The sequence below is a fragment of the Proteiniphilum sp. genome (genome assembly GCF_034927365.1).
Taxonomy (GTDB): domain Bacteria; phylum Bacteroidota; class Bacteroidia; order Bacteroidales; family Dysgonomonadaceae; genus Proteiniphilum.
In genome coordinates this window covers 57,672-436,990 of record NZ_JAYFQD010000010.1, presented here as the reverse complement: position 1 = coordinate 436,990, position 379,319 = coordinate 57,672, and the positions used below count along the sequence as shown (strand labels likewise).

323 protein-coding genes, 5 tRNA genes and 5 pseudogenes (1 of these 333 only partly in view) are annotated in these 379,319 nt (G+C 43.6%); 191 read left to right on the top strand and 142 right to left on the bottom strand.

Features of this window, described 5'->3' with window-relative positions; genetic code table 11:
- From VB073_RS09045 to VB073_RS09030, 4 genes and pseudogenes are all read left to right on the top strand, one after another.
- A pseudogene (locus tag VB073_RS09045) lies at positions 1-127 on the top strand (transposase); the annotation flags it as partial.
- Between the two features lie 239 nt (positions 128-366).
- Complete coding sequence (locus VB073_RS09040) at positions 367-630, top strand: DUF2089 family protein (RefSeq protein ID WP_323403833.1); 264 nt, start codon at positions 367-369, stop codon at positions 628-630.
- Positions 620-1,192: a hypothetical protein gene (locus VB073_RS09035; RefSeq protein ID WP_323403832.1), complete on the top strand. Its 573-nt coding sequence runs from the start codon at positions 620-622 to the stop codon at positions 1,190-1,192. Before VB073_RS09040 ends, VB073_RS09035 begins: the two co-directional genes overlap by 11 nt.
- A gap of 57 nt (positions 1,193-1,249) precedes the next feature.
- Positions 1,250-2,632 carry an alpha/beta hydrolase family protein gene (locus tag VB073_RS09030; RefSeq protein WP_323403831.1) on the top strand — a complete coding sequence of 461 codons (1,383 nt, stop codon included), beginning with the start codon at positions 1,250-1,252 and terminating at the stop codon, positions 2,630-2,632.
- Position 2,633: 1 nt separating this feature from the next.
- Here the strand turns inward: VB073_RS09030 and VB073_RS09025 are convergent, their stop codons facing one another.
- Positions 2,634-3,320: a polysaccharide deacetylase family protein gene (locus VB073_RS09025; protein WP_323403830.1), complete on the bottom strand. Its 687-nt coding sequence runs from the start codon at positions 3,318-3,320 to the stop codon at positions 2,634-2,636.
- Positions 3,321-3,385: 65 nt separating this feature from the next.
- Positions 3,386-6,859 (bottom strand): DUF2723 domain-containing protein, encoded by a 3,474-nt coding sequence (locus VB073_RS09020; protein ID WP_323403829.1) that lies wholly within the window; start codon positions 6,857-6,859, stop codon positions 3,386-3,388.
- Positions 6,860-7,325: 466 nt separating this feature from the next.
- Between VB073_RS09020 and ndk the strand changes: the two genes are divergently transcribed.
- The 7 genes from ndk (at position 7,326) to folE (ending at position 12,950) form a co-directional block, all read left to right on the top strand.
- On the top strand, positions 7,326-7,787 hold the full coding sequence (ndk, locus tag VB073_RS09015; protein ID WP_323403828.1) for a nucleoside-diphosphate kinase: 462 nt from the start codon (positions 7,326-7,328) through the stop codon (positions 7,785-7,787).
- A 49-nt stretch (positions 7,788-7,836) separates the two neighbouring features.
- Entirely contained in the window at positions 7,837-8,877 is a 1,041-nt protein-coding gene (locus VB073_RS09010; protein WP_323403827.1) for a peptidoglycan DD-metalloendopeptidase family protein, read from the top strand.
- A gap of 93 nt (positions 8,878-8,970) precedes the next feature.
- Entirely contained in the window at positions 8,971-9,528 is a 558-nt protein-coding gene (locus VB073_RS09005) for a DUF1599 domain-containing protein (protein ID WP_323403826.1), read from the top strand.
- A gap of 15 nt (positions 9,529-9,543) precedes the next feature.
- Positions 9,544-10,707 carry a BT_3928 family protein gene (locus VB073_RS09000; protein ID WP_323403825.1) on the top strand — a complete coding sequence of 388 codons (1,164 nt, stop codon included), beginning with the start codon at positions 9,544-9,546 and terminating at the stop codon, positions 10,705-10,707.
- Between the two features lie 78 nt (positions 10,708-10,785).
- Positions 10,786-11,541 (top strand): triose-phosphate isomerase, encoded by a 756-nt coding sequence (gene tpiA, locus VB073_RS08995; RefSeq protein ID WP_323403824.1) that lies wholly within the window; start codon positions 10,786-10,788, stop codon positions 11,539-11,541.
- Positions 11,542-11,816: 275 nt separating this feature from the next.
- Positions 11,817-12,347, top strand: coding sequence for an SPOR domain-containing protein (locus VB073_RS08990; RefSeq protein ID WP_323403823.1), 531 nt, complete (start codon positions 11,817-11,819; stop codon positions 12,345-12,347).
- 27 nt (positions 12,348-12,374) lie between these two features.
- Complete coding sequence (gene folE, locus VB073_RS08985; RefSeq protein WP_323403822.1) at positions 12,375-12,950, top strand: GTP cyclohydrolase I FolE; 576 nt, start codon at positions 12,375-12,377, stop codon at positions 12,948-12,950.
- A gap of 80 nt (positions 12,951-13,030) precedes the next feature.
- Here folE and VB073_RS08980 read toward each other — a convergent pair whose 3' ends face one another.
- Positions 13,031-14,227 (bottom strand): AraC family transcriptional regulator, encoded by a 1,197-nt coding sequence (locus tag VB073_RS08980; RefSeq protein ID WP_323403821.1) that lies wholly within the window; start codon positions 14,225-14,227, stop codon positions 13,031-13,033.
- 245 nt (positions 14,228-14,472) lie between these two features.
- On the opposite strand from VB073_RS08980, the gene VB073_RS08975 reads away from it, so the two are divergent.
- The 8 genes from VB073_RS08975 to VB073_RS08940 all read left to right on the top strand — a co-directional run bounded on the left by VB073_RS08975 (position 14,473) and on the right by VB073_RS08940 (position 23,731).
- Positions 14,473-14,628: a hypothetical protein gene (locus VB073_RS08975; RefSeq protein WP_323403820.1), complete on the top strand. Its 156-nt coding sequence runs from the start codon at positions 14,473-14,475 to the stop codon at positions 14,626-14,628.
- A gap of 26 nt (positions 14,629-14,654) precedes the next feature.
- A complete protein-coding gene (locus tag VB073_RS08970) occupies positions 14,655-16,682 on the top strand; it encodes a hypothetical protein (RefSeq protein ID WP_323403819.1) in 2,028 nt (675 codons plus the stop codon).
- Positions 16,683-16,771: 89 nt separating this feature from the next.
- Positions 16,772-19,210 carry a LamG domain-containing protein gene (locus VB073_RS08965; protein ID WP_323403818.1) on the top strand — a complete coding sequence of 813 codons (2,439 nt, stop codon included), beginning with the start codon at positions 16,772-16,774 and terminating at the stop codon, positions 19,208-19,210.
- Positions 19,211-19,324: 114 nt separating this feature from the next.
- The gene (locus VB073_RS08960; RefSeq protein ID WP_323403817.1) at positions 19,325-20,203 is read left to right on the top strand and encodes a hypothetical protein; all 879 of its coding nucleotides are present in this window, start codon (positions 19,325-19,327) and stop codon (positions 20,201-20,203) included.
- On the top strand, positions 20,204-20,650 hold the full coding sequence (locus VB073_RS08955) for a S24/S26 family peptidase (protein ID WP_323403816.1): 447 nt from the start codon (positions 20,204-20,206) through the stop codon (positions 20,648-20,650).
- A 23-nt stretch (positions 20,651-20,673) separates the two neighbouring features.
- Positions 20,674-20,943 carry a PqqD family protein gene (locus tag VB073_RS08950; protein WP_323403815.1) on the top strand — a complete coding sequence of 90 codons (270 nt, stop codon included), beginning with the start codon at positions 20,674-20,676 and terminating at the stop codon, positions 20,941-20,943.
- Positions 20,940-22,076 (top strand): nucleotidyltransferase family protein, encoded by a 1,137-nt coding sequence (locus tag VB073_RS08945; protein WP_323403814.1) that lies wholly within the window; start codon positions 20,940-20,942, stop codon positions 22,074-22,076. The genes VB073_RS08950 and VB073_RS08945 overlap by 4 nt, the downstream gene beginning before the upstream one ends.
- A complete protein-coding gene (locus VB073_RS08940; RefSeq protein ID WP_323403813.1) occupies positions 22,070-23,731 on the top strand; it encodes an ABC transporter ATP-binding protein in 1,662 nt (553 codons plus the stop codon). The genes VB073_RS08945 and VB073_RS08940 overlap by 7 nt, the downstream gene beginning before the upstream one ends.
- A gap of 292 nt (positions 23,732-24,023) precedes the next feature.
- Here the strand turns inward: VB073_RS08940 and typA are convergent, their stop codons facing one another.
- Positions 24,024-25,826 carry a translational GTPase TypA gene (typA, locus tag VB073_RS08935; RefSeq protein ID WP_323403812.1) on the bottom strand — a complete coding sequence of 601 codons (1,803 nt, stop codon included), beginning with the start codon at positions 25,824-25,826 and terminating at the stop codon, positions 24,024-24,026.
- 226 nt (positions 25,827-26,052) lie between these two features.
- Here typA and VB073_RS08930 point away from each other — a divergent pair, with 226 nt between their 5' ends.
- The 19 genes from VB073_RS08930 to VB073_RS08840 all read left to right on the top strand — a co-directional run bounded on the left by VB073_RS08930 (position 26,053) and on the right by VB073_RS08840 (position 45,303).
- Complete coding sequence (locus VB073_RS08930) at positions 26,053-27,369, top strand: 6-bladed beta-propeller (RefSeq protein WP_323403811.1); 1,317 nt, start codon at positions 26,053-26,055, stop codon at positions 27,367-27,369.
- A 71-nt stretch (positions 27,370-27,440) separates the two neighbouring features.
- Complete coding sequence (locus tag VB073_RS08925; protein WP_323403810.1) at positions 27,441-27,806, top strand: BlaI/MecI/CopY family transcriptional regulator; 366 nt, start codon at positions 27,441-27,443, stop codon at positions 27,804-27,806.
- Positions 27,803-29,698 (top strand): M56 family metallopeptidase, encoded by a 1,896-nt coding sequence (locus VB073_RS08920; RefSeq protein WP_323403809.1) that lies wholly within the window; start codon positions 27,803-27,805, stop codon positions 29,696-29,698. The genes VB073_RS08925 and VB073_RS08920 overlap by 4 nt, the downstream gene beginning before the upstream one ends.
- A 64-nt stretch (positions 29,699-29,762) precedes the next feature.
- A complete protein-coding gene (locus tag VB073_RS08915; protein WP_323403808.1) occupies positions 29,763-30,053 on the top strand; it encodes a hypothetical protein in 291 nt (96 codons plus the stop codon).
- A 419-nt stretch (positions 30,054-30,472) separates the two neighbouring features.
- Positions 30,473-30,922, top strand: coding sequence for a hypothetical protein (locus VB073_RS08910; RefSeq protein ID WP_323403807.1), 450 nt, complete (start codon positions 30,473-30,475; stop codon positions 30,920-30,922).
- A gap of 136 nt (positions 30,923-31,058) precedes the next feature.
- A complete protein-coding gene (locus VB073_RS08905; protein WP_323403806.1) occupies positions 31,059-31,424 on the top strand; it encodes a DUF805 domain-containing protein in 366 nt (121 codons plus the stop codon).
- Positions 31,425-31,846: 422 nt separating this feature from the next.
- A complete protein-coding gene (locus VB073_RS08900; RefSeq protein ID WP_323403805.1) occupies positions 31,847-32,209 on the top strand; it encodes a MarR family winged helix-turn-helix transcriptional regulator in 363 nt (120 codons plus the stop codon).
- Between the two features lie 63 nt (positions 32,210-32,272).
- Positions 32,273-34,741, top strand: coding sequence for an FAD-dependent oxidoreductase (locus VB073_RS08895; protein WP_323403804.1), 2,469 nt, complete (start codon positions 32,273-32,275; stop codon positions 34,739-34,741).
- Between the two features lie 33 nt (positions 34,742-34,774).
- Positions 34,775-35,071 carry a rhodanese-like domain-containing protein gene (locus tag VB073_RS08890; protein WP_323403803.1) on the top strand — a complete coding sequence of 99 codons (297 nt, stop codon included), beginning with the start codon at positions 34,775-34,777 and terminating at the stop codon, positions 35,069-35,071.
- A gap of 100 nt (positions 35,072-35,171) precedes the next feature.
- A complete protein-coding gene (locus VB073_RS08885) occupies positions 35,172-35,702 on the top strand; it encodes a class I SAM-dependent methyltransferase (RefSeq protein WP_323403802.1) in 531 nt (176 codons plus the stop codon).
- A 435-nt stretch (positions 35,703-36,137) separates the two neighbouring features.
- Positions 36,138-37,310 (top strand): energy transducer TonB, encoded by a 1,173-nt coding sequence (locus VB073_RS08880; protein ID WP_323403801.1) that lies wholly within the window; start codon positions 36,138-36,140, stop codon positions 37,308-37,310.
- Positions 37,311-37,715: 405 nt separating this feature from the next.
- Positions 37,716-38,132, top strand: coding sequence for a hypothetical protein (locus VB073_RS08875; protein WP_323403800.1), 417 nt, complete (start codon positions 37,716-37,718; stop codon positions 38,130-38,132).
- The gene (locus tag VB073_RS08870; RefSeq protein ID WP_323403799.1) at positions 38,129-38,371 is read left to right on the top strand and encodes a hypothetical protein; all 243 of its coding nucleotides are present in this window, start codon (positions 38,129-38,131) and stop codon (positions 38,369-38,371) included. Before VB073_RS08875 ends, VB073_RS08870 begins: the two co-directional genes overlap by 4 nt.
- 6 nt (positions 38,372-38,377) lie before the next feature.
- Positions 38,378-39,238 carry a hypothetical protein gene (locus VB073_RS08865; RefSeq protein WP_323403798.1) on the top strand — a complete coding sequence of 287 codons (861 nt, stop codon included), beginning with the start codon at positions 38,378-38,380 and terminating at the stop codon, positions 39,236-39,238.
- Position 39,239: 1 nt separating this feature from the next.
- Positions 39,240-40,358 carry a radical SAM/SPASM domain-containing protein gene (locus VB073_RS08860; protein WP_323403797.1) on the top strand — a complete coding sequence of 373 codons (1,119 nt, stop codon included), beginning with the start codon at positions 39,240-39,242 and terminating at the stop codon, positions 40,356-40,358.
- A 13-nt stretch (positions 40,359-40,371) separates the two neighbouring features.
- On the top strand, positions 40,372-41,187 hold the full coding sequence (locus tag VB073_RS08855; RefSeq protein WP_323403796.1) for a hypothetical protein: 816 nt from the start codon (positions 40,372-40,374) through the stop codon (positions 41,185-41,187).
- 10 nt (positions 41,188-41,197) lie between these two features.
- Entirely contained in the window at positions 41,198-43,207 is a 2,010-nt protein-coding gene (locus tag VB073_RS08850; protein ID WP_323403795.1) for a WG repeat-containing protein, read from the top strand.
- Positions 43,208-43,247: 40 nt separating this feature from the next.
- A complete protein-coding gene (locus VB073_RS08845; protein WP_323403794.1) occupies positions 43,248-44,390 on the top strand; it encodes a 6-bladed beta-propeller in 1,143 nt (380 codons plus the stop codon).
- A 70-nt stretch (positions 44,391-44,460) separates the two neighbouring features.
- Positions 44,461-45,303, top strand: coding sequence for an energy transducer TonB (locus VB073_RS08840; protein WP_323403793.1), 843 nt, complete (start codon positions 44,461-44,463; stop codon positions 45,301-45,303).
- On the opposite strand, the gene VB073_RS08835 is transcribed toward VB073_RS08840, so the two are convergent.
- The 6 genes from VB073_RS08835 to rpmH all read right to left on the bottom strand — a co-directional run bounded on the left by VB073_RS08835 (position 45,300) and on the right by rpmH (position 50,251).
- Entirely contained in the window at positions 45,300-45,908 is a 609-nt protein-coding gene (locus tag VB073_RS08835) for a hypothetical protein (RefSeq protein WP_323403792.1), read from the bottom strand. The two genes, VB073_RS08840 and VB073_RS08835, sit on opposite strands and share 4 nt — an antisense overlap.
- Positions 45,905-47,071 carry a 1-acyl-sn-glycerol-3-phosphate acyltransferase gene (locus VB073_RS08830; protein WP_323403791.1) on the bottom strand — a complete coding sequence of 389 codons (1,167 nt, stop codon included), beginning with the start codon at positions 47,069-47,071 and terminating at the stop codon, positions 45,905-45,907. Before VB073_RS08830 ends, VB073_RS08835 begins: the two co-directional genes overlap by 4 nt.
- A gap of 22 nt (positions 47,072-47,093) precedes the next feature.
- Positions 47,094-48,080, bottom strand: coding sequence for a D-alanine--D-alanine ligase (locus tag VB073_RS08825; RefSeq protein ID WP_323403790.1), 987 nt, complete (start codon positions 48,078-48,080; stop codon positions 47,094-47,096).
- A 96-nt stretch (positions 48,081-48,176) separates the two neighbouring features.
- Positions 48,177-49,253 carry an RluA family pseudouridine synthase gene (locus tag VB073_RS08820; RefSeq protein WP_416349518.1) on the bottom strand — a complete coding sequence of 359 codons (1,077 nt, stop codon included), beginning with the start codon at positions 49,251-49,253 and terminating at the stop codon, positions 48,177-48,179.
- A 10-nt stretch (positions 49,254-49,263) separates the two neighbouring features.
- Positions 49,264-49,932 carry a PASTA domain-containing protein gene (locus VB073_RS08815; protein WP_323403789.1) on the bottom strand — a complete coding sequence of 223 codons (669 nt, stop codon included), beginning with the start codon at positions 49,930-49,932 and terminating at the stop codon, positions 49,264-49,266.
- Between the two features lie 172 nt (positions 49,933-50,104).
- Positions 50,105-50,251: a 50S ribosomal protein L34 gene (gene rpmH / locus VB073_RS08810; protein WP_323403788.1), complete on the bottom strand. Its 147-nt coding sequence runs from the start codon at positions 50,249-50,251 to the stop codon at positions 50,105-50,107.
- 273 nt (positions 50,252-50,524) lie between these two features.
- On the opposite strand from rpmH, the gene VB073_RS08805 reads away from it, so the two are divergent.
- The 3 genes from VB073_RS08805 (at position 50,525) to VB073_RS08795 (ending at position 51,196) form a co-directional block, all read left to right on the top strand.
- Positions 50,525-50,596 (top strand) — tRNA-Glu (locus VB073_RS08805).
- Between the two features lie 38 nt (positions 50,597-50,634).
- Complete coding sequence (gene rpsT / locus VB073_RS08800) at positions 50,635-50,889, top strand: 30S ribosomal protein S20 (protein ID WP_323403787.1); 255 nt, start codon at positions 50,635-50,637, stop codon at positions 50,887-50,889.
- A 1-nt stretch (position 50,890) separates the two neighbouring features.
- Entirely contained in the window at positions 50,891-51,196 is a 306-nt protein-coding gene (locus tag VB073_RS08795) for a Dabb family protein (RefSeq protein ID WP_323403786.1), read from the top strand.
- Between the two features lie 160 nt (positions 51,197-51,356).
- Here VB073_RS08795 and VB073_RS08790 read toward each other — a convergent pair whose 3' ends face one another.
- Positions 51,357-51,761 carry a helix-turn-helix transcriptional regulator gene (locus VB073_RS08790; protein ID WP_323403785.1) on the bottom strand — a complete coding sequence of 135 codons (405 nt, stop codon included), beginning with the start codon at positions 51,759-51,761 and terminating at the stop codon, positions 51,357-51,359.
- 226 nt (positions 51,762-51,987) lie between these two features.
- On the opposite strand from VB073_RS08790, the gene VB073_RS08785 reads away from it, so the two are divergent.
- The 9 genes from VB073_RS08785 to VB073_RS08745 all read left to right on the top strand — a co-directional run bounded on the left by VB073_RS08785 (position 51,988) and on the right by VB073_RS08745 (position 66,606).
- Positions 51,988-55,137, top strand: a complete 3,150-nt coding sequence (locus VB073_RS08785) for a TonB-dependent receptor (protein ID WP_323403784.1) — start codon at positions 51,988-51,990, stop codon at positions 55,135-55,137.
- A 123-nt stretch (positions 55,138-55,260) separates the two neighbouring features.
- A complete protein-coding gene (locus VB073_RS08780) occupies positions 55,261-57,222 on the top strand; it encodes a RagB/SusD family nutrient uptake outer membrane protein (protein WP_323403783.1) in 1,962 nt (653 codons plus the stop codon).
- A gap of 34 nt (positions 57,223-57,256) precedes the next feature.
- Entirely contained in the window at positions 57,257-58,552 is a 1,296-nt protein-coding gene (locus VB073_RS08775) for a DUF4959 domain-containing protein (RefSeq protein WP_323403782.1), read from the top strand.
- A 26-nt stretch (positions 58,553-58,578) separates the two neighbouring features.
- The gene (locus VB073_RS08770; RefSeq protein WP_323403781.1) at positions 58,579-60,378 is read left to right on the top strand and encodes a DUF4998 domain-containing protein; all 1,800 of its coding nucleotides are present in this window, start codon (positions 58,579-58,581) and stop codon (positions 60,376-60,378) included.
- 297 nt (positions 60,379-60,675) lie between these two features.
- Positions 60,676-62,634, top strand: coding sequence for a DNA topoisomerase (ATP-hydrolyzing) subunit B (gene gyrB, locus VB073_RS08765; RefSeq protein WP_323403780.1), 1,959 nt, complete (start codon positions 60,676-60,678; stop codon positions 62,632-62,634).
- Positions 62,635-62,650: 16 nt separating this feature from the next.
- A complete protein-coding gene (locus VB073_RS08760; protein WP_323403779.1) occupies positions 62,651-63,556 on the top strand; it encodes an LD-carboxypeptidase in 906 nt (301 codons plus the stop codon).
- 14 nt (positions 63,557-63,570) lie between these two features.
- Complete coding sequence (locus tag VB073_RS08755; protein WP_323403778.1) at positions 63,571-65,085, top strand: potassium/proton antiporter; 1,515 nt, start codon at positions 63,571-63,573, stop codon at positions 65,083-65,085.
- Positions 65,086-65,164: 79 nt separating this feature from the next.
- Positions 65,165-66,175, top strand: coding sequence for a M28 family peptidase (locus tag VB073_RS08750; RefSeq protein ID WP_323403777.1), 1,011 nt, complete (start codon positions 65,165-65,167; stop codon positions 66,173-66,175).
- Positions 66,172-66,606: a SufE family protein gene (locus tag VB073_RS08745; RefSeq protein ID WP_323403776.1), complete on the top strand. Its 435-nt coding sequence runs from the start codon at positions 66,172-66,174 to the stop codon at positions 66,604-66,606. The genes VB073_RS08750 and VB073_RS08745 overlap by 4 nt, the downstream gene beginning before the upstream one ends.
- Positions 66,607-66,626: 20 nt before the next feature.
- Here VB073_RS08745 and VB073_RS08740 read toward each other — a convergent pair whose 3' ends face one another.
- From VB073_RS08740 to VB073_RS08730, 3 genes are all read right to left on the bottom strand, one after another.
- A complete protein-coding gene (locus VB073_RS08740; RefSeq protein ID WP_323403775.1) occupies positions 66,627-67,415 on the bottom strand; it encodes a pyrroline-5-carboxylate reductase family protein in 789 nt (262 codons plus the stop codon).
- Between the two features lie 128 nt (positions 67,416-67,543).
- Positions 67,544-68,311, bottom strand: a complete 768-nt coding sequence (gene proB / locus VB073_RS08735) for a glutamate 5-kinase (protein WP_323403774.1) — start codon at positions 68,309-68,311, stop codon at positions 67,544-67,546.
- A gap of 48 nt (positions 68,312-68,359) precedes the next feature.
- Positions 68,360-69,547 carry a glutamate-5-semialdehyde dehydrogenase gene (locus tag VB073_RS08730; RefSeq protein WP_323403773.1) on the bottom strand — a complete coding sequence of 396 codons (1,188 nt, stop codon included), beginning with the start codon at positions 69,545-69,547 and terminating at the stop codon, positions 68,360-68,362.
- Positions 69,548-69,667: 120 nt separating this feature from the next.
- Here VB073_RS08730 and VB073_RS08725 point away from each other — a divergent pair, with 120 nt between their 5' ends.
- Positions 69,668-71,473, top strand: a complete 1,806-nt coding sequence (locus VB073_RS08725; RefSeq protein WP_323403772.1) for an ABC transporter ATP-binding protein — start codon at positions 69,668-69,670, stop codon at positions 71,471-71,473.
- Between the two features lie 91 nt (positions 71,474-71,564).
- On the opposite strand, the gene VB073_RS08720 is transcribed toward VB073_RS08725, so the two are convergent.
- The 12 genes from VB073_RS08720 to VB073_RS08665 form a co-directional block, all read right to left on the bottom strand.
- The gene (locus VB073_RS08720) at positions 71,565-72,863 is read right to left on the bottom strand and encodes a sensor histidine kinase (protein ID WP_323403771.1); all 1,299 of its coding nucleotides are present in this window, start codon (positions 72,861-72,863) and stop codon (positions 71,565-71,567) included.
- Positions 72,864-72,952: 89 nt separating this feature from the next.
- Positions 72,953-74,305 carry a sigma-54 dependent transcriptional regulator gene (locus tag VB073_RS08715; protein ID WP_323403839.1) on the bottom strand — a complete coding sequence of 451 codons (1,353 nt, stop codon included), beginning with the start codon at positions 74,303-74,305 and terminating at the stop codon, positions 72,953-72,955.
- Between the two features lie 109 nt (positions 74,306-74,414).
- Positions 74,415-75,902, bottom strand: a complete 1,488-nt coding sequence (locus tag VB073_RS08710; RefSeq protein WP_416349517.1) for a TolC family protein — start codon at positions 75,900-75,902, stop codon at positions 74,415-74,417.
- A 128-nt stretch (positions 75,903-76,030) separates the two neighbouring features.
- Positions 76,031-77,350, bottom strand: a complete 1,320-nt coding sequence (locus tag VB073_RS08705; RefSeq protein ID WP_323403770.1) for an ABC transporter permease — start codon at positions 77,348-77,350, stop codon at positions 76,031-76,033.
- A gap of 2 nt (positions 77,351-77,352) precedes the next feature.
- Positions 77,353-78,666, bottom strand: coding sequence for an ABC transporter permease (locus VB073_RS08700; protein WP_323403769.1), 1,314 nt, complete (start codon positions 78,664-78,666; stop codon positions 77,353-77,355).
- Positions 78,667-78,869: 203 nt separating this feature from the next.
- On the bottom strand, positions 78,870-80,141 hold the full coding sequence (locus tag VB073_RS08695) for an ABC transporter permease (protein WP_323403768.1): 1,272 nt from the start codon (positions 80,139-80,141) through the stop codon (positions 78,870-78,872).
- A 2-nt stretch (positions 80,142-80,143) separates the two neighbouring features.
- Positions 80,144-81,454, bottom strand: a complete 1,311-nt coding sequence (locus VB073_RS08690) for an ABC transporter permease (RefSeq protein ID WP_323403767.1) — start codon at positions 81,452-81,454, stop codon at positions 80,144-80,146.
- Between the two features lie 219 nt (positions 81,455-81,673).
- The gene (locus VB073_RS08685) at positions 81,674-82,861 is read right to left on the bottom strand and encodes an ABC transporter permease (RefSeq protein ID WP_323403766.1); all 1,188 of its coding nucleotides are present in this window, start codon (positions 82,859-82,861) and stop codon (positions 81,674-81,676) included.
- Positions 82,862-82,873: 12 nt separating this feature from the next.
- Entirely contained in the window at positions 82,874-84,190 is a 1,317-nt protein-coding gene (locus VB073_RS08680) for an ABC transporter permease (protein ID WP_323403765.1), read from the bottom strand.
- 217 nt (positions 84,191-84,407) lie between these two features.
- Positions 84,408-85,073 (bottom strand): ABC transporter ATP-binding protein, encoded by a 666-nt coding sequence (locus VB073_RS08675; protein ID WP_323403764.1) that lies wholly within the window; start codon positions 85,071-85,073, stop codon positions 84,408-84,410.
- A 145-nt stretch (positions 85,074-85,218) separates the two neighbouring features.
- On the bottom strand, positions 85,219-86,466 hold the full coding sequence (locus VB073_RS08670) for an efflux RND transporter periplasmic adaptor subunit (RefSeq protein WP_323403763.1): 1,248 nt from the start codon (positions 86,464-86,466) through the stop codon (positions 85,219-85,221).
- A gap of 158 nt (positions 86,467-86,624) precedes the next feature.
- Positions 86,625-86,972 carry a DUF488 domain-containing protein gene (locus tag VB073_RS08665; protein ID WP_416349523.1) on the bottom strand — a complete coding sequence of 116 codons (348 nt, stop codon included), beginning with the start codon at positions 86,970-86,972 and terminating at the stop codon, positions 86,625-86,627.
- A 266-nt stretch (positions 86,973-87,238) separates the two neighbouring features.
- Here VB073_RS08665 and VB073_RS08660 point away from each other — a divergent pair, with 266 nt between their 5' ends.
- Positions 87,239-89,383, top strand: a complete 2,145-nt coding sequence (locus VB073_RS08660) for a S9 family peptidase (RefSeq protein WP_323403761.1) — start codon at positions 87,239-87,241, stop codon at positions 89,381-89,383.
- A gap of 13 nt (positions 89,384-89,396) precedes the next feature.
- Positions 89,397-90,323 (top strand): cation diffusion facilitator family transporter, encoded by a 927-nt coding sequence (locus VB073_RS08655; protein WP_323403760.1) that lies wholly within the window; start codon positions 89,397-89,399, stop codon positions 90,321-90,323.
- A gap of 85 nt (positions 90,324-90,408) precedes the next feature.
- Here the strand turns inward: VB073_RS08655 and speA are convergent, their stop codons facing one another.
- Entirely contained in the window at positions 90,409-92,307 is a 1,899-nt protein-coding gene (gene speA, locus VB073_RS08650; protein WP_323403759.1) for a biosynthetic arginine decarboxylase, read from the bottom strand.
- A 258-nt stretch (positions 92,308-92,565) separates the two neighbouring features.
- On the opposite strand from speA, the gene VB073_RS08645 reads away from it, so the two are divergent.
- A complete protein-coding gene (locus VB073_RS08645; RefSeq protein ID WP_323403758.1) occupies positions 92,566-93,822 on the top strand; it encodes a serpin family protein in 1,257 nt (418 codons plus the stop codon).
- Positions 93,823-94,222: 400 nt separating this feature from the next.
- Complete coding sequence (locus VB073_RS08640) at positions 94,223-96,766, top strand: adenosylcobalamin-dependent ribonucleoside-diphosphate reductase (protein WP_323403757.1); 2,544 nt, start codon at positions 94,223-94,225, stop codon at positions 96,764-96,766.
- 128 nt (positions 96,767-96,894) lie between these two features.
- Here the strand turns inward: VB073_RS08640 and VB073_RS08635 are convergent, their stop codons facing one another.
- The gene (locus tag VB073_RS08635) at positions 96,895-98,145 is read right to left on the bottom strand and encodes an ATP-binding protein (RefSeq protein WP_323403756.1); all 1,251 of its coding nucleotides are present in this window, start codon (positions 98,143-98,145) and stop codon (positions 96,895-96,897) included.
- 112 nt (positions 98,146-98,257) lie between these two features.
- On the bottom strand, positions 98,258-98,440 hold the full coding sequence (locus VB073_RS08630; protein WP_323403755.1) for a hypothetical protein: 183 nt from the start codon (positions 98,438-98,440) through the stop codon (positions 98,258-98,260).
- 297 nt (positions 98,441-98,737) lie between these two features.
- Here VB073_RS08630 and VB073_RS08625 point away from each other — a divergent pair, with 297 nt between their 5' ends.
- The 5 genes from VB073_RS08625 (at position 98,738) to VB073_RS08605 (ending at position 103,177) form a co-directional block, all read left to right on the top strand.
- Positions 98,738-98,974 carry a DUF6496 domain-containing protein gene (locus VB073_RS08625; protein WP_323403754.1) on the top strand — a complete coding sequence of 79 codons (237 nt, stop codon included), beginning with the start codon at positions 98,738-98,740 and terminating at the stop codon, positions 98,972-98,974.
- A gap of 61 nt (positions 98,975-99,035) precedes the next feature.
- Entirely contained in the window at positions 99,036-99,635 is a 600-nt protein-coding gene (locus VB073_RS08620; protein ID WP_323403753.1) for a YigZ family protein, read from the top strand.
- A 277-nt stretch (positions 99,636-99,912) separates the two neighbouring features.
- Positions 99,913-102,309 carry a type I DNA topoisomerase gene (topA, locus tag VB073_RS08615; RefSeq protein ID WP_323403752.1) on the top strand — a complete coding sequence of 799 codons (2,397 nt, stop codon included), beginning with the start codon at positions 99,913-99,915 and terminating at the stop codon, positions 102,307-102,309.
- 56 nt (positions 102,310-102,365) lie between these two features.
- Positions 102,366-102,875: a GNAT family N-acetyltransferase gene (locus VB073_RS08610; RefSeq protein ID WP_323403751.1), complete on the top strand. Its 510-nt coding sequence runs from the start codon at positions 102,366-102,368 to the stop codon at positions 102,873-102,875.
- A gap of 11 nt (positions 102,876-102,886) precedes the next feature.
- Positions 102,887-103,177, top strand: a complete 291-nt coding sequence (locus VB073_RS08605; protein WP_323403750.1) for a hypothetical protein — start codon at positions 102,887-102,889, stop codon at positions 103,175-103,177.
- On the opposite strand, the gene VB073_RS08600 is transcribed toward VB073_RS08605, so the two are convergent.
- The 4 genes from VB073_RS08600 to VB073_RS08585 all read right to left on the bottom strand — a co-directional run bounded on the left by VB073_RS08600 (position 103,136) and on the right by VB073_RS08585 (position 108,545).
- The gene (locus tag VB073_RS08600; protein ID WP_323403749.1) at positions 103,136-103,693 is read right to left on the bottom strand and encodes a chromate transporter; all 558 of its coding nucleotides are present in this window, start codon (positions 103,691-103,693) and stop codon (positions 103,136-103,138) included. The two genes, VB073_RS08605 and VB073_RS08600, sit on opposite strands and share 42 nt — an antisense overlap.
- A gap of 1 nt (position 103,694) precedes the next feature.
- Positions 103,695-104,243: a chromate transporter gene (locus tag VB073_RS08595; protein ID WP_323403748.1), complete on the bottom strand. Its 549-nt coding sequence runs from the start codon at positions 104,241-104,243 to the stop codon at positions 103,695-103,697.
- A 532-nt stretch (positions 104,244-104,775) separates the two neighbouring features.
- On the bottom strand, positions 104,776-106,131 hold the full coding sequence (locus tag VB073_RS08590) for a TrpB-like pyridoxal phosphate-dependent enzyme (protein WP_323403747.1): 1,356 nt from the start codon (positions 106,129-106,131) through the stop codon (positions 104,776-104,778).
- Positions 106,132-106,241: 110 nt separating this feature from the next.
- Positions 106,242-108,545 carry an NADP-dependent malic enzyme gene (locus tag VB073_RS08585; protein WP_323403746.1) on the bottom strand — a complete coding sequence of 768 codons (2,304 nt, stop codon included), beginning with the start codon at positions 108,543-108,545 and terminating at the stop codon, positions 106,242-106,244.
- Positions 108,546-108,774: 229 nt separating this feature from the next.
- Here VB073_RS08585 and VB073_RS08580 point away from each other — a divergent pair, with 229 nt between their 5' ends.
- From VB073_RS08580 to VB073_RS08480, 21 genes and pseudogenes are all read left to right on the top strand, one after another.
- Entirely contained in the window at positions 108,775-109,551 is a 777-nt protein-coding gene (locus tag VB073_RS08580) for a LiaI-LiaF-like domain-containing protein (RefSeq protein ID WP_323403745.1), read from the top strand.
- A gap of 14 nt (positions 109,552-109,565) precedes the next feature.
- Positions 109,566-110,405 (top strand): LytTR family DNA-binding domain-containing protein, encoded by an 840-nt coding sequence (locus VB073_RS08575; protein ID WP_323403744.1) that lies wholly within the window; start codon positions 109,566-109,568, stop codon positions 110,403-110,405.
- Positions 110,406-110,507: 102 nt separating this feature from the next.
- Positions 110,508-111,119: a TetR/AcrR family transcriptional regulator gene (locus VB073_RS08570; protein ID WP_323403743.1), complete on the top strand. Its 612-nt coding sequence runs from the start codon at positions 110,508-110,510 to the stop codon at positions 111,117-111,119.
- Between the two features lie 7 nt (positions 111,120-111,126).
- The gene (locus tag VB073_RS08565) at positions 111,127-112,578 is read left to right on the top strand and encodes a TolC family protein (RefSeq protein WP_323403742.1); all 1,452 of its coding nucleotides are present in this window, start codon (positions 111,127-111,129) and stop codon (positions 112,576-112,578) included.
- A gap of 94 nt (positions 112,579-112,672) precedes the next feature.
- Positions 112,673-113,695, top strand: a complete 1,023-nt coding sequence (locus tag VB073_RS08560; protein ID WP_323403741.1) for an efflux RND transporter periplasmic adaptor subunit — start codon at positions 112,673-112,675, stop codon at positions 113,693-113,695.
- A gap of 42 nt (positions 113,696-113,737) precedes the next feature.
- The gene (locus VB073_RS08555; protein WP_323403740.1) at positions 113,738-116,860 is read left to right on the top strand and encodes an efflux RND transporter permease subunit; all 3,123 of its coding nucleotides are present in this window, start codon (positions 113,738-113,740) and stop codon (positions 116,858-116,860) included.
- Between the two features lie 130 nt (positions 116,861-116,990).
- Complete coding sequence (locus tag VB073_RS08550) at positions 116,991-117,284, top strand: PG0541 family transporter-associated protein (RefSeq protein ID WP_323403739.1); 294 nt, start codon at positions 116,991-116,993, stop codon at positions 117,282-117,284.
- Positions 117,285-117,609: 325 nt separating this feature from the next.
- Entirely contained in the window at positions 117,610-118,047 is a 438-nt protein-coding gene (locus VB073_RS08545) for a thioredoxin family protein (RefSeq protein ID WP_323403738.1), read from the top strand.
- A 7-nt stretch (positions 118,048-118,054) separates the two neighbouring features.
- Positions 118,055-118,252: pseudogene (locus VB073_RS08540) on the top strand (UDP-3-O-acyl-N-acetylglucosamine deacetylase); the annotation flags it as partial.
- A gap of 15 nt (positions 118,253-118,267) precedes the next feature.
- On the top strand, positions 118,268-118,513 hold the full coding sequence (locus VB073_RS08535) for a hypothetical protein (RefSeq protein ID WP_323403737.1): 246 nt from the start codon (positions 118,268-118,270) through the stop codon (positions 118,511-118,513).
- An 896-nt stretch (positions 118,514-119,409) separates the two neighbouring features.
- Positions 119,410-120,093: a sensor histidine kinase gene (locus VB073_RS08530; RefSeq protein WP_323403837.1), complete on the top strand. Its 684-nt coding sequence runs from the start codon at positions 119,410-119,412 to the stop codon at positions 120,091-120,093.
- Positions 120,094-120,142: 49 nt separating this feature from the next.
- Positions 120,143-120,910, top strand: coding sequence for a LytTR family DNA-binding domain-containing protein (locus VB073_RS08525; protein WP_323403736.1), 768 nt, complete (start codon positions 120,143-120,145; stop codon positions 120,908-120,910).
- A gap of 217 nt (positions 120,911-121,127) precedes the next feature.
- On the top strand, positions 121,128-121,745 hold the full coding sequence (locus VB073_RS08520; protein ID WP_323403735.1) for a TetR/AcrR family transcriptional regulator: 618 nt from the start codon (positions 121,128-121,130) through the stop codon (positions 121,743-121,745).
- Positions 121,746-121,754: 9 nt separating this feature from the next.
- Entirely contained in the window at positions 121,755-123,209 is a 1,455-nt protein-coding gene (locus VB073_RS08515) for a TolC family protein (RefSeq protein ID WP_323403734.1), read from the top strand.
- A 33-nt stretch (positions 123,210-123,242) separates the two neighbouring features.
- Entirely contained in the window at positions 123,243-124,259 is a 1,017-nt protein-coding gene (locus tag VB073_RS08510; protein WP_323403733.1) for an efflux RND transporter periplasmic adaptor subunit, read from the top strand.
- Positions 124,260-124,333: 74 nt separating this feature from the next.
- Positions 124,334-127,495, top strand: coding sequence for an efflux RND transporter permease subunit (locus tag VB073_RS08505; RefSeq protein ID WP_323403732.1), 3,162 nt, complete (start codon positions 124,334-124,336; stop codon positions 127,493-127,495).
- A complete protein-coding gene (locus VB073_RS08500; RefSeq protein WP_323403731.1) occupies positions 127,492-127,785 on the top strand; it encodes a PG0541 family transporter-associated protein in 294 nt (97 codons plus the stop codon). Before VB073_RS08505 ends, VB073_RS08500 begins: the two co-directional genes overlap by 4 nt.
- Before the next feature lie 268 nt (positions 127,786-128,053).
- Complete coding sequence (locus tag VB073_RS08495) at positions 128,054-128,665, top strand: porin family protein (RefSeq protein WP_323403730.1); 612 nt, start codon at positions 128,054-128,056, stop codon at positions 128,663-128,665.
- A gap of 145 nt (positions 128,666-128,810) precedes the next feature.
- Complete coding sequence (locus VB073_RS08490; RefSeq protein WP_323403729.1) at positions 128,811-129,008, top strand: LytTR family DNA-binding domain-containing protein; 198 nt, start codon at positions 128,811-128,813, stop codon at positions 129,006-129,008.
- Between the two features lie 200 nt (positions 129,009-129,208).
- A complete protein-coding gene (pncB, locus tag VB073_RS08485) occupies positions 129,209-130,381 on the top strand; it encodes a nicotinate phosphoribosyltransferase (protein WP_323403728.1) in 1,173 nt (390 codons plus the stop codon).
- Positions 130,382-130,444: 63 nt separating this feature from the next.
- Positions 130,445-131,284 carry a peptidylprolyl isomerase gene (locus tag VB073_RS08480; protein WP_323403727.1) on the top strand — a complete coding sequence of 280 codons (840 nt, stop codon included), beginning with the start codon at positions 130,445-130,447 and terminating at the stop codon, positions 131,282-131,284.
- A gap of 5 nt (positions 131,285-131,289) precedes the next feature.
- On the opposite strand, the gene VB073_RS08475 is transcribed toward VB073_RS08480, so the two are convergent.
- The gene (locus VB073_RS08475; protein WP_323403726.1) at positions 131,290-132,972 is read right to left on the bottom strand and encodes a M23 family metallopeptidase; all 1,683 of its coding nucleotides are present in this window, start codon (positions 132,970-132,972) and stop codon (positions 131,290-131,292) included.
- A gap of 152 nt (positions 132,973-133,124) precedes the next feature.
- Complete coding sequence (coaBC, locus tag VB073_RS08470; protein WP_323403725.1) at positions 133,125-134,354, bottom strand: bifunctional phosphopantothenoylcysteine decarboxylase/phosphopantothenate--cysteine ligase CoaBC; 1,230 nt, start codon at positions 134,352-134,354, stop codon at positions 133,125-133,127.
- Between the two features lie 242 nt (positions 134,355-134,596).
- Between coaBC and VB073_RS08465 the strand changes: the two genes are divergently transcribed.
- Together VB073_RS08465 and VB073_RS08460 are read left to right on the top strand one after the other, a co-directional pair.
- Positions 134,597-134,953 carry a PadR family transcriptional regulator gene (locus VB073_RS08465; protein WP_323403724.1) on the top strand — a complete coding sequence of 119 codons (357 nt, stop codon included), beginning with the start codon at positions 134,597-134,599 and terminating at the stop codon, positions 134,951-134,953.
- Positions 134,954-134,960: 7 nt separating this feature from the next.
- Entirely contained in the window at positions 134,961-136,964 is a 2,004-nt protein-coding gene (locus VB073_RS08460) for a PspC domain-containing protein (protein WP_323403723.1), read from the top strand.
- Between the two features lie 59 nt (positions 136,965-137,023).
- Here the strand turns inward: VB073_RS08460 and VB073_RS08455 are convergent, their stop codons facing one another.
- Entirely contained in the window at positions 137,024-139,051 is a 2,028-nt protein-coding gene (locus tag VB073_RS08455) for a hypothetical protein (RefSeq protein WP_323403722.1), read from the bottom strand.
- A 257-nt stretch (positions 139,052-139,308) separates the two neighbouring features.
- On the opposite strand from VB073_RS08455, the gene VB073_RS08450 reads away from it, so the two are divergent.
- Both VB073_RS08450 and VB073_RS08445 read left to right on the top strand, forming a co-directional pair.
- Positions 139,309-139,392 (top strand) — tRNA-Leu (locus VB073_RS08450).
- A gap of 8 nt (positions 139,393-139,400) precedes the next feature.
- Positions 139,401-139,484, top strand: a tRNA-Leu gene (locus tag VB073_RS08445).
- Here VB073_RS08445 and VB073_RS08440 read toward each other — a convergent pair.
- Positions 139,451-139,783 carry a hypothetical protein gene (locus tag VB073_RS08440; protein WP_323403721.1) on the bottom strand — a complete coding sequence of 111 codons (333 nt, stop codon included), beginning with the start codon at positions 139,781-139,783 and terminating at the stop codon, positions 139,451-139,453. The genes VB073_RS08445 and VB073_RS08440 overlap by 34 nt on opposite strands.
- A 48-nt stretch (positions 139,784-139,831) precedes the next feature.
- Positions 139,832-140,239: a hypothetical protein gene (locus VB073_RS08435; RefSeq protein ID WP_323403720.1), complete on the bottom strand. Its 408-nt coding sequence runs from the start codon at positions 140,237-140,239 to the stop codon at positions 139,832-139,834.
- A 494-nt stretch (positions 140,240-140,733) separates the two neighbouring features.
- Between VB073_RS08435 and VB073_RS08430 the strand changes: the two genes are divergently transcribed.
- The 22 genes from VB073_RS08430 to purU all read left to right on the top strand — a co-directional run bounded on the left by VB073_RS08430 (position 140,734) and on the right by purU (position 160,839).
- On the top strand, positions 140,734-141,426 hold the full coding sequence (locus VB073_RS08430) for a type 1 glutamine amidotransferase domain-containing protein (RefSeq protein WP_323403719.1): 693 nt from the start codon (positions 140,734-140,736) through the stop codon (positions 141,424-141,426).
- A 114-nt stretch (positions 141,427-141,540) separates the two neighbouring features.
- Entirely contained in the window at positions 141,541-141,795 is a 255-nt protein-coding gene (locus VB073_RS08425) for a Nif11-like leader peptide family natural product precursor (protein ID WP_323403718.1), read from the top strand.
- Between the two features lie 212 nt (positions 141,796-142,007).
- Positions 142,008-142,358, top strand: a complete 351-nt coding sequence (locus VB073_RS08420) for a winged helix-turn-helix domain-containing protein (RefSeq protein WP_323403717.1) — start codon at positions 142,008-142,010, stop codon at positions 142,356-142,358.
- A gap of 87 nt (positions 142,359-142,445) precedes the next feature.
- Positions 142,446-143,210, top strand: coding sequence for a molybdate ABC transporter substrate-binding protein (gene modA / locus VB073_RS08415; RefSeq protein WP_323403716.1), 765 nt, complete (start codon positions 142,446-142,448; stop codon positions 143,208-143,210).
- Complete coding sequence (gene modB, locus VB073_RS08410; RefSeq protein ID WP_323403715.1) at positions 143,207-143,902, top strand: molybdate ABC transporter permease subunit; 696 nt, start codon at positions 143,207-143,209, stop codon at positions 143,900-143,902. The genes modA and modB overlap by 4 nt, the downstream gene beginning before the upstream one ends.
- Entirely contained in the window at positions 143,902-144,567 is a 666-nt protein-coding gene (locus tag VB073_RS08405; protein ID WP_323403714.1) for an ABC transporter ATP-binding protein, read from the top strand. The genes modB and VB073_RS08405 overlap by 1 nt, the downstream gene beginning before the upstream one ends.
- 202 nt (positions 144,568-144,769) lie before the next feature.
- Positions 144,770-145,594: a nitrogenase iron protein gene (nifH, locus tag VB073_RS08400; protein ID WP_323403713.1), complete on the top strand. Its 825-nt coding sequence runs from the start codon at positions 144,770-144,772 to the stop codon at positions 145,592-145,594.
- Between the two features lie 37 nt (positions 145,595-145,631).
- Entirely contained in the window at positions 145,632-145,955 is a 324-nt protein-coding gene (locus VB073_RS08395; RefSeq protein WP_323403712.1) for a P-II family nitrogen regulator, read from the top strand.
- 77 nt (positions 145,956-146,032) lie between these two features.
- The gene (locus tag VB073_RS08390) at positions 146,033-146,425 is read left to right on the top strand and encodes a P-II family nitrogen regulator (protein ID WP_323403711.1); all 393 of its coding nucleotides are present in this window, start codon (positions 146,033-146,035) and stop codon (positions 146,423-146,425) included.
- Positions 146,426-146,464: 39 nt separating this feature from the next.
- Positions 146,465-148,117, top strand: coding sequence for a nitrogenase molybdenum-iron protein alpha chain (nifD, locus tag VB073_RS08385; protein WP_323403710.1), 1,653 nt, complete (start codon positions 146,465-146,467; stop codon positions 148,115-148,117).
- Positions 148,118-148,135: 18 nt separating this feature from the next.
- Positions 148,136-149,518: a nitrogenase component 1 gene (locus tag VB073_RS08380; protein WP_323403709.1), complete on the top strand. Its 1,383-nt coding sequence runs from the start codon at positions 148,136-148,138 to the stop codon at positions 149,516-149,518.
- A 60-nt stretch (positions 149,519-149,578) separates the two neighbouring features.
- Positions 149,579-150,913: a nitrogenase iron-molybdenum cofactor biosynthesis protein NifE gene (nifE, locus tag VB073_RS08375; protein WP_323403708.1), complete on the top strand. Its 1,335-nt coding sequence runs from the start codon at positions 149,579-149,581 to the stop codon at positions 150,911-150,913.
- Positions 150,914-150,960: 47 nt separating this feature from the next.
- Positions 150,961-152,370: a nitrogenase component 1 gene (locus tag VB073_RS08370; protein ID WP_323403707.1), complete on the top strand. Its 1,410-nt coding sequence runs from the start codon at positions 150,961-150,963 to the stop codon at positions 152,368-152,370.
- Positions 152,371-152,444: 74 nt separating this feature from the next.
- Positions 152,445-153,710 carry a nitrogenase cofactor biosynthesis protein NifB gene (nifB, locus tag VB073_RS08365; protein WP_323403706.1) on the top strand — a complete coding sequence of 422 codons (1,266 nt, stop codon included), beginning with the start codon at positions 152,445-152,447 and terminating at the stop codon, positions 153,708-153,710.
- Between the two features lie 96 nt (positions 153,711-153,806).
- On the top strand, positions 153,807-154,112 hold the full coding sequence (locus tag VB073_RS08360) for a (2Fe-2S) ferredoxin domain-containing protein (protein WP_323403705.1): 306 nt from the start codon (positions 153,807-153,809) through the stop codon (positions 154,110-154,112).
- A 66-nt stretch (positions 154,113-154,178) separates the two neighbouring features.
- Entirely contained in the window at positions 154,179-155,390 is a 1,212-nt protein-coding gene (locus VB073_RS08355) for a homocitrate synthase (protein WP_323403704.1), read from the top strand.
- Between the two features lie 98 nt (positions 155,391-155,488).
- Entirely contained in the window at positions 155,489-157,045 is a 1,557-nt protein-coding gene (locus VB073_RS08350; protein ID WP_323403703.1) for a sigma 54-interacting transcriptional regulator, read from the top strand.
- Positions 157,038-157,520 (top strand): GNAT family N-acetyltransferase, encoded by a 483-nt coding sequence (locus tag VB073_RS08345; RefSeq protein ID WP_323403702.1) that lies wholly within the window; start codon positions 157,038-157,040, stop codon positions 157,518-157,520. The genes VB073_RS08350 and VB073_RS08345 overlap by 8 nt, the downstream gene beginning before the upstream one ends.
- On the top strand, positions 157,471-158,118 hold the full coding sequence (locus VB073_RS08340; RefSeq protein ID WP_323403701.1) for a hypothetical protein: 648 nt from the start codon (positions 157,471-157,473) through the stop codon (positions 158,116-158,118). Before VB073_RS08345 ends, VB073_RS08340 begins: the two co-directional genes overlap by 50 nt.
- Positions 158,119-158,201: 83 nt before the next feature.
- Complete coding sequence (locus tag VB073_RS08335) at positions 158,202-158,777, top strand: DJ-1/PfpI family protein (protein ID WP_323403700.1); 576 nt, start codon at positions 158,202-158,204, stop codon at positions 158,775-158,777.
- Between the two features lie 251 nt (positions 158,778-159,028).
- Positions 159,029-159,880 carry a hypothetical protein gene (locus tag VB073_RS08330; protein WP_323403699.1) on the top strand — a complete coding sequence of 284 codons (852 nt, stop codon included), beginning with the start codon at positions 159,029-159,031 and terminating at the stop codon, positions 159,878-159,880.
- Between the two features lie 95 nt (positions 159,881-159,975).
- Positions 159,976-160,839, top strand: coding sequence for a formyltetrahydrofolate deformylase (purU, locus tag VB073_RS08325; protein ID WP_323403698.1), 864 nt, complete (start codon positions 159,976-159,978; stop codon positions 160,837-160,839).
- Here the strand turns inward: purU and VB073_RS08320 are convergent.
- The 4 genes from VB073_RS08320 to VB073_RS08305 are packed head-to-tail and all read right to left on the bottom strand — an operon-like array spanning position 160,833 to position 166,099.
- Positions 160,833-162,902 (bottom strand): TonB-dependent receptor, encoded by a 2,070-nt coding sequence (locus tag VB073_RS08320; protein WP_323403697.1) that lies wholly within the window; start codon positions 162,900-162,902, stop codon positions 160,833-160,835. The two genes, purU and VB073_RS08320, sit on opposite strands and share 7 nt — an antisense overlap.
- A 2-nt stretch (positions 162,903-162,904) precedes the next feature.
- Entirely contained in the window at positions 162,905-163,972 is a 1,068-nt protein-coding gene (locus VB073_RS08315; RefSeq protein ID WP_323403696.1) for an ABC transporter substrate-binding protein, read from the bottom strand.
- 31 nt (positions 163,973-164,003) lie between these two features.
- On the bottom strand, positions 164,004-164,762 hold the full coding sequence (locus tag VB073_RS08310) for a hypothetical protein (RefSeq protein WP_323403695.1): 759 nt from the start codon (positions 164,760-164,762) through the stop codon (positions 164,004-164,006).
- A gap of 38 nt (positions 164,763-164,800) precedes the next feature.
- Positions 164,801-166,099, bottom strand: coding sequence for a hypothetical protein (locus VB073_RS08305; protein ID WP_323403694.1), 1,299 nt, complete (start codon positions 166,097-166,099; stop codon positions 164,801-164,803).
- A gap of 454 nt (positions 166,100-166,553) precedes the next feature.
- Between VB073_RS08305 and VB073_RS08300 the strand changes: the two genes are divergently transcribed.
- From VB073_RS08300 to tsaA, 4 genes are read left to right on the top strand one after another with little or no spacing between them, the layout of a single operon-like run.
- Entirely contained in the window at positions 166,554-167,237 is a 684-nt protein-coding gene (locus tag VB073_RS08300; RefSeq protein WP_323403693.1) for a GTP-binding protein, read from the top strand.
- 16 nt (positions 167,238-167,253) lie between these two features.
- A complete protein-coding gene (locus VB073_RS08295; RefSeq protein ID WP_323403692.1) occupies positions 167,254-168,312 on the top strand; it encodes an ABC transporter substrate-binding protein in 1,059 nt (352 codons plus the stop codon).
- Between the two features lie 34 nt (positions 168,313-168,346).
- Positions 168,347-169,201: an ATP-binding cassette domain-containing protein gene (locus tag VB073_RS08290; RefSeq protein WP_323403691.1), complete on the top strand. Its 855-nt coding sequence runs from the start codon at positions 168,347-168,349 to the stop codon at positions 169,199-169,201.
- An 18-nt stretch (positions 169,202-169,219) separates the two neighbouring features.
- Positions 169,220-169,708: a tRNA (N6-threonylcarbamoyladenosine(37)-N6)-methyltransferase TrmO gene (gene tsaA / locus VB073_RS08285; protein WP_323403690.1), complete on the top strand. Its 489-nt coding sequence runs from the start codon at positions 169,220-169,222 to the stop codon at positions 169,706-169,708.
- Between the two features lie 50 nt (positions 169,709-169,758).
- Here tsaA and VB073_RS08280 read toward each other — a convergent pair whose 3' ends face one another.
- The gene (locus tag VB073_RS08280; protein WP_323403689.1) at positions 169,759-169,965 is read right to left on the bottom strand and encodes a TOBE domain-containing protein; all 207 of its coding nucleotides are present in this window, start codon (positions 169,963-169,965) and stop codon (positions 169,759-169,761) included.
- A gap of 317 nt (positions 169,966-170,282) precedes the next feature.
- On the opposite strand from VB073_RS08280, the gene VB073_RS08275 reads away from it, so the two are divergent.
- The 3 genes from VB073_RS08275 to VB073_RS08265 all read left to right on the top strand — a co-directional run bounded on the left by VB073_RS08275 (position 170,283) and on the right by VB073_RS08265 (position 173,036).
- A complete protein-coding gene (locus VB073_RS08275) occupies positions 170,283-171,353 on the top strand; it encodes an iron ABC transporter permease (RefSeq protein WP_323403688.1) in 1,071 nt (356 codons plus the stop codon).
- Positions 171,354-171,367: 14 nt separating this feature from the next.
- Positions 171,368-172,150, top strand: a complete 783-nt coding sequence (locus VB073_RS08270; protein ID WP_323403687.1) for an ABC transporter ATP-binding protein — start codon at positions 171,368-171,370, stop codon at positions 172,148-172,150.
- Between the two features lie 97 nt (positions 172,151-172,247).
- Complete coding sequence (locus VB073_RS08265; RefSeq protein WP_323403686.1) at positions 172,248-173,036, top strand: uroporphyrinogen-III C-methyltransferase; 789 nt, start codon at positions 172,248-172,250, stop codon at positions 173,034-173,036.
- A gap of 78 nt (positions 173,037-173,114) precedes the next feature.
- On the opposite strand, the gene VB073_RS08260 is transcribed toward VB073_RS08265, so the two are convergent.
- Positions 173,115-173,240: a hypothetical protein gene (locus VB073_RS08260; protein ID WP_323403685.1), complete on the bottom strand. Its 126-nt coding sequence runs from the start codon at positions 173,238-173,240 to the stop codon at positions 173,115-173,117.
- 6 nt (positions 173,241-173,246) lie between these two features.
- On the opposite strand from VB073_RS08260, the gene VB073_RS08255 reads away from it, so the two are divergent.
- The 3 genes from VB073_RS08255 to VB073_RS08245 all read left to right on the top strand — a co-directional run bounded on the left by VB073_RS08255 (position 173,247) and on the right by VB073_RS08245 (position 175,574).
- Positions 173,247-173,753, top strand: a complete 507-nt coding sequence (locus VB073_RS08255) for a hypothetical protein (RefSeq protein WP_323403684.1) — start codon at positions 173,247-173,249, stop codon at positions 173,751-173,753.
- A 572-nt stretch (positions 173,754-174,325) separates the two neighbouring features.
- Positions 174,326-174,628, top strand: a complete 303-nt coding sequence (locus VB073_RS08250; RefSeq protein WP_323403683.1) for an AraC family transcriptional regulator — start codon at positions 174,326-174,328, stop codon at positions 174,626-174,628.
- Positions 174,629-174,716: 88 nt separating this feature from the next.
- Positions 174,717-175,574, top strand: a complete 858-nt coding sequence (locus VB073_RS08245; RefSeq protein ID WP_323403682.1) for a GNAT family N-acetyltransferase — start codon at positions 174,717-174,719, stop codon at positions 175,572-175,574.
- Positions 175,575-176,011: 437 nt separating this feature from the next.
- Here VB073_RS08245 and VB073_RS17445 read toward each other — a convergent pair.
- The 4 genes and pseudogenes from VB073_RS17445 to VB073_RS08225 all read right to left on the bottom strand — a co-directional run.
- A pseudogene (locus VB073_RS17445) lies at positions 176,012-176,731 on the bottom strand (amino acid ABC transporter ATP-binding protein); the annotation flags it as partial.
- A gap of 34 nt (positions 176,732-176,765) precedes the next feature.
- On the bottom strand, positions 176,766-179,030 hold the full coding sequence (locus tag VB073_RS08235) for an ABC transporter permease subunit (RefSeq protein ID WP_323403680.1): 2,265 nt from the start codon (positions 179,028-179,030) through the stop codon (positions 176,766-176,768).
- A 4-nt stretch (positions 179,031-179,034) separates the two neighbouring features.
- On the bottom strand, positions 179,035-179,337 hold the full coding sequence (locus VB073_RS08230; RefSeq protein ID WP_323403679.1) for an STAS domain-containing protein: 303 nt from the start codon (positions 179,335-179,337) through the stop codon (positions 179,035-179,037).
- Between the two features lie 23 nt (positions 179,338-179,360).
- Positions 179,361-181,574: a SpoIIE family protein phosphatase gene (locus VB073_RS08225; protein WP_323403678.1), complete on the bottom strand. Its 2,214-nt coding sequence runs from the start codon at positions 181,572-181,574 to the stop codon at positions 179,361-179,363.
- A 345-nt stretch (positions 181,575-181,919) separates the two neighbouring features.
- On the opposite strand from VB073_RS08225, the gene VB073_RS08220 reads away from it, so the two are divergent.
- From VB073_RS08220 to VB073_RS08205, 4 genes are all read left to right on the top strand, one after another.
- Entirely contained in the window at positions 181,920-183,422 is a 1,503-nt protein-coding gene (locus VB073_RS08220) for an NAD(P)H-hydrate dehydratase (protein WP_323403677.1), read from the top strand.
- A 116-nt stretch (positions 183,423-183,538) separates the two neighbouring features.
- The gene (rplU, locus tag VB073_RS08215) at positions 183,539-183,850 is read left to right on the top strand and encodes a 50S ribosomal protein L21 (RefSeq protein ID WP_323403676.1); all 312 of its coding nucleotides are present in this window, start codon (positions 183,539-183,541) and stop codon (positions 183,848-183,850) included.
- A 20-nt stretch (positions 183,851-183,870) separates the two neighbouring features.
- Positions 183,871-184,140 (top strand): 50S ribosomal protein L27, encoded by a 270-nt coding sequence (gene rpmA, locus VB073_RS08210; protein ID WP_323403675.1) that lies wholly within the window; start codon positions 183,871-183,873, stop codon positions 184,138-184,140.
- A 119-nt stretch (positions 184,141-184,259) separates the two neighbouring features.
- Positions 184,260-185,441, top strand: coding sequence for a THUMP-like domain-containing protein (locus tag VB073_RS08205; protein WP_323403674.1), 1,182 nt, complete (start codon positions 184,260-184,262; stop codon positions 185,439-185,441).
- Here VB073_RS08205 and VB073_RS08200 read toward each other — a convergent pair.
- The gene (locus VB073_RS08200; RefSeq protein WP_323403673.1) at positions 185,438-186,031 is read right to left on the bottom strand and encodes a hypothetical protein; all 594 of its coding nucleotides are present in this window, start codon (positions 186,029-186,031) and stop codon (positions 185,438-185,440) included. The two genes, VB073_RS08205 and VB073_RS08200, sit on opposite strands and share 4 nt — an antisense overlap.
- A gap of 12 nt (positions 186,032-186,043) precedes the next feature.
- Entirely contained in the window at positions 186,044-186,535 is a 492-nt protein-coding gene (locus tag VB073_RS08195) for a sigma-70 family RNA polymerase sigma factor (protein ID WP_323403672.1), read from the bottom strand.
- Between the two features lie 353 nt (positions 186,536-186,888).
- On the opposite strand from VB073_RS08195, the gene VB073_RS08190 reads away from it, so the two are divergent.
- Entirely contained in the window at positions 186,889-187,914 is a 1,026-nt protein-coding gene (locus VB073_RS08190; protein WP_323403671.1) for a metallophosphoesterase, read from the top strand.
- Between the two features lie 97 nt (positions 187,915-188,011).
- On the opposite strand, the gene VB073_RS08185 is transcribed toward VB073_RS08190, so the two are convergent.
- The 12 genes from VB073_RS08185 to VB073_RS08130 form a co-directional block, all read right to left on the bottom strand.
- Entirely contained in the window at positions 188,012-188,992 is a 981-nt protein-coding gene (locus tag VB073_RS08185; protein ID WP_323403670.1) for an Acg family FMN-binding oxidoreductase, read from the bottom strand.
- A gap of 5 nt (positions 188,993-188,997) precedes the next feature.
- Positions 188,998-189,225, bottom strand: a complete 228-nt coding sequence (locus tag VB073_RS08180) for a hypothetical protein (RefSeq protein ID WP_323403669.1) — start codon at positions 189,223-189,225, stop codon at positions 188,998-189,000.
- Between the two features lie 280 nt (positions 189,226-189,505).
- Positions 189,506-190,093, bottom strand: coding sequence for a bifunctional phosphoribosyl-AMP cyclohydrolase/phosphoribosyl-ATP diphosphatase HisIE (hisIE, locus tag VB073_RS08175; RefSeq protein ID WP_323403668.1), 588 nt, complete (start codon positions 190,091-190,093; stop codon positions 189,506-189,508).
- On the bottom strand, positions 190,090-190,842 hold the full coding sequence (gene hisF, locus VB073_RS08170; RefSeq protein ID WP_323403667.1) for an imidazole glycerol phosphate synthase subunit HisF: 753 nt from the start codon (positions 190,840-190,842) through the stop codon (positions 190,090-190,092). The genes hisIE and hisF overlap by 4 nt, the downstream gene beginning before the upstream one ends.
- Positions 190,843-190,989: 147 nt before the next feature.
- Complete coding sequence (gene hisA, locus VB073_RS08165) at positions 190,990-191,703, bottom strand: 1-(5-phosphoribosyl)-5-[(5-phosphoribosylamino)methylideneamino]imidazole-4-carboxamide isomerase (protein WP_323403666.1); 714 nt, start codon at positions 191,701-191,703, stop codon at positions 190,990-190,992.
- Positions 191,700-192,278 (bottom strand): imidazole glycerol phosphate synthase subunit HisH, encoded by a 579-nt coding sequence (gene hisH, locus VB073_RS08160; protein ID WP_323403665.1) that lies wholly within the window; start codon positions 192,276-192,278, stop codon positions 191,700-191,702. The genes hisA and hisH overlap by 4 nt, the downstream gene beginning before the upstream one ends.
- Positions 192,279-192,337: 59 nt before the next feature.
- The gene (hisB, locus tag VB073_RS08155; RefSeq protein ID WP_323403664.1) at positions 192,338-193,426 is read right to left on the bottom strand and encodes a bifunctional histidinol-phosphatase/imidazoleglycerol-phosphate dehydratase HisB; all 1,089 of its coding nucleotides are present in this window, start codon (positions 193,424-193,426) and stop codon (positions 192,338-192,340) included.
- 83 nt (positions 193,427-193,509) lie between these two features.
- The gene (hisC, locus tag VB073_RS08150; RefSeq protein ID WP_323403663.1) at positions 193,510-194,532 is read right to left on the bottom strand and encodes a histidinol-phosphate transaminase; all 1,023 of its coding nucleotides are present in this window, start codon (positions 194,530-194,532) and stop codon (positions 193,510-193,512) included.
- Positions 194,519-195,958, bottom strand: a complete 1,440-nt coding sequence (hisD, locus tag VB073_RS08145) for a histidinol dehydrogenase (protein WP_323403662.1) — start codon at positions 195,956-195,958, stop codon at positions 194,519-194,521. Before hisD ends, hisC begins: the two co-directional genes overlap by 14 nt.
- A gap of 246 nt (positions 195,959-196,204) precedes the next feature.
- Positions 196,205-197,062 carry an ATP phosphoribosyltransferase gene (gene hisG, locus VB073_RS08140; RefSeq protein WP_323403661.1) on the bottom strand — a complete coding sequence of 286 codons (858 nt, stop codon included), beginning with the start codon at positions 197,060-197,062 and terminating at the stop codon, positions 196,205-196,207.
- A 321-nt stretch (positions 197,063-197,383) separates the two neighbouring features.
- A complete protein-coding gene (locus VB073_RS08135) occupies positions 197,384-197,860 on the bottom strand; it encodes a helix-turn-helix transcriptional regulator (RefSeq protein WP_323403660.1) in 477 nt (158 codons plus the stop codon).
- A gap of 253 nt (positions 197,861-198,113) precedes the next feature.
- Positions 198,114-199,580, bottom strand: coding sequence for a tetratricopeptide repeat protein (locus VB073_RS08130; protein ID WP_323403659.1), 1,467 nt, complete (start codon positions 199,578-199,580; stop codon positions 198,114-198,116).
- A 204-nt stretch (positions 199,581-199,784) separates the two neighbouring features.
- Here VB073_RS08130 and VB073_RS08125 point away from each other — a divergent pair, with 204 nt between their 5' ends.
- Together VB073_RS08125 and VB073_RS08120 are read left to right on the top strand one after the other, a co-directional pair.
- Positions 199,785-201,935, top strand: a complete 2,151-nt coding sequence (locus tag VB073_RS08125) for a putative porin (RefSeq protein WP_323403658.1) — start codon at positions 199,785-199,787, stop codon at positions 201,933-201,935.
- A 94-nt stretch (positions 201,936-202,029) separates the two neighbouring features.
- Positions 202,030-202,776, top strand: coding sequence for a transporter substrate-binding domain-containing protein (locus VB073_RS08120; RefSeq protein WP_323403657.1), 747 nt, complete (start codon positions 202,030-202,032; stop codon positions 202,774-202,776).
- An 82-nt stretch (positions 202,777-202,858) separates the two neighbouring features.
- Here VB073_RS08120 and VB073_RS08115 read toward each other — a convergent pair whose 3' ends face one another.
- Positions 202,859-203,302: a hypothetical protein gene (locus tag VB073_RS08115; protein WP_323403656.1), complete on the bottom strand. Its 444-nt coding sequence runs from the start codon at positions 203,300-203,302 to the stop codon at positions 202,859-202,861.
- A 264-nt stretch (positions 203,303-203,566) separates the two neighbouring features.
- Between VB073_RS08115 and VB073_RS08110 the strand changes: the two genes are divergently transcribed.
- Complete coding sequence (locus VB073_RS08110) at positions 203,567-203,980, top strand: hypothetical protein (protein WP_323403655.1); 414 nt, start codon at positions 203,567-203,569, stop codon at positions 203,978-203,980.
- On the opposite strand, the gene VB073_RS08105 is transcribed toward VB073_RS08110, so the two are convergent.
- From VB073_RS08105 to VB073_RS08090, 4 genes are all read right to left on the bottom strand, one after another.
- On the bottom strand, positions 203,977-204,891 hold the full coding sequence (locus tag VB073_RS08105) for a DUF368 domain-containing protein (protein WP_323403654.1): 915 nt from the start codon (positions 204,889-204,891) through the stop codon (positions 203,977-203,979). The two genes, VB073_RS08110 and VB073_RS08105, sit on opposite strands and share 4 nt — an antisense overlap.
- Positions 204,892-204,972: 81 nt before the next feature.
- Positions 204,973-205,668, bottom strand: coding sequence for an ABC transporter ATP-binding protein (locus VB073_RS08100; protein WP_416349522.1), 696 nt, complete (start codon positions 205,666-205,668; stop codon positions 204,973-204,975).
- 127 nt (positions 205,669-205,795) lie between these two features.
- Entirely contained in the window at positions 205,796-207,289 is a 1,494-nt protein-coding gene (locus VB073_RS08095) for a DUF5687 family protein (RefSeq protein ID WP_323403652.1), read from the bottom strand.
- A gap of 3 nt (positions 207,290-207,292) precedes the next feature.
- Positions 207,293-208,831 (bottom strand): helicase HerA-like domain-containing protein, encoded by a 1,539-nt coding sequence (locus VB073_RS08090; RefSeq protein ID WP_323403651.1) that lies wholly within the window; start codon positions 208,829-208,831, stop codon positions 207,293-207,295.
- 148 nt (positions 208,832-208,979) lie between these two features.
- Here VB073_RS08090 and VB073_RS08085 point away from each other — a divergent pair, with 148 nt between their 5' ends.
- Positions 208,980-210,281 carry an alpha-L-fucosidase gene (locus VB073_RS08085; protein WP_323403650.1) on the top strand — a complete coding sequence of 434 codons (1,302 nt, stop codon included), beginning with the start codon at positions 208,980-208,982 and terminating at the stop codon, positions 210,279-210,281.
- Positions 210,282-210,284: 3 nt separating this feature from the next.
- Here the strand turns inward: VB073_RS08085 and menA are convergent, their stop codons facing one another.
- Together menA and proS are read right to left on the bottom strand one after the other, a co-directional pair.
- On the bottom strand, positions 210,285-211,190 hold the full coding sequence (menA, locus tag VB073_RS08080; RefSeq protein WP_323403649.1) for a 1,4-dihydroxy-2-naphthoate octaprenyltransferase: 906 nt from the start codon (positions 211,188-211,190) through the stop codon (positions 210,285-210,287).
- Between the two features lie 70 nt (positions 211,191-211,260).
- Positions 211,261-212,742, bottom strand: coding sequence for a proline--tRNA ligase (gene proS, locus VB073_RS08075; protein WP_323403648.1), 1,482 nt, complete (start codon positions 212,740-212,742; stop codon positions 211,261-211,263).
- A 226-nt stretch (positions 212,743-212,968) separates the two neighbouring features.
- Between proS and VB073_RS08070 the strand changes: the two genes are divergently transcribed.
- Positions 212,969-214,759 (top strand): MutS-related protein, encoded by a 1,791-nt coding sequence (locus VB073_RS08070; protein WP_323403647.1) that lies wholly within the window; start codon positions 212,969-212,971, stop codon positions 214,757-214,759.
- 89 nt (positions 214,760-214,848) lie between these two features.
- Here the strand turns inward: VB073_RS08070 and VB073_RS08065 are convergent, their stop codons facing one another.
- Both VB073_RS08065 and VB073_RS08060 read right to left on the bottom strand, forming a co-directional pair.
- Positions 214,849-216,228: an MFS transporter gene (locus tag VB073_RS08065; protein ID WP_323403646.1), complete on the bottom strand. Its 1,380-nt coding sequence runs from the start codon at positions 216,226-216,228 to the stop codon at positions 214,849-214,851.
- Between the two features lie 167 nt (positions 216,229-216,395).
- A complete protein-coding gene (locus VB073_RS08060) occupies positions 216,396-218,957 on the bottom strand; it encodes a beta-mannosidase (RefSeq protein WP_323403645.1) in 2,562 nt (853 codons plus the stop codon).
- Between the two features lie 220 nt (positions 218,958-219,177).
- Between VB073_RS08060 and VB073_RS08055 the strand changes: the two genes are divergently transcribed.
- The gene (locus VB073_RS08055) at positions 219,178-221,379 is read left to right on the top strand and encodes a RelA/SpoT family protein (RefSeq protein ID WP_323403644.1); all 2,202 of its coding nucleotides are present in this window, start codon (positions 219,178-219,180) and stop codon (positions 221,377-221,379) included.
- Between the two features lie 83 nt (positions 221,380-221,462).
- Here VB073_RS08055 and VB073_RS08050 read toward each other — a convergent pair whose 3' ends face one another.
- Positions 221,463-221,909 carry a 2-amino-4-hydroxy-6-hydroxymethyldihydropteridine diphosphokinase gene (locus VB073_RS08050; protein WP_323403643.1) on the bottom strand — a complete coding sequence of 149 codons (447 nt, stop codon included), beginning with the start codon at positions 221,907-221,909 and terminating at the stop codon, positions 221,463-221,465.
- 95 nt (positions 221,910-222,004) lie between these two features.
- Here VB073_RS08050 and VB073_RS08045 point away from each other — a divergent pair, with 95 nt between their 5' ends.
- Positions 222,005-223,396 (top strand): NfeD family protein, encoded by a 1,392-nt coding sequence (locus VB073_RS08045; RefSeq protein WP_323403642.1) that lies wholly within the window; start codon positions 222,005-222,007, stop codon positions 223,394-223,396.
- Between the two features lie 20 nt (positions 223,397-223,416).
- Here the strand turns inward: VB073_RS08045 and VB073_RS08040 are convergent, their stop codons facing one another.
- Positions 223,417-223,701 carry a hypothetical protein gene (locus tag VB073_RS08040; protein WP_323403641.1) on the bottom strand — a complete coding sequence of 95 codons (285 nt, stop codon included), beginning with the start codon at positions 223,699-223,701 and terminating at the stop codon, positions 223,417-223,419.
- Between the two features lie 254 nt (positions 223,702-223,955).
- On the opposite strand from VB073_RS08040, the gene VB073_RS08035 reads away from it, so the two are divergent.
- Together VB073_RS08035 and VB073_RS08030 are read left to right on the top strand one after the other, a co-directional pair.
- Positions 223,956-224,687: a lysophospholipid acyltransferase family protein gene (locus VB073_RS08035; RefSeq protein ID WP_416349516.1), complete on the top strand. Its 732-nt coding sequence runs from the start codon at positions 223,956-223,958 to the stop codon at positions 224,685-224,687.
- A gap of 220 nt (positions 224,688-224,907) precedes the next feature.
- Positions 224,908-225,687, top strand: coding sequence for a patatin-like phospholipase family protein (locus VB073_RS08030; protein ID WP_323403639.1), 780 nt, complete (start codon positions 224,908-224,910; stop codon positions 225,685-225,687).
- A gap of 64 nt (positions 225,688-225,751) precedes the next feature.
- On the opposite strand, the gene VB073_RS08025 is transcribed toward VB073_RS08030, so the two are convergent.
- Positions 225,752-226,741 (bottom strand): GNAT family N-acetyltransferase, encoded by a 990-nt coding sequence (locus VB073_RS08025; RefSeq protein ID WP_323403638.1) that lies wholly within the window; start codon positions 226,739-226,741, stop codon positions 225,752-225,754.
- A gap of 159 nt (positions 226,742-226,900) precedes the next feature.
- On the opposite strand from VB073_RS08025, the gene VB073_RS08020 reads away from it, so the two are divergent.
- The 3 genes from VB073_RS08020 (at position 226,901) to galE (ending at position 232,772) form a co-directional block, all read left to right on the top strand.
- On the top strand, positions 226,901-228,238 hold the full coding sequence (locus VB073_RS08020; RefSeq protein WP_323403637.1) for a 6-bladed beta-propeller: 1,338 nt from the start codon (positions 226,901-226,903) through the stop codon (positions 228,236-228,238).
- A 170-nt stretch (positions 228,239-228,408) separates the two neighbouring features.
- On the top strand, positions 228,409-231,648 hold the full coding sequence (locus VB073_RS08015) for a S41 family peptidase (RefSeq protein WP_323403636.1): 3,240 nt from the start codon (positions 228,409-228,411) through the stop codon (positions 231,646-231,648).
- A 92-nt stretch (positions 231,649-231,740) separates the two neighbouring features.
- Entirely contained in the window at positions 231,741-232,772 is a 1,032-nt protein-coding gene (gene galE / locus VB073_RS08010) for a UDP-glucose 4-epimerase GalE (RefSeq protein ID WP_323403635.1), read from the top strand.
- A 71-nt stretch (positions 232,773-232,843) separates the two neighbouring features.
- On the opposite strand, the gene VB073_RS08005 is transcribed toward galE, so the two are convergent.
- Both VB073_RS08005 and VB073_RS08000 read right to left on the bottom strand, forming a co-directional pair.
- Positions 232,844-233,686 carry a phosphatidate cytidylyltransferase gene (locus VB073_RS08005; RefSeq protein ID WP_323403634.1) on the bottom strand — a complete coding sequence of 281 codons (843 nt, stop codon included), beginning with the start codon at positions 233,684-233,686 and terminating at the stop codon, positions 232,844-232,846.
- Complete coding sequence (locus VB073_RS08000; RefSeq protein ID WP_323403633.1) at positions 233,683-234,123, bottom strand: DUF5606 domain-containing protein; 441 nt, start codon at positions 234,121-234,123, stop codon at positions 233,683-233,685. Before VB073_RS08000 ends, VB073_RS08005 begins: the two co-directional genes overlap by 4 nt.
- A gap of 361 nt (positions 234,124-234,484) precedes the next feature.
- Between VB073_RS08000 and VB073_RS07995 the strand changes: the two genes are divergently transcribed.
- A complete protein-coding gene (locus VB073_RS07995) occupies positions 234,485-235,690 on the top strand; it encodes a lactonase family protein (RefSeq protein WP_323403632.1) in 1,206 nt (401 codons plus the stop codon).
- Between the two features lie 19 nt (positions 235,691-235,709).
- Here the strand turns inward: VB073_RS07995 and metA are convergent, their stop codons facing one another.
- From metA to VB073_RS07970, 5 genes are all read right to left on the bottom strand, one after another.
- On the bottom strand, positions 235,710-236,645 hold the full coding sequence (gene metA / locus VB073_RS07990; RefSeq protein ID WP_323403631.1) for a homoserine O-acetyltransferase MetA: 936 nt from the start codon (positions 236,643-236,645) through the stop codon (positions 235,710-235,712).
- A gap of 157 nt (positions 236,646-236,802) precedes the next feature.
- Positions 236,803-237,255, bottom strand: a complete 453-nt coding sequence (pyrI, locus tag VB073_RS07985; RefSeq protein ID WP_323403630.1) for an aspartate carbamoyltransferase regulatory subunit — start codon at positions 237,253-237,255, stop codon at positions 236,803-236,805.
- Positions 237,256-237,394: 139 nt separating this feature from the next.
- Positions 237,395-238,321: an aspartate carbamoyltransferase gene (gene pyrB / locus VB073_RS07980; RefSeq protein WP_323403629.1), complete on the bottom strand. Its 927-nt coding sequence runs from the start codon at positions 238,319-238,321 to the stop codon at positions 237,395-237,397.
- 93 nt (positions 238,322-238,414) lie between these two features.
- The gene (locus tag VB073_RS07975) at positions 238,415-239,920 is read right to left on the bottom strand and encodes a CotH kinase family protein (RefSeq protein WP_323403628.1); all 1,506 of its coding nucleotides are present in this window, start codon (positions 239,918-239,920) and stop codon (positions 238,415-238,417) included.
- Positions 239,921-240,032: 112 nt separating this feature from the next.
- Positions 240,033-241,235, bottom strand: coding sequence for a saccharopine dehydrogenase family protein (locus VB073_RS07970; protein WP_323403627.1), 1,203 nt, complete (start codon positions 241,233-241,235; stop codon positions 240,033-240,035).
- A 261-nt stretch (positions 241,236-241,496) separates the two neighbouring features.
- On the opposite strand from VB073_RS07970, the gene VB073_RS07965 reads away from it, so the two are divergent.
- Both VB073_RS07965 and VB073_RS07960 read left to right on the top strand, forming a co-directional pair.
- Complete coding sequence (locus VB073_RS07965; protein ID WP_323403626.1) at positions 241,497-242,804, top strand: mechanosensitive ion channel family protein; 1,308 nt, start codon at positions 241,497-241,499, stop codon at positions 242,802-242,804.
- 153 nt (positions 242,805-242,957) lie between these two features.
- Positions 242,958-244,040: a ketoacyl-ACP synthase III gene (locus VB073_RS07960; RefSeq protein WP_323403625.1), complete on the top strand. Its 1,083-nt coding sequence runs from the start codon at positions 242,958-242,960 to the stop codon at positions 244,038-244,040.
- Between the two features lie 65 nt (positions 244,041-244,105).
- On the opposite strand, the gene VB073_RS07955 is transcribed toward VB073_RS07960, so the two are convergent.
- Positions 244,106-245,593, bottom strand: coding sequence for a flotillin family protein (locus VB073_RS07955; RefSeq protein WP_323403624.1), 1,488 nt, complete (start codon positions 245,591-245,593; stop codon positions 244,106-244,108).
- 7 nt (positions 245,594-245,600) lie between these two features.
- Entirely contained in the window at positions 245,601-246,170 is a 570-nt protein-coding gene (locus VB073_RS07950; protein WP_323403623.1) for a serine protease, read from the bottom strand.
- A 280-nt stretch (positions 246,171-246,450) separates the two neighbouring features.
- On the opposite strand from VB073_RS07950, the gene VB073_RS07945 reads away from it, so the two are divergent.
- Positions 246,451-248,151, top strand: a complete 1,701-nt coding sequence (locus tag VB073_RS07945; protein ID WP_323403622.1) for a M12 family metallopeptidase — start codon at positions 246,451-246,453, stop codon at positions 248,149-248,151.
- A gap of 41 nt (positions 248,152-248,192) precedes the next feature.
- A complete protein-coding gene (locus VB073_RS07940; RefSeq protein ID WP_323403621.1) occupies positions 248,193-249,827 on the top strand; it encodes a hypothetical protein in 1,635 nt (544 codons plus the stop codon).
- Positions 249,828-249,892: 65 nt separating this feature from the next.
- On the opposite strand, the gene VB073_RS07935 is transcribed toward VB073_RS07940, so the two are convergent.
- The 13 genes and pseudogenes from VB073_RS07935 to VB073_RS07875 all read right to left on the bottom strand — a co-directional run bounded on the left by VB073_RS07935 (position 249,893) and on the right by VB073_RS07875 (position 266,117).
- The gene (locus VB073_RS07935) at positions 249,893-251,017 is read right to left on the bottom strand and encodes a lipid II:glycine glycyltransferase FemX (protein ID WP_323403620.1); all 1,125 of its coding nucleotides are present in this window, start codon (positions 251,015-251,017) and stop codon (positions 249,893-249,895) included.
- A 57-nt stretch (positions 251,018-251,074) separates the two neighbouring features.
- A complete protein-coding gene (locus VB073_RS07930; protein ID WP_323403619.1) occupies positions 251,075-251,896 on the bottom strand; it encodes an alpha/beta hydrolase in 822 nt (273 codons plus the stop codon).
- A 38-nt stretch (positions 251,897-251,934) separates the two neighbouring features.
- Complete coding sequence (locus VB073_RS07925) at positions 251,935-252,276, bottom strand: hypothetical protein (protein ID WP_323403618.1); 342 nt, start codon at positions 252,274-252,276, stop codon at positions 251,935-251,937.
- An 11-nt stretch (positions 252,277-252,287) separates the two neighbouring features.
- Positions 252,288-253,106 carry an N-acetylmuramic acid 6-phosphate etherase gene (gene murQ, locus VB073_RS07920; protein ID WP_323403617.1) on the bottom strand — a complete coding sequence of 273 codons (819 nt, stop codon included), beginning with the start codon at positions 253,104-253,106 and terminating at the stop codon, positions 252,288-252,290.
- Positions 253,107-253,201: 95 nt separating this feature from the next.
- Positions 253,202-254,050, bottom strand: a complete 849-nt coding sequence (locus tag VB073_RS07915; protein WP_323403616.1) for an ATPase — start codon at positions 254,048-254,050, stop codon at positions 253,202-253,204.
- A 125-nt stretch (positions 254,051-254,175) separates the two neighbouring features.
- Positions 254,176-255,336: an acyltransferase family protein gene (locus VB073_RS07910; RefSeq protein ID WP_416349521.1), complete on the bottom strand. Its 1,161-nt coding sequence runs from the start codon at positions 255,334-255,336 to the stop codon at positions 254,176-254,178.
- 60 nt (positions 255,337-255,396) lie between these two features.
- A complete protein-coding gene (locus tag VB073_RS07905; RefSeq protein WP_323403614.1) occupies positions 255,397-256,632 on the bottom strand; it encodes a DUF1343 domain-containing protein in 1,236 nt (411 codons plus the stop codon).
- 1,661 nt (positions 256,633-258,293) lie between these two features.
- Positions 258,294-258,791, bottom strand: a pseudogene (locus VB073_RS07900) (MFS transporter); the annotation flags it as partial.
- Between the two features lie 5 nt (positions 258,792-258,796).
- Complete coding sequence (locus VB073_RS07895) at positions 258,797-260,119, bottom strand: SpoIID/LytB domain-containing protein (RefSeq protein ID WP_323403613.1); 1,323 nt, start codon at positions 260,117-260,119, stop codon at positions 258,797-258,799.
- 21 nt (positions 260,120-260,140) lie between these two features.
- On the bottom strand, positions 260,141-261,598 hold the full coding sequence (locus tag VB073_RS07890; RefSeq protein WP_323403612.1) for a glycosyltransferase family A protein: 1,458 nt from the start codon (positions 261,596-261,598) through the stop codon (positions 260,141-260,143).
- A 177-nt stretch (positions 261,599-261,775) separates the two neighbouring features.
- On the bottom strand, positions 261,776-264,805 hold the full coding sequence (locus VB073_RS07885; RefSeq protein ID WP_323403611.1) for a xanthan lyase: 3,030 nt from the start codon (positions 264,803-264,805) through the stop codon (positions 261,776-261,778).
- 11 nt (positions 264,806-264,816) lie between these two features.
- Entirely contained in the window at positions 264,817-265,326 is a 510-nt protein-coding gene (locus tag VB073_RS07880; protein ID WP_323403610.1) for a dihydrofolate reductase, read from the bottom strand.
- Positions 265,323-266,117 (bottom strand): thymidylate synthase, encoded by a 795-nt coding sequence (locus tag VB073_RS07875; protein WP_323403609.1) that lies wholly within the window; start codon positions 266,115-266,117, stop codon positions 265,323-265,325. The genes VB073_RS07880 and VB073_RS07875 overlap by 4 nt, the downstream gene beginning before the upstream one ends.
- Before the next feature lie 306 nt (positions 266,118-266,423).
- On the opposite strand from VB073_RS07875, the gene VB073_RS07870 reads away from it, so the two are divergent.
- The 3 genes from VB073_RS07870 (at position 266,424) to VB073_RS07860 (ending at position 268,276) form a co-directional block, all read left to right on the top strand.
- Positions 266,424-267,011 (top strand): DUF937 domain-containing protein, encoded by a 588-nt coding sequence (locus VB073_RS07870; RefSeq protein WP_323403608.1) that lies wholly within the window; start codon positions 266,424-266,426, stop codon positions 267,009-267,011.
- Between the two features lie 206 nt (positions 267,012-267,217).
- Positions 267,218-267,664, top strand: coding sequence for a hypothetical protein (locus tag VB073_RS07865; protein WP_323403607.1), 447 nt, complete (start codon positions 267,218-267,220; stop codon positions 267,662-267,664).
- 72 nt (positions 267,665-267,736) lie between these two features.
- Positions 267,737-268,276 (top strand): hypothetical protein, encoded by a 540-nt coding sequence (locus VB073_RS07860; protein ID WP_323403606.1) that lies wholly within the window; start codon positions 267,737-267,739, stop codon positions 268,274-268,276.
- Here VB073_RS07860 and VB073_RS07855 read toward each other — a convergent pair whose 3' ends face one another.
- From VB073_RS07855 to VB073_RS07825, 7 genes are all read right to left on the bottom strand, one after another.
- Positions 268,277-269,563, bottom strand: coding sequence for a folylpolyglutamate synthase/dihydrofolate synthase family protein (locus VB073_RS07855; protein ID WP_323403605.1), 1,287 nt, complete (start codon positions 269,561-269,563; stop codon positions 268,277-268,279).
- A gap of 181 nt (positions 269,564-269,744) precedes the next feature.
- On the bottom strand, positions 269,745-271,811 hold the full coding sequence (locus VB073_RS07850; protein WP_416349515.1) for a dipeptidyl-peptidase 3 family protein: 2,067 nt from the start codon (positions 271,809-271,811) through the stop codon (positions 269,745-269,747).
- Positions 271,812-271,885: 74 nt separating this feature from the next.
- Positions 271,886-272,392 carry a 5-(carboxyamino)imidazole ribonucleotide mutase gene (gene purE, locus VB073_RS07845; protein WP_323403603.1) on the bottom strand — a complete coding sequence of 169 codons (507 nt, stop codon included), beginning with the start codon at positions 272,390-272,392 and terminating at the stop codon, positions 271,886-271,888.
- 155 nt (positions 272,393-272,547) lie between these two features.
- Positions 272,548-272,928, bottom strand: a complete 381-nt coding sequence (gene gcvH, locus VB073_RS07840; RefSeq protein WP_323403602.1) for a glycine cleavage system protein GcvH — start codon at positions 272,926-272,928, stop codon at positions 272,548-272,550.
- 77 nt (positions 272,929-273,005) lie between these two features.
- Positions 273,006-273,620, bottom strand: a complete 615-nt coding sequence (locus VB073_RS07835) for a hypothetical protein (RefSeq protein ID WP_323403601.1) — start codon at positions 273,618-273,620, stop codon at positions 273,006-273,008.
- 27 nt (positions 273,621-273,647) lie between these two features.
- Positions 273,648-275,099 (bottom strand): RNA polymerase factor sigma-54, encoded by a 1,452-nt coding sequence (rpoN, locus tag VB073_RS07830; RefSeq protein WP_323403600.1) that lies wholly within the window; start codon positions 275,097-275,099, stop codon positions 273,648-273,650.
- Positions 275,100-275,214: 115 nt separating this feature from the next.
- Positions 275,215-275,532 carry a hypothetical protein gene (locus tag VB073_RS07825; RefSeq protein WP_323403599.1) on the bottom strand — a complete coding sequence of 106 codons (318 nt, stop codon included), beginning with the start codon at positions 275,530-275,532 and terminating at the stop codon, positions 275,215-275,217.
- 234 nt (positions 275,533-275,766) lie between these two features.
- On the opposite strand from VB073_RS07825, the gene VB073_RS07820 reads away from it, so the two are divergent.
- From VB073_RS07820 to VB073_RS17440, 9 genes and pseudogenes are all read left to right on the top strand, one after another.
- Positions 275,767-276,324 (top strand): IS1096 element passenger TnpR family protein, encoded by a 558-nt coding sequence (locus VB073_RS07820; protein ID WP_323403598.1) that lies wholly within the window; start codon positions 275,767-275,769, stop codon positions 276,322-276,324.
- A 142-nt stretch (positions 276,325-276,466) separates the two neighbouring features.
- Positions 276,467-277,369, top strand: coding sequence for a tRNA (adenosine(37)-N6)-dimethylallyltransferase MiaA (miaA, locus tag VB073_RS07815; protein ID WP_323403597.1), 903 nt, complete (start codon positions 276,467-276,469; stop codon positions 277,367-277,369).
- Positions 277,370-277,478: 109 nt separating this feature from the next.
- Positions 277,479-277,552, top strand: a tRNA-Asn gene (locus tag VB073_RS07810).
- 29 nt (positions 277,553-277,581) lie between these two features.
- A tRNA-Asn gene (locus VB073_RS07805) sits at positions 277,582-277,655 on the top strand.
- A 233-nt stretch (positions 277,656-277,888) separates the two neighbouring features.
- Positions 277,889-278,845 (top strand): NAD(P)-dependent oxidoreductase, encoded by a 957-nt coding sequence (locus tag VB073_RS07800; RefSeq protein ID WP_323403596.1) that lies wholly within the window; start codon positions 277,889-277,891, stop codon positions 278,843-278,845.
- 17 nt (positions 278,846-278,862) lie between these two features.
- Positions 278,863-280,089 (top strand): pitrilysin family protein, encoded by a 1,227-nt coding sequence (locus tag VB073_RS07795; protein ID WP_323403836.1) that lies wholly within the window; start codon positions 278,863-278,865, stop codon positions 280,087-280,089.
- A 200-nt stretch (positions 280,090-280,289) separates the two neighbouring features.
- Positions 280,290-280,913 (top strand): porin family protein, encoded by a 624-nt coding sequence (locus VB073_RS07790; protein WP_323403595.1) that lies wholly within the window; start codon positions 280,290-280,292, stop codon positions 280,911-280,913.
- Positions 280,914-281,160: 247 nt separating this feature from the next.
- Positions 281,161-282,612, top strand: coding sequence for a D-alanyl-D-alanine carboxypeptidase/D-alanyl-D-alanine-endopeptidase (gene dacB / locus VB073_RS07785; RefSeq protein ID WP_323403594.1), 1,452 nt, complete (start codon positions 281,161-281,163; stop codon positions 282,610-282,612).
- Between the two features lie 33 nt (positions 282,613-282,645).
- Positions 282,646-282,876 (top strand): annotated as a pseudogene (locus VB073_RS17440) (GTP-binding protein); the annotation flags it as partial.
- Here VB073_RS17440 and VB073_RS07780 read toward each other — a convergent pair.
- The gene (locus VB073_RS07780; protein ID WP_323403593.1) at positions 282,868-283,545 is read right to left on the bottom strand and encodes a metal-dependent transcriptional regulator; all 678 of its coding nucleotides are present in this window, start codon (positions 283,543-283,545) and stop codon (positions 282,868-282,870) included. The pseudogene VB073_RS17440 and the gene VB073_RS07780 overlap by 9 nt on opposite strands.
- A 197-nt stretch (positions 283,546-283,742) precedes the next feature.
- Between VB073_RS07780 and VB073_RS07775 the strand changes: the two genes are divergently transcribed.
- The 4 genes from VB073_RS07775 to VB073_RS07760 all read left to right on the top strand — a co-directional run bounded on the left by VB073_RS07775 (position 283,743) and on the right by VB073_RS07760 (position 289,632).
- Entirely contained in the window at positions 283,743-284,786 is a 1,044-nt protein-coding gene (locus VB073_RS07775; protein ID WP_323403592.1) for a metal-dependent transcriptional regulator, read from the top strand.
- A 100-nt stretch (positions 284,787-284,886) separates the two neighbouring features.
- Positions 284,887-287,199, top strand: a complete 2,313-nt coding sequence (gene feoB / locus VB073_RS07770; protein ID WP_323403591.1) for a ferrous iron transport protein B — start codon at positions 284,887-284,889, stop codon at positions 287,197-287,199.
- A 168-nt stretch (positions 287,200-287,367) separates the two neighbouring features.
- On the top strand, positions 287,368-288,564 hold the full coding sequence (locus VB073_RS07765) for a GTP-binding protein (protein WP_323403590.1): 1,197 nt from the start codon (positions 287,368-287,370) through the stop codon (positions 288,562-288,564).
- Positions 288,565-288,591: 27 nt separating this feature from the next.
- Entirely contained in the window at positions 288,592-289,632 is a 1,041-nt protein-coding gene (locus VB073_RS07760) for a GTP-binding protein (protein ID WP_323403589.1), read from the top strand.
- A gap of 37 nt (positions 289,633-289,669) precedes the next feature.
- Here the strand turns inward: VB073_RS07760 and VB073_RS07755 are convergent, their stop codons facing one another.
- Complete coding sequence (locus tag VB073_RS07755) at positions 289,670-290,611, bottom strand: AraC family transcriptional regulator (protein WP_323403588.1); 942 nt, start codon at positions 290,609-290,611, stop codon at positions 289,670-289,672.
- A 335-nt stretch (positions 290,612-290,946) separates the two neighbouring features.
- Here VB073_RS07755 and VB073_RS07750 point away from each other — a divergent pair, with 335 nt between their 5' ends.
- From VB073_RS07750 to VB073_RS07735, 4 genes are all read left to right on the top strand, one after another.
- Positions 290,947-293,286, top strand: a complete 2,340-nt coding sequence (locus VB073_RS07750; RefSeq protein ID WP_416349514.1) for a TonB-dependent receptor — start codon at positions 290,947-290,949, stop codon at positions 293,284-293,286.
- A 46-nt stretch (positions 293,287-293,332) separates the two neighbouring features.
- The gene (locus tag VB073_RS07745) at positions 293,333-294,550 is read left to right on the top strand and encodes a hypothetical protein (protein WP_323403586.1); all 1,218 of its coding nucleotides are present in this window, start codon (positions 293,333-293,335) and stop codon (positions 294,548-294,550) included.
- 65 nt (positions 294,551-294,615) lie between these two features.
- A complete protein-coding gene (locus tag VB073_RS07740) occupies positions 294,616-295,227 on the top strand; it encodes a class I SAM-dependent methyltransferase (protein ID WP_323403585.1) in 612 nt (203 codons plus the stop codon).
- A gap of 30 nt (positions 295,228-295,257) precedes the next feature.
- A complete protein-coding gene (locus VB073_RS07735) occupies positions 295,258-296,472 on the top strand; it encodes an MFS transporter (RefSeq protein WP_323403584.1) in 1,215 nt (404 codons plus the stop codon).
- A gap of 169 nt (positions 296,473-296,641) precedes the next feature.
- Here the strand turns inward: VB073_RS07735 and VB073_RS07730 are convergent, their stop codons facing one another.
- The 18 genes from VB073_RS07730 to VB073_RS07645 form a co-directional block, all read right to left on the bottom strand.
- Positions 296,642-299,068, bottom strand: coding sequence for a TonB-dependent receptor (locus VB073_RS07730; protein ID WP_323403583.1), 2,427 nt, complete (start codon positions 299,066-299,068; stop codon positions 296,642-296,644).
- Between the two features lie 253 nt (positions 299,069-299,321).
- On the bottom strand, positions 299,322-299,708 hold the full coding sequence (locus VB073_RS07725) for a hypothetical protein (RefSeq protein WP_323403582.1): 387 nt from the start codon (positions 299,706-299,708) through the stop codon (positions 299,322-299,324).
- A gap of 265 nt (positions 299,709-299,973) precedes the next feature.
- A complete protein-coding gene (locus tag VB073_RS07720; protein ID WP_323403581.1) occupies positions 299,974-300,546 on the bottom strand; it encodes a hypothetical protein in 573 nt (190 codons plus the stop codon).
- Positions 300,547-300,590: 44 nt separating this feature from the next.
- Positions 300,591-301,328 (bottom strand): Ig-like domain-containing protein, encoded by a 738-nt coding sequence (locus tag VB073_RS07715; RefSeq protein WP_323403580.1) that lies wholly within the window; start codon positions 301,326-301,328, stop codon positions 300,591-300,593.
- Between the two features lie 8 nt (positions 301,329-301,336).
- A complete protein-coding gene (locus VB073_RS07710; RefSeq protein ID WP_323403579.1) occupies positions 301,337-302,839 on the bottom strand; it encodes a hypothetical protein in 1,503 nt (500 codons plus the stop codon).
- Positions 302,840-302,862: 23 nt separating this feature from the next.
- Positions 302,863-303,996, bottom strand: a complete 1,134-nt coding sequence (locus tag VB073_RS07705; RefSeq protein ID WP_323403578.1) for a hypothetical protein — start codon at positions 303,994-303,996, stop codon at positions 302,863-302,865.
- 26 nt (positions 303,997-304,022) lie between these two features.
- A complete protein-coding gene (locus VB073_RS07700; protein WP_323403577.1) occupies positions 304,023-305,021 on the bottom strand; it encodes a hypothetical protein in 999 nt (332 codons plus the stop codon).
- Between the two features lie 110 nt (positions 305,022-305,131).
- A complete protein-coding gene (locus VB073_RS07695) occupies positions 305,132-306,745 on the bottom strand; it encodes a hypothetical protein (protein ID WP_323403576.1) in 1,614 nt (537 codons plus the stop codon).
- 22 nt (positions 306,746-306,767) lie between these two features.
- Positions 306,768-307,919 carry a hypothetical protein gene (locus VB073_RS07690; protein WP_323403575.1) on the bottom strand — a complete coding sequence of 384 codons (1,152 nt, stop codon included), beginning with the start codon at positions 307,917-307,919 and terminating at the stop codon, positions 306,768-306,770.
- A gap of 28 nt (positions 307,920-307,947) precedes the next feature.
- The gene (locus tag VB073_RS07685; RefSeq protein ID WP_323403574.1) at positions 307,948-308,937 is read right to left on the bottom strand and encodes a hypothetical protein; all 990 of its coding nucleotides are present in this window, start codon (positions 308,935-308,937) and stop codon (positions 307,948-307,950) included.
- 73 nt (positions 308,938-309,010) lie between these two features.
- Positions 309,011-310,051 carry a hypothetical protein gene (locus VB073_RS07680; RefSeq protein ID WP_323403573.1) on the bottom strand — a complete coding sequence of 347 codons (1,041 nt, stop codon included), beginning with the start codon at positions 310,049-310,051 and terminating at the stop codon, positions 309,011-309,013.
- A gap of 23 nt (positions 310,052-310,074) precedes the next feature.
- Positions 310,075-311,253 carry a hypothetical protein gene (locus tag VB073_RS07675; RefSeq protein WP_323403572.1) on the bottom strand — a complete coding sequence of 393 codons (1,179 nt, stop codon included), beginning with the start codon at positions 311,251-311,253 and terminating at the stop codon, positions 310,075-310,077.
- Positions 311,254-311,283: 30 nt separating this feature from the next.
- Complete coding sequence (locus VB073_RS07670; protein ID WP_323403571.1) at positions 311,284-312,279, bottom strand: hypothetical protein; 996 nt, start codon at positions 312,277-312,279, stop codon at positions 311,284-311,286.
- A 24-nt stretch (positions 312,280-312,303) separates the two neighbouring features.
- The gene (locus VB073_RS07665) at positions 312,304-314,766 is read right to left on the bottom strand and encodes a TonB-dependent hemoglobin/transferrin/lactoferrin family receptor (RefSeq protein ID WP_323403570.1); all 2,463 of its coding nucleotides are present in this window, start codon (positions 314,764-314,766) and stop codon (positions 312,304-312,306) included.
- 13 nt (positions 314,767-314,779) lie between these two features.
- Entirely contained in the window at positions 314,780-315,376 is a 597-nt protein-coding gene (locus tag VB073_RS07660) for a hypothetical protein (RefSeq protein ID WP_323403569.1), read from the bottom strand.
- A gap of 56 nt (positions 315,377-315,432) precedes the next feature.
- The gene (locus VB073_RS07655; protein WP_323403568.1) at positions 315,433-316,002 is read right to left on the bottom strand and encodes a hypothetical protein; all 570 of its coding nucleotides are present in this window, start codon (positions 316,000-316,002) and stop codon (positions 315,433-315,435) included.
- A gap of 6 nt (positions 316,003-316,008) precedes the next feature.
- On the bottom strand, positions 316,009-316,791 hold the full coding sequence (locus VB073_RS07650; protein ID WP_323403567.1) for a class I SAM-dependent methyltransferase: 783 nt from the start codon (positions 316,789-316,791) through the stop codon (positions 316,009-316,011).
- A 52-nt stretch (positions 316,792-316,843) separates the two neighbouring features.
- Complete coding sequence (locus tag VB073_RS07645; protein WP_323403566.1) at positions 316,844-319,162, bottom strand: TonB-dependent receptor; 2,319 nt, start codon at positions 319,160-319,162, stop codon at positions 316,844-316,846.
- 462 nt (positions 319,163-319,624) lie between these two features.
- Here VB073_RS07645 and VB073_RS07640 point away from each other — a divergent pair, with 462 nt between their 5' ends.
- On the top strand, positions 319,625-321,412 hold the full coding sequence (locus VB073_RS07640) for an ABC transporter ATP-binding protein (RefSeq protein WP_416349513.1): 1,788 nt from the start codon (positions 319,625-319,627) through the stop codon (positions 321,410-321,412).
- On the top strand, positions 321,405-323,189 hold the full coding sequence (locus VB073_RS07635; protein WP_323403564.1) for an ABC transporter ATP-binding protein: 1,785 nt from the start codon (positions 321,405-321,407) through the stop codon (positions 323,187-323,189). Before VB073_RS07640 ends, VB073_RS07635 begins: the two co-directional genes overlap by 8 nt.
- On the opposite strand, the gene VB073_RS07630 is transcribed toward VB073_RS07635, so the two are convergent.
- A complete protein-coding gene (locus VB073_RS07630) occupies positions 323,141-323,680 on the bottom strand; it encodes an FKBP-type peptidyl-prolyl cis-trans isomerase (RefSeq protein ID WP_323403563.1) in 540 nt (179 codons plus the stop codon). The two genes, VB073_RS07635 and VB073_RS07630, sit on opposite strands and share 49 nt — an antisense overlap.
- A 12-nt stretch (positions 323,681-323,692) precedes the next feature.
- The gene (locus VB073_RS07625; RefSeq protein WP_323403562.1) at positions 323,693-325,237 is read right to left on the bottom strand and encodes a glycine--tRNA ligase; all 1,545 of its coding nucleotides are present in this window, start codon (positions 325,235-325,237) and stop codon (positions 323,693-323,695) included.
- Positions 325,238-325,490: 253 nt separating this feature from the next.
- Here VB073_RS07625 and VB073_RS07620 point away from each other — a divergent pair, with 253 nt between their 5' ends.
- Together VB073_RS07620 and VB073_RS07615 are read left to right on the top strand one after the other, a co-directional pair.
- A complete protein-coding gene (locus VB073_RS07620; protein ID WP_323403561.1) occupies positions 325,491-326,984 on the top strand; it encodes an oligosaccharide flippase family protein in 1,494 nt (497 codons plus the stop codon).
- A gap of 148 nt (positions 326,985-327,132) precedes the next feature.
- A complete protein-coding gene (locus VB073_RS07615; RefSeq protein WP_323403560.1) occupies positions 327,133-329,262 on the top strand; it encodes a S46 family peptidase in 2,130 nt (709 codons plus the stop codon).
- A 61-nt stretch (positions 329,263-329,323) separates the two neighbouring features.
- On the opposite strand, the gene VB073_RS07610 is transcribed toward VB073_RS07615, so the two are convergent.
- From VB073_RS07610 to VB073_RS07585, 6 genes are all read right to left on the bottom strand, one after another.
- Positions 329,324-329,797, bottom strand: a complete 474-nt coding sequence (locus tag VB073_RS07610) for a hypothetical protein (RefSeq protein ID WP_323403559.1) — start codon at positions 329,795-329,797, stop codon at positions 329,324-329,326.
- On the bottom strand, positions 329,794-331,086 hold the full coding sequence (locus tag VB073_RS07605) for an ABC transporter permease (protein ID WP_323403558.1): 1,293 nt from the start codon (positions 331,084-331,086) through the stop codon (positions 329,794-329,796). Before VB073_RS07605 ends, VB073_RS07610 begins: the two co-directional genes overlap by 4 nt.
- Positions 331,087-331,107: 21 nt before the next feature.
- Entirely contained in the window at positions 331,108-331,746 is a 639-nt protein-coding gene (locus tag VB073_RS07600) for an ABC transporter ATP-binding protein (RefSeq protein WP_323403557.1), read from the bottom strand.
- Between the two features lie 174 nt (positions 331,747-331,920).
- A complete protein-coding gene (locus VB073_RS07595) occupies positions 331,921-332,379 on the bottom strand; it encodes a methylglyoxal synthase (protein WP_323403556.1) in 459 nt (152 codons plus the stop codon).
- A 206-nt stretch (positions 332,380-332,585) separates the two neighbouring features.
- Positions 332,586-334,334, bottom strand: a complete 1,749-nt coding sequence (locus tag VB073_RS07590) for a phospho-sugar mutase (protein WP_323403555.1) — start codon at positions 334,332-334,334, stop codon at positions 332,586-332,588.
- Between the two features lie 24 nt (positions 334,335-334,358).
- Positions 334,359-335,996, bottom strand: coding sequence for a dipeptidase (locus tag VB073_RS07585; protein ID WP_323403554.1), 1,638 nt, complete (start codon positions 335,994-335,996; stop codon positions 334,359-334,361).
- 234 nt (positions 335,997-336,230) lie between these two features.
- Between VB073_RS07585 and VB073_RS07580 the strand changes: the two genes are divergently transcribed.
- The 10 genes from VB073_RS07580 to VB073_RS07535 all read left to right on the top strand — a co-directional run bounded on the left by VB073_RS07580 (position 336,231) and on the right by VB073_RS07535 (position 347,073).
- On the top strand, positions 336,231-336,545 hold the full coding sequence (locus tag VB073_RS07580; protein ID WP_323403553.1) for an FtsB family cell division protein: 315 nt from the start codon (positions 336,231-336,233) through the stop codon (positions 336,543-336,545).
- 97 nt (positions 336,546-336,642) lie between these two features.
- On the top strand, positions 336,643-336,987 hold the full coding sequence (locus tag VB073_RS07575; protein WP_323403552.1) for a hypothetical protein: 345 nt from the start codon (positions 336,643-336,645) through the stop codon (positions 336,985-336,987).
- A gap of 31 nt (positions 336,988-337,018) precedes the next feature.
- Positions 337,019-338,320 carry a sigma-54-dependent transcriptional regulator gene (locus VB073_RS07570; RefSeq protein WP_323403551.1) on the top strand — a complete coding sequence of 434 codons (1,302 nt, stop codon included), beginning with the start codon at positions 337,019-337,021 and terminating at the stop codon, positions 338,318-338,320.
- 8 nt (positions 338,321-338,328) lie between these two features.
- Positions 338,329-340,848, top strand: coding sequence for a hybrid sensor histidine kinase/response regulator (locus tag VB073_RS07565; RefSeq protein ID WP_323403550.1), 2,520 nt, complete (start codon positions 338,329-338,331; stop codon positions 340,846-340,848).
- Between the two features lies 1 nt (position 340,849).
- Positions 340,850-341,740 carry a site-specific tyrosine recombinase XerD gene (gene xerD, locus VB073_RS07560; RefSeq protein WP_323403549.1) on the top strand — a complete coding sequence of 297 codons (891 nt, stop codon included), beginning with the start codon at positions 340,850-340,852 and terminating at the stop codon, positions 341,738-341,740.
- Between the two features lie 319 nt (positions 341,741-342,059).
- Complete coding sequence (gene dnaN, locus VB073_RS07555) at positions 342,060-343,184, top strand: DNA polymerase III subunit beta (RefSeq protein ID WP_323403548.1); 1,125 nt, start codon at positions 342,060-342,062, stop codon at positions 343,182-343,184.
- A 10-nt stretch (positions 343,185-343,194) separates the two neighbouring features.
- The gene (locus VB073_RS07550) at positions 343,195-343,965 is read left to right on the top strand and encodes a 3'-5' exonuclease (RefSeq protein WP_323403547.1); all 771 of its coding nucleotides are present in this window, start codon (positions 343,195-343,197) and stop codon (positions 343,963-343,965) included.
- Between the two features lie 138 nt (positions 343,966-344,103).
- On the top strand, positions 344,104-344,853 hold the full coding sequence (gene truA / locus VB073_RS07545; protein WP_323403546.1) for a tRNA pseudouridine(38-40) synthase TruA: 750 nt from the start codon (positions 344,104-344,106) through the stop codon (positions 344,851-344,853).
- A gap of 39 nt (positions 344,854-344,892) precedes the next feature.
- On the top strand, positions 344,893-345,621 hold the full coding sequence (locus tag VB073_RS07540) for a DUF1080 domain-containing protein (RefSeq protein WP_323403545.1): 729 nt from the start codon (positions 344,893-344,895) through the stop codon (positions 345,619-345,621).
- 90 nt (positions 345,622-345,711) lie between these two features.
- A complete protein-coding gene (locus tag VB073_RS07535; RefSeq protein ID WP_323403544.1) occupies positions 345,712-347,073 on the top strand; it encodes a Gfo/Idh/MocA family oxidoreductase in 1,362 nt (453 codons plus the stop codon).
- 108 nt (positions 347,074-347,181) lie between these two features.
- On the opposite strand, the gene rho is transcribed toward VB073_RS07535, so the two are convergent.
- Both rho and VB073_RS07525 read right to left on the bottom strand, forming a co-directional pair.
- The gene (gene rho / locus VB073_RS07530; RefSeq protein WP_323403543.1) at positions 347,182-349,158 is read right to left on the bottom strand and encodes a transcription termination factor Rho; all 1,977 of its coding nucleotides are present in this window, start codon (positions 349,156-349,158) and stop codon (positions 347,182-347,184) included.
- 330 nt (positions 349,159-349,488) lie between these two features.
- Positions 349,489-350,538, bottom strand: a complete 1,050-nt coding sequence (locus VB073_RS07525) for a DUF6340 family protein (RefSeq protein ID WP_323403542.1) — start codon at positions 350,536-350,538, stop codon at positions 349,489-349,491.
- Positions 350,539-350,861: 323 nt separating this feature from the next.
- Here VB073_RS07525 and VB073_RS07520 point away from each other — a divergent pair, with 323 nt between their 5' ends.
- The 9 genes from VB073_RS07520 to VB073_RS07480 all read left to right on the top strand — a co-directional run bounded on the left by VB073_RS07520 (position 350,862) and on the right by VB073_RS07480 (position 358,881).
- Positions 350,862-351,734: an electron transfer flavoprotein subunit beta/FixA family protein gene (locus VB073_RS07520; RefSeq protein WP_323403541.1), complete on the top strand. Its 873-nt coding sequence runs from the start codon at positions 350,862-350,864 to the stop codon at positions 351,732-351,734.
- Between the two features lie 17 nt (positions 351,735-351,751).
- A complete protein-coding gene (locus tag VB073_RS07515) occupies positions 351,752-352,777 on the top strand; it encodes an electron transfer flavoprotein subunit alpha/FixB family protein (RefSeq protein ID WP_323403540.1) in 1,026 nt (341 codons plus the stop codon).
- Positions 352,778-352,863: 86 nt separating this feature from the next.
- On the top strand, positions 352,864-354,582 hold the full coding sequence (locus VB073_RS07510) for an acyl-CoA dehydrogenase family protein (RefSeq protein WP_323403539.1): 1,719 nt from the start codon (positions 352,864-352,866) through the stop codon (positions 354,580-354,582).
- Positions 354,583-354,800: 218 nt separating this feature from the next.
- Positions 354,801-355,631 (top strand): ABC transporter ATP-binding protein, encoded by an 831-nt coding sequence (locus VB073_RS07505; protein ID WP_323403538.1) that lies wholly within the window; start codon positions 354,801-354,803, stop codon positions 355,629-355,631.
- 85 nt (positions 355,632-355,716) lie between these two features.
- Positions 355,717-356,499 (top strand): hypothetical protein, encoded by a 783-nt coding sequence (locus VB073_RS07500; RefSeq protein ID WP_323403537.1) that lies wholly within the window; start codon positions 355,717-355,719, stop codon positions 356,497-356,499.
- Positions 356,496-356,885, top strand: coding sequence for a GntR family transcriptional regulator (locus VB073_RS07495; RefSeq protein ID WP_323403536.1), 390 nt, complete (start codon positions 356,496-356,498; stop codon positions 356,883-356,885). The genes VB073_RS07500 and VB073_RS07495 overlap by 4 nt, the downstream gene beginning before the upstream one ends.
- A 43-nt stretch (positions 356,886-356,928) precedes the next feature.
- Positions 356,929-357,522 carry a hypothetical protein gene (locus tag VB073_RS07490; protein WP_323403535.1) on the top strand — a complete coding sequence of 198 codons (594 nt, stop codon included), beginning with the start codon at positions 356,929-356,931 and terminating at the stop codon, positions 357,520-357,522.
- 432 nt (positions 357,523-357,954) lie between these two features.
- Complete coding sequence (locus VB073_RS07485; protein ID WP_323403534.1) at positions 357,955-358,383, top strand: hypothetical protein; 429 nt, start codon at positions 357,955-357,957, stop codon at positions 358,381-358,383.
- 69 nt (positions 358,384-358,452) lie between these two features.
- The gene (locus VB073_RS07480; protein ID WP_323403533.1) at positions 358,453-358,881 is read left to right on the top strand and encodes a hypothetical protein; all 429 of its coding nucleotides are present in this window, start codon (positions 358,453-358,455) and stop codon (positions 358,879-358,881) included.
- Positions 358,882-358,993: 112 nt separating this feature from the next.
- On the opposite strand, the gene VB073_RS07475 is transcribed toward VB073_RS07480, so the two are convergent.
- Positions 358,994-360,868 carry an AMP-dependent synthetase/ligase gene (locus VB073_RS07475; RefSeq protein WP_323403532.1) on the bottom strand — a complete coding sequence of 625 codons (1,875 nt, stop codon included), beginning with the start codon at positions 360,866-360,868 and terminating at the stop codon, positions 358,994-358,996.
- 281 nt (positions 360,869-361,149) lie between these two features.
- Here VB073_RS07475 and VB073_RS07470 point away from each other — a divergent pair, with 281 nt between their 5' ends.
- On the top strand, positions 361,150-361,743 hold the full coding sequence (locus VB073_RS07470; protein WP_323403531.1) for a sigma-70 family RNA polymerase sigma factor: 594 nt from the start codon (positions 361,150-361,152) through the stop codon (positions 361,741-361,743).
- A gap of 72 nt (positions 361,744-361,815) precedes the next feature.
- Here VB073_RS07470 and VB073_RS07465 read toward each other — a convergent pair whose 3' ends face one another.
- The 6 genes from VB073_RS07465 to queC all read right to left on the bottom strand — a co-directional run bounded on the left by VB073_RS07465 (position 361,816) and on the right by queC (position 368,418).
- Positions 361,816-362,706 carry a hypothetical protein gene (locus VB073_RS07465; RefSeq protein ID WP_323403530.1) on the bottom strand — a complete coding sequence of 297 codons (891 nt, stop codon included), beginning with the start codon at positions 362,704-362,706 and terminating at the stop codon, positions 361,816-361,818.
- A gap of 1,475 nt (positions 362,707-364,181) precedes the next feature.
- Positions 364,182-364,523, bottom strand: a complete 342-nt coding sequence (locus VB073_RS07460; protein WP_323403835.1) for a multidrug efflux SMR transporter — start codon at positions 364,521-364,523, stop codon at positions 364,182-364,184.
- A 95-nt stretch (positions 364,524-364,618) separates the two neighbouring features.
- Positions 364,619-365,866 (bottom strand): ABC transporter permease, encoded by a 1,248-nt coding sequence (locus VB073_RS07455; RefSeq protein ID WP_323403529.1) that lies wholly within the window; start codon positions 365,864-365,866, stop codon positions 364,619-364,621.
- Positions 365,829-367,064, bottom strand: coding sequence for a pyridoxal phosphate-dependent aminotransferase (locus VB073_RS07450; protein WP_323403528.1), 1,236 nt, complete (start codon positions 367,062-367,064; stop codon positions 365,829-365,831). The genes VB073_RS07455 and VB073_RS07450 overlap by 38 nt, the downstream gene beginning before the upstream one ends.
- 150 nt (positions 367,065-367,214) lie before the next feature.
- On the bottom strand, positions 367,215-367,673 hold the full coding sequence (gene queF, locus VB073_RS07445; protein WP_323403527.1) for a preQ(1) synthase: 459 nt from the start codon (positions 367,671-367,673) through the stop codon (positions 367,215-367,217).
- An 82-nt stretch (positions 367,674-367,755) separates the two neighbouring features.
- Complete coding sequence (queC, locus tag VB073_RS07440; protein ID WP_323403834.1) at positions 367,756-368,418, bottom strand: 7-cyano-7-deazaguanine synthase QueC; 663 nt, start codon at positions 368,416-368,418, stop codon at positions 367,756-367,758.
- A 188-nt stretch (positions 368,419-368,606) separates the two neighbouring features.
- Here queC and pstS point away from each other — a divergent pair, with 188 nt between their 5' ends.
- The 8 genes from pstS to nfo all read left to right on the top strand — a co-directional run bounded on the left by pstS (position 368,607) and on the right by nfo (position 376,621).
- Entirely contained in the window at positions 368,607-369,668 is a 1,062-nt protein-coding gene (gene pstS, locus VB073_RS07435) for a phosphate ABC transporter substrate-binding protein PstS (protein ID WP_323403526.1), read from the top strand.
- Between the two features lie 111 nt (positions 369,669-369,779).
- On the top strand, positions 369,780-370,637 hold the full coding sequence (gene pstC / locus VB073_RS07430) for a phosphate ABC transporter permease subunit PstC (protein ID WP_323403525.1): 858 nt from the start codon (positions 369,780-369,782) through the stop codon (positions 370,635-370,637).
- Positions 370,634-371,509 (top strand): phosphate ABC transporter permease PstA, encoded by an 876-nt coding sequence (gene pstA / locus VB073_RS07425; RefSeq protein ID WP_323403524.1) that lies wholly within the window; start codon positions 370,634-370,636, stop codon positions 371,507-371,509. Before pstC ends, pstA begins: the two co-directional genes overlap by 4 nt.
- Positions 371,497-372,282: a phosphate ABC transporter ATP-binding protein PstB gene (gene pstB / locus VB073_RS07420; protein ID WP_323403523.1), complete on the top strand. Its 786-nt coding sequence runs from the start codon at positions 371,497-371,499 to the stop codon at positions 372,280-372,282. Before pstA ends, pstB begins: the two co-directional genes overlap by 13 nt.
- 162 nt (positions 372,283-372,444) lie before the next feature.
- Positions 372,445-373,194, top strand: a complete 750-nt coding sequence (locus VB073_RS07415) for a phosphate signaling complex PhoU family protein (protein ID WP_323403522.1) — start codon at positions 372,445-372,447, stop codon at positions 373,192-373,194.
- Position 373,195: 1 nt separating this feature from the next.
- A complete protein-coding gene (locus VB073_RS07410; protein ID WP_416349520.1) occupies positions 373,196-373,894 on the top strand; it encodes a response regulator transcription factor in 699 nt (232 codons plus the stop codon).
- A gap of 46 nt (positions 373,895-373,940) precedes the next feature.
- The gene (locus VB073_RS07405) at positions 373,941-375,707 is read left to right on the top strand and encodes an ATP-binding protein (RefSeq protein WP_323403520.1); all 1,767 of its coding nucleotides are present in this window, start codon (positions 373,941-373,943) and stop codon (positions 375,705-375,707) included.
- Positions 375,708-375,760: 53 nt separating this feature from the next.
- On the top strand, positions 375,761-376,621 hold the full coding sequence (nfo, locus tag VB073_RS07400) for a deoxyribonuclease IV (RefSeq protein WP_323403519.1): 861 nt from the start codon (positions 375,761-375,763) through the stop codon (positions 376,619-376,621).
- Positions 376,622-376,897: 276 nt separating this feature from the next.
- Here the strand turns inward: nfo and VB073_RS07395 are convergent, their stop codons facing one another.
- On the bottom strand, positions 376,898-379,234 hold the full coding sequence (locus VB073_RS07395) for a glycoside hydrolase family 20 protein (RefSeq protein WP_323403518.1): 2,337 nt from the start codon (positions 379,232-379,234) through the stop codon (positions 376,898-376,900).
- Between the two features lie 43 nt (positions 379,235-379,277).
- Positions 379,278-379,319 carry the 3' end of a hypothetical protein gene (locus tag VB073_RS07390; RefSeq protein ID WP_323403517.1) on the bottom strand. The gene runs 1,566 nt beyond the window's last position, so 42 of the gene's 1,608 nt are visible here — the last part of the coding sequence; its start codon lies beyond the right edge, outside the window; the stop codon is at positions 379,278-379,280.

Below are 379,319 nucleotides of genomic sequence, written 5' to 3'. Positions count from 1 at the left end.
GTCATTCTTCAACTGGCTGAATGAAAAAACAACTATTCAAAGAGCGCAAAAAGTAAGATCCACAAAAGGATTACTTATACATACGATGGGAAAAATCGCCATCGCATTCATTTATCTAATTTTTTAAATACTGATTCGCATTAATAACTATATTGTACGGGACAAATGTATAATAAAACATTGTACTATGCAATGCATAATACTGTTGGGTTTTTAATTTTAACCTTATTTATTCTTTTAAGATAAGTAGACAGGTAGAGTGAGGAAGAATAGGTGGAATGAATAATATTAATTTTTTATTGAATAAAGTTTATTTTGTGTTTGATATTATTGAATATTTGTTTTATATTTGCGAAAAAAAAGAGTATGCTACCTTCTAAATGTCCGAGTTGTGAGGCACAATTAAAAGTAAAAAGTCTGATTTGTACATCGTGTCATACTGAAGTATCCGGTTTGTACGAATTACCGTTATTGGCTCAATTACAGCCTACTGAACAGGCTTTCATAGTGAAATTTGTAAAGTCGAGCGGTAGTCTGAAAGAGATGGCAAAAGAGCTGTCGCTGAGTTATCCTACCGTAAGAAATTTATTAAACGATATAATCTCTAAAATGAACGACTATGAGAAATAAATTTAAGTGGAACTTGCTCTTTAATCCTTTCACCAGAATTGCAGGTTGGCAGGCTTTTGCTTTGGGAATGGTGTTCGTCTTGCTCACAGGGGTAATTGGTGCATATGCCGGTGTTGCTTTCGACGGGGCATTGGATAGCCATATCACTGAAACAGTCAGTATGAGAGACTCATTCCTGTTTTTGGGAATCGACGTGGTGTCGATAGTAGTTATATTATTTATCGCCGGTCTGATTATCTCTAAGCAACTACGTTTTGTAGATATTCTGGGTACAATGACGCTAGCCCGGGTTCCAATGATCCTGCTTGTCTTATTGGGATTATTTGTAACACCTGTCTCAGTCGAAGAGATCATGGCTAACCCAATGATTGTATTGTATAATCCCGGTTTGATTATTTTTAGTATATTAGGGGTTGTTACCCTAATCTGGGTTGTCGCATTGATGTATAACGGGTTTAAGGTGTCTACCGGGGCTAAAGGCTCAAAACTGATTATCGGATTTATTATCGGATTAATTGTAGCCGAAGTAGCTTCGAAAATATTGATTTACCAGATATTCTGATCATTGTCAAAAGGATGACCTGGTCGCAATCGTGTTCCTTATAAATAAAACTACCGTATGAAGAAATGTATCATTATCGCTCTTTGCGTTTATTTCACAAGTTCTCTTTTTGCCCAGGATATAACCGGTTCCTGGGCCGGAAAACTACATATTCAAAATGCAAAGCTTGCAATCGTTTTCCATATCGTGAAACACGATACCATTTACGAAACAAAGATGGATAGCCCTGATCAGGGTGCCTTTGGATTAGCGACAACTAAAACTCTCTTTTCGGGTAATAAACTGGAAATATCGGCAAGAGGTATGGGTATTTCTTATACCGGAATTTTTCAGGATGATTCTATCACGGGAATATTCCGTCAGGGTGGATTACAATTGCCGTTAGTTTTAAAACCGACTCAAAAAACAACGTTGTCACGTTCGCAGGAGCCTAAGTCTCCTTTTCCATACCTGACAAGAGATATCACTTTCCTGAATGAGGTTGACGGGAATATATTAGCCGGTACCCTGACGATTCCCGACTCAACGGGGATATTTCCTGCTGTAATACTGATCGCGGGAAGTGGACCTAATGATCGGGATGAAGCCATTTTCGGGCATAAGCCGTTTTTGGTGATTGCCGATCATCTCACACGGAACGGATTCGTCGTCTTGCGCTATGATAAACGAGGTATAGCCAAATCGAATGGTGATTATGTGAGTGCCACTACTGAAGATTTTGCTTCGGATGCTGCTGCTGCTTTCCATTTCCTCAAGTCTCAAAGTAATATCGACAAAAGTCGGATAGCCTTGATCGGGCACAGTGAAGGAGGAGTGATTGCGCCGATGGTGGCTGCCAACGATAAAACGGTTGGAGCTATTATACTGATGGCAGGGATGGGAGTGGAAGGAAGTAAACTTCTCAGGCAGCAGAACATTGATTTAATGAAAATGGGACAGGTGCCGCAGGATACTATTGATCAGGTTATAACTACCCTGGAAAAGATCTATGTGAGCCTGAAAGATTGGAAAGGTACTGTTGATGAGCAAAAAGAACTAAGTGATGAATTCGGTATATTATGGGAGTCAATACCTGCTTCAATCCGAGGAAAAAGCAGTAGGGAAAATTATATTAAAGGTAATATGGGAGCAATGCTTTCGCCATGGTACCGATCTTTTTTATCATTAAATCCTACCCAATATTTAGAAAAAGTGAAATGTCCTGTGTTCGCTGCTAACGGGGAAAAAGACATCCAGGTGGAAGCCCTGCAAAATTTGCAGGCGATAAAAGAGTCACTGGAAAAGGGCGGAAATAAAAAATATACTATCAAATCATATAACGGTCTAAATCATCTTTTCCAGGAATGTGAAACCGGAGCGATAGATGAATATGGGAAAATTGAACAAACCATTTCTCCCCAATTTCTAACAGATATGACCAATTGGCTTAAGGAGTTGTAATTCAACTCCCGAGCTGCTTTGTAAAAATGGGTTGCGGATCGGTAAATCCGTTATCCTGGTTCGATTGTCTGGCAGGAATTAATTCGAAGGTATATCCCTCTTCTTTCAACCATTCTATGGCAAGTGGAAGAGCGTATTTCATGTTTTTCTCTGCTTTGAGTGAATCATGAAATACTATGATGGAACCGTCTCGCACATATTTTTTTACATTTTCCAAAACCTGTTCCGGTGTCGTATAACGGCTGTAATCTCTTGTCACCACGTCCCACATGACCACCTTATACCCCGCTTGCTGCAATGCTACATTCTGCGGAACACGCATATGTCCGTGAGGAGGACGGAAAAGGGTTGAATCGATCAGTTCAGCTGCCTTATTCGCATTCCTTAATAGGAAGGACGTGCTGTTTTTCCAGGCTTGTACATGATTAAAGGTGTGATTTCCTGTCAGGTGACCCCTGCCAAGGAGCTGGTGGTACAGGTCCGGATATTTACGTACGTTGTCTCCTACACAGAAGAACGTAGCTTTTATATCATGGTGATCCAATAAGTCCAATACCCAGGGAGTAACTTCGGGAATGGGGCCATCATCGAAAGTGAGGTAGACCGTCTTTTGGCCGGCTACCTTGATCTGCCAGAGGGCTTCCGGGAACAGAAGCCTGTATAGATGGGGTGGTTGCTCAATTAGCATGAAATGTGAATGTAAATTGAAAAGGGATACGGCTGTGAGTCGACTCACAACCGTATCATTATCTTTTACTCTGTCGCTTGATATTGTTGAAGTAACCGGGGACTGAATTGTTGCATCATAGCAAGTGCTTTTTGCATCGTTTTTTCTTCTGTCGCCCTTAGTAAAGTGTCACTTTTGTCTGCAGTATAATAATTCTGTATTGCACCGTTGGTGACTTCTTTCAGAAGTGCATCCCCGAAAAAGGGAGCCCCCTTCACATAGAAGGTCTGCGCCCATTCCAACAACTCGTCGACCATCACCCCGTATTTCTCGTTATCATGTTGTTGATAGATATTTGAGATAAGTACTAAGGGACTTATATTCTTGCTTACCACGTTGTAATACGTATTCGATAACTGTACAGGGGTGAGCCGTATATACCAGTCGAGATTCCTGTCTATCCTATCGGTAATTTCGGCTATGAGAGCCTCTCCCTTTTGTGTCTCTCCAAGGAGATAATAGGCTCTTGCAAATATTACACCTTCTACACCATAAGGAACGGCGGAAGAAGGAATCATAGAGGTGATCTTATCGAGGGCCGTCAATGCTTTCTGTTTTTCTCCCGCATCAATAAGCGCCTCGATGAGTTGGGCGAAATAATTGCGGTAACCCAAAAGCATACCCCTACAGGTTTCGTCAAGATAAATATCGGGATTTTTCTCCAATCCACCCCACCTGAATTTATTCACCATGTTATCATATGCCGCTTCTAAATTCACCGCGTCATTGAGCGGAGTCCCGGGCACTATCTGGAAAGTGGCGCCGTTGAGCGAAAGGTTGCGGTTTTGCAGATTCATATAAAGCGCCTGAGTGACTGTCGCCGCGAAATGGATCGGACGCTGCCAGTTATCCTGGTTGATGTTTTTGAGCATTTCCAAAATCATCAGTTCCTGTCGCGTCAGAACCGATTTACCTTCCAGGCTGATATACATTTTGTCGGATGGTTTCGAGTTGATAGCCTTCCAGTTTACACGTGCAGTATCCACATTGAGAGAAAGTATTTTGCCGGGGATAATCTTTATGTTACCGAAATAAGAAATGGGATGGGTAGGTCTTGCATTTTCTCCAGTTCTTAAATTATCCATGATCCGATCGAGTGAGAGGGTGTCTTTGTACGCATTCACATCGTAATAGTTTCTGTAAGAGAGGAGAGGTATTTCGTTCTGTCGAAGTACATTCTCTATATCCTGTCTTGTGAGAACACGTACCATATCTCCCGCTTCACCGGTATATTGCGGGCGCGTCCACTTGATGGGTAACGGTTCCGATTCATATGCCTGGCGTAAAAGTTGGTCTATATACCATTCCGTATAGAGAAAGCTTAGGTTGGCAACCCTCACGTCGGTACGGAATCCTTCGGTCTCCTGTACGTACCAAAGCGGATAGGTATCATTATCACCGTTGGTGAAGATTATGCCGTTTTCACCTACACAACTCAGGTAGTTCATACCTGTGTCCCTGGCCAGTGTTCTTCCCGACCGGTCGTGATCGTCCCAATTCTGTGATATCATCTGCAAGGGGACGAAAAGCGTGGCGATAGTAGCCAGAGCGGTAGCTGTGGGGGTATTCTTTATATATTTCCTTAAAAAGAGGCCGATACCTGCAACTCCCATCCCTATCCAGATGGAAAAAGCGTAGAATGAACCGGCGTAGGCGTAATCGCGTTCCCTCGGCTCAAATGGTGTTTGATTCAGGTAGAGGATAATGGCCAGTCCTGTCATAAAGAAAAGCAGAAAAACGATTATAAAACTTTGCATACCCCTTTTTCTCAGCTGTAACTGATAAAGGATCCCAATAATACCCAGCAGCAACGGGAGCATGTAATATTTATTATGGCCCTTATTATCTGCAATATCAGGTGCGATGTTATCCTGGGGACCCAAGCCTAGCACTTTATTATCAATAAAAGGTACCCCCGTGATCCAGTTCCCTGCGGTCATATCTCCATTTCCCGGAATATCGTTCTGTCTGCCGGAGAAGTTCCACATGAAGTAACGCCAATACATATGATTTAACTGGTAACTGATGAAAAATCTCATGTTCTGCAGGAACGTAGGTTTTTTATTCATATCGGTCACGCCTCCCCACTGTTTATATCCATTACTATGGAGGTTGAATGACTGATTGTTGGGGGTAGAATGCATCCTGGGAAAGAAGGCTGTATTGGTATACTTATAGTTGTATGACGTTGTTTTTTCATACCGGTCTTTCTGATCGGGAGAAGTTTTCACGATCTGCTTATAGGATACTCTCTTTCCCTTTCTGACCAGTGATCCATCCGCATTCTGCGACAGTTGTGAGGCATAGGTAGTACCGACGATCAGAGGAGGACCTTCTCCATATTGTTCACGGCTTAACACACTTCCCAGCGAGAAGATATCTTCCGGCGAATTCAGGTCGAGAGGAGGATTGGCACTGGACCGGATGGGAATTAAGGCATAGGCTGAAAAGCCGACTATTATGACCATCAGGCAGGTAACGCTGAGGTTGATAAACTTAATCTCCAGGTTTTTGTACTTTAATGTAAAATAAGCGCCTGTAGCAATAAGTAGCACCCATAACCATGCGCTGCTCCCGATGAACAATATTCCAGTCATACCCAAACTCAGAAAGAAAGAAATCCGTGCTTTCTTTTCTGTGCCTTTCCGCGATAATGTTTCATAGAGTGACCATGCGATCACACCCACTAAAAGGATCAGATAAACAATCACACCTGTATGATAAGGAAGGCCGAGTGTGTTCACGAAGAAGACTTCGAACCATCCTCCTACTTTTGTGAAACCGGGGATAATCCCCCACATTAACACGATGATCAGTCCGAAAGATAATAGGAGAGCTTTGGTTATACCTTTCCATTCGGGTGTCTTGTTTTTCTTGAAATAATAGACCAATACAATAGCAGGGATACACAACAGGTTTAGCAGGTGTACGCCAATCGATAGTCCCAGAATATAAGCAATCAGTACTATCCATTTGTCGGAATGGGTTTTGTCCGCATTATCCTCCCACTTGAGGATCAACCAGAATACCAGGGCGGTAAGCATGGATGAAAAGGCGTATACCTCACCTTCCACCGCCGAAAACCAGAATGTATCGGAAAAAGTATAAACCAATGCGCCTACAAGGCCGCTACCTATCACGGCAATGGTTTGCCCTACGCTAAGTTCGCTTTCCTCCTTTGATAAAATCAGTTTGCGGGTCAAATGAGTGATCGTCCAAAAAAGGAACAGGATGGTAAACGCGCTCAGCAACGCCGACATGCTGTTGACCATTTTTGCTACCTGGGACGGATCTTGGGTGAACTGCGTAAAAAGATTACCCACCAGCATAAAGATTGGAGCTCCGGGCGGGTGTCCTACTTCCAACTTGTAAGCTGAAGTAATGAATTCGCCACAATCCCAGAAACTTGCCGTAGGCTCTATCGTGAGCAGATAAACAATTGCTGCTACGGCAAATACAATCCAACCTGTAACATTGTTGATAAGTTTGTACTTGATCATTATTCTTTTTTTTGATGATTGATATATAGTCTCAATTTTAACTCGAATCGTGCTGATTGATTGCGAATTTTGGGCAAAGATACTGAAATCTCTTTATTCCGGTTGAGGATTGAAACTGCATTTTAAGATTAGCGTATTAAAAAAAGTAAAATTCCGGCTATGAACTTCTTTTTGTTGTAAAAGCATCTCTCTTTTTCTGACAGTAGGAAAGTTGCGGTAAAATGGTTAATAATTGTCTATTGTGCTTAATATCAGTAAAATATGTTGTAAAACATATTTGTGTGTAAGTGATTGTAATATAGAATGATATCGCTATTTTTTGCTCTTTGTGTGGAAATTATCCTCAAAAAAAGATGTTGATAATTTGGATTAGAAATAATAAAAACTTTACTTTGGAGATGATTTAAAGAAAAAAATCAGTAATTAAAAGGTCATTTTCATTCATAGTTTATCATTTTTATCATTCATGGAGATTACATTAGTAATTCTAAAACCATCTGCTATGCAACGCGGAATCATGGGGGAAATTATCTCCCGTTTCGAAAGGAAAGGAATCCAGATTGTCGGTATGAAGATGGTAGAATTGACCGATGAAATTTTGAATGAGCATTATTCACATTTGGCTGGAAAATCATTTTTTGGTCGTGTCAAAGCCGGTATGCAGACCAGTCCGGTGGTAGTGATGGCTCTTAAGGGATTGGATGTGATAAACGTGGTGCGAAAATTGGCCGGTGTTACCAATGGGAGAGAAGCAGAACCCGGTACTATAAGGGGTGACTACAGTATGAGCGTGCAGGAAAATATTGTGCATGCCTCCGACTCCCAAGAAACAGCACAAGCCGAGTTGAAACGCTTCTTCTCAGAGAAGGAGATTTTTAATTATTCACATTATCTCATTCCGTTCTTATATGCGAATGATGAGATATAATGACAAGAGTGTTTTTTAATGGATTACCAAAAAATTCAGTGAAACAACAATGGAGAGAAATCAAATTTTAGCAAAAGCAAGCCTATTGTTATCTGCAAGCTTGATGTTCGTTACATTGAACGCATTTTCACAATTGTCTCCGGAATCAAGCGGAAATACCAAACCCGATCTTATATATAAACAGTTACACAGTTCCACTTTGAGTGAACAGTCAGGTCTTTTTGCCGATGGATTGAAGCTTAAGTTGGATTTGTCTGTTTTGGATGAAGTGGAAGAAGATAGGTTTGAAATTGATCCGGATGCGATCCCGGCGGATGATATTTATGGTGGAATGTGGTCGAATAATTATGTAAATATGTACGGTCATCTGGAAAATGTACCGGATACATTTATGGTGGACCTGGATAATTTCACCATGCCGGTGGATGGATATATGACATCCAATTTCGGTAGGCGAGGCAGTCGCCGTTATCACTATGGTATCGATCTGAAAGCACAGACCGGTGATACTATCTATGCCGCATTTGATGGTAAGGTGAGGGTAAAGCAATATGAGAGAAGAGGGTATGGTTATTATCTCGTGATCCGTCATTTGAACGGACTAGAAACGGTATATGGTCATCTTTCCAAATTCCTCGTAGATGAAAATGATTTTGTCAAGTCGGGAGAACCTATCGGGCTGGCGGGTAATACCGGACGTTCATTTGGCTCACACCTTCATTTCGAAACCCGTTTTCTTGGTAAGCCGATCAATCCCAATTTCATTATCGATTTCGAGAAAAAAGATGTGCATCAGGGAGAGTATTTGGTGACTAATTCGAGCTACAGGAAAACAACCAATAGCAGTAAGGTTACCGTCAATAGAAATGCGGGAAATACGGGTAACGCATCAAGTGTCAGGCCTCCGGTCAATCAGGGTGCAACCAATAAATATGTTTCGGGTGAAGTGAGTTATCACAGGATCCAGAAAGGAGATAACCTGGGAGCTATAGCCAAACGTTATGGTACTACTGTAAGTAAGCTCTGTTCATTAAATAATATCACTGCAAAAACGATATTGCGCGAAGGTAAATCTATCCGCGTTTCATAAATTGTAAGGCCGACAGGTGCATAGAAAAAGGTACAGGATGACAAACTTGTACCTTTTTTTATTACCTTTGTTCGTGCAATTAATTTAAACGAAATGGATGTAACCCACCTTCAATTTGACGAAATACTCTCGATTTGTCGGGATATATTTGCAAAAAAACTGCATGATTACGGGGCGGCATGGCGTATCCTTCGCCCCGAGTCGGTGACCGATCAGATATTTATTAAGGCGAAACGTATTCGTACGCTTGAAACGACGAAAGATAACAAGGTAGACGAAGGTATCTTCCCGGAATATGTCGGCATTGTAAATTATGGTATCATCGGGCTGATCCAGTTGGAACTGGGATATGTGGATGTGGTGGATATTGAGGCTGAGAAAGCATTGGAACTTTATGAACGTTTTGTGGCTGAATCGAAAGCGCTGATGGATGCAAAGAACCATGATTATGGAGAAGCATGGAGAAGTATGCGGATAAGTTCCTATACAGATCTTATCCTGATGAAGATACAGCGCACCAAGGAGATTGAAGCCAATGAGGGACAAACCCTTATTTCAGAGGGGATTGATGCCAACTATAAGGATATGATCAATTATGCCGTTTTTGGGTTGATTAAGATGAAGTGGATAGGTGGTCAGGTGGTCAGGTAATTGGGAAACAGAGGGATGAGTGCAAATAATAAAACAGTAAAATTCCTGGTCGAATTCTCCCGTATCATTGTCGGGGCTACATTCCTGTTTTCCGGATTTGTGAAGGCAGTCGATCCGCTGGGTTTTACGTATAAGATACAGGATTATCTGATTGAATTAGGCCTCACGGTGTTTTTTCCGTTGGCCTTGCCTGTGGCAGTATTTATGGTGACGGCCGAATTTGCCCTGGGTATTTTTCTCTTACTGGGTATTTACGGGAAATGGACTGTTCGTTTCATCACGTTGTTCATGCTTTTTTTCACGCCACTTACGCTGTGGATTGCCATCACAAACCCCGTGAAGGATTGTGGCTGTTTCGGTGATGCATTTATCATCAGTAACTGGCTGACTTTTTATAAAAATATAGTGCTCCTGGCGGGTACGATTCTACTGATTTTAAAATGGAGATTGATTACGCCGCTGTTTTCCAGGAAGATAGAGCCCGTAGTAGCTCTGTCAATATTACTTCTTGGCATATTCTTCTCCCTACATAATGTATACCGGCTCCCGGTACTGGACTTCCGGCCCTATAAAATAGGTGCTAATATCCCGCAACAGATGTTTATAGATCCGGAGAAAGCGGATGTGATGGAGACCGTTTTTGTCTACAGCAAAGACGGGATAGAGAAAGAATTTACCGAAGAGAATTATCCTTGGAATGATTCCACCTGGGTATTTGTAGATATGAAAACGAAATTGGTGAAGGAAGGGGAGAAGCCCGCTATCGAGGATTTTTCCGTAGAAGCATTGTATTACGATGAAACTATTTCTTCATGGGATATTGGTGGAAATATCACCGATATTATCCTGTCGGAACCATCATATACCTTCCTGATGATCGCCTATTCATTGGAGAAAATGAATCTGAAACACCTCGAAAATTTTAAGGAGGTGAATCGCTATGCTGCTGAGAAGGGGTATTCGTTTTATCTCCTTACGTCATCGTCCACTGAAGTAGTCGAAGCGTGGGAGCAACGCCACCAGACCGGATTCCAATTCTGTCATGCCGATGAAAGGGTGTTGAAGACTATGATACGGGCAAATCCGGGATTGATGTTGCTCAAAGAGGGAACGGTGATGGATAAATGGCATGGCGCTAATGCGCTTCATGCAGTAAAGCTCGATGAGAATGTGAAATGATAGGGAGACTTGGAGATTATGAAATCTAAAATCTCAAATCAGAGATCTTAATTTTTTAAATATATATATATTATTTGTATGAGAAAGAACATTGTAGCAGGGAACTGGAAAATGAATAAAAACCTGCAAGAGGGAGTAGAATTGGCTAAAGAGTTGAATGAGGCGTTAAAAAATAAAAGCGTGAATTGCGATGTGGTGATCGGTACGCCTTTCATTCATCTGGCAAGTGTAGTAAGCAGTATCGACACAAATAAAATAGGTGTTGCTGCACAGAATTGTGCCGATAAGGGATCGGGTGCATATACCGGTGAGGTTTCGGCCGCGATGGTAGCTTCTACAGGTGCTGGATATGTGATCCTGGGACATAGCGAACGTCGTGCCTACTACCACGAAACTCCTGAAATACTGAAAGAAAAAGTGAAGTTGGCACTTGCAAACGAACTTACTCCCATCTTTTGTATCGGAGAGGTGTTGGAAGAGAGAGAAGCCAATAAACATTTTGAAGTAGTAAAATCGCAGATAGAAGAATCATTGTTTGAGCTTTCAACTGAAGATTTCGCGAAGATTGTACTGGCTTACGAACCAGTATGGGCGATCGGCACCGGAAAGACGGCTACAGCTGACCAGGCACAGGAGATACACGCTTTTATCCGCAAGACAGTGGCTAAGAAGTATGGTGAGGATATTGCAGACAATACTTCTATCCTTTATGGCGGAAGTTGCAATGCAGGAAATGCAAAAGAATTGTTCTCCAATCCTGATGTGGATGGCGGCCTTATTGGCGGCGCTTCGCTGGGTGTCGATAAATTTATGCCCATTATCGAGGCATTCTGAATCAGTTAACAGAATTTTACCACAGATCTGCTTCGGGTCTGTGGTATTTCTTTATCTTTGCGATGTTAATTTGCTAATATGAGTAATATGCCAATCCCGATAAATCGGGACAAGTAATGCCAATGTGACTAATGGAAAAGAAGCCTGAAGCTAAGAAGTGGATAGGTGGACAGGTGATTAGGGAACTGAAATTCTTAAATCCTAAATCTCACATCTAAAAGTCTTGGTTCTTGGCTCTAAAAGTCTAAAAGTCTTGGTTCTTGATTCTTTTATATATGAACTATCTTTATCACAATACGATCCTCTTGCTGTTTTTGTTGGTATCCGTAGGCGGTGCCTATGGACAGTTATCATCTCAGAAGAAAGAAATACTGAAGGATCTGAATTCACCTGTTCCCGGTAAGGGACGTGTCACCGTCTATGAGGATGAGAGTATTTCGCACGTGTTGGGACGTCCGATGGCACCTTCCAGAACGGTATATACCAGTACTGACGGAACGAATCAATTCTACAGGGTAAGGGGTTATAAGATACAGGCTTTTTCAGGAAATGACCAGCGTACCTCCAAAAATGAGGCACACAAAAAGCAGCAGGTAATCAATAATTCATTTCCTCAGTATGAAACGGTGGTCCTTTTTGAATCACCTTTCTGGCGTTTACGGGTTGGAAATTTTGAAACCAGAAGCGAAGCCGAAGAGGCATTAAAGGTGATGTCAAAGTCGTTACCCTCTTTTGGCAAAGAGATGTATATTGTGGTGGATGAGGTTAAAATACCTGTAAACCAGTCGAATAGTAGTCAGGAGTGAACAGGTAACCTACAATAATAAACAGAGATGTCTTCCGAAGAACTAGAGAAAAACAGATCGGTGATTGCCGATCACATGCGCGATATTCTTTCGCTTTTGGGTGAGGATGGAGCCCGTGAGGGACTGATAAAAACACCGGACCGGGTTGCAAAAGCCTATCAATATCTCACAAAAGGGTATTGGCAGGATCCGGAAGCGATTCTACGTTCTGCCCTGTTTAAGGAAAACTACCGGCAGATGGTGATTGTAAAGGATATCGATCTTTTTTCGTTGTGCGAACATCATATGTTACCGTTCTTCGGTAAGGCGCATGTGGCCTATATCCCGGATGGCTATATTACCGGCTTGAGCAAGATTGCCCGTGTCGTCGATGTATTCGCCCGACGGTTACAAGTGCAGGAACGCCTTACTACCCAGATCAAGGAATGCATTCAGAAAACATTAAATCCCATGGGGGTGATGGTGGTGATTGAAGCACAGCATATGTGCATGCAGATGAGGGGTGTAGAAAAACAGAACTCCATAACCACCACCTCCGATTTCACCGGAGTATTTCGCGAACAGCGAACCCGTGAAGAATTTATTGCACTGATAAAGAAATAATGCCGGGGTTAAAATATAGTGTCGATGACTTATTTCCTCATCGTGCATTTGCGGTCGTCATCATCCGGCAGAAAAAACTTTTACCCCTGTTGGGTTACTCTTCCAAACCTTACTTTTTCCTCACGATACCTACCGGGAGAAATACCTTGTTTTTCCTTGAAAACCCGGTAAAATGCGCTTACACTTGAAAAGCCCGATATTTCGGAGACTTGCAGTGCCGACAAGTGGTTCTGTTTGGGGTCATTCATTATGTTTACAGCATAATCGATCCGGTAACTGTTTATCCAATCGCAAAAATTTGTCTCCATTTCCTCGTTCACGATACGTGAAATATATGTCCGGTTTGTTCCCAGTATCAACGCTATATCTGTAATCCTTAATTCGGGGTTAGTAAACAATTTTTTCTCTTCCATCAATTGAATGAGTTGTCGTTTGGTTATCTTATTTTTGAAAGAGATATTCTCTTTTTCCTCCTGAAAAGTTTTTTGATTCCTGTAATCATTCACATCCTTCATGAAGTGCTCAATAGTGAAATCCTGATGGTATCCCACATAGCCGATAAAAAATAAAAACAGGGAATGTGTAATGGAAGGAATTGCCAGTAAGGCTGTCTTATTGATGAAAAAATCTTTTCCGATCACGTTGGAAAGAAGAGAAATAACCGATGCGAAAAGGAATGCGAATAACACCCATTTTACCGGACTGAGATCTTTCCTGTCGGTATTGGAGTAAAATCTCCTGACATTTTTGTTATACCTGATAATGAGCCGAAACCCGAAATAGACCGACAAGGCTACCTGTATAATAAAGATAATCTGAAACAGGAACATCCTTAATATCTGTAATCCTACCAATTGTGGATAAGGTTCGGTGTAACCTGCCTCGTGATACATTACTCCATGTATAAACATCTCCAATTCATCGGGTGACATGGCAAAATAAATGACAAATGAAAAGAGGGACAGCAGGAAAGAGGGAGCCACGATCCAACTCCATCGCCAGTTGATTTTTACATCATGGGTCAGTAAACGGATATAGTAATAATAGAGCGGATATCCGGCAAGTGACGTAAATACCCACACGTTGTCCATAAAAGCGAACAATTTATACTCATAGTTAAAGAACGCCGCATGTGTAAAATAGTTGATTACTGATAATGACAGGAAGAAAGCTAAATATCGTTTCGATAAATTTCTCTCTCTTCCGCTTAAGAGTAGAATTACCCAGAACAAGCAGACAAACATCGGCATCACCGAGAGGATCAAGGAAAATAACATATTTCAATCTTTTTTATGACAAAAATAGCCTTTTTTTTATATCAATAGCTCTTTTTTTTATGAATTAGTAGGGATTTTTACCAATCAGGAAAAGATTTTTACCAATCAGGAAGATAATCGTATGTTTTGAAAATAGGTGACTGTTATTTGTCTATAAATTTGTGAAGTAGTAAATAATGAGGATGATTACCGATTCCTGATTTACCGGATGCTACATTATAAACTATATATAAATAATAAATAAAATGGAAACAGAAAAAACATTCAACAAACGGGAAGAACAGGCCGAAATATATGAAAAACCGGCTATCGAGATTATTGAAATGGAAATGGAGGGCATCCTTTGCGGCAGTGCCTACACAACCACAACGGATATGGATCTTACAGGAGAAGACTGGTAAACGCATAATATAAAAATATGGCGATCATGAAGAGTAAATTATACCTGTTGGCAACCTTCCTGTTAGTTGTCGTAACTGGCTGCGATAAAAATGAAATTATTGAAAAACAACCGGATCTGACTGATAACCGTTCTCTTACCCTTACTGCTTCCATGCCCGATGAGAGTGCTACCCAAACCCGCGTTGCATTCACCCAGGACGGAAAAGATATTAAACTGATATGGGAGAACGAGGATCAGATTCAGCTTTGTTTTATTCAGGGAGAGACGAAAGAGAAACGGACTGTAACGGTGAAAAATATTTCTTCTGACGGGAAAAGGGCCGATTTCGATATCAACGTTCCCGAATCATTTGCTATGGGCACTTTTGACCTGTACGGCGTATATGGCGGACAGGGATTGGACGATACTGATCCCTCCATTGCAGTTTTGCCTGCAACACCCTGGCAGACCTACACTGGACTGGAAGGCGTCCAGTCGCGTAAAGACGTGATGATGACCTTTAAAGCCACCGGCTTGGATGTCGATGCTCCCTCTGCAACGGTGAGCTTCCGGCATATAGGCTCTCTTTTTTGTGTGAAATTAAAAAATGGCAGTGCCGGCAGTTGGAACAGTATAGCGCGCGTACAACTGACTGCCGCTACCGACGGGTGGGCCTATAACAACAGTGGAGATGAGGGAGCCAGGTATGACTTGCAGGCGGAATCATTCGTAAGCGGAAGTCCTACAAATTCGGCCATCCTTTTCGATAATAACTCAAAAGATATGGGGCTTGACGAAATAAACGAATTCTGGGCATGGTATCCTCCGGTACCCGATGTAAATTGGCCCGAACTGAGATTGGAGGTCTATAATCCGGAATCGGTGAAGATAGCCTCAAGTGCCAACCGTAAAGCCGCCCGCGTCGCGCCCACGGCCGCCGGGAAAGCATACTATTTCTATGCGTTTTGGGACGGCTCCAAATTGAATTTTACAGACGACACTTTTACTCCTCCTCTTTCTATCGATGATTTGACGGCAACCGGCAACCTGATGCATGCCGCTTCTGCCGGCCACGGTTTTATCGGCATGGTCTATTCAAAAGGTGATAACAAGGTCTATTACAACGCCGCGCAAACCAGCGGGACATGGAGAGGAGAGGTGGAGCTGGGCGCAGGAGCCGAGGCGCGCCTTGCAATCGACAGGAGTGGATACCCGCATGTGGTTTATACATCTGCGGATAATAAGATTGCTTATCTCAAATACAACGGAACAGAATGGAGTACGGCTGTTTATATCGAATCCATGAACCATGGAGGAACAGGAGCATGTAAGAAGCCCGATATCGATGTGGATGCAAGCGGATATGCACATATTACATATACCGATACAAGGGGCAGTTCGGGAGATGCGTGGTTTAGGGATGATATCATGTATGCCGTTAACAGTTTGGGAGATTTTGCAAAAACATTGATTTTTCGTGGTTATTACGAAAATTGGGGTGGAAGCGCTTATTGGGGAGAATATTATAATAATGGTTCCTATATTGCCTTGAATGCTTTGGGAGATTATTATATAATGGCTCATCACCAAAATTATGACAGATCGGGAGGAGGGACTGCCTATAACACTTATACTGTCGAGATCAAATCGGGTACAGGTGCTTTCGGCAAAACTACCGGAACCAGTGGCAACCAACATGCTATATATGATTTAACGTTCAATGACACCGATGTAATAGCTCTCTATAAAGCTGCTAACACGAACTATTCGGCAACCATCTCGGTAACCGGAACGGTCGCCTCCTTTACCAATGTGCAAAGTATTACAACGGCAGTTACACCTCACTCCCTTTCGGCTACATCGGGCTTGTCGGGCGTTACCACTATCGCGGGATTGGCTGCCTCTTCAAAACTGTTTACAAAATACAATGCGTACGAATTCACCGATACCGGTGTAACGGTCAAGGCAAACACGAAAGTGATGGCAGCAAATGTGGGTGGTGTGTTCTATTCGGTATATACCGATAATGCCGATTCAAAGATTAAAATAAAAGCTATTCCAACCGGAATTTGACATTTTTCCCAACCGGAGGCTTTACCCATGGGTGAAGCCTCCAGTGGTTAATCCCTCATTAACCCTGATTTGTAAAGGATATGTATGATATGAAAAAATCAGTGATAATACTCCTCTCAACCGTAGCGCTGCTTGTCGGCTGCGTACATAACGAAATACCCGATAATACGACTCTCGCCGGCGATCGTACCTTTACTCTCACGGCTTCCACGCCCGGCGACGACGGTGGGAGCATCGCTACCCGCCTTGCCCTGAGTGAAAGCGAGGAGGGAATTACCGTGAAGTGGAAAGAGGGCGACGCGCTGAATCTCTGTTTCGTAAGCGGCGGCGGAGGGGTGGTAAAAACAGTAAGTGCCGTCCCCGTTACCAATATCCGCAACGGCGGCAAGACGGGTGATTTCGCCATTGATATTCCCGTTGGAATAACCGAACCGTTCGACCTTTACGGCGTCTATGGTGCGGAGTTCACAGGGGCAGATTCCAAGGAGATCCTGTTTCCCGCAATGCCTTCTGGAGCGGCATTGAGTGACGCGGAACCTGTCTGTATCCTGCGTTTCGAAGCGAAAAACCTCACGGGCACAACTCCCGTTTCGGTATCTTTCTCGCACCTTGGTGCGTTGCTGGGCATATCGTTGATCAACGGTTTGGAGAGTAGTTATACCGTCAACAGCCTATCTGTTGCGAGCAGTGGCAGCAACTGGCTATTCAATGCCACGGGACAGGCAATTTACGATATTGACACCGGTGAGTTTACGGATAACAAAGAGGGCAATGCGCTCTTCTTTCCCGCCATGGCCACTACCATTGCCGGGGGAACATCGGAAAAAGCCTATTGCTGGTTTGTTCCTGTCGTGCCTGCCAATCCTGCAGGGAACATAACCGTTACCCTTAACGGGACGGCCACGACACAACCCCTTCCTGCCAAGACCTTCACTGCGGGCAAATATTACCGGCTTATGCTGGCATGGGATGGTGCGGAATGGAAACATGCAAGAATGCCATCGGTAACCGGTCTGGTTGCGCATTGGAAATTTGATGGTGATGCCAATGACGCTGTCGGAACCAACGATGGGACTGTACACGGAGCAACCCTTACTACCGACCGGTTTGGCAATGCAAACAGTGCGTATAGTTTTAATGGAACGAATAATAATATACGTGTGGCTAATTCGGACATAGCGGCGTTTGGTACACAGTCATTCTCATGTAATGTTTGGGTGAATGCCTCTTCTTCAGGCGGTAATTTTCAGCATATTGTAACTCATGATAATTGTTATGATGGTGAGGGATGGTTTATCCGATTTAATTCCGGCAAGCTTGATATATGGGAAAGCAGAAGTTATGGGAGGAGTTATATATCTGAAAAGACATATAATGATGAGACATGGCACATGGTAACGTATGTGCGTGATGTGGAGCAAAAGAAAGGCTTGTTGTATGTTGACGGCGTTTTTGTGGGAAATTATGTTTTAAGCGCTATCCCCTATCTTTCATCCGGAAAACCATTACGTTTCGGCTCTTGTGCCGAATGTTGTCATTATTATAACGGTAAAATCGATGATATCCGTCTGTACAATAACGCATTATCGGCAGAGGAAATCATATATTTGTACCAATCGGAGTCAATCGGAATGGTCGTGAATCCCCTCTCGCGCTTTGCCACCCATAACCTGGATGTACTCAATACATTCACGGCAGGCGATGAACAGACCACCAAGGGGAAGATGTATCAATGGGGGAGAAATATTCCATTCCCCGCGGAGGGAGATATAACAATTGTGGGTGGGATTGCTGCTTCGTTGAATGATCCCAAGATATGGAGCGACGATTTTATCGTTAGTGCTGCAGGTTCATGGCACCCTTCCCCCAATAGAACCGATACATGGAGATCTCTGATTGCTCAGGCTTCATCGGCGCCGGAATCCTATCGGGGGACAAATACGCGCTACCCGGGAGATCCCTGCCCTGACGGATGGCATCTTCCCTCGCCTGCGGAGTGGACGGCTATCCTGCCTTTCAGCGGTGCCACCTACGGATTTTCGTTTAATGATCACTCCGACAGAAGCGAAGCGATAGACCTTGATAACGACGGGACGCCCGAAAATTGGCTTGCCGATTACAGGAAGATCACGGACAACTCCATGGTGGGTTTGAAATATAAAGGAACCTCGTTGGCTACCGCCTTTAAATATGAATGGATAAGTGCAACCAACGCGATGAAGATCTCCGCCGTCCGGGCGAATGCCTTTACGACCATCGGGCAGGTGAGGGACGCCTCCTTCGATTGGAGCGGCGCTGTTGTCCGCTATTTTCCCACCGCGGGGAACCGTAGTTTTGGCTATGGGACAATAGACGCGATATATGGTAATGTGGGTTTTTACTGGACATCGGAAGCCGCCCCGGACGCTACATATGATATCTGGCTGGCTTATATAAAAAATACAACGGCCTATATAACACGGGACGATGCCGGTAGTATCTTGGCAAAGCGTGGAAACGGTTATCTGGTCCGCTGTATAAAGAATTAATGATCTAAGGTTTTGGGGCATGCCTGCCTGCTTGCACATGTTCGCCGCCGGTATAATCGTTGATATAAAGAATATCGCGGCAAGATTTCTATCTTTCTTTGGAAAAAATATCAGATGGATCGAAAATATTATTCTGTTGCCGGGCACACGTTTTGTCTCGTAATGCCCGAAAGAGACCCGCTATGGGCAATGCTTACCCCTTACGCGCCGTTTGAATGCGCCGCTGCCCGGGACGCAGTGCTTTTCACCCTTATCGTGGATGAAAAGGCAGCCGTGCCGTCGGCCGACGGAGATTTTGCCGGTAGTTTCGGCGTGGACGGTTCACGGATGGATGTATACCGTACCGGAATAGGTTATGCCTATTACCTGGCTGCTCCCGGGGAAACGGGTGTCAGCCGGATATTCATGCCACACGGATGCCGGGAAGTAACCATCGTGCCGGCAGGTAAAAAGTTGTCCCGTTTCTTCGCGCTGAATAACGCGCTGATGTTAATGTACGCTTTTGCCTCGGCCCCACATGATACCCTGCTGATGCACGCTTCCGTCATCAACCGTGGCGGCAAAGGGTTTCTCTTCCTGGGCAAAAGCGGCACGGGCAAAAGTACCCATAGCCGCCTGTGGCTGGAGCATATCGCGGGCAGCGGACTGTTGAACGACGATAATCCCGTAGTGCGCATCATAGACGGTCAGCCGTGGGTTTTCGGTTCGCCATGGAGCGGGAAAACATCTTGTTACAAAAACGAAAGCGTTCCGGTAGATGGTATCGTGAAGTTGCAGCAGGCGCCGGAGAACCGCGTTGAAAGACTTTCGCCGCTGAAAGCGTATGCCGCCCTTCTACCCGCCTGCTCGTGCATGAAGTGGGAGGAAAATATAATGGGCGGCGTACATGATACAGTGGAAAAGCTGGCTGTCGGCGCGGGATGTTACCGGTTGTGCTGCCTGCCCGATAAAGAGGCGGTAATATTATGTTGTTCTACAGTAAGCGACACCTGAATGAAAACCGTGACTTTGCCTAATGAAAAGTTGCTGGCAGAGGTGGCGATGCTCCTTTCGGAAGGAAGGAGCATCACCCTCAGGGCCAAAGGCAATAGCATGCTCCCTTTTATCGTGGGGGAGCGGGACAGCGTGGTGCTTCAGAAGAACGGCCGTGTACATCCCGGTGATATTGTACTGGCAGAGATCACACCGCGGCAATTTGTGCTGCACCGCGTTATAAGAGTAAAGTACGGGCACATCATCCTGATGGGGGATGGCAACCTCTCCGGTACCGAGGAGTGCCGGGAAAAAAATGTTCACGGACGGGTAGTTGCTGTCATCAGGAATGGCCGCTACATTGCCTGTGATGAAAACAGCGAACAGGTAAAGGTGCTGATATGGCACCTGCTTTTACCGGTGAGAAGGATTTTACTTGCCATATACAGGCGGATCATTCTCAATTGATGGATAAAAAATCAAATAATCGTATGCGAATAAAACAGGGATTTACACTTCGTTCCGTTGCCGGAGAGTATATTGTGGCGGGTGAAGGGCTGCAACAGGTCAATTTCAACAAACTGATCGCACTCAATGCTTCGGCTGCTTACCTGTGGCGGGAAGTGGAAGGCAAGGAATTTGATATTGAATTGCTTGCCGGTTTGTTGATGGCAAAATATGGCCTCCCTGCCGGCCAGGCAATGGGCGATGCTTCGGGGATCGCCGGAGAGTGGGTAAAATCCGGAATAGCAGAAACATGAACAAGCCGGAACAACAGTTCTTCGCTTTATTGCGTTGTGGATTGTGGGGCGGTTTGCCGGATAAGGGGCTGTTTTCGGGCGCTACCGATTGGGACGCTATCCTGGCTATGGCGACGATGCAAACCGTCAGGGGAATTTTGTTCGATGCCGTGATGGAACTGCCCGCCGGGTTACAGCCGCCTGCCCAATGGATGCGCGAATTGCACCGGGTTGTGATCCGCATTGAACAAAGCCATGAATTATTGCACCGGCGGATAGCGGAGGTTGTTCCCTTGCTGCAATCAGCAGGTATCCGCCCTGTTTTGTTGAAAGGGCAGGGGGTGGCCCGGAATTATCCCAACCCGCTCCGCCGGCAGTGCGGCGACATCGATCTATATGTAGGGGAGGAGGATTATGAGAAAGCATGCCGGATCGTAGATGGTTGGGGGAATGTATCGGGAAAGGAGTCGGAAAGCCTTAAACATGCCCATTTCCGGCGTAACGGTGTGGTCGTTGAAGTGCACCGTATTGCAGAACGATTGTACCGTCCTGTACTGGATAATCGCTTTCAGGTGTGGACGAAAAAACAGCTTTCAGGCTCCACGTTAAAAGTATTGAATGTGAAAGGTGTGGATATTTTTTTGCCTCCGGTCAATTTTAACGTGTTGTATATTTTCAACCATGCCTACCATCATTTCCTTTGTGGTGGTGTGGGATTGCGGCAATTGTGCGACTGGGTCATGTACCTGAATGCCTTTTCGACGGAAATTGACAGCTGTCAGCTGGAAACCGACCTGAAGGCGTTCGGCCTGTCACGTGCCTGGAGAATTTTTGGCGTTCTTGCCGTGAACGAACTCGGCCTGCCGGAAGAAAAAATGCCGCTTTATTCTCCCGTGCATGGCAGGCAGTCGCGTAAAGTACTCGAAAAGATACTGCAATCCGGGAATTTCGGCCAGTATGCCTCCCGTCGGATGCGACGGCCGAAAGGATATTTCCAGGGGAAATGGCACTCCCTTATTTACATGCATACGCACTTGGGCGCTATTGTTCTTCTGTTCCCGAAAGATGTAGTTGCCTATTATTCCTATTTTCTGTATAACGGAGTGAAACAAGTGGTACTCGATAAATCAGGGAAACAATATCCGGCATGGTAAGAACTTGTATGCAATGGCTTTGGAATAGTTCGCACGGCATTCGTTCCCATATTATGTTGAATGGGATCACAGGAATTTTGCGCGTGTGCGCTTCGCTGTTGTTCATATACGTATGTAAGCAGCTTGTGGATATGGCTACCGGTGTATCGGCCGGCCGGTTGGAATATTATGTTGGCCTGCTTATCGTGGCCATCGTCTTGGAGTTGCTCCTGTCGGCATGGAGTACGCGGCTGGAGAATAGAAACGGTATTTGGTTGAAAAACAGATTGAGGTTCCGGCTTTTTTCCCAACTGATGGTTGGGTGTTGGGATGGCAAGGAGCGTTATCATAGTGGCGATGTGGTGAACCGTCTGGAAGAAGATGTGCGTGTCGTGGGCGAACTGCTCAGCAAAACATTCCCTTTGGTTTGTATCACGGGATTTCAACTGCTTGCGGTGTTCTTTTTCCTTTCCCGGTTGGATAGCCGGTTGGCATGGATGCTGTTGTTGATCATGCCCCTGTTTCTTGCCGTCAGCAAGTTTTATATGAAACGTATAAGGCTCATGACAAAAGAGATTCGTGCCACCGATAGTAATGTACAGGCGCATTTACAGGAAAATCTGCAACATCGTCCACTGATACAAAGTTTTGAACAAAGTCCGGTTGTGACGGAAAAGCTTGGCACACTCCAGGAGAACTTGTTTTCACAAGTGATGAAGCAAGCCAATTTTACATTGTATTCACGTCTGATGGTATCGGCCGGGTTTGCTGCCGGGTATGTGACGGCTTTTCTCTGGGGAATAAAAGGAATGAATGAGGGGGCTATCACGTTTGGGGTCATGACTGCCTTTTTGCAACTGGTAGGCATGATTCAGCGTCCGATTGTTGAACTGAGCAGGCAGATTCCGGTTTTTGTCCAGGGGATGGCATCCGTGGAGCGGTTGGGCGAACTGGAAGAATTGCCGGTAGAAGAGCAGGGGAAATCGCTGACAATGAAGGGTGAAGTTGGTATCCGCCTGGAAAATGTCTCGTTTGCCTATCCTGATGGAGAGAGGAACGTGATAGATCGATTCTCGTACGATTTTATACCGGGCAGCCGGACGGCTATCATCGGCGAAACAGGGGTGGGTAAAAGTACCCTGATACGCTTGATGCTTGCCCTGCTACGTCCGGAAAAGGGGGTTATCCGGTTATACAATGATAATACCGAAATGGATGTGACAGCGATGACACGAAGTAACCTGGCTTATGTGCCACAAGGGAATACATTGATGAGCGGAACTGTTCGGGAGAATCTGCTGCTGGGAAACCCCGATGCCACTGATGAAGAACTGCGGATGGCGCTTTTTACAGCTGCCGCCGGGTTTGTGTATGAGTTGCCCGAAGGACTGGATACCCTTTGCGGCGAGCGGGGAGCCGGGCTGAGTGAAGGGCAGGCTCAACGGATATGCATTGCTCGGGGGGTATTGCGTCCGGGAAATGTGCTGCTTCTGGATGAATTCAGCGCTTCGATCGATGCCGCGACCGAACGGCTATTACTGGAGCGGCTCGCACTACAGACTACCGGAAAAACGGTAATCTTTATCACCCATCGTGAAGTGGTCACTGAATTCTGCGACCGTGTGATACGATTGGAAAAGATTTTTACGAATCAGGAAGATAAATGTATGTTTTGAAAATAGGTGCTTGTTATTCGTCTATAAATTTGTAAATATACGTGAGAATAACGGATGAATTATTCACAAGAAATGAACCGATATCATGTTTAGCTTATTTAGATTTCTGTTTTTGTCAAAAAATAAAATTGTTTACCGTTCCATTGCGTGTGAATGTCAAACTAATTCACTCCGTGTGTATCGATTGGCGCACGGAAAAAGAGCGAAATGTAACAAGGATTATCAGGTTTTGCAGAAACTCAGAAAACAGGAAATCATTAAGGGTATGTCATACTTGATTTAGAGAATTCTTTTATCCTTTCTTGGAAATTCGTTTGCGGTCGTTTTCATCAAGCAGTATCTTGCGGAGGCGCATGTGTTTGGGTGTTACCTCCACATATTCGTCTTCTTTGATGTACTCAAGTGCTTCTTCGAGGCTGAAGACGATGGGTGGCGATAGTTGTGCCTTATCATCACTTCCCGATGCACGTACGTTGGTCAGTTTTTTCGATTTGGTGACATTAACTACCAAATCACCTTCTTTACTATGCTCACCGACCACCTGTCCTTCATATACGTCTGTTTGCGGTTCAATGAAAAACCGGCCCCTGTCCTGTAATTTGTCCAAAGCATAGGCGTATGCATTTCCCGATTCGCCTGCAATAATGGATCCATTCTGACGTTTCTCGATCACTCCTTTCCATGGGCGGAATTCCAGAAAACGGTGCGCCATGATGGCCTCTCCGGCAGAGAGGGTGAGTACGATATTGTTCAATCCGATGATACCTCTCGACGGGATTACAAACTCCATGTGCATGCGGTCGCCCTTATTCTCCATGGTGAGCAGTTCTCCCTTGCGGCGGGTGATGACATCGATAATCTTACTGGCCGACTCTTCGGGGAGATTCACCGTAAGCTGTTCCATCGGCTCACACTTTTCTCCACCGATCTCCTTGATGATCACCTGTGGTTGTCCCACCTGCAATTCATACCCTTCGCGGCGCATGGTTTCGATCAACACCGAGAGATGCAATACCCCTCTACCAAATACGATCCATGAGTCGGCACTACCTGTTTCTTCCACGCGGAGTGCCAGGTTTTTATCCAGTTCCCTCATCAACCGGTCGTAGATGTGACGGGAGGTTACATATTTGCCGTCCTGACCGAAGAAAGGTGAATTGTTAATGGTGAAGAGCATCGACATAGTCGGTTCGTCGATAGCGATAGGGTCGAGTGGTTCCGGTTTTTCCAGATCGGTAATGGAGTCGCCGATATCGAATCCTTCGATCCCAATCAGGGCGCAGATATCTCCGGAAGTTGCCTCGTCTACTTTGACGCGTCCTAATCCTTCGAAGAGGTTCACCTCCTTGATACGGATTTTTTTGATACTTCCATCCCGCTTGCAGAGGGCGTAATCCTTGTTGGCGATGATTATGCCGCGGTGCACACGTCCTACGGCAATACGACCCACATAATTGGAATAATCGAGGGATGTGATCAGCATCTGTGGCGTTCCTTCCAACACTTTGGGTGCGGGAATATATTTGATGATGGCATCTAGTAGGGGAATGATACTGCCGGACGGTTTTTTCCAGTCGTCGGACATCCATCCCTGCTTGGCTGAGCCGTAGATGGTGGGGAAATCGAGTTGTTCTTCGGTGGCGTCGAGACTAAACATCAGGTCGAATACGTTCTCCTGCACCTCCTCGGGGCGACAATTGGGCTTGTCAACCTTGTTGATCACCAGGATGGGTTTTAAACCGATCTCGAGCGCCTTTTGCAATACGAAACGGGTTTGTGGCATGGGACCTTCAAAAGCGTCGACCACTAACAGGCAGCCATCCGCCATATTGAGCACGCGCTCCACTTCTCCACCGAAGTCGGCGTGTCCCGGCGTATCGATGATATTTATCTTGACATCGTTGTATCGTATGGAGACATTTTTTGAGAGGATAGTAATACCCCGTTCCCGCTCCAGGTCGTTGTTGTCGAGGATCAAGTCTTCGGTCGGTTGGTTGTCTCTGAAGAGATGACCTGCCATCAACATTTTATCTACCAAGGTGGTCTTGCCGTGGTCAACGTGAGCGATGATGGCTATATTTCGTATATTCTGCATGTAAACAATCTTTTTAGGGGCGCAAAGATACGGATTTTCAACGAGAAATTGATGATATGATTCACTTTAGTGATAATATATCTCATTTGTTTTTTATAGGATAGTGAAAGACCAGGGATAATTTGACAATTGAAAATTGAAAATGGTAGATGGTATAATGTGTGAACAACTATTATATATAATTTTAAACTGTTATTTATAGTTATACTTACAATATATATAGTTGATGGATGGATTATTTCTCTACATTTGTAGGGTGGAATCTTTAAAATACAACATGAATATGCTGAAAGGTAGCTCGATTGTTTCGAATTATGAGTCTGACATTGCCGGCGATTATGGTAGTTCTTGTAATAAATATAGAAGATGCTCAATGAATTACATAAAAGTATTTATATTCGCAATTCTGATTGTGGGTTGTACCAATCGTTCAGGGCAAAATATGCATGAAAATGAAGTCGAATTTTATACCATTGATATTGAGCAATGTTTAGGAACAGAACAGACGGTATTGATGTCGGATATTGCCGACACGGTTGAATATATTGTTCTAAAAACACCGGATGAAGTCGTGATTACCGGCATTCGTCAGGTTATCCCTTACGGTAATTATTTATTTATTCGTGCGCGCGGGGTAATTTATAAATTTCGTAAAGATGGACAGTTTGTCCGGCAAATTGGCGCAAGGGGACAAGGCCCTGGTGAGTATTTAATTGCAGCCAGCTTTTTTATAGATCCACAAAAAAAGGAGATCGTAGTAGGAGAACCCAACCAATTATTGTACTACTCCATAGAAGGCAATTATCTTCGCCATATAAGTCGGCAGTTCAGTGAATTTGCACTATCTGATTCTTTGATATGGATTGCCAACTATCCGGGGCATTGGGAAAAATTTGAAGCCCTTTCACTTACCACGACAGGGGATACAGTGTCATCTATTCCAAATAAAGTTTATGGGACAGGTCAAGACAATGGTTATCAAGTTGCTGTTACATCAAGAATGTCCGCACCATTCTATCATTACAATGGCCACGCATTTTATAAAGGTTTTGACGACAATGATACGATTCGGAAGCTTTCGGGCGCTCAAGCAACCCCATACGCTTTTATCGATTTTGGGAAGTATAAATTACCGCTTGAATATAGTCCTGGAACATCCGGATTTGCAACATATGGTTATAAGTATTTAGGAGTGCCTTTTATTTCAGAGGATGCAGATTACTTTTTCTTTGCTCCTGAGAATCGTGCTACTGGAGCATCTGATTTTTGCTTGTATAATAAAAAAAGCAAGTGTGGGTTTATTGTGACAGACGAAAACGGGCAAGGAATAACCGATAATATTTTAGGGGGACCCAATATTAAGCTGTTTTGGATTACAGGGGAATATAAAATTGGTGCTATCGAAGGCTATCAGTTATTGGAAAGTATGGAACAAGGAGAATATTCACCAATTCCCGCTTTTAAGAAACAGTTGTCGGGAATTAACGACGATACCAATCAGTTAATTATTTTGTGCCGTAATAAACAAAGCAAAAACAAATAAATCAAAAGTGTTATTCCAAAGGAATGAGAATTATTATCTTTAGGATTGGTTAATTATAAAAATATATAATAATGAGACGATTGACAGAGAAAGAAGAAGAGATCATGCAACACTTTTGGGATAATGGTCCCCTGTTTGTACGTGAAATACTGGATAAATATCCTGATCCGAAACCTCATTACAACACAATATCCACTGTCGTGAGGTTGTTGGAAGAAAAAGGTTTTGTCGATCACAAAGCGTACGGGAGCACTTTCCAGTATTTTGCTGCTGTCTCCCGTGAGACCTATAAAGGCAAGGCATTGAAAAAAGTGATTTCAGATTATTTTGATAATTCATACACCAATGTAGTCTCTACCCTGATCGAGGAAGAGAGCTTGTCGTTGGATGAACTAAAAGGATTGATTGAGAAGATAGAAAAAGGAAAGCAAAGATGATAGGAGCATTCATTCTATATCTGGTAAAAGCGACGGTTTGCTTTGTGGCCTTCTCCCTCTTTTTCCGTCTGTTGCTGATAAGAGAGACTTTTTTTCGTTTTACGAGGGTCGCTTTGATCGTGGGATTATTGATCTGCTCTCTTCTTCCGTTGATAAAGATAGAGATAAAACAACCCCATATGTTTCAAAAGCCTATCGAAAGGTTGGAGAAGATAGTTGCCTCGTATAAAACTTCTGAAAATGGTTTTGCCGGTTTGGATGCAAGGATGGGAATTCCCGAAGGTGGGGAAAGGAGCCTGATTTCTGAAGGGATCGGTTTGACAGCACCGAATCAAAAGATGAGAAGTAGCGAAGAGGGGGATAGAATTATGCCTTACGGCAAAGAACCCGTTGTAAGTCAGAGAAAAGGTTTTTCCTTCATTTATATTGTCTTTGTCATATATCTGCTGGGATTGTCGGTCATGTGCATACGATTGGTTCTGTCGCTACGGCGGTTGTGGCTCCTTTTCCGGAATAGTCCGATCACGGAGTGTGAGGGATACCGGTTAGTCATTTGCCGGGAGGATATTGTACCATTCAGTTTTTTCAACTACATCGCGCTTTCGGAGGCAGACTATCACTCTAATGCCCGGGAGATCATCCTCCATGAGCAGATGCATATCAGATATCGTCATAATATAGATGTTATGTTCTCTGAACTATTGTTGCTGATACACTGGTTCAACCCTGCGGTTTGGTCGCTCTATAACGATTTACGGGAAGTACACGAATATGAGGCCGATAACGGGGTAATAGAGCAGGGGACAGATGCACGGGCATATCAACTTCTATTAGTAAAAAAAGCGGTTGGCGAAAGGCGCTTCACTTCCGTCGTCAACAGTTTCAATCAATCAAAAATTAAAAACAGAATTACTATGATGTTACGAAAAGAATCGAATTCGTGGGCACGACTGAAGGTTTTGCTAATCGTGCCGTTGATGGCGGGAGTGCTTCTCGCGTTTTCTCATCCGGAGAAAGAACAAAAGATGGAATCTCTCCTCTCACAGGACAAAGGTAAAAGTATGGCGGAACAGGTACAGGAAAATCCTTTTTTCTATTGGGAAGAGCTACAGCAATTTTGTAAGGAAAAAGGTATTGGTCTGAAAGAAATGGTAAGAAAGACTCTGCCAAGTAATCAGGTTGTGCAGATACAGATCAATTCCGAAAATCAGATGATATATGAAAACCATCTCTCGAAAGTAGAATTTAAAACTCCTGAAGAAGGGAACAGTGCAGAGTCTCTCCGGGCCTTGAAGAAAATTATTGTGGAGGCGATGGACAAAAATAATCCAGATCCGGTTTATTTTACATTGTTGGATGATGGTTTGGCTTCTACCCGATTTGTTTTCACATTTTTGAATTCCACGTTGCCTGCAGCTTATGAAGCAGCACTGAATGATATGTCGGAGCGGGACAATATTCCGGTTGTCAGCTTGAGAAAAGAGAAGCCGTTATTGCTATTGTATGGCATTCCTGAAAATGAGAAGAAGGAAGGTCGCGTAGAAAAAAAATGGGAAAAACTGAAGAGTGATAACATCATTCTTCGTACGTCGGCGATGAAGGATGGTAAAGAAAACAATCTCTTTTACTCAGTGCATCGCAGCAAGAAAAATCAAAAAATGGGAGTTGTCGAGGTTCTTCGTATAGAATCTTATAGTGAACAGGGAAAAGGGACACAGATGTCTTATTCCTCATCTTATTCTGCAGCATCGTTGTTCGACTCTGTGGATATAACCCTGGTTGTTACGGGCAGCGAGATACCTATAAGCGATATTGAAGAGACGAAAGAGATACTCGATAATAAGTTAAAAACAAGAAAATCTATTTTTGTGATGAGTATGCCAATACCATAATAGTTATCTTTAAAAGCAAGCGGTTGGTATAAGGTGCTTCACTTCCGTTACCAACCGCTTTTTCGTGGAAAAAAGTAAAACAGAATTACCACGATTTTCACAAGGACAAAAATATAAAAAAGTTTGTATATTTGGGCCTATGAAAGATTTACTCTTCACACATTCTTATGTAAGGTGTTTATCCTTATTCATTTTAATACTTGTTTCATTTCCAAAGATAGATAGTCAGGATCTATCAGAAAAAAACAACACTATTTCGTTGCCTTTCATTGAACTTACTTTTGATGAAACAAAAGGCGAGATTGCACATAACTCCGGCACTGCCGGCTCCAGGTTTGATGCCGTTGTTGGGTAGCCTGAAAAATAAGCCGGTAGGTATTTTACAGATAAATGCCGGTAATCATCAAACTTGGTAGGAACTGTTTATTGATTTAGATAGAACGATTGCAGGGAAGCATGACAAAGTCTATTTGTTATTTAAAGGTAATGGTAAAGCAAACTCCTTTTTCAAAATCGACTGGTTTATTTTTCGATAAACTGTTTAAATAGTGAATTTCCTTTTATTTTATTTATAAAATAAATTGTGCTGGTATGGAGAGTCGTATCAGTTGATTTACGAAGCGACAGATTTATTTTAACTGTTTTGTTTGTTTGTGAATTTTATTCCTTATATTTGTTGTGATCATATTCTAATAATCGAATTAATTACATGTGATTTGCTGTGAATAAATGAAATATTGAAAGCAATAATATATTAAATCTAAAAGAAAAGGTATGAAAAAGTTATTTTTTATCGGAGTTTTGGCAATAGCTTGTTCTTGTTCATCATCCAAAAAAGTGGCCGTAGATAATCAGCCATATTCGCCATCAGAAAGAGTGTTGGTCAATAGTCAAACATTTCTATTGACAGAAATTTCGGCTGATAAGAGTTATGGTTATACAGAAGATAATCCTATAAAAGTGGGTGGTGTTGACAAAAAGGAAGGACCTTTGAATGAAAGGAGATTTTTGAACGCATTGGCTGGGCCCCAAGGCGAGAAAGTGAGTTATTACAGGTTAGGTAGCTGTTGTATTTTTGATACCGAGAACGGCCTTAATGGAAGAGGACTCCTCGATAATTACAGAGTAACCTGGGAAGGCTCTAAAGATACCGTTTCCATCTATATCAATATGTATGACTATGGGCAATTAAAAGCCCCCGTTGGATTTACCATAAAGAAATAGTAACAACCGTAAATGAAATTCATATTAAAATTTTTTTAAAGATTAGAGTTTATATCGAATAAGGTTTAAGATGCCTGATTTCAATGGACTCATTCTTTAATCAACATAATGCCTATTAGACCTAAAATAACTTAGTATGTATTGGTACCTGAAAGTTATAGAACATTATACTGATTTTTATGGGCGTGCAAGAAGGAAAGAGTATTGGATGTTTTTCCTGTTCAATATCATTTTTATAGTTGCAGCGATAATTCTCGATAACGTGTCGGGATTAACTTTTCGACATTTTCATGGTTACGGCTGGTTTTATCTGATGTATAGTTTGATTGTATTTGTGCCTTCTTTGGCTGTATGTGTGCGTCGTTTGCATGATACCGGGAGAGGCGGTTGGAATTATTTATACTCATTGATACCACTGATAGGCTCTATTATGCTCCTCATTTGGATGTGTGAAGAGGGCGTGACGGGTGAAAACGAGTGGGGACCGGATCCGAAAAATTGATTATGACTGGAATATGGTGTGGTGCAACACAGCAAAAAATAGAGTTGACGTGAATATCATAATTGCAATATTAAATGTACAGTAATGAATAAAAGAATAACACTGCTGGTTTTGGGTTTGGGGACATTTTTTTTGATTTATTTGCTAAAAATGATACAGTTGGACAACTACAGATTCTCGAAAAATGGGAAAAGGTAGATAGTGACGACCCTAAACTTTTTGTTGCTACTTCAACTATTATGAATTGACTATTGAATATGGGGATGAACAAGCGAAGAGATTTGCAAAAAGACAATTAGACGAACTTAAAAAAGTTTATCCATAGCCAAAGCTTTTGCTTGTATCGATTCGAAAAAAATTATTTGGATATTTATCGAAAAAATATTTTCTTTGCGAAATTTTTTTAGTAGCAATTATTTTTAATGGAACCAATTTGTCGGTTAAAAGACATATATAAAGCACTTTATTCTTACGAGAAGCAGTTTGCAGAGGAAACAGGTATCACGATCAACGAGGCGGCATTGCTTTGTTGCCTGAAAGATGGTAAGCCAAAATCGGCCAATGAACTATCTGATTTTATCGATTTGTCCGGTTCGCGGGTGTCGCGTATTATCCACACAATGGAAGAAAAAGGATTTATCCTGAGGGAAATCGGGTCATCCGACAAACGGCAGATGATTTTTACACTGACGGCTGCCGGGAAGAATAAAATAAAAGAGATGGGTACGTTCAATGTTGATGTAAATTCTTTGATGGACAAATTGAATGCTATTGCCAAAGAATAAATTTTTTGACAATATGGTTGCTATTAACAAATATATGTATTGACAAACAATTAACACATAAAAATGAAGATTATTATTATCGGGGGAGTAGCCGGAGGAGCTACTGCGGCAGCACGTCTCAGGAGATTGGATGAAGAGGCGGAAATTGTGATTTTTGAGAAAGATGAGTACGTATCGTATGCCAATTGTGGATTACCCTACCATATTGGTGGAACCATCAAAGAGCGGGACGAACTGTTTTTGCAGACTCCGGGAGGATTTAAAAGCCGTTTCGATATTGATGTGCGTGTAAAATCGGAAGTAATTTCTATAGATCCGGAGCGGAAAACTGTCACTGTAAAAGATTTGGAAACAGCAACCCAATATGAGGAAAATTACGATAAATTGGTTATTTCTACCGGAGCGAAACCTATAAAGCCACCCATTAACGGCATAGAGGGCGAGAATATTTTCTCATTACGGAATGTGCCGGATATGGATCGGATCAAATCGGTTATTGCTACGAGGAAAGCTACTTCAGCCGTGATCGTAGGTGCCGGCTTTATCGGTTTGGAGATGGCTGAGAATCTGAAAGAGGTGGGATTGTCGGTGACGGTCGTTGAGCAGGCTGATCAGGTGATGGGTGTCGTGGATTATCCAATGGCGGCTATGGTTCATCAATATCTCCGTACGCGAAAAATCAATCTTTTGTTGAAAGAAAAAATAACGGCATTCGAATCGAAGCGAGATCGTACTGTTGTGCATATGGAAAGCAAGAAAATCATCGAAGCGGATATTGTCATATTGAGTATCGGAGTCTCGCCGGAGAATGGCCTGGCCAAGAATGCCGGTCTGGAAATCGGAACCCTCGGAGGAATCAAGGTGAATGACTATATGCAGACTTCCAATAAAGATATTTATGCGGTGGGTGATGCCATCGAAGTAAACCACCTTGTTACCGGGAAACCTGCCCTTATCCCGTTGGCAGGCCCTGCGAACAAACAGGCGAGGATCGCTGCCGATAACATCGTCTACGGAAATAAAAGGATTTATAAAGGGACTATCGGCACTTCGGTGGCCAAAGTCTTCGATATGACGGTCGTTGCTGCCGGTGCTTCGGAAAGATTACTTGCCCGGGAAGGAATCGAATATAAGACGTCGATCAGCCATGCCGGTTCGCATGCCGGTTATTATCCCGACGCTTTGCCGTTGACTGTGAAGATCAACTTCGCTCCCGACGGGAAACTGCTCGGGGCGCAGGTGGTAGGCTTCGACGGTGTGGACAAGCGTATTGATCTGTTAGCACAGGTCATCCGTAACGGGGGAACGGTTTACGATCTTCAGGAGATAGAGCATGCCTATGCACCGCCCTTTTCATCGGCAAAAGATCCTGTGAATATGGCTGGATTTATTGCCGAGAATATCCTTGCCGGACGCGTAAAGGTGATCCAATGGGATGATATGCTGAAGGTGAAACCCGAGACGATGATCCTTGATGTAAGGACCAAAGAAGAGTTTGAATTCGGGCATCTCGGGAATGCGGTGAATATTCCCGTGGATGAATTACGAAGCAGGCTCTCCGAAATCCCGACCAATATACCGGTATATGTCTATTGTGCAGTAGGATTACGTGGCTATACAGCTTCCCGTATTCTTTTACAGCATGGTTATACGGCTATCTATAATTTGTCGGGAGGATATAAAACCTATTCCTGTGTGCTGCAGGATCAACTGAGTGCTTCCGGGGGAAAAGGCATTGAATGTGACTTCTTTCCGGTGATCAAAGATGATGGTGAGATAAAGGTAGAACCGGAGAAAAAAGTGATCGTGGATGCTTGTGGGTTACAGTGCCCGGGTCCTATCCGGGAATTGAAAAAGCATTATGATACCTTATCGACCGGACAGCAACTGACGATCAAAGTAACCGACCAGGCTTTCGGACAGGATTTGAACGCCTGGTGTAATATGGTCGGTGCGAAACTGATCGGTATGGATCATATGGGAGGAGTGATTACGGCTATGGTAGAAAAAACGGAGTCGAAAAACCTTGCTGTTTCCACGAATCGCGATGCAATGCAAGGTAGTGATACGAAAACACTGATTGTTTTCAGTGATGACCTTGACAAAGCATTGGCAACATTCGTGATAGCGAATGGTATGTTGGCTGCGGGTAAGAAGGTGAGCATATTCTTTACTTTCTGGGGATTGAGTGTGATCAAGAAACAGGATAAACCGGCTGTGCAAAAAGATCTTATCTCCAGGATGTTTGGTATGATGCTGCCGTCGAACAGCCGTAAGCTGGGATTGTCGAAGATCAACATGATGGGAGCCGGTGGGAAGATGATGCGCTCAGTGATGAAAGATAAGCATATAGACAGCTTGGAGAATCTGATGCAGCAAGCCATAGAGGGTGGGGCAGAGTTGATTGCCTGTTCCATGTCGATGGATGTGATGGGCATCAGGAAAGAAGAGTTGGTGGAAGGCGTGACTATCGGAGGAGTAGCCACTTACCTTGAAAGGGCTGAACAGTCGAATATCAATTTATTTATATAAAATCAAATTAGCATACATAATAGACAATAGAATATGGGATTTTTTGGAAATATGTTCAAATCGTCGGGTAGTGCCGAATTAAAGGAAAAGATTCAAAATGGCGCGATGTTATTGGACGTGCGTGAAGTAGACGAGTATAAATCAGGACATGCGAAGGGATCGGTAAATATTCCGCTTTTCCTTTTGCCGACTGAAATGGACAGGCTCGATAGGAGCAGACCTATTGTGGTTGTCTGTCTGAGTGGTGGGCGAAGTGCCCAGGCAGTGGGTTTGCTCAAAAGGCGGGGATTTGAAGCCTACAATGGTGGGGGATGGCATTTGTTTGCATAAAGCATAGTTGGATATAGCAATGAACACCGATTGGAATAAACGTTATTCTTCGGAGGAATATGTTTACGGAAAGCAACCGAATGATTTTTTCCGGACAATAATGGAAACGTTATCTCCGGGAAAAATTTTATTACCTGCAGAGGGAGAGGGGAGAAATGGCGTATATGCCGCACTCAAAAAGTGGAATGTTACAGCGTTTGACAGTAGTGTTGTCGCCCTTCAAAAAGCATTGAAGTTTGCACGGGAAAATGATGTTCAGATGATTTATCATTTATGTGATTATCCGGATTTCAATTGCCATGAAGCTGATTTTGATGTGATCGCATTTATTTATGCTCATGTGCCATCCCTACAAAAATCTGCCTATTACCGGAATCTGTTACCTTGTCTGAAGCCCGGAGGTAAAGTAATCTTCGAAGCATTCAGTAAAAAACAGGAAAAACAGCAACAAAATAATCCCCAGGCAGGTGGACCAAGGGATTCGGGTATGCTTTTCTCTCTTGAAGAAGTTGAAGAGATTTTCAGCGGTTTTCGTATCCTCAGATTAGAGGAAAAAGAGATCTTTCTGTCCGAAGGATTTGGACATACAGGAACTTCTTCAGTGATCCAATGCATTGCTGAAAAAAAATAACTTACCATCGTTGATCGCCTTTTAATACGGTTGCGTATATTTGCCTTTTACAACCAATTATACAAGATGGTATATGTGGACTCCCGCAAAACAATTCGAGACACCGGTTAGTTCAGGATTTACTCTTCCGGTTAGATTACCTTATGTGGATTTCAAATGCCCTGATTTTAAAACAGATCATGAATAAAATAGTAACGATATTTGTTATGATAGGCCGTATTTTATGTTGGCACAAATTTATAATGACTTGAATGATAATGAAAGTGCATTGGATACATTTTATGTGGCAAAATCAAGCGTCTCGAAAGAGCCAAATTTATATATAAATATCTTGTTTAATATAGGATTATTGGAATCGTTAAAGGGTGTAACCACGACAAAGCCGAGCCTGTATTCATTGAACTGTTTGAAAGATATATGAAATAAAAATAAATTATGAAAAGAATATTTTTGTTCAAGTTATTTGTTCTGATTTCTGTTTCTTCTTGTTTTTGTAATTCATGGGAAACTGTTAAAGAGAGAAGATGGGAGGGATGGATTTATGATCTTCATTCTTTTAATTTTGATCCTGATCCTGATCCAACCAATTGCGGAATAGATGATAATCCGATATTGACTGAATTGGAGGCAGTTTTTTTGAATGAGTATTTGAAAAATGCAATTAAATTGAATGACTTCAATTTTTATAGCAAGAGAATTTTGTTTGTTACAGGCAGTGGTGGTGGAAAACTTGGATCGAAGAGTGAGTATTTTGATAAAGTTAGGGAATGGAAAGAAAAACATAACGCCAAGATATCAACGGGGCTTTTTCTATTAGATGAAAAACAGAAAGAAGAATATGGATATGATGCAATTGTAACATATTGGGTAAAAGTACTAACACCAAAATCCACCAAAAAACTATTAGAGAAGACAAAAGAGAATTTTCAGGATGTCATTGCTTATCTAATTGAAACCACGACAGAATTTCCAGGAGGCGATGATGCGATGTATGTAGAATCTAAAAGCCATGATGTTTTTTCAGACAGCATCAAATTTACAGAATATATTTACACCAATATACATTATCCTTTGATTGATCTTGTTAATGGTGTGGAAGGAATGGCAGTCTATAAATATGGGATTGATAGTGTGTTGAACATACGTCAAATAGAAATAGTCCGTTCGAGTGGCAGTAGTTCTCTTGATATGGAGGGAAGGCGCTTGCTCTGGACAATTCCAGTGAAAAAGGATAATTGGCCTGCACATGATATTACTATCTACTTTAAATTGGAAGATAACAAAATATACAGGATGGAGGAAGTATTGGAAGATATACCTGTGTTTCCCGGAGGAGCTGAAGAGATGGTGAAGTTTATTTCAACCAATTTAAGATGGCCTCTTGAGTATGCAGAATCGGCTATCGTAGGTACTATAATTTGTGGAGTAATTATAGAGAAGGATGGGTCAATTGGTGCCGTTGAAATTGTAAGACCTTTAGAGCGGTATATTGACGCAGAGGCAATGAGGGTTATAAAAAGAATGCCGCAATGGAAACCGGGAAAAAAGGATGGAAAGCCTGTTCGGGTATATTATCTTGTCCCCCTAAGAATACAACTTTTGAGTTAAGATTCAAAAAATCCAATGAAAAAACAAATACCGAATTATCTCCTAAAAATTCGACTGAACTGTATTATTTATGTATAATAATAAAAAGTAATGGATGGATGGTGATGAAGCATCATATATAGATTTATGTCGTAAAGGAGATACTGGAGCATTCCGATATATCGTTACCGAATACCATCAACTGGTATATACACTACCGTAAATCTATTGATGAGGGATTTGAAGATGTACTCCCTCTTTTAACTTGCCTGCCAATTCTTATTTCACTGTAAGTATTGTTTTTGTTAAATTATTGAGTAAATTTGTGCGTGCACAAGCTGTAACATGATTTTACCATATTAACGAGGGATTTAGTCCCACAACTATGTAGTTCTTAAAGATTTACCATTATTAAAAAAGAAAGTGATGAAAAAAGTATCATTGATATTCACTTTTCTCTTAACAACTCTGTTAAGTTTTGGACAGAGTGGCCATTTAATTCCTGCAAGAGATTTCAATGCTTATGAGGGGCAATTAAAAGGGTTTTACGATAAGGTGTTCCCATTGCTTCATACCGGGTTTTCTCAAAACCCGTATGCACGGTATGCTTCTATGCCCTCTTTTGACAGTGAATATGCTTTCTCCGTGGAGAAAATTGACGGTAAATATTTTATCCTCTCGAACACCCTTTCAGAAAATTATTGGTATGCCAGAAATAGAATGGCCGTTAAGGTAGTTACTTGTAAAACGGAAATCGATAAAGGGTTGTATCTGAAAATTGGTGAGTTATTTAGACTATTGGCAAATCAGACTAAAGCGCGAGTGCCGAAAAAAAATCCATGAAAATTGACGGAAAAATGGTTGAACTTGAAGAAAATGAGGTGATTATGGATGGAACAAGTTATTATTTTGCAACTACTGACAAAAAAGGAGCAATTAAAACAGGTGAAACCCATTCTCCTCGTAAAGATTCTAAAATGGACAGGGTGGTCAAAATGTGTGATAAATTACACGCTATGACAACAGAAGATATTCTTTCGCCAAAAGATATTGACGCTTTAATCAATGAACTAAAACAATAGGTAAATATGGAAATTAAGCCGGTACATAATACTATAAAGCCCAACTATCCTACTCTTGAGCTGTTTATGCTATACCCTGAATTGTTATCCCGCAATGTCCCGGGTAGTTGGCTCAGAAACAAATTCGTGGCAACATCACTGATGGCTTTTTTGCTTTCCGGTTGCGGGACGAATACAACCAAGAAAAGTGAAACAGTAGAAATCGTCGATTCATTGGAAACCAATCTTTCCAGTGCAGGACAGACTGTTGCAAATCCAACTGATACTAAAAACAGACTACAGAAAAAAATAAAAAACAAACTTGCGGCAACAGAGGTCGCACCTGTTTTCGCTCATGGAAGTGGTAGTGGTGCAACAGGCTGTGTCGTAATGTCTCCCCCTGTCTTTTTGTCGGAAGATGAAGCCTTGGAAATCATTCTGAACGAGTTAGCATTAGAGGGTTATTCTCTCAGTCGGGAGAACTGTCCTGTCTTTCCATTTAAAGTACCACCCATCGCGAATGAATGTGGTGAATACGATGGAAGAGCAAAGATTCAATTGGAGATGGATGCCTATAATCCAAATTCCAATTGGGTGATTCAATTTATCACGACAGATGATTTCGCCAAATTTAAAAATGATAATTGCATCTCTTCTGTTTCAGGTTATGATACCAAACAAGCGGCTGAAATCATCAATGAACAATTGAAAAAACAAAAGAAAACCAATGCCGTTGTTTTTTATGACCCTGTGACGAGGATAGATTTTAGTAAACCGGGGGACTTTCATATGCATATAAAGTTAGCCAAAGAAGAGTCACAAAATCTATTAATCGCGCAAGTCAGAGATTTTATTCAATGGCTAAAAAGTAATAATATAAAGATATAATATGCACGTAACTCTGCACATTACAACCGGTTGCAATCTGAATTGCAGCTATTGCTATTCGCCGCCTGCGAAACGTGACGATATGTCGCAGCAGGTGGCTTTCCAAACCATTGATTTCATTGCTGAAAAGTACCCCGTCAACACAGGTATAATCTTTTTTGGTGGAGAACCGCTATTGAAAAAAGATTTAATCCGTGAAACCATTGCCTATAGCCATACAAAATCGGGTTATTTTCATTATAAAGTAACTACTAACGGTATTTTTCTGGATACCGACTTTTTAGAATACGCAAACAAAGTGGGTTTACAGATTTCGTTGAGTGTCGACGGGAATGAACAGGCGCATGATACCTATAGACGTTTTCCGAATGGTAAACCAACCTTCTCTATATTGAATGAGAAAATGGACTTGCTTTTACGGTATCAGCCTTATGCCAAAGTGCTGATGACCGTTTCCCCCGAAACCCTTATCTATTATTCGGATTCGGTGGAATTCCTGTTGCAAAAAGGGTTCAAGTATATTATCGCCTCACTCGATTACTCTTCCAACCATTGGAATGACAAAGCAATCGGAGAATTAAAGCGGCAATATGAACGAATCTCCACGATTTATGAGAGACATATCCTGAATGAGGAGAAATTTTATTTCTCGCCGTTCGAAATGAAACTGGCAAGCCATATCCGCCGTAATAATTTTGAGTGTTATCGGTGCCATTTAGGACAAAAGCAGATTTCGGTCGCCTTCGACGGGTTGATTTACCCTTGTGTACAGTTTGTAAAGGATGGTGTGTCAAATCGTCAATATGCGATTGGCTCGGTAGTGGGTGGAATTGATGGTAAAATGCAAAATCAACTTTACCAGGAATCGCAGACGCAAATAGAGAGTTGTGTGAAATGTGACTATAACCTGCGCTGTAACAACAAATGCAGTTGTTTGAGTTGGCAGCTCACAGGGGAACTCAATCAGGTCTCTCCGGTTGTTTGTGAGACTGAACGTATTTTGATCCCGATAGTCGACAGGTTGGGTGAGAAACTATTCAAAAAGGGATCGGCCATGTTCATCCAAAAGCATTACAATGCGATATATCCCATTTTATCAATGATTGAAGATATGCATTGAAAAGAAAACAAGTATGGAAATTAAACCGGTACATAACAGCCGTAAGCCCGATTATCCCACAATCGAGTTGTTTATACAATACCCTGTCTTGTTGTCCCGCCATATCCCGTCTAATTGGCTCAAGAATAAATTTGTGGCTACCTCACTCATGGCCTTTCTGGTTTCGGGATGCGGGACAGGGACAACGAGAAAAAGTGAGGCGATTGAGATCGTCGATTCATTAGAGGCATACTATTCGGATGATGACGATTCTCTTGCTGACATACCCCAGAGTGTGGTTACCAATGTTGCTCCCATCTTTGCACACGGGAGTGGTCAAGGTTCCACCGGCTGCATCGTAATGTCGCCGCCAGTCTTTCTTTCTGAAGAGGAGGCCATAAAAATCATCCTGGATAAATTGGCTGCCGAAGGTTATTATTTCACCCGGAAAAATTGCCCCACATTCTCATTTGATGGGCCACCCAAGGTATATTCCATAGACGGTGTTGTTGAAAATCCGAAAATTGAATTGAAAATGGATGCTCATAATCCAGATTCAGAATGGGTGATTCAATTTGTGACGACAGAAGATCATTACAAATTCAAGAGCAATTTACTTCTCTCCAGTATTTCCCGTTATAACACCAAGCATACTGCTGTAAATATCAACGAACAATTACAAAAGCAGAGAAAAATGAATGCTGTTATTTTTTACGATCCCATCCCGCAAATTACGAACGACGATTGGCAGGAGGGAGAGAAACTTGCAAAAAAAGAGGCCGAAAAATTATTGCTGGCACAGGTTAATGATTTTATTAAATGGTTAAAAAATAATGATATAAGAATATAAACAAACAGATATGAGACGGATATTTATTGTTTTCTTTTTATTCATCTCCTCTATTCCTCTGTTTTGTCAGGAAAAGGGAAAAGCATATTCAATTTCAAATGATTTTGAGATGGATGATAGCGGGAAACTCTCTCTGAACAAAGTTGTGGAATACAGAAGAATTTCAGATGACTCCTCCTGGGGATTTATCGACTCAATCGGAAATATTGTGATTCCGTTGGGAAAATATAAATTTCTGAATCCTGTGGATCATGAAGGAATGATACTTGCACATCAAGGGGAGAAAAAAGGTTTTATAGATATCAATGAGAATATCTTAGTTCCTTTTATCTATGAGGATATAGGTGTCTTTTCACCATGTGTGGGACTGGCTCCGGCAGTGAAAGATGAAAAATTAGGATTTATAGGCAGGAAGGGTGAAACCGTCATTCCATTTGAGTACGATCCTCATATAGGATATTTCTATGAACCGGGGATTGCCATGGTAGCAAAGAATGGAAAATATGGCGTCATCAGTGCTGAAAATAAGATAATTATTCCTTTCGATTATGACCGGATGAATTATCCACAAAATGGAGATTTGCTTTTTGTGTGGAAAGCGGACAAATGGGCTTGTTTTTCTACTATAGGAGTACAGTTGTCCGGTTTCAGCGATTATGAAATTGCGCTTGGCATCACCTCCTATTTTTTGCCGGAAGATGGTAAAAATCTCCCTATCCTTGTAAAGACAAGAGAGAATGGTACATCTCAATCAACTTCAGGAAGTAATTCCGTAAATATAAAGACAACATCATCTGCTGAGATAAAATATGCATACCTGAATAAAAATCACAAAGAGGTAGTCCCATTCGGAGTATATGATTATGCTGAAGAATTCAGGTTGGGACGAAAAGCGATAGTAGCCAATCAAAAGAAGTATGGGATTATAAATGAATATGGCAAATTGGTATTGCCATTGGAGTATGATTTAGTGGTACAGCCTTCTAACTATTCTAAGTACGCTGATATCTTTGTGGCAACCAAAGAAAACAAAGTCACGATATTCGATAAAGAACTGAATATCATCTCTGATGCAGAGATTGTCTCCTATATGAACGATAATGGAACCCTTTTTATGACCGATCATGAAAATAAAAAAGGAGCCATAGACTATCATGGAAAGCAAACAATTCCATTTCTGTATGATACATTATACTGTCCCATGCCAATTTTCGGAGTTAAAGGATATATCGCGAAAAAAGATGGCTGTTATGGAGTGGTTACTAAAGATAACGAGATTGTTCAACCATTTGATTATGACTCTATTTATGCTGTGAGAGGGAACATGGTGTATGTCGACCAAAATAAGAGGGTGGGTATTTATGGTGAAGAGGGAAAAGTAGTGATCCCCTTTGACTATAGTGCAATATATGATACTCATTATAATCATTCATGCCATGAAACTATGTTTCCGGATATAGCACATATATATATCGTTGAAAAAGATGGGAAGATGGGTACGATTGATGATAAAAATAATATCATTATTCCGATTGTCTATGATGGTTTGTCGGGGTGGGTGGAATATGGTCCTGAGGGTCATTTTGTGAAAAAGCATGGCAAATATGGAATCATGTCTCCCAAAGGTGAGATTATTATACCCATTGAGTACGACTATGTAGGCCTGCCAAAAAAGGATATTACAGTCGTGAGGAAAAATGGGAAGTATGGAGTTCTGTCTTGCGAAAATAAAGAAATATTACCTGTATCTTGTGATAATGTGATTTTAGATATTTCCAGGTTCTTGAAAGAGGTATCCGATGGTTCCTGGTCGAGGATGGAAGATAATATCTCACGATCAAAAATAGTGGTATTACAACAGGGCACCTGGAATTATTATAGCCTCGACGGAAAACTTTTGCAATCGAATGTGCCTTTGAAAGAGATAAATGAACATTATGATTATCTTCTGGAAAGGGATGAACCCTCCAATGAACATCCGGATTTTCATATGAAACGAAAAGGAGGAGTACAACGATAATGATCCAATAGTTATTCTAATATTAATAAAGTTTTGTAACATGAAATCAAAAATTCAATTCCTGTTTTTAGCAGCGCTATTGTTAGGCGCCTATTGTTGTTCCCCCAAAGGGGATGGCTCTGTAACCGAAATTATGGTCAATGGAGATAAAATGTATGCTTTTTCGCTGAATGAACTGAGATCCGATACCAACATTATTGCTCTCAGTAGTTTGGTAGAAGATTGCGATTTAGTGCAGCTTGAAACTAATGACGATACATATGTTAACCCGTGGTTTACTACAGTGACCGATAAATATATCGGAGTAAGACAGCGTGATAACAGACCTTACATGCTATTCGACCGCTCAGGAAAATTTATTACTAATGTAGGTTCACAAGGCGGAGGTCCCGGCGAATATACTATTTCTCTTTATGATGATATTATCGATGACAAAAACGAGTTGGTATACCTGACCTCTATGAATAGTGATAAGATAATGGTGTACAATACATCGGGGCAATTTCTCCGGGATATAGTTGCACCTATCAGGCTACAAAAGCCCAAAATGTTTCTCGAGGATGGTATTCTGACTGTTATACATATGCCTTTTGGAAATCAGGCAATAGCAGCACAGTTCAATGCCAGTACAGGTGAGGTGTTGAGAGGGTTGACATCACCCTCACATTTGGTTGTGAGAAGTTTTGATGGTGAAATCTTCAACACAAGGAATGTACCAGGGGTGTTCGATTTTCTCCATACCAGCAGTGATACATTGTATCATTTTGACGTAAAAAATAATAAGATAAAGCCCGGCTTTATGATGACGTTCGAATCATCTGAGAAACCCTTCAAACAGTATTACCAGGTAAATAAAGAGCTTTTGTTGACCTTTATTTTCGGTAAAGGGTTGGTAGCCACAGATCTGAAGAATAAAACATCTTCATGGGTTAAGGTGGTAAATGATTATTACGGGAATATGCCTGCCCCAACCTTTATTACACAACTTCGTAACGGATATTGGGTGTACAACCTTCAGCCGGAACAGTTGATTGAAAATATTGAAGATCGCCTTGCTAAAAAGGATTGTTCTGAGAATGACAAAAAGATACTCAATAAGACACTTTCTACTTTGGAAGAAGGAGCCAACAATGTGGTGTTTATCGGAAAACTGAAGAGTGAAGTTAAAAACAGAATGTGGTGATTTTTTATGTTGATTTTTGTACCTTTGTGATCAAATCAAAAAATAACACAATTCAGCGTATTTAAGTCAGATGGATATACCCAAATTTCTCTTTGCTCTCGCTATATCTATGGTTGTTGGAACTTTTGTAGCGAACCAATCAGTTATTGTGGCGCAGGAACCGCCAGTTTCGAAAAGTGATAAAATTATTGAGAATCCCGATGTGGAACCGATGTACACGGGCGGAAGTGCCGAAATGCACCGTTTTATTGCAACTACATTGAAATATCCTCCCGAGGCGAGAGAGCGCGATGCGCAAGGGTTGGTAGTATATACTTTCGTTGTGGAGAAAGATGGCGCACTTTCCAACTTTAATATTATCCACCGTGCAGATCCGCTTTTGAATGAGGAAGCGTTACGTATATTACAGTCAATGCCGCCCTGGCGTCCTGCCCGGCATAAGGGAGAGATAGTACGCTCCGAAACATATGTGCCCATGTATTTCAAACTCAATAAGGAAGCAATTGCCAATGGAGCTGCTGTGCAGCCTACCCGAGATTATTCCAAAAAAGATGCTTCTTTAATCGAAAATAATACGATTTATACTATCGTAGACAAGATGCCGGTCTATACCTATGGAGAAAAGGAATTATCAGATTTTATAGCACATAATATCCGTTATCCGCGTGAAGCCAGACAAGAGGGGATTGAGGGGCGAATCCTTTGCTCGTTTATTGTAGGCAGTGACGGCTCCATCTCGAATATTGAGGTAGTGGAAGGATCGAACAAAGCACTCAATGAAGAAGCTGTACGCGTACTGGGACTTATGCCAAAATGGATCCCGGGAGAAAATAATGGTGAGAAAGTGAATGTGAAATGCCTTTTGCCCATAGACTTTGTAATAGACGAAGAGCCGATACCACCGTTGAATTAAAAATCCAGTTCGAATACACGCATTCCTGTGTAGGTGTTGATGAAGAGGCGGAAGGGAGTGGGTGAGTTGTCTGCTTGTCTCCGGAGATCGCTGAGTCGAAAGGAGCTATACATTATCTTGGGATATCCTGCGGGATCATTCTCCCTTGAATGGCTCAAATATAGATCGATAGACTCGGAGGATGTATCGCGTAGTAAGGCAATACTATGTTGGATGCTATGATATTCCGTTTCAAAGATCAGATTCAGGTATTCTCCGCCTACCCATACACTCTGTATTTTTACCGGGTCATCTGAATATTTTTCCGGAAAACCATCCGGTTGAATAGTCCCTGTAAATATATTGGATATAAAATTAATCCTGATAGCATCTCCTTCAAGGGGAATATAATTGAGAATGACACGCTGTCCTTCTTGCCCGGAGTAACTTTTTACATCCTGGGGAATAAGTAGTCTGCCATTATCAAGCCTGAAACGGTAATTCGAGTTTTCTTTCACTACTGTGGCAAATTCCACAAAATAATCTTCTATTCTTTCCGAGTCCTTTTTACATGCAGAAAGAGAGAGAAGCAGAGATGCCAGAAGAATTGTTGTATAACTTTTCATTGTCCAATCACTTGTTTCACATCCAGATTGTTTTTGACCGTATTTCCATACATTTCTATTAATTTCATACGAAGGAAATCATCATCCCTGTTGGGTATATCTATTTTGTTGATCTGTCCTTGCAGGTAAGTATTGAATTTTAAACGCTCTTCGTCGGTATATTGCGATGAGAACCGGCCACTGCCGGTCATCAGGTCGTATGCTACATAATTGAACGGGAAAAAAGTGTAGTTGAGGTAGATCTCCCGGTCGATAAGAGAGGCAACTTCCTCCAGCAATTCATTCCTTCCCGTCGTTTCGGGAATAGTGTTGATTGCGTTGTCGATGCAATTTCCAAACCGGAATGTGACATGTCCCTTGAAACCCGTAATTCCGATGTACATGTTTTCAATGTCGTCGGCTTCCGTTTTTTTGTATTGCGGATTATCCCGCTTGAGTTGAAACTCTTTGGCTTTGAGATAGTCGCAGGGATCCAATTCATAGGAAATGGAAAGGGGTACGATGTGCAGGCTCTGCAATTCCTGTCCTGGTGCAGAACTATCATGTAGTGTGAGCATTTTCAACAGACTCACCTGGGTCTTATCGTTCGAATCCTTTGCCCGTCCTTCACGTTGGGCGATCCATGCCGATTCCGCTCTTCGGTTCACCGTATCATGGATATAATCAGAGAGATGTTTCGACACCTCCAGCATCTGACGTACGGACACACCCCGTTTGACGATAAAGCTCTTGTTGAGGCGCACCAGTTCTTCTATCCAGGGGTATATCAATAGATTATCCCCAATGGCTATTTCAGTGGTGGGCCTCTTTTGGTCGAACATGAGTATATTCAGGAAGGCGGCATCCAACACAATATCACGGTGATTGGAAATGAAAAGGCATCCTTTCCCCTCGGGTATATTCTCCCATCCCGTGCCACTCATCTCGGTAGTGGTCCTGGCAATCAGTTGTTTCATTGCCGGATAGATAATGTGAAGCTGAAAATCGTATTTGGTTCGGCATTGGCGTATCATCTCCACAAACTGTTCCCACGGAAGGGGTTTTATGAAAGATTCGGCTGCCCGCCTGAAATAGGTATTGGCGAGAAGCCTCTCGATCGTTTGCGATACCTCGTTGTCGGGTATCGGGCTGATATCATTGAATCGGTTGATCGTTTCTGTCATCGCATTATAAGGTAAAAGGGGATTATCTTTTTATTTGATCCGGTGTTGTCTCGATGATCTCTGTAATGATCTCCGTCATGGAGAGTCCGGCAGCATTCACCTGTTGAGGGATAAAACTGGTGGAGGTCATTCCCGGTGTAGTGTTTACTTCCAATAGTACGGGCTTATCGCCGATGAGGATATAATCGACACGGATAATCCCTTTGGCGCCAATCAGGCGATAGATCCTTTGAGTTTCCTTCTGAATGATCAATGTAGTCTCTTCAGGAAGGCGGGCAGGGGTGATCTCATCTACCTGACCGTTGTACTTGGCGTCGAAATCGAAAAACTCGTTGGTGGTAACCACTTCGGTCAGCGGTAACACCGTCATTCCTTTATTTGTCTCAAAGCAGCCACAGGTCACTTCCGTTCCTTGCAGGAAACTCTCGATGATTACTTCAGGTGCTTCCCTGAACGCCTCTTCGACAGCACCTCCGAGTTGTGATTGCTCCTTCACCTTGGTAGTGGCAAAGCTGGATCCACCCAGATTGGGCTTCACGAAAACGGGTAATCCCAGGGTGGAGATAATCACGTCACTTTGCCAGTAATCATTCTTGCGCAGAAGAATTGAATTGGCCACCTCAATCCCGAAATTATTCAGAAACCTGTTACAGATGAACTTGTTGAATGTCAATGCCGATGCCAGTACACCACAGTTGGAGTAGGGGATACCCAACATATCGAAATAACCCTGAAGCGTTCCATCTTCGCCGGGAGTCCCATGGATCGTGATGTAGGCGAAATCGAAAAGGATACTCCTGCCATCGCCATCAGTGAAACTGAAATTATTTTTATCTACAGGATAAAAACTTCCGAGATCCTCCACTTCCCACGAAGTGCGGCCAATCCTTACCTTGTAGGCGTTGTATTTCTCCTTGTCCATAAAGGAGTATATACCGGCAGCACTCTTCTCAGATATTACAATTTCTGAAGAGTACCCCCCCCATATAACCGCTATATTTTTTTTCATCGTTGAAACAATTCTGAATTACCAACTATAAATTACTTTCCATTTAATTATTAATTACCTTTTCATTCTTCACTCTTCACATTCCCACTTGTCCACCTATCCACCTACACTTCCATACGTTCTCCATTTATCAATAACCGAAAGCATATCGTCAGGGATATCACTTTTAAAATAGAGTTCTTCTCCTGTAGTTGGATGTATAAAGCCTAATGTTTGCGCATGAAGGCATTGACGGGGGCATAAGACGAAGCAATTGGATACAAACTGTTTGTATTTCGTGAAATGAGTGCCGCGTAGGATTTCGTTGCCTCCGTAACGTTCATCGTTGAAAAGCATATGTCCTATATATTTCATATGTACCCGTATCTGGTGCGTACGACCTGTCTCCAGGCGGCATTGTACCAATGTCACATAACCGAATCGTTCCAGTACGCTGTAGTGGGTGACGGCAGGTTTACCGTGATCTCCATCGGGAAAGACACGCATAAGCATACGGTCATTGAGATCACGTCCGATATTTCCCTCGACGGTCCCGTGGTCATTTGCCGGGTTTCCCCATACCAAGGCGGCATAGAGACGTTTTGTCTCTTTCCGGAAGAATTGTCCCGAGAGATTTGTTTTGGCTTCCGGTGTCTTGGCTACGAGCAGCAAGCCCGATGTGTCTTTGTCGATCCTGTGCACCAGTCCCAGTCTCGGATCGTTCATGTCTTTGATATTATCCCTGTTCAGATGGTATGCCACCGCATTGATCAGTGTCCCCGTGTAGTTTCCATGACCGGGGTGTACTACCATACCGGCAGGCTTGTTGATCACCATCAGGGCATCATCCTCATACACAATATCAAGCGGGATATTTTCAGGTATAATTTCCAGTTCTCGCCTGGGACGATCCATCACTATGGAGATCACATCAAGCGGCTTTACCTTGTAACTCGATCTTACCGGTTGTCCGTTCACCAGGATACAATCTGCCTCGGCAGCCTGCTGAATACGGTTTCTGGAGATACCTTCTATCCTGACAGACAAAAATTTATCGATTCGAAGCAGGTTTTGTCCCTTATCTGCCACAAACCGATAATGCTCGAATCGTTGATTTTCTTCCAGGGATTGGTTGGCTATTCCTTCATCATCCTCAGCTAGAAAATCGATATCGTCCAAATCCTGTTCTGTCACAAGCAATCAGTTAGAAAAGTGAATCGTCTATCGCTCCGTCACCTCCCGATTGAAGGTTATTACTGTTGTTCTTCTGTTCGGTCGGTACGGTATAACCGTTGTCAATTGTCAGTGAGTCGGTAAGGACTCCACTGCTGGTAACAATCAAAGTGAGTGGAGATCCGACAGGTATCTTTTCTTCGGCTACCAGTCTCTTTCCTCTGTACTCTACAGCCACTACCAGGCCCGAGTATTCTGCCGGCACTTCCTGTATTGAAATCTGGGTGAATCCCATTGAATTGAGTAGTGCGGAAGCCTGACGTGTGGAGTAATCTGTCAGTTCAGGTATCGCAACCAACTGAGGATTTTTTGAGTAGACCGTCAGATAGATAGCACGTCCCTCTTTCACCTTATTACCGGCTTTGGGCTTCTGGTCTATAATAGCTCCCGGTACGGCATCACGCTGGTAAATAGAATCCACAATCTCTGAATGAAGTCCTTTGGCCTTGAGAATAGTGTTTGCTTCTACAATCTGAAGATTTTCCAACGAAGGTACAATCACATTTTGTCCGTGTCTTGTATAAATGTTCAGGGACAGCAATGACAGTACAACAAGCAGTATACCGCTCGCAATGATCATCAGCAAATTTTTTATGATGCTGTTCTTTAAGATGGATCTTTTGGCCTGTTTCTTACTCATTACAATAGTTCATATGTGTAAAAGCATATACAAAGATACAAAAGTACTAAAAATAATAAGAGAGGGAGAGTTGAGACATGGAAAAAGAGTGGTGAAATATTTGAAAGTGTGCAGGGAGAATAAAAAGACAGGAATAAGATTACTTATTCCTGTCTTTTTAAAGAAAAAATCTTTAATATTCGTCTGATACGGTTAGTCTGGCCCTGCCTTTTGAGCGACGGGCAGCAAGGACTTTCCTTCCGTTTTTGGACGCCATTCTCGAACGGAAGCCGTGTTTGTTCTTTCTCTTTCTGTTAGAGGGTTGAAATGTTCTTTTCATATTATAATATTGTTATTTATTTTGTTTCTATTGTTCCTTTCGACTTCTTTTACGGGCTGCAAAAATAGATAAAATATTTGAAAGAAACAATTCAATAAAGGATAAAAATACTTTTTTTCTCTCTTTCAGCTCTTTGACATGGTTCGTGAATAAGAAAGAGAAAAAAAATGAAGAAAATTGAAAGAAATGTTTTGCGCTTTAAGAAAAACGTTCTATATTTGCACCCGCAATTGAGACAGCAAGATCTTTAACAATAGGGTTCACGCCCGAAAGGGCCCATTCGTCTATCGGTTAGGACGCAAGATTTTCATTCTTGAAAGAGGGGTTCGATTCCCCTATGGGCTACATTATATAGAAAAATTTAAACATATTCGTCAACAGAAATGGCAAATCATAAATCATCTGTAAAAAGAATCAGACAAGCAAAAGTTCGTCGTCTGGCAAACAGATACGTGTCACGCACCACAAGAAATAAAGTGCGGGAATTGCGTACAATCACTTCCAGGGAAGAAGCTCAGAAGATGTATCCCGAAGTTTGTTCGATGCTCGACAAGTTGGCTAAGAAGAACGTGATACACCGTAATAAAGCCAATAACCTGAAGTCGAAGCTGGCTTCTCACGTGAACAGCCTGAGCTAAGATGATAAAGCATCTGGTATTCTTTAAACTGGCTGAAGAGGCTGAAGGGAATGCTAAAGCTGAGAACATACTCCTTGTCAAGGAAAAATTAGAAGCGCTAAAAGAGTTGATTCCTGTAATCAAAAAGATAGAGGTCTTTCCGAATCATCCTCAAGCTTCTGTTGAAAATTATGACATTCTACTCGATAGTGAATTCGATTCGCTGGAAGATCTGAAAACATATGTGGTACATCCTGAACATTTGAAAGTGGGAGAGTTTATCACAAAAGTAAGGATCGGGCGTGCAGCCATTGATTACGAAGTATAAGATTTATATTACTTAAAATTACATAAAAGCAGACGACCGTCTGCTTTTTTATTTTTATAATCTTTTCGTTTATTTTTAAACTCTATGAATAAATATTGGTTCACCTTTAAAATTACTATGTGACTTAGGGAGCGTTTATCTTTCGGTATAATGTCAAATTCTAAATCTTTTCTCTTAGGAGTCTCTCCAAAAGGGCGATTTTCTCCTTTTCCAGTTCGAGCATACGTTCATAGAGAACCGTCTTTTCATTGGCTAACTCAATAATACGATCAATGGGACTGTTGTTTATGTTATTCTTATATGCACCACTCCCCCCTTCAAAAGTATTATTTTGAATGATTACTGTCACTGGGTCTTCCTCTAATTCTGTAATGAGTTCAGGTGCTACATTCAATGCTTTGGCAAATTTTCCTATCATATCATCGTTAATAACTTTTCTTTGTTCGTAAGTAGATACCTGGGTTTGACTAAGACCCATTATAGATGCCAGAACATCCTGCTTCATCCCCAGGGTATGTCGAAAACGTTTAATGGCATGCCCATGGTGAGTGTTTTTTTTAATCATATGCTTTAATTTCTTATTTTCATTTTCGACAAATTTACGAAAAATCTTTATTGTCCAATAATTATTGATGGAAAAACAATAAATACCGTATGGATTTATAAGTTCAGTTTTTCAAAATCTTATTTACTTTGAATTTTAAAAAAATATTAGATTAATTACTATTTATATTGATTAGTTTATGAATTTTTTAAAAAAGTCACTTAAATTATTTCTAAATCAATAATCTATGAATTTTAGGCAAAAAAGTGAAATCAGTTTATTTTCCCGACTGCGAAAAGTCGTTTTAATGTTGTGCCTGTTTGCCAGTACAGGATATATGATGGCACAGGATATTACGGTTAGCGGTGTGGTCAGGGATGAAAGTGGAGCGGTCCTGCCCGGGGCGGCTGTGGTTGTAAGGGGTACCCAACGTGGTGTAACTACTGATATTGATGGTGAATTTTCTATTAATGTAAAATCGACCGATGTATTAGAGGTTTCTTTCGTTGGATACGAGACTGTTTCCCTTGAAATTGGGAACAACCGTAAGTTTGATATATCCCTCCAATTGGAATCGGTTGGTATTGAGGAAGTGACGGTCGTTGCTTTCGGTCGCCAGAAAAAGGAGAGTGTTGTAGCATCTATCTCGACTGTAAATGTGGATCAGTTGAGGGTGCCGGCTTCGAACCTTACCTCTGCATTGGCAGGACGGATCGCGGGGGTTATATCTTATCAGACCACCGGGGAACCGGGTGCTGACAACGCCCAGTTTTTCGTGCGTGGTGTAACCACTTTTGGTTATAAGACATCTCCACTGATCCTGATCGATGGTTTCGAATCGACCACTGACGACCTTGCGCGTTTGCAACCAGATGATATCGAGAGTTTCTCGGTAATGAAGGATGCTGCAGCGACGGTTATGTACGGTGCCCGAAGTGCTAACGGTATTATCTCTGTAGCGACTAAAGCTGGACATGAAGGTAGGGTGAAGGTCAGTGTAAGAGCCGATGTGAATATTTCCACCCCTACCCGTAGTTTGGATTTTCTTGACGGTGTAAGCTATATGAGGCTTTATAACGAGGCTCAGATTACGCGTAACCCGTTGCTGGGAGCTTATTATGATGAACAGAAGATCCAGGCTACCATGCGTGGTGAAAATCCGATGATTTATCCCAATGTGCAATGGTATGATGCGTTGTTCAACAAGTCTACTGCAAATGAGAAGGCCAATATTAATATTTCAGGTGGTGGTAAGGTGGCCACTTATTTTGTATCGGGAACTTTTGAACATGAAACCGGATTGCTGAAGGTAGATAACCGGAACAATTTCAATAACAATATTGATATTACAAGGAGCCAGGTACGTAGTAACGTTATCTTCAACCTTTCACCGACTACTACATTAGATACGAGGATCACAGGACGCTTTGAGCGCTATAACGGCCCATATGAGTCGGCGAGCAATATATATAATCAGATCATGTGGTCGAACCCTGTTGATTTCCCGTTTACTTTTGAACCGGACGAAGCCAATAAATATGTCGAGCATATTCTTTTCGGAAGTACGCTAGTAGGGGGAGCAACAAAAGTGAATCCTTACGCCAGTATGGTCCGTGGTTATGAAGACCGCAATGAAACGACTGTAACGGTACAAGGTACACTTACCCAACAACTGGATTTTATCACACCAGGTCTTAAGGCGAGTCTTAAAGCTTCGGTAAACAGTTGGGGTAAATATACCAGTCGGCGTACCTATTCTCCTTACTATTATGCATTGGAGAATTTCAATCAGATTACCGGGGAATACACGCTGTTTGCGTTAAATCCCACTACTGGACAGCCTTATCTGGGTGATGTGGAGCCGGGGCGTGATGCCAGCGGACAGTATTACTATGAAGCAATTTTGAATTGGAACAGATCGTTCGGTAAAAATAGTATAGCGGGTTCCCTGGTAGGTTATTTACAAGAAAATCTGCTGACGGGTGGAAACAGTCGTTCAATATACGAAACCCTTCCTGAAAAGAATGTTATTACTTCGGGCCGTTTTAGCTATGATTACGACACCCGCTATTTCGTCGACTTTACATTCGGCTATAATGGTTCGGAAAAATTTACCGGTGAGAAGCAATTCGGGTTTTTTCCTGCTTTTGGTACCGGGTGGCTGGTGTCGAACGAAGATTTTTTTGAACCCTATAAGGATATAATCAGTGCGCTGAAGTTTAAATTCACCTATGGGCGAGGTGGTAACGATGCTATTTCCAACCGTTCAGGACGATTCTTCTTCCTTTCGGATGTTGCACTGAGTGGAGGATCGTATCGCTGGGGTAGTACCTTTATGAACGCATACCCGGGTTATACTGTTTCCCGTTATGCCAACCCCAATATTACCTGGGAGGTTTCCACAAAGTATAACGCAGGTTTTGAATTGAGTCTGTTGAAGAGAGAGTCAATACGAATCCAGGGAGATTTCTTCCAGGATTATCGTGATAGAATTTACATGGTGCGTGAGAATTTCCCGAGTTCAGCCGGACTTGAAGCAAGTATCAGTGGTAACGTGGGTAAGGTGGAATCTCATGGTTTCGACGGTTCTATCGATATAGAACACGAGTTTAACAAAGACTTTTGGTTGACAGGCCGTGGTAATTTCACCTATGCTACCAACAAATACGTGGAGTTGGATGAAAAGAACTATCCCGATGCGTATCTGAAGCGCAAAGGACATAACATTAACCAGCAGTGGGGTTTGATCGCCGAGCGTCTTTTCGTGGATCAGGCTGAAATTGACAACTCACCCAGACAGGACTTTGGCGAATATATGGCGGGTGATATCAAGTATAAGGATGTCAACGGTGATGGAGTGGTCAATGACAACGATCGGGTACCGATGGGATATCCTACCACTCCTGAAATTCAATATGGATTCGGTCTTTCGGGAGGTTACAAGAAGTTTGACCTTTCTTTCTTCTTCCAGGGAAATGGACGTGTATCGATGTTTATCAACCCCGGTGTGGGGGGGGGGACCGATGGTGCCGAAGGTATTGCCCCGTTTGTAAATAATCGTAATGCACTACCTCTCATTGCGAAAGATTATTGGAGTGAAACAAATCCTAATCCTTATGCTTTCTGGCCCCGGTTGTCGACTACCACTATTGATAACAATACTAAACAGTCTTCCTGGTGGCTTCGCGATGTTTCTTTCATGCGTCTGAAGACGGTGGAAGTGGGGTATAACTTCTCTGTTCCCACGCTCAGGTTGCAAAACTGCCGGGTTTATCTGACAGGTGAGAACTTGTTTGTATTTAGTGGCTTTAAAATGTGGGATCCTGAAATGGGACGTAAAGGTATTGGTTATCCACCCAACAGAAGATTCAATTTTGGCTTGAAATTAGATTTTTAATTTATAAAAAGAAAACAAATGGAAATTACGATGAATCGAGAGCAAAAACTAGGATTATATAGGCTTTTGTCGAGAGTGAGTAATTTACGCTGCAAACAGGCGAAAATTGCGATTTACACAAACATGATAGTTGCAATGGTGTTGATCTCTTCCTGTTCCGATTATCTGAATGTGGTTCCCGACAATACATTGAAACTGGAAAACATTTATGCCACCAAGGATGACGCGTATAATGCACTGGCTAAAATATACAGTTATATGCCCACTGATTGGGAGACGCATTCTACCATGTGGGAATTGGGTGATGAATACATTGGCCGGATTGATGCCTCTGTACAGAACAGCAGCGGCAACCTGCGCGCGGAACGTATCATGCGCGGTTTACAGGTAACCAGTAATCCTGGTCCCCTGTTGGGAAATTGGTCCGGTTCAGGTGGTGGTAAACATTATTACCAGGCAATCCGCTCTACCAATGTATTTCTTGACTATATAAAAAATACCCGTAACCTGACTGAGACCGAACGTGCCGATTGGATAGCACAGGCTACTTTCCTGAAAGCATATTACCATTTCTTGTTGTTACAGAAATATGGGCCGATTATCATTTCGGACAAGGCGGTACAACCCGATGCCATGGCAGATGATTTGTTCCTTGCCCGTTCGAAAGTGGAGGATTGTTTCGATTATATTGTCGACCTGATGCACAAAGCGATCCCCAACCTGACCGAAAGGGCGGAAGAAATTAACCTGGGACAGGTGGATCAGATTGCTGCCAAGGCAATTCTGGCGCGGGTGCTCTATTTTCGGGCCAGTCCGTTCTATAGTGGAAATAAGGAGTTCTTCGGTGATTTTTATGATCCGACCGACGGTGAACCCTTCTTTCCCGTGAACGACACGCCGGAGCGTACCAAAGAGAAATGGAATGAAGCGCTTACCGCTATTAATGATGCGATAATTACAGCCACGGATAATGGAAAGGGGTTGTATTCATACCCGAAAGAGGTTTATGTGAAGGACCGCGATTTTTACGCACTTAATCCCGACAGGATGAAGAAATACTATGACTTGCGAATGATTATCGCTGACCCCTGGAACAAGGAGTTGTTGTGGGCATATTCGAATGTGGATATATACAGTCAGGGTGAGTTGGCACATTCTACCAACATGAGGCTTCCAGCCGGTTTTGAAGGCGACGTGAATGCTGCCGGTTTTTCATGGCAATGGATGGGGGCAACCTATCAGATGGCAGAGCGGTATTACACCGAGAACGGACTTCCTTTACAGGAGGATCTTACCTTCAACTACAATACAAGGCACGATGCATATCTTACGCCGGGTGTGGAAGATCCCGACTATCCGAAAATTGCCGGTCTGATGCAACCCAACCAGCCCACCATTAACTTGTATATGAATCGGGAGTTACGTTTTTACGCGAATCTGGCCGTTACCGGAGGATATTATCGCTCTCACTTTGAGATAATACCCATTTACATGATGCAGGGTACTAACGGTGGATACAATCCAAGCGTAAATGGTACTGACTTCTATTGTACAGGTATTGGCCTGCAGAAAATGGTTCATCCGGAGTCAAGGTCTTCCAACTGGCAACGTCAGGTGAAATTCCCATATCCGGTAATCCGTATGGCGGACCTCTATCTGATGAAGGCGGAAGTGCTGAACGAGATAAAAGTTCAGCCTGATCAGGAAGTGTGGGATGCTATCAATTTGGTGCGGGTAAGAGCTGGTATTCCTAAAGTGGAGGATGTATGGTCGAATTCCACATTGGCCCGTACCCATAACAAGCATAAAACCCAGGCAGGCATGCGCGATATTATTCTTCAGGAAAGAGGTATAGAACTGGCATTTGAAGGTATCCACTTTTGGGACATGTTGCGTCATAAACGTGCACATATAGAATTTTCGGTTCCTATCCAGGGATGGAACTATCGCGGAACTGCCCCCTCTACTTTCTTCGTGTTGGGTGTGGTACAGGCCCGTCGATTCACCCTCAGAGATTACCTCTGGCCAATCGACCTAAATGAAATGAATACGAATGGTAAACTGATCCAGAATCCGGGATGGTAACAATTGATTTATTAATAACTATAAATATATGACGATGAAGATATATAAGTGGATGTGGGCATTGGCTATCATAATATGGTTCGGTGCCTGCGAAGAAGGTTCAAGGTTTCAAACATCCGGGAGCGATACCACTCCTCCCGGGAAACCCACAATACTCCGATGGGAGCCACTTTATGGTGGGGCGAGATTTTTCTATAAGATCCCTTCCGATGAAGATTTATTGAGTGTAAATGCAGAATATACCAACGATAAGGGAAAAACGTTCTATTTTACCTCATCATTCTATACCGATTCACTTGATGTTGTAGGACTGGGTAATACTGATCCGAAAACAATAAAGTTGTATAGTGTAGACCGTGCAGGAAATCGTTCTGAAACAGTTGATGTTGAAATTGTACCATACGAGTCTTCCATCACCCGGGTTGCCAAAACGCTGAGTGTTAAATCGGGATTCAGTTCTTTCTTGGTTGACTGGCAAAATGAACTGGAACAATTGATAAACGTGTATATATCATTCAAGTATAACGATGGAGGACATCCTCGTGACCTTGTCTCGGTATTCTCTTCAAACGAGATGAAAGAGCGAAGATTTATAGAAAATCTGAATCTTCCTTCTACTGAACCGGTAGAAGTAAGTGTACGGGTTGAAGATCATTACGGTAATTCAACAGAGAACATTCCTTTTGGAGAAATATTTCTTTTAGAGGACGAAGCGCTTGACAAGACGAAATGGATCATTCCCAATGCCAATGACTCTACTGTAACGGTTAATGGTAAAAAGATCAATACCGGTGTACCCGCCATGTTCGGTGATAACCTCGAAGGCCGTATGACGAAGTTGATTGACGGTATTATTGACCGGGGCGACAATCTGAACTTCTTCCATACCGGAAGCCGCGGCCGTACAGGTTTTTCTCGTGACGGAAATATGCCCTGGAATATTATTATTGACTTGGGAGATTACTATGAACTTAGTCGGGTTATTACCGTACAACGCCATACCGGTGGACTTGCCAATATCGAACGGGGACAGTATTATCGTGCTGAAAACTGTGGCGAATTCCGTTTGTATGTATTCAATGATCAGACCGAGCAATGGGATTCAATCTCTACTCAGCGGACACCTATTCCGCAGGGGGTGAGCGACCTACAGATAGTGAAATTAGGTGAAGCGGGTGATATGGCTTACTTCTATCCGGATGATCCGCAATATACCCGGCCCACGCGCTGGTTCAGGTATGAGGGGTTACATTGTTTCGACGATAACTATTCGTCAACCGGAGCCAACTGTATGTCGGAATTGACGCTTTACGGGAAAAAGGCGAAATAGTGTAATACGTTAAAAATAAAAAAGTTATGAAACATTTATCACTTACATTTTTGACTTTAGCTGTGTTGATTCTGGCATCATGCGGTGATCAATACTCCAATATAGAAGAGTACGCAGGAGAGGTAATATACCCCGCTCGTTTCGACACTATCGTGGGCCATATAGGTTACGAAAGAGTTGAAATCGACCTGATGAAGGCAGGACGCATTCCATCCAGCCAGCTTAAACTGGGTAAGGCGGTCAGGACCGTAGTAGAGTATGATGGTGAAAAACATCCTATCGACTCGGTATGCTCCTGGGTGAATATTACGGGATTGACCGAGACCAAGTTGTATCGTTTTAAGGTCTATACTGAAGACGAATTCGGTAACGCATCGGTACCCCAGGAGATCGCCTTGATACCTTTTACAAAGTTAGACAGGGATTTATTAGGTATTGCTTCTCCCAAACTGACGGTTTCACCGTCGGCCATGGTTGTGGAATGGCCTAACGGACTCAATTCGGTAGTAATGGAATATCACGGTCTGACATATAAGTATACCGACAAGGATGGCGCCGTGCAGAGTGGACAGGTAACCACTCCGCGCTTCTATTGCGGCAACCTGGCTACAGGGCAGGAGTTGACTGTTGATGTGGATTACAAGGTTGTGCCTATTCAGAGCGACGGGACCAAGATTCTTGATACGGTGATAGTGTCTAAACCGCTGGTTCTCAATATACCTACACGTGATACCCCGTTCTCCCCCTCGGAGACATCGGTATTGCAGGCCAATGGTATCACTACCTTCACTGCAGCGGCAGTTGAGAATGTTACTAAACTGACCTATCCGCTTCACACATCCACTTTCTCCGACCTGTTCTATTTCCCGAGTTTGACGGAACTTGACCTGACCGGTGCCGGCTTGCAAAATGTGCTGCCTACGCTGGATTACGATCGAAATGGAGTAAAAACCCGATGTGGTGGAGGGGCATGGCAGCCGTTCATGCTTCGTGTTGAAAAACCGGTAGATATAAAAATATCGAGTATTGCTTCTTTAAAAGATATCCTCGAATCGGGACAGTTGAAGAAGGTGCGTTATATCCCCAAATCGATGGCACTTGACGACGTTTTAGCACCTTACGTGGCAAGTGGTGTGGTAGAGCTTGTGAAGGATGACGATCCTTTATATCCCAACGAAGTATTTATTGAACCGCAATTCTTTGTGAAAGGACAGGTGGTGGATAATAACTGGGAGATGTATAACGCCTATTCAGGTAGTTTCCTTCCAAGAAGTGGATTTACTGATATCACAAAATTTGATCCGAAGAATGAGAAAGTGAATGGCCAATCGGTAGATTTGCATCTTGATCAGTTGATACAAAGTGATGGTAGCAACATCTACAGGAGTGTTATTCGTATGAGAAGCGGTTCATTTGCCATGGCTCTTCCGAAGGAATACCGTTACGATAATCAACGTTATAAGAGGTTGCGTTTCAAGATGTTCTGTGGGAGCTCCCCGGAAATTATGGCCGGTAGTAACAATGTCTTCCTACAGCCTTGGATCCGCCCTATGAATTATATGTGGAACTTCGGTAATAACAGTATTTACGGACAACAAAACTGGGATGTATCGCAATCACAAAGTAATTGGATACAAACGGCGCAGATACAGAACGAATGGCGGGAATATGTGATTGATATGACACCCAATGATGGTGGAGATACTTCGAACCGTAGAAACAGGGTAATTGTGTTTAATATCGGCCATGAACCTGCTTCGTTCACTTATGATGCCACTAAACAGGTAGTGATCTATGTGGCAGATATCAGGTTTACGAAAAATTAAAAAATGGAGCATCTGATTATGTAAATATAGATCTATTTTCTCTTTATCGGATTGGTATTCCGGTAAAATTGGAAATTGTATCTTATGAATGTCGGCAGGCTTTCGGTTGAGAAAGCCTGCCGTTTTTTTGAGAAAAGGTTTCCTGATTTTATTCTTTTGTTTTAGTGAAATGCCCTAAAAAAACAAAAAGGGGTTGGAAAAAAGACTATTTTTTCGTACTTTTGTTTGTTTTTGGAAGAATCCGTGGATCCCTTGTAGGGAGCTAATTCGAGGGTGTTTTAACAAAGAATAAAAGAAATGTCAGAAGAAGAGAAGAAAAATGGTAGCGGGAACTATTCCGCGCAAAATATTCAGGTGCTCGAAGGGCTTGAGGCGGTACGTAAACGTCCCGCGATGTATATCGGGGATGTGAGCGAGAAGGGGTTACACCATTTAGTGTCTGAGGTGGTTGATAACTCCATTGATGAGGCCTTGGCCGGATACTGTTCGGAAATCAATGTGACGATCAATGAAGATAACTCCATTACCGTAAAAGATAACGGACGGGGAATCCCGGTAGATTATCACGAAAAGGAAAAGAAATCGGCCCTGGAAGTTGTACTCACTGTATTGCATGCCGGTGGTAAGTTCGACAAAGGCACTTATAAGGTATCGGGCGGGCTTCATGGTGTGGGTGTTTCCTGTGTGAATGCTCTTTCTATCTATCTGAAGGCTGAGATTCACAAGGAAGGAAAGATTTATGTGCAGGAATATTCGAAAGGTAAACCTTATGCCGATGTAAAAGTGGTAGGTGAGACAAAAGAAACCGGTACCATTATCACTTTCAAGCCGGATGATACCATTTTCACCACACTGGAATACCGGCACGACATCCTGGCAACCCGTCTTCGTGAATTGGCTTACCTGAACGCCGGTATTACCCTTACATTGACCGACAAGAGAACTCCTCATGAAGATGGTAGTTTCAGAATAGACCGTTATTACTCGGAAACAGGACTGGAAGAATTCGTGCGCTATATCGACAAGAATAAGGAATCCCTCATACCGGAACCCATCCATATCGTAACAGAGAAAAGCGGTATCCCCATAGAAATTGCACTTACTTATAATGATACTTACAACGAGAATATCTATTCTTATGTAAATAATATCAACACCATTGAAGGTGGTGCACACCTTACCGGTTTCAGACGCGGTCTTTCCCGTACGCTGAAGAAGTATGCCGAAGACTCCAAGATGCTTGATAAGGTAAAAGTAGAAATCAGTGGCGATGATTTCCGTGAGGGTATCACAGCCGTATTGTCGGTAAAAGTAGCCGAGCCTCAGTTTGAAGGCCAGACAAAAACGAAACTGGGAAACAGCGAAGTGATTGGTGCCGTGGATCAGGCTACCGGTGAGGCCCTCAGAAATTATCTGGAAGAGCACCCGAAAGAGGCACGGGTAATCGTTGAGAAAGTGATTCTGGCAGCGACCGCCCGCCAGGCTGCCCGCAAGGCACGTGAAATGGTGCAACGCAAATCACCGCTGTCGGGTGCCGGATTACCCGGGAAGTTGGCCGACTGCTCCAGTAAGGACCCCGTACAGAGTGAGATTTTTCTGGTGGAAGGAGATTCTGCCGGTGGTACTGCTAAACAGGGGCGTAACCGCATATTTCAGGCTATCTTGCCGTTACGCGGTAAAATTCTTAACGTGGAAAAAGCGATGCCTCACAAAGTACTGGAAAGTGACGAAATCAAAAACATATATACCGCTTTAGGTGTTTCTATAGGAACCGAAGAAGATTCCAAGGAACTCAATATCGGGAAACTGAGGTATCATAAGATCATTCTGATGACGGACGCTGATGTGGACGGTAGCCATATCGATACCCTTATTCTTACTTTTTTCTTCCGCTATATGCGATTGCTGATAGAAAACGGATACGTTTACATCGCCACTCCGCCCCTCTATCTCTGCAAAAAAGGCAAGATAGAAGAGTATTGCTATAACGATCAGCAGCGACAGGCTTTTATCAACAAATATGCCGATGGTAACGAAAACGCTATCCATACGCAAAGTTACAAAGGTCTTGGTGAGATGAATGCTGAGCAGCTTTGGGAGACAACAATGAATCCCGAGAACCGTACACTGAAACAGGTGACAATTGAGAATGCTGCCGATGCAGATATTATCTTTTCCATGTTGATGGGAGAAGAGGTAGGTCCACGCCGGGAATTTATTGAAGATAATGCAACCTATGCCAATATCGATGCATAGATGAGAAAATAACAAGATGAAGCGACCGCCGTCACTGCAGTTTAACGATAGAGCCGTCATTATTTCTCCCGCGGGGAAAATAGATGGGTATATCGTGCAGGGGGCAGCCGCTGTGCTGGAAAACTGGGGACTCCGTCCGGAAATCAGTGAAAATGCCCTGTGTGAAGCCGGGCGATTCAGCGGTTCGGTAGAGCAACGACTGTCAGATCTGCAAAAAGCGTTCGACGATCCGGATATAAAACTTGTCTTCTGCTCCCGTGGCGGTTACGGCGTGGTACATCTACTTGAGAAACTTGACTTTTCAGGTATAAAAAAAAATCCGAAATGGGTCGTAGGTTATAGTGATATAACCCTCCTACATGCTACACTACAAACCTGTGGTATAGCTTCCCTTCACGCGCCGATGGCTCAACATTTTTCAGATGAGGGTTCGGAAGATATAGCAGTGCGCTATACAAAAACTGTGTTATCAGGACAACCTGTGAGCTACCGGATTCCGGTAGCAAAGAGTTCTCTTTTAAATAGAAAGGGGGAATCGTCAGGTAGGTTGTTCGGTGGGAATCTGTCGGTATTCTGCAGTTTGCTGGGATCTCAATACGCCAAAATCCCCAATGGAGGTATATTATTTATAGAGGATATCGGTGAAGTGCCTTATCGGGTAGACCGGATGATATATCAACTGAAAATTGGAGGCGTATTCAGTAAGATCAATGGTCTGATTATTGGTCAGTTTACCGGTTATGAGGAGGACCCGCAGATGTATTCTCCATTGTTTGAATCTATCAGGGAGGCTGTTTCTGAATACGATTTCCCTCTTTGCTTCGACTTTCCTGTAGGACATGTAAAGCTGAATTTCCCGCTAATTATGGGGGGAACAGCCGACTTGAAAGTGGAGGAAGATTTTATTTCATTCATACAATAAAACTATCATATAAGATGACGATAAGCCCTGAATTGTTATTATTGGTAGGATCTATCCTGTTTTTTATAAGCATGTTGATAGGAAAGGCAGGCCATCGTTTTGGAGTTCCTGTTTTACTCCTTTTTCTGATAGTGGGAATGGTTTTTGGATCCGACGGGTTTGGTCTGGTCTTTGAAAATGTACAGACTGCGCAGACCATCGGAACGATCTGTCTGACCATCATCCTGTTTTCCGGTGGATTGGATACCAAGTTTTCTGAAATTAAACCGGTCATCTGGCCCGGAGTTATTCTTGCTACTTTAGGCGTTTTTATTACCGCTATAATAACCGGCCTGTTCACTTACTGGCTGTCGGGACACCTGTTTCCCTCTTTGGGAATTAGCCTGTTAACTGCTATGTTGCTTGCTTCGACCTTCTCTTCAACCGATTCTGCTTCAGTGTTCGGAATATTGCGTTCTAAAGGACTCTCTCTTAAGAATAACCTGCGCCCGTTGTTGGAGTTGGAGAGTGGAAGTAATGACCCTATGGCATATATGCTCACCATCGTTTTTATGGGAATCATCCAATCGGGGAATGATCCCAATATCGGTATGGTAGCACTTACCATTGTGGTACAACTGGTAGTGGGTACGGCAGTAGGTTATTTTCTGGGAAAAGGGGCGGTGACCATTATCAACCGGATCCGAATGGATAACAGCTCCTTATATCCAATTCTTTTACTGACCTTAGGTGTATTCATCTTTGCAGTTACTTACTATTTGAAAGGAAATGGATATCTTGCCGTTTATATCGCAGGATTGGTGATAGGCAATTCTAAGTTCTCACATAAGCGTACCTCCATGAAATTTATGGACGGTTTTGCCTGGATGAGTCAGATATTGCTTTTCCTTACACTCGGTTTACTGGTCAATCCCAATGAACTGGTCGATGTGATTGTGCCGGCATTGATTATCTCTGCTTTCGTGATATTTATAGGGCGACCGCTGACTGTTTTCCTGACACTGATCCCATTTCGTAAGATAGGGTTCAAGGACAATCTTTATATTTCTTGGGTAGGACTGAGAGGGGCAGTACCTATTATATTTGCGATTCTGCCGTTGGCTGCCGGTATCCCGGACTCACGATGGATATTTAATATGGTTTTCGTGATTACTATCGTCTCTCTACTCGTACAGGGAACGTCTTTGCCCATCGTGGCAAGATGGCTGAATCTGGCCGAGAAACCAGAAGAATATAAAGCTTTTGAGTATTTCGACGTAGAGTTTGCTGAAGAAATCAAATCGGCAATGACTGAAATACTGATCACTGAAGATACTTTGCAATACGGGAAAAATCTGATGGAAATGCCTTTGCCGGATAAGACGCTGGCAGTTATGGTGAAACGGGGTGAACGCTATTTTGTACCGTCCGGACAGACCGAGTTGCATGCAGGAGATAAAATACTGGTTATCTCTGATGACGAAGAGGCGCTCAGGGAAACTTACCAAAATATAGGTATTTCCAATTTCTCGTATCAGAAGAACCAGTGATGATTTGTTGATTTACTGATTCCGATAAAGCGGAACAGGTAGTAATGATTGATTAATGAGCCAATGATAGACTAGGAAGATGAGGAGATTGGGTGATTTTTTCGTATTGATCCTGTTAATAGCCGGAGTGCTATTTTCCATATCGTGCAACTCTTGTCAATCCAATAAGAACGTGGTTCTGTCGGAACCATACCTGCAAGTTTCTCCGGAATTCAATGCCGATAGTGCTTACTTTTTCGTGGAGAAACAGGTGGATTTTGGTCCCAGAGTACCAGGTTCTTTAGCACATAAATCCTGTGGCGATTACCTGGTGGCAAAGCTGGCCGAATTCGGTGCAAAGGTTACAGAACAACATGCGGATATTACGCATTACGATGGAAAAAATATTACCATACGCAATATCATCGGGAGTTATCATCCCGAAAAGGAAAAAAGAGTATTGCTCTTTGCACATTGGGATTCGCGTCCGTTTGCAGATGAAGAATCTGATCCCGCCAGACAGCGTCAACCCATTCCGGGGGCTGATGACGGTGCAAGTGGAGTGGGGACACTGCTGGAAATTGCCCGTAACCTGCAAAAATTTCCGGTGGAGGTGGGTGTTGACATTATCTTTTTTGATCTGGAAGATTGGGGACAACCCTCATTCGATAAGGAGTCGATAGAGGGGGAATGGTGGTGTCTCGGCTCTCAGTATTGGGCAGAACAGCCGCATGTGGAAAATTATAAAGCCGAATATGGTATTTTGCTCGATATGGTGGGAGCAGCAAATGCGACTTTCATGAAAGAGGGATACTCCATCCAATATGCATCGGGTGTGCTTGACAAGGTGTGGAGTACCGCTGCAAAATTGGGTTATAATAACTATTTCCCGACGAAGGGTGGAGGGTATATTACAGATGATCATTTGTCGGTAAACCGTTATCACCGCGCGCCAAGCATTAATATAATCAATTTGAAGAATGATACCCATACCGGTTTTGTCCCGTATTGGCATACGCATAAGGATGATATGCGTAATATCGACAGGAAAAGTCTCAAGATAGTAGGACAAACGGTGATGGAAGTGATTTATACAGAGAAAGGAATATGATACAGACAATAGATGAAGTACAACAGGAAATTATTGACGAGTTCAGCATTTATGATGATTGGATGGATAAATATGCCGTTATTATTGAACAGGGAAACGCCCTGCAACCTCTCGAAGAGAAATATAAAATACCCGAAAACATTATTGAGGGATGTCAGAGCCGTGTATGGTTACAGACTGATTATCGTGAAGGGATACTCTATTTCCAGGCAGAGAGCGATGCCATCATAGTGAAGGGCTTGCTTGCGTTGGTGTTGAGAGTATTCAATGGACGTACTCCCGATGAGATTATCAATACCAATCTGCGATTTATGAAAGAGATCGGGCTTACAGATCACCTTTCACCGACACGCTCCAATGGCTTACTCTCGGTGATCAAGCAGATTCGTTTTTACGCTATCGCATATAAAGCCAAAGAGGAGAAGAACTGATTTCCGTCCGGGCAGGTTTTTCAATTTCCGTCTTTACTCATTTCTTCCGATCTTTTTCTGGCTGCATCAAGTATTCCTTCGAAGTGTTTTCCAATCTCATGTGTGCGGAAATAATCCAGACCGGCTTGGGTTGTGCCTCCCTTACTGGTGATATTCTGTATCAACTGTTCGATGCTGTAACTCTTCTGGTTTTGGGTGAAATAGAGAGTGGTTCCCTGCGTAAGTTCCAGCAATAATTCGTCGAGAAGTGCTCCGGGGAGGTTAAATTCCTGCATTTTATCCTTGAAGATCTGGATAAAGGAGAGGATGAAAGCGGGTCCGCTTCCGAAGACAGCAGTAAACAGGTCGAAGCCGCTCTCTTCTAATTGTACTGCTTTCCCCAGTTTTCCCAAAAGAGTGAAAATCTCTGCTGCATTCTCGTTATCAGGTTGATTGGTGGCGAAAGCAGTCACCGATTTACGGTAAGCCATAGCCAGATTAGGCATGATACGCACGATCAGTTGTGTCTGTCCGAAATAACGTTCAATAAAAACTATGGTTCTTCCCGCGACGGGGGAGACAATGGTCTTGCCAGTTCTGTCGAGTGGTTTCAATTCTTCCAGGACAGAGGATAAGTCCTGTGGCTTTACCATCAGCCAGATCACATCTGCAAAAGCAACCAAATCTTCAATCCGTTCGTAATAGGGTATAGCTGCTTCCCTTTGGCTTCTTGCAAAGTAAGCAAATTCTATATTTTCTTCCTCTTTTAATCCTTGATAAACCGCCTTGGCAAGATTACCAAAACCTATAAAACCATGTTTCACTTTCATATTTTTTTAGAGCCAAGACTATTAGACTGTCAGAGCCAAGATTTTATTAATTGATAATTGACAATGACTTCTTCACTTTAGACTTCTTTTCTAATTATGCACATTGGCATATTGGCACATTAATTAATTCATTTCTTCCCGAAGAACCGGGTGAAAGGGATACGATTACCCATAGCATTGATGATATAATTGGCACGTTGCCCGTTCACTATCCACATTTCTACACTGTGCTGCATACATATTTCAGCAGCGTGTACTTTGGACGACATACCGCCGGTGCCGAGCATGGATTCCTTCTCTTCGATATATTTGTAGATCGAATTCAAATCGAAAACTTCTTTGATCAATTGTGCATCGGCATGGAGATGAGGATTCCGGTCGAAGATGCCATCGATATCGGAGACAAGGACCAGTAGATCTGCTTCGGTGATTACTGCCACCAACGCTGATAGTTTATCGTTATCACCCAACACGATCTCTTCGATAGAAACCGTATCGTTTTCATTGACGATAGGAATATAATCGACCTGCCAGAGACGTTTGATCGTATTACGGGTATTCTCGTTGGCTACCGGATTTTCGAAATCGCGGTAAGTCAGCAATATCTGTGCGATATTCAAACCGAAAGTGCTGAAGATAGAGTCGTATAGTTCCATCAATTTGGTTTGTCCGATAGCTGCCAACGCCTGTTTGGAATCGACATGCTTATTGAAGCCGTTGATTTCGACAAATTGTCTTGCGGTAGCAATGGCTCCCGATGAAACGATTACGATATCATATTCTTTTTTCAATTCCACGATCTGTCGGGCCAGGCTTTCGATCACTGCAAACGATATTCGGTTTGTTCCTGCTGTCAGTGTGGAGGTCCCTATTTTTATAATCAGTTTCTTCTTCATTCTCCCTTGTCTTATCTTCCCAGTTCTAACTTCTTAGTTTTTAGTTTCTCACTCCCTTATCTGTCCATTTCCGAATACAAACCACTTGTTCGTCACTAATTGCTGGGCACCCAAAGGACCGCGGAAGTGGAGTTTTTGAGTGCTAATGGCGATTTCTGCACCTACACCAAATTGTCCTCCATCGGTAAATCGGGAGGAAGCATTATGGTAGACCGCGGCACAATCAACCTGTTGCATAAATTCGACAGCCTGAGTGGCATCATTAGTGACGATCACGGCAGTATGTCCTCCGGAATAGCGATTGATCATATTGATGGCATCCTGAGTTCCATCAACAAGAGAGAGGTATAGTTTGGGTGCCAGGTATTCTTCACAAAGCGTAGCAGCATCGTTTTCTTCTTTGATGTCTGTGCAGAGGGAGACTATTTGTTTGTTTCCCCATACTTCTATACCTTTTTTGGTAAGGTTTGTCATCAGATCGGACAGTTTATCCTTTAATCCGTTTATATTTTTGTGTATCAGCACCTTGTCTATGGCGTTACATACGCTGATACGCTTTTTCCCGTTCAGCACCAGTCGGATAGCCATTGCGAAATCAGAATTGTCATCCACATAAAGAAAATTATTTCCTCTGCCACTCACAATCACCGGTACCGAGGCGTTCTCCTGTACAAAACGGATCAATCCTTCCCCTCCGCGTGGAATAATGAGGTCTACCCTATGGCTGTTTTCTTTGATTAGGACTTGTGTCTCTTCACGTGAAAGATCGAGATATTGTATATAATCCTCATTGGCGTTTTGTTCAGCGAGTGCCTGTTTCCACAATCCTGTGAGCAATAGATTGGTCTGACGTGCCTCTTTACCTCCTTTGAGTAAAATACGGTTGCCAGCTTTGAAGGCAGTTGCCGCCGCTTCGATGGTCACATCGGGGCGTGATTCGTAAATGATCAGGATTGTGCCGAACGGTACTGTCTGATTGACAACGCGCAACCTGTCTTCCCTGACAAATTCATAAAGGATTTTTCCCTCCGGATCAGGTTGTGAAGCCACTTCCTCCAATGATTGAATCATCCCGTCGATCTTTTTGTCATCCACTTTGAGGCGGTCTTTCATTGAATCGTCCATCTCTGGAAAGGCATTTATATCTGCCTTATTGGCCTCTTTGATCTTCTCCCTGTTCAACTCCAATAGTTGTGCAAGAGAGAATAATACCTTATTTTTTTGTTTATTATTCATTTTGATAGTGTTTTGACTTCAAAGGTAGCAAATTATTCTCAAAAGAATTGATCTGCTGTTTAATTTGAAATATGATTATGAAGATTTAAACCCTTTTCTATTTGATGAGTCCAATCCGCAATGATTAACAAAGAAACTTACAGCCAATCGTTTAAAGCGCTTTTCCGGAACCTTGTACCCTTTGTAAAACCCTATAAAAGGATGATAGCCGGAACCTTATTTCTTACACTGGTCGGATCGTTTGCCGCTCAGGTAAATCCACTTTTGGTCAATGAGACAATCAACCGTGTAGAGGAGTTGCTCAGGTATCCCGATCCATTTGAACATGGGGTACGGTTGTTGCTGATTATTTCGGCAATCATGCTGGCCAACGAGTTGTTGAACATCGGTATCCAGTTCGGACAGAAATATTTTGGTGAGAAAATCCGTATCAAAGTGGGAAGTGACTTGTCTCAGGCGTCGGTTGAGAGGATACTGAATTACAAAATGTCTTTTTTCTCCGAACCGGAAAATCAGACAGGATTATTGCAAACCCGGATCAACAGGGGAATAGAAAGTCTTATCGGATTGGTACAGAACTTCTTTCTCGATATTCTACCTCTTTTCTCCACTGCCATTATCGCCCTTGTGGTGATGTATAATGCAAATCTTTATGTAGGATTGCTGGCGACGATCATCGTACCGGCTTATTTCTATGTGAGCCAGCGACAGGCGGGACGGTTGAAAGGATGGCGTATTCAGTTGCGTGGACAATGTGAGCGTAAAAATCACGGATTGATCAATATCATCGACTCTATCACGGTGATCAAGAGCTTCGTACGGGAAGAGCCGGAAGGAAAGAAACAATACGACGTGCAGATGGAGATGCTCAACAACCAATTGCAGACCCGCCGGACAAGCTATGTGTACGAAAGCCTGAAATCGTTTATCCAGCAAATCGGGGTGGTGTTGATCATTATCCTTACCGTGTTCCTTGTACTCGATGGACAGATGGGCATCGGTGCTATCATGATGCATATCATGCTCTTCCGGAACGTATCGGCCCCCATCAGCCAGTTACACCGGATTTATGACCAGGTCAATGATGCACTGATATATGCCGACGGTTTTTTTGAAGTGCTTGCCAATGACGATGCGGTAGAGGTGGGCGGTAACGTGAAGGCGGAGAATGTACAGGGGCAGTTTGAAGTGAAGGATGTGACCTTTACTTATCCTAATGGAAAACAGGCGCTTTCGGATGTGACTCTCTCCCTGGATAAAGGTAAGACGACCGCTATCGTGGGATTGAGCGGTGCCGGTAAGAGTACCCTGATCAATCTGCTCTGTAAATTTTATAAACCCGATAGCGGCGAAATCCTGCTGGATGGGATCGATCTGGAAGATTATGAGAATGGTTCGTTACGGAACAATGTAGGATTGGTATTACAGAAGAATCATATCTTTAAGGGCACCATCTACGATAATATCCTTTATGGGAAACTTGATGCTTCAGACGAAGAGGTGATCGAAGCGTCGAAAAGGGCTTTCCTGCACGACCAGGTACTTATGTTGCCGGAGGGTTACGATACCGATGCTTTCAACCTGAGCGGAGGCCAGCAGCAACGGATTGCCATTGCCCGGCTGTTCCTGAAGAATCCGCCTGTGATTTTCCTTGACGAGCCTACTGCCAGCCTTGATGCCATTGCTACCGAGCATATCAAAATGAGCCTTGATGCCATTAAAGAAGGACGTACGGTAGTGATTATTTCGCACTCTTTGTCGCAGATTGTGGATGCCGACGTGATCCATGTGTTGAAAGATGGGCGATTGGTAGAAACCGGAACTCATGAATCACTCTACAAACTGGGTGGTGAATACCGCAAGATATTTGATGCTTCCGCCCGTAGTCTCAACCTCGACAAGATGATGGATACCCTTGCCGGTTAGGCTGAAGAAGATTTTAAAAGAGGGAGAGGTATTTCGCACGCTGCTATTAAAAGGAAGTAATGGTGATCAATAAAATGAAAGACATATATCTTTAATCAAACCTGATAATAAACCGTGTCCAACCATCGGAATAGGTACGCAGGGAGTATTGGAAGTCGTGTTGGGTGAGTACTTCGCGGATAAAAAGTAAGCCGATCCCTTGTCCTTGCGGTTTGCTGGAGAAGAATGGATTAAAAATCTTTTTCTCTATCTCTTTGTTGATTCCTTTGCCATTATCGGCTATGACCAGCATTTTTGGCTGGGAGCTTATGGAGATGATAATCTCGCCATCTTGTTCGATACTTTCTACCGAATTTTTGATGATGTTGAGCAATCCCTGCCCGAAAAGAGAGGTATCGAGTTGTACCGGCTGCAAGTTTTCATCCGGTTGAAAAGTGAGTTGAATGTTCCTGTTGAGGCACATCACTTCCATAAAACGGGTCATGTTGGCAATTAACTGGTTCAGATCTACAAGTTCCGGTACTGCTTTGGGGATCTTCACCACATCTGCGAAGTTAGTGATGAAACGGCTCATCCCATAACATCTTTCTACACAGATCTGCATCGCCTGGCGCATATCCTGTGTCTCGGCAAGAGGAGCCAGTTCTTCAATCACAGTATCGAGGGTAGAGGTAATCCCTGCAGTGGTGTTGTTCACCTCATGCGATATCATTCGGATCACTTTCTCGTATGCTTTCTTCTCTGCCCTGCGCACCTCTTCGGTAAGGCTTTCTATCAAATAGAACGGACGCGGGAATCCCCGATCGATAAACGATTCCAGCGTACATTTATAGACGGTTCCGTTGCTCAAGCCGATAGAACGGGTTTCATGCATCGGTATTTCCGAAAGGTCAATTGGCAACGATTCCCCTATTTCGGAGAGTTTTTTGCCTTGTACCTGATCTGCATTTTCCAAATCCATCAGTTTGATTGCTGCTGGATTCAGGTCGGTGATCTGATGGTCGTAGTTCAGTACGATGACTCCCATGGGGGAAGCGGTGATGAGCAGGTCGAGGAATTCATTCTGTTCCCTGAGTTGGAGCCGTTCGTTCTTCAATTGCGCCATCATCCTGTTGAAAATAGCAACTACCCTGTCGGCTTCATATTGTCCCACTTCCCTGAGCTTGGAACTGAAATCCTGCTCTCTGAGCAGATCCATACCACTACTGATGGTTTGTAGTGGGCGCACTGTTTTACGATAGAAGATGACTAGGTATGCCAATGCTACCAGAATAAGTCCTTCCAGTACTACTGTTCTCCACGACAATGCATTCAGATTCTCGTAAAGCGTAAATCCGAAGATCACCAGTAATAGAAATACCAGGATATAGAAATAGACTTTCAACTTCATTTTTATTGTTGAATCGTTTAATTGTTAAACAGGTAAATCGTTAAACCGTCGTATTTTATTGGCACATTGGCATATTGGCACATTAGACATCACAACCCATATTTCTCAATGCGCCGATAGAGGGCAGTCCGACTTATTCCCAACGTTTTTGCTGCTTTTGACAGATTCCCGTTATGCTGTTCGATAGCATTGCGGATGGTTTGCGCTTCCAACGTGTCTAACGTCATCCCTTGGACTGTGGCCGATGGAGTCACTATCTCCTGGATCGTTGTCTGGCCGCGGAGGTCGTCTGCTGTGATACGATTCTTCCCGCTAACAAGGATTGTGCGTTCCACCAGGTTCTTCAATTCCCTGATGTTTCCGGGGAAGGGCAGAGTCTGGAGCAATTCGAAAGCGTCGGATGTAAATGATATGGCAGCCAACCTGTTTTGTGCCGATTGCCGGTCAGCGAAGAACTGTGCCAGCAAGGGGATGTCTTCTTTGCGTTCACGGAGGGCCGGCAGATGGACTTGTATCAGGTTGATGCGGTAGAAGAGATCTTCCCTGAATGTTTTTTCACGTACCATTTGTGGAAGATCGGCATTGGTTGCACTGACCACCCGTACATCCACTTTCCGGGGAGTACTGTCGCCCAGCACTTCAAACGTCTGGTCCTGCAATACACGCAGTAGTTTCACTTGACAAGTGGTGTCGAGTTCACCGATCTCGTCGAGAAAGATAGTACCCTTGTCCGCCAGCTCGAAGCGTCCGGTGCGGTCGGCTTGCGCATCGGTGAACGCCCCTTTCTTGTGGCCGAACATCTCGCTTTCGAAAAGGCTTTGCGATACACCGCCCAGGTTAACCTTCACGAATTGCTGTTTTTTTCGTGGACTGTTCTTGTGGATGGCCTCTGCGATCAACTCTTTCCCTGTGCCACTTTCTCCCGTGATCAGTACAGATGCGTTGGTGTTGGCAATGCGGGCAACCGTAGAGAGCACATTGATCAACGCCTCGGATTGGCCTATGATCGAAGAGAAGTCATATAGAGCATCCAGTTCACGGCGGGTTTGTGGCAATCCGTTAATCGTTTTCCGTGTTCTTAACTCGAGTGCCGTTTCTATCGAACTCAACAGTTGGCGGTTATCCCACGGCTTGGTGATAAAATCGAATGCCCCGGCTTTCATACCTCGTACCGCAAGTGATATCGATCCCCATGCCGTAATCAGTATGACCGGGACTGTGGGACAAAAGACCTGTACTTTCTGTAACAACTCTAACCCCTCTTCTCCTTTGGTCGTCAATGAGAAGTTCATATCCATCAACATCAGGTCGGGTGAAGTATGCCGTACGAAATCCAATGCGGCTTCAGGTGATGCCAGCGCTTCTGTCTCATATCCGGCACGTTTCAGCAATAGTGAAAGTGAAGAGCGCACAATCGCGTCGTCGTCAATTATCAGGATCATCATGCTTGCAAAGTTACTATTTTTTGTGCATCATTGGTTTTCTTTATTGCTGAAGCGTTAAACTGTTGATAAACAATTAAACGCTTCAATATTTTTACAATTACACATTTTATTCCATTATCAACCTTTCAAATTCCGCATCCATATCCATTCCTTTTCCAAAGTCGTGTAGTGTGAGGCTACGCAGTTGGTAGAGATAATACCAGTAGAGATGCATTTCCGACACATATTTGGCACGGGCATTGTCTTTCGAGAGTTGCGCATCATTCAGGTCGAGGGTATTGATCTTGCCGATCATAAACGATTCAACGGAGGTGTTGTAGCGTTTCTGTGCGATCACATCGGTTTCCCGGGCAATGCGCAGTTGTTCGGTTTGGTTGTTGTATTGTTCCACCAACAGGAAGATGTCCTGGTTGAAATCCATCTGTTCCTGTTTGAGACGGGAGACAATCACATCGCGGTTGGACTCCGCCACCTTTACACGCCCTTTACGCTTTCCCCAGTCGAGGATGGGGATCTTTACCCCCACCTGTACGACTTGGTAGTCCATCAGGTTCTGGTATGCGGTGCGGAACGCCTGATCCTGCCCGGTATACCCTATGGAGGCGAATAGATCGACTTCCCGTTGTGCCCCTTTGGCTTTGGCCACTTCATAGTCGGCTTCCAACTGCCGGCGACGGATATTCTGGGCAAGCGGGTTGTTCTGTTGTGCTTTTTCGAGTACTTCGTGGTAACTGATTACCGGATATTGTATCATCTCCGGGATGACGGGATCGATAGTGTCTGTCTCACTTAATCCTAAAAATGATCTTAGGCGGAACATCGCACCGTTGAGGGCCGACTGTTCCTTGGTAAGATTGGAGGCTGCCTTGAGAGCCGAGAGTTCCAACTGTAGGAGTTCGTTCTCCGATATCTGTCCCATTTTACGGCGAGCCTGTGCGATCTCATAAATACGGTCGGCATTTTTCTTGTTCTGTTCGGCGATATGCAGATTCTCCTTGGCAAGCAACAGTTGGAAATAGTAAGTGATGGTCCGGAGGGTGATGATCTCCACGTTTTCTAAATAAGCCGCTTTGGCTTCCTTATACCGGATCGGTTCAATACGGCGTTTCCATTTCATATTGTTTATGCTGAAGATAGGCTGTGAGTAAGTTATCCCCACCGGCACGCTCATATAGTACCGTTTTGCCCCGGTATTATTCAACGGATCAATAAGTTGTGCAGAAGTGTTGAGTGATAGTTTTCCCCCTGTCAACCAAATATTCTGGTCGATGGAGATATCTCCTGTTGCTCTCAGTGAATTGGTCCTGACGAACTTATAGGTTCCATCGTCGTTTTGATACAGGTTATAACTTCTTCTATAATCGGGAAGGGTAGAGGTGAAATTCACTTCTGGCAGAAGATCAGCCCGGTAAGTACGGTATTCCCAGTACGAAGTTTTCAATTCATTGAGCGCCACTGCGGCATCCACTGATTGTCGCCGTGCTATCTCTACGGCCTCGGAAAGCGTCAGCACCTGTTGTGCCGACACTTCCGTTGCCAGAGAAAATAAAAAAAGTAGAGTTATAAATTTTATTTTTTGTATAATTATCCTCATTAATCAAATCGTTAAATTATCACATTATTCATATTGGCATTACTTGTCCCGATTTATCGGGATTGACACATTGATTCATTGGCACATTGGTCACTCATCCCTCAACGCCTCCACTGGATGCACATTGGTCACTCATCCCTCAACGCCTCCACTGGATGCACTTTGGCCGCTTTATACGCCGGAAGCCATGCGCTGAAGAGGATAATCATTACGAGCAATAGATAGGTCATCAGGTTTGCTATTAAAAAGCGCCAGGTGAAATGTTGGGTTATATAGGGTGATCCCGGTACGGTTTCATATTTCCTGTGAAGATCTATATTGAGTTCGATCATTCCTGATCGAGCAATCACGTAGTTGATGATAAGTGCAGGAATAACGGCTAAGGTAAACAGAAGAATCGCTTCGGTGATAAACTGCCGCTGTAATGTTGTGCGTGGGCTTCCCATCGCCATCCGTAAGCCGATTTCGCCGAGTCGGGTTTCATTGCGGAACCAGAAGGTAGCGATGATTCCCAATCCAATATTCAGCAGGAAGAAGATCATCAACGCTGTACGGGTACGTACTTCGTTGGTGATGCCGAGTTCATATCTGAGATTTTCTTTCCGTTGGAGGAACGACTCTATATTTTTCAGGTAAAAATTTCCGATATGTAACTGTTTGGTCATCTCCTTGCGGAAATCAAGTATAAACTGTTTTTCGGGGATTCCCTGTTTCACCCGTAGACAGACACCAAAGCCTGTCAGATTATCCGGTGAAACCAATGGTGATCCGCCAAATACCGCGCCCTCCGGCAATCTGTAGTCGAACCGTTTCTGATCATTCAGGACATCTGCTACTACATACTTTTTTGCTCCATCACCGATATCTGCCGTAACGGTCTTTCCAATAGCCGACTCGTTTTTGAATAATTCCCATTCTACTTTTCGGGTGATAAGGATCGAGTTGTTCTGGTACAAATCAATACTTGCCGGCCGTTCCCATGAGGCATCTTTTGTCGATGTATAGCGGAAGATACGGAAAAAGTCACCCGAGCTGACATATTTTGTTTCGGCAAATACTACGGAGAAATCATCATTCTCTTTTGTGACAGATGTTCTGTTCTGCCCTCCTGAAAAGGGAATGGATCCCCAGGCAAGATAGCTCAGGTCTGCATATTCCACATTCTTATACGCTTTGATCTTACGGACGAAAAGATCCAGATTTTCCATTATTTTTACCGAATCACTTTCCGCAGGATTATACCGACTGGTTTCATCACCGTAGATGCCGTAAGTTACGAGATAGGTGTCGCTTATATCGAAACCTTGTGGAATGCTTTTGTTGTGTAGCATCACAAAAGCGTAGTCCGTCAGCACCCAGACCAATACAAAGACGACCATCAGTTCGATGAAGATCCAGCCGTTGTATCTGCGTTGTGCCCAAATCTGCTTGAAAATATGATGTATCATGGTCAGTTGTATTTAATATATATAGAGTCTGTGATTTGTTTTCGTAGTGATCGGTAGACCGGTATCAACGCAGAGAGGATATTCATCACAAGGCATACCAGCAGGACGATAAGGAATATCTTGCCATTGAAGAGCATGGTGGCGGAGAAATCGACGGTTGTTCCTTCCGGAAGTGAACCTGAGTATTGCGTGCCTATATCGAGAATCCAGTTTCGGGTGAAGAAAAGGATCAGGTAGGAGAGTATCAAACCGGACAATCCTCCTATTCCGGTGAGCAACAGGTTTTCGGTCAATATTTGATTGATGAGTTTCGAACGGGATGCACCGAATGCCTTGCGTACGCCCATCTCGCCCAACCGCCGTTCCATACGGGTACTGTTCATTCCCGACAGATTGAGTGCAGGCACAAGCAGAAGCAGGAATATAACTAGCCAATTCTGAATCTGGATTTTTCTCATATCGGGACCTTCATTCGCCCAAAGTCGATGAATTTTCACCGATTGGATATCGGGTTGTCCCATCAAATCGGCTTTCCAATCTGTTGCCTGTGCGTTGTAACGGCGTACATTCTCGTTGACCTCAGCACGGATGGCTTCAAAATCGGACGGTGAGTGTACTAGCAGGTAAACGGCATGTACGCTACCGATCATTCCCCCTCTTTCTGGCCACTCCTTGTCATAATCTTTGATACAGGTATAGGGTATCCATATTCGGGCATAAGTCTCATTCATCAGATACGATACATCTTTTACCACACCCGCAATCCGATAGGGTTTAAAGCCATATTCAAGATATTGGCCTACCACATCGGTCGAACTGAAAATCTCTTTTGCCAATGACACGGTAATTACGGCGACCTGTAGTCCTGACTGGAAATCGGCATCAGAGAATGGTTTTCCCGACAGGAAATGAAAATTAAATATATCCCAGTAATTGGTATCGACAAATCTACTTTTTACGTTGAGAAGATTGTCGTCATTCGGCAATGAAACGAAATTGGATCCTGACCTCATTACCGATATCTTTTCGGGAGTCTTTAATGGCATGAAAAGTAATCGTGCAGCCTTAAAGGATAATGAACCGGAATTGGTATATTTAAACCGTGCCGTATCCATGGGGATCATACTGATCGTCTGCGCATACATCATCCTGTTCCGATTATATTCCGGATAGATATTGGCTGTTTTGATATGATTCAGTATAGCCAACACCATCACCATCGAGATACCCAATGCTGTTCCAGCCACGTAAATGGAACTGAAAAGTTTGTTCTGCTTTATCAGTTGCCACGCCTGTTTGAAGTATTGTTTAAGCATTCTTTTAGACTTTTTAGACTGATGGACTTTTAGACTTATAGACTTATAGACTTTTAGAACCAAGACTTTTTTAATTGAAAATTGACAATGGACAATGGAGAATGAATTACAAATCGACGTAGTCACTTCTTGAGTTCAGACCTCTTTTTATTAGTCTCATTGGCATATTGGCATATTGGCACATTGGCACATTGGCATATTAATCACTCATCTCGTAGCGCCTCCACCGGATGCACCTTCGACGCCTGGTGGGCGGGAATCCATGCGCTGATAGCGACGATAACGGCAAGCAGGATATACGTGATTCCGGCTGTTATCAGGAAACGGAGCCATTTGTTGGCAGTAATAAGACCGCTATCTGTAGAATAGGCTCCCAATGTTCCGATCAAATCGGCTTGGACAGCTCCAAAAATTATCAATAGCGCCGGTATCATGGCAGCCGTGAGCAAGAGGACTGATTCGAGCACCAATTGGAATTGTAATTTCTTGCGGTTGCTGCCCAAAGCCATACGCAATCCGATTTCACTTTTACGGGTCTGGTTACGGAACCAGAAAGTGCCGATCACTCCCAGTCCCATATTCAGCAGGAAAAAGATCATCAGGGCGGTACGTGTCCTTATTTCGTTGGTGAGTCCGTCCTCCATATCTATCCTTATCTGGCTGAACGAATCGATACCATCAAGATATAGGTTGCCGATCTTGAGTTTGTTGTTCATTTCATCATAAAACCGTTCAATGAACAACTCTTCGGGAATATCTTCTTTCACCCTTATCGCGATGGCGAAGTCACTGAAATTTTCGGGAGTGATCGCTTTATAGACAAAAGCAGCCGGCTCCGGCTGGAAGAAATCGAATCTTTTCTGGTCGTAGGTTACTTCTGCAACTATATAGTGCTTATCATGCATTTTGACCGGCTGTCCTATGGCAGACCCTTCGGGAAATAACTTTCGAGCTGCATATTGGGAGATGATGAGTTTATTGCCGGTTCTCAAATCTATCTGCGCCAATCTTTCAAAAGAGTTGTCCTGTAAAGACGTAAAACGGAAAATGCGGAAATAATCAGTAGACTGTATGTTCCGCATATGTATATAAAATTCTGAAGAATCAATGCCAATACTCCCATTAGAGTAACTTCCGGCATAAGGATACGATCCGGTGTATTGGTCGACGAACGTGCTATATTCTACTCCCGGAAATGCGCGTACCGCATCCATAAATCGTTGCACGTTGTCAAACATGGTAATAGGATCGGCTTCTTGGGGATTGTATTGGCGGGAAGAATTCGGAAGTACATCATACCTGATTAAAAAAGTGTTTTGGGTATCGTATCCTTCCGGGATAGACCGGTTATACATCAACACGAAGCTATAATCCACAATATACCATGCCAGCACAAAGACGAGGATCAATTCGATCAGAATCCAAGTGTTGTATTTCCGTTGTGCCCAGACCTGTTTGAAAATATGGTGTAACATGATCAGTTGTATTTTATGTAGAGTGAATCGGTAATGCTTTTTCGCAATGAGTGGAAGACAGGGATGAATGCCGAGAGGATATTCATCAGGAGGCATACAGCCAATACGATGATGAATATTTTCAGGTTGAACAGCATCGACATGGAGAAGTCGACAGGAATATCCTTAGGAACGCCAGAACCAAATGTGTATCCAATATTGAGCACCCAGTTGCGCCCCAATAAAAGGATGGCATAGGATAATAGTAGTCCGGCCAATCCCCCTAATCCGGTAAGCAGCAGATTTTCCACCAGCACCTGATTGAGCAGCTGTGATCGGGCTGCTCCGAAAGCTTTTCGCACCCCCATTTCTGAAAGTCGTCTCTCCATACGAGAACTGTTCATCCCCGATAGGTTGACCGCCGGAACCAGCAATAGCAGAAGGATGACGACCAGTTGAAACAGTATTGTAGAGGTTCTATTGAGCGGTTGATGCGCAGAGAGTCGTTGTGATACGGCATAAATATCATCGGGATATCCTAACAGATCCATTTCAAAATCCTTGAACCCACTGTTATACCTTCCTACCTGCTCGTTCACTTCTTCCCTGATAGCCGGAAAATCTTTTTTTGATTTGGCCAGTATATATACCTGATATGGGCCGAGGAATCCGGATGGATGGCCATTGTCATTCTTGTAGTAACCCAAACAGGTGTAAGGCCTCCACAATTGGGCGTAAGTGCGCGACATGATCGTAGATACATCTTTCACTACGCCTGCTATCCTGTATTCAACGAAATCGTATTCGATGGTTTTTCCTCTCGCTTCATGCGTGCCAAACAGTTTGCGTGCCAATGATTCGGCAATGACTACCGAGTTTAATCCTGATTGAAAGTCGGCTTCGCTAAATGGTTTTCCATCGATGAAAGCAAAATTGAAAACATGCCAATAGGCAGCATCCACATCCCTTACTGAAATTCTGGTACGTGGTTTCCCATCGGGCATGGAAACGTATCCGCCGTCGCCTCTTCCAATCTCTGAGGCGACTACTTCGGGTGTTTCCAGGGTGAAGAAGATCTTTTGCAATCCCTCGTAAGAAATAGCGGAAGACCAGAATTTCATCTCGTCGGTTTTAGGTCTCATTGCTGCACTTTTGACGAATAGCATCCTGTTGTTATCCTGTTCGGGATAGACACGCAAGGTTTTAAAGCTTAATACCAGTATCAATACCATCACCATCGAGATTCCCAATGCCGTTCCGGCCACATAAATGGAACTGAAAAGTTTGTTTTGCTTTATCAGTTGCCACGCTTGTTTGAAATATTGTTTGAGCATTCTTTTAGACTTTTTAGACTGATGGACTAATAGACTTTTAGACTTATAGTACCAAGACTTTTTTAATTGACAATTGACAATGAAATGCAAATCAACGGAGTTAAATCTTAACTTCAGGCTTCTTTTTATCATTAGTCCATTATTCTTATTAATCATATTGATACAACTTCCCGACAAGTCGGGACAAGTTATCCCGATTTATCGGGATTGGCATATTAATCACTCATCTCGTAGCGCCTCCACCGGATGCACCTTCGATGCCTGACGGGCGGGAATCCATGCGCTGATGGCGACGATAACGGCAAGCAGGATATAGGTAATTCCGTTTGTGATCAGGAAACGGAGCCATTTGTGGGCGGTGATGTAGCTGCTACTGTCTACTCCTTGGCCTAACGTTTCAATGATGCCTGCCTGTAGGATGGCTATATTGATGAGAATGGCGGGGACCGCAGCCAATGTGAGGATCAATAAGGCTTCTACCAGGTACTGATTTTGAGTTTTCCTGCGATTGCTCCCCATTGCCATGCGCAAGCCAATTTCACTGCGACGTGTCTGGTTGCGGAACCAGAAGGTGCCGATGACCCCCAGTGCGATGTTGAGCAGGAAGAAGATCATGATGGCGTTCCTGATGCGGACTTCTTTGGTGATTCCCCATTCAAATTCCTGGGCGCGTTGCACGTCGCGGTAGGATTTAATATCCTGGGTCACTTCATGCTTGAATTGTTGCAGCGAGAAATTGGTGCCGGTACGGATAGATATCTCCGGTGTCGATAAATTGTTCTCTCTGTCGGGATAAAAAACTACATAACCCGGTTGGTCATGGTCGACTCGTTTTTGGTTTTCTACTATATCGGTAATCCGGTAGGTTCTTTTCTGAAAATAGACTGTTTTGCCGATAGGGTTTTCTTCTCCGAAGAGTGATTCTACCAAGTTTTGGGTAAGCATGATGGTATTGAAGTCCGATAAGACCAACCTTGCCGGTTGGCCGGTGATAACCGAGCGGATATTGAACACATCGAAATAACTGTTTGAGCCAACCAATTTTTCCTGTACGTGATAACTTTGGGAAGTGGAATCCAACTGAATCACGCTTCCGTTATACGAACCACTGAAAGGGGTAATATCCCACCAGGAGGTGACGAACAGATGTTGTACTCCCGGAAACCGTTTGACTTTATCGACAAAACGGTCGAGATCGGCCGGATCACCTTCATCCGTACTTTTGGGATATGTGATTTGCCAGGTATCGGTGATATCGTATCCATTCGGGATCATCCGGTTGTGCACCAATACGAATGCGTAATCGACAATGTACCAGCACAGCACGAAAACCAATAATAATTCTCCAAAGATCCAGCTGTTGCGGCGGCGTTGTATCCAGATTTGTTTGAGTATATGTTGTATCATTATCTTCAGGATTTAATGGGTGTAATTCTCACTTAACGAGTCGGTGATATTCTTTTTGGTGAAACGGTAAGCCGGGATAATGGCTGATAGGACATTGATAACAAGCGCACTCAGGAATGCCCAGAAGAAGACGGTGAAATTGACCAGCATTCCCGGGGCGATCCCCGTCGTGTTACCGGTGATAACCTCCATGTCGGATGTCATTACCGAAAGCCCGCCGAGAAACATATCACTGAAAAAGGTGACCAGCAGATAAGAGACCAGCAAGCCGACGAATGCTCCCATCAATGTGAGTAGGAAGTTCTCTATAAGGATCTGGTTCAGTAAAGTGATGTTAGGCGCTCCGAATGCCTTGCGTACACCCATCTCCGAGAGCCGTTTTTCCATACGGCTACTGTTTAAGCCCGACAAGTTGATGGCCGGTACCAATAGGAAAATCAATAGCACGAAACCAAACTTTAAGAGAATGTCATTGATATCCAGAGGGCGGTTTCCCAGACGGAAATAACTCGCAAAGAGATTGTCCGGTTGCCCCAGCAGGTTGATATTCTGTGTGAGACCGGCGCTGTATCGTTGTATGCTGGCATGGATTTCATCACTTACTACACGGGTGTCGCCGGCGTCTTTCATAAGGATTACGACCGTCATATATCCCAGGATATCATCTCTGGAAAATGTTTCCAAATGGTCGGGGTGCAGCGTATAGGGTAGCCAGATATGGGCGAATGATTCCGAAAGCAGGTAAGAGCCATCTTTTACCACACCGCTTACCTTGTATTCTTTCTCATTCATCATGAAATGGTTTCCGGTTGCCTGACCGTCGGGAAAGAGATATTGTGAAAGGCTTTCCGAGATCACCACCGATGGAATCGCGGAATCGAATTCCTCTTGAGAAAAGGGCTTGCCTTGCAAGAAACGGAATTGATATATCTTCCAGAAATTGGCATCGGTATACTTTGTATGCACTTTCCTCTCTGCCGTCGATCCCAAAGCATGTACCCTGTAGTTATTCTTGAAGGTAAAGAGTATGGCTGATACTGTTTCGGGAGATTGTAGACTGTAGAAACAGTTTTTTACCGTCTGTAATGAAAGGAGTGAACTGGAATTGGAGGTTTGGGTAGTGTCTTTGGGCGTTATTTCCGCCATTTTGACGAATAGCAATCTATTCCTTTCCAGTTCGGGGTAAATATTTCCTGTCATCAGGTAGAAGAAGATGGCAATCACCATCACCATGGAGACAGCCAGCGCCGTGCCGGCTACATAAATGGAACTGAACAGTTTGTTTTGCTTGATCAGCTGCCACGCTTGTTTGAAATATTGTTTAAGCATTCTGTTAGACTTTTAGACTGATGGACTAATAGACTTTTAGACTTATAGTACCAAGACTTTTTTCATTGACAATTGACAATGAAATGCAAATCAACGGAGTTAAATCTTAACTTCAGGCTTCTTTTTATCATTAGTCCATTATTCTTATTAATCATATTGGTACTACTTCCCGACAAGTCGGGACAAATTATCCCTTTTCATCGGCATTGGCACATTCTCAAGAAATCTGCCGCCCGTCGAGGAAGCGGATGATGCGTGATGTTTCCTTGGCCTTGCTTTCGTCGTGGGTCACCATCACGATGGTGCGACCGTCTTCCTTGTTCAGTTTGTGAAGCAATTCCATCACTTCGGCGCCCATTTTTGAGTCGAGGTTTCCGGTCGGCTCATCCGCAAGGATAATCGACGGGTTTCCGATTACGGCACGGGCAATGGCTACGCGCTGGCATTGTCCTCCCGATAGCTGGGTGGGGAAATGGCGCATACGATGGGATAAGCCGACACGTGTGAGTGCTTCTTCCGCTAACCGGCGACGTTCACGTGCTCCCGTCTTTCGATAGAGTAGAGGTAATTCCACATTGTCGAGCACATTGAGTGAATTGATCAGGTGGAAGCTCTGAAAGACGAACCCCAGGTTCTCATTACGGAACTTGGCCAGTTCACGGTCTTTCATCTCGGCAGTTTCCTTACCGTCTATAATTACTTTACCGGATGTGGGAGCATCCAGCAGTCCCATCACATTGAGCAGTGTTGATTTGCCACATCCCGAGGGACCCATCACGGCAAGAAATTCTCCTTTCTTCACTTCCAGGTTCACATTTTCCAACGCCACAGTTTCAATCTCTTCAGTACGGTAAATCTTGTGTACTTTGTCTAATAAAATCATTGTTTCCATTTTTTGTTTATTTTTAAAGCCAAGAATAAACTAATGTGCCAATTCATCAATATGCCAATGTGCCAATTAATTATTCACACTGGTCCATTATTTTCATTAACCTCATTCGCACACTAGTCACATTGGCATATTAATCCTATTCCGAGACCTTCACCTTATTTCTGTCCTTGTACCGGCTCATATCGGATACCACTACACGGTCGCCCGGATCCAATCCGGATATCACCTCCACATATTGATAGTTGCTTTCGCCAAGGCGCACTGTACGTTTCTCGAGCGTGTTGCCGTTTAGTATGAACAGTTCGTATGTGCCCTGGCCGCTGTAATAAGGACCATTCGCAATACGCATTACCTCCTCCTTCACTGCGTTCATCACATAGACATCGGTGCGTAGTCCCGACCGTAACCGTTGATTGTCGGGATCTTCGAGTTGTACGGTGAATTGGATCACACCATTTTTCGATAGGGGAGTCACATTGCTGACAACCCCCGTCAGTTCATCGCTACCAATCCTCACCACAGACTTGCTGCCTACAGAAATGCGGTCTCCATAGCTATCCGCAATCTCGCCGTCGATACGGAACTGGGAGAGATCCGATAGGATTGCCACTTCCGTTCCCTGTCCCACGCGGGCACCTACCTGGTTGTTGATATAGGTGAGGATGGCTTTCCGGGGCGAACGGATCTGTGCATCTTCGAGGATGCGTTTGGTTTCGGCAAGTGTCTTGCGGAAAATCTCGAGTTCCAACTCCTGTACACGTAGTTCTGCATCAGCCACTTTACGGTTGTTCTCCGATTTCTTACGTGCTTGTTCTTGCTCCAGCTTTGCCACGTTGTATTTGATTTCTACTTCGCGTACCTTATCTGTGGTGCCTGCGCCTATGCTGTCGAGATATTTCTCGTTGACCACTTCTACCGCCATCTTGTCGATCTGCATCTCATTTACTTTCAACTGCATCTCCGTATCGCTGAGGCTGCTGCTGTTTTTGATCCGTTGTTGCCCGATACGGTACTGGCGCATTTGTAGTTCATCCAGCATCTTGCGATAGTCGGTTTCGATGCTTTGCAGGTCAAGTTGCAATAAGGGGGTGCCTACATCAACGGAATCACCGGCCCGTTTGTAAACTGTCATGATACGGCTCTCGATAGGAGCGATAACGGTCTCTTCAAATGCCGGCATCACCTTTCCCGATGCACTTACGGTGACTTCAATCGTTCCTTTATCCACAGAAGAGAGTTGGATATTTTTCAGAGGGATACTGTCCTGGAGCAAAGAGATGATCAGACCGATGACCAGTATGAAAGAGAGAATAATTGCACCGTATTTGATCCATCTTTTTCTCTTTTCTTTCCGGAGAACATTTGGAGGTATTTTTCTGTCCATCTATATCGTTTGTTTTACCTTCCCAAAAACAAAACGTGTGCCATTTTTTTAATATTCTGATAATGAGTGTGTAGTAAAATCACCAAGTGTCCGATTCCGAACAAAGTTGTTCGGAATCGGACACTTGGTGAAAATGGAAGACAATAGGGTGAATTGGATTAGCTGATTTTATTCAATAGTTGCAGTAGTACCAGTGCATGTGTATGCTTCTCATCTTTCCCTGCATAAAGGAGTGTCACATTGCCATGCTCTTTCTCAATATCTTTTATCCGGTCCAGGTTTTCTCTCTCTCCGGATAGTTCTTTCCGGTATCGTTCGCCAAACTCTTTCCATTTCTCAGGATCGTGCTGGAACCATTTTCTTAATTCTGTGGATGGAGCGATCCCTTTCAACCAAAGATCCACATGTGCATCTTCTTTGGATACTCCACGAGGCCAAAGCCGGTCTATCAATATACGATAACCGTCATCATCGCCCAATTGATCATATATGCGCTTAATCTTGATCATAATATTTTAGTTATTAGTTGGTTATTCCTTTATTTATTAATTGTGCTACATTGTCACTGTATAACAAAAGGGCATATGGAATGTTCAGTCTTTTTTACTGATGGCATGTCATCCCTGATAGTTCAAATGGCTATTTCTGTGATTTCATGGTATTTTTAAAAAAATCATGTAATTTTGCCATGCGGATCCGATAAAAGAATCAATATGATGGTGAAATGTTTCGGTAAATCGGACGATTGAGTAAGAAGTAATAAATAAATCGCATGAGACATGTTAATTTGATGATTGTAAGTGCTGTCGTGCTTATGATCGCATCGTGCAATCCAAAAAAAGAAGAAGTGAAAATTTTGAAACAATCCGATTTTCCTGCTCCCCCGGTAGCGGAAGTGAACCCCGATACCTTTGTCAATTTCGGGCAAGAGCGCATCGACAACTATTATTGGTTGAAAGACAAGAATAACCCGAAGGTTATTGATTACCTGAATGCAGAAAATGCTTATACCGACAGTGTAATGGCTTCCACCAAAGTACTTCAGCAGACCATTTTTGATGAGATCGTGGGTCGTATGAAAGAGGATGATGAGAGTTATCCTTCGTTCAAGGATGGCTATTACTACTACAGCCGTACCGAAAAAGGGAAGCAATACCGTACCTACTGTCGCCGAAAGGGTACTATGGATGCCCCGGAAGAGATTATTTTCGATATAAACGCGATGGCGGAAGGGAAACCTGCATTTATCTTCAGAGGCTACTCCATCAGCCCCGATAACAGTAAAGCTGCCTATTTTTATAATGAGACCGGCTCGTATGCCGAATTTACGATGAAAGTAAAAGACCTGGCCTCGGGTGAAGATGTGGGATTCTCTATGGATGGCGTTGCTTCCGTGGCTTGGGCAAATGATAATAAAACGCTATTCTACAGCCTTATTGACCAGACATTACGGTCATCCAGGATATACAGACAAGCATTGGATGCCAAGACAGGTGAACTGGTTTATGAAGAGAAGGATGCCCGCTTCGGCGCTTATGTGTATGGCAGCAAGACCAAACAGCATATCTTTATCGCCTGTGCAAGCTCTACTACATCGGAAGAGAGGTATATCTCTGCCGACCGGCCTACCGATCCGTTCAAAGTGTTCCTCCCTCGCGTACAGGATGTGGAATACAGTGTTAACTCGCATAAGGATAAATTTTTTGTCCGTTATAAAGATAAGGAGAACCTTAATGGAATGATCTATGAAATGCCTCTCACGGGCTATGAAGACCGTGCTACCTGGAAACTGTTTATGCCGCATGATAAGGAGGTTCGCATAGAGGGGATAGATATCTTGAAAGATTATGTGTTATTGGAACTGAGGAAGAACGGATTGGCTGAAATTAAGATTAAACCGGTTTCAGGTGAGGGAGAAACAGAGACCATCGCTTTCCCCGAACCGGTTTATACAGCGTCACTTGGTGGAAATCCCGAATATGATGCTGTCACCTTCAGGTATTCATATACGTCGCTCAATCGTCCCACTACGTTATATGAATATAATATTGGAACCAAAGAGACGGAAAAACTGAAAGAACAGGAAGTTCCTTCCGGCTTCAATCCCGACGAATATACGGTGGAACGTTTATGGGCGACCGCTCCCGACGGAGTGCAGGTGCCAATGGCTATCGTCTATAAAAAAGGAATGAAGAAAGATGGCAGTAACCCGGCACTCCTCTATTCCTATGGTAGTTATGGCAGCAGTTCCGACGTCTATTTCAGTGCAGGCATGTACAGCTTGATTGACCGCGGTTTTGTGTATGCCGTCGCCCAGATCCGTGGGGGAAGCGACTTGGGTGAGCAGTGGTATGAAGACGGAAAACTACTGAAGAAGAAAAACACCTTTATCGATTTTATCGCCTGCAGCGAGAAACTGATTCAGGATGGTTATACTTCGCCCGATAAATTGGCTGCTATGGGGGGTAGTGCGGGAGGACTATTGATGGGTGCCGTGGTCAATATGCGTCCGGACCTTTACCAGACCATCGTGGCACAGGTACCCTTTATCGATGTGATTAACACCATGCTCGACGATACATTGCCGCTCACTACGGGTGAATATGAGGAGTGGGGGAATCCTAACGACGAGGAGTATTACAATTATATGCTCTCTTACTCACCCTATGATAATATCAAGGCTCAGGATTATCCCAATATGCTGATTACCGGCGGAATCAACGACTCGCAGGTACTTTTCCATGAGCCAACCAAATATACCGCCAGACTGCGTGCGCTGAAGACAGATGATAATATCCTGCTGCTTCATATGAACATGGATTCAGGCCATGGTGGCGCTACGGGGCGGTATGACGGTATCAAGGATATTGCATTCGAATTCGCCTTTATCCTGAATCGTGTAGGAATCGGTCAATAGGTAGAATTGAGTTATGCATGCACATCATCATCATCACGATCATCACCATGGTCATAATCATGGACATCATCATGACCACGGGGATGTAAAGAATATCAGGGCAGCATTCTTCCTGAACCTCTCGTTCACCATCATTGAGTTTGTAGGTGGATTGATAACCAATAGTGTGGCGATCCTTTCGGATGCGGTACATGATTTGGGTGATAGTTTCTCGCTGGGATTGTCATGGTACTTCCAGAAGGTGGCCAAGAGGCCTCGGACAAAAGAGTATACCTACGGTTACAAACGGTTTTCGTTGTTAGGTGCCGTGATCAATTCCGTGGTGTTGCTGGTGGGAAGTATCCTGATCCTTGTGCATGCTGTCCCTCGGCTATTTAACCCGCAACACCCCGATGTGAAGGGGATGTTGTTGCTTGCTGTCCTTGGTGTGATCATCAATGGGTTGGCGGTCTTCCGGTTACGTAAAGGGAGTTCTATTAACGAGAGAGTCGTGTCGCTGCATATGCTGGAAGATGTGTTGGGTTGGTTGGCTGTGCTGATCGGGGCGGCTATCATGTATTTTGTCGATGCGCCTTTTATTGATCCGCTGCTTTCCATCCTGATTTCTCTGTATATCCTGTATAATGTCTACCGGAATATTCGCCAGAGTTTGCGTATCATTTTGCAGGCTAGTCCTTCCGAATTGGACATGGAAGAGGTGAAGCGGTCGTTGCAGGAAATTGAAGAGGTACAAGGTATACACGATCTGCATGCATGGTCGGTGGACGGAGAATACAATGTGATGACTATTCATGTGGTACTTCGGAGTGCGCTTACGATGGAAGAACAACACCGGCTGAAACTGATGATTCGCGACAAGCTGCTGGCATTAGGGGTACAACATTGTACCATCGAGTTCGAAGTGGTTGATGAGGAATGTGGAATGGAGTCTTGTTGTTGAAACGCGGAACAACGATAACACTAAAAAACGAGCCGACGGAATTTTTATCCGTCGGCTCGTTTTTCTATAGTTGTACTCCTGTAGCTTATTCCAGATAGGTGTAACCATACAGGCCTGACCGGTAGTTGGAGAGGAATTCTTTCCCTTCTTCCACCGATATCTTTCCCTGTTTTACCGAACTCATCACCCAGGTCTCTACGGTACGCACCAGTTTTTTTGGATTGTACTGCGCATATTCCAGCACTTCCGCCACCGACTCGCCGTCGATCACCTGGTCGATCTTATACCCGTTTTCTCCCGTCGATACATGTACTACGTTGGTATCGCCGAACAGATTGTGCAGGTCGCCCAGGATCTCCTGGTATGCACCCACTAAAAACACACCTATATAGTAAGATTCGTCTTTCCTGAGTGAATGAACGGGGAGATAAGCAGACCGGAATCCGTCCTGCGAAGCGAAGTTGGATATTTTTCCATCCGAATCGCAAGTGATATCCTGCAGGGTGGCCGTCTTGTCGGGTTTCTCATCTAAGCGGTGTATCGGGATGATGGGAAATACCTGGTCGATAGCCCATGAGTCGGGGAGCGACTGGAACAACGAAAAATTGCAGAAATACTTGTCCGGTAGCAGGGTCGATAGTTGCCTTAGCTCTTCGGGTGCATGTTTGGCCCGGTTAATGGTGATGTTAATTTCCCTAATAATGGAGAAATAGAGCTGCTCCATCTGTGCCCGCGTTTTCAGGTCGAGCATGCCGAGACTGAAAAGGTCGAGCGATTCTTCCCTGATCTGCTGTGCGTCATGCCATGCTTCCAGCATCCGTGCCTGGGTGAGCGTATCCCAGATATTGTAAAGCTCTTTCACCAATTCATGATCATCCTCGGATATCTCCTGGTCTTCCGGCCATTCCGGTAAGGTGGCTGTTTCCAGTACCTCGAAGACCAGTACCGAATGATGTGCCGTAAGCGCACGTCCCGATTCGGTGATGATGTCGGGGTGGGGCAAGTCGTTTTTATTGGCTGCATCCACGAAGGCGAACACCGAGTCGTTTACATACTCCTGGATGGAGTAGTTGATGCTGTTTTCTGTGAAGGAAGAACGCGTACCGTCATAATCCACGCCTAATCCACCTCCAATATCTACATATTTGATCTTGAACCCGAGCGAATGTAGCTGTACGTAGAACTGGGCCGCTTCTCGCAACGCCGTCTTGATACGGCGTATCTTGGTGATCTGGCTTCCTATGTGGAAGTGGATAAGCTGAAAGCATTCATCCATCTTACTTGTTTTAAGCACCTCCATCGCTTCGAGCAGTTCGCTCGAGTTGAGTCCGAACTTACTGCCGTCGCCTCCCGATTCTTCCCATTTGCCGCTGCCGGAACTGGCCAACTTCACACGGATGCCGATATTGGGTTTTACTTTTAGCCGCTTGGCGATCTTGATGGTCAGGTCAAGTTCATTCAGTTTCTCCACTACAATAAATACCTTTTTTCCCATCTTCTGGGCGAGCAGCGCCAGTTCTATATAGCTTTCATCTTTATAGCCATTGCATATAATCAGCGAATCGTTGTCGGTATTGATCGCGAGCACAGCATGCAGTTCCGGTTTGGAGCCGGCTTCAAGGCCGATATTGAACTTCTTCCCGCTCGAGACGATCTCTTCTACTACCTGTCGCATCTGGTTTACCTTGATCGGATAGATGATATAATTCTGGGCATTATATTCATATTCTTTCGAGGCGATGGCGAAACTTTGAGATATCTTTTCAATACGGTTATCCAGAATTTCGGGAAACCGTACCAATACCGGTGATGAAACATCACGCAGGTACAACTCACGCATCAGCTCGCTCAAATCTACACTTTGAGAGGCATCCTTGCGCGGGGTTACCTGTACATGTCCTTTTTCGTTGACGGAAAAATAACCGTTTCCCCAACCGTTGATATTATATAACTCTTCCGAGTCTTCAATACGCCATCTTCTCATTCCGACAGACAAATATTTAAAGGTGATACATAATAATCTGATCCATCAGTATACAACTTGCTGAATCAGCAGGCAAAAATACGCATTAATTTTGTTATTTGCAGTTACCATCAGGAAAATGATAGGGAAAACGTCCAATCACCCCCATCCACCTATCCACCTTATATAACTTTTTTTAAATATTTCCTTGCAACAAATCCTCTTTGAAAAACATCATATTAATATAAAACAATCAATGTTCACTTAAATATAATCCTTATGTTATCGAAGATCAACTCACTACTCCTGATAATCGTAGTAAGCCTGTTTATGGCAGTGTCATGTGATAAAAGCGGCAGTGATATAGAGTCCGGGGATTTTCCGGATCCTATCCAGATAGAGTTACGTTCTGACGAAAAGGAGATGGTACGTGCAGACCAATCTTTCGCATTTGAATTTTTTGAACAATTGTTTGTGGAAGAATCTCTCGATAAAGATAAAAACTTTATGGTGTCGCCGCTGAGCTTGAGTATGGCGCTGGCAATGACCTGGAACGGGACGGCCGGTGAAACAAAAGAGGCGATACAGAAAACGCTGAAGATGGATGGTTTTTCTGATGATGAACTCAACGGTTATTATAAAAAGCTGAAAGAGGCTTTGTTGAAGACTGATCCTTCTTCTAAATTGTCGATTGCCAATGCCATCTTTACCAATCAGTTTGTCACCTTCAAACCGGATTTCATCCATACCAACCAGTCATTTTATAATGCAAGCGTGAAGGCGGTAGATTTTGGCAAATCCGAAACGGTGAATGTTATCAATCAATGGGCATCTGATAATACCAAAGGTTTGATAAAAAGTGTGATAGATATGACATCACCTGATGACCTGATGTATCTGCTCAATGCGATCTACTTCAAAGGTATCTGGACTTCCGAGTTTAAAAAGAAAAATACTGTCGATAAACCGTTTACTTATGAGAACGGCACACGTAAAAATGTGGCGATGATGCATCAGACGGCGAAATTCAATTATACGGAAGACGAAAATCTGAAACTGGTGCAACTTCCCTACGGGAACCAGGCTTTCAGTATGATGGTGTTATTGCCTACAGATGGGAAAAAGCTAAAAGATGTTGTATTGTTGCTCCGGCAGGAGGGCTATTGGGAAAGATTGAGTTCCCTATTACGTGATACAGAGGTCGAACTCTCACTTCCTAAATTCAAAACTGAATACAGTAAAGTACTGAATGAAATACTCACAAATATGGGGATGGGGATCGCTTTTACAGGTAGTGCCGATTTTTCACGAATGAGTGATATTTCAGCAGAAATCAGTTTCGTAAAACAGGATAGTTATATCAGTACCGATGAAGCGGGTACCGAAGCAGCCGCTGTAACGACGATAGGCATAGAGGTGACCGCACATCCCGATAAGATGATATTTAATGCCGACCATCCTTTCCTTTATCTTATTCAGGAAAATTCTACCGGAGCTATTCTATTTATGGGGGTTGTGAAAAATTTTGACGAATAGATTTTATAGCACTATTTTATTATTAGGTTTATTTGCTAAGTCTCCAGGATGGTTATCACTCAGCGGGTTTTGCCTGCTGGGTGATTTTTTTATTTACATTTCTTCTATACTTTATCTTTTTATCTTAACTTATTTATTTGTTTGAATTTCAGTATTGTTGTGCAAAATGGAAAACTTTTTGTCTTTATTGAAAAGTTAATATATTTATTATCAGCTTGCTGTTGTTTTTTATGGAAAACTTTTGAAATTTGTTGATAAAAAAAATGGTAAATATTTTGCATTCTTGGAAACTTTCCCTAAACTTGCAAAACCAAAATTTTGCTTTGAAAAAAATGGGAGGGCGATTTGGAAAATAAGTGAGCATTATAGAAACTTTTATTTATTATATAATTTTTTCCTGATGAAGAAAAAGAAGACATATACTTTCGACGAAGCCTATAAAGCCTCGTTAGGCTATTTTCAGGGCGATGAACTGGCTGCCAAGGTGTGGGTAAGTAAGTATGCCCTTAAAGATAGTCAGGGTTATATCTATGAACAGACGCCCGAAGATATGCATTGGCGACTGGCCAAGGAGGTGGCACGGATTGAGAAGAAGTATGCCAATCCGTTGAGTGAAAAGGAGTTGTTTGATCTGTTTGACCGGTTCCGGTATATTATTCCCCAGGGAAGTCCGATGACTGGCATTGGGAATGACCACCAGGTGGCATCATTGTCGAACTGCTTTGTGATCGGGATGGATGGTGACGCCGATTCGTATGGCGCAATTATCCGTATCGATGAGGAGCAGGTACAACTGATGAAACGCCGTGGAGGGGTGGGGCACGACCTTTCTCATATCCGACCGAAAGGATCGCCGGTAAAGAATTCAGCACTCACGTCCACCGGTTTGGTTCCTTTTATGGAGCGCTATTCCAATTCTACCCGTGAAGTGGCACAGGACGGACGTCGTGGCGCCCTGATGTTGAGCGTATCCATCAAGCATCCCGATTCCGAAGACTTTATCAATGCCAAATTGGAGCAGGGCAAAGTGACCGGCGCCAATATATCGGTAAAGATGGACGATGCGTTTATGGAAGCCGCTTCCGAAGGGAAGCCTTATGTGCAGAAATTTCCTATCAACTCCGATAATCCGAAATATGAAAAGACGATCGATGCGGATAGGTTGTGGAAAAAGATTGTGCATAATGCCTGGCAGTCAGCCGAGCCAGGTGTGTTGTTCTGGGATACCATCATCCGTGAGTCGATCCCAGATTGCTATGCTGATCTGGGATTCCGGACCGTATCGACAAACCCCTGTGGTGAGATACCGTTGTGTCCTTACGATAGCTGCCGCTTGCTGGCCATTAACCTCTATTCCTATGTGGTAAACCCGTTCAAGGAAGATGCTTATTTCGATTTTGAACTATTTGGCAAGCATGTCCGCCTGGCGCAACGTATTATGGATGATATCGTGGATCTGGAATCTGAAAAGATCGACCTGATCCTTGAAAAGATTGAAGCTGACCCCGAATCGGAAGAGGTAAAATATTCCGAACGTAACCTCTGGAAAAAAATCCAACGTAAGACCCTGCAAGGACGCCGTACCGGTGTGGGTATCACTGCCGAAGGGGATATGCTGGCAGCACTGAGTATCCGTTATGGCACGGATGAAGGTAACGACTTCTCGGAAAAGGTACATCGTATGGTGGCACTCAACGCTTATGCATCCTCTGTGGAGATGGCAAAAGAACGGGGTGCGTTTGAGATCTTCGATATCGAAAGAGAGAAAAATAATCCCTTTGTCAATCGCTTGAAAGAAGCCGATCCTCAATTATATGAAGATATGGTGAAGTATGGTAGACGCAATATTGCCCTGCTTACCATCGCTCCTACAGGGACAACCAGTCTGATGTCGCAGACCACGTCGGGGATCGAGCCGGTCTTCCTGCCGGTCTATACCCGTCGTCGCAAGGTGAACCCCAACGACAGGGATGTGAAGATCGACTTTGTGGATGAGAACGGCGATTCATGGGAAGAATATACGGTTTTTCATCATAAGTTCGTCACCTGGATGGAAGCTAACGGCTATTCCACGACCAAACGCTATACCAATCATGAGATTGATGAGTTGGTTGCCAAATCACCCTATTACAAAGCTACCTCCAACGATGTGGACTGGTTGCAAAAGGTGAGAATGCAGGGCCGGGTACAGAAATGGGTGGATCACTCCATCAGTGTGACCATTAATCTGCCGAATGATGTTTCGGAAGAGTTGGTCGGCGATTTGTATATGGAAGCATGGAAGAGCGGCTGTAAAGGCTGTACGGTTTATCGTGACGGATCGCGATCCGGTGTACTTATCTCCAACGGTGACAAAGATGAGAAGAAAAAGGACGAAGATTGCTATGAATTGCCGGCAGTGCTTACCTCCCGTCCCGTTGAACTGGAGGCCGATGTAATCAAGTTCCAGAACAACAAGGAAAAGTGGATCGCTTTCATTGGGTTGTACAATGGCAGACCGTATGAGATCTTTACCGGTATTAACGATGAGGATGATGGCATTATGTTGCCAAAGACAGTCACTTCCGGGAAGATTATCAAGGCATACGACAGCGACGGCCGGAAGCATTACGATTTCCAATTCCAGAACAGACGTGGTTACAAGGTGACTATCGAAGGGCTGGATGGAAAGTTCAATCCCGAATACTGGAACTATGCCAAGTTGATTTCGGGTGTGTTGCGTTACGGGATGCCTATCGACCAGGTGATCAAGCTGGTATCGGGACTGGAACTCGACAGTGAGACCATCAACACCTGGAAGAACGGTGTAGAGCGGGCGCTGAAGAAATACTTGCCCAACGAAACCGAAGCCAAAGGACAAAAATGTCCGGTTTGCGGCCAGGAAACATTAGTTTATCAGGAAGGATGCCTCAAGTGCCGCAACTGCGGTGCGTCCAAGTGTTAGTGGGATGCCTATCCGATAGGTTTTAGTATATCTCACATAATTTTTTACCCGCCATTCCGGTTCAATCCCCGGTTTGGCGGGTAAGTTTAGTGACAGTCAGTAATACTATAGTTACTCCACTTGGAGTATCAATTTGTGAGCCATTCAGAGGCAGAAACCATGGATATTTTGTCTGGAAGTTGCTCTTTATATCGATCTTCAAATACGATCAGTGTGCCTTTTGGGATCTTGTATGTCTCCATCGATTCTTGTAATCCTGCTATTTCGCGAAGAGCATTTTCTTTATTCAGGCTATATATCACCTGTATCGCCTCCATGATGTTCATTCCTTCTTTTATCAGGAAATCGCATTCGTGCTTTTGTGAGAAATAAAATATTTCACAGCCTCTTCTTTTTAATTCTAAGTAGATACAGTTTTCCAATAATCGACCTATATTATCTGAAAACCGGAATCCCAACCTGTTGGCTATCGCGTTGTCTATGGTGTATACCTTTCGGGAGTTCGCCATCTGTTTCTTAACAGAATAATCAAATTTCCGCAAGTAAGCAAAGAGGTAGCTTGATTCATAATAATGCAGATAATCTTTAATAGAACTCAAACTTTTGGTTCCTGATATTGATTGTAGGGTTGAGTATGAAAATAGTTTCCCGATATTGGAAGCTAAGAAAAGTCCTATTTGTCTTATTTCTTCCACGTTCGTGAGTTTATAACGTGCTACTATATCTTTGTACAAAATATCTTGAAACAGGCTATGTGCAATATCTAAGTCATTCTCTTTTAATACCAAAGGAAGTCCTCCTGTTTCCAGAAAAGTATTTAAATCGTTTTGCAACAGTGACTGCTGCTTAACAGACAAATAAGTCATATCATAACTCCGACTTTTAAAACGCAAATACTCAGAAAAAGAGAACGGGTATAATTCAAGTACTTTATTTCTTCCCGTGAGAGAAGTTGATATCTCTGAACTCAATAATTGTGCATTGGAGCCGGTTACATAAATTTTTTTCCCTTGCTCATACATCCGATTTATAAATTTTTCCCAATTTGGAGCTAATTGAATTTCATCGAAGAAAAAAACCGGTTCCTTGCGATATGTTTCCAGATGAATTGTATATACGTCGTTCAGTGTTTGTGTACTGGCAACAACTCGTTCATCGTCGAAGTTACAATAACAAAACTCATCTGGATTTAGCCGCATTTTTTCTTTTATGAGAAACAGCAATGATGATTTGCCGCAACGTCTCACACCCGATATCACCACAACTTGTTGTGTCGACAAATATGAATCCAAGGGGATCTCCCGTTCAATAAGCCCTTTCCGGTTCAGAAAAATCTCTTTTTGGTCGATAAGTATTTCACGCAGAATATTTTTATCCATATCGTGCTTTTATTAAAAAACTATTCCAATAGCAAATATATAAAAGTATTTGTTGATAACAAACAATATTCTATGAAATTGTTCTCTGTCAAAGAATGAAATATAGATACCGTCAGGTAAAAAAAACCACTTTCGGACGATCCTTTTTCATTTCCTGTCCCGGATTGATTTCCAGCTCCGAAATTGTATCCGGTTCCGAAATTACTCCCCGTTTCGGAGTGTTTTCCTGCCCCGCAGCTGCTGAAACAAAAAAGAGCAGAATGAAAAATAAGAAGAGTCGGCGCATAACTTTCATAATGAGTATGGACAACAAAAATATTGTTCTTGCTCTATAATTCCAAACAAAAGGTAATTTTTATTCATTACCGCTTTTCTTTATCCAAATAAATAAATAAATCACTGCATAAATAAATCATTGCCAAATGTTTTGGATCTCAATATGTGATTAGTATACAGATATTTTTGAATATCCGTTAAAGAGGATTATTTGCGTATAATTATTGATAAAGGAGAAGCTGTAAAAGGAACATTATTTGAGTAGATATGTTTATATATCTGTATCGTAGTGTATTATAAAAAGAAAGGAGTTGATATGGCTAAGTACTCGAAAAAAGCCCAGGAGAAGATCGGCGAGGTTATGCGTGAATTTAAAAAGGGCAAACTGAAAACTTCAGCCGGCAAGAAAGTAACCGACAGAGACCAGGCTATTGCCATAGGAATCTCCGAAGCAGATCAGGCTGGATATAAAGTTCCACCACCGCCCGATAAAAAAGAATCTTCGAAGCAATCCGATAAGAAAACATCTTCGAAAAAGAAAAAAGGTTCATAGAGGATTAAAACAACTACGCCGGCATTATGCCCGTTTCAAGCACTTTTACTATTTTTGCGGTATGGACGACACCTACAAGACCGTGATCCGGCCTGCCGAAGGGTATATCACCGAAAAGAAGAGCAAATTTATCTCCCATATCTTTCCGGTAAAGAGCGCTGATGAGGTGAAGGAGATTTTGGAGGAACAGCGTAAAAAATATTATGATGCCCGCCATATCTGCTGGGCCTATATGCTGGGGTGGGAGAGACACGAGTTTCGCTCAAACGACGACGGAGAGCCGTCGGGGACGGCCGGAAGGCCTATCCTGGGACAGATCAACTCGGCAGAACTGACCGACGTGCTGATTACCGTGGTGCGCTATTTCGGCGGTACGCTCCTGGGAACGGGCGGATTGATCAAAGCATATAAGGAAGCGGCGGCCGATGCCATTACCAACGCGGAGATCGCGGAGAAGACGGTGGATGATATCATTGAAATAGCTTTCGACTATACCTTGCTCAATGAGGTGATGCGTGTGTTAAAACAATTGGATGCCGTGCGATGGACGCAGGACTTTAGCGATAGCTGCCGTATGCGCCTGGAAATACGCCGTTCATTGGCTCCGCAACTCACGAACATGCTGACTTCTATCCACGGGGTTGCAGTTGTCCATCTATAAGGTAGAATGGATTATTTCCAAATATCCTTGTTTAATCCTGTCTGAGAGCCAAATGCAGATATAAAGTCAACCATTGTTTTAAACATAAAAACACCTTAATAAATAAGGAATTTCGGAAAAAATTGTTGTTCCTTGCACAAAATTAGTACTTTTGCACCCAAAATATAAACTTGTCTGGATTGTGGAGAGGTGTGAGGGAAGACGAAAAAGTTGGAAAGAAATAGTTTAATTTTAGAGAAAACATTCCGTGTATTGTAAAAAAAGAAAGAGCATTTGAATGGATAAAAACCTGGTTATCGTTGAGTCGCCTGCGAAAGCAAGGACAATTGAGAGGTTTCTCGGAAAGGATTTTCATGTCATGTCCAGCTACGGACATATTCGTGATCTGAAGAAAAAAGATTTTAGTATTGATATCGAGAACGGTTTTATGCCGATCTATGAAATTCCTTCCGATAAGAAAAAGGTTGTCACCGAACTGAAAGCGGCGGCGAAAAAAGCTGAAACGGTTTGGCTCGCTTCCGATGAGGACCGCGAGGGAGAGGCCATTTCATGGCATCTCTATGATGCGCTGGACCTGAAAGAGGATACAACCAGGCGTATTGTATTTCACGAGATCACCAGGGATGCTATTCAGCAAGCGATCCAGAATCCCCGAAAGATAGATCAGAATTTAGTGGATGCACAGCAGGCACGAAGGGTACTCGACCGTATCGTAGGGTTTGAGCTTTCACCTGTGTTGTGGAGAAAGATAAAACCCGCCCTGTCCGCCGGACGTGTGCAGTCGGTGGCCGTACGTCTTATCGTCGAGCGGGAACGGGAGATACAGAATTTTAAATCGGAAGCGGCTTACAGGATCGTAGCTCATTTTACCAAGCAGGAAAACGGCCATCAGTATGAGATCAAAGCCGAATACAACAAGCGGTTAAAGACCAAAGCCGAAGCGCTTGCCCTACTGGAGAAGCTCAAAACATCGACCTTTACGGTGGGAGATGTGCATGTGCGTCCGGCGAAGAAGTCGCCCGCACCCCCATTCACTACCTCCACCCTGCAACAAGAGGCATCGCGTAAACTGGGTTTCTCGGTGGGGCAAACCATGATGGTGGCGCAGCGGCTTTACGAGTCAGGAAAGATCACCTATATGCGTACCGACTCGGTGCACTTGTCCGCATTGGCAATCGGAACGGCCAAGACGGAGATCAGTGGGCAATACGGAGAGAAATATATCAAAAGCCGTCAGTATGCTACCCAGTCGAAAGGTGCACAGGAGGCGCACGAAGCCATCCGACCGACTTATATCAGTACGCATGAGGTCGATGGTACTGCCCAGGAAAAACGGCTCTATGAACTGATCTGGAAGCGTACCATCGCTTCGCAGATGGCCGATGCCGAATTGGAGCGCACTACTGCTGATATCTCTATCTCGAACAGTGACGGTAAGTTCGTAGCCAACGGTGAAGTGATTAAATTCGACGGTTTCCTGCGGGTTTATCTGGAAGGTACCGACGAAGAAAACGGAGAGAATGAAGAGGGTATGCTGCCTCCCATGAAAAAAGGTGAACAGCTCGCCATGCTGGAAACCAATGCCACAGAACGTTTCACACAACGTCCCCCAAGATATACCGAAGCGGCGTTAGTGAGGAAGATGGAAGAACTGGGTATCGGACGCCCCTCTACTTACGCACCGACCATCTCTACCATCATTAACCGGGAGTATGTGGAAAAAGGAAATGTGGAAGGAGAAGAGAGAACCTATAATATCCTTACACTCAAAAAAGGTATTATTAAAGACACCGATAAGAAAGAAATTGCCGGCGCCGACAAGAACAAATTAATACCGACTGATATCGGTATGGTGGTAAATGATTTTCTGGTGGAGTATTTCCCTTCGATCGTCGACTATAACTTCACCGCCATGGTGGAGAAGGATTTCGATAAGATCGCCGAAGGTAAAGCGCAGTGGAACAGGTCGATTGCCGATTTCTATAAACTGTTTCACCCCATCGTGGAGGAGACATCACAAATGCGTACCGAACACAAGGCGGGTGAACGGGTGTTGGGAACAGATCCCAAGACGGGACGCCAGGTATCGGTGAAGATCGGACGTTACGGCGCTATGGCGCAGATCGGGACGCAGGATGAGGAGGAGAAGCCGCTTTTTGCCTCGTTGCAGAAATCACAGTCCCTTGAAACCATCACCCTCGAAGAGACACTGAAACTGTTCGAACTGCCGCGTACGCTCGGTGAATTCAGGGGGAAAGATGTGGTGATTGGGGTAGGCCGCTTTGGTCCCTATGCCCGTCATAACAATAAATTTATTTCCCTGCCGAAGGGTGTCGACCCTTTGGAGATACAACTCGACGAAGCCGTCGAACTGATTGAAGCGAAAGAGAAGAAAGACCGGGAGAAGATCATTAAGACTTTTGAGCAGGAGCCTGATCTGCAAGTGCTGAACGGACGTTATGGTCCTTATATCGCCTATAAAAAGTCGAATTACAAGATACCAAAAGGACAGAAACCGGAAGAACTTTCATTAGACGATTGTCAGAAGATTATTGCAGATACCGACAAGGGGAAAGAACCTACACCAGTGAAGAGTACGACTAAAGTAACCACAGCTAAAACAAGCAAGACAAAAACGAAGGCAGTAGGAAAAGCAACAGCAAAGAAGAAGTAAAGAGAACCAAGACACGGGAACGTAAATATCTGAACTACGGTATTTAAATGACAGTTATGATTACCCGGATACGACCTACCACCCACGAAGACCTGCCGGAGGTGATGAAGATGTACGATATTGCCCGTGATTTTATGCGCAGTAACGGAAATGCTATACAATGGGTTGACGGGTATCCTTCTGCAGCGTATATTACGGAAGAGATTGAAGCAAACCACAGTTTTATCTGTGAAAATGACAAAGGAGAATTGGTTGGCACTTTTTGTTTTATTATTGGGGATGATCCCACTTATGCGAATATCTACGGAGGGAAATGGCTCAATAATGGGCTTTACGGAACGATACACCGTATCGCATCGGCAGGAAAAGAGAAGGGAGTCGCCGAAGCCTGTTTCAGGTGGTGTTTTACACAATGCCCCAATATCAGGGTGGATACGCATCGAGATAACCGGGTGATGCAGCGGATACTGGAAAAACTGGGATTCACCTACTGCGGGATTATCTATGTTGCCAACGGAACAGCCCGACTCGCTTATCAGAGATTGAAGGAGATTGAGAAAGATTGAAAGAGATTGAAATGGAAGATATAAACCTCAATATTGATATCGACTACAGTAGTGATCCGTTTTATACCGAGATCTGGTTTTTGATCGTGATCGCGGTATTGCTCCTGTTTCTGCTGGTGTTGCTTATCCGGGGCGGAAAGAGGAACCGGATCAAACAGAAGATGGATGATGGAGCAAAGGAATCAGCGATATCAACAGAAGATATAAGAGAGTCAAAAGGTCCCTCAATATCAGAAGAAGAAACAGATATATTTCGGGAATCAATAAAAGATAAAGCCGGCCAGGCCGGAGAGGAAGATTAACAGTATCGGATCAACTTTTTTAATAGACGCCACTAATACTCCTGCGAAAATAAACCAGCTTTTATAATCTGTGAAATTATGGGGTGTCATCAGTATCAGTGCAGCTGAGGCAATCAACCCGATAATGGCCGGTTTGAGTACCGAAAGGGAAGCCTGCATCCATGGATTTTTCTTGAGTCGGAGGAAAAATGCGGTGACCAGCGTCATCAGTATCAATGAAGGGAGACTTATCGAAAGGGTACAGATGGCAGAACCAAGAATACCGAATCCCGACGCATATCCCAGGTTCATGACGGAGGTGTAGCCGATAAAGGTGGCCGAGTTAAAAGCAATGGCTCCCGGAGTAGTCTGCGAGATAGCGATGATATCGGTGAAGTCGCTGACAGAAACCCATTGATGCATATCTACCACCTCATGCTGTATAAGCGGCAGCATGGCATATCCTCCTCCAAAACCGAATAATCCGATCTTGAAAAAGGAGATGAATAGTGAAAGATAGAGACCTAAGAGTTCCATATTATTTGTTGATTCTCTTTTTCAGATAGACAAAATGGAATATTCCCAGGAGGATAGCCACGAGCACGATATAGATGGGGGAGACGTGCAACTGCCAGACTGCAAGTGCCACCACAACCGGAATCCAGAGATTCTTCCAATTCACCCCGGCCGACTTACCCAGACTCAACAGGGGGGCGGCAATCAGCGCTACCACCGCTGGGCGGATCCCTTTAAAAATGCGTACTACTACCGTATTATCCTTAAATTGTGTAAATAGTACGGCGATAAGCAGGATCAGGATAAAAGAGGGCAAAATTACGCCGGCACCCGAGAAAAGGCCGCCTTTGAAGCCGAAACGCTTGTTGCCCACAAACAATGCCGTATTCAACGCGATAGGACCGGGCATAGTCTGGGCGATGGCTAGCATATCCACAAATTCTTCATCTTCCAGCCACCTTCTTTTATTGACCACCTCATTGCGGATAATGGGAATCATGGCGTAACCACCACCAAAAGTGAAGGCGCCGATCTTGAAAAAGACAAGAAAAAGTTCCCAATATTGTTTCATTATTTTTTATAAAAAGTGGGAAAGTGGCAAGGTTCTTAAGAGATCAAGTCCCCAAAATAGTTGGGTCCCAACTCCCAAATTCGATATACCAATTCCTAATTCCTACATCTTAAATCTTACGTCCTATATCATATAAAGAAAAGCAGATTGCAATAGATATTATCTTCTTGCTAATCTGCTCTTTATAGAAAAGCCGCATCGGTGGAATAAGACGAAACTCCTTATGACAGGATTTGAGTGTCAAGATATCTTTGTAATCCGCTGTCCCGATAAATCAGAATCCCGAAGGCTGCGGCCCGCCATTGATACCATAAACGAGTCTCGGTTCATAAAATGTAATTGATGAGTTTCCCAATCGACCAATGCGGCAATGGCTCATTCAATTTGTATATCCAAAGGTAGGGGCTAAAAATGAAACTTCCAAATTATTTTTGTTATTTTTTGCCCTTTTTCTACCCTTATTCCCCATTGCGTTTATTCTCATATGACTAAGATATTTATTTCTAAGGTGTCATATGGAACATTTGTGAGATTATGATTCTGCCAGGAATTTCGCGATCTCTTCGTCGGAAACCTCGTGATTGGAGAGATCGCCTGCCAGATATTGGTCGTAGGCAGCCATATCCACCAGCCCATGTCCCGAGAGATTGAACAGGATCACCTTCTTCTTGCCCTCCTCTTTCGCCTGTAATGCTTCGCGGATGGCCACAGCAATGGCGTGTGTCGATTCGGGAGCAGGAATAATACCTTCAGTACGGGCAAAGAGGATACCGGCTTCAAAAGTCTCCAATTGCCTGATGCTGACCGCTTCGATCAAATTCTCTTTCAAGAGCTGGCTTACGATACTGCCGGCACCGTGATAACGAAGTCCTCCGGCATGGATATTAGCCGGTGCAAACTTGTGGCCGAGTGTGTACATCGGAATAAGAGGTGTATAACCGGTCTCGTCTCCAAAGTCGTAACGAAATTCACCACGTGTCAGTTTGGGGCAGGATGCCGGTTCTGCAGCGATAAAGCGCGTATTGGTCTTTCCGGCGATGTTGTGGCGCAGGAACGGGAAGCTGAGGCCGGAAAAGTTGGAACCGCCACCGAAACAGCCGATCACCACGTCGGGGTGCTCATCTGCCATCGCCATCTGTTTTTCTGCCTCTAATCCGATAATAGTCTGATGAAGAGATACATGATTTAATACACTTCCCAAGGCATATTTACAGTTAGGCGTCTGCATGGCCAATTCAATCGCTTCGGAAATGGCTGTACCCAGGCTACCCTGGTAATTGGGATGATCGGTGATAATTTTTCTTCCCGCTTTGGTGGACATACTTGGAGAAGCGATTACCTGTGCTCCCCATGTCTGCATCAGTGAGCGTCGATAAGGCTTCTGTTCGTAGCTGATTTTCACCATATAGACCGCCAGTTCCAGGTCAAACGCCCGGGTGGCGAATGCCAGTGCTGTACCCCATTGTCCTGCTCCGGTCTCGGTGGTGATGTTAGTCGTACCTTCTATCTTATTATAATAGGCCTGTGGTAATGCCGAGTTAAGCTTGTGTGACCCGACCGGACTTACACTTTCGTTTTTGAAGTAAATATGGGCGGGCGTGTCGAGCGCCTTCTCCAATCCTGTAGCACGTACCAGCGGGGTAGGACGGTAAATCTTATATTTTTCCCTTACCTCTTCGGGGATATCGATCCAAGCATCGGTCTGGTTCATCTCCTGACGCGACAACTCTTCGGCGAACAGGGGATAGAGATCTTCTGCCTTCAACGGTTCTTTCGTCTGCGGGTTGATCATCGGCTGGGGTTTGTTCTTCATTTCTGCCGTTACGTTGTACCACTGTGTGGGAATCTCTGCTTCCGGGAGAATGAATTTCTTTCTTTTTTCCATCATTGCTATTTATTGTTTAGTTTCAATATTTCATTTTTTTCTCACAAAACGCAAGGGGGATGCAACCTGAGGCCTATTCAATGCTTGAGAGTGCTGCTTATTTTTCGCCAGACCTATTCGATCCGTGTGAGATGGTTGGTTTGGATATTTTCTTCCACGATTGCGTCAATCACAGCTACTGCCACCATATTGACGATATCGCGTACGGACGTTTCCACATCAAGGATATGTACCGGCTTATTCAGTCCCATCTGGATAGGGCCAATGATGTCTTTTGTCCCCGTTTCTCTTAATAGTTTATAAGCCGAATTGGCCGAACTGAGATTGGGAAATACCAATGTATTCACATCCTTGTCATGCAGTCGGGAGAACGGGTATTTCTTGTCGCGCAGTTGTCTGTTGAGTGCATAATTTACCTGCATCTCACCGTCTACCACTAATTCCGGATATCTTTCGTGGAGGGTTTCCACTACCTTATGTACACTGGCGGGGCTTCCCACGGAGTCGGCGCCGAAATTGGAATAGGAGATCATGGCGATCACCGGGTCATGCGCGAAAAACTTTACGGTGGCATTGGCCAATCTGGCGATATCTATCAGCGCTTCGGTGTCGGGGTGGCGGTTGAATAACGTGTCGGCAAGGAAGAGTACTCCCTTTTTCGTGTTGACGATATGCATGGCACCGATATGGTTCAGCCCGTCACGGATACCAATCACCTCCTTGGCGATGGAGATGGTATCGGCATACTTGCTGAATACACCTGAGATCATCGCATCGGCATCGCCTGTCTCCACCATCATCATGCCGAAATAATTCCGCTGGAACATTTTTTCTGAAGCCTCGTCGAAAGTCATACCCTGCCGTTTCCGTTTTTTGGCAAGGATTTCGGCATAACGTAGCCGCCGTTCCTCTTCCCGGTCGTGCCGCAGGTTGACAATCTCGATTCCTTCGAGATTGATCTGATTTTCCTTTGCTACGTTGGCGATCTTCTCTTCATTGCCCAGCAAAACCGGCCTGCAGATACCCTCGGCATACGCTGTTTCTGCAGCCTTGAGCATATTTAGGTGGTTGGTTTCGGAGAAGACTACCCGTTTGGGGTTCTGGCGTGCCATTTCGAACAGTCGGCGGATCATCTTGTTGTCCAATCCCATCAGGTCTCGCAACTTATGGTCGTATTCCTCCCAGTCGGTAATCGGCTTGCGGGCCACGCCTGAGGCCATGGCTGCCTTTGCCACTGCGGGTGCGACGGTAGTGAGCAACCTCGGATCCAATGGTTTGGGAATGATATAGTCCCTTCCAAAGCTCAGCTTCTTGATGCTGTACGCAGCATTCACCACGTCCGGTACCGCTTTTTTGGTCAGTTCTGCCAGCGCATAGACGGTGGCAACTTTCATTTCTTCATTGATACAGGTAGCCTGCACGTCGAGTGCCCCGCGGAAGATATAGGGGAATCCCAGTACATTATTAATTTGGTTAGGATAGTCGGAACGTCCCGTGGCGAAGATAATATCGTCTCTTGATGTCATCGCCAGTTCGTAGGAAATCTCCGGATTAGGATTGGCCAGTGCGAAGACGATCGGGTCGGAGTTCATCGACCGCAGCATTTCGGGAGTGAGCACGTCCGCTACCGAAAGGCCGAGGAACATATCGGCATCTTTTATTGCCTCCTCGAGGGTGGAGATATTGCGGGTGGTGGCAAACGGTTTCTTGCGGTCGTTCAGGTCAGTGCGAGAAGTGTTGATCACACCTTTTGAATCGAGCATCACGATATTTTTCAATTTTGCCCCCAAAGCGATATATAATTGTGTGCAAGAATTGGCAGCTGCCCCGGCACCATTCACCACAATACGGATATCTTCGATTTTTTTGCCGTTCAGTTCGAGTGCATTCAACAACCCACAAGCCGAGATAATTGCCGTGCCATGCTGATCGTCGTGCATGATGGGGATATCCAGTTCTTTTTTTAGCCGCTCTTCGATCCCAAAACATTCCGGCGCCTTGATATCTTCCAGGTTGATGCCGCCGAAAGTAGGCGAGATGGCTTTCACCACTTGAATGAATTTTTCAGGATCTTTCTCGTTTACTTCGATATCGAACACGTCGATCCCGGCGAATATTTTGAAGAGTAGTCCTTTCCCTTCCATCACCGGTTTACCAGCCATGGCTCCTATATCACCCAGGCCCAATACGGCGGTACCGTTGGAGATCACCGCTACCAGATTCCCCTTTGATGTATAATCGTAGGCGGTTTGCGGATCTTTTTCTATCTCCAGACAGGGTTCTGCCACGCCCGGCGAGTAGGCGAGTGAGAGGTCTCGTTGCGAACTATGGGGTTTTGTGGGAATGACTTCTATCTTTCCGGGGCGCCCTTGTGAATGATAAGCAAGAGCGTCGTCATGTAATTTATTATTTGCCATTTTGATTGTTATTGTGTGGTAGGAATATAAATTCGCACAAAAATATAAAATAATCGTGACAGATTATAATTTTTTGGTTATATTTGATATATCCATAAGGTATTTTCCAAGATTGCTCTTTTAACAGAAATATTCATACATTCGTCGGGAAAAAACAATATATTCATCGATTTTCTATTCCGGCCTCTTCTTTGAATAGCTATCTTTGTCGAAAATAAAATTTGAATATATGGAAACTTTTTCTTCTTCATCATCCCATGTTACCAGAACGAAAAGTGTTCTTTTCGGACTGTTACTGGTTGTAGCGGGTCTGTTGTTTCTTTCCTTTAACTTCGGATGGATTGATCCTGCCTTGAGACCGGTACTTTTTTCGTGGCCTATGATTTTCATTGTGATCGGGATTATAGGATTCTCCAAAAGCAATTATATTGTCTCTCTTTTCTGGTTGATCCTGGGTATTTTTTTCCTGCTTCCCCGTATCGCGGCGGCATATCCGGATAGTATTCAGGGATTGAATAGTGACTTTGCCTATACCTACTGGCCGTTGCTACTTATATTCCTTGGAGTCGCACTTATCCTAAAAGTACTATTTGCGAAGCACCGGAAAAAGGAAAGAGATCCTTACCGCTATGCCGAAACAACTGAAAGAGTAAGTGGTAGTGCAGAAGGAGGAGAGAACGGACGTATAGAGAGAAGTGTTGTTTTTGGAGGATCGGAGAGTATTTTTCTTGATCCGGTTTTCTATGGTGGTGAGATTAGCGCCCTGTTCGGCGGGGTGGTACTCGACTTACGAAGAACGCAACTTCCGGAGGGGATTACCTATCTCGACGTAGATGCTGTTTTTGGAGGTGTGGAACTCCATATTCCCGGCGACTGGTTGGTGGAAACAAAATTCCAGACGATATTGGGAGGAATGCAGGATAAGCGGTTGGTCTCACCTCCCGATAATTCACGAAAGTTAATCATAAAAGGAGACTTAATATTTGGAGGGTGCGAAATCCGTTGATAATATAGTACGGAATGAAACTTTCATTTTCATATATCCCTTTCCGGTGGCTGCTCAGCTTGCTGTTGTGCATCTTGTACGCTCTCATGCAGGCAGTGGCATTACAGCCGGTTGTCTCTTTTCCTTTCCCGCTTTTATTGCTCAAGAGCGCTCTCGATGCGCTGACATGGACCGGGATAGGAGAGTTGCTGGCAGTGGCCATTCCATCCTCCAATTATGTGAGGCTTGATCCTATCCAGCGGTTTGTCAATTTCTTTGCGTTAGGGTTGGGAGTGATGCTGGTATGGATGACGTTGTTTTTCCTTTCCTCACAATTTGTCTTCAGTAATGCAAGGCCTGCGGAGATACAATCACTATTACCCTTGTCTCTCTTTATCGGGATACTGGTTTACATGGCACAAGTGCAGGTGATATTGCGCCGCATGGTAGCCAGGGAAAAAGAATATAACAATGAACATGGCGAGGATGAAGATGTTGTTCCGGATAAGGTGATCCGCCAAGCGAAAGGGCCTGAAGGAGCTGAAGCGCTGGAACGTATAGCGGTAAAAGTTGGACAGAAAATACATGTGATTCTTGTTCCTGATATTGTCTATATTCAGTCCGATGGAGATTACGTGCAGATAGTAACCGATCAGAACAGGTTTCTCAAAGAAGAAACCATGAAATACTTCGAGGCGGGGTTGCCCTCTTCTCAATTTGTGAGAGTACACCGTTCCTATATCGTGAATGTGGAAAAGATTCTGCGTATTGAGATGTACGAAAAACAGAATCAGATGCTTACTCTTAAGAATGGCGACAAGATCAGAGCCAGTATATCCGGTTACAAAGCGTTGCGGGCAGTGCTGAATCTATGATCGTAACAGATTCTTAACGGTAAAGTTTGTTAAAACTTAGAAAACTGATTTGTGTTTTTGAGTTTTCGGCTTTACCTTTGGACCGCTTTTTTAAATATAAAAATGGAATTAAAGGAACGAATTATAGAAAAAGCGGGCGATCTGTTCCGGCAATATGGTATAAAGAATGTGTCGATGGATGAGATAGCCTCCTCGATGGGTATTTCCAAACGAACTCTTTATGAGAATTTTAAAGACAAGGAAGGTATTCTGTTGTCAGTACTGCTTCACTTCGCTGATAAACGAAAAGAAGTGTATGACACTCAATACACACAATGTAATAATGTGGTGGAGGTCTTTATCAAACTTATCGAAGAGAATGAGAATGTTCCCGAATGCAGTGTAAAGTTCTTCGAAGATATCCAGAAATATTATCCACGGGCTGCTAATCTGATTAGGAAGCATATCCAGATCAGTAATATTCATCTGAGAAATTTTCTGCTACAGGGGATTAAGGAAGGATATATCCGTGAGGATTTGAATGTGAATGTAGCAGCCTTTCTGGTTGAAGAAAGTACCTACACTTATATCCGCGCTTCCTATCTCGAGAAACCACCTTTCTCTTTTAGTGAACTTTTCTACACAATGATGATCAATTTTGTGCGGGGAATCATGACCGGTAAAGGAATTGAAATTATAGACGCCTATTTAAAACAGCGAAGAATAAAAAATTAGACAGACAATGAATTTACGAAGTGTAATACTATTATGTGTGCTGCTGCCGGGCTTAGCTGGTATACCGACGGTAAAGGCACAGCAAACCGACAGTTTGCAGATCGATTTGAACCGTGCATTGGAGATCGCCTTGAGCGAGAACCCTACCGTGAAGGTGGCTGATATGGAGATTACCAAGAAGCAGTATGCGAAGAAATCGGCTTATGGGGCGCTTATGCCGCAAATGGACCTGATTGGTCAGTACCAGAGGGCTATCAAAAGACAGACCGTTTATTTCGACGAAGGTTTCAGTCTGATGGGTGGGGGGATTGATCCCTCCCAATTGGATCCGGAGGAGCAGAAAATCCTTGGAGTCCTTAGTAAGTTGATGGGTGGCGGTGAAGAGACCAGCAACAACAGTGAAGGGATCCAGATGGGACGTTTCAATGTCTGGTCAGGAGGATTGAATGTAAGCCTACCGTTGGTGGTGCCATCTCTTTGGAAAAATATCCAGATGAGTGAAGTAGACATCCAGCTTTCTGTAGAACAGGCCCGGGCATCGCGTATAAATCTGGTGAATCAGGTAAAGAAATCTTTCTTCAGCCTCCTATTGGCACAGGATAGTCATGATGTTTTCAGAAAAACTTATGAGACCGACTCCATCAATCTTGAGAATATACGTAACCGGTATAACCAGGGAGTGGTGGCTGAGTATGATGTGATCACCGCTGATGTACGGCTGAAAAGCCTTATACCCAGCATTCTCCAATCGGAGAATATGATGAAGATCGCTGAATTACAGTTGAAAATGCTTATGGGTATCGATGGAGAGATACCGCTGCGGGTGATAGGTTCATTGGATGATTATGAGAAGAGTATGTTTGATGCCATTATTCCAGCTGATACATCGCTTGTAAATAATAGTGATATCAGACAGTTCGACCTGCAAGCCGAACAGGCGAAAAATGCATATGAGATGCGCAAGTTGCAGTATGCCCCTTCGCTGGTGACCACTTTCAACTGGACTTATATGAGCCAGAACAATAATTTCAAGTTCAATACTTATCGCTGGGATCCATACTCCATGCTGGGGGTTACCCTTCAGGTGCCTCTTTTTAGTGGTGGCCAACGTTATCATAATGTGAAGCAGGCCCAGATCCAACTATGGCAGCTTGATGAACAACGCAAGGATGTGGAGAGAGGGCTTAAATTGTCGATCAGAAACAACTACGATCTTATTCACAAGAATATTGAACAGGTGGTGGCCACACAGTCATCCGTGGAGCAGGCCCGTAAAGGTCATGAGATCACCTTAAAACGCTATGAGACGGGAATGGGTACCATCGTAGATGTCAACGCGGCAGCATTGGCGGTACTGAGTGCGGAATTGCAGTATAGGAATGCTATTTACGATTATCTTTCGGCCAAAGCCGACCTGGAAAAGGTGCTGGGGTATGATATTAGTCCGGTAGAAAATTAAGAATTAAGAATGAAGGATGAAGAGTGGAAAATTGAAGTTTAACGATTTAATAGTTCAACAATTTAAAGTAAGAAACAAATACATTAATAGATATATGAGACGATACAGTTTATTGAGAATAACTCCTTTTCTTGCAGTTGCATTGCTTGCTTCCTGTGGAGGAGCGGAACGTACCGGGACAACCGAAAGCGAAGCCCCACAGAAGACAAAGGTACGAGTAGAACAGGTGCAGTTGGTGCCGATAGAGCAGATATCTACCTTTACCGCAACGGTGGAGGCCGATCAGGTGAATAACATTGCTCCCGCCATGGGTGGACGTATCCGTGAAATCAAGGTAGATATAGGCGCACAGGTGCGTCGGGGACAGGTACTAGTGATTATGGACAAGGTAAACCTCTCGCAGCAACAGACGCAGGTGGCCACCATGAAACGCGACTACGAACGGTATAAAGAGCTGTATGAAGTGGGTGGAATTTCCAAACAGCAACTCGACCAGGCTAAAGCGCAACTCGATGTGGCAGAATATGCCCTGAACAGTCTGGATGAGAATACTACCCTGACCAGTCCAGTGAATGGAGTGGTGACTGCCCGTAATTTCGATCCGGGTGACGTGGCCGGACAACTTCCTATCCTCACCATAGAGAGTATCAATCCCGTAAAAGTGAAAGTCAATGTTTCCGAATCCTATTATAGCCAGGTGGTGAAAGGGATGCCGGTAGAAGTGTTGGTGGACGCTCTTGCTAATGAATCATTCCAGGGAACGGTATCGTTGATTCACCCTACACTTGATCCGATTGCACATACTTTTACTGTGGAAATATTGGTGTCTAACAGCGACCAGCGGTTACGCCCCGGTATGTTCGCCCGCGTGAAGATGAACTTCGGTACTAACGAACGTCCGTTGCTCTCCGACAGGGCCGTATTGAAGCAGGTTGGCTCCAACGACCGTTATGTATTCGTCGAAAAAGAGGGGAAAGCGATTTACACTTTAGTGCAATTGGGAACACGTATCAATGATAAATATGAGATTGTTTCCGGGTTAAATAATGGAGACAAGGTGATCGTGCAGGGTAATACCGGCTTGATCGATGGAACTGAGGTTGAGATTGTTGAGTGATCTTTCAAATCCTACATCCCAAATCATAAATAAAATAATAGTATGAAGATATATGAAACCGCGGTGAAAAATCCCGTGGGAACATCACTGATATTCATCGGTATTGTATTGATAGGGCTCATGTTCTACAGGCAGTTGCCCGTGGACCTCTATCCCAATATCGACATAAATATAGTCTCGGTTATGACCTCCTATTCGGGAGCAGGTGCTGAAGACGTGGAGACCAATGTAACCCGTCCTCTTGAAGATGTGTTGAATTCTACCGAGAAATTGAAAGAGATTACTTCACGGTCGATGGATGGTATGTCGATGATCATGCTGGAGTTCGAATTCGGCACCGATATGGATGCTGTGATGAATGATGTACGTGACAAAGTGGCGATGATATCGGGCTTTCTACCGGATGGTACGGAAGACCCCATGATCCTGAAGTTCAGCTCCGACATGATCCCGGTAGTAGTTCTCTCTGCCACGGCAGAGGAAAGTTCCGGTGCACTTTATAAGATACTCGACGAGCAGGTGGCCAACCCGCTTAACCGTATCGCGGGAGTAGGTACCGTTTCGGTCAGTGGCGCACCAGAAAGGGAGATACAGGTCAATGTAATCCCTGAGAAGCTGGAAGCATATAATCTCTCACTGGAGCAGATTGCCCAAGTGATCGCTACTGAAAACGTGAACGTGCCTGCCGGTAATTTCGATATCGGTACGCAGACCTATATGTTGCGCCTGGAGGGCGAATTCAAGAACAGCCGTGATCTGAATAATATTATCGTAGGGAATAACCAGGGACGTGCTATCTATCTAAGGGATGTAGCATCGGTGAAAGATACCCTTGAGTCCCGTGTGCAGGAGAGCTATACCAATGGACAGCGAAGCGCTTCCATCGTGGTACAGAAACAGTCGGGAGCCAATACCGCAGCCATTGCTGATGCGGTGAATTCTCAGTTGCGAGAGCTTGAGAAGAATCTTCCCCCTGATATTAAGCTTGTCACGGTGATGGACTCTTCCGATTATATCAAGGTGTCTATTGCCAGTTTGATGGAGACGATCATTCTGGCGTTGATCATCGTAGGTATCATCGTACTTCTCTTCCTGGGACGGTGGCGTGCTACCATCATTATCATGGTGAGTATCCCCATTTCGCTGATCGGGTCGTTTATTTATCTCTATCTCACCGGGAATACCATCAATGTGATTTCACTCTCGGCTCTGTCAATCACTATCGGTATGGTGGTGGACGATGCCATTGTGGTGCTGGAGAATATTACCACTCATATTGAACGCGGAAGCCGCGTCAAGCAGGCAGCCGTGTATGGTACCGAAGAGGTATCCCTTTCGGTAATTGCCTCCACACTGACTATTATTGCGGTATTCCTTCCAATGACCATGGTAGGTGGTTTTGCCGGTGTGATGTTCAAACAGTTGGGATGGATGGTGACCATTATTATTGCACTGTCGTTGATCATAGCCATGACGCTTACCCCGATGATGAGTGCTGCGATGATGCGGTCTACCAAAGATGCAAAAGTATCCCGTTTCGACAGGTGGTACAATAAAAGAATACTTCCATTACTCAACGGCCTTGATCATTCGTATGCGCGGTTGGTAAACTGGGTCTCCCGCAGGAGAGGCTTGACTTTGCTGGCTATTCTGGTAATTTTTGTGATCAGTGTGATTGTGAGTGCTATCACGTTGAAGACGGAATTTATGCCGGCGTCGGATAACAACGAAATCGCGATGACTGTCGAAATGCCTACCGGAACTCGTATGGAGGTAGCCCGTGAGACAGGGCATACCATTGCGGATAACTTAGAAAAGAAATATCCGGAGATTGAGATTATCTCTTTCAGTGTAGGAGCCGCTTCCGAAGACAATACATGGGCCGCCATGCAGGAAAATGCTTCCAACATAATGACCTATACAATACGTCTTACAGAGGCAAAGAACAGGAAAAAGACCATCTATGATGTGTCGGATGAAATACGTCAGGATCTTGCTAATATGCCTGAATTGTATCGGGTTAAGGTGCAGCCCGGAGGTGGTGATATGGGAATGACCGGAGGAAGTAACGTAGCCTTGAATATATATGGTTATGATCTTGCAGTTACCGACCAGCTTGCGGCAGAGATAAAATCCAAGTTGGAAAGAGTGAAGGGTTTGCGTGATATTACGATATCGAGAAAAGATTACCGTATGGAGTATCAGATCCAGTTTGACCGTGAAAAGCTGGCTTTGAACGGACTGAATATGGGTACGGCAGCCGGTGCTATCCGAAATAGGATCAACGGGCTGGTGATGTCTCGCTACCGTGAAGAAGGGGAAGAATACGATATCCGGGTGCGTTACGAGGAACAGTATCGTCAATCCCTTGAAGATATTGAAAATATATTGATATATAACCCGATGGGGGTAGGAGTGCGCGTACGCGATCTGGGAAAAGTGGTGGAAACCTCTACCTTGCCGCAGGTCGACCGTAAGGACCGCCAGCGTATTGTCACTGTGACCGGAACCATCTACGGGCGTGCCCTGAGTGAGGTGGTAACCGATATAAATACTGTCGTGGCCGGCGTAACACTTCCGTCGGGCGTACAAATGGAAATAGGCGGTTCGCTGGAGGATCAGCAGGAATCATTTTCACAGTTGGGACTTCTTCTTATGATCGTTTCCCTGTTGGTATATATCGTGCTGGCGTCTCAGTTTGAGTCGCTTACATATCCGTTTATGATTATTCTCACCGTACCGTTCGCCTTTACCGGCTCTATCCTGTTCCTTGCCCTTACAGGTGAACCGCTCGGTATTATGGGATTTGTGGGATTGATCATGCTTGTAGGGATGGTGGTGAAGAATGCTATCCTGCTGATCGACTATATCAACCTGAACCGGGAGAGAGGAATGTCCATTATTACGGCAGTAGTTCATGGTGGCCGGTCGAGGTTGCGACCCGTATTGATGACCACTCTTACCGTAATTTTGGGTATGATCCCGTTGGCGGTCGGTACAGGTCAGGGATCTGAGATGTGGAAGTCGTTGGGTATCTCTATTATTGGGGGTATGACTTTCTCTACGATTATCACCCTTGTGCTGATCCCGGCGCTCTATTCCTTGATGGCCGGTTACGGAGTACGCAGGAGACGGAGGAAACACCGTGAGGCGTTGGTCGGTTAAAGTGAGTAGTGAAAAACTAAAAACTAAAAGTTAAGATGAAGTATGAAATCCAAGAATCAAGACTATAGAAATTTCTGGATTCTTGGACTTCTCCTCTTCTTCTAACTTCTAACTTCCAAAATAAAAAGAAATGAAAGCAGTAATGATAACTTTGGACCAGGCGCACTACGTGGAGATTGTAAGTAACCTGACGTCGCTCAATATAAGAGGCTTCACCGCATGGAAAGATGTACGTGGTCGGGGAAGCAAGAAGGGGGAACCACATTATGGAACCCATGCGTGGCCGGCAATGAATAATGCCATTCTTACTGTCGTGGAAGATGACAGGGTGAAATTGTTACTCGACTACCTGAGAAAGCTTGATGAGGAATCGCCCCACTTGGGTCTGCGTGCCTTTGTGTGGAATGTGGAAGATATGATATAATTCGGTCTTAATGATTGATTCTAGGAAGGCGCTGCTGAAAAGTGACGCCTTTTTCTTTTTCCCTCTTCATACATATCTCGATGAGCAACTTTTGAGTATTGATTTTATACAGTTGGGTAACCAAAACGTTCGTTTTGGTAAATTTGTAAAAAAGGGTGCGAAATTGTACTCTAACTTTGTATTATAAAAAATAGGGATCAAATGAAACAAGGATTAAAAATAGTCATTGTATCTACCGCATCTGTAATACTGTTTTCAATTATGAGTCTTACAGGAATAATTTTAATGAGACGGCAGATCATAAGCAAATCTTGACTGAATACATATGGACGGCAATCACTTTTTTTATTTTAAACCCTGGCACTTTCTATCAGGGATCATCGTATTCTATATCTTGACGAGAGTCGTTGCAGGCATAAATGTACATTATATTCCGGAATCCGATGAATTACCATCTATCTTAATGGAAGTGGATAAGATTAATCTGAACAAAGAGGGAAAGACCTTTCTGTTTTTTTATCGGAAAGATTCCGGATTATGCCGGAAAATGCGATACAATATAGAACAATTAAATGTAGAACACCTTCAGGGGATTCATTTCTATGCTATCGATATCGAAGAGAATAGCGAATATTATTATAAGTATAATATTTCGGGTATTCCCAATTTATTAATATTCAACGGAGATATTGAAGCAAATCGGGTCATGGGAGTTGTATCCACCAATAATTTAGAGAAGATAGTGAATAAGATAAACCACTGAAAAAGTTCCATTTTTGTTCCCTAATGAATCCGCAAGGTATAAATTATTGGATGTTATAGGAGATATTGCACTCACAGGCAAGTTTATCAAAGGGAAAATTATAGCGAATCGTCCCGGCCACCGAATCAATAATCTTTTCGCGAGGAATATAATTGAGCAGATCAAAATGAAACCTGTCTTTGAAATGGATGAAAATTTTATATAGTAAGCGATCACTGGTATGAAAGCAATTGTCTTATTTTTCAGAAGAAACATGACCTCTTTCCTTGGTATGATCCTGGGAGCGATAGCCGGATATTTTTACTGGCAATATTATGGAATTTTTGACGGTACCTTTGGCTTTTCTTCGGAATGGTGGGCCAATAGTATATATGGCTTATTATTGGGAGGATTGGCCGGCAGTTTTGTCCCTTCTCGGATGGGTCGCAATACAGACGAATCCGTAGTAACTGAAAATGATATTTGATAAAATTGGGTTCAGCATTAGTTTCTTTAAGTTAAGCGTGCAAAACAGCCGTTTGAGTAGGGAGGTGTAAGCAGAATGGAAAATGGGGCCATATCTTTACATTATCAAACAAGAGAAACGATGCGCAATCAGTTGGTACCCACTATCGCTTCTAAATAGATATTGACAGAAAAGGGATTGCCCCAATACTCGACAGTCTACACCCCAACCATGCAGGATTGCCGGCAATAGGATTGCATCGCACGCTTGATGAGATAAAGGAGGAAGTTGGACAGGGGCAGTCTCCTCAAATAGGGTGAAGTATAGTTTCTTCTTCTTCTTCAAAACTCAACGGGCTCCGGATATTATTTTCCGCTGCTCGTTGAGTTTACATACTTATTTTTGTAAAAGTCCGATTTTGATTATATTTGTACCCATCTCATTGAATTATAAACAACTAATCTACTCTTATGTCCCTAATGTTTCGGCAAACAGAATTTCCTATCATCCAATTAAACAAAAAAACGGCATTTTTTTCGGCGTTGTCCATAAATATATTTTTTGTTTTTGTGCAACTTGTCATCTTAACGTACAGTTACTATATGGGAGAAAATATAGGAGAAAGATTTTCTCAAAGAATTTCCGGATCAGAATATTATATAAAACCTGTAACCCTTTTTTTCGAGCCTGTAATCTTGTTTTTAGTAAATACGTTTTTACTCTATATCTTTTTTAGGATTGAATTTTGGATCATTAAAAATTTCTTTAATAATCGGAGAAAGTCGTGGTTGTCGTTCTTCGCTTTATTTATTTTTGTAGGTGTTTTGAGTACTATCCTGTCTCAACTGTTGGGAATTTGGTTCAAGGGTGGACTGACGGCATATCAATATTCTATTATTCAGTTTGTCAAAGATTTGATGTTTTTTATTTCTTCCGTTTTTGTTACCTATCTGATCTATCTGATTATTAAAAATCAGGAAAGGATGGAAGAAAACAAGAACCTCACCATTGAGAATTTCAGGAACCGGTACAATGCATTGAAAAATCAAACTGATCCCCATTTCCTTTTCAATTCACTTAACTCGCTCAACGGATTGATCGGCTACGACGATGAACGTGCGCATGAGTACGTGATGCAACTCTCGTCGGTATTTCGCTATACTATACAGGAACATTCGGTAGTATCACTTTCCGATGAACTGGAATTTACCGAATCCTATATCTATCTGATGAAGATCCGGTATGGGGATGCTTTCTCTGTCAACATCCAGATACCGGCTGGTCATCCGGAGTACTATATCCTGCCTTTTGCTATACAGACATTGGTGGAAAATGCGGTGAAGCATAATATAGTCAGTTTACAGAAACCGTTGAATCTGATCATTAAAATGACGGAAGATGAAACAATAATGGTGGAGAATAATCTACAACCGAGACAGGATGTGAGAGATGGAAACGGTTTGGGTTTGTCAAATCTTAATGAGCGTTATTGGTTGATGTTCAGGGAAAATATCAATATGCAAACCGACGATTCTCTCTTCAGGGTAGAAATCCCATTGATAAAAAACCTGGAGAAGTATAGCGATAAAATTATCAATTAAAATACTTATAACTTCTAATTTCTTATTTCCAACTTCTAACTTCAATCATATGAACGCTGTCATTGTAGAAGACGAATTTGCTGCTGCGCAGAATCTTGAAAGACTTTTAAAGTCGATAGACGAAAATATAGATATTATTGCCGTATTGCAAAATGTGGATGAGAGTATAGAATGGTTTTCAACAAATAAACTACCCGATATAATCTTTATGGATATCCATCTTGCCGATGGAGATTCCTTTTCTATTTTTAAAAGCATTGAAATTCGTTGCCCGATTATTTTTATAACGGCTTATGACCAATATGCATTAAAAGCATTCGAAGTAAACAGTATCGACTATTTACTCAAGCCGGTCAGTAAAAAAAGCCTTGAAAAAGCCTTGACCAAGCTGAAAGATTTCTCGCCCAACAATAATAACTCCGATGTGATTGCGCAGATAATGAAAAGTATCCATCAGGCTGGTAGAACCCACAAAAAATGTTTTCTCATCCCGTTTAAGGATAAATTGATACCTGTTTCTTCCGACGATATTGCCTATGTTTATTCACAAAATAAAAAGGCAGTGATTACCTGCTTCAATAAACGTGATTACATGATGGATACGTCGCTCGATGATTTTTTGAAGCAATTGGATCCCGATCTGTTTTTCAGGGCAAACAGGCAATTCATTATTTCACATCAGGCCGTAACCGACCTGTCTATGTGGTTCGACGGGAAATTAGCCGTGAACCTTTCCGTTGCCACGCCCGAAAGAATTATTGTGAGCCGAACCCGAAGTGCCGATTTTAAGAAATGGTATATGAGATCGGATGATTGATATATTATTCATTCCCATCAGGAAAATAGTGGTTTTTTCAATTCTGTTAACACAATTGACGACATACCGGGCCTATGGTTACAGTCGCTATAGGTTCGGTATCGTTTTTTTACATTTCAGCGCTTAAAATAGCCATTTAGGAATTATCCTCTCTACAACCTGCACCGTTGTAGTATTACTTTGCATTGTCAAAAACGTAAATGGACTTATCCAAACAATGTTAAGAGAAAGAATAATTCAACAGGCAACACTCCTTTTTGGCCGTGATGGTATTAAAAACGTTTCTATGGACGATTTGGCATCGTCTTTAGGGATTTCAAAACGGACTATCTACATGAACTTTAAAAATAAAGAAGATATTTTGAAGAATTGTATTCATGTATATCGGGAGAACATAAGCTGTACAATGAATGAGATCATGGGACAATCAGAAAATATTATTTGTGGATGTTTACAAATTATCAATCATTATAAATACGTTCGGCTACCTGCGGCTATATTCTGGGAGGATGTCTACAAATATTATCCGGAAATTTATCAATCCATCGTGGAGGATGCAGAAAAGAGTAGTGTCTGTTTGAAACGATTACTGAAAGAAGGAATAGAAGATAATTATATCCGAAAAAATTTAAGTCTTGATGAAACTATTTCCCGGTTGGACATAAGTACTTTCATATTTATTTTCATTACTGGTATGTATTCAGTAAGTTCTTTTCTACTTCGTACAGATCTTATTTTCAATATAATGACTAATATGCTCCGTGGGATCTCTACCGATAAGGGCATCGAAATCATAGATAAATATATTGCCAGCTTACCCAATTCAAATAATTAATAATATTTTATGAGAACTACAAAAATTGGTATCGCCTTAGTGGCGATTTGTGGATTGTTCAGGTTATCTGTAGCAAATGCGCAAGAGCTCGATTCCGGGGTATTGCGTTTAGACCTGGAAACGGCTGTTCAAATTGCTTTGAGTGAAAATCCCCTGGTCAAAGTGGCCGATATGGAGATTGAGAAAAAAAACTATGCAAAAAGAAGTGCTTATGGGGCATTATTTCCTCAAATAGATCTTATTGGACAGTATCAGCGCACTTTAAAACGCCAGACGATGTACCTGGATACGGATATGAGCAGCCTTTTCGGTGGTGGCTCCATGAACCCGGGAGATCTTACTCCGGAAGAGTTAAAAGTGGCGGAAGTACTGGGAAAGTTGATGACACCCGATCCTGATAGTGCTAATGATGGTATTCAGGTAGGACGAAAAAATATATGGAACGGAACCGTGAATGTGAGCCTGCCGCTTGTTGTCCCGTCATTATGGAAAAACATCCAAATGAGTAAGGTCGACCTGGAGATGGCTGTGGAACAGTCACGCTCATCGAAGATCGACTTGACACATCAGGTAAAAAAAGCCTTTTACAGTACATTACTGGCCAAGGACAGCTATGACCTGTTCAGGGAAACCTATAGGACCGACTCATTGAATCTGTTGAATATCAAAAATAAGTTTGATCAGGGTGTCGTCGCCGAATACGATGTCATTACCGCCGATGTCCGTCTCAAAAGTATTATTCCCAATATCCTGCAATCAGAAAGCATGGTGAAGATCGCGGAGCTTCAATTGAAAATGCTGATGGGTATCGACGCCGAGCTACCGGTGGAGATTATAGGATCGCTTTCGGATTATGAAAAATGGATGTTCGAAGCCATTGTTCCCTCCGATAATAATCTGTTAGATAATAGCGATTTAAGACAGTTCGACCTACAAGCAATGCAAGCGAAGAATGCTTATGAGATGCAAAAACTCCAACGTTTGCCTACCCTTACCAGTTCTTTCAATTATTCCTATATAAGCCAGAACAACGACTTTAAATTCAATACATATCGTTGGGATCCTTATTCTGTGGTAGGTGTGACACTTGCCATCCCTATCTTTAGCGGAGGGCAACGGTATCACAATATCAAACAGTCCGAAATTCAACTGGTTCAACTGCAAGAGCAACGACATCACCTGAAACGCGGCCTGCATCTATCCGTAAAGAACAGCGTAGAGCTCATCAATAAAAGCATAGAACAGGTTGTTGCCGCCGAATCGTCTGTACAGCAGGCAAAGAAGGGATACGAAATTACCCAGAAAAGATATGAGATAGGGGCGGGGACTATCGTGGATCTGAATGCCGCCGCACTTGCGGTAACCAATGCCGAATTGCAATATCGTAACGCGATTTACGACTATCTGTCATCCCGGGCCGATTTGGAAAAAACGCTCGGCTATGACATTAACGCGATAAATTAGAACAAATAAATGAGAATAAATAATTTTAATCCGATGAAACGAAAAGTATTTCTAACATTTATGCCGCTGGCAGCCCTTCTGACACTCTCTTCATGTGGTGAAGGATCAGAAAAGAGTGAACAAACAGAAAACGTAAAAAGGAATGTTATAGTGGAAGAGGTCAGGCTGGTGCCCGTAGACCAGTTATCTTCCTTCACTGCCACTGTGGAGGCAAAAACTGTAAACCACATTACTCCCGCTATGGGAGGACGTATCAGGGCTATTCATGTGGATGTTGGCAGTCGTGTGGCCAAAGGACAGACTGTAGTGACAATGGATGCTGCCAATTATTCACAACAAGAGACACAACTGGCGACTCTTAGGCGCGATTATGAAAGATACCGTGAGTTGTATAAAGTGGGAGGTGTCTCCCGGCAACAGTTGGATCAACTGAAAACGCAGCTTGATATTGCGCAGACTGCGCTGAACACTATTGGAGAAAATACCGGATTGATAAGTCCTATAAGCGGGATCGTAACCGCCCGTAACTTTGATCCGGGTGATGTGGCTGGCGGAATGCCGATCCTGACGATCGAGAATATCAATCCGGCCAAAATAGTGGTCAATGTGTCGGAATCATATTATAGTAAAGTGTCTCAGGGAATGCCCGCTTCAATAGTAGTGGATGCATTGGAGGGAGAGACTTTCGAAGGAAAAGTGTCTCTGATATATCCTACGCTAAACCCTGTTTCCCGTACTTTTCCCGTGGAGATTGAAGTGAACAACGCTGACCAGCGCCTTCGTCCGGGAATGTTTTCACGTGTAACGCTTAACTTCGGTACCAATGAGCGTCCGCTCGTCACCGACCTGGCCGTCTTGAAACAATCCGGGTCCAATGACCGGTATGTTTTTTTGGAAAAAGATGGAAAGGCCCTCTATACAAAAGTAGAGTTGGGAACCCGAATCGGGGATAAATATGAAATAGTATCGGGCTTACATATTGGTGACCGTGTGATCGTACAGGGAAATACCGGATTGATTGAAGGGACCGAAGTTAGAGTAACACAATGAATTTGAAAAGAAGCGGAGAATTTAGGAAGCGGAGAAATAATTCCCGAATCTCAAATCCCAAATAAAATAATCGTATGAAGATATATGAAACCGCGGTCAAGAATCCTGTCGGGACTTCTTTGATCTTTATTGGTATCGTGCTTATCGGGATAATGTTTTACCGGCAGCTTCCGGTTGACTTGTTGCCCGAATTGGATGTGAATATGGCATCGGTGATGACTGCTTATCCCGGTGCAGGTGCGGAAGATGTGGAAACAAACGTTACCCGTCCGTTGGAAAATGTGTTGAACTCTACAGAAAATATCAAACAGGTTACTTCTACTTCGAAAGATGGAATATCCGTGATAATACTTGAGTTCAATTGGGGGACAGACATGAACAATATCATGAATGATATCAGGGATAAGTTGGATTTGATATCCAGTTCCTTACCTGCCGGTACCACTGATCCCATGATTTTAAAATTCAGTACTGATATGGTGCCGGTAATAGTCCTCTCTGCAACGGCAAATGAGAGCGCGAATGCATTATATAAAATCCTTGATGATCAGATAGCTGCTCCTCTCAACAGGGTATCGGGCGTAGGAACTGTTTCCATCTCCGGAGCGCCGCAGCGTGAAGTGCAGGTGAATGTGATACCCGAAAAACTGGAAGCATACAATATTCCCCTGGAACAGATCGCCCAGAAAATTGCTGCGGAAAATGTGAACGTTCCTGCCGGAAATCTCGAAGTAGGATCGCAAACCTATATGTTGCGCCTTCAGGGAGAGATAGCCGAGAGTAGAGAGTTGAATAACATAGTGATCGGAACCAACCAGGGGCAATCCATTTATCTGAAAGATGTAGCCGTAGTACGCGATACCGTTCAGTCAAATATAATGGAGAGTTATACCAACGGGCAACGCAGTGCGACTATCATGATCCAAAAACAGACAGGAGCAAATACGGTAGCTATTGCGAAAGCAGTGCGACAACAGCTTCCTGAACTTCAGAAGAATCTCCCTCCCGATATTCAACTGGTAACGGTAATAGACACTTCGGATAACGTAAAGGTTTCCATCAACAGCTTGCTTGAAACCATCCTGCTTGCCCTTATTATTGTTGGCCTTGTCGTCTTATTATTCCTGGGGCGATGGAGAGCTACTGTAATTATCATGGTCGCCATTCCCATTTCACTCATCGGCTCGTTCATCTATTTGTATATCACGGGAAACACCATCAATATTATTTCGTTGTCGGCTCTTTCGATCTGTATCGGTATGGTAGTGGATGACGCAATAGTGGTGCTGGAGAATATTACCACTCATATTGAACGGGGTAGTCGTCCCCGGCAAGCGGCGGTATATGGTACTGAGGAGGTATCGCTTTCTGTAATTGCTTCTACATTGACCATTATCGCGGCTTTCCTGCCGATGACTCTGGTCGGCGGTCTTGCAGGGATGATGTTCAAACAACTGGGATGGATGGTGACCATCATCATCACTCTTTCAATGATTATTGCCTTGACGTTAACACCGATGATGAGCTCCAAAATGTTGAGATCGACGAAAGAAGCGAAAGTGAGTAAATTCAATAAATGGTATAACAGGTATATCCTTCCGTTACTCGACAAATTAGACATAGCTTACGGTAGGTTGGTGAACAGGGCGGTAAGAAAACGTGGCCTGACATTAGGTGTGATCATAGCCGTATTCATAGTAGGAACTATAGTATCGGCAGTGACACTTAAAACCGAGTTTATGCCGAGCTCCGATAACAATTCCATTGGAGTGACCGTGGAATTGCCTACAGGGACAAGGATGGAATTAGCCCGTGCCACGGGTCAACGGATCAATAAATTAATAGAAGAGGAATACCCTGAGATAGAGATCAACTCTTTTACTGTGGGACAGGCGGATGAAGATAATATTTTTGCATCCATCCAAGATAACGGGCCGCATATTTTAAGTTTTAATATCCGCACGAAGGAAGCCAGGTTCAGGAAAAGATCTATTTATGATATTTCGGATAAGTTGCGTAGTGACCTTGCCGCTATTCCGGCAATCAGCCACTTTGTAGTGACTCCCGGAGGAAATATGGGGGGCATAGGTGGCGGGAGCACGATAGATGTGGAAATTTATGGGTATGATTTTACTGAAACCGATCATCTTGCCGCAGAAGTAGAATCTAAATTACAAAATATACAAGGATTACGTGATGTGGCCGTCTCCCGTCAGGATTATCGTATGGAATACCAGATTGAGTTCGACAGGGAAAAATTGTCACTCAATGGGTTAAGTATGGGAACTGCTGCCGGCGCTGTCAGGAACCGGATAAACGGGCTGACAATGACACATCTCCGTGAAGAAGGCGAAGAGTATGATATCCGTGTACGCTACGATGAACAATCGCGCCAATCCATAGAGGATGTTGAAAATATATTGATATACAATCCAATGGGTGTGGGTGTACGTGTGCGGGATTTGGGAAAAGTGGTGGAAAATTCTTCACTGCCTGAGATCGACCGTAAAGATCGCCAGCGGATAGTGACTGTGAGCGGTTCTATCCATAACCGAGCGTTGAGCGATGTAGCCGCAGATGTGAATAACGCCATTTCAACATTGGACATTCCAACGGGAATACAAGTGGAGGTCGGCGGCTCGATTGAAGACCAGCAGGAGGCATTCTCCGAGTTGACGATGCTGATAGTTATCGTTATCCTGTTGGTGTATATTGTAATGGCATCCCAGTTCGAATCGCTAACATATCCCTTCATTATTATCCTATCCATTCCGTTCGCGTTTATAGGTTCATTGCTGTTTCTTGCGATCGCCGGTGAACCGCTTGGTATTATGGGACTTATTGGACTGGTCATGCTTGTGGGGATGGTGGTGAAGAATGGTATCTTGCTGATTGACTATATCAACCTGAACCGGGAGCGGGGAATGTCTATTATCACAGCAGTGGTACACGGCGGTCGTTCGAGGTTGCGTCCCGTATTGATGACTACCCTTACCGTAATTTTGGGGATGATTCCGTTGGCTATCGGCACTGGCCAGGGTTCTGAAATGTGGCAGTCGCTTGGTATCTCTATTATCGGGGGGATGACATTTTCAACGATTGTAACACTTGTCCTTATTCCCACACTCTATTCGGTTTTCGGTGGAAACGGAGTGAGACGGCAACGTAAAAAGCATTACGAGAGAATTTCCAGACACAATCAAACCCTAACCATTATTAAACAAGGAGAAAAATGAAAGCAGTAATGATAACATTAGACCAGGCGCACTACGATGAGATTGTGGGCGACTTGAATTCACTCAATATACGCGGATTCACTTCATGGAAAGAGGTGCACGGACGTGGAAGCAAGAAGGGGGAGCCGCATTACGGTTCACATGCATGGCCGGCTTTGAATAATGCTATCCTCACTATGGTAGAGGATGACAGGGTGAAGCTGTTGCTGGACTACCTGAGGAAGCTCGATGAAGAGTCGCCCAACCTGGGACTTCGTGCTTTTGTCTGGAATATTGAGGATATGATGTAATTGAGTCTTAATGATAAATCTCGAGGGGGCGTTACTGGAAAGTGGCGCCTTTTTCTATTATCGTATTTATAAGGAGGAAGAAGACACTGTGGAAAGTACAGGATAGGATTTGATTCAACCGGTTCGGTGCTGCTATTTTCAACTTTGGCAGGTAAAAATCCAGTTTGGGTAACATTCTGGAGCTATAGCCGGAAATGAGGCTATATCTTTGTCTCATTAAACAAGAGAAAAGAAAATAGTTTTATTAATCACTTAATTATTTAGAAAAATGAAAAAGATGTTTTTAGTATGCTTGTCAGTATTGATGATAACAGGGTTGGTAACAGTGAATGCTCAAACTCCTATATTTTATGGTGTGAAGGCCGACGCAAATATGTCGAACTTTTTATTGACCGATTTGGATAATCAGTCAAGCACAATGAAATTAGGACCTGCACTCGGTGGATTTATGAATATTGGCGTACATCAGAATTTCTCCATCCAACCCGAAGTGATGTTCTTCTACCGTAATTCCAAAATGGAAACCGGAAATGTAGAAGATGATTTCAGACAATGGGGAATACAGGTACCGGTTTATTTCCTGGGACAAACCCATACTGGTAATGGTAAATTTTATGGTGGTGTAGGTCCCTATCTGGGATTTGGTTTCGATGCCCGTTACAAAGATGCTGATAAAGACCTCTACAAGGAGGTGAATGACAAAACTGATATGAACCGGTGGGATTTTGGACTGGGAGCGCTAGTAGGTTATGAATTCAATAATGGTGTTCAGATTAATGCCGGATACCAGATCGGATTGTTGGATCAATTAGATGCCCTCAAAGACGACGCCACCATGCGTACCCAGACCGTAAGCCTTGGCATTGGCTATCGCTTCTAAAGAGATCCTGACGGAAAAGAGATTGCCTCGATCCTCAACATCAATACCCCAACCATGCAGGATTGCCGGCAATAGGATTGCATCGCACGCTTGATGGGATAAAGGTGAAAGTTGGAGTAGAGGCAATTTCCTCGAATAGGAAAGAATGTTAGTACTTATTTCATCCGATGATATTACATATGTTTACTCGCAGAATAAGAAGGTGGAAATTGTCTGTTTCAGTAAACGGGAGTTCACCATGGATAATTCGCTCGACGACTTTTTGGCACAGCTCGATCCGGAGCGATTCTTCAGGGCAAACAGGCAATTCATTATCTCGCACAAAGCGATAACCGACCTGTAGACGTGGTTCGACGGGAAACGGACTGTCAACCTTTCTGTTGCCCCCCGAAAGGATTATCGTAAGTCTGGGCCGTACCGGCGATTTTAAGAAATAGTATATGAGAACAGAAGACTGAATTATGATCAATCTGTCCACCACTTTCCGGTAGGATGAACGAAATGAACCCATCTGACGTTTATCTGTAAAACGTTCAAAAAAATATGGCAATCATCAAAAGTATCCTCGATACTGATTTGTATAAATTTACCACCGGTTATGCCTATTCAAAGCTCTTCCCCAGGGCTTACGGCGAGTTTGAATTTATCGACCGCAGCAACGGTGATTATCCGGAAGGTTTTGACCTGCTGCTGAGGAAGGAACTGGAAGAAATGTCGCACCTCACGCTCACCAAAGAGGAGGAGGCGTTTGTAAGGCGACAGATGCCTTACCTTCCGCCCATTTATATCGATTTTCTGAAAGGGTTCCGTTTCGACCCTTCTGAAGTGGAGATTTCCATGGAGGGAAGCAAGTTGCATATAAAAGCGCTGGGATTACTTTACCGTGTGACCCTTTGGGAAACGCCTATCCTGGCAACGGTCTCCGAACTCTACTTCCGTGAGACGGGGCGTTATCCCGACCTGAAATATATGGAGGAAGTGACTGTGGAAAAGGCGAAAAAGATGCAGGAACATAATCTTACCGTCTCTCTTTTTGGTATGCGGCGGCGATTCAGCGTCGATGTGGAGGACCGGGTGACGGGTCTGCTGAAACAGCATGCCGGCACCAGCCTCTACGGCACCAGCAACGTCTATATGGCGTTTAAACATAATCTGAACGTGTCGGGCACCCATCCACACGAATGGGTGCAGTTCCACGGGTCGATCTACGGTTATAAGATGGCTAACTACATGTCGATGGAGAACTGGATCAATGTCTATGACGGCGATCTGGGTACCGTGCTGACCGATACCTATACTACTGATGTCTTCCTGCGTAACTTCAGTAAGAAGCACGCGTCGCTCTTCACCAGCCTCCGGCAAGACAGTGGTGAGCCATTGGTGTTTGTTGACAAGGCAATCCGACGTTATGAGGAGCTGCGGGTCAATCCCAAACTGAAATATATTGTCTTTTCCGACAGCCTGAATGTGGAAAAGGCCATCCAGATAAAAGAATATTGCGGCGACCGCATCGGCGCCACTTTCGGGATCGGTACCAACCTCACAGCCGATGTGGGGAACGAAATCAAAGGGATGAATATCGTGATGAAACTGTTCCGATGCAAGATGACGCCCCGGGAGGAGTGGCAGGAGTGCATCAAACTGTCGGATGTGGAAGGAAAGCATACCGGCAGCGAACGTGAGATCGCCATTGCCCAGGCGGTATTGGGGTTATAAATGAGTTATTTTTCGCATGTCGTATAATTATCCTATTTTTGTGCATCATAAAAAAACTTTGGGATGTATAAAATATTACAAACAGGACTAATCTGGATATTGTTATTGGTTACTGCATCTTGTGCCAATAATCCTTCGAAAAACGAGGGCGAATACCGGGTACGTTTTAAAACCACGTCGGGAGAGATTATCGTGAAACTGTACGAAGAAACACCTGCTCACCGGGATAATTTCATAAAATTGGTCAACAGTGGTTTTTACGACGGAGTTATTTTCCATCGTGTCATTAAAAACTTTATGATTCAGGCGGGCGACCCTTTGACCAAAAACGCCAAACCGGGTGAAGCTGTTGGAGAGGGTGAAGTCAATTATACCATTCCCGCCGAATTTGTATATCCCGCGCGTTATCACAAACGGGGAGCATTGGCTGCCGCAAGACACGGCAATGAAGAGAATCCGGAAAGAAATTCGTCGGGTTGCCAGTTTTATATCGTCTGGGGGGAGAAGTTATCGGAAGAGGGATTGAATGCTGAAGAGAAAAAAATATTTGCCCGTGAGGAAGAGAAACTTTTCCGTGTCAAAGTCGCTGCAAAGCAGGAAGAGATAAACCGTTACCGGTCGGAAAAGAATCAGGAAAAACTGGATGAATTGCGCGACAATATCTTATCGGAGGTTCATCACGAACTGGACAGTACACAGATTTACAAATTTACACCACAGCAACGGATCGATTATACCAAACAAGGAGGAACGCCCCATCTGGATAATGAATACACCGTGTTCGGCGAGGTGGTGAAAGGATTGGACGTGGTGGGCAAAATTTCGGATGCCGGTACCGATGAAAAGGACAGACCGCTACGGGATGTGAAAATTATCTCCGCAAGAGTGATAAAAAGCAAATAGACCCATTAATAGAAAAAGCTATACATGTACTCGCTTCTGTTTCCTGCTCCGTCAACGGTATTAAAAGTGAATACCTGCTGTTGCCCTTTTATCAACCGACTGTCATCGAATTGGTAGGTATAGACCGATGATTTGCTGTCGTGTGTGAACAATATATAATCACCATTGATTTCTCCCCTGAACGATGCGATGCCGCTCTTGTTGTCACTTAACCGGATGCGGATCCGTTTCTGCGCTACCCATGCGTCGGGTTCAATGGGTGTTATTGCAGGAGAAATAGTGTCAGCCGATATGGCATACCGGTCGCCCAGTTCCCGGATGCCCACCGAAACACCTCCACGTACATACTCTCCCCCAATCCAGCTCTCCGATCCATTGTCGTTGACCCTGACGATACCATAATTGTTTTTGTTGATCAATGTATCGGTATGCATGCCGATCCACATGGTCGCACGATCGTGTAACGGTACGGGAGTGTTGTTTACCCGGTGCAGGTCGGAGTAATGGCTTTGGCTTCTGGCGGCAGAGTATGAAAAGCAGATATCATCATACAGGTTCCCTTTTGGAATTTGCAACTGAAAGCCGGTGCTCATATAGGAATTATAGAGGTTCCATTCCATCCACCGGCTACATTCGGGTCTGGGAGGAATGAGCTGTGATTTTCCGTTGACGGTGAAATAGTAGGTGAGCCTGTTCCCGTAATGATCCTCCAATTCATACCGCAAGCGGTAGGCTCTCTCCTCGTTTATATCGATATATCCGTTGTTTTTAGCTTCATAGAAGGAAAGGGTATTGCCGGGTTCGATAAACGATTTCATAAAGAAAGAGTTACGACTTCTCCACTCTTCAAAGTCTACAAAACTGTTTAGCATACGTGTATCAGCGAATGAGTATCGATTGATGGTACTGCTGAATATTTGTTGATCATCCAGGAAAAGACGAATATGTTTCACTCCATAAATATTGCTTTGGCCATCCATCCGGTCGTAAGCTTTTACTGCTATGCCAATCCGTCCCCATGCGTCAATACTTGTTCCCAATGCGGAAGGGTTGCCGGCTTTGTCTTTACCGATATTAAGCCTGACAGGGTTAGTACTGCCATTGATCACCCCTTTTTCGATTGCCGGATAGAAGGCGATCCCCTGCACAACCGGTTTTTGGGTGTCGGGTATTCTGGACAGGAATTCCAGTGCGTCCATAGGATCTTCCGTATGAGTATCCCGGATTTCAAAGTGTAAATGTGGCCCTCCCGAACTGCCGGTATTACCGCTCAAAGCGATCTGTTCTCCCTTTTTGACCGGGAACATGCCCGGCTCGGGGTAGAGGGTAATATTAAATCTCTCCTGCAGATACTGCTGTTCCTTTACCCATTCCGTAATCTCTCCGGAGAAACTGTTGAGATGGGCGTATACACTGGTATGTCCGGTGGCGGGATGATCGACATAAATAGCCAATCCATATCCACCTGCTGAGACGCCTATACGGGATATGTACCCGTCCTCGATGGCGACAATCGGTTTATCAACCACCCGTTGTGTCTTGAAATCGATTCCCGAATGAAAGTGATTGTTCCTCAATTCACCGAAGTTGCCGCTCAATTCCGGTGGAATAGTAACGGGATTTCTGTACTGCTGTGAATAGGATAGGAGGGAACCGGTGAAAAAGAGGAAAAATATGAGTGGTCGCATTATGATAAAACTAAAAACTAAGAGTAAATATTAGAACCAAGTATTCCAGAACGTTTTTCTCCGTTCAAAAAATGCGTTGGAACATTTTGTTTCTTAAGAGAATCAAAAACCAAGACTTTGTAAGTGAAAAATTTATTTTTGACTCCTCCACTTCAGACTTCTAATTTCTTATTTCTAGCTTCTGTAGTTTCAAAAATCGTATCAATAATATCCTTCGCCACTTCGCTCTTTGATTTTAGTGAAAACGACTGCTTTTTGCCGTCGCGGGAGAGGATTGTCACTTTGTTGGTGTCATGTCCGAAGCCGGCTCCCTGATCATTCAGGGAGTTGAGTACAATAAAGTCGAAATTCTTTTCCTCCATTTTTTTTATCGCGTTAAATTCTTCGTTGTTGGTCTCCAGGGCAAAGCCGATGGTCAGCTGGTACGGTTCTTTTATTTTTCCCAGAGAGGCCGCGATATCGGGGTTGGAAGTAAGAGTGAGTGAGAACTTCTCCTTTTCCGATCGTTTTATCTTCTCTTCACTCATCTTTTCCGGGCGGTAATCAGCCACAGCAGCCGAAAAGATCGCTGCATCCACTTGTGGGAAGATATTGAACGCGGCGTCATGCATCTCTACTGCAGACTCCACATTCACCCTGGTTATATTGGGGTGTGAAACCGATAATACTGTAGGACCCGTGATTAGGAATACTTCCGCACCCCGTGAAGAACACTCTTCCGCCAGGGCAAACCCCATCTTCCCGGAAGAGAAGTTACCGATAAAACGTACCGGATCGATCCGCTCATAGGTCGGCCCGGCGGTGATCATAATTTTCTTATTGAGGAGATTGTTTCGGGTGGAGAAGAATTGTTCCAGTATGGCTACTATGTTTTCCGGCTCTTCCATCCTGCCCTTTCCTTCAAGATGACTGGCCAGTTCTCCTTCAGTGGCGTCAATGATCCACGCTCCATCATTTTTCAACTTCTCTATATTACGTTGGGTGGAAATATGTCTGTACATGTCGAGATCCATGGCCGGCGCCACAAAAACGGGTGCTTTCATCGAAAGATAAGAGGTGATCAGCATATTGTCCGCAATGCCATTGGCCATTTTTCCGATAGTGGCAGCTGTAGCCGGTGCTATAATCATCAAATCGGCCCATAATCCCAGATCTACATGGCTGTGCCAGGTGCCATCACCGGAAGTGAAAAACTCGCTGATGACTGGTCGGTCCGATAGTGCGGAAAGCGTTACCGGGGTGATAAACTCCTTTCCGGCCGGAGTAATCACAATCTGCACTTCTGCCCCCTTTTTTATCAGAAGCCGGATGAGATGGGCCGATTTATATGCCGCAATGCTCCCGGTGATCCCTAATACAATATGTTTCCCTTGAAGTGACATAAATTCTGATGTGTTGATTTACTGATTTATTGATAAGATGACGATTTGGTGATCCCGACGATTCGGGACAAGTTTTGATGATTGATGTACAAAAATAGCAAGAATCAGACTGGAAATAGCTTCATTCGGGCTACATTATTGCGTTATAATGTTAAATAAATTTAATATAATAAAAATACTTGGTACTTTGTATTGCATAATACCTTGCTTTAGGTATCTTTGCGATATAAAATGCTACAGAGATGAATATAGAAAATACGCAAAGCCAGATGAGAAAAGGAGTACTGGAATATTGTATTCTTTCCATCATCAAAAGAAGCGAGGCTTATCCCGGCGATATTATCGACGAGATGAAGGAAGCGGGGTTGCAGCTTTTGGAGGGAACCCTTTACCCTCTTCTGAATCGCTTGAAGAATGCTGGAATACTTACCTACCAATGGGTGGAAAGTACCTCGGGTCCTCCTCGCAAATATTTCCGTTTGACGGAGAAGGGCAATGAGTTTTATATCCTCCTGCAGGCTACATGGGATGAGTTGGCAACCGGAGTTAATACCCTCACGCAAAAGAGGGATGAGTCACATGAAAATCAATCAGTATAGAATCCATATGAAGAAAGTAATCAACATTAATTTTCAAGGACAGGTGATTGCCATAGAGGAAACTGCTTATGAGATACTGGAGCAGTATATTGGTAGTCTCAAGACCTATTTTTCGCGTGAAGAGGGTGGCGACGAGATTGTAAACGATATTGAATGCCGTATCGCTGAACTGTTTGGCAACCGGTTGAAGCATGGCATCAACTGCATCACCGATGAAGATGTGAACGCCGTGATTAATAGTATCGGCAAGCCACAGGAATTTGATTCGGATTATGAAGAGGAAGTCATTTCAGGCTATCAACGTCCATCATCCCAATCGGGTACGGGAACCTCAGGTGCGCCCAGGAATGAGCCGCCGCCATTCGACGGTGAACGTCAAGGACTGTATAGGAATAACGGTGACCGGATAATTGGAGGTGTTTGTGGTGGATTAGCGCACTATTTCAAAACTGACCCTGTATGGATACGGCTTCTGTTTGTACTGTTTTTCGGATTTCTTTTTTGGGTTTACATTGTTTTATGGATCGTTTTAAAACCTAAAATGCTGGAATCTAATGTCTCCAAGCGACTTTACCGGAATCCCAATGACCGTATTATCGGTGGGGTGTGCGGCGGCATCGCAGCCTATTTCCGGATAGATTCCTGGATCCCCCGTCTCTTGTTCCTTTTGCCGCTTGTGCTGAATATGATCGGGATGATCTCCTTCTTCCCGTTGAACCGGATCTTTGATAATGTGAGTTTCAATTGGAATATCAATTCGAGCCTGCTGGTTATCTATGTTGTCCTTTGGGTGATTATACCGGTGGCAAGGACGGTGAAACAGAAACTGGAAATGATGGGTGAAGAGGATTATATCCGTTCCATCCGGGAAAAGGTGAGCGACAATGTAGCGAGTTCGAGAAGCCGCACTATCAATGACGGGTACTCCCGTTCAACAGATGGCTATTCTCGTTCTACTAAAGATACAAAAGATGTTTACCACTTCGCAGAGTCAGGAGTGGAGGGTGATGCGGGTGAAACAACCACAATGGAGGATATGCCTCCAGAACCACCGCTCTCTGAACGTCGTGCCGTCTCGATGCCTCCGGAGCGCTCCGGATGCCTGAATGTGCTGGTCATCTTTGTAAAGATCATTTTCTTCTCTTTTGTGGGACTCTGCTTGCTGGCGTTGGTTTCCATTTTTATCGGCTTGTTGGTGACCGGCAATCACCTCTCACCGTTGAAGTCTCTGTTTATTGATCCCGGTTATGAGAATACTTTGCTCTTTATGGCGTTGGGACTGCTCTTTGTAGTACCTGTCGTCGCTGCTGTTACATGGATCATACGCCGTGCCATGAAAGCCAAATCACGTCCGGCTATCGGAATTGTCGTCTCTGTGCTCTGGATTGCCGGCCTGGTGATATCGGGTATATTGGGAACAAGGATAGCTAACAAGTTCAGCGTGGAAAGCTCAAGTGAACGGACCGTGGCAATAGCACCGGTAAGTTCCAATAAGATGTATGTGGAGATGCAACCCTATGATGAAGATTATGCTGAATTCAAGACGGGATATGGGCCCGGAGCTAATATCGACGAACTACCTTATACCAATATCAGCGAAGATTCGCTTCTTTTTGATAACATTAACGTACTGATAGGCAAAAGTAACGATTCGCTGTTTCACGTGCGGGTTATATCGGCTATACACGGAAGGGATCTGCGATCTGCCAAAGCCGATATATCGCAGTTTACCTATGATATTGCGCAGATGGATTCGCTGTTGTTACTACCTGAATTTTTATCGGTACCTGTGGAGCAGGGATTCAGAAATCAGAGCATCACTGTAGAAATATCGGTACCTGCCGGAAAGACGATTGAGATGAGTGAAGCGTTGCGGGATTATAAAGACAACAGGCCTCCGGCTGTCGTACGCAAGCGGATCCGGCATTACTCAGGCAATAGCAATTATCTGCCGGTAGATCCGGTTGAAGAGGGCGATACTTATCTGACTTTTTCTGCTGATTCGTTATAAATATACTTTACTTTCCATAATGATTCGAGGGGCCGTTCCATAGGGGAGCGGTTTTCTTTTTAAATGGCGACATCCATTTCCTCAAAACGGGCCGCGGCATTCAAAAAATGAGCGGTTATCCAGAATACTGTCCAGCTTTCGGAATAACCCCCACGAAGCTTGTGTACATTCGACATGTCACCGTGCTGTGCGAAATTGGTCTGTTGCAGTTGTTCACCCTGACTGCCATACGGGTTGGTCAACTGGTAACAACTGCGAAACATTACCGGTGCCAGCTTTTTTAATCTTTCATCCTTCAGATAGACTCCCATTTTATATACTTCGGGGGCAAACAATACACCATATACATCTATGTGTTGGTTTTGAGGAGAAACCACTGTCCATCCGGTCGTCTTGAAATTATAGTCCGCCATACGGCCGGCAGGCAACGGGATGTCCCAAACCACTACATAACTTAGGCATACATCCATCGCGTGTTTTGCCCAATCGAGATACTGTTTTTCTTTTGTTCGTTCGTACAGTTCGAGAAATCCCTGGAAAGCGGCCCACGATCCCTCCTTGTCTTCACAGGTAGCATCCAGCGTCCCTCCCCAGTAGCACCCATCCATGGTGAGATGGCGATTGGCATATAATTCTGCCGCTTTGACGGCTGCTTTTTTATAGGTTGCATTGTTGAACAATTGTGAAGCGATCGCCAATGGGGCAATGTAAAAACCTTCCGCAGTGGAGTGGGGGTTCCAGTCATCACGAAGGATCCGTTTGCTTTGTCCATCGCATACTTTGCGGAGAAATTTCTCCCATTTCTCCGTTCGATAGTTTTTATTTTTTCGTGCTGTCTCTATCGCTTTGGAAAAATTATACATCGCCTGTCCGCAGGAAACGTGGTCACCACCATGAAATTTCTTGTCAGTAACATGGTAGCCGACAGGAAACATGCCTTTTCCATCTACCGGATAAGTGGTCAAAAAATCGAGAGAACGCTGTACCCTATCCCTTATGCTGGTATCATTCAACCGTTGTGCCAATACTTGCAACGCATAACCCGGAGAGTCGGCCTGTCCGCACCATCCCATCACAAGGTCTTTCTGAAGGGAAAGATCGTACATGCCAAAACCGCAGGCAGCCTCCTCTTCGATCCATCGTGTTTTAGCAAAACGATATTTGCCTTCGATGATCGTCTGGAAATCATCAAAACGATCCACATTATAGGGCTTATGTAAATCCAATGAGGTATATAACGGCTGTTGGAATCCGCTTCCTTCCCTTTCGATCGGGTATAGCTGGATGAAAAATTCTTTTTCGATGATCCTTCCGGGCTCGAGGGAGAGATAAGTGTCGCTGTATTTCATTGGAGTTCTTTGCAATGCTTTGGCTACACTCCGTTGGCCGTTATAACCGATCGGCCCCGAATAGAGTACAAATTCGGTATATCCGTCGTAGGCTTCAATCCCCATCGACCACCATTGATCGTTGAGTAGGGCACCCCGAACCGGACTGGGAGTGGTGTGAATTGCTGCAGCATGTTTTTCAGCATTGTTTTCAAGCATGGCGAAAGGCATTGGGTAACGGTGGTCTTCAAAGATGGCAAATTCTCCGGGCTGCCCTGTGTAAACGGGGATAATATCGGGATTCACTTTCGCACCCATTTTGTTCCCGTAATATAAGATGCTGGGGATAAGCGGCTTCAATCCGTTGCCCTTCATCTGGAACCGTACCGAGAGGGTTGCATGATGTAATGTATCTGCTCCCTTCCATTCAAAACGGCGTACACATTTTAGCAATCCGTTATCAAACTTGCGGTATGAATCCCTTAATAGCATTTCACCTTCGGGCAATACAATTTTTCCCGAGAGGATCGTCCAGTCACCCGATTGCTGTATTTCCGTGGGGTTCGTATGCACCCAGTCCGACATCCATTCGTTGTCCCAACCTGTGGCTACCGACCATAATCCTTCGTCGGGAGCCATTATTACGACTTTTCCGTCGAAAGAGATCCGGGGAAGGTGATTGTCAAACGAAACCGTTTGACTCCGGATGAAAAAAGAAGTGGTCACAATAAGAGCGATCAATGCAGTCAGATGTTTCATAGGGCAATAAATTATTAATTTGGATTACGAAGATATACAATCTATTCGTTACAAACAATGATTATTCTTTTGGATGTAGGTTAGAAACAGTTGCTTCTCTCTCAGGATATATTACCTCGGATATGGATTATTCCTGTGCTGGCAGCCTATTTGAAATTAATTGTAAAAAATTCGTTCAGGAATAAAAAAACTATTATCTTTGCATCCGCAATTCAGGAGCAGGTCAAGTCCTCTCCTTTTCTTCTTTTATTGACAATGCCCAGATGGCGGAATTGGTAGACGCGCTAGTTTCAGGGACTAGTGTCCGTAAGGATGTGCAGGTTCGAGTCCTGTTCTGGGTACTGCAAATGCGCAGGTGGTGAAATTGGTATACACGCTACTTTGAGGGGGTAGTGCCGGTTACGGCGTGTGAGTTCGAGTCTCATCCTGCGCACGTTTTGAGACAAGTCTGAAAAAGACAGGCTTGTCTCGTTTTTTTTTGCTCTGTAACTGGCTGTTATTTTGATAGATAAGTGCAACCGCAGAATTTATTCGCTGAGTTCGATGTATTGTTCCATCAAAATCCAAAAATTCAGGGAAGATCGAACTCAATATAAGCCTTTTTTCTTCCAACAACAATGGCCATACCACATATAAAATTGGCATTATATAAGTTTCCGGATCTACTGGCCCTTCATCGGTTTCCAAATCATCATAGGTTACAGAGTAAGGGCTCTGTTCTAAATAAGTCATAGTGTCTGGTTGATTCAATTCCGGTGAATTTTTTGTTAATGATTCAGGCTACTGTGTGTAGTCGAATGGAACATATGCGACATTAATATCATCCATCAACTCTATTTCCCATTGTTCATCTTCGTTTTTTGGATAAATTTTCAAAGCATAGTGAGTAGCCTTAAGTTGCCCTAAGTTAGATAATTCTTCACTGACTAATCTTATTCCGGACTCATATGAAATCAAATTTTCATATGCCTTTTGGAAATTTGCAAGGGTATATGGGTCTGTCCGAGGTTTTATCCATGAATTGGTTTGTTCATGAAAAATAGCATCTTTGATAGATGTCGTTTGAGTTAGTTGTTGTTCGTCGGAAGAACCATCCTTTTCAAGATCCTGAAATTGATCTATACACTCCCCTAAAACTAATACCAACATACAAGTTAGTATAAATCTGATTTTTGATAATTTTTTCATGATGTAAATAATTTAAAAGTGAGCAACTTGATTTTTATAAACAAATAGATTTTCATCTACCTATGTGTAATATATCATTACTTTGTTAAAAATTATCTTAAAAATTCGGTCTTTGCTTGAATTCTATCGTAATTCTCGCTAAGATAGAAATCCAAAATAGCAAGCTGTATAATTCTTTTTTCATAAATGAAAAATAGGTAATTATATTTACGAAAGTAAGCACTTTTTCTTTTGAAAAATACAAGAAAATGAAAAGTGAGGTTACTGTGATCTGATTTATTCTTTATTTAACAGATATACAAATGTTTAAGAAAATTCTCGTGATATTAAAGTGTTTGTAAATGAATACCGGGTAAGAAAATATTAATGATTTCTTTTGCTCGTTAATACACAATTGTTATATATAACCTTCAGAGATTCTGTTACTACTTCCCATGATTAAGATACTCCTGTTAAATTATTATGGCGTAACTTTGCCATCTAAAATTATTTGTATGAGTATCTTGAAAATCTTAATTATTGCGACAAACGTTACTACGTATGCCGGCGGAGAGCTGGAAACAGGCTTATGGCTGAGTGAACTGACTCATTTGTATCATGAGGCAAAAGAAAAGGGCTATGAAGTCACCATTGCAAGCCCGAACGGTGGTAACGTGCCCATAGACCCCGAAAGCCTTAAACGGTTCACTTTGGATAAAGTATCCAGAAAGTATTGGCAGGATAATTCATTCCGTGGGTTATTGCGCAATAGTAAAAGTCTGGCAGAAGTCAAGAGCGAAGAATTTGATCTGGTTTACCTGGCAGGCGGACACGGGACAATGTACGACTTCCCCGATGATACGACAATGCAATCCATCATCCGAAACCAATATGAAAGCGGGAGAATGGTTGCCGCTATCTGCCACGGCGTGGGCGGCTTGCTCAATGTGAAATTATCTGATGGAGAATATCTGATAAAAAACAAAAGAATTACCGGATTTAACTGGTTTGAGGAAAGTCTTGCCAACAGGAAGAAGGAAGTGCCGTTTAATCTGGAAGCAGGATTGAAAGAAAGAGGTTCAAAGTATGGCAAAGCTTTCATTCCAATGACTTCACACGTTGTGGTAGATGGAAATCTTATTACCGGGCAAAATCCATTTAGTTCCAAAGAAATGGCAAAAGTTGTTATGAAGGAAATGGAAAAGTAATACGTTACGATTGTCAGTCCGAATTAATCAATACGAATTTTCCAACTAACTATATATAAAGTGAGGCAATGAGGCATGATTCTTGCAATCGGGATTAGAAAAAGCAGATCTGTCATGTCGTTGAGCCACGCGTTTAGATTTTATAACCTGTTCAAACAGGATTCCGATTTTCGGAAAGCATGTTATGCCTGCAAGTCGAGGGAGGCATGGCAGTTATTTCTTAAAAATGAAGGCTTTGAGTTCTCGGATAACGAGTTCGAAGAAGTACTATCCGCCTCGCTCTTCCGGTGCCAGACCGAAGAGGAGGCTTTGCAGGTGAGGCAGATACAACAGGCGTATAAAGTGCTCACAATGTTTACTATCCAATAAACAGCCCTACACTCAAAACATCCTCCCACCAACATCCTACATCTAAAATCTAAAATCAAACATCCATACCCCCATGTATTTTATCGCTTCAAAAGGGTACAAAAATGTAGTTTTTATGAGAGTGTAGTATAACCGGTTGGTTATAATTTATTGTATAATTGTTGTTTAACCTTATTGGCATGATTTATGTATTGCCGAGATAAAAAATCAGGATGCATAAAGCGTTTAGGATTGCGGGGGATATCGGGATCGAAAAAAACGGGAAACCCTTCCTCGATAAAAAACGGGTTGAACTTCTACGTGCGATCCATTCTACCGGATCCATCCTTTCCGCATCGAAAAAAATGAATATTTCGTATCAGTTGGCATGGACCTGCATCAAAGAAATCAACAGCATATCGCCATTGCCCGTCGTCATACGACAAAGGGGTGGCGTCAATGGTGGGGGAGCCAGCATAACGAACTATGGATTGACGCTTATCAGGAATTTCTTGATGATTGAAAGTAAGCATCGAGACTGCATTGCTGATCTGGAGAATGATATGAAATCCTGTTTTTTCTGATTTTTTTTCTGTTCCCTTTTTCCAGTGGATAGGATAAAAGGGGACACCTGTTACAATTTTGAGAATATAAAATTAAAAATAGAACCAATGAACAGGAAGAAGGTATGTATCGTCTTCGTATTATGCTTTTTCGGGATGATCTTCCCGGCGGAGGCAAAGAAAGTGAAAGTGGCGGCGGCGGCCAACCTCCGCTATGTGCTGGAGTCGATAAAAGAGACGTATGAAGCCGAACACAAAGGCGTTCAGATAGAGATAACATTCGGCTCGTCCGGGACCCTGACACAACAGATCGCCCACGGTGCTCCGTTTGATTTTTTTATGGCTGCCGACGTGGATTTTCCGGTGAAGGTGAAGGAGATGGGATTCGCATCCGGTGAAGTGAAGACGTATGCTTACGGCCAGTTGGCCATGTGGAGTTTATCGGTCGACGTGGCCGGGGGGATTCAGTCAGTTACATCACCATCAGTAAAAAAGATCGCGATTGCCGATCCCAAGAAAGCGCCCTACGGGGAAAATACCGTGGAAGTATTGAAGAAACAGGGTTTGTATGATACAATCGAGAAGAAAATCGTGTGGGGTGAAAATATTAGCCAGACGGCGCAATACGCCTTTTCGGGCAATGCCGAGATAGGATTTATCGCGCTTTCACTGGCGCTGGCGCCCGATATGAAGGGCAAAGGGTTCTTGTACCTGTTCCCGCCGGATATTTGTCCCCCGGTGCAACAAGCTTGCGTATTGTTGAAACAGGGGGCGGCTAACCGGGATGCCCGGGATTTTATGGACTACGTGCTGAGTCCTGCCTGCCATAAGGAGTGGATAGCGTTTGGATATGCATTAGCAAAGGATGAATGATGGATGCCGATTTTATGGCGACCCTTGCCTTGACGGGGAAATTGGCCCTGTTGACGACAGTCATATTGTTGTTGATCAGCTTGCCGGTTGCCTATTGGCTGGCCTATACCCGTTGCCGGATAAAGGTGGCTCTTGAAGCGCTGGTCTGCATGCCGATGGTGCTGCCACCCACGGTGATGGGGTATTATTTACTGTTGGCATTCAACCCCCAGAAGGGATTCGGCGGTTTTCTGGAGCGTTTTTTCGATGTCAGGTTGGCTTTCACCTTCGAAGGCATACTCCTCGCGAGTGTGATTGCCGGACTTCCATTCATGATCCAACCGCTACAGAACGGCTTGCAGGGGTTGCCGGTGAGTTACCGTGAAGCGGCCTATACATTGGGGAAATCGAAGACCCGAACTTTTTTCAGCGTATTACTGCCCAATATAAAGCCGTCGGTGATTACCGGGATTGCGCTTACTTTCGCACATGCAATCGGAGAATTCGGGATCGTGCTGATGGTGGGCGGGAATATTCCCGGTGAAACGCGCATCGCCTCGATAGCCATTTACGATGAAGTGCAAACATTGAATTACAAACAGGCTGATAAATATTCGCTGATCCTGTTTCTTTTGTCGTTTGTGCTGCTGGTCATCATCTACAGTATCAACCGGGGACCAAATCGTTATTTTATCAACAATAGACATTCGTAATGATAGCGCTGGAGATCAGGAAACAAATGTGGACGGCCGACGGGTTGCGCACATTGGAGGTGAGTGTGGAAATTCCCAAGAATTCCCTGACCTGCATTTTCGGTCCCTCGGGATCGGGGAAGACGACTCTCCTACGGATGATCGCGGGACTGGTGAAGCCCGATAAGGGTTCTATTTCAATCAACTCCATCCCGGTGTATGATTCCGGCAAGAAAATCAATCTCGTTCCGCAACGGAGGCACGTGGGGTATATGTTCCAGGATTACGCCCTTTTTCCCAATATGTCGGTAGAGAAGAATATCCGTTTTGCCCAGGGACGCGAAAAAGATAACGTGCTGGTGGAAGCCCTGATCCATGAATTTGGCCTGGATAATTTGCGGCGACAGAAGCCTGATAAATTGTCGGGAGGGCAGAGGCAACGGGTGGCGCTGGCAAGAGCCATCGCCGCGAAACCGGACGTGTTGCTGCTCGACGAGCCACTATCGGCCGTCGATGAAGAGATGCGGTTAAGCCTTCAGGACGAGATTATTAAAGTACACACAATCTTTTCAATGACCACACTGATGGTAAGCCATGATCGGACTGAAATTGCACGTCTTTCCACGCACCTTTTACCCATAGGGCAGGGAAAAGCGGATGAACTGAAAAAAACTGCATTTTTGTAGGAAATCTTCTCTTTTATTACATTTTCGAGTAAAACCAAAAAGCGTTATAAATTCCAGATTTATAACGCTTTTATTTTTTATATATCACATATACAGTTGTTTATGGTTTGTGCTGCCGGCTATTTTGTCGTTTGGCATGTGCTTTGATTACGCTATAATGAGAATAAAAATCGATATGCTAATTCACTAAACAAATTAGGTTATGAGAAAGATCGCTATTTATGGCAAGGGGGGTATCGGAAAATCCACGACTACCCAGAATACCGTCGCCGGTCTCGCTGAGATGGGCCGCAAAGTAATGGTCGTGGGATGCGATCCTAAAGCGGACTCGACACGCTTGTTGTTGCACGGCCTGGCCCAGAAGACCGTGCTGGACACCCTTCGTGATGAAGGAGAGGATGTGGAACTGGATGATGTGATGAAGACAGGGTTTAAAAATACCAGTTGCGTGGAATCAGGTGGACCCGAACCGGGCGTAGGTTGTGCCGGTCGCGGTATTATCACTTCGATCAACCTGCTGGAGCAGCTGGGAGCTTACGATGATGACAAGGGGTTGGACTACGTGTTCTACGATGTGTTGGGAGACGTTGTCTGCGGTGGATTTGCCATGCCGATCCGTGATGGAAAAGCGCAGGAGGTTTATATCGTCTGTTCGGGCGAGATGATGGCCATGTACGCCGCCAATAATATCTGCAAGTCGATCTCCAAGTTCGGGAAGGTCGGTGATGTGCGGCTGGGAGGCTTGATATGCAATTCCCGCAAGGTGGACAATGAAGCCAATATGATCCAGGAGTTTGCCAAAAAACTGGGAACGCAGATGATCCATTTCGTACCGCGCGACAATATGGTGCAGCATGCCGAAATCAACCGCCAGACGGTAATCGATTACGCGCCGGAGCATTCGCAGGCACACGAGTACCGTGAACTGGCAAAAAAGATCGATGACAACAAGATGCAGGTCATACCGACCCCACTTTCCATCAATGAACTGGAAGAATTACTGGTTAGTTTCGGCATTATGAATTAACCCGGGGAATGCTAAATTATTAAACCCAACGAAGATTATGTTATTACTAAGAGCAATAGTACGTCCGGAGAAATCGCCCATCGTCATGAAAAGTCTGTTTAACGCCGGATTTCCGGCAGTCACAAAGCTGTCGGTCTTCGGACGGGGCAAGCAACGGGGGCTGAAAGTAGGAAACGTCACTTATGACGAATTGCCGAAAGACCTGTTGATGATTGTCATTCCAGACAGGGATAAGGATTTTGTAGTGGAGACGATCATGCTTGCCGCACGGTCGGGAGAAAAGGGACAGGCGGGCGATGGTAAGATATTCATCACCCCGGTAGAAGAGGTATATACTATTTCAAGCGGAAGAAAAGAATAAGATCGATCGGTCGTAACAGAACAAGTGTGCGGAAAGTCAACAGGCATCGGGGCGTTTGTTCATTAAACATTACAAGCATGAAGTTAATTTTAGCAATAATAAGGATTGCCAAAATGGGCGAGACAAAAGCGGCGCTTGCCGAAGCGGGATTACCCTCTTTCACGGCAATGCAGGTGCTGGGGCGCGGTAGAGGAAATGGCGACTTGGAAAGATTACAACAATCGAGATCGGAGGAAGAATGCTCCTTTATCGTGGAAGATGCTTTGAATTTTATTCCTGAAGAGCCCCGGTTGAAATCGAAACGGATGATTACGTTGGTGGTGACCGACGAGAAGAAGGACCTGGTGGTGGACACGCTGATCAAAGTCAATCAGAGCGGAAAAACGGGCGATGGGAAGATATTCGTATTACATACCTTGGATTCGTTCAGCGTCCATTCGGGTCAATCGGGCAATGCGACACTGGATTAATCAATCGGGGTCGACCCCATCAATAAAAAATTCAACATTATGGTAAACGAGACAGACAGGACAATGCAAACGGAAGAATTGATCGCCGAATTGCAGGATTTCAGAAGTGAAGTCATTACAAAATATCCGAAGAAAGTAGCTAAAAAGAGAGAGAAGTCGATCGTCCTGAGTGATGCGGATAATCCCCCCCAGATACAGGCCAACGTGCGCACCATCCCGGGTATCATCACCCAGCGGGGGTGTACCTATGCCGGTTGTAAAGGGGTCGTATTGGGGCCGACACGTGACATCGTGAATATCACGCACGGCCCTATCGGCTGCGGGTTCTATTCTTGGCTCACCCGCCGCAACCAGACAAAGCCCGAAAATGACACCCAGGAGAACTTTATCACCTATTGTTTCTCGACCGACATGCAGGATTCCAATATCGTATTCGGCGGCGAGGAGAAATTGAAACAGGCTATCCGGGAAGCATACGAGTTGTTTCATCCGAAGGCGATCGCTGTCTTTTCGACCTGTCCGGTAGGGCTTATTGGTGACGATGTCCACCGGGTGTCCCGCCAGATGAAGGAAGAAATCGGCAATGGCATCAATATATTCGGTTTCTCCTGTGAGGGATACCGGGGCGTATCGCAATCGGCCGGCCATCATATCGCCAATAACGGCCTGTTCAAGAACCTGATCGGCAGGGACGATGAAGTGAGGGGCAGCCTGAAATACAGGGTCAACCTGCTCGGTGAGTACAATATCGGGGGTGATGCCTTCGAACTCGAGCGGGTATTCGAGAAATGCAGCATCCACCTGATTTCCACCTTTAGCGGTAACTCTACCGTGCAGGGGTTCGAGAATGCGCATACTGCCGATTTGAATATGGTCATGTGTCACCGCTCCATCAACTATGTGGCCGAGATGATGGAGACCGCTTTCGGCATCCCCTGGATCAAGGTGCAACCCATCGGTGCCAACTCCACCGCCAAGATGCTCCGCAAGATCGCCCAGTATTTCGGTGAGCAGGAGTTGATCGACCGGGTGGAAGAGGTGATCGCCGAAGAGATGAAAGAGGTGGAAGCCGTGAGGCAGAAGATCCATGCCAAGACCAAGGGTAAGAAAGCGATGCTTTTCGTCGGTGGTTCCCGTGCCCACCATTACCAGGACCTGTTCGAAGAGTTGGGGATGGTCACCGTCGCTGCCGGCTACGAATTCGGCCATCGCGACGATTATGAAGGTCGCCGTGTCATCCCGACCATCCAGATCGATGCCGACAGCCGGAATATAGAAGAGATAACTGTTTCAAAAGACGAAACGCGTTACCAGCCTCGCAAGAGTGAAGACGAAATGAAGAAACTGGAAGCCGAAGGGATGGAATTCAATGAATACCACGGCTTGATGGAGCAGATGGAAAAAGGGGCGCTCGTGATCGACGATCTCAGCCATTACGAGATGGAAAAACTGATCGAGAGATACAAACCCGATGTATTCTGTGCCGGTATCAAGGAAAAATTCGTCGTGCAGAAGATGGGTATCCCGTTGAAACAGCTGCACAACTACGATTCGGGCGGCCCTTATGCCGGTTTTAAGGGAGCAATCAATTTTTACAAGGATATAGAACAGATGGTTTGCGCTGCTATCTGGCAGGAAATCAAAGCCCCGTGGGAAAGTGAAGCATATGTGGAAGCGCAGTTTGCATATTAATTATAAAGAAAGTCTATTATGTTATTACGTCATACAACAGCGAAAGAGATTGACCGGAAGGCATTGACTATCAATCCGGCCAAGACGTGCCAGCCGGTGGGAGCCATGTACGCTGCTTTGGGCATCCACGGATGTCTGCCCCACAGTCACGGGTCGCAAGGCTGCTGCTCCTATCACCGGAGTGCGCTGACCCGTCATTTCAAGGAACCGATCATGGCTGCGACAAGTTCCTTTTCCGAAGGATCATCGGTATTCGGCGGCTCGTCGAACCTCGTGCAGGCCATCGAAACCATTTTCACTGTCTATGAGCCGGAAGTGATCGCCGTGCATACCACCTGCCTGTCGGAAACCATCGGCGACGATTTGACCCAGATCGTTTCGAAGGCGGGTGAAGATGGGAAAATCCCCGAAGGCAAGAAAGTGATCTACTGCAACACGCCAAGTTATATAGGTACCCATATCACCGGGTACTCCAACCAGTTGGCATCGTTTATCAAGTTCTTCTCCACGGCCACGCCGAAGAAGAAGAACGTGGTCAACCTGGCCGCCGGATGGATGGAGCCGTCCGACATGCGGGAGATCAAGCGCCTGGCATCGGTCCTCGAGGCCCGCACCATCCTGTTCCCCGATATGACCGGCGTGCTGGATGCACCCCTGACGGGAAAATACAAGATGTACCCCGACGGTGGGACAACCATTCCCGACATGATGGCCACCGGCGACAGTAAGTTCACCATCGGCCTGGGAGCCTATTCCACCGAAGATGCCTGCGTGAAACTGGAATCGAAATGCAAGGTGAAGTTCGAAGTGATCGAGATCCCCATCGGGTTGAAAGCTACCGATCGTTTTATCACTTCCCTGAGCAGGGCCGCCAACGTGCCGGTACCTGATTCAGTGACCGAAGAGCGGGGACGGCTGGTCGATTTTATTGCCGACAATGCCAAATATTTCTGGGGAAAGAGGGTGGCGATCTATGGTGATCCCGATACCCTTATCCCGATGGTCGAATTCCTGCTGACACTCGATATGAAACCGGTCTATATCGTGACTGGGACGGCCGGGAAGCATTTCGACGCGCAAATGGAACGCATGCTGAAGGAGAGAGTCCCTGAAGCCCGCTACAAAAGCGGCGAACGGGCCGATATGTTCCAGTTGCACCAGTGGATCAAACAGGAACCCGTCGATTTGTTGATGGGCAACACCTATGGGAAATATATCGCACGGGACGAAAACCTTCCGTTTGTCCGTATCGGCTTCCCGGTGGTGGACCGTCCCGGTAATAATTTCTTTCCCCACACAGGTTACGTTGGGGGAGTGAATCTGGCCAACAAGATACTCGAAAGCCTGCTCGATCATTACGACAGGACTTGCCCGGAAGAAAAAATGGAATTGCAGATGTAATCCGACCGGCGGGATGAGACTATAACAGAGCGTACGACAGGAGTTATCATTGAAGAGATTATGGCAGACTTTTTAAAAGGACGGGAAGATCAGATCCTCACCATCGGCAAAGAGACGAAAGAGCTTATTGGCGGACGGCCCAGCATAGCGGGTTCGGTCAGTCAGCGGGCCTGCGTCTTTTGCGGTTCGCGTGTGGTGCTCTATCCCATTGCCGACGCCCTTCACCTGGTGCACGGGCCCATTGGCTGCGCTTCTTATACTTGGGATATAAGGGGCGCCCTCTCTTCGGGACCCGAACTGCACCGGAGCAGCTTTTCGACCGATTTGAGGGAAAAGCATGTCATCTTCGGGGGAGAGAAGCAGCTCTATAATGCGCTGATCGAGTTAATCGACAAGCACCAGCCCAAGGCGGCATTCGTCTATTCGACCTGCATCGTGGGTGTAATCGGTGATGATGTCCAGTCGGTGTGCAAGCGGGTGACCAATGAGAAGGGCATTCCGGTGATTCCCGTGCAGGCCGAAGGTTTCCAAGGCTCGAAGAAAGATGGTTACAAGATAGCCTGTGATGCCATGGCGACGCTTATCGGCACCGACGACTCCAAAGAGATTGCCCCTTACAGCATCAACATTCTGGGTGATTTCAATCTTGCCGGGGAATTGTGGATCCTCGCTGAATATTACAAACGGATGGGTGTCGGGATCCTTGCTTCGATCACCGGCGACGGGCGGGTGCAGGACATCCGCAATGCGCACCGTGCATCGTTGAACGTGGTGCAATGCTCCGGTTCGATGCTGCACTTGGCCAAACAGATGAAGGAGCAATACGGCATCCCGTTTATCAAAGTCTCCTATTTCGGGATTGAAGACATGTCGGATGCATTGTACGAGGTAGCCCGCTTTTTCGGCGACGAGGAGGTGATGGAGAAAGCACGTGACCTCGTAAAGGAGGAATTGACCCGGTTACTGCCTGCCCTGGCTCCCTATAAACAGGCTTTGCAGGGAAAGAAGGCGGCCATTTACGTGGGTGGGGCATTCAAGGCAATCTCCCTGGTCAAGGCACTGCGGCTGATCGGGATGCAGACGGTGATTGCCGGCACTCAGACCGGGAATACCGAAGATTATAAACTCCTCGGCGCGATCTGCGACGACGGATGTATTTTGGTAGACGACTCGAATCCGGTCGAGTTGTCCGAGTTTGTCAAGCAGACCGGCGCCGACCTGTTTATCGGCGGGGTGAAGGAACGTCCCATCGCCTATAAGCTGGGGATCGGTTTCTGCGATCACAACCACGAACGCAAGCTGGCACTGGCCGGCTATGAAGGCATGCTCAACTTCGCGAAGGAGGTCTATGAGACGGTGACAAGCCCGGTCTGGAGGTTTGTAGAGCGACGTTGATCCTGCGGTTAATATGGCGTTGTAAATAATCAGAAAAAAGAAACATAATGGATTCAGGCACACCTCTTCATCTTATCAGTGAATTGCCCGCGGGCGAACGGTTCTCGTCATCCTGCAACGCTTGTAAGCAATGCACTCCCTTGGGAGCCTGCGTGGCGTTCAAGGGCATCGAAGGCGTCCTGCCGATGTTGCACGGGTCGCAGGGTTGTGCCACCTATATCCGGCGTTACCTTATCAGCCATTTCCGTGAACCGATGGACATCGCTTCGTCCAACTTCAGTGAAGAGACGACGATCTTCGGCGGGAACAAGAATTTCAACACGGGCATCGACAATATCATCAGCCAGTACCACCCGAAAGCGATCGCCATTGCAAGCACCTGCCTGAGCGAGACCATCGGTGAAGATGTGCAGCGGCTGATCAACGAATACAAGGATATCCATTCGGGCGACGAGGGGCTGCCCGAGATGATCTTCGCCTCCACGCCGAGTTATATGGGTACCCATTACGAAGGGTTCCACCAGGCGGTGCTTGCCACGGTGAAGGTGCTGGCTGCCTCGGACGGAAAGCCGGGCAGGCATATCAACCTGTTCAGCAATTTTATCTCTCCCGAAGATATCCGCCACCTGAAGGAGATCGTCCTCGATTTTGACATTGAGGGGATTCTTTTCCCCGATTATTCCGATACACTCGACGGTACTTCGTGGGATAAATACCAGCGGATTCCCGAAGGGGGCACCAAACTGGAAGATATCCGTCGGATGGGGTCGGCCCTGATGTCGATAGAATTGGGATATATCCTCAATTCGGGTGGGAAGAACCGGTCGTCGGCAGGAGAGTACCTGCAACAGACCTTCGATGTGGTGAACAGCCGTACCGGCCTGCCGGTCGGCATCAACGAGACCGACAAATTCTTCAGCCTGTTATCGGCCGTTTCGGGGAATCCGGTGCCAGAGAAGTACCGGAAGCAACGGGGACGCCTGGTCGACCTTTATATCGACGGCCATAAATACCTCTCCGGGAAACGGGCGGGGATTTACGGAGAAGAGGATATGGTCGTGGCGCTGGCGGCATTTGCCGCTGAGATCGGACTTATCCCCGTGCTTTGCGTGTCGGGAGGGGAAAGCGGGAAGTTGAAGCAGACGCTGAAAAACGTATTGGGCGACCTCTACTATGAGGATATGGTTACCGGCCAGGGCGTCAGCTTCGAGCGGATGGAAGAAGCGATGAAAGGCTTGCAACCCGACCTGATGATCGGGAACAGCAAGGGTTACTATATTGCCCGCAAGATGGATATACCGCTTGTCCGTACCGGTTTCCCGGTTCACGACCGTATCGGTGCGCAACATAGCCGCACCCTTGGTTACGAGGGGGCAGCCATCCTGTTCGAGCAGATCGCCAACACCCTGTTAGAAGAGCGGCAACGCAAATCGTCCATCGGGTATAAATATATGTAAGGCACAAAATATCTAAATGTCTCCGCTTTAGTTGCACACAACCCGAGAGTTGAATATATAACTTAAAAAAGGAAATGATGAAAGATTTGAGTAAGCACCCCTGTTTCAATATCGAAGCAAGACATAAATATGCGCGGGCGCATCTGCCGGTTGCCCCCAAATGCAATATCCAGTGTAACTATTGCAACCGCCAGTACGATTGTTGCAATGAAAGTCGACCGGGTGTGACCAGTACGGTGCTCTCCCCGATGCAGTCGGTGCATTACCTGAAAGCGTTGGCAGAAAAGATTCCGAACATGAGCGTAGTGGGCATTGCCGGACCCGGTGACCCGTTCGCCAACGCCACGGAAACCATTGCGACGATGAAAGGCGTCAAGCAGCAATTCCCCGATATGATCTTCTGTCTCTCTTCCAACGGACTCGACCTTGAGCCCTATATCGATGAAATTGCGGAGATAGGAGTGTCGCACGTGACGATTACCGTCAATTCCCTCAACCCCGAAACACTCGCAAAGATATACCGCTGGGTGCGTTATAACCGGCGTGTTTACAGGGGTATAGAAGGTGGAAAAGTGCTTCTCGCCCAACAACTGAAATGTATTGAATTGCTGAAAGCCAAAGAGATTGTGGTTAAGATAAACACGGTCGTCTGTCCGGGGATCAACGACCACGAGGTGGAAGAGGTGGCGCAAAAAGTGGCGGAATTGGGAGCAGACACGATGAATTGCATCCCAATGTATCCTACCGAAAATACGGAATTCCAAGTGTTGGGAGAACCGTCGAAGGAGATGATGAAATCGATCAGGCAAAAAGTAGCGAAATATATCAAGCCCATGACCCATTGCGCCCGTTGCCGGGCCGATGCAGCGGGATTGCTCGGGCATGACGACCGGGCAGCGATGGATATGATCGGCCAATTCTCGGGAATGGTCGTCAATCGTGGTGAAGGACGCGAACGGGTTGCCGTCGCCACCAACGAGGGCATCCTTGTCAACCTCCACCTCGGTGAAGCCCGGAAAGTATATGTCTACGAGAAAACCAGGAATGGTTATCATTTTGTGGAGATGCGCAATACACCGGCCGAAGGCGGTGGATTGTCGAGGTGGAGGGAGCTGGCCTCCAAGACGCTGGTGGATTGCCAGGCCATATTAGTCGGCGGTATCGGTGAAAGCCCGATGAAGGTTTTACAGGAAAACGGGGTCAGGGTCATCCAGATGAGCGGACTGATCGATGCCGGACTGGATGCAGTCTACTTGAATCTGCCCATCAAGACGCTCTGCCGGAGCGAATATACCCGTTGCGGTGATGCGTGCAGGGGTACCGGTGCGGGGTGCGGGTAATACGCTTCGCGTGATAATGCCTTCGTCGATAGTGTGCTTCGCACGATAAAACTTTTGGAGAGATGAGTTTTAATTACAAACATAGATAACATCAAGATGAAGAAACCGGCGTATATGATACTGGTCTGCAACTCATATCGGGTTGCCGGCGACGCTCAGGGAGCATGCAATAAACAAGGGGCGACATCTCTTGTCAGGTATATAACAGAAGAGTGTGCCGACCGGGGCATTGATGCGGTGGTGACGACCACCGCCTGCCTGAGCGTGTGTAGCCAGGGTCCCGTCGTGGTGATCCAACCCAATAATTACTGGTACGGAGGTGTCACGGGTGAAGATAAGATAGACGAGATATTGGATGCACTGGAGGGAAACCGTGCGGTAGAGGAGTATCTTATTGCATGATAGTACTCGTTGCGCGAGTGATAATGCACTTCGTTCGATAGTGCCTTCGGCGATAATACGTTTCGTGTGAGAGTGGCTTTGCGCGATAATATCTTCGGTGATAGATTCTTTGGCGATAAATGTTCGGGAAAGATGTCGGGAAACGAAAATATATGGATTATCGATTCTACGTTACGGGATGGGGAACAGGCGCCCGGTGTGGTTTTTTCTCTGAAGGAGAAACTCCGTCTGGCCGGATTACTCGACGATGTGGGAATCGATGAGATCGAAGCCGGGATCCCTGCCATGGGTGAGGAGGCGATCGGTACGATTCGGCGTATTGTCCGTTTAAAGCTGGCCGCGCGTATCCTCGTGTGGAGCCGGGCGTTGCGGAAAGATATCGATCTGGCTGCCCGGACCGATGCCGATGCGATCCATATCGCTTTTCCCCTCTCCGATATCCAACTTTCAGCAATGGGGAAAGAGTGGGACTGGGTGAAAGAGAATGTGCCGGCCATGGTGGAATATGCTTCGCGTTATTTCCAATATGTGAGTGTGGGAGCGCAGGATGCCTCTCGTTGCGGTAATGAACGACTGGCCGATTTTATCGGTATGGTCGTAAAGACCAATGCCTGTCGCCTGCGCATCGCCGATACCGTTGGCACCTTGACACCGTTGGCCACGATGGAGTTGTTGCAAGGCATCCGGGACAACTGGCCCTCTCTCGATATCGATTTCCATGCCCACAATGATCTGGGGATGGCGACCGCCAACAGCATCACCGCATGGCAATCGGGTGCGAGAAGCATCAGCGTGACGGTGAACGGACTGGGTGAACGGGCCGGGAATGCTTCTCTCGAAGAGTTCCTGATGGCCGTTTCACTGCATGGTGGAGTCAGCAAGTATAATATTTCAAAACTCTATTCTTTGTGCCGCTATGTTTCGGAGATTTCGGGACGTCCCATCCCTCCCGGCAAGGCCGTCTGCGGCCAAATGGCTTTCAGCCACGAATCGGGAATTCATGCCAAGGCTACCTGCAAAAATCCGTTAGCATTTCAATTGTATAATGGTGAAGAAGTAGGGCGTGAAACCTTCAACACGCTGTTCGGCACCCATTCCGGAACAGGTGCCTTGAAATATTTGCTGGAGCAGCATCATATTTTTGTATGTGATACGGTTATATCCCTGTTAAAGAGAGAGATATGCAGGTTGTCCCGGGAAAGGCACGCAACCCTCTCTCCTTCCGAAGTTTTACGGGTGCATGGTCATCTGTTTGGGGAATATCGATGTAAGTCATAATGATTTTAAATAACGGTATATTATGTTAAAATGATATCTATTTATTAATATCTGCTTCTTTTTGATTATTTTTACGGCAAGAAAGGGGATTTTAGGTTATGTTCTGCGAAAAATATAAAAGAGATTGCTATGCCGAAACGGATTTGACATTTTTGGTGGAGATCAGCAACAACATCGCGCATAGTAAGGATATTTACAAAGATCTGGAATCGATCGCTAAAAAAATATGTGAATACCTCCATGCCCGGTATTGTATCTTTACATTGGTGGATCATTTCCAAAACCGGATCATGGTCGATTCGGCATACGGGCTTACTGATGAAGAAAAGCAAAAAGGGATTTACAAGATTGGTGAGGGGATTATTGGCGAAGTGGTCAGTACGGAGAGGCCTGTCGTTATACCGGATATCTCTCAAAGTGAAAAATTCCTGAATAAAATAGGAATTGTACCCCAAAAAGATCCGATAATGGCGTTCCTTTGTGTGCCGATCGTAGTGAAGAACGAGATCAAAGCAACCCTTAGCATCCATAAGTTACACAGGGGATTAGATGACTTCTCGGCGGAATTGAAATTCCTGAACATTATCGGTATGTTGATCGGTCGCAACATATCGATCCGTCAGAAAGAGATAGAGGAGTTGGATGAACTCCGCAAAGAGAACAAACGCCTCAAGGGGGCCAAGACTTACAAACCGGAAAATATCATCGGGAACAGCTCCCTGATGAACGATCTGTATGAACTGATCGACCGTGTCGCCCAGACAAATTCGACGGTAATGATCCGGGGTGAAAGCGGCGTAGGGAAGGAGCTGATCGCCGAGGCTATCCACGATGCCAGCCTGAGAGCAGACAAACCGTTCATCAAGGTGAACTGTTCGGCATTGCCCGAGAGTCTGATCGAAAGCGAACTGTTCGGGCATGAAAAAGGATCCTTTACCGGTGCGAATGCGACCCATATCGGCCGTTTTGAAATGGCCAACGGTGGTACGATCTTTCTGGATGAGATCGGCGATATACCGCTGACCATACAGGTCAAGTTGTTAAGGACCATCCAGCAACGGCAGATAGAACGGGTTGGTGGAAACAAGACTATCGATATCGACGTGCGTATCATCACCGCCACGAACAAGGATCTTGAGAAACTGATCGAAGAGGGTACATTCAGGGACGATTTTTATTACCGCATCAATGTCTTTCCGATTTACGTGCCTGCTTTGCGCGAGAGAAGAGCCGATATCCCCTTGTTGATCGACCATTTTATCGATAAACTCAACAAACGGAACAACACGAAAATCAAACGCATTACCAGTGGGGCGTTGGATATGTTGATGCTCTACTCGTGGCCGGGGAATATACGGGAACTGGAAAATGTGATCGAGCGGGCGATGATATTGAGCACCGATGATGTGATCCATTCCTATTGTCTGCCGCCCACGCTGCAGACCGGTTTTTCATCGGGTACCATCGACAAGGGAACGCTGACGAATGTGTTGGAGAAAGTGGAAAAACAGATGATCATGGATGCTTTGATTCTCACTCGGGGAAACATGTCGAAAGCCGCCGCACAATTAGGGATTACGGAACGGATCATGGGATTGAGGATCGATAAGTACGAAATAGTGACACAACGTTATAAACAATTGTCGAATGAATGATCATACGCCTGTGAATATACATGAATGCGACTTTACCAATGAGGCAGACCTGAAAGCGGTCGGCACATTGATGAACGCTTATATCAAGGATCAATACGGAGGAGGAGAATTGTTGGACATGTCCCGGCAATTACATCTGGTAGACGCGCTCAACGAACATCCGAAAGCCATTGTGGTATTAGCCGAGATTGATCATGTACGGTGCGGCATGGTGGTGGCGTTCGAGAATTTTTCCACCTTCAGCGTCCGTCCGATGATCAACATCCATGATGTGATCGTGCTGGAGGAATACCGCGGGAAAGGTGTCGGCAAACGGCTGATGGAGGCGGTAGAAACGATCGCGAGAGAACGTCAGTGCAGCCGGATAACGCTTGAAGTGCGGAAAGACAATGTAGTGGCACAGCGTTTGTATAAAAAGATGGGTTTTGGAGAAACAGCGCCGCCAATGCTTTACTGGCGGAAATATTTGGAATGATGGGAGAGGCGTAAAAATGGAAAAGAGGATGCATGATATGGCCCGGATGCTGGTTGCCAACGGGTATGGTTTCGGGAAATACTGGAGTGGTTATATTTTCGGAAAGACCGCCAGAGACGACCATTTCATCTACCTGTCCGACAATAGGATGGCCATCTTGTCTGCCGGGATTGATGAAGACGGTGAGAAAAGCATACTTGAAGCAGCAGATACATTGTCGCACGAACAACTGGACCGTTTCTTCATGATAGGTGATTATGATAAGGCAACACCCATAGAATGGCTGGAGAAAGAGGTCAATTTTATCCTTTTGTGTGATAAACCCGAATTGGTGAGAAACAATACCGCCTACTTTATGTGGCCCGCCGTAAAACTGAGTTTTACCGATGAGTTAAAAGAAAACAGCATTGTGGTCTACGACCGTTTTGCTCCCGCCGCGAAGATCGAAGCATTGAAGACGGAAGCGCGGGAGAAAGGAATAAGCCATCAGGTAGAATTCTGGCCCATGGTAAAGCATCTTGCGTTGACCGACCGGTTTGGCGAATTTGCCCCCAGAGTCTGCATGGAAGCTGTCGTGCAGTTTGCGAAGAAAGGGTAGTATTGTAATTCCATTCTTAATGCTATTGTGTATATTTGTGTGTTGTAGGTAAGCCTGAGAGACCAACTGCAAATAATAGATAGATGAAAAATAAAAAAGTATTACTGTTTCTTTCACAAGGATTCGAAGAATATGAAGCCGGGGTATTCACCGATATAATAGGTTGGAGTAGGGAGTTAGGAATTGAACCGGTTGATATGATCAGCACCGGACTTAGACCTGAGATTAAATGCAAATGGAATTTAATCGTTCGTCCCGAGATTGAATTTGACAGAATCAATATCGAAGATTATGACGCATTGGCAATTCCAGGTGGTTTTAAAGATTCAGGATATTATGAAGATGCCTTTGATGAGCGATTTCAGCACCTGATACGGGAGTTTGATAAAGATAAGAAAATAATTGCGGCTGTTTGTGCGGCTGCAATACCGGTTGGAAAATCTGGTGTTTTAAAGGATAGAAACGCAACCACATACGATTTATCCGACATATATGGAAGAAAATATCTTGCAGATTTGGGAGCAAATGTGCAAGATAGAGATATAGTGATTGATAAGAATATTATAACATCAACAGGGCCGGCAACAGGTTTAGATGTTGCATTTAAATTGTTGGAAATGCTGACTTCGACAAGAAATGTAGAGGAAGTAAAAAAATAAATGAGATTTACTTACAAATGACAAAAGGCCGGACCACAACACGTAATAGAGGCAAAGCAACTAATTGATAACAATCGAAAAATTATATGAAACGAGCATGAACATCATTACACCCAAGAACATGACTAAAAGCGAGTTCCATACGACACCATTGAACTTTTTCGATAAGTGAACACAGAGGAAAAACTTGTTTTTACTATGTTGAGCGTAGAAAAAGTCTAATGAAATTGAAAATAAATAATTTTAGTCGTATGAAATACACAACAATTTTACTATTAGTCGGATTTATTATGACGGCATCTTCCTGCTCTGTAAAAGATAAAAAGCAGACTATTGATATGGAAAAGATTTACGCGTGGTGTATTGTTCCTTTTGATAGTGTGAAACGATCGCCGATGGAAAGGATTAATATGCTCAAGAAGCTGGGAATAAAAAAGTATGCTTATGATTGGCGGGAGGATCACCTTGCCACGATGGCTGAAGAATTAACGCTCGCTAAACAAAACGATATAGAGGTAATTGCAGTCTGGTTATGGATAGATGAAAACTGGGATTCTGTGGGTGAGTTGAACCGGCCGAATGAAAAGGTTTTTAATATATTGGAAGAAGTCGGGTACCGGGGACAAATATGGGTAAGCTTCAATTCAAACTATTTTGCAGACATGCCCGATTCTTTAGCTGTAAAAAAAGGTGCTGAAATGATCGCTTATCTGAGTGACAGAGCAAAAGGGTTAGGTTGTAAAATAGCTTTGTACAATCATGGCGATTGGTTCGGCGAACCAGTCAATCAGGTGAAGATAATTGAGGATTTGCCTGATAAAGAGTTAGGCATAGTATATAATTTCCATCATGCCCATGATCAAATCGACGCTTTTCCTGAAATAGTGAAAACCATGATGCCATATCTCTGGTATGTCAACTTAAGCGGCCTAAGGAAAGAGGGTCCCAAGATACTCACCATAGGAGAAGGAGATCATGAAATGGGAATGATTGATTTATTAGAGGAAAATGGGTATAAAGGAGATTTTGGTATTTTAGGCCATATCGAAGATGCTGATGTAGAAACTGTACTGATGGACAATTTATCAGGTCTAAAAAAATGAATAGCACAATATAATAGCATTTTCACACGATAAACTCACTTTTCTTTTCCAATTTATTATCTTTGCACTCGTTTTATTGAAAAATTGACAGAAAAATGAAGGGAAAAAACAGGGCGGTTTTGCTTATCCATTGTCCCGATCGCCCGGGAATTTTAGCGGCAGTTACAGATTTTATCAATCAGCACCGGGGTAATATACTCTATCTCGACCAATATGTAAACCATGAAGAAAGTACTTTCTTTATGCGCGTGGAATGGGATTTGACGGACTTTCAAATTCCCAGGGAGAAAGTAGAAGATTATTTCCACACGTTGTTGGCGATTCGTTTCGATATGAACTTCCGGTTGTATTTTTCCGACGTAAAACCTCGCATGGCGATTTTTGTCTCGAAAATGTCGCACTGCATTTACGATTTGCTGGCTCGCTACGCTTCCGGCGAATGGAACGTGGAGATTCCGTTGATTATCAGTAATCATGCCGATATGGAAACTGTCGCTGAACGTTTCAGGATAGATTATCACCTTTTCCCGATAACGGGAGAGAACAAGGCTGAACAGGAAGCGAGGGAGATAGAACTGCTGAAAAAGCACAAGGTTACTTTCTGCGTGCTTGCTCGTTATATGCAAGTGCTTTCCACCGATTTCATCAGGCACTACCCCGACCGGATTATCAATATCCACCATTCTTTTCTACCCGCTTTCGCGGGGGCAAGACCTTACCACGCGGCGCACGCGCGGGGCGTAAAAATTATCGGGGCCACCAGCCATTACGTTACCGGTGATTTGGATGCGGGCCCCATTATCGAGCAGGACGTAGCCCGCATATCACACAAAGATACCATTGATGAGTTGATAAAAAAAGGACGCGATTTGGAAAAAATTGTTCTTTCGCGGGCGGTTGAAAAACATATCGACCGAAAAATTCTTTCATACAAAAACCGGACGGTAGTTTTTCAGTAGGAAATCGACCCAAAAACGACGCGTATGCCTACCTTGAACTGCCTGCCGAATTCGGGATAAATCGGGGAGACGGTGTTATAGCGGACATCGAAGATATTTTGCACCGACCCGGTCAATTCGAGATTATGTTTCGGAAAACGATATACCGCGTTGAAATCCCAGTTGAAATAATTTCCAATAGGTACCTCCTCCTTCAAAAAACGGTCGGTTTTATATTCCGAAACATATTTACCAAGCAGGTTGGCATTGCCCCTTTTTCCGGCATACGACAATCCTATATTGCCGATAAATGGTGGTTGTTTGGCATATTTGTGATAGCGTGACACATCTGTTTGGTATATTAATTTATAGGACAAATTGAGGAAGGCCGACCAATACCTTTTCCACACGGGACTGTGCCAGTTCATTTCGGCGCCATAGGTTCGCAGCGAAATATTCTTCTGGTAATAACGGACCTGTCCGTCGTCATCGTAATACGCCCGGTTCGTGAAATCGGAGGTGTTGGACTGGTCGAGCAAAAACAGCGTGAGACTGTTATTTCCCCATGCTCGGGAATCGTATTCCCACCCGAGGTCGATTCCCGTCCGGCGTTCTTTTTTTAACATGGAGGTAGTCCTGTCGTCCAGGAGTTGCAAAGCGGTCTTGTCGATGGGAAACAGGCCACTGTTCACCACTACATTGAATTTCATCTCCGGCAGGAAATGATAGGAGGCTCCCCCGCTGAAATTTGGCATAAGGGGCTGCCATTCATTTTGCACGGCTCGTGACTCGTCGCCAAAACCCTGGTTCGGGACGTAATAGTTGTAAAATTCCCGGGTAAGTTTTGCTCCCGCATGCAGGTCGACTCTTGAAAAACTATGCTGGTCCAGCAGTGCGAGTGAGTAAATTGTCTTTTTTGCCTTTCCGTGCGCGTAGTTGGCCGATTGCCCGTACATTGCCGCCACTCGGATGGTGTTGTCCGGAATGAGGCGGAGAGCCTGGAACAGGCCTATGCTTAAGATAGAATCGGGTTCGTTCAGCATTCGTGCGCGGATGATGGAGTCACCAACGACCGGCTTTCTCGTCTCGGGGTCCACGCTGTATTCATAAGCATCCGGATACAAATCCATCCGGTTCAGAATATAGGCGAATTGTAGTTCCGTGGTAGCCCTTTCGGAAACATTCATCTTCAGTCGTGCCGAAAAGATGTTATAGCGCATCGGATCGTATTCCCATATTTCCGAGAGTTGGCGTTCGGGAAGTGTCAACCCGTTGTAGTCCACCGCCTGCGTAACGAATCGCTTGCCGTAAGTATAAAAATTCTCGATGTCGAGTTCTATCAGTTTCTTATATTGGTAATTGACTTTTCCATAGAGGTTCCATAGGTTTTCGTAACTGTGCCGTCCTTCAGGGCCATCGGTACGGTCGTTGTAGAGCGAAAAAGCATAATGGAAGTCACCCCATTTGCCACCTGTCAGTACACCGGCACGCAAGCTGTTGAAAGTGCCCTGTTGCAACTCTCCCTGCAGGGTGAACTCATCGAAGCGCTTCGTTTTCAGGTTGACTACGCCATTGAGTCCGCTGTATCCGAGCAGGAGTGAGTTTCCGGAACGGACCACTTCGATGGACTCGATCATGTTTGCCGGAAGCATCGATGGAGCCTCGATCCATTGTGCCATCGGGCCGGCGCCGTTCGTCAACAACGAAACGCCATTGATGGCATAGTCGGCGGCCACATTCTGTCCGCGGATCATATAGTAATATTTTTTTCGTCGTCCTTGTTGTGCGGGAAGGCCGTTGACGGAATATTTCAAAGCGTCCCAGACGGTCGTGGCATCTATTTTTTCAATTTCCTTGCTCGTGATAGTGGTAATGGACGTTTTCCATGCTTCGGGTTCTACGGTAATATCCCTCAGCGGGGAAACTTTTCTTTTCGACTCTATGATCACTTCGTCGATCAGGATATTCTTTAATGAGTCGCCACGCATCAATGGTTTGTCTTGCGCCAAAAGGAACTGTAGATGAAGGGCAAGCAGCAACAGAAAAGAGTACTCTCGTCGTATGTTGGATCGGTGTGGTCCCATGTTTATTCCCCCGACAAGATTTGCCGCAATTGCGATGGAGTTATCTCAGTATGGTAAAATAATTTGAAATACTCGGTCAATGCCTTGCCCGAATCAAACGGTACCAGCTCCGGATAAAGGGTCTTGGCTGTCCATATCACCCCGGCGATGCAGTTGGACCCGGGTGGACGGTCGAACCAGCCGAAAGGCAATGCCGGAATCTGATAGACCTGTTTTCTTTTCAATGCGTTGATCGTTTTCCAATGCGGACTGGAGAGGATATTGTCCATCGTACTCCCTTCGGCAGGCTGATTCGTTCCTATCTTTATGCCGGAAGGCATCCCCGACCAGACCAAAACAACATCGGGATTCCATTGCATGATTTGCTCGAGCGATACCAGTGCCATGCCGTGCATTCCATTTATCTGTACCTTTGCCACGTTCACGGCATGCAGGTAATCGAGAACCTGGCTGTGGATGGATCCCGAAGGTTCGGTGTTGAGCCCTTTCAACCCTTCGGCGTAATATACCCGGGGGCGTTTGTCGACAGGCAATGCCGACGTTGCTGTCTGCAATGGAAGAATGTAGCGCTTTAGAAAATCCACTATTTGTCCCGATTTATCCGGTAAATTCAGCACGTCGCCGAGAAACCGGAATGTTTCGGGATAGTCCTCCAAACGGAAGGTGATGACGATCACTGGAATTTTCAGTTTTTTCTGCAGTTCGTCGGGGTTGAGGTTGCTTCCCGTCATATCGCCCAGGATGATGATGTCGGGGTGTTGTTTCAATATCTCTTCGATCGAACTTTCAGCGAAAACTTTATTTGTGTAGTAATCGGATGAAATGAATTTCCCTGCCACTTCATTGATCGTGAAGGTGTAGTTACAAGAGATGGTGGCATCCAATGCGAACACGGGAAGGGAGGCAAACCGGTCGGTAAAGACACGGTTGATTTCTGTCGGGATGGTTACCGTCCGCCCGGTCATATCGGTCACTTGGCGTGATCCCCTATTTTCGGCTCGGGCTGTTGACAGTGACAGTAAAAAGAGGAAAAGCCAACCGGTTATAATATGCAATGATCTCCTATCCATTTGTCTTTTGTTAGCTGAATTAAAAGTTTTCTTATTCTGCCATCGACCAGACGTGCAAATCATGTATCCGCACGCTCCGGTTGCTCAACACGCCATCGTTCACGCCGGTTCCCTTGTCGCTGATTGCCGGTGTGAATTTAAGCTGCACATTTTTTTCGTCCAGGGTGACAGTGAACAATTCTCCTTCGAGGGGATCGACAGGCCGATAGTCTCCGATGCGGGTAAAGGAGGATTGGCCTTTCACTTTTTTCCATAGTGTAATACCCCCTACATATTCCACGTTCCCCCCGTAAGATATGCTGAAGGTGATTTTCGACACCGATGGCAATTCGGACAAGACCAGTTCGGCTTCAGAGTCGTGTCCGCCGCATTCATAAAAAATCAACCCTTGCAAGGCGATATATCCGGTGCTGACTTCAGAATCTTTGGCAGATGTGCCCGCTTTGTTCCCACACACCGGATTGACCGCATAATCCTTCATCGAGTATTTCACCTGGAAACCGTCGTAAGTCTTTGTGACCGGCACATCCGGTTGGTACATGATGATGGCGGTGGTCATCTGGTCGGTCTCGCAATCACGGAATTGCTGGTTGATATAGCCCTCCCTTTTCCATGACTGGAAATTTTCATGGAAAGCCAAAGAGCCGTCGTCGGGATAGCCCCCCGTTTCGGGGGTTGTCCCATTTTCATTGGTTGCTTCGTCCTTGAACCGGTAATTGCTGTCCGCTTCGCAAGCGTGTAAGAGCAAGGAGGCGATAACCAGCACTAGCGGGAAGAAAATCCTGTCCATTCTTTTACCATCAAAAATCATCAATAGCTGAATTGTATTTAGGGTTTGCCGTTGCTCCAGATCCTTACGCCATACACCTTGGGGGTACCCGTAAATTCGGGATTGGGCGTAATCCTGAACGACACGTTCTTGTCGTTTATCCAGAAACGGAAGTATTTGCCGATGCCGGCATATTTGGTCAGTTTCGTTTCGTTGAACAATGTCCATGTTTTACCTCCGTCGGTCGACTTGTAAAAATTGTATTGCCCCGACATGCCTGTGGCGGCTATCCAGCATTCGAACAGCGACACGGAGGGAACAGCCGATATGGTGAGTGACGCATCCTCCTTGTCGAATGTCCTCGAAGCCGGGGGCAATTCAACGTATCCTTTTGTCAATCCGTATACCAGTGAAGTATCCCCGTGGTGATTGTATCCTTCAGGATAGACCGCCCCGTTCTTGATGCTGAAGGTCACCGGAAGACCCGTGTAATAGGTTTTTGTCACGTCGAATGCCACCGATTGAATTGTAACTGTAGGCACGAGGTTGGTTCCGTTTTTGCTGATCGGATCAGGATAGGGTTGTTGGTATCCCGTCATTGTCCAAGTATTAAAATATTCATCTACATATAGTACCGAGTTTTCGGGTACGCCATCGGTGTAAACCTTCAGGTCATGCAGCCGAATCAGGCCATTTGCCGCATCTTCCGAAGCAAATTTCAGCGACAGGTCTTCACCTTCGACGGCGATCGAATAGAACTCACCGTTTGCCGCGGGCTTTAAGGTGCCCACTGCCTTGTAGGCTGCCCCGCCTGCCGATTGGTAAAGCGTAATACCGGCACTTTGGCTTTCTTCGGCCGTCAAGGTAAATTGTACCACCATGGCCGTGGGGATCCCTTTAAGTTCTACGGTAGGCTGCACGTTACCGCTCCGGCTCGATTTGGGTGCGAAGACGATAAATCCTTTCGAAATGGTATGTCCGCCCGGTAAGGGACCCGCTCCCGTTTCACAGGTTGTCGATAACGCCACATCGGTGTACTCGATGAAAACCGAATCATTGTTCACGCCGTTCAAGTAAACTTCCTCCCAAGTGATCGGTTCCGTCGCAGCGATCATCCCCGATGCTGCACATTCATCGGCACCTTCGGCAAAACCATACGACAAAGCGGATATGTTCGGAAAAGCGCCTCCCGAAGTTTGAAAATCCTTGTCCACAACAAGGGCGGCTCCCAGGGGGACTGTCACATCGGTTGCCAACGTTTCTTCAGGCTCCTCGATAACGGGATCCGATTTTTCACAAGCGGTTAAGAAGATTACTGCGAAAATGACCAGTGAGAGATAGAGATAAAATTTTCCCATAACGAATAATGTATAAATGTATAATTTGATGATAACCTCAAAATAGATAACTTAAAACCGTTATAAACTCAATCTGATATAGACATAAATTGTGCCAAACTTGGTCTGATGAATATAAGTCGCATATAATGAGTATAATATAATTTTAATCGGACTAAAAATAAGCAGAAAGAGTATACATTTTTGAAGTTTAAATCCGCATTTTATACAAGAATGTAGGACATCATTCCAATACTTCTGATGGCAAACTTTTATAGATAGAATATTATGTTTGTAATAACACAATTATAGGAAGAATTTTGCCTAAATTCACCTTTTTGTAGCACAGATTATTTTGTCATACGATAATGTAGGGCACCCGTATCTATAAAAACATTAAAATACTGGATAAAAGAACATTACATATTTTGGCTTAGTTTTTGTATGGATGTTTTTACATTAATCCTGCAAGAAAATGAAGCTAATCACCTTTTCGGGGCCCCCTTCATCCGGGAAGACATCAGTCCTGTTGAAGCTTATCCAGACGATAAAGGCCCAATCGCATACGGCCGGAGTGATAAAATTCGATTGCTTATATGCCAATGAAGCGGAACAGTTCAGCAAGATTGGCGTACCGGTGCAAGTGGGTTTATCAGGCAATCTCTGCCCCGACCATTTTTTCGTGAGCAACATCCAGGAAGGTGTCATCTGGGGACACGGGGAGAAATTCGATTACCTGTTCACCGAAAGTGCCGGTTTGTGCAACCGCTGCTCACCCCACATAAAAAACGTGCAGGCGGTGTGTGTCATCGACAACCTGATGGGAATAGATACGCCACGGAAAATCGGCCCGATGCTACGGATGGCCGATATTGTAATCATCACCAAAGGCGATATTGTATCGCAAGCCGAACGTGAAGTGTTCGCATTCCGGGTAAGGCAGGCCAATGCAAAAGCGAAAATCATGTTTGTCAACGGGATTAACGGTCAGGGAATTTATGAGCTCTCCATGCTGATTTCTGCTGCTCCACCCACGCTGATGCTGGCAAACGAACGACTTCGCTTCTCGATGCCTGCCGCGCTTTGTTCCTATTGCCTGGGTGAAACCCAGATCGGCTCGGAGTTCCAGGTCGGAAATCTGAGGAAGATGAATTTTTAAGATTAAAAACAGCGTTATGTGCAATTCCAATACAAAACTTGATTTCTCCTCGATCATGCCGGTATTCGGTGACTCCTTTTACCTGTCACCCCATGCCATCAACATGCATGTATCCATGCCGTGCCCGTTGAAGGTGCCTTTCAACCAGTTTTTTACTCCTTACGTGAAGGAATACAATGCTTCGCACGCGACACCTATCTATTGCCCGAACATTATGGATTGTTCGTCCGAAGGCATCGAATGGATGCTGCGTACGGCAAAGAGTGAAAGTGATTTGCCGGATATTATTGTCACGAGTAACTACCGTATCCTGTTTTCCGGGGCTTTTTACGATACATTCATGAAAACGGGCAGATATAAAGGGCTCATCAGGGACGATTACAAGCGGAAGATGCCGGCTGATCTGGCCGGCAACTTGGAGAGAAGTAATCTCGGAATACTCTGCTTCAGTTCATGGAGTTTCGTGCAGGACTTGACGGTGGAAGGTGTCCCGACGGATATCGAGTCATGGGAACAGATTATTTCACCCGATCGAAAAGGAGAGATCACCGTCCACGGACATATCGACAAAGCCACTTTCGGACTGGCTTATTTTATTGTGAAACATTGGGGCAAGGAGGGGCTGGTCCGTTTTGCGCAGAACATCACGGACATAAAACATTTTTCCAATATCATCAAAAGAATGGGGTCGGCCGATCCGGAAAAGACAGCCCTCAACCTGTTGCCGGATGTTGCCGCGTCAAAAATACCCTCTTCCAAAAAAATAAAAAAGCTGAACCTGAAAGAAGGCAAAGTGCTTGCACCGATGGTGCTGATGGTCAAAGCATCAAAAATAGAAGCATGCTCCGAGATCCTGGAAAAAATAGGAAGCCGGGGGTTCTCCGACCTACTCAAAAATGGCGGATGCATCATGCCCGATGCGCTCGATCCGGAGATAACGTATTTCATTCCTGACTTTTGGGAGATTGCCGATCGTTATGAAGAAGTGGAACAGGAATTGAATAAGATATACCTGGGTAATCTCCCGATGAAAGAAATAGAGGGAAAAATAAAGGTCGGCAGTTTATGTAAATAATAGTGCGCGGGAAGGTAGAAAGGAGATATGCTATATGATGACAGAGGAGATATACACCCCCGAACAGTGGGAGGAAGAACAGGAAACTGCCTGGATGGTGGATACCGGAGTAGCGCGGATAGAGGAGCCCGACAGTGTGAATACAATCACCATCCTCGGGGGAACCGACAAATCGGGACAACCCGAAAATATCGAACTGACGTTTTCCTCCGGAAGCATCACGGGTATCGTGGGACCTACCGGCTCGGGCAAGAGCCGTTTGCTGGCCGACATCGAATGGCTGGCCAACCGCGACACTCCTACCCGACGAAAAATATTGATTAACGGGAAAGAGCCGGACAACAAAAATCGGTTTGCACTTGAAAGTAAGCTGGTGGCACAGCTTTCCCAGAACATGAATTTCGTGATGGATGCCACCGTCCACGAGTTCATTGGTATGCATGCCGAAAGCCGTTGTGTGAAAGAGCCAGAACCTGTAATCACCGAAATTGTAGCGCAGGCCAACCGGCTCGCCGGGGAACGCTTTACAGGCGACGCCCCTCTGACAAGCCTTTCCGGAGGACAGTCACGTGCATTGATGATCGCGGACACGGCCTTCCTGAGCAGATCGCCCATCGTACTGATCGACGAAATCGAAAATGCAGGAATAGACCGGAAAAAGGCGTTGAACCTTCTGGTGCGGAAAGAGAAAGTCGTTTTACTTGCCACGCACGACCCCATCCTTGCGTTGCTTGCCGACCAGCGTGTCATTATCAGGAACGGCGGGATTATCAAAATAATCAAGACGGAAGAAGCCGAAAAAAAGATGCTGTCGAAACTGGAAAAATTCGATAACAAGATGCAAAATCTACGTGACAGGCTCCGGCGGGGAGAAATGATCGTAAAATAATAAAACAGCACAGGAATCATGGAACCAATCAACCTCTACCCGATAGGAATTATCCATACGCCGCATGCCGACGTAAAAAATATGCCGATCCAACCGGTAGCCGCTGAAGGTGTCAGGGGCTGGATCGAGCTGTTCCCTGAATATGCGGAGGGATTGAAGGACCTGGAAGGCTTTTCCCATATCACCTTGCTTTACCGTTTCCACAAGATAGAAGGGTACAAACTGACTGTCATCCCATTTATGGACACACAGGAGAGAGGCATATTCTCCTGCAAGGCACCCAAACGGCCCAACGCCATTGGTCTTTCCACGGTGAAGTTGGTTGGCATTGAGGGGAACCGGGTTCATATCGAACAGGTGGATATGCTCGACGGCACACCACTGATCGACATCAAGCCGTTTTATCCCCGGTATGACAACCGGATTGAAGGGGTGAAAATCGGATGGTTGGAGAAAAACAAGGATCTCCCCCTGGAGGCCTTGCGTTCGGATGAAAGATTCAAATAGAGAGACCGACCAGCTAAAAGAATAACCGACAGCCCCCTATGCCGGCAGCATTATTTACCGACCAGGACTTCCGTGGACTTGATGATCGCATGTGCTTCTTCACCCACTTTCAAATCTAAATCTTCCACACTATCTACCGTTATCACTGAAACAATCTGTTGCCCATTACCCAAATCAATAGTCACTTTCGCCATTACAGCTCCCAATTTAATGTCGGTGATTGTCCCTTTCAAATCATTTCTTGCACTTAGTTTCATAATCAAAATGTATAAGTAAATAGTTATTCATATTTGAAACGTAAATATCGATATCTTTGTTTGTTTATATCGCTTATTTTCAGGGAAAAGCAACAGAAAAGGAGGGTGATTCCAATCATTTATAATACTTTGGAGCGAAGATATAGTTCCTAAAGAAACGGTGGGGTTTATCCCATACATTTTTGTCTGTTTTCATTTTGAATCCGTACATTTTTGTAATACTATCTGACCACATCTTTTTGTAATTGTCTTATTTACAATGAATAATATCTTTGGCTTCGTTTTTGAATAGAAATTGGTAGCAACTGATCTGGCATATGCGGTTCAATCGGACCGTATCATTCGGGGATCAGAAAAGAAAGAGGAAAGATATGGTGCAGGACAAAAAGATCGTAAAAGAGGGGTGGGTGTTATTGGTTTTGTTTTTGGGCTTATTATCGGTGATGCTGGTCTCGTTTTCCGTCGGCCGTTATTCCCTGTCCGTCCCGGATATCCTGCGTTACCTCTTTACCGGTCAATACAACGACGACAATCTTCCCATTCTAATGAACGATATCCGTCTGCCGCGCATTCTTGCCGCAGTGATTGCCGGAGGGGGATTGTCCGTCGCAGGTGCGGCATATCAGGGGTTATTCAGGAATCCGATGGTCAGCCCCGATATATTAGGAGTCAGCCAGGGAGCCGGCTTTGGGGCGGCTCTGGCAATTTTGCTCTCTTTCGGGTTCGCCAGAGTACAATTGATGGCTTTTGCTTTCGGGTTGGTTTCCGTGTTTTTGGCATTGTCTTTTACTAAAATGATGCGACGGGGAAGGGATCCCATCCTTATGCTGGTTTTATCCGGAATGATCGTCGGTTCGTTGTTCAACGCGCTGATCTCGTTGGCAAAATTCGTCGCCGATTCGGAATACAAGTTACCCGACATCACTTTCTGGTTGATGGGTAGTCTTTCAAGCATCACCATCGACAGGGTAATTTTCATCCTCCCCGTCGTGATTATCCTGCTCTTGTTGATGTATATGCTTTCCTGGCGGTTGAATATTTTTTCTTTCGGTGAAGAGGAGGCCAAATCGTTGGGAATACATACCGGGAGGTTGAGGATAACCATTATTGCCTGTGCTTCTTTACTCACGGCGACCATTGTATCCATCACCGGCCTGATAGGATGGGTGGGGTTGATCATCCCGCACGCCGCCCGGTTCATTGTCGGCCCAAACCACCGGTTTTTGATCCCGGCATCGTTCTTGTTGGGTGCCGCTTTTCTATTGCTGGTCGATGATCTGGCCCGTTCTTTTTCTTCATTGGAAATCCCGTTGGGCATCATCACTTCCATTATCGGAGCGCCTCTCTTCTTCGTGATTCTTATCGCCTCTTCGAAAAAAACGTGGTAAAATAGTGACAGCCTATGCAGATTGAAATAGAACATGCCGACTTGGGATATGGGAAAAGGGTGATATTGCATAATGTCTCGCTGAAGGCCGAAACCGGTCAGACAATATGCCTGTTAGGCAAGAACGGGGCAGGAAAGACCACCCTTTTCAAATCTTTGCTGGGTATTTTGCCTGTCATAGCGGGAAGTGTGAGGATTAACGGAAGCGACATATCGAAGTTGAACCGTATGGAATTTGCCCGGCTGGTAGCCTATGTCCCCCAAGCCCGGATACTCCCCTTTCCGTTCTCGGTGCGTGAGGTGGTGCTATTCGGCAGGACGCCGCATCTCTCCCCATTCTCTGTCCCCGGGAAAGAGGACAGGAGAATTATGGAGGAGTGTCTTGAGATGCTGCATATCGCACATCTGGGCAATCGCACCTTTACACGGTTGAGTGGAGGGGAGCAGCAAATGGTGATTATTGCGAGGGCACTCGCGCAACAACCGGCATTTATCATCATGGACGAGCCGACTTCGAGTCTGGATTTTGGTAATCAGACCCAAGTCATCTCCAAAGTGAATGAACTGAAAAGACAGTCGTTGGGAATCATCATGGCCACCCATTCGCCCGATCAGGTCTTCATGTGTGATGCCGACGTGGCAATCGTCCATGACGGCAAATTATGGAAGCAAGGATATTGTAACGAGATTATCACCGAAGAGGTGTTGCGTGAAGTCTACAAGGTGGATGTGACCATTTCGGATATCGGTCGTTACACCGGTCAACCCCGCCGGATTTGTGTGCCGAATATCCGATGATTTTTTTGCGGATCGTTATACAATTCATTTGTTTTGCCGAGCATAGAAAATGTCTAACATTAGTGAATATAATTGTCTATTAAATAGTTTTTAGGTTATGGAAAAATTCAAAGTATCAATTGTAGGGACAGGACCGGGAGATGTGAGCCTGTTGACCGTCCAGGCGGTGGATTGCCTCCGTGATGCCGGCGTAGTTTTATATGATTGTCTGCCAGCCACCAATGTGCTGAAAGAGGTACGGCCCGGGACGGAGATTATCTTCGTGGAAAAATTTCCGGAGAACGGGGAAGAGGCGAAAGATATCGTTCAACTCATCGAATATTATTACCACCAGGGGCTGAAAGTGGTCCGTTTAAGGGCCGGTGACGGCATGATGTTCAATGGTGCTGATGTGGATGCACGCAGGTTGACGGAGTTGGGTATTCCCTTTCGGATAGTGCCAGGTATCACCGCCGCCTGCGCCGCCTCGAATATTTTCGCGATTCCGACGACGGAGATCCACAAGAGCAACGCCCTTGTCCACCTTATTGCCTTAGAAATGGACGAGCGGCACATCAGGCATATCGCGGGGTTGTTCCGGTATGGGACTACCGTGGCGCTTTATATGGCCTATGATAATCTGGAAAGGATTTTCACACTGTTTCGGGAAGAAGGTGTAAGAGGGGAAATGCCGGTGGTGATTGCTTCCATGGTCTCGCTGATAGATGAGGATTGCGCGGTCACTACGATGGATCGGGTTTTTGAAACAATGGAAAAAAGAGAAATGGTCTCACCCTTCGTCCTTTTCATAGGCCATCATGTGACGGCATACCTGAAGCCGGGGAATAAGATGGAGCATCTCACCGCACAAAAAAGGCATTCAGCCCGACGGGTGGATACCGTATGAAGGAAACAAAGTTAATAACCGATGTAAATATTTAAAAATAAAATTGACAGGTTCACCGACGGGATCGGCAGTAGTGAATTACAGCGTTTCAGCCGTGAGAACCTGTAACAGGTACTGAGCCTTTTGTCCGGGATAAGCCAGTTCGAAGCGGGAGAACGTAATGTATCGGTTTATTTTCAATCCGGCACGTTTTGGCTTACGCAAAAATCTATGGCAGAGTTGTTTGGAGTGAAAGTCCCCGCTATTAGCAAACACCTGAAAAATATTTTTGAAACCGAAGAATTGGCGAAAATTCAGTTATTTCCAAAATGGAAACAACTGAAAGTACCTCTAAGTGATGCTAAAATGAGAAGCCTGATCTGGACTCCCGATGCAAGCAGCGCCACAGCTTTGATTGGCAATACGCCCGATGCTTTCGGCCAGACCTGGCATCTGCCTGTGGATGAGAGCCACCCCACTTACAAGCAGTTTATTGGGTTGGCTTCAGAAGTTTACGGCAAGCAACTGAAATATTCGGTAGTGCCGAAATTCATTTTTAAGATCGATGCAATGTTTAATAAAAGTGTAAAAGAGTTGCAGGAATTGTTGCCGAGATATGAACACAATAATGTTTTCGATGATTCCAAATTCAGAAAAAGTTTTTCGGATTTTGAAGTGACGACTTATCGAAAAGGAATGGAGCAAATCAGGGACGAACAATCTTCATTCCGGAAATAAAAACTATCTTTACAATGTATAAATCAGATAATCAACAAATCTCGTTTTTTTTGCTCTGTAACTGGTTGTTATTTTGATAGATAAAAGTGCGTTTTGATAGCGTTTGTTTAAGGCATCAATCTCACTGATGATATTTGCCCTTTCACTTCTTTGGGCTTTTGCGGACCCGCTTTCTCCCATCCAGTACGTCCTGTACATCTTCAAACAGCTCTTCGCTGATTATTTTCTTTTCTCCATTGGCTTTTTCCTATGCCATTTTCCAAACCTACTCGACACTGTAATTATTTGTAGCGATTTGTTCAAAATACTTCAAAAATCGTTCGGATTAGGGTTTAAAAGTTATGGTTACAAAATAAGTTTTACAAGAATTACATTATCTTTGGGTACTAGAATTAAATCCTTTATCATTTTGCGCTCCCGTTTTCTGAAATATCGCCATTTGATTTGATATTTTTACTGGTTGTTATACGTAATATTTTAAAAAACAAAGATGAAATAAAAAATGATATTCATAAAACTCTATAGAAACTTTACCTGAAGACATCACTTTCAGTAAGGCAGATGAAGAGTTTATGACAAAATTAAATCAATATATTAACCAGCATATTGATATTTCATTATCTTTTGAGACTATCGCAGAATATATGGGAATGAGCCGTACCTCTTTTTATGCAAAAATGAAAACAATTAAAAACGTAGGAATTAATACATATATTACACAGCTTAAAATGAAACGCGCCATGGATTTAATAAGCCGAAAGGAAATGAGGAGAAGTGAAGTAGCATATTCTGTCGGGTATAATGATGCCGGATATTTTAGTACAGTCTTTAAACAGGTAACAGGCAAAATGCCAAGGAAATATCAAGGTGAATAACATTATAAACAATCATGACCTTTCTTGCGTAAGACGGATAAATAAGTGTAAGGTAAAAATATATTGAATGACTAATAATACCAATACAATGAATAAAAAAGAGTCATATATCATTCGTCAGGCAACACAAGAAGAAGTGGAAAGCATCGCTGTTGAATGGGCTGCAAAAGAGGGTTGGAATCCGGGGTTTTATGACACTCCATGTTTTTATCTGACCGATCCCAAAGGTTTTTTTGTGGGTCTCTTGGATGAAGAGCCTGTTTCTTGCATTTCAGCAGTTGCTTATGACCAACACTTTGCATTTCTTGGATTTTATATTGTGAAACCGGAATATCGTGGAAAGGGATATGGATTGAAGCTGTGGAATACGGCAATGGCTTATTTACAATCCCGGAATATTGGCTTGGATGGGGTTGTTGAGCAGCAAGCTAATTATAAAAAGTCAGGCTTTAAGTTCGCCTACAGTAACATTCGCTATGAGGGCGCGGCTATATCCACAGCCGAGCGGTTTCCGGAATTGGTGCCACTTTCAGAAGTTCCTTTTGATGAGATAGTTAAATATGATGCCGCTCTTTTCCCTGCGTCCCGTTCCCAGTTTCTTCACCGTTGGGTTAAACAACCCGGTAGCTTGGCGCTTGCAGCGTTACGCGATGGTAAAGTCAAAGGATACGGTGTAATCAGGAAATGTAGGGCCGGTTACAAAATCGGCCCTTTATTTGCCGATGCTGCCGATTTGTCCCATAAACTCTTTCTGGCTTTGGGTAACGGCATTGCTTCCGGAAGCAAGATATATCTTGACATTCCGGAAGTAAACCATGCTGCTATCCAACTGGCGGAAAACCGGGGGATGAAAAAAGTGTTCGGAACAGCCCGGATGTACACGAAATACCAACCCGATATCGACCTCAATAAGGTATTTGGAGTGACTACTTTTGAGTTAGGATAGAAAAGTTGGGATAGAAAAAACGTTCGGACATACAGTGGTATTCATTTCATCACCATAGTCAGAACCACTTTGCCCTCTTTTATTTCTTCCCTGATTGATTTTGTTATTCCAGAGATGATGATCAAGCTCAATCCGTCGGAATCCTGCACCTGATTAAGAATAGTTCCCAAGGTTTCGTCTGCTGTAAAGATGACACTTTTTTCGTTAGTCTGTTCGGAAAAGATAATGGCAATTTCCAGCCCGCCGGTAGTGGTAACTGTCTTATTTCTATCCTCGGTTTCCCCTTCCTGAAAACAAAGCTGCAAGGTTTCCTCTATGATGAGATTGAGGTTATTGATTTCTTTGTGCCTGAAGAAATGTTTATTACAGAAAGATTCCATATGTGCCCGCATGTCATAGAAATCGAAATTGCTGTCGGCAATATGATAATAAAAATTCCTTATACGATGGATAAACGCTTTTGTTTTTTCTTTCTGCGGGTGATCGAAGATATCGGCAGGAATACCTTCTTCATAAATAATACCTTCGTCCATGTATAAGATGCGGGTGGAGACATCACGGGCAAATTTCATTTCGTGGGTAACAATGGCCATGGTCATGCCGTCAGCGGCCAGACGGCGGATAACGCCGAGTACTTCGCTTACCATGGTAGGGTCGAGGGCGGAGGTTGGTTCGTCGAAGAGGATGATCTCGGGATCCATGGAGAGACACCGGGCAATAGCAACACGTTGTTGTTGCCCGCCCGAAAGTTCATCCGGGAAAGCATCTTCCTTGGCCGAAAGCCCTACCAACTTCAGCAATTCACGCGCCCTTTGTTCGGCTTCGCTTTTGTCTTTCTTCAGTAACTTAATGGGGCCGATGGTGAGGTTATTCAATACCGTAAGGTGCTCGAAGAGATTGAAATTCTGGAATACCATCCCCATTTTCTGGCGTAGGAGATTAAGGTCATTTTTAGGTGACATAATATCCTGTTCATTTACCCATATTCTTCCACCGGAAGGTTTTTCCAGAAGATTGAGGCATCGGAGGAATGTACTTTTTCCTGTCCCCGAAGGACCTATGATAGAGATGATTTCTCCTTTCTTTATCTCTATGTTTATATCTTTTAATACCGTCAGTTCTCCGAATTTCTTTGACAGGTGTTCTACTTTAATCATAGGTTACAATTTAATTATTATCAGCTGTGGGTCTCTATTTCCTTTTTTTCCTTACGGGCGATGTTTGTATTTGGATCTTCTCCATCAGAAATGTGAGCAACCAAGCCAATACAAAATAGATAATGGCCACCATAATCAAAGGGAAGAAAGCTTCAAAAGTACGGCTCCGTATAATATCGCTGGCTTTGGTCAAATCTTGAACGGCAATATAACCAACAATGGCAGTCATTTTTACCAATGCTATAAATTCTCCTTTATATACCGGTAATACTCTTTGGATGGCTTGTGGCAATACGATATGGATAAAAGTTTTTACCCTGCTGAATCCCATGGCAATACCGGCTTCTGTCTGACCTCTGTTGACACTTTCGATGGCAGTTCTGAACATTTCGGAAACATAAGCGGCAAAATTCATGGCAAAGGTGATGATGGCAACGGTGACTCCGCTGATATTGAACGAGGCTAAGATTACATAAAACATGATCATCAACAATACTACCTGTGGTATACCACGGAGCAGGTCGATATATACTTTTGCAAATATTTGCAATCCCACAGATTTGCTCATTCTCATTAAGCATATCAATGCGCCCAGCAAAGTGCCCAGTAATGCAGCCATAATGGAAATGAGGAAGGTTACCTTCAGCCCGTTCCAAAGGAGAATATATCTGTTTTCCAGGATAATATTGTTGTAAAAACTTCTTTTTATTTTTGTAAAGAAGTTTTTATCGGAAAGTTCTGAAGTGTCGGAAGTATCGACTTTGACTGTGACTAAAATTTGAGGGTTGACGAAATAACCGTCAGAGAAATTCACTGCTTTGCGGCGTTCTTCCGTTGCCGTCAGGTTGGAAATGACGAGATCGGCTTTTTTTGATTCAAGAGCGGCAATCAAGGCGGAAAATTTCATGTCATAATATTGAATCGGCCTTTTGAGTTCATAAGCGATTCTCTCGATCAATTCGCAATCCAATCCCACGATTTCATTATTGGAAATAAAACACATGGGTTCCCTGTTCGCAGCAATGGCTACCCTGATAGGTTTTCCTTCCGTGACTTTCGGAATATCCGTTCTTATATAATTAGAGCCGTCTGTTCTTACCCAATGCTGGATGATGGTATCGAGTAAACCGCTTTGTCTGAAGTTAATGAGTACATCATTTACTTCTTTGAGTAATTGCGGGTTCTCTTTTGAAAAAGCAATAGCTGCATAGTCATTTATATATTCTTTGGGAAGTAAATGAAGGTCGCGATTTTTATTGGCTGCTTTCAAGGCTGTGGTATAGGCGGTGATGACATAATCTATCTTGCCGGCTTGCAGGGAAGCAATGGCATCCATGATATCGTCGAAACAATATAGTTTGGCTTGGGGATAATGCGAACGTATGTACATTTCGCCCGTTGATCCTGTCATGGCGCCGATCGCGGCATGATCCACATCACTGCCGTCACGGAATTGTATGGGTGTGGGTTGACCGAAACCAGACTTTTTTCCGGAGGCCACCCCTGCATCAGAAGTGCCATTGTCTTTAACCACCGCGGCAATTCCTCCTTGATAATAAGGATCGGTAAAGAGTACCGTTTTGGCACGCTCTTCGGTAATGGTCATACAGGCCCCGATGAGATCAGTTTTTCCTGATATCAGAGAGGCAATCAGCGAACCGAACTCCATGTTCTGGATTTCAAGTTTCATATCCATGCTTTGGGCAAGGAGACTGACAAATTCAATGTCGAACCCTACTATTTGAAGCTTATCATCGAAAAAGGAAAACGGTTCATTAACAGCATTGGTGCCGAAGGTAAGTACTCCATTTTTGCCTTCCCATTTCATTTGGGGCATGGGGGCAGGTTTTCCTTTTGCGGGAAACCATCTTTTTATCATGTCGTCGTAACGGCCATCCGTTTTCAATGCTTTGAGTAGCGAATCAGCTGCTTGTTTCAAAAAGGTGTCTTTCGGACGAACGGCTATACCGTAATTGTCAACGGTAATCAGTTCGGGTAACATTTTCAATCCCGGGTTTTGAGCCATAATATTGCGAAGAATGGGCTCGTCATACGCGGCGACCTTTTCAATGCCTTTTTGAACAGCTATACAGGCATCCAAAGGCGAATTGTAGTACGCACAGGTGGCATCGGGAAATTTTTGCCATACCAGTTGGTCGGCAATGGTGCCGGTAACTACGGCAAATCGTGAATTGCCGATATCTTCCAATTTGGAGATTTCTTTTTCTTTTTTTTCGGAGCAGGAAAAAAAGAGACAGACCAGCAGTGAGGTAAGAATAACAAGAGGCAGGTTTCGCATATAATTATTCAAAAATAAAGAGATTGGTAAAGCCTGTCATATCGAATACATTTTTTATGTCGGCATTCATAGCACGTATAATTACTTTACCGCCTTTTTTCGCAGCTGTTTTCTGGAGAGTGAGGAAAAGGCGCAATCCCGAACTGCTGATATACTCAAATTCATTACACTCAATAACTACTTTTTGCATATTGCCTGCAATAAGAGGAGCTATTGCCTTTTCAAATTCGCCGGCAGTAGCCGTGTCTAATCTTCCGATGATCTTAAATAATGTCTCGTCCCCATTATCTTTAATTCTAATTTCCATAGGTGATTTATTTAATGATATTATTAATTATCAATTTTTTTCTTCATAGTAAAGACATTGATGTCATGAATGCGGGAATAAGTAACTTCGTTCATGATTTGTTTGATCAGGAAAATACCGAGCCCGCCGATGGGCCGCTCTTCTGCCGAAAGATTCAAGTCGGGATTGTCCGTTAAGGTAGGATCGAAAGGTACTCCTGAATCGGTGACCGTAAAAATAAGATCATTCCCTTTCAGAGACACGGAAACGATAATTTTTTTCCCCGGTATTTTCGGGTATGCATAAAGAATGACATTCGATACAGCCTCCTCAAGAGCCAGATTCAGTTTCATTACTAACGAGTTTTCCAATCCCAAATCGTTTCCAATTTCTTCAATGAATTGTTGTAAGAGGGATATCTGTTCGATTTCGTTGATCAGCGTGATCATTTTATCGTATTTCTCTTGTATTCCTTTAAATGTAATTGCCAGCATGGTAAGGTCGTCCGATTGTTCCGCATCGATAACGTGTTGTTTGATATCATTCATCACATTGTCGATCAGCTGTTGTGGAGACGAAAAAGAGAGTTTTGACACGAAGGAAAGCAGACGCTGATCACTATAAAGGTTCTTTTGTATGTTTTCGGCTTCCGTTAGTCCGTCGGTGTACAGGAAAAGAGTGGAGTTTTTTTTCAGTGCGTATTTTTCCCCTGTATATGTAAATCCTTCATATAACCCCAGGGGAAGATTGGGAATAACAGGAAAATAAGTTGTCTCATCCTGGATGATGATAGGAGGATTGTGTCCTGCATTGCAATAGGCAAGCATCCCCGTCCGAAGATCGAGTATCCCCAGAAAAAGTGTGACAAACATGTTCGACTCGTTATTTTCGGCTAATGTATTGTTCAATCCCGACATGATATCGGCAACATCGTTGAAATGCAGGGATACCGAGCGGAACAGGCTGCGTGTGACTGCCATCAGCAGCGAAGCGGGAATGCCCTTTCCCGATACATCCCCGATGATGAAATAAAGTTTATCTTCGTTTATAAAATAATCGTAGAGATCGCCGCCCACTTCTTTGGCCGGTATGAGGGTGGCATATTGTTCAATTTCTTTTCTGGAAGGAAAAGGAGGAAAGGTCTTGGGAATCATGCTCATTTGGATCTCCCGTGCAATGCGCAGTTCGCTTTCTATTTTTTCCTTTGCACTTGTCGTCTCTGTTAATGAGGTAATATAGTGATCTAAATTATGCTGCATATAACCAAAAGCATCATGCAGTTCTTTCATTTCATCTTCGGTATGAATATCAGGTAGCAGGGCTTTAAAATTTCCTTTGGCTATATCGCGTGCTGTTAAGGCAAATCGTCCTAAGGGGTGAAGTTGTTTGGTTACAATTTTGGTAATGATGAAGGTAAGCAGAATCAAACCTGTTACGATCACTATAATCAGAATAATGGATATGGAGCGCAAGGGTAAATATATTTCTGATTTTGGGAAGATAACCGCCAGCGTCCAATCGCTTGAAGGGAGGCGGGTGAAATACATCATCCGCTCGACGCCGTTGAGAGTGCTGCTTACAAAACCGGTTTTTTCCCTTTGCATGGAATAGCCTATTTCTGTCAGTTCCGGATTATTTATTTCTTCCGCATAACTGAAGATGGTATGGTTCATTATTAACTTTTTGTTGGGATGGGTGATAAAGGTGCCATTACGGGAGATCACCGAGGCATACCCCGTTTCGAGTATTTTAAGGGAGGAGACGCTTTGTGTGAACCAATCCAATGCCAAATCCATCGTTAGAATGGCCATGATTTTTTTTACTCCGCATGAGTCAATGAAGACAGGTAGAGAATAGGTTGTCATCAAAGCATTCCCTCCTCCGGAATCATAATAGGGTTCTGACCAATGTGCTTTTTTTATACTCATCGGTGTCTGGTACCAGTCCATTACAAAGTAATCATAGTTTTCATTTCCGAGTTGGATGGTCTTGATGGAATCTCCTTCACGGTAGGAGTAGGGGGCAAAATAATATCCTTTTTCTGTGAAATAGTTAGGCTCAAAAGCAATTGCCGAACCTATGACGTCAGGAGTGTTTTCCACTATTTTCCGTGTCAGCAGTGCCAGGGAATCGGGTTGTTTTTCCATTTGTTGAACCAACCATCGGTAATTGTCCGCTATTTTTATGATGGGAACAAGGATCTGTTCGGTTTGCAGAACGGTATTCTTCGTGAGAGCTTCTGCATTCCGGTAGGTCATCTCTTCAAGTTGATTTTTGGAGAAGAAATAAAAAACCGACAAAGAGATTAGGAATAATAAAATACAGATCGTAAGAACAAAAAAAACGATCCGGGAGGAAAGGGATTTATTGATATGGATGAACATATGTTTTTTTGGTGAATTAAAATACCGGCAGTTATTTCCGATTTCAAAGATATGTAAAAAAATAAAATAATTTACAATAGATTATTTTTTATTGAGTTGTTTTTTGGTTTTTGCTTATTTTCCATCGTTAATTTATCAAAATTGACGGAAAATATTAAGTTTCATGATAAAAATCCTTAACTTCGTATTCATATCTGGATAGATGAAAAAATAAACAGAATGAAAATTCTTACATCGGAGCAAATCCGGAAAATCGATGCCGAGACGATTGCAAGGGAGGGAATACCGTCACTTGAACTGATGAAGCGTGCTGCGACCGCTTTCTATCATTTTTTCACAAAGAGATATACAAACAAGAATAGTGCTGTAGTTATCTTCGCCGGCGTGGGTAATAATGGCGGGGACGCACTGGTGGTGGCCCGTCTATTACATAAATCGGGTTACCCGGTGAAAGCGTATATGGTGGAATTCAGTAATCGATACACAGAAGACTGTGCCCACAATACCCGCCGGATGAAAGCGGAAAATATCTCTTATAAAAAAATCATTAGTAAAAAGGATATTCCCGATCTGGCGTCGTTCGATGTGGTGATCGATGGTATATTCGGCACGGGATTGTCGCGGGAGGTGAGTGGAGTGGCGGCAGATGTGATCACACGGATTAATGAGAGCGGAAAGCAGGTGGTCAGTATTGATGTGCCGAGCGGGTTGTTTCCGGACCGGAAAACCGAGTTCGCGGTGAAAGCAACAGCTACGGTGACCTTCCAGATTCCTAAACTGGCGTTGTATCTTCCTGAGAATGCCTGTTTTACCGGAAATGTGGAGATCGTATCCATAGGACTGGACGAAGAAGCCATTACCGAAGTAGAGACTCCTATCTTTCTGACGGAAGAAAAGGAGATCAGGGGGATGTTGAAGCCGCTTTCCCAATTTGCCCATAAAGGAATCCTGGGACATGCACTGATCATTGGCGGGAGCCTCGGCAAGTGCGGGTCGGTTTCTCTGGCATCGAAGGCTGCTTTGAAAATGGGTTGCGGATTGGTTACCGCCTATCTGCCCAAGTGCGGCGTGACGGCCATACAGTCCAATTTTCCTGAAGCGATGGCCCTTGAGGATAAGGGTACGGAACATATCACCTCTATTGAATACGACCTGAAACCCGATGCCATTGGTATTGGCATGGGTATGGGGTTGCATGAGGAAACTGAGCAGGCGATGTATCACTTCCTTCGGAAGAACAATACACCGTTAGTGGTGGATGCCGACGGACTGAATATCTTGGCCCGGCATGGCGAGTGGCTCTCACTGCTTCCGGCAGGAACGATCCTGACTCCCCATCCGAAAGAGCTTATGCGGCTGATAGGTGAATGGCGCGATGATTATGACAAGATAGATAAAACAAGGTTATTCGCACAGAAATATGGTGTGATCGTGGTAATAAAGGGAGCCTATTCGCTGATTATCGATGAGGAGGAAATGTACGTGAACAACAGTGGGACACCGGCGCTGGCTACGGCAGGAAGCGGGGATGTGCTGACAGGGATGATCACAAGCCTGCTAGCACAAGGTTACAAGCCGGTAGAGGCTGCCAGGGTTGGGGTTTTCCTGCATGGACTGACCGCTGATCTTACCGGGGATTATATCCATCCGCGTAGTTTTGTGGCTTCGGATATCATTGAAAATATAGGGAATGCATACCGGAATTTGGAAAAAAAGAGGTGAACTGTTTGGGTTTTACGATTTAATTATGTAATTTTGCACCTCAATTTGCCAATAGGCCCGAAAAGAGGCTGCGGAGAGTGGCCCGCCTCAGGCACGTAACTTCAGGTTATTTTAATATGTACGTCATCGTAGACATTCAGGGTCAACAGTTTAAAGTTGAACAAGACCAAAAATTATTTGTCCACAGGATCAACGCCGATCAGGGTGCTGAGGTGGAATTTGAGAAAGTAATGCTCGTGGATAAGGAAGGCGCCGTAACTGTAGGTGCACCGGTTATCGAAGGAGCGAAAGTAGTAGTAGAAGTTCTTTCTCACGTGAAAGGCGACAAAGTTCTTGTTTTCAAAAAGAAAAAAAGAAAAGGCTACAGGAAACTGAACGGTCACCGTCAGCAGTTCTCAGAAGTGAAAGTAAAAGAGATTATTGCTTAATCAGTTAAAATCAGAAGGAAATGGCACATAAGAAAGGTGTAGGTAGTTCCAAGAACGGCCGCGAATCGGAAAGTAAACGATTGGGCGTGAAAATATTCGGTGGTGAAACGGCCAAAGCCGGTAATATCCTCGTGCGTCAGCGCGGGACATCTCATCATCCCGGAGAGAATGTAGGTATGGGTAAAGATCATACCTTGTTTGCACTGGTAGACGGTGTGGTAGTTTTCCGTAAAAGGAGAGACAACCGCTCATTCGTATCAGTACAACCGCAAGTACAGGCAGAAGCCTAACAGCAATTGCCTTTGGTGTTCCGGTAAAAGGGAACTTGAACCATAAAATATAATTTTTTAGTTGATAAAAACAGCCTGCTTCCCAAAGTAAGGTTGTTTTTATTTTTTGGTATATCCCTATGCAGTTGACTTCCGAACAAAAGCAGTTTATTCTTACGCATGAACGCCAAGATGTACGCGAAACAGCATTACGTTTTGTGCGTGATGATATGCCTTTGTTATTGGCTCAGATTGCAGGGCGGCAGATGGCTGAAAAGAAAATTCCTTCGTGGTATGCGGAGACAGATATTGTTTATCCGCCGCATCTATCGCTGGAGCAGTCTTCATCGGAACTGACAGCGTGTTACAAGGCTTCACTCGTTTTAGGGAAGAATGAGACGTTTGCCGATTTGACCGGAGGGATGGGAGTTGATTTCTCATTTTTATCGCCGCACTTCAGGGAGGCGGAGTATGTGGAGCAAAATGAAGATCTATGCCGGATCGCGGAACACAACTTTGCCGAACTCGGACTGACAAATGCAACGATTCATTGTGCCGGTGCTGGTACTTTCCTGAGAGAAACTGCCCCACTCGATTTTATCTATCTAGACCCTTCGCGGCGTGATAATATTGGGCGAAAAGTATTCCGCATTGAGGATTGCAATCCTGATTTATCGGAAATAAAACCGTTGTTGCTTGAAAAATCGAACAAGGTCATGGTGAAATATTCACCCATGTTGGATATTTCATTGGCGGTGAAAAGCCTTGGTTGTGTGAGTGCTGTACATGTGGTTTCGGTGGATAACGAATGTAAGGAACTGCTTTTCCTATTATCGGAAGCGGCTGTTGAGGAACCATTATTCATTGCCGTGAACCTTAAAAAAAGGGGTGAAAAAGAGCTCTTTTCGTTTACCATGGTGCAAGAGCAAAAAGCGGTGGTTCCTTTTGCCGAAAACCCCGGGCATTATTTATACGAACCCAATACATCAATCCTGAAAGCAGGCGCTTTTAAATCGGTTGCGCAGGCATATCATTTTCAAAAACTGCATATCAACAGCCATTTATATACTTCTGATGAACTTGTCGCGGATTTTCCCGGCCGTGTTTTTGAAGTGGAGACCTTTTTTGTCCCGAATAAGAAAAACATAAAGATCTTTTTGCAGGATACGAAAAAAGCGAACATTACTGTCCGCAATTTTCCTATGACAGTCGCCGGAATCCGCCGCAAAACAGGATTAACGGACGGCGGCGATATCTATCTGTTCGCCACCACATTCTCCGATGAACGAAAAGTGTGGGTGAAATGCAGGAGGGTAAATTAATCTTCTTCCAATTCTTTCAGTTCATCCAGACTCTCCAGAATTGAGTTGATATTTTTTTTGTACATTCTTTTATATTCCCAGATAGCGGCCATAATTCCTACTATTATAGTGCCACCGATCGTAATCCATCTCCATAATTCCATATTGGACGATAGTATAGAAGCTATTATTGCTAAAATGACTAGGATAATAACGCTAATATAGGTTGCCAAACTCTGCCTTTTTATACGAATTTGATATTTACGGGTCAACTGCATATTGTGACTGACTGATTTTGAATAATCAATTTTGTATAACAATTTCAAATTAGTAATTCCAATAATGAAACCACACAATATGAATGTAATTGCCAAAATAAACATTGTCATTTTGAAAGGACCAAAATAAATAACGCTTATTCTATAAATAAGAAGGATTATACCTAAAAGAGCGAGTATGCAACTCAAAAATGTATAATTAATCAATTGAGAGAGAGATTTGTTATACCGGTTTTTATATATAGCTTTTAATATTTTTTCTTTTAACAATCCATGTTCATTCATTTTCGTCTCCAATTGTGCCCATATGTTTTTTAATTCGTCTAATTCCATAATTTCTGTTTTTTAAAGGTTTGACATTTCTCTGAGCTTCTCTTTTGCACGTTTCAGTTTTGTGGCCACATTACTTAACGTCAATCCCGTAATATCAGCGATTTCCTGATAGGATTTTTCTTCGAGATAAAGAAGGACAACGACTTTTTCGAGGGTTTTCAAGCGGTTGATTAGCCGGTACATTTCACGGAGGCTTTCGTCCAGGCTCTCCGGTTCAATCAGCCAGTCAGATAACGCTTCGACCGGTAAGTGTCCTTTGGGACGCTTTTTTTCTTTGCGCATCCCCGAAATGCAGGTATTGAGCGCAACCCTGTAGATCCAGGTACTTACCGCGCTTTCGTTCCTGAACTTCAGAAACCCGTTCCAGAGGTTGCACACGACTTCCTGATACAGGTCGGCAAGGGGAAAGGCATCCGAAACATAGAAAGAGCAGACTTTATAGATGATCCTTTCGTGTTCCTGAACGATTTTTACAAAGGCATGCTCTTTTTTATTTTCCTCCATTATCACCTTTTTCTATATTAGACGCAATATATCTGGAAAAATGGCAAAACAAACAATTTTTTTGAAATGATTACCCATCTATGGAATCTTTTTGTAATTTTGCTCTACTGTGTATTCTGGCATGTTAACTCTCGAATAACATATTAAAATAAAGTGTTTAAACCGATGCATGCGTCTTTTGTTTGAGAATCTCAGGTAAACACACTTATCATTCATTATGAAACGAGTATGTAAGTCGATTTATGATGTGATGACGTGCCGATTTGATAATTTCTAATTAACAAATCGATAAATTGTTCAATTAACTAATCGTTCTGGTTCCATACACCTTAATAAAAAAATAAAATAATCATATGAAAAGAAATATAAAGCAACAATTATTTTTCCACGAGCTAAAGAAATGGGTAATATCGGCAATATTTATCATTCCGGCGTTACTTGTGTTGTCGTCCTGTGCCGATCGGTCAAAATCTTTTGATCTTGTCCTGTTACCGGATACTCAGGTGTATTCCCGCTTATACCCGGAAATATTCCGTTCGCAAACCGAATGGATCGTTCAAAATGCGGACAGCATCGCTTTCGTTCTGCACCAAGGGGATATTACCGACCACAACTCCGAGGAGCAGTGGCAGAACGCTGCCGCGGCCTTGTCGGTGATGGATGGCAAAGTGCCTTATACGTTTGTGCCGGGCAACCATGATCTGGGGCCGGGCGGCAGTACCAGTAACCGGGATGCGGAACTTCTCAACAAATACTTACCCTACGACCGATATAGTAAAATGGCGCATTTCGGCGGTGCCTTTGAACTGAGAAGGATGGAAAACACCTACTATACCTTTAGCGCCGGGGGATTGGATTGGTTGATCCTTTCACTCGAATTCGGCACACGCGATAAAATATTACGGTGGGCCGGCGAAGTCATCGAGGCGCATCCTAAGCACAAGGTCATCATCAACACCCATGACTATATGTATTCGGATGATACCCGTATGAGTATGGATCGCAATCATTCCTGGGTACCGCAACATTATGGCGTGGGCAAAGATACAGGCGACGAGTCCGTCAACGACGGTGAAATGATGTGGGAGAAACTGGTAAGCCGGTATCCCAACGTGTTGTTGGTATTCAGTGGACATGTGCTCCATCGTGGTACGGGGCAATTGGTTAGTACCGGAATCCACGGCAACGACGTGTACCAGATGCTGGCCAATTACCAGTCGGGAGTAGAAGGGTCTAAAAACGGTGGAAACGGATTCCTCCGGATCGTTACCATCGATCCAGAAGCCAAAACAATATCCGTAAAGACCTACTCGCCTTATCTCAACGAATATAAAAGAGAACCTGACCAGCAGTTCGTTTTTGAGAACGTAAAGTTTTAAAAAAAACCACAAGGCAATATAAAACCAATCTTTTGTAGTCGCTGTTTGATAATCTTTCTTTGGGAGTATCCCACAAATGGCAAAAAATCAGATAAATTTAATCTTTCGTCATCACTTCTCTTATATCTTTTCTTTTTGAATAAGGCATCTTCTCCCCATATCCCAATCGAATCAATATTGTGGGATGTTCTCCTGATAGTTGGAGTGATTTGGCCATTTGGACCGCCAATTCCCTGATTTCGTTAGGTTGGTTGAAATAAGAATGAGCCATTCCCATCGCGGTTGATTGAAGAAGAACCCGTTCGAGAACCCTGCCCAGATTGATCCACTCTTCAATGGTGTTGTTTTGGGTTGTCAATAACACCAGGTGGGAAGAGGACTGGAGTTTTTCCCTGTCCCCCTTATTTTGCGACTTCTCATTGATAGCTCTCGACATAATCGGTTTTACAATGAACTTCGGCAGGTTAGGCGCCCCGAAAACAGCATAACTTAATCCGTCGTTTGTCTCGTTCTGATGTTTTTTGTTATAACGCATCCAATTCTTCAATTCTTCCTGAAAAGATTTATCCCGCATTTGAATTGCATTTCCACTGTATATGTAGGCTGAGATGTCGTCAAACTCCTTTGTTCCTGCTCCATAGAAATGGATCTTTATGCCTGGTTCAACAGGAATCGCTTTTAACTTTCCGATTGTTTCTTTCGGGATGATCTTGCCATTGTAGATGCTTCTGTTCGTCTGCCTGATAGCTATCTGGTCGAATAAAGAATTGGGTATTACAGTCGGACTTCGCTGTAGTCCAATGGTAATCGTTCCTTCCTTATTGATTGAGATGTCTGTTTCATAACCTTTAAAAGAAGCCGCGATACAAAGGTTTTCAGTGGTGCAACCCAGACTGACAAACAATTCCCGGTTATCAAAGTCAACGACCGGCAAAGATTTATCAAGATTAGGATGAATCTCGATACTCTTGTCGTTCATTTTAAAAATCCACGGTTGCGTATTATGTCCCGACGGCGCTTTTATGGCTTGCTCGACCATAAACAAAAAGTCCGGATTTTGCGCGTTTACATTACTCATAAAACTCAAAATGATAATTGATAATGCATATATTCTTTCCATTGCTTTCTGCTTTGTATCCATAAATCGATGATCAGATCAATTACCTGCGCTATCTGGTCCCAACCGTCACTGCTCTGCAAATCAATTCTATTGTATGCTGGACTGACTTCTTCCAACAGGGTCAGGTAACTGATAGAGGCCGATAATATGGTGGCCAGGGAAGCTACTTCTTTCAACGGTGAATGGGGCAAGTTGCTGATTGTTTCGACGAGGAAGCAACCGTTCTATTCCCTCTTTTCCCGAAGTTGGTTCGTGACTTGGTTATTGGTGGATAACTCCCATCGGTAAAGTCTTTTCAGGGTTATATCATCCTGTAGTCGGGATATCTGTTCCCAGAATATTTTTTTATAAACAGACTTATAATCAGATAATTGATGATTTATTCAAGTGACATAAAGCGTACATATTCAGCTAAAGCTTGTTGTCTCTTGGCTGTATACATTTCAAATTAAAGTGGGAAAGTTTAATAATTTATTTATGTCTTTCGACCAATATTTGTTCAATATCTTCCAGTTTTAGTTTTTTTGTCTTCAATAATATCAGGAAGTGATACAACAAGTCGGCTGCTTCGTTTTTGAATAGGTCGATATTGTCGTCTTTCGCCTCTATCACCAGTTCCACAGCTTCTTCACCCACTTTTTGTGCTACTTTATTCACGCCTCGACTGAACAGTTTGGCAGTATAAGATCCTTCGGGATTCTCGGTAATCCGTTTTTCAATCACGTTTTCCAGTTCATAGAGGAATCCTTTGGGTTGTTTATCACCAAAACAGGATGTGGAACCGGTATGACAGGCAGGTCCTTGCGGATAGACCTTAATCAGAATAGTGTCGCTGTCGCAGTCCGTCAGTATTTCATCTACGATCAGCCAGTTGCCTGAAGTTTCTCCTTTTGTCCAGAGGCGGTTTTTACTTCTGCTGAAAAAGGTGACTTTTCCCTCTTTCTGTGTCTTTTCCAATGCTTCTTCGTTCATATAGCCTACCATCAATACTTGTAGGCTGAGTGTATCCTGAATGATGGCAGGAACTAATCCTCCCGACTTTGAAAAATCGATATTCATCGTATAGGTATATTTTGAGTTTTTAAATAATCTTTGAGGGTAGGGATACTGATCTCCCTAAAGTGAAAAATGCTGGCAGCCAGTGCAGCACTTGCTTTTGTTTGTGTGAATACTTCTGAAAAATGCTCCACTCTACCGGCACCACCCGAGGCAATGACGGGAATGGGTACCGCTTCACTGACTGCAGCCGTTATATCGATGGCAAATCCGTCTTTGGTACCGTCGTTATTCATCGAGGTAAGCAGGATCTCTCCCGCACCACGTTGTACACCTTCCTTTGCCCAATCGACGGTTCGGAGCTCGGTTGCTGTTTTACCGCCATGGGTATAAACGATCCATTCGTTATTCTCGAAGTTGGTATCGATGGCCAGCACCACGCACTGACTCCCGAATTGCCCTGCAATTTCTGTGATCAGTTCGGGACACTTGACTGCAGCCGAATTGAGGCTGACTTTGTCGGCTCCGGCCTGAATAATGGCACGTGCATCATCTAACGAGTTGATACCTCCGCCCACGGTAAACGGGATATTGATCTCTCTGGCAATACGTGTAACCAACTCTGTGAGCGTTTTACGCTTTTCTATTGTAGCGGTGATGTCCAGGAACACCAATTCATCGGCACCTTCCTCTACGTACCGCTTAGCGAGTTCTACCGCATCGCCGGCGTCGCGTATATCTACGAAATTCACACCTTTTACAGTACGTCCATCCCTGATATCAAGACAGGGGATAATTCTTTTTTTTAGCATTTTCTTTGTTTAATATTTGAGAGTCAAGAATCAAGACAATTCGAATCAAGACTTAATAAGCCAAGATTTTTTTACTTTCCCTTTATTAGTCACATTGGCACATTAATAAATAATCTATCACTTCCACCTTTCCGCTCTTCTACCTATTCACCCGAATTTACGCAACTCATCAAGCGTGATTCTTCCTTCATAGAAAGCTTTCCCGACAATTGCTCCGTCGCAACCCAACTGTTTCAGTGAGATTAGGTCATCCATTGACGAAACACCTCCGCTGGCAATTAGTTTTACGCCGGTCTTTGAGATAATTTCACTGTACAATTCGTTGGATGTACCTTGCAGCATACCGTCCTTTTGGATATCGGTACAGATGACGTAAATGATACCTACCTTCGTATAATCCGAAATAAAATCGACCACGTCGAGTTCCGATTGTTGCATCCATCCGTGTGTAGCAATTTTGCGGTTGTTACTATCGGCACCGAGAATAATCTTTTCCGCACCGTATGTGTTGATCCACTTCCGGAAAGTATCGGGTTGTTGTACCGCAATACTTCCGCCGGTAACCTGAGATGCCCCACTTTCGAAAGCGATACGGATGTCTTCATCCGATTTGAGACCACCACCAAAATCTACTTTCAGTGAGGTTTTCAAGGTGATATCGTATAAAACCTTATGATTGACGATATGGTTTGTACGGGCGCCGTCGAGATCCACCAGGTGCAGGTATTGGATGCCGTTCGCCTCAAATTCCTTTGCTACCTCTACCGGGTCGTTGTTATATATTTTCTGCGTATTGTAATCGCCTTTGGTAAGGCGTACACACTTACCGTCGATAATATCTATGGCTGGTATAATTCTCATAACTCCAAAAAGTTCTTCAATATGTTTTCGCCCACGTCACCCGATTTCTCCGGATGAAACTGAGTCGCATAAAAATTATTCTTTTGCATGGCTGCGCTGAAGGGTAGAATATATTCGCAACGGGCGATGGTTTCAGGACAGATTTCGGCATAGTAACTATGAACGAAATAAACTGTATCCTGTTTGCCGAAACCGGTGAAAAGCGGGCTTTCCTCCACCTTCAGGTTATTCCAGCCCATATGAGGTACGATATCTGTTGACGGAAATTTTTTTACTTCCACATCGAAGATACCCAGACACTGTGTGTTACCCTCTTCCGAATGCCGACACATCAGCTGCAGGCCAAGACATATACCCAATGTGGGTTGAACCAACGATTGAATAATTTTATCCAATCCTTTGTTTGTCAAGTGTGTAATTGCTGATCCTGCCTCACCAACACCTGGGAAGATTACCTTCTCTGCCGACCGGATTTCACTGATATCATCTGTTACCTTACATTCATATCCCAGTCTTTCAACGGCATTTTTGACCGATGCAATATTGCCGGCATTATATTTTATAATTGCGATCATTTTTTTATTGTTGAATTGTTGAATCGTCAAATCATCACATCGTCAAACCAACACATCAATTACAAGCTTCCTTTCGTACTGGGTATACCTTCTGTACCGTCCCGCTTCACAGCCATCTTTATTGCCCGTGCAAAAGCTTTAAAAATCGATTCGATTTTGTGATGTTCATTGTTGCCTTCAGCTTTAATGTTGAGGTTGCATCGGGCGTTGTCACTGAAAGATTTGAAGAAATGCAAGAACATCTCTGTGGGGAGATCCCCCACGAATTCACGTTTGAACTCTGCCTCCCATACCAACCAGGGACGTCCGCCGAAATCGATGGCTACCTGTGCCAGACAGTCGTCCATCGGCAGAAGGAAACCATACCGCTCCACTCCCTTCTTCTTGCCTAGTGCCTGCAAGAAAGCTTCTCCCAGGGCAATGCCGGTATCCTCGACGGTATGATGTTCATCTACCTGCAGATCACCTTTGACAAGGATGGTAAGGTCTATATTGCCGTGGCGGGAGATCTGGTGAAGCATATGGTCGAAAAATCCTACTCCGGTAGAGATATTGCTTTTTCCATTCCCGTCGAGATTTACTTCTACAAATATATCGGTTTCGGATGTCTTTCTGTGTATTTTCCCTTTACGTGGTTCCTCTTTCAGGAATTGATAAATATCCCCCCAATCTGTAGTGCACAAAGCGGCAGCCGGATGTGAATTATTGCTTAATAAAATAGATTTACAATTCATATTTTCAGCTAATTGTACATCTGTGACTCTGTCGCCTATTACATATGAATGTTCCAAATCGTATCCTCCTTTCAGGTAATGGACAAGCATACCGGTACCTGGTTTTCGAGTGGGTAGGTTCTCGTGCGGAAAGGATCGGTCGATCAGCACTTCACTGAAATGTACTCCCTCGTTTTCAAAAGCCTTGATGACTTTATTCTGTACAGGCCAGAAAGTTTCTTCCGGAAATGAGGCGGTGCCGAGTCCATCCTGATTAGTGACCATCACCAGCTCATATTCTAATTCTCCCGCAATACGGGAGAGATTTCGGAATACTTTGGGATAAAACTCCAGCTTTTGCAGACTGTCTATCTGTTCGTCTTCCGGCTCTATGATCAATGTCCCGTCGCGGTCGATAAATAATATTTTTTTCATTTTTTAGAAATTAGAAGTTAGAAACTAGAAGTTAGAACTTGGAAGTCAAGAAGTCTTCGCTCTTTACCTTCCCATCTATACACCTATCCACTTTCCCACTTTTGCAACGTACCCAGCAAAGTCCGGTTCTCCTCAGGTGTACCCACTGTGATACGGAGGCAATTCCGTACAACGGTGCTACGGTTCCTGACAATTACTTTTTTATCGACCAGGTATTGGTAGATCACGTTAGCATCTGTTACCTCTATCAGCAGAAAATTGGCGTCGGAAGGATATACATATTTTACCATGGGGAGTTTATTCAATTCTTCTTTCAGTAGTGAGCGTTGTTTCAGAATAGTGTCGAGTTGCCGCTCAAATTCGAGAGGGTTGGAAAGTGCTTTTAGCGCTTCTGCCTGGTTCAGCGTACTCACGTTATAGGGTGGTTTTGTCCTGTCCATCAGCGCAATGATAGCTTTTCCCGCATAGGCAACACCTACACGTACTCCTGCGAGTCCCCAGGCTTTACTGAAAGTCTGCATCACAATGAGATTGGGATAATCCGACAGTTTTTCGAGAAAACTTTTGTGGGCACTGAAATCGATATAGGCTTCATCAATCACCACAATCCCCTGGAATTCCCTGAGTAACCGCTCTATATTCTGCAGGCTGTTGGCTGTGGGATTGTTGGGTGAACAGACAAAGATACATTTAGCCTGAAGAGAGAGGATCTTGTCGATATCCAATTCGAATGGGTGGATCAATGGCACCCGTATCACTTCTACGTTATTGATACTGGCTGATACCTCGTACATGCCGTATGTTGGAGGGCATATAATTACCCTGTCTTTTTGTGGTTCGCAAAAAATACGATATATCAGGTCGATAGCCTCATCACTTCCATTGCCGATAAAGATATTCTCTACAGCAATCTGCTTCCTTTCGGAAAGTGCTTTTTTCAGTAGCCGTTGATGAGGATCGGGATAACGATTATTCTCTCCGAATGGGTTTTCGTTGGCATCGAGGAAGATGCCTTCATCACCTGTGAACTCATCACGTGCGCTGGAGTAGGGGTGCAGTGCCCAGATATTGGGGCGTACCATCGCCTCCAGATCAAATTTCTCCATTTTCATCTTCTTGTTGCTCTGTTTGCAATTCTTGTTGCTCTGTTTGTAAAGTCTCCTGTGATTCTCTCTGCTCTATTTGAAAGGTTTTTTTCCTTTCTATTTGTTCTTGTTCCTGCGGTGTATAACCGGCAGCTATATATCTGGCTTTCACAGCTCCTAATCGGAGAGTCATGGCGTTCTTGTGGGCGATGAGTTGTTCTTCTTCCGCCATGATTTCCACTGCATTACCGATACTGACCACCCCCTCTTCACTCAGATGCTGGAAGGTGATCTTTTTGATGAAGCTATCGAGCGAAACGCCACTGTAAGCTGCGGCATGTCCGCTTGTGGGGAGCGTGTGGTTGGTTCCGCTGGCATAGTCGCCTGCACTTTCACAGCTATAGTGACCGAGGAAAACGGAACCGGCTGTCGTGACACCCCTACTCAGCAGTACCGGGTTTTCGGTAGCCAGAATAAGGTGCTCCGGAGCGTAGAAATTACTGAACTCAATACATTCGTTCAAATCATGGAAGAATATTGCTTTACTGTTTTTGAGCGCCTGTACTGCGATCTCTTTTCGAGGCAGATTTTCCAATTGAATATCGATCTCTTTATTGACAGCTTTGATCACTTTTTTGTTGTCAGAGAGCAGGATTACCTGGCTATCGGGTCCATGTTCGGCTTGTGATAGCAGGTCGGCTGCCACGAATGACGGGTTGGATGTGTCGTCGGCAATCACCAGAAGTTCACTTGGTCCTGCCGGCATGTCGATAGCGGTACCATAATATTGTGCCGACCGTTTGGCGGCCATTACATATTGGTTGCCTGGGCCGAATATCTTATCCACCTTCGGAATAGTACCCGTGCCGAAAGTCATTGCCCCGATGGCCTGGATCCCACCTACAGCAAATATCCTGGTTACGCCTGTCAGTCTGGAGGCATAGAGAATGGCGGGGTGGATTTTTCCCTCTTCATTGGGGGGAGTACATAAGACGATCTCGTTACATCCTGCAATTTTTGCGGGTACGGCAAGCATCAGCACGGTGGAGAAGAGGGGGGCAGTGCCACCGGGCACGTAGATCCCGACCCGTTTGATAGGGCGTGATTCGCGCCAACAGACCACACCGGGGGCTGTCTCTACTTTGCATATCTCCTCCTGTTGTGACCGGTGAAATGCTTCTATATTTTTTTTCGCCAGTTCAATGGCTTGTTTTAGCCGCTCGGATACCTCTCCCCCGGCCTTCTCGATGGTTTCCATATCCACTTCCAGTGTTTCCTGAGCAGGCCAGTCGAATTGACGGCTATAGCTCAGTACAGCTTTATCGCCTTTACGATTGATATCGTAAAATATCTTTTCCACCGTGTTCATCAGCTTCCGCTGTTTGATCATGGGACGTTCCGCCAATTCCTTTCTTTTATTCAGTGAAGGGTTTGAAATTGTTTTCATTATTTTTTGGAATCAAGACTGTTAGAACCAAGCATTCCAGAACGTTTTTCTCTGTTCAAAAAATGCGTTGAAACATTTTGCTTCTTAAGAGACTTTTTGAATTTTAGACTTGAGATTTAGGATTTGAGAAGTTGAATAAAAATCTCCCAATCTCCCCAGTCTCTCATTAGTCTCATTGGCACATTTAACTACGTTTCACTTCGTTGAACGTTATTTATCGCATCATCACATAAGTAAAACGTCGCATCAAATTATCATTTTTTCGATGGGAACCACCAGTATGCCTTCTGCTCCCAACCGTTTTAGTTCGTCGATGACTTCCCAGAAATCGTCATCGTGAATCACAGAGTGGACACTACTCCATCCTTTGTCGGCCAACGGAAGGATACTGGGTGAGCGCATACCGGGTAATAACTTCACAATATCGGGGATGACCTCGTTGGGAGCGTTGAGCAACACATATTTTTTTCCGCGCCCATTCTTATAGGCCTTTATACGGAATAACAACTGCTTCAGCAGTTCAGTTTTAGCAGGTGACAGGTTTTTGTTGCCGATGAGTACGGCTTCACTTTTGATGATCGATTCGGCTTCTTTCAAGCCGTTCATGATGAGGGTACTTCCGGTGCTGACGATATCGAAAATAGCATCAGCCAATCCAATCCCGGTAGCTATCTCCACACTTCCGCCCAACTCTTCTATTTTTACATCAATTCCCTTCTCCTGAAAAAAGTTTCTCAGAATCCTTGGGTAGCTTGTCGCTATTCGTTTACCGTTAAAATAATCAAGCCCCGTGTAAACTTCATCTTTCGGAATGGCTAGCGAGAGCCGGCAGTTTCCGAAACCCAGTTTTTCAATCTCTACCACATTCTTCTCTTTCTCCCATACTTCGTTCTGGCCTAAGATGCCGATATCGGCTACCCCTTGTTCTACATATTGAGGGATATCATCGTCTCGTAGGAAGAGGATCTCAATGGGGAAGTTACGTGCTTCGGTTTTCAGTTTGCGATTGCCGTTAGAGACATTGATACCGCACTCTGTAAGAAGATCGAGTGATTTTTCACTTAACCTTCCGCTCTTTTGGATAGCAATTTTAATTTTTTCCATTTTTTATTCACTTTACGCAATCGTATCGGGGGATGCCCGAATATCTTGTTAAACAAAAAACCCGCCTGATTTCATTCAGACGGGTTTGTGCATATATGTTTTTTCTGTTCGTACATACCAACCTCAACTCGCCTGATTGCAAGTATGAAAATGATGATGATGGAACAAATTTGCTTTCATTTTTATTGTTTTGATGGGACAAAGATAATGAATTTATTTAAAATAAATCGTAATAAGAAATATTTTTTGCGGTTACTCTATCCTTGATCTATTTTAGGCTTTCTTCGGAAAGTTTTATGCAGTGACTCTTTGAAATTAATGTCAGCCATTTCTAACCAACCTGTCTTTGTGGGGTGTGATACCATATCTTTTCATGTAACTGCTTATCAGATGAGATAATGTCTTGAACTCATACATCTCGGATATTTCAGTAATAGTCATATCTGTATTGAGTACCAGCGACTGGATCTCTTCCATTTTGCGGTCGAGTATCCATTGATAGGGTGTTTCTCCGAAACACTTCTTGAAATGACGCGTAAATGTTTTTACACATATGTATTGACATTTTTCCGCCAGTTCAGAGACTGTTTTTATGGATGGATAGTGTTTTAATACACATTCCTCAAACCTTTTTATTTTAGATATGCGAGGGATTAACTTTACAAGAACGATCTCGTTATCGGGTGAAGGAATTACTTTACTTTTCAGTCCGTCGGAGAAGGTAAATGTACATGATGACACATCTGTCAGCATATATTTGCGTTCATTCTCTTCAATTATTCTTGGATTAACATTCATATTATTACTGAGAAAATTGTTAATATACTCATAATAAGACATTCTTCCACTCTAATGGAAATATCCTGTTATTTTATAGCTGTTCTATTGGAAATCCTGATGGTTTTGGATAATCTGGATTTTGAGACCGCAAATATATTCTAAAAGCAAAATTTTCTGAAAAAAACAGGTACCCATTAGATACCTGATTTAATAAAAATAGTATCAGATTCGTATGTAGAGTGGTTTATTATGGAAATTAAGGCTCTTGTATCTATTGCATAATCTCATTCAACCAAATCGCAATATCTATGTTGGAGTCGATTCCCAATTTCTTGCGGAGGCTGTTTTTTCTGTTCTGTATGGTTTTCATGGAGCGAACCAAACAATCGGCGATTTCTTTGGTGGTAAATTGCAGATAAATCAATGCACACAGATGTAGTTCACTTGGTTGCATTTTGGGGTTGATATCAAGTAGAGCGGCGGTAAATGAGGGGTATGCCTCCTGAAACCTTACCATAAAGGTATAGTCATTCTTTTTTGCCAATTCAACGATTTCAGCAAGCGACTCATTCAGTCTTAGTCTAAGCATCGTCATCTCCTCTTCTCTTCTTTTTTGCAACTCTATTTCCTGTGCTTCTTTCACGCTGTATTTTACTTTATTTCGCCTTATAAGCCACCATGTATAGGCGATTATAATCAGTATAAGAGGGATAAGTATTACCAGAAAGATAATATATTTCTGCCGTACCTGCGCCCTCTCTTCGTGAGTCAACAGGAAGAGTACCTTTTGGGTCGATTTGATTTTTTCATCGTTTAATTCACTCTGTATAACCAACATTTTCTTTTGGTACTCATCCGCGCTGATTGAATCACCCAGCGTATAATAGGCATTGGATGCTTTTTCTAAGAGATCGGGATATTCTGCTTTTAAGCCGGTCTGTTCCAGATTGTCCAGGGCTTTTAAATAGTTGGACAGAGCCGAGTCGACCTCATTTTTCTGAGAATACATGTCACCTCTATATCTATAAGTTCTTGAAAGATAGGGGTATTCATGCTTTTTTGCTAATTGTATCGATTTTTCGAAATATACTAAGGCCGAATCATAATTTTGCACTATATAATGTAATCTTCCTATGGAGGTTAAGGAGTTGATAAGACTGCTATAAGCAAGACCCTCATCTATAGTATTTAAAATCTCTATATTTTTTTGGAGGTAGAGTCGTGACGAGTCGGGACGGTCTGTCATATTGTAGAGATGACTCAGGTTTTCATAGGCAAGTGCCGCCAGGAATGCCCTGCGTTGTTCCTGTTCTATCTGTTTTATATAAGAAAGCCCCTTTAGAAACTCTTTCTCCGCATTCTCGAATAATCCCATATTCGCATAGATTCGGCCTCGTATACGTGTTAAATCGGATAATAACTGGGCATCTCTGTCGGCATATTCTTCACTTAACAGGGTGTATTCCATCGACTTATTATAACTCCCCGTGTTATATAGAGCATTGCTGACGAGATAATAAACCCTTGCCATGCCGTAACGGTAACCGGCTGATTTAGCAGGCTCAATTGCTTCTAAGGCATACTGGAGACTGGCATTTGGATCTATTGTGATATTACTTTGAGCAGAGAGTTCGAGAAGACTGTCTACTTTGTGTACTTCATCGGCTGATGAATCCTTTTGTGAAGTACAGCCGATGATGCTCAATAATAATATAGCAAACAGTTTGATTACTTTCATTTTAATTCAATTTACTTCCTATTTCGTTTTACCAATATGGATAATGGGATTAAGAATTGCAAAAATAGCAAATAAAAGGTTATTTTCTGTCTGTAAAAGGTCTTTTCAACAGAAATATAGGCTTTAATTTATTCGTGAAATAGAGATTTTTTGCAGATGGGAATAATATTCCCTTTTAAAAATCCTCAAAAATGAGAGAAAAGCATGCCTGATTATCTGTGGATGGCAATTTTTTATGTAGTTTTGCATCCGATGAAAGAAAAGTTGTTTATATCTCTTCTGGCTTGTATTTTCTGTGTGACGACTGCCTATTCGCAGGCGCGGGTTATCTTGCCCGATTCATCGCAGATTACAACTAATCGAGACTCGCTGGATCTTCTTCCCAGAGAGGTCAAAGGCATTGACAATGATTCCGTTCAGGCGGTAGATAGGCCTGTGTCACAGTTTGATCATTTATTGAATGGCGATGGTGCGGAGGCTGATTCGTTGCGTCGTTTGGTACAGATGACCATCTGGAAGATCGATCCACGTACTGGTAGTCGTCTGCCAGCTGTCTCAGACACATTGTTGCATAATTATCAACAGAGTGTACTACCGGACGGGCAATCGGTGGCGATGGGATTTCTGGCTCCATTGGGATCTCCCGCCTTTTCGAAGATCTTTGCTGACAGGCCGGAGACAGATCAGTTTATATTCAATAATGCTTACCATATTTATCTGAAAGATCCGGATAAGGTGTTGTTTCTAAATACGCGCATACCCTATTCCAGATTGAGTTATAATCGTTCCTTGCCTAAGCAGTACCGTGAAGAGCGCTTTGAGGCAAGGTTCGCCTCCAATTTCGGGAAGAGCCTGAATGTGGGTCTGGATGTGGATCTTATCAATACACGTGGTTATTATAATTCTCAATCAGTAAAGCATAATAACTTCTCTCTTTTTGGGAATTACATTACCGACAAGATTGAAGCACATGCTTTTATGAATCTGGGATCAGTGGTCAATGCCGAGAATGGAGGAATTACGATAGATCAGTTTATTACACACCCCGATTCGGTTCAACAGAGTTTTACATCGAGGGATATCCCGGTGAAATTCACAAATACGTGGAATTCGTTACGCAATAACCGTTTTTTCGTCTCCGGCAGGTATAATCTGGGTTATGTAGATACACCGTCTGATTCGTTACACAAAGGACAGGGGCATTTTGTTCCTGTGGCAACCATCGGTTTTTCGTCGTCATACAGGCAACAATACCGGCGTTTCCTGTCGCATGACACGACTTATGTGCAGGTGGGAGGCGTGGGTATGCAAAAGATAGACCAGTTCTATGTCAATCGGTTCTATGAGGGGGCAGTAGATGACAGTATTCGTTTCTCATCGATGAAGAACACTGTTTCTCTCAGCTTACGGGAAGGATTTCAAGAGTGGGTAAAGTTCGGATTGACTGCATTTCTGGAGCATGACCTGAGAAATTATAAAATGCGCAACAGTGAAGATCCTGACATGGTCAATCACCGCGAAAGTGCAGTTACGTTGGGGGGGATACTGAATAAGCAACAGGGAGATAATCTCCTCTTCAATATCCGGGCCGACTTGGGTTTGCTTGGGGCAAATCTGGGAGAGTTTCGGGCGATGGGTGATATAGAGACCGGTTTTGATATTGCAGGAAAGCGTACGACTCTCCTGGCCGAAGCTTATATCAAGAATCTGAGACCCAAATATCTGGAAGAGAATTATTATTCAAAATATTTCCGGTGGAATCATGATTTTGGCGATATCCGAAGGGTTTATGTAGGGGGTAAACTTTATATACCCTTTACCAATACTACAGTGAGTGTAGGAGTGGAAAATCTGCAGAATTTTATCTATTACAACAAAGAGAAACAGATTGCACAGGAGAGTGATAATGTGCAACTGTTGACCGCACGTGTAGAGCAAAATATTCGTCTTGGTATATTTAACTGGGATAATCAGGTGGTTTATCAGACTTCGAGCGATGAGAATGTGATTCCTGTGCCTAAAGTTAGCATCTATTCCAATATGTATTTGAAGACGAAGATTGTAAATGAGCTTACCTTGCAATTGGGAGTGGACGCGCGATATCATACGAAATACTTCGTTCCGGGCTATGAACCGGCTCTATTGCAATTTTATAATCAGCGTGAAAAAGAGATTGGAGAATATCCTATTGCAACACTTTATGCCAATATGCACCTGAAACAGACACGCTTTTATGTGATGTTCTATAATGTAGCATCTCAGTTCCTGAATCCGAAGGAGTATTTTTCTCTACCCGGCTACCCTGTAAATCCTATGGTCTTACGGATGGGAGTATCGGTGAATTTGCACAATTAAATCTTTCGAATAATTGAGATACCGAAAACGTTTATATTTCTATCTTCTTTTGCTGATAGTAGCCATAGTTGTAATGATACAATTATGCACGGGTATGAGAAGGTTGCAGGTTGCCCAATTGCAGTCGCGCGACTATGATGATATCGTGTTATCAGGGGAGTTAAATGTAGTGACAGATTACAATACGATCGGGTTGTATGCTTCCGGGGATACTTTACTGGGTTTTCAACGTGAGATGATCCTTGCTTTAGAGAAAGAGTGGGGGATAAAAGTGAATCTCTTCCTGGAGAATAGTCTCGAAGAGAATCTGGAAGGACTGCGCACGATGCGTTATGATCTGATCGCACGTAACATTCCGGTAAACATACAATTAAAGGATTCTTTTGCTTTTACCACCCCTATTATGCTGAATAAACAAGTGTTGGTGCAGCGAAAGAGTAAGTATAACGACAGTGTAGAGCCTATCCGTCAACATCTTGATCTGGCCGGACGGACTATCCATGTGGCGGATGATTCACCTGTCATCCTTCGCCTGAATAATCTTTCCCACGAGATAGGAGATACTATCTTCATCATTGAAGACCCTACTTATGAAACAGAACAATTGGTGATGATGGTTGCTTCGGGCGATATAGATCTTACGGTTTGTGATGAGAAAATGGCCATACGGTTGGCGAAACTTTTACCGGAGATCGATATTGAGACTGATATCAGTTTTACGCAATTGGAGTCTTGGGCAGTGCGAAAAAATTCTCCGGTTTTGCTGGATAGCTTGAACAGTTGGCTTGACCGGTTTAAACCTACGACAACCTTCAAGGGGGTTTTCAAAAAGTATTACTGATTTAAGTTTTGGAATAAGAAAAGCCGCCCCGTTTTGAGAGGCGGCCTTCACTCTTTCTCATACTCGGTGAGGATGGCTCTTTTTACCGTGATCCACGTCTTTCCGGTCGGTTAGAATCACGTCTTTCTTTCTGTAACTCAGCACGATGTTGTTTCCACTTTTCCATCTTTTCCTTTCCAATAATTTTTTCCAGCGCTGCATCGTTTTCTGCCATTGTCTTTTCACGGGATGCCTGCATCTCTTCGCGGCGTTTGTCACGATCTTTTTCTACTCCCTCCTTGTTGTCTCTTTGTTTGGCTATCTCTTCAGCCCGTTTTTCATCCTGTTGCTTGAACAATGCTTCCACTTTTGCCTTCTGTTCGGCTGTTAACCCCAACTCTTTCGCCATATTGTCGGCGCGTTCTTTTGGACTCCACCTCATGCCGGAAGGGGCATTTTGTCTGTTTTCTCTCCTGTTATTCTGTGCCTCGAGTGTAAAACTCAAGGTGAATAGGGCTATTAAAGCCATGAATACTACTTTCTTCATACTATACAATTTTAAAATGTGAATAAAAAAATGATCTGCTCTTATGACGGCCGAAGATAAGCAAAAGTTTAATGCGAAAAAAACCTTTACTTTGTTTTAAGTGGCATAAATACAATGATATATAGATATTTTAAAGAGGTTTATCCGGTTATGATGCCGATTCGTCGATAAAAATGGCTTATTGATCTATTTCTTAATTATTTTCATTTTTTAACCCATTTTCGAAAAATAGCTGTATATTTGGAGAATAAATAATCAATGGTTGTGGAAAAAAGGTATAAAGCATATAATGGTTTTGCTAATCTATTCTGGGGAATTATTTCTGTTTTCCTGTTAGGTGTAGTTATACATAGGATGAGGCAAGGAGAGAGTGTGTGGATAGCTGCTATTTACTTTGCCTTTACCATTATTTTTATTCTATCGACTACGATAAAGGAGTATGCCGTCACAGAGTTGAATTTTTTGGAGATCCGTTTTGTGTTGAAATTATTTTCAAAGAACAGGCGGATAGCTATTGGAGACATAATCGGACTGCAAAAGTTGAAAAGAAATCAACTTCGAATCGATAAGGTGCGTGGTTTTGAGATATTAAGTATAAAGGATAGCGATATGGACGCCCTGATCTCCGAACTGAAGGATAGGAATCCGAGAATCAGGATCGCAGGAGAAGACGACTAAAACATCTCTTCCCGCGGGTATTTCTCTTCCACTTTACTGAAGAGCCAGGAGGCGACGGTACCCACTATGAAAAGGAGTACGCTCATCATCAGAGCTCCCCAGAAACTCAATCCTGCTATAGCCAGTTGATCGGCCGTGAAAGCCGGAAAGACAACTGTCGGGAAAATAGCCAGTGAAGAACCGACCACCATCCCCAAGATAAAGTGGTACATGCCGGAATAATACCTGCGGAACAGCCAGGAGGCCAGCTTGGCAAAAAGCAATACACAGACGACAAAACCGATGATCAGCGGGATGATGACACCAAAGTCGAAATCCTTGATACCGATCGCCATCTTATCATACAGGCCAAAATAGATCAGGAAGTTCGAAGGACTCATTCCCGGGACGATCAACCCTAATCCCATCAGCAGCCCCGATCCGAGCCATACCATCAGGTTGGGCGTTACTTCTGTGAGTTGTTGTCCTCCCACTAACATCAGTACAAAAATGGCGATCGTGGTAAGAATAAGGATACCCATATCGGACGATTTCCTTCCCTGTATCCCTGCTGTTTTATAGAGGGAAGGAAAAGTACCTGCCACGAATCCTACAAAAAGAGAGACAAACAGGGCTGCATACTTGCCGAAAGCTTTTTCCACCACTACTGCAAAAAGAACGATGCCGATAGCGGCTCCGATGGCTACAGGGAGGAAGTAAAGTACATTTTTAAGGAAGTTACGGCGTATATTGGCAAGAAAGCGGATCAACGGGTCGTAGATACCGAAAATAACGGCCAGCACCCCTCCCGACAAGCCGGGAAGAATAAACCCGATCCCTACAAGGGCACCTTTCAGTAACCGGATAAACCAATCTGTCACGGGGTTGATCTGTTTTTGCTCTTTTATACTATCGGTTGCTTGCTCCTTCATTTTCTGTCATATTTTATTTGCAACTGCAAAGATATAACATTTATATACTCCCTATATCTTCAAACAGCAAATAGATTGGCTTCAAACGGCAAAATAGGATTCCAGTTCCTTCAGTGTATTTTCGTTTGTTGGTATATCTCTTACAATATTCCCTTTCTCGAGCACTACGATACGGTCGCACACCTCGGTTACATGATTGAGATCGTGGCTGGAGATCAGCATCGTCATCTTTTTGGTAGCTTTTAACTCGTTGAGCATTCGCTTCAACCGGATTTGGGATGTGGGGTCGAGTGCGGTAAACGGTTCATCCAGGATCAGTATTTGTGGATCACTGAGGAGGGCTGCCGCGATCCCTGTTTTTTTCTGATTCCCTTTCGACAGGTCACGGATCAGTTTCCTGTTGCCGAGAATCTCACCGTTGAAAAATTCCTTCATGGATTCCAGGAAAAAGGAGAGATCACCTTCCGATTTGTTGTAGATTTTGGCTGTGAAAGAAAAATACTCTTCGGGTGTGAGGAAATCGATCAGGAAGCTCTCATCGAGGAATGATCCCACTTTCGATTTCCATTCGTCGTGCCGGGCCACTTTCTCTTCGTCGATTGTCACTTCGCCGGAGGTGGCTTCGATCAGGTCGAGTATCAACCGGAAAAAGGTGGTCTTTCCCGCACCATTATTACCCACTAATCCAAGACTCTCCCCGTTGCCAATTCCGATAAAAGGGATATCCAATACGGTAATTCCCTGGTATATCTTTTTGAGGTTGTTGGCTATAATAATTTCTTCACTCCTTGCAGCATATTGAGGTATGGGTGGAGGAGTCTCCGTAATATTTATCGTTTTGTTTTCGTAATCTTGCATATATCTTGCGATTTATCTGTTTCTTTTTTGAATGATGGAGATTGGTTTATCCCTTTTTCCTGAATCCTGCACAAAGAGCATACTTCCTTCTTAAAAACTGCTTTACGATTATTTTCAGAAGCTGTTCACGGAAGAGGATACCTGTTAATCCTATCAGCGCGATGATGATCAATCCAATATGGGATGCAGAGAACAAACTGAATATCATTACCACTGCAATAGGGAATATGAGTAGCGGGATCATCACGATAAAATTCTTATAACTTACTCCCTGCATGTTCATCGCGGAACCCTCGGATAGTTCCAACCGCTTGGTATTGAAGGTTGCACCAAAGAGATAGACATAGACGTTGACTCCCGTGTTGTAGAGCAGAGCCACCAGGTGATAGACCATAATCTCCCTTCCAAAGAAAAAATAGGGTGTGGTGACGATAAATGAGAGGATACTTAATGAAATCAACAACCAATAATTGGCATTTATATAGTCATAAGAATCTATATTTCTTGTCATCAGGAAATCGAAGTGACCACCATCCCAGTTGATGATCCATTGACCGAACGTAATCATTCCATTGCCGGTGATGAAAATGGCGACAAGTAATAACCATCCCGGGCTTTCATTGTAGGAGGAATTCGGATAGATCAACAATCCATATAGTATAAAAAAAAGTCCCATATAGAGTGCTTTCTTTATCCGCTTATGGCGGAATACCAATTTCATTTCAAGGGAGATGATTTCACCGATCTTCCCGAAACGTTCCATGAAGGTGAATTTGCGGAGGTCGGTATCTTTATTCTTTTCTTTCTTTTTTGCCCTCTTTTCGAAGTTTTCAGGATAATAATTTCTGGCAAAATAAAATTTGTTCAGTAAGAATGCCAAGACGTCAAGCGATAATACTGCCATCCACAGCAGTGGTGTTTGGAGCAGAAAATCGAAAAGATGCCGGGATAGCTGAATGATGGAGAACAGATCAAAGGCTTCCAGGGCAAAGAGCAGGGCTCCTATACCCAAAAAAGCCATGGAGACTATGAGTACATTGTTGAATTTTCGTTTTAAGAAAGGGGTGATCAGGGTGTTGAACCAAATCAGGAAGACGGTGATAAACAGAAATCTGAAAACCCCAGCCACTCCGTAAACCGGATATACTCCACTGAAGGCAAAGGGGATCACGAAGCAGAGCGTGATATAATTCAACGGATTGAGCAATGGTTTCAGGGTGACATAATTGATCAGTGTATCCCTTTTGATGGGTAGAGTCTGGTAGAGTTCCAGATTCAATCTGGTCAACGGCTGCATTAGATAACGGATTATCAATATGATTATCACCGCGATTAACAGGATACTGTTGAATGTGGCTGCCGGATCCTGACCGGGGGCTATCTCTCCCAGCATTTTGGGTAACAAAAGTCCCATTAATATGAATATCCCTACAAAGTAGAAGATCATTAACCCTGTAAGAATATTGATGACCAGGTTTTTGTGAAAGCCGGGTGAACGGAAACTCTTTAGCAGATAATGTCTGAACAGTATTTTATACATAATCTATTTCTTTCCAAAGAGAGCTCCGAAGATACTGCGGGTGATGGTCCTTCCCAGTTGGTTGCTGATTTGGCGTTGTGTGCTTTTACCCACTTGGGTGAGGATTTCGCCGAGGAATCCCTGGTCTTCCTTCCGCTGCCGTGCCGCGGCGCGTTTTGCTCTCTCCGCCTCGAGTGTTGCCTTCTGTGCCTCCTTCTGTTGGCGGATACGTTCTTTCTCTTCGGTAGCCAGTCGTCGTTCTTCCTCCAGCAACTCCTCTTTTTCCGAGAGTATTTCAAATGCCGACTCTCGGTCGATCAGTTTCTCATATACTCCATAAACCAGTGAACTGCGTATCAGTTGATCCCTTTCTCCCTCGGTGATAGGACCTATCTGTCCCTGCGGAGGGAGGATATTGGCCCGTTCCACCATCTGTGGGGCTCCTTTTTCATCGAGGAAAGAGACGAGCGCTTCTCCCGTATTGAGTTGGGTGATCGCTTCGCCGGTATCGAATGCTGGATTGGCCCGGAAAGTGTTGGCGGCTACCCGTACCGCTTTCTGGTCGTTGGGCGTGTAAGCACGTAATGCGTGCTGTACACGATTCCCCAGTTGACCGAGGATACTCTGTGGGATATCTGCCGGATTCTGGGTGCAGAAATAAACACCTACTCCTTTGGAGCGGATCAGCCGGACAATCTGCTCTACCTTTTCCAATAAGGGGGCAGGCATGTCGTTAAACAGCAGGTGTGCTTCATCGAAGAAAAATACCAATTTCGGCTTTTCCAGGTCACCCACTTCGGGAAGAGTCTCGTAAAGGTCGTCTAGTAACCACAGCAGGAAAGTGGTATATACCCTGGGCGACCTCATCAGCTTATCAGCGGCAAGAATATTGATCACCCCTTTACCCTGTTCCGTCTGGATGAAATCAGTGATTTCCAGATCCGGTTCACCGAAGAATTTATCGGCTCCCTCATTTTCAAGCCGGACCAATCCCCGTTGAATGGCACCGATACTGGCAGGGGAGATATTACCGTATTTGGTGGTGAACTGCGCACGGTTGTCTCCGATATATTGAAGCATTTTCTGTAAGTCTTTCAGATCGATCAGCAACAGATTATTATCGTCTGCAATCCGGAAAGCCATGGAGAGGATGGCCCCTTGTGTTTCATTCAGGTCCAGCAGACGTTCCAGTAACAGCGGTCCCATGGAGGTGACGGTAGTACGTATCGGGTGCCCCTGTTCGGCGAAGACATCCCAGAATCGCACGGGAAAAGCTTTATACTCAAATCCTTTTTCCTGCAGGTTATATTGAACTGCCCTTTTTGCGACGCTTTCCTTGTTACCACCTATCTTGGCCACACCTGACAGGTCACCTTTCATATCGGCGGCGAATACGGGTACTCCCATCTCGCTGAAAGTTTCAGACAATGTTTGAAGGGTGACAGTCTTTCCGGTACCGGTCGCTCCTGTAATCAGGCCATGGCGGTTTGCCATCTTGGGGATAAGGCATACCTCTGCATTATCGTTAATGGCTATAAAAGCGCGTCTGCTGTTGTCGAACATAGTAGAGAATTATTAAATTTGTATGTCGGGCAAAGTTAACGAAATAATTGAAATGACGAAGAGAATTGTGGGGTTGAGTTAAATTTTGCCACAAAAAAAATATCCTATATCTTTATAACATTTTTAACAGATTAAAAAGTATTACACAATGAAACGCTTTTGCTCCATTATTCTCGCACTTTTACTGATAACTATTGCTGTATCGGCCCAGCAACCCTATGTGCCTTCCAAAGAAAATCTGAAAAACAGGGAATTATTTCAGGATATGAAATTCGGTGTTTTTATTCACTGGGGAATATATAGTATGATGGCCGATGGTGAGTGGATATTGAACAATAAGAATATCCACCATGAAGAGTATGCAAAGTTGGCAGAAGGGTTTTATCCCTCGAAGTTCAGCGCAGTGAAGTGGGTCTCGGATGTAAAGGCCGCCGGGGCAAAATATATCTGCATTACGTCGAGGCATCACGATGGTTTTTCCATGTTCGGTACAAAACAATCAACTTATAATATTGTGGATGCTACACCATTCAAACGGGATATAATCAAGGAACTTGCTGATGAGTGCCACAAGCAGGGAATTAGACTGCACTTCTATTATTCGTTACTCGATTGGGGGAGATCGGATTATTATCCGATAGGGAAAACAGGACAAGGTGTGGGGCGGACTGAGCATGGTAATTGGGGAGACTACCATCGTTTCATGTTGAATCAATTAACCGAACTGTTGACCCAATATGGTGAGATCGGAGCGATCTGGTTTGACGGACAATGGGACCAACCCGAGGATTTTGACTGGCGTATGAGAGAGATATATGATCATATCCATCGCATTCAACCCGGATGCATGGTGATCAATAATCATCATCTTGCTCCTGTGGAAGGGGAGGATGGACAGACATTCGAGAAAGACCTGCCGGGACAGAATCAGTCAGGATTTTCAGCTACGGCTACTATCGGACAGTTACCGCTTGAGACCTGTGAGACGATGAACCACACATGGGGGTATAGTATCACGGATAGGGATTACAAGTCGGAAAAAGGATTGATCCACTACCTGATAAAAGCAGCAGGTAATAATGCCAATTTACTGATGAATGTAGGGCCCCGTCCGAATGGTGAATTTCCCGATATCGCCGTTGAACGGTATAATGCCATGGGAGAGTGGCTCAAAACATACGGTGAAACCATTTACGGTACCCGTGGAGGTTTTATTCCACCGCAAGAGTGGGGCGTAACAACACAAAAAGGCAATAAGTTATATGTACATATCCTGAATTTAAAAGAAAAAGATATCTACTTACCTCTAAACGGAAAAAAGATCAAATCTGCAAAATCATTTATAGACAAAAAACCGGTAAGTTTTATAATGGAAGGGACGGGTGCGAAACTAACCTTTGGTACGATTCCCGATGATATTGATTTCGTGGTGGAACTGGAACTGAGATAGTTGTTATATGTTGATACAGATGGAGAAGGCAATTGCCAGCAGAAATCCGGATAGGGAAGTGAGTTTCAGATAAGGGTCGAGCGCCTGGTCGTACTTTCGCCTTATACCGTCCATGATTCTGAACAGGAACAGGAAAACAAGCAGATAAAGGTACTTGTACCACGGTTGGGCTTCGTAGAGGGTGTTATAAGAGAGAAAAGAGAGGAACGAGGCGATGCTCAATCCGGCGTGGTAAATTTTGGCACCGTGTATTCCCAATCTTACGGCAATGGTGACCTTTCCGGATGCCCTGTCGTTCTCAATATCCCTCATGTTGTTGATATTGAGGATCATTGTGCTGATCAACCCGATCCCGATGGCGGGCAGTACCGGTTGAAAATTGAACAGATGGGTATGGAGAAAGTAGGTGCCTATTACCGGTACGGGACCGAAGAAAATAAAAGCCAGAAGATCTCCCCAACCTTTATAGCCGTATGCCCGCTTTCCCAATGTATAAAAGAGTGCGGCAAGGATGCTGGCACCGCCTAATCCGATTAGAATAACTGCAGATGATCGGGGGATACGGGTTATTATATTCAATACCAGGATGAGCCCCGTGACCATGCAGATGATAGAGAATATGACGATGGCTCTTTTCATTTCCCGGGCGGATATCTTCCCTCCCTGTAGAGTACGTGTGGGCCCTTGCCTGCGACCGGTAGTATCGGTACCTTTCAGGAAATCACCCAGATCATTGGCCATGTTGGCCAGTATCTGAATAGAAACAGCCAGAAGGAGAGCAAGAAGGAAAGTAGTCATGCTAAAACTATCTTCTCGCCATGCCAGTCCGCTTCCCAGAACGACAGTGGCTACAGCCAGAAAAAGTGTCCGCAAACGAAAGGCGGAAATCCAGTCTTTTACCGTTGCCATGATTGGAAAGTGAAAAGTGAAAAACTAAAAGTTACTAATATAATCTTGTAAGCTATTATTATCCTGTGTTTTAGTAAGCCCTTGCAAATATCACCCGTTGTGCGGATGGTTTGCCGGTCACCATACATTTACCCGGTGTCTTGTCTCCGTCGAGCGGGATACAGCGGATAGTCGCCTTGGTTTCGTCCTTGATCCGTTCTTCCGTTTCGGGAGTTCCATCCCAGTGACAGAGCAGGAATCCACCTTTCTCGATCTCTACCTTGAATTCTTCGTAGGAATTGACTTCACGGGTTTGCGAAGCCCTGAAATCAGCCGCTTTCCTGTAGATGTTTTCCTGCATCTCATCCAGAAGGGATTTGATGTGGTTTTCAATATTGTCGCACGAGAGTGTCTCTTTGGTGAGCGTATCGCGGCGGGCTACCTCGACGGTATTGTTTTCCAGATCGCGTCCACCCATGGCAAGACGTACCGGCACCCCTTTGAGTTCATATTCGGAGAATTTCCATCCCGGTTTCTTGTTGTCGGCATTGTCATATTTCACACTGATACCAAGTGCTTTTAACCGTTGCACGATACCGGCCACTTTCTCGTCGATCTGCTGTAGCTGTTCCATGTTCTTGTAGATAGGAACGATAACAACCTGATAAGGTGCCAGTTTAGGAGGGAGTACCAGACCGTTGTCGTCGGAATGCGACATGATCAGGGCACCCATCAGGCGGGTGGAGACACCCCATGAAGTGGCCCATACGTAATCGCGTTTCCCGCTCTGGTCGGTAAATTGCACGTCGAACGCTTTGGCGAAGTTCTGGCCGAGGAAGTGGGAAGTCCCCGATTGCAACGCTTTACCATCTTGCATCAATGCTTCGATGGTATAGGTATCGATTGCACCGGCAAACCGTTCGGATTCTGATTTTAACCCTTTTGTGACCGGCATGGCCATATATTTCTCTGCAAATTCGGCGTAGACATTGATCATCTGCCTTGCTTCAGCAATAGCCTCTTCTTTGGTGGCATGAGCCGTATGCCCCTCCTGCCAGAGGAATTCGGCGGTACGGAGGAAGAGACGGGTACGCATCTCCCAGCGTACTACATTCGCCCATTGGTTGACAAGGATGGGTAGGTCGCGGTACGATTGTATCCAGTTTTTGTAGGTGCTCCAGATGATCGTTTCAGAAGTGGGGCGTACGATCAGTTCCTCTTCAAGTTTAGCTTCGGGATCGACTACTACACCATTTCCGTCGGGTGAATTTTTGAGGCGGTAGTGAGTCACTACGGCGCACTCTTTGGCGAACCCTTCCACGTGGTCGGCTTCGCGGCTAAGAAAAGATTTGGGGATGAATAACGGGAAATAGGCGTTCATGTGTCCGGTTTCCTTGAACATATCGTCCAATTGACGTTGTATCTTTTCCCATATGGCATAACCATAAGGTTTGATCACCATGCAACCGCGCACGGCTGAATTCTCTGCCAGTTCGGCCTTGATTACCAAATCGAGATACCATTGGGAGTAATCTTTACTGCGGGGCGTAAGCTCCTTCAATTCTTTAGCCATCTTTCTACTAATTTTGTTTGCGGGTGCAAAGATAATGATTTAATGTGATAATGTTACGATGATTTTATAATGTGGTGATTCGATAATGTGCCAATATGCTAATGTGCCAATATGCCAATATGCTAATGTGCCAATGTGCCAATATGCCAATGAGTAAAACAATAACATAGAAACTCGAAAAAATTGTACCTTTGGCGATTGCTTGAGATCAATAGATGATATAGAAATGAATAAGGATTATTATACAAAGAAGATTGATGAGAATAACATAGTGTTGGATAAGGTGAAATCCCGGTTGAGGATATTTCCGTTCCTGAAACTTGTGTTCTTTCTCGCGGCCATTTTTCTGGTGGTAGCAACTTTCCAATTGGGTTGGGATCGGACGGTTTGTTTTATAGCAGCCGCACTCTCGCTCGTGGTTTTCTCCTTGCTGTACAAATGGGATGAGCATTATTTGCAAAAGAGGGATTACCATTTGGCTTTGCAGAGTGTTTACACCAATGAAATAAGCTTTTTAGAAGGCGACTACACTCCATTCGATAACGGAGAGCGTTTTATCAATAAAAAACATCCCTATTCTTACGATCTCGATGTTTTTGGTGCAAATTCCATTTATCATATGGTCAACAGGACGGTCACCCATGAAGCCGGTTCCATTCTGGCTGAGAAAATGAGTTCGATCCCCGGCAATGAAGTTGAGATTGTGGAGAGACAGGAGTCCCTTTCGGAATTGGTGCGGAAGGATGATTTCAGGCATCAGTATATGGCTCTCTGTAAAGGATTTGATGAAAAGAAAAATAACTATGGCCTGATCGCCGAACATAAGCACAACAATGCCTTCCTAACCTCGAAAACAGGGTTGATACTTATTTATACCTCAATCATTATTACCATGGCATCGCTGTTATTAGCCTGGTGGGGTACCTTGCCCTGGTCGCTGTTTATCATCTTATTTATGATACAACTGTTTATCCCGATCACCTTTAATAAGGTCCTGAATAAAGTCGGTTCCGATATCGGTTTTCTGCATAAGAATACCAGGATACATGCTGATTTGTTGCACATCCTGCATCAGGAAACGTTTGACGCTGCCGAAAACCGGAACTTAAAAGAGGCATTGTTCGGAACTCATAATTCCCGCGAAGCATTGAAAGAGTTGTCGTCCCTGTTGAAAAAATTTGATCAGCGCAACAATGCCTATATCCTGGTGCTGTTCAATGGTTTTTTTCTCCGTGACCTGTTTCTATTGCGGCAGTTCTACCGCTGGAAAAATAGCTATCTGGATCATATCAAGTCTTGGATCAGTGTATTGGCAGAGATGGAAGCAAGGGTGTCACAGGCTACCTATATGTTCAACAAGTCTGATTTTGTAAAACCCGAAATCACCGATCGGCCGGATATCCTTATCGATGCGACCGGATTGGGACATCCGTTTATACCCAAGGAAAAACGGGTGGATAATGATATCCTGATCAGTAAAAAACAGTTTCTCATCATTACAGGTGCCAATATGGCCGGAAAGAGTACTTTCTTACGTACGCTGGGTGCTAATTATATTCTTGCAGTGAATGGTATGAACGTATGTGCCACGAAGTATATTTTTACACTTTTCAACCTGTTTAGTAGCATGCGTAATACCGATGATCTATCATCAGGAACCTCTTATTTCAAAGCGGAACTGGAAAGGATGAGGGAATTGATAAGGTATTGCCGTGGACACCGGCATACATTGATCATACTAGATGAGTTGTTGAAAGGGACCAACTCAAAAGATAAGCTCGACGGTTCGGTATTATTCCTGAAAAAAATGACGGAGTTGCCGGTAACAGGTGTTATTGCCACCCACGATCTGGAACTGGCAAAGTTGGAGAATGAGTCGCCCGGCCTGTTTCAGAATTATTGTTTTGAGATCTCCCTTTCCGAAGGAGAGCACTACAGTTATAAGATACAACATGGGGTTTCCCGCAACCTCAATGCGACTTATCTGTTACAGAAAATATTGTCGGAAGAGTTGTAGTTCTGTTTAGTTCCGGAATTAACATCTATCAATCTCTTTACATTTCCCGGAATCACGGTATGCAGTCTTATTCCTTGCGGAATCACCCGTTATACTTTCCTTTTCAGGTTCCCCCGGTTAAAGGAGAAATAAATACCCGGTAATCCGATTAGGGCGAAGATAATAAATCCCCATCTCATGGCCTGAAGGAAAACGGGATTGGGTATTTCCTCAATCGATCGGTTGCCGAACAGGAGGGAGAAGATGAGTGTGACGATACTCATGCTGATGATTTGTCCAAATACCCGCATGGAGGAGGCAAGTCCGGATGCTTGTCCGTATTGTCTTCGCTCTACCGAACTCATGATGGTATTCATATTGGGAGATGAAAAGAGGGCAAAGCCCAGTCCCACCCAAATCAGGATGGCTACAATGATCCAGATGGCAGTCCCGGGGCCGAGAAAAGTCAGCATCGCTAAGCCGGTGGTACACATGGCCATACCGGTAGTGGCAAAGTAGCGAGGTTGTATCTTGTCGGACAGCCTTCCCACGATGGGCGAGAAGAGGGCCATCATGGTGGGTTGCGCCACGATCACCGCTCCCGCATCGCGAGGCGAGAGCCCTTGCACTTTCTGCAGGTATAGGCTGAGGAAAAAGACAATGGCGAAGGTGGCGGTATAGTTGATGAGGGCCGAGAGGCTGGAGTAAGTGAAGAGCCGGTTGTGAGAGTAGAGACGCGTGTCGAGGAGAGGGTGGGCTTTTTTGCTTTCATATTTCCAGAAAAGAAGAAGCAGTATTATTGCCCCGCTTATCAATCCCCATCCGGCAGGGGATGGAATCAGGGAAGAACCGTACACCAGTGCAGCAAGGCCTGTCATAAAAAGGAGTGTCCCTGTTTTATCCCCTTCTTTTGCAGATATTTGCTTATTCTTTTCACTCTTTAGGAAGAGATAGGAGATGAGGATCGAAAGTAAGCCTAAGATGGCAGCTATCAGGAAGAGTGAACGCCAGCCGATGTGAAGGGTCACAAAACCCCCGATCAGTGGTCCCAATGCAAGTCCTGCATATACCGACGATACGGAGATACCCAGTACCTGTCCCCGTTTTTCAGGTGGAAACGACGAGACCAGGATCGCTTGTCCGGTAGTGCCCGTGAAAGCCGCTCCTATACCCTGCAGGAAACGGGCCGCAACCATCCAGTGGCCGTCAGGTGCTATATAACAAATCACCGAGGAGATGGTGAACAATATCAGTCCCAATCGGAATAATCGCCGATTATCACTCCGGTCGCCCCAACTCCCCGCCGGCAGCATGAAAAGCGCCATAGCCAGTATAAATGCAGTGATAATCCAGCTTAACTCGATGGCGTTGAGAGCCAGGTCTCTCTCTATCGTCGGCAGCGCGATATTGACTGCTGAGATTAAGAAGGTTCCCATAAAGGAGCTTACTATCACTACCAATAATATCGAAAAATCTTCTTTCTTTCCCATAAAAAATTAATTGATTCACTGCCAATTATTAATTAATTGAATACCTGATAATTGTAAGCTTATTACTGGGGATATTATCATCACTACTTCCCGAATGTCAAAGTCATCACATTGATTCATTAGCTCATCATTACATTGGCACATTGGCATATTGACACATTAGCACATTAGTAAGTCTCCCTCACGTGTTTTACCGTGATAGGTGTTTTATCAGCCGCTCTCAATTCGGGGGAAGTAATGATGATCGTTCTCTTTTCTCCCGGCAGCAGGTCGATGAAGTTATCACTGAAACGTGCGCCTTGTATGGGTATTTCCACAAAGACATCTTTGGCCAGTTTTTTGCTGGTGAGGGTTACCTTGTACTCACCATCCTGGTATTGCACCTTTGTCTTGACCTCTGTTTCCGGTAACTCCAGTTTGTTGGGCCAGAAAAAGAAATGATCTTTGGAAGAGATGATTTTTCCTTTGCTGTCGCTGAGGAAGGCATGGATCATGGTGTGTGCCTTCTCAGTTTCAGTTACCAGTTCGGAGATATTGAATGTTTTGACGATGTGGCTGTCATTGGCTTTGGCACTGACGCGTTCGGTAAATTCTTTCCGTTTTCCTGTCGTAAAGTCGATCACCTGTACGGTGAGCTTTAGATTACTGTGATCCTGAAGGTAATCCGACATGGTGTAGTAGTTCAACTTCTCGTCTTTAGACTCTACTCCCAGGGCGAGTGGGGAGAGCACATCCCGCATCCGGTAGTGTTGCGCTTTCCAGTTGTTGTAGTAGTCGATACTCGACCAGGAAACCACTGGCCAGTCGTCGTTGATCTGCCAGTAGAGCGCTCCCATGCAGTAAGGCCTTCCCCGGCGCATCGCTTCCACCGATTCTTCCATGCCGTTACCCTGCATCACCAGGCCGATATAGACGAAATCTTCGAAGTTGCGTGGTTCGTGATAGTACATATCCATGTATTTTTTGATAAGGGAGTTGCCGGTAGATGCTTTCTGGTGTATTGTCATCACTTCACTCTCGAGGCTCCACTGGTCTTCCGGAGCGAAAGAGCGGATGGTTTTCATTTCGGGGAACGACTGGAAGCCGAATTCACTGGCAAAACGGGGTAACCGGTCCGCCATCCCTTCGAAGGGGAGGTGACCGTACCAAAGAGCCCAGTCGTGAGCATCGCTCGATGCGAATCCTTCAGGTTTACCCCAGCTGGTGCCGTTGTAGGGCGATCCGTGGATATAGCTGCGTGTGCCATCCAGCTCGTTGATCAGCCCCGGGATGAGTTCACGGAATGTTTTGTTATATCCCTTGTACCATCCATCCATCACTTCTTTCGGGTATTGGCTTTGCCATCCCCAGTGGTTAAGCGCTTCTTCAATCTCGTTGTTACCGCACCAGAAAGCCAGTGATGCGTGGTTACGCAGCCGTTTGATATTATAGGTTGCCTCTTCTTTCACGTTTGAGAGGAAGGTGTCGTCGGAAGGGTAGGGTACGCAGCCGAAGATGAAATCCTGCCATACCAGGATACCTCTCTTGTCGGCCTGCCGGTAGAACTCTTCATTCTCGTAGATACCACCTCCCCATACACGCACAAAGTTCATATTGGCTGCCATGAAATTGTCGAAAACCTTTTCGTAGTACGTTGCATCCTGTTGTGTGGTGAAGATCTCACCGGGGATATAGTTGGCTCCCTTGGCGAAAAGCGGTATACCGTTCACCTCGACATAAAACGATTTGCCATGTTCATCGGGTTCCTGGACCAGACGTACGGAACGCAATCCTGTACGTACCGTTTTTTTTGCAATTTCCCGGTTACCTGACATGATTTTCACTGTGAAATCATAAAGATGTTGCTCTCCCCAATGTACAGGCATCCATCTTTTGGGTTGACTGATATCCAATGGCAATGAGATCAGGTTTTTTCCCGGTTGCAACGTGATTTTTTTTGAAATTTGTTCTCCGGCGTCACCTTGTACTCCGTACTCAACGGATATGACTGCTTCCATTGGATCTGAAGAAACGGAGTGGATTTCTATTTGATTTTCGATTTTGGCCACTTGTTCCGTTACTGCAGTTTGTTTTACATAGTAATCTTCAATACTTGCATCATTGTAGAAATTGAGTGATACCGGTTTCCAGAGACCCATCTGGACGATCCGTATACCCCAGTCCCATCCAAAATGATAGGGAGCCTTACGGTTGTAAACGCTTAACTTCTCATCCCGGTGATCGTTTCCTGCCGGATAATCATAGCCAAAAGTTGCTCTTGCCGGCATCATCAGTTGCACCGGTGAATAGAAGCGGATGTAAAGCTGGTTTTTACCCTCTTTCAGCAATGGTTTCACTTGTATCTTGTGCCCGACAAACATATTTTCGGAGCGCAGTATCCTCGATCCGTTCAAAAACACGTCGGCATGGGTATCCAGTCCCTCCAAAAACAGTTGCGCACCATCATATTGCAACTGACCGGCTGTCAATGTAAAAGTCTTTCTGAAGTTCCAGTTTTCATTCTCTACCCATTGCACCTTCTTTTCGTTGGTGCCATAGAAAGGATCAGGTAAAACATTATGCCGCACCAGGTCGCGTTGTACCGATCCCGGTACTTCTGCAGCGTACCACTGCTCTTTATTCATTTGTGAGAATTCCCAACCTTCATTCAAAGAGAGGGTTTCCCCTTGCTGTGCTGATAAAATAAATGGCATTGCAAGCAAAAATAAAAGAGATACAATTTTTCTCATAAGAAACGGATTTGATTTTCATATATAGTGAAAGCCGGGGGCAAGTCGAACTAAATTTCAGCCTGTCCGGATCGGATCCAATATTCTGCAAATATAGCTATTTGTTCCTGAATAGGAAAAGTGAAGAAGGTTGAATAGGTATTACTTTTTAATTGTGTCTCCTCATATATTCGAAAGAAAATTATAAATTTGTGAGAGCAAAAGCGACCAGACAGTACAGATGAGTGAGAACAGTTTTATAGACCGTAGTGAGTTTTTTCAACTTTACAGCAGACTTTATTCCTTCCTTAGACAGGAGTGGGATCTCCCCAAAGTGTCCGGATTGAAAGGAGTGTTGAGTCGTTCTTTTAGAAAAACGGAAGAGCATGCCGATGACGAGATATTGTATAATCTCGTGTTGGCTATGCGTACGGCTGTCGTTATTATTGAAGAGATCGGCCTGAAACAGCCGGCTGTCTGCGCGGTTTTGCTTTTTTATCCTGTAGTGGAGGGAGATTGTTCTCCGGATGAAGTGGAACGGTTATTCGGCAGTGAGGTGGAGAGTATTCTTCGGGGATTGAAGAAAGTGAATCAGTTCAGTGGTAAGCGTACGGCGGTAGAGTCGGAAAACTATATCAAGTTGCTGCTCTCGATTGCCGAAGATATCCGGGTGGTATTTATCATGATAGCACGGCAGTTGCAACGTATGCGCGATGCAAGGAAGGTATCCGCTTCCGATAAATTAGACTTGTCGGTGGAATCTACTTATCTCTATGCTCCGTTGGCACACCGGTTGGGTCTTTATACCATCAAATCGGAACTGGAGGACCTCTCTCTGAAATATACCGACCGGGAACAATATGATTTCATAGCCCGGAAGTTGAATGAAACGAAACGGTCGCGCGACCAGTATATCAGCGAATTCATCGGACCGGTAAAGGAACGGCTGGATAAAACGGGATTGAAGTATGATATCAAAGGGCGCACCAAATCCATTCACTCCATCAATAATAAACTGAAAAAGCAGAAGATCGAATTCGAGAGTATCTACGATCTTTTTGCCATTCGTGTAATCCTCGATGCGCATGCCGATCAGGAGAAGGCCCAATGCTGGCAGGTCTATTCTATCATTACCGATATGTACCAGCCGAATCCCAAGCGGCTGAAAGACTGGCTCTCCATCCCTAAGAGTAACGGATATGAATCGCTCCATATTACGGTGATGGGGCCGAATGGAAAGTGGGTGGAAGTACAGATCCGGTCGAAACGGATGGATGAGGTTGCCGAACGCGGATTGGCAGCCCATTGGAAGTATAAGGGCGTAAAAGAGGAGACAGCACTCGATAGTTGGTTGAGTTCGTTACGGGAGTCACTGGAGGACAGCGAGACCAATCTGAGCCAGAAACTGACTGACTTCAAACTCGATCTGTATGACGAGGAGATATTCGTATTTACTCCGAAAGGAGATCTCTTTAAACTACCTAAAGGGGCTACCGTACTCGATTTTGCTTTTGCCATACATTCCAACCTGGGGTCTACCTGTGTGTCGGGCAGGGTGAACGGGAAAAATGTCCCCATCAGGTATGTCCTCAAAAGCGGCGATCAGGTGGCAATCAATACGTCGTCGCACCAAACACCCAAGCAGGACTGGTTGAGTTTTGCCGTGACATCCAAAGCACGCACGAAAATACGCCAGCTCTTGAAGGAGGAAGCGGGCAAACAGATCGATATTGCCAAGGAGACACTTTTACGTCGGATGAGGAATCGGAAGATCGAGGTGGACGAGCCGCGTTTGATGCAACTGATCAAAAAACTCAAGTATAAGACCGTCACCGATTTTTACATAGATATTGCCTCGGAAAAAATTGATGTAAACTGGGTGATTGACCGTTACCTGGAATTGGAAAACAAGGATTCGGACGGTCGTGATAGCCATGCGGCGGTGAGCGCCGGGGAGTTTACTTTAAAGACCCCTTCACCTGAAATTACCGGTAATGACGAATTAATTATTGACCAGAATCTGACAGGGGTGGATTATAAATTGGCAAAATGTTGCAATCCCATTTTCGGTGATGATATTTTTGGCTTTGTCTCCTCCCAGGGAATCAAGATTCACCGTGTGAGTTGCCCCAATGCACACGATCTTTTCTCCCGCTTTGGTTATCGTATATTGAAAGCACGCTGGTCGGGTAAGACCAGCTCTTCCCATTATACTATCGTATTGAGGGTGATAGGGAACGATCAACTCAATATAGTGGCGAACCTTATGTCAATTATATCGAAAGAGGAAGGGGTACAGATGCGTTCGATCACTATTGATTCGAATGACGGCCTGTTTCAGGGGAATATTGCCGTGATGCTGGGTGATACTTCGATGCTTGATCAGTTAATTAAAAAACTACGTGCGGTGAAAGGGGTAAAATCCGTTTCCAGATTGAATTGATTGCATGCGCAAAATATCAACGGACAAAAAGTAAAAAAGTCCCTTTTATCTCACGATACAGGGATTGCATGGAAGAATGGAGATCATATATCTTCCTCTTCCAAGGAATCGAAGTCTGCCGTCGTGTCAGGTGCAGGAGTGCTAATCTCGGTTACACCCGGTTCAGGAAGGGTGGGTAATAGCTGCTGCACATAATCCCTCTCATAATCCTGGGGACGGAGAATTCTGCCATCATACTGGATGAGATCGATATCGATAATCATCCTGCCTAAATATTTATCTCTTGGTGTTCGTCCTACAGCCCGCTCTGTTTGTTTGATCTTGTCAATGACTTCTTCCGGCGACATTTCAGTATTGGCTTTGGCAAGCACATTCCGAAAAAGGTAGGCATACTTGTCATCTTCCGGTTCAGTCAGGATGGGCTCACTAAAAACAATATCCGGAAAAAGAAATGAAAGCATTCTCTTTGCTTTATCGATATTGGTCTTGGCGAACGTATTTGATCCTATGCTTAATAAAATTGTGCTCATACTGATAAATTGAATTACAAATATAGACATTTTAAATTAAAACGAATAGTGAATCGCAAAATCTATTATCTTTGTTGTATTAAACCTTGTGAAAAATGAAAAATTTTCAAATTATATCGATTCTTTTTTTCCTGATTCTTTCTTTTGATCTTTTGGCACAAGATGCCAAACCTGTGATCTACCGCGTTAATATCAGGGAGAATATAGGCAGTAACACATGGATATATTTGCAGAATGGTCTTCATGAGGCAAAGAAGAAAGATGCTGCTGCAGTGCTTTTACATATGAATACCTATGGAGGAGGTGTATTGGAGGCTGATTCCATGCGTACGGCCATTCTCAATGCGTCTCTGCCTGTATATGTATTTATTGATAATAATGCCGCATCGGCCGGAGCGCTCATATCTATCGCCTGCGACAGTATTTTTATGCGTAGCAGTGCTTCTATCGGTGCGGCTACGGTTGTGGAGGGTGGCAGTGGAGAAAGAGCGATGGACAAGCATCAGTCTTACATGAGGGGAATTATGCGGGCTACGGCCGAGAGTCACGGCAAGGTGGTTATTGTCCGGGACGGGGATACCATTACAAAATGGAGGCGCGATCCCATGATTGCCGAGGCTATGGTGGATGAGAAAGTAGTGATACCCGGTTTTGCCGATTCCACGCAGATACTTACCCTTACAGCCAGTCAGGCGATGGAACTGGGCTACTGTGACGGGATCGCGGAAAGTGTGCATGATGTGATTGTGACACATCTCGGGTACAAAGAGTATAGCATGGAGACCTATAATCCTACTATGTATGACAAGATTAAAGGTTTTCTTATGAGTGGAATTGTGCAGGCGTTCCTCATCATGTTTATTATAGGCGGCATTTACTTTGAGTTGCAGTCGCCCGGCATAGGTTTTCCTACTGCCATAGCCATTACCGCAGCCATACTCTATTTCACACCCCTCTATCTGACCGGCTATGCTCAAAATTGGGAAGTCCTTCTGTTTGTGCTGGGGCTTATTTTTATCGTTTTTGAAATATTTGTCATTCCCGGCTTCGGAATACCGGGAATCCTGGGTATTCTTTTTGTCTTTTCGGCATTGGTACTTGCTCTGATTGGTAATATTCGATTCAATTTCGAAGGGTTGCCTGCCATGGAGATGTTCAGGGCATTGATGATCGTGTTGGGCGGCACCGGGATGGGGATAGCGCTTATCGTTTATTTGTCCGGCCGGATTGGTAAGCCGGGTTTCCTGCAGTTCGCTGCATTACACGCCGATCAGGAAGGTTATATTTCCGTACCGATGGAGCCGATATCTTTAGTAGGCAGGATAGGGATTGCGGCAACCGATCTTCGTCCTTCCGGAAGAGTTAATGTGGACGGCGAATTTTACGATGCCATCTCATTGAAAGGCTTTATAAATAAAGGGGATGAGGTGGCCATTAAGCGGTACGAAAATTTCCAGTTATATGTAGTCCGTAGGGAGAAGGTGTAAAGGAATGATGATTGTATCTGTCAGTTATAAGCTGCCATATCCTCTTCCGTATAGGCCAGTTTCTTTGAAAGGAAGAAGAGGGTAAAAGGAATGACTAACAGGATGATTATCCAGAAGAGGGTACTTGCTAAAGTCCCTTTCTTCATATTATTCACATAGATATGCCCCAGGAACCCTTCAATCACCAGTACCAATCCAATAAGCAAATTGGTATTGTTGGTTGTGCCCGTAAAAAAAGGAACTACCAAAAAAGCGACGCCTAAGAGCATCACCCATATCCCGACGTTTCGTGCTAAATCTTTCAAGAGTTTATAATAATAATGTTGTTAATCTCTATCCACGCAAATAAACACAAAATTCAACAAAGAAGGAAATAAATCGAGATAAAATTTTGAAGTGAGCAAAAAAGAGAGAATGTCGCATAAAAAAGTGGCAATTTATCTCAATACAATACTCAAAATGTATATTTTTGTGAAAAAGTTTCCGTTGATGTGGGCGAGATGACCGTCAGATGATCGGTATTCCTACAAGAGATTAATCGTGCTAAAATTGAATGGTGGTGAAAAATATACTTGCTTTTTTGTATCAATGGCTCATATTTGTGCCGATCTTTGTTGTTATTACTATTATTACGGCGTTGACGGTAATGTTGATGGCTCCTCTCTTTGGGAGTAAGTTCTGGGGTTATTATCCTCCCAAGTGGTGGTCAAGACTGACTTGTTGGCTGGCCTTATGCCGGATAAAGACAAAAGGCCATGAGAACTTGAATCCTCGCCAGTCGTATGTCTTTGTAGCCAATCATCAGAGTGCATTTGATATTTTCCTGGTATATGGTTTCCTTAATCAGAATGTGAAATGGATGCAAAAGCAGAGTTTGCGAAAGATCCCGTTTGTGGGGTTTGCATCAGAAAAAGCAGGGCACGTGTTTGTCGATAACACCAATCCCAAATTACGGGCAGCTTCGCTTAAAAAGGCAGAAGAGCAAATTGTGGATGGCGTATCCATGGTGATTTTTCCTGAAGGTGCACGCACCAGGAGTGGGGCAATGGGGCAATTTAAACGGGGGGCTTATTATGTGGCCCACGATTTGAAATTGCCGGTGGTGCCGCTGACTATCAATGGTGCTTATGATGTGCTCAAAAGAGATGGTTTTCGTCTCAAGCCGGGAAAGATGGAACTTGTGATTCATCCACCCATACCCACGGAATCCCTTACAGAATCAGAGATACCTGCACTGATAGAGGAAACCAGGGATGCTATCTACACGGGACTGTGGGAGAAATATAAATAGAGAGTAATTCGTTTTTTGTAAGAAAAGTTGGGATAAATCCGAAAAAGTTTATGGAATAATCAAGACTGTATATAAAAAGAAATGGTTGTCTCACGACAACCAATCTTCATTGTTAACCTTAAATCTAATACCATGAAAAACACGTTGCAAAAATAATGGGTATCTTCTGTTTTTCCAAATAATCTGACAGGAAATATTCTTGATTTAAATTTATTTAACTATGAGCGGCGAGAAAAAAGTAGCGTTGGTGTTAGCCACCGGTGGTGCGAGGGGATTGGCTCATATAGGGGTTATAGAAGAGTTAATCAGGCAAAATTACATCATCTCCTCAGTTGCGGGTTGCTCCATGGGTGCTGTTGTGGGTGCAGCATATGCTTCAGGTTATTGGAACGAATGCAAAGAGGTTCTTTCCAGTATCAGTAATAGGAGTATCTTCCGTTTCATCGACTTCTGCCTGCATCGAAAAGGTGTTATCAGAGGAGTCAAATTGTATAAAAAGATGGAAGATATATTTTCTGATACCAGGATTGAAAACCTTAGAATCCCCTATACCGCAGTTGCTGTCGATATTATCAATCAACAGGAGGTAGTTTTTCGTGAGGGGAGAATTATTGATGCTTTGCGGGCATCCATTTCCCTTCCTTTTATTTTCAAACCGTATGAATTCAATAGTATGAGTTTAATTGACGGTGGGATTCTGAATCCGTTACCGCTGGATAGGGTTTCACGGACTACTGATGATATTTTAGTGGGTGTGTCAGTAGGAGCAAAAAAGAAGGAGTTAAAGACCTACAATAAATTCTCTCTTCTCATGGATTCGGCAGCCATGATTGTGCAAACCAATATCAGGAAAAGTTGCATCGAAAACAAACCTGATCTTATGATCGAAGTTCCCGTGGGTGATTATAGTATTTTCAACTTTAAAAAGTACACAGAATTGGTGGAAGAGGGGGCGAAAGCTACCCGTAGAGTATTGCAAACGATTGATAGTGATGATTGAAATAGCAGTTGCTCTTTCATATCCCAATCTGTTATTCATCCGATATTGAGTGAGCGAAATACTTTCAATCGTAGATGCGGTGGGCAAAGAAGTTGAGCAATCCCCAATTGAAACGGTACCAGCGTCTTGTGGCGCGCTGCTTACCTCCGAACTGGAGCAGGAATCGGGAGCGGCCGGCATTTTTATTCAGAAAGTTGACATCCATAAAATCGAAATAATTAAAACCCTTGTTTTCCGATACCTGCATCGCCTGGTAAATGATGAAAATAGTAGGGTAGAGTAATTTATACCGCTTCGATTTTCCCCAATAGTAGAGGCAATAAACCGTCTCTCTTTTCTCGAATCCCAGGATGATACCTCCTATGATTTTACCCTGATGGCGGGCAAGCAATATTTTTCCTTTACCTTTCCGGACATAATGGTGGAAAAAATTCTCGAAATATTGATAGGGAGGGAAACGGCGTGATACTTTTTTGTGGTTCGTATCCCTGATCAGCTTGTAAATCTCCGGTAACTTCCCTTCAGAAGTGAACTCTTCCAGTGCGATACCTTTTTTTAATGCCTTATTGACCTGGTTTTTTCTTGTTCTGGAGAGTTGGTCCCATATTTTTCGTTTGCGTTGGAGGGAATTGCGGATATTGATCCATTTCACAGAGTAGAATCCGTTTTCGCGAAATCCCTTATAGCCGAAGATGGCATTCGCCAGATTCTCGTAACGGATCAGAAAAACACGGTTGCGTACCTCTTTCACCAGATGTGTAATCAAGGCGTCGAATATCTCTATCTGGGGTAGTTTTCTTTTGAAGAAAGCTGGTTGTTGGGAGATGAAGCATCTTTTAAAAAGTTTGCCTCTGAGGAAACGATTGATTCGTACTATCACGGCAAACATGGCGGCTACCGGCTCATCATCTTCAAAAGCGACCAGCATCAATGGGGTATAGGTGGGACTGTTGGCATACCAGTCAAATGACGAAGGGCTATGGAAAAAATTGATTTCCTCCACCATGGGGGGAAGATCTTCTTTACGATAATATGTTTTTATACTATATCCCATAATTTGTATAAACCCAAAACCCATTTGAACAAAAATTGTTCAGGATGCTTTAGTCCGAATTATTCACAATAAGAAGAAAAGTTTATTGTTATTTTGAATAACAGAATATTCTATGATATTTGTAATGTCTAGTAAAAGCAAATACAAAAAAACTTTTCCATGAGCGAAAATACATCAAATCAATCTGAAAACCTACTATCTCCCGAACTATTTTCATTTACACCGATAAGCAACCGGTATGACAAAAAGTTTTACAACAGCCGATTTTTCTCTTCTTGGAGGGTAATGAAGAAATATATCGTATCAATATCTATAATAACGCTCTTGGCTTGTAATTCCCATCAGTCACAACCGGGAGGGGGTACTTCCTTTCTGGATGACTGTGATGTTGTTGCAGCAATTGAAGTCGTTAACGGAGACAGTGTGATTGTCTGTGATTTCAATAGGATTAATCAGAAAAAAAATGTTCCGTTGGATGAGTTGCTTACCGACTTCACCATCCTCAAGATGGACAATGAAAATGAGGAAGGGCTCATAGGAGAGAGGCTTCCGGACCATATAGTAGGAGAACAGTATATTGCTGTTTTTTGGGGTTCTCAAATGCCATTGAAGTTATATGATAAACAGGGGAAATATATCCGAAATATAGGCAAAATCGGTCAGGGTCCCGGAGAATACCAGTCGGTAGACAATGTATACATGGATGAAAAATCCGACCGGATATATGTCCTGACTCATTCGGCAACCCGTCTCTTGTTGTACGATTTCGAGGGAAATCATTATCCCCCGATTCCACTTCAGGAAGAATCTGTCATAGGTAGTGCATTCCTGCCTGACCGAGAGCAGGGAAAACTGATTTTTGCTAATAGTCCATGGATTGGAGTAACATATTCGGTCTGGATACAGGATTTTCAGGGAAACATGATACAGGGATGTAAAAAGTCCGATTACTACGAAGAGAATCCCGTTACCACAGAGGCGACCATAACGAGGTTTCATACACCCAATATCGAATATTTCAAGGTGGAGCGTCGAAATACGAATGAATACCTTTACCATTACAGTGAGCAGGAAAACAGGTTGATTCCAAGATTTCGTATGAGTAATATGGTAGATCAGTCAATAGCTATATTTATCTTTGAACTTCCCAAGCACTTTATAGTTGAAATTGGAACTGAAACTTTCCCCGGTCAAGATGAATATCATACACCCAAAATGATTATTGACAAGCGAACATTGAAAGGATGCCATTTTGATGGGTTCATAACTCCGGAAGGAATATTATTGGATCAATACCGTATTCTTGCCAGATGCTATTATGGTTATTTTGGGTTGATTGATTTTGGGAGCAATATTGCAGAGAAGATCGAAAAGGTGGATAAGGGATCATTATCATCCAAAAACAGTAAAAAGTTGGAAGAACTACAGCAACTAATCGAAGAAACTGATTTGGATGATGATTGCAGCCTGTTGTTTTACGGTAAATTTAAACAATGATAAAAAACAAATCTTTATAACGGAAAAATGATTTACGTATCAATATCTGACAAACCTACAAATACTATTGGATTCCATAAATTAGTTTCCATCTGTATGGCTTCAGGTCTTATAAATTTTATGTAATTTTGTAGATTATAAGGTCTGACAAACAAAAAAAGAATAATTCGATGAGAAAAATCCTGGTTTCTTCGTTTTTTTTACTGGCCGTTTTTTTGATATATGGTCAGGAATCCCCCCTGTGGCTCCGTAATAGTGTAATCTCTCCGGACGGTTCTACGGTGGCTTTTACTTATAAGGGAGATATATTTATCGTACCTGTTTCAGGTGGAAAGGCTGCACAAGTCACCTCCCATGCTTCCTACGATACACATCCCGTTTGGTCGTCCAAGGGAGATAAACTGGCGTTCTCTTCCAACCGGGAGGGAAATTTTGATGTATACGTGGTGACACTGCAAAACGCACAGACCAGGCGAATCACATCCCATTCCGCCAATGAGTATCCCGAGGGATTTCAAAACGACAGTACCATACTGTTCAGTGCCTATATTCAACCGGCACAGGAAAGCCAACAGTTTCCGATCGGATTGTTTAATCAGATCTATACCGTAACACTGAGTGGCGACCGGCCGAAAATGGTATCTCCCACCCATATGGAAGATATAGCGCAGAATGACAACCTTTGGCTCTATACCGACAGGAAAGGTTATGAAGATGCGTGGAGAAAACACCACACCTCATCCATTACACGTGATGTATGGTTATACGACAGTAAGAAGAAAACCCACCGGAAACTCACCTCTTTTAAGGGAGAGAACCGCAACGGGGTTTGGTCGTCCGACGGGAAAAGCTTTTATTACCTGAGTGAACAGGACGGAACATTCAATATTTATCGTGCCGGAGTTGACGGTGGGACCCCGGTGCAACTGACAAACTTCAAACAACATCCCGTACGGTTTCTCTCTGCCGACAGGAATGATAATCTCTGTTTTTCTTTCGACGGGGAATTGTATCATATGAAAAAGGGTGAAAAACCCCGTAAAATAAATGTAAGCGTCATCTCCGATAATTTTGAAAGGGAGATGGTTCCCCAGACCCTTACCACTGGAGCCAGGAGTATTGCTGTCTCACCAAGCGGAAAGGAGATCGCCTTCATTGCCCGCGGAGATCTGTTTGTTACCTCCGTAGAATTTGGTACTACCAAAAGAATTACGGATACTCCCGAGCAGGAGCGGGATGTGGATTTCAGTCCCGACGGCCGTTCACTCATCTATTCGGCAGAACGCGGGAATACCTGGAATATCTATTGTTCGGAGTTAGCGCGTAAAGAGGATAAATATTTCTGTTATGCGCGGGAGTTGAAAGAGACCAAGCTGACCGATACCGATGTTCCTTCGTTCCAACCCCTGTTTTCACCCGACGGGAAGGAGATCGCCTATCTGGAAGACCGTTCCGCGATCTATGTGCTCAATCTGGAAACCAGGAAGTCGAGGAAGGTGATGGATGCCAAATACAATTATTCTTACAGTGACGGAGACCAGTGGTTTCAGTGGTCGCCCGACAGCAAATGGATACTCTCGGATTATATCGATAACGGAGGATGGAACAATAAGGATGTCGCATTGATAAAAGCGGACGGTAGCGGGGAAATCACGAATCTCACTCTTAGCGGATATACCGATGTGCGGGCTAAATGGACACTGGATGGCAAGGCGATCCTGTTCTTCTCCGATAGGGCGGGGTATCGTAGCCATGGTAGCTGGGGAGCACATCGCGATGCTTATCTGATGTTTCTCACTCCCGATGCTTATGATGATTTCCAACTCAATAAGGAAGAGCGCGCATTGAAAAAAGAGATGGAGAAGGAGTCGAAGGATTCGGATAAGAAAGCTGATAGCAAGGATAAAAAAGAAAATAAAGATGGAAAAGATGGATCGAAAGTTGACAAAGACTCAACCAAAACAGTGGAATCGCTTGTTTTCGATCTCGATAATCGCCGTCACAGAGTGGTGCGGTTGACACGCCATTCTTCCAATCTATCGGATGCCTATCTCAATAAAGACGGTTCCAAACTCTACTATCTTGCCAGTTTCGAGAAAGGGGTGGATTTATGGGAGCAGGATTTCCTGGAAAACAGTACCAAACTGTTGAGTAAAGACGTGGGATACGGTTTGTTGATGCCCGATAAGGATGAGAAGAATCTCTATCTGGTATCGCAGGGGCGGATAAAGAAAATAGACAACGGAAGAGTGACAGATGTGTCGTTTTCCGCTCCATTTAATTACCGTGGTGCTGCTGAAAGGGCCTATATCTTTGATCACGCATGGAAACAGGTGAAAGACAAGTTCTACGATAAGAATTTACATGGCGTGGACTGGAAGATGTATGGTGAGGCATACCGCAGATTCCTGCCGCATATCGATAATAATTTCGACTTCGCCGAGATGCTGTCGGAGATGTTAGGTGAACTGAACGGATCTCATACCGGTGCCCGGTACTCATCTCCGGGTAGTGGCTGGCCGACAGCTACTCTGGGTGTATTCTGGGATGATATCTATCAAGGAGAGGGATTGAAGATCAAAGAGATCATGAAAGGAAGCCCTCTGATCAAGGCAAAATCGAAGCTGAAACCCGGTGTGATCGTCGAGAAGATTGACGGTGAACTGATAGCAGCGGGGAAGACATGGTGGCATTTACTTGACGGAAAGGCAGGAAAACCGGTCGTAATTACAGCCTACACACCCGGTGAAGGAGATCGGTTCGAAGAGATCGTGAAACCCATTTCATATGGACAAGAAAATGAGTTGTTATATAACCGTTGGGTAGAAAAACGGGAAGAGCTTACGGAGAAATACTCCGGTGGACGGATTGGCTATGTCCATATCCGGGGAATGAATAGCGATAGTTTCAGGGATGTTTATCTGAATCTACTCGGAAAATACCGGAATAAAGAGGCGGTTGTAATTGATACCCGCTTTAACGGTGGAGGATGGTTGCATGACGATCTGGCAACCCTGCTAAGTGGTAAGGAGTATCAGCGGTTTGCACCCCGTGGAGAGTATATCGGTAGTGATCCTTTCAATAAATGGACCAAGCCTTCCATCGTTTTGATGGGAGAGAGCAACTACTCCAATGCACATGGATTCCCCTGGGTTTATAAGGAACTGGGTATCGGAAAGCTGGTCGGTGCTCCCGTGCCGGGCACCATGACAGCCGTATGGTGGGAATCTCAGATCGATCCCTCGCTGGTATTCGGTATCCCGCAAGTAACGGTAGTAGATATGAAGGGTATACCAATGGAAAATAACCAATTGGAACCTGATATTGAAGTCTATAATACGCCCGAATCCCTGTTGAGTGGGGATGATCTCCAACTGAAAAGGGCTGTGGAGGAGTTGTTAAAACGTTGAAGCGTTGAATTGTTGAAACGTTCAATTGTTGAAGTCCAACTTCTAATTTCTGAGTTTTAACATAATCAGTAATTGATAATTAATAAATTCTTATGTCAAAAAAAATTCTTGTAACAGGAGGAACCGGGTACATTGGTTCACATACGGTGGTTGAGTTGCAACAGGCCGGATATGAAGTGGTGATTGTGGATAATCTTTCCAATTCCAATGCCGATGTGCTGGAGGGTATCACCCGGATTACCGGTAAGCGTCCTATTTTTGATAAACTCGATTGTACCGATCTTGCGGCGATGAAGGCATTGTTCAGGAAATACAGCTTCGACGGGATTATTCATTTCGCGGCCAGCAAGGCGGTGGGCGAATCGGTGGAAAAACCGTTGATGTATTACCGTAATAACCTGGTATCGTTGATCAACCTGCTGGAGTTAATGCCGCAGCATAACGTGAAGGGAATTGTCTTCTCTTCGTCATGTACCGTTTATGGGGAACCCGATACCAATCCGATTGATGAGAATGCCCCGGTGAAACCGGCTACATCCCCCTATGGCAATAGCAAGCAGATCAATGAAGAGATCATACAGGATTTTGTACATTCGGGCGCTCCCATCAAAAGCATTATCCTTCGTTACTTTAATCCTATCGGCGCCCATCCGTCGGCAGAGATCGGCGAATTGCCTTTAGGCGTACCGCAGAATTTAGTCCCTTACATCACCCAGACCGGGATTGGCATACGGCAGCAATTAAGTGTATTTGGCGATGATTACAATACTCCCGACGGCTCTTGTATCCGTGATTTCATTAATGTGGTGGATTTGGCCAAAGCGCATGTGATCGCTGTTGAGCGCATGCTTGAAGACAAGTCGGACGACAAGGTCGAGATATTTAATCTGGGAACGGGAACAGGACTCTCGGTGTTAGGGTTGATCAAGGTATTCGAGAAAGTATCCGGTAAGCCGCTGAATTATAAAATTGTCGGACGTCGGGAAGGCGATATTGAACAAATCTGGGCTCAACCCGACAAGGCCAATAACGTATTGGGCTGGAAAGCGGTAGAAACCATCGAAGATACCATGGCTTCGGCCTGGAAATGGCAACAGCGTTTACGGGAAAAAGGGGCGATGTAAGATAGAAAATAGTGATTCGGCCGGCAACATTGATCTTCTTATCGGATTATTTTATGCCGGCCGTTTTTCTTTTATTGCAGGAACAGGATAAAATAGAGGAAAACGGCAGGAACAGCCACTAAGAGACTGTCAATCCGGTCGAGTATGCCTCCATGTCCGGGGATCAGGTCACCGGCATCCTTTACTTTACAAGTACGTTTGATAAGCGATTCGAACAAGTCGCCCAGCGTCCCGAATAGCGATACTATTACGCCGAATCCCATCCAGAATATTACAGAAAAACCGGGATAGAGCCAATCGAAGATCAGGGATGCGAGCATAGTGAAACAGATCCCGGCGATAAAACCTTCTATCGATTTTTTGGGTGAGATGTGTTCGATGAGTTTGTGCTTGCCAATGAGAGATCCGATGAAATAGGCTGCCGTATCGTTGACCCAAAGGAATACAAACAGAGCCAGCACCGGAACCCAGTCGTACGCATTTCCTGCTGCAATATCGGGTTGAAGTGAATAGGAGATGAGCATGAGTAAACCCAATGGCATCGTAATATAGAACTGCCCAAAGACCGAATAAATGATACCATGGAAGATATCATCCCTGCGCAGGAAAATGGCCGAAGCGATCAGTATCAGTAGATAAGTGAGGACAGAGATGGGTAGGAGATAGGTATTGATATTCTCCAGGTAGAGAAATACCGATATAAAGATGATAACCCCCGACAGGATATTGAATATTTTGCTGATTGCATGGGAAGTGTCTTTCTCTACCATACGGTAAAATTCGAATAGCCCGGCAGCCAGTATGGCTCCGAAAACAGCAAGAAATGAAAACCGCCCCCCCAACAAACCCAGAAGTATGACCAGGATGTAGATGGTACCGGCTCCCGCACGGGTGAAGATATCTTTTATGTTCATTCCTTCGGTTGTGTCTCGGAATCATCAGGGGTACTATCCCCCGACTTTTCTGTTTCTTCCAGATCGATATTGTGTGTTGTAAGAATATTATACCACGAAATCAGTTTCTTTATGTCACCGGCATAAACACTGTCCCTACTATAGTCGGGCAGTACCTCTTCAAGATAAGCGAAGAGTTGTTTACTGGATGATTTGGATCCCAGAGAGACCTGCTTACCTTCCTCTTTTTCCTTTATTTTTTTTAATACGTCCCGCAAAGGTGTGTCTCCATTTTGGGTGTAGATAGATACATCGCTCAAAGCTACAACTTTTTCCTGAGCGTATACGGGAACACGTTTTCCATCGGCAAGCGACTCAACAATATTCATATTTTTATTGGTGGAGATAAGTTTGTATAAACCGGGACGGCCGGTGATCGATAAAATTTCTGACAACATATTCTATTCTTGTTTTGCTACCGGGTTTTAATTTTTTTGATGGTGCAAAAATACGGAGTCCACGCCACATTAGCAAATTTAATTTTAGATTTGCCAATATGCCAATATGCCAATATGCCAATGTGCCAATATGCTGATGCGCCAATTCTGACTAGCCGGGACAAGGAATGCCGATAGGTTGATTTTTTTTGGGGAAAAGGAATCTGTTTAAGAAAAATAGGTTACTTTCGTAAATCCAGAGGGGGCTGTGAGATAGTGTGCTTTGCAAGATAACGGATAAAGTGTTTCACAAGGTACTACCTTTGGCGATGTGTTTCGTTCGATAAATGATGATTTTTTTGATATGATAAATGTAGCAACGATGATTAAAAATATAGTAATGACAGCGGTGGTAGCAGCTTTATTGGTTTCATGTACCGGAAACCGCCCGGAAAAGACAGATGAGCGTAACATATCGGAGGGGGAAGAAGTGTCCGTGGAGGAGACCAGCGGAGGGGATCTCTTTCTATTAGCCGGGACCTACACTTCCAACGAGGGTAGTAAAGGGATATTTGTATATCGTTTCGATACGGATACGGGCGATTCCGATGCAATCAGCATGATAGAGGTCGAAAATCCGTCCTACCTCACCCCGAGTCCCGATAAACGATTTATCTATGCGGTGAGTGAAAACGACGGAACGAACAGTGCTGTACATGCTTTCTCATTCGATAAACGTAACGGGAAGATGAAGTTAATAAACTCCAAGCCGGTAAATAGTAGTGCTCCCTGTTATATTACGGTGGACGGTAAAGGAAAGAATGTGCATACAGCCAACTATGGAGGAGGAAGTATTGCTTCGTTTCAGGTGAAAGAAGATGGCACGCTTACTTCTGCCATAGTATTGAAGCACTTCAAGGGATCGGGTCCGGACTCCGTCCGGCAGGAAAGCGCCCATCTGCATAGCGTGAGGTATTCTCCCGATGGCCAATATCTGTTTGCAGCCGATTTGGGAAGCGACAAACTCTACCGCTTCAACGTAAACGATACGCCCTTTGAGGGACAGCCTGGTTTATTAGATAGTAGCATGAAAGAATTTTTGATACCGGCAGGAACCGGACCACGTCATTTCGATTTCCATCCCGATGGGGGAAAATACCTCTATCTGTTGGGTGAGTTGTCGGGTGAAGTGATTGTCTTTGATTATTCTTTCGGAGAGTTGATCCAGAAACAGGTGATTGCTGCCGATACAACCGGCGCCAGAGGGAGCGCCGATATCCATGTCTCACCCGATGGCCGCTTTCTTTATGCTTCAAATCGGCTTCAAGCCGACGGCATCGCCATCTTTTCAATCAATTCTAACGACGGGACACTTGTAAAAGCAGGTTATCAGCTGACCGGAAAGCATCCGCGTAATTTTGTCATTTCTCCCAACGGAAAGTTCCTTTTGGTGGCTGCCAGGGATGATAATAAGATACAGGTGTTCCGTATCGATGACGAAACAGGATTGCTTACCGATACTCATAAGGATATATCTCTCGGGAAACCGGTCTGTCTGAAGTTTGCAGGAAATGCTGTTAACCGGTAAATCCTTTATTTATTCAGGTTTACAGCTCACCGAGATGTGCAATTTCCGAGATATTGAAAGGAGTGGCTTGATACACAAAATAGTTTAACCAGTTTATATATAAAAGGTTAGCATGTGATCGCCATTGTACTAATGGTAGTTGATTTGGATCGTTGTTCCTGTAGTAGTTCTTGGGTAATACCACGGAATCCATCCCCTTCTCCATGTCGCGGATATACTCCTTGTGCAGGGTAAGGGGTGAATACTCGGAATGGCCGGTCACGTAAAACTCCCTTCCTCCACGGGATGAAACAATATACACGCCTGCTTCCTCCGACTCGGAGAGGATAGTCAGTGAGGGGTGTTTTCTTATCTCATCAGCCAGAATAGTGGTGTGCCTGCTGTGGGGTGCATAGAATTCGTCATCAAAACCGCGAAAGAGAGGAAATGAGGGATCGTTTACTCTGTGACTGAAAACGCCGAAGAGCTTTTTATCCAATGGATACTTGTTGATACCATAGAAATGTTGCAGTGCCGCCTGTGCACCCCAACAGATGTAAAAAGTGGAGGTTACATGTGTGCGTGCCCAATCTAATATTTGCGTAAACTCTTTCCAATATTTCACCTCTTCAAAAGGAAGCATCTCTACCGGTGCACCAGTAATGATCATCCCGTCGTAATAACTATTTTTTATTTTGGGAAACCTTGTATAAAACGACATGAGATGTTCGATAGGTGTATTCTTGGGCGTATGTGTGGATAATCCAAGAAATTCAATCTCTATCTGGAGCGGAGAGTTAGACAGAAGCCGTATGAGATCTGTCTCTGTTGTTATTTTTACCGGCATCAGGTTGAGAATCAATATTCTTAAGGGGCGTATATCTTGCGTGGATGCACGTAAGTCGTCCATTACAAAAATATGCTCCTTCTTTAATATCTCAATCGCTGGTAATTTTTCGGGTAAATTGACGGGCATAAATGCATTAATTATTGTTGTTTAGCTTCGCCGTTATTCAATAGTTATTCATGCTTCGCATGTTATTCTGTAGTTATTCGTTCGCTTTGCTCACGTTATTCAGCTTCGCTGTTATTTGTACTTCATACGTAATTGCTATTGAATATCAACTGAATATCTATTGAAGCACAATGTCTTCCTTTTTGATCTTTATTTCGCAATAGTGGCACTGAAGTTCTACCTTCTCTTTATCTGTCACATGAAACCGGGTTTTCATCGGTTCGTTATTGCTGATACATTTGGGATTGTTACATTTCACGATCTCAACAATCTCATCGGGTAATATCACTTTTTTCTTCTCTACCACCTCAAAATTCCGGATGATATTCAGATTCACATTGGGCGCTATCAAAGCAATACGGTTGAGTTCATCTTCACGGAAGAACTTATCCGATACTTTGATGATTCCTTTAGATCCCATCTTACTGCTTTTTAGGTTATTCCCGATAGTGATCCGGTTGTTCAATTTCTGTAATTGAAGTAGTGAAACCACTTTGAAAACAGCATCACTGGGTATATGGTCAATGGCCGTACCATTCTCGAGTGCTGCAACCTGTAATTCTTTTCCCATAATTCTTTTAATTACCAATTAACTAAAATGATATAGCTTTTTTATTGGGCTACCTATCCGTCTTTTCCTATTTCAAATATAGGAACTAATTACCAACTATACCTGAGTACCTAGGGATTCAGGGAGCTTCCCACATTATTCACATTGACACATTATCTGTGATTCCCATTAAATCACAAATGATGGCCTGACGAGTGTACATGCCATTTTTTGCCTGCTCAAAGTAATATGCTTTCGGATTATCATCCACGTCCTGATCGATCTCTTTTACCCTCGGGAGGGGATGTAGTACTTTCAGATTCTTCTTGGAATCTTCCAACATATGGTTATGAAGGATGTAAATGTTCTTTACTTTCTCATACTCCATCAAGTCGGTAAAGCGTTCTTTCTGTACGCGGGTCATGTATAGGATGTCGGCACTGTTAATTGCTTCGGGAGAAAATTCCTTGAATTCCCTGTAAGGAATATTTTTGTTGTCGCAGAATGTCTTGTATTTATCGGGGATGTGCAACTCTTCAGGTGCCACGAAATTAAACGTGGGATTGAAGTAGGAGAGTCCCTGAATAAGTGAATGTACTGCACGGCCGTATTTCAGGTCACCCACGATAGTAATCGTGAGGTTTTCGAGTGTTCCTTGCGTTTCGTAGATGGTAAATAGGTCGAGCATCGTTTGTGTGGGATGCTGATTGGAACCATCGCCGGCGTTGATCACCGGTACGGGCGATATCTCGGAGGCATAACGGGCCGATCCTTCCAGATGGTGGCGCATGATGATGAGGTCGGCATAATTGCTTACCATCATAATAGTGTCTTTGAGCGACTCTCCCTTGGTAGAGCTGCTGGTTGCCGAGTCGGAAAAGCCAATGATACGACCACGGAGGCGGTTGACCGCAGTCTCAAAACTGAGACGTGTACGTGTAGAGGGCTCGAAAAAAAGAGTGGCGCACACTTTTCCCTGTAGCAAATTACGATCCGGGTTCTGTTTGAACCGGGAGGCGCTTTTGAGGATACGATAGATATCGTCTCTGTCGTAATCACCTATATTGACTAAACTTTTGGATTTCATCCTTATGGAATTTATGATTACAAAAATAGCTATTTTTACTACTTCCTGAAAGGTTTTACCATAAAAATAAAATAGTTCGGGCAGTGAATTTTATCAAAGGGAAGATACTTCTTCGTCTATGTATTGGAATCTATCCTCGAGCCATTTCTTTAACGCGCTGACAGAACTCTCAAAGTACGGAGTTTCGTTTTTCCATATGTTGTAATCATTCTTTTTCGATTCCTTTATCCTGTCTGCATACCAATCAATATAATCAAGTAGCTCTCTCTTCTTTGTACTATGAAACTGCCTCCAGGTATCTTTGTATAATTGGACAACTTTGGGATCCTCTAAGAAACGGGAAAAGAAATCATAGCCTGTCGCATTTGTATGACCGAATTTCTCGAGAAATGGACGCTGGGTGGTGAAGTGCTTCATTGGCCCTTCGTAACCGTAAGCCCAATCGAAATCCCAAATCGGCCCCATTGTATATTTACCTCCTTCATCTTTATACATATAAGTGCTTTTGGGATGATTGAGCTCCATGTTGTGTGTGAGATTATAGATAATCAGGAATTTAACTACTGATTCTACATCTATAAAGTCCTTGTAGTTGTTGTTGGGAAACAATGGTGATGCCAATGCATCTTCAAACCGATGAAAATCGCTTTTGATCTGTTGGAATTGTTCATCGGATTCCACGTCGGGATCCTTTACCATTACAGGTAACTTATAGTTATTGGAATAAAATTTGAAATCTTCGTCGTAGTTGGTATCCAGTTCCAATAAAACTCCTTTTTTGTCGTTAATATTCACCCGGCTTGAAGATAATTCAACCTGTTCAGTGAAAAGGTAACTACCTACGTACTTGCCGTTCAGGGTCAGGTCGACGGGAATGGCATGATTGGTGAACTTCAGTTCGATCATCTGCCCGATCTTGAAAGCTACAGAATTGAGCATCAATGTAGGATCGATGTAATTCGCAAGAAGCACCCAGTCTTTTTCTTCTGCCAAATTGAGTAGGGACGATTTTTTATCCAGTTTAAGACGGTAGGGTTTCTTGGGCATGCCCCAGGTAGTGTTACCCCTACCTTTGATCTGTGTTTTGCCCGAGTAGTCTTCTCCCCATCCATTGGCTTCGATGGTGACATTGGCATTTACATAGTCATCTTTCGTGGCGATCTCCACTCCGTTTTCAGTAGTAATGTATATATGCGGAATGGGAGGAGAGTACGTAATGGTCACTTTATATTCGATTTTGCTTTCATCTTCAGCAATAATCGCATAGGTAACCGCATTCTTGAAGTTATTAGGTGTGGTGCGCGATACCTGTTCCTTTTCACCGACCAGAATCTTTTCTCCTTTGTATGAAAAAGTGGCAATCAGTTTGGTGACATCAAGTCCGTAAGGTAGTTGCAGTTCTATTTTCCCTCCCTGGATCTTTCCTATGATATCTCCATCGGATAGAACAGGATTGAGTGACGCTTCCAGTTTATATTCCAGTAGCTCTTTATCACCACTTAATACAATTTCTTCAACGGGTGGTTGTTCATCTTTACATCCGCTGAGAATTAAAATAAGGATAAGAATGAGCTGTGATTTTAAAAATACTTTTTGCATGATAGAGTTCTTTTTTAATTAGTAATTATTATTTATATAAAACGCGACAGGAATTATTTTTCCTGTCGCGTTTTTCATGAGATATAACCAAGCGTTATAAGCAAGGTGCCAGTCATACTTCCAGATCTATGTCGAACTGTTCGTGCCAGGGCAATCCCTGTTTGTTAAGTTGCTCCATGAACGGATCCGGATTAAATTCTTCCACGTTGAATACGCCCGGTTTCTTCCAAATGCCCTGCATGAACATCATCGCGCCAATCGTAGCAGGTACACCGGTAGTGTAACTTACTCCCTGGGCGCCGGTCTCTTTATAAGCCTCTTGGTGGCTGCAATTATTATAAATATAGTAGGTGCGTTCTTTACCATCCTTCATACCTTTTATACGGCAACCGATAGACGTTTCACCCGTGTAGTTCTCTCCCAGTTCACCCGGATCGGGGAGTACCGCTTTCAGAAACTGGATAGGAACGATTTTTTGTCCGTTGTATTCCACCTCGTCAATACGTGCCATACCGATGTTCTGTATCACCCGCAGGTGCGTGAGGTACTCCTGTCCGAAAGTCATCCAGAAGCGTGCCCGCCTGAGAGTAGGAAAGTTCTTCACCAGCGATTCCAACTCTTCGTGATAGATCACATACGATTCTTTAGGACCGATTTCTGGGTAGGTTAGCGGTTTATGGATCTCGTGTGGCTCGGTTTCCACCCATTGTCCGTTTTCCCAATACTTGCCCTTTTGGGTTACCTCGCGTATATTGATTTCCGGATTGAAGTTGGTTGCGAATGCTTTGCCGTGATCACCCGCATTACAGTCTACGATATCGAGATAGTGGATCTCATCGAAATGATGTTTGACGGCATACGCGGTAAAGATACTTGTCACACCGGGGTCGAATCCGCAACCAAGAATGGCTGTCAATCCGGCTTTCTCGAACTTCTCCTTATAGGCCCACTGCCATCTGTACTCGAACTTGGCTTCATCTTTCGGCTCATAATTGGCTGTATCGAGATAATGTACGCCACATTCGAGACAGGCATCCATAATGGTCAGATCCTGATAGGGCAACGCAACATTAATCACCAATTCGGGCTTATATTCATTGAATAATTCGACCAATTCTGGTACGCTGTCGGCATCCACTTTTGCTGTTTGTATCGCTACACCTGTACGACGTTTCACATCTTCTGCAATCGCATCGCATTTGCTCTTGGTACGGCTTGCCAGCATAATATCAGTGAATACATCACTGTTTTGCGCCACTTTATTGGCCACCACTGTTCCTACACCGCCGGCACCGATGATCAGTACTTTTCCCATATTCCTCGTTAAGTTATTTAGATATAATTATTTTGATAACAATTCTTTCATCTACTCATGTCGGAGTACGAACTGCCTTGGCAAATATACGATTATTCTTTGAAAAACGAGATGCTTCGTCTGATAAATGATAAGGGAGACTGGGGGACGGGGGAATACCAAGGAAAAGGGAGAAATAGTTTGGGGAATTTAGTTAAAAATTATATCTTTGTCTGATAAGTGCTGCGTACTGTATTCGCTCACAAAAAAATAGATAATCCTATGAACGAAGAAAACATTCAGCAAATATCGCGTTCGACCAATGCTATTAGCGATTGGTCCCTTGAATTATTAAAAAACTTTGGAGTTACCGATAGTTGGGCTAAATATATTAATATGATCATCCTGTTGATCGTGTTGATTGTGCTGGTATTTGTGTTACAATACTTTACCCGTATTATCCTGAAGAATATCCTCATCCGCTTTGAGAAAATATCCCAAGCCGAATTCCCTAAAAATCTTGCTAAAAGACGCTTCCCCCATTTTCTTGCGATGGTGATACCTTATAGTCTGGTGAAGGGTTCTATTCCTATTATTTTTGACCAGTTCCCCAAGACAATGGATTTTATCATTAAACTGGTAGATGTTTTTCTGATATTTTATGTGATATGGCTCCTCATGTCTATACTGAATGCGTTTTTCGATACGCTTTCCACGAAACCGAGGATGAGAGATAAACCATTGGAGAGTTATGCTCAGGTAATCAAAATTGTACTCTACTGTATCGCTTTTATCGTCCTTTTCTCTATCCTTACCGGACAAAAACCGGCACATATCTTAACCGGACTGGGTGCACTTTCTGCCGTACTGATGCTGGTATTTAAAGATCCTATTCTGGGATTTGTAGCCAGTATCCAGGTTTCGGCCAATGATATGGTACGTATTGGTGACTGGATTACCATGCCCAAGTATGATGCTGACGGAGATGTATTTGAAATATCACTCACTACTGTGAAGATCCGGAATTTCGATAAGACCATCACCACTATCCCTCCTTATTCATTGGTGTCGGAGTCGTTCCAAAACTGGCGCGGTATGGTGGAGACCGGTGGAAGACGGTTGAAGCGTTCGGTTTTTGTGAAACAGTCCACAATCAGGTTTATAAAAGATGATGAGTTGAAAGAACTGGAAAAGATAGGGCTTATCACTGATTATGTCCATTCGAGAAGTGAAGATATTAATGAATACAATCGGGAAAAGGGGGTTGACAAGTCGCTATCTATTAACGGCAGGAATCTGACCAATATGGGACTTTACAGGCAGTATGTTAAAAATTATCTGAAAAATCATCCTGGAGTTCATAAGGAATTACTGTTGATTGTGCGACAGTTACAACCCACATCAAAGGGACTTCCCCTCGAACTTTATTTTTTTACTTCTACTACTGCTTGGGTGCAATATGAAGAAATTGTGTCGGATATCTTTGATCATGTCACAGCGGCAACCCGGTATTTCGACCTTGAGCTGTATGAGGATATCTCCAGTCCTGTTATAAACAAAGGGGTTGAAGGGACCGGGAAAAACCATTAAGCGGGTTATTTTTACCCGTTTGTGGTTTATTTAGAAAAAATCATGTACTTTTGTATCCCCTAACAGTAACTATATTGTTAATAGTACAATTTAATTGAATCTGGAAGGTCTAAAAAGTTGTAAGGTTGTCAAGTTAATAAAGAATAATTCGCAATGAGTAAGCTTTATAGTATTTTTACCGGAACTGGCAGTTATGTCCCTGCCAAACAGATAAAAAATGAATTTTTCCATAATTACGAGTTTTATGATTCCACTGGGGAGAAACTTTCCACACCCAATGAGGAAATTACGAGGAAATTTGAGGAAATAACCACTATCGCCGAGCGTCGGTATGCCGGCGATGATGAGTCAACCTCCGATCTGGCACTAATAGCATCTCAAAGGGCCATAGAGGATGCAGGAATAGACAAGGAGGAACTCGACTATATCATTTTTGCCCATAATTTTGGAGAGACCACAGTGGATAATATGCGGATAGATGTGTTGCCGACAATGGCTGCACGTTTGAAGCAGAAGTTGGGTATTGCCAATCCGTCAGCAGTGGCATATGATATTTTGTATGGTTGTCCGGGATGGGTACAGGCGGTGATTCAGGCCGATTACTATATCCGTTCGGGTGATGCAAAGAAAATATTGGTAGTCGGGGCAGATGTGTTGTCGCGTATCTCCGATCCGCACGATCGTGACAGTATGATCTATGCAGATGGTGCAGGAGCAGCCATCATGGAAGCGAGAGAGAGCGATTCTCCCGTGGGTGTGATCGGACATAATTCACGCAGTGATGCGTTGGACTATGCAAATATGCTTCGTCTGGGATATTCTTATAATCCTGAACTGGCTGAGAAAAAAGATTATTTTCTGAAGATGAACGGAAGACGGCTCTACCAATATGCTCTTGAGAATGTGCCGAAAGCCATTAAAGCCGGACTTGATAAATTAAAGTTACATATAAACGAAGTGAGCAAGGTATTGATCCATCAGGCAAATGGGAAGATGGATGACGCTATCCTGAAGCGTTTGTTCCATTTGTACGATCTTAAAGAGGTACCCCAGCATATTATGCCGATGACCATATCCTGGTTGGGAAATTCGTCGGTAGCTACTGTGCCTACTCTGCTCGACATCGTTACACGTGGTGGAATGAAAGGACAAACGATAAAAAGTGGCGATAATATTGTATTAGCCTCGGTTGGAGCCGGCATGAATATCAACAGTATTGTCTACCGCATTCCCTAAAATATAATCCTTTCTTATCTGTAAAAAAATACCCCTCGTCGATAGGCGAGGGGTTTTTTTGGAAATTAATTTTCCTGTTTTTTTTCTGTTGCGTTTCCCGTTTCCGTTCCTTCTTCTACAGGAATTATCTCCGGGCGGTCCTCCCCTTTCAGATAATTGGGGAGGTTCATTCCGGCCATATTGAACAGGTCGTCGAGTGGGGGAATGGTTTTCATCAGTCCAGATAGGAAGTTGGCAGTAGAGCCTTTCCCATTCTGGTTATTGCCTGAATCCCAAACGGTCACCTTATCGATCTTGAGATTCTTCACAGCCTCTACCTGTGTCTTGATTAATTCAGGCAGTTTTTCGATCATCAGCAACTGATAAGCTTTGTCGGGATCACCACCGGCGGCGGCAACAACATCCCTGTATCCCAAGGCTTGTTTATTCAGTATTTCGAATAGACCGCGCGCTTCAGCATCCATCTTGGCAAAGATGGCATCGGCTTCTCCTTTTGCCTGTACACGAATACGTTCGGCTTCGGCTTGTGCGTCGATGATGGCTTTCTGTTTGGCAATTTCAGCGGGCACCACGATATTAGCTGTTTCGGTAGAACGCTCCCGTTCCGCACGGGCATTTTCCGCTTTTTGTTCTGCAGAATAGGCCTCTTCCAAGGCTTTGGCCTGTTGTACTTTTTCTGCGGCTACGGCAAGGCGCGCCGCTTCGGCTTCTTTCTCACGGCGGGATGCATCGGACTGAGCGATGGTGATCTTTGCCTCGTTTTCACCTTGTACCGCTGTGGCATTGGCTTCCGATGTTTTTATACGCATCAGCTTATCAGCTTCGGCTTTTCCGATCGATTCGTCTTTTCTGGCCGCTGCAATACTCACTTCGCGATCTTTATCGGCTATGGCCTTCCCGGTTTCACCGATCTTTTCCTGTTCGGCCACGCTTATTTTGGCTTCGTTAATAGCTTTGGCAGCGGCTTCCTTACCCAATGCTTCAATATATCCCGATTCATCCCTGATGTCGGTTACGTTCACGTTGATAAGTTTTAATCCCACTTTCTTCAATTCGGAGTCCACCGTTTTGGAGATGGCTTCAAGGAACTTATCACGGTCGGAGTTGATCTCTTCAATAGACATGGTGGCGATTACCAGACGTAACTGACCGAAAAGGATATCGGAGGCTAGTTCCCTGATTTTGTCGGGAGTGAGTCCGAGTAACCTTTCTGCAGCGGTATTCATCAATTCCGGTTCCGAGGAGATGGCGATGGTAAAGCGTGAAGGTACATCCACACGGATATTCTGTCGGCTCAATGCGTTGGTGAGGTTGGCCTCAATCGACAAGGGTTTCAGGTCGAGGAAAGCGAAGTCCTGGATGACAGGCCATATAAAAGCACCCCCTCCATGGATACATCGGGCCGATGTTCCACCGGTGCGTCCGTAGACGACCAGTATCTTATCTGAAGGACATCTTTTAAAGCGCGATGCCAGCGCCAGAATGGTTACGAAAACTACTACTGCAAGTACAATAATTAAAAACATAGGCGATGATAGAGTTTCAGCTGTCATAATACATTTAGATTTTTTCTACTATGAGAATATTGTTATTTTCAATTTTGATGATTTTCACGGTCGATCGCGAGTGGATGGATTCCTTCTCGTCGGTCATAGCATCCAGTTCTCGTAATGAACCACCTACGCTAATCAGTATTTTTCCTTTCCCCGTGCGGCTTGCCGGGATGGTCAGATATACCTCGGCTGTTTTGTGGAGCGCATCCTGCATCTTGAATGAATTATCTTCAGCCAATCTCAGGAATACCTTGACGATCATAAAGAAGATAGCCACAAACAAGATCCCGACGATGACAGCTACTATGATCAGTATCGGTTTGTTAGGAATGAGATTGTAAAAAGCGATCCCGGCCCAACCGTAGCCGAGCAGGAAATTAATAAGATTCCGAAGCGAGAAAAGTTGAAACGGAGCATCTCCGCCACTCAGATCACCCTCGAAATCGGCATCCACTCCATCCATGGAGTCTCCACCTACGAACGTAAGAATTGTCTGGATAATAAATATCACGGTAACAGGAGCTGCGATATACCAAAAGATTCGCAACAAAGGTTCGGCATTTTGTAGGAATTCCATAAATATTGATCTTTAATGCTCAAAGATACAAAATTAATTGTAAATGAACGATTAGTTCTTAAATTAAATTTTAGATTTTGGAATGCGTAAAATGAAATGGCGGTAATTATAGGTAGAATGCTCTCTTTTCTCTTAAATATATCAATCAGGAGAAAAATAAATGTTAACTTTTAAGTCAATGAAATAGAATAAGCGTAAATTTGTCGAATAATCATTTGCTTGTTGATTTGTCCGAGTTAGAGAGAATTATATTACAGATTTTATTTTCAATAATCCAAAAATGAAACATTTTTTATATATTTTGATGTTTGTGGTAATTATGTTATTGGCCGCTTGTAAAGAAGATCCAGCCGATATTATTATGGATCCTACAAAACCTGAAGAACCTAAAGAGCCGGATAATTCGATAGTGGCGACTGAACCAACAGTGACGATCGGATTGATCACCTCGATCACTACCGGTTCATTTGATTACGAAGCCAATATTACCGATGATGGTGGAGCAACTGTAGTAGGAAGAGGTATCTGTTATGCTACTCACAAAAATCCCACTATATCCGATAGCAAAACTATCGATGGTTCGGGAACCGGTTTCTTTTCGGGGAGCATCGAAAGACTGATACCTGAAACCACCTATTATGTGAGGGCTTATGCCTCCAATTCGGCCGGAACCGGTTACGGAGAAGTGAAAACCGTAAAGTTACAGGAACTGGAAACACTGAGAGGCACTGAGCAGGCTTATCCTGGGGTAAAAGGAGAGGTGGTTACCGTTTCCATTGGAGGAGTACTTTTACAATGCACCAAAATTGAAGGTAAATTATTTTACCAAGGAGATATATTAATAGATCCTCAAATATTGCTTAGAGCGGCTGCTATTGACTATGAACCGGCACGATGGCCGGATAATATTATTTATTATGCCATTGATCCCAATTTTCCGGAAAAACAGCGGATATCGGACGCCATTAAACTCTTCGATAAAACCCATATCGTCTTTAAAGAGAGGAATACGGAAACCAATTACATTTTGTTTAAATATATTCCTGAGAAAGGTTGCTATTCGTGGATTGGTATGATTGGAGGTGAACAGGAAATAGTGATAGATACTTGGGGCACGGCCGGAAATATAGCTCATGAAATAGGGCATGCGCTTGGATTATTACATGAGCAATCAAAGCCCGACCGTGACGACTATATCATAGTTATAAAAGAAAATATCATCAAAGGAAAAGAACACAATTTTGATATCTGGCTATCCAAAGGGCAATACACTGAAGGTTTCGATTTTAATTCTTTAATGTGTTATCATTCGAGGGCATTTGCTGCCGATCCCAATAAATTTACAATGACTAAATTGGATGGAACTAGCTTTTATCCACAACGCGAACGATTCACTGAAAAAGACATAGAATTTATTAACAGGCTCTATCCACCCCTATCTGCTCCACAACTCGAAAAGCAGTCAATAGCCATTACAGAAGGAGAAAGCGTAGAGATAACCGTAACTGAAGGAACCGGTAGTTATACGGCTGAATCCAATAATACGGAAGTGGCAACGGCAACCGTCAATGGAAATACTTTAACAGTGAAGGGTGTGGCAGAAGGAAATACCACAGTAGCGGTTACCGATACCAAAACCGGTAAAACTACCGAGTGTACAGTTATAGTGGCTAAAAAAATAATTTCGGTCACAGGAATAACGGTAAGTCCAACAACCAAAACGGTAATTGAAAGTGAAAGTTTCACTCTCACTGCTACCGTTTCTCCCTTCAATGCCGGTAATAAATCGGTAACATGGAAGTCGTCGGATGCGACCATAACTACTGTTGATGCAGGAGGTAAAGTGACTGCAAAGAAAGCCGGTACAGCCGTGATTACCGTTACCACGCTAGACGGGAATAAAACTGCTACGTGTACAGTCTCGGTATTGGCAAAGAATGGTAATGGTAATGTGAAAGATATGGAAGGAGAAAAATTGTAATCTTCTATTTGTTGTGTAACAAAATATAAAGAGGAATCGAAATGAAAAAAATAGTATATTCAATAATTTTTGTAATAGGCATATTGTTTATAGGATGCGACGATAACGATATCGTGTCGGACCACCAAACGGAAACCAAAGAACGTATGCTTACCCTAACGGCATTCATGCCGCCTGATGATGAAGCCACTACACGTATAGGTCTTGAAGAGATCCCCGGGAGCCTCAATCTAAGTGCAAAATGGAATGAAACAGACAAAGTAAGCCTTTTTTTCGTACAAGGTGAAACTAAGATAGAAGCCGGAGAAGTACCCATATCCAACATATCGGCCAATGGAAAGCAAAGCTCTTTCAGGATTGGAATTCCCCAGGATATTGATATAGGTAAATCTTTTGATATTTATGGTTTCAGTGGTGTGAGAAATAAGGGCGTGAGTATCATCGACGGGAAAATCCTTGCCGATATATCCCCGGAGTTTACCCACAGGATGGAAAATATTTCAATACCGGTATGGTTTAAGGCTAATATAGCTAAAGCCAGCACTGCAAATCTGTCTGTGAATTTTGACCATTTGGGTGCCGTGCAGATAACCCACTTGAAGAATACATCTAATCGGATGCTTACGATAGATGCTCTTGGTCTGGTAAGTAGCAAAGAATATGACATGCCATGGCTATATTATCCTGAGGTGGTCAATGATAAATTCATGCAGCCATTTTTTAATCCTATGACCGGAAAAGTGGAAATAGTGCCACTCTTTAATTCGGCTACTTTATGGGATCATTTTAAGAATCAACCGAGAGGCCTCAAAATATCACAAGGATTTACCGTATCTGTCACTTCGTGGTTATTCCCTAAAAATGTAAACTTGCCTGAAACAGCTTTGAGAATGATTTTGCCGGAAGGCAGTGAATCAAATAATGATATAATTTCTGTCAACACCAATTCTGCCAAACAATTCCCGATGCGTGCCGGACGTGCATATCATCTTTATGGCGTGTGGAATGGAAACCGTTTAACCCTGACGGATGATGATTTTGTGTCCGAAGAGTTACCGGTAGTGGATGAAAAGGGGCTGACTGAAGATATAAAAAATTTAATCCCGGAAGAATTATTCGATGAAATTGAAAGATTGGGGATGATTGTCAATGGAGGGAATACACCTCCGTCACTGACGGGAGCTTACCTGATATCTCCGCTTACATTGATACAAACCAATATACCTGATGATTTTGAAATAGGGGAAGTCTTTGCGGATAAAATGATTACGTTTTCCAATCAGAATAACAGCCAATTGACTATTCAGGTGGATTATGTAACTGGTTCTTCAAAAGGGGAAGGGCTGGGAGGATTTATCATTGGTAGCGGAAACAAATTTACAATTTTTGTGGAGATTGCACGTACGAGTTCCAGAGGCCTTCAACTTAAACTTGTTGAAGTCTATTCGGGAACTTTGGATGCTGATGGTATCAAAGATATGTACACAGCACTGTTTATGCTTGATGACAAAGGAGATCCCTATGATGAATATATTGAAAATGGACAGGGGCGTTTATTTTGGGATAGTGACGGGTTTTCAGAGAAAATTTATTCCATTCGGGCACGTTCATTGGTGGATATGGAATTGCCAGAACTCAACAGCCGTCCCACATCCTCAATGTCGCGGAAAAGATAATAATTAGAATGTATTATTGTGCTGAATAAAACAGGAATTTTGATTTCAATACGGTGGGTAGGGATTTAACTTAAATGGTATCCCTGGCTGCCAAGTTCTGATGCACGAAAGAGGGTGTAGCTCTCTTTATCCAGTGGATAATCCCAGCAGCCAAGACTGTGGTAGATATCACCTCCAAATCCCGATTTGAACTTATATAGTCCGTAGAGCGGATGTTGCGGATCGGGAGTAGGAGAGATGCCGAACATATCATACTCGGTACAGCCGGCCAGTTGTGATTTCATGATTGCTTCCCATTGTAATGCATATGTTGCCATTAGATTACGATACAGGGATGAGGAGGCACCGTAAAGGTATGACCCTCTGTGGCCGGTAATGACCAGGAACATGGCTGCCAATGGTTTGTCCTCATATTCGGCTATCATTAGGCTTACGTCCGCCGGTGAACTGCTGTGCTCTGCCCGTGCGTCGAGAACCGCCCGGAAGTACTTCATATCGTTCAGAAGTAGATGATTTCTTATCGCCGTCTCTTTATAAAGGCCATACCATATATCCATCCCTTCCATACCCATTGACCTGACTGTTACCCCTTTTCGTTGTGCTAACCTGATATTGTAACGCGTTTTGGGTTTCATCCTCTCCAGGAGAGTTTCCCTTTCGTGAGTCAGATCAAGGTAGATGGTGTTGGCCGGCAATATATTGGAATGTGCCTTTTTGAAATTCCAGTTATGGGTATTGAAATTAAAACGGAATTCCTGTGAATGGCTTTCCGGTTCTCCTTTCCATATTCCATTTTCGTCGAAATGATCCTTCTCTCTGGCCCAATATGATTCCCAACACAGATCGTAACGAATGAGGATACAATTGGAGGGAAGGATGGAGCGGAGAGACTCTGAGAGTTCTTCCAGAAAGACTCCCTGGAACTCGTCTTGCGGTTCAACTTCCGGTCCATAAGGAACATATGCCACGGAGTGGTTGCGGTTGATCTGCTGTAAAATGACCAGCAAATCTGATTTTATATATGACTGGTTGCTCAATCCCGGGAAGAGATCCGGATTTTGAGATGTGAAGTTGACGGCAAGGGTGTTGGCTCCCAGCGATGTTTTTACTTCAGACCAGAAAGCCGTTTGCTGCAAAATAGGGGTGGCATACAACTCTTCGGTCTCCTTGAGACAGACGTTTGTTAGCATATCATCTTTATTTTAACTCACAAAGGTAGCCAAAATAAATCTGTTTCAGAAGGAAAACTATCTTTTCTCCCGGATGATACGTGCTATCTCGTTCAATAACAATGGAAATGCCGGGTAAGCCATGTCGTGACCGTAGCCTTGCAATTCGAGCAAACGGGTATGATAGTGTCCGGCCACTTTCATCATACGATAGAGATAAGCGTTCTCCTCGTAACGTCCCAACAATTCATGTTCACGATCTCCTGTGATCAACAGCATGGGAGGTGCATCGGCACGGACATGAAAAAGTGGAGCATATTTGTCTACTACTGGTTGCTTATCATTGATATTGTTTTCCTTTCGTATTGTAAAATGAGTGATGGCCTGTCCGCTAAAAGGAATCAATCCGGCAATACGGTTGGCATCGATACCATGAGCCGCAAGGTATTGCTTGTCCAGTCCGATCATCATGGCCAGGTAGCCACCGGCAGAATGTCCCGACACGAAGATGCGTGAGGTATTACCTCCGTAACTTTCAATATTCTTGAAAGCCCAGGCAACAGCTGCCGCTGCATCTTCAATATAGGCCGGAGCTTTTACCCGGGGGGCAAGGCGGTAATTGACGCCGATAATACATAAGTCTTTGTTCTTGAGTGCATCAGGTAGCTCTTTACTCCCTCCTGTAAGACCTCCACCATGGAACCAGACAACGGTGGTGAAATCTTTTTTGTTTACCGGATAATAGATATCGAGTACACATCTCTCGCTGATGTAGCTGTCTTGCGAACGTATCTCTTCAGCGTAATAGGGAATATTGGAAAGTGTTTTGTATTCTGTTTCCTGTCCTATGGCAGGTATCAATGTTACGAGAAGCAGCAGAAGTATTGAAATTCGAGTCATAATTATAAACTGAAAAGTGAAAAATTAAAAATGAAGAACTAAAAACGGTCGGGATCGGTACGTGCGGCCGTAGTAGTAACATTCCGGAAATCTCTGTCGAAATGGGAAAGCAACATCTCAACCAATTTGGTATGAAAAGCAGTATAAAGTTTCGATGAGATATGTTTCCTGTCTTTTCTTTTTAGCAATCCGAAACGGAGTTGTTTATCGTCCACCCAGATCTCCGGCTTGAAGAATGCTTCGTTTTTCCATAATAGGGTTCCGTAAGTGAGAAGTCCTTCAGAAGTGCATACCCATTTATCCGCTTTCTTTTTTTCTATTGCATCATAGATCTTATCCAACAAAAGATCGGGGTAATCCGTATGAATGATAATTGCCATATTGTAAGGGTTTATTTCTCTTTCGAATAGTTGTTGATTGCATTCTTGACTGATCCGTGGAGCAGCAACAGGTTTTTTGCCTGATCATAGGGGAGTGCCAATTCATCCACAAGCATGCGTGTACCCCTGTCGACTAACTTTTGATTGGTGAGCTGCATATTGACCATACGGTTGCCTTTCACTCTTCCCAACTTGATCATGGTAGTGGTAGTGATCATATTGAGAACCATCTTTTGTGCTGTTCCTGCTTTCATCCGGGTGCTGCCCGTCACGTATTCGGATCCTACAATGGGTTCTATTTTGATTTCTGCTTCTGCTGCGACAGGTGAATCGGGATTACAACAGATGGCCGCAGTGAGGATTCCCTTTTCACGTGCCCGACGCAATGCGCCTATCACGTAAGGGGTGGTGCCCGAGGCTGCAATGCCTACCAATACATCATTTTGATTGATATTATGTGCTGTAAGTTCTTCCCACGCTTTGTCCAGGTTGTCCTCTGCCGCTTCTACGGGATTGCGCAACGCTGTATCTCCTCCGGCAATCAGACCGATTACATAGGTGTTAGGCATGCCGAAAGTGGGAGGCACTTCGGATGCATCGAGTACACCAAGCCTGCCACTCGTACCGGCGCCAATATAGAAAAGCCTCCCTCCACGTTGCATCCTCGTAACGATGCCTGTCACCAGCTTTTCTATCTCCGGAATAGTCTTCTGTACTGCGAGCGCTACTTTCTGATCTTCCGTGTTAATGTCTGTGAGAATTTCGAGAACCGGTTTCTGTTCCGGGTTGTCGTAAAGTGACGCCTGCTCTGTTATTTTGATAAAAGACATGTTGTTTGACGTAATGATTTACTGATGTGATAATACGCTGAATTGGAAAAGTTCCAATTCCAATTCTAACTTCTAATTTCCAACTTCTTGACTAATCAGCGATGATACTCAATCAGTCCCGACATGGGAGACTGGACGATCGTTCCGATCTCAATTTCTTTTTCAAGTGCCACCTCTTTCAGTACATCGGAAAAGTACCATGCAATGGATCCCACAAAATTAACGCTATTTTTTCGATAATCATATTGCATCACGTTTCTTTCAAAAAATCCTGAAAAACTATTGATAACGATCTGTCGGATACTCAGATCATCGATATGCTTGAGTAAAAAGGGAGAGAGGCTTGCCAGAAAACGGTTTGGGAATGGTTGCCGGTATACCTTCTCAATCAGGAGTGTGGGAGTGAGTTCGTACTCTTCGAGCAGTTTCTCTTTCAGTCCTTCTGTGAGTTGGTTCTTCAGAGCATCGCCTACCAACTGTTTTCCCAATACAGCTCCACTTCCTTCGTCGCCCAGGATAAAACCGAGTGGGGATATCTGTTTCACAATGACAGAACCATTCCATTCACAGGAATTGCTCCCGGTTCCCAGGATACATGCAATCCCTGCTTTGTACCCGCAAAGGCTGTGGGCAGCGGCTATCAGATCACTGTATACCTGAATGGTTTCTATAGGAAATGATTGATGAATGGCGTCGCGTACCAGCGCCGTTTTCTCAGGAATACATCCCGCTCCGTAGAAATACACTGCTCCGATATCGGCTTCTTTTAAAGAAGGGTGCACATGTAATCTGATCTCCTCTGCAATTTCTTCTCCTGTTTGAAATACCGGATTGATCCCTTCTCCGGAAAAACGCTGTATGACCTCTCCGTTTTTTGTGAGGCACCAGTCCGTTTTTGTCGAGCCACTGTCGGCAATTAAAATATCCAATTTTTCTATCTTCATAGCGATTATCATCCTATTACAAAAGAGGTTATCCTTCTATCGTATTTGGCACACTATCCTTCTATCATACGAAGCGTATATCCCTTTGGCGTTCCTGTCAGGCCATTGAGCAAAGCGTATTATCACTATAATTTGATATATATATTCCGTTTGTAGAGGATATATCCAAAGAGCCAGCAAACGGAGATAAACAGGAGCGCATAGAGGAGTGATCCGAAATAGTTACCGGCCCAGGGTTGCAACAGCGAATGGTAAACAAACTGTTTGATGGAGATGGATTCACCTTGCCAACCAAACCTGATGTTGGATACCAGTGTGGCGAGCACCCCCGCGAACACGTATACGATCAGTGGGTTTACGCCGAAGGCATGGAAAAAACGGCTCCATCGCTCTCTTTTATGAATGTCAATGATCCATATCAGCAATCCCAACAACTGTGCAGCAAATCCGGTGGTCGTCAGGACGAAGGTGGGACTCCATATTTTTTTGTTGATAGGGCAGCCGTATTGCAACAACAACCCTGAGAACGCCAGGATAGTACCCCATATCAGCAATTTTTCCACGCGGGTATGGTTATCCTTATTGTTGACGATCAGTTTACCAAAAAGGAATCCGATCAATACATGGGCGATGGAGGGAAGTGTGCTGAGCAATCCTTCCGGATCGAGTGCTATTTGTTCCCCTGACGGGGTGTAGTCTTTATACATGTGATCTGTACCCCATAACGCCTTGTCGATCATGGCTATGATATTTTGTTCCGACATCTCGAAACCTTTCCCGAATTGTAGTATCAGAAAATATACCAGTAGCAATAGAGCCGTTAACCACGATAAATACTTACTTTTTACAAATATGGCAATAAGCGCGGCGAAACCGTATGACAAGGCCAATCGTTGCAACACACCCAATATCCGCAAAGTATCGAAATGGGTGGCTGCTTGTGTGAACGATTCTCCAGAGGCAAGACCTCTGCATAGTTGTCCGAACCAGCCCAATGCCAGTCCGATCACAAAAATAAGAATGGTACGCCGTACAATTTTCCAGATGGCGGCTTTGGATGGCTCGAAGTGGAATTTCCGCAACGACATGAAAGTGGATACCCCCATGATAAACATGAAAAACGGGAATACCAGATCGGTGGGAGTAAGCCCATGCCAATGTGCATGGTGGAGGGGAGCATAGGTATAATTCCATGAACCGGGATTGTTCACCATGATCATACCGGCGATGGTGATTCCCCGGAGAATATCGAGCGATAGCAAACGCCCACTTTGTTTAGATGCGATTATTGTATTCATTATTAATATGATAGCGTCTTGATCGGATAATTTTAATTGGACCTGATATTATTTGTAAAGATAATATTTCTTCGACAATTTTCTGAATGATTCTTCATCTTTGGTCCAGTAGGACTGAATATCGGTGAAACGATGATTTTTTGAAAATTCTGTACGGATAAAATCGCTGCCACTCACTTTGTCGAACATATTGAATCGGTTTTCAGGAGCGTGATCAAACACTTTTTTATCGGGGTAGAGCTGAGCGGCGACTTCCATCACATGGAACTGGATATCCGACAAGCGTGCTTTGCTGAAATCGGTCAGGTATACCTGTACTCCTTGAAAATTAGTCCCTTGTCCAACTGCGTAGTATGGTTTCAAATGGATTGGACGAAAAGTAATTCCCGGGAGACGTTTTGCATTCAGGGTTCGAGAGAATTCTTCGGCATTGATCCATTCGGCAGCAAACATTTCGAAGGGGAGTGTATAACCCACGCCGATGGACATATATCCCAATTCTCCCAAGATACCGGATACCGGGTAAAAATAGGCTGAATGGGCAAACGGGATATGTGGAGAGGTGGGTATCCAAGGCAGACCTGTATCTTCGAAATTCATCTTTCGCTGCCATTTTTTCATCTTTACCACAGTGAGTTTACAGGGATCGGAAATCATCTTTTTCCCTATAATCATTTCAGCCAGCTCACCACAGGTAAGTCCGTACACATAAGGAATCGGGAGTTGGCTTACGAAAGAGAAGAATCCATCTTCCACCAGATTACCTTCTACTTTCAGTCCACCCAACGGGTTCGGACGGTCGAGCACCACGAATTCGATATCATTCTCTGCCGCAGCCTGCATGGCGAGATACATGGTAGAAATATAGGTATAGGAACGGCATCCGATATCCTGAATATCATATACCAGTACATCGATGCCTTCTAACATCTTTTGGGTGGGTTTTCGAGTCGCTCCGTAGAGGGAATGAACCGGTACGCCGGTATTGGGATCGATAAATGAGTCGATCTTATCACCGGCATGTACATCTCCCCGTACGCCATGTTCAGGACCATAAAGAGCTACGAGTTGCACGTTGGGTGCTTCATGCAGGATATCGATGGTTGATTTCAGGTTATTATCGACCCCCGTCGGATTGGTGATCAATCCCACACGTTTTCCCTGTAATATTCTGAAATTAGATTCTTTCAACACCTCGATCCCCGTCTTCACCCGTATCTTCTGTGCGGAGGAGGATAAAGGAATGAGTAAACCGCACACAATGAATATTAAGAATTTATCCATACTTTTTTTATTTAGAACCAAGACTGTTAGACTTTTAGAGCCAAGATTTTTAGACTATTAGAACCAAGACTATTAGACTATTAGAACCAAGACTTTTAGAGCCAAGATTTTTAGACTTTTAGAGCCAGGACAATTAGAGTCAGGAGTCAAGACTTTTTATATTTGAGATTTTTGATTTGGAATTTGGCGTTCAATTCATATCAATCAATTCATATCAATCAATTCCAATCAACAATTTAATACATTATCATATTGGCACATTGGCATATTGGCATATTGGCATATTGGCATATTGGCACATTGGCACATTACCTCTTCACTTTCCCAAAATCCTTGTCAATTTTCAGAAAAGGAATGAGTAACAAGGTTGGAATAATAGCAATCACGATAAATATGAAGAAATTCACATAGCCGAGTTGTTCCTGTATCCATCCGGCAATCATGCCCGGAAGCATCATCCCCAAAGCCATGAACCCCGTGCAGATGGAGTAATGGGCTGTCTTATGTTCACCTTGAGAGAAATAGATCAGAAAAAGCATATAGGCGGTGAATCCGAAGCCATAACCAAATTGTTCGATGGCCACTCCGATATTAACCCAAATGAAATTCTCCGGCTGGTATATTGCCAGTAAGAGATAGACCAGATTCGGGAGTGTGATGGCCAGTGCCATAGGCCAGATCCAGTATTTTAGTCCTTTACGGGAAGCTACGATCCCGCCCACAATACCACCTAATGTAAGAGCTATTACACCGACAGTGCCATACGCTATCCCTGCATCCTGTGTGCTTAATCCCAATCCGCCTACTTCCCGTCCGTCAAGAAGGAAAGGATAGGTGAGTTTTATCAACATAGCTTCGGCCAGCCGGTAGAGTAGCATAAAGGCGATTGCCAGCCCGATCCCTTTTTTCGTAAAAAAAGTTCTGAAGGTATTTCCAAACTCTACCATCACTTCTTTCGGGGTATGTACCGTTTTTCCCATGTCATTAGCCGGATAGGGTAGCATAAAGCGGTGCCAGACAAAGAAAGCGATGAATAACCCTGCCATAATAAAGAACGTGATGCTCCATGCAAAGGGTATATTACCTGATGTCCCTTTGAAGTGGGATACGGCTTCCTCATCCAACTTCGAATCCAATTGAATGACCATATAGGCAGGCTTGTTCCAGTTCTCCGAATTAAAAACGAGTCGCTCGCCTTCCACAAGTGAAAAATTTTTATTCCCTTTGGAGAGGGCTGTATTGATTACGATATCTTTTCCTTTCTCTGGCGGCCTGTTTAAGCTTATTGCAATGATACCCGCATTACCGACTAATCCGGATGATTCGATTTGTGTAAGATTGGTTCTCTTTTCTCCAAAACGAGTTTTAAGATACTCTCCCAGCGGCTCCGAAACATTTTCAGACCACCATGTTTTCTTTTCCTGTCTTTGGAAAGGATTTTCTTTATTTTCCGAAACAAAACCAGCCGCAACGTTACTTTCATGAGTATCTGTTTTTATTTTATGCAGAGAATCAGATGATATTTTATTGGTATTGATGATTAAGTTCTCTGTTGATAATACGAAAGTCAACTTCTCATTTGCCGGATTAGATACAGTTTGATATTGAGTTTCGGTTTGTAAGGAATTGGATGAATTCACTTGAATATTCACAGGTTCTAATCCCGTCACAACTTCCAGGCTACCTGCCAGGATAATTAATAATCCTTGTCCTGTAATGGATGCCAGGCGATAGAACGTGCTGCGTATGCCGACGAAGAACGATTGCTGTGATTCGTCCAGTGCGAGCATATAAAAGCCATCGGCAGCGATATCGTGTGTGGCGGAGCTGAAAGCCATCAGCCAGAAGAAAGCGAGTGACGCCTGCAGGAAGAAAGGAGCGGGCAGGGTAAAGGCGATACCGGCGAATCCCGCACCTATCAGTAGCTGCATGGATATAATCCACCACCGTTTGGTTTTCAGGATATCGACGAAGGGGCTCCAGAAGGGCTTGATGACCCAGGGAAGGTAGAGCCAACTGGTATAGAGGGCTATTTCGGTATTGGATAATCCGAACCGTTTGTACATAACGACAGAAATAACCATTACTGCTACGTAAGGTAAACCTTCGGCAAAGTACAAAGTAGGGATCCATGCCCAGGGATTACGTGTTGTTTTCATTTTAATTAATAATTAGTAATTATCTTAGAATCCGGGTAATAATGCGCCAGTATATCATGATATCTGTATCCTTTTTCCGACATAATTGCTGCACCTATCTGGCACAGTCCCACGCCATGCCCCCATCCTGCACCGGTGAGGGTGAATGTTTGTGGAATACCGTTCTCATCTTCGTCTTGTGTATCTATTACGAATGCGGAACTGTAAAGGTGCGACTTCGATAAGGTACGCCGTATCTCCAGCTCTTTTCCAATTGTCATCACTTTTTCCGTACCGATAATCTTCATCCGGATAATGCGGCCGGAGGTACCTCTTTCCAACGGTTGGAGGGCAATAATCTCACCGAAATCGATCCCGGAACGTTGTCTGATTAGAGAGGATAACGCTGACTGTGAATAGGTAATTTTCCAACGATAGAAATTAGGCGTTTCCTGATCATAATCATTTAGTACCTGCTTTAATACATTTTTATCCTCGGTGTTGCAGAATGCGGGAGGTGAGCTACGAATCCATTCTTCCGCATTTTCTTCCACCGTCAGGTCGGGTAGGAGTGAATCTTCAGGATAATCGGGTTTTGCCTGAAGATAGGGATGCATTACAGGTTCCCATACATTCTCGAAGGTTTCCATCACTCCCCCGCAACATTTCGAGAAACGGGTGTCGCAGATGGCGCCGTCATATGAAAGTACTTCTCCACGTGTTTCCTGAATCACTTTTTTGACCAGATCCGTGGATTGGCGGGTAATCCCCTGATAGCGCTGGCAATGGTCGTCGGCACATACATCAAACCGGTCGTGATTTTCACGGTCGTACCACCGGAATATTTCGGTAGGTGTTTCGAAAGAGGAGCAATATTCCTTTTCGGATTTTTCAAGGGATTGACTTTTTCGGATTTGTGCCAGAAGCCAACTCCGGGAAATGACCGCATGTGCCTTCAACAGCTCTTCGGAACTTGTAGCGCTCATTTCGGATGAGATAACGCTGATGAGATAATCCTCCAATGATACTATGTTGATTGCCGAGATACTGTTGTCCTCCACAATGAATTTCAAGTTACCCGGAAAGCGTTGATCCTCTTTCCGTTCCCAGTGGAATTGTACGCCAATAATCACGTTTTTCAGTTCGAAAGCATTGGTGTGCAGATTATCGGCTTCAAACAGGAGTTCTTCGAATATCTCTCCGTTGAAAAGAATCTTTCTTCCCGAGATTTCAACCGAATAATCGCCTGGCTCTACTTCCATCCCGTTCAATGTATAGCTGTCAGGCAACGAAAAATCGATCTTTGGCTGTTGTAATAATATGCCTACGTGAATCAGCGGCTCGTTCATTTTGTGGCTTATTTTAGTGTTTCACTCTTTACCGATTTTCTTTCGCGCCTGTAACTCCCATGTCCTGATCCTGTCTTTATAAAGATTGTGCGCATTCATCTTCACTATATCGAGTGATGCATCGCTATTATCCTCCCAACGGCGACAGAGATAAAGCACATCGTATATACGACCAATCTGGAAACGTCGTGAGATATTTAATCCCAAAGCATAATCTTCACCATAGCTGGTATTAGGTACTTTGATGTTACGCAATACCGGTGTATAGAATGCACGGGGTGCACCCAGTCCATTGATACGCAGTGCGTTGTTGCGTCCGTTATCGGGTGTCCATTCGCGATGATCAATAATGCCCGGTGGAATCTCTTCCATATCGAAGTTGGTCATCCTGTAGGTACCGACTACCATGGCACATTGCTGTTCGTAGAAAGCATCGACAATCTTTTGCAGCGTATCTTTCCCGCTGTAGATATCGTCGCTATCGAGTTGTATGGCGAACTTACCACATTTCGGATGATGTACCCCCATATTCCAACATCCCCCTATGCCCAGATCGTCCCTTTCAGGAATGAGATGTAATAGCCGTCCGTCATTTTTGAATTCGTCGATAGCCTCTGTAGTACCGTCGGTAGAATGGTTATCTACCACAATAAGATTAAATGGAAAACTTACCTTTTGTTTCAATACCGAAATGATAGCATCTTTAATGGTTTTTACACGGTTGCGTACCGGAATGATTACCGATGCTTCGTATTCGAACTGCTCCTTATTGAATTCAATCTCTTCGAATTGTGGTGCCAGGTAGGCTCCTACCTCTTTCAGATGTTGTGTGCAGGCCTGCTCCATTTCGATCTGTACCTGACGGTTTTTGGGATCTACATAATCGAATATCTTTTCTCCCGATACCCGTTTGTCTTCTTCAATCTCCGTATAGAGATATTCATTGATATGTACCAGGGGATAATGTTGCGATACTTTAAGGCGCAGGTCGTATAGCCCCGCAAACTGATAGTGCTCGTTCATTTTGGCAGCCGCCTCTTTCAATGCAACTGAACTGTAAAGCAATAATGAGCCGAAATTGAAATCATCACGTAGGCTACCTTCCTGATAATCGACGACAGGGTTATTCTTTTTATCACCGTCGATGATGGCGTAATAATCGGCATAAACCATTCCGGCTTGTGTATCTTCAGCTATGCGTATCATCCGTTCAAGAGCAAAATAGCCCGGCTTCAATACGGACGGTTTCTGGTAGATTAGCGTGTAGTCGGCAGTCGACTTATTCGCTATTTTCCTGACGGTCTCCGAACTTTGTAATCTGTCGATAATGATCTTTTCACATCCTTCCAATATAGTGGAGTTCTCATCCGGAGTAAGCAGATAAATGTTTTGTATCAATACCGATTGTCTCAGTTCTTCTACTGTCTTTTTAGCCTGTTCCCGCTCTGTAAACAGGATAAAAGCATTTATTGTTCTCATAATAATTTTTTAATTATCTTATTGTTACATAGTCGAATTACCGTATCAATACATTGGCACAACTTGTTCCCGTTTATCGTATTAGTCACATTAATCTCATTGGCACATTGGCACATTAGTCACATTGGCATATTGGCACATTGGCATATTGGCACATTAGTCACATTGGTACATCAACTAATCTGTCAGAGCTTCCAGCAAACCTTTTACTAGTTTATTCCGGTCGTCTTTGCCTTTTACCGCTTCAATGGGAAATCCCAGAATGGCGGTGCTATATTTTTCTCCTTTGTAAATGACGCCTCCACTCAGATTATTCTCGGAATAGCGGAAGACGGTGAAGGCATTTTCGTGTGCCGGTTCAATGGCATCAGGGTATTCTACCACATAACTTTCACTGTTCAACGTATTGTAATAGCTCCAGTTTCCCTGAACCGAAGGGAAAGGCGAAGCGATAGCTTTGATTTGTCCGGTCACAGCTCCGTGATTGTTGCGCCATTTGTATTTTAGTATGTTTTGTGCCCATTCCCTGTCTTCTACAGTGGCGTAAGGATTATCCCACAGGTCGGTTCCTACAAAAGCGCCGCTGATGATAATCTTCCCGCCGTTATTACAGTAATGGGTGATTGCCTCCTGATTGGCTTTGGTAAAAGTTTTGAAACGTGGTGGTTTTGCTCCTCGTGCAAGTGACCACTCCCGTTGTTTTCCCAATATCCAGTCCACGATTGTGTAGGACTGTAAAGATATACTATTATTTTCAACTGCTTCAGCAGAAGAAGAAACGAAGGAATATCCCGCTTCAGCGAAAGCTTGTCCATGAATGAAGGGATAGTCGAATGTATTCCCTGCAATAGCAGTAGTTTCGTAGTTAGCACCACTGTCGCCAAAGCCCGACGAGTCATCGTCCATCCAGGGGATTACACGACGGAACTCCTGCATCTGTCCTATGAAATGGTGGTCGGCAATATAAGGAACCCCATTATCCACATTCCCTGCAAAACCGGCGATACTGTCTTCCGAGGTTGTAAAACTGAATGGGGCAGAAATCCGCGTAAATCCGTTTACAATCAACACTTCCCCTTTTTGTTCGCTCTTACGGCATAAAGACAGGATTTCAGACGGAAAGCTGATACCACCGTCATTCACTGCAACCACCTTAAAACTGTAGATAATGTCTTTTTGTATCGATGTTGTATAGTTATTGCTGCTCACGGTAACGCCGTTATCAAAGCCTCCCTCGTTGAGGCGTGTGTAGACGATATATCGGGTAGGGGCTGCCGATGGTTCTGCCGGATCGGGTGAGGGCTCCCATTTCAATTCTATTTGCGTATCGCCCGAAAAGCGAGCACAGAACTCTTTTACAGGGAGCGGTTGAACTACATAGGGGCGATTGTATTGACTTGCCAGGAAGCGAAGCATTGCTTTATAGATGGAACGGCTCACAGTGAAGCGGAAAGATGGATCCAGTCCGTAGCGCATATCTGCGAAGTTCTGATGGGATAACAGTTCCAGCAGCATGGTCGGTACGTTGGGCGTTCTTGCTTCAGCATAAGAACGGTTCCAGAGATGGCGACGAGTCCATTCGGGTTCAAACTCCCGTCTTATATCGTTCACGATCTCATCCATCACCAGTTCGGAAAGGTCACGTGAAGCCCATCTCGACTTTCTGTTTTCGAACAATTCATCGTTAAAGTGCGTCATGTAGATACCGAGCGTACCCACTATGTTATCTCCCCAGAAGGTGCCGGCATCGGTGTGAAAAGCGAAAGCCAGATCAACAGGAATATTGAGACCATTTTCTTTAGGTAGTACCTGGGAACCTCCTGCCAGCCAGTTGACCCATGGACCGCGACCGGCGTAATCGTCGGTGTAATCATCCTTAAAGCGGTTGTAAATTGAATCGGGTACCCCCGCCCATTGCATCCAGTAGCGTGCCCCTTCGGTATAACGTGGATAACCGCTAATCTCCGGAAAATGATTGATTTTCGAAGACGATGTATCTTCTTCCTTTTTCGAATTATCCGTGTAAGGACGTGCGATATTACCCATTCCACCCCCTATCTTTACCGCATCAGCAGTGATGATCTTGCCGCTATGATTACTTTTGTTAGAAAGTGTTACCTTATGATTGTTTCCTTCGTCAAAATCAAAATATCCGAGAAATATCCAGGTACCACCCCCCATCTGCTGGTTGACCCGGAAATCGGTTTTCCCTCCCAGATGATATACGCTATAGAGTGCATCATCACTACTGTTCTTTGACGACTGATAAGAAACATATATACCATATCTTCCTTTTTCCGGTATATCGGGATGCCATTCGGCGATGCTCTCTTCTCCACGCTTTACAGTCTTGATTTGCCGGATGGTTCCCATTCTGAACGGGTTTTCACCGTCGACATAAAATTCTTTGGAATTGGCAAATCCCGGGGAATCGGAAGTCTGCCACATCTCTTTCCCATTGATTTCTACGTATCGTGAGTGATCATCTTTGCCGGGACGATTGGAACTATCTACTTTTGTGCAGCCGTCATTGTCGATGATCAGTTCCGTTTTGGTGTAGTCCCGTTCGCGTGGCATCAGTATATTGGCGCCCGCATTTTCGAGCATCGGTACAAGGAACGGTAGCACGTAACTCTGCGTGTAGAGATCTTCCACCGTTTGAAAGATACGAGCCCGTTGCCATTCCCATCGCTGTAACTTCTTTTCGTAATACCATCCATGGCTTTGCCATAAAGCAATATGGTTGTTTTGGAGTCCTTTGTCGAAGTTGCCTGCAGGAGAAGAGGTATTGAAAACGAGCGGTTTCTTTATCCGGTGTGCTATCATCCGGCTTTTGTCTTTTTGCGTGCTGCGAAAATAATTGGGGATCAGATAGCTGATCTCTTGTCCATCGGAAAAGACGCTTATCAGATATTTCTTTTGGGCAGGAGGTAAATGATATCGTATGCTATCATAGATGTGCATCACAGTACTTTCCCGCATCGGGAGATAGGAAAGCGAGAGGTTGGTATAAAACTGTACATTCTTTTTCCGTTCATTCAATGCAATACTGTCTACCGTCACTTTTCCCGGGCGCAGCATGGTCTCATAGTAGATATTTGTGAGGGATTGGTTGATCCTCTGTTTTAATGACTCCTCTTGTAGTGCTTGAGCGGATAGGGAGATAGAGAGAATGAACGCGAAAGGGATAACGATAAATCTCTTCATATCAACGTTTTTCAATTTTTTAAATAAGTCAGGAATGAATAGTTATAATTATGCATTTCGTCTGCTTTATGTTCCTCATTGTGAGTTAATTCCCATTTATCTAGATCGAAAATAGGGAAAAAAGTGTCGGCATCGTCAAAAGTGTGATGAATACGGGTTAGATAAAGCTTATCGGCGATATGGAGAGATGAACGGTAGAGTTCACCTCCACCGATAATAAAAACAACCTCTTCGTCTTTGCAGTGCGCCAATGCTTCCTCCACAGAACGCACTACGATGCACTCGGGATAGTTTTCCGCCAGGTCGGACGTGATCACGATATTGGTACGGTTGGGAAGCGCCCCTTTGGGCAACGACTCATAGGTCTTCCTTCCCATAATGATGCTGTGTCCGGTGGTGAGTTGCTTAAAGTGTTTCAAATCTTCCGGAAGATGACAAAGCAATTCTCCGTTACGCCCGATACCGTTATGCTCGTCGAGAGCAACGATGATGGCAATCTGTGGAGTGGGTTGACTGGTCATATGCTCACTTCTCCTTTTATATGTGGATGTGGATCGTAATTCGTCAGTTCGAAATCTTCAAACCGGAAATCAAAGATATCTTTTATATCAGGATTGATCTTCATCTGAGGCAGTGGGCGAGGATCACGCGTAAGTTGAAAGTTCACCTGCTCCATGTGGTTGAGATAGATATGGGCATCTCCCAATGTGTGGATGAAGTCGCCTTCTTCCAATCCGGTTACCTGTGCCATCATTTTCAATAATAGCGCGTAGGAAGCGATATTGAAAGGTACTCCCAGGAAGATATCTGCGCTGCGCTGATATAGTTGGAGGCTCAGCTTGCCGTCTGCCACGTAAAACTGGAAAAAGGCATGACAAGGAGGGAGGTTCATATTGGGTAGGTCGGCCACGTTCCACGAACTGACGATGATACGGCGAGAATCGGGGTTATTCCTGATGGTGTTGATCACTTCCGTTATCTGGTCGATGTGTCCACCGTTATGATCGGGCCATGAGCGCCATTGGTATCCGTAGATATGTCCCAGGTCACCCTTCTCGTCCGCCCATTCATTCCAGATACGTACACCGTTTTCATTCAGGTACCTTACATTGGTGTCGCCGTTCAGGAACCAGAGCAGTTCGTGAATAATCGATTTCAGATGTAGTTTTTTGGTGGTGAGTACCGGAAATCCATCACTCATCCTGTAACGACTCTGATGGCCGAATATACTGATAGTACCGGTGCCGGTGCGGTCTTCCTTTTTGACACCCTCGTCCAGCACCCGTTGCAAAAGATCAAGATATTGTTTCATTTTTATAGACTTTTAGAACCAAGATTGTTAGAGCCAAGAATTTTAGAATCAAGATCTTTAGAACCAAGACTTTTGGAGCTATGGATCAAGATATTTTTAATTGAATTATTTAGCCCAAAATTGAGAATAGACAAAAATAACGCTTTTTTTACAGTGAGCAATCCAAAGTTGAAAAGTAATTATTTATTTGGCGTGATTCCGATGTGTGGTTTTATTCCTCATTACTATAATTATCAAAACCTAAACATCGTAGAAATTGTTGAATGAATATATATTTGGAAAATTATTTTTTAATTAGTCACCCAAATGGATCTATCAGAATTATTAAACAGCCCGATGGGGCAATCGATCGTGAGAAGTGTTGCCGGTCAACTCGGCATGAATGAAAATGAAGCGTTAGGTGTAGTCAATATGGCTGTGCCGGCTATACTGGCTGGTATGACCAGGAATGTACAATCGCCGGATGGAGCAGTAAGCTTGAACAACGCATTGGAATCGAAGCACGATGGTTCATTACTGGATAATCTTTCCAGCATGCTGGGAGGACACACTCAGGAATTACAACAGGATGGCAATGGGATATTAAACCATGTGTTTGGGAACAACCTCACCGGTATAGAACAGGGCATTTCGAAGAAAAGTGGTATCAGTATGAATAAGATAGGTCCGTTATTGGCTATTCTGGCTCCCATTGTAATGGCCTATCTGGGAAAACAGAAACGACAGACCAATACCGGTGCCGGTGGTTTAGGAGATTTGCTGGGAGGTCTTTTAGGTGGCGCACAGCAGAAAAAATCCGGAGGAATCATGGATATCCTGGGTAGTGCGCTCGATAAGGATGGCGATGGAAATCCCCTGAATGATATTCTTGGAGGATTTTTGGGAGGAAGATGAGTCTCCGGGTAAAACTGATACGTTGATATTCAGAAGGAGTAAGATCATATGGATTGATTCGTTAGTTCAATTCTTCGGACAATCATCGATATAGAGGGAAAAAGGTGCAAACTTTTTCCCTTTTTTACTGTTTTAAATTAAACGTAGTAACTTTTTTCAAGTCCTACTTTACGAACGACGTTTTCGGACTTTTAAAACAAAAAATTATGAAAAGAAAATTGAACCTCTACTCTGCCGGTCTATTGTTTTTAGGATTTGTATTTTTTTCCACATCTTGTAACGATGACGATATCATTGAGACTGCATGGAATATAGAGAATTTTACCGTAGAAGCTTCTCAATGGAGTTGGAACCCCGCCAACAGGAGGTGGGAAGCGGTACGCGAACTTGATTATATAGATGAATTCATCTATGAAAAAGGTTCGGTGATCGGCTATGTTTTCCTGGGAGAGCAAAATAAGGACGAGGTACAGACGCAACTCCCCTATATAAAAAGTTATATTCTGGATGATGGCAGTAAGTTTACGGAAACGATCAGTTATGAATACAGCTATTTAACCAATAAGGTGAAATTTTATATTGAGCCTTCCGACGGTATTCAAGATGCGGCTGCAAGGCAGAGATATGATTTCAGGATTGCGATGATCTGGTAATATAATGCCTCTATTTCAATAAAATGCCTATTTTTGTGCCCGAATTAGTGAAAACCAATAAAAAATATTGATATGGTAAAAAGTTTATTTAAAGCAGCTGTTGCATCATTGCTATTCGCTTTCGTATTGTTAGGAGGTTATTCTTGTTCAGATGATTATCCGGATGATTATGTCTCCGAGAGCCAGGTGAGAAGAATGATTGAAGAGGCGTTGAGAAAAAATAATCAGGATTTTCCATTTACACTATGGGAAGTTGTCAATATTACTGTTAACCGAAACGATTGGAGGTGGGATGAGAATGCCGCTGAATGGTATGCTATGGCAGACTTGCCCGAATTGAAAGAGGATGCTTATGAAGTGGGAGCCATGTTGGGATATGTTTTCATTAAATATGAAAATGGTCCGGAGGTACAGAAGCTTCTTCCGTATGTAAACACTTATTATGCTGAGGATAATGTGACTGGAGAAGTTGTCTATTTTACTGAAACAGTGAGTGCGGAATACCAACTCGAGGGTAAAAGCAGAGTTAAATTCTTTATCAAAGACTCTCAATTGGCCCGCGATCCAAATGCTCCACAGACATATACTTTTCGGATCGTGTTGATTTGGTAATTATATAAATAGTGGCAGCGCATCTGCTACGATAAAGGAACTCCCGCCGATGAAAACGAGATCGTTTTTATCGGCGTTTTCTTTTGCAGCTTTCACCGCTTCGGCTACGGTACTAAACCTATCTCCTTTTAATCCGTAAGTTCCGGCTTTTTCAGCCAGTAGTTTTTGATCCAATGCGCGTTCCACCGATGCTCTGGTAAAATAATAAGTGCCCTTTTGAGGCATGAGAGCGAGTACCGCATCAATATCCTTGTCGTTTGCCATACCGAACACGATATGGAGACGGTCCCAATCCTCCTGTTGCAGTTGTTCTGCTACATAGCGTATCCCATGGGCGTTATGCGCAATATCACAAATAATTCTCGGCGAAGTTTGTAACTGTTGCCATCGTCCCATTAATCCGGTGATGGGTATTATATTCTCAAATCCTTCATACACTGCATTCTTGGAGATATTATATCCTGCTTCAAGTAAAACTTCCACTGCTGTCAGTACTGTCCGCGCATTCTTATCCTGGGCTAATCCTTTTAATCCTCCCTTTATATCCGGGTAACCGGCGGCATGAAACAACCATCCGGAATCCTTCCGTTCTGCAATAAATTTGCTCAGAGAGAGTTCAGCAAAGACAATAGGAGCCTCTATGGACTGGGCTTTATCAATAAAGATCTGAGTGACTTCCGTATTACCCATTTCTCCAATCACTACCGGTGTATATGGTTTTATTATTCCGGCTTTCTCGGCTGCGATCTTTGGTAATGTATTTCCTAGTTGCTTCATATGATCGAATCCGATATTGGTGATAACGCACAGGTCGGGAGAGATGATATTGGTACTGTCGAGACGTCCGCCCAAACCTACTTCGATCACGGCTACATCTACTTCCTGCGAGGCAAAATAGAGAAAGGCCATCTCCATCGTCAACTCGAAGAATGAAGGCATTACCGGTTCAAACTGTTCCTTGTACTTTTCTACAAAATCCACTACGAACTCACGGCTGATCATTTCCCCATTCACCCGGATCCTTTCCCGGAAATCAATCAGATGGGGTGAAGTATATAAACCTACCTTATATCCGGATTCCTGTAATATGGCAGCCAGAAGATGGGATGTAGAGCCTTTTCCATTGGTCCCTCCCACATGGATGGTTTTATAAAGACGATGAGGATGATCAAATATCTTATCCAAAGCAAGACTGTTGTCAAGCCCTGGTTTATATGCCTTATCGCCGATCCGTTGATATTCAGGCATCTGGTGGTAGAGATAGTCGAGGGTTTCTTCGTAAGTCATAAGTCAATTAGTTAATGTGCCAATGTGCCAATATGCCAATGTGCCAATGAGTCGATGTGCTGATGAGGGTGGGAAAGTGGTAATTGAATGATTCGACAGTTTTACGATTTTATAATTACTAAAATGAGGGTGCATCACTCGTGTGATTTCACCCTCATCCTGATATTTATACTGTTCAACCTCAATTCTTCAGCGGCAATACCGAATATTGTTTTGAATAGCGCAAATGTTGATCTACAAAGTTTTCGTCGTACGAGATGGTTACATCTGTAACCTTACCTTTGCTGTCGGTCACGAGTTTATAAACGGGGTTTACGAATCCCTTGTAAGGTGCGATATTCAATGCTGCGTAGCGTGTCAATACCTCTTTGTGGAGATCTGCATTTACTTTTACAGCATATTGTTCCACCAGATTCTTACCGGCCTGGTAATCTCCTTCCGACTTGATGCGCTGCACTTCGGCCAGTAATTCACCGAAGAGGCTGCGTAGTTTGTCGTAGTCATTGATCACTACAAACGTTTTGCCATCACGTTGCTGTAACTCAATTACTTTATCGCCTTTTCCTTTCTCTATCACCCAGTTGGCAATCAACGCCCTGTTACGCATATGTGCCTCTTCAATATTCTTGCCCGGTTGTATGCGTGTAAGTTGCGTCATGGCACCATTCATGATGTAGTGGTAGTATTCGGTTTTGTAGGCCTCGTTGTCCGGCAAAAGGTCCAATTCCACCAATTTGGGGTCGCCCAGATAATAGAGTGCAAAGAGGTCGGCTCTTGTTTCTTCCAGTGTAGAACCATGTTCCTTCAATGCATTGCCGTCCACTCCCGGAAGAAGTTTCCCCGATCCATGTCCGAGACATTCATGCAAGTCAGTATGAAGATTATCGGTCATTGATCCGAATTGTTTAGCTCGTTCCCTTTCGGTGTCGCTCCACATAAACTCTTCGTTGAAACCGTTTCCTTCGGCTGCTTTGTTATAAGCGAAGGTGATATTGTCAATGGTTACCGATTTGGAACCATGATCACGTCGGATCCAGTCGGCATTGGGTAGGTTGATTCCGATGGGTGTTGCCGGATAGCAGTCGCCACCCAACATGGCTGCCGTAATCACTTTGGCTGATATTCCTTTTACTTCCTCTTTCTTGAAGCGATTGTCAACTGGAGAATTGTCTTCGAACCACTGCGCATTTTCGCTGATGATACGGGTACGTTCGGAAGCTTCTTCACTCTTGAAGTTCACGATTGATTCCCATGTTGCCTTCATACCTAGGGGATCGGCGTAGTTTTCGATAAAGCCATTGACGAAATCAACACGAGAGTTGATATCGGTTACCCATTTCACAGAGTAATCGTCGAATGTTTTCAGGTCACCCGTGCGGTAGTAAGAAATCAGTGAGTTAATCACCTCTTTCTGATGATCGTTTTCAGCGACGACAGTCGCTTTTTCCAACCATCCGATAATACGTTCGATAGCCTTGTCATACATGCCTCCCAGTTTCCACACTTGTTCAGTGACAGCACCATCCTGTTTCATTACTTTACTGTTAAGGCCGTAGGATACCGGAGTGCTGTCGTTAGGGTCTTTCATCGCATTATAGAAATCCTCTACCTCTTTTTGTGTCACTCCTTCGTAGAAATTCACTGCCGAGGTGGCAACGATATCCACACCTGCCGATTGGTTCATCCGCTTGGGCATCACATTCGGGTCGAACATTACCGGAAGGATCTCGTTGAGTGTCTCGTCGGCAGCCATGCCATCACGGAAAGGCATACGACCAGGATCTACTCCTTTCACAATGGAGACAAAGTATTCCTGCGGGAATTCCGGTATGATCTTGTCCTCCGAATAGTGATGATGGATACCATTGGCCATCCATATCCTTTTCAGGTAGGTCTCGAATTGTTTCCATTGGTCGGATGATTTATCGCCCATGTAGTTTTCGTAGACCCCTTCACAAACCCGACGGATAGTCAGATTATAACGATTGTGTTGATCCCAGAGGATATCACGTCCTTCAAGAGCGGCCTGCGATAAATAATAGATCAATTCTTTCTGTTGCAGCGACAGGCTGTTGAACCCGGGAACTGGATAGCGGAGTATCTCGATATCCGCGAAACGGTCTACCTTGTATTCGAATGTGTTGTAGTCGATACCATCATCAGCCGGCGTCTGCTGGTCTGCTTTATTGCCATTGTTACAGCCGTTCAGCAGAAATAGGACAGTTGCCATAAGTACTATTTTTTTCATTTTATCTTTCAATCAATTACCAAATTACCAATACCTTTCCACTTTACCACCTTATCACCTTCCCACCTTATTAATCAGTTTGTTTTGAATTTATAAGAGACGGAAGCCAGTTCCTGATTAGCCTGGGTGATCTTGTTTTTCAGGCTTACCTTGTAATCCGCCAGTTTTTTCTGTACCGACTCATCACCTGTGGCAATCATTTGTAATGCCAGGATAGCCGCATTCAGTGCACCGTTAATCCCTACCGTTGCTACCGGGATGCCGGGAGGCATCTGTACGATAGCCAGCAACGCATCCATCCCATCGAGTGATGACTTGATAGGTACGCCAATCACGGGAAGTGTGGTCATAGAAGCAATCACACCGGGAAGATGTGCAGCCATACCCGCTGCGGCAATTATCACTTTGATACCGCTATCTTTAGCTCCTTTTGCGAACTTCTCCACCTCTTCAGGAGTGCGATGGGCAGAAAGAGCGTTCATCTCGAACGGAATCTCCATCTCATCGAGAAATTGGGCTGCTTTTTCCATTATGGGCAGATCAGATGTGCTGCCCATAATAATACTTACTAATGGATTCATTTTTGTTTAGACTATTTAGAGCCAAGACTGTTAGAGTCAAGAACCAAGACTGTTAGAACCAAGACTTTTTGAATTGAGAATTGAAAATGAATTCTCAACTTTTTTTAATTAGTCACATTGGCACATTGTCATATTGGCATATTGGCACATTAGTTTTACTTTCCGACAAATTCTTTGTATTCAGCGGCTGACATTAACTCCGGCAGTTCATTGATGTCCTGAACTGCTATCTTGATAATCCATCCCTCACCGAAGGGGTCGCTGTTTACTAACTCGGGTGCGTCTTCCAATCTGGCATTCACTTCCAATACCTCCCCTGCGATGGGCATCATCAGATCGGATACGGTTTTTACGGCTTCAATACTTCCGAAAACTTCTCCTAAATTCAGTGTCTCACCTTCTGTTGTTACGTCTACATAGACAATTTCTCCCAATTCGCCTTGTGCAAAATCGGTAATTCCAACGTATGCTTCGTTGCCTTCCACTCTTACCCATTCATGATCGGAAGAGTACTTTACATTTTCAGGAAAATTCATAGTGATTACAATTTTTAAAAATTTATGCGGTAAATATACGATTTAATTCTCTTCTATCAAAAAAACAGCTATTAGACTTACTGTCGTGCACCTATCCATACAAAGACAAACGAGAACAGTAACCCCAATAGGAATCCGGCAACCACCTGTGCCAGGGTGTGGCGTCTGAGGATAAGTCTTGAAGTACCTACCAGCCCCGCTATAATAAACAATCCCATAAACATGAAGTAGGGATTGGAATTTTCTACGAAATAACTTACTGACATGGCGCCGCCGATAAGCCCGCCGATACCGAACATATGCGCGCTGATTTTCCACTTTAGGGTGATGAGGATAGCGACAAACATAATTGCGACGGAGGAGATCATGATCATCAAAAACCATAGGGGCATGTGCATTCTGTAATAGAAAAAGATCATTACAGAGTAAGAGAGCAAAGTGATCATATAGGGATAGATACGCTCTCGCCGTACTTTCAGTGACAGGTCGGAAATAACGCCAATCTTATAGAGAATGAATATGAGAATAGCCGGAATTGCAAATGAGAACAGGATTACCGGAGTAATAATCAACCAGAACTGGTGAGGATAAGTTATTCCAAAATAAGTGTACACAAACAGGAGCATTACCCCGTATGTGGGCATAAGCAGGGGTTGAAAGATTGTGGAGATTAGGTGTGCGATTGACTTCATCCATTTCCAATTTTTGAATTGGCAAAGTTATATTTTTTTTCTCAATCGAGCCACAGGAATGTTCAATTGTTCGCGATATTTGGCCACCGTACGGCGGGCAATTACATATCCCTTTTCGTTGAGTATCCGTGTTAGCTGGTCGTCTGTCAGCGGTTTGACAGGATTCTCTTTGTCTATACTTTCTTTGAGGATCAATTTCACTTCTCTAGAAGAGATATCTTCGCCGCTATTGGTTTGCATCGCTTCAGAGAAGAAGAATTTAAGCGGATAAATCCCGGTGTTGGTCTGCACATATTTACTGTTGCTTACACGGGAAACGGTAGAGATGTCGAAGCCGGTTCTCTCGGCTACATCTTTCAGGATCATAGGCTTGAGTTGGGTTTCATCTTCCGTCAGGAAAAAGTCGTACTGGATATTTACGATTGCTTCCATGGTCCGCTGGAGAGTATTCTGGCGCTGTTTCACCGCATCGATGAACCATCTGGCGGAATCCACTTTCTGTTTCATAAAGAGGATAGCCTGCTTGTCGTCGTTCGACATGCTCTCCCTGTTTTCGGCATACCCTTTCAGCATTTCGGAGAAAGAATGATTCAACTGTAAACTGGGAACATTGCTATTATTGAGTTGGATAGAAACCTCCCCGTTGTATGAGTCTACGATAAAATCGGGGGTAATATTATTCATCGCGGTTTGCATTGTGCCACCCAATGCATTCCCCGGTTTGGGATTCAAGGAGGTGATCTCACGGATGGCTTCCCGGAGTTCGTCCTGCGTGATATTCATCTGTCGGATAATCTTGTCGTAATGCTTCTTCGAAAATTCCTCAAAATAGACTGAAAGTATCTCTTTGGCATGTTTTACTGCCGGAATGGATTCATACCGCTCCAGTTGCAACAGAAGGCATTCCCGTAAATTACGGGCTCCCACTCCCGCAGGCTCCAGGTCTTGAATCTCATACAACACATCCTCCATTTGTAGGGGAGATACCTCTATCTGCTGCTGAAACAGCAGGTCGTCAGAAATGGATTGTAGGTCACGTTGAAGGTAACCGTTCTCATCAAGATTACCAATAATATATTCGGCGATCAGTTGCCGCTGGTCGTCCAGTTGCAATAATCCGATCTGCTCATGAAGAGAGTCGCTTAAGGATTTATCGTCATAATAACTGATTTCTACAATGTTGGTCTCATTTTTCCTGTTATTCCCGTTTAGACGAAAATCCGGAATATCATCTTCCGACGAGTAGTCACCCAATATAATCTCTTCCTGGGATAAAATCTCTTCGGTGAATTCATTATTCTCTTCTTCCTCAGCGGAAGGCCCGGAATCCGAGACTTCCAGTGCGGGATTGTCTTCTATTTCCTGTTTGATGCGGTCTTCCACCTCTATCGAGTTGAGTTCTACCAGTTTTATCACCTGCATTTGCAATGGTGAAAGACGCTGTGTTTGTTTTAGTTCCTGTTGCTGTTTCAGAGCCATAAACGCAGTTGCATGAAATAGTTTTTTGTTAAGCTAAATACGTAAAATCATATCTGTTTAAATTTTGCCATAGCAAAAAATAGTCTGTTGAAATTGAAAGCAAAGATAATGAATTCTACTCCATAAAACAATCGTCGTAACCAGCCTGACAGGTGAGTGGTGCAAGGGCAAACGAGTCATATTCATCATAGGCGGGACCCGGGATCCCGTTGATCACGACAATTCTGTCGAGACGTATCAGGTCTCCGTTCTCCAGAAGGAGGAAATGGCCTTCTCTCCCTTTGTCTTCTATTCCTCTGATCTTTCCAAGTGACTCTTCCAGTTCAGGTTCGTTGGTAAAAGCAAAATATATCACTCTCGCCTTATCTTTCTCCATCTCCTGCCCGAAAATTTCAAAATAGTCAGGATCGACGGGCATATAATTTGGTTTCATATAATTTTTTTTAAATATAAGAGCCAAAAATCAAAATCCAGGATATTTTGGGATCTAATTTTTGTTACTCTGGTTTATTACTTATTCCATTGTGTATATAAAACAATTGTTTTTTCATTAGGTTCATCCATATAGGACTCCGTCGCATGTGTAAGAAATAATCAAACAAATTGTAAAAAATTAAAACTTTTTACTACCTTTGAAATATAGATAATGCATAAAACGGAGATCACAATGATATTCAAGTTTCTAATCCTGTCCGATGAAGTGGAAAACTTCAAAAGGGAAATAAAAATTGATTCGGATAACACTTTCCTGGATTTTTACAATGCTATTATAGAGTGTACCGGATTCAGCAATAAAGAGATGGCGTCGTTCTTCCTTTGTGATAATAAATGGCGCAAGAAGCAGGAAATCACCTTAGTAGAGATGGATACCTATTCAGATGAGGACTCTTATATAATGGAAGAGTGCGTCCTAAGTGATTATCTGGAGGATGAAAAACAAAAAATGATGTTCGTGTTCGATTACTTTAACGAACGTGCATTGTTTATTGAATTGTCCGAACTTATCCCGGGTAAAAATCTGAAAACTCCCGTATGTACGCTTTCAATGGGAGAAGCACCTAATCAGATTGCAGAAATCGAAGATATCAAGGCAGACACTGTTTCATTGGACATGGGTGAAACATTCTTTGGCGACGAAAGTTTCGAACTGGAAGAACTGGATAGAGAAGGATTTGATGGATTGGATGATGTTCCGGCAGAATCTGACACGAACGACCTTTATTGATATTTTTTATTCGATTGATATTCAGGTGTTACTTAATAGTTATTCGCTTCGCTGTTATTTGTGCTTCGCACGCAGTGCAACCGAACATCTACAGAATAACGTGAGCGAAGCGAACGAATAACAACCGAACAACTACTGAATTATGAATACGCTCCTTGTGCTGCTTGGCCCCACGGGAGTAGGAAAGACTGAGTGGAGCCTGCGTATTGCCGAACTGTTGAAATGTCCCATCTTATCGGCCGATTCACGTCAGATTTATCGGGGAATGGCAATAGGTACGGCAGCTCCTACTACCACTCAGTTACAGCACATACCCCATTACTTTGTAGGGACACTTTCCCCGGAAGATTATTACAGTGCCAGCGAATATGAACGGGAGGTGCTCTCGTTACTCCCAAAATTATATGAAAAGAATCCGATCGTAGTTATGACAGGAGGATCTATGATGTATATTGATGCCGTCTGTAAAGGTATTGATGACATTCCTACCATTGATGAAACACTGCGCAGGGAGCTACAGGAACTTTACCGGAAAGAGGGCCTTGATCCTATACGGCAACAATTAAAGATACTTGACCCCGTTTTCTATAATGAAGTAGACCTAAAAAACCCGAAGCGGGTGATTCATGCTTTGGAGGTGTGCCTGATGGCAGGAAAACCTTATTCTGCACTTCGGACCAAACCAGAGAAAGAACGCCCGTTCCGAATTGTAAAAGTAGGATTTACCCGTAATCGGGAGGAACTTTACGATAGAATTAACCGACGGGTGGATCAAATGATCGCGGATGGATTGATAGAGGAGGCGAGAGGCTTCTATTCCCAACGCCATCTGAATTCACTCAATACGGTAGGATATAAAGAACTTTTCGACTTTTTTGATGGGAATTGTACACCTGATTTTGCAGTGGAAAAGATTAAACAACATACCCGGAATTATGCCCGGAAACAACTCACCTGGTTTAAAAAAGATAAAGAAACATTCTGGATAAACTTGTCGGATAAGAATGAGGATATAGTGAATAGGGTGATGATGTTGCTGAAATAGCGGTATCCGGTTTCTATAATAGTATATGCATTGTAATTTTTTTCGGGGAGATATTGGTTTATTCGGAAAATTATACTACTTTTGCATCGCTTTTCGGCAAACAAAACATTCTTCCTTAGCTCAGTCGGTTAGAGCATCTGACTGTTAATCAGAGGGTCCTTGGTTCAAGTCCAAGAGGAAGAGCGGAAAGGTTAAGTTTTAAGGTGAAATATTCTTCCTTAGCTCAGTCGGTTAGAGCATCTGACTGTTAATCAGAGGGTCCTTGGTTCAAGTCCAAGAGGAAGAGCAAAAAAACGAGTCGGAAGGCTCGTTTTTTTGTTATATACTTGTTGGATATAGGTGGATAGGGACAGTGGGAATATGGACTGAACACCAAGAATTAAGAACCAAGCATTCCAGAACGTTTTTCTCCGTTCAAAAAATGCGTTGAAACATTTTGTTTCTTAAGAGACTTCTGGTTTTCTCAACATTCTAACTTCCTAATTCTAATTTTTAATTTCTAACTTCTCAAAAAAACATATGAAGAAAGTATTAATAGCATATCGGTTAAAACCGGAAGGGTTGAAAGCATTAGAAGGGAAATATGATATTACGCTTCCAACCGATAAATCCTATTTCACCAGAGAGGAAGTACTGGAAATGATTCCAGATTATGAAGTGCTTGTCCCCAATTTCAGTTTTTATACCGATAAGGAAATTATGGATAGAGGTGTAAAATTAGAGTTGATCTCTAATTGGGGTGTGGGGTTTAATAATATCGATGTGGATTACGCTACGGAAAGAGGAATTGTGGTTACCAATATTCCCAACAGTACGCGTGAACCTACCGCCGAGTTTACTTTTGCCCTTCTGTTGGCTGCTGGTCGGCGTATAGGTTATTACGATCGGAAATTGCGAACCCCGGAAGGTGTAAGTTGGGGTATTTATGCCGAGAGTGGCATGCCGGTATATCGAAAAATATTGGGTATTATCGGTATGGGACGGATAGGCCAGTCATTGGCACGTCGTGCCATAGCATCGGGTATGGAGATCATCTACCATAACAGGAATCGTCTGGATAGGGGTATTGAGGAACAGTATAATGCCCGGTATGTGACATTTGAAGAATTGTTGAGGATTGCCGATTATATTTCACTGAATGCACCTTACACGCCACAGACGCACCACATGATAGGCGAAAGACAGTTAAGAATGATGAAGTCCACTGTAGTGTTTATCAATACGGCTCGAGGCAGCATGGTGGATGAAAAAGCGCTGGCGAAAGCTTTGAAAGAAGGATGGATCTGGGCTGCAGGTCTGGATGTCTTCGAAAATGAACCACATATTCTCCCGGAGTTCCTGGAACTTGATAATGTGGTACTTGCTCCTCATGCTGCTACAAAAACAATGGAGGATCGTATTAATATGTCAATTGAGATGGCACAGAATATCGTTGGATTTTATGAAGGAATCTACCTCGTATCACGGGTAAATTAATCGGGTTGTATTAAATGATGATAGAGACACATATTTTAGAAAACGGTTTACGAATCATTCACCGTTCTTTTCCATCTGCTATATCCTATTGTGGTATGGCGATAAACAGTGGAACCCGTGATGAATTTCCATCCGAACAGGGAATGGCCCATTTTGTGGAGCATATGCTTTTTAAAGGAACTGAAAAGCGGAAGGCACATCATGTTGTCAACCGGATGGAGGATGTAGGGGGTGAACTTAATGCTTATACGGCGAAGGAAGAGACACTTGTATATGCGGCATTTCCGGAGGAGTATCTGTCGCGGACTATAGAACTTTTGAATGATATTGTCTTTCATTCCCAATTTTCTGAACGGCAGATAGAAAAGGAGAGGGAGGTGATCATTGATGAGATTCTATCGTATGACGATTCGCCATCCGAACTCATATATGATGATTTTGAAAATCTTATGTTTGCCGGACACGATCTCGGACATTATATACTGGGTGATCCGGAAACGTTGCAGTCATTCAATCAGGGGAATATGAAGCATTTTGTCGATCGACAATACTGTCCCGCTGGCATGGTCTTTTTCTCTTTTGGGAAGACCCCCTTTTCAAAAGTGGTACGTCTGGCGGAAAAATATTTTTCATCTGCTATAAACTCGTCGGACGGAGCATTACCCGTCAAAGAACGAATATCTCCGGATATCCTTCTTCCTTTGAAAACTGAAATTAGCAAAGAAACTTCCCAGTCGCATGTGGTAATGGGATGGCGTACATTCAATATGTATCATCGAGATAAGTACATCTTATATATGATCAATCACATATTGGGTGGTGGGAGCCTGAACAGCCGGCTCAATGTGTCATTGAGAGAAAAGCACGGATTGGTCTATCATGTGGAGTCTAATCTGACATTGTATTCCGATACCGGTTTATTCACCATTTACTTCGCTTCCGATCCGAAACTTAGGGAGAAATGTCTGCGGCTGATTGGTAAAGAAATCGAAAAGATCATGCAGTGCGAGTTGACACCCTCACAATTGATACGGGCAAAACGGCAGTGGAAAGGACAAATGGGAATTGCCGCGGAGAATCATGAGAACGGTGCATTAGGAATGGGGAAGGCCTTTCTTCATTTCAATCGTTATGTACCGCTCAATGAGCTCTATACCCAAATAGATAATATTACATCGCAGGAAATCAGGAGGGTTGCCAATGATATATTATCCACCCCTCCATTCCAGTTGAGTTATGTGTGATTTTATGGAAGAAATGCAGTGTTACACCTTATTGTCGGATAAGGAAAGTAATGAATATACAGGGGGGACAAAACAAAATCATATTATTGAATGTTTTATCTACAGCTTTTAAACTATTTCGAAGGTAAATGGTCTGAATGCCGATGAAGACATGATCTTCATATAAAACAGCCTAAATTTTTAACTAAAAGAACGAAATTATGAGAAAAATGAAATTTTCACTGATCGCAGTAATGCTTGTAGTGGTGACAGCAGTAAGTGCCCAACAACTAAGCCTTGGGGTAAAAGGTGGTGTAAACATGTCGAATTTTTATGGTGACGAACTGAATGACAAAAATATGAAGATCGGTTTCCATATTGGCTTGGCGGCTGACTATGACCTTGCACCTAACAGTGCTATCCAAACAGGGCTGTATTTCACAACTAAGGGAGCAAAATACTCTGCATCTGCTGGCAGTGCATCTGCAGAAGTTACAGTAAACCCAATGTATTTACAATTGCCCGTACATTATGCTTATAAACTGGATGTTTCACCCGGTACACGCGTCGTTTTCCATGCAGGCCCCTATTTGGCTTATGGAGTAGCAGGAAAGAGTAAATTTAAAGGATCATTAGGGGAAAATTCTGTCGAAGAAGATGGAGCTAACGTATTTGGAGATGATAAATTATTCAAGCCCTTTGATGCTGGTTTAGGTCTTGGTGTAGGTACTGAATTTGGACAGATCATGCTCGATTTAGGTTGGGACATGGGTTTAGTGAATATTGCTAATTCAGGAACAGTAAAGAATCAAAATGCTTACCTCTCAGTAGGATATAAATTCTAAACAGAGTAGATAATAGCAGATTCATATATGGGGATGGCTCTTTAGGGGTCATCCTTTTTTGTATTTCTCCCGGTTTATGCATATATTTGTCATTCAATAGATTTTACATCTCTTAAAAAGAGATAAATAATCTTTATTCGCCGAATGTGAGATGAACCTATGTGGAGGTAAATTGAAAAATGAAATCGAAGATCGAAAAAGTGAAAGAGCTATATGCTTAGAGATATCCTCTAAATCAAAAAATCTTATGAAAAAATATTTTCTTTTAATTATTTTCTTTTTAGGAACAGGATTTTCGTACTCCCAAACAGCACTACAGCGTTTTATTAACAATCCGGCACTGAAACATGCTTCGGTGGGTGTTTCTGTGGTTGAACTGGAAAGCGGTAAGAGTATCGTTTCTCATGATGCGCAAAAATCACTTACCCCTGCATCGACCCTCAAGTTGATTACTACCGCTACGGCTCTGGAAACGTTGGGTGATAATTATCGTTATAAGACCGAGGTGGCACTCGACGCAAATAATCCTTCCCGTATCTTGGTGTTGGGTTCAGGCGATCCTACGTTGGGCAGTGAAGCCTTCGGCGATAATAAAAACGCTTTTTTTATCAATGCTGCCAATGAGCTTGATAAAGTGCTTTCCAAGGATAAGGAATATACCATCTATATAGTGGATAATCTGTTCGGTTATGATGGTGTGGCACCCGGATGGACATGGATCGATATGGGTAATTATTATGCTGCGGGCAATTATGGGATCAGTATTTTCGATAATAGCTATCGGCTTGTCTTCAATACTACCGATAAAAATAGTTGTCCCCGTATCCTGCGTACTGAGCCGGAAATTAAAGGGCTTACCTTTCGGAATGCACTCTCACTAAACAATAGTGGAGAGGATAATGCTTATATCTATGGAGAGCCATTTTCCTATAACAGGTCGGTGAGAGGTAATATTCCAGAAGGAAAAACAGAATTCACCATTAAAGGAGATATTCCAGATCCTGGGTTACTACTGGGGGAAACACTGGCTGATTATCTCTCCCGTGCCGGTTTCCGGATCGGAAAGATTGAAACGGCACGTAACGATTATTTTTCCGGAGTTTGTAAAGCCGATCAGCGGAAATCAGTCTATCGGGTAGGGAAGGTGATACATACGCAGATGTCTCCTCCATTGAAGGATATAATTCGTGAAATTAACGTGGCAAGTAATAACCATTATACAGAGCATCTTCTCCGTACTTTAGGCCGGTATCGAAATGATGACATCTACACCGATGCCTCGGAGACAGGTATTTCTTATACCTATGAATACTGGCAGGGGAAAGGGGTTTCTACCTCCTCATTGCAAATGCATGATGGTTGCGGGCTGGCACCTTCAAATGCGGTGAGTCCTCAATTTCAGACCGACCTGCTTGTCTATATGTATAATAAAAGCAGCTATTCCAAGGCATTTTACGATTCTTTGCCGAAAGTAGGGCATGAAGGTACGGTTACCTATTTCCTTCGTAATACAAAATTGAGTGGAAAGATTGTAGCGAAGAGCGGTAGCATTAGTGGAGTGCATTGCTATGCAGGCTATCTTATTGATGGAAATAAAAAATATGCCTTAAGCATAATGGTGAATAAATTTAACGGTACCCGTCTGGAAGTTAGAAAAGCTATTGAACAGTTTTTATTGTCGGTTGTGAATGAAATTTAGGGTTTTCCTTACTGCTATCAGCCTACCCTACACATCATCCGTTACATACATCATGGCATCGGTTCGCTTAGTTTTGTCTTTGACAAGCCGTTCAATCTCGATAGGTTTGGGCATCGACTGCTGGTGTTTCTCAATCTTCAGGCAAAGAACATATACAGGGTAAAAGGTTTTATATGGACAAATGGAGAATCCCGGAAAGTGATTGTACAGTCGGTTGCCGGTGCATTGGTTATTAATTATAGCGACAATTTTGTGTTAAAATCGGGAAGCATCTTCATTGGTAACTTCAACCAGAAGCATATCGCAGACTTCTTTGCTCAATGTAGCCATGGCGCCTTGATTATACCGGATACTCATACTTTTATCAAGAGGTTCAATGTATTCTATCGTGAATTTTGTGTGTAAGGTAATACTTTTGTTGTTCAGGTATTGTAGTAAATCCCTGTTGTCGCTCTGTAATCTCCTTAAAATTACTACGGAACCATTCTCCGCGTCCGACAATCGAGTATAGTTTTCAGGAGTTACGGTTCCATTTTGATTCGGGATGGGGGAGCCATGAGGATCAAAGGATGGATGGTTCAACATTTCACTCATCCGCTCAAAGAATATTTCCGAATTCACATGTTCTATCTGCTCTGCAATATCATGGACTTCCTCCCAACCGAAATTCATTTTTTCCACCAGGAACATTTCAATAATCCGGTGTTTCCTGACAATAAGCGCGGCCTCCTTCTTCCCCTTGTCGGTCAACCTTACAGGTTGGTATTTTTCGTAAATGACATAACCGTCGTCATCTAACTTTTTTACCATACTATTAACCGTAGGGACACTTACATGTAAGCGCCTGGCAAGTTGCGACAAAGAAATTACACCCGTTTCTTCATCGATCATATAGATGTTTTTTAGATAATTTTCTTTCGTTTGAAAAATCATTGTCTTTTATTTTTCTGCAAATATAAAAATAATACTTTAAATTTTTTGTTAGATTAATCTAAATATATAATTTTGCCGAGTCTAAATATTGCTAATTCAAGTTTTGCATATATATGGAATGCTTCAATTTCAATCATACAACTTACGAAAGTTGATAATAATAATGATAACAAACAACAAATAACAATAGAGATTGTATGGCAAATCATTTTTATCCCATTATTTCAATATTGATTTTCGTTTTGCTTATCCTTTTCCTATGTTGGGTATTCCGGCCTCAAAAAGGATTGTGGGCAAAATTGAAAAAAACAGGTACAGATAGTCAACGGGTGCTGTTGGAAGATGCATTAAAGTATTTATACGATTGCGAATACAAGGGTACTGTGTGCGAGCCGGAAAATCTTTCGGACAATCTGGGTATATCAAAAGAGAAGTTGAACAAGCTTCTGAAACGACTTCAATCGATGGAGTTGACTTCTCCGGTAAACGGGACCTATATCCTGACAGAAACAGGACGTTCATACGCTTTACGTGTCATCCGGGTGCACCGGGTCTGGGAGCGCTACCTCGCCGATGAGACCGGATTGCCCCATACCAAATGGCATACGCAAGCCGATTATCTTGAGCATACCTTGTCCGACGAAGATGTGGAGAAACTCGCTGCCAGTATTGGTAATCCGGCTTTTGACCCGCATGGAGATCCCATTCCTTCCGCTTCGGGAGAATTACCCGGTCACAAAGGACGGCCGTTAAACGAGTTAAAGGAGGGTGACATGGCCCGCATCATCCATATCGAAGACGAACCGGTGGAGGTTTATCAACAACTCGCTATGGAGGGACTTTATCCCGGTTTGCAGATATATGTATTGAAATCGGATAAAGATCACATCACTTTTGCCGCCGATGGTGAAGAGCGGACATTGATACCCCAATTTGCGAAGCAGGTGACAGTAGAAATGTCGACTGATAAAAATGTTGCTTCGGCAAAACAGGAGCGGCTTTCATCGCTTAAAGTAGGGGAAAAGGCCGAAGTCGTGGGTATTTCTCTCAATTTTCAGGGACAACAGCGCCGTAGGTTGATGGACTTGGGGATTGTCCCCGGACAGCAAATTTCTGCCATCATCCAAAGCGCCTCGGGCGATCCGATCGGTTACCGGGTGATGGGAACTACCATCGGGATACGGAAAAATCAGGCCGACCAGATTTTTATCAGGAACAAAGAAAAAGAACGTTTTCGTTAAGCAATACGAGCAGAAGACAAGCTTGCTTGGATTATGCCGTTGCGAGAATTAACAATCGAGGAGCGAAGGTGACTCAAAACGCCTAATGAAATTGAATATTATGGATATACAAAATAGTTGTGAAGCTTGTCCGCTCTATCATAAGGATAACCTGACACGGTTAGGGGTGGACCTTGAAAATACGGATTATGTGATTACGCTTGCCGGCAACCCCAATACGGGAAAAAGTACGGTTTTCAATAATCTCACCGGATTGAGGCAACATACCGGCAACTGGCCGGGAAAGACGGTCATCCGTGCCGAAGGAGCTTATTCCTATAATGAAAAAAGATACAAAGTGGTCGATTTGCCGGGTACTTATTCGCTACTCTCCACGAGTGTGGATGAAGAGGTGGCCCGCGACTTTATATTGTTTGGCCGACCCAACGTTACGGTTATTGTGGCCGATGCCACACGCCTCGAACGCAATTTGAACCTGGCGCTCCAGATCCTTGAAATAACCGATCGGGCCGTACTCTGCCTTAACCTGATGGACGAAGCCCGTCGGAACCATATCGAGATCAACGTCCGTGCACTTTCACGTGAGTTGGGCATTCCTGTCATTGCGGCTTCGGCACGGAGTAAACAGGGAATGAATGAACTTCTTGTTGCCATTGAAGAGGTTGCTTCGGGGAAATATATCTGCAAGCCCCGCCGGGCAAAAAACCAGCCGGCCAATCTGAAACGTGCGATATCGGCGGTTACCGAAAAGATAAACGGGGTTTTCCCCGATCTTCCCAATCTAAACTGGGTCGCCCTACGCCTGCTCGAAGGCGACCAGAGTATCATTGACGCCATCCGTTCGGGTGATCTAGGATCGTTGAAGCAGGATTTGGCCTCTTCCGTTTCGGAAGCAGAGAATGCCCCGGAAAAACAATTGGTATCACAGGAAGAATCGAAATGGCAGGAAGGATCTATATCACAGGAAGGAATAGTCTTAGAAAAAGGGCAGATCTCTCAAAAAGAGCGTGAAGAGATATTGTCCGCCGCCAACGCGGAGCGATGGGACCTGGGGCTCAATTTCCATGATACCGTCATCGAAACAATATATTCGGAAGCATCTCAGGTTGCTCAAAAAACAGTCTCCGTATCAGGAAGTAAACCTCCCTACAATCTCGATTTGAAGATCGACAAGATCGTGACGAGCAAGTGGTTGGGCTTCCCCATCATGTTCCTGCTACTGGCGGGTGTTTTCTGGATCACTGTCTCGGGAGCCAATTACCCTTCGGGTTTGTTGTTTTCGCTACTGGTAGACAAACTACATCCACTATTGAATGAATGGGCTCAGGCAGCCCATTTCCCCTGGTGGCTGAGCGGTGTCTTGATCGACGGCGCCTACTTATCGATGGCGTGGGTCATCTCGGTGATGCTGCCGCCCATGGCCATATTTTTCCCGCTTTTCACATTGCTGGAAGATTTCGGTTACCTGCCCCGGGTAGCTTTCAACATGGATAACCTGTTCCGTAAAGCGGGAGCGCATGGAAAACAGGCGTTGACCATGAGTATGGGATTCGGCTGTAACGCTGCCGGAGTGGTGGCGGCACGTGTGATCGACAGCCCGCGGGAGCGGCTTATTGCCATTATCACCAATAATTTCTCCCTCTGTAACGGACGCTGGCCGACCCAAATTCTTATTGCCACCATTTTCATCGGCACGGCTGTTCCCGCTGCCATGGCCGGTATTGTTTCCGCCGCGGCTGTTGTCGGCGTAGCTTTATTGGGTATTTTCCTGAGCCTTGTCGTCTCATGGGGACTGAGTAAAACCGTGTTGAAAGGGGAAGCCTCCACTTTCAGTCTGGAACTTCCGCCATATCGTCCCCCGCGGATATGGCAGACATTGTATACTTCGCTTATCGACCGTACGATTTTCGTGTTATGGCGGGCTATTGTCTTTGCGCTTCCTGCCGGGGTTCTCATCTGGCTGGTGGCTAATGTTACCATCAGCGGGATGAGTCTGGCCGAATATTTTATCGACTGGTCCAATCCATTTGCGTTTGTCTTCGGATTGAACGGAGTCATCCTGTTGGCTTATATCATTGCCATACCTGCCAATGAAATAGTGATCCCCACGATATTGATGCTCACCGTCCTTATGACGGGAATATCCGGTGTGGGAGCAGGGGCGGGTGTAATGATCGACAGTACATCCATCAGTCAGACGGGAGATATCCTGCATGCGGGAGGATGGACCATGCTGACGGCTGTCAACCTTATGCTGTTCAGTCTATTGCATAATCCATGCTCCACAACTATTTTCACAATTTATAAGGAGACCAAGAGCCTGAAATGGACGATGGTGTCTACCCTCCTGCCGCTGGTGCTTGGATTTACAATTTGTTTCATCACCACGCACATTTGGTTTTTGATGCACTGATAATAAAATAATCTCGATTTAAACCACATAACGGTAATGAGCATAAAAATATAAAATATTTATAAATGCAACTTTGTTTCATTTGTTATTTTACTACATTTGTATCATGATTCTCAATAATCATGCAAAAGTATAGTATACGATCATCTTACAAAGGAGAAAATAGCAATGAGAGATAAACGAATACCGGTTACAGTGCTCAGTGGTTTCTTGGGTTCCGGTAAAACCACCCTATTGAACCATATTCTCAATAACAGGGAGAATATGAAAGTGGCTGTCATCGTGAACGATATGAGTGAAGTGAATATCGACGCACAACTTGTAGAAAAGGGTGCTACCCTTTCACGGACCGAAGAGAAGTTGGTCCAGTTAAGCAACGGTTGTATTTGCTGTACATTGAGAGACGATCTGGTGAAAGAGGTAACGAAACTGGTTGAAAACGGAAACTTCGACTATCTGTTGATCGAGGGAACCGGTATTGCCGAGCCGATGCCGATTGCCCAGTCATTCAGCTATGCATTCAAAGAATTGGGCATCGACCTGACAAAAATATCCCGTCTCGATACGATGGTCACCGTGGTGGACGGATTTAATTTCTACAACGATTTCGGATCATCGGACACGCTGGTCGACAGGGATCCTGACAATACCGTCAGCGATCGTTCCATCGTGGATCTACTGGTGGAGCAGATTGAGTTTGCCAATGTCATCGTGCTCAATAAGATCGATCTGATTTCGCCGCATGAACAGGAGGAATTGAAACGTATCATCACGAAATTAAATCCCGAAGCAAAATTGCTTTTGGCGGATCGTGGGAATATCGATCCGAAAGAGATTCTCAATACCCGCTTGTTTGATTTTGTAAAGTCCGCCCAGAGTGCGGGTTGGCAAAAGGAGTTACAGAACAAGCATACGCCTGAAACGGATGAATACGGGATCAGCTCTTTTGTTTTCCGCACCCATCGACCATTGCATCCCGGTCGATTCAAGAAATACCTGAGTAAACAATGGGATCCGGGGATTGTTCGTAGTAAAGGATTCTTCTGGTTGGCGAACCGAAAGGATGAAGCCATGCTGTTAAGTCAGGCCGGTGGATCCATCGTCGTGGAGAGAATTGGTGTCTGGTGGGCCTCTTTTTCTATCAAGGAACGGAACCGTAATCCCTCGTTTCAGGCAAACGAAGAATACATCCTGAGCCGGTGGGACAATCAATGGGGCGACAGGATGAATGAGATTGTGTTTATCGGTCAGGGGATGGATGAGCAGAAGATCCGTTCGGAAATGGAATATTGCCTCTGCACCGATATCGAGTATAATGCTTTCCAGAACGAGTTATTGACGGATAACAGCTGGGACTTTTTATAAACCCAAGATAATAAATTCCTTATAACAATGAGCACTCATCAGCCTGAAACGACAAAACCGGTCACCATTATTTCCGGATTTCTTGGCGCGGGTAAAACCACCTTTCTGAACGAGTATATTACTTATCGGAAAGAAGTCCGTCCTTTTATTATTGAAAATGAACTGGGGGAGGAGGGGATTGATACCGGACTGATCGTCGCGCCGGACAGCGATGTGTTTGAATTGAGCAATGGCTGTCTTTGTTGTAGCCTGAATGAAGATTTGTTCAAGTTGTTGCATACATTATGGAAAAGAAACGATGAATTTGATGAACTGGTCATTGAGACGACCGGAATAGCCGATCCGGCGGCCATCGCCCAACCTTTCCTCGTTTATCCGGATATTCAGAAATATTATAAACTGGAACGGGTTATATGTATTGTAGATGCCCAGGAGATCGATTTTCAACTGGAAGAAACGGAAGAGGCCCGCAAACAAATTGTTTCTGCGGATATTATTCTGATCAACAAAACGGATACGGTTCGTAAAGAACACCTTTTCGATTTGGAAGAGCTGCTTCGTAACATCAATCCCTTTGCGACGATATTAACAGGAGACAAGCAATCCGGTTATCCTTTAGAAAAGATAATGGCACTTACGCGTGATGACTTTGATGGTAAAATGACTACTACCGTTGAGCCGGCTCAACATCATGACCATGATCATAGTCATTCCCATCATCATGCCGATGCTACCCATGATGAATTTCACCATCACAGCATCAGTTCTCTCAGTTTCGTATTCGACAGGCCGTTCAACCTCGATATGTTCGGACATCGCCTGCTGGTGTTTCTCAGTCTTCAGGCAAAAAATATTTACCGGGTAAAAGGTTTTATTTGGGCAAACGATGAACCGCAGAAGGTAATCGTACAGTCGGTTGCCGGAGCGTTAGCCATTACGATGGGAGAGAGGTGGCCCTCAGATGAAATGCCCAAAAGCAGACTCGTATTTATCGGCAAAGACCTTACATCAAAAGGATTGGAGAAAATGTTGGCCCAATGTCTGGACAAAGATTTTGTGTCTCCCTGATTATATTATTCCGGTTATTTCAGGCAAATAAAAACGATCACATATTTTCTATAACCAAGCCACTATTTGTTTTTCTGAATTCCAGTGGACTTAATCCGAATTTGCGTTTAAATGCAGTCGAAAAATGGGACTGATGCTCGTACCCTGATTGTTCCGCAACTTCGATAATTGGAGTGGTGGATTCAAGCAAAAGATTACAGGCAATGTTCATGCGGTATTCAAACAAATAGCCATATACCGTATTGTTATAAAAGAAGCGGAAGCCATTCTTCAAGACAGTAGCGTTAGTGCCGACTTGAAGTGCCAGTTCAGCTACCGTTGGTGGATGCAAATACAGTTGTTCAAGAAGGATACGTGCTTTCTCTATCTTGCTTCTATGCCTGATGATACAGTTATCACAAACTGAAGCACAGGAAAAACGGCATTTATGAAGCTGCAAAGAGAGCAATTCCCGTATTTTAGCATCAATATACATGGAAGAACAGCTATCTGTCAAAACAGAATGTTCAATTTGCCTTATAATCCGTATCATTTCAGCAGTCGCGTCAAAAGTCTTCCTCATTCCAAGACACTGGTCAGTGTCGGTATTCTCCATTAGAAGCATTACATCTTTAGGATGCTCAAGAGCCAATTTGTTGAAATAATTTTCGGGTAATATGACATCAAAACAATCTGATTTCAAATTCTCAAGTACCTTGTGTAAGTCATTTGCTTTGTCGGAATGATGCCAATCCTCTATCTCTTGTACAATGGGCGCCAAATTTCTGTTGAGGCTGCACTTTTTGAGTATAAAACAGAAGCATATATCAGTATCGTCCTCATTTTTCGGGAAAAGAGGTTTTTTACATAAATTGCATCTAAATCTGGTGACTCTCTTATCTTTTGCGAATTTACTGTACCATTCAAATTCTCCAAAATCTGTTTTTAGCTGCCGGATGCCAATTTCATTATTTTTCGGAAATGATTGACAAGATTTCATCTTTTATGCCGATAAATTTTTTTAAATGAACCGAATAATTGGAATGACAAAATATTCCAATTTTTATTGATTTTTTCCGAATGCAAGTTAATACTGAAAAGAGAAATACACAATCCTCATTTATGGGGATTATTTAGCTTTTTTCTACTCATATGTTATGAAAGCAATCTCCTCGTTAAAATAATATGTCTGATCGCGTAAGAAATCATTTTTTAAAGAGACTAATTTTGCCTGCCTAATTTGAAAACGTCTCGAGAGGTACAAAAAGATTCATTATAGTGTTATTATCAACTTATTCATTACATTTTAAGGTTATTTTAGATATGAAAAATTTCATGTATACAATATTACTTCTGGTTCTATTTAGCAACGGGAATTTTAGTTTATATGCCCAAACATCTTCTGCGACAATCAGGGGAATTGTAAAAGATGCTGAAAGCAATGAAGAATTAGTAGGTGCAACCATCTATATACAATCAGTCAATAAAGGACAAGCTACCGATGATAGAGGCCGATTTGTATTGAATGAACTATCTCAAGGAGAATATACGCTTATAGCCTCATTTATCGGATACGAATCTCAATCCATAAAAGTTATACTCAAAGAAAATGAATTCAAGAATATAGAGATCAAACTGGAACCCGATATAAATAAACTGGATGAAATAACTGTTACCGCCAAGACCGAAGCAAGGCAGATAAAAGAGGAAGGTATGCCGGTAACGGTTATCAATATGTCGAATTTACAGGGAACAGTTACCAGTATCTCGGATGTCTTATCCAAAACTGTCGGAATGACAATCCGGACAACCGGCGGGGTTGGAAGTGCCTCACGAATCTCCGTACGTGGGTTGGAAGGAAAACGCATCGGGTTTTTTATAGATGAAACTCCCATGAACGACCAAAGTGATTTTATTGATTTAAATGATATCCCGGTGGATATGATTGAAAGGATTGAAATCTACAAGGGCGTTGTTCCGGCACGTTTCGGTGGTTCATCGATGGGCGGAGCCGTTAATCTTGTGATAAAAGAATACCCCGACCGCTACATGGATGTAAGTTACATGCGTGAATCATTCAACTCGAACAAAGCACAACTTGTCGCAAAACGGAATCTACCGGAGAAAGGAATATTGTTCGGCATCGGCGGAGGATATACTTATGCGGGAAACGATTACACGATGACTTCTCCTTATACCGGAATGAAAATAAAACGTGAACACGATTTATTTAAAAAATTACTGATAGGTGGTAGTTTCAAAGCTACCAAATGGTGGTTCGATGAAGTTGAATTCGAACCTGTTGTCGTTGTTACCAATAGACAAATACAGGGTATCGAAAACGATATCCGTCAAGCTGAAACAAATTCAAAAGCCTTTATACTGGCAAATTCATTGGAAAAAGATAATTTCTTAATCGACGGACTTGATTTTGATGTAAGTAATGCTGTCGCCTATACACAAATCAACTTGATCGATACGGCTAAATTCCGTTATGACTGGGACGGGAGCCGATATCCAACACCATCAATATATGGTGGTGAATTAGGGAACCAATACGCCGCCAATTCCAATGACAAAAAATTTACTATTCTCAGCAAACTGAATCTGGAGTACCTGATTAATAAGAACCATTCAATCAACTTTAATTCTGTATTCAGTCTTGCAAACGGTTTTCCTGAAGACAGTCTACGCGATCTAAGTTTAGGGAAAAAAAGTGTATTTAATTCGAAAATGAGAAGCTGGGTAGGTGGTATCAACTACGATTTGAGGACCAACGAAGACAAATTACTCAATTCTTTTACTATCCGATATTATATATATTCAATGCAAACAAAAAAAGCACCAATATATGGTGGTGACAATGTGAAAGACATAGACCTGATAAAAAATAATTTTGGGATAAGTAATGCCTTACGATATAAGATAACGCAAGATTTTATGGCAAAATTTTCAGCGGGATATGACGTCCGGATACCTTCCGAAACAGAATTGCTTGGAGATGGATATTCTATTTCACCTGCGGAAACTCTGCTTCCTGAAAGAAACACGAGCCTGAATTTCGGTTTACTTTACGACAGGATGGGTGATTCGAAAGACAACCTACAAATTGAGGCAAGTTTTTTTTATATGCATCTGGAAAATATGATCCGATTCTCCAAAGGATTTATTGATGCCCAATATCAGAATTTCGGTGAAATGCGTACACTGGGTGCGGAATTGGATGTGAAAGGTGATGTAACTTCATGGCTGTATGGTTACTTCAATGTCACTTATCAGGATTTGAGGGATACCCGAAAATATGAAGAAAGCAGTGAAATCCCCAACCCAACAAAAGGAAAACGTATGCCCAATATTCCTTATTTTATGAGCAATGCAGGTTTGGAATTCCACAAATCGAATTTATTCGGAGGAAAAGGGCAAAATACACGAATCTTTACTGACGCCGCATTTATAGAGGAGTACTACTATGACTTCGAAATGACGGTAAACAACAAACGACGTATTCCGCGTAGTCTTACTTTCGACCTCGGCTTCGAACACAGTTTTATGAACAGCCGGCTTTTTATATCCGGAAAAATAAAGAATTTGACGAATGCTAATCTTCTCTCCGAATTTAACCGTCCCTTGCTTGGACGCAGCTTCGGCATGAAGATCCGTTATATTTTCAGATAAGCCAATTCAAACAAACAATAAATAAACAATTTAAATTTCAAGATAAATGAAAACAAATTTATTAAAATCAATATGCCTAAGCATACTCTTTGCCGGACTCGTATCCTGCGAATCCAATGAACCGAATGTCACAGAGAACTCCGGAACAGTGTTAATTCAAACCACAGTCAAAAATCCTGATGGCGCAAGCGGGTCGTCTTATATGCAGTTAATATCCGACTTTTCAAAACAAACCGTTGGTAATGCTAATAGCATCCAGGTCGGATACAGTGCCGGAATAGTTGTTTATGGAAGCGACGTCTTTGTTACTCCCGAATTTGGCAAAGATGGCACACAGGAGCTCGAAAAATATAGCTATACATCCGAGCGAACTTTAAAAAAGACAGGATCACTTATCTTGCCATCCATGTCGGGAGCATACGGGCTTGTGAAATACAACAATGAAAAAGCGTATATACACATGTATAATTTGGGTAAAATGTTAATAATCAATCCTGCTACAATGGTCAAAACAGGAGAGATAGATTTGACATCCTATGCTTTTGGCGATAACAATCCTGATCCCTCTTACCCGATAATTCGCGACGGACTGCTATATGTGCCGTTAAATCAGAACAGTTCAAGCTGGATGCCTTATCCTGAACACAAACAATCGGATGTAGTCATTATCGATATAAGTACCGACAAGGTTGTCAAGTTAATATCAGAAACGAAATCGGGTTTGACATTCCCTGTCCGTCCTGCATTAAAAGAGATGATTTTCAAAGATGAAAACAACGACATTTACATTGCATGTGCCGGGGGATTCGGGCTCGATCCTCGCTTTCCCGAAACAGGTCTTCTTTGTATTCCTGCAGGTAAAACAGAATTCGACGATTCTAAATCATGGGATTTATCCCAAACCCCGATAGAGGGTACAAATTACAAACCGGGTTCCTTGTCCAGCTGTAAATATATAGGTAACGGTAAACTTTGTGCCTACATTACGATTAGTGAACTGATCGGAAATAATCCCTACACGTCAAGGTATATGTTGGCAGTAATTATAGATATGAAAAACAAAACCATAAAAAAGATTGAAGGAATACCGGTAAGCGACGGATTCAGCGCGCTTATTGAAACATATAATAGCCAGGTGGTATTCTGTGCTTCGGGTGATAAGGTTTCCGGTTTCTTCTCTTATGATCCGGTTTCTGGGAAAGTAAGCGACAGTCCGGTTATAACCACTTCCGGTAACCCAACGTTTATACATTTCTTTCAATAAAAAAATTAATCACCTTCCCCAGGATATCAATTATTTGGATTATCTTGGGGAATTTATTTTAAAAGATGAAGAAGTTTTTTGAAAATACCCGAAAACCTCAGAAGGGTTTAGGTGGTAGCATTATGTTGCAAATAATGAATACGGGTCACAATCCAATGGCTCTATGGGCTTTGTCACATTTGAAAATAACCGAGAGCGCTGTTGTATTGGACGCAGGTTGTGGTGGTGGTAAAAACATCGCCAACCTTCTTGGTAGAATAACCAATGGAAAGGTTTATGGAGTTGATTATTCGCCAGCAAGTGTAGAGAAAGCGAAGAAACATAATAAAAAGGCACTCGCACTCGGTAAAGCGGAAATTCTGCAAGCAAGCGTGTCATCACTTCCTTTTAGCAATGAAACTTTTGATATTGTCACCGCTTTTGAAACCGTTTACTTCTGGCCCGATTTAATCAATGATTTTAAGGAGGTGAAAAGAGTACTTAACAAAGGTGGGCGGTTCCTTATCTGCAACGAAATGGCAATCCCCGAGAAATCCAAAATGTGGATTGATATGCTTGATTTAAACGTATATACTAAAGAAGAATTGACCTCGGCACTATCACAAGCGGGATTCGCTTCCATTGATGCCTATAACCATAAAAATGGAAGATGGCTTTGCGTGATAGCTAGTAAATAAGGATTAGCTATTTTTTTGTAGCTTTGACTTATGAATAATTGGAAGCGTACATTCGCTATTATATGGACGGGACAATTTGTCTCGATCATCACCAGCGTTACCGTCAATTTTGCCATCATATTATGGCTCACGATGGAAACTGGTTCGGGGGAAATGCTCGCCTGGGCTTCCGTGGCAGGCTTACTTCCCCAAGCATTGTTGGGACCAGTTGCAGGCGTTTATATTGATCGCTGGAACAGGAAAAGGACGATGATCGTGGCTGATGTTTTCATCGCCTTATGTACGCTTGTCCTGGCATTCTTATTCTGGTTTGAGTTGATCCAGGTTAACTATATATTTATAGTTCTCGCACTACGTTCGATTGGTTCGGCTTTCCATATGCCGGCCATGCAGGCCGCTATTCCCATGATCGCACCCAAGGAACAGCTTACCCGTATAGCCGGAATAAACCAGATGATAACTTCTACCGGAACAATCGCAGGCCCTGCCCTTGCTGCTCTTCTCATAACGAATATTGATATTGAGTATGTGCTGCTGTTAGATGTCTTTGGCGCTGTTATAGCTTGTGTAACTTTACTTATGGTTACTATTCCTGATCCGGAAAAGACAGTCCGGAAAATTGGAAGTGTTTTCACCCAAATAAAGGAGGGTGCCGGTGCCGTACTTCAGAACCGTGGTTTGAGTTGGGTTTTCCTGTTCGTCGTACTTCTCACTTTATTCTATATGCCTGTCAGCGTTTTACTTCCTTTGATGACGGCAAACTATTTTGGAGGAAAGGAATTCGCTATTAGTCTGGTTGAAATTGTATGGGGTGTTGGAGCGCTTGTCGGTGGAGCCATTATTGGAGCGAAAGTGTATAAAATTAACCGGATAGTACTCTTGAATATAAGTTATTTGATTTGTGGAGTTTCTGTTCTGATTTCCGGTCTATTATCGACAGAAGGTTTTAACTGGTTCGTATCACTTATTGCCATCGGGGGTATTGCAGGAGGTATTTATAATTCATTGTTTACCGGGATCGTACAGACTAACATAGGAGCAGATCTTTTAGGAAGAGTATTTTCAATGTTCTACTCACTGCATATTATTCCGGCAATGCTTGGACTGATCGGTATAGGCTTCTTTACCGATACCCTTGGTGTAAATAACACATTTATTATCTGTGGGATAGTACTGATTCTGATAGGATTTCTCGCTTTTACTACTCCTTCCGCATTGAGATTGGATAGAAAGAGTAGTTTTTAATTGCTCGATGTTTTTTGTGTTAATCCTGAATTTATCTAATCATATTGACCATGATTATATTTACTACAGACGATTTTATACTATTTATCCGGGGGATCCTCCCTGTAAAGGGAGAAAAACCCGGATAAAACATATATTTTCCCGTCAAATAATCTAATACATGATAATGCTACAAATTCCCAAACCTAAAACCAATGTTGATGGTGCGTGGCAGTGAAGGGCCGTAAATGTAACTGGCATCACGGTAAACACCTTTGTCGTAGTCATTTTGTATCTGGTTGAAGATATTCTTTACACCACCAAATAATTCCAAAGTCGTTTCCTTACTCAAATGGAAATCATAAGAGAGTAACAGGTCAGCTACAACATAGCTTCGGGTTCTCTTTAACACTTCCCCCTCTATGATATGGCCGTTGCTGATGGCTGATGCTACCTTTTCCTGTTCAGCACCCTCGAAATCTTCGAGATGAAGTCCGAAGTGCGGTACATCCATCGGCCCGGTATAGTTGAGCGAGAAGGAGGTATTGAAATGATGTGTCGGTTTCCAGATAAAAGTAGAATAACCATATTGGCCGGGCGTTCTCATAAAATTCTTTGAGACACTTCCATCCTCTTCACCCCAGGCCTGAGCCGTTTTGTAGCGGCTGGTCTGGAGAGTGAAACCGAGTTGTGTCTCAATCTTGGTGGAGAATAACGATTTCCACTCGAGGTTAATCCCTGACACGTAAGCGCCATCTTTGGCATTTACCCTTTCGTAATAAAAACCGCGAGACTCGTCATTATCGTCAATCAATGCATACTCATTGGAGAAAGGATCATTCAGCAAAGTGTAGAATCCTTCGATCAGAAAATCATGATAGGTGCTTCCCCAATTGAATACCGAGTTGAAGGAGGCGGTAAACGCATTGGAAGTTTCCTGTTTTAGGTCGGGAGAGTTACGTGTCTCAACCCGTGTAGCGTTTACCAGATCGATATGGAGGTCTTCATTGAAAATCTGCGGAGCACGATAACCTCTGGCATATCCTGTCCGTAAACGTAAACCAGGTGTGATCTTATATAGCACTCCCACGCGTGGAACTAACACTCCTCCCTTGGGATCTTTGCTGATACTCTCCGTATCTTTAATCCGGTAATAATCATAACGCAATCCCAGAGACAGGTTTACCTTATTCGATTTCCAGTCGTGTTGCACAAATGTCCCCAACGTATTCACATTCTGGTCGGCAAGTTTGGTATTTTCCTTGCCTTCAGCTCCCAGCTTCACATCTTTCAGCCTATCGTTGGTATTATCAATCCCGAAGACAGTCGTGGAAGGAGCAAACAGGAACCATTGCCTGTTCAGGTTGTAATGCGCTCCTACCGAGGAAGTCAGCCCTTTTGTATCTCCATAGGCATTGGGATCCTGCTCGGCGCCATAATAGGAAGCTCGTGTCACATCTTGTGCCGACACGTAAAGGTTCAACCTGTCATATTTGTCGTTGGTGAAGAGGTCGTAGGAGAGATTTCCACCCGAGATAAGATGTTCGAGTTGTTCTGCCACATCGGCTTCATGAGGTAAATAATCAAGTTTATTACCCCCCCGTCGGAACTCGCTGATTCTATAACCGTCAAGCGAGATTTTACTCTTGCCGGTTGGTTTGTGGAATACATTGAATCCAAACGTCGTGTTCTCCATCTCCACCATTTCGCTAAAACCATCGCCATTGGCATCATAGGCCCCTCGGTTACGCAACATTGTATATATATATCCTCCCGTTTTCCGGTTGTCGCTGATTACCGATGCGTTAACATTCAATTGTGCATCGGCTTTCGTATCGGATCCTTTGCGGCCACCTACATTGATCGCTCCAAGTCTGCTTTCGACACTGAAAGCGTTTCTGACCGGCTCCCTTGTGATAATATTGACTGTTCCGGCAATGGCATTTCCCCCAAAGAGGGCCGAACCTCCACCGCGTACTACTTCCATTCGCTCCACCATATTGGTAGGAATCAGTTCAAGTCCATATACGCCTGCCAATCCACTAAATACAGGACGGCTGTTCAATAGAATCTGTGTATAGGGTCCTTCCATTCCATTCATACGTAATTGGGTGAAACCGCAGTTCTGGCAATTAGTTTCGGTACGTAGTCCGGGAGTAAAAGAAAGAGCCTCGGCGATATTCACCGACTGGGTACGCACCATTAATTCTGGGGAGATGGAAGAGACCACCACCGGTGCCTCTGCCCGATTTGTCTGGTTGCGGTCGGCCGTTACAACTACCGTTTCCAGTTGCAGAGGATCTTCTTCGATCACGAATTTGATCTCCTCGGTAGTGTTGGCTTTCGTAGTTACTTTGCGAGTCGTGCTCTTGTAGCCGACACCGCTGACACGCACGGTCAATTCACCTATCGGGAGGTCTATCAACTGGAAGTGTCCGGTAGCATCTGTAGAAGTACCGATGGTTGTCCCTTCGATCGATACATTTACATAGGGAACATGTTGCCCCTTGCTTTGCACGTCACCTACAATATTGGCATCCGTGCCTTTGTGTGCTTGTGCTTTTCCCGCAATAAAAACGGTGAAAAGTAACATTAAAATCGATATAATCTTTTTCATATGATAATTTGATGTTTATTGTAATTAAAACTCTATTTTTTGTGGACTAAAAATAATCTTGTCCGTCAAATTCTATAGTAGAACATTCACCAATTCTATTGAGATTGGAGAATGATTTCAAAATGACTGTGTGAGATAGTCTAATTCGACTAGGCTATATCGATATCTGAAAATGAATATAGTCTGGTATATCCAATAGACACGACATGGTCAGTGACCGTTTCTGTATTGAAAAAGAGAAACAGTTTGAAAATTAAGAAAATCGAAAATCTATATCTAATAGAGAGGGTGGGGAACGTCCCCTTGATTTTGCATAGTATTTGAGATGAAGTGACGGGTAAATATAAGAGAAAACTCTTTTATTGGCAATTCTGAAAATAGTAATAAACAGTGTAGTGAGTACAAAGAACAGAAACTGAAGTTGCCCTAATGTATATAATTGCGCAGTTGTATGATGGTGTGTTTTAATAGGTGCGGCATCTTGACTCTTTTTGTAGGGGTGCGCATGCAAGATAACTTGTCCGTCGGGCAGCCTGTGCGCATGTAAAAAAACGGCATTATTCAGGATAAACAAACCGAGCACCACGATCATCAACCGGGCGACTTGTTTGGATATACTATTTCTAAATACCGTTTTCATGTAACACAATGAGATGTAAAAAACAAGAAATACAAAATTAAGCAAGTCAACTAAAAAGTCAATACCTAATGATGGTAGTATTTGAATTGTTTTATGGTTATTTTACATTTTGCAGTAAACATTGTAATCTTAATCTATCATTTTGCAAAAAAGTAACACGTCTTACTTTTAACGATATGTTAGCTTACAATACTTTTGTCTGAATATGAAATCCTTTCTACCGGTGAAAATACCGATTCGTCAGTTGATATTGTTATCATTATCTTTAGTTTTTAGCTTTTGTATATATAAGTATTTCTATTGGTAAGGCTACTCCGGGAATCAGCTTAAGATCATAGTGGAGTGCCTTCTGTCCATTTTTTTCAATCTCACCATAAGCTCCCGATATGGTAGCTTTGTTGGAATAGAGCCCTGCCTCGGCTCCATCCGGTAATTGAATGCCGTCGGGGAGATCATCGGGATCTATTTCTCCACCATTGGGTGGATCGGCTTTAAAAGTACCGTTACTACCTTCAAACAGAACCGTATTGCCAGATCCCTCTTTAACGTTCATAACAATGTCTACGTTCATTTCAAAAGGCATGGACCCAACTCTGAATTTTTCAAAATGAAGGCGTAAGCGGCCATCTCCCAGATCGTCAAAATAAATGGTGTGCTCTCCACTCGCCACGGGATTGGTTCCCATAAAGGCAGGTGTAATCTGAGCCGTATAAGTCCCGGCTAAATCGTATTTTTGAATCAGTTCTTTACCGTCCATTCCGTCATTATCCTTGCTGCAGGATATCAAAACCAGACCGAAGAAAAGGCCTAACCAATAAGTGTATTTTCTTTTAATCATATCTTTTTATTTTTCGTTTTTAATTCTTCACTCTTAATTCTCACCTATTCCTTTGTCATACTCAATAAAAACAATCCATCCGAAATATTTGCCAGTAATGTAAGCCTGTTTGCATCCAGATGTTGAATTTTAGCGTTATTGATTACCATTGGGCCTAAGGGAATAACCGTGTTGATAGTGATTACCCCGTTTTCATTTATAGACCAGGTTCCGGAGTTATGCGTAAATTGTAGGGGGCTGGTCACTTCGAAATGGAAAGTGTTGTCAGCTTTGAAGTCAAAATATTTCTGTGCCACGGTGGCGAACATATCGTAGGGTGGGGTGGCCGCTGTCTGTTTGATGATCACGCGGGATACTGTCTGGTCGGATTTCCACCGATGTGCCAGCATTAGTTGGCGGGCGTTATCCCATCCACCATTGTACGCTGCTTTAGCGGGTATTTTATCAAGCCTAACTGTTTCAGATGCCTTGTCATCTTTTGAAGCAAAGGCTATCAACTGTTGCTCGTAGTCGACCAGTTGGTCTACCGTAAAGCTGAAATTACCCGAGGCATCGGCCTTTATACTGCGTAATATCTGACCGTTAGTACCGTCGTAACGGAAGGTTACTTCACTGCCGGTATCTGCTTTCCCACTGATAGTGGCTTTATCGTCGGCTGTTGTGATCTTTATTGCTGACGGTGCACTGACGGAGATCTCCCGGGGGGTAGGGTCGTCTTTGGAACAGCTGTATTGAAACAGTACCAGGAGACTTACAATGAATATATGTTTTAATTGTTTCATATTGTATTTTAATCTTGATAATGAATATATTTATTCATCCATTCGGGCATATTTGTTAGCTTGCATTGACGAGTGATAAAAATAGCCGAGTAAAAATTATTCGAAGGATCATGGATTTCGTCTTCGGTAAGGTTGGGTGGAAAAATTATCTCCTCTAATATACCAAAATTAGAAGCTGTATAAACCCTGATTCGTTTTAGTTTGTCAAAATCATTTAAGTCCAAAATTCCGGATATATATGATATATCTATCTCCTCTATATTTGGTGGTAAGTCGATATCATTCGTCCCTGACAGTGTAACTTTTCGCAATTTGTGCAAATAGGATATATCTAGTTTTTGATGCGATTCAAAGGCTGAATATTTAAGATATTCCAAACCGGAAGGTAAGTGTAATTTGCTGTTGTCTATGCTATGTATTATCCCGCTCTGACTGAATGTGAAACTTTTCAAATTGATTAAATGGGATAAGTCAAGATCACTAAGCCTATAATTAGCCAGACTCAATGATTCAAGGCTTATAGGAAATGCCGGTTTCTCCTTTAATCCTTCCGCCTTAAAAGAGAGTCGCTTAAGGCCATCGTTAAATTTCATTTCAGTAACGAACGCCCCTCCATCCCCCGCAAGGGTAAGGCTCTCTAATCCGGATTCGGAGACATCCAGGGAGGTAAAACCAAAAGAGGTATCATAGGTAGAAGATATTTTCAATGACTGAATACCCTCATTTTTCAATACAAATGGATTGCGTGCACTTTTTCCGTTAATTTCCACTTCTTTTACTTTAAGGGAGTGGAGTACATCGTTGCTATTGTAACGGCTGATTAACCCTTCCAATTTGAATAGGTCGATCTCTGAATCCGGGAAAGTCAGATTTTCGATATCCATATCCTTTAGGGTAATCGTCTTCAGCTTGTTATTTTCCGAGAAATCGGCTACTAACTGGACCGGGCCATACTGCTCATTAGGAAAGTGTCGTTTGAAAAAATCTTCATTCTGGCTCCAGTCGAACCTTTCAAGATCAGGTAGATATTCCAATTCATGTACTTCCTCTGCTAAAGCGTAACTTATGATAAAAGTCTGAAGTTTAGGAAATTTGCTGAAACCTGACAAGATCCCTTTTGTTTTCGGGATATTTGCTTTCTCATTGATCAGGTATAACCACGTCCGTGTGGAAGGATCCGGCTCTGTCTCACTTGGTACGAGGAAAAAGAGCGTGTCATTTGCTGCATTTACATAAAACAGCGCTTCCCGGTCCGCTTTACTTTTGTATTCGTTATATACCGACATAATATTTTCTTTTGTTGTTGGATCTGTTATCCTATCAAGGATTTCTTTGACCTTATCAAAACGGTATATTTTTATAAAGGATATGGCACGTTCTTCTAAATAACTCTGGAAAGAGGGTGAGTTCTCATTGATGGTGACTGGTTTGTCAACAATAGTAAGCTCTTCTCTCGTGCAGGAAAGCATGATAGCTATTCCTAAGACCGTGAATAGGGTTATTCTTTTCATATTTCTGTTTTTTGCATTCATAGCTATTTGACTGATTTTACCAGGTCTTTGATATTTGTAGTATTCTCGATCTTTTCATCTACCTTGAAAAGGAAAGTGTAAAAGTTGGCATCATTTGATGTAATTCTGCACCAGACGCCATGATCCTCCCGTTTGATAACTTCGAAGACATAAAATCTTTTCGATTGGCTTCTTATGGGTGAATCTTTCAATATGCCATGGTACATAAGATTCGGCGCATTTATGGGAAAGCCGAAGAGTAATTCTCCTGCACTGTAGAAGAATTCTTCCTCCGATTCCAGAATGATCTTGTTGCCTTTCACTGACCAGCTGGCATTGGACACCCATTCCTTCTCGATTTCAAGGGATTTTTTATAGTCCTTTGTGTAACTGATATACGCTTTTCCACCTTCTTCAAATGTAAATTTCACGCCCGAGAATATATTGGGTGTCTGGGAGAAGAGATCGTCCACATGGGTTGAACGGACGATATTCTCATCAGGATATTTATTGGCATGATAGTTTTCCCAGTCGTAACGCGGAGATGCCCATGCGCCTATAAAATCATCGGCATTTATAGTTGTCGTTGACACCGGATTATTGGCGTACCATCCTTCATCGAATGTATCAAAACGGTAGTCTCCTGTATGGTTGGTCATAAAAGCTGTGAGCAACCGATTCCCAAAATCCATGGACACATTAAGTACGGCCACATTTTCCCTGGTCTCCAGATCGAGTACCTTTACTTTGATGATGGCTGATGAAACCGGGGTTTTGGTGTTGATGATAACCGTGTTCTCTTCTTCAGTAGAAACAGTCCATACTCCCTGGCAGTGGATATATACATGCGGAAAAACGGGCGGAATATAGAGCATGGTTGAAGTCCCGTCCCTATGCAATGTCATATTCAACCATGCCATACTGTAGAGCATGGATGCCATTGCTTCGGAAGGCTTTGGAATACTTAGAAGTGTAGTCCATTCTTCCTGAACGGTATTCATCCCGTCCCGGTACCATGTTACGTTGGTCAGTTTCTGAATAACCGGGTTACTCAGGTCAGGAGTGACCTGGGTATTGTATAGCGTTATCTCTTCTTTCTTGCAACCGGACCATACCAATGCTGTGAAGATTATTATTATTGGCAGTATTTGTCTCATTTTACTATATTTTAGTGACTTGAATATTATTGTATGGATAATGTAAATCCCTGATCAAAACCGATGAAAGCTTCAAGATAGTTTTTCTTATAGTCCTCTCCATCGTGATCAATGCTATGCAATACAGGGAACATATAATTAAGTATCCTCGGCTCTGTCAATAGAAGTTGACCCTCCCTGAGTTCATATTTGTACTCGTAATTCCAGACACGCTCCAGTTTTCCCGACTGATCCTCATAGTTATAATTATTCCTGATATGGAAGTGGAAAAAAATACGGTCGTCATATACTGCATACTTAAGCGGGGAAAGGAGGTCATCCTTATCCAGATCCTTTTCCTCCTGCGCACCTGCCAACGCTCCCGTTTTGGGAATAGCCGGCATAAAGAAAAAATCTTCATAATCCCAACTCTTGTCGTCGTGTAGGACGAAGTTGAAGTTGATGCTATAGAATGCCGAAAAATCGGGTTTATAAGCAAAGCCCATTCCTACCCACGTTTTATTCGTCAGGGATTCATCGGTTTTGTTCTGCGCCATAAATAAGGCTATTTGATCCTGGTGGAATGCCTTGATCTCCTTCATTTTCTTCTCGAACAACTCCAATTGTTCTCCACTTTTTACCTGCTCGGGAATACTTCCCCATAGCGTGCGGTTACTCAAATCTACCTCGTACATCGTTTTGTAGATTTCGAAAAGTGTCGTTTGATTATAGCCCCCTGCAATTTTATGGTGGTCGAGATTGAGTTGAATTGCCAACTTGGTGAAGGTATAGCTGTTATTTACTTCATTGTTCAACAAGAAGTTTTGAGTTTCGGTAATCAGTTCATCCCGCACAAATTGATTGTATTCGGTTTCAGCTCTAACCGGTTCTTTGAAAGCCAGATAGAAAAGTTCATCCAATCTTTCCAACTTCTCTTGTTTCTCCAGAAGCAGTAATGTCTCTTCGTCCAGATCGAGTTCTTTGGTGCAAGAACTGAAAATGGTCACTGCAAGGGCAGTGAATAAGAGTAAATATATATGTTTCATTTTATTGTTTTGTTGTGAATAGATCTTTAACTGTTATCAATCCTGTTGTTTAAATCCTCTTAGGCCACTCAAGGTTTTTAAAACCTTGAAGATGCTTACTACTCCAACTTTTATAAATATCCCACATAGCGATCAAGCCAACTCGGTGCATTCACAATGGTACTACCGGTAGGCAGGTAGAATGCCGCAGTGGATTGTAGACTTTTAGCACCAGCTATCACTGCTGCCTCGGTCAAGTTATTGGGCAAAATCAATGTAATCGGACGACCGGCTTGCATGAATATAGAATTCAAGTTTGTCAAATGGCTCAGATCAACCACATCACTATCGGTGAAGTCAGCGAACAACATTTCTAACTTCAAAAGCGAGGAAGGCAAAAGAGGCATTTTGTCAAATTTGGCCAGCTTCACGGCAAATGTTTTTAGATTGTGAAGGTCACTGTAATCACCATTACTCTTGATATGGATACTACTGCCAAAACTCATAAGCGCAAGTGATTCTAAACTTTGTGGAAACTGTACACTCCCAAAATCAAAATCTGCTTCGTGTATAATTATCTTTTTCAGATTGTCATGTGACCTGAAATCTTTGATTAATGTAGGGTATGGATGCTGAGATGAAATAGTCAATTCCTCTATGCCGATAGGCAATGCCAGATCATTATATCCCAGACCAGCCCACAACATTCTTTTCACATTCGTCGCCGTTGAAAAATCCTTATCTGGTAATGTATATGATACTAAATCAAGTTCTTCCAGGCTGTTTGGCAAGATAGGTTTGGCGCTTAGCCTGTCTGCACCAAGTCTCAGTTTTTGTAATCCTTCGTTTAGTTTGATATTCTCTATGTCAATTGCATAGAGATTCAGCAGGTTACTTTCGCTGACATCTAATGAAGTCAAACCGGAGACAAAGAATGACAGAGAGTCTATATATTGCGTTTTCAGCACCAAATCTCTTGTTTCGCAATCTCCACGTATTGACACTTTATTGGCAGCAATAGTGTTCAACACATCACCACTATTGACAATAGCTTCTCCTAAGTTAACACTTTTGATTTTGGTTGCAGGGAATTTCAAATTAGTTAAATCCACATAGCTGATATTTACCGTTTCCAACTTGTGGTTTTGGGAGAAATCAAAGTCCAAAGGTCTGGGAGCAAGTTCAACGTCGGGATAGAATTCCCTGAAATAGTAAGGCTCAAAAGTCCAGTTGAAAGTTTTCAATTCGGGTAAACCATTCAGGTCTTTGATACCCGTTGCCAGAGAGTTACCTATATCTACGGTCTCTACGTTAGGGAAATTTTTAAAGCCGTGGAGCACACCGATTTCATTGACCACCGCCTTTTGGTACAGATTGCTTATATATAGCCTTTTTGCTTCAAGTCGGCTGTCTATGTTGGGTGGAAAGAAAAATATTGTGTCTTTGTTCGGCTTCGCATAGTACAAGGCCTCGTTAAAAGCGCGGTTTCTGTATTCTGCCAATAGAGCCAAAACCCTTTCCCTCGCCACCGGGTCTTTGATCCTGTCTATGGTATTACCCAGCCGGTCGAACCGGTATTCTTTGATCAGCTGGATTGCACGTTCCTCCATGTATTGTTGATACTGGATAGAGTTTTCATCCAATTCGAGAGGATTGTTGATTGTGACAAGCTCTTCTTTGGTACAAGCCTGGAAAGAGGATAATGCCAAGAGGCTTATTATGCCAATAGTGAATATCTTTTTCATTGCCATGTGATTCCTTTATTGTTTAAAACAAGTCTTTAATGTGGATACCTTTACTCTCGTCAAATGTCGATTTCCGTAGAAATGCATAAAAGATTTCGGTCTTGGTGGTCGCACGCACCCAATAGCCTTTTTCTACCTTTTCTACTATCTCGATACTATACAGTTGCTTGGCGCGCGTACGGATTGCCGTAGGGCCATCATATCCCAAGAGTGTGAGGTTTGTCAAATGTGGAATAAACGCAAAAAGCATTTCACCAAAAGAGAAGAAGACCTCCTCGTCAGAGGTGACCAGTATCTTATTGCCATTGACCGACCATTTGGCATTGGAGTACACCGTTTGTCCTGCTTCGGTCCATGTATTGAAAACATTCCGCATCCCACTGCCCATATAGAGTATTTTCGCTTCCCCTCCTTTTTTGAGGTCAAAGGAAACACCACTGAGAAACGTGGGGGTACTGGAAAGCAGGTCTTCTATGTGGGTGTACCTGATCATGTCATAATCGGTGAGTCCGAACTCGTGGTCATCGTCATGGCCAGCCCATGTTCCGATAAATTCGTCGGGATTGATTGGCGCTGTCAAGACAGTTTTGTTGGCATACCAGTTGTAATCCAATGCCCTGAACAATACGTCTTGTACATAGCCAAATGGATTGTTGTTGGATAGTTCAGTTATGATCAATCGATCTCCAAAATCTACGGAAATTTTCACTATGCTGCCATTTTCTTTGGTCTCCATATTCAGGATTTTTATTTTCGCTGTCACACTGGAAACAGGTGTCTTGGTACTTATGACAATGGTATTTTCTTCTTCGGTAGACACCATCCAATTTCCTTTGGAATGGATGACAGCTTGCTGCGCAAATGGTGGTACAAACGTCATCACAGATGTACCATCACGGTACAGGATCAGGCCGGTCCAGGCATGGTGATATAATACCGATGACACATAGTCTCCGGGTTTGTAGATGTTGTTTTGGCTTGTCCATATCTGTTCAGTAGTTGTACTTCCAAAAGCAACCTCTTTGTACCAAACTATATTGGTTACCTTTTGGATCACAGGATTGCTCAGGTCTGGCGTGTTCTGTGTATTGTACAGATATATTTCTTCTTTCTGGCAACTTTGCGTAAAAAGCAATGCGCCAAAAGCTATAAGCAGGGGGATAATATGTCTCATTTTTTTTATATTTTATATTCAACAATAATTATTCGGCTGTCAGTGTAAATGACCGTAGATCTTCAAAATAGTACTCCTCGTAGCTATCATGACCATAGCCCATCGTATATAGGAAAGGATGCATAAACCGCATCACCCTCGGGTTAGAGAGTGTCAGTGCATCGCCTTCAAACACATAATCGAATTCATATATCCATTCTCTGTTGAACTTCAGGTCAGATGCATTTGGATTACTTTCCAGATGGAAGTAAAAAAGTATTTTATTGTCATAAGTTACGAATGCAGGTTCGGACAACAACTTGGGAGCAATTTCTTCCGGATAATTTGCCGATTCCTGGTAATTTAAGGTCTGGAAATCATGCCGCCCCAACAATGGATACAGGAAAAATTGCTCAATGTCCAATGTGCCGTCTGCCAAGAATTGGAAGTCATAATAAAGTATGAAGAAAGCAGAGAAATCCGGACTGATCGCCCATTTCATCGCTTTCCATTGTTTTCCGGGTAGCCTTTGGTCTATTCCTGCTGCATTTTTAATAGTGTTGATGTGTGCCTCGTAAAAAGCAGTTACTTCATTTACCCGGCTTTGGAACTTCGCCAGCTTGTCACCTTTTCGAATTTGCTGTGGTATCTCACCCAGCAGGGAACGGTTGAAGATGATGCTCTTGGATTTGGCTTCATAGAGCTTAAACAGCGAGGTTGGTATTTCACCGTTTTTTATTTCATCAAAATTGCTGTTCAGGCGAATGGCCAAATCGGTAAATGTAGCCTGCATACGCACATCATTATCTATCAAGAAGTTTTGCCCATCACGCAGAAGCTCCTCTGTAAAGTAGCTATCGTATTCGTCGCTGGCTTTAGCGGCATCTGTAAATGCCAGCTCAAACAGTTCATCCAATTTCTCTATCTTCTCCTGCTTCTCAAGAAGCAGCAGGGTCTCCTCATCCAGGTCCAGCGTATCCTTGCAGGATGTGAATGCGATCATGGTAATGGTTGTGGATAAGAGTAATAAATATCTCATTTTCATTGTTTTATTTGTTTTTTTCTTCATACACCTTCAAGGTTCTCAAAACCTTGAAGGTATATAAAATCGCTTAATAATATGTTACATGTTCCTCTATCCCATCGGGTGCATTGTGGATAATACAGCCCGATTTTACCCGTATCGGAGCACTCCAGGAAGCAATAGAACGGCTATTGGTCAATATCTCATTGGTAATACCGTCCGGCAAAGTGAGTTCTTCACAATCCGGCAAACCAAGAGAGATTAATTCTAAATCTTTTAAATCTTTTAGGTTTAACTTCTTTAATCCCGAAAGACTTAATCGAAAATCTCTAACACTGTTCGTCAATGTAATTTCCGAATCAGTAGATACACCTCCTGCTCCAATTTTATCTGCACTTACATTATTCAAGTTGCTATTGATAACACCATTGCTTACCGAGAACCATTGTGCCAATTTATGGCTTGGAAATATCATTTCAGTGATATCCACAAATTGTAGCTGTATCACTTCCAATTTACTGTTTTTTGAGAAATCCGCTTGGAGCTTGACCGGAGACAATTCCCTGTCAGGGTATCTTTCAATCATAACATGAGTCTGTATATCCCAGTCAAACAAGGTCATATCCGGCATACCTTCCAGCCCTTTGAGACCTGTAGCCAGACTATTCAGCATACTAAAGCTTTGTATTTTGGGATTGTTCTTAAAGCCATGAAGTACCCCCTCGGCATTGATGATATTCCGTTGGTTTTGTAAATCCCAAAAGGATGGTTCAAAATTTATCCTTGCCTGCACTGCATCCTTTGCTACGGACGGGAGGAAATACAGTGTGTCATTGGCCGGTGTTACAAAATACCATGCATCGTTTTCTGCACGTGTACGGTATTCTTTGTATATCGCCTCTACCTTGGCCTTTATTTGGGGATCAATGATACGATCCATAAGGTCGCCCAACTTGTCAAAGCGGTACAACTGTATAAAATTGATCGCCCGTTCGGCCAGATATTCCTGGTACCGGCGGGAGTTCTCGTCGAGTTCCAAGGGTTCGTTGATCGTGACCAGTTCTTCTTTGTTGCAGGAATGAAAAAGCAGCAGTCCCGCAACGGTCAATATGATGGATATTTTTTTCATTTTTCTTTGATTGAATGATATGATTACTGATGCGCTTCCCGAATATTGATGGTATTGTTACCATCGAATTCGACTTTTGACATAAAGACATAGAAGATAGCCGTCTTGGACGTGATCCGTGTCCAAAATCCCTTGTCAGTCTTACTAATCAACTCCATGCTGTAAAATTGTTTGGGCTGTATCCGTACCGGAGGGACATTGGTGAAATCATGCCTGCGAGGGTCTTCGCTTACATAGATCAGACCGTCAGCATAAGGTGATACGTTGAATAGTTCCTCGCCGATAGCAGAAAAATATTCCTCATCGGTCTCGATATAGACCTTATTTCCCCTGACCGACCATTTAGCATCGGACACCACTTCTTTGGTCGTATTGAGCAGATCTTTGTAATAATGCAACATCATATGCCTGTACGCGATCTGTGCCTTTCCGTCAGATCGTAAATTGAAGATTACCCCATTCAAAAATGTAGGAGTATTGGCCAACAAATCTTCCACGTAGCTCACGCGCTGCACTCCTTCCAAAGGAAATTTCTCATTTGAAAAAGTATTCTCATAGGCTATCGCTCCCGGCGAAGCCCAAGCACCGATAAAGTTCTCTGCTTTGAGTGGAGCGGTCTGTATCTGCTGTGTAGCAAACCAATTGTCATCTACGGCAGAGGCATAAGCGGGACTTTTCATGCTGTAATCATCAGGATTTTTGTTGACAAGATCGGTCGTAATCAGGCGATCTCCAAAGTCAATGGATACCTTGGCAATACTCACATTGTCCTTGACTTCCATGTTCAGCACCTTGATTTTGGCAGTCACAATGGATACCGGCGTTTTGGTACTCATGATGATGGTATTCTCTTCGGTAGTCGACACTTGCCAGTTGCCCTTGCAGTGGATGACAGTAGAGGAAACAAAGGGCGGTATAAAGAGCATATTGGACGTACCATCCCGATATAGGGTTAGTGTAGACCATGCGGCCTGGTAAAGTATGGACGATACAAAATCCGAAGGCTTGTATATATTGTTCTGACTTGCCCAAGATTCGCTGATGCTGGTCATATCCTTATACCATACGATATTGGTCATTTTTTGGATGATGGGATTACTCAGGTCAGGTGTATTCTGTGTGTTATATAGGAAGATTTCTTCTTTTTTACAGCCTGTAATTAGCAGGGCGACCAGAGAAATCAGTATAATGTTATATTTCATAATAATCGTTTTTTGCGTTTTTGTCTGATTTTAATTAGCCGTAAGCGGTATGCTTTCTCTCCATGCCTCGAAATAGTTCAATTCATAATTTGGCTCTCCATACCCCGTCACATACAAAAATGGGTGCATGTACAACATGATATGTGGATTAGAGAGCGTCAGTTGATTGTCTTCTACGCTGTAGTCGAACTCATACACATACTGCCTGTTGAACTTGGTAGAACCGGGGTGAGGATCGTAAGCTATATGAAAGAAGAACAGTATTTTATTGCCGTATGTCATAAATTCAACCGGTGCCAGCAGGGAGGGTTCGATGTCTTCTTTGAACTGGGATGATTCTTCCAATGACCAGACTCCTTTCATGGTGATCGTAGGGATCAGAAAGAATTGTTCGATATCCATGCTACCATCACTCTTGAGCTTAAAGTCAAAATTCACCACATATATTGCACTAAAATCCGGTTTGAAAACCCATGTACTGTATTGCCATTGTTTCTGCAGGACTTGGGAGTCGATGGTGTTTTTTGCCTTGAAATCCCGAACCTTCGCTTCGTAAAACTGATTGATCTCCGCCACACGGTTTTCAAACTTGTCCAACTTCTGATTTTTTCCGACCTGCTGTGGAATATCTCCCATCAATGTCTTGTTGAAAAGAGCGATTTCAAATTTCGCTTTGTAAATGTCGAACAAAGATGTAGTGGAGACTTCCCCTTTGACCTTCTCAAACTTCATGTTCAATCGTATGGCCAGATCAGTAAACGTATTCTGTATACGCACATCATTGTCCATCAAGAAGTTTTGCCCATCACGGAGCAGTTCCTCTTTGACATAGCGGTCATAATCGTCCGAAGCCTTCACCGGATCGATAAATGCCAGATCAAACAACGCATCCAACTCTTTCATTTTTTCTTGCTTCTCCAATTGAAGTAGCGTCGTTTCATCCAGATCCAACTCCTGATTGCAGGAACTGAAACTGCCTACTGCAATAACTGCAAGTAGTAGGGAATATATTTTGATTTTTTCCATTGATTGTATATTTAATAGTTTCTGTTATATTGTAAATTCAAGACTGACGCTCACATAGCGTTTCGGTTGTGAAAACCGGGAAATGGTTTTATTCCCTTCCCTAAAGAAATTTTCTATATGGGGTAGGAGTGCGGGATTGGTCAGTTGCCTCAAATCATCCCATCGCCAATACTTTGTATCGAAGATATTGTACACACCGGCACGCAGCATAAGATTGGGGGTGAACTGGTAGTAGCCATAGAAATCGAACGTGTAGGCATCACTCAGGAACAGACCGGGGAAGGTACGATGAATCTCCCTCTGCGCAGTACTTTCAATAAAGCGGGTCTCTTCCCGTTTTTTCGCCTGAAAGAAATTAGCTACAAGATTGATATTCCATTTTTCATTCCCGGAAAGATATTCCAACCCGGCGAAACCGGTCAACGGTTGTACGCCCAGCATACTGGTGCCATACGAGGTGTTACCCTTGGCGTAACCGGCAGCTGCATTTACGCTAAAACCGCGCAATGGAGCATATATCTCTTCCAAGCGCATATGTAACTTTACATCCAATCCCCAAAGATCGGCAGACCTGCGGTTGATATTCTTGGCGTATGAAAGATTTTTTGTGCTGTTATCGAGTTCATTGACAACCTGCAACGTTCCTTGTTCTATATCGATAAAATCTTTATAATCGGTCCGGTAGACATTGATTACATAGGTACCCAGATCGCCGCTTCCGGCAATTTCAATTTCATGATTCAATGAGGTCTCGGGTTTTAAATCACGGTTTGACAAGATCAGGAAGGAGGGCCATGAATTGAAATACTGGAAATACCGCTCTTCGGTAGTAGGAACACGGAAGCCGGTTGAGAACTTGTACGATACGTTCAGATAGTCGGAGAACCGATAGTTGGCCGTTCCCAACCACGAAATTCCCTTGTCGATATCGTCGATCTGGCTCTGGTTCATTTCAACATTCCCGATATGCTGCATCAGGTAGTCTATGTAATAGACATCATTATGATAATCCCAGTTCCGGTCGCGGGTATGAAAGAAGTCATACCGCACACCGAGGTAGAAGTTCAAGCGGGATGACATACGGATATTGTCTACCAGACTGATATGGTAATTCAACCGGTCGATAGGTCTCTGGAATGAATAAGCATTGATAAAGGTACCCATCGGTTCTCCAAATTCATATCGTTGTCCCATGCGGACAGTATAACCATCTACATTATTGGATGCCACCGGCCTTTCCACATCTACATTGCGGCTGTCGTTATACCTGTTTGCGAGGGAGGTGATAAGTGAAAAATTGTGACTACCAAAAGCAGAAGATTCAATCTCTTTAAAATCGATATTGGCCTTTACCATCTTATCCTTGATCTCCTGACCGCGATATTTGTCTCTTCTCCCTTCATAGATAAGCTCATAACTCCCCCCGCCGTGAAAGTTGGGGCGATAGTATTCCGACCAGGTAGCGGCATCGAGGAAGATGTCTTGTATATTGGCGCTTATATTGGTCTTTCTGAGTATGGAGAATTCAGGCGCGTAGGTGTAACTCAACGTGAACGAATTGCTTAACGTCTGATCATGTCCATAATAGTAGGGCTTGTCGGCCGAGGTAAATATATCCAATGGTTCTTGCGACCATATCTCGGAATCGACCCGTTTGTTGAGCATATAATAATGAAAATCGAGACGATGTTCGAGGGCGGGAGAGAAACCGACTTTCGCCAGTAACGTCTGCTGGTTGTATGACATGGGATCGACACGGGTGGTCGTTACATTGCGGGATAACTCCCCGTAGCCGAAATTCTGAATCTCATCGCCATACCGGTCGGCAAACATCAACAAACCGTCCCACTTGTTTTTCCTGAAACCGGCACCCACAAGATACATCCGCATCTTGTCCTTACCGTTGTAATTTCCCTGCACGGTAAGACCATACTCCTTGCCCGGCTGAATAAGGTCTGACGGACGTTTGGTTGTGTAGTCGACCGCCCCGCCCAAAGCACCGGAACCCACGGTAAAGGAAGCCGATCCCTTTTGGATATCAACGGCAGATACGAAATAGGGGTCAAACTCAACACGGGATGCGTTGGAAAGACCATAGGCACTGAACACCATATTCTCATGCACTTCAGGCTGCTGTATACCATCCACGCTGATTGCCACACGGTTGGCTTCCACACCACGGATAGCAAAGCCGCGTGTTCCACCACGGGTGCCCGAGTAGGAAATACTTACGCCGGGAATATAACGGATCAAATCCCTGATATCGGAGGTCATCTCTTTGGCTAACTGCACTTGCCCTATCTTGGTTTTACCAATTTCCTGTTTTATCCGACGCCGGGCAGTGACGGTAACCTCTTCCAGTGTCCGGTTCCGAAAAGTATCGAGTTCAACAGTCGTAGTATCTTGTTTTATCTCAACATGCTGTCCCACAACCGATGGGATTTGCATACATCCCCAAATAACAATGAACAATATTATTTTCTTCATACTTCCTGATTCATCAATTGGTAAGATATATTTCTTGTGAGAGGCCCGACAATAGCAGACTCCTTCCGTTATATTCGGCTTGTACTCCGACATCAAGCGTCAGATCAGGATCTTTGAACAGCAGGCTTTTAAGGGAAAGGACAAAAGTGCGTTCGCACTCGTTCCGTTGTGCCGGATCGGCAATCAACTCGCATCCCTCTTCCTGCTTCCTTTTGAAGGTGAATACGATATCCACGGGGATTCCCTCTTTTCCGGCTATATCGAGCGGATATGCCAGGATAGTGAGTTCGTCTGATTCACGGTTGTAGCGATATAACCGTCCTCTTAAATCGACTCGTCTATTTCGCTCTATTCCGTTCTCATTGAAAGGTATCCCCAAAAAAGGAGATGAGAAACTGGCTATTTCATTGCGTATATCAAACCATAGGTAGGCGCCGCTGCTTAAAAAACGGAAAATTTTGGAATACAACAGCGTGTTGTCTCCAAAGACCTCTACGGGATTATCCGCCGTAAAATCTTCATTATTGTTGAATTCCCGCTGGCAAGAGATTCCAGAAAGGGATACCAACAACGTGAATATTAGTATATAAACTGTTTTATTACGTTTCATATAATTGAATCATTATTATCATATTTCCCACTTCCTCCAATTGGCACATTGGCATATTAACCCTTTTTTCCTTTCACCGAAGCTTTTACGGGAACCGGCAACATTGGATCGATAAACAGTTCTATCATACCCGTTTTTCTTGCATATTTGCCTATCAGTTCCGCATCATCGCTTTCCGGGAGAGGAGCACCGATAGGTCCATCATCATTTGAAGTACGCACGATACCATCCGATCCCCGGATATAGATGGTGTCAACAGTAGCCTCCAGCAAACATTTTATCTTGACCGAAAGCTGCAGGGGCATAAAAGCGGTATTGAACTTGTTGAAATAGACATTTACCGCTCCGCTGGCCAGGGAATCGATATGAATATCTTTTTCTCCACGGGTCAAGTATAGTTGAGGAATGGTTCTTGTCTCATCATCGTAGTATATCAGTCCTATCTCGCTTGCATAGATTCCTGACAGTTCTTTTGCGAACGTCTGGGTCCCGTAATCCTCATTCAAATAATCGTCTCTGTCCGGCAACAATTTCTCCTGTCCATAGTCGGGTGACAGATGGTCTTCTCTCTCGCATCCGGGTAGAGAGAGAAGGATAATTATGATAAGAGACAACTGTTTCAACATATTCAATTATACTTTTCTTGTCAAAAAAGTTATAGCCCTCAAACTATCTTCATATTTACGGAAAATCCGGCGCATACCCAGCACTCTACTTCGCAAGGATGGGTGTGTCAATACATTAAATCCAATTTTTATCGTCCTGAACACACCTTCATCATTTATAACCCGTTTCGGTTCTAACAGATGCATATGGTTCATATGATAACTCACCACTTCCAACCCGGCTTGGACAAACAGTTCTTTCCATTCCGGTACGGTGATCGGCCGGGCATTCACCTGGATTGCATTGGCCAGATCACGATAGATTTCCTTTTTCAATGTGTCAGATACATTGTCGGGAATCAGGCATATTTCATGAATTGCGTAATACCCTCCGGGACGCAATATCCTCGCTGCTTCCGAAATAATGATGCCTTTATTCTTGTTGCTTTGCATGGTGAGCATCGCTTCACAGTACACCTTATCCACACTTGAGTCGGGAAGTGTTGACTCCACGGCATTGGCTACTATAAGACGCATCTTATCGTATTTTACTCTGTTTCGGACAATATTGGCCGCCTCTTCGTTAATCTCAACAGCCGTATACGATTTGGGAGAGAAAGAGCAGATTTTCTTGGCGGTCAACCCTAATCCGGGAGCAAATTCCACTACATCATCTTGGGTAGAGATATTTAAACTCTCTATCATCTTTTCGGTCAGTTCAATCCCTCCGGGACGAAGTACTCTTTTACCCAGTTTGGCCAGGATCCAATGACCCTGTTTTATGTTGAGTTTTTTTTCTGTTTTTGCCATCTTGTTTAATTTATTAGTTTGCCATCTATATTTTGTTGTTAGTTTTATTTCTTTAAAATGAATAGCTTACTCCTGCATAAAATACCCGTGTAGGTCCAGGCATGAAAAACGCCATATTTTTTGATGAGAAATCAGGAAAAGGGATGGCGGGATTGTGGATTTCGTCGCTAATCACATAATTTGCTGCATAATATTTGTTGAAAATATTTATCCCTTCAAGGTAAAGGGTACAGTTATCAATACCTTCAAAACCTATTCGAAATCCGAAAATTGAGAAAGGTGGTTGTTCCAATGTATTGGTGTGATCAATTGGGGTAGCTTGGGGTTGCCATTCTGCATTAAATTCCAGAAATCCTAAACCGGGATATCGGTATTCTAAAGCGCTTGTCAGATAATGCCGCGGAATACCGGCTAGGCGGTTTCCTTTATATTCTCCTGAGGTAAAACGGAAATGGCTGTAATTATACATCCCTTTCAAACTAAAGATATCTTCCTCCTTTGCCGAGAAGATCCCTTCTAAGGGGACAATACTGAATCCCCATTCCAATCCTGTATGGTTAGTTTGCGGGTAATTACGCGTTTTTTTTACACCCAATACAAAATCTTTTACCTCTAACAATTCATTTTTTACCCAAGAATGATAGAATGAGAGATTCCATGCATAGCGTTTCCCCATACGACGTGTCCCCACTTCAATGGTAGTGGCTGTTTGTTTATCTAATTCCACCACAAATAATTTCTTGGGACTGGTATTGATATTTTCTGATACTTCAGTACCGATCAATTCATCGAACGTCGGGGGTTCGTAACTCTGGCTTATATTCGCAAAAAGTTGTATGTCTTTTTCTATCCCTATGTTATAAATAGTTCCAATACGTGGATTCAAAGCATGATATGTCTGTATCTTAGTCATATTCCCGGAATAAAAATAGCGGTATTTATGCGAAGAGTGGCTATACCATGGGCGTAAATCAGGAAAAGGAAATATATCCTGACTATTACGTTCATTGTATACTATCTGCAGGTTTCCTACAAGTTGTAACTGATCGGTTAGTTGCCAGTTATCCTCTATATATAGAGTTGCGTTGAGAGCATGAAGATGATCCCATGAAAACATAAATGAATCAAATCCATCTTTATTGATATGTCCGCGCCTGTCTGTGAAACCATAGCTGCCTAAAAAACCTGCCGTGATAGAATGTTGGTTCCAATTGCGGCTGAACTCTGCCTTCGCTCCCAAGTCGTGATAAAACGAATGTTGGGTGGAGATTACAATCGGAAAAACAAAACGGTCATCGGCATATTGATACGAGGCAGACAATAATAACCTGGAATCATTTGAAAGACGAAAAACTGTACGGTCGGCAATACGAAACAGACTAAGTTCCCGTTTGGGTTTGTCCCGAAGGATATTGGGGCCCATCGCATACGGTAACATTACTCCGGGATTTACCTGTGTAGGGTCATCGAGCAGCGCCTGCATGGTTAATGGACCTGGAATATCGAAATTAATATATGAATAACTGAGAAAGAGGCGGGTTTCGATATCCTTGTTGAATCTGTATCCAACATTGCCCAGCAGATTGAATTTTTCATTTTTATTATGCTGTCTGAATCCATCCTGTTTCCCGATGGAGAGAGTCCCACTAAGATCCCATTTGTCCCAATGGTTACTGTAGCGTAACAAACCGGAATAATAATCATGTGTTCCGATCTCTATTTTTGTAAATAATCCCGGAGCACTTATGCCGGTATAAGTATTGAAATTGATGGTCCCTCCCAAGGTTGCAGCACCGTAACGAAGGGCGTTTGCTCCTTTCAACACTTCTACATATTGGGCTGATGAAGGATCAAGTACACCCGTAACATACGATCCATCCGCAAAGTTGACAGGAATTCCGTCCTGCGACAGATACACTCCTCGTCGTTGAGGATTACTTTGGATCCCACTGCCGCGGATATTCAAACGGGGTAGGTCATTAGACCCGAAAGATTCCTGGATCATAACCCCTGGTGTATAGCGCAGAGCATCCTTAAATGTTTCCAGACGCCTAACCGCCGGGTCTATTTTGACGAGAGAAGTGCCTCCTGCTATCCGTTCATGCATCTGTTCCAATAACCTGAACGAAGGGCTCGTAAGGCTTTGCCTGGACGAGACAACTACCACTTCATCCAATAAGACACTGCGAGCTTTCAGAGTGGTATATTTTTCTAAAGAGAGAGAATCAACGTCAACTGCCTCATGAGTTATGGGTAAACCTTTCCCATCCCTTACCGTAGCCGTTGTATTTTGTTGTTGACCATAGGTTAGGAGTGGTAATAATAAATAAAATAAAGGAATAAATAACCTATATATATATTGAAAAAACATTGACTTTTAATTCAAAAGAGAAAACAATCGACCGATAAGAATGTTATCCGAAAATCTGATAGATAACCCATAACAAATTACACGCCTCATCATCGCTTACAAAAGTAAGAGCCGCATAAAGAGAAATCAATACCAATAAATGGCTATATTCAGAATTCTTTATGGCACATTTAAGGTATTTTTTTTATAATTTTAGCATTGTGTACCCTTTTGATTGGAGTTTATTTCCAAAAATGCAATTGAACAATCAGGAAAATGATTATTGCTATTTACGATTTTATACCGTCTAAAGCTTGTTAGAATCCCTTTCGGATTCGACCCTTTTTGTTGTTATCTGTGATTTTATACCGTGAGACTCCCTATAAATAGGTGCATTTTCTGAAAAAAATCCCAATTTTAAGGGATTGAAATCATTCTATCGAAGCAGTAATTTTGTGAAAAAATATAAACACGATGCGGCCTATGAAACAAAATATATCCACACTAAGCTTGTTGAGAAGTTATATGGGGAAGAAAGGTGCTCTGATGCCTTTCTCTATTACACTCTCTGTTTTGGGAAATCTGGTAGGGATAATACCGTTCGTATGCATATGGCTTATTATTCGCCTGTTATTCATACAGGGAGCCTCAGCGACAGAAAACGAGATTGCACGTTATGCCTGGTGGGCGTTTGGTTTTTCTATCCTGTTTATCCTCTTTTATTTCGCCTCGCTGATGTTATCGCATCTGGCTGCTTTCCGTCTTGAACGTAACCTGCGTTACTCGGCCATGCAAAAAACAGTACGCATGCCGTTGGGTTTTTTTACGGGAAACAGTAGTGGTAAGATGCGGAAAGTGATTGATGATAATGCCGGTATTGTTCATACGTTCGTCGCTCATCAATTGCCCGACCTGGCCGGTGGCATAACGGTGTTTATTACCACGCTGATACTGTTGCTCGTATTCGATTGGAGGCTGGGAATCGCCTGCCTGATCCCACTCATGATTGCTTTCGCACAATTCTATATGATGATGGGGAAGCACTACGTTGCCACTATGGGACGGTTTATGACTTCGCTCGAAGCGATGAATGCCGAAGCAGTGGAGTATGTGCGCGGAATTCCCGTGGTAAAAGTGTTCCAGCAATCGGTATACACCTTCAAGCGTTTCTATAATAGTATCATGGACTATAACAAATGGGTAAAGGAATATTCGGTGTCGATGCGTAAGCCGATGCTGATTTACACCCTTGCCATTAACGGATTTGCTTTTCTGCTGGTGCCACTCGCTATTATTCTGATATATATCGGAGGAAGTTGGCAACAGGTTTCATTGAATTTGATTTTCTACATACTTATCACACCCTTTTTCGGGCAATGTATCATGAAGTTGATGTATGTACTCGATGGTTATCGTCAGGCGAGAGAAGCTGTAGGACGGATTGAATCGCTGACAGACCTGAAGCAACAGCTTGTCACTTCACAGCCCCCTATGCCCATGCCGGCAACATACGATATCTGTTTTAACGATGTTTCTTTCCGCTACGACGGGGCTTCAAAAGATGCGATTTCTCATATCAACCTGATAATTCCACAAGGGAAGAGCGTGGCGCTAGTAGGTGCTTCGGGAAGCGGGAAAACAACCTTGGCCCGGCTTATAGCCCGTTTTTGGGATACCGGTGATGGTGTAGTATCTATCGGTGGTGTGAATGTAAAGCAAATCCATCCGGCAGAGTTGATGAACCATATATCTTTTGTTTTTCAAAATGCAGAGCTTTTCAAAACCTCCATCCGTGAAAATATTCTATATGGAAGGTCTGATGCTGCGCCGGCAGATATCGACCGTGCCATCGATCTGGCACAATGCCGTGAAATTATCGACAAACTGCCCGCCGGCATCGATACAAAAATTGGAACGGAAGGTATTTATCTCTCTGGTGGCGAACAGCAACGCATCGCTTTGGCAAGGGCTTTTCTGAAAGATGCACCCATCGTCCTTCTCGACGAGGCTACCGCTTTTGCTGATCCCGAAAATGAACAGGAGATACAGCAGGCGTTACAGCAACTGATGCATGGTAAGACCGTGGTGATGATTGCTCACCGTCTTACTTCGGTAACCGATGCCGATATGATTGTCGTGATGGAAGAGGGCGGCATCGCAGAACAGGGAACCCACGTGCAGTTGCTGCAAAAAGAGGGACTTTATAAATGTATGTGGAATGAATATCAACAATCAGTCCAATGGGACATCAAAACAACGAAACATGCTTAAATATATACAAAACAGGTTTGCCATGAGTGAACAAGGTGCCAGGGATTTTATGAAAGGGGTATTATGGACTACTTTGCAAAACTTCTCTTTTATGTTGCCGGTAATGCTGGTATACCTCTTCCTGCAACATTTCCTTTCGCCTTATTTGAATGGGCATGAAGCCGCGACAATTTCCATATGGTGGTATATTGTGTTCAGCCTTTTGGCTGTCGGCATCATTTGTATTGTTGCCCACTTCCAATATAACAATACCTATGTGAATGTCTACAATGAAAGTGCCGTGCGTCGTATATCGCTTGCTGAAAAACTACGTAAATTACCTCTATCGTTTTTCGGGGAGAAAAATCTGTCCGATCTTACCTCCACCATTATGCAGGATGCTACCGATCTGGAACATACCTTTTCACATGCTGTTCCGCAACTGGTAGGTTCGTTTATCACGTTGCTCTTGGCGATGGTGGGGTTGGGCTTTATGGACTGGCAACTGGCGATCGCTGTCTTCTGGGTCGTTCCCGTAGCAGTAGCGGCTCTCTTCATCACCAAACGGATACAAACCAAAGAACATCAGACAAGTTATTTGCAGAAACGCGCTGTCACCGAGAAAATACAGGAAGGTATCCGGCAGATTCAGGAGATCAAGTCATATGGTCAGGAAGATGTATATCTTCAGGAATTATCAGTGGAGCAGGAAAAGTTTGAGAAAGGGCAGGTTAAAGGAGAATTGCTCATCGGTGTGATTATTAACGCAGTACATGCACTTATCAAGTTGGGGATACCCACGCTGATACTGTTAGGGACGACCTTGCTGATTTCCGGAAAAGTTGATTTCCTGACTTTCTTATTCTTCCTGATCCTCTCTTCTGTGATCTTCAATCCACTGCTGAATGCGTTGGAACATGGAGCAGTCCTGTTTTTCCTTGATGTCCGAATCAACCGGATGAAAGAGATTATGGATTTACCGGTACAAACCGGCACCATTGATTATGACATGAACGATTATACCATTCGATTCGACCATGTCGGCTTTTCCTATAAAGATGGTGAAGGGAAAGTGTTACAGGATGTCTCATTCAAAGCTTGCCAGGGTGAAGTGACTGCATTGATCGGCCCTTCGGGTGGTGGTAAAAGTACCGCTGCAAAACTGGCTGCCCGTTTCTGGGATGTAAATAATGGTGTTATCACGTTGGGTAGTAAAGATATCACTACGATTGATCCCGAAGCTTTGCTCGAAAATTATTCAATTGTTTTTCAGGATGTAGTGTTATTCAACGGATCGGTGATGGACAATATACGTATCGGTAAGAAAGACGCGAGTGACGGAGAGGTATTGTGCGCGGCACATGCAGCCCAGTGCGACGATTTTGTGTATAAGCTTCCGGATGGGTATCGTACTATTATCGGAGAAAATGGCAGTACTCTTTCGGGCGGTGAGCGTCAACGCATATCGATTGCCCGTGCACTATTGAAAGATGCGCCTATCGTATTGTTGGATGAAGCTACCGCTTCGGTGGATGCTGAGAACGAAACCAAAATACAGACGGCTATTTCGGAACTGGTAAAAAACCGTACAGTCTTGATTATCGCTCACCGTATGCGCACGATAGCGAATGCGGATAAGATCGTCGTACTGGAAAACGGACGAGTGACAGCAACCGGTTCACCCTCGGAACTGATCAAACAGAATAGTCTTTTTACCAGGATGCTTCGAATGCAGTCGTCCGATGTATATTATTCTACGATATCCACCAGCTCAACTTCGAAAACCAGTGTAGTGTAGGCGGGGATACTTCCTTGTTTTGTTTCTCCATATCCCAGTTTCCAGGGAATCCATATTTCCCATTTATCGCCTACCTGCATATGTTGCAAGGCAGTGGCAAATCCGTCGGCAAACTCGTTTACTCTTTTGGTAAGCGATGCATTCCTATCGGTAGAATCGAATATTATTTTGTTGTAGACTATATTGCCTCTGTCATCTTCATAGGTATCCTGAGTTCGGGACCAGTCTCTTTTGAACCATCCGGTATAGCGTATTCTCACCTTGTCGGTAGAGTAGGGTTTTGCCCCGTTTCCCGACTCAATCTCCCTGTACATGATATGTCCGGCCGTGGATGGTGAATTGATCTTGGTGTATTTTGAATCGGCGGTAATCCTGGCGAATTGTGCTTCGTTATCAAGCTTCCATTGGTCGTCAAACGTTTCTGTCTTGTCGCATGAAGCAAAGAGGATAAGTACACAAAAACTGAAAATCAGTGATAGTAGTTTCTTCATTGTTGTGGTTATTTATACTGATAGTTGTTTCAACAGATATTTCATGTCGGTTTTCTCGGCAATGGTACGCTGCAGCGAATCGATAGAAACCCTTTCCTGTTCCATTGTGTCCCGGTAACGGATAGTCACCGTGTTGTCCTCGAGGGTCTGATGGTCGATGGTAGCGCAGAAAGGAGTACCGATTGCATCCTGACGGCGATAGCGTTTGCCGATACTGTCTTTCTCGTCGTATTGGCAGGCAAAACTGAACTTCAGGTCATCCATGATTCCACGTGCTTTCTCGGCCAGCCCATCCTTTTTTACCAATGGCAGTATGGCCAGTTTTACCGGTGCAAGGGTCGGGGGAAGTTTCAATAATACGCGGGTCTCGCCATCTTCCAGGGTCTCTTCGTGATAGGATCCTGCCAGCACCGAGAGAAACATCCTATCTACTCCGATGGAGGTCTCCACTACATAAGGTATGTACGATTTACCTTGTTCCGGATCGAAATATTGTATCTTTTTGCCGGAATACTTTTCATGCTGGCTCAGGTCGAAATCGGTACGCGAATGGATTCCTTCCACTTCCTTAAATCCGAATGGCATTTCGAATTCAACATCGGTAGCTGCATTGGCATAATGCGCCAGTTTATCGTGGTCGTGGAACCGATATTTATCAGCACCGAAGCCTAAAGCCTGATGCCATTTCATACGGAATTGTTTCCAGTGCTCAAACCATTTTAATTCCTCTCCGGGGGCGACAAAGAACTGCATCTCCATCTGCTCGAACTCCCGCATGCGGAAGATGAACTGACGGGCTACGATCTCGTTTCTAAATGCTTTCCCGATCTGGGCGATACCGAAGGGGATCTTCATCCGTCCGGTCTTTTGTACGTTCAGAAAGTTTACGAAGATACCTTGCGCAGTTTCGGGACGAAGGTAGACTTTCATTGCTCCGTCTGCCGTTGAACCCATCTCAGTGGAGAACATCAGGTTGAACTGGCGTACTTCCGTCCAGTTGCGGGTACCACTTACCGGACAAACGATCTCACAATCGATGATGATTTGGCGAAGTTCTTCGAGGTTGTTATCATTCAATGCTTTGGCGAACCGGACATGTACTTCATCCCGTTTCTGTAGGTTTTCCAGCACACGGGGATTGGTCTCACGGAACATCGCTTCGTTGAATTGCTCTCCGAATCGCTTGGCTGCTTTCTGTACCTCTTTGTCTATCTTCTCGTCGAATTTGGCGAGATAATCTTCAATCAGCACGTCGGCGCGATAACGTTTTTTACTGTCTTTGTTATCGATCAACGGATCATTGAATGCGTCCACATGTCCCGAAGCTTTCCAGATAGTAGGATGCATAAAGATGGCAGAGTCAATACCCACCACGTTTTCGTGCAGTAGTACCATACTGTCCCACCAGTATTTCTTGATATTGTTCTTGAGTTCAACACCCATTTGCCCGTAATCATATACTGCGCTCAATCCGTCATAGATTTCACTCGACTGGAATACATATCCGTATTCCTTGCAATGCGATACCAGTTTCTTAAAAACGTCCTCCTGTGCCATAAATTTTGTTGCATGCTTTCGATCTGTCTGGTGACAAACCTTGCCTGTGTTATATATCTTTGGTTGTTATCTATTCTTATTTCAACCTGCAAAGTAAACTTTTTTTTTCAACATTCTTGCTATCATTCGTCTTAAAGATAAATAATGATGGGCTCCGAGGTAGATGTTAAAGAGAAAAATAGTACTTTTGTTTGATGATTGGAAATTAGTTTTTCACTGTTTACACGCATCTTCAAAGAATTATTGAGAAATTATGGCAGGAGGTATGAAAACATTGGCAAAGGAGACGCTCTTCTACGGAATGGGGAGTGTACTGCCCAGGCTCCTTAGCTGGTTTTTATCACTCTATTGGGCGTGGGTGCTGCCGAATATTTCCGATATTGGTGTATTGGGCAATTTCTATGCCTGGGTGGCTCTTTTGCAGGTGATACTTACTTATGGCATGGAAACCGGGTTTTTCCGTTATGCCAATAAGGAGAAAGATCCTGAAAGAGTTTTCTCTACCACTTTTATCAGCATTGGTTTCACTACATTACTCTTCTTTGTGGCAACACTCTTATTGTTGGAACCTGCCGCTTTTGCACTGGGTGGTGCAGCCATGAAACCACATTACCTGCTCTTGTTGGTAATCATCCTCTGTTTCGATGTGTTGGGTACTATCCCGTTCGCGAACCTTCGCTTCAAAAAACGGCCTATCCGCTTTGCGGCGATCAAGATCGCCAATGTGGTGTTGACTATAATCTTCAACCTCTTTTTCTTCCTGGCTTGTCCTTGGTTACAAACGCTCTTTCCTGACACTTTTTCCTGGTTTGATATCAGCCATGGCGTAGATTATGTGTTGATTTCTAATCTCGTGGCATCGATTATTCAATTCCTGATGGTATCGCCGGAGTTGAAAATCAGGTTTACATTTGATCGCGCACTATTGGGCCGGATACTGAGATACTCATTTCCTATCCTTATTCTCGGTATAGCGGGTATACTGAATCAGACAGTGGCGCAGATTATCTTCCCATGGGTTTATCCCGATGAGGCTACCGCTTATACAGAATTGGGTATTTTTACACAGAATCTCAAGATTGCAGTCATTATGGTGATGTTTACCCAGGCTTTCCGTTATGCCTTTGAACCTTTTATTTTTGCAAAGAACAAAGGGGCTACAGACGATCGTCAGTCGTTCAGTGATGCAACCAAGTATTTTATTATTTTGGGGTTACTGATCTTTCTGGTGACGACCGGATATATCGATATCATCAAGAAATTGATTCCCGAAGGTTATTATGAGGGATTAAAAATAGTGCCTATCGTCCTTTTGGCAGATCTATTTTTTGGCGTTTATTTCAATCTCTCGTTGTGGTATAAGCTCACCGACCAGACCCGGTGGGGGGCATATATGTCCATCATTGGCTTTGTGATTACCATAACGATCAACATCCTTTTTGTGCGCCGGTACGGTTATATGGCCTGCGCATGGGCACTATTTATAGCCAGTCTGGTCATGATGCTAATGTCTTATTTTCTGGGACAAAAAAACTATCCCATTCCCTATAATCTCAAGTCGACGGGATTATTCTTCCTGTTGTCGATGATCCTGTTTGCCGGCATCATATTCACATATAATAATGTGTCCGGTGTATGGTTGCGATTACTGATCAATACTGTGTTGATCGGGATATACCTCTTTGTAGTGGTGAAAAAGGAACTGCCTCTGCGGGAATTACCGGTGGTTGGGAAGTGGTTCAGGTAGACAGGTGGATAGGTGATCAGGTGGATAGGAAAAAAGAGAGTGGGAGATGAAGATTTTAAAATAATAGATAATTAATAGATAGGTAGTTAAAACTAAGACGTCTGCTTGAAGAATAAAAAAGAGGGTGGACAGGTGAAAAAAGTAATTTATGAAAAAATTAGGTTTGTTATTCGCAATACTTGTTGCGGCGTTGACGGTGAAAGCCGACGAGGGTATGTGGTTGCTCAAAGAGTTGAACCGCGAAAGTATTACACGTATGAAAGAGTTGGGATTCACTTTCCCTGTGGATCAATTATATGATGAGGCTAACCCTTCATTGAAAGATGCGGTGGTGATCTTTGGCGGAGGGTGTACAGGAGTGGCAGTCTCGAAAGAGGGATTGATATTCACTAATCACCATTGCGGATATGGCGCTATCCAAAAACTCAGCGCAGTGGAACATGACTACCTGAAAGACGGATTCGTGGCCAAGACCCGGAAAGATGAACTGGCTGCCGAAGGATTATCTGTATCGTTCCTGAGGTCGATGACCGACGTGACGGATCGCATCTTACCTCATTTACCCTCCGTACTCAGTGAAATGCAGCGAGGAAGGGTTATCGATTCGCTCTCCCGTGCATTGATCGCCGAATATGAGCAGGATCCCTTCACTCTTGCCCGTATAGTTCCCTTTTACTCCCGTAATAAGTATTATGTGGTGTTATATGATCAGTTTCGAGACGTGCGTCTTGTTACTACTCCTCCTTCTTCGGTAGGTAAGTTTGGGGGAGACACCGACAACTGGATGTGGCCACGCCATACCGGTGATTTCTCTGTGTTCCGCGTCTATGCCAATAAGGATAATCGCCCGGCCGATTACAGCAGTGAAAATGTACCCTATCAACCTAAATATGTAGTGCCTGTTTCACTAAAAGGAGTAACCGACGGTGATTATGCAATGACGGTAGGCTATCCGGGTAGTACACAGCGTTATATGTCTTCAGGAGGGATCCGCCAGAGGATGGAGTCGGAGAACAAACCTCGTATCGAAGTGAGAGGGGCCAAACAGGATATCTGGTGGGATGCAATGACCCAAAACGATACGATCCGTATCAAATACGCTAATAAATATGCCGGTAGCTCCAATTACTGGAAGAATTCTATGGGAATGAATGAAGCGATTACCAATCTGGAAGTGCTTCCCGAAAAAGAAAAACTGGAGTCCAGATTGATTAAATGGATCAACAGTACTCCTGCCCGTCAGGCTAAATATGGAAAGACCATTTCGACGTTGGAGGAAGGTTATGGTGAATCCAATGATGTGTCACGTTATATGACCTATTTCCTGGAAACATTCAATAACGGTATTGAGTTGATTCGTTTTGCCAATACCATCCTGAGATTCGATATGAATGGTACGGAAGAAGATAGACAGAATTTTATCAATGAACGTCTTGTCGAAGGTTATAAGAATTATGAACCGGCACTTGACAGGAAAGTACTCCCAGTATTGATGAGACTATATGCTGAAAGTGTTCCGGAAGAATATCATCCTTACATCTACCAAACGGTAAAGGATGAGTTTGGCGGTGATTATGAAGGGTATGCCGACTGGCTCTTTACAAACTCTAAATTCACATCTTTAGAAGGGCTTATGGCGTTGCTTAAGATGGGGGATGGCGATTCAGTGATGCAAGATCCTGCCATGAAGCTCGCTTTGTCGACCAATAATATCGGAAAAAAACTGTCGGAGGAAATGATGCTCTCATATGAAAAGAAGCTTAAGGGAGAACGGGAGTTTATGGCTGCTCTCATGGAAATGGATGCCAAAAAGACTTTCTATCCGGATGCCAACTTCACCCAACGGATGAGTTATGGGACTGTCAGTGGATATCAACCACGCGATGCCGTATGGTATGACTATTATACTACCTCTCAAGGAGTACTGGAAAAGCAGAAGCCCGGTGATCCCGAGTTTAATGTACAGGAGTATATTCTGGATGACATCCGTTCAGGGAATTTCGGCCGATATGCAGACCGGGAGGGAGTGATGAGAGTAAATTTCTTATCGAACAATGATATTACCGGAGGAAATTCGGGTAGTCCTGTACTGAATGGAAATGCCGAATTGATAGGACTGGCGTTCGACGGGAATTGGGAGTCGCTAAGCGGGGATATTTTATTCGAACCGCAAATGCAACGTATGATCAGTGTGGATATCCGTTACGTATTGTATATCATGGATAAGGTGATGGGAGCATCCCATATCGTTGAAGAATTGAAGTTGGTCAGGAAGTAGTGATGGAGGATAGGTGAAAAGGAGAGCCCCTTATTGATCAGTTACCAGTAAGGGGCTTTAATTATCTTACCACTTTTACCAGTTCCGCATCTTTCAATATATACATCAGATGTTCGGGATTATCTCTGTTGATACTGAATATTCCTTTGACTTGTATATACCGGTCGGTACGGATTCTTTTTAAATCCCGGTGTCCCTCCTTTACAAGAATCTCCATCACCGATTCAATTCCTCCCACACCACAAAAAAAACAGGTGTAAGAGGGTGACTCTGAAAGTGCAAAAATAGTACCTTCCATATCTACCGGAACATAAAACCCCTGTATGGTAACAGGTTTATTGTCGAGAAGTTCTATCTGTTTCCCGAAATTGGGCATTGGGAAAAAATCAGAAAGAGCCTCCATATATTTTCTGGACCATGTGACATCTTTCAGCATCTCCCAGGAGATGGTATGAAGTGATGGTGGTTGTTGTGCTTCCACCGGCAGTTTGATTGCCGATAAAAGGAAAAATAGAAAAATCGTTTTCTTCTTCATTCGCTAAGAGTTTTGGATATATCGGTACGCATTGCTTTGATGGCAGGGATCAATGCCGACAGCAATCCGATGATCAGTGAAACAAATAAGAAATAACAATCGTTTAAGTTGAACCATTGTAGCAAATTGTAATGATAGTTATTTTCCGTGTAAGATGAAACCAGTAACATTCCCAATCGGCTTAGGAGCACTCCCGACAAATAACCAATGAATGCTATGGTCATACCTTCCAGTATAACGAGTGAAAAAAGCTTTTTACGGCTACCGCCCATCGACCGGATCAGCGCAAGTTCATACTTGCGCTCTTTTAAAGAATTGAGCAGGGAAATAAAAATACTGAAAGCAGATATAATAATAATGAATCCTGCAATAAGGCGTATGGTCTGAACACCGACTCCCATCAATGAGTACAACCTGTTGATCTCCAATGCTGGTGCTGCCGCTTGCATATTCGTAGAAGTATTAATGAGCCTTGGTAGGGTGATCGCACCCATCGGATTGGCATATTTTACCAGTAACATGGTGATCTCTTTGTCATCTCCGGTATTGAATTCATGATCATGCTCACAATCGTGATTGTGCTCGTGATCATGGTCGTGTGCATGGTCATCTATATTTGCATTTCCGTTTTCGTGATTATCGGTATGTTCTTCATCTTGATGCTCATTATGATGTTCATGGATCCTCCATACACTTCCGATATTCGTCAGTATAAGTTGATCGAGTACAGTTCCTGTTTCCTCAAAAATTCCCGTTACAAGATACCCCTGGTCATCGTGTGCATGTCCCGCATCTTCGATTAATCCGTGCACTCCCGTAAATTTATCGCCGATTTTCAATCCCGTTTTTTCGGATACTTTGAATCCTATAGTAGCTTCAAAATCTTTTTCCCATAACATCCCTTCCTTCAACCGACCTGAATAAAGATCCGAATAGGAATGATCAGTACCCACTATACGGAATCCATGGTAGTTGTCCCCTAAGGCCAAAGGTATTGCCTGTTTGATCAGAGGGTTTTGGGTTAGTTCCTGTGCTTCTTTGTACTGTATATTTCCTGTGGGGTGGTCGATGTGATAGATACCTGCTAAAATAAGTTGTAAAGGGCTCCCTTTTGCTCCCACTACCAGATCGATACCGGCCACGTTATTATTCAATTGTTTTTCTATTTTCTCTGTGGTGAGAAACAGGAAGGAAATAATGGCCACACCAGTGGCAAATAAAAAAATATTCAATATCGAAGACAAAGGCTTTGCCTTGATTTGTTGTATGTTCAACGAAAATATATTCATGATGGTGTGCCTTGAAGAGTTTTATAAAAAAATCCTGTTCGGAAAATAATCCAATAACCGTTTATCGTGGGTGGCTATCACAAGGCCTGCCTGCAGTTCGTCTGCATAGCGTTTCAGCAGCGTCAACGCTTCAGTGCAATTTTTGTCATCGAGGCTTGAGGTGGGTTCATCGGCCAGGATAAGGCTGGGTCTATTGATTACTGCCCGTGCAATGGATAAACGTTGTAATTCTCCCTGGCTCATTTGTGATGGCTTGCTTTTTGCTTTGTGTTGTAGATTTAAGGCTCCAAGCAGTTGGATTATATCTTCATTCTTTGTTATCAGATTATTGAGATATCTTGCTATTTGCAGATTTTCAAAAGCTGTCAACCATTGTATAAAGTGCGGTTTTTGGTAGATAATGCCGATATTCCTACCACGCTGTCGATCGGCGTCTCCGCTCTTGAGACCGACGGTATCGGTTCCCTGAACGATAATTTTTCCTGAGTCGGGTTTTATTAATCCGGCAATCAGATGAAGCAATGTTGTCTTTCCGCAACCTGACGGCCCCATAATGAGACAGTGGTTCCCCGCTTCGCAGTTGATATCGGGAAAGTCAAATGTGATCGATTTGTTATAGGAGAAAATCAATCCTTTTGTAATAAGTACTTTACTGTTCATTTTTATAGAGACGATTCCTGAATCAATAAATAATGTAATCAAAATAACCCTTGTCCGTGCAAAGGTAGAAAAATATTTCGTAAATGCAGTTGTGTTGCATTTAGTGTATAAAAAAAACCCCTCATTGGCATTTGTTTTCCAGTGAGAGGCTAAGCTATTTAACTTGCAGCGGTTTCAGAGTTTCAATGATTCCCTATCGAATTTCTCATATCTGGGAGGAGAGGGAGTATAATCATCGTCATCCCATAGATTGCTGGTGATCATCAGGTCGGCGCTATACCGGTTGCAGGCAATAGGAACATTGTGTACCCGGCATTGTCGGAGCAACATCATGATATCCGCCTCGTGGGGTTGTGGATTGAGATCGTCGATTAGAAAAACAGCAAGGTCTATCTCTTTACGTACCACCATAGCTGCAATTTCGGCATCACCTCCCATTGGTCCTGAATTCATGATGGTGAATCTGGGGTGAACACCACTTTCATTTAATGCATCACGTACCAGTGTTCCTGTGGTGCCGGTGCAAACAAGATGGTGTTCCGACAAAAAATCGGAGTTAAAAACCACCCATTCTACCATATCTGCTTTCCGGTGGTCATGTGCCACCAGGGCTATTGTTAGTTTTCGTTTCATTTTTTTAGTTTTTTAGAGCCAAGAGCCAAGATTTTTAGAACCAAGCATTCGAGAACGTTTTCTCTGCTCAAAAAATGCGTTGAAACATTTTGTTTCTAAAGAGACTGAATACTGTGCTAATTTATTAATCATCATACTATTGATATTATTATTCACATTATTCTTATTGGTTCATTAGCACATTGGCACATTAGTATATTGACACATTAAATTCCTAATTCCTTTCGGATAACGCTAATCTTCCGATTTGCCGCCTGCTCCGCTTCTTCCAACGCCTCTTTTGTTTTTGCCGATCCTCTTACTTCTATATAGAATTTGATTTTCGGTTCTGTACCTGAAGGACGGATTGATAGTTTTGTCCCCTCTTCTGTGAAATATTGCAGCACGTTGGAGGTGGTTGGCATTTCAAGAGAGATATGTTCGTCGTGAATATGATCTATCGCTTCCAATTTGGCGAAATCCTTTACCAAAGTTACGGGAGATCCACCCAGATAAGTCATGGGGTTTGACCGGAAGTTCTTCATCATCGACTCTATCTCATCGGCTCCTTCCTTGCCTTTGCGGACAAGAGAAATACCCACTTCCTTGGAATAACCATATTCCAGATAAATATCCTGCAGGAGTTCATACATAGTTTTTCCATTGTCACGTGCCCAGGCCGCAATTTCTGCAAAAAGGGTGCAAGCCGATACGGAATCTTTGTCACGTACGAAGTCGCCGGCAAGGAAGCCATAGCTCTCTTCACCACCTCCGATATATTTTTTTACTCCTTCATTCTGGCGGATAATCTTGGCAATCCATTTGAATCCGGTATAACAATCGAATAGCTCAATACCTCTTCTGTCTGCAATCTCTTTCACCAATTCGGTAGTGACGATGGTTTTTACCACATATTCCTTACCGGTAAGAAGTTGAAGTTCGTCCCGTCGGGTCATCAGGTAATAAAGACAGATCAGCATCGTCTGGTTGCCGTTTACCAACACGAAATTTCCGTTCTTATCACGGATAGCCGTACCGATACGATCGGCATCGGGGTCGGTGGCCATCACCAGGTCGGCACCGGTCTCGATAGCTTTTTTGATAGCCAGGTCAAGTGCTGCTGATTCTTCGGGGTTGGGAGAGACTACTGTCGGGAAGTCACCACTTAATACATCCTGTTCGGGAACAGTAATGATATTGGTAAAGCCTATGGCTCTCAGGGCATCGGGCACAAGCATGCTTCCTGCACCATGAATGGGCGTATATACAATTTTCAAGTCGTTATGCCGTGCTATGGCTTCCGGAGAGAGTACCAACTTTTTCACCTCTTCGATGAACGCCTTGTCCATATCTTTTCCGATGATCTCGATCAGCTGTTTGTTCCCTTCGAAACGGATATCATCTACAGACTTAATGCGGTTTACTTCCGCTATAATATTCCTATCGTGCGGGGCGAGTACCTGGGCACCGTCATCCCAATACGCCTTGTAACCGTTATATTCTTTGGGGTTGTGGGAAGCAGTGATCATGATTCCACTCTGACATCCTAACCTTCTGATCGCATAAGATACTTCGGGGGTAGGACGTAAGCTTTCAAAGAGATATACCTTGATACCATTGGCACTGAAAATATCAGCCGAAATTTCGGCAAATCGACGGCTATTGTTACGGCAGTCGTGTCCAATTACCACTTTGATCTCATCCAGGTCGGCAAATTCTGTTTTTAGATAGTTTGACAGCCCTTGGGTAGCAGAACCTACTGTATATATATTCATACGATTGCTACCGGCTCCCATGATACCGCGCAGTCCACCCGTACCGAACTCAAGATCCTTATAAAACGCGTCGATCAGTTTTGTTTTGTCGTCGCTGTTGAGCAGTTGCTGTACTTCTTCTTTTGTTTTGGAATCATAATTCCCTTTAATCCAGGACATGGCCTTGTCGGTGACCTGGGCTAATAATATTTCTTCTTCCATGTTAAAACAGTCTTATTATATTGTTTATTCAATTGGATGTACTTTGTATTTTTCTCCAGTCTGATCGACTATCTTTTTGTAATATTCGTTCGAATACCCAGGGCGTAAAGGAGAGGTCGGTTCCCCGTAAGGGTTCCGTTTGAACTGTCCGTTTTCTTCCTTCTTGATCACACCGTCTACATATTTTACCATAAGATACTCACCCAGCTTTTTCCATTCCGCTACGCCCTCTTTTATGAGATTGTTGGTATATTGTGTCAGATAATGAACAGCTTGAGAGGGAGATTGTTCACGAATCCGTGTGGCTTCCTTTTCCACCTCAGGCTGTGAGGCTCTGAACTGTTCTTCGAGTTTCGATTGTACTTTTTTCATATCCTCACTCATATCGCTGTAGCGGGTGTATACCATATTGGAAACCCAGTTATGGATCCAAAATGCAGATGTCCATGAAAAAGTAAGCAGGTCTCCGTTGCCGATGGTCATTTCGTGAGGTGTCTCGGTGTGGCCACAATAGAACGGATAGTAAACTGTTTGTGCTGCGTCGTCAATGCCGAACCAGAGTATGCCACCTATTTCGTTGGGTAACCAGGAACGCATTTGTGCCACGAAGGAGAAAGCTGTTTGCTGAGTGGCGATGGGACGTTCGTTGCAATACTCTGTCGAATCAACCTCGAAAGAGAGCGGACTCCAACGGTAGGGTGAGTTGAAAGGACCTGCACCTACGTCGAAGCGCCAGTCGAGTTCGGTTCCTTCATAATGGTCACGCATCATCTCCTGGATATCCTGTGCGCTCAGTTTCCTGTCTGGTTTTATATAAAGAGGCATGGGATCCGTGGTTTTTCCTTGGGCGTAAGTTACATATTTAGCCATATCTTTATTCACCTTGTTAAAAAACGACCATACGCGGGCTTCACAATAACGAAGTGCACCAAAATCGAGAGGTGCATATGCCTGTGCAAAGCTGAAGTCGGCATCTTTGCCATTGAAATATCCCATCTTACGAGCGAATGAAATCACATCCGAAGAATAGAGGCAATTTTCCGGATCATTCAGAGGGAACTGCTGAATACGTGCCTGATTGGCATGGGCAGAGACACAATCGTCGGGAATACGTATAGCTACCCATACAGCACCCTTATTACCTGGTCCTTTACCAATCATTTCTAGCACCCACACCTCATTCGGGTCGGCTATAGAAAATGATTCGCCTGAACTGTAATAGCCATGCTCCTTTACCAGATTGGTCATCATGCTGATGGCTTCGCGGGCATTTTTGGCACGTTGCAACGTAATATAAATAAGACTTCCATAATCCATAATACCTGTGGAATCGGACAACTCGCTCCGTCCCCCGAAAGTGGTTTCACCAATAGCCAACTGGTGTTCATTCATATTGCCGATCACATTATAAGTTTGCAATACCTGAGGTATTTCGCCAAGGTATTTTCCCGAATCCCATTCATATACTTTGAGTATCTCTCCCGGGCTATACTGTCTGGCAGGCCAATGATACAATTCTCCATATAGGGCATAGGAGTCGGCAGCATAAGAGATCAACGTAGATCCGTCGACAGATGCTTTTTTCCCGACCAGTAAGTTTGTACAGGGAAAGGATGTAAAGGTCACGAATAACAGCGCAATAACGGCAATAATTTTTCTCATATATTATATTTTAGCGTAAAGATACTTTATTTTGTTCAATTTGTCCAAAAGGTGCAATGGATATTTTGTATTTATTTCAATGAAATGGTTCGTACAATTGGAAAAAAGAAGCTATTTTTGTGGTACTTAAAACCGTGTTAGGTTGAAAAATAAAATAAGCATGTCTGTCAATTGAATAAAGGGATGATCAGTCGGGACAACTTGTTCCGATTTATCAGGAAGTAATATTGATTTATGAATAAATATATAAAAAAAATCGGATCAGGAAGGATTCTGGGGCTTACCGTCTATCAGATTGCTATTCTATTTGTACTGATCGCGATGCTCTTTTTTTTCAGTGACAGCAGTGTTGCCCGTAGATTGAAGTATGAATCTCAAATTAAAGATATTGAATCCCAAATTGAATTTTATCGTCATCAAACGGAGATGGATATGGAGAAGCTGAACGAACTTCAGTCCAATAAAGAGGATTTAGAGAAATTTGCAAGAGAGAATTATCTCATGAAAAAAGAAAATGAAGAGATTTTTATCATTAAAGAAAAGAAGTGAAAAGATATTATGTTATAATATTCGAAAAAAAAATAATACATTTGTAAGATCATAATCGGTTTTGGTTGATATTTCTCAAATAATTAGTACGTATGCAATGCATCGAGTAAAAGATGTCTTATTTCGGATTTCCGGTATTTTAATTTTATTATCAGCGGGACTGCATTTGGCCATTCCTACTGTAGCTCCTTGGGTGATGGCTTTTTCCGTGGTGGTTTTCACTGCAATGACCCTTACTAATCCGTATCCGGGAAAGAGTATACGCGGCAAGAGGTTGTTCAATTTTCAACTTTTTTCATGTATATTGATGATTGTGGCAACCTATTTGATGTTCAGGGAGCGTAATGAATGGGTCTTGGCCATGATCGTTAGCGCAATTTTTTTGTTATATGCGTCCGTCATGATCCCCCGTGAACTGGAAAGAGAGAAAAATAGACCATAGACTTTCGGTATATTACATGTAGTATATTATTATGGATAATATAAACAGGAGCATACTTATTCTAGACGACAATCTGACTGTTTGTCTGATGTTGAAGTCGTGGCTGGTGAAAAGAGGTTTTACTGTAGATACAGCAACCAATGTAACTGAGGCAAAGCAGAAGGTGAAACTGCAACTGTTTGATTTGATCCTTAGTGATATCAGAATGCCTGATGCCGACGGTTTCAGTTTCCTCTCATGGGTAAAGAAATATGATTCTGGTATTCTCGTAATTATGATGACCGGATATGCAGACATCGAATCGGCGGTTGAGTCGATGAAATCGGGCGCGGTGGATTATATCTCCAAACCGATTGAGCCAGAACAACTCTTCAAAAAAATCGATGAAGCATTTATCCTTCAGGAGCGGATGTTGAAACAAAGCCGCTTTTCCGATGATTTTATCAAGTTTCCGGGTGAAGAATTCAAACAACTTTACAAGCAACTCGACCTTATAGCAGAAAACAATCAACATCGGTTGATCATTGGGGATAGGGGAACCGGGAAACATTCTGTTGTAAAATATATCTATGAAAAAGGGACTCACTTGTCGAAACCATTGGTGATTTTCGATAATGATAAGTCCACCGATATGTTTCGTGCATCTTCTAACGGAAATGATGATATGTCGCCGCTTATGCAGAAATTTAATGAGGCAAAAGGGGGGATTTTGTATATTCGTGAGATGGCCAATATCAATATTCACCAGCAGGACGAGTTGTTGAATATTCTTACCCGACAAAAAAGAGATGCTGATTTCACTCAAGTGATCATGAGTACCGGTACGGGTAAGGAGGAACTACAAAAACGACTTATCCCCAAACTGTATAATCTGATTGTACAGGATTGTATCATATTGCCTGTTCTGAAAGGGAAAAGAGAGGTCATCGGTTTTCTGGCCGGTCATTTCCTCCAGTTTGCCAATTCCACCCTCGACAAGAAAATAGAAGCCATAACCCCGGCCGTACTGGAGCAATTGGCAGTTTATTCCTGGCCGGAAAATATACAGGAGTTGAAGAACTGTATCATGAAAGCCGCCCTGCTTACTGAAGGAACAACCATAGGGACCTCTATTATCCCTGAGTTATTCGGGAATGAGGTAAAAAATGAAAACCGGTCACAATTATTAAACCCCATACAGGGGCTTCGCAAGGAATATTACGAGAAAGAAAAGATACTGGAAGCGCTTGAATTGGCCAAAGGTAACAAAACCATGGCGGCTTCTATCCTGAACATAGACAGAAAAACACTTTACAACAAGATTAAGCTGTATAATGTCGTCACCAATAATTGAAAAACATTATGTCTTCGTTACCGGAAAATAAAAGTCGAGGTTCATTTAAGATTAAATCCACTGTCATTATAGGGTATCTGCTTGTGGTGGCAGTGATGGCATTGGGACTTATTACCATTTATCACAATCTGGTGGACTATTCAAACAAAAGGATAAGCAGCGAGGATATGTCGGAGTTGCTGATTGTAGGAAATACGCTCTCCATGCTTTATGAGATTGAGAGCGAACAGAACCTTATCAACGCTGAAAATGCCGGTCTATACTTTCATAAGTATGATTCTATAGCTCCCAAGATCAAAGCCAACCTGGATGAACTGAAACAGGTGGCTATCGATTCTTCCCGGGTGGAGAAACTGGATTCCATACAACTTCTGGTGGATAAGAAAAGAGAAAACCTGCAGATAGTGGCTGTATTGCTCGACTCTATACGTCGTGCTCCTAGAATTGTAGTGAAACGGGAGAGTAGTTATATACCCCCGAGATTGAATAAGGAGATATCCGATTATCTGGAGAGTAAAAATCTGAATAAAGTTGATGACAATAAGAATGATACGAGTGTAGTGGTGGGTTCCAGGAGAGGTTTTCTTGATCGTGTACGCGATGTCTTTGTGGCTCGTTCAGATTCGACTGTTGTGATAGAAAAGAAATCGATAGTTTCGGATAGCGACCTTAAACTGATTGTAGATACCATTATCCAGAAAGTGCGTTACTCGGAAAGACTCGATCTGCAACGGCAGAGACAATTTCAATTGGCTTACTTTAAACGTCAGGAGACAATGAATGAGACTAACCGAATGCTTACTTCCCGTATCGATGAATTATTGAAAGGCATTGAACACGAGGAGTTGAAAAAATCGTTACGACTCATAAAAGAAAAAGAGGAGACTTTGGCGAATTCTCAATATACGATGTTTATAGCCTTCTGCGTGGCTTTGCTCATCGCATTTGTTTTTGCATTGCTGTTCCTGGTAGATATCAATAAAAGCCAACGTTACAGAAGGCAGTTGGAAGCATCGAATAAGCGTATTTCAAACTTGCTTGCTTCGCGAGAAAAATTGATGCTCACGATTTCACACGACATAAAAGCGCCTATGAGCTCAATCCTTGGATTCATAGAGTTGATGGATACTCACGGTGATTTAAAAAATGATACCTACCTGAATAATATGAAAAACTCGGGCGAGCATATTCTGGAATTGGCTTCAGCGTTGTTGGACTATCATAAATTAGAGGAGGGTAGCTGGCAGTTGAAAGAATCGAACTTCAACCTAAGCAATCTTATTAATAATACAGCTTCCGGCTTTGAACCGCTGGCTGAAAGGAAAGGATTGAAATACACCGTTGAAAATAAGTTGCCTGAACAATTGACCGTTTATGGCGATCTTTATATGATACGTCAGATCATGAACAATATTATCTCTAATGCGGTAAAATATACCTCTGTGGGCAGTGTTCATGTGAAGACTCGTTTAGAGGGTGACAATTCCCGGAAACGACTCTTATTTTCTGTTACCGATACCGGTGAAGGTATTGATGATGCCGACCAACAAATCATCTTTCAGGAATTCAAGCAACTGGATAACCCTCTCGGGGAAGAAGGCAGCGGTTTGGGACTGGCCATCACAAAAGGGTTTATAGAGGCGTTGAATGGATCTATTCGTCTCAATTCCCGGAAAGGTGAAGGATCTGAATTTATCGTAGGGATTCCTTTGAAAGATACAAAGGAAGAGGTGAAGATACAAAACGCAGATAAATCTGAGATACCACAATATGATCTGGAAGGTATCACTGTGCTGCTTGTCGATGACGATCCCGTTCAATTGTCGATGACCGGGGAAATGCTTGCAAGGAAAAAAATAAAAAGCGTGACCGAGGTTAATCCGGATAGGGTGTTGTCACTTATTCAGTCGACATCGTTCGATATCCTGTTTATGGATATCCAGATGCCCGGTACTGATGGTATGACGCTGGTTGAAAAGGTGCGCCGTTTAGGAAACGAGCATATAGATAAAATACCTGTTATTGGTTTGTCGGCCCGCTCGGATATTTCGAAGGAAAAGATGAGGGAAGCCGGATTTACCGATTTTTTAACCAAACCGTTTTCTTCCGACCGGCTATATAATACCATTTACCAGTATGTAAGGGAAGAAAATCCCACAGTAGATGTATTCGTGCCCGAAGAAAAACAATCTTTTGAAGAGAAGGGACCCGCTGCATTGATAGAGTTTGTGAGTGATGATAAGAAAACTTCTGCTGCCATCCTGCAATCCTTTATCACTGAAACAAGAGAGAGCCGCATTCAACTCGAAAAAACTCTCCGGAAAAAAGAAACGAAGGTCGCACAGGGAATTGTCCATAAAATATTACCCCTATTCCGCTTGATGGGAAGTAAATCTTTGATAGCTCTCATGGAAAAATTGGAAAAAGGGGAGACTTTATCCAGAAGTGAAGAATCTTTTATGCTGGACAAGATCGAAGATCATCTCAGAGGGGCGGAAGTCCTCATAAAAGAGATCGCAGAAGATTGAAATGGAACGAAATCCGGAGATTGAAAGTTATAAGCGTTATCTTCTGTTGGAGAAAGGATTGTCGGCCAATACCATCGAGGCTTACATGACCGACCTGCAGAAATTGATCGATTACATAGGGAACAGTGAAATTACTATAGAGACAATACAGACTGCCCACCTGGAGGAGTTTCTCGCAGAATTGCATGATAAGGATATCTCGCCTCGATCCATTGCCCGTATTATATCAGGCTTGAAATCATTTTTCCGTTTTCTCCTGCTGGAAAAACTACGTAGTGATGATCCTGCCGAATTGTTGGAGGCCCCCAAGATAGGGTTGAAACTCCCGGTCGTTTTGTCGGTGGAGGAGATTGATCTATTGCTGTCAGCCATCGATTTGTCGACGGCCGAAGGAACCCGTAATTATGCTATCATAGAAACACTGTATAGTTGCGGTCTTCGTATTTCCGAGTTGACTAACCTTCGTTTCTCGAATCTTTTTTTCAAGGAAGGGTTTATCCGTGTGGAAGGGAAAGGTAGCAAGCAGCGGCTGGTACCTATTTCTGAAGTAGCCATACAAAGGATTCAGGATTGGCTCTATTATCGTAATCAGATCCCCATTAAAAAAGGAAATGAGGATATCCTCTTTATCAGCTCGCGCGGCAAAGCAATCTCCCGCGTTACAGTTTTCCACTATATCAAACTGTATGCGGAAGAAGTGGGTCTGCAGAAGAAAATCAGCCCGCATGTTTTTCGTCATTCCTTCGCTACACACCTGCTTGAAAGAGGGGCCAATATACGGGTGATACAGGAGATGCTGGGTCATGAAAAGATTACTACTACTGAAATTTATACGCATATCGACCGTCATTTTCTGCGACAGGAAATTATAGAGCATCATCCGAGAAGTTAATATGCCAATGTGCTAATATGCCAATGTGCCAATGTGAATAATTAGAATTGGTAATTTTGAATTTAGCAAATTAACCCAGTCTTGATTCTAAAAGTCTAAAAGTCTAAAAGTCTTGGCTCTTGATTCTCATATCTATAAAAATGATATGAACAGAAATCGAAAATTTATGAGAAAAACAGCCGAAGCACCGGGATAATTTTATATATTTGCTGGAAAATAAATAAACACATGCAACGCTCCTGAGATACAAGTTCACACACAAAGGTATTAACAAGTCTTGTGTCTTGATTCTTGGATCCCGGATCTAATTTTTAATCATATGAAGTTTGTAGTATCAAGCGCCGCATTATTGAGTCATTTGCAGGCCATAAGCAGAGTTATCAATTCCAAGAACACATTGCCGATCCTCGACTGCTTTTTGCTCGATTTGAAAGGCAACACACTGTCACTTACTGCAGCCGATAATGAAACCCGGCTGGAAACGATGGTGGAGGTGAATAGTGCAGAAGGTGAAGGAAGCCTGGCCATCAATGCAAGGAATCTCCTTGATCCGTTACGTGAGCTGCCTGATCAGCCACTTACATTCGATATCAACGACGAGACTTTGGAGATATTCCTCTATTATCACAACGGGAAATATAATTTTGTCGGTTTGAAAGGAGATGAATATCCGGAACCGAAACCGCTCAAAGAATCATTTATGATGTTGACAGTGGAAGCTGATACACTTTTCTCGGGTATCAACCGTACTGTATTTGCTACAGCCGATGATGAACTGCGTCCGGTGATGAACGGTATCTATTTCGATATTACTACAGAAGATCTCACTTTCGTGGCTTCCGACGGACATAAACTGGTACGTGTAACCACTACCGAGACTAGAGGTGAGGGACGTTCATCGTTCATCCTGCCTAAAAAGCCGGCTAACTTGCTCAAATCGCTCCTTCCGAGAGAATCCGGAACCGTAGAAATTAAATTCGATGAAAATAACGCCTATATTACCATGTCGTCTTATAAAATGGTATGTCGCTTTGTAGAAGGTCGTTATCCCAATTACAACTCGGTTATCCCTCAGAATAATCCTAACATATTTGTGCTTGATCGGTTAACGCTACTGAACGCTCTTAAACGTGTAGCAGTATTCTCCAATCCGGCCAGTAATCTGGTGAAATTTCAACTCTCGGAAGATAAGATCGTGGTGACCGCACAGGATATAGACTTCCTTACCACTGCGGAGGAAACGATCCCTTGTACCTATGAAGGGAATGTAATGAACATTGGTTTTAAAGCTTCTTTCCTGATTGATATTCTTGACAATATACCCTCTTCTGATGTACGTATAGAACTCTCCGACCCGTCACGTGCCGGATTGATACTACCCGTAGAGAAAGAAGAAAATGAAGATATGCTGACGCTATTGATGCCGATGATGTTGAATGACTAACGATAACCTGATGAAGTTAAATCTCAAAAATCCCTTGGTATTCTTCGATTTGGAGACGACAGGGATCAATATTACACAGGATCGTATCGTAGAGATATCATTTCTGAAAGTATATCCCAACGGAAAGGAGGAGATCAAATCCCGCCGTATCAATCCTGAAATCCCTATACCTCCACAGGCTACCGCTATTCATGGTATCACCGATGACGACGTGAAAGATTGCCCTACCTTTAAACAGGTGGCCCGATCACTTGCCGATCAACTGGAGGGATGTGATCTTGCCGGTTTTAATTCGAGCCGGTTTGATGTACCGATGCTGGCGGAAGAGTTCCTTCGTGCCGATGTGGATTTTGATATGAGCAAACGTAAATTTATAGACGTACAGATCATCTTCCATAAAAAAGAGCAGCGCACACTGGAGGCTGCTTATGCCTTTTACTGTGATAAAAAGCTGAAGAATGCACACTCTGCAGAGGCAGACACTATAGCCACCTATGAAGTCCTGAAATCACAACTCGATCGCTATTCCGATCTTGAGAATGATATTGATGTCTTATCTAAGGAATATTCAAGTTTTAATAGTAATGTCGACTTTGCCGGAAGGTTTGTCTACGACGAAAAAGGAGTAGAGGTTTTTAATTTCGGTAAGCATAAAGGAAAACCGGTGGCGGAAGTGCTCAGGAACGAACCCAGTTATTACGCCTGGATGATGGATGGCGATTTTCCGCTCAACACAAAACAGGCTCTCACGAAAATAAGACTTCGCGCGATGAACGGTTAAGCAGTTGATATTTAGCTTCGCCGTTATTTAATGGTTATTCACTCACTCCGTTCGTGTTATTCGCACTTCGTGCGTTATTAGTAACCGAATAACAACTGAATAATCACCGAACAACAACTGAATAACCACCGAACAACAATGTCCCGTTTCTTTATCACCTTTTCCTATAACGGCAAAAACTATGTGGGTTGGCAAATTCAACCTAACGGGATGAGTGTGCAACAGACGCTACAGCAAGCGCTCTCCCTCATCCTGAGGCAAGAAGTAATGGTGGTTGGAGCGGGAAGGACTGATGCGGGTGTGCATGCCCGTGAGATGATCGCCCATTTCGACTGGGATAGAGATAACTTTTCTGCGGATGATCTCGTATATAAACTCAATAATTTTTTGCCAAAAGATATTTCCCTTTCTTCCATAAGAGAGGTGCATCCTGATGCGCATGCACGCTTCAGTGCTGTCTCCCGTACCTATAAATATTTTGTGACTACGGTGAAAGAACCGTTTCTTCATGAATATACTTACCGGCTGTTTTTTCAACCCGATATCGATCGGATGAATACATTGTGTGATATATTGAAGGAATACAGTGATTTCACCAGTTTCAGCAGGTTGCATACCGATGTGAAGACCAACAACTGCCGGATTGAATATGCCAGATGGGAGAAAAAAGGTGATATATACGAGTTTACTATTCAAGCCGACCGTTTCCTGCGGAATATGGTGCGGGCGATTGTGGGTACGTTGCTGCAAGCGGGTAGGGGACAACTCGACGAGCAGGGGTTTCGACATATTATTGAAGCTAAAAACCGTAATGTCGCTGGCGACTCTGCTCCGGGACACGCTCTTTTTCTCGAAAAAGTGATCTACCCCGATGACATATGGTTGTAAATATGGATTATTTATTCAACTCACTAAATAAATATTGAAATGAAAAAAACTCTTTTTTTAACGATCTGTATCGTCTGTTCATTCGGCGCATTTGCGCAGTGGACTCCAGCACAAACCGAATGGTATTATCCCGTACCCCCGAAAGTTACTCCGGGTAAAACTCCCGGAGCAGCACCTTCCGATGCCATCATACTATTTGATGGTAGTGATCTCTCCAAATGGGTGAATGACAAAGATCAGAATCCTGAGTGGATTGTCAAGGATGGAGTTTTATCCATCAAGCCCGGGACGGGAGGAATCAAAACCAAAGAGCATTTTGGCGATTGCCAGTTGCATATTGAATTTAGATCTCCTGCACCTGAAAACTACAACGGTCAAAATAGGGGAAATAGCGGTATCTTTCTCATGAGTCAGTATGAACTACAGGTACTCGATGGCGACAATAATGAGACCTACGTAAACGGAATGGTGGGTAGCATATACAAGCAGACGGCACCGTTGGCCAACGCCTATACCAGGAACGGCGAATGGCAGGTATATGATATCTACTGGAAAGCTCCAAAGTTTGGAACAGGAGACGAGCTTGAGTCGCCTGCAATGATAACCGTGGTCTTGAACGGTATCCTTGTACAGAATAATTATATGCTGAAGGGACATACTCCCTATATCGGATTGCCGCAGTATACTCCTCATGGCAGGCTTCCGTTGATGCTTCAGGATCATGGTACAGCTGTTTCTTTCCGCAATATCTGGATAAGAAATTTATAACGATAGATTCGAAAACCGCCGAAAAATATATAAGGCTATTTGAAACCAGCCCCATTTTATCATCAAAACAAATAAAAATAAACTGGAACAATGAAAAGGAGAAAATTTTTAGCAAACTCAGCCGTGCTTGGTACTGCTATTCCTTTGGGAGTGGCTACTCCGGCTGTTCTTAGTTCATGCACGGAAAATACAGAGAAGGGTTCAGGTAAGATATATTCTGCAGAGGAGTTGGGAATGTATTCGTTTGTAGATATTGCACCAGACGGTAAACCATTGAAAGCAGCCCTTATAGGATGCGGAGACAGGGGAACCGGCGCTGCAGTCAATTTCTTACATTCAGGCCCTGATTTGCAAATAATTGCTTTGGCAGATGTGCTTACTGACCGGATGGAAGGTTGTCGGCATGTCCTTTCGGAAAATAATAATACCATAGATGACAGTAATTGTTTTATCGGTTTTGATGCTTACCGGAAAGTGATGGCAATACCGGAAGTCGATCTGGTTTTGTTATGTACACCTACCCATTTCAGACCGGTACAATTCAAGGCTGCCGTTGAAGCTGGAAAGCATGTCTTCATGGAAAAGCCTTGTGCTGTCGATCCATCGGGTATTCGCACAGTTATTGCTGCAGCAAAGGTAGCCTCCGGAAAGGGGTTGACTGTCATTACCGGGAACCAGCGCAGGCATCGTAGGGATTATTGGGAAGCGTATGTACAGGTCCGAAACGGAATTATTGGTGAAATTATATCCACTACTTCTCATTGGAATCAGGGAGCATGGTGGAACAAGCGTCATCGACCCGAATGGAGCGATATGGAGTATTGTCTTCGTAACTGGTTCAATATAAAATGGCTGAGTGGGGATCACATCCTCGATCAGGGTATTCATAATATTGATGTTGTCACCTGGTTTATGGGAGAACAACCCGTTAGGGCTGTCGGTTTTGGAGGATCTGCCCGTCGGTTGACAGGTGATATCTTCGATTTCTTCAGTGTGGATTATTACTATAACAATCATAAGCGGATGCTACACACTGCCCGTCAGATTGACGGTTGCGACGGCAACGTATCGGAGCAGATTTTGGGTACTAAAGGGATTGCTCAATTGAATGATCACGGGCAGATCAAGATCCTGGACTGGGATGGCAATATTTTATGGGAATATGATTACCAGAATAAACCTGTAAAAAATCCGTATGAACAGGAACATATACATCTGGTAGAATCTATCCGGTTAAATAAGAAAATCAATCAGGCGGAGGATTTGGCCTATTCTACCCAGATTGCTATTATGGGGCGTGAAGCTGCCTATACCGGACAGGCTATTACCTGGGATGAAATTATGGCGTCGAATCTTCGATATGGCCCGGAAACTTATGAGATGGGACCGTTACCCGATTATCACGAAAGAGTTGTACCTGTTCCCGGAAAAGATCCGTCAAGTCCCATGTAATTTATTTCGAAAAAATGTGAAATACACTATAACACAAAAACGCAGCGATCTGTGAAGTTCGCTGCGTTTTTGTGTTATCTTTTTCCCTTAGGGAAAAATTCTTGGAGATCAATCATTCATTGAAATCAGGAATTCTTCATTGCTGGAAGTACGTCTCAAACGGTTAAGCAGGAATTCCATCGCTTCTACTGAATTCATATCGGAAAGGAAGTTGCGGAGTACCCACATGCGGCTGAGTGTTTCCTGAGACAGAAGCAGATCATCGCGACGAGTACTCGATGCGATGATATCCACGGAAGGAAATATCCGTTTGTTGGAGAGTTTACGATCGAGTTGCAATTCCATGTTACCAGTACCCTTGAACTCTTCGAAGATCACGTCATCCATCTTGGAGCCGGTTTCGGTAAGTGCTGTCGCGATGATAGTGAGCGAACCGCCATGTTCGATGTTTCGTGCAGCTCCGAAGAAACGTTTCGGTTTGTGCAGTGCGTTGGCATCCACACCTCCTGAGAGTACTTTCCCTGAAGCGGGTTGCACGGTGTTGTAGGCACGTGCCAAGCGAGTAATGGAGTCGAGTAGTATCACCACATCATGTCCGCATTCTACCAGACGGCGGGCTTTGTTCAGCACGATCTCCGCGATCTTCACGTGGCGGTCTGCCGGTTCATCGAAAGTAGAAGCGATCACTTCCGCTTTCACGCTCCGTTCCATATCGGTTACCTCTTCCGGGCGTTCATCGATCAGGAGTATGATCATATATACTTCAGGATGATTGTCGGCGATAGCGTTGGCAATATCCTTCAATAACATCGTTTTCCCTGTTTTGGGTTGAGCTACGATCAATCCGCGCTGTCCTTTTCCGATAGGTGAGAATAGGTCGACTACGCGGGAGGATAGATTATCGTTATGCCCTTTGGTGAGGTTGAACTTTTCGTTAGGGAAAAGCGGCTTCAGGTGATCGAAAGGTACGCGGTCCCGTACATCATCGGGGTTGCGTCCGTTGATATTGTCGACTTTTACCAGCGGGAAGAATTTTTCTCCCTCCTTGGGTGGACGAATTGGACCTTCCACTACATCTCCCGTTTTCAGTCCGAAGAGACGTATCTGCGATTGTGATACGTAAATATCGTCGGGAGACGACATATAGTTATAGTCGGAGGAACGCAGGAATCCATAACCGTCAGGCATAATTTCCAGGACTCCGGAAGCATTCAGGATTCCATCGAAATCATAATCGGGATCTTTTTCCTTTTGTTGCGGAGATTGCACTTGCGGCTGTACCTGTGCCTGTGCTTGTGGCTGCACTTGTACTTGAGGTTGAGACTGTTGCGCCTGTGTTTGGTTCTTGTTCTGTTGTGTAGCCGGTTGTTTGTGTTGCAGGGGTGATGGCGATATAAGATCCATCATCGAGAGTTTACTTCCGGATATCGGGACTTCCTTCACGGGTGAGTCCGTTTTTTCTTCAGGAGCTTCTTCGGCTACTACGGGAGGTAATGTGACGGGAGCGGGAACACTCTTTTCGTCATTACGTCGTTTAGAAGAGCGGAAAACCAACTGAATAGGTTTTGCAGGTGCCTTTTGGTTATTATCCTCTTCAACTTTTTTCTCCGGTGTGTCGATTTTCTTTTCATCTATCTCTGTATCTTTTTCGGAAACCGTTTCAGAAGCAGCCGTTTTTGACTCGGGTATAATATTTTGTACCACAGGAATACTCTCTTCCGTGGCGGCGACTTCTTTCCGCACCAATTTGGGTTTCTCTACAACCTGAACAGGTTGCGATTTGCTTTGGGATATGTTTCGGTTTTCCTTTTTGTCGCTATCCTTCTCTTGGGGTTCCTCTTTCCTGGAAGTTTTATTTCTTTGGTTATTTATTTTATTCTCGGAACCTTTTCTATGCGTGTGCCCCTGTTGGGGTCCACCCTCTGCACTCATTTTTTTTGTTTCGGCAATTGCCTGTTCATCAAGGATTTTGTAAATGAGTTCTTCTTTCTTGTATGCATCTGGGCGTCTTATCCCCATCTCTTTGGCAAGCACCCGTAATTCTGTTGTGAGCTTCTCATTGAGCTCAATAATGTTATAAGCCATGTAAATGTATGAAATTCGTTATGGTTTTTGAATATTTGAATAAATATTGTTGTGAATGACTATATGATCCGTTTGTGAAGAAAAGCATTGATTTCATTCAATTTTAATGAACAAACGGACAGATATAATTGAATTAAATATGAAAGAAATTGTTTATTTAAATAACACAGCAGTTATGGGTAAAATTACTGTTGTAAGATTTAAGGGCAAAGGTACTCTTTTTTTTGAAAAACGGAAATTAAGTAGGCAGTTTTTTTAGGTTATTATACCATAAACCCTGAAAAAAATGTTTAAATAGTTTTTTCAGGGTTCAGGTATACTCCGTTCATGTTAAAAATCATCCATATTCAAACGGTTGGTATTGTTGAATCGCCTTTCGACTTCATTTTTGTAGAGCTGCGATCTTCTTCGTTCCAGGGAGTTAGGTGCTGTGGATTCATTGAACAGGTTATTCGCTACTTTTGCCCATTCGATAGCTTTACTCATATCATCCAACATCTCATAGGCAAGAGCGATATTATGGGCTGCCTTGGCTTTATCTATTTTCTTGGAACGATTATTGTAAAACCTTTCCCACTTCTCAATCGCATTACTCCATTCCGATCCTCTGGCATATGCCTCCCCTTCACGCATCAATGAACTGGAAGAGGTGTAATACCAACGGTCTTGCATCTCCCAGTGGGGTGCAAATACATAAGTCATTTTCTCGGCGGCCCTTACCGCCAATATTCTCATTGCCTCTTCACGGGAAGGGATCATCACTTCGGCATAAGCTCTCCCATCCTGGATATCAAATCCTTCCCATCTGAGGCTGTCAACATATTGTACAGAAGGAATCTTTCCTTCCATGGTAGGCATGTATACCCGGAAAGTAGAATTTATTTTTCCGGTCATATCCGCGTAAGTGTAGCCTTGCTGACGGAAATGGTCTCTTTTTTTTGTCTCAATAAAGAGCTTGTCGAGAGAAATAATAGCGTCGGCTCCTGTTTCTCGTCTGAGGCTATTCATCGTTTCAGGATCTATAGGTTTTTCCACGAAGAAATCCAGGTCGTTTCTCAACGGTTTATTGTAATACATCACCTGATAATAATAATCTTCCTCATCCATAAACTGGGCCAAAGCTTCGGCGTAAAAAACAGCCACACTGTCTGAAGATGCTTTTGCCCTCTCCGGTTTTGTATTTCCTATCGGTATACTGTCGTGTCCGACGTCGTTGGGTTGTTTTACTACATTATTTATTACTATGATAGAAAGCACACTGGAAGGTAGGTTTACTTGTGCCGGTTCACGAGTTTCCACTGTCAGGTACTTAATTCCTGCACAGCTACTCATCAACAGAGCGGAAAGAAGAATTATCAGAGTGGATGTTGTTTTTTGCATATGATTAAATTTTACTACAAAGTTATCATATTTCGTTCATATTTCAGAGAAAATAAATTTTTTCTGTAGTTGATCCATAATGGCTCCCTCCATAATGGCTCCCTAAGGATCCGGATCAGGTTTCTATTATAAAGATCAATTTCTTGCGGTTTGGTTTAATCACTCTTCTCTTTTGATCGCAATGTATGAACGGATCTTTATTTACATTCCCTTTTCATTTTTTAGAAAATCGATAACGAAGCGGGAGGCATCGTAAATTTTGTGTATATTTGTAGCTTCTAAGACATTTGGAAGAAACAATCTAACTAATCCAATTAATAAATATGGCATTTAATATTATTGTGTTGGCTAAGCAGGTTCCTGATACACGAAATGTAGGGAAAGATGCGATGAAAGCCGACGGAACAGTGAACAGAGCAGCATTGCCCGCGATCTTCAATCCCGAAGATTTAAACGCGATGGAGCAGGCGTTGGATATCAAAGACCGATTCCCCGGCTCAAGGATTACGGTATTGACTATGGGGCCGGGACGAGCTGCCGAGATTTTACGCGAAGGTTTATTTCGCGGGGCAGACGATGGGGTGTTATTGACCGATAGGGCTTTTGCCGGCGCTGATACGTTGGCTACTTCCTATGCCTTGTCGATGGCGGTCCACAAGATCGGAAAGTTCGATATCATCGTTTCAGGTCGTCAGGCGATTGATGGTGATACGGCACAGGTGGGTCCTCAAGTAGCTGAGAAATTGGGTATTCCTCAGATCACCTATGCCGAGAATATCGAAAAAATCGAGAACGGAAAAATAACCGTCAAGCGTCGTCTGTCGAATGGTGTGGAAGTAGTGGAATGTCCTCTTCCCGTAGTGATCACCGTGAATGGTTCAGCCCGTGCGTGCCGTCCTCGTAATGCGAAACTGCTGTTGAAATATAAGCATGCCAAAACCGTTACTGAGCGTCAAGTGGAAAATATCGATTATATAGATATCTATAGCAGCCGTCCTTATTTGAATCTTACCGAATGGAGTGTGGCCGATGTGGAAGCCGATAAGGAACAGTGCGGCCTCTCCGGTTCTCCTACCAAGGTGAAAAAGATAGAAAACGTGATATTTCAAGCCAAAGAAAGCAGGAGGCTTACCGACGACGATGTCGATATCGAGGATTTGATGAAGGAACTGATAGATAGTCACACGATTGGATAACACAAGGATAAAATAAAATGAACAACTTATTTGTATATTTGGAAATCGAGGATGGAATAGTGGCCGATGTGAGCCAGGAACTACTGACCAAAGGACGCTCACTTGCCACCCGGCTGAATTGTAAACTCGAAGCGATTGCCGCCGCATCCCCGGCTGACCTCGAAAAGATCGAGGAGCAGGTATTCCCATATGGAGTAAATGTACTACATATTTTTAAAGACGATCGGCTCTCACCATACACTACGCTTCCGCATACTTCTATCCTTGCGGAGCTTTTCAGGAAAGAACAACCGCAGATATGCCTTATGGGGGCAACCATTATCGGCCGCGATCTCGGACCACGTGTCTCGTCCTTGTTGGGTAGCGGCCTTACAGCCGACTGTACTTCACTTGAAATTGGAGATCACGAAGAGAGAAAAGCGGGAAAGACCTATAAAGATCTGTTGTACCAGATACGTCCCGCTTTTGGCGGTAATATAGTAGCGTGGATCATCAACCCCGATTGCCGTCCGCAGATGGCTACGGTGCGTGAGGGAGTGATGAAGAAGGAGATCTTCGATCCTTATTATAAAGGAGAGACGGTAGCACACAATGTGGCAGATTTTGTGAAGGAGGATGATTTCGTGGTTTCCATCATCGACCGCCATATCGAAAAATCGAAGGTAAATATCAAGAACTCGCCCATCATCGTTTCCGGAGGATACGGAGTGGGATCAAAGGAGAACTTCCAGTTGCTTTATCAACTCGCCGATGTGTTAGGTGCCGAAGTAGGTGCTTCCCGTGCTGCCGTCGATGCCGGATTCGTGGAGCATGAACGTCAGGTGGGACAAACGGGAATTACCGTACACCCAAAGGTGTATATCGCCTGTGGTATATCGGGACAGATACAACATATCGCCGGTATGCAGGACAGCTCTATCATCATTTCTATCAACAACGATCCCAGCGCGCCGATCAACGCTATCGCCGACTATGTGATCACCGGAGAGATAGAGAAAGTGATTCCGAAGATGATTAAGTATTATAAGAAGAATTCCAAATAAGTGGGAAGGTGGGAGAGTGGGAAAGTGGGAAGGTGACTTCCGACTTTCTGAAATTAAAAATAACATATAATATTCAGAAGAACGAAATGGCAAACTTTTATACAGATACACCACAGTTCCGTCATTATCTTCAGCACCCGCTGATGAAGCGAATTGTGGAATTGAAAGAGAGAAATTATGCAGACCGTGATACTTATGACTACGCTCCGATGGATTTTGAGGATGCGATGGACAGCTACGATAAGGTGCTGGAAGTGGTGGGCGAAATCTGTGGCGATATCATTGAACCGAATTCGGAAGTGGTAGACCATAGCGGTCCGACGGTAAGCGATGGGCGTGTGACCTATGCAACTGCCACACAGGAGAACCTCGATGCGCTCAACAAGGCGGAACTGATGGGGATGGGACTTGCACGCAGATACGGAGGACTCAACTTCCCGATGGTGCCCTATATGATGAGCGCCGATATCGTGAGCCGTGCCGATGCCAGCTTCCAGAATATATGGATGCTCCAGGATTGCGGTGAGACCATTTATGAATTTGCCGATCAGGCTCAGCGGGATAAATACCTGCCACGTATCGTGAAGGGCGAAACCATGTCGATGGACCTTACCGAGCCCGATGCTGGATCCGACCTGCAGGCAGTAATGCTGAGAGCGACTTTCAACGAGAAGGAAAATCAATGGTACCTGAATGGTGTAAAACGGTTTATCACCAATGGTGATGCCGATATCCACCTGGTGCTGGCACGTTCGGAAGAGGGAACCAAAGATGCCCGCGGCTTGTCGATGTTTATCTATGACAAAAGAAGTGGGGGCGTGGATGTGCGTCGTATCGAAAATAAGATGGGTATCAAGGGAGCTCCTACCTGCGAGTTGGTATACAAGAATGCCAAAGCCGAATTGGTGGGTTCACGCCGGATGGGACTGATCAAATATGTGATGTCGCTGATGAACGGTGCCCGTCTGGGAATCATGGCACAGTCGGTCGGACTTTCCGAAGCTGCTACCCGTGAAGCTTATAACTATGCCTTGGAGCGTCGCCAGTTCGGTAAGGCCATTATCGAATTCCCACCGGTGTATGAAATGCTGGCCAATATGCGTGCCAAGACCGATGCGACCCGTGCCCTGCTCTATGAAACCTGCCGTTTCGTGGACATGTACAAGACGCTCGAAGATATCAGCCGTGAACGTAAACTGACTCCCGAAGAAAGGGATGAGATGAAGTTCTATTCGCGTCTGGCAGATGCTTTTACTCCCCTTGGAAAGGGAATGAGCAGTGAATACGCCAATCAGAATGCCTATGATGCCATCCAGATCCATGGCGGCTCGGGCTTTATGAAAGATTACAAGTGTGAACGCCTCTATCGTGATGCACGTATCACCAATATCTACGAAGGAACTACCCAGTTACAAGTGGTGGCAGCTATCCGCCATGTCACCACCGGAACCTATCTGCAGCAGATCAAGGAGTATGCAGCCCAGATAGTGTTACCCGAACTGGAACCGTTGAAACGTGACCTGGCCAATATGGCAGAGACCTATGAGAAAATGGTAGAGACAGTTATTGCTGCCAAAGATGAGGTCTACCTCGATTTCCATGCCCGCCGTCTCGTGGAAAGTGCTGCCCATATCATCATGGGACATCTTCTCCTCCAGGATGCCAATAAGGAGCCGGAAATGTTCCGTCGCAGTACCGAAGTTTATATCCATTACGGAGAGATAGAGGTGCTGAAGAACTGGAATTTTATTTCCAAATCACGTATCGAAGATTTGGGCTATTACAAACCGGTTATCGGCGAGTAAGCACTGACAGACTTTACATATTTATAAAGCGGGAGAATTTGGTTTCTTCCGCTTTTGTTGTTTAATAATGGGGCGTATAGTTTAAATTGGATTTGTCGATTGTGTACTATCAAGAAAAATAAATTAAAAAAATGGAGGAAATATTTTGTCGGTATAAATATTGTTTCTATCTTAGTGGCATAGTTGCATATGTCACTATATACAATAACACGACAATTATGATTAAAGTAAACAATCTTTCATTTTATTATCAGAAGAAACATCCTCTGTTTCAGGAATTAAATCTGGAATTGGAGGGCGGTTCCATTGTGGGATTACTGGGGAAAAATGGGGTTGGAAAAACTACCCTGTTAAAATTGATCTCCGGTCTGGTATCTCCGAAACAGGGAGGAATTGTTGTAAACGGGTATATTCCTTTCGAGCGGAAAACTGATTTTTTGGCGGACATATATATGGTACCCGAAGAATTTGCGTTCCAGAATATCACTATCGGACAATATGTAAAAGTTTTTTCGACATTCTATCCCCGCTTCGACCATCAAAAACTACAACGTGTGCTGAACGAGTTTCAACTGCAGTTTTCAGACCAGCTAAACAAAATTTCGCACGGACAACGTAAGAAGTTTCTGATTGCATTTGCATTGGCGAGTAATTGCCAGTTGCTCCTGTTCGATGAACCGACCAACGGATTGGATATTCCGTCGAAAAGCCAGTTCCGGAAAATTCTTGTGAGTTCCGTTTCCGATGAACAGTTGGTAGTGATCTCGACACACCAGGTGAAGGATATCGACTCGGTGATCGATACCGTAATAGTCATGAATGAAGGTACTATCGCATATCATCAGCGCATGAATGATATCATTCAGGAACTCTGTTTTGAGATTGTGCCTTCACTCGGTGAAGAGGAAAATGGAATTTATTATGAAAAATGTCCGTCGGGTTACAAACTTATAAGGCGGTCGTCGGGTGAAGGGGATACGATAGTCGATCTCGAGCTACTCTTCAACGCAATTGTCAATAATCAATTAAATAATAGGAAACCCTTATGAAACGAGCATGATAATCATTCTCACTCAAGAACATGATTAAAAGCGAGTTCCATATGATACCTTTGAAAATAAAAGATTTAATCATATGAAGACAAATCAATTTTTCTCTTTCAAACGCTTGGGCCGATTGTTGCAAATCGATTTGCAGGTAAACTACAAAAGATATTTGTTGTTATCGGGAGTCTTGCTTATTGCACTGTATGGTATCCTGTTTCTCGATATGCCACGTGGAGATAGTAAATGGGGTTTTGAGATGCGGAAATATTATTTTCCGTTCAGGGTGATTGTATTTTTATGGTGGGCAATTGCCGGTTCATCGTTTCCCCAATTTGGCAATAAGTTGTCGGCACGAGGTTATCTTCTTTTGCCTGCTTCCATATTTGAGAAGTATCTCTCTCAGTTTCTCTTGAGGATCGTTGGCGGAGGATTTCTTTTGGCGGTTGTGTTCTGGATTGCTGCATTATCGGCACGCCTCACCGCAATGAGTACACTTCATAATCCTGCTATTCAGATTGCAGTCTTTAATTATCCTGATTTTTGGGATCATATTTACAATAACGGAGGAAGGTTGCTGTCTGCTATGGCGTGTTTCGTAAGTATATCCTTGTTTGCTTTGCGATTGTTTTTTAATAAAAACGGCTTGTTCAAAGCGGTTATTGCCCTTCCGGTGGTTATTTCACCCATTGTATTGTTAACGCTATTGTTATCATATATCTTTTATCCGGAGAGACCGCTTGGGTATACACCCCAGTATAGAATTACAGAGAACTTAGTGAGTACTAATATGCAATTTTATATTATTTTCGGCATTTTAGGATTGGCATTGCTTTTCGTCGGTTATTTCAAATTGAAAGAAAAAGAGCTATGAGTATTGATTTCAAAGCTACCAAGGGTATTTTCCAACAGATTGCCGACAATATCTGCCGACAGATTCTGGAGGGAAAACTTCCACCCGGGGAGCGAATATCTTCAGTACGTGAACTGGCGGAAGAATACGAAGTAAACAGGAATACCTTGCTTCGGACCTATTCAATCCTTGAGAGCGACGGAGTAATAGTCAACAAGCGGGGAATCGGCTTCTTTGTTGCTGATAATGCTGTGGAGTTGATCCGTGCCAACGAACGGAAAGAATTCTTTGCAGAGGTGCTGCCTGAATTTATCCGAAGAGTACAATTGTTGAATTTGACGGAATCTGACTTATCCGATTTATTGACCATTATTAAAAACAACACCGGAAATAACCGCTTGAAGTAAATCCCGACAAGGGTGGGTTATATCGGTCTAAAAATATAAACAAATGAAAAAGAGTAATATTATCCTGGTTGCCACTGAAGCTTTGTTGCTGGTTGTGTTGTTATTCCTGTTTATTTACGGCAAAAGAATAGAAGAGAAAAGAAATGTAGAACCTATTTATGTTGAAAAACCGGAATTACCTGATTTCTCTGTAATCGTCGTTAAAAACAATGCACGACTGGATCTTTCTTCGGGTGATTCTCCACAGCTAGATATTTATAGAAGCGATGTAAATCAGACCATTGATGATTTTTGTACCATCACAAATGATACATTGCATATCTTTCATGAAAGTGTATCTGTGAGAAGTTCCGGAATTCATTCTATTATCGGTGATAGCGCGATGCATATATACGTTAATTCATACGATACCGATACTCTTTCACTTGATTTACGAAACAGTTATTTGAAGCTGTCTCCCGGAATACAAGATAGGACTCATATAAATATGCTCAAGATCAATTTAAAAGATAAATCAACAATTAGGATGAATAAGGTGACGGTGGAAAATCTCCAGTTGGCAGTAGATGATGATTCTTTCATAGATACTGATCTAGCAATTATAAAATCCACCAGTAAATTAGATACTAATGACTGAATCTTGTTGATCCGGAATACCTGTTTGTATCATCTTTTTGTCGTAAATAGAGATGTATGTGATTGGGAATGTGTATACTTGTGAATCCTGGAAATAGGAATCTTACCAGATAGCTGATATGGCATGATGACATATTAAAAGGTAATTTGTAAAAATTATGGATGAATATTAGAAAACGAGTATCATGAAGAAAACAATCCTGTCCATGCTGCTTTTAGCATCTGTTTTAATTCCGGTTTCAGGAAAAAACCGTGTAATTGATAATCCTGCTTATGACGTGAAGAATTTGTAGATTTAATTGGGAAAATAAAGTGAAAATAAGCATCTTTGTGCAACATTTCACTGTCTTATTTCGTCAATGTTATGAGGAAGATTCTTCTTCAAGCAGGAGGAGTTGCTCTTAGAAGTTTCAGATGTTATAAGTTGAAGAATATGAATGTTATATCTCGTTTTGTTGTTTTTTGTGTTGTTGTATTGGCTTTGTCATGCGAAAGTAATGAAATTGATCCTCCGGATATAAATGCTCGGACAATAATAGACGCAGAGCTGTACAACGAATTGTCGGGCTTTGATGTCGTCGATGCCGAGATTATAGGTGATATGCTTAAAATAAGTATTGTGTCAAGTGGTTGTGACGGGAATACATGGGTAGCCCGGCTGATTTGTACAGGAGGGGTAATAAAGACGAATCCGCCAAAACGGGAAGTTAAGATTGAATTTACAAGCAAGGAGTTATGTAATGCTATGGTGTCGAAAGAGTTTGTTTTCGACCTGAAACCGTTGCGTTGGAGTGATTCAAAAAAGGTGGAAATTTTGTTGACTTCCGATAAGGGTACAAAATCACTTTTATATAAATATTGATTACGTTTATTTTGTGGCTTTCTATTTAGTTTAAGTGCGAATAACTAATTTAAAATCATATATAATAATATGAAACCGATACTTTACATTTTTTCCGCTTGCCTGTTTGCAGCAATATTGTTCTCGTGTGAAAAGAATGAAGTTGATTCTTCATCTAACGTGAATGCAGAGACAATAATTCATCAAGAACTGTATGAAGAACTGGATAAAGATGTTCCTCTCAAAGAGGTGAAAATAATAGGGGATGAACTACATGTTACAATCAACGATGGCGGTTGTAGCGGTGCAAGATGGAAAGTCAAACTGGTAGGCGGTTCACTGGCTTATTCCAATCCTCCGCAACGGTTTGCTAAAATTGAGTTTGTGAATGACGAGGAGTGTGAGGCATGGATAACCCGCACTTTCGTATTTGATCTAAAACCTCTCCGGGTCAAAGGAAGCCGAAAAGTGAATATCAAGTTGGAAGGATGGCCTAAGCAATTATTGTATGCATATTAGGAAAAATCGGTTTCAAGGTTTGAATTCTGATATGGAATTCGGAACACAGAATACCCCGCGAGTAGTTGGGGTATTTGTGTCTTTATGAAATCTTTTCGTTAAAGCGATATAATTACAATATTTTTCGTAATGCTTCCAGATTTTCCGGGGAAGCGGCTTGCTTCCCTTCTGTGGTATAGAGCGAGGCGATCCTTGAAGCATACACCTCATATATTTTATGTTTCACCAGTTTCATCGTAGAGTTCATCAGCCCGTTCTGTTCGGAGAAAGGCTCTTCAATCACGGCAAAGCTGGAAGGAATCCACCGGTGGGGGAATAGTCCGTCGTGCTTGCCACCGCTCCGGTACTCGTTGATCGCCTTTTCTATCAGCAGTGCCGCCTGCGCGGCATCGGCGCCGGCTTTCTTGAGTTCAGTGGCGTTGGGTACGATCAGCGCGGTGGTGTAGGGGCTCTGGTTGTTGTAGAGCACACACTGGTCGATATAAGGCGATGTGGCGACAATCGACTCTTCAATTCCTTCGGGAGAAAATTTCTCGCCGTCGTCGCTGATCAGGAGTGATTTGGTGCGTCCCAGCACATAGAGATAACCGTCTTTATCCATATATCCCATATCGCCGGTGCGGAGCCATCCGTCCACGATGGTTTCGGCAGTCGCTTCGGGATTCTTCCAATATCCTTTCATCACGTTTCCGCCACGGATGATGATCTCCCCCTTTTCACCAATGGCCACTTCCTGCAGTTTGTCATCCACGATTTTGAGATCCATATGGGGTACCGGTTTCCCGGATGATCCCAGCTTGTGGGCATGGGGACTGTTCGCAGAAATAATGGGCGTGGCTTCCGACAACCCGTAGCCTTGGTACATGGGGATGCCGATGGCGTAGAAGAAGCGCTGCAACTCGATATCAAGAAGCGCGCCTCCACCGATAAAGAAATCCATATTGCTCGAAAAGGATTGACGTATCTTGGAGAAGATCAGTTTGTCATAAATAGAAAGCATCAAACGGCCGCTGCCTCCCTTGTTAAAACCTTCCTTGTTGTATTTGTACGCTGTCTTAAGTGCTTTTTTGAAGAGGATGGCGGTGAATTTGCCTTTCTTCTCTATCTCGGTTTCAATATTCTTCCGGAAATTGGATGCCAGTGCCGGCACGCTCATCAGGATATGCGGGTTGATGGCCTTGATACTCTTGGGTACGTTGCGCAGTATCTCCATGGGCGATTTCCCTTTCGCCACGGAGGCGATGGATGCGCCGCACTTCATAAAGGAATAGACCCCTGCCGTATGGCCGAAGGAGTGATCCCACGGCAGTATCAACAGGGTGCGGTAATGAGAGGGGATACCGTTGAGGCACTCCACCGCCTGTTCGGCATTGCAGACATAGTTGTTATGGGAAAGCATGATCCCTTTCGGGTTGGCGGTCGTCCCGGAGGTGTAGGATATATTGGCCAGCGAATCTGGCTGCACGCCGTCCATCCTCTCCTGTAAAGTGGCAGGATTAGACTCGAGAAGCGTTTTTCCCGCTTCCATCACCGATTCGAACGAACGTTCATCCTTTTCGGGATGCTCCTCCGGGTCGAGCAGGATATAGTGCTTCACGGTGGTGAACGATCCTTTTATCGGACGTAGTTTCTCTATTTGGAGATCGGATGCCAGTACCGCCACACAATCGGAGTGGTTTATCCGGAAACTGAGGTCCTGTTCGGTCTGCAGTTTTACCGATAGGGGCACGCTGATGGCACCGGCATGGAGGATTCCCAATTCACCGATCACCCAGTTGTTCTTTCCTTCGGAAATAAGGGCGATGCGGTCGCCTGCTTCGATGCCCAAGGCGATAAGTCCCGCTGCGAATTGCCGGGATTGTTCCTGCACCTGTTTGTAGGTAAGGGAGATGTATTCCGTACCTTTTCTTGCTTCGTAGAGATAGGGATTATCGCCATATTTCTCCACCGATTCATTTAACAAATCCAGAATGGTTTTGTGTTTCATATATATGATCGTTTACATGCTAATTTCACTATCATCGTCAGACCCTTTTCAAACGTAAGAATTATTCGTTTTACAGATATGATTATTCAACTCTCACGGATGCAAATATATAAATTATTCCTTATTCTATTTGGAGGTTATACTTTTTTTATTTTTCTTTGTTTTAATAAATTTAGTTGTTTGCGCTAACGCAAACGCGCATTAAGTATAAACATTAAAATCATTTGCCTATAAGTCCTCTTTACTCAATTGAAATTACATAACAATTAAGAAGTAAAGCAATGGATACTTTTTGCACGATGACCGATGAAGCATTGGTCGTTTCGTATGCCGAGGGCAATGATTATGCGTTTGAACTACTCCTCAACCGCCATAAACAATCCCTTTACACCTATATTTTTTACACGGTGCGTCACCAGGGGCTGGCCGAAGATATCTTTCAGGAGACTTTTTTCAAAGCTATCACCACTATACGGCAGGGTCGCTATACCGAAAGCGGCAAGTTCAAGGCATGGCTCATGCGTATTGCCCATAATCTTATTATCGATTATTTCCGTCAGAGAAAGAATGAAAATACGGTTTCTAATGATGATTATGAGGTAGACTTGCTGAACAATCCCTCTTTGTGCGACGATACCATAGAAATGGAAATGGTGAAAACACAAGTGCTTAACGATGTGAAGAAACTGGTCGGTTATCTCCCTGATGAGCAACGAGAAGTGCTGGAGATGCGCTATTACGGCGATTTAAGCTTCAAGGAGATTGCCGATGCTACCGGAGTAAGTATCAATACAGCCCTCGGACGCATGCGATACGCCATCCTTAATATGCGGAAGCTGGCAAGTGACCACAAGATGATTTTGACGATCAACTGATTTTTTGTATCCAAAATAAGATTCTCCCTCATGATCCAAGGGGGAGATGTCGTTTGTAGTTTTCTGGGGGGATTATCTTCCCGGCCTGAAATGCAGTTCCAGTTTGGGTTGTGCACGCATTTTTCCGGAGAACATATCACGCACCCAGATCATGCCGCCTTCCACACCCACGGTTGGCTTGAACCAATATTCTACAGAACCGCCGTAGTAAGGGGTATTCATCATTGGAAGCATAGACCGGTTCGGCTGGTTGTTGTTTTGCATTACGGGCATTCCGCCGTAACCATTCACATACCAGTCGTCGGATAACCGGTAACGGCCGTGCAGGTCGATCATCACTGCCGATTGGTTGAGATTGAACATATTACCAGTTGTTTTCATATAGGTCAATCCACCATCGATTGATAAGTTCCGATTGATCTGATAATTGGCATTTATCCCTGTATTCCAGTAGGGTATTGCACCGAAATTGGCGTTATACCCACCGCTGGTACCTATCGTCAGCGAAGGACTGACCAGATAGTTTGCTCCTGCGTTCAATACATAATTATAACCCAAGCCGAGAAAAGGTGTCTCCACCACTCCTAACGTGGCAGAGGAGTGTAATAGCAGCCGGGAGGTAGGCATCATGGAAGCGATAGCCGTGCGGCTTTTGGTATTGAGAAAGTCGGATGCTGCACCATTCCAGTGAATGGGTGGGAGATTGCTCTTTTTTATTGATTGTTGCGGCGTAATACTGAACTTTTGATAAGGAGTAAATTGAGGCAGGATATTCTCTGCCTGATTGAGTCGTGGTAGCCTTAACGGAAGTTGCCGTGTCCTGAGGGAGTCGATTTGTTTGGGCAGTTCTCCGGAAATTCCGGTTTTCAGTTCCAAGCTATCTGTTTTCACCGGGATATCCTGTGCAAAAATTTTCGTGCTTGCAACGAAAAAGATTATCAGAAGCGGGATAAAGCTTTTCATATAGCTTTTGGAGTTAAGAATCATCCTATTGGAGCAAAGGTAATAAAAAATTCAGTAAATCCGAAGAAGAGCAGATTCACTTTTTTTCTCTTCAATAATTCACAGATTTTTTTCGATTTTTTTGATAGTTATTGCTTTTTATTTTCCTTTGACGATTGACCAATATTTAATTATTCAGTATGAAACGAGCATGATACGTTTGAAAATAAAAGATCAATCTTGCCGATATAGAACAATATAATTCATGTTGTTGATGTGGGATTTCGGTTAGAGGATCATGAATTTGGCATAAAAGGGAGTGGTATCGCCGGAATCAATTGGAGTGGTATAAGATTTACCGGGAGAATCGGTTTTTCATTTAAAAAATGACTTGTATCCTGCATATAACAAAAAAAGCCGGCTTTGCAACCGGCTTTTTTATATGGTAGGAGTTCAAATCGTTCTGTACTGAACGGTGCAGAAGTTGAAATGTGTTCAATTGCCGAAGGAAATCTCAAATTCTGTAGATACTGAAACTGTCTTATAAAGTCAATTTTATAATTTCTACAGGGGATTATACTTCAGAATGCGGATACTTCAAAAAACGTCTGAAGCAGTGTTTGAAGTTGCTAGAGCTGCTCTAAGAAGTCTTTAATATCATTCAATTCGATAACATTCAATCGTTTGATATAAAATTTTTCCGAATTGTGAAGCAGAATCAGTCATACGAATGTAATCTTGTCTTTCATCCCTTACACTTTTTACCGTCGGTAATTTTCCGATTTGGAAAAAATCCGATGTAGTAGAAAGTAAATTTTGAGACCGGATTTTCATCTCGATACCTGGCATTTCTTGACTTTTACCTTTGTTTCCGGAGAAACTGCATTACCAGTGAAACAGCGTTGCCGTGAAGGCGAGCCTTTCAACTGAAATAAACTGTAAAAGTACTCACAAATCCTTTCAATGCTTGAAGAAATATCATTCATCCGGGTCGGTCGCTACTTTGCGGTCACATCCATACAGGTATACCCGGTACAGTGGATCACATAACGAAAAACTATGGGTCCTTCCGATAGAAACAATGAATGCTTCACACTTCCTGGACAAAGAGAAAAAACAAACGTATTTGCCGATCTCCTGAATGAAATTCTTCCCATTGTGTACAAAATGTCAATGAACTCCTATATGTCTTGTACGATGCTCGTACTTTTTATTTCCCATTGTTGTTCTGCAAATATAACATCATGACCGAACAAATTACAAATTTTTTTGGTCGTTTTTATGAACAACTTCTGAACAGGTTATCAACAAGTTATTAACAATGGTTACTGGAAAGGGGTGGGAAGGTGGAAAAACAAGTCGGGACAAGTAGTGAAGATTGATTGAGATTGAATTGAATGATTCTTCATTTCTTAACTCTTAACTTCCTGCTTCTTGACTTCCTGATTATAGCTTATAAGTTATTGATTATATGATAATTATTAATTAGTAATTTTTCAATCGTGCGTGGATGTGAATTGAAGACCGACAATAGATATAATGAGTGTGCTCAGGAAAAGGATTCTCCAGAGGGTAACCGGTTCTTTAAAAACCAGAATACCCAGTACCACCGTCCCTACAGCTCCAATACCTGCCCAGACGGCATAAGCTGTTCCTGTGGGGATAGGGTGGGAGCCTCCCATCGACTTAAACAGTAAAAACATGCTTAAGCTTACACTGACTACAAATACTGCGAGCCACAACCACATTTCTTTGCCCAAGGTATGCTGCATTTTCCCCAAACTCATGGCGAAAATCGATTCAAGCAGACCCCCTATAATTAGGATTATCCAGTTAATATTCATTTTTTATAGGACTAAAAAGTTTTATCCCCAAAGGTAGTGAAAAACGGGTTAAAATCGATCTACGTATTGACATTCGAGTTGAAAATAAATTACTCAAACCGGATGGATTTGGCGGGAGTGATCCTGGCGACGAGATAAGAGGGTCCGATCATCATCAGTAAGGAGGCGATGAGCGCTCCGATATTAAGAAGAATGATATAGAGTGGATTCAGATCTACCGGAACTGCCGAGAGGTAGTAAGTGGCAGGATCGAGTTTTAATAGTTGGAATTTATCCTGAATAAGACAAAAAATCAGAGCTATAACATTTCCCCATAACATACCTTGTCCGATAAGGAAAGCTGAAAGATAAAGAAACACTTTGCGGATACTGAAATCTCTTGCTCCCATCGATTTCAACATGCCGATCATATTGGTACGTTCCAGAATGATGATAAGCAAGCCGGAAATCATGGTAAAGCCCGATATCACCAGCATAAGGATGATAATCACCCATACATTCATATCAAGCAGATTGAGCCAGTTGAATATCATGGGATTGATGTCTTTGATGGAACGGGTGTAAAGGGCGTTGCCAAGCCGGTCTTTGTAGGAGGCCATATCGAAAAACAGATCCTGTGCGATCCGGTCGAGGTTGTTATAATCATTCACTAACACTTCGATGCCACTTACCATATCCGGATCCCATCCGTTGAGGGAGGCAAGCACATTATCTTCTACAATCACAAAAAGTTTATCGTAATCTTCGAAATTAGTACTGTAGATACCTCTTATATGGAATCGGCGGGCACGGACGGGTTCCTGTACGAAATAACAGGTGAAGTTATCTCCGATTTTAAGCCGGAGTTTATCGGCTATATTTTTAGAAATAATAGCCTGGTTGCCTGTAATGGTATCGTTGAGCTGGATAGTGGTACCTTCCAGCATGTTCTTCTTGAAAAATTTCCAGTCATACTTTTCAGAGACTCCTTTCAATATCACTCCCATAAAATCATCGTCGGTCTTGATAATTCCCGGTTTGGTGATGAATTCCTGGAAGTGTTGGATATTGGGGTTTGCAGAGAGTATAGCTCCAAGGGTATCGGAGAAGGAGATAGGGCTATGTTCATAGGAGGAATTACTCTCGAAAGCTGTAATCTGGATGTGGGAGCCAAACCCCACCACTTTAGCACGTACTTCTTTTTTGAAACCGACAATGATACATACAGCCACGATCATTACTGCCAATCCCAGCGCGATGCCGGCAATGGCTATTTTGATGGCAGGAGAAGAGACCCGTTTGTCGTTCTTTTTGTCGCCTTTATAGATTCGCCTTGCTATGAAGAGCTCCGCATTCATCTCTTTTTGTATGTGGATAGGCCTCCAGTGCTTTTTCGAGCACCGTGAGCGCATTGTTCAAATCATCTTTATTGAGGACATAGGCGATACGTACTTCATTTCTGCCGAGCCCCGGTGTGACATAAAAACCGGATGCAGGTGCCATGAAGATGGTCTGGCCCTGATAACGGAAGTAAGAGAGGCACCAGGCACAGAAAGCGTCGGCATCTTCAAGAGGAAGCCGCGCCAGGGTGTAGAAAGCACCCTGCGGCATGGGCGAATAGACCCCGGGGATATTGTTCAACCGTTCTATAAGGAAATCGCGACGGCTCTTGTACTCGTCGAAATTATGCTGCATGTAGTCTCCATTTTCCTGTAAAGAAGCGTTTGCCGCAATTTGTCCGATAAGAGGAGGGCTCAGGCGTGCCTGACAGAATTTCATCACAGTATCGTGTACTTTCCGGTTCTTGGTGATAAGTGCCCCGATCCGGATACCACATTCGCTGTATCGCTTCGACACAGAATCGATCAATACCACGTTCTCTTCCACATCCTCCAGATGACAGGCTGAGATATAGGGAGTATCGTTATAAATAAACTCGCGGTACACTTCGTCAGAAAAGAGGTAAAGGTCGTATTTTTTTACCAGTTGCCTGATTTGCTCCATCTCCTGTGGCGTGTAGACATAACCGGTAGGGTTATTGGGGTTGCAGATAAGAATACCTTTGGTATGGTCATTGATTAGCTTTTCAAATTCTTCGATCGGTGGAAGGGCAAATCCTGATTCCATGGTGGATGGGATAGTACGGATGATAGCGCCTGCGGAAATAGCGAAAGCCATATAATTGGCGTATGCAGGTTCGGGAACGATGATTTCATCATCCGGATTGAGACAGGCCATAAAGGCGTAAAGTACCGCTTCTGAGCCACCTGCAGTGACAATGATCTCTTCAGGGGTGAGGTCGATATTGAACTTCTTGTAATAATTTACCAGATTCTCCCGGTAAAACCGGTATCCATCGCTAGGACTATATTCCAAGGTAGTACGGTCGATATTGCGGATAGCCTCTAAAGCCGATGTTGGGGAGGGCAAGTCGGGCTGTCCGATATTGAGGTGATATACCTTTACCCCCTCTGCTTTTGCTGCGTCAGAAAGGGGAGCCAGTTTCCGTATGGGTGAAGGGGGCATTTGTACACCCCGGTGCGATATATGCGGCATAATGTTCGCGTTGATTGTAACCTTTGTAAATCTTTTCCTTATAACATGATGAGGCGCAAAGGTAATAAAAAAGTTGGATTCTGCTCCATTCGGGGATGGAATAAAGTAGACCTGTGATGTGAGAGGAAAGAGGAGTGGAAAGAGAAATATCTATAGAGGAAAAGAGTGATTAAAGAGTCGCTCTTCCGCCAGTTTTTCATATTTTGTGTTCTCCCGTCCATAATTGGCATAAGGATAGATGCTGATGCCGCCGCGGGGAGTGAATATACCGGTCACCTCAATATACTTGGGATCCATCAGTCCTATCAGGTCTTTCATGATGATGTTCACACAATCTTCATGGAAAGCGCCGTGATTACGAAAACTGAAGAGGTAGAGCTTGAGGCTTTTGCTTTCAACCATCTTTACGTCGGGTATATAGTCGATACGGATGGTCGCAAAGTCAGGCTGTCCTGTGATAGGGCAGAGGCTGGTGAATTCGGGACAATCGAAGGTAACCCAATAGTCATTTCCCTGATGTTTATTGATGAACGCTTCCAGTACCTCCGGAGCGTAATCTTGTTTGTATTCCGTTTTACCACCCAGGTGGCTAAGTCCTTCTTGTTCCATATTATTTTGTTTGTCAGATGTTTGTGTATAAATCTATGAAGTAATGGTTGATATTGCCTGTTCTGTCCTGATGCATGACTTTTTATCGTTCCGCCAGATAATCCTGCAGTCCCTTGTTCCGTAGTTTGCAGGCGGGACAATGGCCGCAGCCTTCCGCAAGGATACCATTATAACAGGTCAGCGTCTCGTTTCTTACGATATCGAAAACGCCAAGTTCGTCAGCCAGTCGCCATACTTCTTTCTTATCGCGCCACATAAGCGGTGTGTGTATCACGAACTGCTTGTCCATGGCGAGGTTGAGTGTGGTATTCGCCGAGCGGATAAAAGTATCGCGACAGTCGGGGTAACCGCTGTAATCGGCTTCCGATACTCCTGTTACTAAATGTTTGATCCCTTTTGCATAGGCGATGGTAGCCGCAAAAGTGAGAAATAGCAGGTTTCTGCCCGGTACGAAGGTGTTGGGATAAGAACCGGCAGGTTGCTCTTCGTCCATCTGTACGGAGAAGTCGGTAAGCGAGTTGGGTGCTAATTGGGAAATAATACCTGCATCCAGTATCTGGAAAGGAATATCGGCTATTGCTGCGATTCGGCGTGCGTTCTCTACTTCCTGGGAATGGCGCTGCCCGTACGTGAAGCAAAGTGTATGAGTATTTCTGAACTGTTGCTTTGCCCAATAAAGGCAAGTGGTGGAATCCTGGCCGCCTGAAAAGAGCACCAGGGCGTCCTGATTTTTATAATCTTTCATCATTCTTTGTTTTTTATGTGGTTTCCTAAGCTACACAGAAAAGCATCCGCTTTTCATTGCAAAGGTAAGAATAATTAGATAAATACCACATCCTCAATCTTAACAAACACGTAACATTTTTGTAACTATATTGTAACATCCATGTCGTAATTTTGCGCAAAATAATGAATCATAGCAACTTTTTATTGATGCAACGAATATTTCAGTTTTTACTTCTACTTTTGCTACTCATTTCCTGTAATAATTCCACTGATGTGGAGAAGAGCGGTTCCGGAACAACTCTATCGGGTGCCGGTGCTACTTTCCCCTATCCTTATTATAATATTGTTTTTCGCGATTATATGCGATTAAACAGTGGGATGACAGTAAATTATGGTGCTATTGGAAGTGGCGGGGGAATTCGTAGTCTACGAGACCGATCGGTACATTTCGGCGCTAGCGACGCCTTTCTCAATAGTAAGGAGATCGAATCGATGAAGGGAGAAGTGATCCATGTACCCACCTGTATGGGTGGCGTGGTAATGGCTTATACTCTCAAGGGAGTGGATAGCCTCCGGTTGACAGGGCCTCTCGTAGCCGATATTTATCTCGGGAATATCAGGAAGTGGAATGATCCGAAAATCAGAGCCATCAATCCTGATATGCCATTGCCTGATCTGGATATCACTCCGGTTTACCGGTCGGATGGTAGCGGTACTACCTATAACTTTTCGGAGTATCTGTCGATGGTAAGCTCCGAGTGGGGCACTGTCATGGGAAAAGGAAAAGCCCTGAAGTGGGAAGCCGGTATTGCCGCAAAAGGGAATCCCGGCGTGGCAGGTATCGTGCAACAGACCGAAGGAGCTATCGGTTACATCGGATCGGAATATGCTCTTACGCTCAAGTTGCCGGTAGCAAAACTCAGAAACAAGGCGGGGAATTATGTAGAGGCTACGCTTCAGACCATCTCTTCTGCTGCCAATGTGGAGTTGCCGGATGATATGAGAGCATCCATTATCGACTCGGATGATCCTAATGCTTATCCTATAAGCATTTTTACATGGATACTTGTTTATAAGGATCAACAGTATGGCAACCGTACAAAAAAAGAGGCGGAAACACTTGTCGATCTGTTAAACTATATGATCAGTGATGCAGGACAAAAAGTGGCTGCACAAATAAATTATGCGCCTCTTTCTGCTCAGGCGATAGAAAAGACGAGACGGCTGATTGGGGAGATACGGTATGGCGGTGAGGAGATTCACAATTGACAATGGAAAATGGAGAATAATGTGCCAATGTGCCGATGTGGATAAGATCAAAAATTCCAAGTCTAAAAGTCTTGATTCTAAAAATCTTGGCTCTCTTTTAATTGTGAAAAAATGAAAGATAAATTATTCCGGATATTGCTTTTCATAGCGGCGTTAGTGATCCTGCTACTCGCGGCAGGGATTATTTACGCCTTGGTGAACCGTTCTTTGGAGGTATTCGGAGAATATGGGATTTGGGGATTTGTGACCAATGCCGAGTGGGATCCCCGTTCGGCGACTGAAGAGTATGGGGCACTCTCCTTTATCATGGGGACAATCTATACGGCATTCTTTTCCCTTTTGCTTTGTGTTCCCTTTGCATTGGCGGTAGCTTTATTCAATGGTGAATATTTCAAGGGCAGCAAACTATCCTCTTTCGTGAGTTCGATTGTAGATTTGTTGGCTGGTATCCCTTCCATAGTATACGGTCTGTGGGGGTTCTATACCGTCCGGCCTGTCATCATTGAGATGGGGGTGAATGCACAGGGATTCGGGATCTTTCTTTCATCGGTTGTATTGGCCATTATGATTATCCCTTATGCTTCGTCGCTCAGCGCCGAATTCCTGTCGATGGTACCCAACAAATTGAAAGAAGGAGCTTACAGTCTGGGAGCCACGCGCTTGGAAGTGGTGCAGCATATCAGTCTGCCTACGGCTGCATCGGGGATTTTAGCCTCTTTTATCCTTGCATTGGGACGCGCTCTTGGTGAGACAATGGCCGTAACCATGCTGATAGGTAATACCAACAGGATACCGCAGGGGTTGCGAGATACGGGAAACACCATGGCGAGCGTGATTGCCAACCAGTTTGGTGAGGCCGACGGCCTTAAACTCAGTGCACTGATCGCTATCGGTCTGTTACTCTTTATCATTACGGCGATCATCAACTTGGTGGCGAAGATGGTAATGAAAAAATTAGCACGCGTATGAGCCGGAATAAAATAACAAATATGGGATGGCGGAAAGGAAAAGACAAGATGGCTTTTGTGCTGGTCGGACTCTTCTCCCTGATAGCTATGTTCCCCCTTTTCTTTATCTTATGGGACGTAGTTTCGAAAGGGTATAAGAACTTCAATTTACGCCTCTTCACCGAGGTAACTCCTTCGTCGATGGATGCCATGTTGGCAAAGATGAATGGTGAACCTATCCCGGGAGGAATATTGAACGGTATCACGGGTACGATATTGATCGTAGGGATGGCCGTCATCTTTTCGGTGTTCCTGGGGCTGTTCATCGGCATTTACCTCGCTGATAACCGGGGAAAACGGTTTGCAGGTGTGGTGAGTTATCTGACCGACCTGTTACAGGGAATGCCTTCCATTGTGATCGGTATCATTGCCTATGCATGGATCGTGAAGCCCTTGGGCGGCTATTCGGCCCTGGCGGGTAGTGTGGCGCTCACCATCATGATGCTGCCGATGATTGTCCGCTCTACCGAAGAGACATTGAAAATGTTACCGGTAGCCTATAAGGAAGCCGGTCTAGCGTTGGGTTCGTCATATACCAACGTGGTATTCAAAATATTGATCCCTTCCGGATTTGGCGGTATCTTTACCGGGATACTCCTTGCCGTATCGCGTGTAATGGGAGAGACGGCACCACTGATGCTTACAGCACTCGGTGCGTCTGTTGTAAACTGGAAAGTGATGGAACCGACCAGTGCCATCCCCCTGTTGATTTGGGATTTTTATAACGACCCGAATCTGGTGGATCTGATCTGGTCATCATCGCTTCTTTTATTGATCGTTATATTCCTCTTAAACTGGATAGCTAAAATCGTAGCACGTAAATGGAAAGTGTAAAAATAGCAAACGGAAAAAGTCCTATTCTTCAATTGAAAGAGGTATCGGTCTCCTATTCACCCGGTAGTTATGCGGTGAATAAGGTGACGACCAGTATCTATGCGAACACCATTACCGCCATCATGGGACCGTCAGGCTGTGGAAAAAGTACGCTCCTGCGTGCCATTAACCGCATGCATGATCTTTATCCCAATATTAAAACCACCGGTGAAATCACCCTGAAAGGGAGAAATGTACTGGAGATGGATCCGATGGAGGTGCGTCGTATGGCGGGGATGGTGTTTCAACAACCCAATCCTTTCCCCACGATGAGTATCTATGATAATGTGCTGGCAGGATACAAGTTGAATGGTATTGTCGTGAAAAAAAAGGAGAAAGATGAGATTGTGGAGCAAAGCCTACAAAACGTGGGACTGTGGGACGAGGTGAAGGATGTGATGACCAAAAGGGGATCGTTCCTCTCGGGGGGCCAGCAGCAACGGCTTTGCATAGCGCGTGCACTTGCCCTTAATCCGGAGGTACTGTTGATGGATGAACCCACTTCGGCACTCGATCCGATCTCTACCAATAAGATTGAAGAGCTACTGTTACAGTTGAAACACGATTTCACTATAATCATCGTGACTCATAACATGTCGCAGGCCGCACGAATATCTGATAATTCGATGTTCATGTATCTGGGAGAACTGGTAGAACATGGAAATACCACGCAAATGTTTACCAAACCCCAGAATAAACGTACCGAAGAGTACCTGACAGGTGTTTTTGGGTAGTTGCTCTGGTATGAAATTTTTTTCGTATATAACATTGAATATTGAAAAGAATCAAGAGAGTGAATGTTTGCGATGTGAGGTAAATAAAAATGATTATTTTTGCTTGTCATAACATGATGCTAATGATTCTGTTTCGGCAAGCCAATATAAATAGGAGAAACAATGAATAACGGGAATGAAAAGGCTAATAGTCCATACGTCAAGGGAATCAAAGACAACTATATAGATCAGTTGCATGGTGATTTCCAGTTGATTTCCGAACTGGTCCTGACACAGATAAAACTGGCTTCCGAACTAGTTCGTGATAACAGAAACAAAGAGATTATCCCCCAGTTGAAACGGAACGAGAAATTGATCAACTCTCTCGATGTTACCATCAAGGAAAAGGTGATTCACGCAATCATGCTTTTCACACCCAGGGCTTCCGACCTGCGCAGGCTGATGGCTTATCACGATATGACCATCTCCATGGAGCGTGTAGGCGACCTGATTGAGAATATCACTTTCGCATTGGAAGAGATTGATTTCTCACTGACGGGGTTCGAGAATTACAAGAAACCGATCGACAAGATGTTTGTACAGACCGACAAGATGTTGAAGAACGCACTCTTCGCTTTCACCGGTGTGAGCAACGAGATGGCTTACGATACCATACAGATGGATGATAAGGTGGATAAGCTGGAGAAGAAGATCGAGCGCAAACTGGCGGAAGATTTCCAGAATGCAGCTCAAAGTGTGCAGTCGCTGGTAAACATTATGAATCTCAATAGTATCTCCTATTATCTGGAAAGGATCGGGGATAAGGCGGTGGATATTGCCGAATCGGCGGTGTATGTGATTGAGGGAAGGGATATCCGTCATGTGAAAGAATCCAAAAAGCCGGCTACCGGTATAAAATCAGGAGATGAATAAGATGGAAGGTCGAATTTTAGTGGTCGATGATGAAAGGGATATCTGTGATATCCTGCAATTCAATCTGGAGAACGAAGGTTACATAGTGGATGTGGCTCACTCGGCTGAGGAGGCAGTGGAGATTATTACCGATATTCACAGGCTCATTATCCTTGATGTGATGATGGGAGGAATTTCCGGATTTAAGTTGGCCGAAAAATTACGGAAGTCGGGAAATTCCATGCCGATCATCTTTCTCACTGCCAAGAATACCGAGAACGATATGTTGACCGGCTTCTCATTGGGAGGGGATGATTATATTGCCAAACCGTTCTCCGTGAAGGAAGTGCTCGTCCGCGTGAAGGCACTACTCAAGCGAAGTGCACTCGCTGCAATGCCTCCGGTCAAACCTGTACCAACAGAATGGAGTTATAAAAGCCTTATTATCGATCTGCAAGGAAACCGGGTGACTATTGACGGAAATGAGATATCACTCACCAAGAAAGAGTTCGAGATACTCTCTCTGCTGGCACGCACATCACCTAATCTTCTTACTCGTGCGGAAATACTAAACAATGTATGGGGAGAGGATGAATTTGTACTCGACCGTACTGTCGATGTCCATATCACTCGCTTGAGAAAGAAGATGGGAGATTACGGAAGTATCATTGTGAACCGTTCCGGGTTTGGTTACTATCTGAATATAGAAACAGGTGTTTAAATTATTTTTTCACTTCCCAGTTCCAATAATATCCAACTTCCAAAATATGCAACGAAAAATATCCTTCAAAACACGGATTGTAATTATCTTCTCAGTGATCATAGCATTGTTCACTGCGGGTATTATCGTGTTCGAGCAGCAACAATTCAAAAATGAACGCACGCGTAGTCTGGAACGTACGCTTGAGAACAATGCAGATATTGTGAGTAAGTATATCAACCAGAATGGCATTGATTTACAAAATGATCCGGCGCAGGTTGTAGAAATGTTGCGCTATATGTCTTCTGATGTACGTTTTACTATTATAAGCTGGGAGGGACGGGTTCTCTTTGATAATCTTCTTGGAGCCAGTGAAATGGGGAATCACCTGAAGCGCCCCGAAGTACAAAAATCGATCGGTTTTGGTAGTGGTTCCAATATCCGCCTGTCTGAAAGCGATAACATTGAATATCTCTATTATTCTAAGAAATATGATGAGGGTTATTTTATCCGGTTGGCAATGCCATACGATGTGAAACTGCAATCGTTCATCAATTCCGGTAGCTCGTTTATCATCTATATTCTTCTCTTTTTTGCGTTATGCATATTGATAATGCTCTATTTCTCCAACCGATTTTCCAAATCGTTGAAAGAGTTAAGGGAGTTCTCTTTGAACATGAAGAATGGATCGAAAATGCCTGTCAGCTTTGTGTTTGCCGATGATGAGGTGGGAGAGGTGAGCGCCGATATTGTCGAGAATTATAATCTGCTACAGGAGAATAGGCGTAAGCTGGCGACAGAACGCGAGAAACTGCTGCAACATTTTCAACTCTCGGAAGAGGGAATCGCCATCTTCTCGAAAGATCATAGGGAGATCTATGCCAATTCCCATTTTCTACAATTTCTGAATATGATCCTCGACAAACCCACATTGGAGCCCAGACTGCTTTTTGATGATCCTATTTTTAAGGAGTTTGTCGACTTTCTCAATACCAAACCCGGAGCATCCAACATGTTCTCGAAGCGGATAGGGAAAAGTGGGCGGCAATTCAGTGTGAGGATAATTATTTTCGAAGATGAGAGTTTTGAACTCTATATCAGTGATATCACTAAATTGGAGAAGATGCGGCTACTCAAACAGGAAATGACCAATAATATCGCACATGAGCTACGTACCCCGGTCACTAGTATCCGCGGTTATCTGGAAACTATTCTCAATCTTTATGATTATAATGGTGAAAACAGTGAGCGTATTCACGGTTTTCTCGACAGGGCCTATACGCAGACTATCCGTCTCTCCGAACTGATACAGGATATCAGTATGCTAACCAAGATTGAAGAGGCTCCCGACCGGTTCGAACAGGAACCGGTGAACATGCATGACCTTCTGGGTGAACTCAGTAATGATCTGTCCGACAAACTAAAGGAAAAGGATAATACCTTTACGGTAGAGGTAGACCATAATGTAGTGATCTATGGTAGCCGTACTCTTCTTTATTCTATTTTCCGGAATCTGATTGAGAATTCTATCTCCTATGGTGGAACAGATATTGATATCGTAGTACGTTGTTACAACGAGAATGAGAATACTTACTTTTTTGAATTCTACGATACCGGAACAGGTGTTGATGAAAAGCATCTGGTTCGTATGTTCGAACGTTTTTACCGGGTGAATGAAGGACGAACGCGCAACACCGGTGGATCGGGACTGGGACTCTCCATCGTCAAAAATGCCGTGCTGTTTCATAAGGGTAGTATCGTGGCAAAGAATCGACCCGAAGGAGGATTGCATTTCCTGATGACTTTCCCTAAAAATCCGATAAAGATTGCCTGAATAATCCTTTATCGTTGTATCTTTGTTGGGAATAGAAGATTAAAAGAAAAATCATGAAATTTATCGGAGCTCATATCAGCGCATCGGGAGGTGTGGAGAATGCACCCCTCAACGCATATGCCATCGGGGCAAAAGCTTTTGCTTTCTTTACAAAAAACCAACGTCAGTGGTTTGCCTCATCCTATACACAACAGAATATTGATCTTTTCAAATCGCGTTGCGAGGAATTGGATTATTCACCCAACCATATCCTGCCACATGCCAGTTACCTGATCAACCTGGGACATCCCGAGGAGGAGGGCTTGAACAAGTCGAGGGCCGCTTTCAATGACGAGATGAAACGGTGTGAGCAGTTGGGGATCAACCGGCTTAACTTCCATCCGGGAAGCCATCTGAACAAGATATCCATCGATGCCTGCCTCGACAGGATTGCCGAATCGATCAACATCGCGCTGGAAAAGACCAACGGAGTGGCTGCCGTCATTGAGAATACAGCCGGCCAGGGTAGCAATCTCGGCCATACTTTTGAGCAGATCGCCCATATCATCGATAAGGTAGATGACAAGGGTCGGGTAGGAGTTTGCCTCGACACGGCACATACCCTTGCCGCCGGTTACGAGATCAGGACGAAGGAAGGGTATGAGAATACTTTTGAACAGTTCGGGAAGGTGGTAGGGTTCCGCTACTTAAAAGGGATACATATCAACGATTCGAAAAAAGAACTGGGCTCGAGGGTCGACCGGCATGATAGCATCGGTAAAGGATTAATGACCATGGATCTGTTTTCTTTCCTTGTCAACGATCCTCGCCTCGACGATCTACCACTCATTCTGGAGACCCCCGATGAATCGCTTTGGGCAGAAGAAATCCAATTGCTTTATTCTTTACAAAAAGGGATTTTATTATCGTTATAATAATCAAAGAAGGTTGGTAAGATTCCATTTGATTAGAATATGACAAAGGCCTGCTTTTGGGAAATAATCCCTTATGCAGGCTTTACTGATTGTATCTCGTCTAACTGGATTTCTAACCGAATCTATCCAAATCTTGAGGAATTTCTATCCAAATTTTAAGGAATCCCTAATTGAAATAAAGAAAATCCCTAACCAAATTTAAGGGAGTTCCTAACTAAAATAAAGAAAAATCCTAACCAGGCTTAACGTAAATTCTAATTGAATCTTAACAAAATCTTAGTCCAACCTAATTTCGTCAACAAAAATAAATGCTTTGCCTCCTTTTCCGGGATGCCATTCCGGCATTACCGAGGTTTTCACTGTCACCTTAAAATAGCGGGATATTACCGGATCAAATGATACTTCGTGGGTGAATATCCCTTCGTAATTTTCAGTGGCGTCATCGGTAATATTTTTTGAGGCTACTGTCGTGAAATTCTCGTTATCGGAGGATATCGCGATTTCGATGGCTGAAGCATTGAAGATCCAGTCACCTGTGATTACATCTGTACGTATTTCTGCTTTACTGATCTCGGTAGGTTCCAGCATATCGACGACTGCGACAAGTCCTTCTCCCACGAAGCCCATCCATCGTCCGGTACGATAGTTGGTATTCGTTCCATTAAGCCCGTCCACTAACAATGTAGCTCCCGTATAAGTATAGTTGGATGCCGGCTTTGTCAATAGCTCTATGGGCTTGTAAGTCGATTTGCTGACTTTGATTGTTTCACTGAAAACAGGACTTTTTTCTCCATTGTTACGGATAGCTACCGCTTTCAATACGGCATCTTCCTGTATGGAGAATCTCCCGTCATAATGCAGTGATGTATTGCTTGGTTCATTGCCGTCCAGTGTGTAATAGACAGGAGCATTGTCCACCGTCGAGAATTCCACATCAAGTGCATTCTTTTTGGTATTGGGAGTCAGCGTGGCCTGCACATTAAATATATGCTTGGCGTAGTTGTATCCTAACTTGTCGTAGAGCGCTATCAGCCTCGGCAGTCGTTGCAGGAACTGTTGGTAATCTTTTTTGTCGGGCTGCATCCATTGCACCTCACTCAAGGCTGCCAGCCTCGGAAGAAGCATATATTCCACATGATCCGGTGTTTTAATATATTCAGTCCAGAGGTTTGCCTGTGCTCCCAGAATATGCCCTTTCTGTTCAGGGGTAAGTGTTTCAGGTGCCGGTTCAAAACTATATACCAGTTCTAACGGTACATATCCACCAATGCCGAAAGGTTCTTCTTCTGTATTCTGTGATTGGTAGTAGTCGAAGTAAGCATAGGTAGTGGGAGTCATGATCACGTCATGTCCCATCTGGGCAGCTTGAATACCTCCACCCATACCTCGCCACGACATTACCGTGGCGTTGGGAGCCAACTCTCCTTCCAGGATCTCATCCCATCCGATAATCCTACGTCCGTGGCTATTCAGAAATTGTTCCATCCGGGCAGTCACATAGCTTTGGAGATAATGCTCGGCAGTATGTCCGTTACGGTCTTTCAATCCCAGTTCCTTTATGAGTGCCTGACATTTGAGACACTCTTCCCAGCGTGTTTTGGGCGACTCATCCCCTCCGATATGGATATACTCCGACGGAAATATCTCCATCACCTCTGTCAGTACCGCTTCGAGGAAGATATAGGTCGAGTCGTTTCCTGCACAGAGCACATCATCAAATACTCCCCATGATCCTTCCACTTCATAGGGTCCACCTGTACATCCCAGTTGGGGATAAGCTGTGAGTGCGGCCAGCATATGTCCGGGGAGATCTACTTCAGGGATTATGGTGATATAGCGCTCCTGTGCATAAGCTACCATATCCCTGAGTTCCTCTTTCGTGTAGAATCCTCCATGTGGTATGCCGTCATATTCACCACTATTGTGTCCGACTACTGTCTCTTTGCGCATCGAGCCTATTTCCGTGAGTTTGGGATAAGCATCGATCTGGATGCGCCAGCCCTGATCGTCGGTCAGGTGCCAGTGGAAACGGTTTATATTATGCAGCGCCAGCAAGTCGATGTATTTCTTTACAAATTCCACCGGTTCGAAATGGCGTGCCACATCGAGCATCGAGCCGCGGTAGCCGAAGCGGGGAGCATCGTTGATAGTGGCCGGGGAATAGGAAACTGTACGGGTTTTCTCCACCGGTGTGGCTTTCCTTAATGACTGGATACCGTAGAATACCCCTGCTTCGGAAGCGCCTTCGATACGGATCGCTTGTTCATTGATGGTTATATGGTATGCTTCCAGATTCTCATTGGCCAGTCCGGTGGATAGCATAATGGTGTTCTGTTCACGCATATCGGAAGTGACAACAGGTTTGATCCCTGTGGACAATTCCAGATATTCCGCCAGGAAAGCAGCGTTGCGTTGCATCTTCTCATTCCCTTTGGGGAATACAATATGAGTGCTTGCTGAGAGCTTGAAAGGTGTTCCCTTTTGTTTGACTATTTCGTTGGGCAAGGGTACTATTTCGTAGTTGGCCTCTGATGTAGAACTACCTCCCGTGTTACAGGAGACAACGAGGAGAGCGATCGCTATGGCTGTGATTGTTTGCAGGATTCTCTTCATTTTTCTCGATTTTATAATTACGCATTTGAAGATACAAAGATATTTATTTAGGCATAAATTTAGTGATATCCTTAAAAATAGATTG

Excerpts from the sequence above, each read along its gene's own strand:
- VB073_RS09040 (WP_323403833.1), top strand. The coding sequence starts at position 367 with ATGCTACCTTCTAAATGTCCGAGTTGTGAGGCACAATTAAAAGTAAAA.
- VB073_RS09035 (WP_323403832.1), top strand. The coding sequence starts at position 620 with ATGAGAAATAAATTTAAGTGGAACTTGCTCTTTAATCCTTTCACCAGA.
- VB073_RS09030 (WP_323403831.1), top strand. The coding sequence starts at position 1,250 with ATGAAGAAATGTATCATTATCGCTCTTTGCGTTTATTTCACAAGTTCT.
- VB073_RS09025 (WP_323403830.1), bottom strand. The coding sequence starts at position 3,320 with ATGCTAATTGAGCAACCACCCCATCTATACAGGCTTCTGTTCCCGGAA.
- VB073_RS09020 (WP_323403829.1), bottom strand. The coding sequence starts at position 6,859 with ATGATCAAGTACAAACTTATCAACAATGTTACAGGTTGGATTGTATTT.
- ndk (WP_323403828.1), top strand. The coding sequence starts at position 7,326 with ATGGAGATTACATTAGTAATTCTAAAACCATCTGCTATGCAACGCGGA.
- VB073_RS09010 (WP_323403827.1), top strand. The coding sequence starts at position 7,837 with ATGGAGAGAAATCAAATTTTAGCAAAAGCAAGCCTATTGTTATCTGCA.
- VB073_RS09005 (WP_323403826.1), top strand. The coding sequence starts at position 8,971 with ATGGATGTAACCCACCTTCAATTTGACGAAATACTCTCGATTTGTCGG.
- VB073_RS09000 (WP_323403825.1), top strand. The coding sequence starts at position 9,544 with ATGAGTGCAAATAATAAAACAGTAAAATTCCTGGTCGAATTCTCCCGT.
- tpiA (WP_323403824.1), top strand. The coding sequence starts at position 10,786 with ATGAGAAAGAACATTGTAGCAGGGAACTGGAAAATGAATAAAAACCTG.
- VB073_RS08990 (WP_323403823.1), top strand. The coding sequence starts at position 11,817 with ATGAACTATCTTTATCACAATACGATCCTCTTGCTGTTTTTGTTGGTA.
- folE (WP_323403822.1), top strand. The coding sequence starts at position 12,375 with ATGTCTTCCGAAGAACTAGAGAAAAACAGATCGGTGATTGCCGATCAC.
- VB073_RS08980 (WP_323403821.1), bottom strand. The coding sequence starts at position 14,227 with ATGTTATTTTCCTTGATCCTCTCGGTGATGCCGATGTTTGTCTGCTTG.
- VB073_RS08975 (WP_323403820.1), top strand. The coding sequence starts at position 14,473 with ATGGAAACAGAAAAAACATTCAACAAACGGGAAGAACAGGCCGAAATA.
- VB073_RS08970 (WP_323403819.1), top strand. The coding sequence starts at position 14,655 with ATGAAGAGTAAATTATACCTGTTGGCAACCTTCCTGTTAGTTGTCGTA.
- VB073_RS08965 (WP_323403818.1), top strand. The coding sequence starts at position 16,772 with ATGAAAAAATCAGTGATAATACTCCTCTCAACCGTAGCGCTGCTTGTC.
- VB073_RS08960 (WP_323403817.1), top strand. The coding sequence starts at position 19,325 with ATGGATCGAAAATATTATTCTGTTGCCGGGCACACGTTTTGTCTCGTA.
- VB073_RS08955 (WP_323403816.1), top strand. The coding sequence starts at position 20,204 with ATGAAAACCGTGACTTTGCCTAATGAAAAGTTGCTGGCAGAGGTGGCG.
- VB073_RS08950 (WP_323403815.1), top strand. The coding sequence starts at position 20,674 with ATGCGAATAAAACAGGGATTTACACTTCGTTCCGTTGCCGGAGAGTAT.
- VB073_RS08945 (WP_323403814.1), top strand. The coding sequence starts at position 20,940 with ATGAACAAGCCGGAACAACAGTTCTTCGCTTTATTGCGTTGTGGATTG.
- VB073_RS08940 (WP_323403813.1), top strand. The coding sequence starts at position 22,070 with ATGGTAAGAACTTGTATGCAATGGCTTTGGAATAGTTCGCACGGCATT.
- typA (WP_323403812.1), bottom strand. The coding sequence starts at position 25,826 with ATGCAGAATATACGAAATATAGCCATCATCGCTCACGTTGACCACGGC.
- VB073_RS08930 (WP_323403811.1), top strand. The coding sequence starts at position 26,053 with ATGGATGGATTATTTCTCTACATTTGTAGGGTGGAATCTTTAAAATAC.
- VB073_RS08925 (WP_323403810.1), top strand. The coding sequence starts at position 27,441 with ATGAGACGATTGACAGAGAAAGAAGAAGAGATCATGCAACACTTTTGG.
- VB073_RS08920 (WP_323403809.1), top strand. The coding sequence starts at position 27,803 with ATGATAGGAGCATTCATTCTATATCTGGTAAAAGCGACGGTTTGCTTT.
- VB073_RS08910 (WP_323403807.1), top strand. The coding sequence starts at position 30,473 with ATGAAAAAGTTATTTTTTATCGGAGTTTTGGCAATAGCTTGTTCTTGT.
- VB073_RS08905 (WP_323403806.1), top strand. The coding sequence starts at position 31,059 with ATGTATTGGTACCTGAAAGTTATAGAACATTATACTGATTTTTATGGG.
- VB073_RS08900 (WP_323403805.1), top strand. The coding sequence starts at position 31,847 with ATGGAACCAATTTGTCGGTTAAAAGACATATATAAAGCACTTTATTCT.
- VB073_RS08895 (WP_323403804.1), top strand. The coding sequence starts at position 32,273 with ATGAAGATTATTATTATCGGGGGAGTAGCCGGAGGAGCTACTGCGGCA.
- VB073_RS08890 (WP_323403803.1), top strand. The coding sequence starts at position 34,775 with ATGGGATTTTTTGGAAATATGTTCAAATCGTCGGGTAGTGCCGAATTA.
- VB073_RS08885 (WP_323403802.1), top strand. The coding sequence starts at position 35,172 with ATGGAAACGTTATCTCCGGGAAAAATTTTATTACCTGCAGAGGGAGAG.
- VB073_RS08880 (WP_323403801.1), top strand. The coding sequence starts at position 36,138 with ATGAAAAGAATATTTTTGTTCAAGTTATTTGTTCTGATTTCTGTTTCT.
- VB073_RS08875 (WP_323403800.1), top strand. The coding sequence starts at position 37,716 with ATGAAAAAAGTATCATTGATATTCACTTTTCTCTTAACAACTCTGTTA.
- VB073_RS08870 (WP_323403799.1), top strand. The coding sequence starts at position 38,129 with ATGAAAATTGACGGAAAAATGGTTGAACTTGAAGAAAATGAGGTGATT.
- VB073_RS08865 (WP_323403798.1), top strand. The coding sequence starts at position 38,378 with ATGGAAATTAAGCCGGTACATAATACTATAAAGCCCAACTATCCTACT.
- VB073_RS08860 (WP_323403797.1), top strand. The coding sequence starts at position 39,240 with ATGCACGTAACTCTGCACATTACAACCGGTTGCAATCTGAATTGCAGC.
- VB073_RS08855 (WP_323403796.1), top strand. The coding sequence starts at position 40,372 with ATGGAAATTAAACCGGTACATAACAGCCGTAAGCCCGATTATCCCACA.
- VB073_RS08850 (WP_323403795.1), top strand. The coding sequence starts at position 41,198 with ATGAGACGGATATTTATTGTTTTCTTTTTATTCATCTCCTCTATTCCT.
- VB073_RS08845 (WP_323403794.1), top strand. The coding sequence starts at position 43,248 with ATGAAATCAAAAATTCAATTCCTGTTTTTAGCAGCGCTATTGTTAGGC.
- VB073_RS08840 (WP_323403793.1), top strand. The coding sequence starts at position 44,461 with ATGGATATACCCAAATTTCTCTTTGCTCTCGCTATATCTATGGTTGTT.
- VB073_RS08835 (WP_323403792.1), bottom strand. The coding sequence starts at position 45,908 with ATGAAAAGTTATACAACAATTCTTCTGGCATCTCTGCTTCTCTCTCTT.
- VB073_RS08830 (WP_323403791.1), bottom strand. The coding sequence starts at position 47,071 with ATGACAGAAACGATCAACCGATTCAATGATATCAGCCCGATACCCGAC.
- VB073_RS08825 (WP_323403790.1), bottom strand. The coding sequence starts at position 48,080 with ATGAAAAAAAATATAGCGGTTATATGGGGGGGGTACTCTTCAGAAATT.
- VB073_RS08815 (WP_323403789.1), bottom strand. The coding sequence starts at position 49,932 with ATGAGTAAGAAACAGGCCAAAAGATCCATCTTAAAGAACAGCATCATA.
- rpmH (WP_323403788.1), bottom strand. The coding sequence starts at position 50,251 with ATGAAAAGAACATTTCAACCCTCTAACAGAAAGAGAAAGAACAAACAC.
- rpsT (WP_323403787.1), top strand. The coding sequence starts at position 50,635 with ATGGCAAATCATAAATCATCTGTAAAAAGAATCAGACAAGCAAAAGTT.
- VB073_RS08795 (WP_323403786.1), top strand. The coding sequence starts at position 50,891 with ATGATAAAGCATCTGGTATTCTTTAAACTGGCTGAAGAGGCTGAAGGG.
- VB073_RS08790 (WP_323403785.1), bottom strand. The coding sequence starts at position 51,761 with ATGATTAAAAAAAACACTCACCATGGGCATGCCATTAAACGTTTTCGA.
- VB073_RS08785 (WP_323403784.1), top strand. The coding sequence starts at position 51,988 with ATGAATTTTAGGCAAAAAAGTGAAATCAGTTTATTTTCCCGACTGCGA.
- VB073_RS08780 (WP_323403783.1), top strand. The coding sequence starts at position 55,261 with ATGATAGTTGCAATGGTGTTGATCTCTTCCTGTTCCGATTATCTGAAT.
- VB073_RS08775 (WP_323403782.1), top strand. The coding sequence starts at position 57,257 with ATGAAGATATATAAGTGGATGTGGGCATTGGCTATCATAATATGGTTC.
- VB073_RS08770 (WP_323403781.1), top strand. The coding sequence starts at position 58,579 with ATGAAACATTTATCACTTACATTTTTGACTTTAGCTGTGTTGATTCTG.
- gyrB (WP_323403780.1), top strand. The coding sequence starts at position 60,676 with ATGTCAGAAGAAGAGAAGAAAAATGGTAGCGGGAACTATTCCGCGCAA.
- VB073_RS08760 (WP_323403779.1), top strand. The coding sequence starts at position 62,651 with ATGAAGCGACCGCCGTCACTGCAGTTTAACGATAGAGCCGTCATTATT.
- VB073_RS08755 (WP_323403778.1), top strand. The coding sequence starts at position 63,571 with ATGACGATAAGCCCTGAATTGTTATTATTGGTAGGATCTATCCTGTTT.
- VB073_RS08750 (WP_323403777.1), top strand. The coding sequence starts at position 65,165 with ATGAGGAGATTGGGTGATTTTTTCGTATTGATCCTGTTAATAGCCGGA.
- VB073_RS08745 (WP_323403776.1), top strand. The coding sequence starts at position 66,172 with ATGATACAGACAATAGATGAAGTACAACAGGAAATTATTGACGAGTTC.
- VB073_RS08740 (WP_323403775.1), bottom strand. The coding sequence starts at position 67,415 with ATGAAAGTGAAACATGGTTTTATAGGTTTTGGTAATCTTGCCAAGGCG.
- proB (WP_323403774.1), bottom strand. The coding sequence starts at position 68,311 with ATGAAGAAGAAACTGATTATAAAAATAGGGACCTCCACACTGACAGCA.
- VB073_RS08730 (WP_323403773.1), bottom strand. The coding sequence starts at position 69,547 with ATGAATAATAAACAAAAAAATAAGGTATTATTCTCTCTTGCACAACTA.
- VB073_RS08725 (WP_323403772.1), top strand. The coding sequence starts at position 69,668 with ATGATTAACAAAGAAACTTACAGCCAATCGTTTAAAGCGCTTTTCCGG.
- VB073_RS08720 (WP_323403771.1), bottom strand. The coding sequence starts at position 72,863 with ATGAAGTTGAAAGTCTATTTCTATATCCTGGTATTTCTATTACTGGTG.
- VB073_RS08715 (WP_323403839.1), bottom strand. The coding sequence starts at position 74,305 with ATGATCCTGATAATTGACGACGACGCGATTGTGCGCTCTTCACTTTCA.
- VB073_RS08710 (WP_416349517.1), bottom strand. The coding sequence starts at position 75,902 with ATGAGGATAATTATACAAAAAATAAAATTTATAACTCTACTTTTTTTA.
- VB073_RS08705 (WP_323403770.1), bottom strand. The coding sequence starts at position 77,350 with ATGATACATCATATTTTCAAGCAGATTTGGGCACAACGCAGATACAAC.
- VB073_RS08700 (WP_323403769.1), bottom strand. The coding sequence starts at position 78,666 with ATGCTTAAACAATACTTCAAACAGGCGTGGCAACTGATAAAGCAGAAC.
- VB073_RS08695 (WP_323403768.1), bottom strand. The coding sequence starts at position 80,141 with ATGTTACACCATATTTTCAAACAGGTCTGGGCACAACGGAAATACAAC.
- VB073_RS08690 (WP_323403767.1), bottom strand. The coding sequence starts at position 81,454 with ATGCTCAAACAATATTTCAAACAAGCGTGGCAACTGATAAAGCAAAAC.
- VB073_RS08685 (WP_323403766.1), bottom strand. The coding sequence starts at position 82,861 with ATGATACAACATATACTCAAACAAATCTGGATACAACGCCGCCGCAAC.
- VB073_RS08680 (WP_323403765.1), bottom strand. The coding sequence starts at position 84,190 with ATGCTTAAACAATATTTCAAACAAGCGTGGCAGCTGATCAAGCAAAAC.
- VB073_RS08675 (WP_323403764.1), bottom strand. The coding sequence starts at position 85,073 with ATGATTTTATTAGACAAAGTACACAAGATTTACCGTACTGAAGAGATT.
- VB073_RS08670 (WP_323403763.1), bottom strand. The coding sequence starts at position 86,466 with ATGGACAGAAAAATACCTCCAAATGTTCTCCGGAAAGAAAAGAGAAAA.
- VB073_RS08660 (WP_323403761.1), top strand. The coding sequence starts at position 87,239 with ATGAGACATGTTAATTTGATGATTGTAAGTGCTGTCGTGCTTATGATC.
- VB073_RS08655 (WP_323403760.1), top strand. The coding sequence starts at position 89,397 with ATGCATGCACATCATCATCATCACGATCATCACCATGGTCATAATCAT.
- speA (WP_323403759.1), bottom strand. The coding sequence starts at position 92,307 with ATGAGAAGATGGCGTATTGAAGACTCGGAAGAGTTATATAATATCAAC.
- VB073_RS08645 (WP_323403758.1), top strand. The coding sequence starts at position 92,566 with ATGTTATCGAAGATCAACTCACTACTCCTGATAATCGTAGTAAGCCTG.
- VB073_RS08640 (WP_323403757.1), top strand. The coding sequence starts at position 94,223 with ATGAAGAAAAAGAAGACATATACTTTCGACGAAGCCTATAAAGCCTCG.
- VB073_RS08635 (WP_323403756.1), bottom strand. The coding sequence starts at position 98,145 with ATGGATAAAAATATTCTGCGTGAAATACTTATCGACCAAAAAGAGATT.
- VB073_RS08630 (WP_323403755.1), bottom strand. The coding sequence starts at position 98,440 with ATGAAAGTTATGCGCCGACTCTTCTTATTTTTCATTCTGCTCTTTTTT.
- VB073_RS08625 (WP_323403754.1), top strand. The coding sequence starts at position 98,738 with ATGGCTAAGTACTCGAAAAAAGCCCAGGAGAAGATCGGCGAGGTTATG.
- VB073_RS08620 (WP_323403753.1), top strand. The coding sequence starts at position 99,036 with ATGGACGACACCTACAAGACCGTGATCCGGCCTGCCGAAGGGTATATC.
- topA (WP_323403752.1), top strand. The coding sequence starts at position 99,913 with ATGGATAAAAACCTGGTTATCGTTGAGTCGCCTGCGAAAGCAAGGACA.
- VB073_RS08610 (WP_323403751.1), top strand. The coding sequence starts at position 102,366 with ATGATTACCCGGATACGACCTACCACCCACGAAGACCTGCCGGAGGTG.
- VB073_RS08605 (WP_323403750.1), top strand. The coding sequence starts at position 102,887 with ATGGAAGATATAAACCTCAATATTGATATCGACTACAGTAGTGATCCG.
- VB073_RS08600 (WP_323403749.1), bottom strand. The coding sequence starts at position 103,693 with ATGGAACTCTTAGGTCTCTATCTTTCACTATTCATCTCCTTTTTCAAG.
- VB073_RS08595 (WP_323403748.1), bottom strand. The coding sequence starts at position 104,243 with ATGAAACAATATTGGGAACTTTTTCTTGTCTTTTTCAAGATCGGCGCC.
- VB073_RS08590 (WP_323403747.1), bottom strand. The coding sequence starts at position 106,131 with ATGATGGAAAAAAGAAAGAAATTCATTCTCCCGGAAGCAGAGATTCCC.
- VB073_RS08585 (WP_323403746.1), bottom strand. The coding sequence starts at position 108,545 with ATGGCAAATAATAAATTACATGACGACGCTCTTGCTTATCATTCACAA.
- VB073_RS08580 (WP_323403745.1), top strand. The coding sequence starts at position 108,775 with ATGGAAACTTTTTCTTCTTCATCATCCCATGTTACCAGAACGAAAAGT.
- VB073_RS08575 (WP_323403744.1), top strand. The coding sequence starts at position 109,566 with ATGAAACTTTCATTTTCATATATCCCTTTCCGGTGGCTGCTCAGCTTG.
- VB073_RS08570 (WP_323403743.1), top strand. The coding sequence starts at position 110,508 with ATGGAATTAAAGGAACGAATTATAGAAAAAGCGGGCGATCTGTTCCGG.
- VB073_RS08565 (WP_323403742.1), top strand. The coding sequence starts at position 111,127 with ATGAATTTACGAAGTGTAATACTATTATGTGTGCTGCTGCCGGGCTTA.
- VB073_RS08560 (WP_323403741.1), top strand. The coding sequence starts at position 112,673 with ATGAGACGATACAGTTTATTGAGAATAACTCCTTTTCTTGCAGTTGCA.
- VB073_RS08555 (WP_323403740.1), top strand. The coding sequence starts at position 113,738 with ATGAAGATATATGAAACCGCGGTGAAAAATCCCGTGGGAACATCACTG.
- VB073_RS08550 (WP_323403739.1), top strand. The coding sequence starts at position 116,991 with ATGAAAGCAGTAATGATAACTTTGGACCAGGCGCACTACGTGGAGATT.
- VB073_RS08545 (WP_323403738.1), top strand. The coding sequence starts at position 117,610 with ATGGACGGCAATCACTTTTTTTATTTTAAACCCTGGCACTTTCTATCA.
- VB073_RS08535 (WP_323403737.1), top strand. The coding sequence starts at position 118,268 with ATGAAAGCAATTGTCTTATTTTTCAGAAGAAACATGACCTCTTTCCTT.
- VB073_RS08530 (WP_323403837.1), top strand. The coding sequence starts at position 119,410 with ATGTTTTTTATTTCTTCCGTTTTTGTTACCTATCTGATCTATCTGATT.
- VB073_RS08525 (WP_323403736.1), top strand. The coding sequence starts at position 120,143 with ATGAACGCTGTCATTGTAGAAGACGAATTTGCTGCTGCGCAGAATCTT.
- VB073_RS08520 (WP_323403735.1), top strand. The coding sequence starts at position 121,128 with ATGTTAAGAGAAAGAATAATTCAACAGGCAACACTCCTTTTTGGCCGT.
- VB073_RS08515 (WP_323403734.1), top strand. The coding sequence starts at position 121,755 with ATGAGAACTACAAAAATTGGTATCGCCTTAGTGGCGATTTGTGGATTG.
- VB073_RS08510 (WP_323403733.1), top strand. The coding sequence starts at position 123,243 with ATGAAACGAAAAGTATTTCTAACATTTATGCCGCTGGCAGCCCTTCTG.
- VB073_RS08505 (WP_323403732.1), top strand. The coding sequence starts at position 124,334 with ATGAAGATATATGAAACCGCGGTCAAGAATCCTGTCGGGACTTCTTTG.
- VB073_RS08500 (WP_323403731.1), top strand. The coding sequence starts at position 127,492 with ATGAAAGCAGTAATGATAACATTAGACCAGGCGCACTACGATGAGATT.
- VB073_RS08495 (WP_323403730.1), top strand. The coding sequence starts at position 128,054 with ATGAAAAAGATGTTTTTAGTATGCTTGTCAGTATTGATGATAACAGGG.
- VB073_RS08490 (WP_323403729.1), top strand. The coding sequence starts at position 128,811 with ATGTTAGTACTTATTTCATCCGATGATATTACATATGTTTACTCGCAG.
- pncB (WP_323403728.1), top strand. The coding sequence starts at position 129,209 with ATGGCAATCATCAAAAGTATCCTCGATACTGATTTGTATAAATTTACC.
- VB073_RS08480 (WP_323403727.1), top strand. The coding sequence starts at position 130,445 with ATGTATAAAATATTACAAACAGGACTAATCTGGATATTGTTATTGGTT.
- VB073_RS08475 (WP_323403726.1), bottom strand. The coding sequence starts at position 132,972 with ATGCGACCACTCATATTTTTCCTCTTTTTCACCGGTTCCCTCCTATCC.
- coaBC (WP_323403725.1), bottom strand. The coding sequence starts at position 134,354 with ATGTCACTTCAAGGGAAACATATTGTATTAGGGATCACCGGGAGCATT.
- VB073_RS08465 (WP_323403724.1), top strand. The coding sequence starts at position 134,597 with ATGAATATAGAAAATACGCAAAGCCAGATGAGAAAAGGAGTACTGGAA.
- VB073_RS08460 (WP_323403723.1), top strand. The coding sequence starts at position 134,961 with ATGAAGAAAGTAATCAACATTAATTTTCAAGGACAGGTGATTGCCATA.
- VB073_RS08455 (WP_323403722.1), bottom strand. The coding sequence starts at position 139,051 with ATGAAACATCTGACTGCATTGATCGCTCTTATTGTGACCACTTCTTTT.
- VB073_RS08440 (WP_323403721.1), bottom strand. The coding sequence starts at position 139,783 with ATGACTTATTTAGAACAGAGCCCTTACTCTGTAACCTATGATGATTTG.
- VB073_RS08435 (WP_323403720.1), bottom strand. The coding sequence starts at position 140,239 with ATGAAAAAATTATCAAAAATCAGATTTATACTAACTTGTATGTTGGTA.
- VB073_RS08430 (WP_323403719.1), top strand. The coding sequence starts at position 140,734 with ATGAGTATCTTGAAAATCTTAATTATTGCGACAAACGTTACTACGTAT.
- VB073_RS08425 (WP_323403718.1), top strand. The coding sequence starts at position 141,541 with ATGTCGTTGAGCCACGCGTTTAGATTTTATAACCTGTTCAAACAGGAT.
- VB073_RS08420 (WP_323403717.1), top strand. The coding sequence starts at position 142,008 with ATGCATAAAGCGTTTAGGATTGCGGGGGATATCGGGATCGAAAAAAAC.
- modA (WP_323403716.1), top strand. The coding sequence starts at position 142,446 with ATGAACAGGAAGAAGGTATGTATCGTCTTCGTATTATGCTTTTTCGGG.
- modB (WP_323403715.1), top strand. The coding sequence starts at position 143,207 with ATGATGGATGCCGATTTTATGGCGACCCTTGCCTTGACGGGGAAATTG.
- VB073_RS08405 (WP_323403714.1), top strand. The coding sequence starts at position 143,902 with ATGATAGCGCTGGAGATCAGGAAACAAATGTGGACGGCCGACGGGTTG.
- nifH (WP_323403713.1), top strand. The coding sequence starts at position 144,770 with ATGAGAAAGATCGCTATTTATGGCAAGGGGGGTATCGGAAAATCCACG.
- VB073_RS08395 (WP_323403712.1), top strand. The coding sequence starts at position 145,632 with ATGTTATTACTAAGAGCAATAGTACGTCCGGAGAAATCGCCCATCGTC.
- VB073_RS08390 (WP_323403711.1), top strand. The coding sequence starts at position 146,033 with ATGAAGTTAATTTTAGCAATAATAAGGATTGCCAAAATGGGCGAGACA.
- nifD (WP_323403710.1), top strand. The coding sequence starts at position 146,465 with ATGGTAAACGAGACAGACAGGACAATGCAAACGGAAGAATTGATCGCC.
- VB073_RS08380 (WP_323403709.1), top strand. The coding sequence starts at position 148,136 with ATGTTATTACGTCATACAACAGCGAAAGAGATTGACCGGAAGGCATTG.
- nifE (WP_323403708.1), top strand. The coding sequence starts at position 149,579 with ATGGCAGACTTTTTAAAAGGACGGGAAGATCAGATCCTCACCATCGGC.
- VB073_RS08370 (WP_323403707.1), top strand. The coding sequence starts at position 150,961 with ATGGATTCAGGCACACCTCTTCATCTTATCAGTGAATTGCCCGCGGGC.
- nifB (WP_323403706.1), top strand. The coding sequence starts at position 152,445 with ATGATGAAAGATTTGAGTAAGCACCCCTGTTTCAATATCGAAGCAAGA.
- VB073_RS08360 (WP_323403705.1), top strand. The coding sequence starts at position 153,807 with ATGAAGAAACCGGCGTATATGATACTGGTCTGCAACTCATATCGGGTT.
- VB073_RS08350 (WP_323403703.1), top strand. The coding sequence starts at position 155,489 with ATGTTCTGCGAAAAATATAAAAGAGATTGCTATGCCGAAACGGATTTG.
- VB073_RS08345 (WP_323403702.1), top strand. The coding sequence starts at position 157,038 with ATGAATGATCATACGCCTGTGAATATACATGAATGCGACTTTACCAAT.
- VB073_RS08335 (WP_323403700.1), top strand. The coding sequence starts at position 158,202 with ATGAAAAATAAAAAAGTATTACTGTTTCTTTCACAAGGATTCGAAGAA.
- VB073_RS08330 (WP_323403699.1), top strand. The coding sequence starts at position 159,029 with ATGAAATACACAACAATTTTACTATTAGTCGGATTTATTATGACGGCA.
- purU (WP_323403698.1), top strand. The coding sequence starts at position 159,976 with ATGAAGGGAAAAAACAGGGCGGTTTTGCTTATCCATTGTCCCGATCGC.
- VB073_RS08320 (WP_323403697.1), bottom strand. The coding sequence starts at position 162,902 with ATGGGACCACACCGATCCAACATACGACGAGAGTACTCTTTTCTGTTG.
- VB073_RS08315 (WP_323403696.1), bottom strand. The coding sequence starts at position 163,972 with ATGGATAGGAGATCATTGCATATTATAACCGGTTGGCTTTTCCTCTTT.
- VB073_RS08310 (WP_323403695.1), bottom strand. The coding sequence starts at position 164,762 with ATGGACAGGATTTTCTTCCCGCTAGTGCTGGTTATCGCCTCCTTGCTC.
- VB073_RS08305 (WP_323403694.1), bottom strand. The coding sequence starts at position 166,099 with ATGGGAAAATTTTATCTCTATCTCTCACTGGTCATTTTCGCAGTAATC.
- VB073_RS08300 (WP_323403693.1), top strand. The coding sequence starts at position 166,554 with ATGAAGCTAATCACCTTTTCGGGGCCCCCTTCATCCGGGAAGACATCA.
- VB073_RS08295 (WP_323403692.1), top strand. The coding sequence starts at position 167,254 with ATGTGCAATTCCAATACAAAACTTGATTTCTCCTCGATCATGCCGGTA.
- VB073_RS08290 (WP_323403691.1), top strand. The coding sequence starts at position 168,347 with ATGATGACAGAGGAGATATACACCCCCGAACAGTGGGAGGAAGAACAG.
- tsaA (WP_323403690.1), top strand. The coding sequence starts at position 169,220 with ATGGAACCAATCAACCTCTACCCGATAGGAATTATCCATACGCCGCAT.
- VB073_RS08280 (WP_323403689.1), bottom strand. The coding sequence starts at position 169,965 with ATGAAACTAAGTGCAAGAAATGATTTGAAAGGGACAATCACCGACATT.
- VB073_RS08275 (WP_323403688.1), top strand. The coding sequence starts at position 170,283 with ATGCGGTTCAATCGGACCGTATCATTCGGGGATCAGAAAAGAAAGAGG.
- VB073_RS08270 (WP_323403687.1), top strand. The coding sequence starts at position 171,368 with ATGCAGATTGAAATAGAACATGCCGACTTGGGATATGGGAAAAGGGTG.
- VB073_RS08265 (WP_323403686.1), top strand. The coding sequence starts at position 172,248 with ATGGAAAAATTCAAAGTATCAATTGTAGGGACAGGACCGGGAGATGTG.
- VB073_RS08255 (WP_323403684.1), top strand. The coding sequence starts at position 173,247 with ATGGCAGAGTTGTTTGGAGTGAAAGTCCCCGCTATTAGCAAACACCTG.
- VB073_RS08250 (WP_323403683.1), top strand. The coding sequence starts at position 174,326 with ATGACAAAATTAAATCAATATATTAACCAGCATATTGATATTTCATTA.
- VB073_RS08245 (WP_323403682.1), top strand. The coding sequence starts at position 174,717 with ATGAATAAAAAAGAGTCATATATCATTCGTCAGGCAACACAAGAAGAA.
- VB073_RS08235 (WP_323403680.1), bottom strand. The coding sequence starts at position 179,030 with ATGCGAAACCTGCCTCTTGTTATTCTTACCTCACTGCTGGTCTGTCTC.
- VB073_RS08230 (WP_323403679.1), bottom strand. The coding sequence starts at position 179,337 with ATGGAAATTAGAATTAAAGATAATGGGGACGAGACATTATTTAAGATC.
- VB073_RS08225 (WP_323403678.1), bottom strand. The coding sequence starts at position 181,574 with ATGACCTACCGGAATGCAGAAGCTCTCACGAAGAATACCGTTCTGCAA.
- VB073_RS08220 (WP_323403677.1), top strand. The coding sequence starts at position 181,920 with ATGAAAATTCTTACATCGGAGCAAATCCGGAAAATCGATGCCGAGACG.
- rplU (WP_323403676.1), top strand. The coding sequence starts at position 183,539 with ATGTACGTCATCGTAGACATTCAGGGTCAACAGTTTAAAGTTGAACAA.
- rpmA (WP_323403675.1), top strand. The coding sequence starts at position 183,871 with ATGGCACATAAGAAAGGTGTAGGTAGTTCCAAGAACGGCCGCGAATCG.
- VB073_RS08205 (WP_323403674.1), top strand. The coding sequence starts at position 184,260 with ATGCAGTTGACTTCCGAACAAAAGCAGTTTATTCTTACGCATGAACGC.
- VB073_RS08200 (WP_323403673.1), bottom strand. The coding sequence starts at position 186,031 with ATGGAATTAGACGAATTAAAAAACATATGGGCACAATTGGAGACGAAA.
- VB073_RS08195 (WP_323403672.1), bottom strand. The coding sequence starts at position 186,535 with ATGGAGGAAAATAAAAAAGAGCATGCCTTTGTAAAAATCGTTCAGGAA.
- VB073_RS08190 (WP_323403671.1), top strand. The coding sequence starts at position 186,889 with ATGAAAAGAAATATAAAGCAACAATTATTTTTCCACGAGCTAAAGAAA.
- VB073_RS08185 (WP_323403670.1), bottom strand. The coding sequence starts at position 188,992 with ATGAGTAATGTAAACGCGCAAAATCCGGACTTTTTGTTTATGGTCGAG.
- hisIE (WP_323403668.1), bottom strand. The coding sequence starts at position 190,093 with ATGAATATCGATTTTTCAAAGTCGGGAGGATTAGTTCCTGCCATCATT.
- hisF (WP_323403667.1), bottom strand. The coding sequence starts at position 190,842 with ATGCTAAAAAAAAGAATTATCCCCTGTCTTGATATCAGGGATGGACGT.
- hisA (WP_323403666.1), bottom strand. The coding sequence starts at position 191,703 with ATGAGAATTATACCAGCCATAGATATTATCGACGGTAAGTGTGTACGC.
- hisH (WP_323403665.1), bottom strand. The coding sequence starts at position 192,278 with ATGATCGCAATTATAAAATATAATGCCGGCAATATTGCATCGGTCAAA.
- hisB (WP_323403664.1), bottom strand. The coding sequence starts at position 193,426 with ATGAAAAAAATATTATTTATCGACCGCGACGGGACATTGATCATAGAG.
- hisC (WP_323403663.1), bottom strand. The coding sequence starts at position 194,532 with ATGGAGAAATTTGATCTGGAGGCGATGGTACGCCCCAATATCTGGGCA.
- hisD (WP_323403662.1), bottom strand. The coding sequence starts at position 195,958 with ATGAAAACAATTTCAAACCCTTCACTGAATAAAAGAAAGGAATTGGCG.
- hisG (WP_323403661.1), bottom strand. The coding sequence starts at position 197,062 with ATGGAAAAAATTAAAATTGCTATCCAAAAGAGCGGAAGGTTAAGTGAA.
- VB073_RS08135 (WP_323403660.1), bottom strand. The coding sequence starts at position 197,860 with ATGAATGTTAATCCAAGAATAATTGAAGAGAATGAACGCAAATATATG.
- VB073_RS08130 (WP_323403659.1), bottom strand. The coding sequence starts at position 199,580 with ATGAAAGTAATCAAACTGTTTGCTATATTATTATTGAGCATCATCGGC.
- VB073_RS08125 (WP_323403658.1), top strand. The coding sequence starts at position 199,785 with ATGCCTGATTATCTGTGGATGGCAATTTTTTATGTAGTTTTGCATCCG.
- VB073_RS08120 (WP_323403657.1), top strand. The coding sequence starts at position 202,030 with ATGAGAAGGTTGCAGGTTGCCCAATTGCAGTCGCGCGACTATGATGAT.
- VB073_RS08115 (WP_323403656.1), bottom strand. The coding sequence starts at position 203,302 with ATGAAGAAAGTAGTATTCATGGCTTTAATAGCCCTATTCACCTTGAGT.
- VB073_RS08105 (WP_323403654.1), bottom strand. The coding sequence starts at position 204,891 with ATGAAGGAGCAAGCAACCGATAGTATAAAAGAGCAAAAACAGATCAAC.
- VB073_RS08095 (WP_323403652.1), bottom strand. The coding sequence starts at position 207,289 with ATGTATAAAATACTGTTCAGACATTATCTGCTAAAGAGTTTCCGTTCA.
- VB073_RS08090 (WP_323403651.1), bottom strand. The coding sequence starts at position 208,831 with ATGTTCGACAACAGCAGACGCGCTTTTATAGCCATTAACGATAATGCA.
- VB073_RS08085 (WP_323403650.1), top strand. The coding sequence starts at position 208,980 with ATGAAACGCTTTTGCTCCATTATTCTCGCACTTTTACTGATAACTATT.
- menA (WP_323403649.1), bottom strand. The coding sequence starts at position 211,190 with ATGGCAACGGTAAAAGACTGGATTTCCGCCTTTCGTTTGCGGACACTT.
- proS (WP_323403648.1), bottom strand. The coding sequence starts at position 212,742 with ATGGCTAAAGAATTGAAGGAGCTTACGCCCCGCAGTAAAGATTACTCC.
- VB073_RS08070 (WP_323403647.1), top strand. The coding sequence starts at position 212,969 with ATGAATAAGGATTATTATACAAAGAAGATTGATGAGAATAACATAGTG.
- VB073_RS08065 (WP_323403646.1), bottom strand. The coding sequence starts at position 216,228 with ATGGGAAAGAAAGAAGATTTTTCGATATTATTGGTAGTGATAGTAAGC.
- VB073_RS08060 (WP_323403645.1), bottom strand. The coding sequence starts at position 218,957 with ATGAGAAAAATTGTATCTCTTTTATTTTTGCTTGCAATGCCATTTATT.
- VB073_RS08055 (WP_323403644.1), top strand. The coding sequence starts at position 219,178 with ATGAGTGAGAACAGTTTTATAGACCGTAGTGAGTTTTTTCAACTTTAC.
- VB073_RS08050 (WP_323403643.1), bottom strand. The coding sequence starts at position 221,909 with ATGAGCACAATTTTATTAAGCATAGGATCAAATACGTTCGCCAAGACC.
- VB073_RS08045 (WP_323403642.1), top strand. The coding sequence starts at position 222,005 with ATGAAAAATTTTCAAATTATATCGATTCTTTTTTTCCTGATTCTTTCT.
- VB073_RS08030 (WP_323403639.1), top strand. The coding sequence starts at position 224,908 with ATGAGCGGCGAGAAAAAAGTAGCGTTGGTGTTAGCCACCGGTGGTGCG.
- VB073_RS08025 (WP_323403638.1), bottom strand. The coding sequence starts at position 226,741 with ATGGGATATAGTATAAAAACATATTATCGTAAAGAAGATCTTCCCCCC.
- VB073_RS08020 (WP_323403637.1), top strand. The coding sequence starts at position 226,901 with ATGAGCGAAAATACATCAAATCAATCTGAAAACCTACTATCTCCCGAA.
- VB073_RS08015 (WP_323403636.1), top strand. The coding sequence starts at position 228,409 with ATGAGAAAAATCCTGGTTTCTTCGTTTTTTTTACTGGCCGTTTTTTTG.
- galE (WP_323403635.1), top strand. The coding sequence starts at position 231,741 with ATGTCAAAAAAAATTCTTGTAACAGGAGGAACCGGGTACATTGGTTCA.
- VB073_RS08005 (WP_323403634.1), bottom strand. The coding sequence starts at position 233,686 with ATGAACATAAAAGATATCTTCACCCGTGCGGGAGCCGGTACCATCTAC.
- VB073_RS08000 (WP_323403633.1), bottom strand. The coding sequence starts at position 234,123 with ATGTTGTCAGAAATTTTATCGATCACCGGCCGTCCCGGTTTATACAAA.
- VB073_RS07995 (WP_323403632.1), top strand. The coding sequence starts at position 234,485 with ATGATTAAAAATATAGTAATGACAGCGGTGGTAGCAGCTTTATTGGTT.
- metA (WP_323403631.1), bottom strand. The coding sequence starts at position 236,645 with ATGCCCGTCAATTTACCCGAAAAATTACCAGCGATTGAGATATTAAAG.
- pyrI (WP_323403630.1), bottom strand. The coding sequence starts at position 237,255 with ATGGGAAAAGAATTACAGGTTGCAGCACTCGAGAATGGTACGGCCATT.
- pyrB (WP_323403629.1), bottom strand. The coding sequence starts at position 238,321 with ATGAAATCCAAAAGTTTAGTCAATATAGGTGATTACGACAGAGACGAT.
- VB073_RS07975 (WP_323403628.1), bottom strand. The coding sequence starts at position 239,920 with ATGCAAAAAGTATTTTTAAAATCACAGCTCATTCTTATCCTTATTTTA.
- VB073_RS07970 (WP_323403627.1), bottom strand. The coding sequence starts at position 241,235 with ATGGGAAAAGTACTGATCATCGGTGCCGGCGGTGTAGGAACAGTGGTG.
- VB073_RS07965 (WP_323403626.1), top strand. The coding sequence starts at position 241,497 with ATGAACGAAGAAAACATTCAGCAAATATCGCGTTCGACCAATGCTATT.
- VB073_RS07960 (WP_323403625.1), top strand. The coding sequence starts at position 242,958 with ATGAGTAAGCTTTATAGTATTTTTACCGGAACTGGCAGTTATGTCCCT.
- VB073_RS07955 (WP_323403624.1), bottom strand. The coding sequence starts at position 245,593 with ATGACAGCTGAAACTCTATCATCGCCTATGTTTTTAATTATTGTACTT.
- VB073_RS07950 (WP_323403623.1), bottom strand. The coding sequence starts at position 246,170 with ATGGAATTCCTACAAAATGCCGAACCTTTGTTGCGAATCTTTTGGTAT.
- VB073_RS07945 (WP_323403622.1), top strand. The coding sequence starts at position 246,451 with ATGAAACATTTTTTATATATTTTGATGTTTGTGGTAATTATGTTATTG.
- VB073_RS07940 (WP_323403621.1), top strand. The coding sequence starts at position 248,193 with ATGAAAAAAATAGTATATTCAATAATTTTTGTAATAGGCATATTGTTT.
- VB073_RS07935 (WP_323403620.1), bottom strand. The coding sequence starts at position 251,017 with ATGCTAACAAACGTCTGTCTCAAGGAGACCGAAGAGTTGTATGCCACC.
- VB073_RS07930 (WP_323403619.1), bottom strand. The coding sequence starts at position 251,896 with ATGACTCGAATTTCAATACTTCTGCTGCTTCTCGTAACATTGATACCT.
- VB073_RS07925 (WP_323403618.1), bottom strand. The coding sequence starts at position 252,276 with ATGGCAATTATCATTCATACGGATTACCCCGATCTTTTGTTGGATAAG.
- murQ (WP_323403617.1), bottom strand. The coding sequence starts at position 253,106 with ATGTCTTTTATCAAAATAACAGAGCAGGCGTCACTTTACGACAACCCG.
- VB073_RS07915 (WP_323403616.1), bottom strand. The coding sequence starts at position 254,050 with ATGAAGATAGAAAAATTGGATATTTTAATTGCCGACAGTGGCTCGACA.
- VB073_RS07905 (WP_323403614.1), bottom strand. The coding sequence starts at position 256,632 with ATGGATAAATTCTTAATATTCATTGTGTGCGGTTTACTCATTCCTTTA.
- VB073_RS07895 (WP_323403613.1), bottom strand. The coding sequence starts at position 260,119 with ATGAACGAGCCGCTGATTCACGTAGGCATATTATTACAACAGCCAAAG.
- VB073_RS07890 (WP_323403612.1), bottom strand. The coding sequence starts at position 261,598 with ATGAGAACAATAAATGCTTTTATCCTGTTTACAGAGCGGGAACAGGCT.
- VB073_RS07885 (WP_323403611.1), bottom strand. The coding sequence starts at position 264,805 with ATGAAGAGATTTATCGTTATCCCTTTCGCGTTCATTCTCTCTATCTCC.
- VB073_RS07880 (WP_323403610.1), bottom strand. The coding sequence starts at position 265,326 with ATGACCAGTCAACCCACTCCACAGATTGCCATCATCGTTGCTCTCGAC.
- VB073_RS07875 (WP_323403609.1), bottom strand. The coding sequence starts at position 266,117 with ATGAAACAATATCTTGATCTTTTGCAACGGGTGCTGGACGAGGGTGTC.
- VB073_RS07870 (WP_323403608.1), top strand. The coding sequence starts at position 266,424 with ATGGATCTATCAGAATTATTAAACAGCCCGATGGGGCAATCGATCGTG.
- VB073_RS07865 (WP_323403607.1), top strand. The coding sequence starts at position 267,218 with ATGAAAAGAAAATTGAACCTCTACTCTGCCGGTCTATTGTTTTTAGGA.
- VB073_RS07860 (WP_323403606.1), top strand. The coding sequence starts at position 267,737 with ATGGTAAAAAGTTTATTTAAAGCAGCTGTTGCATCATTGCTATTCGCT.
- VB073_RS07855 (WP_323403605.1), bottom strand. The coding sequence starts at position 269,563 with ATGACTTACGAAGAAACCCTCGACTATCTCTACCACCAGATGCCTGAA.
- VB073_RS07850 (WP_416349515.1), bottom strand. The coding sequence starts at position 271,811 with ATGAAAAAAATAGTACTTATGGCAACTGTCCTATTTCTGCTGAACGGC.
- purE (WP_323403603.1), bottom strand. The coding sequence starts at position 272,392 with ATGAATCCATTAGTAAGTATTATTATGGGCAGCACATCTGATCTGCCC.
- gcvH (WP_323403602.1), bottom strand. The coding sequence starts at position 272,928 with ATGAATTTTCCTGAAAATGTAAAGTACTCTTCCGATCATGAATGGGTA.
- VB073_RS07835 (WP_323403601.1), bottom strand. The coding sequence starts at position 273,620 with ATGAAGTCAATCGCACACCTAATCTCCACAATCTTTCAACCCCTGCTT.
- rpoN (WP_323403600.1), bottom strand. The coding sequence starts at position 275,099 with ATGGCTCTGAAACAGCAACAGGAACTAAAACAAACACAGCGTCTTTCA.
- VB073_RS07825 (WP_323403599.1), bottom strand. The coding sequence starts at position 275,532 with ATGAAACCAAATTATATGCCCGTCGATCCTGACTATTTTGAAATTTTC.
- VB073_RS07820 (WP_323403598.1), top strand. The coding sequence starts at position 275,767 with ATGATATTCAAGTTTCTAATCCTGTCCGATGAAGTGGAAAACTTCAAA.
- miaA (WP_323403597.1), top strand. The coding sequence starts at position 276,467 with ATGAATACGCTCCTTGTGCTGCTTGGCCCCACGGGAGTAGGAAAGACT.
- VB073_RS07800 (WP_323403596.1), top strand. The coding sequence starts at position 277,889 with ATGAAGAAAGTATTAATAGCATATCGGTTAAAACCGGAAGGGTTGAAA.
- VB073_RS07795 (WP_323403836.1), top strand. The coding sequence starts at position 278,863 with ATGATAGAGACACATATTTTAGAAAACGGTTTACGAATCATTCACCGT.
- VB073_RS07790 (WP_323403595.1), top strand. The coding sequence starts at position 280,290 with ATGAGAAAAATGAAATTTTCACTGATCGCAGTAATGCTTGTAGTGGTG.
- dacB (WP_323403594.1), top strand. The coding sequence starts at position 281,161 with ATGAAAAAATATTTTCTTTTAATTATTTTCTTTTTAGGAACAGGATTT.
- VB073_RS07780 (WP_323403593.1), bottom strand. The coding sequence starts at position 283,545 with ATGATTTTTCAAACGAAAGAAAATTATCTAAAAAACATCTATATGATC.
- VB073_RS07775 (WP_323403592.1), top strand. The coding sequence starts at position 283,743 with ATGGCAAATCATTTTTATCCCATTATTTCAATATTGATTTTCGTTTTG.
- feoB (WP_323403591.1), top strand. The coding sequence starts at position 284,887 with ATGGATATACAAAATAGTTGTGAAGCTTGTCCGCTCTATCATAAGGAT.
- VB073_RS07765 (WP_323403590.1), top strand. The coding sequence starts at position 287,368 with ATGAGAGATAAACGAATACCGGTTACAGTGCTCAGTGGTTTCTTGGGT.
- VB073_RS07760 (WP_323403589.1), top strand. The coding sequence starts at position 288,592 with ATGAGCACTCATCAGCCTGAAACGACAAAACCGGTCACCATTATTTCC.
- VB073_RS07755 (WP_323403588.1), bottom strand. The coding sequence starts at position 290,611 with ATGAAATCTTGTCAATCATTTCCGAAAAATAATGAAATTGGCATCCGG.
- VB073_RS07750 (WP_416349514.1), top strand. The coding sequence starts at position 290,947 with ATGTATACAATATTACTTCTGGTTCTATTTAGCAACGGGAATTTTAGT.
- VB073_RS07745 (WP_323403586.1), top strand. The coding sequence starts at position 293,333 with ATGAAAACAAATTTATTAAAATCAATATGCCTAAGCATACTCTTTGCC.
- VB073_RS07740 (WP_323403585.1), top strand. The coding sequence starts at position 294,616 with ATGAAGAAGTTTTTTGAAAATACCCGAAAACCTCAGAAGGGTTTAGGT.
- VB073_RS07735 (WP_323403584.1), top strand. The coding sequence starts at position 295,258 with ATGAATAATTGGAAGCGTACATTCGCTATTATATGGACGGGACAATTT.
- VB073_RS07730 (WP_323403583.1), bottom strand. The coding sequence starts at position 299,068 with ATGAAAAAGATTATATCGATTTTAATGTTACTTTTCACCGTTTTTATT.
- VB073_RS07725 (WP_323403582.1), bottom strand. The coding sequence starts at position 299,708 with ATGAAAACGGTATTTAGAAATAGTATATCCAAACAAGTCGCCCGGTTG.
- VB073_RS07720 (WP_323403581.1), bottom strand. The coding sequence starts at position 300,546 with ATGATTAAAAGAAAATACACTTATTGGTTAGGCCTTTTCTTCGGTCTG.
- VB073_RS07715 (WP_323403580.1), bottom strand. The coding sequence starts at position 301,328 with ATGAAACAATTAAAACATATATTCATTGTAAGTCTCCTGGTACTGTTT.
- VB073_RS07710 (WP_323403579.1), bottom strand. The coding sequence starts at position 302,839 with ATGAAAAGAATAACCCTATTCACGGTCTTAGGAATAGCTATCATGCTT.
- VB073_RS07705 (WP_323403578.1), bottom strand. The coding sequence starts at position 303,996 with ATGAGACAAATACTGCCAATAATAATAATCTTCACAGCATTGGTATGG.
- VB073_RS07700 (WP_323403577.1), bottom strand. The coding sequence starts at position 305,021 with ATGAAACATATATATTTACTCTTATTCACTGCCCTTGCAGTGACCATT.
- VB073_RS07695 (WP_323403576.1), bottom strand. The coding sequence starts at position 306,745 with ATGAAAAAGATATTCACTATTGGCATAATAAGCCTCTTGGCATTATCC.
- VB073_RS07690 (WP_323403575.1), bottom strand. The coding sequence starts at position 307,919 with ATGAGACATATTATCCCCCTGCTTATAGCTTTTGGCGCATTGCTTTTT.
- VB073_RS07685 (WP_323403574.1), bottom strand. The coding sequence starts at position 308,937 with ATGAGATATTTATTACTCTTATCCACAACCATTACCATGATCGCATTC.
- VB073_RS07680 (WP_323403573.1), bottom strand. The coding sequence starts at position 310,051 with ATGAAAAAAATATCCATCATATTGACCGTTGCGGGACTGCTGCTTTTT.
- VB073_RS07675 (WP_323403572.1), bottom strand. The coding sequence starts at position 311,253 with ATGAAATATAACATTATACTGATTTCTCTGGTCGCCCTGCTAATTACA.
- VB073_RS07670 (WP_323403571.1), bottom strand. The coding sequence starts at position 312,279 with ATGGAAAAAATCAAAATATATTCCCTACTACTTGCAGTTATTGCAGTA.
- VB073_RS07665 (WP_323403570.1), bottom strand. The coding sequence starts at position 314,766 with ATGAAGAAAATAATATTGTTCATTGTTATTTGGGGATGTATGCAAATC.
- VB073_RS07660 (WP_323403569.1), bottom strand. The coding sequence starts at position 315,376 with ATGAAACGTAATAAAACAGTTTATATACTAATATTCACGTTGTTGGTA.
- VB073_RS07655 (WP_323403568.1), bottom strand. The coding sequence starts at position 316,002 with ATGTTGAAACAGTTGTCTCTTATCATAATTATCCTTCTCTCTCTACCC.
- VB073_RS07650 (WP_323403567.1), bottom strand. The coding sequence starts at position 316,791 with ATGGCAAAAACAGAAAAAAAACTCAACATAAAACAGGGTCATTGGATC.
- VB073_RS07645 (WP_323403566.1), bottom strand. The coding sequence starts at position 319,162 with ATGTTTTTTCAATATATATATAGGTTATTTATTCCTTTATTTTATTTA.
- VB073_RS07640 (WP_416349513.1), top strand. The coding sequence starts at position 319,625 with ATGAAACAAAATATATCCACACTAAGCTTGTTGAGAAGTTATATGGGG.
- VB073_RS07635 (WP_323403564.1), top strand. The coding sequence starts at position 321,405 with ATGCTTAAATATATACAAAACAGGTTTGCCATGAGTGAACAAGGTGCC.
- VB073_RS07630 (WP_323403563.1), bottom strand. The coding sequence starts at position 323,680 with ATGAAGAAACTACTATCACTGATTTTCAGTTTTTGTGTACTTATCCTC.
- VB073_RS07625 (WP_323403562.1), bottom strand. The coding sequence starts at position 325,237 with ATGGCACAGGAGGACGTTTTTAAGAAACTGGTATCGCATTGCAAGGAA.
- VB073_RS07620 (WP_323403561.1), top strand. The coding sequence starts at position 325,491 with ATGGCAGGAGGTATGAAAACATTGGCAAAGGAGACGCTCTTCTACGGA.
- VB073_RS07615 (WP_323403560.1), top strand. The coding sequence starts at position 327,133 with ATGAAAAAATTAGGTTTGTTATTCGCAATACTTGTTGCGGCGTTGACG.
- VB073_RS07610 (WP_323403559.1), bottom strand. The coding sequence starts at position 329,797 with ATGAAGAAGAAAACGATTTTTCTATTTTTCCTTTTATCGGCAATCAAA.
- VB073_RS07605 (WP_323403558.1), bottom strand. The coding sequence starts at position 331,086 with ATGAATATATTTTCGTTGAACATACAACAAATCAAGGCAAAGCCTTTG.
- VB073_RS07600 (WP_323403557.1), bottom strand. The coding sequence starts at position 331,746 with ATGAACAGTAAAGTACTTATTACAAAAGGATTGATTTTCTCCTATAAC.
- VB073_RS07595 (WP_323403556.1), bottom strand. The coding sequence starts at position 332,379 with ATGAAACGAAAACTAACAATAGCCCTGGTGGCACATGACCACCGGAAA.
- VB073_RS07590 (WP_323403555.1), bottom strand. The coding sequence starts at position 334,334 with ATGGAAGAAGAAATATTATTAGCCCAGGTCACCGACAAGGCCATGTCC.
- VB073_RS07585 (WP_323403554.1), bottom strand. The coding sequence starts at position 335,996 with ATGAGAAAAATTATTGCCGTTATTGCGCTGTTATTCGTGACCTTTACA.
- VB073_RS07580 (WP_323403553.1), top strand. The coding sequence starts at position 336,231 with ATGAATAAATATATAAAAAAAATCGGATCAGGAAGGATTCTGGGGCTT.
- VB073_RS07575 (WP_323403552.1), top strand. The coding sequence starts at position 336,643 with ATGCATCGAGTAAAAGATGTCTTATTTCGGATTTCCGGTATTTTAATT.
- VB073_RS07570 (WP_323403551.1), top strand. The coding sequence starts at position 337,019 with ATGGATAATATAAACAGGAGCATACTTATTCTAGACGACAATCTGACT.
- VB073_RS07565 (WP_323403550.1), top strand. The coding sequence starts at position 338,329 with ATGTCTTCGTTACCGGAAAATAAAAGTCGAGGTTCATTTAAGATTAAA.
- xerD (WP_323403549.1), top strand. The coding sequence starts at position 340,850 with ATGGAACGAAATCCGGAGATTGAAAGTTATAAGCGTTATCTTCTGTTG.
- dnaN (WP_323403548.1), top strand. The coding sequence starts at position 342,060 with ATGAAGTTTGTAGTATCAAGCGCCGCATTATTGAGTCATTTGCAGGCC.
- VB073_RS07550 (WP_323403547.1), top strand. The coding sequence starts at position 343,195 with ATGAAGTTAAATCTCAAAAATCCCTTGGTATTCTTCGATTTGGAGACG.
- truA (WP_323403546.1), top strand. The coding sequence starts at position 344,104 with ATGTCCCGTTTCTTTATCACCTTTTCCTATAACGGCAAAAACTATGTG.
- VB073_RS07540 (WP_323403545.1), top strand. The coding sequence starts at position 344,893 with ATGAAAAAAACTCTTTTTTTAACGATCTGTATCGTCTGTTCATTCGGC.
- VB073_RS07535 (WP_323403544.1), top strand. The coding sequence starts at position 345,712 with ATGAAAAGGAGAAAATTTTTAGCAAACTCAGCCGTGCTTGGTACTGCT.
- rho (WP_323403543.1), bottom strand. The coding sequence starts at position 349,158 with ATGGCTTATAACATTATTGAGCTCAATGAGAAGCTCACAACAGAATTA.
- VB073_RS07525 (WP_323403542.1), bottom strand. The coding sequence starts at position 350,538 with ATGCAAAAAACAACATCCACTCTGATAATTCTTCTTTCCGCTCTGTTG.
- VB073_RS07520 (WP_323403541.1), top strand. The coding sequence starts at position 350,862 with ATGGCATTTAATATTATTGTGTTGGCTAAGCAGGTTCCTGATACACGA.
- VB073_RS07515 (WP_323403540.1), top strand. The coding sequence starts at position 351,752 with ATGAACAACTTATTTGTATATTTGGAAATCGAGGATGGAATAGTGGCC.
- VB073_RS07510 (WP_323403539.1), top strand. The coding sequence starts at position 352,864 with ATGGCAAACTTTTATACAGATACACCACAGTTCCGTCATTATCTTCAG.
- VB073_RS07505 (WP_323403538.1), top strand. The coding sequence starts at position 354,801 with ATGATTAAAGTAAACAATCTTTCATTTTATTATCAGAAGAAACATCCT.
- VB073_RS07500 (WP_323403537.1), top strand. The coding sequence starts at position 355,717 with ATGAAGACAAATCAATTTTTCTCTTTCAAACGCTTGGGCCGATTGTTG.
- VB073_RS07495 (WP_323403536.1), top strand. The coding sequence starts at position 356,496 with ATGAGTATTGATTTCAAAGCTACCAAGGGTATTTTCCAACAGATTGCC.
- VB073_RS07490 (WP_323403535.1), top strand. The coding sequence starts at position 356,929 with ATGAAAAAGAGTAATATTATCCTGGTTGCCACTGAAGCTTTGTTGCTG.
- VB073_RS07485 (WP_323403534.1), top strand. The coding sequence starts at position 357,955 with ATGAATGTTATATCTCGTTTTGTTGTTTTTTGTGTTGTTGTATTGGCT.
- VB073_RS07480 (WP_323403533.1), top strand. The coding sequence starts at position 358,453 with ATGAAACCGATACTTTACATTTTTTCCGCTTGCCTGTTTGCAGCAATA.
- VB073_RS07475 (WP_323403532.1), bottom strand. The coding sequence starts at position 360,868 with ATGAAACACAAAACCATTCTGGATTTGTTAAATGAATCGGTGGAGAAA.
- VB073_RS07470 (WP_323403531.1), top strand. The coding sequence starts at position 361,150 with ATGGATACTTTTTGCACGATGACCGATGAAGCATTGGTCGTTTCGTAT.
- VB073_RS07465 (WP_323403530.1), bottom strand. The coding sequence starts at position 362,706 with ATGAAAAGCTTTATCCCGCTTCTGATAATCTTTTTCGTTGCAAGCACG.
- VB073_RS07455 (WP_323403529.1), bottom strand. The coding sequence starts at position 365,866 with ATGAATGCGGAGCTCTTCATAGCAAGGCGAATCTATAAAGGCGACAAA.
- VB073_RS07450 (WP_323403528.1), bottom strand. The coding sequence starts at position 367,064 with ATGCCGCATATATCGCACCGGGGTGTACAAATGCCCCCTTCACCCATA.
- queF (WP_323403527.1), bottom strand. The coding sequence starts at position 367,673 with ATGGAACAAGAAGGACTTAGCCACCTGGGTGGTAAAACGGAATACAAA.
- queC (WP_323403834.1), bottom strand. The coding sequence starts at position 368,418 with ATGAAAGATTATAAAAATCAGGACGCCCTGGTGCTCTTTTCAGGCGGC.
- pstS (WP_323403526.1), top strand. The coding sequence starts at position 368,607 with ATGCAACGAATATTTCAGTTTTTACTTCTACTTTTGCTACTCATTTCC.
- pstC (WP_323403525.1), top strand. The coding sequence starts at position 369,780 with ATGAAAGATAAATTATTCCGGATATTGCTTTTCATAGCGGCGTTAGTG.
- pstA (WP_323403524.1), top strand. The coding sequence starts at position 370,634 with ATGAGCCGGAATAAAATAACAAATATGGGATGGCGGAAAGGAAAAGAC.
- pstB (WP_323403523.1), top strand. The coding sequence starts at position 371,497 with ATGGAAAGTGTAAAAATAGCAAACGGAAAAAGTCCTATTCTTCAATTG.
- VB073_RS07415 (WP_323403522.1), top strand. The coding sequence starts at position 372,445 with ATGAATAACGGGAATGAAAAGGCTAATAGTCCATACGTCAAGGGAATC.
- VB073_RS07410 (WP_416349520.1), top strand. The coding sequence starts at position 373,196 with ATGGAAGGTCGAATTTTAGTGGTCGATGATGAAAGGGATATCTGTGAT.
- VB073_RS07405 (WP_323403520.1), top strand. The coding sequence starts at position 373,941 with ATGCAACGAAAAATATCCTTCAAAACACGGATTGTAATTATCTTCTCA.
- nfo (WP_323403519.1), top strand. The coding sequence starts at position 375,761 with ATGAAATTTATCGGAGCTCATATCAGCGCATCGGGAGGTGTGGAGAAT.
- VB073_RS07395 (WP_323403518.1), bottom strand. The coding sequence starts at position 379,234 with ATGAAGAGAATCCTGCAAACAATCACAGCCATAGCGATCGCTCTCCTC.